The 458,798-nt window shown below is 72.1% G+C and carries 413 protein-coding genes, 6 tRNA genes, 4 pseudogenes and 1 riboswitch; of the genes and pseudogenes, 208 read left to right on the top strand and 215 right to left on the bottom strand.

Annotated elements, in window-relative coordinates:
- The first annotated feature begins 54 nt into the window (after window positions 1–54).
- Both D7044_RS03770 and D7044_RS03775 read left to right on the top strand, forming a co-directional pair.
- Window positions 55–1,038 carry an aldo/keto reductase gene (locus D7044_RS03770; RefSeq protein WP_120681370.1) on the top strand — a complete coding sequence of 328 codons (984 nt, stop codon included), beginning with the start codon at window positions 55–57 and terminating at the stop codon, window positions 1,036–1,038.
- Between the two features lie 124 nt (window positions 1,039–1,162).
- Window positions 1,163–1,360, top strand: coding sequence for a hypothetical protein (locus D7044_RS03775; protein ID WP_120681369.1), 198 nt, complete (start codon window positions 1,163–1,165; stop codon window positions 1,358–1,360).
- Window positions 1,361–1,506: 146 nt separating this feature from the next.
- Here D7044_RS03775 and D7044_RS03780 read toward each other — a convergent pair whose 3' ends face one another.
- The 7 genes from D7044_RS03780 to D7044_RS03810 all read right to left on the bottom strand — a co-directional run bounded on the left by D7044_RS03780 (window position 1,507) and on the right by D7044_RS03810 (window position 5,790).
- Window positions 1,507–1,710, bottom strand: coding sequence for a cold-shock protein (locus D7044_RS03780; RefSeq protein WP_013732668.1), 204 nt, complete (start codon window positions 1,708–1,710; stop codon window positions 1,507–1,509).
- A gap of 291 nt (window positions 1,711–2,001) precedes the next feature.
- Window positions 2,002–2,274 carry a DUF4235 domain-containing protein gene (locus D7044_RS03785; RefSeq protein WP_120687995.1) on the bottom strand — a complete coding sequence of 91 codons (273 nt, stop codon included), beginning with the start codon at window positions 2,272–2,274 and terminating at the stop codon, window positions 2,002–2,004.
- Complete coding sequence (locus D7044_RS03790) at window positions 2,271–2,618, bottom strand: DUF3618 domain-containing protein (RefSeq protein ID WP_120681367.1); 348 nt, start codon at window positions 2,616–2,618, stop codon at window positions 2,271–2,273. The genes D7044_RS03785 and D7044_RS03790 overlap by 4 nt, the downstream gene beginning before the upstream one ends.
- The gene (locus D7044_RS03795) at window positions 2,615–3,049 is read right to left on the bottom strand and encodes a phage holin family protein (protein WP_120687996.1); all 435 of its coding nucleotides are present in this window, start codon (window positions 3,047–3,049) and stop codon (window positions 2,615–2,617) included. Before D7044_RS03795 ends, D7044_RS03790 begins: the two co-directional genes overlap by 4 nt.
- 217 nt (window positions 3,050–3,266) lie before the next feature.
- Window positions 3,267–4,463: a mechanosensitive ion channel family protein gene (locus D7044_RS03800; protein ID WP_120681361.1), complete on the bottom strand. Its 1,197-nt coding sequence runs from the start codon at window positions 4,461–4,463 to the stop codon at window positions 3,267–3,269.
- A 73-nt stretch (window positions 4,464–4,536) separates the two neighbouring features.
- A complete protein-coding gene (locus D7044_RS03805) occupies window positions 4,537–5,358 on the bottom strand; it encodes a DUF1206 domain-containing protein (protein WP_120681359.1) in 822 nt (273 codons plus the stop codon).
- 63 nt (window positions 5,359–5,421) lie between these two features.
- Window positions 5,422–5,790 (bottom strand): hypothetical protein, encoded by a 369-nt coding sequence (locus tag D7044_RS03810; protein WP_120681357.1) that lies wholly within the window; start codon window positions 5,788–5,790, stop codon window positions 5,422–5,424.
- A 63-nt stretch (window positions 5,791–5,853) separates the two neighbouring features.
- Here D7044_RS03810 and D7044_RS03815 point away from each other — a divergent pair, with 63 nt between their 5' ends.
- Both D7044_RS03815 and D7044_RS03820 read left to right on the top strand, forming a co-directional pair.
- A complete protein-coding gene (locus tag D7044_RS03815) occupies window positions 5,854–7,080 on the top strand; it encodes a cysteine desulfurase-like protein (protein WP_120687997.1) in 1,227 nt (408 codons plus the stop codon).
- Window positions 7,077–7,367, top strand: a complete 291-nt coding sequence (locus D7044_RS03820) for a GNAT family N-acetyltransferase (protein ID WP_120681353.1) — start codon at window positions 7,077–7,079, stop codon at window positions 7,365–7,367. Before D7044_RS03815 ends, D7044_RS03820 begins: the two co-directional genes overlap by 4 nt.
- Before the next feature lie 49 nt (window positions 7,368–7,416).
- On the opposite strand, the gene D7044_RS03825 is transcribed toward D7044_RS03820, so the two are convergent.
- Window positions 7,417–8,913, bottom strand: a complete 1,497-nt coding sequence (locus D7044_RS03825) for a glycoside hydrolase family 3 protein (protein ID WP_120681351.1) — start codon at window positions 8,911–8,913, stop codon at window positions 7,417–7,419.
- 300 nt (window positions 8,914–9,213) lie between these two features.
- Here D7044_RS03825 and D7044_RS33220 point away from each other — a divergent pair, with 300 nt between their 5' ends.
- The 4 genes from D7044_RS33220 (at window position 9,214) to D7044_RS03840 (ending at window position 12,680) form a co-directional block, all read left to right on the top strand.
- Entirely contained in the window at window positions 9,214–9,339 is a 126-nt protein-coding gene (locus tag D7044_RS33220; protein WP_255510787.1) for a hypothetical protein, read from the top strand.
- 100 nt (window positions 9,340–9,439) lie between these two features.
- Window positions 9,440–10,390, top strand: a complete 951-nt coding sequence (locus D7044_RS03830) for a TIGR03557 family F420-dependent LLM class oxidoreductase (RefSeq protein WP_120687998.1) — start codon at window positions 9,440–9,442, stop codon at window positions 10,388–10,390.
- A gap of 82 nt (window positions 10,391–10,472) precedes the next feature.
- The gene (locus D7044_RS03835) at window positions 10,473–12,104 is read left to right on the top strand and encodes a RecQ family ATP-dependent DNA helicase (protein ID WP_120688216.1); all 1,632 of its coding nucleotides are present in this window, start codon (window positions 10,473–10,475) and stop codon (window positions 12,102–12,104) included.
- Window positions 12,105–12,176: 72 nt separating this feature from the next.
- Entirely contained in the window at window positions 12,177–12,680 is a 504-nt protein-coding gene (locus D7044_RS03840) for a hypothetical protein (protein ID WP_120687999.1), read from the top strand.
- A 117-nt stretch (window positions 12,681–12,797) separates the two neighbouring features.
- Here the strand turns inward: D7044_RS03840 and D7044_RS03845 are convergent, their stop codons facing one another.
- Window positions 12,798–14,381, bottom strand: a complete 1,584-nt coding sequence (locus tag D7044_RS03845) for an MFS transporter (RefSeq protein WP_199716459.1) — start codon at window positions 14,379–14,381, stop codon at window positions 12,798–12,800.
- 79 nt (window positions 14,382–14,460) lie between these two features.
- Here D7044_RS03845 and D7044_RS03850 point away from each other — a divergent pair, with 79 nt between their 5' ends.
- Together D7044_RS03850 and D7044_RS03855 are read left to right on the top strand one after the other, a co-directional pair.
- Window positions 14,461–15,225: a TetR/AcrR family transcriptional regulator gene (locus tag D7044_RS03850; protein WP_233564867.1), complete on the top strand. Its 765-nt coding sequence runs from the start codon at window positions 14,461–14,463 to the stop codon at window positions 15,223–15,225.
- An 86-nt stretch (window positions 15,226–15,311) separates the two neighbouring features.
- A complete protein-coding gene (locus tag D7044_RS03855; protein ID WP_120688001.1) occupies window positions 15,312–16,304 on the top strand; it encodes an AraC-like ligand-binding domain-containing protein in 993 nt (330 codons plus the stop codon).
- 218 nt (window positions 16,305–16,522) lie between these two features.
- On the opposite strand, the gene D7044_RS03860 is transcribed toward D7044_RS03855, so the two are convergent.
- The 8 genes from D7044_RS03860 to D7044_RS03895 are packed head-to-tail and all read right to left on the bottom strand — an operon-like array spanning window position 16,523 to window position 25,369.
- Window positions 16,523–17,506, bottom strand: a complete 984-nt coding sequence (locus tag D7044_RS03860; RefSeq protein WP_120681339.1) for a DNA topoisomerase IB — start codon at window positions 17,504–17,506, stop codon at window positions 16,523–16,525.
- Entirely contained in the window at window positions 17,490–18,434 is a 945-nt protein-coding gene (locus tag D7044_RS03865; protein ID WP_120688002.1) for a glycosyltransferase family 9 protein, read from the bottom strand. The genes D7044_RS03860 and D7044_RS03865 overlap by 17 nt, the downstream gene beginning before the upstream one ends.
- A complete protein-coding gene (locus D7044_RS03870) occupies window positions 18,431–19,132 on the bottom strand; it encodes an SDR family oxidoreductase (RefSeq protein WP_120681336.1) in 702 nt (233 codons plus the stop codon). The genes D7044_RS03865 and D7044_RS03870 overlap by 4 nt, the downstream gene beginning before the upstream one ends.
- Window positions 19,129–20,619, bottom strand: coding sequence for a PfkB family carbohydrate kinase (locus D7044_RS03875; protein ID WP_120688003.1), 1,491 nt, complete (start codon window positions 20,617–20,619; stop codon window positions 19,129–19,131). Before D7044_RS03875 ends, D7044_RS03870 begins: the two co-directional genes overlap by 4 nt.
- Window positions 20,620–20,629: 10 nt before the next feature.
- Window positions 20,630–21,319: a D-sedoheptulose-7-phosphate isomerase gene (locus D7044_RS03880; RefSeq protein WP_120688217.1), complete on the bottom strand. Its 690-nt coding sequence runs from the start codon at window positions 21,317–21,319 to the stop codon at window positions 20,630–20,632.
- Window positions 21,316–22,533, bottom strand: coding sequence for a glycosyltransferase (locus tag D7044_RS03885; protein ID WP_120681332.1), 1,218 nt, complete (start codon window positions 22,531–22,533; stop codon window positions 21,316–21,318). The genes D7044_RS03880 and D7044_RS03885 overlap by 4 nt, the downstream gene beginning before the upstream one ends.
- On the bottom strand, window positions 22,518–23,495 hold the full coding sequence (locus D7044_RS03890) for a glycosyltransferase family protein (RefSeq protein ID WP_120688004.1): 978 nt from the start codon (window positions 23,493–23,495) through the stop codon (window positions 22,518–22,520). The genes D7044_RS03885 and D7044_RS03890 overlap by 16 nt, the downstream gene beginning before the upstream one ends.
- On the bottom strand, window positions 23,495–25,369 hold the full coding sequence (locus D7044_RS03895; protein WP_120688005.1) for an HAD-IIIA family hydrolase: 1,875 nt from the start codon (window positions 25,367–25,369) through the stop codon (window positions 23,495–23,497). The genes D7044_RS03890 and D7044_RS03895 overlap by 1 nt, the downstream gene beginning before the upstream one ends.
- A gap of 171 nt (window positions 25,370–25,540) precedes the next feature.
- Between D7044_RS03895 and D7044_RS03900 the strand changes: the two genes are divergently transcribed.
- The 3 genes from D7044_RS03900 to D7044_RS03910 all read left to right on the top strand — a co-directional run bounded on the left by D7044_RS03900 (window position 25,541) and on the right by D7044_RS03910 (window position 27,899).
- Window positions 25,541–25,987: an SRPBCC family protein gene (locus D7044_RS03900; protein ID WP_120681326.1), complete on the top strand. Its 447-nt coding sequence runs from the start codon at window positions 25,541–25,543 to the stop codon at window positions 25,985–25,987.
- Window positions 25,984–26,985, top strand: a complete 1,002-nt coding sequence (locus D7044_RS03905; RefSeq protein ID WP_120681324.1) for an SDR family oxidoreductase — start codon at window positions 25,984–25,986, stop codon at window positions 26,983–26,985. Before D7044_RS03900 ends, D7044_RS03905 begins: the two co-directional genes overlap by 4 nt.
- Before the next feature lie 146 nt (window positions 26,986–27,131).
- Entirely contained in the window at window positions 27,132–27,899 is a 768-nt protein-coding gene (locus D7044_RS03910) for a polyprenol monophosphomannose synthase (RefSeq protein ID WP_120681321.1), read from the top strand.
- A gap of 258 nt (window positions 27,900–28,157) precedes the next feature.
- Here D7044_RS03910 and D7044_RS03915 read toward each other — a convergent pair whose 3' ends face one another.
- Window positions 28,158–29,762: a phytoene desaturase family protein gene (locus D7044_RS03915; RefSeq protein WP_120688006.1), complete on the bottom strand. Its 1,605-nt coding sequence runs from the start codon at window positions 29,760–29,762 to the stop codon at window positions 28,158–28,160.
- Window positions 29,763–29,834: 72 nt separating this feature from the next.
- Here D7044_RS03915 and D7044_RS03920 point away from each other — a divergent pair, with 72 nt between their 5' ends.
- A complete protein-coding gene (locus tag D7044_RS03920; protein ID WP_120688218.1) occupies window positions 29,835–31,268 on the top strand; it encodes an aldehyde dehydrogenase family protein in 1,434 nt (477 codons plus the stop codon).
- A 58-nt stretch (window positions 31,269–31,326) separates the two neighbouring features.
- On the opposite strand, the gene D7044_RS03925 is transcribed toward D7044_RS03920, so the two are convergent.
- Window positions 31,327–31,728 (bottom strand): ChaB family protein, encoded by a 402-nt coding sequence (locus D7044_RS03925; protein ID WP_120681317.1) that lies wholly within the window; start codon window positions 31,726–31,728, stop codon window positions 31,327–31,329.
- A gap of 207 nt (window positions 31,729–31,935) precedes the next feature.
- Here D7044_RS03925 and D7044_RS03930 point away from each other — a divergent pair, with 207 nt between their 5' ends.
- The 4 genes from D7044_RS03930 to D7044_RS03945 all read left to right on the top strand — a co-directional run bounded on the left by D7044_RS03930 (window position 31,936) and on the right by D7044_RS03945 (window position 34,292).
- On the top strand, window positions 31,936–32,916 hold the full coding sequence (locus D7044_RS03930; RefSeq protein WP_120681315.1) for a YihY/virulence factor BrkB family protein: 981 nt from the start codon (window positions 31,936–31,938) through the stop codon (window positions 32,914–32,916).
- A gap of 45 nt (window positions 32,917–32,961) precedes the next feature.
- A complete protein-coding gene (locus tag D7044_RS03935; RefSeq protein WP_120681313.1) occupies window positions 32,962–33,378 on the top strand; it encodes a DUF2795 domain-containing protein in 417 nt (138 codons plus the stop codon).
- A gap of 54 nt (window positions 33,379–33,432) precedes the next feature.
- Complete coding sequence (locus tag D7044_RS03940; RefSeq protein WP_120681311.1) at window positions 33,433–33,894, top strand: SRPBCC family protein; 462 nt, start codon at window positions 33,433–33,435, stop codon at window positions 33,892–33,894.
- A gap of 137 nt (window positions 33,895–34,031) precedes the next feature.
- The gene (locus D7044_RS03945) at window positions 34,032–34,292 is read left to right on the top strand and encodes a hypothetical protein (protein WP_120681309.1); all 261 of its coding nucleotides are present in this window, start codon (window positions 34,032–34,034) and stop codon (window positions 34,290–34,292) included.
- 94 nt (window positions 34,293–34,386) lie between these two features.
- On the opposite strand, the gene D7044_RS03950 is transcribed toward D7044_RS03945, so the two are convergent.
- Window positions 34,387–35,652 carry an MFS transporter gene (locus D7044_RS03950; protein ID WP_199716461.1) on the bottom strand — a complete coding sequence of 422 codons (1,266 nt, stop codon included), beginning with the start codon at window positions 35,650–35,652 and terminating at the stop codon, window positions 34,387–34,389.
- A gap of 153 nt (window positions 35,653–35,805) precedes the next feature.
- On the opposite strand from D7044_RS03950, the gene D7044_RS03955 reads away from it, so the two are divergent.
- The gene (locus D7044_RS03955; protein ID WP_120681307.1) at window positions 35,806–36,015 is read left to right on the top strand and encodes a hypothetical protein; all 210 of its coding nucleotides are present in this window, start codon (window positions 35,806–35,808) and stop codon (window positions 36,013–36,015) included.
- Here the strand turns inward: D7044_RS03955 and D7044_RS03960 are convergent.
- On the bottom strand, window positions 36,012–36,458 hold the full coding sequence (locus tag D7044_RS03960; protein ID WP_120688007.1) for a hypothetical protein: 447 nt from the start codon (window positions 36,456–36,458) through the stop codon (window positions 36,012–36,014). The genes D7044_RS03955 and D7044_RS03960 overlap by 4 nt on opposite strands.
- Window positions 36,459–36,598: 140 nt before the next feature.
- On the opposite strand from D7044_RS03960, the gene D7044_RS03965 reads away from it, so the two are divergent.
- The 5 genes from D7044_RS03965 (at window position 36,599) to D7044_RS03985 (ending at window position 41,649) form a co-directional block, all read left to right on the top strand.
- A complete protein-coding gene (locus tag D7044_RS03965; protein WP_120688008.1) occupies window positions 36,599–36,946 on the top strand; it encodes a DUF6401 family natural product biosynthesis protein in 348 nt (115 codons plus the stop codon).
- A 134-nt stretch (window positions 36,947–37,080) separates the two neighbouring features.
- The gene (locus D7044_RS03970; protein WP_120688009.1) at window positions 37,081–39,210 is read left to right on the top strand and encodes an ATP-binding SpoIIE family protein phosphatase; all 2,130 of its coding nucleotides are present in this window, start codon (window positions 37,081–37,083) and stop codon (window positions 39,208–39,210) included.
- Between the two features lie 69 nt (window positions 39,211–39,279).
- Window positions 39,280–39,957: an HAD family hydrolase gene (locus D7044_RS03975; protein WP_120688010.1), complete on the top strand. Its 678-nt coding sequence runs from the start codon at window positions 39,280–39,282 to the stop codon at window positions 39,955–39,957.
- A 94-nt stretch (window positions 39,958–40,051) separates the two neighbouring features.
- The gene (locus D7044_RS03980; protein ID WP_120681299.1) at window positions 40,052–41,344 is read left to right on the top strand and encodes a cation:proton antiporter; all 1,293 of its coding nucleotides are present in this window, start codon (window positions 40,052–40,054) and stop codon (window positions 41,342–41,344) included.
- 89 nt (window positions 41,345–41,433) lie between these two features.
- Window positions 41,434–41,649 (top strand): DUF3072 domain-containing protein, encoded by a 216-nt coding sequence (locus D7044_RS03985; RefSeq protein ID WP_120681297.1) that lies wholly within the window; start codon window positions 41,434–41,436, stop codon window positions 41,647–41,649.
- A 352-nt stretch (window positions 41,650–42,001) separates the two neighbouring features.
- Here the strand turns inward: D7044_RS03985 and D7044_RS03990 are convergent, their stop codons facing one another.
- Entirely contained in the window at window positions 42,002–42,502 is a 501-nt protein-coding gene (locus tag D7044_RS03990) for a metallophosphoesterase family protein (RefSeq protein WP_120688011.1), read from the bottom strand.
- A 109-nt stretch (window positions 42,503–42,611) separates the two neighbouring features.
- Between D7044_RS03990 and D7044_RS03995 the strand changes: the two genes are divergently transcribed.
- Window positions 42,612–43,208, top strand: a complete 597-nt coding sequence (locus D7044_RS03995) for a YflT domain-containing protein (RefSeq protein ID WP_120681293.1) — start codon at window positions 42,612–42,614, stop codon at window positions 43,206–43,208.
- A gap of 76 nt (window positions 43,209–43,284) precedes the next feature.
- On the opposite strand, the gene D7044_RS04000 is transcribed toward D7044_RS03995, so the two are convergent.
- On the bottom strand, window positions 43,285–43,473 hold the full coding sequence (locus tag D7044_RS04000; protein ID WP_199716462.1) for a helix-turn-helix transcriptional regulator: 189 nt from the start codon (window positions 43,471–43,473) through the stop codon (window positions 43,285–43,287).
- 88 nt (window positions 43,474–43,561) lie between these two features.
- Here D7044_RS04000 and D7044_RS04005 point away from each other — a divergent pair, with 88 nt between their 5' ends.
- Window positions 43,562–43,864 carry a flavin reductase gene (locus D7044_RS04005; RefSeq protein WP_147434571.1) on the top strand — a complete coding sequence of 101 codons (303 nt, stop codon included), beginning with the start codon at window positions 43,562–43,564 and terminating at the stop codon, window positions 43,862–43,864.
- Window positions 43,865–43,905: 41 nt separating this feature from the next.
- Here D7044_RS04005 and D7044_RS04010 read toward each other — a convergent pair whose 3' ends face one another.
- Both D7044_RS04010 and D7044_RS04015 read right to left on the bottom strand, forming a co-directional pair.
- The gene (locus tag D7044_RS04010; protein WP_120688012.1) at window positions 43,906–44,493 is read right to left on the bottom strand and encodes a DUF1684 domain-containing protein; all 588 of its coding nucleotides are present in this window, start codon (window positions 44,491–44,493) and stop codon (window positions 43,906–43,908) included.
- 53 nt (window positions 44,494–44,546) lie between these two features.
- Window positions 44,547–45,107 (bottom strand): GNAT family N-acetyltransferase, encoded by a 561-nt coding sequence (locus tag D7044_RS04015; RefSeq protein ID WP_233564868.1) that lies wholly within the window; start codon window positions 45,105–45,107, stop codon window positions 44,547–44,549.
- A 146-nt stretch (window positions 45,108–45,253) separates the two neighbouring features.
- Between D7044_RS04015 and D7044_RS04020 the strand changes: the two genes are divergently transcribed.
- Together D7044_RS04020 and D7044_RS04025 are read left to right on the top strand one after the other, a co-directional pair.
- Entirely contained in the window at window positions 45,254–45,736 is a 483-nt protein-coding gene (locus D7044_RS04020; protein WP_120688014.1) for a MarR family winged helix-turn-helix transcriptional regulator, read from the top strand.
- Window positions 45,737–45,745: 9 nt separating this feature from the next.
- A complete protein-coding gene (locus D7044_RS04025) occupies window positions 45,746–46,732 on the top strand; it encodes a pirin family protein (protein ID WP_120688015.1) in 987 nt (328 codons plus the stop codon).
- Between the two features lie 95 nt (window positions 46,733–46,827).
- Here the strand turns inward: D7044_RS04025 and D7044_RS33225 are convergent, their stop codons facing one another.
- Complete coding sequence (locus tag D7044_RS33225) at window positions 46,828–46,956, bottom strand: hypothetical protein (protein WP_255510791.1); 129 nt, start codon at window positions 46,954–46,956, stop codon at window positions 46,828–46,830.
- 321 nt (window positions 46,957–47,277) lie between these two features.
- Window positions 47,278–48,039, bottom strand: coding sequence for an acetoacetate decarboxylase family protein (locus tag D7044_RS04030; protein ID WP_199716463.1), 762 nt, complete (start codon window positions 48,037–48,039; stop codon window positions 47,278–47,280).
- Window positions 48,040–48,418: 379 nt separating this feature from the next.
- Between D7044_RS04030 and D7044_RS04035 the strand changes: the two genes are divergently transcribed.
- Both D7044_RS04035 and hrpB read left to right on the top strand, forming a co-directional pair.
- Window positions 48,419–49,243: a SigB/SigF/SigG family RNA polymerase sigma factor gene (locus tag D7044_RS04035; protein WP_120681281.1), complete on the top strand. Its 825-nt coding sequence runs from the start codon at window positions 48,419–48,421 to the stop codon at window positions 49,241–49,243.
- A gap of 156 nt (window positions 49,244–49,399) precedes the next feature.
- Entirely contained in the window at window positions 49,400–51,958 is a 2,559-nt protein-coding gene (gene hrpB / locus D7044_RS04040) for an ATP-dependent helicase HrpB (RefSeq protein ID WP_120688219.1), read from the top strand.
- Window positions 51,959–51,962: 4 nt separating this feature from the next.
- Here the strand turns inward: hrpB and D7044_RS04045 are convergent, their stop codons facing one another.
- Entirely contained in the window at window positions 51,963–52,688 is a 726-nt protein-coding gene (locus D7044_RS04045) for a PP2C family protein-serine/threonine phosphatase (RefSeq protein ID WP_120681279.1), read from the bottom strand.
- Between the two features lie 260 nt (window positions 52,689–52,948).
- Here D7044_RS04045 and D7044_RS04050 point away from each other — a divergent pair, with 260 nt between their 5' ends.
- Window positions 52,949–53,209 (top strand): hypothetical protein, encoded by a 261-nt coding sequence (locus D7044_RS04050; RefSeq protein ID WP_120688016.1) that lies wholly within the window; start codon window positions 52,949–52,951, stop codon window positions 53,207–53,209.
- Between the two features lie 139 nt (window positions 53,210–53,348).
- On the opposite strand, the gene D7044_RS04055 is transcribed toward D7044_RS04050, so the two are convergent.
- From D7044_RS04055 to D7044_RS04080, 6 genes are all read right to left on the bottom strand, one after another.
- The gene (locus D7044_RS04055; RefSeq protein WP_120681275.1) at window positions 53,349–53,606 is read right to left on the bottom strand and encodes a UBP-type zinc finger domain-containing protein; all 258 of its coding nucleotides are present in this window, start codon (window positions 53,604–53,606) and stop codon (window positions 53,349–53,351) included.
- Window positions 53,603–55,177 carry a Na+/H+ antiporter gene (locus tag D7044_RS04060; protein WP_120681273.1) on the bottom strand — a complete coding sequence of 525 codons (1,575 nt, stop codon included), beginning with the start codon at window positions 55,175–55,177 and terminating at the stop codon, window positions 53,603–53,605. The genes D7044_RS04055 and D7044_RS04060 overlap by 4 nt, the downstream gene beginning before the upstream one ends.
- Before the next feature lie 37 nt (window positions 55,178–55,214).
- A complete protein-coding gene (locus D7044_RS04065; protein ID WP_120681271.1) occupies window positions 55,215–56,177 on the bottom strand; it encodes a TIGR03885 family FMN-dependent LLM class oxidoreductase in 963 nt (320 codons plus the stop codon).
- 86 nt (window positions 56,178–56,263) lie between these two features.
- Window positions 56,264–57,682 (bottom strand): NADP-dependent succinic semialdehyde dehydrogenase, encoded by a 1,419-nt coding sequence (locus tag D7044_RS04070; RefSeq protein ID WP_120688017.1) that lies wholly within the window; start codon window positions 57,680–57,682, stop codon window positions 56,264–56,266.
- Window positions 57,683–57,694: 12 nt separating this feature from the next.
- The gene (locus D7044_RS04075) at window positions 57,695–57,958 is read right to left on the bottom strand and encodes a DUF6343 family protein (RefSeq protein ID WP_120688018.1); all 264 of its coding nucleotides are present in this window, start codon (window positions 57,956–57,958) and stop codon (window positions 57,695–57,697) included.
- Window positions 57,959–58,061: 103 nt separating this feature from the next.
- Window positions 58,062–58,931 (bottom strand): LLM class F420-dependent oxidoreductase, encoded by an 870-nt coding sequence (locus tag D7044_RS04080; protein ID WP_120681265.1) that lies wholly within the window; start codon window positions 58,929–58,931, stop codon window positions 58,062–58,064.
- A 338-nt stretch (window positions 58,932–59,269) separates the two neighbouring features.
- Between D7044_RS04080 and D7044_RS04085 the strand changes: the two genes are divergently transcribed.
- Window positions 59,270–60,121, top strand: coding sequence for an SGNH/GDSL hydrolase family protein (locus D7044_RS04085; protein WP_120688019.1), 852 nt, complete (start codon window positions 59,270–59,272; stop codon window positions 60,119–60,121).
- 58 nt (window positions 60,122–60,179) lie between these two features.
- Here D7044_RS04085 and D7044_RS04090 read toward each other — a convergent pair whose 3' ends face one another.
- From D7044_RS04090 to D7044_RS04095, 3 genes are all read right to left on the bottom strand, one after another.
- Window positions 60,180–60,953: an EcsC family protein gene (locus tag D7044_RS04090; protein ID WP_199716464.1), complete on the bottom strand. Its 774-nt coding sequence runs from the start codon at window positions 60,951–60,953 to the stop codon at window positions 60,180–60,182.
- A gap of 46 nt (window positions 60,954–60,999) precedes the next feature.
- Window positions 61,000–61,146: a hypothetical protein gene (locus D7044_RS32555; RefSeq protein ID WP_165947335.1), complete on the bottom strand. Its 147-nt coding sequence runs from the start codon at window positions 61,144–61,146 to the stop codon at window positions 61,000–61,002.
- Between the two features lie 101 nt (window positions 61,147–61,247).
- Window positions 61,248–62,171 (bottom strand): peptidase M23, encoded by a 924-nt coding sequence (locus D7044_RS04095; RefSeq protein ID WP_120681261.1) that lies wholly within the window; start codon window positions 62,169–62,171, stop codon window positions 61,248–61,250.
- Window positions 62,172–62,593: 422 nt separating this feature from the next.
- Here D7044_RS04095 and D7044_RS04100 point away from each other — a divergent pair, with 422 nt between their 5' ends.
- The 3 genes from D7044_RS04100 to D7044_RS04110 all read left to right on the top strand — a co-directional run bounded on the left by D7044_RS04100 (window position 62,594) and on the right by D7044_RS04110 (window position 64,727).
- On the top strand, window positions 62,594–63,511 hold the full coding sequence (locus D7044_RS04100) for a proteasome assembly chaperone family protein (protein ID WP_120688020.1): 918 nt from the start codon (window positions 62,594–62,596) through the stop codon (window positions 63,509–63,511).
- 103 nt (window positions 63,512–63,614) lie between these two features.
- Window positions 63,615–64,412: an exodeoxyribonuclease III gene (locus tag D7044_RS04105; protein ID WP_120688021.1), complete on the top strand. Its 798-nt coding sequence runs from the start codon at window positions 63,615–63,617 to the stop codon at window positions 64,410–64,412.
- Window positions 64,413–64,430: 18 nt separating this feature from the next.
- Entirely contained in the window at window positions 64,431–64,727 is a 297-nt protein-coding gene (locus D7044_RS04110; protein ID WP_120681254.1) for an antibiotic biosynthesis monooxygenase family protein, read from the top strand.
- 109 nt (window positions 64,728–64,836) lie between these two features.
- On the opposite strand, the gene D7044_RS04115 is transcribed toward D7044_RS04110, so the two are convergent.
- Both D7044_RS04115 and D7044_RS04120 read right to left on the bottom strand, forming a co-directional pair.
- The gene (locus D7044_RS04115) at window positions 64,837–65,619 is read right to left on the bottom strand and encodes a class F sortase (RefSeq protein WP_120688022.1); all 783 of its coding nucleotides are present in this window, start codon (window positions 65,617–65,619) and stop codon (window positions 64,837–64,839) included.
- Window positions 65,620–65,624: 5 nt separating this feature from the next.
- Window positions 65,625–66,242: a hypothetical protein gene (locus D7044_RS04120; RefSeq protein WP_120681250.1), complete on the bottom strand. Its 618-nt coding sequence runs from the start codon at window positions 66,240–66,242 to the stop codon at window positions 65,625–65,627.
- 222 nt (window positions 66,243–66,464) lie between these two features.
- Here D7044_RS04120 and trmB point away from each other — a divergent pair, with 222 nt between their 5' ends.
- Window positions 66,465–67,094 (top strand): tRNA (guanosine(46)-N7)-methyltransferase TrmB, encoded by a 630-nt coding sequence (trmB, locus tag D7044_RS04125; protein WP_233563388.1) that lies wholly within the window; start codon window positions 66,465–66,467, stop codon window positions 67,092–67,094.
- A 106-nt stretch (window positions 67,095–67,200) separates the two neighbouring features.
- Window positions 67,201–69,705: a DEAD/DEAH box helicase gene (locus tag D7044_RS04130; protein WP_120688023.1), complete on the top strand. Its 2,505-nt coding sequence runs from the start codon at window positions 67,201–67,203 to the stop codon at window positions 69,703–69,705.
- 21 nt (window positions 69,706–69,726) lie between these two features.
- Here the strand turns inward: D7044_RS04130 and D7044_RS04135 are convergent, their stop codons facing one another.
- On the bottom strand, window positions 69,727–70,716 hold the full coding sequence (locus D7044_RS04135) for a DUF4331 family protein (protein WP_120688024.1): 990 nt from the start codon (window positions 70,714–70,716) through the stop codon (window positions 69,727–69,729).
- Between the two features lie 254 nt (window positions 70,717–70,970).
- Between D7044_RS04135 and D7044_RS04140 the strand changes: the two genes are divergently transcribed.
- The gene (locus tag D7044_RS04140) at window positions 70,971–71,615 is read left to right on the top strand and encodes a hypothetical protein (RefSeq protein WP_120681244.1); all 645 of its coding nucleotides are present in this window, start codon (window positions 70,971–70,973) and stop codon (window positions 71,613–71,615) included.
- Between the two features lie 166 nt (window positions 71,616–71,781).
- Window positions 71,782–72,675, top strand: coding sequence for an endonuclease domain-containing protein (locus D7044_RS04145; protein WP_120688025.1), 894 nt, complete (start codon window positions 71,782–71,784; stop codon window positions 72,673–72,675).
- Window positions 72,676–72,851: 176 nt separating this feature from the next.
- Here the strand turns inward: D7044_RS04145 and D7044_RS04150 are convergent, their stop codons facing one another.
- Genes D7044_RS04150 through D7044_RS04165 form a run of 4 tightly spaced genes read right to left on the bottom strand, consistent with a single transcriptional unit; the run spans window position 72,852 to window position 76,927 of the window.
- Complete coding sequence (locus D7044_RS04150) at window positions 72,852–73,802, bottom strand: ABC transporter substrate-binding protein (protein WP_120681240.1); 951 nt, start codon at window positions 73,800–73,802, stop codon at window positions 72,852–72,854.
- A complete protein-coding gene (locus tag D7044_RS04155) occupies window positions 73,802–74,731 on the bottom strand; it encodes an ABC transporter ATP-binding protein (protein WP_120681238.1) in 930 nt (309 codons plus the stop codon). The genes D7044_RS04150 and D7044_RS04155 overlap by 1 nt, the downstream gene beginning before the upstream one ends.
- A gap of 46 nt (window positions 74,732–74,777) precedes the next feature.
- Window positions 74,778–75,884: a FecCD family ABC transporter permease gene (locus tag D7044_RS04160; protein ID WP_233563364.1), complete on the bottom strand. Its 1,107-nt coding sequence runs from the start codon at window positions 75,882–75,884 to the stop codon at window positions 74,778–74,780.
- On the bottom strand, window positions 75,881–76,927 hold the full coding sequence (locus tag D7044_RS04165) for a FecCD family ABC transporter permease (RefSeq protein ID WP_120681236.1): 1,047 nt from the start codon (window positions 76,925–76,927) through the stop codon (window positions 75,881–75,883). The genes D7044_RS04160 and D7044_RS04165 overlap by 4 nt, the downstream gene beginning before the upstream one ends.
- A 141-nt stretch (window positions 76,928–77,068) precedes the next feature.
- Between D7044_RS04165 and D7044_RS04170 the strand changes: the two genes are divergently transcribed.
- Window positions 77,069–77,428, top strand: a complete 360-nt coding sequence (locus D7044_RS04170; protein WP_120688026.1) for a YciI family protein — start codon at window positions 77,069–77,071, stop codon at window positions 77,426–77,428.
- 32 nt (window positions 77,429–77,460) lie between these two features.
- A complete protein-coding gene (locus D7044_RS04175) occupies window positions 77,461–77,778 on the top strand; it encodes a hypothetical protein (protein ID WP_120681232.1) in 318 nt (105 codons plus the stop codon).
- A 37-nt stretch (window positions 77,779–77,815) separates the two neighbouring features.
- Here D7044_RS04175 and D7044_RS04180 read toward each other — a convergent pair whose 3' ends face one another.
- A complete protein-coding gene (locus tag D7044_RS04180; protein ID WP_120688027.1) occupies window positions 77,816–78,256 on the bottom strand; it encodes a cytidine deaminase family protein in 441 nt (146 codons plus the stop codon).
- A gap of 208 nt (window positions 78,257–78,464) precedes the next feature.
- On the opposite strand from D7044_RS04180, the gene hrpA reads away from it, so the two are divergent.
- Window positions 78,465–82,502 (top strand): ATP-dependent RNA helicase HrpA, encoded by a 4,038-nt coding sequence (hrpA, locus tag D7044_RS04185; protein ID WP_120688028.1) that lies wholly within the window; start codon window positions 78,465–78,467, stop codon window positions 82,500–82,502.
- A gap of 97 nt (window positions 82,503–82,599) precedes the next feature.
- A pseudogene (locus tag D7044_RS32835) lies at window positions 82,600–83,235 on the top strand (DUF998 domain-containing protein); the annotation flags it as partial.
- 44 nt (window positions 83,236–83,279) lie between these two features.
- Here D7044_RS32835 and D7044_RS04195 read toward each other — a convergent pair.
- Window positions 83,280–84,215, bottom strand: a complete 936-nt coding sequence (locus D7044_RS04195; RefSeq protein ID WP_120681224.1) for a LysR family transcriptional regulator — start codon at window positions 84,213–84,215, stop codon at window positions 83,280–83,282.
- 29 nt (window positions 84,216–84,244) lie between these two features.
- Between D7044_RS04195 and D7044_RS04200 the strand changes: the two genes are divergently transcribed.
- From D7044_RS04200 to D7044_RS04210, 3 genes are read left to right on the top strand one after another with little or no spacing between them, the layout of a single operon-like run.
- Window positions 84,245–84,982: a succinate dehydrogenase cytochrome b subunit gene (locus D7044_RS04200; protein ID WP_120681222.1), complete on the top strand. Its 738-nt coding sequence runs from the start codon at window positions 84,245–84,247 to the stop codon at window positions 84,980–84,982.
- Between the two features lies 1 nt (window position 84,983).
- Window positions 84,984–86,921, top strand: a complete 1,938-nt coding sequence (locus D7044_RS04205) for a fumarate reductase/succinate dehydrogenase flavoprotein subunit (protein ID WP_120681220.1) — start codon at window positions 84,984–84,986, stop codon at window positions 86,919–86,921.
- The gene (locus tag D7044_RS04210) at window positions 86,918–87,679 is read left to right on the top strand and encodes a succinate dehydrogenase/fumarate reductase iron-sulfur subunit (RefSeq protein WP_120681218.1); all 762 of its coding nucleotides are present in this window, start codon (window positions 86,918–86,920) and stop codon (window positions 87,677–87,679) included. The genes D7044_RS04205 and D7044_RS04210 overlap by 4 nt, the downstream gene beginning before the upstream one ends.
- Before the next feature lie 99 nt (window positions 87,680–87,778).
- Here the strand turns inward: D7044_RS04210 and D7044_RS04215 are convergent, their stop codons facing one another.
- Together D7044_RS04215 and D7044_RS04220 are read right to left on the bottom strand one after the other, a co-directional pair.
- On the bottom strand, window positions 87,779–88,744 hold the full coding sequence (locus D7044_RS04215) for a CU044_5270 family protein (protein WP_147434572.1): 966 nt from the start codon (window positions 88,742–88,744) through the stop codon (window positions 87,779–87,781).
- A 14-nt stretch (window positions 88,745–88,758) separates the two neighbouring features.
- Window positions 88,759–89,328 carry an RNA polymerase sigma factor gene (locus D7044_RS04220; RefSeq protein WP_120688031.1) on the bottom strand — a complete coding sequence of 190 codons (570 nt, stop codon included), beginning with the start codon at window positions 89,326–89,328 and terminating at the stop codon, window positions 88,759–88,761.
- Between the two features lie 250 nt (window positions 89,329–89,578).
- Here D7044_RS04220 and D7044_RS04230 point away from each other — a divergent pair, with 250 nt between their 5' ends.
- From D7044_RS04230 to D7044_RS04240, 3 genes are all read left to right on the top strand, one after another.
- Window positions 89,579–90,523 carry an SDR family NAD(P)-dependent oxidoreductase gene (locus D7044_RS04230; protein WP_120688033.1) on the top strand — a complete coding sequence of 315 codons (945 nt, stop codon included), beginning with the start codon at window positions 89,579–89,581 and terminating at the stop codon, window positions 90,521–90,523.
- Window positions 90,524–90,609: 86 nt separating this feature from the next.
- A complete protein-coding gene (locus D7044_RS04235) occupies window positions 90,610–91,638 on the top strand; it encodes a serine hydrolase (RefSeq protein WP_199716465.1) in 1,029 nt (342 codons plus the stop codon).
- A 125-nt stretch (window positions 91,639–91,763) separates the two neighbouring features.
- Window positions 91,764–92,912 carry an MBL fold metallo-hydrolase gene (locus D7044_RS04240; RefSeq protein ID WP_120688034.1) on the top strand — a complete coding sequence of 383 codons (1,149 nt, stop codon included), beginning with the start codon at window positions 91,764–91,766 and terminating at the stop codon, window positions 92,910–92,912.
- Here the strand turns inward: D7044_RS04240 and D7044_RS04245 are convergent.
- Window positions 92,909–94,420, bottom strand: coding sequence for a deoxyguanosinetriphosphate triphosphohydrolase family protein (locus D7044_RS04245; RefSeq protein ID WP_120688220.1), 1,512 nt, complete (start codon window positions 94,418–94,420; stop codon window positions 92,909–92,911). The genes D7044_RS04240 and D7044_RS04245 overlap by 4 nt on opposite strands.
- Window positions 94,421–94,482: 62 nt before the next feature.
- Between D7044_RS04245 and D7044_RS04250 the strand changes: the two genes are divergently transcribed.
- Window positions 94,483–97,011 (top strand): Tex family protein, encoded by a 2,529-nt coding sequence (locus tag D7044_RS04250; RefSeq protein ID WP_120688221.1) that lies wholly within the window; start codon window positions 94,483–94,485, stop codon window positions 97,009–97,011.
- A gap of 716 nt (window positions 97,012–97,727) precedes the next feature.
- On the top strand, window positions 97,728–98,195 hold the full coding sequence (locus D7044_RS04260) for a hypothetical protein (RefSeq protein WP_120681204.1): 468 nt from the start codon (window positions 97,728–97,730) through the stop codon (window positions 98,193–98,195).
- Here the strand turns inward: D7044_RS04260 and D7044_RS32840 are convergent.
- Window positions 98,125–98,694, bottom strand: coding sequence for a DUF389 domain-containing protein (locus tag D7044_RS32840; RefSeq protein WP_233563359.1), 570 nt, complete (start codon window positions 98,692–98,694; stop codon window positions 98,125–98,127). The genes D7044_RS04260 and D7044_RS32840 overlap by 71 nt on opposite strands.
- 10 nt (window positions 98,695–98,704) lie before the next feature.
- Between D7044_RS32840 and D7044_RS32845 the strand changes: the two genes are divergently transcribed.
- The 7 genes from D7044_RS32845 to D7044_RS04295 all read left to right on the top strand — a co-directional run bounded on the left by D7044_RS32845 (window position 98,705) and on the right by D7044_RS04295 (window position 106,334).
- Window positions 98,705–99,148, top strand: coding sequence for a hypothetical protein (locus tag D7044_RS32845; protein WP_233563357.1), 444 nt, complete (start codon window positions 98,705–98,707; stop codon window positions 99,146–99,148).
- A gap of 166 nt (window positions 99,149–99,314) precedes the next feature.
- On the top strand, window positions 99,315–100,004 hold the full coding sequence (locus tag D7044_RS04270; RefSeq protein WP_325050684.1) for a sugar transferase: 690 nt from the start codon (window positions 99,315–99,317) through the stop codon (window positions 100,002–100,004).
- A complete protein-coding gene (locus D7044_RS04275) occupies window positions 100,001–101,152 on the top strand; it encodes a DegT/DnrJ/EryC1/StrS family aminotransferase (protein ID WP_120681202.1) in 1,152 nt (383 codons plus the stop codon). The genes D7044_RS04270 and D7044_RS04275 overlap by 4 nt, the downstream gene beginning before the upstream one ends.
- Window positions 101,149–101,793: an acetyltransferase gene (locus D7044_RS04280; protein WP_120681200.1), complete on the top strand. Its 645-nt coding sequence runs from the start codon at window positions 101,149–101,151 to the stop codon at window positions 101,791–101,793. Before D7044_RS04275 ends, D7044_RS04280 begins: the two co-directional genes overlap by 4 nt.
- A 142-nt stretch (window positions 101,794–101,935) precedes the next feature.
- The gene (locus D7044_RS04285; protein ID WP_120681198.1) at window positions 101,936–103,810 is read left to right on the top strand and encodes a polysaccharide biosynthesis protein; all 1,875 of its coding nucleotides are present in this window, start codon (window positions 101,936–101,938) and stop codon (window positions 103,808–103,810) included.
- 98 nt (window positions 103,811–103,908) lie between these two features.
- Window positions 103,909–104,673: an ABC transporter ATP-binding protein gene (locus D7044_RS04290; protein WP_120681196.1), complete on the top strand. Its 765-nt coding sequence runs from the start codon at window positions 103,909–103,911 to the stop codon at window positions 104,671–104,673.
- On the top strand, window positions 104,658–106,334 hold the full coding sequence (locus D7044_RS04295; protein ID WP_120681194.1) for a hypothetical protein: 1,677 nt from the start codon (window positions 104,658–104,660) through the stop codon (window positions 106,332–106,334). Before D7044_RS04290 ends, D7044_RS04295 begins: the two co-directional genes overlap by 16 nt.
- A gap of 74 nt (window positions 106,335–106,408) precedes the next feature.
- Here D7044_RS04295 and wecB read toward each other — a convergent pair whose 3' ends face one another.
- Genes wecB through D7044_RS04315 form a run of 4 tightly spaced genes read right to left on the bottom strand, consistent with a single transcriptional unit; the run spans window position 106,409 to window position 110,926 of the window.
- Window positions 106,409–107,533, bottom strand: a complete 1,125-nt coding sequence (gene wecB / locus D7044_RS04300; protein ID WP_120681192.1) for a non-hydrolyzing UDP-N-acetylglucosamine 2-epimerase — start codon at window positions 107,531–107,533, stop codon at window positions 106,409–106,411.
- Window positions 107,530–108,768 carry a glycosyltransferase family 4 protein gene (locus tag D7044_RS04305; RefSeq protein ID WP_120681190.1) on the bottom strand — a complete coding sequence of 413 codons (1,239 nt, stop codon included), beginning with the start codon at window positions 108,766–108,768 and terminating at the stop codon, window positions 107,530–107,532. Before D7044_RS04305 ends, wecB begins: the two co-directional genes overlap by 4 nt.
- Complete coding sequence (locus D7044_RS04310) at window positions 108,765–109,892, bottom strand: polysaccharide biosynthesis C-terminal domain-containing protein (protein ID WP_120681188.1); 1,128 nt, start codon at window positions 109,890–109,892, stop codon at window positions 108,765–108,767. Before D7044_RS04310 ends, D7044_RS04305 begins: the two co-directional genes overlap by 4 nt.
- On the bottom strand, window positions 109,886–110,926 hold the full coding sequence (locus D7044_RS04315; protein WP_120681186.1) for a polysaccharide biosynthesis protein: 1,041 nt from the start codon (window positions 110,924–110,926) through the stop codon (window positions 109,886–109,888). The genes D7044_RS04310 and D7044_RS04315 overlap by 7 nt, the downstream gene beginning before the upstream one ends.
- Window positions 110,927–111,252: 326 nt before the next feature.
- Between D7044_RS04315 and D7044_RS04320 the strand changes: the two genes are divergently transcribed.
- Window positions 111,253–112,824: an O-antigen ligase family protein gene (locus D7044_RS04320; RefSeq protein WP_120681184.1), complete on the top strand. Its 1,572-nt coding sequence runs from the start codon at window positions 111,253–111,255 to the stop codon at window positions 112,822–112,824.
- On the opposite strand, the gene D7044_RS04325 is transcribed toward D7044_RS04320, so the two are convergent.
- Entirely contained in the window at window positions 112,724–114,067 is a 1,344-nt protein-coding gene (locus tag D7044_RS04325; RefSeq protein ID WP_147434573.1) for a hypothetical protein, read from the bottom strand. The two genes, D7044_RS04320 and D7044_RS04325, sit on opposite strands and share 101 nt — an antisense overlap.
- A gap of 261 nt (window positions 114,068–114,328) precedes the next feature.
- On the opposite strand from D7044_RS04325, the gene D7044_RS04330 reads away from it, so the two are divergent.
- Both D7044_RS04330 and D7044_RS04335 read left to right on the top strand, forming a co-directional pair.
- Window positions 114,329–115,606, top strand: a complete 1,278-nt coding sequence (locus tag D7044_RS04330; RefSeq protein WP_147434574.1) for a glycosyltransferase family 4 protein — start codon at window positions 114,329–114,331, stop codon at window positions 115,604–115,606.
- 157 nt (window positions 115,607–115,763) lie between these two features.
- Window positions 115,764–116,999, top strand: coding sequence for a hypothetical protein (locus D7044_RS04335; protein ID WP_147434575.1), 1,236 nt, complete (start codon window positions 115,764–115,766; stop codon window positions 116,997–116,999).
- A gap of 148 nt (window positions 117,000–117,147) precedes the next feature.
- On the opposite strand, the gene D7044_RS04340 is transcribed toward D7044_RS04335, so the two are convergent.
- Window positions 117,148–118,458 carry a phenylacetate--CoA ligase family protein gene (locus tag D7044_RS04340; RefSeq protein ID WP_120681176.1) on the bottom strand — a complete coding sequence of 437 codons (1,311 nt, stop codon included), beginning with the start codon at window positions 118,456–118,458 and terminating at the stop codon, window positions 117,148–117,150.
- 145 nt (window positions 118,459–118,603) lie between these two features.
- Here D7044_RS04340 and D7044_RS04345 point away from each other — a divergent pair, with 145 nt between their 5' ends.
- A complete protein-coding gene (locus D7044_RS04345) occupies window positions 118,604–119,527 on the top strand; it encodes an NAD(+)/NADH kinase (protein ID WP_120688036.1) in 924 nt (307 codons plus the stop codon).
- A gap of 43 nt (window positions 119,528–119,570) precedes the next feature.
- On the opposite strand, the gene pgm is transcribed toward D7044_RS04345, so the two are convergent.
- Entirely contained in the window at window positions 119,571–121,214 is a 1,644-nt protein-coding gene (gene pgm / locus D7044_RS04350; RefSeq protein WP_120688037.1) for a phosphoglucomutase (alpha-D-glucose-1,6-bisphosphate-dependent), read from the bottom strand.
- 77 nt (window positions 121,215–121,291) lie between these two features.
- Window positions 121,292–122,524, bottom strand: a complete 1,233-nt coding sequence (glgC, locus tag D7044_RS04355; protein ID WP_120681169.1) for a glucose-1-phosphate adenylyltransferase — start codon at window positions 122,522–122,524, stop codon at window positions 121,292–121,294.
- 70 nt (window positions 122,525–122,594) lie between these two features.
- Between glgC and glgA the strand changes: the two genes are divergently transcribed.
- Complete coding sequence (glgA, locus tag D7044_RS04360; protein ID WP_120688038.1) at window positions 122,595–123,815, top strand: glycogen synthase; 1,221 nt, start codon at window positions 122,595–122,597, stop codon at window positions 123,813–123,815.
- A 5-nt stretch (window positions 123,816–123,820) separates the two neighbouring features.
- On the opposite strand, the gene D7044_RS04365 is transcribed toward glgA, so the two are convergent.
- A complete protein-coding gene (locus D7044_RS04365) occupies window positions 123,821–124,765 on the bottom strand; it encodes an inositol-3-phosphate synthase (RefSeq protein ID WP_120688039.1) in 945 nt (314 codons plus the stop codon).
- Between the two features lie 104 nt (window positions 124,766–124,869).
- On the opposite strand from D7044_RS04365, the gene D7044_RS04370 reads away from it, so the two are divergent.
- Both D7044_RS04370 and glgB read left to right on the top strand, forming a co-directional pair.
- Entirely contained in the window at window positions 124,870–126,966 is a 2,097-nt protein-coding gene (locus D7044_RS04370) for an alpha-1,4-glucan--maltose-1-phosphate maltosyltransferase (protein WP_120688040.1), read from the top strand.
- A complete protein-coding gene (gene glgB, locus D7044_RS04375; protein ID WP_120688041.1) occupies window positions 126,954–129,068 on the top strand; it encodes a 1,4-alpha-glucan branching protein GlgB in 2,115 nt (704 codons plus the stop codon). Before D7044_RS04370 ends, glgB begins: the two co-directional genes overlap by 13 nt.
- Before the next feature lie 22 nt (window positions 129,069–129,090).
- On the opposite strand, the gene D7044_RS04380 is transcribed toward glgB, so the two are convergent.
- From D7044_RS04380 to D7044_RS04385, 3 genes are all read right to left on the bottom strand, one after another.
- Window positions 129,091–129,309: a GntR family transcriptional regulator gene (locus tag D7044_RS04380; RefSeq protein ID WP_120688042.1), complete on the bottom strand. Its 219-nt coding sequence runs from the start codon at window positions 129,307–129,309 to the stop codon at window positions 129,091–129,093.
- A 699-nt stretch (window positions 129,310–130,008) separates the two neighbouring features.
- Entirely contained in the window at window positions 130,009–130,989 is a 981-nt protein-coding gene (locus tag D7044_RS32090) for a hypothetical protein (protein ID WP_147434576.1), read from the bottom strand.
- Between the two features lie 34 nt (window positions 130,990–131,023).
- A complete protein-coding gene (locus tag D7044_RS04385; protein WP_120688043.1) occupies window positions 131,024–137,548 on the bottom strand; it encodes an RHS repeat domain-containing protein in 6,525 nt (2,174 codons plus the stop codon).
- A 279-nt stretch (window positions 137,549–137,827) separates the two neighbouring features.
- Between D7044_RS04385 and D7044_RS04390 the strand changes: the two genes are divergently transcribed.
- On the top strand, window positions 137,828–142,501 hold the full coding sequence (locus D7044_RS04390) for a LamG-like jellyroll fold domain-containing protein (RefSeq protein WP_120688044.1): 4,674 nt from the start codon (window positions 137,828–137,830) through the stop codon (window positions 142,499–142,501).
- 279 nt (window positions 142,502–142,780) lie between these two features.
- On the opposite strand, the gene D7044_RS04395 is transcribed toward D7044_RS04390, so the two are convergent.
- On the bottom strand, window positions 142,781–143,767 hold the full coding sequence (locus tag D7044_RS04395) for an App1 family protein (protein ID WP_233563510.1): 987 nt from the start codon (window positions 143,765–143,767) through the stop codon (window positions 142,781–142,783).
- Between the two features lie 224 nt (window positions 143,768–143,991).
- Here D7044_RS04395 and D7044_RS04400 point away from each other — a divergent pair, with 224 nt between their 5' ends.
- The 3 genes from D7044_RS04400 to D7044_RS04410 all read left to right on the top strand — a co-directional run bounded on the left by D7044_RS04400 (window position 143,992) and on the right by D7044_RS04410 (window position 147,200).
- The gene (locus D7044_RS04400; protein WP_120688222.1) at window positions 143,992–145,614 is read left to right on the top strand and encodes a hypothetical protein; all 1,623 of its coding nucleotides are present in this window, start codon (window positions 143,992–143,994) and stop codon (window positions 145,612–145,614) included.
- Window positions 145,615–145,624: 10 nt separating this feature from the next.
- On the top strand, window positions 145,625–146,422 hold the full coding sequence (yaaA, locus tag D7044_RS04405) for a peroxide stress protein YaaA (RefSeq protein ID WP_120688045.1): 798 nt from the start codon (window positions 145,625–145,627) through the stop codon (window positions 146,420–146,422).
- Between the two features lie 103 nt (window positions 146,423–146,525).
- Complete coding sequence (locus D7044_RS04410; protein WP_120688046.1) at window positions 146,526–147,200, top strand: hypothetical protein; 675 nt, start codon at window positions 146,526–146,528, stop codon at window positions 147,198–147,200.
- A gap of 90 nt (window positions 147,201–147,290) precedes the next feature.
- Here the strand turns inward: D7044_RS04410 and D7044_RS04415 are convergent, their stop codons facing one another.
- The gene (locus D7044_RS04415) at window positions 147,291–148,256 is read right to left on the bottom strand and encodes an SDR family NAD(P)-dependent oxidoreductase (RefSeq protein ID WP_120688047.1); all 966 of its coding nucleotides are present in this window, start codon (window positions 148,254–148,256) and stop codon (window positions 147,291–147,293) included.
- Between the two features lie 82 nt (window positions 148,257–148,338).
- On the opposite strand from D7044_RS04415, the gene D7044_RS04420 reads away from it, so the two are divergent.
- On the top strand, window positions 148,339–149,250 hold the full coding sequence (locus D7044_RS04420) for an AraC family transcriptional regulator (RefSeq protein ID WP_120688048.1): 912 nt from the start codon (window positions 148,339–148,341) through the stop codon (window positions 149,248–149,250).
- A 104-nt stretch (window positions 149,251–149,354) separates the two neighbouring features.
- A complete protein-coding gene (locus D7044_RS04425; RefSeq protein WP_233563497.1) occupies window positions 149,355–150,305 on the top strand; it encodes a TAXI family TRAP transporter solute-binding subunit in 951 nt (316 codons plus the stop codon).
- A 184-nt stretch (window positions 150,306–150,489) separates the two neighbouring features.
- Here D7044_RS04425 and D7044_RS04430 read toward each other — a convergent pair whose 3' ends face one another.
- The 3 genes from D7044_RS04430 to D7044_RS04440 all read right to left on the bottom strand — a co-directional run bounded on the left by D7044_RS04430 (window position 150,490) and on the right by D7044_RS04440 (window position 153,082).
- The gene (locus D7044_RS04430; protein WP_120688049.1) at window positions 150,490–151,926 is read right to left on the bottom strand and encodes a sensor histidine kinase; all 1,437 of its coding nucleotides are present in this window, start codon (window positions 151,924–151,926) and stop codon (window positions 150,490–150,492) included.
- A 9-nt stretch (window positions 151,927–151,935) separates the two neighbouring features.
- Entirely contained in the window at window positions 151,936–152,592 is a 657-nt protein-coding gene (locus D7044_RS04435; protein WP_120682788.1) for a response regulator transcription factor, read from the bottom strand.
- Window positions 152,593–152,770: 178 nt separating this feature from the next.
- Entirely contained in the window at window positions 152,771–153,082 is a 312-nt protein-coding gene (locus D7044_RS04440) for a hypothetical protein (protein ID WP_120682790.1), read from the bottom strand.
- Window positions 153,083–153,204: 122 nt separating this feature from the next.
- On the opposite strand from D7044_RS04440, the gene D7044_RS04445 reads away from it, so the two are divergent.
- Together D7044_RS04445 and D7044_RS04450 are read left to right on the top strand one after the other, a co-directional pair.
- The gene (locus D7044_RS04445; protein ID WP_120688050.1) at window positions 153,205–153,543 is read left to right on the top strand and encodes a DUF952 domain-containing protein; all 339 of its coding nucleotides are present in this window, start codon (window positions 153,205–153,207) and stop codon (window positions 153,541–153,543) included.
- A 164-nt stretch (window positions 153,544–153,707) separates the two neighbouring features.
- Window positions 153,708–154,247, top strand: coding sequence for an acyltransferase (locus D7044_RS04450; protein WP_120682502.1), 540 nt, complete (start codon window positions 153,708–153,710; stop codon window positions 154,245–154,247).
- A 66-nt stretch (window positions 154,248–154,313) separates the two neighbouring features.
- Here the strand turns inward: D7044_RS04450 and D7044_RS04455 are convergent, their stop codons facing one another.
- The 4 genes from D7044_RS04455 to D7044_RS04470 all read right to left on the bottom strand — a co-directional run bounded on the left by D7044_RS04455 (window position 154,314) and on the right by D7044_RS04470 (window position 160,585).
- Window positions 154,314–156,071 carry a CDP-glycerol glycerophosphotransferase family protein gene (locus D7044_RS04455; protein ID WP_199716467.1) on the bottom strand — a complete coding sequence of 586 codons (1,758 nt, stop codon included), beginning with the start codon at window positions 156,069–156,071 and terminating at the stop codon, window positions 154,314–154,316.
- A gap of 149 nt (window positions 156,072–156,220) precedes the next feature.
- Window positions 156,221–158,299 carry a DUF6077 domain-containing protein gene (locus D7044_RS04460; protein ID WP_147434577.1) on the bottom strand — a complete coding sequence of 693 codons (2,079 nt, stop codon included), beginning with the start codon at window positions 158,297–158,299 and terminating at the stop codon, window positions 156,221–156,223.
- A gap of 223 nt (window positions 158,300–158,522) precedes the next feature.
- Complete coding sequence (locus tag D7044_RS04465; RefSeq protein WP_120682506.1) at window positions 158,523–159,488, bottom strand: Gfo/Idh/MocA family protein; 966 nt, start codon at window positions 159,486–159,488, stop codon at window positions 158,523–158,525.
- Complete coding sequence (locus D7044_RS04470) at window positions 159,485–160,585, bottom strand: DegT/DnrJ/EryC1/StrS family aminotransferase (protein WP_120688053.1); 1,101 nt, start codon at window positions 160,583–160,585, stop codon at window positions 159,485–159,487. The genes D7044_RS04465 and D7044_RS04470 overlap by 4 nt, the downstream gene beginning before the upstream one ends.
- A gap of 195 nt (window positions 160,586–160,780) precedes the next feature.
- On the opposite strand from D7044_RS04470, the gene D7044_RS04475 reads away from it, so the two are divergent.
- Window positions 160,781–161,836, top strand: a complete 1,056-nt coding sequence (locus D7044_RS04475) for a lysylphosphatidylglycerol synthase transmembrane domain-containing protein (protein ID WP_120682510.1) — start codon at window positions 160,781–160,783, stop codon at window positions 161,834–161,836.
- Window positions 161,837–161,899: 63 nt separating this feature from the next.
- Here the strand turns inward: D7044_RS04475 and D7044_RS04480 are convergent, their stop codons facing one another.
- From D7044_RS04480 to D7044_RS04520, 9 genes are all read right to left on the bottom strand, one after another.
- The gene (locus D7044_RS04480; protein ID WP_120688054.1) at window positions 161,900–163,135 is read right to left on the bottom strand and encodes an acyl-CoA reductase; all 1,236 of its coding nucleotides are present in this window, start codon (window positions 163,133–163,135) and stop codon (window positions 161,900–161,902) included.
- Window positions 163,132–164,178 carry a LuxE/PaaK family acyltransferase gene (locus D7044_RS04485; protein ID WP_120682514.1) on the bottom strand — a complete coding sequence of 349 codons (1,047 nt, stop codon included), beginning with the start codon at window positions 164,176–164,178 and terminating at the stop codon, window positions 163,132–163,134. The genes D7044_RS04480 and D7044_RS04485 overlap by 4 nt, the downstream gene beginning before the upstream one ends.
- Window positions 164,175–165,596 carry an AMP-binding protein gene (locus tag D7044_RS04490; protein ID WP_120688055.1) on the bottom strand — a complete coding sequence of 474 codons (1,422 nt, stop codon included), beginning with the start codon at window positions 165,594–165,596 and terminating at the stop codon, window positions 164,175–164,177. The genes D7044_RS04485 and D7044_RS04490 overlap by 4 nt, the downstream gene beginning before the upstream one ends.
- Window positions 165,593–166,348: an SDR family NAD(P)-dependent oxidoreductase gene (locus D7044_RS04495; protein WP_120688056.1), complete on the bottom strand. Its 756-nt coding sequence runs from the start codon at window positions 166,346–166,348 to the stop codon at window positions 165,593–165,595. The genes D7044_RS04490 and D7044_RS04495 overlap by 4 nt, the downstream gene beginning before the upstream one ends.
- Window positions 166,341–166,580: an acyl carrier protein gene (locus D7044_RS04500; protein WP_120682520.1), complete on the bottom strand. Its 240-nt coding sequence runs from the start codon at window positions 166,578–166,580 to the stop codon at window positions 166,341–166,343. Before D7044_RS04500 ends, D7044_RS04495 begins: the two co-directional genes overlap by 8 nt.
- Before the next feature lie 44 nt (window positions 166,581–166,624).
- Window positions 166,625–167,251: an acyltransferase gene (locus tag D7044_RS04505; protein ID WP_120688057.1), complete on the bottom strand. Its 627-nt coding sequence runs from the start codon at window positions 167,249–167,251 to the stop codon at window positions 166,625–166,627.
- A gap of 2 nt (window positions 167,252–167,253) precedes the next feature.
- Window positions 167,254–168,441, bottom strand: coding sequence for a glycosyltransferase family 4 protein (locus D7044_RS04510; protein WP_120682524.1), 1,188 nt, complete (start codon window positions 168,439–168,441; stop codon window positions 167,254–167,256).
- A gap of 366 nt (window positions 168,442–168,807) precedes the next feature.
- Window positions 168,808–169,740 (bottom strand): NAD-dependent epimerase/dehydratase family protein, encoded by a 933-nt coding sequence (locus D7044_RS04515; RefSeq protein WP_120682526.1) that lies wholly within the window; start codon window positions 169,738–169,740, stop codon window positions 168,808–168,810.
- Between the two features lie 26 nt (window positions 169,741–169,766).
- Window positions 169,767–170,906 (bottom strand): DegT/DnrJ/EryC1/StrS family aminotransferase, encoded by a 1,140-nt coding sequence (locus tag D7044_RS04520; RefSeq protein ID WP_120688058.1) that lies wholly within the window; start codon window positions 170,904–170,906, stop codon window positions 169,767–169,769.
- Window positions 170,907–171,021: 115 nt separating this feature from the next.
- Here D7044_RS04520 and lhgO point away from each other — a divergent pair, with 115 nt between their 5' ends.
- Window positions 171,022–172,218, top strand: coding sequence for an L-2-hydroxyglutarate oxidase (gene lhgO / locus D7044_RS04525; RefSeq protein ID WP_120688059.1), 1,197 nt, complete (start codon window positions 171,022–171,024; stop codon window positions 172,216–172,218).
- Window positions 172,219–172,285: 67 nt separating this feature from the next.
- Here the strand turns inward: lhgO and D7044_RS04530 are convergent, their stop codons facing one another.
- Window positions 172,286–172,888 carry a TetR/AcrR family transcriptional regulator gene (locus D7044_RS04530; RefSeq protein ID WP_120688223.1) on the bottom strand — a complete coding sequence of 201 codons (603 nt, stop codon included), beginning with the start codon at window positions 172,886–172,888 and terminating at the stop codon, window positions 172,286–172,288.
- Window positions 172,889–173,104: 216 nt separating this feature from the next.
- Between D7044_RS04530 and D7044_RS04535 the strand changes: the two genes are divergently transcribed.
- From D7044_RS04535 to D7044_RS04550, 4 genes are all read left to right on the top strand, one after another.
- Window positions 173,105–174,001, top strand: coding sequence for an ABC transporter permease (locus tag D7044_RS04535; protein ID WP_120688060.1), 897 nt, complete (start codon window positions 173,105–173,107; stop codon window positions 173,999–174,001).
- A 1-nt stretch (window position 174,002) separates the two neighbouring features.
- Complete coding sequence (locus D7044_RS04540) at window positions 174,003–174,812, top strand: ABC transporter ATP-binding protein (RefSeq protein ID WP_120682796.1); 810 nt, start codon at window positions 174,003–174,005, stop codon at window positions 174,810–174,812.
- 144 nt (window positions 174,813–174,956) lie between these two features.
- Window positions 174,957–176,471 (top strand): bifunctional cytidylyltransferase/SDR family oxidoreductase, encoded by a 1,515-nt coding sequence (locus D7044_RS04545; RefSeq protein WP_120688061.1) that lies wholly within the window; start codon window positions 174,957–174,959, stop codon window positions 176,469–176,471.
- 44 nt (window positions 176,472–176,515) lie between these two features.
- A complete protein-coding gene (locus D7044_RS04550) occupies window positions 176,516–178,228 on the top strand; it encodes a CDP-glycerol glycerophosphotransferase family protein (RefSeq protein ID WP_120688062.1) in 1,713 nt (570 codons plus the stop codon).
- A gap of 10 nt (window positions 178,229–178,238) precedes the next feature.
- Here D7044_RS04550 and D7044_RS04555 read toward each other — a convergent pair whose 3' ends face one another.
- From D7044_RS04555 to D7044_RS04575, 5 genes are all read right to left on the bottom strand, one after another.
- On the bottom strand, window positions 178,239–178,982 hold the full coding sequence (locus D7044_RS04555) for an alpha/beta fold hydrolase (protein WP_120688063.1): 744 nt from the start codon (window positions 178,980–178,982) through the stop codon (window positions 178,239–178,241).
- Between the two features lie 107 nt (window positions 178,983–179,089).
- Window positions 179,090–179,923: a C39 family peptidase gene (locus tag D7044_RS04560; RefSeq protein ID WP_120682540.1), complete on the bottom strand. Its 834-nt coding sequence runs from the start codon at window positions 179,921–179,923 to the stop codon at window positions 179,090–179,092.
- A gap of 240 nt (window positions 179,924–180,163) precedes the next feature.
- Window positions 180,164–180,308, bottom strand: a riboswitch (cyclic di-AMP (ydaO/yuaA leader).
- Between the two features lie 398 nt (window positions 180,309–180,706).
- Window positions 180,707–181,480 carry a hypothetical protein gene (locus tag D7044_RS04565; protein WP_120688064.1) on the bottom strand — a complete coding sequence of 258 codons (774 nt, stop codon included), beginning with the start codon at window positions 181,478–181,480 and terminating at the stop codon, window positions 180,707–180,709.
- Between the two features lie 148 nt (window positions 181,481–181,628).
- Window positions 181,629–182,057 (bottom strand): hypothetical protein, encoded by a 429-nt coding sequence (locus D7044_RS04570; protein ID WP_147434578.1) that lies wholly within the window; start codon window positions 182,055–182,057, stop codon window positions 181,629–181,631.
- 206 nt (window positions 182,058–182,263) lie between these two features.
- Window positions 182,264–183,427, bottom strand: a complete 1,164-nt coding sequence (locus D7044_RS04575) for an acyltransferase family protein (protein WP_120688066.1) — start codon at window positions 183,425–183,427, stop codon at window positions 182,264–182,266.
- Between the two features lie 309 nt (window positions 183,428–183,736).
- On the opposite strand from D7044_RS04575, the gene D7044_RS04580 reads away from it, so the two are divergent.
- The 4 genes from D7044_RS04580 (at window position 183,737) to pseI (ending at window position 187,870) form a co-directional block, all read left to right on the top strand.
- Window positions 183,737–185,062 carry a polysaccharide pyruvyl transferase family protein gene (locus D7044_RS04580; protein ID WP_120688067.1) on the top strand — a complete coding sequence of 442 codons (1,326 nt, stop codon included), beginning with the start codon at window positions 183,737–183,739 and terminating at the stop codon, window positions 185,060–185,062.
- Between the two features lie 89 nt (window positions 185,063–185,151).
- Complete coding sequence (locus tag D7044_RS04585; protein WP_120688068.1) at window positions 185,152–186,288, top strand: glycosyltransferase family 2 protein; 1,137 nt, start codon at window positions 185,152–185,154, stop codon at window positions 186,286–186,288.
- Window positions 186,285–186,827, top strand: coding sequence for a GNAT family N-acetyltransferase (locus tag D7044_RS04590; protein ID WP_120682552.1), 543 nt, complete (start codon window positions 186,285–186,287; stop codon window positions 186,825–186,827). The genes D7044_RS04585 and D7044_RS04590 overlap by 4 nt, the downstream gene beginning before the upstream one ends.
- Entirely contained in the window at window positions 186,824–187,870 is a 1,047-nt protein-coding gene (pseI, locus tag D7044_RS04595) for a pseudaminic acid synthase (protein ID WP_120682554.1), read from the top strand. Before D7044_RS04590 ends, pseI begins: the two co-directional genes overlap by 4 nt.
- Before the next feature lie 67 nt (window positions 187,871–187,937).
- Here pseI and D7044_RS04600 read toward each other — a convergent pair whose 3' ends face one another.
- On the bottom strand, window positions 187,938–188,180 hold the full coding sequence (locus D7044_RS04600) for an acyl carrier protein (protein ID WP_120682556.1): 243 nt from the start codon (window positions 188,178–188,180) through the stop codon (window positions 187,938–187,940).
- Between the two features lie 244 nt (window positions 188,181–188,424).
- Here D7044_RS04600 and pseB point away from each other — a divergent pair, with 244 nt between their 5' ends.
- Genes pseB through D7044_RS04630 form a run of 6 tightly spaced genes read left to right on the top strand, consistent with a single transcriptional unit; the run spans window position 188,425 to window position 195,019 of the window.
- Window positions 188,425–189,405: a UDP-N-acetylglucosamine 4,6-dehydratase (inverting) gene (gene pseB, locus D7044_RS04605; RefSeq protein ID WP_120688069.1), complete on the top strand. Its 981-nt coding sequence runs from the start codon at window positions 188,425–188,427 to the stop codon at window positions 189,403–189,405.
- A gap of 5 nt (window positions 189,406–189,410) precedes the next feature.
- A complete protein-coding gene (locus tag D7044_RS04610; protein WP_120682798.1) occupies window positions 189,411–190,562 on the top strand; it encodes a DegT/DnrJ/EryC1/StrS family aminotransferase in 1,152 nt (383 codons plus the stop codon).
- A 10-nt stretch (window positions 190,563–190,572) separates the two neighbouring features.
- Entirely contained in the window at window positions 190,573–191,415 is an 843-nt protein-coding gene (locus D7044_RS04615; protein ID WP_120682561.1) for a hypothetical protein, read from the top strand.
- Complete coding sequence (locus tag D7044_RS04620; protein WP_120688070.1) at window positions 191,405–193,222, top strand: class I SAM-dependent methyltransferase; 1,818 nt, start codon at window positions 191,405–191,407, stop codon at window positions 193,220–193,222. Before D7044_RS04615 ends, D7044_RS04620 begins: the two co-directional genes overlap by 11 nt.
- A 16-nt stretch (window positions 193,223–193,238) precedes the next feature.
- Window positions 193,239–193,970 (top strand): cytidylyltransferase domain-containing protein, encoded by a 732-nt coding sequence (locus tag D7044_RS04625; protein WP_120682800.1) that lies wholly within the window; start codon window positions 193,239–193,241, stop codon window positions 193,968–193,970.
- The gene (locus D7044_RS04630; protein WP_120682565.1) at window positions 193,967–195,019 is read left to right on the top strand and encodes a PseG/SpsG family protein; all 1,053 of its coding nucleotides are present in this window, start codon (window positions 193,967–193,969) and stop codon (window positions 195,017–195,019) included. The genes D7044_RS04625 and D7044_RS04630 overlap by 4 nt, the downstream gene beginning before the upstream one ends.
- Window positions 195,020–195,233: 214 nt before the next feature.
- Here the strand turns inward: D7044_RS04630 and D7044_RS04635 are convergent, their stop codons facing one another.
- Window positions 195,234–197,204, bottom strand: coding sequence for a hypothetical protein (locus D7044_RS04635; protein ID WP_120682567.1), 1,971 nt, complete (start codon window positions 197,202–197,204; stop codon window positions 195,234–195,236).
- 164 nt (window positions 197,205–197,368) lie between these two features.
- Here D7044_RS04635 and D7044_RS04640 point away from each other — a divergent pair, with 164 nt between their 5' ends.
- A complete protein-coding gene (locus D7044_RS04640; protein WP_120682569.1) occupies window positions 197,369–198,004 on the top strand; it encodes an alpha-ketoglutarate-dependent dioxygenase AlkB in 636 nt (211 codons plus the stop codon).
- A 116-nt stretch (window positions 198,005–198,120) separates the two neighbouring features.
- Window positions 198,121–199,467: a uracil-xanthine permease family protein gene (locus D7044_RS04645; RefSeq protein WP_120688224.1), complete on the top strand. Its 1,347-nt coding sequence runs from the start codon at window positions 198,121–198,123 to the stop codon at window positions 199,465–199,467.
- A gap of 158 nt (window positions 199,468–199,625) precedes the next feature.
- Here the strand turns inward: D7044_RS04645 and D7044_RS04650 are convergent, their stop codons facing one another.
- Window positions 199,626–202,109 carry a DNA gyrase/topoisomerase IV subunit A gene (locus tag D7044_RS04650; protein WP_120688071.1) on the bottom strand — a complete coding sequence of 828 codons (2,484 nt, stop codon included), beginning with the start codon at window positions 202,107–202,109 and terminating at the stop codon, window positions 199,626–199,628.
- Window positions 202,110–202,152: 43 nt separating this feature from the next.
- Complete coding sequence (locus D7044_RS04655; RefSeq protein ID WP_120688072.1) at window positions 202,153–204,210, bottom strand: DNA gyrase/topoisomerase IV subunit B; 2,058 nt, start codon at window positions 204,208–204,210, stop codon at window positions 202,153–202,155.
- Between the two features lie 458 nt (window positions 204,211–204,668).
- On the opposite strand from D7044_RS04655, the gene D7044_RS04660 reads away from it, so the two are divergent.
- Entirely contained in the window at window positions 204,669–205,928 is a 1,260-nt protein-coding gene (locus D7044_RS04660) for an SGNH/GDSL hydrolase family protein (RefSeq protein ID WP_120688073.1), read from the top strand.
- A gap of 139 nt (window positions 205,929–206,067) precedes the next feature.
- Here D7044_RS04660 and D7044_RS04665 read toward each other — a convergent pair whose 3' ends face one another.
- Together D7044_RS04665 and D7044_RS32230 are read right to left on the bottom strand one after the other, a co-directional pair.
- A complete protein-coding gene (locus D7044_RS04665) occupies window positions 206,068–206,712 on the bottom strand; it encodes a class I SAM-dependent methyltransferase (RefSeq protein WP_233564870.1) in 645 nt (214 codons plus the stop codon).
- Between the two features lie 62 nt (window positions 206,713–206,774).
- A complete protein-coding gene (locus D7044_RS32230; protein WP_158609396.1) occupies window positions 206,775–206,945 on the bottom strand; it encodes a hypothetical protein in 171 nt (56 codons plus the stop codon).
- A 205-nt stretch (window positions 206,946–207,150) separates the two neighbouring features.
- On the opposite strand from D7044_RS32230, the gene D7044_RS04670 reads away from it, so the two are divergent.
- Both D7044_RS04670 and D7044_RS04675 read left to right on the top strand, forming a co-directional pair.
- Complete coding sequence (locus D7044_RS04670; RefSeq protein WP_120682576.1) at window positions 207,151–207,888, top strand: hypothetical protein; 738 nt, start codon at window positions 207,151–207,153, stop codon at window positions 207,886–207,888.
- 118 nt (window positions 207,889–208,006) lie between these two features.
- On the top strand, window positions 208,007–208,429 hold the full coding sequence (locus tag D7044_RS04675) for a hypothetical protein (protein WP_233563502.1): 423 nt from the start codon (window positions 208,007–208,009) through the stop codon (window positions 208,427–208,429).
- A gap of 84 nt (window positions 208,430–208,513) precedes the next feature.
- Here the strand turns inward: D7044_RS04675 and D7044_RS04680 are convergent, their stop codons facing one another.
- Window positions 208,514–209,422, bottom strand: coding sequence for a DUF72 domain-containing protein (locus tag D7044_RS04680; protein ID WP_120688074.1), 909 nt, complete (start codon window positions 209,420–209,422; stop codon window positions 208,514–208,516).
- Window positions 209,423–209,564: 142 nt separating this feature from the next.
- Here D7044_RS04680 and D7044_RS04685 point away from each other — a divergent pair, with 142 nt between their 5' ends.
- Window positions 209,565–210,344 carry a hypothetical protein gene (locus tag D7044_RS04685; protein WP_147434579.1) on the top strand — a complete coding sequence of 260 codons (780 nt, stop codon included), beginning with the start codon at window positions 209,565–209,567 and terminating at the stop codon, window positions 210,342–210,344.
- Window positions 210,345–210,386: 42 nt separating this feature from the next.
- Here D7044_RS04685 and D7044_RS32850 read toward each other — a convergent pair whose 3' ends face one another.
- From D7044_RS32850 to D7044_RS04705, 4 genes are all read right to left on the bottom strand, one after another.
- Window positions 210,387–210,632, bottom strand: a complete 246-nt coding sequence (locus D7044_RS32850; RefSeq protein ID WP_411710963.1) for a flavin reductase — start codon at window positions 210,630–210,632, stop codon at window positions 210,387–210,389.
- Between the two features lie 256 nt (window positions 210,633–210,888).
- Window positions 210,889–212,955 carry an amylo-alpha-1,6-glucosidase gene (locus D7044_RS04695; protein WP_120688077.1) on the bottom strand — a complete coding sequence of 689 codons (2,067 nt, stop codon included), beginning with the start codon at window positions 212,953–212,955 and terminating at the stop codon, window positions 210,889–210,891.
- Window positions 212,952–213,353, bottom strand: coding sequence for an SCP2 sterol-binding domain-containing protein (locus D7044_RS04700; RefSeq protein ID WP_120682586.1), 402 nt, complete (start codon window positions 213,351–213,353; stop codon window positions 212,952–212,954). Before D7044_RS04700 ends, D7044_RS04695 begins: the two co-directional genes overlap by 4 nt.
- Before the next feature lie 124 nt (window positions 213,354–213,477).
- On the bottom strand, window positions 213,478–213,990 hold the full coding sequence (locus tag D7044_RS04705) for a mycothiol transferase (protein WP_120682588.1): 513 nt from the start codon (window positions 213,988–213,990) through the stop codon (window positions 213,478–213,480).
- An 80-nt stretch (window positions 213,991–214,070) separates the two neighbouring features.
- On the opposite strand from D7044_RS04705, the gene D7044_RS04710 reads away from it, so the two are divergent.
- Both D7044_RS04710 and D7044_RS04715 read left to right on the top strand, forming a co-directional pair.
- Window positions 214,071–214,586, top strand: coding sequence for a 2'-5' RNA ligase family protein (locus tag D7044_RS04710; RefSeq protein WP_120682590.1), 516 nt, complete (start codon window positions 214,071–214,073; stop codon window positions 214,584–214,586).
- A 243-nt stretch (window positions 214,587–214,829) separates the two neighbouring features.
- Window positions 214,830–215,015 (top strand): hypothetical protein, encoded by a 186-nt coding sequence (locus tag D7044_RS04715; RefSeq protein ID WP_120688078.1) that lies wholly within the window; start codon window positions 214,830–214,832, stop codon window positions 215,013–215,015.
- Between the two features lie 68 nt (window positions 215,016–215,083).
- Here D7044_RS04715 and corA read toward each other — a convergent pair whose 3' ends face one another.
- The gene (gene corA / locus D7044_RS04720; protein WP_120688226.1) at window positions 215,084–216,226 is read right to left on the bottom strand and encodes a magnesium/cobalt transporter CorA; all 1,143 of its coding nucleotides are present in this window, start codon (window positions 216,224–216,226) and stop codon (window positions 215,084–215,086) included.
- Window positions 216,227–216,410: 184 nt separating this feature from the next.
- Here corA and D7044_RS04725 point away from each other — a divergent pair, with 184 nt between their 5' ends.
- Both D7044_RS04725 and D7044_RS04730 read left to right on the top strand, forming a co-directional pair.
- On the top strand, window positions 216,411–217,034 hold the full coding sequence (locus tag D7044_RS04725) for an acyl-CoA-like ligand-binding transcription factor (RefSeq protein ID WP_120682594.1): 624 nt from the start codon (window positions 216,411–216,413) through the stop codon (window positions 217,032–217,034).
- A 38-nt stretch (window positions 217,035–217,072) separates the two neighbouring features.
- On the top strand, window positions 217,073–218,659 hold the full coding sequence (locus tag D7044_RS04730) for an MDR family MFS transporter (protein WP_120682596.1): 1,587 nt from the start codon (window positions 217,073–217,075) through the stop codon (window positions 218,657–218,659).
- A gap of 175 nt (window positions 218,660–218,834) precedes the next feature.
- On the opposite strand, the gene D7044_RS32235 is transcribed toward D7044_RS04730, so the two are convergent.
- Window positions 218,835–219,257, bottom strand: coding sequence for an ATP-binding protein (locus D7044_RS32235; protein WP_158609397.1), 423 nt, complete (start codon window positions 219,255–219,257; stop codon window positions 218,835–218,837).
- A gap of 120 nt (window positions 219,258–219,377) precedes the next feature.
- Between D7044_RS32235 and D7044_RS32240 the strand changes: the two genes are divergently transcribed.
- The 7 genes from D7044_RS32240 to D7044_RS04770 all read left to right on the top strand — a co-directional run bounded on the left by D7044_RS32240 (window position 219,378) and on the right by D7044_RS04770 (window position 224,312).
- Window positions 219,378–219,695, top strand: a complete 318-nt coding sequence (locus D7044_RS32240; RefSeq protein WP_158609398.1) for an STAS domain-containing protein — start codon at window positions 219,378–219,380, stop codon at window positions 219,693–219,695.
- 67 nt (window positions 219,696–219,762) lie between these two features.
- Window positions 219,763–220,980, top strand: coding sequence for a PP2C family protein-serine/threonine phosphatase (locus D7044_RS04745; RefSeq protein ID WP_120688079.1), 1,218 nt, complete (start codon window positions 219,763–219,765; stop codon window positions 220,978–220,980).
- A 107-nt stretch (window positions 220,981–221,087) separates the two neighbouring features.
- Window positions 221,088–221,489: a DUF2267 domain-containing protein gene (locus D7044_RS04750; RefSeq protein WP_120682602.1), complete on the top strand. Its 402-nt coding sequence runs from the start codon at window positions 221,088–221,090 to the stop codon at window positions 221,487–221,489.
- A gap of 104 nt (window positions 221,490–221,593) precedes the next feature.
- On the top strand, window positions 221,594–222,142 hold the full coding sequence (locus D7044_RS04755) for a sigma factor-like helix-turn-helix DNA-binding protein (protein ID WP_199716470.1): 549 nt from the start codon (window positions 221,594–221,596) through the stop codon (window positions 222,140–222,142).
- A gap of 61 nt (window positions 222,143–222,203) precedes the next feature.
- Window positions 222,204–222,776: an anti-sigma-D factor RsdA gene (locus D7044_RS04760; RefSeq protein WP_158609952.1), complete on the top strand. Its 573-nt coding sequence runs from the start codon at window positions 222,204–222,206 to the stop codon at window positions 222,774–222,776.
- A gap of 131 nt (window positions 222,777–222,907) precedes the next feature.
- Window positions 222,908–223,678: an ABC transporter permease gene (locus D7044_RS04765; RefSeq protein ID WP_120688081.1), complete on the top strand. Its 771-nt coding sequence runs from the start codon at window positions 222,908–222,910 to the stop codon at window positions 223,676–223,678.
- Window positions 223,679–223,988: 310 nt separating this feature from the next.
- Window positions 223,989–224,312: a TraR/DksA family transcriptional regulator gene (locus D7044_RS04770; RefSeq protein ID WP_120682608.1), complete on the top strand. Its 324-nt coding sequence runs from the start codon at window positions 223,989–223,991 to the stop codon at window positions 224,310–224,312.
- Window positions 224,313–224,416: 104 nt separating this feature from the next.
- Here D7044_RS04770 and D7044_RS32560 read toward each other — a convergent pair whose 3' ends face one another.
- Window positions 224,417–224,653: a hypothetical protein gene (locus D7044_RS32560; RefSeq protein WP_199716471.1), complete on the bottom strand. Its 237-nt coding sequence runs from the start codon at window positions 224,651–224,653 to the stop codon at window positions 224,417–224,419.
- A 113-nt stretch (window positions 224,654–224,766) separates the two neighbouring features.
- Between D7044_RS32560 and D7044_RS04780 the strand changes: the two genes are divergently transcribed.
- Window positions 224,767–225,066 (top strand): putative quinol monooxygenase, encoded by a 300-nt coding sequence (locus tag D7044_RS04780; RefSeq protein WP_120682610.1) that lies wholly within the window; start codon window positions 224,767–224,769, stop codon window positions 225,064–225,066.
- A 12-nt stretch (window positions 225,067–225,078) separates the two neighbouring features.
- On the opposite strand, the gene D7044_RS04785 is transcribed toward D7044_RS04780, so the two are convergent.
- The 3 genes from D7044_RS04785 to D7044_RS04795 form a co-directional block, all read right to left on the bottom strand.
- Window positions 225,079–226,017 carry a MerR family transcriptional regulator gene (locus D7044_RS04785; RefSeq protein WP_120688082.1) on the bottom strand — a complete coding sequence of 313 codons (939 nt, stop codon included), beginning with the start codon at window positions 226,015–226,017 and terminating at the stop codon, window positions 225,079–225,081.
- A gap of 117 nt (window positions 226,018–226,134) precedes the next feature.
- Window positions 226,135–226,875, bottom strand: coding sequence for an SDR family NAD(P)-dependent oxidoreductase (locus tag D7044_RS04790; protein ID WP_120682614.1), 741 nt, complete (start codon window positions 226,873–226,875; stop codon window positions 226,135–226,137).
- Between the two features lie 141 nt (window positions 226,876–227,016).
- Window positions 227,017–227,916, bottom strand: a complete 900-nt coding sequence (locus D7044_RS04795) for a LysR family transcriptional regulator (RefSeq protein ID WP_199716472.1) — start codon at window positions 227,914–227,916, stop codon at window positions 227,017–227,019.
- 261 nt (window positions 227,917–228,177) lie between these two features.
- Here D7044_RS04795 and D7044_RS04800 point away from each other — a divergent pair, with 261 nt between their 5' ends.
- A complete protein-coding gene (locus D7044_RS04800) occupies window positions 228,178–229,116 on the top strand; it encodes an SMP-30/gluconolactonase/LRE family protein (protein ID WP_120688083.1) in 939 nt (312 codons plus the stop codon).
- 25 nt (window positions 229,117–229,141) lie between these two features.
- Here D7044_RS04800 and D7044_RS04805 read toward each other — a convergent pair whose 3' ends face one another.
- The gene (locus tag D7044_RS04805) at window positions 229,142–230,356 is read right to left on the bottom strand and encodes an MFS transporter (RefSeq protein WP_120688084.1); all 1,215 of its coding nucleotides are present in this window, start codon (window positions 230,354–230,356) and stop codon (window positions 229,142–229,144) included.
- 76 nt (window positions 230,357–230,432) lie between these two features.
- A complete protein-coding gene (locus tag D7044_RS04810) occupies window positions 230,433–230,915 on the bottom strand; it encodes a hypothetical protein (RefSeq protein WP_120682620.1) in 483 nt (160 codons plus the stop codon).
- Between the two features lie 76 nt (window positions 230,916–230,991).
- Here D7044_RS04810 and D7044_RS04815 point away from each other — a divergent pair, with 76 nt between their 5' ends.
- From D7044_RS04815 to D7044_RS04825, 3 genes are all read left to right on the top strand, one after another.
- Window positions 230,992–232,464 (top strand): hypothetical protein, encoded by a 1,473-nt coding sequence (locus tag D7044_RS04815; protein ID WP_120688085.1) that lies wholly within the window; start codon window positions 230,992–230,994, stop codon window positions 232,462–232,464.
- Window positions 232,465–232,572: 108 nt separating this feature from the next.
- A complete protein-coding gene (locus D7044_RS04820) occupies window positions 232,573–233,655 on the top strand; it encodes a Gfo/Idh/MocA family oxidoreductase (protein WP_120688086.1) in 1,083 nt (360 codons plus the stop codon).
- Window positions 233,656–233,723: 68 nt separating this feature from the next.
- A complete protein-coding gene (locus tag D7044_RS04825) occupies window positions 233,724–234,497 on the top strand; it encodes a hypothetical protein (RefSeq protein WP_158609953.1) in 774 nt (257 codons plus the stop codon).
- Window positions 234,498–234,517: 20 nt separating this feature from the next.
- On the opposite strand, the gene D7044_RS04830 is transcribed toward D7044_RS04825, so the two are convergent.
- Window positions 234,518–235,702, bottom strand: a complete 1,185-nt coding sequence (locus D7044_RS04830) for an FUSC family protein (RefSeq protein WP_120688088.1) — start codon at window positions 235,700–235,702, stop codon at window positions 234,518–234,520.
- Between the two features lie 95 nt (window positions 235,703–235,797).
- Here D7044_RS04830 and D7044_RS04835 point away from each other — a divergent pair, with 95 nt between their 5' ends.
- The 3 genes from D7044_RS04835 (at window position 235,798) to D7044_RS04845 (ending at window position 240,861) form a co-directional block, all read left to right on the top strand.
- Window positions 235,798–238,962 (top strand): BTAD domain-containing putative transcriptional regulator, encoded by a 3,165-nt coding sequence (locus tag D7044_RS04835; protein WP_120688089.1) that lies wholly within the window; start codon window positions 235,798–235,800, stop codon window positions 238,960–238,962.
- A gap of 67 nt (window positions 238,963–239,029) precedes the next feature.
- Window positions 239,030–240,004: an ATP-binding cassette domain-containing protein gene (locus D7044_RS04840; RefSeq protein WP_120682631.1), complete on the top strand. Its 975-nt coding sequence runs from the start codon at window positions 239,030–239,032 to the stop codon at window positions 240,002–240,004.
- A 101-nt stretch (window positions 240,005–240,105) separates the two neighbouring features.
- On the top strand, window positions 240,106–240,861 hold the full coding sequence (locus tag D7044_RS04845) for an ABC transporter permease (protein WP_120682815.1): 756 nt from the start codon (window positions 240,106–240,108) through the stop codon (window positions 240,859–240,861).
- A 27-nt stretch (window positions 240,862–240,888) separates the two neighbouring features.
- Here D7044_RS04845 and D7044_RS04850 read toward each other — a convergent pair whose 3' ends face one another.
- From D7044_RS04850 to D7044_RS04865, 4 genes are all read right to left on the bottom strand, one after another.
- On the bottom strand, window positions 240,889–241,479 hold the full coding sequence (locus tag D7044_RS04850) for a TetR/AcrR family transcriptional regulator (RefSeq protein WP_120682633.1): 591 nt from the start codon (window positions 241,477–241,479) through the stop codon (window positions 240,889–240,891).
- Window positions 241,480–241,549: 70 nt separating this feature from the next.
- Window positions 241,550–243,946: a PEP/pyruvate-binding domain-containing protein gene (locus D7044_RS04855; RefSeq protein ID WP_120688090.1), complete on the bottom strand. Its 2,397-nt coding sequence runs from the start codon at window positions 243,944–243,946 to the stop codon at window positions 241,550–241,552.
- 82 nt (window positions 243,947–244,028) lie between these two features.
- Window positions 244,029–244,820, bottom strand: coding sequence for an FkbM family methyltransferase (locus D7044_RS04860; RefSeq protein WP_120688091.1), 792 nt, complete (start codon window positions 244,818–244,820; stop codon window positions 244,029–244,031).
- Window positions 244,821–244,874: 54 nt separating this feature from the next.
- The gene (locus D7044_RS04865; RefSeq protein WP_120682639.1) at window positions 244,875–245,198 is read right to left on the bottom strand and encodes a nuclear transport factor 2 family protein; all 324 of its coding nucleotides are present in this window, start codon (window positions 245,196–245,198) and stop codon (window positions 244,875–244,877) included.
- 115 nt (window positions 245,199–245,313) lie between these two features.
- On the opposite strand from D7044_RS04865, the gene D7044_RS04870 reads away from it, so the two are divergent.
- The 7 genes from D7044_RS04870 to D7044_RS04900 all read left to right on the top strand — a co-directional run bounded on the left by D7044_RS04870 (window position 245,314) and on the right by D7044_RS04900 (window position 257,004).
- On the top strand, window positions 245,314–245,829 hold the full coding sequence (locus tag D7044_RS04870; RefSeq protein WP_120688092.1) for a winged helix-turn-helix transcriptional regulator: 516 nt from the start codon (window positions 245,314–245,316) through the stop codon (window positions 245,827–245,829).
- A 200-nt stretch (window positions 245,830–246,029) separates the two neighbouring features.
- Window positions 246,030–247,898, top strand: coding sequence for an adenylyl cyclase (locus tag D7044_RS04875; RefSeq protein WP_120688093.1), 1,869 nt, complete (start codon window positions 246,030–246,032; stop codon window positions 247,896–247,898).
- A 133-nt stretch (window positions 247,899–248,031) separates the two neighbouring features.
- Window positions 248,032–250,842, top strand: a complete 2,811-nt coding sequence (locus D7044_RS04880) for a M14 family zinc carboxypeptidase (protein ID WP_120688094.1) — start codon at window positions 248,032–248,034, stop codon at window positions 250,840–250,842.
- Between the two features lie 182 nt (window positions 250,843–251,024).
- Window positions 251,025–252,404 carry a glucose-6-phosphate dehydrogenase gene (gene zwf / locus D7044_RS04885; RefSeq protein WP_120688095.1) on the top strand — a complete coding sequence of 460 codons (1,380 nt, stop codon included), beginning with the start codon at window positions 251,025–251,027 and terminating at the stop codon, window positions 252,402–252,404.
- A 43-nt stretch (window positions 252,405–252,447) separates the two neighbouring features.
- Entirely contained in the window at window positions 252,448–253,092 is a 645-nt protein-coding gene (locus D7044_RS04890) for a TetR/AcrR family transcriptional regulator (RefSeq protein WP_120688096.1), read from the top strand.
- 221 nt (window positions 253,093–253,313) lie between these two features.
- Window positions 253,314–254,474 carry a low temperature requirement protein A gene (locus D7044_RS04895; RefSeq protein ID WP_120688097.1) on the top strand — a complete coding sequence of 387 codons (1,161 nt, stop codon included), beginning with the start codon at window positions 253,314–253,316 and terminating at the stop codon, window positions 254,472–254,474.
- A gap of 253 nt (window positions 254,475–254,727) precedes the next feature.
- The gene (locus tag D7044_RS04900) at window positions 254,728–257,004 is read left to right on the top strand and encodes a M64 family metallopeptidase (protein ID WP_233564883.1); all 2,277 of its coding nucleotides are present in this window, start codon (window positions 254,728–254,730) and stop codon (window positions 257,002–257,004) included.
- 84 nt (window positions 257,005–257,088) lie between these two features.
- On the opposite strand, the gene D7044_RS04905 is transcribed toward D7044_RS04900, so the two are convergent.
- The 3 genes from D7044_RS04905 to D7044_RS04915 all read right to left on the bottom strand — a co-directional run bounded on the left by D7044_RS04905 (window position 257,089) and on the right by D7044_RS04915 (window position 260,578).
- Complete coding sequence (locus tag D7044_RS04905; protein WP_120688099.1) at window positions 257,089–258,285, bottom strand: low temperature requirement protein A; 1,197 nt, start codon at window positions 258,283–258,285, stop codon at window positions 257,089–257,091.
- Between the two features lie 188 nt (window positions 258,286–258,473).
- Window positions 258,474–260,114, bottom strand: coding sequence for an MDR family MFS transporter (locus D7044_RS04910; RefSeq protein WP_120682657.1), 1,641 nt, complete (start codon window positions 260,112–260,114; stop codon window positions 258,474–258,476).
- Window positions 260,111–260,578 carry a MarR family winged helix-turn-helix transcriptional regulator gene (locus D7044_RS04915; RefSeq protein ID WP_199716474.1) on the bottom strand — a complete coding sequence of 156 codons (468 nt, stop codon included), beginning with the start codon at window positions 260,576–260,578 and terminating at the stop codon, window positions 260,111–260,113. Before D7044_RS04915 ends, D7044_RS04910 begins: the two co-directional genes overlap by 4 nt.
- A 102-nt stretch (window positions 260,579–260,680) precedes the next feature.
- Here D7044_RS04915 and D7044_RS04920 point away from each other — a divergent pair, with 102 nt between their 5' ends.
- Entirely contained in the window at window positions 260,681–261,262 is a 582-nt protein-coding gene (locus D7044_RS04920; protein WP_120682661.1) for a TetR/AcrR family transcriptional regulator, read from the top strand.
- Between the two features lie 42 nt (window positions 261,263–261,304).
- On the opposite strand, the gene D7044_RS04925 is transcribed toward D7044_RS04920, so the two are convergent.
- Complete coding sequence (locus D7044_RS04925) at window positions 261,305–262,462, bottom strand: low temperature requirement protein A (RefSeq protein WP_120688100.1); 1,158 nt, start codon at window positions 262,460–262,462, stop codon at window positions 261,305–261,307.
- Window positions 262,463–262,722: 260 nt separating this feature from the next.
- Here D7044_RS04925 and D7044_RS04930 point away from each other — a divergent pair, with 260 nt between their 5' ends.
- Entirely contained in the window at window positions 262,723–263,487 is a 765-nt protein-coding gene (locus D7044_RS04930) for an SDR family NAD(P)-dependent oxidoreductase (protein ID WP_120682664.1), read from the top strand.
- 46 nt (window positions 263,488–263,533) lie between these two features.
- Here D7044_RS04930 and D7044_RS04935 read toward each other — a convergent pair whose 3' ends face one another.
- From D7044_RS04935 to D7044_RS04965, 6 genes are all read right to left on the bottom strand, one after another.
- Window positions 263,534–264,622 carry an NHL repeat-containing protein gene (locus D7044_RS04935; RefSeq protein ID WP_199716475.1) on the bottom strand — a complete coding sequence of 363 codons (1,089 nt, stop codon included), beginning with the start codon at window positions 264,620–264,622 and terminating at the stop codon, window positions 263,534–263,536.
- A 164-nt stretch (window positions 264,623–264,786) separates the two neighbouring features.
- Complete coding sequence (locus tag D7044_RS04940; protein ID WP_120688101.1) at window positions 264,787–266,475, bottom strand: family 43 glycosylhydrolase; 1,689 nt, start codon at window positions 266,473–266,475, stop codon at window positions 264,787–264,789.
- A 93-nt stretch (window positions 266,476–266,568) separates the two neighbouring features.
- Window positions 266,569–267,576, bottom strand: a complete 1,008-nt coding sequence (locus tag D7044_RS04945; protein ID WP_120682668.1) for a substrate-binding domain-containing protein — start codon at window positions 267,574–267,576, stop codon at window positions 266,569–266,571.
- Window positions 267,577–267,601: 25 nt separating this feature from the next.
- Window positions 267,602–268,672 carry an ABC transporter permease gene (locus D7044_RS04950; protein WP_120682670.1) on the bottom strand — a complete coding sequence of 357 codons (1,071 nt, stop codon included), beginning with the start codon at window positions 268,670–268,672 and terminating at the stop codon, window positions 267,602–267,604.
- Window positions 268,669–270,207, bottom strand: coding sequence for a sugar ABC transporter ATP-binding protein (locus D7044_RS04955; RefSeq protein ID WP_120682672.1), 1,539 nt, complete (start codon window positions 270,205–270,207; stop codon window positions 268,669–268,671). Before D7044_RS04955 ends, D7044_RS04950 begins: the two co-directional genes overlap by 4 nt.
- Window positions 270,208–270,296: 89 nt before the next feature.
- A complete protein-coding gene (locus tag D7044_RS04965) occupies window positions 270,297–273,554 on the bottom strand; it encodes a DUF2961 domain-containing protein (protein ID WP_120688102.1) in 3,258 nt (1,085 codons plus the stop codon).
- A gap of 595 nt (window positions 273,555–274,149) precedes the next feature.
- On the opposite strand from D7044_RS04965, the gene D7044_RS04970 reads away from it, so the two are divergent.
- On the top strand, window positions 274,150–275,148 hold the full coding sequence (locus D7044_RS04970; RefSeq protein WP_120688103.1) for a LacI family DNA-binding transcriptional regulator: 999 nt from the start codon (window positions 274,150–274,152) through the stop codon (window positions 275,146–275,148).
- Between the two features lie 213 nt (window positions 275,149–275,361).
- Here D7044_RS04970 and D7044_RS04975 read toward each other — a convergent pair whose 3' ends face one another.
- Together D7044_RS04975 and D7044_RS04980 are read right to left on the bottom strand one after the other, a co-directional pair.
- Window positions 275,362–276,996: a fucose isomerase gene (locus D7044_RS04975; RefSeq protein WP_120688104.1), complete on the bottom strand. Its 1,635-nt coding sequence runs from the start codon at window positions 276,994–276,996 to the stop codon at window positions 275,362–275,364.
- Window positions 276,993–278,531, bottom strand: a complete 1,539-nt coding sequence (locus D7044_RS04980; protein WP_120688105.1) for an FGGY-family carbohydrate kinase — start codon at window positions 278,529–278,531, stop codon at window positions 276,993–276,995. Before D7044_RS04980 ends, D7044_RS04975 begins: the two co-directional genes overlap by 4 nt.
- A gap of 345 nt (window positions 278,532–278,876) precedes the next feature.
- On the opposite strand from D7044_RS04980, the gene D7044_RS04985 reads away from it, so the two are divergent.
- Both D7044_RS04985 and D7044_RS04990 read left to right on the top strand, forming a co-directional pair.
- Window positions 278,877–280,430, top strand: coding sequence for an alkaline phosphatase D family protein (locus D7044_RS04985; protein ID WP_120688106.1), 1,554 nt, complete (start codon window positions 278,877–278,879; stop codon window positions 280,428–280,430).
- Window positions 280,431–280,501: 71 nt separating this feature from the next.
- Window positions 280,502–280,789, top strand: coding sequence for a DUF1905 domain-containing protein (locus tag D7044_RS04990; RefSeq protein WP_120682684.1), 288 nt, complete (start codon window positions 280,502–280,504; stop codon window positions 280,787–280,789).
- Window positions 280,790–281,273: 484 nt separating this feature from the next.
- Here D7044_RS04990 and D7044_RS04995 read toward each other — a convergent pair whose 3' ends face one another.
- Together D7044_RS04995 and D7044_RS05000 are read right to left on the bottom strand one after the other, a co-directional pair.
- Window positions 281,274–282,770, bottom strand: a complete 1,497-nt coding sequence (locus D7044_RS04995) for a CehA/McbA family metallohydrolase domain-containing protein (RefSeq protein WP_120682686.1) — start codon at window positions 282,768–282,770, stop codon at window positions 281,274–281,276.
- A gap of 280 nt (window positions 282,771–283,050) precedes the next feature.
- Window positions 283,051–283,377 carry a hypothetical protein gene (locus D7044_RS05000; protein WP_147434582.1) on the bottom strand — a complete coding sequence of 109 codons (327 nt, stop codon included), beginning with the start codon at window positions 283,375–283,377 and terminating at the stop codon, window positions 283,051–283,053.
- 204 nt (window positions 283,378–283,581) lie between these two features.
- On the opposite strand from D7044_RS05000, the gene D7044_RS05005 reads away from it, so the two are divergent.
- Together D7044_RS05005 and D7044_RS05010 are read left to right on the top strand one after the other, a co-directional pair.
- The gene (locus tag D7044_RS05005; protein ID WP_120688228.1) at window positions 283,582–284,535 is read left to right on the top strand and encodes an RNA polymerase sigma factor; all 954 of its coding nucleotides are present in this window, start codon (window positions 283,582–283,584) and stop codon (window positions 284,533–284,535) included.
- A 114-nt stretch (window positions 284,536–284,649) separates the two neighbouring features.
- Entirely contained in the window at window positions 284,650–285,528 is an 879-nt protein-coding gene (locus tag D7044_RS05010) for an alpha/beta fold hydrolase (RefSeq protein ID WP_120688108.1), read from the top strand.
- Window positions 285,529–285,670: 142 nt separating this feature from the next.
- Here D7044_RS05010 and D7044_RS05015 read toward each other — a convergent pair whose 3' ends face one another.
- Entirely contained in the window at window positions 285,671–286,237 is a 567-nt protein-coding gene (locus D7044_RS05015; protein ID WP_120682692.1) for a cysteine hydrolase family protein, read from the bottom strand.
- A 135-nt stretch (window positions 286,238–286,372) separates the two neighbouring features.
- Between D7044_RS05015 and D7044_RS05020 the strand changes: the two genes are divergently transcribed.
- From D7044_RS05020 to D7044_RS05040, 5 genes are all read left to right on the top strand, one after another.
- Window positions 286,373–286,822: a helix-turn-helix transcriptional regulator gene (locus D7044_RS05020; protein WP_120688109.1), complete on the top strand. Its 450-nt coding sequence runs from the start codon at window positions 286,373–286,375 to the stop codon at window positions 286,820–286,822.
- Between the two features lie 5 nt (window positions 286,823–286,827).
- Entirely contained in the window at window positions 286,828–287,238 is a 411-nt protein-coding gene (locus tag D7044_RS05025) for a VOC family protein (protein ID WP_120682696.1), read from the top strand.
- A 165-nt stretch (window positions 287,239–287,403) separates the two neighbouring features.
- Complete coding sequence (locus D7044_RS05030) at window positions 287,404–289,797, top strand: ATP-binding cassette domain-containing protein (RefSeq protein ID WP_120688110.1); 2,394 nt, start codon at window positions 287,404–287,406, stop codon at window positions 289,795–289,797.
- Between the two features lie 630 nt (window positions 289,798–290,427).
- The gene (locus D7044_RS05035; RefSeq protein ID WP_120688111.1) at window positions 290,428–292,035 is read left to right on the top strand and encodes an ABC-F family ATP-binding cassette domain-containing protein; all 1,608 of its coding nucleotides are present in this window, start codon (window positions 290,428–290,430) and stop codon (window positions 292,033–292,035) included.
- Between the two features lie 310 nt (window positions 292,036–292,345).
- Entirely contained in the window at window positions 292,346–294,805 is a 2,460-nt protein-coding gene (locus D7044_RS05040; RefSeq protein ID WP_120688112.1) for a CehA/McbA family metallohydrolase, read from the top strand.
- Between the two features lie 160 nt (window positions 294,806–294,965).
- Here D7044_RS05040 and D7044_RS05045 read toward each other — a convergent pair whose 3' ends face one another.
- Complete coding sequence (locus tag D7044_RS05045; RefSeq protein ID WP_120688113.1) at window positions 294,966–295,958, bottom strand: TolB family protein; 993 nt, start codon at window positions 295,956–295,958, stop codon at window positions 294,966–294,968.
- Entirely contained in the window at window positions 295,958–297,295 is a 1,338-nt protein-coding gene (locus tag D7044_RS05050) for an MFS transporter (RefSeq protein ID WP_120688114.1), read from the bottom strand. Before D7044_RS05050 ends, D7044_RS05045 begins: the two co-directional genes overlap by 1 nt.
- Window positions 297,296–297,522: 227 nt before the next feature.
- On the opposite strand from D7044_RS05050, the gene D7044_RS05055 reads away from it, so the two are divergent.
- Complete coding sequence (locus D7044_RS05055; RefSeq protein WP_120688115.1) at window positions 297,523–298,899, top strand: CBM96 family carbohydrate-binding protein; 1,377 nt, start codon at window positions 297,523–297,525, stop codon at window positions 298,897–298,899.
- Window positions 298,900–298,956: 57 nt separating this feature from the next.
- On the opposite strand, the gene D7044_RS05060 is transcribed toward D7044_RS05055, so the two are convergent.
- The 3 genes from D7044_RS05060 to D7044_RS05070 all read right to left on the bottom strand — a co-directional run bounded on the left by D7044_RS05060 (window position 298,957) and on the right by D7044_RS05070 (window position 303,256).
- On the bottom strand, window positions 298,957–299,979 hold the full coding sequence (locus D7044_RS05060) for a DUF4331 family protein (RefSeq protein WP_120688229.1): 1,023 nt from the start codon (window positions 299,977–299,979) through the stop codon (window positions 298,957–298,959).
- Between the two features lie 106 nt (window positions 299,980–300,085).
- Window positions 300,086–302,515: a putative Ig domain-containing protein gene (locus tag D7044_RS05065; protein WP_120688116.1), complete on the bottom strand. Its 2,430-nt coding sequence runs from the start codon at window positions 302,513–302,515 to the stop codon at window positions 300,086–300,088.
- Window positions 302,516–302,605: 90 nt separating this feature from the next.
- The gene (locus D7044_RS05070; RefSeq protein WP_120688230.1) at window positions 302,606–303,256 is read right to left on the bottom strand and encodes a M23 family metallopeptidase; all 651 of its coding nucleotides are present in this window, start codon (window positions 303,254–303,256) and stop codon (window positions 302,606–302,608) included.
- Between the two features lie 107 nt (window positions 303,257–303,363).
- Here D7044_RS05070 and D7044_RS05075 point away from each other — a divergent pair, with 107 nt between their 5' ends.
- On the top strand, window positions 303,364–303,900 hold the full coding sequence (locus D7044_RS05075; protein ID WP_147434583.1) for a hypothetical protein: 537 nt from the start codon (window positions 303,364–303,366) through the stop codon (window positions 303,898–303,900).
- A 173-nt stretch (window positions 303,901–304,073) separates the two neighbouring features.
- Here D7044_RS05075 and D7044_RS05080 read toward each other — a convergent pair whose 3' ends face one another.
- On the bottom strand, window positions 304,074–306,266 hold the full coding sequence (locus D7044_RS05080; protein ID WP_120688118.1) for a serine/threonine protein kinase: 2,193 nt from the start codon (window positions 306,264–306,266) through the stop codon (window positions 304,074–304,076).
- A 674-nt stretch (window positions 306,267–306,940) separates the two neighbouring features.
- Here D7044_RS05080 and D7044_RS05085 point away from each other — a divergent pair.
- Window positions 306,941–307,273: a nuclear transport factor 2 family protein gene (locus D7044_RS05085; protein ID WP_120682715.1), complete on the top strand. Its 333-nt coding sequence runs from the start codon at window positions 306,941–306,943 to the stop codon at window positions 307,271–307,273.
- 36 nt (window positions 307,274–307,309) lie between these two features.
- Here D7044_RS05085 and D7044_RS05090 read toward each other — a convergent pair whose 3' ends face one another.
- Genes D7044_RS05090 through D7044_RS05115 form a run of 6 tightly spaced genes read right to left on the bottom strand, consistent with a single transcriptional unit; the run spans window position 307,310 to window position 312,175 of the window.
- Window positions 307,310–307,813, bottom strand: coding sequence for a hypothetical protein (locus D7044_RS05090; RefSeq protein ID WP_147434584.1), 504 nt, complete (start codon window positions 307,811–307,813; stop codon window positions 307,310–307,312).
- 56 nt (window positions 307,814–307,869) lie between these two features.
- Entirely contained in the window at window positions 307,870–308,457 is a 588-nt protein-coding gene (locus D7044_RS05095) for a CbiQ family ECF transporter T component (protein ID WP_199716477.1), read from the bottom strand.
- A 5-nt stretch (window positions 308,458–308,462) separates the two neighbouring features.
- Window positions 308,463–309,149 (bottom strand): energy-coupling factor ABC transporter ATP-binding protein, encoded by a 687-nt coding sequence (locus tag D7044_RS05100; RefSeq protein ID WP_120688120.1) that lies wholly within the window; start codon window positions 309,147–309,149, stop codon window positions 308,463–308,465.
- On the bottom strand, window positions 309,146–310,309 hold the full coding sequence (locus D7044_RS05105) for a thiolase family protein (RefSeq protein WP_120688121.1): 1,164 nt from the start codon (window positions 310,307–310,309) through the stop codon (window positions 309,146–309,148). The genes D7044_RS05100 and D7044_RS05105 overlap by 4 nt, the downstream gene beginning before the upstream one ends.
- On the bottom strand, window positions 310,302–311,555 hold the full coding sequence (locus tag D7044_RS05110) for a class I adenylate-forming enzyme family protein (protein WP_199716478.1): 1,254 nt from the start codon (window positions 311,553–311,555) through the stop codon (window positions 310,302–310,304). The genes D7044_RS05105 and D7044_RS05110 overlap by 8 nt, the downstream gene beginning before the upstream one ends.
- Window positions 311,552–312,175, bottom strand: coding sequence for a biotin transporter BioY (locus D7044_RS05115; protein WP_120682725.1), 624 nt, complete (start codon window positions 312,173–312,175; stop codon window positions 311,552–311,554). The genes D7044_RS05110 and D7044_RS05115 overlap by 4 nt, the downstream gene beginning before the upstream one ends.
- Window positions 312,176–312,309: 134 nt before the next feature.
- Here D7044_RS05115 and D7044_RS05120 point away from each other — a divergent pair, with 134 nt between their 5' ends.
- Window positions 312,310–312,960 (top strand): TetR/AcrR family transcriptional regulator C-terminal domain-containing protein, encoded by a 651-nt coding sequence (locus D7044_RS05120; protein ID WP_120682727.1) that lies wholly within the window; start codon window positions 312,310–312,312, stop codon window positions 312,958–312,960.
- 74 nt (window positions 312,961–313,034) lie between these two features.
- On the opposite strand, the gene D7044_RS05125 is transcribed toward D7044_RS05120, so the two are convergent.
- Window positions 313,035–313,226, bottom strand: coding sequence for a ribonuclease (locus tag D7044_RS05125; protein WP_120682825.1), 192 nt, complete (start codon window positions 313,224–313,226; stop codon window positions 313,035–313,037).
- 230 nt (window positions 313,227–313,456) lie between these two features.
- Here D7044_RS05125 and D7044_RS05130 point away from each other — a divergent pair, with 230 nt between their 5' ends.
- Window positions 313,457–314,254: an SAM-dependent methyltransferase gene (locus D7044_RS05130; RefSeq protein WP_120682729.1), complete on the top strand. Its 798-nt coding sequence runs from the start codon at window positions 313,457–313,459 to the stop codon at window positions 314,252–314,254.
- Window positions 314,255–314,296: 42 nt separating this feature from the next.
- Here D7044_RS05130 and D7044_RS05135 read toward each other — a convergent pair whose 3' ends face one another.
- A complete protein-coding gene (locus tag D7044_RS05135; RefSeq protein WP_120688122.1) occupies window positions 314,297–314,974 on the bottom strand; it encodes a TMEM175 family protein in 678 nt (225 codons plus the stop codon).
- Between the two features lie 381 nt (window positions 314,975–315,355).
- Between D7044_RS05135 and D7044_RS05140 the strand changes: the two genes are divergently transcribed.
- The 3 genes from D7044_RS05140 to D7044_RS05150 all read left to right on the top strand — a co-directional run bounded on the left by D7044_RS05140 (window position 315,356) and on the right by D7044_RS05150 (window position 318,097).
- On the top strand, window positions 315,356–316,090 hold the full coding sequence (locus D7044_RS05140) for an SDR family oxidoreductase (RefSeq protein WP_120682732.1): 735 nt from the start codon (window positions 315,356–315,358) through the stop codon (window positions 316,088–316,090).
- Window positions 316,091–316,152: 62 nt separating this feature from the next.
- Window positions 316,153–317,049, top strand: coding sequence for an SDR family oxidoreductase (locus D7044_RS05145; RefSeq protein ID WP_120682734.1), 897 nt, complete (start codon window positions 316,153–316,155; stop codon window positions 317,047–317,049).
- Window positions 317,039–318,097: a LysR family transcriptional regulator gene (locus D7044_RS05150; RefSeq protein ID WP_199716479.1), complete on the top strand. Its 1,059-nt coding sequence runs from the start codon at window positions 317,039–317,041 to the stop codon at window positions 318,095–318,097. The genes D7044_RS05145 and D7044_RS05150 overlap by 11 nt, the downstream gene beginning before the upstream one ends.
- On the opposite strand, the gene D7044_RS05155 is transcribed toward D7044_RS05150, so the two are convergent.
- The 3 genes from D7044_RS05155 to D7044_RS05165 all read right to left on the bottom strand — a co-directional run bounded on the left by D7044_RS05155 (window position 318,094) and on the right by D7044_RS05165 (window position 319,685).
- Window positions 318,094–318,459 (bottom strand): SRPBCC family protein, encoded by a 366-nt coding sequence (locus tag D7044_RS05155; protein WP_233563506.1) that lies wholly within the window; start codon window positions 318,457–318,459, stop codon window positions 318,094–318,096. The genes D7044_RS05150 and D7044_RS05155 overlap by 4 nt on opposite strands.
- A gap of 32 nt (window positions 318,460–318,491) precedes the next feature.
- Window positions 318,492–318,950: an acyl-CoA thioesterase gene (locus tag D7044_RS05160; RefSeq protein ID WP_120682736.1), complete on the bottom strand. Its 459-nt coding sequence runs from the start codon at window positions 318,948–318,950 to the stop codon at window positions 318,492–318,494.
- Between the two features lie 153 nt (window positions 318,951–319,103).
- Window positions 319,104–319,685, bottom strand: a complete 582-nt coding sequence (locus tag D7044_RS05165; RefSeq protein WP_120682738.1) for a TetR/AcrR family transcriptional regulator — start codon at window positions 319,683–319,685, stop codon at window positions 319,104–319,106.
- 143 nt (window positions 319,686–319,828) lie between these two features.
- Between D7044_RS05165 and D7044_RS05170 the strand changes: the two genes are divergently transcribed.
- From D7044_RS05170 to D7044_RS05180, 3 genes are all read left to right on the top strand, one after another.
- Window positions 319,829–320,662 (top strand): alpha/beta fold hydrolase, encoded by an 834-nt coding sequence (locus D7044_RS05170; protein ID WP_120682740.1) that lies wholly within the window; start codon window positions 319,829–319,831, stop codon window positions 320,660–320,662.
- 145 nt (window positions 320,663–320,807) lie between these two features.
- Window positions 320,808–321,875, top strand: a complete 1,068-nt coding sequence (locus D7044_RS05175) for a methyltransferase (RefSeq protein WP_120688123.1) — start codon at window positions 320,808–320,810, stop codon at window positions 321,873–321,875.
- A gap of 50 nt (window positions 321,876–321,925) precedes the next feature.
- The gene (locus D7044_RS05180; RefSeq protein ID WP_120688233.1) at window positions 321,926–323,191 is read left to right on the top strand and encodes a MalY/PatB family protein; all 1,266 of its coding nucleotides are present in this window, start codon (window positions 321,926–321,928) and stop codon (window positions 323,189–323,191) included.
- Here the strand turns inward: D7044_RS05180 and D7044_RS05185 are convergent.
- From D7044_RS05185 to D7044_RS05195, 3 genes are all read right to left on the bottom strand, one after another.
- Window positions 323,173–325,128: a tetratricopeptide repeat protein gene (locus D7044_RS05185; protein ID WP_147434585.1), complete on the bottom strand. Its 1,956-nt coding sequence runs from the start codon at window positions 325,126–325,128 to the stop codon at window positions 323,173–323,175. The genes D7044_RS05180 and D7044_RS05185 overlap by 19 nt on opposite strands.
- Before the next feature lie 110 nt (window positions 325,129–325,238).
- Window positions 325,239–326,090 carry a pyridoxal kinase PdxY gene (pdxY, locus tag D7044_RS05190; RefSeq protein WP_120682748.1) on the bottom strand — a complete coding sequence of 284 codons (852 nt, stop codon included), beginning with the start codon at window positions 326,088–326,090 and terminating at the stop codon, window positions 325,239–325,241.
- 83 nt (window positions 326,091–326,173) lie between these two features.
- Window positions 326,174–327,058, bottom strand: coding sequence for an ATP-grasp domain-containing protein (locus D7044_RS05195; RefSeq protein ID WP_120688125.1), 885 nt, complete (start codon window positions 327,056–327,058; stop codon window positions 326,174–326,176).
- Window positions 327,059–327,281: 223 nt separating this feature from the next.
- Between D7044_RS05195 and D7044_RS05200 the strand changes: the two genes are divergently transcribed.
- The 3 genes from D7044_RS05200 to D7044_RS05210 all read left to right on the top strand — a co-directional run bounded on the left by D7044_RS05200 (window position 327,282) and on the right by D7044_RS05210 (window position 333,248).
- Window positions 327,282–329,576 carry a low temperature requirement protein A gene (locus tag D7044_RS05200; protein WP_158609955.1) on the top strand — a complete coding sequence of 765 codons (2,295 nt, stop codon included), beginning with the start codon at window positions 327,282–327,284 and terminating at the stop codon, window positions 329,574–329,576.
- 133 nt (window positions 329,577–329,709) lie between these two features.
- Entirely contained in the window at window positions 329,710–330,132 is a 423-nt protein-coding gene (locus D7044_RS05205) for a TIGR03618 family F420-dependent PPOX class oxidoreductase (protein ID WP_233564871.1), read from the top strand.
- A 212-nt stretch (window positions 330,133–330,344) separates the two neighbouring features.
- On the top strand, window positions 330,345–333,248 hold the full coding sequence (locus tag D7044_RS05210) for a beta-L-arabinofuranosidase domain-containing protein (protein WP_120688128.1): 2,904 nt from the start codon (window positions 330,345–330,347) through the stop codon (window positions 333,246–333,248).
- Between the two features lie 80 nt (window positions 333,249–333,328).
- On the opposite strand, the gene D7044_RS05215 is transcribed toward D7044_RS05210, so the two are convergent.
- Window positions 333,329–334,255 carry an acetamidase/formamidase family protein gene (locus tag D7044_RS05215; RefSeq protein WP_120688129.1) on the bottom strand — a complete coding sequence of 309 codons (927 nt, stop codon included), beginning with the start codon at window positions 334,253–334,255 and terminating at the stop codon, window positions 333,329–333,331.
- A 243-nt stretch (window positions 334,256–334,498) separates the two neighbouring features.
- Between D7044_RS05215 and D7044_RS05220 the strand changes: the two genes are divergently transcribed.
- A complete protein-coding gene (locus D7044_RS05220) occupies window positions 334,499–336,349 on the top strand; it encodes a CocE/NonD family hydrolase (RefSeq protein WP_158609956.1) in 1,851 nt (616 codons plus the stop codon).
- A gap of 102 nt (window positions 336,350–336,451) precedes the next feature.
- Here D7044_RS05220 and D7044_RS05225 read toward each other — a convergent pair whose 3' ends face one another.
- From D7044_RS05225 to D7044_RS05235, 3 genes are read right to left on the bottom strand one after another with little or no spacing between them, the layout of a single operon-like run.
- On the bottom strand, window positions 336,452–337,150 hold the full coding sequence (locus tag D7044_RS05225; RefSeq protein ID WP_120688131.1) for an NADPH-dependent F420 reductase: 699 nt from the start codon (window positions 337,148–337,150) through the stop codon (window positions 336,452–336,454).
- A 26-nt stretch (window positions 337,151–337,176) separates the two neighbouring features.
- Window positions 337,177–338,208 (bottom strand): LLM class flavin-dependent oxidoreductase, encoded by a 1,032-nt coding sequence (locus D7044_RS05230; protein WP_120688132.1) that lies wholly within the window; start codon window positions 338,206–338,208, stop codon window positions 337,177–337,179.
- Window positions 338,201–339,250, bottom strand: coding sequence for an LLM class flavin-dependent oxidoreductase (locus D7044_RS05235; protein ID WP_120688133.1), 1,050 nt, complete (start codon window positions 339,248–339,250; stop codon window positions 338,201–338,203). The genes D7044_RS05230 and D7044_RS05235 overlap by 8 nt, the downstream gene beginning before the upstream one ends.
- Window positions 339,251–339,363: 113 nt before the next feature.
- On the opposite strand from D7044_RS05235, the gene D7044_RS05240 reads away from it, so the two are divergent.
- Window positions 339,364–339,852 carry a MarR family winged helix-turn-helix transcriptional regulator gene (locus tag D7044_RS05240; protein ID WP_120688134.1) on the top strand — a complete coding sequence of 163 codons (489 nt, stop codon included), beginning with the start codon at window positions 339,364–339,366 and terminating at the stop codon, window positions 339,850–339,852.
- A gap of 303 nt (window positions 339,853–340,155) precedes the next feature.
- Here the strand turns inward: D7044_RS05240 and D7044_RS05245 are convergent, their stop codons facing one another.
- Window positions 340,156–340,752: a GNAT family N-acetyltransferase gene (locus D7044_RS05245; RefSeq protein ID WP_120688135.1), complete on the bottom strand. Its 597-nt coding sequence runs from the start codon at window positions 340,750–340,752 to the stop codon at window positions 340,156–340,158.
- A gap of 131 nt (window positions 340,753–340,883) precedes the next feature.
- Here D7044_RS05245 and D7044_RS05250 point away from each other — a divergent pair, with 131 nt between their 5' ends.
- Window positions 340,884–341,666 carry a hypothetical protein gene (locus D7044_RS05250; protein ID WP_120682830.1) on the top strand — a complete coding sequence of 261 codons (783 nt, stop codon included), beginning with the start codon at window positions 340,884–340,886 and terminating at the stop codon, window positions 341,664–341,666.
- A gap of 62 nt (window positions 341,667–341,728) precedes the next feature.
- On the opposite strand, the gene D7044_RS05255 is transcribed toward D7044_RS05250, so the two are convergent.
- Window positions 341,729–342,931 carry a cytochrome P450 gene (locus D7044_RS05255; RefSeq protein WP_120688136.1) on the bottom strand — a complete coding sequence of 401 codons (1,203 nt, stop codon included), beginning with the start codon at window positions 342,929–342,931 and terminating at the stop codon, window positions 341,729–341,731.
- A 132-nt stretch (window positions 342,932–343,063) separates the two neighbouring features.
- On the opposite strand from D7044_RS05255, the gene D7044_RS05260 reads away from it, so the two are divergent.
- Window positions 343,064–343,609, top strand: a complete 546-nt coding sequence (locus tag D7044_RS05260; RefSeq protein WP_120688137.1) for a DUF488 domain-containing protein — start codon at window positions 343,064–343,066, stop codon at window positions 343,607–343,609.
- Between the two features lie 16 nt (window positions 343,610–343,625).
- Here the strand turns inward: D7044_RS05260 and D7044_RS05265 are convergent, their stop codons facing one another.
- Together D7044_RS05265 and D7044_RS05270 are read right to left on the bottom strand one after the other, a co-directional pair.
- On the bottom strand, window positions 343,626–344,054 hold the full coding sequence (locus D7044_RS05265; RefSeq protein WP_120688138.1) for a hypothetical protein: 429 nt from the start codon (window positions 344,052–344,054) through the stop codon (window positions 343,626–343,628).
- Between the two features lie 9 nt (window positions 344,055–344,063).
- Window positions 344,064–344,510 carry a group III truncated hemoglobin gene (locus D7044_RS05270; RefSeq protein WP_199716481.1) on the bottom strand — a complete coding sequence of 149 codons (447 nt, stop codon included), beginning with the start codon at window positions 344,508–344,510 and terminating at the stop codon, window positions 344,064–344,066.
- Window positions 344,511–344,555: 45 nt separating this feature from the next.
- Here D7044_RS05270 and D7044_RS05275 point away from each other — a divergent pair, with 45 nt between their 5' ends.
- Window positions 344,556–345,206, top strand: coding sequence for a helix-turn-helix transcriptional regulator (locus D7044_RS05275; protein ID WP_158609957.1), 651 nt, complete (start codon window positions 344,556–344,558; stop codon window positions 345,204–345,206).
- Window positions 345,207–345,341: 135 nt separating this feature from the next.
- Here D7044_RS05275 and D7044_RS05280 read toward each other — a convergent pair whose 3' ends face one another.
- Window positions 345,342–346,553, bottom strand: a complete 1,212-nt coding sequence (locus D7044_RS05280) for a globin domain-containing protein (RefSeq protein WP_233564872.1) — start codon at window positions 346,551–346,553, stop codon at window positions 345,342–345,344.
- A 52-nt stretch (window positions 346,554–346,605) separates the two neighbouring features.
- Window positions 346,606–347,031 (bottom strand): RrF2 family transcriptional regulator, encoded by a 426-nt coding sequence (locus D7044_RS05285; protein WP_120684189.1) that lies wholly within the window; start codon window positions 347,029–347,031, stop codon window positions 346,606–346,608.
- Window positions 347,032–347,121: 90 nt separating this feature from the next.
- Here D7044_RS05285 and D7044_RS05290 point away from each other — a divergent pair, with 90 nt between their 5' ends.
- Window positions 347,122–348,228, top strand: coding sequence for a DNA glycosylase AlkZ-like family protein (locus D7044_RS05290; protein ID WP_199716482.1), 1,107 nt, complete (start codon window positions 347,122–347,124; stop codon window positions 348,226–348,228).
- Between the two features lie 100 nt (window positions 348,229–348,328).
- Here the strand turns inward: D7044_RS05290 and D7044_RS05295 are convergent, their stop codons facing one another.
- Window positions 348,329–350,983: a M14 family zinc carboxypeptidase gene (locus D7044_RS05295; protein ID WP_120688140.1), complete on the bottom strand. Its 2,655-nt coding sequence runs from the start codon at window positions 350,981–350,983 to the stop codon at window positions 348,329–348,331.
- 259 nt (window positions 350,984–351,242) lie between these two features.
- Window positions 351,243–351,818 carry a TetR/AcrR family transcriptional regulator gene (locus tag D7044_RS05300; protein WP_120688141.1) on the bottom strand — a complete coding sequence of 192 codons (576 nt, stop codon included), beginning with the start codon at window positions 351,816–351,818 and terminating at the stop codon, window positions 351,243–351,245.
- Between the two features lie 114 nt (window positions 351,819–351,932).
- Between D7044_RS05300 and D7044_RS05305 the strand changes: the two genes are divergently transcribed.
- The 4 genes from D7044_RS05305 to D7044_RS05320 all read left to right on the top strand — a co-directional run bounded on the left by D7044_RS05305 (window position 351,933) and on the right by D7044_RS05320 (window position 357,206).
- Entirely contained in the window at window positions 351,933–353,354 is a 1,422-nt protein-coding gene (locus tag D7044_RS05305) for an aldehyde dehydrogenase family protein (protein WP_120688142.1), read from the top strand.
- 233 nt (window positions 353,355–353,587) lie between these two features.
- Entirely contained in the window at window positions 353,588–355,060 is a 1,473-nt protein-coding gene (locus D7044_RS05310) for an MFS transporter (RefSeq protein ID WP_199716483.1), read from the top strand.
- A 203-nt stretch (window positions 355,061–355,263) separates the two neighbouring features.
- Window positions 355,264–356,763 carry a SulP family inorganic anion transporter gene (locus tag D7044_RS05315; RefSeq protein WP_120688144.1) on the top strand — a complete coding sequence of 500 codons (1,500 nt, stop codon included), beginning with the start codon at window positions 355,264–355,266 and terminating at the stop codon, window positions 356,761–356,763.
- Window positions 356,763–357,206 (top strand): MerR family transcriptional regulator, encoded by a 444-nt coding sequence (locus tag D7044_RS05320; protein WP_120688145.1) that lies wholly within the window; start codon window positions 356,763–356,765, stop codon window positions 357,204–357,206. Before D7044_RS05315 ends, D7044_RS05320 begins: the two co-directional genes overlap by 1 nt.
- Before the next feature lie 55 nt (window positions 357,207–357,261).
- Here D7044_RS05320 and D7044_RS05325 read toward each other — a convergent pair whose 3' ends face one another.
- From D7044_RS05325 to D7044_RS05345, 5 genes are all read right to left on the bottom strand, one after another.
- A complete protein-coding gene (locus D7044_RS05325) occupies window positions 357,262–358,371 on the bottom strand; it encodes an ABC transporter ATP-binding protein (protein ID WP_120688146.1) in 1,110 nt (369 codons plus the stop codon).
- Window positions 358,368–359,213, bottom strand: a complete 846-nt coding sequence (locus D7044_RS05330) for an ABC transporter permease (protein WP_120688147.1) — start codon at window positions 359,211–359,213, stop codon at window positions 358,368–358,370. The genes D7044_RS05325 and D7044_RS05330 overlap by 4 nt, the downstream gene beginning before the upstream one ends.
- Window positions 359,214–359,216: 3 nt before the next feature.
- Entirely contained in the window at window positions 359,217–360,014 is a 798-nt protein-coding gene (modA, locus tag D7044_RS05335) for a molybdate ABC transporter substrate-binding protein (RefSeq protein ID WP_120688148.1), read from the bottom strand.
- On the bottom strand, window positions 360,011–360,433 hold the full coding sequence (locus D7044_RS05340) for a TOBE domain-containing protein (protein ID WP_120688149.1): 423 nt from the start codon (window positions 360,431–360,433) through the stop codon (window positions 360,011–360,013). Before D7044_RS05340 ends, modA begins: the two co-directional genes overlap by 4 nt.
- Before the next feature lie 137 nt (window positions 360,434–360,570).
- The gene (locus tag D7044_RS05345) at window positions 360,571–361,542 is read right to left on the bottom strand and encodes an aldo/keto reductase (RefSeq protein ID WP_120688150.1); all 972 of its coding nucleotides are present in this window, start codon (window positions 361,540–361,542) and stop codon (window positions 360,571–360,573) included.
- 152 nt (window positions 361,543–361,694) lie between these two features.
- Here D7044_RS05345 and D7044_RS05350 point away from each other — a divergent pair, with 152 nt between their 5' ends.
- Window positions 361,695–362,708 (top strand): alcohol dehydrogenase catalytic domain-containing protein, encoded by a 1,014-nt coding sequence (locus D7044_RS05350; protein ID WP_120684166.1) that lies wholly within the window; start codon window positions 361,695–361,697, stop codon window positions 362,706–362,708.
- 92 nt (window positions 362,709–362,800) lie between these two features.
- Complete coding sequence (locus tag D7044_RS05355) at window positions 362,801–363,472, top strand: TMEM175 family protein (RefSeq protein ID WP_233564873.1); 672 nt, start codon at window positions 362,801–362,803, stop codon at window positions 363,470–363,472.
- A gap of 43 nt (window positions 363,473–363,515) precedes the next feature.
- Here D7044_RS05355 and D7044_RS05360 read toward each other — a convergent pair whose 3' ends face one another.
- The gene (locus tag D7044_RS05360; RefSeq protein WP_120688236.1) at window positions 363,516–364,562 is read right to left on the bottom strand and encodes a saccharopine dehydrogenase family protein; all 1,047 of its coding nucleotides are present in this window, start codon (window positions 364,560–364,562) and stop codon (window positions 363,516–363,518) included.
- 97 nt (window positions 364,563–364,659) lie between these two features.
- Here D7044_RS05360 and D7044_RS05365 point away from each other — a divergent pair, with 97 nt between their 5' ends.
- On the top strand, window positions 364,660–365,616 hold the full coding sequence (locus D7044_RS05365) for a helix-turn-helix domain-containing protein (protein ID WP_120688151.1): 957 nt from the start codon (window positions 364,660–364,662) through the stop codon (window positions 365,614–365,616).
- A gap of 99 nt (window positions 365,617–365,715) precedes the next feature.
- Here the strand turns inward: D7044_RS05365 and D7044_RS05370 are convergent, their stop codons facing one another.
- Together D7044_RS05370 and D7044_RS05375 are read right to left on the bottom strand one after the other, a co-directional pair.
- Window positions 365,716–365,955, bottom strand: a complete 240-nt coding sequence (locus tag D7044_RS05370; protein ID WP_120688152.1) for a tautomerase family protein — start codon at window positions 365,953–365,955, stop codon at window positions 365,716–365,718.
- Window positions 365,956–365,984: 29 nt separating this feature from the next.
- Complete coding sequence (locus D7044_RS05375; RefSeq protein ID WP_120688153.1) at window positions 365,985–366,695, bottom strand: SDR family NAD(P)-dependent oxidoreductase; 711 nt, start codon at window positions 366,693–366,695, stop codon at window positions 365,985–365,987.
- Between the two features lie 93 nt (window positions 366,696–366,788).
- On the opposite strand from D7044_RS05375, the gene D7044_RS05380 reads away from it, so the two are divergent.
- From D7044_RS05380 to D7044_RS05395, 4 genes are all read left to right on the top strand, one after another.
- Window positions 366,789–367,409 (top strand): TetR/AcrR family transcriptional regulator, encoded by a 621-nt coding sequence (locus tag D7044_RS05380; RefSeq protein ID WP_120688154.1) that lies wholly within the window; start codon window positions 366,789–366,791, stop codon window positions 367,407–367,409.
- A 131-nt stretch (window positions 367,410–367,540) separates the two neighbouring features.
- Window positions 367,541–368,251: a DNA alkylation repair protein gene (locus tag D7044_RS05385; RefSeq protein WP_120688155.1), complete on the top strand. Its 711-nt coding sequence runs from the start codon at window positions 367,541–367,543 to the stop codon at window positions 368,249–368,251.
- 230 nt (window positions 368,252–368,481) lie between these two features.
- On the top strand, window positions 368,482–371,166 hold the full coding sequence (locus D7044_RS05390; protein ID WP_120688156.1) for a fibronectin type III domain-containing protein: 2,685 nt from the start codon (window positions 368,482–368,484) through the stop codon (window positions 371,164–371,166).
- A gap of 162 nt (window positions 371,167–371,328) precedes the next feature.
- A complete protein-coding gene (locus D7044_RS05395; protein ID WP_199716484.1) occupies window positions 371,329–371,865 on the top strand; it encodes a GNAT family N-acetyltransferase in 537 nt (178 codons plus the stop codon).
- A gap of 91 nt (window positions 371,866–371,956) precedes the next feature.
- Here the strand turns inward: D7044_RS05395 and D7044_RS05400 are convergent, their stop codons facing one another.
- Window positions 371,957–372,703, bottom strand: coding sequence for a DUF1028 domain-containing protein (locus D7044_RS05400; RefSeq protein ID WP_199716485.1), 747 nt, complete (start codon window positions 372,701–372,703; stop codon window positions 371,957–371,959).
- Between the two features lie 95 nt (window positions 372,704–372,798).
- Between D7044_RS05400 and D7044_RS05405 the strand changes: the two genes are divergently transcribed.
- Window positions 372,799–374,025: a trypsin-like serine peptidase gene (locus tag D7044_RS05405; protein WP_120688157.1), complete on the top strand. Its 1,227-nt coding sequence runs from the start codon at window positions 372,799–372,801 to the stop codon at window positions 374,023–374,025.
- A gap of 94 nt (window positions 374,026–374,119) precedes the next feature.
- On the opposite strand, the gene D7044_RS05410 is transcribed toward D7044_RS05405, so the two are convergent.
- The gene (locus D7044_RS05410) at window positions 374,120–374,890 is read right to left on the bottom strand and encodes a hypothetical protein (protein WP_120688158.1); all 771 of its coding nucleotides are present in this window, start codon (window positions 374,888–374,890) and stop codon (window positions 374,120–374,122) included.
- Between the two features lie 268 nt (window positions 374,891–375,158).
- Between D7044_RS05410 and D7044_RS05415 the strand changes: the two genes are divergently transcribed.
- From D7044_RS05415 to D7044_RS05425, 3 genes are read left to right on the top strand one after another with little or no spacing between them, the layout of a single operon-like run.
- Window positions 375,159–376,094, top strand: a complete 936-nt coding sequence (locus D7044_RS05415; RefSeq protein WP_147434586.1) for a hypothetical protein — start codon at window positions 375,159–375,161, stop codon at window positions 376,092–376,094.
- 53 nt (window positions 376,095–376,147) lie between these two features.
- Complete coding sequence (locus tag D7044_RS05420) at window positions 376,148–376,717, top strand: TetR/AcrR family transcriptional regulator (RefSeq protein WP_120684140.1); 570 nt, start codon at window positions 376,148–376,150, stop codon at window positions 376,715–376,717.
- A gap of 17 nt (window positions 376,718–376,734) precedes the next feature.
- The gene (locus D7044_RS05425; RefSeq protein ID WP_199716486.1) at window positions 376,735–377,874 is read left to right on the top strand and encodes a TDT family transporter; all 1,140 of its coding nucleotides are present in this window, start codon (window positions 376,735–376,737) and stop codon (window positions 377,872–377,874) included.
- A gap of 38 nt (window positions 377,875–377,912) precedes the next feature.
- On the opposite strand, the gene D7044_RS05430 is transcribed toward D7044_RS05425, so the two are convergent.
- The 4 genes from D7044_RS05430 to D7044_RS05445 all read right to left on the bottom strand — a co-directional run bounded on the left by D7044_RS05430 (window position 377,913) and on the right by D7044_RS05445 (window position 380,700).
- A complete protein-coding gene (locus D7044_RS05430) occupies window positions 377,913–378,344 on the bottom strand; it encodes an iron chaperone (protein ID WP_199716487.1) in 432 nt (143 codons plus the stop codon).
- Window positions 378,345–378,518: 174 nt separating this feature from the next.
- Window positions 378,519–378,860: a hypothetical protein gene (locus tag D7044_RS05435; RefSeq protein WP_233564874.1), complete on the bottom strand. Its 342-nt coding sequence runs from the start codon at window positions 378,858–378,860 to the stop codon at window positions 378,519–378,521.
- 138 nt (window positions 378,861–378,998) lie between these two features.
- Complete coding sequence (locus D7044_RS05440) at window positions 378,999–379,757, bottom strand: hypothetical protein (RefSeq protein ID WP_120688162.1); 759 nt, start codon at window positions 379,755–379,757, stop codon at window positions 378,999–379,001.
- Window positions 379,758–379,839: 82 nt separating this feature from the next.
- Window positions 379,840–380,700 carry a hypothetical protein gene (locus D7044_RS05445; RefSeq protein WP_147434587.1) on the bottom strand — a complete coding sequence of 287 codons (861 nt, stop codon included), beginning with the start codon at window positions 380,698–380,700 and terminating at the stop codon, window positions 379,840–379,842.
- Between D7044_RS05445 and D7044_RS05450 the strand changes: the two genes are divergently transcribed.
- Window positions 380,677–381,417, top strand: coding sequence for a hypothetical protein (locus D7044_RS05450; protein WP_120684130.1), 741 nt, complete (start codon window positions 380,677–380,679; stop codon window positions 381,415–381,417). The two genes, D7044_RS05445 and D7044_RS05450, sit on opposite strands and share 24 nt — an antisense overlap.
- A gap of 127 nt (window positions 381,418–381,544) precedes the next feature.
- Here the strand turns inward: D7044_RS05450 and D7044_RS05455 are convergent, their stop codons facing one another.
- Complete coding sequence (locus D7044_RS05455; protein ID WP_120684128.1) at window positions 381,545–382,126, bottom strand: GNAT family N-acetyltransferase; 582 nt, start codon at window positions 382,124–382,126, stop codon at window positions 381,545–381,547.
- 27 nt (window positions 382,127–382,153) lie between these two features.
- Window positions 382,154–382,798, bottom strand: a complete 645-nt coding sequence (locus tag D7044_RS05460; protein WP_120688239.1) for a GNAT family N-acetyltransferase — start codon at window positions 382,796–382,798, stop codon at window positions 382,154–382,156.
- A gap of 232 nt (window positions 382,799–383,030) precedes the next feature.
- Between D7044_RS05460 and D7044_RS05465 the strand changes: the two genes are divergently transcribed.
- The 3 genes from D7044_RS05465 to D7044_RS05475 all read left to right on the top strand — a co-directional run bounded on the left by D7044_RS05465 (window position 383,031) and on the right by D7044_RS05475 (window position 384,270).
- Entirely contained in the window at window positions 383,031–383,303 is a 273-nt protein-coding gene (locus D7044_RS05465) for a hypothetical protein (RefSeq protein WP_120688163.1), read from the top strand.
- A 98-nt stretch (window positions 383,304–383,401) separates the two neighbouring features.
- A complete protein-coding gene (locus tag D7044_RS05470; protein ID WP_120688164.1) occupies window positions 383,402–383,764 on the top strand; it encodes a metalloregulator ArsR/SmtB family transcription factor in 363 nt (120 codons plus the stop codon).
- Window positions 383,761–384,270, top strand: coding sequence for an SRPBCC family protein (locus D7044_RS05475; RefSeq protein WP_120688165.1), 510 nt, complete (start codon window positions 383,761–383,763; stop codon window positions 384,268–384,270). The genes D7044_RS05470 and D7044_RS05475 overlap by 4 nt, the downstream gene beginning before the upstream one ends.
- Before the next feature lie 67 nt (window positions 384,271–384,337).
- Here D7044_RS05475 and D7044_RS05480 read toward each other — a convergent pair whose 3' ends face one another.
- The 6 genes from D7044_RS05480 to D7044_RS05505 form a co-directional block, all read right to left on the bottom strand.
- Complete coding sequence (locus D7044_RS05480) at window positions 384,338–385,174, bottom strand: MBL fold metallo-hydrolase (RefSeq protein ID WP_120688166.1); 837 nt, start codon at window positions 385,172–385,174, stop codon at window positions 384,338–384,340.
- Between the two features lie 230 nt (window positions 385,175–385,404).
- A complete protein-coding gene (locus D7044_RS32565) occupies window positions 385,405–385,578 on the bottom strand; it encodes a hypothetical protein (protein ID WP_199716488.1) in 174 nt (57 codons plus the stop codon).
- Entirely contained in the window at window positions 385,575–385,793 is a 219-nt protein-coding gene (locus D7044_RS05485) for a flavin reductase (protein ID WP_120688167.1), read from the bottom strand. The genes D7044_RS32565 and D7044_RS05485 overlap by 4 nt, the downstream gene beginning before the upstream one ends.
- A gap of 338 nt (window positions 385,794–386,131) precedes the next feature.
- Window positions 386,132–387,343, bottom strand: coding sequence for a helix-turn-helix domain-containing protein (locus D7044_RS05495; RefSeq protein WP_120688169.1), 1,212 nt, complete (start codon window positions 387,341–387,343; stop codon window positions 386,132–386,134).
- Between the two features lie 291 nt (window positions 387,344–387,634).
- Window positions 387,635–388,018 carry a hypothetical protein gene (locus D7044_RS05500; RefSeq protein ID WP_233563596.1) on the bottom strand — a complete coding sequence of 128 codons (384 nt, stop codon included), beginning with the start codon at window positions 388,016–388,018 and terminating at the stop codon, window positions 387,635–387,637.
- Between the two features lie 145 nt (window positions 388,019–388,163).
- Window positions 388,164–388,493, bottom strand: coding sequence for a hypothetical protein (locus D7044_RS05505; RefSeq protein ID WP_233564875.1), 330 nt, complete (start codon window positions 388,491–388,493; stop codon window positions 388,164–388,166).
- A 350-nt stretch (window positions 388,494–388,843) separates the two neighbouring features.
- Between D7044_RS05505 and D7044_RS05510 the strand changes: the two genes are divergently transcribed.
- Window positions 388,844–389,269 carry a DUF6924 domain-containing protein gene (locus tag D7044_RS05510; protein WP_147434588.1) on the top strand — a complete coding sequence of 142 codons (426 nt, stop codon included), beginning with the start codon at window positions 388,844–388,846 and terminating at the stop codon, window positions 389,267–389,269.
- Window positions 389,270–389,409: 140 nt separating this feature from the next.
- Entirely contained in the window at window positions 389,410–389,907 is a 498-nt protein-coding gene (locus tag D7044_RS05515) for a GNAT family N-acetyltransferase (protein ID WP_120688241.1), read from the top strand.
- A 507-nt stretch (window positions 389,908–390,414) separates the two neighbouring features.
- On the opposite strand, the gene D7044_RS05520 is transcribed toward D7044_RS05515, so the two are convergent.
- Window positions 390,415–390,810, bottom strand: coding sequence for a hypothetical protein (locus tag D7044_RS05520; protein WP_147434589.1), 396 nt, complete (start codon window positions 390,808–390,810; stop codon window positions 390,415–390,417).
- A gap of 141 nt (window positions 390,811–390,951) precedes the next feature.
- On the opposite strand from D7044_RS05520, the gene D7044_RS05525 reads away from it, so the two are divergent.
- Complete coding sequence (locus D7044_RS05525) at window positions 390,952–391,644, top strand: hypothetical protein (protein ID WP_147434590.1); 693 nt, start codon at window positions 390,952–390,954, stop codon at window positions 391,642–391,644.
- Between the two features lie 328 nt (window positions 391,645–391,972).
- Here D7044_RS05525 and D7044_RS05530 read toward each other — a convergent pair whose 3' ends face one another.
- Entirely contained in the window at window positions 391,973–392,464 is a 492-nt protein-coding gene (locus tag D7044_RS05530; protein ID WP_120688172.1) for a hypothetical protein, read from the bottom strand.
- Between the two features lie 304 nt (window positions 392,465–392,768).
- Here D7044_RS05530 and D7044_RS05535 point away from each other — a divergent pair, with 304 nt between their 5' ends.
- The 4 genes and pseudogenes from D7044_RS05535 to D7044_RS05550 all read left to right on the top strand — a co-directional run bounded on the left by D7044_RS05535 (window position 392,769) and on the right by D7044_RS05550 (window position 394,418).
- On the top strand, window positions 392,769–393,092 hold the full coding sequence (locus D7044_RS05535; RefSeq protein WP_120684098.1) for a hypothetical protein: 324 nt from the start codon (window positions 392,769–392,771) through the stop codon (window positions 393,090–393,092).
- Between the two features lie 289 nt (window positions 393,093–393,381).
- Window positions 393,382–393,573: pseudogene (locus D7044_RS33380) on the top strand (hypothetical protein); the annotation flags it as partial.
- Between the two features lie 38 nt (window positions 393,574–393,611).
- Window positions 393,612–394,010: a hypothetical protein gene (locus D7044_RS05545; protein ID WP_147434591.1), complete on the top strand. Its 399-nt coding sequence runs from the start codon at window positions 393,612–393,614 to the stop codon at window positions 394,008–394,010.
- 90 nt (window positions 394,011–394,100) lie between these two features.
- Window positions 394,101–394,418, top strand: a complete 318-nt coding sequence (locus D7044_RS05550) for a hypothetical protein (RefSeq protein WP_120688173.1) — start codon at window positions 394,101–394,103, stop codon at window positions 394,416–394,418.
- Window positions 394,419–394,613: 195 nt separating this feature from the next.
- On the opposite strand, the gene D7044_RS05555 is transcribed toward D7044_RS05550, so the two are convergent.
- The 3 genes from D7044_RS05555 to D7044_RS05565 all read right to left on the bottom strand — a co-directional run bounded on the left by D7044_RS05555 (window position 394,614) and on the right by D7044_RS05565 (window position 395,754).
- Window positions 394,614–394,904, bottom strand: coding sequence for a hypothetical protein (locus D7044_RS05555; protein ID WP_120688174.1), 291 nt, complete (start codon window positions 394,902–394,904; stop codon window positions 394,614–394,616).
- 143 nt (window positions 394,905–395,047) lie between these two features.
- Window positions 395,048–395,119: transfer RNA gene (locus tag D7044_RS05560), tRNA-Val, on the bottom strand.
- A gap of 50 nt (window positions 395,120–395,169) precedes the next feature.
- Entirely contained in the window at window positions 395,170–395,754 is a 585-nt protein-coding gene (locus tag D7044_RS05565; protein WP_120688175.1) for a TIGR02611 family protein, read from the bottom strand.
- Between the two features lie 273 nt (window positions 395,755–396,027).
- Between D7044_RS05565 and D7044_RS05570 the strand changes: the two genes are divergently transcribed.
- Window positions 396,028–396,459 carry an SsgA family sporulation/cell division regulator gene (locus tag D7044_RS05570; protein WP_053653619.1) on the top strand — a complete coding sequence of 144 codons (432 nt, stop codon included), beginning with the start codon at window positions 396,028–396,030 and terminating at the stop codon, window positions 396,457–396,459.
- Between the two features lie 123 nt (window positions 396,460–396,582).
- Here D7044_RS05570 and D7044_RS05575 read toward each other — a convergent pair whose 3' ends face one another.
- The gene (locus tag D7044_RS05575) at window positions 396,583–397,359 is read right to left on the bottom strand and encodes a glucose 1-dehydrogenase (RefSeq protein ID WP_120688242.1); all 777 of its coding nucleotides are present in this window, start codon (window positions 397,357–397,359) and stop codon (window positions 396,583–396,585) included.
- A 242-nt stretch (window positions 397,360–397,601) separates the two neighbouring features.
- On the opposite strand from D7044_RS05575, the gene D7044_RS05580 reads away from it, so the two are divergent.
- Window positions 397,602–398,516, top strand: coding sequence for a helix-turn-helix domain-containing protein (locus tag D7044_RS05580; protein ID WP_120688176.1), 915 nt, complete (start codon window positions 397,602–397,604; stop codon window positions 398,514–398,516).
- A 121-nt stretch (window positions 398,517–398,637) separates the two neighbouring features.
- A complete protein-coding gene (locus tag D7044_RS05585) occupies window positions 398,638–398,817 on the top strand; it encodes a DUF4236 domain-containing protein (RefSeq protein ID WP_076471474.1) in 180 nt (59 codons plus the stop codon).
- Window positions 398,818–398,914: 97 nt separating this feature from the next.
- Here the strand turns inward: D7044_RS05585 and D7044_RS05590 are convergent, their stop codons facing one another.
- Both D7044_RS05590 and D7044_RS05595 read right to left on the bottom strand, forming a co-directional pair.
- Window positions 398,915–399,811 (bottom strand): hypothetical protein, encoded by an 897-nt coding sequence (locus D7044_RS05590; protein WP_120688177.1) that lies wholly within the window; start codon window positions 399,809–399,811, stop codon window positions 398,915–398,917.
- A 25-nt stretch (window positions 399,812–399,836) separates the two neighbouring features.
- Entirely contained in the window at window positions 399,837–400,358 is a 522-nt protein-coding gene (locus tag D7044_RS05595; RefSeq protein ID WP_120684085.1) for a VOC family protein, read from the bottom strand.
- A 50-nt stretch (window positions 400,359–400,408) separates the two neighbouring features.
- Here D7044_RS05595 and D7044_RS05600 point away from each other — a divergent pair, with 50 nt between their 5' ends.
- Both D7044_RS05600 and D7044_RS05605 read left to right on the top strand, forming a co-directional pair.
- Window positions 400,409–400,864 carry a MarR family winged helix-turn-helix transcriptional regulator gene (locus D7044_RS05600; protein WP_120688243.1) on the top strand — a complete coding sequence of 152 codons (456 nt, stop codon included), beginning with the start codon at window positions 400,409–400,411 and terminating at the stop codon, window positions 400,862–400,864.
- A 63-nt stretch (window positions 400,865–400,927) separates the two neighbouring features.
- The gene (locus D7044_RS05605; protein WP_120688178.1) at window positions 400,928–402,703 is read left to right on the top strand and encodes a tetratricopeptide repeat protein; all 1,776 of its coding nucleotides are present in this window, start codon (window positions 400,928–400,930) and stop codon (window positions 402,701–402,703) included.
- A 145-nt stretch (window positions 402,704–402,848) separates the two neighbouring features.
- On the opposite strand, the gene D7044_RS05610 is transcribed toward D7044_RS05605, so the two are convergent.
- From D7044_RS05610 to D7044_RS05620, 3 genes are read right to left on the bottom strand one after another with little or no spacing between them, the layout of a single operon-like run.
- On the bottom strand, window positions 402,849–404,273 hold the full coding sequence (locus D7044_RS05610; protein ID WP_120688244.1) for a HAMP domain-containing sensor histidine kinase: 1,425 nt from the start codon (window positions 404,271–404,273) through the stop codon (window positions 402,849–402,851).
- Window positions 404,274–404,323: 50 nt separating this feature from the next.
- A complete protein-coding gene (locus D7044_RS05615) occupies window positions 404,324–404,980 on the bottom strand; it encodes a response regulator transcription factor (protein WP_120684081.1) in 657 nt (218 codons plus the stop codon).
- Window positions 404,981–405,037: 57 nt separating this feature from the next.
- Window positions 405,038–405,619, bottom strand: coding sequence for a dihydrofolate reductase family protein (locus D7044_RS05620; protein ID WP_120688179.1), 582 nt, complete (start codon window positions 405,617–405,619; stop codon window positions 405,038–405,040).
- Window positions 405,620–405,721: 102 nt separating this feature from the next.
- Here D7044_RS05620 and D7044_RS05625 point away from each other — a divergent pair, with 102 nt between their 5' ends.
- The 4 genes from D7044_RS05625 to D7044_RS05640 all read left to right on the top strand — a co-directional run bounded on the left by D7044_RS05625 (window position 405,722) and on the right by D7044_RS05640 (window position 411,802).
- Window positions 405,722–406,747 (top strand): ArsR/SmtB family transcription factor, encoded by a 1,026-nt coding sequence (locus tag D7044_RS05625; protein WP_199716489.1) that lies wholly within the window; start codon window positions 405,722–405,724, stop codon window positions 406,745–406,747.
- Between the two features lie 195 nt (window positions 406,748–406,942).
- Window positions 406,943–408,043, top strand: a complete 1,101-nt coding sequence (locus D7044_RS05630; protein ID WP_120688180.1) for a LolA family protein — start codon at window positions 406,943–406,945, stop codon at window positions 408,041–408,043.
- 221 nt (window positions 408,044–408,264) lie between these two features.
- A complete protein-coding gene (locus tag D7044_RS05635) occupies window positions 408,265–410,595 on the top strand; it encodes a HelD family protein (RefSeq protein ID WP_120688181.1) in 2,331 nt (776 codons plus the stop codon).
- A gap of 91 nt (window positions 410,596–410,686) precedes the next feature.
- Window positions 410,687–411,802, top strand: coding sequence for a D-alanine--D-alanine ligase family protein (locus D7044_RS05640; protein WP_233564877.1), 1,116 nt, complete (start codon window positions 410,687–410,689; stop codon window positions 411,800–411,802).
- Window positions 411,803–411,808: 6 nt separating this feature from the next.
- On the opposite strand, the gene D7044_RS05645 is transcribed toward D7044_RS05640, so the two are convergent.
- The 5 genes from D7044_RS05645 to D7044_RS05665 are packed head-to-tail and all read right to left on the bottom strand — an operon-like array spanning window position 411,809 to window position 415,982.
- Window positions 411,809–412,309, bottom strand: coding sequence for a hypothetical protein (locus tag D7044_RS05645; protein ID WP_199716490.1), 501 nt, complete (start codon window positions 412,307–412,309; stop codon window positions 411,809–411,811).
- On the bottom strand, window positions 412,306–413,784 hold the full coding sequence (locus tag D7044_RS05650) for a sensor histidine kinase (RefSeq protein ID WP_120688182.1): 1,479 nt from the start codon (window positions 413,782–413,784) through the stop codon (window positions 412,306–412,308). The genes D7044_RS05645 and D7044_RS05650 overlap by 4 nt, the downstream gene beginning before the upstream one ends.
- 37 nt (window positions 413,785–413,821) lie before the next feature.
- Window positions 413,822–414,514, bottom strand: a complete 693-nt coding sequence (locus D7044_RS05655) for a response regulator transcription factor (RefSeq protein WP_120684069.1) — start codon at window positions 414,512–414,514, stop codon at window positions 413,822–413,824.
- 8 nt (window positions 414,515–414,522) lie between these two features.
- Window positions 414,523–415,506 carry a phosphatase PAP2 family protein gene (locus tag D7044_RS05660; RefSeq protein ID WP_120688183.1) on the bottom strand — a complete coding sequence of 328 codons (984 nt, stop codon included), beginning with the start codon at window positions 415,504–415,506 and terminating at the stop codon, window positions 414,523–414,525.
- 56 nt (window positions 415,507–415,562) lie between these two features.
- Window positions 415,563–415,982 (bottom strand): hypothetical protein, encoded by a 420-nt coding sequence (locus D7044_RS05665; protein WP_120684065.1) that lies wholly within the window; start codon window positions 415,980–415,982, stop codon window positions 415,563–415,565.
- Between the two features lie 277 nt (window positions 415,983–416,259).
- On the opposite strand from D7044_RS05665, the gene D7044_RS05670 reads away from it, so the two are divergent.
- Window positions 416,260–418,302, top strand: a complete 2,043-nt coding sequence (locus D7044_RS05670) for a glycerophosphodiester phosphodiesterase family protein (RefSeq protein ID WP_120688184.1) — start codon at window positions 416,260–416,262, stop codon at window positions 418,300–418,302.
- Between the two features lie 190 nt (window positions 418,303–418,492).
- Window positions 418,493–418,873 (top strand): hypothetical protein, encoded by a 381-nt coding sequence (locus D7044_RS05680; protein ID WP_120684061.1) that lies wholly within the window; start codon window positions 418,493–418,495, stop codon window positions 418,871–418,873.
- A 77-nt stretch (window positions 418,874–418,950) separates the two neighbouring features.
- Here D7044_RS05680 and D7044_RS05685 read toward each other — a convergent pair whose 3' ends face one another.
- From D7044_RS05685 to D7044_RS05695, 3 genes are all read right to left on the bottom strand, one after another.
- A complete protein-coding gene (locus tag D7044_RS05685) occupies window positions 418,951–419,916 on the bottom strand; it encodes a sporulation protein (RefSeq protein WP_120688185.1) in 966 nt (321 codons plus the stop codon).
- Window positions 419,917–420,023: 107 nt separating this feature from the next.
- A complete protein-coding gene (locus D7044_RS05690) occupies window positions 420,024–420,800 on the bottom strand; it encodes a DeoR/GlpR family DNA-binding transcription regulator (RefSeq protein WP_120684057.1) in 777 nt (258 codons plus the stop codon).
- A 27-nt stretch (window positions 420,801–420,827) separates the two neighbouring features.
- The gene (locus tag D7044_RS05695; protein WP_120688186.1) at window positions 420,828–422,831 is read right to left on the bottom strand and encodes a beta-galactosidase; all 2,004 of its coding nucleotides are present in this window, start codon (window positions 422,829–422,831) and stop codon (window positions 420,828–420,830) included.
- Window positions 422,832–423,102: 271 nt separating this feature from the next.
- Here D7044_RS05695 and D7044_RS05700 point away from each other — a divergent pair, with 271 nt between their 5' ends.
- The 8 genes from D7044_RS05700 to D7044_RS05735 all read left to right on the top strand — a co-directional run bounded on the left by D7044_RS05700 (window position 423,103) and on the right by D7044_RS05735 (window position 431,627).
- The gene (locus D7044_RS05700; RefSeq protein ID WP_120684053.1) at window positions 423,103–424,431 is read left to right on the top strand and encodes an ABC transporter substrate-binding protein; all 1,329 of its coding nucleotides are present in this window, start codon (window positions 423,103–423,105) and stop codon (window positions 424,429–424,431) included.
- 21 nt (window positions 424,432–424,452) lie between these two features.
- Complete coding sequence (locus tag D7044_RS05705) at window positions 424,453–425,406, top strand: carbohydrate ABC transporter permease (protein WP_120688187.1); 954 nt, start codon at window positions 424,453–424,455, stop codon at window positions 425,404–425,406.
- A complete protein-coding gene (locus tag D7044_RS05710) occupies window positions 425,403–426,314 on the top strand; it encodes a carbohydrate ABC transporter permease (RefSeq protein WP_120684049.1) in 912 nt (303 codons plus the stop codon). Before D7044_RS05705 ends, D7044_RS05710 begins: the two co-directional genes overlap by 4 nt.
- Window positions 426,311–428,452, top strand: a complete 2,142-nt coding sequence (locus D7044_RS05715) for an alpha-galactosidase (RefSeq protein WP_120688188.1) — start codon at window positions 426,311–426,313, stop codon at window positions 428,450–428,452. The genes D7044_RS05710 and D7044_RS05715 overlap by 4 nt, the downstream gene beginning before the upstream one ends.
- Window positions 428,453–428,566: 114 nt before the next feature.
- Window positions 428,567–428,959, top strand: a complete 393-nt coding sequence (locus tag D7044_RS05720; protein WP_233564886.1) for a YciI family protein — start codon at window positions 428,567–428,569, stop codon at window positions 428,957–428,959.
- Between the two features lie 66 nt (window positions 428,960–429,025).
- Window positions 429,026–430,234: an RNA polymerase sigma factor gene (locus D7044_RS05725; protein ID WP_233564878.1), complete on the top strand. Its 1,209-nt coding sequence runs from the start codon at window positions 429,026–429,028 to the stop codon at window positions 430,232–430,234.
- An 11-nt stretch (window positions 430,235–430,245) separates the two neighbouring features.
- Window positions 430,246–430,566 carry a DMT family transporter gene (locus D7044_RS05730; protein WP_120684042.1) on the top strand — a complete coding sequence of 107 codons (321 nt, stop codon included), beginning with the start codon at window positions 430,246–430,248 and terminating at the stop codon, window positions 430,564–430,566.
- Between the two features lie 98 nt (window positions 430,567–430,664).
- Window positions 430,665–431,627 (top strand): TIGR03557 family F420-dependent LLM class oxidoreductase, encoded by a 963-nt coding sequence (locus tag D7044_RS05735; RefSeq protein WP_120688191.1) that lies wholly within the window; start codon window positions 430,665–430,667, stop codon window positions 431,625–431,627.
- A gap of 218 nt (window positions 431,628–431,845) precedes the next feature.
- Here the strand turns inward: D7044_RS05735 and D7044_RS05740 are convergent, their stop codons facing one another.
- The 7 genes and pseudogenes from D7044_RS05740 to D7044_RS05765 form a co-directional block, all read right to left on the bottom strand.
- Window positions 431,846–432,643, bottom strand: a complete 798-nt coding sequence (locus tag D7044_RS05740; protein WP_120688192.1) for an endonuclease/exonuclease/phosphatase family protein — start codon at window positions 432,641–432,643, stop codon at window positions 431,846–431,848.
- Between the two features lie 3 nt (window positions 432,644–432,646).
- Entirely contained in the window at window positions 432,647–434,137 is a 1,491-nt protein-coding gene (locus D7044_RS05745) for a phosphatase PAP2 family protein (RefSeq protein WP_120688193.1), read from the bottom strand.
- A gap of 53 nt (window positions 434,138–434,190) precedes the next feature.
- Window positions 434,191–435,258, bottom strand: a complete 1,068-nt coding sequence (locus D7044_RS05750; protein ID WP_120688194.1) for a YihY/virulence factor BrkB family protein — start codon at window positions 435,256–435,258, stop codon at window positions 434,191–434,193.
- Entirely contained in the window at window positions 435,251–436,255 is a 1,005-nt protein-coding gene (locus D7044_RS05755; protein ID WP_120684032.1) for a diacylglycerol/lipid kinase family protein, read from the bottom strand. Before D7044_RS05755 ends, D7044_RS05750 begins: the two co-directional genes overlap by 8 nt.
- A gap of 195 nt (window positions 436,256–436,450) precedes the next feature.
- A pseudogene (locus D7044_RS33610) lies at window positions 436,451–436,642 on the bottom strand (Clp protease N-terminal domain-containing protein); the annotation flags it as partial.
- Window positions 436,643–436,828: 186 nt separating this feature from the next.
- Window positions 436,829–437,014: pseudogene (locus D7044_RS33615) on the bottom strand (Clp protease N-terminal domain-containing protein); the annotation flags it as partial.
- On the bottom strand, window positions 437,014–437,250 hold the full coding sequence (locus tag D7044_RS05765) for an HTH domain-containing protein (RefSeq protein WP_120688196.1): 237 nt from the start codon (window positions 437,248–437,250) through the stop codon (window positions 437,014–437,016). The pseudogene D7044_RS33615 and the gene D7044_RS05765, both read right to left, overlap by 1 nt.
- A 147-nt stretch (window positions 437,251–437,397) precedes the next feature.
- Between D7044_RS05765 and D7044_RS05770 the strand changes: the two genes are divergently transcribed.
- From D7044_RS05770 to D7044_RS05780, 3 genes are all read left to right on the top strand, one after another.
- Window positions 437,398–438,228: a universal stress protein gene (locus D7044_RS05770; protein ID WP_120688197.1), complete on the top strand. Its 831-nt coding sequence runs from the start codon at window positions 437,398–437,400 to the stop codon at window positions 438,226–438,228.
- 106 nt (window positions 438,229–438,334) lie between these two features.
- On the top strand, window positions 438,335–440,737 hold the full coding sequence (locus D7044_RS05775) for a phosphoketolase family protein (protein ID WP_120684026.1): 2,403 nt from the start codon (window positions 438,335–438,337) through the stop codon (window positions 440,735–440,737).
- Window positions 440,734–441,609: a universal stress protein gene (locus D7044_RS05780; protein ID WP_120688198.1), complete on the top strand. Its 876-nt coding sequence runs from the start codon at window positions 440,734–440,736 to the stop codon at window positions 441,607–441,609. Before D7044_RS05775 ends, D7044_RS05780 begins: the two co-directional genes overlap by 4 nt.
- A 70-nt stretch (window positions 441,610–441,679) precedes the next feature.
- Here the strand turns inward: D7044_RS05780 and D7044_RS05785 are convergent, their stop codons facing one another.
- From D7044_RS05785 to D7044_RS05795, 3 genes are all read right to left on the bottom strand, one after another.
- Complete coding sequence (locus D7044_RS05785) at window positions 441,680–442,693, bottom strand: NAD-dependent epimerase/dehydratase family protein (RefSeq protein ID WP_120684021.1); 1,014 nt, start codon at window positions 442,691–442,693, stop codon at window positions 441,680–441,682.
- A 73-nt stretch (window positions 442,694–442,766) separates the two neighbouring features.
- The gene (locus D7044_RS33230) at window positions 442,767–445,151 is read right to left on the bottom strand and encodes an ATP-binding protein (RefSeq protein WP_158609958.1); all 2,385 of its coding nucleotides are present in this window, start codon (window positions 445,149–445,151) and stop codon (window positions 442,767–442,769) included.
- 305 nt (window positions 445,152–445,456) lie between these two features.
- Window positions 445,457–448,537 carry a S8 family peptidase gene (locus D7044_RS05795; protein ID WP_147434592.1) on the bottom strand — a complete coding sequence of 1,027 codons (3,081 nt, stop codon included), beginning with the start codon at window positions 448,535–448,537 and terminating at the stop codon, window positions 445,457–445,459.
- 430 nt (window positions 448,538–448,967) lie between these two features.
- On the opposite strand from D7044_RS05795, the gene D7044_RS05800 reads away from it, so the two are divergent.
- A complete protein-coding gene (locus D7044_RS05800) occupies window positions 448,968–450,536 on the top strand; it encodes a hypothetical protein (protein WP_120676817.1) in 1,569 nt (522 codons plus the stop codon).
- Window positions 450,537–450,549: 13 nt separating this feature from the next.
- Complete coding sequence (locus D7044_RS05805) at window positions 450,550–451,878, top strand: hypothetical protein (protein WP_120688201.1); 1,329 nt, start codon at window positions 450,550–450,552, stop codon at window positions 451,876–451,878.
- Window positions 451,879–452,016: 138 nt separating this feature from the next.
- Here the strand turns inward: D7044_RS05805 and D7044_RS05810 are convergent.
- Window positions 452,017–452,091: transfer RNA gene (locus tag D7044_RS05810), tRNA-Val, on the bottom strand.
- 52 nt (window positions 452,092–452,143) lie between these two features.
- Window positions 452,144–452,216, bottom strand: a tRNA-Gly gene (locus D7044_RS05815).
- Window positions 452,217–452,367: 151 nt separating this feature from the next.
- On the opposite strand from D7044_RS05815, the gene D7044_RS05820 reads away from it, so the two are divergent.
- Window positions 452,368–452,655 (top strand): DUF6458 family protein, encoded by a 288-nt coding sequence (locus D7044_RS05820; RefSeq protein WP_120676821.1) that lies wholly within the window; start codon window positions 452,368–452,370, stop codon window positions 452,653–452,655.
- A gap of 99 nt (window positions 452,656–452,754) precedes the next feature.
- Here the strand turns inward: D7044_RS05820 and D7044_RS05825 are convergent, their stop codons facing one another.
- Window positions 452,755–453,573 (bottom strand): isocitrate lyase/PEP mutase family protein, encoded by an 819-nt coding sequence (locus tag D7044_RS05825; protein WP_120688202.1) that lies wholly within the window; start codon window positions 453,571–453,573, stop codon window positions 452,755–452,757.
- 73 nt (window positions 453,574–453,646) lie between these two features.
- Between D7044_RS05825 and D7044_RS05830 the strand changes: the two genes are divergently transcribed.
- Window positions 453,647–454,618 carry an ArsR/SmtB family transcription factor gene (locus D7044_RS05830; RefSeq protein WP_120688203.1) on the top strand — a complete coding sequence of 324 codons (972 nt, stop codon included), beginning with the start codon at window positions 453,647–453,649 and terminating at the stop codon, window positions 454,616–454,618.
- 29 nt (window positions 454,619–454,647) lie between these two features.
- Here the strand turns inward: D7044_RS05830 and D7044_RS05835 are convergent, their stop codons facing one another.
- Entirely contained in the window at window positions 454,648–455,286 is a 639-nt protein-coding gene (locus D7044_RS05835) for a YceI family protein (RefSeq protein WP_233563105.1), read from the bottom strand.
- A 520-nt stretch (window positions 455,287–455,806) separates the two neighbouring features.
- Between D7044_RS05835 and D7044_RS05840 the strand changes: the two genes are divergently transcribed.
- A complete protein-coding gene (locus D7044_RS05840) occupies window positions 455,807–456,742 on the top strand; it encodes a hypothetical protein (protein ID WP_147434593.1) in 936 nt (311 codons plus the stop codon).
- Between the two features lie 123 nt (window positions 456,743–456,865).
- Here D7044_RS05840 and D7044_RS05845 read toward each other — a convergent pair.
- From D7044_RS05845 to D7044_RS05855, 3 genes are all read right to left on the bottom strand, one after another.
- Window positions 456,866–456,940: transfer RNA gene (locus D7044_RS05845), tRNA-Val, on the bottom strand.
- A gap of 17 nt (window positions 456,941–456,957) precedes the next feature.
- A tRNA-Cys gene (locus D7044_RS05850) sits at window positions 456,958–457,028 on the bottom strand.
- A 34-nt stretch (window positions 457,029–457,062) separates the two neighbouring features.
- Window positions 457,063–457,135: transfer RNA gene (locus D7044_RS05855), tRNA-Gly, on the bottom strand.
- Window positions 457,136–457,412: 277 nt separating this feature from the next.
- On the opposite strand from D7044_RS05855, the gene D7044_RS05860 reads away from it, so the two are divergent.
- Window positions 457,413–458,015, top strand: a complete 603-nt coding sequence (locus D7044_RS05860; RefSeq protein WP_120676831.1) for a TetR/AcrR family transcriptional regulator — start codon at window positions 457,413–457,415, stop codon at window positions 458,013–458,015.
- 70 nt (window positions 458,016–458,085) lie between these two features.
- A complete protein-coding gene (locus D7044_RS05865; RefSeq protein ID WP_120676833.1) occupies window positions 458,086–458,667 on the top strand; it encodes a TIGR03086 family metal-binding protein in 582 nt (193 codons plus the stop codon).
- Window positions 458,668–458,798: the final 131 nt, after the last annotated feature.

Below are 458,798 nucleotides of genomic sequence, written 5' to 3' on the forward strand. Positions count from 1 at the left end.
TTAACCGTACGGGCCGGTGCTCGCCCCGGCAAGCCGCTCACTAGGCTCGACGACATGGAGCAGCGCACCTTTTCCCGACTCGGACGGACCGTCGGCGTCGTCGGCCTCGGAGCCTGGCAGCTCGGCGCCGACTGGGGCACCGTCACCGAGGACGACGCGACGGCGATCCTGGCCGCCGCGGTCGACAACGGTGTCACCTTCCTGGACACCGCGGACGTCTACGGCGACGGCCGCAGCGAGCAGCTCATCGGCCGCTTCCTGCGTTCCCGTCCCGACGCCGGGCTGACCGTGGCCACGAAGATGGGCCGCCGGGTCGAGCAGCGGCCGGAGGCCTACACGATGGCGCACTTCCGCGAGTGGACCGACCGCTCCCGCGCCAACCTCGGCATGGACACTCTGGACCTCGTCCAGCTGCACTGCCCGCCCACCGCCGTCTTCGCCGACGACGCGGTCTTCGACGCCCTGGACACGCTGGTCGCCGAGGGTGCCATCGGCGCGTACGGGGTGAGCGTGGAGACCTGCGACCAGGCACTCACCGCGATCGCCCGACCCGGCGTGGCGAGCGTCCAGATCATCCTCAACGCGCTGCGCCACAAGCCCCTCGAACGGGTGCTGCCCGCCGCAGCCGCCGCCGGAGTCGGCATCATCGCCCGCGTTCCGCTCGCCAGCGGCCTGCTCTCCGGCCGGTACGACGAGCACACCACCTTCAGCCCGGACGACCACCGCAACTTCAACCGGCACGGCGAGGCCTTCGACGTCGGCGAGACGTTCTCCGGCGTCGACTTCGAGCTGGGGCTTTCGGCGGTGCGCCGGCTCGCACCGCTGGTCGGCCAGGGAAGCAGCATGGCCCAGTTCGCGCTGCGCTGGGTGCTGGACCAGCCCGGGGTCACCGTGGTCATTCCCGGTGCCCGCAACACCGAGCAGGCCCGGCGCAACGTCGAGGCGGCCGCGCTGCCGCCACTCTCGGCCGAGCAGCTGGGCGGTGTCCGGGACGTCTACGACGAGTTGATCCGCCCGCAGGTCCACGACCGGTGGTGACCCGCCCCCGCCGGGTCCTCGCCCCGGCCGCTCCGGCCGGGGATGCTGGACCCGGCCGCCGGCGGATCGCCGGCGAGGCCCACCAGCGGCCGGTGGGGCCGCGACACCGGAAAGGGGGTGCCCGATGAGGGGCTGGTTCCTGCTCACCCTCGGCCTCTTGGCGGTAGTGATCGGTGCTGTCTGGACGGTCCAGGGACTGGGCTACGTGGAGGGCAGCGTGATGACGGGCGAGCGGATCTGGGTGGTGGTCGGCCCGGTGGTGGCGCTGGCCGGCCTCGCGGGGATCTGGGTCGGCCTGCGTAACCGCCGCCGACGCTCCTGACCCGACCGCCGCGCTCACCCACCCGGCCGGCCCCGGCGGGTGCAGTGTGGAAACGGAAGACCCCACGTCCCGGGCGGGACGCGGGGTCTCACTGTTGATCCGCGAGCGGATCGGACCGCTGACCGGTCAGTCGCCGGTCAACGCCGTCAGAGGGGGCGGACCTGCTCAGCCTGCGGGCCCTTCTGACCCTGGGCGATCTCGAACTCCACCCGCTGGTTCTCCTCCAGAGTGCGGTAACCGCTGCTCTGGATGGCCGAGAAGTGGACGAACACGTCAGCACCCCCGCCGTCGACGGTGATGAAGCCGAAGCCCTTGTCAGCGTTGAACCACTTCACGGTTCCCTGCGCCATGTGTATCTCCTTCTAAAACCGGTGGCCGAGCACGCCGTGCGGCCGATTGGCCGTTTTCGAGCAGCGGCGCCTGAGGCGGCCCCCGGTGAAGGAGACTTCTCTCAACCCACGCCATCTCGCAACAGCGGGGACAGCAAACCACGTACGCAAAAACTCTGCACAGTCTAGACGACGAAATTCTCCGACATGTGACCTGACGGTTGTCGAAGATCCGCTGGGTGGGCCCTTACCGCCATGCGAAAGGCCCCCTTCCGTGTCGATGTGGAAGGGGGCCGAACACGAAGATGTGGATCATTCGGGCCAACGCCCGGTGAGGCGTCGTACGCCCACCGCGCCGCCCCGGTCCACCGCCGCCCGGACGACCGCGAAGATGGCGCCCTGCAAGGCGGCGGCCGCGAGGATCTCGCCCCAGCGCCGGTCCTCGTCGGTGGCGTCGGGCGCCTCCCCGTCGCCGGCCGTGAGCTTCCAGATCTGCCGGAAGACCGCACCGGCGACCGTGCCGGCGGCGATCCCGAGCAGCACTCCGACCGGTTTGTAGGCGACCCTGCCGATGGCCTTGCTCACCTGCGCCTCCCTTGAACGATCAGCAGCACGACCACGGCGGCGACCGCGCCGACCGCGACCACGGCCAGCGGAGCCGGGTTGCGCCGGGCCAAATCGCCCCTGCGGTACGCCTGCGTGCGGGCCTCACCGACCCGCTGCGTCGCCTGCCCGCGCATCCGGTGCATGGTCGACGCGGCCTGCGCCCGCATCCGCTGCCGCGCCTGACCGGCGGACTCCTTCAGCCGGGCCTTGACGTCGGCCTTCGCGGCGAGCGCCTCCATCGTCTCGCCCAGCTCGACCCGGGTCCGCCGGATCTCCTCCCGCAGCGCCTCGGTGTCGAGCGGCCCGTGACCGTTGCCCATCATGAGCGTCTCCTGTCCTTCACCGCCGCGGCGAGGACGTCCATATCCGCCCGTACGCTGCGGACGGTCACCGCCGGCACCGGCGGGACGGCCCGGCTGACCTGCTGCTTGCCCACGATCGCGAGGATTCCGGCGAGCAGGAAGAGTCCGACCCCGATGATCAGTGCGGCGGCCCACGCCGGTAGCACCAGGTCCAGCAGCAGCACCGCGGTGATCACGAGCACGCCGAGGCCGTAGAACGCCAGCGCTCCGCCCCCGCCGAAGAGGCCGATGCCGATGCCGGCGTGCTTGCCCTTCTTGGTCAACTCCACCCGGGCCAGTGCCAGCTCGTCCCGCACGAGACGGGAAAGCTGCTCGGTGGCCCGCTGCACCAGCTCGGCGGTGGAGGGCTCGCTCCCGTTGCGGGATGTGCGGGCGTCCGCCAGGTCAGCCATGCTGTCCTCCTTTCGTCATCACCGCGCTGTATGCCCGGAGTCACCGTTCGCCAATCCTGTGCGGGTCGCCCTGACGCAAAGAGACGTCCGGCAGCAGGTCCCCGGTAGCAGCCGGGTCAAACCTCCCGGACGGGGCCGGCCCTCGCGTCGCCGACCTCTCCGACACGGAGAACGCTCACACCGGCCGGGAGGAAACGTGACCGACGCGTCCGACCGGTCAGCGACGCGCCTCGACCGGCTCGTCCGGGCCGACGAAGGCCTCGCTGCGGGCGTCGCCGTCGTCGCTGCCGCCGAAGAGCCGCGCGTCGTCGGGCACCTCACCGTCGGTCGGCCGGCGCGCGGGGCGGCGCGGCTGTACCCACTGCCAGGGCAGGTCACTGCGGGCGTCGCCGAGCTCGGTACGGAGCCGGGGCATCGCCGTCGGACGCTGGTCGCGCACCCAGCCGACCAGGTGCTCGCGGACCAGGCAGCGCAGGTCCCAGAGACTTCCCGCGTCCGCGGCGCTGACCAGCGCACGGATCCGCACGGTGCCGCCCGTCGCGTCGGTCACCTGCAGTACGCAGACCCGCCCGTCCCACAGCTCGGTGCTCTCCACCAGCCGGCGCAGCTCCTCCCGCATCGCCTGCACCGGAACCGCCCAGTCCACATCGAACTCGGCCGTGCCGAGCACCGCCGCCTCGGTCCGGGTCCAGTTCTGGAACGGCGTGCTGGTGAAGTACGACGTCGGCAGGATGAGCCGACGATCGTCCCAGATCTGCACGACCACGTAGCTGAGGGTCAGCTCCTCGATGCGGCCCCACTCCCCCTCGACGACCACCACGTCGTCGAGGCGTACCGCGTCGCTGAAGGCGAGCTGGAGCCCGGCGAAGACGTTGCCGAGCAGGCTCTGCGCGGCCAGCGCCGCCACCACACCGGCCACCCCGGCGCTGGTCAGCACGCCGGCGCCCAGCCCCCGCACGCTGGGGAAGGTCATCAGCATCACGCCGAGGGTCAGGATCACGATCACCGCGATGGTCAGCCGGCGCAGCATCACCACCTGGGTCCGTACCCGGCGGGCGTGCCGGTTGTCCGGCACGTCGACCCGGAACCGCGCCAGCGCGGTGTCCTCCACCACCACCAGCAGCGCGGCCACCAGCCACGCGACGCTGGCGATGACCGCGAGCACCAGGAAGTGCAGCAGGGTCCGCCGCCAGGGCGTGCCGACCGCGTAGCCGGTGCTGAACCGGACCGCGAACTGGATCGCCAGGACGGTCGCGGCCACCTGGAACGGGCGGTGGGCATGATCGGTGAGCTCGGTCATCAGCCGCGACCGGCGGCCGAGCCGACGGTTCACCCGGTGCACCACCGCGGCCACGAAGAGGGCGATCGCCGCTGCGGCGAGCACAGCGACGATCATCTCGAGATAGTTCTGCACGGACTCACTCCTCTGATCCGGTCACGTTCGCCTATCCGGAGCCCGACCGGGGTTCCGGCACGCTGTGGCCGGGTCAGACGCGGCGGTAGCGGGACTGGAGGAAGCAGTAGATCCCGAAGGCCGCGATGCCGAGCGCGACCAGGGTCAGCAGCAGGGAGCCGTACGACTGCTCGCGCAGGGTGTGCAGGGCGGCGTCCAGGCCACGGGCCTTCTCCGGGTCGTACCGCACCGCGGCCACGATCACCAGCAGCCCGGCGATGCCGTACGCGACTCCCTTGGCCGTGTATCCGGCGACGCCGAGCCGGCGGGCGAGCATCCGGGTGCGCCCGCTCATCGCGGCGACCTTGAGGTGCTTCTCGAAGCGCTTGGCCAACCCGTAGACGACCAGGCCGACGCCGATCGCGGCGAGCACCAGCCCGGCGAGGCCGACCAGCCAGCGGCCACCCGGGGACTCCATGGCCCGGCCGGTGAGCGCCTCCTGCTGGTCGGCGCTGTTGGACCCGGCGTCGGAGAAGACCTTGAACGCGGTCCAGGCGAAGTAGAGGTAGACCAGGGTGCGCCCGAGCGAGGCGACCCGTTCCCAGGTGCGCTCCCGGCCACGTTCGGCCCGGTGGCCGGTGGCCGCCTCCAGCGCCTGCCAGATCGCCATCGCGAGCAGACCGACGCCGGTCGCGACGACCAGCACCTTGCCGAGCGGCTGGGCGGCGAGGGTGCGCAGCGCACCGGACTGGTCGCCGTCGTCGGCGGACCTACCGAACGCGATCTGCAGCGCCAGCCAGGCGAAGAGCAGGTGCACGATCCCGTAGCCGACGAAGCCGACCCGGGTGAGTAGTTCCAGCCACCGGCTGTTCGCCGTGCGGGCGGCGGTGGCTTCGGCGGTGTGGGTGAGAGGCATGGATGCCACAATCACCACCGGGGAAGATCCCCAAACCCCCGGCCGCCGCCGCCCGGTGCCGGATCAGCTACCGCCGCCCTGCGAGACGCGGATCTTGACCTCCTGGTCGGTGACGCTGTCCAGCGTGACCGACAATCCGGCCACCTCGGTCGCCTGCTGGCCGGTGAGCAGCGTGACCTGCTCACCGGCGACCTCGACGGTCACCTGCTCGCCCTCGGCGCCGACCAGCTTGGCCTCCACGCCGAGGATGTTGGCGCTCGCCTCGACGCCGCGCTGGAAGGTGATCGTGCAGGAGCCGGCGATGCTGCAGTCGGTGTCGGTCCCCTCTGAGCTGCAACCGGCCAGCAGGGCGACGCCGAGCGCCAGGCCGGCCAGCGAGGCGGCGGCACGACGGGCGAGGGTCAGCGAGGTGTTACCAGGTCGGTTCGTCACCTCGCCGAGGGTACGAGACGCCCGCCAGGCTGCCCGGCGGCGACGCGCGTTAGGGTCGGCGACATGCCGTTCGACGTCACCCGGGTTCGTGCCGCCTATCCCGCCCTGGCCGAGGGCTTCATCCACTTCGACGGTGCCGGGGGCTCCCAGACCGCCACGCCGGTGATCGACGCGGTCGCCGGGGCGATGCGCAGCGCGGTCAGCAACCGCAGCAGCGCGTTCCGCCCCGGGCAGCGCGCGCTGGAGCTGGTGGCCGCTGCCCGCTCGGCGGTGGCCGACCTGGTCGGCGGCGACCCGGCCGGGGTGGTGTTCGGGCCGAGCTCGACGGCGCTGCTCTACACCCTGGCCCGTACCCTCGGCGCCGGCTGGCGCCCCGGCGACGAGGTGGTGCTCTGCCGGCTCGACCACGACGCGAACGTGCGCCCCTGGGTGCAGGCCGCCGAGGCGGCCGGTGCGACCGTACGGTGGGCGGAGTTCGACCGGGAGACCGGCGACCTGCCCGTCGACCAGTACGCCGACCTGGTGAACGAGCGCACTCGGCTGGTCGCGGTGACCGCCGGCAGCAACGCGATCGGCACCGCGCCGGACGTGCCGGCGATCGCCAAGATCGCGCACGCGGCCGGCGCGCTGGTCTGCGTGGACGGGGTGCACGCCGTGCCGCACGCGCCGACCGACCTGGCCACGCTCGGCGCGGACGTGCTGGTCACCAGCGCGTACAAGTGGTCCGGGCCGCACCTCGCGGCGATGGTGGGCGACCCGCAGTGGTGGTCCACGCTGCGGCCCGCGAAACTGATCCCCTCCTCGGACGCGGTGCCCGAGCGCTTCGAGTACGGCACCCCCAGCTTCCCGCTGCTCGCCGGGGTCGCCGCCGCCGTCGACCACCTGGCCGGGCTGGATCCGGCGGCCACCGGTGACCGGCGGGCCCGGCTCCGGGCGGGGCTGACCGCCGCCCAGGCGCACGAGGAGGCGCTGCTGGACCGGCTGCTCACCGGGCTCGCCGGGCTGGACGGCATCACCGTCTACGGCGCGCCGGCGCGGCGCTGGCCGACGGTCTCCTTCCGGGTCGCCGGGATGTCCCCGGCGCAGGCGCAGGCCGCGCTGGGCGAGCTGGGCCTCTGCCTCTCGGCCGGCGACTACTACGCCTACGAGTACTTCACCACGATGGGTCTGCGCGACAGCGGCGGCGCCGTCCGGGCCAGCATCTACCACTACAACACGGCCGACGAGGTGGACCGCCTGCTCGGCGAACTCGACCGGCTGGCCGCCGCCGGGAGGACAATGGCCGGGTGAGCAGCCTGGTCAAGGACAATCCGGCCAAGCGCCGGTTCGAGATCCTGGTCGACGACGCGCTGGCCGGCTTCGCCGAGTACGCCCAGCCCCAGGGCGAGCTGGTGGTCTTCACGCGTACCGAGGTGGATCCCCGGTACCAGGAGAAGGGCGTCGGGTCGGAGCTGGTCCGCCGGGCGCTGGACCATGTGCGCGCCCGGGGCGGCCGGGTGGTGCCCGAGTGCCCGTTCGTGGCCGCCTTCATCAACCGCCACCCCGAGTACGCCGGCCTGGTGACCGAGGCGCCGTGATCCGTCGGGGCGGGGCTCGTCCGCCCCGACGGAGGTCGCCGCGGACGGCTCAGCGCGCGCCGGTCAGCAGCTCCGCGGCGGCCAGCCCGGCAGCCCGGGTCGCCCCGTGCGTGGCGACGTGGACCGCGCCGACGACCAGCTCGGGCACGCCGAGCTCGATCACGACCGCGTCCGGACGGGCGGCCAGCGCGCGCCGCACCCCGGCCCGCATCCAGTCGTGCCGGTGCAGGTCGCGCACGACCAGGACCACCGGCCGGTCGCCGGCCCCGGCGACCGGGTCGGCCGGTACGTCCGGTTCGGCGTACCGGTGGGTGGTGGTGCCGGGAAGCAGCCGGCTGAGCGGGGCGCCGATGCCCCACGGGGTCTCCGCTCCGATCGCGATGTTGCGGGGCGGCTCGAACTCGACCACGTACGCCGCCCGGGCCAGCGGCAGGGCGTCCACACTGTTCGACGGCGTGACCCGCAGCGCGCGCCGCGCGGCGGCCAGGCCGACCGGCGAGGCGTCGGCGGGCAGGCCGTCCGCCCCGGTGCGCGCCGCCCGGGCGGCGGCGGTCCACTCGGCGAGCTGGCCGACCCGCTTGGCCGCCTCGGCGAGCCGCTCCTCCGGAAGCTCGCCGGAGATCACGGCGGCCACGATGGCGTCCCGCAGCTCCCGGGCGTCCTCTTCGCCGGCCCGCTCTCCCCCGACACAGATCGCGTCCGCGCCCGCCGCGAGCGCCCGCACCGCGGCGCCGGCGAAGCCGTACCGGTCGGCGACCGCCCGCATCTCGACGGCGTCGGTGATCACCACTCCGGAGAATCCCAGCTCGTCGCGGAGCAGCCCGCCGAGGATGCGTGAGCTCAGTGTGGCCGGCAGCTCCGGGTCGAGCGCCGGAACGAGCAGGTGGCCGGTCATCACCGCCTGCGCCCCGGCATCCACCGCGGCGCGGAACGGGGCCAGCTCGACGGCGTCCAGCCGGGCCCGCCCGCCGCCGATCAGCGGCAGGTCGTGGTGCGAGTCGATCTGGGTGTCGCCGTGGCCGGGGAAGTGCTTGGCGCAGGCGGCGACCCCGCCGGACTGCAGCCCGCGGATCCAGGCGGCGGTGTGCCGGGCCACGAGCTCCGGGTCCGCGCCGAAGGACCGTACGCCGATCACCGGGTTGGCCGGGTTGGAGTTCACGTCGGCGTCCGGCGCGTAGTCGAGGGTGACGCCGAGGCGGGCGAGGTCCGCTCCCAGATCGCGGGCGACCTCCTCGGTCAGCTCCGGGTCGTCGACCGCGCCGAGCGCGAAGTTGCCCGGACGTGAGCTGCCCCGTCCCGACTCGATCCGGGTGACGTCGCCGGCCTCCTCGTCGATCGCCACGATCACGTCGGGACGCTCGGCGCGCAGCGCCGCGGTGAGCTCGGCGACCTGCGCGTGGTCGACCACGTTGCGGGCGAAGAGCACCACCGACCCGAGCCCCTCGCCCAGCCACCGGCGGATCCAGGGCGGCGCGGTGGCGCCGACGAAGCCGGGTTGCAGGACAGTGGCCGCGAGGGCGGCCAGGTGGCCCGTGGGCTCGCTCACGCCGACGCCTCCCCACGGTCGGCCTCGACGCGAGACTCAACCGCACTGAACTCGATGACTCGCTCGCTGCGCTCGCTCACGCCGACGCCTCCCTACGGTCGGCCTCGACGCGAGACTCAACCGCACTGAACTCGATGACTCGCTCGCTGTGCTCGCTCATGTGGCCCCCGTACCCCCACGTTCTCTGCGCCTGGCGGCCCGCCCCGGGCCGGGCGGTGCTGCCATGGTCACACCGTGCAAACAAATAGTCAATAAACCTTACAGTTGCCTGGGCCCGGGCCGGTGGGCAGAGTGCGAGGCATGGATTCCACGCTGCTGGCCGAGGCGACCAGCCCGGCCGACGTGCCCGGCGTACGACTGCTCGGGGTGGTGGTGGGCGGCCTGCTGCTGCTCGCGGCGATCCGGGCGATGTTCCGCCGCCGCTAGCGAGCACGCCCAGGCACCAGCGCGGCGGCCGGCGACGGTTGCCCGCCCCGGCACCGGGGTACCGCCCCCTCCTTGACCGGTGACGGCACGAGGGAGACACATGAGGATCGGATACTTTCTCTCCACGGAGGAGTACGGCCCGGCCGAGCTGCTCGAACAGGCACGCGGCGCCGAGCGGGCCGGCTTCGAGGCCCTCTGGATCTCCGACCACTACCACCCGTGGGTGGACGCCCAGGGGCAGAGCCCCTTCGTCTGGTCGGTGATCGGCGCGCTCAGCCAGGTGTGCCGGCTACCGGTGACGACCGCGGTCACCTGCCCGACCGTACGGATCCATCCGGCGGTGCTCGCCCAGGCCGCCGCGACCAGCGCCGTGCTGCACTCCGGCCGGTTCGTGCTCGGCGTCGGCAGCGGAGAGGCGCTCAACGAGCACATCCTCGGCGACGCCTGGCCCCAGGCCGACGTGCGGCTGGAGATGCTGGAGGAGGCGATCGAGGTGCTGCGCGAGCTGTGGCGGGGCGACTTCGTCAACCACCACGGCAAGCACTACACGGTCGAGCACGCCCGGATCTACACCCGGCCGGAGACCCCGCCGCCGGTCTACGTCTCCGGCTTCGGCCCGAAGGCGGTGGACCTGGCCGCCCGGATCGGCGACGGCTACCTCAGCACCATGCCCGACCCCGACCTCGTGCGAAGGTTCCGCGAGGGCGGGGGCGGCGACAAGCCGTGCCAGGGCGGCTTCAAGGCGGCGTACGCCGACAGCGAGGAGGACGGGATGCAGATCGCGTACGAGCGCTGGCCGAACTCCGGCGTACCGGGCGAGCTGTCCCAGGTGCTCCCCTCACCGCGCCACTTCGAGCAGGCCGCGCAGCTCGTCAAGCCGGAGATGATGAAGGAGTCGTTCGTCTGCGGCGACAGCGCCGAAGCGCACCTGGAGATGATCGACAAGTACGCCAAGGCCGGCTTCGACGAGGTGTACGTGGCCAACACCGGCCCGCACACCCAGGGGCTCTTCGACCTCTACCAGCGGGAGATCCTGCCCCGGCTCCGCTGAACCCCGCCCGTTGACGGGCCGGCGGGCCTCGGCCGGCGGAGGCGGTTTCGCCGCTGATCGGCTCGGGTACCTCCGGCCCTCGATGAAACTCACCCGGCACTCGACGACGTTGCGCCGCGCGGCGCGCAGCCTCTTCGGCTGGACCGCGCTGCGACCCAACCAACTGGCCGCCATGCGGGCGGTGATGAAGCGACGGGACGCCCTGGTGGTGCTCCCCACCGGCGCCGGCAAGTCGGCGATCTACCAGATCCCGGCCAGCCTGATTCCCGGACCGACGGTGGTGGTCTCGCCGCTGCTCGCGCTTCAGCAGGACCAGATCGCCGCGCTCAACGAGCGGCAGCGGCCCGAGCTGCGCGCGGTACGGGTCAGCTCGCACGAGAGCCCCGCCCAGCGGGCCGCCGCGATCGAGGAGCTGCGGGCGGGGCGGGCGGAGTTCCTCTTCATCACGCCGGAGCAGCTCAGCGATCCGGACCGGATGGCCGAGGTCCGCTCGCTGCGGCCGGCGCTGGTGGCGATCGACGAGGCGCACTGCATCTCGGCGTGGGGGCACGACTTCCGCCCCGACTACCTGGCGCTCGGCCACCTGATCGAGGGGATCGGCCGGCCCCCGGTCGTGGCGCTGACGGCCACCGCCTCGCCGCCGGTCCGCGACGACATCGTCGCCCGGCTGCGGCTGCGCGACCCGGAGATCGTGGTCTCCGGGCTGGACCGGCCGAACCTCTTCCTGGAGGTCGCGCACTGCCCGACGGAGGACTACCGGTGGCGGCGGCTGATCGCGCTGCTGGACTCCGACGGGAGGCCGGGGATCATCTACGTGCCGACCCGTCGCGCCGCCGAGGAGCTCGCCGCTCGGCTCACCGACACCGGCTTCCCGGCGCGGTACTACCACGGCGGGATGCCGGCCGGGGCGCGCGGTGAGCTGCACGAGGCGTTCCTGGCCGACCAGGTTCCGATCATGGTGGCCACGTCCGCGTTCGGCATGGGCATCGACAAGCCGAACATCGCCTGGGTGGTGCACATGTCGCTGCCCGACTCGCCGGACAGCTACTTCCAGGAGATCGGGCGCGCCGGCCGGGACGGGGCGCCCGCTCGGGTGCTGCTGCTCTGGCGGGCCGAGGACGTCGGCCTGCGCCGGTTCTTCAGCGGCGGCCTGCCCGACCGCACCGAGTTGCGCGACCTGGGCGCGCTGCTGCGCGAGAAGCCCCGTAGCCGCAAGGAGCTGCGCGAACCGACCGGGCTGGGCCCCCGCAAGCTCGGCCAGTACCTGTCCCTGTTGGAGCAGGTCGGCGCCGCCGAGCCGCGGGCGAGGGGGCGGATCGGGGCGCCCCGCTACGCCCCGAACCCGGTGGACGCCGCCGCGGCGGCGCTGGCCGAGGCCGAGCGGCAGCAGGCGCTCACCCGATCCCGTACCGACATGATGCGGGCCTTCGCGGAGACCACCGGCTGCCGCGGGCAGGCGCTGCTGGCGTACTTCGGTGAGCAGATGACCGAGGTCTGCGGGCACTGCGACAACTGCCACGCGGGCACCAGCACCGCTGACGACGGCGCGGTCGGGCCGTTCCCCGTGCACAGCCAGGTCCGTCACCCCGAGTGGGGATCGGGGCTCGTGCTCGGTTACGAGGAGGAGCGGATGACGGTTCTCTTCGACGAGGTGGGGTACAAGACGCTGTCGGTGCGTGTGGTGTCCGAACAGGAGCTCCTCACGCTGGACTAGCCTGAGCCGGGCGTCGCGTCGGCGCCCGCCCGAGATACGTGCACCAACGAAAGAGGCGGAAGGGGCGTTGCCGTGATCGAACAGCCGGCGTACACCGGGTTCGGGTTCTCCGACGGGGAGTGGGGGCTGCTGGTCGGGCTGCCGCAGTCGGTGCTGACCGCGGCCAGCGCCGCCGAGTCCGACGGCACGCGCCGCACCATGGCCGAGAACGCGGCCGGGATGGAGACGATCGCCGCCGGCCGCGAGTCGGCCAACCGGCTGGTCGCCGCCGTGGCGGGCGAGATCGTGACGCGGGTGGGCGATCCGGAGGCCGGCGAGGAGCTGCCGGCCATCTCCCCGGCCGACCCGAAGGCGATGATCGACGACGTGCTCGGCCGGGCCGGCGAGGCCGCGGCCCTGCTGGCCGCCCGGGTCGACGAGGGCGAGGCGGGGGCGTACAAGCACTGGCTGGTGGAGATCGCCGAGCAGGTGGTCGGCGCGGCGTCCACCGGCGGCGTGCTGGGGCTCGGCGGTGACGTGGTGAGCGACTCCGAGCGCCGCTTCCGCGACCGGCTGTCCCAGGTCCTGAACGACTGACCCGCTGACCTCCCGACCCGCCTGCTGCGCGATTCCGCGCCTCGCCGTCCGGTGTGGCGGGCGGCTGCCCCGCTGCGGAGTGCGGGGGGCGACGCGCAGGGGCGGGTCGGGCCGGGGTCAGCGCGGCGCCGGGGCCGGCACGGCGGGGTCCGCGTCGGCGGGCGCCGCCGCGTCTGCGGGGTCCACGTCGGCGGTGACGTGGACGCCGCGCAGCGTGGCGACGGCGAGCAGCGCGGCGAGCAGCATGAGCCCGCCGGCGACGCCGGCGGCGAGGTGCAGCCCGTCGGTGAACGCGGCCACCGCGGCGTGCCGCACCACGGCGGCCGTCTCGGCGGGCAGGTTCCCGGCGACCGAGAGCGCGCCGGCGAGGGTCTCCCGGGCGGCCGCCACCGCGTCGGCGGGCAGGCCGGTGGGCAGGCCGTCGAGCGTCTCGCGCCGGTAGACGGCGCCGCCGACGCTGCCGAGCACGGCCATGCCGAGCGCCCCGCCGAGCTCGCTGCTCGACTCGGTCAGCCCCGATGCCACCCCGGCCCGTTCGGGCGGCGCCGCGCCGAGCACCAGCTCGGTGACGAGGGACATCACCACCACCAGCCCGGCCGCGTAGATGCTGGCGCCGAGCAGCAGGATGATGAGCCCGTCGTCGGCCGGCACCCGGGTGAGCACCACGAAACCGCCGGCCGCGATGACGAAGCCGGCGCCGATCAGCCAGGCCCGGTCGATCCGCCGGGCCAACGTGGCCGCGAGGGGGGCGATCCCGCCGACCGCCACCGACGGAACCAGGCTCCACAGTGCCGCGCGCAGCGGGCTGAGCCCGAGCACCGACTGGAGGTGCTGGGTGGTGAAGATGGCGAAGCCGACCATGGCGAACATGGCGACCAGGTTGACCCCGATCGCGCCGCCGACCGCGCGGCGGCGTACCAGCGCCAGGTCGACCATCGGGTGGGTGAGGCGGCGCTGGCGGTGGACGAAGAGCAGCGCGACGAGCAGCCCGGCGGCGATCGCCGATGCCGGGCCGGTCGCCCAGCCGGCCCGGGCCAGCTCCTTGACGCCGTAGATGACCGGGAGCAGGGCACCCAGCGAGAGCAGCGAGCTGAGCACGTCGAAGCGGCCGGCGGCCGGGTCCCGGAACTCGGGCACCAGGGCCGGCGCGAGCAGGAGCAGCAGAGCCATCGCCGGCAGGTTGATCAGGAAGATCGATCCCCACCAGAAGTGTTCGAGCAGGACACCGCTGAGGACCGGGCCGACGGCGATGCCGGCGGTCAGCGTGGCGGTCCAGATCGCGATCGCGGTCCCGCGTTGCTTCTCGTCGTGGAACAGGTTGCGGACCAGCGCCAGCGTCGACGGCATCAGGGTGGCGCCGCCGACGCCGAGCAGCGCCCGCGCCGCGATCAGCGTGCCCGAGCTGTCTGCGTACGCAGCGAGCACCGACGCCGCGCCGAACGCCACCGCGCCGCAGAGCAGCAGCCGGCGTCGGCCGATGCGGTCGCCCAGGGCACCCATCGTGATGAGCAGCCCGGCGAGGACGAAGCCGTAGATGTCGAAGATCCAGAGCTGTTCGGTGCTGGTCGGACTCAGCTCCGCGCTGATGAAGGGAACGGCGAAGTAGAGCACCGAGACGTCCATCGAGACCAGCAGCAGGGGCAGCATCAGCACGCTGAAGCCGATCCACTCGCGACGTCCGGCGCGGCGTGTCGAGGTCATGGGAACTCCTTCTGCGTATGCCATACGCTTAATTGCGTAGACCATACGCAGAACTAGGATGGGCCGGCAAGGAGGAATCGTGGAGCCGACACAGAACGAGACCGGCCCGGCGCTGCCGCCGGTCATCGAGGCCGCCTGGGGGCTGCGTGAACGCGCGCCCAAGGGACCCCGCCCCGGGCTGACCCTGGCCGGGATCGTGGCCGCCGCCGTCGCCATCGCCGACGCCGAAGGGCTCTCCGCCGTCTCGATGAGCCGGGTCGCCAAGGAGCTGGGCGCGGCGACCATGGCCCTGTACCGGTACGTGGGCGCCAAGGACGAGCTGCTGACCCTGATGGTCGACGCGACCTTCGGCGAGCCACCCGCCCCGGGCGGGACCGGGCCGGACTGGCGGGTCGGGCTGGCCGGGTGGGCCTGGGCCGAACGCGCCGCCCTGCAACGGCACCCGTGGGTGGTCCGGGTCCCGATCAGCGGCCCACCACTGACCCCGTACAGCCTCAGCTGGCTGGAGAACGGGCTCCGCTGCCTCGCCGGCACCGGGCTCACCGAGGCCGAGAAGATGTCGGTGATGCTGCTGCTCAGCGGCTACGTGCGAAGCGACGCGCAGCTCACCGCGCAGATCCAGGAGGCGAGTGCCGCCTCCGGCCGACGGATGGACGAGATCATGCCGGAGTACGGGCAGCTGGTCGCCCGAGTGGCCGACCCGGCCCGCTTCCCGGCCCTGCACAAGGTGATCAGCGCCGGCGTGATGAGTCAGGAGGACGGCCCGGACGACGAATTCGTCTTCGGCCTGGACCGGCTGCTGGACGGCGTCGAGACCCTGATCCAGGCCCGGACGACCGCCTGACCGGGCGGCGACACCGGCCGGACGGCGGTGAGCGTGGTCGGCGGGTCGAGAATGACCGCGGGCCCGGCGACGAAGGGGGACGGTCGATGACGGCACTGCGGGTCGAGACGTTGGACACCACTGTGGTGGCACCCGCCGACCGCTTCGCGCTCTGGGTGGAGATGGCCGACCGCGTCTCCGCGCCCGTCGCCTTCACCAGCGAACACGCCGCCGACTTCCGCGGGCACGCCCGGATGATCGACCTCGGTGGCATCGAGCTCACCCGGTTCCGCTACCAGTCCCTGATCGGCCACCGGACACCGCGCCTGATCCGACAGGCAGACCCGGAGGTCTACCAGATCGCCCTGGCGACGAGCGGCAGCTGCGCGATCAGCGCGAGCCGGCGGGACACCGCCGTCCCGGTCGGCGACTTCACGCTCGTCGACTGGGGCCGGCCGCACGACCTCGAGCACGCCGGAGCAGCCGACGGACTCACCCCGGCGGCCTCGGTGACCGCTGTCATCCCCCGGGCACTGCTGCCGCTCGCCGCCGACAAGGTGGACCGGCTCACCGCCGCGCGGCTGTGCGGGTCGGCGGGCCCCGGCGCGCTGCTGGCGCAGCACCTGCACCGCATCACCCGCCACCCCGAACAGTTCCGGACCACCGACGCGCCGTACCTGGCCGACGTCACCCTCAGCCTGGTCTCCGCCCTGCTCGCCCGCCACCTCGACGCCGAGGACGAACTCCCCACCGACGTACGCCAGCGGGCGCTGCTCGCGACGGTGCGTGACTTCCTCGAACGCCACCTCGACGATCCGCAGCTCAGCCCGCAGGTCGTCGCGGACGCGCACCACATCTCCCTCCGAACACTGCACCGGCTCTTCCAGACCGAGGACGACACCGTCGCTGCGACGATCCGCCGACGACGCCTGGAACGGTGCCGCCGTGACCTCGCCGACCCGCTGCTGCGCCACCGGCCGGTCCATCTCATCGGGCAGCGTTGGGGCCTCACCGACCGGGCGCACTTCAGCCGGGCGTTCCGCGCCGCCTACGGCCTGGGCCCGCAGGCCTACCGCGCCTCCGTCGGCTCGCTCCACTGACCTTCGGCGCGGATTGGCACGGACAGTCAACCCACACGGCGCCGACGGTCAAGCCGAGGACGGCAGACTGGCCCCCGAGTGGCCGGCGACGGGGGTCCGGCCGCCAACGGGGGCCGTGGCGTGCGCCCGCCGCCCTGCGGTGGCGGCGGGTCGCCGCCTCGGTGACCGCCGAACGCTCCGGCTCCGTCGCCTCCCCCCAGGACCGGGGACGGAGCCGGTCAGGCCTCCTCCAGCAGCTCCAGCACCGCCAGCTCGGCCTTCTCGCGCGGCGCGCCCGGATCCACGGTCACCACGACCCCGTCGTGGTAGAGGTCCACCACCCGCGGGTCCACGTAGGAGGTACGGGCCACCGTCGGGGTGTTGCCGAGCAGCTCGGCCACTCCCCGCATCACCCCGGCCACCGCGCGCCGCCGCCCCGTGAGAGAGCGCGCCGGCTCCGCCGCGGCCAGCTCGATCGCGGCCAGCACGGTGGCGTGCCAGGTCCGGAAGTCCTTCGCGGTCATCTCCCCGCCGCTGGCGTCGCGCAGGTACCCGTTGATCTCGTCGGCGCGGACGTCCCGCCAGTCCTGCCCGTCCCAATAGCCGAAGAGACGCTCGGCGCCCCGTCGACGCCGACGTAGGTTCGTCAGCACCCGGCACAGCTCCGGATCCTCGACGAGGCGCACCTGCTCGATCCCGCCCTTCGCCGGGAACTCGAAGATCACGCACCCGCGCCGCGTACGGGCGTGCTCGGGACGCAGCGTCGACACCCCGAAGGTCGGGTCGTCCCCGGCCGCGTACTGGTCGTTGCCGACCCGGAACGCCCCCATGTCGAGCAGCCGGGCCACCGTGGCGAGCACCCGGTCGCGGTTCAGCCCGCGTCCGTCGAGGTCCCGGCCGACCCGCGCTCGCAACGTCGGCAGTCGCCGCGCCACCTCCAGCACGTGGTCGAACTTCGCCTCGTCGCGCTTCTCCCGCCAGGTCGGGTGGTAGAGGTACTGCTTGCGTCCCGCCGCGTCCACGCCGGTGGCCTGGATGTGCCCGTTCGGCCACGGGCAGATCCACACGTCCCGCCAGGCCGGCGGCACGACCAGGGCCCGGAGTCGGGCCAGCTCGTCCGGGTCCCGCACCGGGTCACCGGCCGGGTTCAGGAAGAGCCAGCCGGTGCCGCGCCGCCGCCGCCGGTACCCCGGCCGACCTGGATCGCTACGCCGTAACCGCACCGGACTCCCGCTCCACCTCGTCCACGGCGGCCGAGACCTCCTCGACCCCGAGGGCCGTCAATGACGGGTGGCTTCCTACCCCGTCCCAGCTGGGCCAATCCCGCTCCCCGGCCCAGATCACCCGATGCCGGGGCCGGTCCGGCGGCGGCCCCCAGACCGCCGGTGGCACGGGGCCGAAGAGCACCACCGACGGGGTCGCGAAGCCGGTCGCCAGGTGCGCCACCCCGGTGTCCCCGCTCACCACCACCCGGGCGTACGCCACCAGGGCGGCCAGCTCCCGCAGCCCCGTACGGCCGGCGAGCACCGCGTCGGCGGGCAGCCCGGCGCGCACGGCCACCCGAACGGCCAGCTCCCGTTCGTCGGGCGAACCGGTGAGCACCACCCGATGGCCCCGCGCCGTGAGCCCCCGCGCCAGCGCGGCGAACCGGTCGGCCGGCCAGCGCTTCCCGACGATCTTCGAGCCGGGGTGCAGCACGCTCACCCCGGTCGGCACGCCGGCCGACGGGGGCCGGCGCAGCGTCAGGTCGCACCGGTCGGCGGGCATGCCGTACCACTCCAGCAGCCGGCACCAGCGCCGCACCTCGTGCTCGGACTCGTCCCACGCCGGCCCGTCGGCGAAGCCGGCCGACGGGTTGCCGAAGCCGAGCAGTCGGCCGGGTCGGACGGCGGCGAGCATCCGGTGCGACTGCGGGCCCCGCCCGTGCAGGTTCACCGCCAGCCGCGGCGGCGCCCCGGCCCAGCCCATCCGGCCCAGCCCCGGGGTGTCGACCAGCCGGTCGACGCCGCCGACCAGCTCGACGAGCGGCGCCAGCCAGGCCGGCGCGGCGAGCACCAGCTCCCGGTCGGGGTGGGCGGCCCGCAGCGCACGCAACGCCGGGACGGCGGTGGCCAGGTCGCCGACGCCGAGCGCGCGCAGCACGAGGATCACGGGTAGGACGACTCCTGCTCGGCGCAGACCACCATCTCCCGTACCGCGCAGCCGGGCGGCTGGGCCAGCGCGAACATGACCGCCGCCGCGGTGTCGGCCGGATCGTTGAGCACCGCGTCCGGCCCCGGGCGGTACTGGGCGTCGCGCTCGTCGAAGAAGGCGGTACGCATACCGCCGGGGACGAGCAGGGTGACACCGACCGCGCCGGCGAGCTCCGCGGCGAGCGCCCGGGTGAAGCCCACCACCCCGAACTTCGCCGCGCAGTACGCGGTGGCGTCGCTGACCGCCTTCACGCCGAGCGTCGAGGCGACCGTGACGACGGTGCCGCGAGAGGCCTCCAGATAGGGCAGCGCGGCCCTGATCACCGCCGCCGTGGCGAGCAGGTCCACGGCGATGATCCGCTCCCAGGTCTCGGCCGGCACGTCGGCCAGCCGCCCCGGCACGTCCCACCCGGCGGCGGTCACCACCGCGTCCAGACCGCCGGAGCGCTCGGCGAGCTGCCGGGTGGCCGCCTCGGCGGCCCGGGTGTCGGCCAGGTCGCACTCGACCCACGGCACCCCGTCGCCGGGCGGCTGCCGGTCGATCACCAGCGGTCGCCCGCCGGAGCGGGCCACCGCCGCCACCACCGCCGCGCCCAGTCCGCTCGACCCGCCGGTGACCAGGACGGTGGTTCCGGCCCCGGCCGGCGCGGCCGTCATCGCGTCCGCTCCACGGTCGGCGCCGACGCTGCCGTGGACCAGTCGACCCCGGCGGCCGGGGTGCCGGCGAACCGGCCGCCCACGCGAGCCGCGGCGATCATGTCGGTGGTGGAGCGCCCCTCCAGGTACGGCACCACCACCGTGTGACCACCCCATCGCCGCAGGATCTCCGCCTCGGGCAGTGCGGGATCGTCACCGACGCCGGTGGCGTAGTCGCCGCCCTTGACCCAGACGTCGGGACGCAGCCAGGTGAGCGCCGCGTGCGGCGTCGGCTCGTCGAAGATCATGACGCCGTCCACACAGCTCAACGCCGCCAGCAGCCGGCTCCGGTCGCCCTGCGCGACCACCGGCCGGTCCGGCCCCTTCAACCCGGCCACGCTGGCGTCCGAGTTCAGGCAGACGATCAGGCAGTCGCCGAGCTTCCGGGCCGCCTGCAACGTCGCCACGTGCCCGGCGTGCAGCAGGTCGAAGCAGCCCCCGGTGGCCACCACCGTGCCACCGGCCGCGCGCACCTCGGCGAGGAGCGCGGCCACCTCGGCGAGGCCGACGCGTTCCCCGCCCGGGCCGGAGACCGTACCCGGCTGCGGACGCGCCGGCGGCGGCAACGCGGCCGCCACTCCCCCGGCCGCCACGTACGCGGAGGCCTCGGCGACCGCCTCCTGCACCGCCTCGGACACCAGTGCGCCCCGGGCCAGGGCGAGACCGGCGGCGACCGCGAACCGGTCACCCGCACCGCAGGTGTCCCCCTCGGCGTTGCTCGGCGCCGACACCACGAGCGGCGTCGAATCGGTGTGGCAGAGCAGCGCGCCGTCCCCGCCGAGGGTCACCGCGACCGCGCCCGCCCGCCACCGTCGACGCAGCCCCTGCGCGCCGCGCGAGGCGGTGGCGAGCCGGGTCGCCCCGGGCAGCGCCGGGATCAACTCCCGCGCCTCGGACTCGTTCGGGGTGGCCAGCTGCACGCCGGGCACCGCGGCCGGGCCACGCGGATGCGGGTCCCACACCACCGGAGCCCGCGTCGCGGCCAACGCCGCGCGCAGCGCCGGCTGCCGGGCCACCCCACGGCCGTAGTCGCTGACCAGGACGGCGGAGGCGTTCGCGATGACCCGCAGCACCGCCTCGGCCGGCTCGCCCGGCTCACCCGGAACCCCGCCGCGGTCGTGGCGCAGCAGCACCCGGCCACCGGCCCGCAGCCGGATCTTCTCCGGCGTGGCCCCGGCCAGCGGCAGCGCGTACACCTGGACACCGGCGGCGGTCAGCAGCGCGCTCAACCGGGCCCCGCCGGCGTCGTCGGCGAGCGCGGTCACCAGCACCACCTCGGCGCCCTGGGCGGCGGCGAAGACCGCGGCCAGGCCCGCCCCGCCGGGCCGGTCGACGTACCCGGTCTCGTCGAGCACCGGCACCGGCGAGTCCGGACAGAGCCGGTTGACCACCCCCTCGACGTCCCGATCGAGCAGGGTGTCACCGATCACCACGACGGGTCCCGTCACGCTTGCCCCCTCATCCTCGCGCCTGCACCTGTTGCCCGGCCCCGCCGTCGAGCACCACCTCCACCCCGGCGTGCACGCTCCCCCGCCGCGCCGGCCCGTCGACGGCCACGCCGGTCACCGCGGCCAGCGCGGCCGGCAGCGCCTGGTCGACGTACTCGCAGAGCAGGTGGCTGGAGACCAGGTGCAGCTCCTGCACCACCTGGCTGTCCGGGGAGGCGACGGCGAGCGCCTCGTGACAGGCCTCGGCGAGCGGATTCGGGGCGGGGCCGGTGAAGGCCCAGCAGCTCAACCCGGCCTCGCGGCCCGCCTCGGCGGCCGCGAGCAGGTTGCGGCTGGCTCCGCTGGTCGACAACAGCAGGAGGATGTCGCCGTCGCGCCCGTGCGCGCGTACCTGGCGGGCGAAGACCTCGTCGTAGCCGTAGTCGTTGGCGATGGCGGTGACGGCCGAGGTCTCGGCGTGCAGGGCGATGGCCGACAGGGGTTGCCGGTCGTCGCGGAGCTTGCCCACCAGTTCGGCGGTCAGATGCTGCGCCTCGGCGGCGCTACCGCCGTTCCCGGCCACCAGGAGTCGTCCACCACCGACCAGCCGCCGGGCCAGCGTCTCACCCCACCGGGCGAGCAGCCGCTCGCACTCCCGGTACGGCAGCAGGGCGGCGGCCAGGTTCGCCAGGTGGGCGTCGAACGGCGAAGCCGGCATCAGGCCACCACCCCGGTCGGCCGGTGCACGGCGGCCACCTCGTCGTAGACCTCGGCCAGCCGCTCGGCGGTCGCCGCCCACGAGTAGCGCAGCCGGGCCCGTTCCTGAGCGGCCCGGGCGTACGAGAAACGGCGGATCCGGTCGTCGAGCAGCGCCTGGATCGCGGTGCCCAGGGCCCGCGGGTCCCGGGCCGGAACCAGGTCACCGGTGACCCCCTCGACCACGGTGTCCTTGAGCCCGCCCACCGCCGTGCCGATCACCGGCACCCCGCAGGCCATCGCCTCGAGCGGGGTGAGCCCGAACGGCTCGTACCAGGGGGCGGCGACCAGGACGTCCGCCGAGCGGTACCACCGCCCCATCTCCTCGCGGGGCACCGCGCCGACCAGACGCACCCGGTCGGCCACCCCGCAGGTGCCGGCGAGGGCGCGCAGCCGCCGGGCGTACGGGTCGCTCTCCAGCAGCCCGACCGGCGGACCACCCACCACCACACACTCGGCGTCGGGCACCAACGCCATCGCCCGGACCACGGTCTGGAAGCCCTTGCGCTCCACCAGCCGGCCGACGGTCAGGATCCGGGCCCGCCCCGGTTCCCGCTCGGCGGCGGGCCCGAGCGGGGCGAAGGTGCCCAGGTTCACCCCGGACGGGATCACCGTCATCCGGGACCGGGGCACCCCCATCCGGACCAGCTCCCCGACCTCGTCCTGGCACTGGGCGACCACCCGGTCCACCGAGCGGCCCAGCTCCCGCTCGTACGCCACCCGTCGGGCCGGGCTGGTGTCCTGGACCCCCTGGTAGCGGCGCTTCACGGTGCCGAGCGCGTGGTACGTCTGCACCACCGGCACCCCGGTCTGCCGGCCGGCGGCGAGCGCGGCGAGACCGCTCATCCAGAAGTGCGCGTGGACCACCTCGGGCGCCCAGTCACCACCCCGCCACCGCTCCACCAGCCAGCGGCTGAACTCCTTCATGTGCGGCAGCAGCGCGTCCTTGGCCAGCGGCTCCGCCGGTCCGGCCGGTACGTGCACCACGTCGTAGCCGTCGGGGCCGCGTACCGTGACCGGCAGGTCGACGGCGTCGCGCCGGGTGTACACCCGCACGTCGTGCCCGGCGGCCGCGAGCGCGGCGGAGAGCTCCGCGACATGCGTGTTCTGGCCACCGGCGTCCTCGCCGCCGAGGACGGCGAGCGGGCTGGCGTGCTCCGAGATCATCGCGATGCGCATACTTCCTCCTCCAGCAGCCGGTCCCAGTCGGCGAGGAAACGGTCGAGGCCGTACCGGTCGCGGGCCGCGGCCCGGGCGACCGAGCCCGCCTGCCGCGCGAGCGCCGGTTCGGCCATGAACCGGCGGGTGGTCTCCAGCAGCGTGTCGACGCGGGTGTCGAGGGCTCCCGCCCCCGGCGGTACGGCCATCACCGCCTCCGTGGTGGCGAGCGCGACGACCGGCATGCCGATCGACATCGCCTCGACGAGGCTGAGCCCGAGTGAGGTCCACCGGCACAGGTGCAGGTATGCGCGCCGCCGGGCCAGCTCCTCGTGCATCCGGGCCTGCGGCACGTCGTCGTGGCTGGTCACCCGCTCGGGCGGCAGCCCGAGCCGCTCGGCCAGCCCGGCCACCTTCATGCCGTAGACGTCCAGCGGGGCGATCTCGGCGAACCTCGGCAGCAGGTCGGTGCCGGTCACCCGCCAGCGGCGTACCGGCTCGTTGATCACGACGGCGAGCCGGTCGAGTTCGCCGGTGTACTCCACCGTCGGCGGCACGATGCCGTGGTCGATCACGGTGGTGCGGGTGCCCCCGGTGTCCCAGAAGAGCTCGTTGAACGCCGTGACGTGCGCGATGAGCAGGTCGTCGCGGTCGGCCATCGGGTGCCGGCTGTGCGGGACGTCGCCGTCCTTCGGGGTGTTGTGCTCGACGTAGACGGCGGGCACGTCCCGACCGGGGCGGCGACCCAGCCACTCCTCGGCGAGATCCAGCTCCTCGGGGCGCTGCACGATGACCACGTCGACGTCGGCTCCGGGCAGCTCCTCGGGGCCGACCTCGACCGCCGTCTCCGGCCAGGGGTAGGTACGGGCGCGGCCGAGGCCGTACGGGCCCCGGTCGGGAGTGGCCGGGACGAGGTAGCGGTGCCTGCCGTGCACGAACGCGGTGGTCCAGGAGCCGTGCACGTGCCAGAGCAGGATGTTCATCAGCCGCTCCCGCCCGTGGCGGTCGCCGCCGCACCGGCCGCGTACGGTTCGGTCCGCGTGCTCCGGGCGGCCGTCGCGGTCGGACCGACCGTGGTCCGGGTGTCGTCCGCGACCACGTCGAGCAGCCGCAACGCCGTGAGCACCTCGGCCGGTTCGATCGTGGCCAGGCACGGATGCCCGGGGACGGGGCAGTCGGCGGCCCGGGTGTCCCGGCAGCCGGCCGACGCGTCGCCGAGTCGGACGGTGGGCACCCGGTACGGGCCCCACTGTCCGAACGGGACAGTGGGGGCGAAGAGGCTCACCACCGGCACCCCGCAGGCCGCCGCCACGTGCGCCGGACCGGTGTTGCCGACGACCACCGCCGCCGCGTTCGCGATCACCCCGGCCAGCTCGGCGAGCCCGGTGCGACCGCCCAGGTCCAGGCCGGTGGGGCCGGCCACCGCCGCGGTCAGCTCCCGTTCCTGCGGCGCTCCGGTGACCACCAGCCGGTAGCCCGCGTCGGTGAGCGACCGTCCGATCCGGACGACGACCTCGGGCGGGCAGGCCCGGCTGGGCACCGACGAACCGGGGTGCAGCACGACGTAGCCCGGCGGCCCGAACGAGGCCGGTGGCCGCGGCACCGCGTCGGCGCGCAGCCGGAGCACGGGCTGGTCGCCGTCCGGTAGGCCGTAGCCGGCCGCGGCGGCGAGGGAGAGGGCACGTTCGGCCTCGGGCACCCCGGCCGGGACGCGGTGCCGCAGATCGAGGAGGCTCCCGGGGTAGTCGTCGCTGATCGCGGCGACCCGCGGCACACCGGCCATACGCAGCAGCAGCGCCAGCGGCAGCGGCGACTGGTGGAACGAGGTGAAGACGATCGCCTCGTCGGCGCCGAGGGCGGCCAGCCGTGCCGTGAGCGTGTGCATGTCCTGCGGGGCCACCGGTCCCGGGGCGGGATCGATCCAGGGCAGCCGGTGCTCGACCAGCTCGTCGACGCCGGGCAGCAGGTCGGCGGCCGCCCGCCCACGCGGCCCGCAGAGCATCACCACCCGATCGGCGCCGGCCGCGACGGCCCGGATGGCCGGGCCGGTGACCAGTACGTCCCCCGCGGAGTCGGCCCGCACCACCAGCACGGTTCCCCGCCGGCCCGCGGTCGCGGTGCCCACGGGAGCGGCGGACCGCCCCACCGTCGCCGGCCACTCCGCCCGGACACCGAGCACGCTGCCACGGGCGCGCTCCAGCCCGCTGCCGGGCGCGTCGCCGGACGTCGACCAGGGCGGAGCGTTCGGTACCACGGCCGCCTGCCGGCGCAGGATCTCGTCGACCGCCGCGGGCAGGTCGGGCGCGACCCACGGGGCGGCGGCGATCTCCTCGGGCCGGGTCACCGGTGTCGGCACCAGCACTCCGGCCGCGCCGGCCGCCAACGCCGCCGTCACGTCGCGGCCGATGTCCCCGACCATGACGCAGCGGTCCGGGACCGTGCCGAGGTCGCGCGCCGCGGCGCGCACCAACCCCGGTGCCGGTTTACGGCAGCCGCACGCCTCCTCGTCGTCGTGGGGGCACACCTGCCACGTGTCGAAGGGCCCCAGCAACAGTTCGATCCGGGCGTGCACCGCCTCCATCTGGGCACGGGTGAACAAACCTCGCGCGAGGCCCGACTGGTTCGTCACCACCCCGAGCCGCAGGCCGGCGGCGCGCAGCCGATCCAGCGCGGCTCGCGCCCCGGTCACCGGCCGCACCTTCTCCGGATCACCGTTGTACGGGACGTCCTCGACCAACGTGCCGTCCCGGTCCAGCAGCACGGCGTCGAACAGGGCCAGCCCGGACGCGACCCGGTCAGCACCGGCAAAAACCTGGGCTGACCTGCGCTGATCCAGCTCGACCTGGTCCTGTCGCACGGGCGGCGGGTTCCCTGCGCCCCGAGGAGTAAACGTCAGCCTCGACGCGGTGGCAGCACACGCGTCCCACGGCCAACCCTCCGGCCGCCCGCGCACGCCTTACCCGTCGCCCCGGAGAAGCTAACCCGTCGGGACCGTTAGCCCCGGTCGGGGCGAGGGTATGAGGGGCCAGTGGCGATTGTGGAGAAAGTGATCGACGCGCCCCCGCAGCAGGTCTTCGACGTGCTCGCCGACGGGTGGACGTACAGCGACTGGGTGGTCGGCACCACGCACGTGCGTGACGTGGACGACCACTGGCCGCAGGTCGGCAGCCGACTGCACCACCGCGCCGGGCCGTGGCCGTTATCGCTCCAGGACGCCTCGACGGTGCTGCTCTGCGAGCCGCCGCACCGGCTGGTGCTGCGGGCCGGGCTCTGGCCGGCCGGTGAGGCGATCGTGACCTTCACTCTCGAACCGGTGGGCGAGGGCGCCACCCGGGTGCGGATCGGGGAGGAGTTCGCGGCGGGCCCGCTGCGCTGGGCGCGTAACAAGGTCAACGATCTGGTGCTGCATCTGCGCAACCGGGAGACCCTGGCCCGGCTCTCCGACATCGCGACCCGTCAGAAGGACCGGCGGTGACCCAGTCCGTGGTCGTCACGGGGGCGAGCGCGGGGGTGGGCCGGGCGGTCGCCCGCGCGTACGCGCAACGGGGTGCCCGGGTCGCGCTGATCGCCCGCGGTGAGGCGGGCCTGGCCGCCGCGGAACGGGACTGTCGTACGCGGGGGGCCGTCGACGTCCGCGCCTACCGGGTCGACGTGGCCGACGCCGGCGCGGTGCAGCAGGCCGCGGACGACGTGGTGCACCACTGGGGCACCATCGACGCCTGGGTCAACAACGCCATGGTCTCCGTCTTCGCTCCGGCGTGGGAGATCACCGCCCCCGAGTTCCGCCGGGTCACCGAGGTCAACTACCTGGGCACCGTGCACGGCACGCTCGCGGCGCTGCGCCACATGCGGGCGCACGGGCGGGGCGCGATCGTGCAGGTCGGGTCGGCGTTGGCCTATCGCGGCATTCCGCTGCAGTCGGCGTACTGCGCGTCGAAGCACGCCATTCAGGGCTTCAACGACTCACTGCGGGCGGAGCTGCTGCACGACTGCCCGGCGGTGTCACTGTCGATGGTTCAACTGCCCGCGCTGAACACTCCGCAGTTCTCCTGGGTGCGCACCCGCCTCCCGCGGCATCCGCAGCCGGTGCCGCCGATCTTCGCGCCGGAGGTCGCCGCCCGCGCGGTGCTGTGGGCCGCCGACCGCGGGGTGCGGGAGTTGAACGTGGGCGGGCCGACGTGGCAGGCCCGGCTCGGCGACATGTTCCTGCCGGGCCTGCTGGACCGCAAGCTGGCGCGCGACGGCTACGACAGCCAGCAGACCGAGACGCCGATCGACCGGGCGACCTGGCGGGACAACCTCGACCGTCCCGGCGACGACGAGCAGGATCACGGCGCCGACGGCATCTTCACCGACCAGGCCCGGCACCGGTCCGCCGCGCTCTGGGTGGACGTCCACAAGCGGGCTCTCTCCGGGCTGGCGCTGGCCGGGTTGACGCTCGCGCTCGCGGGTCTGGCCCGGCGCCGCCGCTGAGCCGCCGGAACGACCAGCGCCATCGATCGTTTCGAGAGTGGGCGAGCCCCCCGGCGCAACCCCCGATCGGGGAGCCTTTACGAGACCGATACGGCAAGTGGCTACCCTCTCAGGGAATCCCTGTCGGCAAACTGAGGATGTCCGTCATGATCGAACCCGTGCAGCTGCCCGCTCCGTGGCGGGACGCACGACTGACCGTCGTGGTGCCCACCTACAACGAGGCGGGGAACCTCCCGGTCCTGGTCGAGCGGCTCCTTGCGCTGCCGCTGCCGGGCCTGCGCATCCTCGTCGCGGACGACAACTCGCCGGACGGCACGGGTGAGGTGGCGGACAAGCTCGCCGTCGAGCACCCGGACCGCGTCGAGGTGCTGCACCGGCCGGGCAAGGAGGGCCTGGGGCGGGCGTACGTCGACGGGATCGGTCGCGCCCTCGACGGTGGCGCGGAGTACGTGGCGCAGATGGACGCGGACCTGTCGCACCCGCCGGCGGCGCTGCCCGGGATGCTCGGCGCGCTCCTGGCGACGCAGGCCGGCGTGGTGATCGGCTCCCGGTACGTGCCCGGTGGCGAGCTGGACGAGAACTGGCCGTTCTACCGTCGCGCGCTCAGCGGCTGGGCGAACCTCTACGTGCACACGCTGCTGCGGGTCCGGATCCGCGACCTCACGGCCGGCTTCAAGATCTGGCGCGCGGACGCGCTGCGCGACATCGGGCTCGAGCGGGTGCAGTCCAACGGTTACAGCTTCCAGGTGGAGATGCACTACCTCGCCACCAAGCTCGGCCACACCATCCTCGAGGTGCCGATCCGGTTCGAGGAGCGCCGCGAGGGCGCCTCGAAGATGACCACCGCCACGAAGATCGAGAGCGCGCTCATGCCCTTCAAGCTGCGCAGCAAGCACCGTAACGTCGAACGCTGAAGCCGCTTCGCGGCCGTTCGTCCGGGTTGGGCGGCTTCCAGCCCACCCGGACCGGCCCGGGCCGGGCCGGGCCCGCCGTCACGAAGCGTGCCAGAACTCTCCGTAACGGCCGCTCCGGCGGGGCGCCCCTCCCATTTCTCCTCGGCCTCGGGGCGATCACCCTCAGTGAGGCAGGTGCCGAGGAGAGCGCAGCGGAGGCGGCACCGAGCAGGGCACATCGGGCAGATACCGAGCGGGGCGCCGGCTCCTGCGAACGGGTCAGCTGTAGATGGCGCGTTGGGCCGTACCGATGGCGGCGGCGTAGAGGCTGCCGGTCAGGGCGCGGTCGCGGGCCAGGGCGGCCCGGGCGGCGTTCGCCCCGGGAGCGCCGTGCACCCCGCCGCCGGGATGCGCCGACGCGCTGGCCAGGAAGAGCCGGTCCACCGGGGTGTCCGCTCGACCGAGGCCGGGGACCGGGCGCAGGAAGAGCTGCTGGTACGCGGCTGAGGTGCCGCCGCCCACCGCCCCGCCGATGAGGTTCGCGTCGCCCTTCTCCAGGTCGGCCGGGCCGGCCACGTGCCGCCCGACGATCAGGCTCCGGAACCCCGGCGCGGCGTCCTCCAGCACCTGCTCCATCCGCTCGACGTGCCCGGCGATCTCGTCGGCCCGCCAGATCCGCCGGAACGGCAGATGGGTGTACGACCAGAGCGACTCGGTGCCCGGCGGCGAGTGACTCGGATCCGCCACGCTCATCTGGCCCGCCAGCAGGAACGGCCGCTGCGGCAGCTCCCTGCGGGCCAGCTCCGCGGCGTAGCTGGTCAGGCCGTTCAGGTCGGCGTTGAGGTGCACGGTCCCGGCGGTGGCCACCGCCGGATTGGTCCACGGCACGGGTGCGCTGAGCGCCCAGTCCACCTTCAGCGTGGAGCCGTCCCAGCGGAAGTGCGACAGGTCCTCCACCAGCCTCGTCGGCAACGCCGCCGCGCCGACCAGGTCGAGGTAGAGCGCCGGGGCCGGCACATCGGCGAGCACCGCACGCCGGGCCCGCCACAGCGCGCCGCCGACCGTGCGTACCCCCATGGCCCGCCCCCGCGCGGTCAGCACCCGATCCACCCGCGCTCCGTAGAGGATCCGTCCACCACGCTCGGTCAGCCGGGCCACCAGCGCGTCGGTGATCTTCTGCGACCCGCCCTCCGCCACCGGCCAGCCGACCTGCTGCCCGAGCATGGCGAGCAGCCAGCCGTACACGCCGGAGCCGGCCTCCTCGGGCGACAGGTCGGTGTGCAGGGTGCAGCCGGCCAGCAGCGCGGGCCCGCCCTCACCGTCGAACAGCTCGTCGGCGAGCTTGCGGATCGGCACGACCAGCCGTCGGGCCAGCCGCAGCACGCCGGAGACCCGCATCCGGCTCAGCAGGGCCAGCCCACCACGCACCGGTGGGAACGGCGTGGTGATCGTCTCCATCATCGGCTCGGCGACGTCGATCCAGTCGTCGTACGCGGTCAACCACCGCTCGCCGTCGCCGGGCGCGAACGACTCCAGCGAGGCCGCCGTGACGTCGGGATTCCGGTTGAGCACCGCGGCCCGGCCGTCGGGCAGCAGGTGAGCCAGCACGTCCGGGGAGTGCCGCCAGCTGAGTCCGTACCGGGCCAGGTCGAGCCGGCGCAGCACCGGCGAGGCGTACCCGAGGGGGTAGAACGCGCTGTACAGGTCGCTGAGGTAGCCGGGGGCCGTCACCTCGGCCGACCGGACCGCGCCGCCCGGCACGCCGTTCGCCTCCAGGACGACCACGTCCCAGCCGGCGTCCGCCAGTATGTTGGCGGCGACCAGCCCGTTGTGGCCGGCCCCGACAACGACGGCGTCCGCGCTCTCCGCGCCGGTGGGACTCATCGGATCCGCCTACCCTGCCTGGAACCGTGCGAAACGCGTTTGCCTCGGCGGGACCGGGGCATGCAGCGCCGCATGTACACGGTTGCGCAGCTGATAGGTGGGGTCTGGGGCGCCGGCGGCGACGAGGGTGAGCTGGTCGTGCACGACCCGGCCGACGGCTCGCCGGTCAGCTCGGCTCCGGTCGCGACGGCGGACGTGATCGGCAAGGCGGTCGACGCGGCCCGCGAGACGGAGCCGGAGTGGGCGTCGACTCCGCCGGCGGAGCGGGCGGCGGCGCTGCACCGGGCGGCGGACGCGGTGGAGGCGATCACCGACGAGCTCGCGGCGGCGGTCACCGCCGAGATGGGCAAGCCCCTGGCGGACGCGCGCGGCGGTGTCGAGGCGGGCATCGGCACGCTGCGACAGTACGCGGAGCTGGCCCCGGTACGTGGCGGGCGCACCCTGCACGGCGGCCACCACGCGATCGACTTCATGGTGCCGCAACCGCACGGGGTGGTCGCCGTCATCACCCCCTGGAACGACCCGGTGGCGGTCTCCTGCGGCCTGCTCGGCGCGGCACTGGTCACCGGCAACGTGGTGCTCTACAAGCCGAGCGAACGTACGCCGGCCACCGGATGGCTGCTGGCGAAGGCGCTGGACGAGGCCCTGCCGCCCGGGGTGCTCTCGCTGCTCACCGGTGGCGCGGAGACCGGGGCGACGCTCGCGGCGCAGCCGGTGGACGTGGTGGCGCACGTCGGCTCGACCGCCGCCGGTCGGGCGATCGCCGCGGCCGCGGCGCGCACCGGCGCGAAGGCGCTGCTGGAGAACGGCGGCAGCGACCCGCTCATCGTGGACGGCGACGTCGACCCCGTCTGGGCCGCCCGGGAAGCCGCCCTGGGCGCGTTCGCCAACGCCGGCCAGATCTGTGTCGCCGCCGAGCGGATCTACGCCCACCGCGATGTGGCCGAGGATTTCGTGGCCGCGCTCGTGGAGCGCGCCACCCAGCTGCGGACGGGGCCCGGCCGGGATCCGGCGACCGAGCTCGGCCCGCTGGTCGACCGCCGGCACCGCGACCACGTGCACGGCCAGGTCACCGCGGCGGCGGCGCAGGGCGCGCGGGTCCTCACCGGCGGCACGCTCCCCACCGGCCCGGGGGCGTTCTACCCGGCCACGGTGGTCGCCGACTGCCGTCACGACATGCCGCTGGTGCGCGACGAGACGTTCGGGCCGGTCGCTCCGGTCGTGGTGGTGGACTCCTTCACCGAGGCGCTGCGGTGCGCGGCCGACTCGCCGTACGGGCTGGCCGCGACGGTGCTCACCGGTTCGATGAGTCACGCCCATCGGGCCTGGCGTGAGCTGCCCGTCGGCACCGTGAAGGTCAACGCCGTGTTCGGCGGCGCGCCCGGTGGGGCCGCGCATCCGCGGCGGGCCAGCGGCCAGGGCTTCGGGTACGGGCCGGAGCTGTTGGACGAGTTCTCCGCGATGAAGGCCGTGCACATCGAGGCGCCGGGCGGCGGCCACTGGTGACGTACGCGACGGGTGGCCGTCCGTGATCGGACGGCCACCCGTCAGGGTACGAACCGGATCAGCGACCCCGCGCCTGGGTCGTCTTCCGGTTGTTGGCCTTCTGGATCGCCTTGACCAGCTCGGGCTTGTTCATCCGCGACCGGCCCGGCACGTCCAGCTTGCGGGCGACCTTCATCAGGTGGTCCTTGGTCGCGTTCGCGTCCACCCCGCCCGCCGTGGGCGCGCGGCGCTCCGGACCTCCGCCGGCCGCCTGCCGGTCGCTCGGACCCTTGCGGCCCTTCGACTCCCAGTGGTCGCCGACCTTCTCGAACTGGTTCTTCACCGAGGCGAACGCGGTCCGGTGGGCCCGCTCCCCCTCGCCGTACGTCTCCACGGCCGAGTCGTGCGTCTTCTCCCAGGTGCGCTGGGCCTTCGCCGGGGAGCGCCGCAGCGTGCTGGGCAGTACCTCGCGCCCGGGCATCTCGTCCTCCTCCGCGTCGATGGGTGAAATTGCTCTGCCTTCGACCGTTCCCCCGAGCCGGTGCCGCAAACCGCCGCCGGCCGCCGGGGCCCGGCCCGGTTTGCCGACATTCGGCCCTGGGTACCGAACGCGTGCGGAAGGGCCTCTTTCCGGACCGAATCCGCTGTAAAGGGGCTCTTCCCCCACGCCTCGGGCAGGGAGCGGAAGATGACGACGACGGACCACAGCGCCCCGGCCTCCGGTCGACCCGGCCTGCGCCTGCCCCGACGGGTACGCCAGCTGAGCTGGCGGACCTGGTCCGGGGTGCTGGTCCGCAGCGTGCAGAACTTCGTACGCGACAACTGCACCGACTGGGCCGCCGCCCTCACCTACTACGGCGTGCTGGCGCTCTTCCCGTCCGCCATCGTGGTGGTCGCCCTCGTCGGTCTGGTCTCCGACGGCGAACAGACCGTGGACACCGTGCTGGAGCTGGCCCGCCAGGTGGGCGCCGGCTCGGTGGTGGGGAACGAGAGCTTCGTCGGCGTGGTCCGGACCGTCGTCGAGCAGGAGAGCTCGGCGAGCGTGCTGCTGAGCTTCGGTCTGCTCGGTGCGCTCTGGTCGGCGTCCGGTTTCATCGGCGCCTTCACCCGCGCCTCGAACGCCATCTACGGGGTGGCGGAGGGGCGCCCGTTCTGGAAGCTGCGGCCGTTGCAGATCGGGCTGGCGGGGCTCTCGCTGGTGCTGCTCGCGGCGGTGGCCACCGGACTCATCGTCAGCGGCCCGGTCGCCGACGGGGTCGGTGACCTGCTCGGCGCCGGTGGACTGGCCCGGACGGTGTGGAGCGTGGGGCGGTGGCCGGTGCTCGCCCTGATCATGATGGGGCTGTTGTCGCTGCTGTTCTGGATCGCCCCGAACGTACGCCAGCCCCGGTTCCGCTGGCTCACTCCAGGTGGCGCGGTGGCGTTGACGGCCTGGGCGGTCGCCTCCTTCGGCTTCGGCGTCTACGTGGCGAACTTCGGCTCGTACGACGCCACGTACGGCAGCCTCGGCGCGGTCATCGCCTTCCTGGTCTGGCTCTACCTGTCGAACTCGGCGCTGATGCTGGGCGTGCAGATCAACGCGGAGTTGCAGCGGGGCCGGCGGTTGCAGGCCGGCGAGGAGGAGCCCGAGGAGCCGTTGCTGCCGCCGCGGGCGCCGGCCGGTTCGTGACCGCCTGCCGGTTTGACGCCGGTGCCCTCGGGTAGCGCAGAAGGCATGGAGCGTGGCAACAGCAAGCACGGACCGAGGATCGACGAGCAGATGAGCCAGGAGGTCAGCGGCCTCGTGCAGGGGCCGGGGACGGGCGGCTCCCGGGTCGACGAGTCCCGGGTGCCGGAGCCTGCGGGCGAGGACCAGCCGGAGGCGACCACCGCACCCGCCGGCGAGTTGCGCAGCGGAGCGCCCAAGGGCATGAGCTCGCAGGACGTCGAACGGCGCAGCCGGTTCGGCCGGTTCATCACGATGAGCGCGCTGCCCGGCGACCGGGAGACGCTGGTCGCGAACGCCCGGGACAACGACGCGCCGGACGACATCATCGCCGCGTTGCAGACCCTTCCCGAGGGCATCCGCTACCAGACGATCTCCGAGGTCTGGGCCGCGCTCGGCAACAAGAACGAGACGACGCGCTGGTGACCGGGGTCCTGCCCCGGCTCCGGCGACAGTTCCGTCGACAGTGAGGAGGACCTGATGAGTGGCGTTACCGAACACGTGGACGTCTCCGTCCCGGTACGGACCGCATACGACCAGTGGACCCAGTTCGAGGAGTTCCCCCACTTCATGGAGGGGGTGCAGCAGGTCCGGCAGCTCTCGGAGACGATGACCCACTGGACGGTGGAGATCGCCGGGGTGAAGCGCGAGTTCGACGCCGAGATCACCGAGCAGCTCCCCGACGAGCGGGTCGCCTGGCGATCCACGAGCGGTACGCAGCAGGCCGGTGTGGTGACCTTCCACCGGCTGGACGCGGAGAACACCCGGGTGACCCTGCAGCTGGAGTTCGAGCCGCGCGGCGTGGTGGAGCAGGCCGGCGACAAGATGGGCATCGTCGACCGGCGTGCCAAGGGCGATCTGGAGCGGTTCAAGCACTTCATCGAGCGGCGCGGGCAGGAGACCGGCGCCTGGCGCGGCAAGGTCGACCGCCCCCAGCCGTGACCCCCGTTCACCCCCGAGAGACACGAACGTACGACGGCCGCCGGGACCGACCCGGCGGCCGTCGTAGGTTCGCGCCCAACACCCGGTTCGCGCTCAGCACTCTGTTTGCGCTCAGCCCGCCCGGGTACGGCGATGACATGACGGACAAGAAGAAGGTGTGGCGCAACGAGGAGCGGACTTCCGTGGAGGAGGTGAGCCGGGCCGTCGCGGGCTCCTCGATCGACGGGCAGGGCGACGACGTCACCGCCAACGACGCGGGCGAGGAGTCGGCGTTCGGGCACGGGCCGGAGGCGGTCGACCGGGACGGTCAGGCCGCCGGCGCCGGCCGGGAACCGACAGATCCCGACCGGGCCTACCGCCCTTCGACCACCGGACGCACCGGCCCGGACACCCTCTGACGACACCGCGCCCGGCCCGCCGTCGACGTCGGCGGGCCGGTCCGTCCGGCGCGTCCGGCGACCCGGACGGCACCGGCGCGCGGGTCGGCCGTGCTCACCCGGCGACGGGCCGGCGGGACGCCGCCGCGTGCAGGGCGATCAACGCCACGGCCAGGGCCAGCAGCGCCGACCCGAGGGCCTGCACCGAGGTGTTCGAGATGAGCAGGCCGATCCCGGCCGGCACCACCGCCGCGCCCAGCGCGGAGGTGCCGACCTGCAACCCGATGGTCCGCTCCGCGTGTGCCGCGCCGACCCGGTCGGCGGTGGTGAGGGTGAGCAGCGGGAAGACCGGCGCGGCGGCGAAGCCGACCACCACCAGCCCGACCACCGCCACCCAGGCCGGCGCGGGCAGCGCGATCAGCGCGGCACCCGCCGCCATGCCCAGCAGGCTGCCGCGCAGGACCCCGGCCGCTCCGAGCCGCTCGGCGGTCACCCCCTGCACCACCCGCCCCAGGAAGAGGCTCCCCCAGTAGGCCGACACGCAGAGACCGGCGACCCCGTCGGAAAGCCCGCGCCCCGAGGTGAGCAGCAGGAACGCCCAGAGCCCGGCGGAGACCTCGACCGCCACGTACACGGCGAACGCGAGCGCACCCAGCCAGACGGCGGGCAGCCGCAGCGTCTCGCGTACCGGGACGGGGCGGACCGGCGCGGCGGGTTCGGCCACGACGCCGACCGAGCCGGCGGGCCCCGACACCGCGTCGCCGACCGCCGCCACCGGGGTGTCCGCGGCGTCCGGGGCGTCCGCGGCGGGAACGCGCTGCCGCCAGGCCCGCACGCTCAGCACGAACGCGGTGGCCAGGGCGAGCTCCGCCGCAGCCACGATGCCGTACCCCCAGCGCCAGCTCTGCCCGGCGCCGAGCGCGCCCGTCATGATCAGCGGCCCGATGGCGACGCCGAGCCCGAAGAAGGCGTGCAGCCAGTTCATGTGCCGGGCCCCGAGCGCACCGGCGGCGTACGCGTTGAGCCCCGAGTCGATCGCACCGGAGCCGAGCCCCAGCACCACCGCGCTCCCGATCACCATGGCCAGGCCCGGACTGACCGTGTAGCCGGTCAACGCCAGGGCGGCCAGGATCGTGCTGCCGGCGAGCAACCAGCCCACGCCGAGCCGGGCCAGCGTGAAGCCGGCCAGCACGCTGGAGGTCAGATACCCCGCCGTGCTGGCGGTGAGCACCAAGCCCACCGCCTCCGTGGGCACGCGGAAGTCGGCCGAGATAGATGGCCAGCCGACGCCGATCAGGCCGTCGGGCAGGCCGAGGCTGACGAAGGCGAGGTACGCCAGCAGGAGCAGGGCGGCCCGGGGCCGCGCGGGGGTGGCAGACACGGAGGCACATCCTGCCTTCCCGCGCCCCCGTTGAGCCGTACCGGGTCCCCGCCCGGCGGGTCGCTCCGCCGGATGGTCCGAAAAACGGACAGCTCATCCAGAATCGGCCGAACGGGGGACGGCAATGCCGTCGTATCGCGTAAGACTTTCCGGATGCCACAAAGCTCCGGAATCCTCAGCACGCGTCAGCGCCGCCTGGCCTGGCTCGGCTTCCTGCTCGCCGCCCTCCAGGCCCCCGTCTCCGCCCGGCTCGTCTCCGACGACTCGTGGTTGTTCAGCCTCTGCGTCGCGCTGATGGTGGCCACCGTGCTCCTCGCCGACGACGCCCGCCGGCGGACCGCCGACGCCCGCGCGAACGACTAGTCACCGGCACCCGGACGCGCCTCGTGTCCGGGCAGGCCACGGGTTCGCCGCCGCTCCTTCATCTCCGCCTCGCGGAGGTGGCGCCGACCACCGACCAGCTGCTCGCGGGCGTACCGGTCAAGCTCCCGGAAGAGCGTGTAGTAGCCGTCGTCGAAGTCCTCGACGATCTGGAAGGTCCAGCGTCCGGCTATGACGTTGCGCCCCAGCAGCTGCGTACGGATCCGTTCGGCGGTCTCCGGATGCCCGGCGTCGCGGAACATCCGCACCGCGTCGTCGAGCATCAGGTCGGCGTGCCCGATCAGCTGGTGCAGCGAGTAGAGGTGACCGCGTGCCCGTTCCACGCACTCCAGCGCCTCGCTGAGCTTGCCCAGCGCCGCCACCGTGCCGTCGCCGACTCCTGCCGGCCGCTGGTGCGCCTCGTCGGGTCCGTCCTGCTGCGCCATCGTGCCTCCGTGCTCCTGTCCGTGCGGACGGTTCCGCTCGGCCGAGGCGGGCCGGGCTCGCCCCCGCCCCGTGGCCGGCTTCACACCACCGGGGGAGGTAGCGCTCCGCCGGCGAGTGGCCTCGGTTAGCGTCGTTCCCCATGCGTGTGCCGTTCAACCGGGTCGCCCCCCGTGCCGTCGACTCGGCACGGTCCGCCCTCGCCGCCCTCGCCGACGCAGTCGGCGACGGTCTCGCCGTCAGCACCGAACGCCCAGGGCTGCACGCCCTGCTCGACCAGCACGCCGCCGCCGTACGCGACGCGCTCGGCGGTGACCTCCGTCCGTTGAACGTGGCGGTGCTCGCCGGCTACCTGGAGGGGCTGCTCACGGCGGCGTCGGAGCGCGGCTGGCAGCCCGTGGTCGGCCCGATCGACTGGTCCGATCCGGACTGGCTGCGCATCCGGCTGCTCGCGGTCCACGCGCTGGCCCGCTCCCTCGATCCGGCCTGAGGCACCGACCAGCCCGAACTGTCGTGCCACGACGACTTCGCCCGTCGGGCGCCGACCTCGCCCGACAGGGATCGCCGCGACGCACCGCACATGATCGGAAACTGCGGAGCCGGTCCTCGGGCTAGGCTGCGGGCATGCCAGGAACGGTCGGGCGGGTCCCCACACCGTCGGCGCCGCTGTCCGGGTCACCCGTCCGGGCCGACGCGGCGGCCGCCGTCCTGGCGTACGACTGGGCCGGCACGGCGCTCGGTCCGCGCCACTGCTGGGATCCCGCGGTGCGGGCGGTCGTCGACCTCGTCCTCGCCTCCCCGGTGCCGATGGCCCTCGCCTACGGCGAAGACCTCCTCCTGATCTACAACGACGGCTACGCCGAGCTGATCGGTGAGCACCACCCGGCGGCTGTGGGGCGCCCCGCCGCCGAGGTGTTCCACGAGCTGTGGCGCCTGCCGGGCGTCGGGAATGTGATCGAACGCGTCTACCGCGACGGCGGGACGTTCCTGGAGAAGGAGAGCACGCTCCAGCTGGTCCGCGACCGCAGCGGCGTGGTCGAGCAGGCCGTCTTCACCTGCGGGTACTCGCCGGTGCGCGACGGGGGCGGGCGGGTCGTGGCGGTGCTCGCCGTGGCGGCCGAGACCACCCACGTCACCCAGCAGCTGCAGAGCCTCAGCGAGGTCGCCGCCGCGCTGGCCGGCACGCTGACCCTGGACGACGTCGCCCGGGTCGCCCTGCGTTACGCGATCACCACGTTCGACGCCGACCGGGTCGCGTTCGGGGTGGACGAGGGGGGCGGCGGCTGGCGGATGGTCCGCCGGATCCGGGGCGAGCTGATCGACGAGGCTGACGAGCGGCTCCCCCCGCTGTGGCGGCGTACCCCCGCCGACTGGCCGGACCCGCTGGTGCAGGCGGCCCGGACGGGCAATCCGCTGATCACGAGCGCCGGTCAGCCGCTGCGCGAGACCGCCGTGGACCGGCACGACCAGAAGATCGTCTCGCTCGCCGCGGCGCCGCTGCACGCGTCGGTCGTCCGCGGTGGGCTCTCCGTCGGCCACCAGGCCGCACGCACCTGGTCCGCCGCCGAGCGCGCGCTGCTCGCCGCGTCGGCGGAGCTCATCGGGCAGGCGGCCGAACGGGCTCGGCGGTTCGAGACCCAGCACGGCACCGCCCAACTACTGCAACGCAGCATGCTGCCCGAGCACCTGCCGGACCTGCCCCGGCTGCGCATCGCGGCCCGCTACGACCCGGGGGTGGACGGCAACGCGGCCGGCGGCGACTTCTACGACGCCTTCCTGCTGCCCACCGGCGAGCTGGGGGTCGTGCTCGGCGACGTGGCCGGGCACGACGTGCGGGCCGCGGCCCGGATGGGTCAGGTACGCGCGGCGCTGCGGGCGCTGGCCCTGACCGATCCGCGTCCGGACGCCGTCCTGGCCGGCCTGGACCGGCTCGTCGCCAGCCTGGGCACCGAGGCCGGCACGCCCGAACTCTTCGTCACCGTGATCTTCGGGGTCATCGACGCCGAACGGCAGGAGTTGACCCTGGCCAGCGCGGGGCACCCGGCCCCGCTGATCCGCCGCTGCGCCCCGGACCAGCGGCCGTACGCCGAGTACGTCGACCTGCCCACCGGCGCGCCGCTCGGGCTCGGTGCCCGACCGGCGGTGACGACTGTCCGGTTCGCGCCCGGGGACACGCTGCTGCTCTTCAGTGACGGGGTGATCGAGCGGCGGCGGCAGAGCCTCAGCGTCGGCCTGGCCACCCTCGCCGACGCGGTGGGCGCGGCCGGCAGCGGCGACCCGCGGGCGCTCTGCGCGGTGGCCAGCGCGGCGGTTCCCGAGGCCACCGAGGACGATGTCGCCGTCCTCGCGGTGGAGCACGCGTTGGTGCCGAGCCGGTCGGCGGCGATGGAGGTGCCGGCGGAGCCGACCGCCCCGAGCCGCGTGCGGCGCTGGTTGACCGCGCAGCTCGGCGAGTGGCGGGTGCCGGAGTCGCTGATCAGCGCGGCGGTGCTCTGCACCAGCGAGTTGACCACCAACGCGCTGCTGCACGCCGGCACCGCCGCCCGGGTGGAGATCGACCTGAGCGCCGAGCGGCTGCTGGTCTCGGTCGCCGACTCGGGCACCCGCGGGGCGGTGACCCGCGCCCAGACCGACACGTTGAGCAGCCGGGGCCGGGGGCTCGGGCTGATCGAGGAGCTGAGCGACGCCTGGGGCACCGACCCGACGGTGCGCGGCTCGACCGTGTGGTTCGAGCTGCTGCTCCCCGCCGACTGACCGAGCCCCGCCGAGTGAACCGAGCCCCGCTGCGCGTCGGCCCCGGCCGCGGCGGGTAGGAGGTCCGCCATGCCTACCGACAATCCCAGCGGCGTCCTCTTCGACGTCGACGGCACCCTGGTCGACACCACCTACCTGCACACGGTGAGCTGGTGGGAGGCGCTGCGCCAGACCGACCAGCCGGTCCCGATGGCCACCGTGCACCGGGCGATCGGGATGGGCTCCGACAAGCTGCTCGACCACCTGCTCGGCCCGGAGCGCGACCGCGACGCCGACGGGCGGCTGCGCGACGCGCACGACACCCTCTACGCCGAGTACTGGGAGCGCCTCACGCCGCTTCCCGGGGCGGCGGACCTGCTGCGGGCGTGCGCCGAACGCGGGTTGCGGGTGGTGCTCGCCACGTCGGCCGCCGAGCACGAGGTCACCGCCCTGCGCCGGGCGCTGGACGCGGACGACGTGATCGCGGCGGTCACCTCGTCGGAAGACGCGGCGCAGAGCAAGCCGGCGCCGGACATCCTGGTCGCCGCGTTGGACCAGTCCGGTCTGCCCGCCGAGCGGGTGGTCTTCGTCGGCGACTCGGTGTGGGACGTCGCCGCCGCCGGCAAGCTGGACATCCCCTGCGTCGGGCTGACCTGCGGCGGAACCAGCCGGGGTGAGCTGGCCGGGGCCGGCGCGGTGGCGGTCTACGACGATCCGGCCGCGCTCCTGGCGACGCTCGACGACTCACCGCTGACCCGCTCGACATGAGAGTCGCTCGGGGCTGAGGCATAGCCGGAGCGCCGGCGGGGCAAGGTCTGTCACCGCCTGCCCGCACCTCGCGGGCGCGCTCGGAGGTGGTGCGGTGGAACCGGTGGACGTGGCGTTCGCGGTGGTGGGTCTCGGTGCCCTGCTCGCCGGTGTCCTCCCCCGGTTGCTGGAACGCCGGCCGCTCTCCATGCCAATCGCGTTCCTCGGGCTCGGCATGGCGGTGTTCGTGCTGCCCATCGGTCTGCCGGTGCCGGACCCGCTGGCCCGTCCCGAACTGGCCACGCACCTCACCGAGGTCGGGGTGATCGTCGCCCTGATGGGCGCCGGGTTGAAGATCGACCGCCCGTTGAGCTGGTCGCGGTGGTCCTCCACCTGGCGGCTGCTGGCCGTCGCGATGCCCCTCTGCATCGTGGCGGTGGCCCTGCTCGGATGGTGGTGGGCGGGGCTGGTGCCGGCGGCCGCGTTGCTGCTGGGCAGCGCGCTCGCGCCCACCGACCCGGTTCTCGCCTCGGACGTCCAGGTGGGCGAGCCGACCGACGCGGAGGACTCGGAGGACGAGGTGCGGTTCGCCCTCACCTCGGAGGCCGGCCTGAACGACGGGCTCGCCTTCCCGTTCGTGTACGCGGCGATCGCCATCGCGGGCACCAGCCTCGCGCCCGGGGACTGGCTGGCCCGGTGGCTCACCGTCGACGTGCTGTGGAAGGTCGGCATCGGGGTCGGCGGCGGGCTGCTCGTCGGCTGGCTGCTGGGCAAGCTCTTCTTCCGCGCCCCGAGGCAGCTGCGGTTGGCCCGGCACGCCGAGGGCTTCCTCGCGCTGGCCGCCACGTTCCTGGCGTACGGGCTGGTGGAGGTGGCCGGTGGCTACGGTTTCCTGGCGGTCTTCGTGGCCGCCCGGGCGATCCGGGCCGCCGAACGGACCCACGAGTACCACGCCGTGCTGCACGACTTCGCCGAACAGATCGAGCGGCTGCTGACCGTCCTGTTGCTGCTGCTCTTCGGCGGCGCGGTGGTGGGCGGGCTGCTCGCCCCGCTCACCGTTCCGGCCGCCGCGGTCGGCCTCGCCCTGGTCTTCGTGTTCCGGCCGCTGTTCGGCTGGCTCTCGCTGCGCGGGGCGCCCGGACGGCCGGCCGAGCACTGGGTGATCGCGTCCTTCGGCATCCGCGGCGTCGGCTCGTTCTACTACCTGGCGTACGCGACCACGAAGGCGGACTTCCCGCAGGCCGACCTGGTCTGGGCCACCGTCGGGCTCGTGGTGATCGTCTCGGTGCTGGTGCACGGCATCGCCGCGACCCCGATCATGCAGCTGCTGGACCGCGCCGACGAACGGAGCCGCGACCCGGAGTCGGAGCGCACGGCCGAACCCACGGCGAGCGCCGCCCCGGCTTGAGTCGGAGCGGCTGCGACCGGCGCTCGGCCGGGGGCATGAACCGGCGGCAGCCGGGGTATTGGCACACCTGTTCGAGGGAAGGTGGAATCATGACGGACCGCAGCAGCGCCGAGGTCAACCCGCAGGGCGCGATCAAGGACCCCGACGAGTGGGTCACCGGGGCGGAGCCGCCCACGGCGGCGCAGGAGTCCTACCTGGCCACGCTCGCCCGGGAGGCGGACGCGGAGGTCCCCGAGGGGCTCACCAAGGCGGAGGCCTCCAAGCAAATCGACGAGCTCCAGGAGGAGACCGGCCGAGGCCAGTGACGCCGGCGAGGCCGCCGGATCGGGTCAATCGGCCTCGGGCCCCGAGCGGCCTCGGGTCCCGACCGGCAGATCGGCCGTACGTTCGCGACCCGCGCCGACGGATCGGCCGTTCGTGGCGTGACCCGCACCGGCGGCCGCAACCATCGTGGTGAGCCCGATACCGCAGAGGCATAGATATGCCTGTGAGGTATCAGCCGCGCGACGGCCAGCCAGTGCCTCGCCGCGCCGCACACCGGCCCGCGCCGCGCTTCCGTCGGCACCCGGCAGGACCGGCGGCGCGCTTCGCCCGACCGACACCGTGCTTCGCCCGACACTGGCAGGTCGGCACCTGGCCGGGGCGGGGTGGGGCCGCTCAGCGCGGCGGGAGCCGGTGCAGCTCGACCCGGTCGAGCCGCCCCGCCGCGACCCGGGCGGAGAGGTAGGTGGCGTACGGCTGAGTCCGCCGGTCGGTCGGCGAGCCGGGGTTGAGCAGCCGCAGCCCGCCCGGGGCGACGGTGTCCCAGGGGATGTGGGAGTGCCCGAAGACCAGCAGGTCGGTGTCCGGGAAGCGGGCGGCGCAGCGCTCCTCCCGGCGGGCCCGCGGTCCCGTCTCGTGCACGACGGCGACCCGCAGCCCGTCGAGCTCCACCCGGGCGATCTCGGGCAGCCGGGCTCGCAGCGCCGGCCCGTCGTTGTTGCCGTACACGCCGATCAGGCGGCGGGACCGGGCCTGCACCGCGTCCAGCAGCAATTCGTCGATCCAGTCGCCCGCGTGCAGCACCACGTCGGCCTTCTCGATCGCCGTCCAGAGCGGCACGGGCAGGTCCCGCGCCCGCTTCGGCACGTGGGTGTCCGCGGTGATGACCAGGCGCACCCGCCCATTCTCGTCGACCGGGACCGGCGGCGCCTGGCGTCACCGGCCGGCGCGCGGCGTTACCGGGCGGCGGGGGCGGGAAATGGTGGGTCCTACGAGGGAGGGACTCATGACCAGTGCTTCGGGACCGAACGCCGGCTGGCGATCCGCCATGCCGGGCGGTGGCCTGCTCCCGTCCGGCCTGGCGGGTCGGACGACGCCGCCCGGCGACGGGCACGGCCCGGAGACCGGGCCGCCGACCGTGACGATCGGCTCGTATCCGGACTACTCGACCGCCCAACGGGTGGTGGACTACCTGGCGGACAACCGGTTCCCGGTGGAGCACACGGCCATCGTCGGCACGAACCTCACCCTGGTGGAGACGGTTCTCGGCCGGATGGACACGGGACGCGCGGCCCTGATCGGCGCGGGCACCGGCGCCTGGTTCGGGCTCTTCATCGGCCTGCTCTTCGGCATCTTCACGGTCGGCAACTGGCTCGGCGTGATCGTGGTCGGGCTCGTGGTCGGCGCGATCTGGGGGGCGATCTTCGGCGCGGTGGCGCACGCGATGACCGGCGGGCAACGGGACTTCACCTCGGCGAGTTCGCTGCGCGCCGGCCAGTACGCGGTCATCGTCGACGCGACCCTGGCCGACCAGGCCCGGCAGCTGCTCGGCCGGCTGAACCTCGGCACGTCCGCGCCCGCACCCACGCCCGAGACCCGCTGATCGCGGCTACGTCGGATCCCGCCGCGCGAAGCAGGTCGAGGCGGCGGGACCGGCGGGTCCGGTTGAGGGCAGCGGGCTACCCGCCGGCCAGGTCCGACCGGTACTGGCGGATCCACGCCTCGACGTCGGACTTTCGCCACACCTTGCCCATGGCGAGCACGGCGACCGGCTCCGGGAAGTTTCGTTGATTGGCGATCACGGATGCGCGCTGCCGGGACACGTTCCCCAGCATCTCCCGAATCTCGGACACGCCCACCAGGTCCATACGTTGACGATGGCAGCGGCCAGGCATCACGACGGCGACAACTACGCAGACTATTGACACTGACAACGCTCAGCGACACCATGGAGGGATGGAACAACCGCAACGCCACCCGGCGCGACTCGACCCTCACCGGCCGCACCTGCCGCGGCGCCCGTCGTGGCGCTGCCGGGTGTGCCCGGATCTGGACTGGCCGTGCCCGTCCGCCCGGTTGTTGCTGGCCGTCGAGTACCGGCGCAATCTCGCGGGGCTCGCGGTCTACATGGGCCAGCAAATGGCCACCGCCCTGGAGGATCTCGGACGGCTCGACTCGGGCGGCCCGCCGGACGGGAACGCCCTGTACGAACGGTTCATCACGTGGATTCAGCGCAAGCGAGAGCTACCCCTCAGCTAGCGGGCCGGGCTGACGCGAGAGCGAGACCCCAGACCGCCAGGTCAGCCGTGGTACGCCAGCTCGCCGGCGGTCAGCGCCACGTCGACCCGGTTCTCCTGCGGGGCGAGCGGGCAGGCCCAGCGGTCGTCGTAGGCGCAGGACGGGTTGTAGAGGTAGTTGGCGTCGAGCCGGACCCGGTCGCCGGGCAGGAGGGTCAGACCCCGCCCGAAGGTGCCCTTGACCGTGTCGGTCAGGTAGCGACCACCGCCGTAGCTCTCCCGGCCGCAGGTGGCGTCGCGTACGGGCACGAAGAGACCGCCTCCGTACGCCATGATCCACCAGAGTGTGAGCGGGCCCCACGGCGTCTCGGCGACGGCGACCCGCCGGTAACGGATCACCCCGTCCGGCCCGCCGGTGTCGATCTCGGTCTCCCCCTCGGCGGGCCGCAGCGGTGCCTCCACGACCGCGGCGGGGTTCGGCGGGTGGTATCGCAGCCCGGTGAAGGCGGCGCGGTCCTCCGGCGGGATCGGGGTCTGCGGGTGGTCGGCGAAGAGCCGGTCACGTTCCGCGCGGAATCCGGCCAGGTCGAGGTCGGAGAGGTAGAGCTGGGCGATCCGTTCCCGCCAGTCGAGCAGTTCGAGGTCGTTCACCCGACGAGCCTAGTCCGCGCGGGCGGCGCGTCGAGCGGACCGACCGACACCGGTCAGCCGGGCCACTCCCCCGTTGCGCCGGCCGGCCACCGGTCGGTGGCGAGGCGGGCGTGCATGTGTTCGTCGTGCCGGCGGCCGTCGCCGTACTGGTAGGACTCCCGCAGCGTGCCCTCGACGCGGTAGCCGGCGCGTTCGGCGACGCGGCAGGAGGCCGGGTTTGCGGTGGCGTGGCAGAGCTGGATGCGGTGCAGGGCCAGCTGTTCGAAGCCCCAGCGGGTGAGCAGTTCGACGGCGCGGGAGGCGACGCCGCGACCGCGCGCCGCCGGTACGACCCAGTAGCCGATCTCGGCGTCCGCGGCGTGGATGTCGTGCAGCGACACCGAGCCGAGCAGGCTCCCGTCGACGTCGTCGGCGACCGCCAACGAGACGTGGTCGCCGGCCGACCAGTCGGCGCGGCGGCGCAGCCACCTGCGGGTCGACTCCTCGTCCACCGGCCCGCCCTGCGGGTTCCATCGGGCGATGTCCGGATCGCGCAGCGCCGCCTCGACGGCCGGCGCGTCGGCTTCGAGCCAGGGGCGAAGCACCAGGCCGGGGACGGTCATCCGCTGATCCACGTGAAGAGTCTGTCACGCCTGGACGGCACCCGGCCGCGCGGTTTCGTTAAAACCTGCACCACCCCGCTGACGCCTGCCCTCTGCCATGGGGTGATCCAGCAGACAACAAGATTGTTTAATTTTTAAGTAGTGCTAGAGTGATTGGCGTGACCGAGGGCCTGGACAGCAGCCGACTCGCCGCCTGGCGGGCGTACATCGAGGCCAGCCAGCGACTGTTCACGCAGATCGAAGAGGACCTGCGCACCGACAGCGACCTGAGCTTCGCCGACTACCACGTGCTGGTGCTGCTCTCCGAGGCGCCCGGCCAGCGGCTGCGGATGGGCGAGCTGGCCGGCCGGCTGGTCTTCTCCGCCAGCCGGCTGACCTACCAGATCTCGTCCATGCAGCGCCGGGGGCTGGTCAGCCGGGAGCCCTGCCCGGAGGACCGTCGCGGCAGCCAGGCGGTGCTCACCGCCACCGGGCTGCTCACCCTGCGGGAGGCCGCACCCCACCACCTGGTCTCGGTGCGTACCCGCCTCATGGACGACCTCGACGACGACGAGGTCGCCTGCCTCACCCGGATCTTCGAGCGCCTCGGTGACCGCCTGCGGGCGGCCCGGGACGGCTCGACCGACCACGCCACGAACTAGGAGCCCCCGATGCCCGCGATCACCGTCGACGACGTACTCGTCCTGCCCCGCCTGCCGAAGCTGGACGAGTCCACCACCTTCCGGCCGGTCCGCCGGCTGACCACCGCCCCCAGCGGCTACGAGGGGGAGGGCTTCCCGGTGCGACGGGCCTTCGCCGGCGTGCCGCTGAACGAGCTCGACCCGTTCATCCACCTCGACCAGATGGGTGAGGTCGACTACGCCCCGGGCGAGCCGAAGGGCACCCCCTGGCACCCGCACCGCGGATTCGAGACGGTCACCTACATGATCGACGGGATCATGGACCACCAGGACTCGAACGGCGGCGGCGGCACCATCACCAACGGCGACACCCAGTGGATGACCGCCGGCAGCGGCCTGCTGCACATCGAGGCCCCGCCGGAGCACCTGGTGGTCAGCGGCGGCCTGTTCCACGGCACCCAGCTCTGGGTCAACCTGCCGCGCGCGGCCAAGATGAACGCCCCCCGCTACCAGGACATCCGGGGCCGGGAGTCGGCGCTGCTCACCACGGCCGACGGCGGGGCGCTGATCCGGGTGATCGCCGGCGAGCTCGCCGGTCACCGCGGGCCGGGCTCCACCTTCACCCCGATCACCATCGCGCACGTGACCATCCAGCCGGGAGCGCAGGTGGACATCCCCTGGCAGCCCGGGTTCAACGCCCTGGCGTACGTGCTCAGCGGGCGCGGCACGGTCGGCACCGACCGGCGGCCGCTGGAGATCGGGCAGCTCGCGGTGCACGGCCCGGGTGAGGCGCTGCGGTTCACCGCCGACGCCAAGCAGGACGCGCACACCCCGGCGCTGGACCTCTACCTGATGGGCGGCCAGCCGATCCGGGAGCCCGTCGCGCACTACGGCCCGTTCGTCATGAACACCCGGGACGAGCTGGTCCAGGCGTTCGAGGACTACCAGGCCGGCCGGCTCGGCGTCATCCCCGCCGAGCGGCTGCCGCACACCGGCGGCGAGGGCGACCGCCCCTGAACCGCGTCGCGTACGGCGGGGCCGGCCGCCCCGCCGTATGCGAGGTCACGGGTCACGCCGGTGGCACGACCGACGGGTCACGCCGGTGGCACGGGTCAGGAGACGGCGAAGATGCCGGCGAGGCCGAGAAGCACCATGACCAGCAGCGCTACCAGCGCGCTCCGTTCGCCCTCCACCGCCGACTCGCGGCGCTCGGTCATGGTGTTCGTCGTCTCGCGGGGCATGGTCTGGCCTCCTGGGAGTCTCGCCGATCAGAACGGCCGGTCCCGGCAGCTGCGTACCGGCCGGCGTAGGGCCCACGGCGGGGGTCCTGCCGTGAGGTCGGGATCGACTCCTCAGGTGTGGTGCCGGGTTCCGCACCGCAGCCGAACGCGCCGACCCGCACGTCACGGTTACCCGTCTGGCCCGGCTGAAACCTGGCCGGGGCGACAATCCACGAGCGGTTCGACCAGGGATCGCGGCGGGCGCGGACGCCCGTCGATGACGACCGCCGTCCGGTGGACGGTGGGTCGACCGGACGGCGGAGGGGGTCGGCGGGCGCGGTGTTACCGGCGGCCCGGGCGGTTCACGACCCGGGTGCTCGACCGCCGGACGGCGGCGGGCGGGACCTCGGCCCAGTCGCCCGCGCCGGCGTCCCCAGGATGGACGGTCAGGCTGCCCGGGTAGGCGAAGGAGGCCCGGGGCGAGTAGAAGCCGGCGACGATGGTCAGCGGGTTGGCCGGTCGGAGCGCGTAGACCGGATGCTCCGGCGCCAGGAATTCCACCGACTCGATCTCGAAGGGCGACACCGGCTCGATCAGGTACGGGTAGACCGAGCTGAGCAGCTGTCCGTCCCGCCGGGTGAAGTAGCGGCTCTGCCCACTGTCGATCACATGCCCGGTCTCCCCCACCCGGCACCGGGTCCGGATCACCGGGACGCCGTCCAGTTCGGTCTCGGCGACGAGGGTGTCGGCTCGCACCTCGAGGGTGGTACGCCCGGGGTATGCGGGGAAGCCTCGCATGCGGACGTAGCCGAGCACTCGTTCGCTGGAGGTGACGTAGTGGGTCCACCAACCGCACGGGGTGGTACCCAAGGGAGTGTCGACGCCGTCCAGTGACACGCCCAGGTAGGTCAGGTCGTAGGCGCCGAGGCCCGAGGTCTGGCTCGCGTCGTCGACCACGCACTGGCCGAGAAAGACGCGTGGCTCCGGGTGCGGCCGCAGCCCCGTCGGCACCAGCGCGGAGACCGCGTCCGGGTCCGCCGGAAGCCAGCTCACGTGAAGGAAGCGACTGTTCACGACGAGCTGGGGAGCGGCAGGGTCGAGCACGGCGCCTCCATCGCGGTGGGTACGAGGTGCACGTTACGGCTGGTCGGGCGCGGTGGACAACGACGGAATGGCGACAGTAACTCCCTGGTGTCGGGTTTCATGTTGACCGCTCGGCCGACTCCGTTCTGTCGTACGGGCCAGGCAAACCGGACGTCCAGCTCCCTGCGTCGACCCGGGTGACGGCCGGTAATCGCCCTCACATCGGCTCGACAGACGCCGGATTAGAACCTTTTTCACAGGCTTTGACCTTTAAGTACATCGTCCGTTCGGCTAGATTTTCGCGGCACCATCGGGTTAGGGTGGCTACCGAACAGCCCAATCAAAGCTAAGACGAAGCGTCACGCCTTCATCCGCGGACGAGGTGCAGGGAGGACCACCCATGACCGCGCCAGCGATCAAAGAGGAAACGACGAGCACGTCGACCACGGCGGCCAAGCTCGACCCGCGGGCACTCTCCGACAGCGCCACCGACCTGCTCAACGCGATGGCCGCGCTGCCCGCCAACCACCCGTCGCGTCCCGCCCTGCGGGACCGAGCCATCGAGGCCTGGCTGCCGCTCGCCAATCACCTCGCCCACCGCTACAGCGGGCGGGGCGAGCCCACCGACGACCTGGCGCAGACCGCCGCCGTCGGCCTGATCAAGGCGATCGACAAGTTCGACCCGTCGCGCGGGGTCGACTTCGCCGGCTACGCCATCCCCACCATCATCGGGGAGCTAAAGCGGCACTTCCGCGACCGGACCTGGGACATCCGGGTCCCGCGGCGCCTGCAGGAGCTGCGACTGGCCATCTCCGACGCCAACAGCTCCCTGCTGCAGACCCTCGGCCGCTCGCCGACGGTCGCCGACATCGCCGCCCACCTCAAGATCACTGAGGAGGAGGTCCTCGAGGGCCTGGAGGGTGCCCGCGCCTACAACGCGGTCTCGCTCTCCACGCCGACCGGTGACGGCGACCGCGCCACCGAGCTGGGCGACATGCTCGGCGGCGAGGACGGCGAGTTCGAGCTGGCCGAACTGCGGGTCGCCCTGGGCCCCGCCCTCGCCACCCTCGACGAGCGCGAACAGAAGATCCTCACCCTGCGGTTCTACGGCAACCTGACCCAGTCGCAGATCGCCGAGCAGATCGGCGTCTCGCAGATGCACGTCTCCCGACTGCTGGCACGGGCGCTGACCAAGCTGCGCGGACAGCTCGACGGCACCTACTAGCCGCGCGGTTCGATGACATCCACCAGGGGGTGATGGCACCGATGGCCGGGTCCGACGGACCCGGCCATCGGTGTGTCCGCCGCTGGACGCCCCGGCCCGTCCCGGTCCGACAGGTACCGTGGCGGGCCGTCGACGCCGCCGGTGCGAGACTGGGCCGTGCTCTCCGACGTACGCCTCGACCTGCCGGTACGCGCCGTGCTGCCGGCGGTCGTCGCGGCCCTGCGCAGCACCGGCGTCGGAGTCCTGGTGGCCCCGCCCGGCACCGGCAAGACCACGCTCGCGCCGCTGGCCGTCGCCGACCGGGTCGACGGCCGGGTGGTGGTCGCCCAGCCCCGTCGGGTCGCCGCCCGCGCCGCTGCCCGGCGGATGGCGGACCTGCTCGGCGAACCGGTCGGCGACCGGATCGGGTACGCGGTCCGCGGCGACCGGCGGGTCGGGGCACGGACCCGGGTCGAGGTGGTCACCACCGGCCTGCTGCTGCGTCGCCTGCTGCGCGACCCCGACCTGCCCGGCACCGCGGCGGTGCTGCTCGACGAGGTTCACGAACGCCAGCTCGACGCCGACCTCGCGCTCGCCTTCGCGGTGGAGGCCCGCAGCGCCCTGCGCCCCGACCTGTGGCTGCTGGCCATGTCCGCCACCCCGGAGGCCGACCGCTTCGCCGGCCTGCTCGGCGGCTCCGACGACCCGGCCCCGATCGTCCGGGCCGACGCGGCGCTGCACCCGGTGACCCGGATCTGGGCGCCGCCGCCCCGCCCGCTGCCCGCCCCGGGGGCCGGCAGGGTCGACCGGGCGCTGCTCGACCACGTGGCGGCGACCATCCGCCGAGCGCTGCGCGAGCACGACGGCGACGTGCTGGCCTTCCTCCCCGGGGCCGGCGAGATCGCGTCCGTCGCCGGGCGACTGGCCGACCTGCGGGACACCGTCGACCTGCTCCCGCTGCACGGCAGGCAACCCGCCGGGGAGCAGGACGCCGCACTTCGCCCACGATCGACCCGGCCCGGCGACGCCGCGAGCGCCCGCCGCCGCGTGGTGCTGGCCACCGCGGTGGCCGAGAGCAGCCTCACCGTGCCCGGCGTACGGATGGTGGTGGACGCCGGACTCGCCCGGGTGGCCCGACTGGACCTGTCCCGCGGCCTCGGCGCGCTCGTCACCGTGCCGGTCTCCCGGGCCGCCGCCACCCAGCGGGCCGGTCGCGCCGGCCGAGAGGCGCCCGGGCACGTCTACCGCTGCTGGTCCGAGGCGACCCACGCGCGGCTGCCCGCCCAACCGGCGCCGGAGATCGAGACGGCGGACCTCACCGGCTTCGCCCTCGACCTGGCGGCCTGGGGGCAGCCGGACGGCACCGGCCTGGCCCTGCCCGACCCGCCCCCGGCGGCGGCGATGACGGTCGCCCGGGACACGCTCGCCACCCTCGGCGCGATCGACTCCACCGGCCGGATCACCGGACGGGGGCGCGCCATCGCGGCCGTCGGCGCGCACCCACGACTGGCCCGCGCCCTGCTCGACGGCGCGGGCCGGGTCGGCGCCGACCGGGCCGCCGAGGTGGTCGCCCTGCTCGCCGAGGAGACCGTCGCCGGCCCCGCCGACGACCTCGCCGCGGTCTGGCGTCGGCTGCGCGCCGGCACCGACGCCGCCGCCACCGCCCGCTGGCGTGCCGAGGCACGCCGCCTGCGCACCCTCCTCAGCGCGGAGTCCAGCGAAGAGGAGAGGAGCGCCGGCGCCCGGCACCGCCTCTCCGACGATCTCGCCGCCGGGCTGCTGGTCGGGCTGGCCCACCCCGAACGGCTGGCCCGGCTCCGGCGCCCGGGCGGCTCCTCGTACCTGATGAGCGGCGGCACCGCCGCGGAGCTGGCGCCCGGCTCGGGCCTGGCCGGCGCCGAGTGGCTCGCGGTGGCGGTCGCCGACCGCTCCCCCGGCGCGCCGACCGCCCGGATCCGCCTCGCGGCCGCGCTCGACGAGACCACCGCCCGGGAGGTGGCCGGGTCGCAGCTGCGCACCGAGCAGGAGGTGGGCTGGTCCGGCACGGACGTGGTGGCCCGGGAGGTGGTCCGGCTCGGCGCTATCGAACTGCTCGAACGCCCGCTCAGCCGCCCCGACCCGGCCGCGGTCGGCGCGGCGCTGCTGACCGGCCTGCGGCGCACCGGCCTCGGGCTGCTGGAGTGGACCCCGGCCGCCGACGCGCTGCGGCAGCGGCTGGCGTTCTGCCGGCATGCGCTCGGCGACGACTGGCCCGACGTCGCCGACGACGCGCTCCTCGCCGCCGCACCCGACTGGCTCGCGCCGGAGCTGGCCACCGCCCGGCGCCGCGCCGACCTGGCCCGGGTGGACGTGGTCGCCGCGCTGCGCCGGCTGCTGCCCTGGGCCCAGGCCGCCCGGCTGGACGAGGTGGCGCCGGAGCGGATCGCGGTGCCCAGCGGCTCACGGATCCGGGTCGACTACGCCGACCCGGCGGCGCCCGTGCTGCCGGTGAAGCTTCAGGAGACGTTCGGGTGGCGGGAGGCGCCCCGCATCGGCGACGGCCGGGTGCCGGTCCTGCTGCACCTGCTCTCGCCCGCCGGGCGCCCGGTCGCGGTCACCGCCGACCTGGCCTCCTTCTGGCGGGTGGGCTACCCGCAGGTCCGGGCCGAACTGCGCGGCCGCTACCCGCGCCACCCCTGGCCGGAGGACCCGACCACGGCCGTACCCACCGGGCGCGTCAACCCCCGGCGGCGCTGACCGCTCACTCCTCGACGACGTCGGCCACGACCACCGTGATGTTGTCCGGGCCGCCGGCCCGCAGCGCCAGGTCGATCAGCTTGTGCGCGCACTCGGCGCGGTCCGGGTGACCGGCCAGCACCTCGGCCAGCGTGTCGGGCCGGACCACGTTGGAGAGGCCGTCGCTGCAGAGCAGCCAGCGGTCACCGGCCGCGGGCACCATCGTGGCGTACGTCGGGGAGACGTCATCGCCCTGCAACGCCTGGGTGACGACGGCCCGGCGGGGGTGACTGCTCGCCTGGTCCGGCGTGATCACACCCTGGTCGACGAGCATCTGCACGAAGGTGTCGTCCCGGGTGATCTGCTTGAGCACACCCTCTCGGAACAGGTAGGCCCGGGAGTCGCCGATGTGGGCGAGCGCCAGGCAACTGCCGGTCCGGGCGAAGAGCAGCGCGGTCAAGGTCGTACCCATGCCCTGCCGCTCCGGATCCTCGCCGACCGCCCGGCGGATCCGGAGGGTGGCCTGCTCGATGCCGCTCTGCAACGCGGCGACCAGGGCGTCCTCCGGTGTCTCCACGTCCAGCGGCGCTATCGCTCCGATGGTGAGCGAGCTGGCCAGGTCGCCGGCCGCCATGCCACCCATGCCGTCGGCGACGGCGACCAGCCACGTGCCGGAGTGCATTGCGTCCTGGTTCCCGCTGCGGATCAGCCCACGGTCGCTCGTTCCCACGGAACGCAGCTTCAGGGTCATGGGTGGCAGCCTGCCAGGCGAGGGGCGCTGTTGTCTCTAGGAGATCCACCGTGACTCCGCGTGGCGCGGCGAATCTCACTCTCCGTCGTGCCGCCGCCAGGTCGCCTGGAGAGGCATCCAGCACCGTCGCGCTCGCCACCGCGGCGCCGCCGAGCCATGCCGGCCACCGCCACCCGGCGCGAACCCAGTCGCGCCCCGGCCGACCGGACCACCAGGCGGGGTGGGCGGGCCCGGTGCGGGCCGCCCATACCATGACGGCCGTGGACGGAAATCTGTGGCTCGCCGGCACCGCAGTGGCACTCGTTCTCGCGATCTTCGTGGTGGTGGTGGTCCGCCGACGGCGTCGACCGACGCCGGCCGGGCGCGAGGCCGCGCTGCAGCTCGCCCGGCAGGCGATCCGGCAGAGCCGGCGGGACCAGCACGTCCGGGCCCGAGGCACCCTTCGAGGCAAGGGGTACGGCGGCGACGACAGCCAGGCCACCAGCGCAGCCGTCAGCAGCGAATCCAGTGGCACTCCATGACCCGGGGTAGGGGCTCTTTGCCGGTGCTGGCCCGCTCCCGCCGGTCGGACACTGAACGGTGCCCGCCCACCGGTGGACGCACCAGGCACCGGCGTCGTCGCGACGGATCGGCTCGTCCGCGCGGCCGATCGGCAACACCTCAGCCGATCTCCTCGTCCACGTAGCACCAGCGCCAGGCCTCCCCCGGCTGGACCGAGCGCATCACCGGATGCCCGGTCTCCTCGAAGTGCACGCTCGCGTGCCGGTACGGAGAGGAGTCACAGCAGCCGACCTCGCCGCAGCTGAGGCAGGAGCGCAGGTGCACCCAGTCGGTGTTGCCGATCGACACGCAGGGCCCGCACTCGTCGGTGTTCCGCGGCTCGGCCGTACCGGCCTCGGTCAGGTGTGCGCAGCTCACCGGTCGTCCTCCCGCCGCAGCAACGATTCCTCCAGATCCAGGTCACGATAGGCGCGCACCAGTACCTCCTCCGGGATGCGGCCGGTGTCCCGGGCATCGCGGAACACCTCTCGTTCGGCGTCGATCATCTCCTGCCGCAACCGCCCGTACGCCTGTGAGGGGGTCTCCCGCTCGGCGCCGCCCAGCCGCTCCCAGGCCAGGTTGGTCCGGTCCTCGACCCCACGACGCAGCCGCTCGACCACCGGGGCGGGCGCCGAGTCGGCCAGCTCGTCGAGGCGTTCCCGGGCCGCCCGGCTGGCCTGCTGCTGCACGCCGGCGGCGGAGAGCGCGTCCTGCACCGGGTCGTCCGGCGGCAGCTTGAGCTTGCGGGCCACCATCGGCAGGGTGGCGCCCTGGCCGATCAGGGTCGCCACGATCACCGCGAAGGCCAGCCAGATGAACAGCTCCCGCGGGTACTCGCGCCCACCGGCGACGGTGAGCGGCAGGGCGAGCGCCGCGGCCAGGGTCACCACGCCCCGCATGCCGGCCCAGCCGATGACGAGCGGGTACTTAGCCGGTTTCCGCGCCGTGCCCCGCCGGACGCTCGGCACCAGCCGGGTCAGGTACGTGACGGGGAAGAGCCAGGCGAACCGGGCCAGGAAGAGCGTGCCGAGCACCGCCGCCGTGACGCCGACGACCCGCCCGACCGGCTCGTCGAGGTCCTGCAACACGTCCGGGAGTTGGAGGCCGACCAGCAGGAAGACCAGCCCTTCCAGGAGGAACCGGACCAGCCGCCAGACCGCGCCCACCTGGAGCCGGGAGGCGGCCGACATCAGCACCGGCAGCTTGTGCCCCAACGCCAGTCCGGTGACCACGACCGCCATCACGCCGGAGGCGTGGATCTCCTCGGCGACGAAGACCACCGCGAACGGGATGATCAGCGAGAGCGCGTTGTCGAGCAGCGGGTCGCTGATCCGCTTGTGCAGGAAGCCGAAGAGGAACGCGCCGAGCGCACCGATCAGCACCCCGCCGCCGGCCGAGCGCAGCACCTCGATGGTCACCTCGGTCACACCGACCGCCGAACCGACGGCGGCCAGCGTGGCGACCCGGAACAGCACCAGCGCGGTGGCGTCGTTGAGCAGGCTCTCCCCCTCCAGGATCGTGACGACCCGCCGGGGCAGCCCGATGCGCCGGGCCACCGCCGTCGCGGCCACGGCGTCCGGCGGGGCGAGCACCGCGCCGAGGGCCAGGCAGACGGCGAAGGGCACCATCGGCAGCAGCAGGTGCAGGACGAGACCGATCGCGGCCGCCGTGAAGAGCACGAGCCCGACGGCGAGCCACAGGATCGGGCGCAGGTTGTGCCGGAAGGCCGGCACGGACGTCTCCAGCGCCGCGACGTAGAGCAGCGGTGGGAGGATCCCCACGAGCACCAGGTCCGGGTCGAGCCGGATGTGCGGGAAGCCGGGCACGAACGACAGCACCAGCCCCGCCACCACCAGCACGATCGGCGCCAGCAGGCCGAGCTTGCGGGCCAGCGCGGCACCGAGCGTCGCGGTCGCCAGGAAGACGACGACCTCGAAGAGTCCCTCCATGGGGTGCCAGCCTAGGCAACCGCCGTGGAGCGCCTGATCATCGGGCACGCAGCTTCGGGAGCACCTCGGCGCCGAAGGTGTCCAGGAAGGGGCGCTGCTCCTTCCCGACGTGGTGCAGGGCGATCTGGTCGAACCCGAGCGTCAGATACTCCTCCAGCCAGCCGACGTGCCGGCCGAGGTCCGCCGAGACGTTGACCACGCGGGTCACCCGCCGCATCGGCACGTCGGCCGAGACCACGTCGAAGTGCTCGGCGGTCTCCAGGTCCCAGCAGACCGGCGGGGCGAAGACGTTGCTGCGCCACTGGTCGTACGCGATGGCCTCCGCCTCGGCCTGCTCGGGCGCCCAGCTCAGGTGCACCTGCAGGTGCAGCGGCCCCCGGCCACCGGCATCCCGGTAGGCGCGGATCATCCGCCGCAGGTGCTCGACGGGCGCGTTGACGGTGATCAGCCCGTCCGCCCAGCCCGCGCACCAGCGGGCGGTCGGTACGCTCACCGCCGCCCCGATCAGGGCGGGCGGCTGCTCGGGTCGGGTCCAGAGCCGCGCCCGGTCCACCCGCACCAGCCCGTCGTGGCTGACCTCCTCCCCGGCGAGCAGCGCCCGGATCACGTCCACGCACTCGCGCAGCCGGGCGGCGCGCACCGACTTGCGCGGCCAGCCGTCGCCGGTGATGTGCTCGTTGCTGGCCTCTCCGGTGCCGAGCGCGGCCCAGAACCGGCCCGGATACATGGCGGCGAGCGTCCCGATCGCCTGCGCGACGACCGCCGGGTGGTAGCGCTGGCCTGGGGCGTTCACCACGCCGAACGGCAGCCCGGTGGCCTGGAGCGCGGCGCCGAGCCAGGACCAGGCGAAGCCGGAGTGGCCCTGGCGGGCGCTCCAGGGTGAGAAGTGGTCCGAGCACATGGCGGCGTCGAAGCCGACCCGTTCGGCGTGGACCACCGCGTCCAGCAGCGATCGGGGGTGGATCTGTTCGTGGGACGCGTGGAAGCCGAACACCGTCATGGCTGCGTTCCGTACCCAGGACGGTCTCCGGCTAAAGCTGAACGACCCGCCGTGGCGCGCGCCACCCGCGCCCGGGTCGGCGTCCGCTACTCGGCGTGCGCGCCGGCCGGTCCGACCGGACCGGCGTCCTCGCCGCCCACCCAGACGGTCTTCGTGTTGCAGAACTCCCGCATGCCCAGCGCGGAGAGCTCCCGGCCGTAGCCGGAGTTCTTCACGCCGCCGAAGGGCAGCTCCGGGTAGGAGGTGGTCATGCCGTTGATGAAGACGTTGCCGGCGTCCAGGTCGGTGGCGAAGCGGGCCTGCTCCTGCGGGTCCCGCGTCCAGGCGTTCGAGCCGAGCCCGAAGGCGGTGCCGTTGGCCACCTCGATCGCCTCGTCGTACGACGACACCCGGAACAGGCCCGCCACCGGCCCGAACACCTCCTCACGCCACATCCGCATCTCCGGCCTCAGGTCGGTGACCACCGTCGGCGGGTACCACCAGCCGTCCTGCTCCGGCACCTCGCCGCCGACCAGCACCGTGCCGCCGTTGTCGATCGCGTCCCGGACCTGGGCGTGCACCTCGTCGCGGCCGCGCTCACTGGCCAGCGGCCCCACATCGGTCCGGTCGTCCATCGGGTCGCCGACCCGCAGCGCCGACATGTGTGTGGCGAACTTCTCCGCGAAGGCGTCGAAGACGTCGGTGTGCACGATGAACCGCTTCGCGGCGATGCAGGACTGACCGTTGTTCTGGCAGCGGGCGGTGGTGGCCACCTCGGCGGCCCGGTCCAGGTCCGCCGAGGGCATCACGACGAACGGGTCGCTGCCGCCGAGCTCCAGCACCGTCTTCTTCAGCTCCCGCCCGGCGATCTGGGCGATCGACCGGCCGGCGCCCTCACTGCCGGTCAGGGTGGCCGCCCGTACCCGGGGATCGCTGAGGATCTGCTCGACGGCGTCCGAGCCCACCAGCAGCGTGCCGAACGCGCCCTCGGGGAATCCGGCCCGGCAGAACACGTCCTCCAGCAGCAGCGCGGTCTGCGGCACGTTCGAGGCGTGCTTGAGCAGCCCGGTGTTGCCGGCCATCAGGGCGGGCGCGGCGAACCGCATCACCTGCCAGAGCGGGAAGTTCCACGGCATCACGGCGAGGACCGGGCCGATCGGCTGGTAGCGGATGAAGGCCCGGGTGGCGTTCACCGCGGCGGCGTCGGCCGGCTCGTCGGCCAGGAACCCGGCGGCGCGGGCCGCGTAGAACCGGGCCGCCGTGGCGCACTTGGTCACCTCGGCCTTCGCCGACGCGTACGTCTTGCCCATCTCGACGGTCATGATGCGGGCGATCTCGTCGCGGTCGGCGTCGAGCAGGTCGGCGGCGGCGTTCATCCAGCCGGCCCGCTGGTCGATGGTGGTGCCGTGCAGTTGGCGGAACGCCAGGTCGGCCCGGTCGATCGCGGCGTCGATCTGCTCGGGCGACATCGGGTCGTACGTCTTGAGCACCTGTCCGGTGGCGGGGTTGGTGGTGGCTATGGACATCTCGTCCTCCTGTCACTCGAACAGCGAGTGCTGTGCGCCCGGCTCCTCGCGTCGGCGGGCGGCGCGGCGGCGCTGGATGATGATCAGGTCGACCACGGCGACCAGCGCGAGCAGCACACAGACCACGCCCAGCCAGACGATCTCGGCCAGGAACGCCAGCACGGCGAAGATGGCCATGATCACCAGGCCGAAGCCGGCGAGCGCGAGCCGGAGGTTCAAGGCGCTGTAGGCATGCCCGACCGTGCCACGGGCGCGCCGGGGCTGCGATCTCGTCATTCCCCCGACCTACCCGGGGACGGACGGGGTTAACCGGCACGGCCGGCTTCGTCCGGCGGCGGGGCGACCGCGCGCCGAGCGCGGGGCGACGCCTCGCCGCCCGTCAGCCGATGTCGGCGAGGCGCGGCGCGATCCGCTCGGCGACCTGCTCGGCGAACTCGACCGGGTGCCGGTCCGGCGTCACCTGGACCTCGGCCACGCCGAGCGCGGCGTACTCCTCTACGGCGGCGAGGAAGGCGTCCGGGTCGTCCAAGGGGTGAACCTGCATCGAGAGGGTCTTCTCGATGCTGTCGTAGTCGCGCCCCTCGGCCTCGCAGTGCGACCGGAGCACGTCGAGCTTGTGGCGTGCCTCGTCCACGCTCGTGCCGAAGAAGTTGCACGAGTCGGCGTACCGGGCGACCAACAGGAGGGTCTTCTTCTCCCCGTTCCCGCCGATCATGATCGGTGGGCGCGGCCGACGCAGCGGAGCCGGTGAGCAGAGCGTCTCGGTCAGCTGGTAGTGCCGCCCCTGGTATGGACCGTTGTCCTCGCTCCACATCTGTAGGCAGATCTGCACCGTCTCCTCGAGCCGCTCGAAGCGCTCCCCCATGGGCACGACCGGCACGCCGAGACCGCGCTGCTCCCGCTCGTACCAGGAGGCGCCGACGCCGAGCCGGGCGCGACCGCCGGAGAGCACGTCCAGAGTGGTGACGATCTTGGCGAGCAGGCCCGGGTACCGGTACATGACGCCGGTGACCAGCACACCGAGCGTCATCCGCTCCGTCTTGCCGGCCACGTAGCCGAGCGTGGTGTACGCCTCCAGCATCGGCTCGTCGGCCCGAGCCACGGCCTCCATCTGGAAGAAGTGGTCCATGACGGTGAACGAGGCGAATCCACCCGCCTCCGCGACCTGCGCGGTCCGGGCCAGGGTGGGCGCAATCAGCTCCGGCTCCGGCGGGGTGGTGTAGGTCCAGTAGTGCAGGCCGAGTTTCACGACACACGCTCTTTCGTCGCGGGGGTGGACCGGGCACGACGCGGTGTCGACGAACGACTCGACACCGGGCCACGGCGCGGAGGACACCGACCAGGCGCCCGGTCCACGACGTGACCGACCAAGCGTTCCACTTCGAGCGCGCAGGAGGTCAAGCTTGCCGTGGGGTCACCCGGATTGCCGACCGTACGCGCGCTCCACACGGCCGGGCCGGGCAGCTACCACATCAATCCGGGCAGCGGCAGGGATGTGCCACATAGCCGACAGCGTCACTCCGACGAAAGCCGGCCTGCGCATAGAGTTACCGCGCCGTCGCTCTGAGCCGCACATCGGGGGGAATCATGCCTCGCCGCTGGGTCACCGCCGTCGCCTGCCTGCTGGCCCTGGTCGCTCTCGCCTGCGAGGGCGGCGGCGAGGCCGGCCCCCGCCCGACCCGGGGCACCCCGCAGCCCGGCGGGTCAGGCGGTATCGCGGCGCTCGGCGACTCGATCAGCACCGGCTTCGGCTCCTGCCTGCTCCTCACCTCCTGCGAGCGCAACTCCTTCTCGACAGGTGACGGGCTGCGGGTGCGGAGCCTCTACCGGCGCCTGCTGGACCGCGACCCGGACCTGCGGGGACGCGCCTACAACCACGCCCGGCCCGGCGCCCGGGCCGCCGCGCTCGAGGAGCAGGCCCGCGCGGCGGTACGCGACCGCGTCGACCACGTCACGGTGCTGATCGGCGCCAACGACGCCTGCCGGGCCGACATCGACGACATGACCCCGGTGCGGCAGTTCCGGACCGAGGTGGACCGGGGGCTGCGCGCGCTGCGCGCCGGCCGCCCGAAGGCCCGGGTGCTGGTGGCGAGCATCCCCGACCTGTACCGGCTGTGGGAGGTCGGGCACACGAACTCGCGCGCGCTCCGGGCCTGGCGGCACGGCGTCTGCCCGGCCCTGCTGGCCGAAGCGGCGTCGGACGCCCCGGCCGACCGGGCCCGCCGGGCCGCCTTCCGGGCCCGGATCACCGCCTACAACACCCAACTGGCGGCGGCGTGCCGGGCGTACGGGTCACGCTGCCGGTACGACGGCGGCGCGGTGCACCGGGTGCGGTTCACGCTGGACCTGGTGAACCCGCTGGACTCGTTCCATCCGAACGCGGCAGGTCAGAGCCGACTCGCCGACGTGACCTGGAAGGCCTCCGGTCTCGCCGGCTGACCCGTCCTGGCCGGTGGCGTCGGGCCCTGGCCGACCCGACGCCACCCGGAGCCCGCCCTCAGGCGCGACGCGGGCCCGGGACGACGGTCCCGTGTTGCCGGTAGAGCGCCCGGGAGCGCTCGGCGAGATCCTTGGTGGCGGACGAGTTCGCCCAGGTGCCGAGGACGATCGCCGCGCCGGGCACGAGCTTGGCGAAGACGCGCTTGGCGGCCCGCATCCCGGCCATCTGCGCCAGGCGTACGCCCAACCGCAGCATGACCTTGCCCAACTGGCCCTGCCCACCCGTGCCGAACAGTGCGCCCGCGCGCTCCCGGCCGGCGGCCACCCCCAGCGCCAGCCGGGCGGTCTCGGCGACCTTGTGCACCCGCTGGAGGACGAGCAGGTCGGTGGCGCGGTCGGTGTGCAGCGGGTCGACGCCGTACGCCGCCGCGACGTGCAGCACCATGCGGGCCTGGGTCCAGGCGAGCACGCCGATGTCGATCACCGCGCCGGGCAGCCCGGCCGCGCCGGAGACCGCGCCGGAGAGCCGAGCCCGGTTCACGAACTTGCGTACCGCCTGCTCGGCCAGCAGGTCGGCGGTGACGTCGGCCTGCTCCGCCCGGGCCCGCGCGGCCCACTGCGCCGCCTCCGGTCCGAGCCGGCGCACCGCCTCCAGGGCCAGGTGCTCCGGGGCGTACTGCGGGTCGTCCCGCATCCGGTCCCAGAGGGTGGCCGGTGGCGCCTCGGGAATCTCCTGGTCGGCGGCGGCCGGCGGGGGCGGTTGCGGCGCGGAAGTGGGTGGCTGCGGCGCGGGAGTCGGTGGTTGGCCGTCGGCGGGCACGGGTTCGGACACAGGTACTCCCGAGGGTCGACGCAGGCGATGCGGGGGCCGGTACGGGTCAGCGGCGGCGGTTGGAGAACTTCGCCGCCAGCCCTCTCAGTTTCCGCTGGTTCTCCGGCTTGGCGAGCTCGCGTCGGCCGCGCGCGACGAGCTGCTGCCCCTTCGGTGAGCGCAGGAAGGTGCTGATCCGCTGCATCAAAGACATCTCGGTCCTCCTGTCGGTGAGCCCTCACTCATGTGTACCCGGAACCGACAACGGATGTACCCGGGATGCCCCGGCAATCAACCGTCCACTGTGGGCGCAGACTACCGCCCCGTCGAGAGGACGGCGTCGACGACCTCGCTCGCCCGCCACTCGTGCTTCGCGTAGTGGTCCGGGTACGCCGACACCTGCACGGCCTGGGCGGCGTCGGTGAGGCGCATCTGCTGCCAGCCCGGGACCTGCTCCAGCGCGCCGAGGAACTGCCGGGTGGCGAACTCGGGGTCCATCAGCCGGTCCACCGACCCCCAGCCGCTGCTCGACCGCTGCTGGAAGAGTCCGACCGAGTCGTGGTCCCAGCCGAGCCCCTGGTGCGGGTGGCGCTGCGACTCGGGGATCACCCCGCTCGCGAGGTTGTACAGGTTGCTCTCCTGCATCGCGGTGGCCACCGCGATCACCAGCCCCCGGCGCGGCACGCCCATGTCCCGGCCGGTCCGCACGATGACCTCGGCGTTCCTCATCTGGGTCCGGGTCAGCCCCGCCACCGGCGCCGGCTCCGCCGGCTTCTTCTTCGCCCGCACGTCCGGGTCGGCGTCCGGCCCGGTGGACGCGCTCGGCGCCGCCGTGGTGGGCGCCGCGGCCTGGGCGCTCGGCGACCGGTCGAGGGAGCGGGAGGCGTGCTCCTGCTCGGCCCGCTGGACCAGCTGGGAGTGGGCGGCGAGCGGGTCGACCCGGGCCACCACGCCCGCGGTCTCGTCGTTGGTCTGGGCGTACGTCGCCAGGCCGAGGCAGCACAGCACGCCCGTGGCGAGCACGATCCGGGCCCGCCCGGGTGTCGTCGCGAGCTGTCGGGCCCGGTCGCGGGCGCCCCGAAGGCGTGGTCCCGCGTACCTGGCAGCGGTCGAGAGAGCGGGGGCAGCGGCTCGGAGGCGCCGCAGCATCATCGTCCGTTCGGCCGATGCCCTGTCGTCCGTACGAACAATCGGATCGAGGGGGGCGTTCGGTTCGTCGAGGGTGCCGTCGTCACGCATCAGCCGAGGCTAGGCAGGCGTACCCGTTGATTACCCAACGTGATCTCGTGGCCCTCGCCACAGATTGGGGGTGGCGTGGTGGACAGCCGGGGAGCCGGCGGGTCGTCGATGAACGGACCTCGCGGCCGGGACGAACCGGTCGGTCCACTCAGTCGGGCCCGGCCCGGCCGGAAGCGGGGCAGTCGTCCACCCTCGGACGCAAGATCACCAAACTCGGCTGTTCAGCCCATGTCACCCTCGGCCGAACGGGCGCGACAGCCCCCGACGCCCGGCGGAATGCGGCGATTCGCCTGATCCTGATCACTCACTGAGAACGGACCGCCCGGCGAAGGAATGCATCAGGATGGCGGGTACGTTGCCGGAACCGGGCGTCGTGCACGCGACGGCGCTCCGTAGGCACCATTTCAGGGAGGTCCGCACCGGTGCTCGACCCACACGAGCTCTACGAGCTCACCGACGATCTGCCCGACCTCGGTCAGCCAGTCCTGATCCAGGCCCTGACCGGCTTCGTCGACGCCGGAAACGCCAGCCGGCTCGCCCGCGAGCAGCTGCTCACCTCGCTGGACGCCCGCACGATCGCGACCTTCGACCTCGACCAGCTCTTCGACTACCGCTCCCGCCGACCGATCATGACCTTCGTCGAGGACCACTGGGAGTCGTACGACGCGCCGAAGCTCGAGCTGCACCTGCTGCGCGACGACGACGAGACCCCGTTCCTGCTGCTCACCGGCCCGGAGCCGGACGTGCAGTGGGAGCGTTTCGTGGCCGCCGTCGCGGGGCTCACCGCCCGGCTGGACGTCCGGCTCACCGTCGGGCTCAACTCGATCCCGATGGCGGTGCCGCACACCCGGCCGACCGGGGTGACCGCGCACGCCACCCGCCCCGAGCTGATCTCCGGGCACGAGCCGTGGCTGCAGCGGGTGCAGGTGCCGGCGAGCGTCGGCCACCTGCTCGAGTTCCGCCTCGGCGAGATGGGGCGCGACGCGGTCGGCTTCGCGGCCCACGTGCCGCACTACGTCGCGCAGGCCGAGTACCCGGCCGCCGCGGAGGTGCTGCTCACCTCGGTCTCCCGCGCCACCGGGCTGCTGCTGCCCAACGACGAGCTGCGTTCGTCCGCCGAGGTGATTCGGGTCGAGATCGACCGGCAGGTCGCACAGACCGAGGACGCCGCCGCTCTCGTGCAGGCGCTCGAGGAGCAGTACGACGCGTTCGCCCGGGGCCGGGGCGAGAAGAACCTGCTCGCGCCCGAGCTGGGTTCGCTGCCGTCGGCCGAGGAGCTGGCTGCCGAGCTGGAGCGTTTCCTGGCCGAACAGAGCCGCCCCAACGACGGCGGGAACTGACGACCACGGGCGCGCGCTCCTCGCGGGCGGCGGCGTCCCCGCGAAGCGCGACACCCGGTACGCCGAGACGGCGTACCGGCCGCTGATGCGGCAGGCTGGGGGCATGCGCCTGGCGACCTGGAACGTGAACTCGGTGAAGGCCCGGCTTCCCCGGCTGCTCGACTGGCTCGACAGCACCGCGCCGGACGTGGTCTGCCTCCAGGAGACCAAGTGCCCGGACGGCGCGTTCCCGGTGGCGGAGGTGGGCGAGCTGGGCTACACCGTGGCGAGCCACAGCGACGGCCGGTGGAACGGGGTGGCCCTGCTCTCCCGGGTCGGACTGGTCGACGTGACGGTCGGGTTCCCCGGGGAGCCGGGGTTCCCCGAGCCCGAGGCTCGCGCCATCTCGGCCACCTGCGACGGGCTGCGCGTCTGGTCGGTCTACGTGCCGAACGGGCGGACGCCGGACGACCCGCACTACGCGTACAAGCTGGCCTGGTTCGCCGCGCTGCGCGACGCGCTGGAGGAGGAGCTCGCCCGGGGGCTGCCGCTGGCCGTCTGCGGGGACTTCAACGTGGCCCCGACCGACGCCGACGTCTGGGACCCGGCCGTCTTCGTCCACTCGACCCACGTCACGCCGGCCGAGCGCGCGGCGCTGGCCGCGCTGCGCGACCTCGGTCTGGTCGACGTGGTCCCCACCCCCATGAAGGGGCCGCACCCGTTCACCTACTGGGACTACCGGGCGGGCATGTTCCACCAGAACAAGGGCATGCGGATCGACCTGGTGTACGCCTCGGCGCCGTTCGCCCGGTCGGTCAGCTCCGCGTACGTGGACCGGGAGGCGCGCAAGGGCAAGGGCCCCTCCGACCACGCGCCGATCGTCGTCGACGCCGACCTGGTGCCGGCGGTCGAGGCGTTCTGAGGTGGTTAGGGTGGGGCCATGGCAGTTGTGAAGATCAACGCAATCGACGTCCCGCCCGGTGCCGGCGCGGAGCTGGAGAAGCGCTTCGCGGCGCGGGCCGGCGCCGTGGAGAACTCCCCCGGGTTCCTCGGCTTCGAGCTGCTCCGGCCGGTCGCCGGGGAGAGCCGCTACTTCGTCTACACGAAGTGGGAGTCGGAGGAGGCCTACCAGGCCTGGGCCGCCGGCCCCGCCCGCGCCGCGCACGGCGGGCAGCAGCGCCCGGTCTCCACCGGCGCCAACCTGCTGGAGTTCGAGGTCGTCCAGCAGGTCCCCTGACCCCCTCCACTTCGGTTGATCATGAGGTTGGCGCTGAATGGAAGCGCTCCACCGGGCGCTAACTTCATGATCAACGCGTCGAGGGCGGCCGGCGAGGGGCCGGGCGGGGTCAGCTGGGTGAGGGGTGGGCGGCGACGAGGGAGGCGAAGGCGATGACGTTGTCGGCGTAGCCCTCACGGCCGCCCACGAACTCGCCACCGCACGTGATCAACCGCAGTCCGGGCGGGCCCTCGTGGCCGTAGACCCGGTCGGCCGGCAGGTGGTCCTTCGGGAAACGCTCCACCGAGTCGACCCGGAACACCACCACCGACCCGTCCGCCCGCGCCACCTGGACGGTGTCACCCGGCTTCAGCTTGCCCAGGTCGTAGAAGACCGACGGGCCCTCCTTGGTGTCCACGTGCCCGACGATCACCGCCGGTCCGGGCTCGCCGGGGGTGGGCCCCTGGTCGTACCAGCCGGTCTCGTTGTGCCGCTCCAACGGCGGCACGCCGATCGAGCCGTCCCGGGCCTGCCCGACCGGCGCCACCGGGGCGGAGACGTTGATCGTCGGCATCGAGAGACTCACCGGCCGGCTCGCCCGCAGCGCGCCGCTGCCGTCGCCCGCCGAGCGGTCCCCGCCGCCCGCGGTCCACTCCAGGGGGTCGGCCGAACGGCCCAGCCCCACGCCGGTCGCGAAGACACCGGCCAGCACCAGCACGATGGCCAGCGGCAGGGTCCAGGGCGAGCGCCGGGGCCGCCGGGGCCGGACGCCGGCGCCCCGGCCGGCAGCGGGGCGCACCGGCGGGGGCGGCTGCGCGGTGATCGCGTGGGTGATGGAGACCCGTTGGGCGAGCGCCGAACGGTCGGCCGGTGATCCGACCGGCGGGCGAGGGGCGGGGCGCGGGGCCGGCATCGGTCTCAGCCTCGGCCGGAGCCGCGCACGGCACGCGGCCTGCGCAGCGCGAAGAGGGCGACGACCAGCCCGGCTACGGCCAGCGCCACCCCGAGCGGCACCAGCAGACCACCGGTGAAGCCGCCCGCGGTGCCGCCGAACCCGGTGGCCGGGCCCCGGCTCGGCTTCACCGACTTCACCACCTGGAGCATCGTCGAGGCGGTCTCGCCGTCGCGGCACTCGAGCTTGACGCGGTAGTTGCCGGGACGGGTGCGCTCGCGCACCATCGGCGCGGCGGTGAGCAACCCCCGCTGCGGCTGCACCTGGACGCGACCGAACGCGTCCGACACCACGATCGCGGGGACCGAATTGTCGCGGCAGCTGGCCTTGACGCCGACCAGGAAGCCCGGCTGGACGGTGCTCGGGCTGACCTCCACGAAGACGTCCACGATCGGGTTCGGCTGGGGTGCGGCGACCGGGTCCGGCTGCTCCGACGCGCTGGGCTCGGGAGCGGCCTGCGAGTAGGCGGCCGGTGAGGCGAGCACCTGGCTCGGCGGGCCTTCGACGGCCGCCTCCCGTCCGGCCGCCACCACCAGCAGCAGGCCGGCGATCATGGCCGACAGGACGAATTCACCGCGGGTCATGCGCGATGCCTCCTCCCGACGCCGGGTGGCCGGACAGACGCGGGCTGCCCGGACTGCCGTACGAGATGGATCCTCTCATTCCTGGGCGAACATCACATCGGATCCGGCGGGATGGTCGCGTAGGCTCGGATCGCTGTGACCTCCATCGACCATGACCCCGCACGCGCCACGCCGCGTCCACCCGCCCGGACGATCCGTACCTTCCATCCGCGACGGGGCCGGATGAGTGGCCGGCAGACCGACGCGCTGGACCGGCTCTTCACGGCGTACGGCCTGGACGTGCCGGACGGACCGGGCGCCCCGATCGACTTGGCCGGCCTCTTCGGCCGGACGGCGCCCGTGGTGCTGGAGATCGGATCGGGCATGGGCGACACCACTGCGGCGATGGCCTCCGCCGACCCGGATCGAGATTATCTGGCGGTCGAGGTGCACACGCCGGGAATCGCCAACCTCCTCGACCTCGTGGAGCGGCACGGTCTGCGCAATGTGCGGGTGGCGCAGGGTGACGCCCTGGAGCTGGCCCGCCGGCTGCCGCCCGGCTCGCTCGACGCGGTGCACGTCTTCTTCCCCGACCCGTGGCCGAAGTCGCGGCACCACAAGCGACGGCTGATCCAGCCGACCCACGTGGCCCTGCTGCGCGACCGGCTGACGTCCGGCGGCGTCCTGCACTGCGCCACCGACTGGGCCGAGTACGCCGAGGCGATGCGGGAGACGCTCGACGCCGACCCGGAGCTGGTCAACCCGCACGGGGGCTTCGCGCCGCGCCCGGCGCACCGGCCGGTGACGAAGTTCGAACGGCGCGCCCTGGTGGCCGACCGCCCTGTCGCCGACCTGATCTACCGCCGCCGCTGAGCAGACCGACGCCGCCGAGGAGACCGCCGGGGACGAGCGTCACTTTCTGATGATCCGTCACCCCGGTTGGCGGAGAGCACCATGATCCAGGCACCATTGACGGGTTATGACGCTCACCGCCGCGCTGCCCGCGACCGCCGACCCCGACACCCTCTACGACGCGTTCGCCGGCTGGGCCAAGGAGCGCGGTCTCGACCTCTACCCCCACCAGGAGGAGGCGGTCATCGAGATCGTCTCCGGGGCCAACGTGATCATGAATACGCCGACCGGCTCCGGTAAGAGCCTGGTCGCGATCGCGGCGCACTTCGCGGCCCTGGCCGACGACCGGACGACCTTCTACACCGCGCCGATCAAGGCGCTGGTCTCGGAGAAGTTCTTCGCCCTCTGCGAGGTCTTCGGCGCCGAGAACGTCGGCATGCTCACCGGCGACGCCAGCGTCAACGCCGACGCCCCGATCATCTGCTGCACCGCGGAGATCCTGGCGAACCTCGCACTGCGCGAGGGCAGCCGGGCCGACGTCGGCCAGGTGGTCATGGACGAGTTCCACTTCTACGCCGAACCCGACCGCGGCTGGGCCTGGCAGGTGCCGCTCATCGAGCTGCCCCAGGCACAGTTCATCCTGATGTCGGCCACCCTCGGCGACACCACCCGCTTCGTCGACGACCTGACCCGGCGTAACGGGCGGCCGACCGCCGTCGTCCGCTCGGCCGAGCGGCCCGTCCCGCTCCTCTTCTCGTACGCGATGACGCCGCTGCACGAGACGCTCGAGGAGCTGCTGGAGACGAAGCAGGCCCCGGTCTACGTCGTGCACTTCACCCAGGCCGCCGCCCTGGAGCGCGCCCAGGCGCTGATGAGCGTCAACGTCTCCACCCGCGCCGAGAAGGACATGATCGCCCAGGCCATCGGGAACTTCCGGTTCACCTCCGGCTTCGGCAAGACCCTGTCCCGGCTGGTGCGCCACGGCATCGGCGTGCACCACGCGGGCATGCTGCCCAAGTACCGCCGACTCGTCGAGACCCTCGCCCAGGCCGGGCTGCTCAAGGTCATCTGCGGCACCGACACCCTCGGGGTCGGCATCAACGTGCCGATCCGCACCGTGCTCTTCACCGGCCTGTCGAAGTACGACGGGACGCGCACCCGGCTGCTCAAGGCCCGCGAGTTCCACCAGATCGCCGGGCGCGCCGGTCGGGCCGGCTTCGACACGATCGGCCGGGTGGTGGTGCAGGCCCCGGAGCACGTGATCGACAACGAGAAGGCCCTGGCCAAGGCGGGCGACGACCCGAAGAAGCGGCGCAAGGTGGTCAAGAAGAAGCCGCCGGAGGGGTCGATCGGCTGGGGTGAGGCGACCTTCCAGCGCCTCGTCGAGGCCGAGCCGGAGCCGCTCACCTCCAGCTTCCAGGTCAGCCACTCGATGCTGCTCAACGTCATCGGGCGGCCCGGTGACGCGTTCACCGCGATGCGGCACCTGCTCACCGACAACCACGAGGACCGGGCCGCGCAGCGTCGGCACATCCGCCGGGCGATCGCCATCTACCGGGCGCTGCGCGCCGGTGGCGTGGTCGAGGAGCTGGCCGAGCCGGACGAGACCGGCCGGCGGGTCCGGCTCACCGTCGACCTCCAGCTCGACTTCGCGCTCAACCAGCCGCTCTCGCCGCTGGCCCTGGCCACCGTCGAGCTGCTGGACCGGGAGTCCCCGTCGTACCCGCTCGACGTGCTGTCGGTGATCGAGTCGATCCTCGACGACCCGCGCCAGGTGCTCTCCGCCCAGCAGTTCAAGGCCCGGGGCGAGGCGGTCGCCGCGATGAAGGCCGAGGGGATCGAGTACGAGGCCCGCCTCGAACTGCTCGACGAGGTCACCTGGCCCAAGCCCCTCGCCGAGCTGCTGGAGTCGGCGTACGAGATGTACCGGCAGGGGCACCCGTGGGTGGCCGACCACCAGCTCTCCCCCAAGTCGGTCGTGCGGGACATGTACGAGCGCGCGATGACCTTCTCCGAGTACGTCCAGTTCTACGGGCTGTCCCGCTCCGAGGGGCTCGTCCTGCGCTACCTCGCGGACGCGTACAAGACGCTGCGGCAGACCGTCCCCGAGGACGCCAAGACCGAGGAGCTGATCGACCTCATCGAGTGGCTCGGCGAACTGGTCCGGCAGGTGGACTCCAGCCTCATCGACGAGTGGGAGCGGCTGCGTAACCCGTCCGACGTCGAGGAGGTCGCCGCCTCGCTCGACGACCGGCCCGCGGCGGTGACCCGCAACGCGCGGGCGTTCCGGGTGCTGGTGCGCAACGCGCTGTTCCGCCGGGTGGAGCTGGCCGCCCTGCGCCGCTGGGACCTGCTCGGGGAGCTCGACGGCGGCCACGGCTGGCACGCCGACGCCTGGGCGGACGCGCTGGAGCCGTACTTCGACACGTACGACGCCATCGGCACCGGGCCGGACGCCCGGGGTCCGGCGCTGCTCATGATCGAGCAGGGCCGGGAGCGGTGGACGGTCCGGCAGATCCTGGACGACCCCGACGGCGATCACGACTGGGGCATCACCGCCGAGGTCGACCTGGCCGCGTCGGACGAGGCCGGCGAGGCGGTCGTCCGGATCACCTCCGTCGGGCAGCTCTGAACTCCGCCCGCAGGAAGCGGGTCACGGCAGGGGGTTGGGCGGCCCGAGGTAGGGGAAGTGGGGCAGCATGTCGTCGTGCGGCTGGAGCCCCGTCGGCGGGACCTTGCCGTTGGAGAGCCAGGCGAAGCGGTAGCTGAAGACGTCGTCGACGAGCGCCCGACCGTTGGGGTAGGACGCGGGCCGGCTCCGGTCGTACTGCAGGATGTCGGGTAGGCACTGGAGGGCGGTCTTCCTGGCCTCCTCCGGCGAGTAGCCACCCTGCTCCAGCAGCTGGGACCACGGGCCCAGGTAGTTCGCCACGTCGTCGGCGGGCTGACGGGAGTTGTACCGGTTCTTCTCGCCGTCGGGATTGACGAACGGGTTGATGGTCGGGTTTCCACCGCGGTCCATCTGCTCCAGCTTGCCGTCGCGGCGCCGGCTGATCGAGGCCCACACCCCGATCGTCGTGCCGCCGAGCAGGTCGGAGGGTACGTCCAGCGCGATGCTGTCGACGTTGTTGTTGGCGAAGTCGTCGTTCCCGGTCCATTTCAACCCGTGCAGGGCGCCCTCGACGTCGGCGAAGAACGGGTCGCTGCGTAGCCCGGCACAGAACCGGATCGGACCCGGTTCGTCGATGAGGACGGGCTGGACCGTGCCGTCGAAGCTGACCGGGAAGGACTCGGCGAGCACCCGGCCGGCAGGCTCGGGCTGGCGGGCGTCGGCCCCGGTGGCGTACCAGGCGGTCCCCGTCTGGCTGCCGTTGGCGTACTCGGAGAAGGTGAAGGTGAAAGCGAGGTCGGCGTGCGCGTCGCCGTCGGTGTCGATGTTGATCCGGTAGACCGCGTCGGGACAGAACTCCGGGCCGGTGGTGGCCGGCGGCACCGGAGGCGGGGCGACCGTCGGATTCGCATCGATGATCAGGATCGTCCGGCCGGGATCCTCCATCGAGGTGAAGGCGTACAGGTCGGTGAGTTCGAGGCGGCGGTCGTCACCGGGAAATCCCAGGTTGTCGGCGCTGAAGTGGTTGGACATGAGGCTCCTCGACGGTCAGGGCGGGGTGTCGGTCACGGGGAAACTCCGGCGGCGCCCGCCGCCGCTGGGCACCGGCTGCTCGGTCTGCTCACGACGGGACGCTAGTGAGGCCGAGGTCCACCCACAGGCGATTCAGGTACTCGCGCCCGACCGAGTGAAGGGTCTGGTCCGCCCCTTTTCGTCCGGTGGGCGATGTCAGCCCCGTCGATTAGAATGTATGTACTAATCACGGCTGCTGAGCTGGGAGGACGCCCGTGACCGCGCCCACCTCCACCCCCCTCACCCCGTACGCGACACTGCTCGGCTTCACCCGCTACGTCGACCGCACCGGCCCCACGAAGGCCACCTTCGTCGGGGGCCTGCGCAAGCAGCGGGCGAGCCGGCACGGCTTCAACCCGCACGGCCAGTTCGTCAAGGCGCTCAAGGCCGACATCGCCTTCCACACCGGCGGCACCCACCTCGACCAGGTGGCCGACCAGGTCAAGCCCCGCTGGCGTCCGCTCTACCAGGCGCTCGTACCGGGCGCGACCGCCTGGCTGCACTCCCTCGGCGAGCCCGCCTCGATCGACCTGGCCCAGACCCGCGACGCCCTCGCCATGCTCGGCGACCTGCCCGTCAAGATCAACCCCCACTTCGGCGTACGGCACGCCGACGGGAGCGTCGAGGCGGTCCGCCTGCACTTCGACGAGACCCCGCCGAGCGAGGAGACGGTGCTCGCCACGCTGCACCTGATGGCCCGGCACATGGACGCCGTGCTGCCGCACGCCGAGCCGGTCCTGGTCGACGTGCGGCGTGGTCTGGCGCACCGGATGCCCGACGGCGTCAAGCCCGACCAGGTCGAACGCTGGCTCGCCGGCGAGGCCGCCGCCTTCCGCTCCCTCTGGTCCACCGCCGCCTAACCCCCACCCCCACGCCCCCACTCCCCCGCCCCGCCACGCGCGCTCGTTCACGGAAAGAGTGGCTGTTCCCCGCCGAATAGCCACTCTTTCCGTGAAAGCGTGGCCGCGACTTGAGGGTTATCCACAGGGTCTGCGTGGGAGCGTGCCTGACGTTCACAGTGGCGCCATGCCCGTCTCACCTCGTCGCCCACTTCCGCTGCGGGGGCGTGTCTTCCGCGGATCCGACGCCATCGCCCGGGGTCTCCTGACCCGGGCCGAACTGCGCAGTAGGGCTTGGCGACCCCTCTTCCGGGACGTCTACGCCGACGCTCAGCTGGCGGTGTCGCACCACACACGCTGCCTGGCGGCGGCGCGGTGGGTCCTGCCCGACCAAGCCGCGATCGCTGGGCGAAGCGCGGCCGCGCTCTACGGGGTCGGTTCGGTCGGCCCGACGCAGCCGCTCGACGTCCTGGTGCCGATGGGGCACCGGTTCGGGCCCGTCGCCGGGTTCGCGATACACACGGCAGAGTCGAGCGAAGCCGAGGTGCGTCTCCACGCCGGGATCCGGGTGACCACCCCGGTGCGCACCTGCTGGGATCTGGCGCAGTGGCTGGCGGTCGAGGAGGCGGTGGCCGTCGTGGACGGGCTCGTCCGGCGGCGACTGGTTAGGGTCGAGACGTTGCAGGGCCACGCTCACGCACGGTTGGGGCTGCGCGGATGGAAGCGCCTGCTGCGCGTCGCGGATCTGGCGGATCCAGGGGCGGAGTCGCGTCCCGAGTCCGTGCTGCGGGTTCGACTCGTGATGGCGGGTCTGCCGAGACCGGTCACCCAGTTCGTGGTGGAGCACGACGGCAGGTTCGTCGCCCGGGTCGACCTCGCTTGGCCGCGGTTCAGGGTCGCGGTCGAGTACGACGGCGTCTGGCACCACGATCCCGAGCAACTGCACCGCGACCGTCGTCGCCTCAACCGGCTCGTCGGCCAGGGTTGGACGGTGTTGCACGTGACCGCGAAGCGCCTCAAGGACGACTTCGAGGGCGTCGTGACCGAGATCCGTCACGCTCTTCGCTCCCGAGCCCGCTGACGTCGGCCAAAACGGCAAGATCCGCGCAACTTCCGGGAAGTTGCTGCCTCGCGGCTAGGCGAAACAGCAACTTCCGCGAAATTGCGCGGATCTTGGCGCCAACGTGCGCGGATCTTGGGGCCTGGCGCGGAGCCTGGCGCGGAGCGCGGGGCCCCGCGCGGGGCGGGCGGGGGGGGTTAGGCGGTCAGGTGCTTTTGGAGGTCGTCGAGGATCTTGTTGGCGGCGCCGACACCGATGCCGGTCATCCAGACCTCGTCGGGCACGACGTACACCTTGTTGGCCTTGACCGCCGACAGGTTCTTCCAGAGGCTGCCGCCGGTGACCTTGGCCTGCTCCGCGGCGGCCTTCTCGCCGAACGCCGTCACGAAGATGACGTCACCGTCGACCTCGCTGATCCGCTCCGGGCTGATCTCGTCGAAGCGCTTGTCGTCCTTGTTCGCCAGCATCTGCCGCTCGGGGCGGGGCAGCCCGGCGTCACCGAGCACGATGCCGGAGAAGGAGTCCGGACCGTAGACCCGGATGCTGCCGGGGCGGAAGCGGACGATGGAGATCTTCTGCGCGGCGGCGGCGCCCAGCTTGGCGCCGAACTCCTTCGCCCGGGTCTCGTACTGCGCGAGCAGGTCCTTGCTCTCCTGCTCCTTGCCGAGGGTCTTGCCGTCGAGGAGGAAGTTCTCCTTCCAGGTGATGCCGACCTTCTCGGTGAAGACGGTCGGCGCGACCGCGGAGAGCTCGTCGTAGAACTTCTCCTGGCGGAACTTGCTGCCCAGGATGAGGTCCGGCTTCAGGGCGTTGATCGCCTCGATGTCGGGCTCGCTGACCTGACCGACGTCCTTGATGCTGGCGAGCTTCTCCTCGCCGAAGTAGGTCGGCCAGCCCTTGGCCTCACCGGTGTTGGTGGCCCCGACCGGGGTCAGACCGAGTGAGAGCATCGTGTCGATCTTGTCGCTGTCGAGCACGACGACGCGCTGCGGGTGGGCCGGCACCTTGGTGGTGCCCATGGCGTGGGTGATCTCCCGGGTGTCCCCGCCGGCGTTGGTGCCGGCGACCGGGTCGCTCTCACCGCACGCGGTGAGTCCGACGCCGAGGGCGACGGCCGCGGCGAGGGCGGCGACGAGACGACGACGCATCAGTGTCCTTCCGAAGGGTACGAGCCGGCGAGCGCGTTCTCGCTGCCGGCTGGGGTTGCACCGGTGGATCCGGTGGGTGAACTGGCATCGGTGCCCGAGGCGGTGCCGGCCGGAGTCGGCGCGGACGACCGCGCCGCCGGGTCGGCCAGGGTCGGGCTGGTGAGCGCGGGCACCACCAGCGGCGCGCCGGTCACCGGGCAGGGCACGACCACACAGTCGAGCCCGAAGACCTCGCGGACCAACTCCGCGGTGAGGATCTCGCGGGGCGGTCCGGCGGCCACCACCGCGCCGGAGCGCATGGCGACCAGGTGGTCGGCGTACCGGGCGGCCTGGTTGAGGTCGTGCAGCACGGCGACCACGGTGCGGCCCCGCTCGACGCGCAGCCGGTGCAGCAGGTCCAGCACCTCCACCTGGTGGGCCAGGTCGAGGAAGGTGGTCGGCTCGTCGAGCAGCAGCGCCTCGGTGTCCTGGGCGAGCGTCATGGCGATCCACACCCGCTGGCGCTGCCCGCCGGAGAGGGTGTCCACCGGCCGGTCGGCGAGGCCGGCGACGTCGGCGAGGGCCATCGCGTGGTCCACGGCCGAGCTGTCCTCCTCCGACCACTGCCGCCACCAGCGCTGGTACGGCTGCCGGCCTCGACCGACCAGGTCCGCGACGGTGACCCCCTCGGGGACCAGCGGGCTCTGCGGCAGCACGGCGAGGCGCCGGGCGACCTCCCGGGTGGGCAGCTCCTGGATGGCCTTGCCGTCCAGCAGCACGCTGCCGCGGCGCGGGACGAGCAGCCGGGCGAGCGTCCGCAGCAGGGTCGACTTGCCGCAGGCGTTCGGCCCGACGATCACGGTGAACGCGTCGGCGGGCAGCTCCAGGTCCAGCCCGTCCAGCACGGTCCGCTCGTCGTAGCCGGCGACCAGGTCGCGGGTGGAGAGCATCACGCCTCCCGAAGGGTGGTCGACGAATGGGATTGGCAACGGCCGGTCACGACGACCTCTTACGGCCGCGGAGCAGCAGGTACATGAGGTACGGGCCACCGATGGCGGCGGTCAGCACACCGGCCGGCAGCTGCGTCGGGGCGAAGAGCCGTCGTCCGGCGAGGTCGGCCAGGACGAGCAGCAGCGCGCCCATCAGCGCGGCGCAGACCAGCGGCGGGCGTTCGGCGCGTACCAACCGGCGGGCCACCTGCGGGGCGACCAGCGCCACGAAGTCGACGGCGCCGACCTGGGCGGTGACCATCGCGGCGACGAGCACGCCGGTGCCGGCGAGCGCGATCCGGCGGGACACCGGGCGCAGCCCGATGCCCCGGGCGGTGTCGTCGTCGAGCGCGCTGCTGTTCAGCGCCCAGCCCGCCCAGGCCAGCACCGGCAGGAGCACGAGCAGGGTGGCGCCGATCCAGGCGGCCTCGGTCCAGCCCTTGCCGGCCAGCGTGCCGATCAGCCAGATCTGGGCGCGCTGCCCGTCGATCGCCTCGGCGGTGAGCATGACGATCTCGGTGAGCGCCTTCAGGGCGAACGCGACCGCCACGCCGGCCAGCACGAAGCGCTGCGCGGCCAGGCCGTGCCGGGCGCCGAGGGCGAGCACCAGGGCGGCGGCGACCAGCCCGCCGGCCAGGGCCGCCGGCCCGACGACCACCGCCGCCGCGCCGCTGGTCAGCGCGACCGTCGCGGCGAGGCCGGCGCCCTGGGTGACACCGATGACGTCCGGGCTGGCGAGGGGGTTGCGCGCCACGCTCTGGATCAGCGTGCCGGCCACCCCGAACGCCGCGCCGGCCACCGCGGCCAGCACCACCCGAGGCAGCCGCAGGTCGAGGACGACCAGGTCGTACGGGGTACCGGCGCCGGAGAGCGCGCGCAGCACGTCGCCTGCGGCGACGTACGGGGTGCCGAGGGAGAGGCTGAGCACCCCGGCGACCGCCAGCAGCACCAGCAGGACGGCGGCGACCAGCACGGAGCGGCGGCGGATCTGCACGCTCAGCGGGCCGACCCGCAGGAGTGAGCGGCCCGGCAGGCGCGCGGTGCCGGCCGTGGCGACGGCGGGTTCGATGGTGGTCACACCACCGGCGCTGCGGTCGCGACTGGGGGCGGTCACGCGGTCACCACCTTCGCGCGGCGGACCAGGAGGGCGAGCAGGGGCGCGCCGACCAGAGCGGTGATGATGCCGGCCGGTACCTCGCTGGGCGGGTCGATGAGCCGGCCCACTACGTCGGCGGCGAGCAGCAGCGCCGGTCCGAGCAGCGCGGAGACGGTCAGGGTCCAGCGGTGGTCGGCGCCGACCAGGGCGCGGGCCAGGTGCGGTACGGCCAGGCCGACGAACGCGACCGGCCCGGCGGCGGCGACGGCGGCGCCGGTGAGCAGGACGGCGGCGACGCCCCCGCCGAGCCGGACCAGGCCGACGCGGTTGCCGAGGCCACGGGCCACGTCGTCGCCGAGGGCCAGCGCGTCCAGGCCACGGGCGACCAGCGCGGCCAGTACGAGCCCCGCGAGCACGATCGGCAGCACCTGCACGGCGACGGAGAGGTCCCGGCCGGTGAGCCCGCCCACCACCCAGAACCGGTACTCCTCGAAGGTGCGGGCGTCGATGCTGAGCAGCGCGAACACCACGGAGCCGAGGCTCGCGTCGAGCGCGGCGCCGACCAGTGCGAGGGTGACCGGGCTGGCGCCCTCGCGGGCGCGGGCGGCCACGGCGAAGACCAGCAGCCCGGCGAGGAAGGCGCCGCCGATGCCGAACCAGACGTACCCGGCGAGCGTGCTGACGCCGAACACGGAGATGGCCAGCACCACACCGAACGACGCGCCGGCGCTGATACCGAGGATGCGCGGCTCGGCGAGCGGGTTGCGGGTGAGGGCCTGCAGGAGCACGCCGGCGACCGCGAGCGCCACGCCGACGACGAGGCCGAGGGCGGTACGCGGCAGGCGCAGCTCGCGGATGATGGTGCTCGCCTCGCCGCCGTCGGGCGACACGAGGGCGTGCCACACCTGGTCGACGGGGATCGGCCGGCTGCCGAGGGCGAAGCTGGCCAGCACGGTGAGCAGTAGCACCAGCGCGGCCGCGGCGGTGACCGCGATCCGACGCCCGCTGTGGGCGCCGGTGCGGCGGCCGGGGTCGACCGGCCGGCTGAGAAGGGTGGTCACGAAGCTCCTGCGGATTCGCGCTTAGGTTCGCCTTACCTTAGCCGACCCGGTTAGGGGCACCTAAGCGGCAGCCCTCCATCGAACCTCGTTGACCTGCGCGGACGTCCGCGAACGTGGCGCCGGCCCGCATAGGGTGAGGGAATGCGATACGACCAGCACACGGTCGTCCTGCTGGCGCACCCCTCGGACGCCCCGCAGCTGCCGCCCGAGGCGTTCGACCGGTTGCACGCCGCTCATCTGGCCCACCAGGCGGGGCTCGTGGAGCAGGATCTCGTCCTCGCGGCCGGCCCGCTGGTGGACGCGGACGACGAGCGGCTGCGCGGCTTCGTCGTGCTCTCCGTGCACCCCGACATGGCCCGCGAGCTCTTCCACAACGATCCGGCGGTACGCGCCGGACTGCTGGAGGCGCGGGTGATGAGGTGGATGGTCCCCGAGGGCAACCTCCGTTTCGAGGGTGTGCCGGTGCCACGTTCGATGCTGGCGGCGGCCGCCGGAGACTGACTGGACGGCGTGGCTCCGCTACCCTCGCGGGCATGGCGGGTGGGCGCGGAAGCGGTCGCAGGTACGCGCTCTCCGCCCTGCTCGCCGGCGTGGTCGCGATCGGGCTGGTGGTGCTCGGCTGGTGGGTTCGCGGCTGGGCGTACCGCGCGGACCGGGACCGGTTCCTCGACCCGGAGTGGTGGGTCGGCTTCGCCGCGAGCGCCCTCGGTCACCTCGCGTTCGGCAGGGCCGGCTTCAAGGTCGCGCTTCTGGTGGTCGGGCTCACGATCGCCGCCTGGGTGGGGCTGCGGCGGCGACGCCCACGGGCCGCCGAGCCGGACGACCAGCCGCCCGCCGAAACGGCGGAGTGACCACCCGGGCGTCGAGGACGCCTCGTCCGGAGCCGGGTCAGTCGCCGGGTCGGGGCGCCGGCACCGGATCGGCGGTCGCGTCGAGCTGGTGGTCCGCCCAGACGTACGTGTCGGGGAGCAGGTCGCCGATCGACACGACGCGCAGCGCGTCGGCCGGCCCGACGATCACCCGGATCGACGGGAAGTAGTCGAGGAGCACCTGCCGGCAGCGCCCGCACGGCGGGATCACGCCACGCCCCCGGTCGCCCACGGCGACGATGGTCTCCAGCTCGGTCGCGCCCTGGGTGGCGGCGGCGCCGATCGCGACCACCTCGGCGCAGGGCCCGCCGGTGAAGTGGTAGAGGTTCACGCCGGTGAAGACCCGGCCGTCGGCGGTGCGGGCGGCGGCGGCCACGGTGTGGTTCTCACTGCGGCAACGCAGCTTCGCGACGGCTGTCGCGGCCTGCACGAGCGCCCGGTCGGTGTCCCGCAACTCCATGCCCCGCTCCCCCGTCGTCGTCCGGCGGTCACTCTAACGGGGCCGACCGCGCCGCCCCGCACCCTGGTCGATCGACTCGGGCTGCGGGGCGGGGGCGTGTCGCGGGAGCGCGGTCACCCCGCCGACGGCGAACCGGAGTCGATCTTCCCGGGGCGGGACGGTAAACCAGGAGGCGACTTCCGGGTCGCGGCCTATTCTTGGCCACGACATGCAGAATCCAGCCGTACCCGCCGCGCCCGACACCGTCCGGGAGCTGCACCGCCGCCTCTCCCCCCTGATGTTTCGCGACCAGCGCCGGCTCCAGCGACGGCTGGACGGTGCCCGCAAGCTCCGTGACCCGCAGCGGCGGGAGGCGGCGCTGACCGAGATCACCGTCGAGGTCGAGCGGGCCGAGCAGCGGCTCGCCGGTCGGCGCGCCGCGGTCCCGACGATCACCTATCCGGCCGGCCTGCCGGTGAGCGAGCGCAAGGACGACCTCGCCGCCGCGATCCGGGAGCATCAGGTGGTGATCGTGGCCGGCGAGACCGGCTCCGGCAAGACCACCCAGCTGCCCAAGATCTGCCTGGAGCTGGGGCGGGGGATCAGCGGGCTGATCGGGCACACCCAGCCCCGGCGGCTGGCCGCGCGTACGGTCGCCGACCGGATCGCCGAGGAGCTCGGCACCGAGCTGGGTGACGTGGTCGGCTACAAGGTCCGCTTCACCGACCAGGTGAGCGACCGCAGCCTGGTGAAGCTGATGACCGACGGCATCCTCCTCGCCGAGCTGCAGACCGACCGGATGCTCCGGCAGTACGACATGCTGATCATCGACGAGGCGCACGAGCGCAGCCTCAACATCGATTTCATCCTCGGCTACCTGAAGCAGCTGCTGCCCCGCCGGCCCGACCTCAAGCTGGTCATCACGTCGGCGACCATCGAGACGGACCGGTTCGCCCGGCACTTCGCCGACGCGGAGGGCAAGCCCGCGCCGGTCATCGAGGTCTCCGGGCGGACGTACCCGGTGGAGGTTCGTTACCGGCCGCTGGTCGAGGTCACCGAGGCGGACGAGCAGGACGGGGACGAGGAGAACGTCCGCGACCAGATCCAGGCGATCGGCGACGCCGTCGAGGAGCTGGCCGCCGAGGGCCCCGGCGACATCCTGGTCTTCCTCAGCGGGGAGCGGGAGATCCGGGACACCGCCGACGCGCTGGGCCGGCTGGTGGAGAAGAAGCCCCTGCTGCGCGGCACCGAGATCCTGCCGCTGTACGCGCGGCTCTCCGCCGCCGAGCAGCACCGGGTCTTCGCCCCGCACGGCGGGCGGCGCGTGGTGCTCGCCACCAACGTGGCGGAGACGTCGCTGACCGTCCCCGGCATCAAGTACGTCGTCGACCCCGGCACGGCCCGCATCTCCCGCTACAGCAACCGGCTCAAGGTGCAGCGGCTGCCGATCGAGCCGGTCTCCCAGGCGTCGGCGAACCAGCGCAAGGGCCGCTGCGGCCGCACCTCGGACGGCATCTGCATCCGCCTCTACGACGAGCAGGACTTCCTCTCCCGGCCGGAGTTCACCGACCCGGAGATCCTGCGGACCAACCTCGCCTCCGTCATCCTCCAGATGACCGCGATCGGGCTCGGCGACATCGGCGCGTTCCCGTTCATCGAGCCGCCGGACCGGCGCAACATCACCGACGGCGTGAACCTGCTGCACGAGCTGGGCGGGTTGGATCCGGCCGAGACCGACCCGGCGAAGCGGCTCACCCCGCTCGGGCGGCGGTTGGCGCAGCTGCCGGTCGACCCCCGGTTGGCCCGCATGGTCGTCGAGGGGGAGCGCAACGGCTGCGCCACCGAGGTCATGGTGATCGCCGCGGCGCTGTCGATCCAGGACCCTCGGGAACGGCCGGCGGAGAAGCAGGCCCAGGCCGACCAGGCGCACGCCCGCTTCACCGACCGGGAGTCGGACTTCGTGGCGCTGCTGAACCTCTGGCGCTACCTGCGCGAGCAGCAGCGGGCGCTCTCCTCCAGCGCCTTCCGCCGGATGTGCCGGGCCGAGTACCTCAACTACCTGCGGGTACGCGAGTGGCAGGACATCGTCAGCCAGCTGCGCCAGGTGTTGCGTACCCCCGAGCAGGGCGGCGGTGGGCGCGGCGGGCGACCGGCGCGGGAGACAGGCGCGAACGACGGCGGCCGGCGTGGCGGCGCGGACCTGCCGGAGGAGATCGACACCCCGAAGGTGCACCAGTCGCTGCTGGCCGGGCTGCTCTCGCACGTCGGCCTGAAGGACGCGCAGAAGAACGAGTACCTGGGCGCCCGGGGCGCGAAGTTCGGGCTCTTCCCCGGTTCGGCGCTGTTCCGCAAGCCACCGCGCTGGGTGATGGCGGCCGAGCTGGTGGAGACGTCCCGACTCTGGGGCCGCATCGCCGGCCGGGTCGAGCCGGAGTGGGTGGAGCCGCTCGCCCAGCACCTGGTGAAGCGCAGCTACAGCGAGCCGCACTGGGAGAAGAAGCAGGCGGCCGTGATGGCGTACGAGAAGGTGACCCTCTACGGCATTCCGCTGGTCACCTCCCGGAAGGTCAACTTCGGCCGGATCGATCCGGCGCTCAGCCGTGAGCTCTTCGTCCGGCACGCGTTGGTCGAGGGTGACTGGCAGACCCACCACCAGTTCTGGCGCGACAACCAGCGGCTGCTGGGCGAGATCGAGGAGCTGGAGAACCGGGCCCGACGGCGGGACATCCTCGTCGACGACGAGACCATCTTCGCCTTCTACGACGAGCGCATCCCCGCCGACGTGGTCTCCGGTCGGCACTTCGACACCTGGTGGAAGAAGGTCCGGCGGGAGCAGCCCGACCTGCTCACCTTCACCCGTGAGCTGCTGGTCAACGCGGGCCGGGGCGGGGTGGAGGAGACCGACTACCCCGACGAGTGGCGGGCCGAAGGGGTCACGCTGCCGCTGACCTACAGCTTCGAGCCGGGCACCGAGACCGACGGGGTCACGGTGGACATCCCGCTGCCGCTGCTGAACCAGGTGCCGGCCGAGAGCTTCGACTGGCAGGTGCCCGGGCTGCGCGAGGAGCTGGTGGTGGCGCTGATCCGGTCCCTGCCGAAGGCGCTGCGCCGCAACTTCGTCCCGGTGCCCGACTACGCGCGGGCGGCGCTCGCCGCGATGCCCGCCGGCGAGGAGCCGCTGCTGGACGCCCTGACCCGCCAGCTGCGCCGGATGACCGGGGTGACCGTCCCCCGGGACGCCTGGGACGTGCCGAAGCTGCCGCCGCACCTGAGGGTCACCTTCCGGGTGCTCGGCGAGGACGACAAGCCGGTCGCCGAGGGCAAGGACCTGCCGGCGCTGCAACGCCAGCTCAAGACCGAGGTACGGCAGGTGGTGGCGGCCGCCGCGCCGGACGTGGCCCGCACCGGGCTGCGCGAGTGGAGCATCGGGACCCTGCCCCGCACCATCGAGCAGGTCCGGGCCGGGTACGCGGTGACGGCGTACCCGGCGCTCGTCGACGAGGGCAGCACGGTCGGCGTACGGGTCTTCGACTCGGCGTCGGAGGCCGAGGCGGCGCACTGGGCGGGCACTCGCCGGCTGCTGCGGTTGACGGTGCCGTCACCGGCGAAGTTCCTCCAGGGGCGGTTGTCGAACGAGGCGAAGCTGGCGCTCAGCCGTAACCCGCACGGCGGGGTGCAGGCGCTCATCGAGGACGCGGCCGGCGCGGCGATCGACAAGCTGGTCGCCGACGCGGGCGGCCCGGCCTGGGACGCGGACGGCTTCGCGGCGCTGCGCGACCGGGTCCGCGCCGACCTGATCGACACGGTCGTCGAGGTGATGGAGCGGGCCCGCCGGGTGCTCGCCACCGGGTACGCGGTGGAGCAGCGGCTCGGGGCGACGAAGAACCTGGCGGTGGTGGCGGCGCTGGCGGACATCCGCAACCAGCTCACCGGGCTGGTGCACGCCGGGTTCCTCACCGAGACCGGGTACGCCCGCCTGCCCGACGTGCTGCGCTACCTCACCGCGATCGAACGCCGGTTGGAGCGGTTGCCGGGTAACCCGCAGCGGGACAAGCAGCAGCAGGACCGGATCGCCGTGGTGCAGAAGGAGTATCAGGAGATGCTGGCGGCGCTGCCACCGGCGCGGCGGCAGTCGGCGGCGGCCCGGCAGGTCCGCTGGATGATCGAGGAGCTGCGGGTGAACGTCTTCGCGCAGGCGCTCGGCACCCCGTACCCGGTGTCGGAGCAGCGCATCTACCGGGCCATGGACGAGGCCGAGGGGCGCTGAGCCGGCCCTGATCCGGCGGGTGTGGGGCGGGGCGTAGCGGGAACACGCTCGCCCTCGCGTGCCGTCCGGGCGCGCCGCCGGGTGAGGAGAACCGGTCGTGCCCACTGCCCCTGCCTCCCTCGTACCGGCCACCGGACCCGGCTCCCGGCCGGCCCGCGCCCGGGCCGTCACCCGCCTCGGCGGACTGGTCGGAGCCGGGACGGCGATGCTCCTCTTCGGCGTCCTGCACCTGCCCGGGCAACCGGTCCATCCGGTACGCGACACGGTCAGCGACTACGCGCTGTCGCGGCACGGCTGGCTGTTCAACCTGGCCGTGCTGGCGCTGGCCACGGGATCGGTCCTGCTCCTGGCCCCGGCGCTGCGCCGGTCGGCGCGCTCGTCGTTCGGGCGGGGACGGCTGCCGGCGGTCGTCGGGCCGGTCGGGTTGGCCGCCTGGTGCGTCGGGCTGGTGGTGCTGGTCGTCTTTCCTCGCGACGCGCCGGGGGTGCCGGTGTCGGTCACCGGGGAGATCCACCGCTGGGCAGCCGTGGCCGCCCTCTCCGGCCTGCCCGCCGGGGCGCTGCTCGTCGCCGTACGGCGTCCGGGGCGTCTCGCCCGAGCGGTGGTGGTGGGCGCGGTCGGGTGCGCGGTCGCCCTGGTCCCCTTCGTGGCCGCCTACCTGGTGGGCTCGCCGCTGCGCCCGTACGTCGGTCTACTCGAACGTCTCGTCTGCCTCGCCGAGGTCTGCCTGCTGATCCTCGTCGCCCACCTGGACCACGGTGGCCGGGTCACGACCGCCTACAGCGGTTCGACACCGGGCGGGAGGTCACCGTCGGCGGTCGCGTCGCGGACGTACTCCAGCAGGATGCGGCGCAGCTCCCGGCCGGCGTTGGTGGGCACCACGTCGCGGCGTCGGGCCACCGCGATGGTCCGGGTCACGCCCGGCGGGGCGAGCCGGGTGATGCGTACGCCGGGGCGTCGGGAGACGACGATGCCGGGCACCAGCGCGATGCCGAGCCCGGCCTCGACGAAGCTGAGCACCGCGTCCATCTCCCCGCCGTCGACGGCGAAGGTGGGCTCGAAGCCGGCGGCGCGGCACGCCTGAATGGTGGCGTCGCGCAGGTCGTAGCCCTCCCGGAACATCACCATCGGCCGGTCGCGCAGGTCGGTGATGCGCAGCTCACCGCCGGTCGGACCGGTCTCCGGGTCGGCCGCGGAGGCGACCACGAGGCTCTCCCGCAGGATCGGGTCGACGCGCAGTCCGGGGTCCGCTCCCTGGGCCGGCATGATGATGAGCGCGAGGTCCAGGTCGCCGCGGAGCAGGTCGCGGACGAGGTCCTGCGAACCGCCCTCCTCCACGCGCAGGTCCACCGCGGGGTGCGCGTCGCGGAACCGGCGCAGCACCGGCGGGGCGAGCGAGGTGGCCAGGCTCGGGGTGGCGCCGAGCCGGACCCGACCGCGCCGCAGGCCGACCAGCTCCTGCACCTCGCGGGTGGCGGTGTCGACGTCGGCGAGGATGCGTCGGGCCAACGGCAGGAGCACCTCCCCCGCCGCGGTGAGGGCGATGTTGCCTCTTACTCGTTCGAAGAGCGGCGCCCCCAGGTCGCCCTCCAGGGCGTGAATTTGCTTACTCAACGACGGCTGAGTTATGCCGACGATGTCGGCGGCTTGGGTGAAATGTCGTACTTCGGCCACCGCTACGAAGTACCTGAGCTGATGCAGCTGCACCCTCATAGCCTACGGCTATCAAGACTGCGCTGTCGATGCATTGGACGACTGATCGAACTGCTCCTAGCGTCGGCCCTGTGGTAGCCACGACGACGAGAACCCGCTCGCCGATCCGCTCGAACGTCGGCCTCAAGGCCGTCATGGCGGTGTCAGGCATCTTCTTTGTGCTGTACCTGATCGCACACATGGTCGGAAACCTGAAGGCCTTCGCGGGCGAGACGGCGTTCGACCACTACGCGCACTGGCTGCGCGACATCGGCAAGCCGCTGCTGCCCGGCGTCTGGTTCCTCTGGATCCTGCGCTTCGCGCTGACGGTCTCCGTCGTCGCCCACATCTGGTCCGCGACCGTGCTGGCGCTGCGCGCCCGCGCCGCCCGCCCGGTCCGGTACGCGCACCGCCCGAAGGTCCAGGGCAGCTACGCGGCCCGCACGATGCGCTGGGGTGGCGTGATCATCCTGCTCTTCGTGATCTACCACCTGCTGGACCTGAGCGTCGGCACGCTGAACCCGGTCGGCGACGGCAGCAAGCCGTACAGCAACGTGGTCGCCGACTTCGCGCCCGAGCGCTGGTACGTCACCCTCTTCTACACCCTGGCGATCGTCACGCTGGGCTTCCACCTCCGGCACGGTGTGTTCAGCGCGCTGCGCAGCCTGGGACAGCAGACGCCCACGGGCGAGCGCCGGGCACGAGCCGCCGCGCTGGCCGTCGCCATCCTGATCAGCGGCGGCTTCCTGGTGATCCCGTTCGCCGTACTCACCGGATTGGTGTCCTGACATGGAACTGTTCACCGAGGGCGACCCGATCGCCGACACCAAGGCTCCCGACGGCCCGATCGAGACCCGCTGGGACCGCCACCGCTTCGAGTCCAAGCTCGTCAACCCGGCGAACCGCCGGAAGATGAGCGTGATCGTGGTGGGCACCGGCCTGGCCGGCGGCTCGGCCGCCGCCACGCTCGCCGAGCAGGGCTACCAGGTCAAGTCCTACTGCTACCAGGACAGCCCGCGCCGGGCCCACTCGATCGCCGCGCAGGGCGGCATCAACGCCGCCAAGAACTACCGCAACGACGGCGACTCGGTGCACCGGCTCTTCTACGACACGGTCAAGGGCGGCGACTTCCGCTCCCGCGAGTCGAACGTGCACCGCCTCGCCGAGGTCTCGGTCAACATCATCGACCAGTGCGTCGCCCAGGGCGTGCCGTTCGCCCGCGAGTACGGCGGCCTGCTGGACACCCGCTCCTTCGGCGGCGCCCAGGTGCAGCGCACCTTCTACGCCCGGGGCCAGACGGGTCAGCAGCTGCTGCTCGGCGCGTACCAGGCCCTCGAGCGACAGATCGGCCTGGGCAACGTGGAGATGAACGCCCGGCACGAGATGCTGGAGCTGATCCTCGTCGACGGCCGGGCCCGGGGCATCGTGGTCCGGGACATGGTCACCGGTGAGATCACCACCGAGTTCGCCGACGCGGTCGTGCTCGCCTCCGGCGGCTACGGCAACGTCTTCTACCTCTCCACCAACGCCAAGGGCTGCAACGTCACCGCCACCTGGCGGGCCCACCGCAAGGGCGCGTACTTCGCCAACCCCTGCTACACGCAGATCCACCCGACCTGCATCCCGGTCTCCGGCGACCACCAGTCGAAGCTGACCCTGATGAGCGAGTCGCTGCGTAACGACGGCCGGGTCTGGGTGCCGAAGGCCAAGGGCGACGACCGCAACCCGAAGGACATCCCCGAGGACGAGCGGGACTACTACCTGGAGCGGATCTACCCGGCCTTCGGCAACCTGGTCCCCCGGGACATCGCCTCCCGGGCCGCGAAGGCGGTCTGCGACCAGGGCCGCGGCGTCGGACCGGGTGGGCTCGGCGTCTACCTGGACTTCGCCGACGCGATCGGCCGCCTCGGCCGCAAGGCCGTCGAGGCCAAGTACGGCAACCTCTTCGAGATGTACGAGCGCATCACCGGCGAGGACCCGTACGAGGTGCCGATGCGGATCTACCCCGCGGTGCACTACACGATGGGCGGGCTCTGGGTCGACTACGACCTCCAGTCGACCATCCCCGGCCTCTTCGTGATCGGTGAGGCGAACTTCTCCGACCACGGCGCCAACCGGCTCGGCGCGTCCGCCCTCATGCAGGGCCTCGCCGACGGCTACTTCGTACTGCCGAACACCGTCGCCAACTACCTGTCCGCCGGCCCGTTCGAGAAGGTCGACAGCAGCCACCCGGCGGCGGTCGAGGCCCGGCAGGACGTGGAGGACCGCCTCCAGCGGCTGCTCTCGATCAACGGCGACCGGACCGTCGACTCGTTCCACCGCGAGCTGGGCCAGATCATGTGGGAACACTGCGGCATGGAGCGCACCGACGCCGGGCTGCGCAAGGCGATCGACGAGATCCGCGCGCTGCGCGAGCAGTTCTGGCAGCGCGTCCGGGTGCTCGGCGACGGCGAGGGGCTGAACCAGTCGCTGGAGAAGGCCGGCCGGGTGGCCGACTTCTTCGAGCTGGCCGAGCTCATGTGCATCGACGCCCTGCACCGCGAGGAGTCCTGCGGCGGCCACTTCCGGGCCGAGCACCAGACCGAGGACGGCGAGGCGCAGCGCGACGACGAGCGCTTCTCGTACGTGGCGGCCTGGGAGTTCACCGCCACCGGCGAGCCGTCGGTGCTGCACAAGGAAGACCTGCAGTTCGAATACGTCCACCCCACGCAGCGGAGCTACAAGTGAACCTGACCCTGCGCATCTGGCGCCAGACCGGCCCCGAGGACAAGGGTCGGATGGTGAGCTACCAGGTCGACGACGTCTCCCCGGACATGTCGTTCCTGGAGATGCTCGACGTGCTCAACGAACGCCTGATCCTCGCCGGCGAGGACCCGGTCGCCTTCGACCACGACTGCCGCGAGGGCATCTGCGGCATGTGCGGCATGATGATCAACGGCATGGCGCACGGGCCGCAGCGCGGCACCACCGCCTGCCAGCTGCACATGCGGCAGTTCAAGGACGGGGACACGATCGACATCGAGCCGTGGCGGGCCCAGGCCTTCCCGGTGATCAAGGACCTGGTCGTCAACCGCGGCGCGTTCGACAAGATCATCGCGGCCGGCGGGTACATCACCGCGCCGACCGGCAGCGCCCCCGAGGCGCACGCGACGCCGGTCGCCAAGGCCGACGCGGACGCGGCCTTCGAGGCGGCGGCGTGCATCGGCTGCGGCGCCTGCGTGGCGGCCTGCCCGAACGGCTCCGGCATGCTCTTCACCGCCGCCAAGATCACCCAGCTCTCGCTGATGCCGCAGGGCCAGCCGGAGCGCTACACCCGGGTGATCGGCATGGTCGACGCGCACGACGAGGCCGGCTTCGGCGGCTGCACCAACGCCGGTGAGTGCACCGTGGCCTGCCCGAAGGGCATCCCGCTGAACACCATCGGCCGGCTCAACCGGGACTTCCTGACCGCCAACGCGAAGGCGGCCGGCAAGCCCGGCTCCTGACGGTCACCCGTACGACGGGCCGCCGCACCCTCGCGGGTGCGGCGGCCCGATCGTTCCCCGGCCCCCGTCGGAGCCGACCGCCGGGGCGGTCACCACCGGTCAGGGCAGTTGGCCCGGCCGGTCGACGATCGCGACCCGGAGCCGCGCGGTGGCCGCGTGCAGCGACTCCTTGCCGCCGCGCACCACGGACCCCCGTTGACCCAGGTAGACGTGGGTGTCCCGGTCGAAGATGAAATCGTGGTTACCGCCGATAACCCCGGGCATCCGGATCGCCACCCCGTGCCGGCCCGCGGCGTCCACCACGTCGCCCGAGATGACGACCGCTCCGGGCTGCCGCGCCAGCAGTTCGAAGAGCGCCGCCAGCGCTCGGGGCGGCGCGTAGCCGTCGAGTACCGACCGCGCCGTCGTGTACGCCATGCTCTCGCTGCCGTACACGGCCTCCTCGTCGGCCGCCTCCGGCAGGTGCAGGTCGACCGGGTGTTCCCGCAGGTACCGGAGCAGCTCGTCGGGGTCGGTCGGCAGATCGCCGTGGTACGCGGGCGACGGAAGCTCGTCGAGCTCCTTGGTGGGATCCGTGGGATCGCCCGGACGAATCACCTTCAATTCGCCCCACCCGTTCGGCTCGTTCTCCGGTCGGTACCGGGCCTGCACGTGCGCGAGCCCCCCGGCCGACTCCCATCTCTGCACCCGATTGGTGCGATACGGGCCGCTGTCCGGCAGGTCCCGGAACGTCGCCAGCTCCTCGATGAAGACGTACTGCTCGGGGCGGGCGGTGAGTTCGGGCTGTTGCCGGGCGGCATCGGCGGCCAGCCGGAAGATCTCCGCCGCGCTGGCCGTGGGCGGCGGCCGGTCACCCACCCCCGACGTCTGGACCGCCAGCCCCCCGACGGTCAGTACGACCACCAGCCCGAACACGCCCGCGAGGCGTCGACCGCGCAGGAAGCGGGCGCGACTCCCGACCGGACCAACTGCCGCAACCGTCGCACCCCTCTCGACGACGTGCGCCTTCAGATCGGTGAGGAGCTGCTCCTCGAAACCGTGCGGCGACTCTTCTCTCCTGGTCATGTCGTCATCTCCGTTCATGCGAGCGTGGTGGCCGGGCGGGCGAGCACGGCCCGGACGAGGCGACGGGCCCGATGCAGCCGCACCCGGGCGGCGACCGGGGACAGTCCGAGCGCGGTCGCAGCCTCCGCCACGGTGAGACCGTCCACGGCGACGAGTTCGACCAACGCCCGGGTCTCCTCGGGCAGCTCGCTCAACGCCCGGTGGGTACGGCGGGCCGCCGACTCGGCGTCGATCCGCTCCTCGATGCGGGCCAGGTCGTCGGCGTCGAGGTCCCGCCGTCCGGCGATCCGACCGGCCACCCGCAGCCGCCGGGCCGCCCGACGCCGCTCGTCGGCGACGACGTTGCGGGCCACCCCGAAGAGCCAGCCGACCTCGCTGCCCCGGTCCGGCCGGTAGCCGGCCGCCGACTCGATCACCGCCAGGAAGACGTCGGCGGTCAGGTCGGCGGCGAGGTGCGGGTCGTCGACCCGCCGCGCCACGAACCGCCCCACCGCCGTCACGTGCCGCCGGTAGAAGGCCTCGAAGGCCACTGGATCGACGCCGATGCGGGAGATGTCGCCCTCCGCTGGGTCCGGATCAGGCACGGGCCGTCCTCTCTGATAGCCGTTACACCTCTTCTTCGTTCGGCGGAGCCCGGCTGTTACCGGATCCGGTTCCGGCTCGGCCCGCTCCGGTTCAACTCCGCACACCCGGGTAGCAGTTCGGGGAGGTCTCCCGGAGGGAAGCGGACATGAAGGCACTGACCTGGCACGGTAAACGGGACGTACGGGCGGCGGAGGCGTACGAGATGTTCCAGCCCGAGCGGGACGGCGGCGTGAAGGTCGTCCTCGAGCCGTGAACCGGGTGGTGGTGGCCGTCGGGTCCAGCAGCGGGATCGGCCGGCTGGTCGCCCGGGAGTTCGCCCGGCGCGGCGACCGCCTGGTGCTCGCCGCCCGCACCGCGCAGGCCCTCGAAGAGGTACGCGCGGAGTGCGCGGCCGAGGGCGCGGAGGTGCTCGTCGTGCCGACGGACATCACCGTGCCCGGGGCGCTGGAGGCGCTCGCCGCCGCCGCTCTCGACCGGTTCGGCCGCATCGACGTCTGGGCGCACACCGCGGCGGTCACCGCGTACGGGCGCTTCGACCAGCTGCCCGGGCGGATCTTCGACCAGGTGGTCCGGACCGACCTGCTGGCCGCCGCGGAGGCGGCCCGGGTGGCGCTGCGACACTTCCGCTCCACCGGCAAGGGCACCCTCGTGCTCACCGGATCGGTGCTCGGGCACATCACGGCGCCCTACATGAGCAGTTACGTGGCCGCGAAGTGGGGGCTGACCGGGCTGGTCCGCGCGCTCCAGCAGGAGCTGCGCGACGCACCGGAGATCCACATCTGCCTGGTCAGCCCCGGCAGTGTGGACACCCGCATCTACCAGCGGGCGGCGAACCACCTCGGCCTGGTCGGCCGGCCACCCCCGCCGATCGCCACCCCGGAGCGCGTCGCCCGGGCGGTGGTGGAGTGTGCCGAACGGCCGCGCCGGGAGGTGTCGATCGGCCGGCTCAACCCGCTGATGCGGGTCGGCTTCACCTGCCTGCCCGGCCTGTACGACGTACTCGTCGGACCGCTCATGCGGCGGCTCGGGCTGACCGACGAGCCGGTGGCCCCCAACGACGGGGTGGTCTTCGCACCCGATCCGAGCAGCGCGACGGTACGCGGGGACTGGCTGCCGGACCTCGGTCACCTCGTCCGCACCGCCGCCGCGCTGCCCGCAGCCGTGGGCGCCCGGCTCCTGAGACGGGCACGGTGAGCAGCCGGCGGGATCACGTTCGTCGATCGATTCGCCTAGTGTGGTGGGCCGGAGATCATTCGGGTGCGCCACGACGGGAGAGACGATTGACTATCAGGGTTGACCGCAGGACGGCGCTGGGGCTCGGCACGATGGCCACCGCCGGCACCGTGCTCGGCACGGCCGCCCCGGCCGCCGCCGCGAGCGGCGGGACCGGGTCGGAGCTCGACGCCGAGGCCGCCACCACGCCGGAGCGGGTCGCCGCCCGGATCGCGCAGGCGTACGAGCGGGAGACGACGCGGGCCGGCGGGAACTGGCAGTCCTACGTCAGCGTGACGGATTCCGGCGGCGCCCCGGTGGTGGCCGTGGCGGACGACCCCGACCAGCGACTCGAGGCGTACAGCGTCAACAAGATCGCGGTGGCCACCGCCGTGCTCGACAAGGTCGACCGCGGCCTGCTCACCCTCGACCAGCGGCTGGAGGTGACCGCCGCGATCGTGGTGCCGGGCGGTGACGGCATCTTCAGCCTCGACAACGCCTACCCCAGCTCGGTCACGCTCGGGCATGCCCTCGCGGCCCTGCTGACCGTCTCCGACGACACCGCGGTCCGACTCAGCGGCCTGGTCTGCCCCGCCGCCGAGCTGAACGACATCCTGGTCGCCAAGGGCTTCCCGAACACCCAGGTCGAGCCGGTGGCCAACCCGAACCGCTTCTTCCTCGGCACCAGCACCCCGCGGGAGACCCACGAGCTGCTGCGCGCACTGGTGGCCGGCACGGTGCTCTCGCCGTCGTCCACGGAATTCCTGCTCGGCCTGCTGCGCTCCCCCATCGCGTTCACCGACGGCATCCGGCGCACCATGTCGTCGCAGGAGCGGGCCCGGGTCGCCACCAAGGCGGGCTGGTTCGGCACGGCACGCCACGAGGCGGGCATCATCTTCGACTCGGCCGGCGCCGCGGTCCTGACCTACGCGCTCTTCGCCGACGGCCAGGCCGGCGCCGACGACTTCGGCGCCACCCACCCCGCCGTGCAGGCCCGCGCCCGACTCGGCCGGTTCATGATGAACGCCACCGCGCGGCTCACCGGCAGCGGCCGACCGCACCAACCCGGCCCCCGGCTGCCGAGCAACGGCGGCTGAACACCCCGACGACACGCCGCGCTCCCCGAGATCGGGGAGCGCGGCGGCGTTCGGTGGCTGTTTCCGGTGAGCAGCGCCGGGCGGGGTAGTTACCGTGTAATGCGGGAGAGCCGGAGGGGACGGGCATGCGCGACGCGGCGGAACGACGGGAACTGGAACGCTCGTCCGGGCGGCGGCTGGGTGGGATGGCCGGCCTGGCGGCGCTGACCGGGCTCGCCTGGGCCGCCCGCGACGTGCCGTTGGCGCTGGGCGGCCGGCTCACCGGCCCCCGGGCCGAACGGGCGGCGCGGTCACCGCAGTTCCGCGACGGCACCTTCCACAACCCACCGGACGCCCGCTCGGCGACGGCCGAGCCGGGGCGCAACCTGCTCTGGGAGCTCTTCTTCGGCAAGCAGAAGCGCCGGCCGAGCGCGCCCGTGCCGCTGCTGCGTCCGCCCGCCGCGCCCACGGACGCCGAGCCCGGCCGGGAACTCAACGTGATCTGGTACGGCCACGCCTCGGCACTGGTCGAGATCGAGGGCCGGCGGGTGCTGCTCGACCCGGTCTGGAGCGAACGCTGCTCGCCGTCGGCGGTGGTCGGCCCCCGCCGGCTGCACGAGCCCCCCGTCCGGCTCGACGAACTGCCCGCCCTGGACGCGATCCTGATCTCCCACGACCACTACGACCACCTCGACCTGCCCACCGTGCGCGCGCTGCTTGCCCGCCAGGACGCGCCGTTCGTGGTACCGCTCGGGGTCGGCGCGCACCTCGACCGCTGGGGGGTGCCGGCCGAGCGGATCATCGAGTTGGACTGGTCGGAGAGCCACCGGGTGGGCGACCTGACGCTCACCGCCACCGCCGCCCAGCACTTCTCCGGCCGAGGGCTGCGCCGGGACGGGACGCTCTGGAGCTCCTGGGTGATCGCGGGCGAGCAGCGCCGGGTCTTCTACACCGGCGACTCCGGCTACTTCGCCGGCTACGCCGCCATCGGCGCCGAGCACGGCCCCTTCGACGTGACGCTGATGCAGATCGGCGCGTACGACCGGGCCTGGCCGAGCATCCACATGTACCCGGAGGAGGCGGTCGCCGCCCACCTCGACCTGCGTGGCGGCCTCTTCATCCCGGTGCACTGGGCGACCTTCAACCTCGCCCTGCACGACTGGGCCGAGCCGGTGGACCGGCTCTGGGCGGAGGCCAAGGCCCGGGACGTCCGGCTGGCGGTGCCCCGCCCGGGTGAGCGGGTGCCGGTGGACGACCCGCCACCTGTCGACGGCTGGTGGCAGGCGGTGGCCTAGAGCACGAACGCGTCGGTCCAGAGCGCCCCGGAGCGACCGGAGAGCACGTCCAGCATCGCCACCGCCTGACCGTCGGTCAGTTGTGCGACGAAGTCGATGATCGCTCGGCCCCGGGCCCGGCCGATCCGATCCGGGGTCCGCGGGTGCAGCTCCGCCTCGGCCAGCTCCACGAGATCGTGCAGCCGCCGCGGCAGGCGGGACTCCTCCTCCGGGTCGAGCAGCCACTCCCACAGCGCCTCCACCAGGGTGCCCAGCAGCCGGGCCTGCCCGCGCTGGTGCAGCGCCAGGTCGGGGCGGGCCAGCACGAACCGGTGGTGCACGAACTTGAGCACCTGCACCTCGTGCCACTGCGCCGGGGCGAGCAGCACGTGACCGGAGCGCACCGCCGGGCTCCCGGTCACGGTGACCGCCTCGACGAACCGGGTGGACCACCGGGCGGAGAAGCGGGCCACGTACTGCTCGGCCTCGATCGAGCCGTCGAAGGGCAGCGCGAGCAGCCCGTCCACCAGCTCCTCCCGGACGTGCTCGACCGCCGCCGCGAAGGCGTCGTCGTCGGCCACCCAGGCGTCCTTGCGGTGCAGCTGCCGGCGTAGCCGCTCGATCGCCGCGCCGGGTCGGCGGGCCGCCGTGGCCAGCGCCGCGTCGGTGATCGCCCGGAAGTGCCCGGCCTCCCGCTGCCAGGCCATCAGCTCGGCGGAGACCGCCCCCTGCTGGAGCACACCGACCCGGTAGAAGTCCTCGACGTCGTGGATGGCGTACGCGATGTCGTCGGCGGTGTCCATCACGGACGCCTCGACGGTCTGCTGCCAGTCCGGAATCCGGCCCGCGAAGGGCTCCCGGGCCTGCCGAAGGTCGTCGATCTCGGTCCGGTACGCGCCGAACTTCGCCGACCCGCTCTCCGGGTCGTCCGGCGGTGGGGTCGCCCCGCGCGGTGGCGGGTCCATCAGCCGTGGGTGCGGGTCCGGGTGGTCGAGCCGGGTCCACGGATACTTCAGCATGGCGGCCCGCACCGCCGCGGTGAGGTCGAGGCCGGTGGTGGCCGCGCCGCGGATCTCGGTGCTGGTGACGATCCGGTACGACTGCGCGTTGCCCTCGAAACCGTCGGTGAGCCCGAGCCGCTCCCGGGCCAGCCGGTCCAGGACCCGCTCCCCGAGATGCCCGAAGGGCGGGTGGCCCAGGTCGTGGGCGAGCGCGGCCGCCTCCACCACGTCCGGGTCGCAGCCGCCCAGCCGGTCCAGCAGCTCACGCCGGCCCGCCTCGGCGGTGAGCCGTTCGGCGATCGCCCGAGCCACCTGGGCGACCTTCAAGCTGTGCGTGAGCCGGTTGTGCACCAGCAGACCGGAGCCGACCGGACTGATCACCTGGGTGACCCCGCCGAGGCGGGCGAAGAACGGCGAGGCCACGATCCGGTCGCGGTCGGCCCGGAACGGGCTGGCCGCGAGGTCGCCGAGGGCGCGGGCGCTCCCCCCAAAGAGCCGCCGCGCCCGGGCGTCCGCAGGTGGTTCCATGATCGCCACGCTAGCGCGGCAGAATGCTGGGCGGAAACCACACCCGAAGGCGGATCGACATCGTGACCCTCACTGTTCATCAGCGGATCGCCGAGGAGCTCGGCGTGGCCGAGCGGCAGGTACGGGCGGCCGTGGAGCTGCTCGACGGCGGCGCCACCGTTCCGTTCATCGCCCGCTACCGGAAAGAGGCCACCGGCCTGCTCGACGACACCCAGCTGCGCACGCTCGAGGAGCGGCTGCGGTACCTGCGCGAACTGGACGAGCGCCGGGCGGCGGTGCTGGAGTCGATCCGCGGCCAGGGCAAACTGGACGAGGCGCTGGAAGCGCAGATCATGGCGGCCGACTCGAAGTCCCGCCTGGAGGACATCTACCTGCCGTACAAGCCGAAGCGGCGCACCCGCGCGCAGATCGCCCGCGAGGCCGGCCTGGAGCCGCTCGCCGAGGCGCTGCTCACCGACCCGACGCAGGACCCCGGGGCCGCGGCGGTCGGCTACGTCGACGCGGAGAAGGGCGTCGTCGACGCCGCCGCCGCGCTGGACGGCGCGCGGGCCATCCTCATCGAGCGGTTCGCCGAGGACGCCGACCTGATCGGCACGCTGCGCGAGCAGATGTGGTCGCGGGGCCGACTCGTGTCCCGGGTACGCGACGGGCAGGAGTCGGCCGGGGCGAAGTTCGCCGACTACTTCGACTTCGCCGAGGGGTACCCGACGCTCCCGTCGCACCGGATCCTCGCGATGTTCCGCGGCGAGAAGGAGGGCGCGCTCGACCTGACGATGGAGCCGGAGGAGGTCGGCGAGGCCGACGCCGCGCCGACCGGCCCCAGCCGGTACGAGGCGGCGATCGCCGGCCGGTTCGGCGTGAGCGACCAGGGCCGGCCGGCCGACAGGTGGCTCACCGACACGGTCCGCTGGGCCTGGCGTACCCGGATCCTCATCCACCTCGGGGCGGACCTGCGGACGCGGCTGTGGCAGGCCGCCGAGGAGGAGGCCGTACGGGTCTTCGCCACCAACCTGCGTGACCTGCTGCTCGCCGCCCCCGCCGGCGCCCGTCCGACGATGGGCCTCGACCCGGGTCTGCGTACCGGGGTGAAGGTCGCCGTGGTCGACGCCACCGGCAAGGTGGTCGCCACCGACACGATCTACCCGCACGAGCCGCGCCGGCAGTGGGACGCCTCGATCGAGACCCTCGCCCGGCTGGCCGGGGCACACGGGGTGGAGCTGGTGGCGATCGGCAACGGCACCGCCTCACGGGAGACCGACAAGCTGGCCGGTGATCTGATCAAGCGGTTCCCGCAGCTCAAGCTCACCAAGGTGATGGTCTCCGAGGCCGGCGCGTCGGTGTACTCCGCGTCCGCGTACGCGGCCCAGGAGCTGCCCGGAATGGACGTCTCGCTGCGCGGCGCGGTCTCGATCGCCCGGCGTCTCCAGGACCCGCTCGCCGAACTGGTGAAGATCGACCCACGCTCGATCGGGGTCGGCCAGTACCAGCACGACCTCTCCGAGGTGAAGCTCTCCCGGTCGCTGGACGCGGTGGTGGAGGACTGCGTGAACGGCGTCGGGGTGGACGTCAACACGGCGTCGGCGCCCCTGCTCACCCGCGTGTCGGGCATCGGCGCGGGGTTGGCCGAGAACATCGTGCTGCACCGGGACGCCAACGGCCCGTTCCGCACCCGAACCGACCTGAAGAAGGTGCCGCGGCTCGGCCCGAAGGCGTTCGAGCAGTGCGCGGGCTTCCTGCGGATCCCCGACGGGGACGACCCGCTGGACACCTCCAGCGTGCACCCGGAGGCGTACCCGGTGGTGCGCCGGATCCTGGCCAGCACGGGCCAGGACGTGCGGTCGCTGATCGGGAAGTCGACGATCCTGCGTGGGCTGACGGCCACGGACTTCGTCGACGACACGTTCGGCCTGCCGACCGTCACCGACATCCTCGCCGAGCTGGAGAAGCCGGGACGGGATCCCCGGCCCGAGTTCCGTACCGCCGCCTTCGCCGAGGGCGTGGAGAAGATCGGCGACCTGCAGCCCGGCATGATCCTCGAAGGTGTCGTCACCAACGTGGCCGCCTTCGGGGCCTTCGTCGACGTCGGCGTGCACCAGGACGGCCTCGTCCACGTGTCGGCGATGTCCCGCACGTTCGTGAAGGACCCGCGCGAGGTGGTCAAGTCCGGCGACGTGGTCAAGGTGAAGGTGCTCGACGTCGACGTACCGCGCAAGCGGATCTCGCTGACCCTGCGACTCGACGACGAGCCCGGCGCCGGTGCGGGCCGGAGTGACGGCGGCGGTCGCGGCGCCCAGGGCGGCGCCCCCCGTGGCGGCGCCCCTCGCGACGGTGCCCCTCGCGACGGTGCCCCTCGCGACGGTGCCCCTCGCGGCGGTGCCCCTCGCGGCGGCGGTCAGGGCGAGCGGGGTGGCGCGCGCGGTGGTCAGGGTGACGCCCGCGGTGGCCAGGGCGAGCGGGGCGGCGCACGCGGTGGTCAGGGTGGCGCGCGCGGTGGCCAGGGCGAGCGGGGTGGTGCGCGGCAGGGTCGCGGCGCCCCGGCGCCGGCCAACAGCGAGATGGCGGAGGCGCTGCGCCGCGCCGGGCTGGCCTGAGCCGGGGACCGAGGCGGAGTCGGGCGGGCCCGGCGCGGACCCAGTCGGGCCCAGCGCGGACCCAGTCGGGCCCGGCGCGGGGTCAGGCGGGCACAGCGCAGACCCAGCGTGGAGTTGAGCGGACCCAGGCGGCCGCCGGGCGCAGACTCAGGCGGGCCGGGCGTCCGGTGGATGGGCGACCCGACCATCCACCGGCGCCCGGCCGGGCTCGGCCGTCGAGGGGGGCTTGCACGACACCACCCCGCTCGGCGGCCGCGTCCCCGCGGCGCTTCCGCCGACCCGGGAAGGCGGCGGAAGGTTGTGCTTCGGGCGTCCTTTGGAACTGATGTCGTTCTCGCATCAGGCGATGACGCAGACGACCCAGCTCCATAGCGACCTGATACCTGATACCTGACACCGCCGTTGACCGACCAGCTCCGTCACCGGGCACCGGGCACCAGGCACCAAGCACCAAGCACCAAGCACCAAGCACCAGGCACCAGGCACCAGGCACCAGGCACCAGGCACCAGGCGATGCTGCACATTCCTGGCGGCTCCGCCCACGCCCGACGGGGCCGCACCGTCCTCGGCGTCGCACGGCTCCGCGCCGCACGGCACCGCACCGCACCGACCGTGGAGGGCCTGCGGGCACAGCCGCGCGGGCACCGCGCTGGCGGTGGGCCGGAGCGGGGACCTGCCGGGGGCGCCCGGGCGGCGGGTGGGCGTACCGTCGGGGCGTGAGCGGCGACGACGGCCTGGACTTTGCGCAGCGGCAACGGCGGGCGGCCCGGGTCCACGCGGAGGCCGACGCCCGGCGGCGCGCGGCTGAGCACGCGGAAGCCGCGGAGATCGTGGCCTGGTTCGTGACCGAGGCGGAGCGGCGGGGCCTGCGACCGACCCCGCTGACCGCCCGCTCCTACGCTGGCCGGGGCAGGTACCGGACACGGCTCACCGGCTGGTACGTGGACCGGGCGCGGACCCGGGCGGTCGACGTCGACGGGCGGTGGCACCTGCTGACCGTGCCGGGTGGGCTGCGAGCTCGGCTGCTCGGCGCCGAGCCCGAACCCGGCACGCCACCGCTGATCGTCGGCGAGGGCGGGCGCGACGGGGAGTCGATCCCGCTGCGGACCTTGCTCAGCCGGCGGTTGGACGCCGGGAACGACGAGCCAGGTTCCACCACCAGAGCTGCTGCACGGCGAGCGTGAGCAGCCCCGCCAACACGATCGCGCAGAGATTGATCACTAGCTGGAGCGCGGAGCCGGAGGCCTCGTCCCACACCCCATAGGCAGCGGCGACCGCGACGTTGGCGGCGGCCGGCACGGTCGTCACGGAGATCAGCAGCCCGACCAGGCTGCCCGACTTCTTCGAGGTGAGCGAGAGCATGCCGGCCACGCCGGCGAGCAGGCCCACCACCCAGGAGAGCGCGTCGGGTCGCCAGATGAAGTCGGTCAACGGGCGCTCCACCAGCAACATCTGCCGATCGACCAGGCCAGCGGCGGTCAGCGCCCAGGTGCTGACCGCCGTCGCCACCACGGCAGCGAGGAAACCCACCAGCAGGGCCAGCAGCGACCTGCCGATGGTGCCCGGCCGGCGGCGCAGCAGCCCGACGCAGAGCGCCGCGAGCGGGCCGAACTCCGGACCGACCACCATCGCGCCGACCACAAGGATCGGCTGATCAAGCAACACGCCGATCCCGGCGATCATGGTAGCCACGATGATCAGGACCAGGGAAGGTTCCCGAGAGCTCGGTCTGCTCACCGGTCTTCGCCGCGATCTCGTCCCAGACCACCGCGTCGGCGCCGCTACCGGGCGCCTTCTTCGCGGCCTGATCGGCAGCCGCCGAGATGCTCAGCTCGACGTCGTCGGCGGCGATCCCGCCGGTCGCCTCAACGCCGAGCAGTTACAGACCCTGAAGGACGTGGTCGGCGCTCTCCCGGACGACATCGCAGAGGATCAAGTCACCGGCGGGCTGACGGGCGGCGCCCGGTATCACCGCCAGATGGGTCACCCCCGGCTCGGCGGAGAGCAGATCGGCAACCGCGGCCGACTGGTCCGGCGCAGCGATCACTCTCAGATGCAGCACGTTCCCCCCCCTCGCCCGACCGGCCAGCCTGCTCCGCCCGTCCGGCCGTCCCTTCTCTGCCGCTCAGCCCGGTGATCCTACGAAGGCGCATCGGTGGCGGAGTTGGCCGTGTCCAGCTGAGCCGTTTCAAGGTTGATGGGGCGTAGCAGACTGACTGTCGCTATTCGACCCCACTGCGAAGTCTGAGCCTGATAGAACTGCTTAGACGCTTTGTCCCGAATTGTCCCTTGGAGGCCGAGCGGTGCCCGTACCCCAGACCGTTATCGCTCCGCCGCGCCCAGCTCGGAGCCGGCCCTACGATCGGGCCAAGCGACTGCTGGACGTGCTCGGCGCGGCGATCCTGCTCGTGCTCAGCGCGCCACTGATGGTGCTGGTGACGCTGCTGGTCGCCACCTCCCTCGGGCGGCCGGTGCTCTTCCGGCAGTGCCGCCCGGGCCGCGACGGCGCCCCCTTCGTGCTGGCGAAGTTCCGAACCATGCACCCGCCCGCCGCGAATCGTGGCCCGTTGGGCGACGGCGACCGGTTGACCCCACTTGGCCGCTGGCTGCGCGCGACCAGTCTGGACGAACTACCCACCCTCTGGAACGTGCTGCGCGGGGAGATGAGCCTCGTCGGCCCCCGGCCGCTGCTCCCCGAGTACCTGGAGCGCTACTCCGCCCGGCAGGCCCGCCGGCACGAGGTACGGCCGGGCGTCACCGGCCTCGCGCAGGTCCGCGGCCGCAACGGCCTGGACTGGGACGAGAAGCTCGACCTCGACGTGCGGTACGTGGACAGCCGCAGCCTCCGAGTCGACCTGTCGATCCTCACCGCGACCGTGCTCACCGTGCTCCGCCGGGACGGCATCAACGCCGCGGGGAGCGCGACCGCCCACGAGTTCCTCGGCGCGCACGGCCGGCCGACGCCGGCGCAGCGGGACCGGACAGCGGTATGACGAGCCAGACGGTCCACCTCTCACCGCCCGACGTCGGGCCGCTGGAGGAGTCGTACCTGATCGAGGCGCTGCGCTCGGGCTGGGTGGCACCCGCCGGCCCCGCCCTCCAGGCGTTCGAGGGCGAGGTCGCCGCGCGGGTCGGCACGGCCGGCGCGGTCGCCGTCAGCTCGGGCACGGCCGCCCTGCACCTGGCCCTGCTCGGAGTCGGCGTCGGCCCCGGCGACGTGGTCGTCGTACCCACGCTGACCTTCATCGCCACCGCCAACGCGGTGCGGTACATCGGCGCGCGTCCGGTCTTCGTGGACTGCGACGCGCAGACCGGCAACGTGGACGTGGGACTCGTCGCCGACCTGCTGCGCCAGCTGCGCTCGCGGGGCGAGCGCGTGGGCGCGGTGATCCCGGTGGACATGTTCGGCAGCTGCGCCGACTACGCGGGGTTGGAGCCGCTCTGCGCGGAGGCCGGCGTGCCGCTGGTCGAGGACGCCGCCGAGGCGCTCGGCGCGAGCTACCGGGGCAGGTCGGCCGGCTCCTTCGGGCAGGTCGGTGCGATCTCCTTCAACGGCAACAAGATCATGACCACCTCCGGCGGCGGGATGCTGGTCTCCGACGACGCCGCCCTGCTCGCCCGGGCCCGGCACCTCTCGACCCAGGCCCGGGAGCCCACGCCGTACTACGAGCACCGGGAACTCGGCTACAACTACCGGCTGAGCAACCTGCTCGCCGCGCTCGGCCGCGCCCAACTGGTCCGCCTGGACGGGATGATCGGCCGACGGCGGCAGCTGCGCGACCGGTACGCCAAGCTCTTCGCTCCGCTGCCGGGCGTACGGCTACTCGGCACCGAGGACTCCGACTCGAACTGCTGGCTCACCGTCATCACTGTCGACCCGGAGCGCTCCGGCTGGCGGGCCGCCGACCTGGCCGCCCACCTGGCCCGCCACGACATCGAGACCCGGCCGGTGTGGAAGCCGATGCACCTGCAACCGGTCCACGTCGGCGCGGAGAGCCTGCTGAGCGGCGCGGCGGAGCAACTCTTCGCGCACGGGCTCACCCTGCCCAGCGGCAGTGCCCTGAGCGAGCCGCAGGTCGCCCGGGTGTTCGCCGCGATCGACGAGTTCCTCGCCATGAGCGCGGGAGGGCCGGCGGCGTGACGCTCGACCTGGTGGTGGTGGGTTGCGGTGGGCACGGTCGCGAGGTGGTCACCATCGTCCGGGCCGTCAACGAGGCCGCCGAGCGGCCACTTTGGCGGCTACTCGGCGTCGTCGACGACCAGCCCAGCGAGGTGAACCTGAAGCGGCTGCAGCGGCTCGACGTGCCGTACCTCGGCGGGATCGACCGGCTGCGGGACGCGCCGGGCGAGCTGCACCACGTGATCGGCATCGGCGACCCGCAGGTCCGGCGCACGGTCGGCAGGCGGATCGACGGCTACGGCACGCCCGCCGCGAGCCTCGTGCATCCGGACGCGACGATCGGCGCGGACGCGCGATGCGGGCCCGGTCTCCTGGCCTTCCCGGGGGCGCGGGTCACCACGAACGTCACCGTCGGCCGGCACGTCCACCTCAACCAGAACGCCACGGTGGGCCACGACTGCACCTTCGCCGACTACGTCTCGGTGAACCCGCTCGCCGCCGTCTCCGGTGAATGCCACCTGGCGGAGGGCGTACTGGTCGGCACCACGGCCGCGGTGCTCCAGGGGTTGCGTATCGGCCGGGACAGCACCGTCGGGGCCGGCGCCTGCGTGGTGCGGGACGTGCCCGACCGGGCGGTGGTCAAGGGCGTACCGGCCCGCTGACCGACGGCCGGATCGGCTCGACGATCAGTCCGGCGAAGATGAAAACGCCCAAACCGGTACGGATGGTATGCAACAAGGACAAGGGTAGGGATTCCTTCTGCCGTGCGGTGGGAGCGGTCGGAAGACGAACAGGAGCCATTACATGCCGCAGGACACAGCGAGCATCGAACGCACGGACCAGCGGACCCGCCGGAGCATGGCTCGGCGTCGCACCGCGGGGTTCCTCGCCACCGACACCACGGCGTGGGTGGGCGGCTTCATCACGGCCGTCTGGACCCGGTACGAGTTCCAACTCCCCCCGTCGCAGCTCAGCCGGGCCGCGATCATCGGGGTGGGCGCCGCCGTCATGTACGTGGCGGTGGCGGCGCTGCGTCGCCTCTACAGCGGACGGCACCCTCTCGGCAGCCTTCAGGAGGTACAGGGCGTCGCGGGCACCACCATCACGACCGCCGGGATCGTGCTGCTCGGCCTCCTCCCCTCCGCCGACCGGCCGGTGCCGGCGAGCACGCCGCTGGTGGGTGGCGCGTTGGCCCTGCTCTTCATGCTCGGCGCGCGCTTCGCGTACCGCCACCGGCGTGACCTGGCCATGCGGCCGGACGTCCGGTCGTCGACGCCGGTGCTGCTGTTCGGCATGGGCGATGCCGGGCAGGGTCTGCTCCGCGCGATGCTCAGCGATCCGCGCGGCCGGTACCTGCCGGTCGGCGCGCTCGACGACGACCCGGACAAGCGCGACCTGCGCGTCGGCGGGGTGCGCGTGCTCGGCGGGCGACAGGACGTCGCGGCGGCGGTCCGGCGTACCGGCGCGAACTCCGTCATCTTCTCGGTGGCCAACGCCGATGCCGCGCTGATCCGCGAGATCCGCGAGGCGACCCTCCCGACCGGGGCCGCGTTCAAGGTGCTGCCCCCGGTACGGGACCTGGTCGACCACCGGATCACCGTCACCGACGTACGTGACGTGCAGATCAGCGACCTGCTCGGCCGCCGGCAGGTGGTCGGCGACCTCTCCCTGAGCACGAACGGCCTGACCGGTCGGCGGATCCTGGTCACCGGCGCGGGCGGGTCGATCGGCTCCGAACTCTGCCGCCAGGTGATGAAGGCCGACCCGGGCGAGCTGATGATGCTGGACCGGGACGAGTCCGCCCTGCACGGCCTGCAGATGTCGCTCTCCGGCAAGGCCATGCTGGACGGGCCGGAGCTGATCCTCGCCGACCTTCGCGACGACGAGCGCATCCGCCGGATCATCCGGGAACGCCGGCCCGAGATCATCTTCCACGCGGCGGCGCTCAAGCACCTCACGCTCCTCCAGCGCCACCCCGGTGAGGCGGTCATGACGAACGTCTGGGGCACCCTGTCGGTGCTGGACGCCTGTCAGGACGTGGCGAAGTTCGTGAACATCTCCACGGACAAGGCGGCCGACCCGATCAGCGTGCTCGGCTACTCGAAGCGGATCACCGAGCGGTTGACCGCGCACGCCGCCTCCCGGTTCCCGGGAACCTTCCTCAGCGTCCGGTTCGGCAACGTGCTGAGCAGCCGAGGCTCCGTGGTGACCGCCTTCCAGCGGCAGATCGAGGCCGGGAAGCCGCTGACCGTCACCCACGCGGAGGTGACCCGCTACCTGATGACCGTGCAGGAGGCCGTGCACCTGGTGCTACAGGCCGCCGAGATCGGGCGTGACGGCGAGGCCCTGGTGCTGGACATGGGTGAGCCGGTCCGGATCGCCGATCTGGCCCGCCAGATGGCCGAGCAGGCGGCCAGCGCCGTGCCGATCGTCTACACCGGGCTGCGCCCCGGTGAGAAGCTGCACGAGGACCTCTTCGGCACCGGTGAGGTCGACACCCGGCCGTTCCACCCCCTGGTGTCGCACGTCGCCGTGCCCGCCCTGGACCCGATGGAGGTCAGCGGGCTCGACCCGTACGCCGAGCCGGCGAAGGTGATCGAGCAGCTCACGCTCCTCTCCGCCCAGCCGGTCGGGCCGATCGTGGACAACCCGGTCGACGTACGGCTGTCGTCGCGCTGAGAGCCGGTCCCGCCGCCTCCCGGGCGACCGTCGACACGCCGGCCCGGTGCGGCGCTTCGGCGAGCGTGGCGTTTGAATCGAAACTCTAAAATGCGGCGGTGGGATCAGTCGCATTTCACCTGGACGGTCTGACCAAGGACTTCTCCGGCCGGCTCGCCGCAGACGCCGTGACGTTGCGGGTGCCGGCCGGCTCCCTCACCGGGCTCGTCGGGCCCAACGGCGCCGGCAAGACCACGTCGCTGGCGATGGCGGTGGGGCTGCTGCGCCCCGATTTCGGCACCGCGTACGTGCACGGCGTCGACGTCTGGGCCGAACCGGTACGCGCCAAGGCGATGCTTGGCGTGCTGCCGGACGGTCTCGCCCTGCCCGAGCGGCTGACCGGCGGCGAGTTGCTGCACTACTGGGGTCTGCTCCGCGGGATGCCGCCGGCCGCCGTCCGGGACCGGGCTCGTGAGCTGCTCAGCGTGCTGGAGCTGGACGAGGCCGAGGAGCGGGGCGTCCTGGTCGTCGAGTACTCCACCGGCATGCGCAAGAAGATCGGCCTGGCGACCGCGCTGCTGCACAACCCGAAGGCGCTGGTGCTCGACGAGCCGTTCGAGGCGGTCGACCCGGTCTCGGCCCGGGTGCTGCGGCGCATCCTGCGCCGCTTCGTCGCCGCCGGCGGGGCGGTGGTGATCTCCTCGCACGTGATGGGTCTGGTCGAGGAGCTCTGCGACCGAGTCGCGATCATCGCCGGGGGGCGGGTGCTGGTCGACGGCACCCTCGACGAGGTACGCGCCGGCGCGCGCCTCGAGGACGTCTTCGTCGAGCTGGTCGGCGAGCGCGCGGCGGCGGAGGGGGAGCTGGCGTGGTTGGGCAGCTGATCCGCCTGACCTTCACGATCCGCCGGCACAGCCCGAGCCTCCGGCGCACCTGGGGGATCGTCCTCGGGAGCGCCGCCGTCGCCGCGACCTGGGCGGCGCTGCTCCTCGCCAGGCCGGGCGCCCGCAGCGACGTACTGACCCTGGTGTTGATCGGCTGGTTCGTGGGCTGGCTGGTGGGGCCGGTGCTCGCCTCGGGGGCGGCCGTGCTGCGTCCCGAGTACTTCACCCTGCTGCCGTTGCCGCGGCGTCGGCTGGCGGTGGGCCTGTTCGCCTCCGCGTTCGTCGGGGTCGGCGGCGCGGTGACCGCACTCGCCACCCCCGCGCTGATCGGTCACGGGGTCCGTTCGGGCTCGGCGCTCGCCGCCCTGGTGGCCCTCCCCGGCGCGCTGCTCTTCCTGGTCCTCTGCGTGGCGGTCTCCCGCACGGTCTACGCCCTGCTCGGTGCGGCGATGCGCACGCACGTCGGGGTGGAGATCGCGGCCGTGCAGTACGGCCTGCTCATCGCCACCCTGATGGTCGGCTGGCTGATCGTCTCACCGGTCCTCAACGCGGTCCCGCGCCTGCTCGACGAGGGTCTGCCCGGCACGGCGATGAGCACCGTGCTCTCCTGGACCCCGGCCGGCTGGCCGGTACGCGCGGTCGAGGCGGCGGGCGCCGGTGACCTCGCCGGCGCGGCGGCCTGGCTCGGGTTGCTCGCCGGCGCCACCGCACTCGCGGTCGGCGCGGCGGTGGCGCTGCTCACCCCCTACGTGGGCAACCGCACGAGGCGGCGACGCCGGGCCCCGCTCGGCACACGGGTGCTCGCCCGGCCGGGGCTGCTACCGGGCAGCGAGCTCGGCGCCGTCGTCGGCAAGGAGCTGCGTTCCTGGTGGCGGGACCCGTGGCGGAGCCTGGAGATCCGCACGTCGATCTGGTTCGGGCTGTTCCTCGCGGGCTACGGCTTTATCGCCGGTGTCCCGCAGATCGCCGTCCTCGCCGGGGCCGGCGTCGCGCTGATGGTCGCGCTCAGCGGCGCCAACCTCTACGGCCAGGACGGTACGGCGCTGTGGCAGCTCGTCGTGGCACAGCATCCCCGGGCGATCCGGGCCGACGTGCGCGGACGCCAGCTCGGGCTGATCGCGTACTTCGGGCTGCCCGCGCTGCTGCTCTCCGGCGTCATGATCGTCCTGACCGGCGGTCACCACCTGACGCTGCCCGTCTTCGCCGGCCTGGTGGCGCTGATCGGCGCCGGCAGCGGGGTCGCGGTCCTGATGTCGGTGCTGGGGGTCACCCCCGGCGTCGACCCGCATCGCCGGGTCAACGCCACCGACGCCGGGGAGAACCCGTTCGTCATCCAGGTCGCCATGTGGTTGGCGGGCACGCTGGCGGCGCCCACCGTGGTCGCGGCCGTCTTCCTGGCGACCGAACCGGGGTGGCTGCCCGGCTGGTTCCCCGCCGCGACGGTGGCCATCGCCGTGCTGAACGCCGTCGTCGCGTTCTGGGGGCTCGGCGCGCTCGCCGTCCGCCAGCTCACCAACCGCCTGCCGGAGACCTTCGCCCGGCTCCGCTACCCGGGTCTGGCCCGGCCACGGACCGGTGCCGGCTGGCTCGACTGGTTCGCCGGTCAGGCCGAGACCGAGGCGGTGAAGGCCGCCGCGGCGAAGGCCAAGTCGGGCCGCTGAGTGTCCACCGGAGACTTCCGGGCAGTCGCCGTTCAGAGGGAACGGCGACTGCCCGACCTCTGCAGTACCGGCAGTCAGCGGCGGATGCCCGCCCAGTCGTGGTGCCGGCGGACGGTGGAGAGGATGAAGTCGACGACGCGGCGGGACGTGTCGGGGATCCGGTAGTCGGCCGGGCAGGGCACTCCCTGCGCGGCGACCTGGTCCACGGTGACCTGCACCGCCTCCACGACGCCTTCCGGGTCGAGCCCGGTCATGATGATGCCGCCGGCGTCGAGCGCCTCGGGCCGTTCGATCGACTCCCGCAGGGTGACCGCGGGGAAGCCGAGGATCGCCGCCTCCTCGCTGATCGTTCCGCTGTCTGAGAGCGTGCAGAAGGCCCGGGTCTGCAGGTGCACGTAGTCGATCAGACCGAACGGCTCGTGGAAGGCGATGTCCTCCAGCGCGTCGGCGTCGGGCGCCAGCGCCTCCAGCCGCTTGCGCGTACGCGGATGTGTGGAGACCAGCACCGGGTGGCCCCAGCGGTCGTGGACGGCCCGGAGACAGTCCAGCAGCAGCTGCAGCCGGGCCGGCGAGTCCACGTTCTCCTCGCGGTGCGCGCTGACCATGAAGTAGCGGCCCGGTTCGAGTTCGAGCTGCCGCAGGATGGTCGAGGCGGCGATCTCCGCCCGGTAGTGCTCCAGCACCTCGCGCATGGGTGAGCCGGTGTGCAGGACCCGCCGCGGGTGAAGCCCTTCGGCGAGCAGGTTGCGCCGGGCGTGCTCGGTGTAGACAAGGTTGAAGTCGGCGACGTGGTCGACCAGCCGGCGATTGGTCTCCTCCGGCACGTTCAGGTCGAAGCAGCGGTTGCCGGCCTCCATGTGGTAGACCGGCACCCGCATCCGCCGGGCCATCAGCGCGGCGATGCAGCTGTTCGTGTCACCGAGCACCAGCAGCGCGTCCGGCCGGTACTCGGCGATGGCGGCCTCCACCCCGACGAGCACACCGCCCAGCACCCGGCCGAGCGACGACGTGTCGACGCGCAGGAACCGGTCCGGCGTGCGCAGCCGCAGTTCGGTGAAGAAGACGTCGGAGAGGGTGGTGTCCCAGTTCTGTCCGGTGTGCACCAAAAGGTGGTCGACCGTGTCGTCGAGCCGGGAGATCACCCGCGACAGTCTGATGATCTCCGGTCGGGTGCCGACCACCGTCATGATCCGGGTCATGCCCGTCCCCTCTGTGCTGCCGCCTTGGTCAAAATGTCCTCGAACTGGTCGACGCCCACCCGCAGCGACATCCGCTCCTGATAGACCTGCCGGGCCCGTCGTCCCATCTCCTGGCGTACGGCCGCGGGCAGGGCGGCTGCCTCGGTGAAACGTTCGGCGAGCGCCCGCCAGTCCTCTGGGGGGCAGGTGAGGCCGACGTCGGTCGACCGGACCAGCGCGGCGGTGTCGCCGGCCACCGAGGCGATAACCGGGGCGCCGCAGGCGAGCGCGGCCTGCAGCTTCGACGGGACGGCGGCGCGCAGGGCGGGCACGTCGCGCAGGCAGAGCAGCTGCCACTGCGCGGCCGCGTAGAGGTCGGCCATCTCGTCGGCCGGTCGCCGGCCGACGAAGCGGACGTTCTCGGCGCCGAGCTCGGCCGCGAGCCGACGGGCGCGGTCCTCGTCCGCCCCGGAGCCGACCAGCACCAGGTCCATCCGGTCCCGTACGGCGGCCGCCGCCCTGATGGCCGTCTCGAGGCCTTGGAGCAGGCCGAGATTCCCGGCGAACATCACCGTGCAGCGGCCTCGGTGGCCGAGCACCGCGCGGGCCTCGTCGGTGGCCGGGACCGGGCGGAAGAGCACGTCGTCGGTCCAGTTCCAGACCACCCGGACCTTGGCCGGGTCGGCACCGCGCGCCACCACCCGTTCGGCCATCGTCGGCGAGATCGCCACGATGCTGTCCGCCGAGCGGTACGTCCGGCGCATCAACCCACCGAGAATCCGCTCCAACGCGCGCCCGCCCCGGCCGGTGGGCGTCATGCCCGACTGCACCACCGACTCGGGCCAGAGGTCCTGCACGTGCAGCACGACCGGCGTCCGGCGCACGACGCGCGCCAGGGCCGCCGCCGCGATCGAGGTCGGCGGCGGGTGATAGACGTACGTGACGTCGACGCCGGAGAGCCACCGCACCCCGGCGGCCGCGCTGGTGACGCCGAAGGAGAGGTGACTCAACCCCCTGCGCAGGGCCGACGTGTCGTGACTCGGATAGGCGGGCACCCTGCGTACCGCCACCGCCCCGTCGGTCTCGCGGTGCCGCCAGCGTTGCCGCCAACCGGGGAAGACCCGCCCGTACGGGTAGCTCGGGAAGGTGGTGAGCACCCGCACCTCGTGTCCGCGCTCGGCCAGCCGCTGAGCCAGGTTGCCGGGGATGAAGACCCCCTCGGGCGGATACCACTGGCTGATCAGGCCGATCCTCACGCGCCGACCACCACCGGCGCGGTGTGTGCCTCCTCGACCGGCTCGGGCCAGGTGTCCGGTCGATCCGGGTCGAAGAGTTCGTTGGTCCAGAACTGGGTGAGCAGCTCGTCGGGGCCGGTGTTCACCAGCTTGTGCACCCACATGGTCGGCATGTCGATCAGCACCGGTTCGTCACCACTGACCGGGAACCGCAGCACCTCGGTGTCGCCCACGCGCCGCAGGCTGATCTCGGCCGAGCCCCGCAGCACCACGAACCGCTCCACCTTCGCGAGGTGGAAGTGCTCCCCGCGGGTGACACCGGGGCGGGTGGTGGAGCAGAACGTCTGCCCCGCGCCGCCGTGCACCTTCACGGTCTCCACCAGGGCGCCGCGGGCGTCGGCGCGTCGGGGCAGCGGAATCGGGTAGTGCGTCGGGAAGCAGTGCGACCGGTAGGTGTTGAACAACCGCACGTCGTGCCGGTCCGACAGACTCGGGACCTCACCGGTGCGGTAGGTGGTCGCCATCGCCTCGAGCCGGTCGGCCAGGCCCCGGACGCCGGTCCGCAGCGGCGGCAGGTCCGGGTCCCACGATCCGCCGGCCGGCACTCCGGCCAGCCGGGCCGCCGCGTCGGTGACGTGCACGAGCTCCAGCTCGCGATCGGCGTGCACCTCGGGCCGCCCGCCCTCGGCCAGCACTCGGCAGAACGTCGCCACCGCCGAGTTGTAGTAGGGGCGGCCGTGCTCGCCGTAGAGGTTCGGCAGGAGGAGGTCGTCGAGGGGGAGGCCGGTGTCGGCGAGGATGCCGGCCGCAGTGGCCTTCGAGTCGCCGTACGGGGTGCCGTTGCCGGCCTGCACCGAGTTGGCGAAGACCACCGATCCCGGCGGCACGGCCGCGCGGCGCAGTCCTTCGGCGAGCTGAGCGGCGAGCTGCACGTTGCCGGCCGCCACGTCGGCGGGCTCGCCCCGGTTGACCCCAGCCAGGTGCAGCACCCGGTCGACCCCGGCGACCTTGGCCGCCACCGTCGCCGGGTCCACGAGGTCCGTCCGGCTGATCACGGTCGGCGCGGGCCAGCCCAGCGCGTGCAGCAGCACTCGTACGTGCCAGCCCAGAAAACCACCGGCCCCGGTGACGGCCAGCCTCAGCACGCCAGCACCGGATCCCGCAGCGCCAGCTCAGCCCGCACCTCGGGCAGGGTCTTCAGCAGCTCGACGATCTCGGGTACGGCGAGCTGCGGCGCGTTCGACGAGTTGAACTCCTCGGTCGGCCCGTCGCCGAGCTCCCCCTCCGAGACGTAGAGCGCGTAGTTCAGGTTCCGCGCGTCCAGCGGCACCCGGAGGAACTCGTCGAAGTCCTCGGCATGCAGCAGCTCCTCCCGGCTGGCCAGCGTCTCGTCCAACTTCTCCCCGTGCCGCACGCCGATCGTGTCGAACTTGGCTGGCACGTCGAAGAGCTGGCAGATCGCCTCGCCGAGGTCGCCGATCGTGCAGGCGACGGCCTTGCGGATGAAGATGTCGCCGGGCCGGGCGTGCGCGAAGGCGTGCTCGACCAGCTCCACCGAGTCGGCCAGCGACATCAGGAAGCGAGTCATTCCCGGGTCGGTCACCGTCAGCGCCCGGCCCGCCTTGATCTGCTCGATGAAGAGCGGGATCACGGATCCACGCGAGTACATGACGTTGCCGTACCGGACGCAGGAGACGGTGGTGGCGCTGTTCGGGTTGTTCCGCGCGTGTGCCTGGGCGACCTTCTCCATCATCGCCTTGCTCATGCCCATCGCGTTCACCGGGTGGACGGCCTTGTCGGTGCTGAGCACCACGACCGAGCCGACGCCGGTGCGCTCGGCCGCCTCAATGACGTTGGCGCTGCCCAGCACGTTGGTCCGGACCGCCTCCAGCGGGAAGAACTCACACGACGGCACCTGCTTGAGGGCGGCCGCGTGGAAGACGTAGTCGATGCCCCGGCTGGCTTTGAGCACCGAGTCGTAGTCGCGCACGTCGCCGACGTGGTACCGAACCCGGTCGTCGCCGAGCACGCGGCGCATGGCGTCCTGCTTGGCCTCGTCCCGGCTGAACACCCGGACCTCGCCGACTCCCCGTTCGAGGAGACGACGCACCATGGTCTGGCCGAAGGAACCGGTGCCGCCGGTGATGAGCACGCGGCGTCCGGTGGTCGAGTAGCTCACTGACGCTCCGTTCGTTGATGGCGGCTCGCGTAGCCGTGCTGGTCACGGCCACGGTCAGAGCACAATTGCCGCAACGAGCGGGAGGCAGCGGGAGAAACGCACAGAACGGGATTAACAGCACGGCCGACGGATCCCGGAACGGTCGGGTCGAGGCAACATGCGACGAGATGACGCCGCCGACGCGTCAGCCGTTCGGTGGGCCGATCGCCAGATCTCCGGCCCGCCTCCCGGTCCGTTGTTAGAAAAGTGGCGACGCATGCCTGCCCGGACGAAGGAGCAGGTGAGCCACCCCGCCGTCAGCGACCTCCCGAGGCAAGGATGACCGCATGCCGGCCAGCCGTTCAAATCCGTTCCTCTTCGCGGCCGGTGTTGTGATCGTCGGCACCGCAGCCGGCTACGCTGGCTCGAAACCAGCACTCGCGGCGGTCATCGCGCTCGGTGCGCTCATCGCCCTCTCCGCCCGGTCGCTCGACGGGTGGCAGCGCATCTACTCCGTCGCCGTCGTGCTGATGCTCTGCGCCGCGTCCAACGTCGAGGTCCTCACCCGGTTCAGCTTCCATGCCCGCTACGTAGCCGTCGCGGCGCTCGTCGTTTGGACCTTCGTCACCGGCACACAGGGCCGGCGAAGTCTCCGCTCGCTCGGTCGGCCCGCCCGGTGGTTGATCGGTGGTCTCTGGGCGGCCGCAGCCCTCGCCGTCTGCAGCACCGCCTGGTCGGTGAACAGGATGGAGACCCTTCAGCAGAGCATCGCGCTCGGGCTCCTCGCCGCGCTGGTGCACGCGATGATCACCCGTCGCTGGGCCGACCCACGAGTGATCGGCAAGGATCTCGGCATCGCGTACGTTCTGCTGGTCCTCTGCTTCACCGCAAGCCTGGCGTACGACGTTCTCGGCGGCGAGAACTCGAGGACCTACGGCGGTCGACTCCAAGGCATCTTCGCCAACCCGAACACACTCAGCGTCCTATGCGCCATGAGCATCCCCGTCGGGTGGAGCCTCTATCGTCGATCGCAGAGACCTCTCGCCCTAGCCGGAATCGTGCCGGCCGTCGTTGCGCTGGTGTTGTCGGAGTCCCGTACCGCGCTGCTCGCCGTAGCGATTGGCGGATTCTGGGTACTCGCCCGCAGTGGGCTCGGTGCGGTGGTGCGCTGCGTCTGCGCCGTCGCGCTGGCGGCGACCGCGCTCCAACTTGTCGGCGGCTTCGGTCTGCTGCGGGGCGCCGAATGGGCGAACGGCCTCGCCGATCGGTTCACCGCCCAGGAAGGCGGCGACGTCTCCAACGGCCGCATCTTCGCCTGGCAACTGACGCTCGACTTCTGGGAAGCTCGCCCCGGCGTGGGCTACGGGTACGCGGCCGGACCCTCGCTCTTCGAGGGCACCCGGCAGTCGGACTTCTTCGACTTCCAGGGGAATTCCGTGCACAACAGCTATCTCCAGTGGGTCCTGGAACTAGGGCTTGCCGGCGCGGCAGTGCTCCTCCTGCTAGGGCTGGTATGCCTTGTGGTGGTGTTTCGGGGCGCCCTCCACGGTGTCGGGTCCGGCCTCGTCTGGCTCGTCGTCACGGGTCTGCTGGTACAGCTCACCGAATCCGCCATGTTCGGCACCGGCCAGCCTTATCCGTACCTGTTCTGGCTCGCGGTGGCGGCCGCCCTCGCCCACACCGGGCACGTCCGTCCCGCTGGGCCCCGTCACCTATGGCGACGGTGTGCCGAGGTGCCGCGTCCGACCGGTCCACGGGTCGGGGCCGTCCGGAGCGCGACAGCGCCGAACAGCGGTCGCGGGGCGGGGCGGAACCCGGTCACCGTGCACGCGTCAGGGGCCGGGCACGCCGGGCGACCTGCGTCACGCCCCGGCCGACGAGGTGGTCCGGCATCGCGCGGGAGACCCGCCAACCGATGAGCAGGATCACCGCAGCCAGTGCGAGCAGGCGCCCGCCGCCACGGACCACGTAGGTGAAGCTGCCGACCCAGACGAGATCGAACAGTCCGACGGCGGCGATGACCGCGCCGGCATAGACGCCCAGGGCGTACGGAGTGGTCAGCGGGCTGGATGACGCCCAGACCAGCAGCCGGTCGATGAATCGGACGGCGAGGCCGGTCACCGGGATCATCAGAACGAGCCCGAGCAGACCGAAGTTGTACAGCCACTCTCCGTGGGAGAGCGCCGCCGCCGAGTGGCCGGTGCCGACGAGCTCGGGCGTGAGGAACGTGACGAGATCCGCGCCGAAGCCGACGGGCTTGTCCTCCCAGATCGCCCGGGGGACGAGGCTGACTGCCGTATTGGCGAACGTCTCCCCCCATCCGCGGGGCAGCAACCCCATTCCGTTCAGGTGCAGCAACTGCGCGAACGAGTGGAGCGGACTGACCGCGGATCCGAAGCCGTCCTCATCGGCGATCACTGGTGAACCCTGGGCATCGGTGGCGCGGAGCCCGGCGAGGAACAGCAACACCGGCGCCGCACCTGCGAGAACGAGCAGCTTCGTGCGCGGCCGCTCGTCCCGATGGGCCGATATCACCAGGAGCGCGAGGGCCAACGTGCCGACGACGATCCGACCGAACCCGTTGAACAGGTAGGTGAAGTAGAGCGAGAAGGCGACCAGGAGGACCAACGCGCAAAGGATCGTGCGGTGTCCGGCCGGGCCCCGCAGCAGCCCCACGGCGAGGAGCACGACGCCGACGAAGCCGACCGGGTTGGCCATTGTCAGCGAATCCGGTGTGGCCATCGACGCGGCCACCGCGAGCAGCAGCAGGAGAGCGCCGCACTTCACCGCCCAGCCGGCCGTTCTACCGTCCGCCTGCCCGGCGTACGACGGCAGCCGGCGTGACACCGTGCCGCCCCAGAACAACAGCCACGTCGTCACCTGCGTGAAGTAGCAGAGGGCAATGGCGCTGAAGAGTGGAATCCCGGGATCGTTATCCCACGCCTTGACCACCTGGTAGAGGCCGCTGAAGCCGACGAACAGCGCGAAGGCGAGGTTGTAGACCCCCACTGCCGTGATCCGGCAACCTCCGTCGCGCCAGAAGACCCACGCGCCGAAGAGTGTCGCCAACAGGCTCATCCCGAGGCTTCCCTCCCGGCCCCAACCAGTGGGGGTATTCCGTTCGAGGAGCAGGCACGCGACGCCCAGCACCAGCCACGCCATCCCCGCAAACCAGCGCCAGAAGCCGCTGGTTGCGGGGGGCGCGGTCGCACTGTCGAACGGGTCACGGGCGTGGCGCGGGCCTGCGCCCCGATCTCCACCTGCCACAGCGCGCACCCCGGTGCATGAGTTCATGAGAGCGGAGCATATATCGAGCAGATCATTCCGCCCCATTTTCGATAGATTTCGGGACGGCTTTCGCCACATCGTCTCCGACTCCCGCCGCAGACGTCACCCATCCCGACCGCTGTTCGTTAGCCAGGCGTGGCGGACACCCTCGGCGTACGGCGCGACGGCAGCATCACCGCAGCCGCGAACAGCATTCGTAATCCAACATCTACGGTGGCCGTCCATGAACCGCAATCCGCCAACGAGCCGGCGAGAAGTACTTCGGCACCACCTTTTCGCGTACTGTTGACGTGCGACTTCTTCGAGCCCGGGTTCCGGGCTGGCGGACCGATCCGATCGGTCGCCCAACTGCTTGACGTCGTGTCGCCGGCGATCGAAGTGACGATGGTGACCCGTGATCGCGACCTCGGATCATCCGAACCCTATCCTGGGCTTTCAGGCCGCTGGGTACGCCGCGGCCGGACCCACATCTGGTACCTCGACCCGCGTCGTCCAGGCCAGTGGTTCGGGCTGCTGAAGGCACTCCGATCAACCAGATTCGACCTTCTGTACGTCAACAGCCTCTGGGCAAGGTCGTCCATTCTGCCGATCATCGCGGCTCGGGCACGCCTCATCCGAGTCGAGCGGACTCTCATCGCACCGCGCGGCGAACTCGCGACGAGCGCACTCGGCGTGAAGAACCGGAAAAAGCGCTTGTTCCTGCGCGTCTGGCAACCCTTTCTGAGGCGGCCCGACGTTCTCTGGCACGCCACCAGCCCACACGAGGCGCAACTGATCAGAAAAGTATTTCCCGGATCTCGCATCGAGACGCGGCGTAACGAGGCCTCGCTTCCGCCGGAGGCGATCACCCCCAGCCAGATCGACGGACCGCCGCGCCTCGTCTTCATCGGTCGAATCAGCCCGATCAAGAACCTATCGGCGGTGATCGAGGCCCTTTCGCACACCACTCGAGAGATGGTCTTCGACATCTACGGCCCGTTGGAGGACACGGCCTACTGGGTTGAATGCCAGCAGCTCGCCCGACGGTTACCGGCGTCCGTGACGCTCTCCTACCGGGGCGAACTCGCGCCCCACGAGGTCCGGCCCACCTTTGCGCGCTACGACGCCTTCGTCTTCCCGACCCGTGGTGAGAACTTCGGTCACGTCATCGCGGAGAGCCTCTCCGCGTCCTGCCCGGTCATCTGTTCGGACCAGACGCCGTGGACCCCCGTCCTCCAGGCGGGTGGCGGGGCCGTCCTCGCGGACGTCACACCAGCCACCCTGTCGCACCAGATTGACCGGCTCGCGGGTCTCAGCCCAGCGGAACGGCTTGAGGCGCGACGTGCGGCGGGTAGGGCCTACCACTCCTGGCGAGCGGAGAGCGCCGGGCCGAACATCCTCGACCGGATCAGGTTGGCCGCCGACCCAAATTGACCGGTACCGGTCGGCGGGCGGGCGGCTGTCAGTGCCGTGCCGCGTGAAAGGATCATGATTGAAGCATCGGTTGACGCCGGAGCAGGCGGTCCCCGAGCGAACGGAAGCCGAACAGGGCCGCCCGGCGGGAGTCCGGTCCAACACCATCGTGGCATCGGTGGCCAGCCTGGTGAGCGGCCTCCTGAATGCCGCGATGCTCGCGTACACAGCGCGGCAGGGCCAGACCGGCGAGATCGCGGCCTACAGCGTCATGACGGCCGCGCTGACCTGGGTGGCGAACCTTGTCATGGGTGGGTCCTCGCTGCTGTACGTGTCCGGCAACGACGACGAACGTCGGGCGGCACACAGTCAGCGGCTGCTCTTCGCGGTGCCTTCCATGATCACCGCCATGCTGGTGATAGCCGCCCTCTACGTCGATCGCGGGTACGGCATGACCGCTCTGATCAGCGCCGGCAGCGTCATGGTCCTGAACAGTCTCGCCGATCTGCGCTTTGGCGACCTCGCCCGGCAGATGCGGTTCGTCGCGGCGTCGGCCGCGGTGACGGGTACCCGCCTCCTAGCCATGTTGCTGCTGATCGCCGGCGCTCCGCTGACGACCGCACTGCTGGCCGGCGCCCTCAGCTACCTGGTCAGCACGGAGGTCCTCGCGTGCCGAGGGCCGTCCGCCGCCCGTCCGATGTGGAGCGGCTTGTCACTGCGGGCCGCCATCCGCGCCTTCCGGTTGAGCCGGCAACTGTTCACGTACAGCCTGGCCGAGGCGTTCACTGGGCGCGCCGGCACGATCGCTCTCTCACTGGTCGCCAGCCCGCAGGTCGTGGGCTGCTTCGGGGCGCTGACCAGCATCTACCAGGCTCTGGTCGCCGTCACGTTCAGCGGGCTCCGGGTGCCGATGGCGGTCCGCACCCGACGCCGCCACAGGCTCGGCCCCTCTGTTGCGGTCAACCGGGACAGCGAGATGATCGCCGTCGCCGGCGCGGTCGTCATCGCCGCCGGCGTCATCGTGACGGCACCATGGCTCGCCACCAGCCTGCTCGCCCTGCCGATTCCGGAGGCCGCGCTCTGGTTGCAACTGTTGGCGCTGGCCCTGCCCTTCGCCACCCTGAGCCGTGCCATCGCGCTGAACAGAATCGGCGACGGCAACTACGGCGCCGCAACCCGAATCGCTCTGGCGATAGCTCTGCTCCTCTGCGGCGGGCTCCTCATCCAGACGACGGCGCTCGGCCCGACAGGCGCCGCGGCGGCGGCGACCGTCGCGGAGGTGCTCGTCGCGGGAGTCCTCGTACTCACCGCACTGTCCCGTCGACTCGGGCGCGGCCGGCATCGGAGGCGGCACAGTGCGGTGCCGGACCCGGAGCGCCGACCGGCCCCGCCGGCGGGTGTCGTAGGCCGGTGAGGCGGTCGCGCGCTCACCGGCTGAATCGCCTGCTGGCGGGCCTGAGCACCGGGCGGTCTCCGACACTACCCGCCGCAGCAGGACCAATATCGGAGACGGATCCGGCAGCTGTTAGCTGACCCAGGCCCAGCGACGCGGTGGGCCTGGGTCAGGACAGGAACAGCGCGTGTTTGCCGGCGCGGGTACGGGCCTGGTCCGCAACCTGATGGAACGTGAACGAGTCGGCACGAAGGTCGGGATGGTCCTGTCGCAGCTCGCGCGCGAAGAACGAGCTGACGCCGTCCAGATCCAGCTCGTGGTCGGCCTCCACGTAGATGTGTAGCGCGTCAGGTCGCTCCTGACGGAACTGCACGCCGACGATTCCCGGGTAGCTCTTGAGAATGTGCACCGGCAGGATCGGAGAGAGGTCGAGGATCCCCTGCGCGGACGCCACCTGGACGACCTCCTGCCGCCGACCGAGGATCGAGCGGAACTGGAACGCGTTGCCGTCGACGGCATCGGTCGGCTCGACGCAGTCGCCGATGGCGTAGTTGATCAGCGGAAACAGCCGATCGTCGAGGGTGGTGACGGTGAGCGAACCGTCGTCGGAGACGAGGCATACGAAGCTGTCCCACAGGACGCGGATAGCACGGGGCTCTCCCTGGGACATCGCCATCAAGCCGGTCTCTGCGGCTCCGTACTCGATCAGTGCGGTGGCTCCGAAAACCCGCTCGATCGTGGCGAGGTCTGCGTCACTGGCCGTCTCCGCGCTGAGGATCACCCCGCGCAGCTGGCTCTTGTCACCCAGGTCCAGGCCCTCGCGTTCGATGTAGCGGGCAAGCTTGAATACGGCCGACGTGTAGCCGACCAGCGAGACAGGGTTCTGGTCTCGAATCACCCGATAGTGCGCTTGGAGCGCCGGTTCGCTGAGATCGTATGCGTTCAATCGCCTGATGTTCAGGATCCCATCGGCGGTCGCACGTTTGGCTTGGGCGATCCGACCCTTCAGGCCGCTGCCGAAAAGGTGGGCGTGCCCCCAGAGCAGCACCTGCGGCTCGAGAGGGCGGATCCCCCACCAGGCCCGGCCGAGGTAGTTGTTCACCCAGCGGTCGGTCGTCTCGGCCTGCCCTCGGGGGAACCGCGTGGGCTGCCCCGTGCTCCCGCCGGTACTGTAGGCCCGCTTCGTCGAGCCGGACGCGAAGACCTCGGCGGATCGGCTTATGAGCACTTCCTTGTCGAGGGTCGGGAAGTGGCGGAGGTCCGACGGTCGGCCGATGCTCGTGGGCAGGCCGTGCTCGCTGCGCCAGGACCGATAGAACGGCACCCGGGTCAGGCAGTACGCCCAGATCCGGTTGAACCGTTCGACCTGGATCCGCTCGATCTCGGCCCGGGACCTCGGCTCGTTGTAAAGGGCGATTTTCCGCTCAAGGCGCCGGCAGCGCTCCGCGAACAGAATCCCACGCCCAACCGGCGCATGCACGTTCGATCGCCCTCCTGGATCTGCCGTCGATCACCCTGACGAACTGGCATGATCTCGACCAGCACGCTCGTTCATAAGCAACCTCCTCAACGATGCGACAAAATGTCGGTTACGAGGAAGTTAGTCCAGCCCGCGGGAGGAACTCATGGACCGCTCCCTGCTCGGGCTGGTGCTGCACCCGACGCGGGACGCCTCCGAGATCATCGCGATCGTCGCCGACTGGGCGGCCCGGCACGGAAAGGGTCTCGCCGTTCGCGAGGAGGACCGGGACCGCGTGCCCGCGAGCGTGGAGGCGCTCCCCCAGGACGAGCTGGTCAACCGGGTCAGCGCGCTCATCAGCATCGGCGGGGACGGCACGATGCTCGGCGCGCTCCGGTCGACGGTCGACAACCCGAAACCGGTGCTCGGCGTGCACCTGGGGCGGCTGGGCTTCCTGGTGGAGGTGGAGCCGCCCGAGCTGCCCGAGGCGCTGGACCGGCTCACCCACAAGAACTTCACCGTGGAGGCGCACAGCTGCCTCGCCTGTGACGTCTGCGGTGACGACGTGGTGGCGTTCAACGACATCGCGCTGATCCGCCGGCCCGGCACCGGGCTCGTCATCGCCACCCTCGCCGTGGACGGCCAGCGCTACGGCTACTACCGCTGCGACGCGCTCGTGGTGAGTACGCCGACCGGCTCGACCGCGTACAGCTACGCGGCGGGTGGTCCGCTGGTCTCCCCGGCGACCCAGGCGGTGGTGGTCACCCCGTCCGCCCCGATGGCCGGCATCAGCCGCTCCGTCGTGCTCAGCCCGGAGGAGAAGGTGCGGCTCGAACTCACCCCCGACTCCGGGCCGGTGGCGGTGGAGGTGGACGGCCGGGTCTTCCGGGAGGCGACCTCCGAGGGGGCGATCGACATCACCTACCGCCGGGAGGCCGGGATGGTGGTCCGCCTCGACCCGCGCCGCTACCAGGAGCGCAACCAGATCAAGCTCAGCCTGATGGATCTGCCGCTGCTGCCCGGGCAGCTCCGCGAGCTGCTTCCACAGGCTTTCCGCGAGCAGCTCGACCGCCGGGAGATACCCCGCTGACCGCGGGAACCGCGGCCAACGAGGTGAGAAGTCCTCGTACGGCTCAGGCCTGCTTGAGCACCTCGGTGACCAGGTCCTTCGCCTCCTGCTGGATCCGGGTCAGGTGCTCCGCCCCCTGGAACGACTCGGCGTAGATCTTGTAGACGTCCTCGGTGCCGGAGGGCCGGGCGGCGAACCAGCCCGAGTCGGTGGTGACCTTCAGCCCGCCGATCGGAGCGCCGTTGCCGGGCGCCGTGGTGAGGGTCGCGGTGATCGGCTCGCCGGCCAGCTCGGTGGCGGTCACCTGCTCCGGGGAGAGCTTGCTCAGCACGGCCTTCTCCTCCCGGCCGGCCGGGGCGTCGATCCGGGCGTACGCCGGGGCGCCGAAGCGCTCGGCGAGCTCGGTCCAGTGCTCGCTGGGGGTCCGGCCGGTCGTCGCGATGATCTCCGCGGCGAGCAGGCAGAGCAGGATGCCGTCCTTGTCGGTGGTCCAGGTGCTGCCGTCGCGGCGCAGGAACGAGGCGCCCGCGCTCTCCTCGCCGCCGAAGCCGACCGCCCCGTCGAGCAGGCCGGGCACGAACCACTTGAACCCGACCGGCACCTCCAGCAGCGGTCGGCCGAGGTCGGCGGCGACCCGGTCGATCATCGACGAGGAGACCAGGGTCTTGCCGACGGCGGCCGCCGGACCCCACTGCGACCGGGTCCGGAAGAGGTGGCCGATCGCCACGGCCAGGTAGTGGTTGGGGTTCATCAGGCCGCCGTCGGGGGTGACGATGCCGTGCCGGTCGGCGTCCGCGTCGTTGCCGGTGGAGACCTGGTAGTCGGCGCGGGCGGCGATCAGCGACGCCATCGCGTTGGGCGACGAGCAGTCCATCCGGATCTTCCCGTCGCCGTCGAGGGTCATGAACCGCCAGGTCGGGTCGACCGACGGGTTGATGACGGTGAGGTCGAGGCCGTGCCGCTGCGCGATCTCACCCCAGTAGGCGACGCTCGCCCCGCCCAGCGGGTCGGCGCCGATCCGCACCCCGGCGGCGCGGATCGCGTCGACGTCGATCGCCGCCGGCAGGTCGTCGACGTACCGGCCGAGGAAGTCGTACGTCCCGGTGGTGTCGGCGGCGCGGGCCCGGGCGTACGGGATCCGCCGGACCCCGGCGAGCCCGTCGGCGAGGAGGTCGTTGGCCCGGTCCTGGATCCACTTCGTGACGTCGGTGTCGGCCGGCCCGCCGTTGGTCGGGTTGTATTTGAAGCCGCCGTCGTCGGGCGGGTTGTGCGACGGAGTGATCACGATGCCGTCGGCGAGCCCGCCGGTGCGCCCCCGGTTGTGGGTGAGGATGGCGTGCGACACCGCCGGGGTCGGCGTGTAGCCGTCCCGGCTGTCGAGCAGCACGGTGACGTCGTTGGCGGCGAGCACCTCCAGCGCGTCGACGGCGGCGGGGGTGGAGAGGGCGTGGGTGTCCCGGCCCAGGAAGAGCGGGCCGTCGACGCCCTGCTGCCGCCGGTAGTCGCAGAGCGCCTGGGTGACGGCGACGATGTGGTCGGAGTTGAACGCGCGGCGCAGGCTCGACCCCCGGTGGCCGGAGGTGCCGAAGGAGACCCGCTGCGCCGGGTCACCCGGGTCCGGGTGCTCGGCGTAGTAGGCGGTCACCAGCCGGGGCACGTCGACCAGGTCGGCGGGCTGGGCCGGTTGACCGGCACGGGGGTGGGCCACTGCGGCAACCTCCTCGGACGGGACGGACGCCGTTCTCTTCCCGGCGGCGCCCGTTTTCATGCGTACGGCGACCGCCGTCACGGCTCGACGCGCTGGCCCTTGCCGATCACCACGATCCCGTTGTCGGAGACAACATAGCGTTGCCGGTCCTTCTCCAGGTCGACGCCGATCTCGGCGCCCTCGGGCACGAAGACGTTCTTGTCGAGGATGGCGCGGCGGACCACGGCGTGTCGGCCGATCTCCACGCCCTCCATGAGCACCGCGCCGTCGACGTGCGCCCACGAGTGGACCCGCACCTTCGGGGAGACGACCGAGTTCTCGACGAGCGAGCCGGAGATCACCGCGCCGGGCGAGACGAGCGACCCGACCGCCCGGCCGACCCGCTCTCCCCACTGGTGGACGAACTTCGCCGGCGGGTACGGGGGCTGCTCGGTGTAGATCGGCCAGTCGAAGTTGTAGAGGTTGAAGACCGGGTGCACGTTGATCAGATCCATGTGCGCGTCGTAGAACGAGTCGAGCGTTCCGACGTCCCGCCAGTAGCCGCGGTCGCGGTCGGTGCTCCCCGGCACCTCGTTGTCCTTGAAGTCGTAGACGTTCGCCTCGCCCCGCTCGACCAGCATCGGGATGATGTTGCCGCCCATGTCGTGCTTGCTGGTGTTGTCCTCCGCGTCGCGCTCCACCGCCTCGCAGAGCGCCTTGGTGGTGAAGACGTAGTTGCCCATCGAGGCGTAGATCTGGTCGGGGGCGTCGGGCAGGCCGACCGCGTCGGTGGGCTTCTCGCGGAACGCCCGGATGCGCCGGCCGTCCTCGCCGACCTCGATGACGCCGAACTGGTCGGCCGTCGAGAGCGGTTGCCGGATCCCGGCGACCGTGACGGCCGCTCCTGAGGCGATGTGGTCCTCCACCATCTGCCGCGGGTCCATCCGGTAGATGTGGTCGGCGCCGAAGACGATCACGTAGTCGGGCTGCTCGTCGTTGATCAGGTTGAAGCTCTGGTAGATGGCGTCCGCCGAGCCGGCGAACCACCACGGGCCGCGGCGCTGCTGGGCCGGTACGGGGGTGACGTAGTTGCCGAGCAGCGTCGACATGCGCCAGGTCTTGGTGATGTGCCGGTCCAGGGAGTGCGACTTGTACTGGGTCAGCACCACGATCTTGAGGTAGCCGGCGTTGGCGAGGTTGGAGAGGACGAAGTCGACCATGCGGTACATCCCGCCGAACGGGACGCCCGGCTTGGCCCGGTCCGCGGTCAACGGCATGAGGCGCTTGCCCTCTCCGCCGGCCAGGACGATCGCGAGCACCTTGGCAGCCATGGTCAGACGCTAACCAGCCGCGTGCGATCTCACCACTCGTACGGTCGGACTTCTGCACTAGGGTGCGGGAATGCCCGACTCCACCCCCGCAGCCGGCGAGCTGCGCGTCGATCTGCTCACCCGCGAGTACCCGCCGGAGGTGTACGGCGGCGCGGGCGTGCACGTCGAGTACCTGGCCCGCGAGCTGCGCCACCTCGCCGACGTACGGGTGCACTGCTTCGGCCTGCCGCGCACCGAGCCGGGCGTCACCGCGTACGCCGAGCCGCCGGGGCTGACCGGGGCGAACGCCGCGCTGCGCACGATGGGCGTGGACCTGGAGATGGCCGCGGGCTGCGCCGGCACCGACGTGGTGCACAGCCACACCTGGTACGCGAACCTGGCGGGCCACACCGCGAAGCTGCTGCACGGGGTGCCGCACGTGGTCACCGCGCACAGCCTGGAGCCGCTGCGCCCGTGGAAGGCCGAGCAGCTCGGCGGCGGCTACGCGCTCTCCTCGTGGTGCGAGCGCACGGCGGTGCTCGCCGCCGACGCGGTCATCGCGGTCAGCGAGGGGATGCGGCGGGACGTGCTCACCGCCTACCCGGAGGTCGACCCGGACCGGGTGCGGGTGGTCTACAACGGCATCGACACCGCGCAGTACGCGCCGGATCCGGGCACGGACGTGCTGGACCGGCTCGGCATCGACCCGGCGCTGCCCAGCGTGGTCTACGTCGGCCGGATCACCCGGCAGAAGGGACTGCCGTACCTGCTGCGCGCCGCCCGGGAGTTGCCGGCCGACACCCAGCTGGTGCTGCTGGCCGGCGCGCCGGACACGGCGGAGATCGCGGCCGAGGTGGAGGGGCTCGTCGCGGAGCTGCGGGCGAACCGGTCCGGGGTGATCTGGGTGGCCGAGATGCTGCCGAAGCACGAGGTTATCCAGGTCCTCACGCACGCCACGCTTTTCGCCTGCCCGTCGATCTACGAGCCGATGGGCATCGTGAACCTGGAGGCGATGGCGTGCGAGACGGCGGTGGTGGCGACCGCGACGGGTGGCATCCCGGAGGTGGTGGCCGCCGGGGAGACGGGCCTGCTGGTCCCCATCGAGCAGGCCGCCGACGGCTCCGGGCGACCGCTGGATCCGCAGCGCTTCGTCGCCGACTTCGCCCTGCGGATGAACGAGCTGCTGGGCGACCCGCAGCGGGTGGCGGCGTTCGGGCTGGCCGGTCGGCGCCGGGCCGTCGAGCACTTCTCCTGGGACGCCATCGCGGCGCGGACGCTGGAGGTCTACCGGTCGGTGGGCGCGGCGGGCTGATCCGCTCAGCTCGCCGTTCCGGGCGGGGACTTGAGCAGCAGCGTCGCCTCGGCGGGATTGCCGCCGTGCCCGTTTCGGAGCGCGCTGGCCGCGATCCGGACGAGGTCGATGTTGACTCCGGCGGCGCCGCTCGGATCATGCACCGTGAGTTTCACGTCGAGGCTGACCGCTGTTCCGCCCCAACCCTGCGCCTCGAGGTTGAGGTGCGCCACCTTCTGCGATTTCAGGTGCGGCAGGTACCCCAGCGGGGCCATCTCGACCTTGCCGGACGCCGACAACGCGTTGAGCTTGGACTGCTTCTTGGAACCGGGGTTCTCGACCAGGTTACGAAAGTCCTCGGTGCCCCCGAGGTTGACCTGATACGAGCTGACCAGCGTGAGGCCCCGCTCCGCCAGCAGGCGTAGCAAGGTGTTGTGCACCACCGACGTGCCGAACTGGCTGGCCAGGTCGTCGCCGAGCAGCGGCAGACCGGCCGCCGCGAACCTGTTCAGCCACTCTGTGTCGCGGGCGATCGGGTCGGCGGTGGTGTTGATGAAGGCGACCCCCGCTCGGTACGCGGCTTCGGCGTACGCCCGGGCCGTCTCCGGCCGGCCACTCGGCGCCGAGTAGAGCAGCACCTCTGCCCCGGCCAGCTGCGCCGCCACCCGATCGATCTCGGTCGCGTCGACAAGACCCTTGGTGACGGGGACGCCCGCCTTGGGGAGGTCGCAGTCGAGCGAAGGGAAATTGTTCGGCGGCATGAAGATCGCCTCGGTCAGGTCCCTGCCGATCTTCTCCTCGGAGGTGGCGAAGGCCGCGACGAAGTCGATGTCATCCACGCCGAGCCCGTCGATCACCGGCCTGCGAACACCCACCAGGCTGCCGGTCTGGCGGTGGAGAGCGATCCCCTGCACCAACGCCGACGTGTTGTTACCGACGCCCACAACCGCGAGCCTCACCCGTTCGATCATGATGGCGAGGCTACTGAACTCGGGCCGGGAAGATCCATGCTCGGTGGTGGCCGGACCGACGTGCTTGCCGCGCACGAGCGGAACTCGCACAGTAGGTTGGCGGGGTGACTGGACGGTTCCCGATCGAAGACGTCTCCCCCGTCGTCTCGTGCGGTCGCTACCCGGCGAAGGCCGTCGTCGACGAGCTGGTGCCGGTGACGGCCCGGGCCTACCGCGAGGGGCACGACGCGCTCGGCTGCAACGTGGTGTGGCGCGGCCCGGACGGCGCGACCCGGCCGTTCACCCGGATGCGCCCCTGCGAGCCGGGGCAGGACCGGTGGCACGCCACCATCCGGCCCGACGCGGTCGGCGACTGGACGTTCCACGTCGAGGCGTTCGCCGACCCGTACCTCACCTGGCAGAACGCGGTGACGAAGAAGCTCGCCGCCGGGCAGGGGCCGGCGGAGCTCGCCAACGACCTGGCCGAGGGCGCGCAGCTGCTGGACGCCGCCGTGTCGGGGGTGCCGGCGGCACAGCGGCAGCGGGTGACCCGGGCCGCCGCCGCGCTGCGCGAGGCCGACCGGGAGCTGTCGCAGCGGGTCGCGCCGGCGCTGGAGCTGGCCGACCTGCTCTGGGCCCACCCGGTGCGGGAGCTGGTCACCGTCGGCGACGAGCACCGGCTCTGGGTGGATCGGGAGCGGGCGCTCTTCTCCTCCTGGTACGAGTTCTTCCCCCGCTCGGAGGGCGCCGTGGCGGCCACCGTCGACGCGCCGGCCCGCTCCGGCACCTTCGCCACGGCGCTCGGGCGGCTGCCCGGGGTGGCCGGGATGGGCTTCGACGTGCTCTACCTGCCGCCGATCCACCCGATCGGGCGGGTCAACCGCAAGGGCCCCAACAACTCGCTCACCGCCGGGCCGGAGGACGTCGGCTCGCCGTGGGCCATCGGCGCCGCGGAGGGCGGCCACGACGCGATCCACCCCGACCTGGGTACGGCGGAGGACTTCCGGCAGTTCGTGGCGGCCGCCGCCGAGCAGGGCCTGGAGGTGGCGATGGACCTGGCGTTGCAGTGCGCGCCGGACCACCCGTGGGTCACCGAGCATCCGGAGTGGTTCACCACGCGGGCCGACGGCACGATCGCGTACGCGGAGAACCCGCCGAAGAAGTACCAGGACATCTACCCGCTGAACTTCGACAACGACCCGGAGGGGATCCGGGCGGAGATCCTGCGGGTGGTGCTGCACTGGGTCGGCGAGGGCATCCGGATCTTCCGGGTGGACAATCCGCACACGAAGCCGTTCGACTTCTGGCACTGGCTGATCGTCGAGGTCAAGAAGGTCGAGCCGGACGTGCTCTTCCTCGCCGAGGCGTTCACCCGACCGGCGATCATGCACGGTCTCGGGAGGATCGGCTTCACGCAGTCGTACACCTACTTCACCTGGCGCACGACGGCCGCCGAGATGCGGGAGTACTGCGAGGAGCTGGTCGCGGCGGCCGACTACATGCGGCCGAACTTCTGGCCGAACACCCCGGACATCCTGCACGAGTCGTTGCAGCACGGCGGCCCGCCGATGTTCAAGATCCGGGCGGTGCTGGCCGCGCTGCTCTCCCCCTCCTGGGGCATGTACGCGGGCTTCGAACTCTTCGAGCACGAGGCCCGCCCCGGCGCCGAGGAGTACCTGAACAACGAGAAGTACGAGCTGCGCCCCCGCGACTGGGCCGGCGCGCAGGAGCAGGGCCGCTCGCTGGCCCCGTTCGTCGCCACCCTCAACCGCGTCCGGCGGGAGCACCCGGCCCTGCGCCGGCTGCGCAACCTGCGCTTCCACGACATCGACAATCCGGCGCTGCTCTGCTGGTCCAAACGGGACGCCGACACCGGCGACACGGTGATCGTGGTCTGCTCGTTCGACTCCACCGGGGTGCAGTGGGGCAACACCACGCTCGACATGCCGGCGCTCGGTCTCGACTGGCACGAACGGTTCACCGTGCACGACGAGCTGACCGAGGCCGGCTACGACTGGGGGCAGCGCAACGCAGTGCGGCTCGACCCGTACCTGCAACCCGCGCACGTGCTCACCGTGCGACGCCCGGCCTCGCCCGAGACGCCGGCCGACATCTCCACCGCCCCGGCGCAGCTCACCACCGAGTCCGTTCCCGAGGACCTCTCCGGCGGCACCGCCCCGACCACCCCTGCCCAGAAGGACGAGCTCCGATGGACCAGCTGATCGCCGGCCACCTCCACGACCCGCACTCGCTGCTCGGCGCGCACCCGGCCGCCGGCAGCACCACGATCCGTACCCTGCGCCGGGGGGCGACCGACGTCGCCGTGCTGGTCGACGGCGAGCGCCACCCGATGAAGCGGGTCCACGACGCGGGGGTCTTCGAGGCCGTCGTGCCGGGCAGCACGCTCGACTACCGCGTCGAGGTCGACGGGGTGCCGCACGACGACCCGTACCGCTATCCGCCGACCCTCGGCGAGCTGGATCTGCACCTGATCGGCGAGGGGCGGCACGAGCGGCTCTGGGAGGCGCTCGGCGCGCGGGTCTTCGACGAGGGCGTCGCCTTCGCCGTGTGGGCGCCGAACGCGCGCGGCGTGCGGGTGGTCGGCGAGTTCACCGGCTGGGCGCCGGACGACGGCTGGCCGATGCGCTCGCTCGGCTCCAGCGGCGTGTGGGAGATCTTCGTGCCGGGGGTGCGGGTCGGGGCCCGCTACAAGTACCGGGTGCTGGGCGCCGACGGGCACTGGCGGGACAAGGCGGACCCGCTCGCCGCGTACGCGGAGGTGCCGCCGGCCACCGCGTCTGTGGTGCACCGCTCGACGTACGAGTGGGGCGACGCGGCCTGGCTCGACCGGCGCGCGAAGGCGCAGCCGCACCAGGAGCCGATGAGCGTCTACGAGGTGCACCTCGGTTCGTGGCGGCCCGGCCTCGGCTACCGGGAGCTGGCCGACGAGCTGACCGAGTACGTCACCGGGCTGGGCTTCACCCACGTGGAGTTCCTGCCGGTGATGGAACACCCGTTCGGCGGCTCCTGGGGCTACCAGGTCACCGGCTACTACGCCCCGACGTCCCGCTTCGGCGACCCAGACGAGTTCCGCCACCTCGTGGACCGGCTGCACGCCGCCGGGATCGGCGTGATCCTCGACTGGGTGCCGGCGCACTTCCCCCGCGACGAGTGGGCGCTGGCCCGTTTCGACGGCACCCCGCTCTACGAGCACCCCGACCCGCGCCGCGGCGAGCACCCCGACTGGGGCACGTACGTCTTCGACTTCGGCCGCCGCGAGGTGCGCAACTTCCTGGTCGCCAACGCGCTCTACTGGCTCGACGAGTTCCACGTCGACGGGCTGCGGGTCGACGCGGTCGCCTCGATGCTCTACCTGGACTACTCCCGCCCGGAGGGGCAGTGGGCCCCGAACCAGTACGGCGGCCGGGAGCACCTGGAGGCGATCGCCTTCCTCCAGGAGGTCAACGCGACCGTCTACAAGCACCACCCGGGTGCGCTGATGGTCGCCGAGGAGTCGACGGCCTGGCCGGGGGTGACCCGACCCACCTCCGACGGCGGCCTGGGCTTCGGGTTCAAGTGGAACATGGGCTGGATGCACGACACCCTGCTCTACACCTCGAAGGACCCGATCTACCGCCAGCACCATCACCACCAGCTGACCTTCTCCCTGGCGTACGCCTGGAGCGAGAACTACGTGCTGCCGATCAGCCACGACGAGGTGGTGCACGGCAAGGGCTCGCTGGTCGGCAAGATGCCCGGCGACACCTGGCAGAAGCTGGCGAACGTGCGTGCCCTGCTGGCGTACATGTGGGCGCACCCGGGCAAGCAGCTGCTCTTCATGGGCTGCGAGCTGGGCGACGACCGGGAGTGGAGCGAGGAGCGCGGCCTCGACTGGTACCTGCTGCACGACCCGGCACGGGCCGGCGTGCAGCGCCTCGTCGCCGACCTGAACCGCCGCTACCGGGAGACCCCGGCGCTCTGGGCACAGGACACCGACCCGGCCGGGTTCCGCTGGATCGCCGGCGACGACGTCGCCAACAACACCGTCTCGTTCATCCGGATCGCCCCGGACGGGCAGACGCTGGTCTGCGTGGCCAACTTCTCCGCGCAGCCGCTGCCCGACTACCGGATCGGCCTGCCCGCCGCCGGCAGCTGGCGGGAGGTGCTCAACACCGACGCCCAGCCGTACGGCGGCTCCGGGGTGGGGAACCTGGGCGAGGTGCACGCCGAGGACGTGCCGTGGCACGGCCTACCGGCCTCGGTGGCACTCCAGGTGCCGCCGCTGGGTGTGCTCTGGCTCTGCCCTGGTGACAGTTCTCGGTAGACGTTACGCCGCGGAGGCCGCGTCACTCCGCCACGTAGACACCCTTACCAGGATGTCCCACGACCAACTCTCGGTCCTTCAGGATCGTCATGACTCGGTTGATCGTGGAGATGTGCACGGCGTACTGCTCGGCCAGCTCGCGGGTGGACGGCAACTTGACGCCAGGCGCCAGCTGCCCAGACTTGATCTTCTCCGCGATCTCGTTGGCGATGCGCCGGTAGTCAACCTTCTCGGTCGGCATTAGTCGATCTCCGTCGGTTCCCTGGCTTCGGCAGGCCAATCTGATCACGGAGAACCTGTTCCAGCAAGTTTCTAGTTGTGGCAGATAGTGCTTGACCTGCTCCTACAAGTTGGAATAGGTTGGTGCATAGCTGGTTCCCTGGTTTCGGCAAACTCCTGGGTTCCAGCGACACACCCACCTGGGGAGCACGACGCGTGGACTCTGCCTCCCAGGTGGGCCCCAATCGTCATCCCGGGAAGGGTCCCAACCGTGCCGATCGACGAGCCGGTGAGCAGGGCAGCTGAAGTGTTCGCCGCTATGAGGACATTAGAGGCCCACTGGACTCGGGCGCTCGACCAGCCGTGGCGAGTAGGTGGGTGCCTGCAATGCCAGGACCGCAGCACCTGTCGTCAGCTTGACTGGTCCCTGACTGTCGTGGCCGACGTCGCGTCTGTCATGTTGCAGAAGACGTAACCCAGAAGCCTCGCCACCCCACCCCGAGCGGCACCAGCAGACGGAAACCTGGCGTAATTCAGCTCGCACAGAGGCCTTCATAGGCCGGCACCGCGACAGGCTCTGACCTTTTCCGAAGAGCTTCTCCGGTGCCGCCCGCACGGAACCGAACTCCCGCATGTGGGTCGCTTCGCCGTTCGGGCTGAATCAAGGTATCCGGCCGCATCGCCATACTCGCCCGCCCGTCTTTTACGCACGATCCGCCTCCTACTTCACTTCCACCTCTAAGACTTCGTCCTTATTCCCATTGGAATGGACAATCGCTATCCGACGCCCATCGAGAGCGGCACCTACCGCATAGAAAGGGCCGGAGGCGAGGAGTTCAACGTCCCTGCTTCCGGCAGACACCAGCCAAGCGCCCCTGCGGCCGTCCTTCACACCGGTCACCACCACCGAGTCACTGTTGGGTACTACCGCCAACTCATATGGGGTTCTGAACTCTGGCCCAAACTTCCGCAATTGACCGGAACGGGGATCGAATACGAGCGGCTGCCATGGCACATCTGGGTCCTCGAACGAGCCCACCGCATTGACGGACGCCAAGAAATATAGCTTGCCATCGGTGCCAACATCCGCGAAACCTGCGCGTCCTGGCGTGGCGCAGCTCCCATCATTCAAGAAGCCCGCCCGCAGATCTAAGTCAAGATCGTCCGTGGTTTGATAAGAAGGAAAGGGTGTAGCCTTACCGTTCTGGAACAGACCCATCCCCCTGCACTGGCCGGTTACCAACTCCAACCAGCCTGTCCGCATGTCGGGGTTCCACTTAACTAGGCGGTTAGGCGCGCCCAGAGACGCAATCCCGATAAGCTTCTGGCCATCGATTTTCGCCGCAAACCTCTCGTCCGTCTCGCCACACGTTACGACCGCCGCGAGGGTTCCGTCTGGAAGGGTAGACAGGTCAAAGAAATGCGAGTTGGCGCAGAATTCAGCGGGAACCAATTCGAATGGCCTCAGTTCGCCATCACTGGTGAATTCAGCAAGGCTGGGGTCATCGTCAGAACCACGCGTATAGAGGGCGAACAGGCGGTTTCCGTTGTTCCAGGCAACGTCAACGATATGCGCGGCATCGGTGCCACCCAGGCGGCGTGAGGGAGCAGGCTCCTCAGGGGCGCATGATGCCAGCAGTAAGGTAGCGGCAGCCAGGATGCTCGCACAGCGACGTGCGGGATGCGTCACGTTATCGCTCACCATGGCTGCCGCACTCCCGTCTCCTTACTCTCACCTAGAAGAAGCAGGTTCCTGCACAGCTTTCAGAAAGAGCCTTTTGGACACCGCTGATCGCCGCGTCCGTCGCAAAGATATTGAGCCCCCTGTTTGCGATCGTTACGCCTACCGTATAGGTACCCGCTCCACCGTGGACGTCCACGGTATTCTGCTTTGCTGCAGCACTCGCCGCCTTACGCCCGATTGCAATTCCAACATTATTGTTTCGAAGGTCGCGACGCATTTCAATCACGCCCCGCTTGCCTTCCCAGTGATCAATCTCATGAGCTACACCGAACATCCGGGCCTCGTCTTCCGAAACGCCATTGGCCACCATGATGGCCATCCAGAGACCGTGATGCAGAGCATTCCACGTTGGGTCCTCTGCACTGACACCCACTGGTCGCACTGCAAGCTCATTCTCGGATTTATCGAAGGCCTGCTGGGCGATTAAGCATTTAACGGCACCTACCATTCGGCACCATGCACGTTCGTGGGGCCCAATCGCGCCCGAATTCGCTTCGGCATCCGTGTTGCTGTAAGAACGGCATACGCGGTCCGCTCCCGGGAAGAGACAGGTCTTTGGCTGGTCGCCCCACTTCTTGAACATGTCGTCGGCACGCTGGATCGCCTTCCGCTCCCCATCGGTGAAGGCGTGGCAATTGCTCATCCGGATGCCTTTGCAGGCACGCAGCGTGTTGTCTTTCTTTTGTTCCGTTTCGCACTTCGCTCCGCAGCCAGAGCCACCGTACCGCAGCTCGGTGTTTATTTCGGACTGCTGCGACGGCTTGCCCCCCTCCCACTGGGCGTCTTCGGGGCTCAGCCCACTCGGATCACTGAGGGTTATGGGAGAATTGTTTGCATAACTGTAGCCGTTCCACTGCTGTGGTCCTGCGGCGTTCAAGATCGAGTCGACGGTAACGAATCTGCCAATAGCAGGGTCGTAGGCGCGGGCGCCAACACTCGTCAGCCCGGTGGGGCTCATCGGCTTGTTGAGGAAGCCGCGGTTGTCGGGTGCGGTGACGACCGCCCCGCGGGCTCCGCCGTACGGGGTGTACTGCCGCCACGTCGGGTTCTGGGCCGTGTTGTCGAGGTAGAGCGACGGCGTGCCCTGGTGGTCGGTGACGACGAAGGTGTAAGCCGTGCCGCTACCCGAGCGGACGCAGGTGCCGCCGCCAGGCAGGTCGTAGTAGCGGTTGCCGCTGACGACACCGGTGGCGGTGTTGAGGGTGTGCTGCTGCCCCGGCAGGTAGAGCGTGTTCTTCCCGGGCTCCCTCTGGACCATCAGGTTGCCGTCGGCGTCGTAGATGAAGGTGTTGTCGCCGCTGGTGCCGCCGGTGACCTTGGTGAGCTTGCCGGCGTCGTCCCAGGTGAGGGTCTGGTTGCCCTGGGCGGCATTGCGTCCGGTGGTGTTGCCGGCGGCGTCGTAGGTGTAGCTGCCGGTGCCGGTCGCCGCCCCGGTGGTCGTGGTGGAGGTCAGGGTGTGCGGCTTGTTCTGACCGTTGCCGTCATAGGCGTAGGTGGTGGTGGTGTCACCGGCGGTGCCGAGGCCGTGGTCGACCTGCTTGGTGCGGTTGCCGATGACGTCGATGCTCCAGCTCGTCCAGTAGGCGCTGCCGCCACCGATGCTGTTGCCGACCATGCTCTTGCTGCTGCCAGTGGGCGTGACCGCGCAGTCGTCGGTGGCGGTCCAGGCCTCGGTGAGTCGGGCGAGGCCGTCGTAGCCGTAGCACTGGGTTTCGGCGGGGGTGCTGGCACCATTCCGCTTGCTGATCTTATGGGTGATGTTGCCAGCCAGGTCGTACTTGTACTCCTGCTCGTCGACCGTCGACGGGGTCGTCTTGTTCCGGGTGACGAGTTGGTTGGTGAGTCGGCCGGTGTGCGGATCGTAGGTGTTGGTGACGTAGGCGGCGCTCGTCGAGATACCCAGGGATTGCTGGTCGACTCGGCCCCACGCGTCGTAGCTGACATCGGTGGTGTAGCTGTTGAGCCCAACTAGGGATTGCGGCATGTCGAACTCGCTGTAGCCATGGAACACCGTCTCCGACGGGAGGCCACCCTTGGCCGGGTACGTGTCCGTCAACAGCAGGCCCAGGACAGAGGTGTACGTGTGGCCGAAGGTGTACGAGCCGGCCAGCGCACCCTCGGAGTCGGGGATGGTGACCGTCGTTCCGAGGCTGTTGCCGAAGACGTCGAACGCCTTCTGCTGGCTGGTGTAGGCCTGCCCACCCCGGTAGGCGATGGTGGTGGTCAGCTTGCCGATCGCCCTGGTAACCCCCGCGACGGCGTTGCTGTTGTCGTACACCCACGCGGCCCGCTGGTTCGCCGACGTCTGGTTCGCTACCGTGCCGGTGAACTCGCCAACCTTCCGGTCGAGCGCGTCGTAGGCGTAGGAGAGGGTCTTGCCTCGGCTGTCGGTCGTCTCGACGAGGTTGCCGTTGGCGTCGTAGCCCATCGAGCTGTTCCCGGCGTCCGGGTCGGACTTCGCCACCACCTGGCCGAGCAGGTTGTAGGTCGAGGTCCAGACGTTGTTCTTGGCGTCGGTGAGCGTCGACTGGTTGCCGTGGCTGTCGTAGCCGTACTTGCTCACGGTCGCCGTGCCGCCGGTCGCGTTGAAAGTGCCGGTGAAGGTGTCGGCCGGAGTGGTCACCGTGGGACGAGCGGTGTATTCGTGCAGCTCCGACTGCCGGCCCAGCGGATCGGTGAGAGCGGCCTTGACGACGCCGCCGTCCGGTGGCACGACGGTGGTGCGGTCACCGGCGAAGACGGTCGTGGTCGTGGAGACGGTGACGCCGTTCTTCGCCGCCTGTACGATCACCGGTCGACCGAGGCCATCGTAGGTGGTGAAGGTCTGGTTGGGCACCTGCTTCTTCAGATCCGCCGCCGAGACCGGGGCGGTGACCGTCGGGTCGGCGGCGTCGTCCCACCAGCCGTTGTACGACGCCCGCACCCAACCTCGGCTGTCGTAGAACGTGTCGGTGATCATCCGACCGTCGTTCGGCGCCTTCGTCTGCGTCTGCCGCGTCCGTAGCAGCGCGTCGTACAACGCCACCGATGTGATGTAGGCGTTCGAGTTGTTCAGTTTCTGACTGGTGACCGCGGTGACCCCGGTCTTCGACACGGTGTAGGTGAACTTCTGGTTCGCGAGGCTGCTCGTCGCCCGGTTGTTCAGCCACACCGCCGTGTTGCGGCCGAGCGCGTCGTACTGCTGGCGCGCCACGACGGAGTTCGGGTCCGTGGCGGTCAGCGTGCTGCCGCGCCTCGGGTTGACCGTGCTGGACGCGGTCTGGCTCAACGCGTTCGTCGTCGATGTGCCGGTGACCAGTCCGACACTGTTCATGGTGTAGGCGGTCGAGGTCTTGTTGCCCTTGGCGTCGTACGCCTCGGTGACCCGGCCGTACGAGTCGTAGGCGGCCCGCCCGGCGGTCTGCCAGGCGTAGGCGTTCGAGGTCCAGTCCTTCGCGACCTGGGTCAGGGTGACGTCGCCCTTGGTCGGCGCCTTCGGCTGGGGGAAGGTGGTGGCGAAGCTGGTGTCGTCGTAGAAGGCGCGCTCCGCCGTCACCACCTGAGCGGGCCGGTCGACAGTCGCCGGCGCGGTCAGCGTGTTGACGCCGCCCGGCTCCGACGCTGGGCTGCCCTGGGTGAAGCCGCCGCAGGCGACGGAGACCGTCTCGGTCTGGCTGACCAGGCCGGCCAGGTTCTTGCCGGCGTTGACCGGAGCGTAGGTGTAGCTGGTGCACTGGTCGTAGGCGACGTTGGTCGGGACCGTGTAGGCGTAGGTGTGCTTCAGCTCGCCGAAGGTGGGGCTGGTGGTGTCGGCGTCGTAGCTGCTGTCACTGCCCGTGTACCGCCAGGTGGTCGAGCCGCCGCTGGTGACGGCCTGCCGGCTGTACGTCTTGATCGGTGCCACCCACTGCGCGGTCAGCGCCGGAAGGCCGGTGCGCGCCCGCGTCGCGGTGGCGCCGGAGACCCAGTAGGAGTTGATGGTGGAGGAGTCGACCCGGCCGCCCTCACCGAGATACTGGGTGCTCTCCAGCTCCTTACCGGCGAGCTCGTTGACGTCCTCATGGGTGCCACCGGCGGAGTCGGTCAGGTTGACCACGGTGGTGTTGTTGTTCTTGCTCATGCCGCGGTAGTAGGTGGTCTCGGACTGCGTGCGCCGATCGTTGACGCCGTCGCCGTTGAAGGTCTGCACCTTGGCGTAGCCGCGGAACTGGCCGTAGGTCCGGTACTTGGCCTTGACCACCTCGTTGTCGTCGAAGTGCCAGGCCGCACCGTCGAGGTACTTGTAGCTGGTCTTCACCGCGGGCGCCCCACCCGTCGGGTCGGTGGAGACGACCTGGGTGACGGCGTACTTGTTGAACCAGTCACGGGTCTGCTCGGTGAAGCCGTCCGGAGTCCAGTACACCGGGTAGCAGGACTTGGTGTTCGACGCTGGGGAAACGGTCACCGGTGCGGTGCACGGGTTGGGCAGCTCGTAGCTGGGAGAGATCACCGAGCCGCTCTCGGTGGTGATCGCCGAGATGCGCTGCCGGTAGAAGTTCGGCAGGCCACCAGTCACGTCCACCCGGTTGGCCAGCTTCACACCGACGAAGGAGACCGAGGGCAGCGAGATCGCGCTGGTGGAGCCGCCGGCGCTGAGGTCGTGCCCGGTGCGCGTGATCGAGCTCAGCCACAGGGTCGGAGAGGTGCCGTCCCCGGTGGCGGGCATGGTTTGGGTGAAGGCGTACGAGTCGACCTTCTCGTGCTGCGAGGTGGCCGTGTTGTACTGCTGCGCCTCGATCGACGTCAGCCGGACGGTCGAGAAGAACGACGGGCTCCAGCTGTCGCAGTCGGTGCCCTCGTTGCAGACCAGGTCGAAGGGCACGTCCGGCCAGTTCGCCTTCGTCGACGAGTTCAGCGGCTGGCAGGTGCCGGAGAGGCAGCGGTCGCCGGTCTTGAACACGATCCGGTTCGGGACGGTGCCGTAGGCGTTGCCGTCGGTGAACCCGTAGTCGATCCGGGCCAGGTGGCTGTCGCGGATGTAGGAGACGTCGATGGCGCCCTTGTTCCGCCCGTAGTAGTTCTTGTCCTGCTCGTAGTAGTACGCCATCGCGTTGCCGTGCGTGTCGGTGACGTAGTCCAGGTTCCACCGGTACGCCATCGTGCAGACCGACGAGGAGAAGCCGGCCGAGTCGTAGCAGGGGTCACCGGAGTGCGGCGAGTAGACCGGCGTGTGGTCGACCGACTTCGTCTCGGCCTTGGTCGACGCCCAGCCCGGCAGCCGGTTGCGGCCGAACTCATAGGTGGTGCCGTCGCGCAGCGTCACCCGCCAGTAGTCCGTGTTGTAGGTACCGGAGCCGTTGCCCGAGTTCTCGACGTGGGTGATCACCTCGCCGTTGTCCGACTCCGGCTTCCACACCTTCTTCGTCGCGTCCCAGACGAGCGCGGTCGAGGAGCCGTTCAGCGACAGGGTGAGGATCGGCCCGTCGTAGCACCGGTCGTAGGTCTTCACCGGTGACGGCTTGCCACCCGGGTCGTCCTGGCAGGACGCGAAGGTCTGCTCGACGTACGACCGCGGGGTCGACCAGCCGTCACCCAACCAGGACGCCTGTGCGTTGGTGGAGACGGTCTGCCCGTCCACGCTGCCCGAGTCGTAGGAGAGCGCCACCGTCGGCACCAGGCCGGACGCCGCGGGCGGCACGGTGATCGGGTACGAGTAGGTGAAGGAGCCGGTGCTCCCACCGCCGGTCCAGGATCCGGACGGCTTCAGGTCGGTGGCGGCGTAGGTGCCCCCCTTGCCACCCTCCTCCCCCGCCGAGGCGACCGCTGCGAGCACGGTCGCTGCGCCGGCCACGCGGGACCCAGCGTCGGTGGCGAGCGGCACCTCGGCGGAGACCGTCTGCGCCGCGAGGTCGTTGGACGACGTCAACGGCGTCGCCGTTCGGCAGCTGTCGAGCGTCGGGGTGGTCAGCGCGCACGCCGGCAACGTCACGAGCCGCAGCCGGGAGCCGTAGTTGCCGCCGAACGCCTCCGCGAACTGGGCGTAGTCCACACCGACGCGAACGGCGCCCGAGGCCACGTCCGGGGTGACCGAGAGCAGCACGCCGTCCACCCCGGCCGCCTCGGCCGCGGTCCGGTCGGCGACCCGGACGTCGACCCGCCGCGGGCCCGCGTACCGGCCGTCCTTGACCACCGGCTGGGCCCAGACCGGAGTGCCCGCCGCCCGGACCTTCGGCGGCGCCGCCGACCGGGCGGCCGACGATACGGCCGGGGAGGTCAGTTCGAGCTGGGCGGACGCGGCCTTCGGCCACGCCGTACGGGTCGGCTTGTACGTCGTCGCCGCGTCGTCCTTCGGCGTCACGAACTTCGTCGGGAGGGGCTTCACGCCCTTCACCGAGGGCCCGGGCGAGACCGCCGGCGGCTTCGCCAACCCGTCGTCCTTGGGCTTCGCCGACGCCGGCGTACCCGACAGCAAACCCGCCACCAGCGACGCCGCCGCCACCACCGCGACCATCCGCGTGGGACGGCCCCACAGGCGCAAGCCCCCGTGTTGCCCGACCATCCGAACCTCACCTCTGCGAGATACCAGGAGAACCACGCAGGGTGACAGGACGCGCACCCCCGTGGCGCGAAACAATCTTTCACGTTGATCGCGCCAGAAGATCACGAGAAGTTAACGATCGGTTGGGCCGCTCTGCACCAAATGGGGGCCAGGCTGCGCGAAAGGGATGGCGTGATGTGACACACGTCGTGCCGGTCCGCCGAATCGGCTGCTTCACTGTGGCCGCTCAGCGCACTGGAACAACCGTCCAGCGCGGACCGACACGGGAGATGCCACCCCATGCACGAAGACAGCCCACCGCTGCACACCAGACGGAGGAGGGCCACCGCGACCGGCGTCGCGGCGGCCCTCCTCCTGGCCGCGGCGGCCGCCGCACTGCCCAGCACCCCAGCGGCCGCCGCACCCGAGAAGCCCACGACCACAGACGCGCCGCTCACCGCGGATCAGGCCATGGCCGAGGCCCGACGGACGGGCAAGCCGGTGGAGGCGACGGCGGCGGGCACGTCGACGTCGGTGGTCACCGCCCGGCCGGACGGCACGATGGAGTTGACCCAGTCGGCCGTACCGACGCGTACCCGCGTCGACGGCCAGTGGAAGGACCTGGACCCGACCCTCGTCCGCAACCCTGACGGCGGCATCAGCGCGAAGGTGACCACCAACCAGGTCCACCTGTCGCCCGGCGGCAGCGGGCCGCTGGCGAAGCTGGTCAGCGGCGACCGGACGCTCTCCATCTCCGCGCCGCTGACGCTGCCCGCTCCGACGCTCTCGGGCCCGACGGCGACGTACGCCGAGGTGCTCCCGGGCGTCGACCTCACCGTCCGGGTCACGAGCGAGGGCACCTTCTCGCACGTCTTCGTCGTCAAGAACCGCGCCGCCGCCGCCAACCCGAAGCTCGCCACCCTCGACCTGAGCACGACCAGCGAGGGCGTCACGCTCGCGGCCGACCCGGCCGGGAACATCGTCGGCCGGGACCGTCGGAACCAGACGGTGCTGACCGCCCCCGCCCCGACCATGTGGGACTCCAGCGCGGCACCCTCACCGGCCGCGCGGGGTGCCTCGTCCACCGCGGTGGCCCCGGGCCGGGCGGCCCGGACCGCGCCCATCGCCGTCAAGCTCAGCCCCGGAAAGCTGCGCCTGACCCCGGACCGCGACCTGCTCACCGACTCGAAGACCGCGTTTCCGGTCTTCATCGATCCGACGTTCAGCTGGACGCCGGTCGGGCAGAAGATGTCCGGCTGGGCGAGCATCTCCTACCAGCACCAGTCGACGAACTACTGGAAGAACACCCCGGACCCGCAGGGCCGGATGCAGGTCGGCAACTCGGGCGAGCAGCGCTCCAACACGCTGATCAACTTCCCGGTGCCCTACGGCACCCTCGCCGGCGCCGAGATCTACGACGCCATCTTCAAAATCACCAACACGTGGTCGTGGAGCTGCGACGAGAAGACCGTCTACATCTACGGCCCCAGCACCACCCTGTCCGCGTCGAACGCCACCTGGAACTACTGGGAAGGCGTCAGCAAGGGCAGCGCGATCGCCTCGGCGAGCTTCGCGTACGGCTACAGCGGCTGCGCAGCTAACGCCGCCTCCTTCGACATCACCGACCAGATCAAAGCGGACGTCACCGCGCAGCACGGGACGCGCACGCTCTGGATGGTGGCGGCCAACGAGGCCAGCGACACCCAGAGCTGGAAAAAGTTCCTCGAGACCAGCCCCACGCTGACCATCCGTTACAACCACAAGCCGAACACGCCGACCGGCATGACGACCTCGCCGAGGACCGCGTGCGCGGGCGGCACCACGGTCGGCGACGGCCCGGTCTCGCTCTACGCGCCCGTCTCCGACCGAAACGGTGGCACCCTCGGCGTCACCTTCAAGCTCTGGAAGACCAGCGATGCCAGCAAGACGGCCATCGCCTCCTCCAACCCGAACCTGCTCACCTACCCGTCGGGCAGCACGGCGGTCCTCGTCGTCGACGTCGGCAAGCTCAGGACTGCGGCGGGCGGAGCCGTCACCAGTTTTTCGTGGACAGTCCAGGCAACCGACTTCCGCACGCCCAGCAGCTCGTCGGCAACCTGCACCTTCGAATTCGATCCGACCCGGCCAGGAGCGCCCTCGGTGCCCGAGGTGCCCGATCTCACGACCACCGTCGGCGAGCCCTTCACCATCGACGTCACCCCCGCCGTGAACCCCGGCAATGACACCAAACCCGACGGCTACACCTACCAGCTCAACGCCGGCCCGCCGGTCGAGGTGACCGCCACCGACGGCGTGGCCACCATCACCGTCGTACCCACCCGGTTCACCAACACGCTCACCGTCACCAGCATCTCCAGCGGCGGGAACATCGGTGACAGCGCACGCCTCGTCTTCAACTCCCAGCCCGCAGCGATGGCGGCCGACGGCGACCTCAACGGCGACGACGCCCCGGACCTGCTGACCGTCGGTGGCAGCTACGGACTTCCTCCGGGGCTGTGGCTCCTCCCGGGCGGCAACGAGCACGCCGCCGCGGCCGGGACGAACATCGGCGCGCAGGGCACCGGAGCCCTCAGCAACTCCCCCACCGCCTTCGACGGCGCGCAGGTCCTCAGCGGCCACTTCACCTGCACCGGCCTGCAGGACGTGCTCGCCTACTACCCCACCGGGAACAACGCCGGCGGCGGCGCCGTACTCCGTGCCAACGGCGACGGCAGCGTCCTCCAGTCCAGGATCGACGGTAACCAGTCCCCCCTGATGGCGGACCTGCTCAAGGACACGGACGGCAACGCTCCGCTCCAGTTGGCGAATGCCGGGGACACCCGACGCGCAGGGCTGCCCTGCCCCGACCTCATCGGCACCAGCGGCGACCCCACCACCGGCTATCACCTGACGTACTACGAGGCCCTCGGAGCGCCCGGCCTCTACTTCAACCCCACACACGTCCCCGTGCCGACCCCGACCGGGGACGACGCGTGGAACGAGTGGACCCTCGCCACCGCCCAGATGTCCACCGGCACCGCCATGTTCCTCTGGAACCGCACGACCGGCGCCCTGCACCTCTGGACCGACCTCGGCTACAACAAGGACAACGACCAGTTCACCTACACCCCCTACCAGCTCTCGACCAGCTGGAACCCGGGTGCGGACCTCAAGCTCCAGGCCGCCGACATCAACAGTGACGGCACGGCCGACCTCTGGACCGTCGGCGCCGGCGGCGTGACGCGCGCCTGGCACGTCGGCGACCTGGCGGCCGGCACCGGAACGATCACCGCCCAGCAGCCCCAGACGCTGGTCACCTCCGACCACAACTGGCTGCTCGACGACGGCACGACGGGCCCGGCGACCAACGCGTCGGACGTGGCGGGCACTTTGCACGCGACCGGCACGGGTGGTGTGCAGTGGAGCACCGGTGGGACGTTCGACCCCGACGTGCTCTTCGACGGCACCAACGGCGCGCTGACCACCGGCTCCGCCGCGGTGAACACCACCGCCGACTTCACCGTCGCCGCCTGGGTCAGGCCGACGGCCCTCGGTGGCACCGCGCTCTCCCAGAGCGGCACCAACACCGCCGGCTTCCGGCTCTGGACCAACGCCGCCGACAGGTCCTGGCGGTTCACCATGGCCCGTACCGATGTGGCGAGCCCCGTCCTCGACACCGCGGCGAGCGCTCCCGGCACCGCGCAGGTCGGCGTCTGGACGCACGTGATGGTCAGCTTCACCAAGGCGACCGGAACGATGACGCTCTACGTCAGCGGCGTCAACGCCGGAAGGGTGAGCCATCCCGCCACGTTCAACGCCGCGGGCGGCTTCCGGATGGGCGGTCACAAGACCGGCGCGAGTACCTGGGGCGGCTGGTTCGCGGGCGAGCTCTCGAACGTCCAGACCTGGAACCGGGTCTGGACGATCGACGCGGACACCGCGGCCAGCGGCGACGTCGCCGGCGTCACGGGGTCCAACGGCACCGTGCTGGCCTACCGGCGCGGCGGTGACGGCTGGATCTGGGGCAGCGGCCAGGTCACCGTCGGCGGCAGCTTCGGCGTCTGGAAGCGCATCGGTAACCGCGGCGGCTTCATCGGCAGCCCCACGGCGTTGAAGGGGGCCAACGGCACGATCGTCGTCTACGCCCGAGGCATCGACAACCAGATGTACGGAGTCGGGCAGCCCTCGGTGGGCGCGGCCTTCACGAACTGGGGTGCGGTGGGAACCGGGCAGCCCGCCGCGGGCTTCGCCAGCGACCCCAGGGCGGTGCTGACCACCAACAACACGATCGCGATCTACGCCCGTGGCGCGGACGGCTGGGTCTGGGGCACCAACCAGGCCACCGTGGGTGGCGTGTTCGGCACCTGGCGGCGCATCGGCGTGGGTGGGGCCGGCGTTGCCGGACTGCCGTTCGTCACGAAGGCCGCCAACGGTGCGATCGTCATCTACGCACGCGGCACCGACAAGAAGATGCACGGAGTCGGACAGCCTACGCCGGGCGCCGCGTTCGGCACCTGGCAGAAGGTCGGTCTGGCTGGCCCGACCGACGGGTTCGTCGGCGACCCGGCCGCGTTGCTCGGCGCCAACGGCACGCTCGTGGTCTACGGCACGGGTGCGGACGGCAAGCTCTACGGGGCGGGCCAGCCGTCGGCCGGCGCGGCCTTCGGTAACTGGTCCGTCGCGGGCGCGGGGCAGCCGTCCTTCAGCGGTCGTCCGGCGGCGCTGCTGAGCACCACCGACCGGATCGTCCTTTACGGACGCGGCGCCGACGGGAAGATCTGGGGCACCGGGCAGTCCGCCGTCGGCGGAGGCTTCGGCACCTGGGGCGCCATGGGGGCCGGCCAGCCGTCGAGTGGGTTCGCCAGTGACCCGAGCGCGGTGCTCGGTGGAAACGGCGCCATCACCCTGCTGGCCCGTACCACCGACAACCGGGTCTACACGGTCGGCCAGCCCTCGGCCGGGGCGGCGTTCGGGAGTTGGACGGAGATCTCCTGACGCGCTGATGGTGCCGCGCCACGGTCTTCCGTGATGCGGCACCGAAGCAACCGGGCCCTGTCCTGCGACGCGATCGCGTCGCAGGACAGGGCCCGGTTCTCGCTGCGGCTCGACGTTGCTCGTCACCGAGGTCGGCGATGAGCCTGAGGTACCGCCGCTGGGCGTCCGCTGGCCCCGACCAGCCGCTTGATCGACTCGACCTTCGGGCAGGTTGGGGTGTCGCGAGCGGGCGGACACCCCGACTTCAAGGAAGCCGAGTCGATCAACACCGGCCGTACGTCAGACCAGCTCCGCCTCGCAGAGCAGCTTCCAGAGCCCGGCGCCGTCGGGGGCGGAGAACCACCGCTGCCCCACCGGCCCCTCCGCGTGCGGGCGCTCCGCCGGGGCGGGCAGGCCACCGGCGAGCACCGCCTGGGTGGGTGAGAGGCGGCGGATCGCCACCCCGGCCACGTTCTCCGGGTGGGCCGCCGCGAACTCGCGGTAGATCTCCTGGTCGTGCTGGCCGTCGTCGCCCACGAGCAGCCAGCGCACGTCCGGGAACTCGCGGGCCAGCCGGGCCAGGGTCTTGCGCTTGTGCTCCATGCCGCTGCGGAACCACCGGTCGGCCGTCGGCCCCCAGTCGGTGAGCAGCAGCGGGCCGGCCGGGTAGAGGTGCCGAGAGAGGAACCGGGTGAGCGTCGGCGCGACGTTCCACGCGCCGGTGGAGAGGTAGAAGACGGGCGCGCCCGGGTGCGCGGTGACGAGCCGTTCGTAGAGCACCGCCATGCCGGGCACGGCGGCCCGGGCATGCTCGTCGAGCACGAACGTGTTCCACGCGGCGAGCAGCGGCCGCGGCAGGGTGGTCACCATGACCGTGTCGTCGATGTCGGAGAGGATGCCGAAGCGCACGGCCGGGTCGAGGATGCGCACGGGTGCCTCGACGGCCTCGGCGTCGGGCATGCTCAGCCGTACGCTGCCCCAGCCCGGCGGCAGTTCCGCCTCGACCACCGTGTCGATGAACCCGCTGCGGTCGGTCTGCGTCTCGTGCCGCACGCCGCCCGCCTCGATGGTGACCGTCACGTGCTTCGCGGGGAGGGTGGTGAAGCTGCGCCAGCCACGGACCTTCTCCAGCCGGGACCGCTGCCGGGTGTCCGGGCGGCCGATCAGCACCCGGCACATCACCCGCACCCAGCCGGGGGCGCCGTAGCAGGTGTACGCGACGATGTTGATCCGCCAGCCCGTGCGCCGCAGGCGACGCTCGAAGAACTGGTGGACGGCGTCCTCCATCCGCGCCGCCCGGTGCAGACGCGGAACGGCCAACTGGCCGGCAGGAGTCGGTGGCACGCTGACACCCTGCCACACGCGCGCGGCGGCGGCCACGCGGGCGATCTCCGTTCGACGGCCCGCCCGGCAGGGTCCGAGGTCGCGGAGCCGACCCGGTCTGCCCGATCGCCCTCGCCCGGCTCGGCGAACGTGAAACACTCCGGTCGGACGACGACGGGGGCGTGGTCGTGGCGCAACCTGTGCAGCAGCACCGCCGGCGGCGGCGTCGGCGGCTCGACCGCCCGGCGCTGGTCGCGCTGCTGCTCGGGCTCGCCGGGTTCGGCTATCGGCTGGTCCTGACGCTGTTCACGGTGCCGGTGTCGAACAGCGACGAGGCCACCTTCGGCCTGGCCGCCCTGCACATCGCGCAGGGGCGGGAGCATCCGGTCTTCCTCTACGGCCAGCGCTACATGGGGATGCTCGAGTCGTACCTGGCCGCGCCGCTGATCGCGCTCTCCGGACCGAACTGGCCGGTGCTGCGGGTGCCGATGCTCGTCCTCTACGCGGTCTTCCTCTACCTGATCCACCGCCTGATGCGCCGGATCTGCTCGCCCTGGTTCGCCACGTTCGTGATCGGCCTGCTCGCGCTCGGCCCGGAGCGGGTCGTCCGGGACCAGTTGACGGTGGTCGGCGGCCGGCCCGAGGCGAAGGCGGCGGTGCTGCTGATGCTGCTGATCGCGGTGGGGTTGGCCGGCGGCACGATCCGACGCCGCCGGCCGGCCGTCGGGCTCTTCGGGCTCCTTGCCGGCCTGGCCCTCTGGTCCGACTGGCTGATCGTTCCGTACCTGGCGGTGGTCGGGCTGCTGCTGGTCTACGCGGTACGCCGGGACCTTCTCGGTTGGGCCGGGGCGCTGCTGGTGGTCGGCTTCGTGGTCGGCGTCGCCCCGATGATCTGGGACAACGCCGTCGCGCCACCCGGCCAGGACTCGCTGTCGGTGTTCCGGGAGATCAGCACCAAGGAGGGTCCGTCGCCGCCGTGGTCGCAGCGCCTGGAGGGCGGTCTGCTGGAGGGGGTGCCGCTGGCCAGCGGGCTCTGCCCGATCGGCGGCTGCGCCCCGTCGCAGCAGTGGTTCGGGGCGATCTACCCGCTGCTGCTGGTCGGCTCGGCGGCGTTCGCGCTGATCGCGTACCGACGCACCGCCGGTGCGCCGCTCGCGGCTCGGATCCGGTGGGTCACGCACCTCGCGCTGGTCGCGGGCGCGGTGCTCACCCTGCTGGCGTACGTGCGCAGCCCGCTCTCCGCCACCGACCCGCTGGGCTACGCCCGGTACCTGTCGGTGCTCCAGCTCTCCCTGCCGGCGGTGCTCTGGCCGCTCTGGCTGGCGGCGGAGGCCTGCTGGCGGGGCACGGTGGGCGCGCTCGGCCGGTTGACCGGGGCGGTCACGACCGGGGTGCTGGCCGGGCTGGCGGCGGCCGGCCTGGTGGTCACGGTGCTTTTCGCCGCGACCGGTCTGGCGGCGTCCCGCGACGAGGAGCGGCAGGCCCGCGAGCTCGCCGCCACCCTGCGCGCCGACGGTCCCCGCGAGGTGTACGCCGGCTACTGGGTCTGCAACCGGCTGGTCTTCAACACCGACGAAGAGGTGATCTGCGGGGTGCTCGACGACAACCTGATGCCCGGGCAGAACCGGTACCTGCCGTACTGGCGGCAGCTGGGTCGGGCCGAGCGGCCGGGCTACGTGGTGGAGGCCGGTTCGGCGGCGGACCGGCACCTGCGGGGGCTGCTCGGCGACCGGGTCGAGACGACCCCGGTACGCGACGTCGGCCGCTACCGCGTCTACCACCCGGAGACCCCGCTGCGGCCCTGGCGGTAGATTCCACCGGGTGCTCATCCTGCTGCCGCCCTCCGAGGGGAAGGCCGACACCGGCACCGGCCGGCCGCTCGACCTGGCCAAACTTTCCCTGCCGGAGCTGAACCCGGCCCGCGAGGAGGTGCTCGCCGCGCTGGTCGCGCTCTGCGCCGGGCCGGACGAGGCCACGGCCCGCGCGGCGCTCGGGCTCAGCGAGGGTCAGCAGCACGAACTGCGGCGCAACGCTCGGCTGCCGCGGGTCGCCGCCGCGCCGGCCGCCCGGATCTACACCGGGGTGCTCTACGAGGCGCTGGACCTCCCGTCGCTCCCCCCGGAGGCCACCCGGGCCGCGCGCCGCTCGGTGCTGATCAGCTCCGGGCTCTGGGGCGCCGTACGCCTCACCGACCGGATCCCGCCCTACCGCTGCCCGGTCGGGGCGAAGCTGCCCGGCCCGGGCGCGTTGGGGGCGTACTGGCGGCGGGTGCTGGGGCCGGTGCTGACCGCGGCGGCCGGCAATCGCCCCGTGCTCGACCTGCGCTCCGGCGCGTACGCCGCGATGTGGGCCCCGCGCGGCGAGGTCGCGGAGCGGACGGTGACCGTCCGGGTGCTGCACGAACGCGAGGTGGACGGGGTTCCGGTCCGCTCCGTGGTGAGCCACTTCAACAAGGCCACCAAGGGACGGCTGGTCCGCGACCTGCTGCTCGCCGGCGCCCGGCCACGGACCGCCGACGACCTGATCGGCGCGCTGCGGGACCTGAAGCACACGGTGGTGGAGCAGCCGGCGGCGGTGGGCCGACCACGGCAGGTCGATCTGGTGGTCACGCAGCTGTAAGGGCGTGCGCAAGATTTCCTCAAGGCTGGGCCGGATCGGTTCCGTGCCCGGCCCGTACCGGTCACGGTAGGAATACCCCGACTCCGACAAAGGAGTACCTCCGTTGGCCCCCGACCCCGCCCTGCTAGACCGGCCGCGTCGCCCGTCGACGCCGCCCCCGCTGGACTGGCTGACCCTGGCCGACGCCTTCGAGGCCGCCTGCCTGCTGCGCTGCACGCCACCGCCGGCCGGGCCGCGCCCCCATCGCGCGGTGGGCCGGCACTCGGCCGCGGTGGTGGAGTTCAACCGGGAGGACGCCGCACAGCGGATGCGGCAGCTGCTGGACCGGCTGGACATCCCCGTCGAGCACGAGATGGCCTTCGGTGGCCTGCGCCGCCGCTACGAGCTGCACCGCCTGCGGGTGCCGGCGGCGCACCGGGCGCGCTACGCCCGGCTGATGGAGGCCGGCTGGTGGCAGGGGCGGCGCGAGCTGCTCGCCGCCCCGGTGCCCGGCGCGTCGACGCCACGCCGGGTCTGGGTGCCGCGGTTGGCCGCCGCGGCCTGGCGCTCCGCGCTGCTGGCCGGGGGGCGGCACGTCCGCCGGCACATCCTGGGGGTACGCCTCACCGACCGTGAGCTGGCGGCCGTGCTGATCCGCAGCGCCGCCCTGCTCCGGGTGCCGGCCGAGCTGCGCCCGGGCACCGGCTGTTTCCTGGTCAGCGTGGCCGACGGCCCGGACCGGCGAAGGATCCTGCAACACACCGCGCTGGCGCCCGCCCCGGCTGCCGAGTCGGCCTGACCACAGGCCGGGGCGACGGCGACCTGATCAGGCGCGCCCGGCCGGGGCGAGCGTCGACGACGCCGGCCCCGGCGGGAACCGGGTCGCCCGTCAGCGGGAGGTCAGGGCCTGCTCCGCGTACGCCCAGAGACGATCGGCCGTGGCCGGGTCCGTCGCGTGCACGGCCACCCCGCCGTTCGCCTCCGGCCCGCCGACCACCACCTCGACCTCCTGGTTGTCGCTGAAGTAGCGGCCGGTGACCCCGTCGACCAGCGGCGAGGCCGCCAGCAGCACGGTGGTCGCCGCGCCCTGGGCGGGTGTCTTGTAGTAGGGCAGGTCGATCCGGTTGCCGGCCTCGTCCAGCACCCCGAACGACCGCAGGGTCTCCTCGTCCATGTGACGTTGCAGCTGGGTGTTGATGTAGCCGGGGTTGAGCGCGTTGGCGACGATGCCGTCGGCGGCCCACCGCCGGGCGATGCCCACGGCGAGCAGCACGTCGGCCGTCTTCGACCGCCCGTACGCCGCCCACTGGTCGTACGGCTGGCGCGCGAACTGCGGATCGTCGAAGTCGAACGCCTCCCGCAGGTGCGCGCCGGAGCTGACCACCACGACCCGGGCCGAGCCGGCGGCACGCAGGCTGTCGTGCAGGCCGCGGGCGAGCGCGAAGTGGCCGAGGTAGTTGGTGCCGAGCTGCAGCTCCCAGCCCTGCGGGGTGAGCTGCCGGGTGGGGATCGCCATGATCCCGGCGTTGGCGACGAGCGCGTGCAGCGGCCCCTCCCAGGCCGCGACGAACGCGTCGACCGAGGCCAGGTCGGCCAGGTCGAGGGCGGCCGCCCGCACGACGCCGGGGCCCGGTCCGGCGAACTCCGCCACCAGCTCGTCGGCGCCGGCCGGGTTCCGGGTGGCGACGGTGACCTCCGCCCCGGCCCCGGCGAGGGCGCGGACGGCCGCGGCGCCGATGCCGGAGGCGCCGCCGGTGACGATCATCCGGCGACCGGTGAGGTCGACGCCGTCGAGGATCTCTGCGGCGGTGGTACGGGCCGTGAAGGGCGTACGGGTTCGGGTCTCGGCGCTCATGGGATCCACGCTACGAACGCCCCCTCGGACTGTCTGTAGTTTAGAGTCCGTCACTCTTTAGTGAGCGTCCATTGGAGCGGTCGTGGATCCGTTGGAAGAGGTGCTCGCGCTGGTCGGCGTGACCAGTCAGCTCTCCGCCGCGCTGGCGGCGGGCGGCCGCTGGGCGCTCCGCTTCGACCCGCCGGCCGGCGTCAAGTTCAACGCCGTGCGGAGGGGCAGCTGCCTGCTGCGGGTCGACGGCGTACCCGAGCCGGTGGCCCTCGCCGCGGGCGACTGCTTCCTGCTGACCCGGCCCCGGGCGTTCACCCTGGCCGGCGACCCGGACACCCCGCCCGAACCGGCCGGCCCGATCTTCCAGACGGCCGCCGACGGCGTGGCCCGGGCCGGCACCGGCGACGACGTCCTCCTCATCGGCGGCGCGTTCTCCTTCACCGAGCGCGCCCGCACCCTGCTCCTGGAGGCCCTGCCTCCGGTCATCCACGTTCCGGCCACGACGCCCGAGGCCGCGACCGTGCGCTGGGCCGTCGGGGAGATCGGCAACGAGCTGCGGACGACAGCGCTGGGCGGCACCCTGGTCGCCGAGCATCTCGCCCTGGTCATGCTGATCCGCATCCTGCGGCTGCACCTCGCCCGCGCCGGCGGCTCCGGCTGGCTGGCCGGCCTCACCGACCCGGTGCTCGCACCCGCGCTGCGGGCGATGCACGCCCACCCCGCCCAGCCCTGGACCGTGGGCGAGCTGGCCCGGGTCGCGGCGGTCTCCCGGTCCACGCTCGCCGCCCGGTTCAAGGAGGTCGTCGGCCGGAGCCCCGTCGAGTACCTCACCGGCTGGCGGATCGAGCTCGCCGCCGACCGGATCCGGCGCGGCGACGACACGCTGGCCGGCGTCGCCCGGGCGGTCGGGTACGGCTCGGAGAGCGCGCTCAGCGTCGCGTTCAAACGCACCACCGGCCTCACCCCGCGCGCCTACCGCAGCCGATTCGCCCCGACGGGCTGAGATCCACACCGGCGCATTGCCGCGGTTCACACGAGCCGGACGGCCAGCCACGCCCGACGGCGCGGGGGTTGCGCGGGTGGGACGCCGGGCGCAGAGTGCAGCCCGTGAGTCGTACCCGGCCCGGACGCGCCGCCCCACCCGCCACGCTGCTGGCCGTGCTGCTCGCCGTGAGCCTCACTGTCGCCGGCTGCCGGGACGCGCCGGGCGAGCCGGTGACGATCCGGATCGCGACGGGCTCCCCGACCGCCGTCTACCACGCGTTCGGGGAGTCGCTGGCCGCCATCCTCAACCGGGAGCTGCCCGGGGTGCGGGCCAGCGTCGTGGTGACCGCCGCGTCGGCGGAGAACGTCCGCCTGGTCGGCGGCGGCCAGGCCGAACTCGGCTTCACCCAGGCCGACGTGCTGCCCGCCGCCCCCGGCGCGGACCCGCGGGTGGCCGCGATCGCCCGGGTCTACGACGACCAACTGCACCTCGTCACGTCCGGCGGCGGCCCGGTGCGCACGGTCGCCGACCTGCGTGGCCGGCGGGTCTCCCTCGGCCCCGCCGGCTCCGGCACCGAGATCACCGCGACCCGACTGCTGGACGTCGCCGGGCTCGGCGGTGACCGGGTCCGCCGGACCCGGCTCAACCTGGACGACTCGGTGGCCGCGCTGCGGTCCGGCCGGATCGACGCGTTCTTCTTCTCCGGCGGCCTGCCGGTGGGGGCGATCGCCGACCTGGCCGGCGGCAGCCCCACCCGGATCATCGATCTCGGCGCGTGGACGCAGCCGCTGCGGGAGCGCTACGGCGAGTTCTACGTCTCCCGGGACATCCCGCGCTCGGTGTACGGGTTGGATCCGGTCACCACGGTCGCCAACCCGAACTTCCTGATCGTCCGCGCCGACCTGCCCGAGCCGCTGGTCCGGAACGTGACCCGGCTGCTCATGGAGCGCCGTTCGGAGCTGGCCGCCGCGCATCCCGCGGCCCGACGGATGAGCCCTCGCTCGGCGATCGCCACCTCGCCGCTGCCGCTGCACTCCGGCGCCGCCGCCTGGTACCGAGCGGCGAAGCCCTGACCCGGCTCGAAACCGACCCTAGTGCGGTGTCCAGAAACGTTCACCGGGCCGCGCCGGGCCCAGACGACGACCGGCCGCGTTGGAGTCGGGCCTGGATACAACACCGGTATCCAGGCCCGACTCCGCCTTGCCGGACCGCCGCCTGGACCTCGCCGCGACACCGCCAACGTTCCTGGACACCGCACTAGCCGGCGGCGGCGGGCAACCGCCGCGGCACCGGGTCGGCCTCGGACGCGGGGGGCGGCGGCCCGTCGTCGGGCCCCGGGAACCAGAGCCCGGCGACCAGGCCGCGCGGCTCGCCCGCCCACATGGTGAGCCGTCCGCCCGAGGCGTCGACCAGCACCGCCGCGATGGCCAGGCCGAGGCCCGCGCCGTCCAGGTTCTGCACGTCCGGCGCCCGCCAGAACCGCTCGGTCGCCTGGCCGAGCTGGCTGGCGGTCATTCCCGGCCCGTTGTCGCGCACCTCGAGCGCCACTCCACCCTCGTGGGCCGCCACCGTCACGCTGACCTCTCCGCCGGTGCCGCTGAACTTGACGGCGTTGTCGATGAGCGCGTCGAGGGCCTGGTCGACGGCGGTCGGGACGGTCCGGGCGTACACCGGCGCGTCGCACGTGACGAGGTTGAGCGCTACCGATCGGTGCCGGGCCAGTGGTCGCCAGGCGGCGACCCGGGAGGCCGCCACCTCGGCCGCGTCGACGGTGACCCGCTCGTTCTCCTGACGCTCGGCGCGGGCGAGGGTGAGCAGCCCGTCCAGCACCAGCGCCAGCCGGTCGGTCTCCTCCAGGGCGAGCCGGTGCTCGGCCCGGCCCTGCGGATCGGTCAGGCTCGGGCCCAGCTCCTCCACCCGCAGCCGCAGCGCGGTCAGCGGGTTGCGGAGTTGATGGCTCGCGTGGGCGACGAAGGCCCGTTGCCGGTCCATCACGTCCGAGACCGCGTCCGCCATCGTGTTGAAGCTGGCCACCAGCCGGCGCAGCTCCGGCGGGCCGAGGTGGTGCTGCACCCGGGCGCTGCGGTCACCCTTCGTGATCTCGTGGGTGACCGCGTCCAGTTCGGTGACCGGTCGCAGCACCCAGCCGGCCAGCCCGAAGGCCGTCAGCACACACGCCAGCACGGCGAGCAGGCCGATCCCGGCGAGCAGCAGCCACCAGGTGGTGACCGTACGGCGCAGCGCGGCGGAGGGGCTGGCGGTGACGACCGCCCCGAGCACCTCGCCGCCGTCGTTGATGGGCACCGCGACGATCACCGGCCCGCTCTGCCACGGCCACACCGACTCAGGGCCGCTGACCTGCTGCCCGGCGAGGGCGGCGTCCAGCGCCAGCGTGGTGCCCGGGGCGCCGTGCCAGCTGATCGAGTCGACGACGGTGTCGCGGTCCCGGTCGACCACCACCGCGCCGATGCCGTAGAGCGCGTCGTAGCTGCGCAGCTCGCTCTGCAACGGGCCGGTGCTGCCGCCGCGCAGCGCGGGCCCGGCGAGCGAGGCGAACCGGGTGGCGTCGGCGAGCCGGTCGGCGCGTACCCGGTCGGTCTCCCGGGTGGCGAGGATCAACGCGAGCGGGGTCTCCAGCGCGATGAGGACCAGCACCATCAGCAGCAGGTAGCTGATCACCAGCCGACGACGCACCGGATCACCTCACTCGCTCCGCAGCCGATAGCCGATGCCGCGTACGGTCTCCACCAGCCGGGGATCGCCGAGCTTGCCGCGCAGCGAGCCGACGTGCACCTCGACGGTGTGCCGGTCGGTCCACGTGGTGCCCCAGGCGTCCAGGAGGATCCGGTCGCGGGGCACCGCCACGCCGGGCTGCCGGGCGAGGGAGAGCAGGACGTCGAACTCCTTGCGGGTGAGCGTGACGTCCCGGCCGTCGACGGTCACCGTACGCGCCGACACGTCGATGCGGACCGCACCGGCCTCGATCAGGTTCCGCTCCGGCGCGGCCTGCGCCGTACGACGCAGCACCGCCTCGATCCGGGCCTGCAGCTCCACCATCGAGAAGGGCTTCACCACGTAGTCGTCGGCGCCGAGCCGCAGGCCGAGCACCCGGTCGCGCTCCTCACCGCGGGCGGTCACCGCGATGATGCCGAGCTGGCTGCTGCGCCGGCGCAGCTCCCGGCACAGGTCCGTGCCGTCCCCGTCGGGCAGGGTCAGGTCGAGCAGCACCAGGTCGCACGGCGCCGCGGAGAGCGCCGCGGCCACCGTCGCCGCGTGCTCCACCTGGTAGCCGCGGCGGCTCAGCGCGGACGACAGGGCGGCGGCCACCCGGCGATCGTCCTCGACCAGCAGGATGCGCACCGTGCCCCCCATCCGTCGAACCCTCGTCCTGCGAAATGGTGGCAGAAGCTGGGTGCGGGCGGGAGGGCCGCCCCGGTGGCAGGCCCCGCCGGACGGCCGAGGCCGCGGCTGCCGGCCCGCCCGACCACGCCGGGCGGCGCGTCGGCGGGCCCGGCGCGGGCCCGGGTCGGGCCGGCGGTCAGAGACCGAAGGTGTCGTCCGCGATGCCGTCGCGTACGCCGTCGACGAAGCCACGGAAGGCCGGGTCGTCGTGGCTCGCGGGCACGCTCGTGATGTTCTCCCCGGTGGCCTCGGTGACCGCGTCGACCAAGGGTGGATAGTCGAGCTCCGAGTCGCCGAGGGAGTCGTCGTCCCCCTCGGCCAGGTTGATCACGTACTGCACGTCGTCGGAGGGGGTCTCCGGATCCTGGGCCCAGTCGCTGCCGGCCTGGTAGCACTCGTCGTACAGCGCACGCTGGCTGTCGGTCCAGTCGTCGTCGTAGTTCCGCATCGCCCATCCCTCCGCGATCCGCTCCACCTTCGAGCATGCCGGGCCGGACCCGGGCCTCGGGCCGGTACCGGGGAAACGGCGCGCGCCGGTCGTACCCACAGCCGCCCGCGTACGCTGCTGAAATGATCTACAAGCTGCTGCCGACGATCGAGTGGGACGACGCCCGCGCCGCCGGCCACCTCTCCGGCACGGCGGTGGACCACCAGGACGGCTTCATCCACCTCTCCGGCCACGACCAGCTGGTGGGTACGGCTCGGCGGCACTTCGCCGGGGCCACCGGACTGACCCTGCTCACCGTGGATCCGGCCCGGCTCGGCGAGCGCCTGCGCTGGGAGCCGTCGCGCGGCGGGGAGCTCTTTCCGCACCTCTACGGCCCGCTGCCGGTGGCGGCGGTGGTCGAGGCGCGGGCGTTGCCGGCGGACGTGCCGGCCGCCGACGCGGTGGCCGCGTTGATCGGTTGAGGGCTCGCTATGCTACGCCGGGTCCCGCGCCCGGCCCGCACACTCCGTCCCGTCGCCGGCGCGGCAGCCCGATCCGCGCGGCCGCCGGCCGGTCTCCCGGCGTACGGCGGCGCGGCTCACCGACGGCGCCCCGGCGCACCCTGCGACCCGATGCGAGTTGAACGATGACTGACAACACTTCCCCGGCACCCTCCGTCTTCGTGCACCCCACCGCCGAGGTGGAGGAGGGCGCCCAGGTGGGCGACGGCACGAAGGTCTGGCACCTGGCCCACGTCCGGTCGTCGGCGACGGTGGGGGCCGGCTGCGTCATCGGCCGCAACGTGTACGTCGACGCGAACGTCACCGTCGGTGACCGGGTCAAGATCCAGAACAACGTCTCGGTCTACCAGGGCGTGACCCTGGAGGACGAGGTCTTCGTCGGGCCGAGCGCCGTCTTCACCAACGACTTCCGGCCCCGGGCGCAGAACCCGGACTGGACGATCACGCCGACCGTGGTGCGTCGGGGCGCCTCGATCGGCGCGAACGCGACCCTCGTCTGCGGGGTCGAGATCGGCGAGTACGCGATGATCGCGGCCGGCTCGGTGGTGACCCGGGACGTGGCGCCGTACCAGCTCGTCGTCGGCAACCCCGCCCGGCCGCGGGGCTGGGTCGACGAGAAGGGCGAGGTCATCTCCCGCGACGTGGCGAACCCGCCCCAGCGGTAGGGACCACGAACGACGCGACGGCGGTGGACGGAGCACTCCGTCCACCGCCGTCGCGGATAAGCCGGGTCAGCCGCAGAGGCGGCCGACCTCCTCCCGGAACCGGTCCATCGGGTTCGCGTCGGCCGGGCCGAGCAGGTAGGTCTTCAGCTCCCGCCGGGCCTCGGTCATCGGGTCGTCGCCGGCGCGGGTCACCGCGACGATCTTCTCCAGCTCGCCGCAGTCGCGGGCCAGCAGGTACGCCGCCCGCGAGGTCGGGTACTGCCGGCGGAACTCGTCCTCCGGCAGCCCACCCGGATTCGCCACCACGTACGGCCGCTCGCTCTGCACGAAGTCCGAGACCACACTGGACACGTCGCTGATCAGCAGATCCGTCTGGTTGAAGCAGTCGAAGAGGCCCGGCGTGCGGCCGGTGACCACGAGGTGCCGGGTGCCGTCGAGGGAGGTCGCGTCGACGTCACCGCCGGCGGCCCGGATCAGCTCCACCACCCGCTCGTGCACCGCCCTGGCCTCCTTGGCCCGGGAGCCGGTCAACGGGTGCGGCTTGTAGATCAGCCGCAGTCCGGGCGTGGCCTTCAGCAGTCCCCGGACGATCCGCTCCCCCATCAGCACGAGCGAGGTGTGGTACGGATCGTCGTCCAGCCACCCCTCCCAGGTGGGGGCGTAGAGGACGGTGAACGGCCGGTCGACCGACTCCGCGCCGAAGGTGGTCACCCCGGCGAGCTGCGGGCGTCCGATCTCGACGATGTCGGCGTCGAGCACGCCGACCCCGGCGCGGGCGTACCGCTCCCGGCCGGCGAGACCGGCGACCCACACCTCGTCGTACACCTTGCTGTACGGGTTGACGCTCGCGGCCTTGTCGCTGTCGCCGTGCCCGACGAAGACGTGCTTCATGCCCGGCTCCCGGAGCATGTGGATGTTCGCTCCGACGTTCGCCGCGTAGAGCGCTGCGCGGATGCTGCCGAACTCCAGGTTCATGAAGTCCACACCGGCCGGTACGCAGATCACCGGCAGCCGGGTGTCGGCGAGTTCGGAGAACGCCTCCCGGCTGCGCATCAGCACCACCGCCCGCCGGTCGAGCGCCTCGGTCGGCGCGAGCCACATGTTCGCCTGGTAGACGTCCTTGGCCGGGCCGGCGAAGTAGAGCGCCGCCTCCGGCCGGTACGAGTCGAGCCAGCGCTGCACGGCGGGCATCAGCGGGCCGGGCCCGCTGCCACGGCCGCGCAGCCAGGTGACGGCGACGATCGCGCCGACCACCGCCGCGGCGGCCAGCGCCGCCACGCCCACGGCGACGACCGGGGTGGCGGTGTCCCGCACCGCCCCGACGACCGCGGCGGGCGCGATCGCGATGTTGACCAGGGCCAGCCGGTCACCCGCGAGCCGGGACGTCCAGGCCGGCGGCCGGGGCGCGAAGTTGATCGGCCCCAGGTCGATGTTGCGGACCAGCGCGGAGACGGGGTTACGCCGGTCGATCATGGTGTTGAGCGCTCCGGCGAAGATCGCGATGAGCCAGACCGCGCCCGGCAGCAGCAGGATCAGGCTCAGCTCGCCCATGCTCGGGCCGACCGCGGCCACCACCAGCAGGACGGTGGCGAGGTCCCGGGCGAGCTGCCGGTAGTCACCACGCAGACCGACCTTCTCCAGGAGGGTGTGCGTGGCGGGCGACCAGCGGGCGAGCGCGTACTCACCGGCGAGCGCGACCAGTCCGGCCACGGCGAAGACGACGGCCCAGCCGAGCGCCCCGGAGGCGAGCATCACGAAGTAGGCCACCAGCAGCAGCGCGCCACGGGCGGCGACTCCCGCCGGTCCCATCAACTTGCCGAACAACGAGGACGCTCCCATCGGGTGGGGCCCGGGCTCAGCCCAGGGCATTCTGGGGTCGATCGCACGAGCCGTCCGGTTTCGGTAACAACGGCCGGCGTCAGGGACCTTAACTCCATTCGATACATGGGTGACGGCCGGGTGCCACGCAACGGTCAGGCGGTGCGGCGGTAACAGGTGACCGCGCCCGGCGCCTTGCGCGAGGCGAACTTCACCAGGCCCAGCTCAGGGGCGAGATCACGAGCCTTCCGGTTGCCGTTGTAGACGCAGACCGTGCCGACGTCCAGTCGGTCCATCGCCGCGGCCAGCTCGGAGACCGGCGCGATCTGGTCCACGCCGTCCGCGAACGCCGCGAGTTTGAGCCGGTCCTGGGAGAACTGGGAGTTCATGTCGTAGTCGACCAGGTAGCCGTTACGGGCCATGACGACCCGCACCTCGCTGGTGACGATCGGCATGGTGCGCATCAGCGTCGACGGCGCGAGCAGTAGGCCCGGCGGGCGGTCGTCGAGGTTCCAGATCCAGAAGTCGATCTTCTGCCGCTGCTGGGGCAACTTCCAGGTCGGGCGCTCGTGGACCTCGACGAAGCTACGCACAGACCACATCGGCGTACCCGCCACCGCGAAGGCGCCGACCAGCACCGCGGCGAGCGCGGCACCCACCACCGCGCGCAGGGCGGCCACCCGGGCCAGCGGTGCGAAGTCGATCGTGCAGAGCAACCCGATCAGTGCGGGCAGGGGCACGAACCAGGGCACCCGCCAGAGCACCGCTGCCAGCCCGGACCCGGCACTGAGTGCCTCGAGCACCCCCGGGACGAGCAGCACGCTCATGGCCGCGGTCGCGCCCGCGGCGAAGAGCGCCGGAGTGCCGCGACGGACCAGGAACGGGCCGCACCACAGCCCGAGCCCGCAGATCACCCCGAGCACACCGATCAGCAGGGTCCGCCGGTAGGTGCCCTCCGCGTCGAAGAACTGGGCGCTGGCGATCACCGATGTCATCGGGCCCAGGGCGATGCGGGTGACGATCACCGCGCCGATGGGGTACGCCATGACGGCCACCCCGGCCACCAGGGCGTCCCGCCAGCGACCGACCAGCAGCATGCCCAGTCCGGCGGCGCCCACCAGCAACGGGAGGATCATCACGGAGGTCGAGGTGAGCCCGGTCGCGACGATCGAGATCGCGATGATCGGGGCCAGGTCCTTGCGCGAGCGGGTGTCGAACCAGCGGGTCAGGTAGACCCAGAGCAGCGGGACCACCGCCGAGACGAACATGCCCTTGCCCTCGTGCAGCCGGGGCAGGTGGAAGGTGCCGAGCGCAGCGTCGTCACCACAGACGAAGGCGAGGAAGGCGAGGGCGACGGTGAACGCCAGCACCGGCCGGCGCGGCGCCCAGCGCTGGATGAGCCGCCACAGCGACAGTGCCGCGAGCACCGCGAGCACCGGGAGCAGCACGTACCAGGTGGCCGAGGCGGCGTGGATGCCGAGGAACCGGCCGAGCGCGCCGGCCAGCACCTCGATCGAGGCGATCGGCGGCTGCGACGACAGCGGCGCGGCCACCTGCTCGGTGAAGAGGAAGTCGCGCAGCGGCACGATGTCGCGCTCGGCGACCCAGACCGACTTGCCGACGTAGAACACGTCGTCAGGGGTGTTCCGGGCGATGAAGAGCGAGGCGATGCCGACGAGCCCCGAGGCGACCAGGGCGTAGCCGGACTGCCAGGACCGTTCGGTGGGGGCGTCCGACCCGACGCCGGGACGGGCGAGCCAGGCCCGCCGGGTGAGCAGCACCGCGCCGACGGCGGCGGCGACGCCGGCGACCGCCGGCACCAGCCAGGGAACTCCGTCGAGGCCCGCAGTGACCGCGGCGAGCACCGCCGCCGCGATGGTCGGCAGCAGCCACCGCCGGTCCATCGTCGCCGCCGGGGATTCGGCCGGGCCGTCTCGTTCGTCGGAGGACGCCGCGCCGGTGCGGCGCCGCCAGCGCCGGAGGGCGACGTAGCCGCCGACGAGCACGCACCCGACCAGCCAGACCAGGAAGGTCACCGACGGCCGGAGGTCGAAGAGGAAGGCCGCGTGGTACAGGACGGTCCAGAGCGCGAACGCGTAGACCGCACCGTCGGTGAGTAGCGCCGGAAGAGCGCTGACGAGCGAACCGAGCCGCCCCGTCCTCGCCTGCTCGCGCTCGCCGGACGGCGCCGACGCGCCGCCCCGCTCGGTCACGAGGGTATCCACATTCGGCACGGCGCATCCTTGGTCTGGGTGGCGAACGAGGTGTGGGGTGGGCACCGAACCGGCACCCGCTGTTGTCCGGGCGGCAGCTTACCCGAAACCTTCGGGTCGCCGACCTCTGCGGGCAACACCGCAGAGCGGGGCACGGAACAGGCGAATGGTACGAATCAGACGACAAAGCCCCTGGCGCCCGGGACGTCCGGACACCAGGGGCAGGTACGCGTCGTGGTGCGCCTCAGGCGCCGGTGTCGTCGAAGAGCCGGCCGACCACCCGGTGCGCCGGCAGGATCCGCTGCCGCTCGACGTCGGCGTCGGCGGTGCCGGCGACGATGTCGAGGAAGTGGTCCAGCTGGGCGGCGAGCGGCTCCCGGTTCGTGAGCAGCTCCGGCACCTCGATGATGCTCTGCTGGCGGTAGCCGCGGCCGTCCGGTGTGGCGGCGTCCAGCGAGACGTGCCGGTAGATGGTGACGTCCTTGCGGATCAGGTCGGCCTCGATCAATCGGTCGACCTCGCTGATGACCAACGTCCGGACCTTGCGCTGTCCGATCCGGCTCGCGGAGACGTTCGCCATGGCGCCGGAACCGAAGCTCAGCAGGGTCTCGGCCAAGTCCTCGGCCTCAGCCAGCGAGTCCGGGTGGAAGTGGCCGAGCGTTCCCCGGACCAACGTGGGCTCCTCGCCGCCGAAGGCCTGGATGGCCAGGTCGACGTCGTGGATGAGCAGGTCCCAGGCGACGCCGGTGCGGATCCGCGGCGCGTACGGCGAGTGCCGGGTCGCGCTCAGGTGGACCGGACGGTCGACCAGGGCCAGTGCCGTCTGCACGGCGGGGTTGAAGCGCTCCAGCAGGCCGCAGAGCAGGGGAAGACCGCGCTTCTCGGCGGTCGCGACGATCTCCTCGGTCTCGGCGAGGCTGCCGCAGACCGGCTTCTCGATCAGCAACGGCTTGTCGGCGGCGAGCACCTGGTGGGCGAGGTCGTGGTGAAACTCGGTGGGGGCCGCGATCACGACCGCGTCGACGTCGGAGAGATCGTCGGCGTCCGGCGCCCAGCCGGCGCCGTACTGCTCGGCGACCTGCTGACCGACCGAGGGCCGGGGTTCGATCACGCGGACCAGCTCGGCCCGCTCCGACTGCGCGACCACGCGGGCGTGCAGGGACCCCATCACCCCGGTACCGACCAGGGCGACACGCAGCTTGCCGCTCACGCGCCCACCGCCGTCCGGACGGCCTCGACGACCTGGTCGACCTCACCGTCGGTCAGGTGGTGGTGCACCGGCAGGGAGACGCACTGCCGGACGACGCGCTCGGTCACCGGGGCCGGGTCGGCGATGACGCGGGGGTGGTCGCGGTAGCAGTCGTAGTCGTAGACCGTCTTCGGGTAGTAGGTGCCACAGCCGACACCCTGCTCGGTCAGCCGGGCGATCACCTCGTCCCGGCTGACCGGGGCCTCGTCGGTGATCAGCACGGTGTACTGGTGCCAGACGTGCGACCGGCCGGGCAGCTCGGTCGGCAGGCGCAGCCCGGGGACGTCGGCCAGGCCGGCGGAGAGCCGGGCGGCGTTGTCCTTGCGGCGCTTGACGCTGTCGCCGTACGTGGCGATCTGCGGGATACCGAGCGCGGCCTGCAGGTCGGTGAGGCGGTAGTTGTGGCCGGCCACCTCGTACTGGTAGCGCTGGCGCATGCCCTGGTTGCGCAGCACCCGCAGCCGGTCGGCGAGCGCCTCGTCGTTCGTCGTGATCATGCCGCCCTCACCGGTGGTGAGGTTCTTCGTCGCGTAGAGCGAGAAGGTGCCGAGCCCGAAGCTGCCCGCACCACGTCCGGAGATCGTCGCGCCCAGCGACTGGGCGGTGTCCTCGACCAGGCCCAGGCCGTGCCGCTCGGCGAGCGGGGCGATCGCGTCCATGTCGGCGGGCTGCCCGTAGAGGTGGACCGGCATGAGGACCTTGGTACGCGGGCCGATCGCAGCGGCGAGCGCCTCCGGGTCGACGCAGAAGTCGTCCTCGCGGATGTCGGCGAAGCGTGCGGTGGCACCGGCTTCCAGGATGGCGTTGAGCGTGGCGACGAAGGTGAAGGGGCTGGTCACGACCTCGTCGCCGGGCTGGAGGTCGAGCACCTCCAGCGCCGCGACCAACGCGGTGGTGCCGTTGTTGACCGCCACCGCGTGCTCTACCCCGACCACGTCGGCGAACTCGCTCTCCAGTCGAGCCACCATCGGCCCCTGAGCGATTCTGCCTGATCGGATCACTTCGACCGCCAGCTGTTCAGCCGCCTCGTCCAGCTTGACGACGGAAATGGGGATCACAGCGTCTCTCCTCGGGGGGTCGGTGGCAGCGAGCAGACGTTAACGGCGGCACACGCTCACAAATTACGTTGCCCGCCGTTGGATACGGAGGTCACGTCGGGGTGCGTGGCGGCACCAAGCCTGGGCTAGTGTAGTGCCTTGCTTTGTCAACCCCTCCCCCGATCGGGTGGACAACGACGCGGAGGCAGATAACCAGTGGTAGATACCGCTACGCGGCCCGACACCGAAGCCACCCCGGCCGCCGCTCCCCGCAGCTCCCGAAAGTGGCTGTCTCTCGCCGTACGCGTCGTGGTCATTGCCGCCATCGTGGCCGGGATGGCCTGGAGTGTCGTCGACCAGTGGCCCCAGGTCCGCTCGACCTGGCTGGGCCTGGCCTGGCCGTCAGTCGTCCTGTCGGTCCTCGCGGCGCTGCTGGGCATGGTGGCCAACACGATGGCCTGGCGGGCCGCCGTGGCCGACCTCGAGCACCGCGTCTCGATCGCCGCCGCACTGCGCATCTGCCTGGTCGGCCAGCTGGGCAAGTACATCCCCGGCAGTGTCTGGGCCTACGTGCTCCAGATCGAGCTCAGCAAGCGGGTGGGTCTGCCCCGGGCCCGGGCTTTCCTGGCCACCCTCGTGACCGTCGGGCTCAGCGTCACCGCCGCGCTCGGCCTGGGACTGCTCAGTCTGCCCTCGTTGCGGGAGGCAGCGGCGGGCGCCGACTCCAACTACGCCGAGCCGGTCCGGGTGGCGCTCTGGATCGTGGCGGTCCTCTTCCCGATCGCCCTGATCTGCGCGATTCCCCGGGTGCTCACCATGCTCGTGCAGCTCGCGCTCAAGCTGCTGCGCCGGCCGCCGCTGGAACACCGGCTCACCTGGCCGGGTGTGCTCCGGGTCGTCGGCTGGAGCGCGCTCGGCTACACCTTGTTCGGGGTGCACCTGTGGCTGTTGGCGAACGCGCAGGCCGCGCCCGGTGTCGGTGGGCTGCTGCGCAGCATCGGGTCCTTCGCGATCGCGATGACCGTCGGCATGTTCGCCTTCCTCTCCCCGTCCGGGCTCGGCGTGCGGGAAGCCGTGCTGGTGGCCGCGCTGGCGCCGTTCCTGCTGGGCAGTGGCGGGGTCGGAGCCGCGATGGGCATCGCCCTGGCGTCCCGGCTGATCTTCACCATCGCCGACGTGCTCGCCGCGGGCATCGCGGCCCTGTCCGGCATGCGGCAGCTGCGCGGCGGACCCGAAACGGTGCCGATCGGCGCGCCGACCGCCGCCTCCTGACGTAGCGAACGACAGGGGCCCGGTACGCCACGTGGCGTACCGGGCCCCTGTCGTACGGGCGGGTCAGCGGGCGATGATGCTGGTGATGCGGGTGAACTCCCGCATCAGGTCGTATCCGTCCCAGGTGGCGGCGAAGCTGAGCGCATCACCGATCGGGACGATCCGGTCCACACCGCGACCGGCCACAGTCCGGGCGAAATCGACTAGTTCTTCGGCCTTGAACCCGAAGTGGGTGACGGTCTGGTCGCGGCGAACCACGAGCGGGGCGAGCTCGGCCAGCGTGTCGACCCGCGCCTGCGGGAAGGTGCCGACGCCGAGCCAGCGTCGCGGGATGTCCGCCGGATCGGCGAGCTCCACCGTCGCCAACTCGTTGCCGTCGAAGCGGATGGCAGTCGCGGTGCCGTCGACGGCCAGTCCGTACGTGGCGACCCGCTTCTCCACCGCCATCGCCGCGTCGACCTCCGGCCGCTTGCCGTCCAGCACCGCGCGCAAGCGGGCCAACAGGTCGGTCCGGGCCGCCTCGGTGTCCGCCGCGTCGCCGACCCAGTACAGGGTGCGCGGTGAGGAGCACGCCGCCTGGTCGAACCAGTACGAGTCGTTGTAGAGCCCGAGAGCCGCCGCGTCCCGCTCCCGCTCGTCGGCGCCCAACCAACCGGCGCTGCTGAGAACGGTGAACGACGAACGGTCCGGGAAGGTCACGTCGCGGGCGTGCGGAGCGAGCGGGTGCCGTCGGATCTCGTTCACCGAGCGGTCCCCGCCCCAGATGACCCGGAGGTCGGCCGCGGCGGAGAGCGCTCCTGTGACGACGTCGTCACGCCCGTACGTCACCATCCGCTGAGTCTGCCGAACCGCTTCGTCCGCCTCGGCCAGGGTGTCGTTCAGGGCGTCGAGAACGGCGTCCGCCGCACCTGCCGAGCGGGACGAGATTCGAACCACGTTGGCGTTGCCGGCCAGAGCGGAGAGCGCCCACGAGTAGACGAAGATGGTGTCCACGTTCGCGGGCGGCACGTGGAAGACCGTGCCTCGGGGAAAGCGCAGCTGTCCCGGCTCGTCGGCCACTCGGGCCAACAGCTTGTTGATCTCCGCGCGACGCAGGAAGAAGCCGAGTGAGCCCAGTTCGGGGTAGCGCCGGGCGACGGCCGGACGGAGCAGCCGCCGCGCGAACGCGACGAGGAACTCCACCACCCGATCGTCACCGACGGTGAGCGGCCCGCCCGCCGGGGTGTTCCGCAGAGCCGCCAGCAGGTCGTCGACGTCGATCGCACCGCCGGCGGGGAACCTCTCGATGACCTTGCTCATGCCGCCTCCGCAAAGGTGTCGCTGCAGCCACGGGCCTCCGCCCGCGGCAGGCGTCCCAGGATCGAGAAGCGCTTACCCGGCCAGACGCCGTCGTCGACGCCGTGCACCACGCCCTGGTCCTCGGTGAGCAGCAGGTGCCCGGGGTACGACCGCGGCAGGGTGCTGACCACCTGGACGACGCCCGGCGTGCCGACCGGCACCTCCTCCCAGGTGCGGGGGTCGCGGATGATGATGTCGGAGAAGTCCGGGCAGTACAGCCCTCCGCCGTCCGTCCCCTCCAGGAACGTCAGTCCGATCTGCTCGACCATGCCGTAGAAATTGTGGATCCGCCGCAGCCCGGTCTCCTCGGCAAAACGGCGCCGGAACTCGTCGTTGTCGACAGCCCGGTCCGTCAGCTTCTTCCACCCACCACTGTGGATCAGAATGCCGTTGCTCAGGTCGAGCTTGTTCTCCCGTGCCAGCTCGTAGAGGTAGAGCCAGGTCATGAAGGTGAAGCCGAAGATGAGGAACGGCTGGTCACCGTGCTTGTCGAGGAAGGCGCGCACCGCCTCCAGGTCGGGCCGGTCGTTCTCGTCGAGCACGAACGTGTGATCGCGGCCGAAGTTCATCAGGCCGAGCACTCCGGCGCCGCGGGCCGAGAACGACCGACGGTCCTTGAACAGTGCCCGGGTGTCAACCAGCAGCATCGGCAGCCGGCGCGGCCCGATCACCGGGCTGAGCGTCGCGGACAGCATCTTCTGCTGCAGCCCGGCCGCCTCCTTGTCGAGGTAGATGCGGCTCACGTCGCCGGTCGTACCGGACGAGGTGAGCACCTTGAACACCTCGTCGTCGGTGATGCTCTTGAGCACGTGGTGCTTGAACAGCCGTACCGGCAGCCAGGGCAGATCCGCGATCCGCTCGTAACGCCGTCCGGGATGATGGCCGAGCGAGGCGAGCAGCCGCGCGTACTCCGGACTGTTGGCCCGGTGATGCTCGGTGAGCTCGACCAGCTCCGGCAGCAGCCGCGCTTCACGAGTGGCCTGGTCGAGGGTGAACAGGGTCATACCTGCGCCTCCAGGGAGCGGTAATCAATCTTGCCGTTGGGCAGTTGCGGCAACCGCTCGATGGTCCGGACGTCGAATCCGGACCGGTGCAGCTTGAGCCGCTCGGCGAGCCGTCCGGCGAGGTCGCGGGCGGCATTTTCGTCGATGCCCTCGACGAAGACGACGACCTTGTCCGGACCGGACACCGCGACCACCGGCCCCTGGTCACGCAGCATCTCCTCGATGTCGTGCAGGTTGACCCGGATACCGAAGATCTTGCCGAACCGCTTGATCCGACCACGCAGCCAGACGAACCCGTCCTCGTCGAGGTGGCCGAGGTCACCGGTGCGCAGCACCCCGCCCTGGTCGTCACCCCGAGTCAGGTCGGCGGAGTTCTCGGCGTACCCCATCATCACGTTCGGACCGCGGTACACCAGCTCCCCGATCACGCCCGGGGCTGCCGTCTCGGCGCCCTCGGCGTTCACCACGCTGAAGGACCCACCGGCCAGCGCGGGCCCGACCGAGCCCACCCGGGCCGGCAGCGCGTCCGCGGGCAGCGTGCTCATTCGCGGGCCGGCCTCCGTGCAGCCCCACATGACGTGGAACCGGCCACCGGCCGCACTGATCTTCTCGTGGAAGGCGAGGATCATCTCGTCGCGCAGCTTGCCGCCGGCCTGCGTGAGGGTACGGATCGACGGATACTTCGCGGGTGACCAGCGGATGCGGTGCAGCATCTCGTAGTTGTAGGGGACGCCGGCCAGCGACGTCGCGCCGTACGTCTGCACCGCCTGCCAGAACTCCCGGGCCAGCACACCGCCGTCGACCACCAGCACGGTGGCGCCGGCCGCGAGATGGCTGTTGAGCACGGACATGCCGAAGCTGTAATACAGCGGCAGGCTGGTCGGCGCGATCTCGTCCGGGCCGATCGCCAACGCCTCGGCGATGGCCGCGGCGTTCGACGACACCGCGGAGCTGGAGAGCCGGACGAACTTCGGATCACCGGTCGAACCTGAGGTCGCCAGCAGCACGGCCAGCTCCGGGTGCGGCTCGTCGGCCGGCGGGACCTCCCGGCGCCACACCGGCCCGAGGACTTCGTCGTCCACCTGCTGGTAGGACTTCGGTCGCTCGCCCGAGTCCGCGCCCGCGCCGCCTTCTGCCAGGCCGACGACCACCGCCGGTTCGAACCGACCGATGAAATCGGCGAGCACGGCGGGGTCGAGCGCCGGGTCCAGCAGGGCGACCGCCCGTCCAGCGCGCAGCGCACCGGCGTACCGCAGCACAGTCGGCACCGACGTGCCGGCGCGGGCGAAGACGACGCCCGGCGGCAGGGCCGCGTACGCCTCGGCCGTGCGGTCGACCGCGGCGCTGAGCTCCGCTCCGGCGAGGATCTCACCGGTGGCGGCGTCGATGAGCCGCGCCGATGGTGCGATGAGATTCATGCGACAAGTCCCCCGTCGACGCCGAGCACCTGCCCGGTGACGTACCGTGCGCCATCCCCGGCGAGGAACCGGATCACGTCGGCGACCTCGTCGGCGTCACCGAGGCGGCCGAGCGCGGCGGCGCCCGCCTGGTTGTCGAGCACCTCCGCCGGGAGGCCGGCGGTGAGGTCGGTACGGATGACCCCGGGGGCCACCGCGTTCACCCGGACACCCCGACCGCCCAGTTCCCGCGCTGCGGAGCGGGCCAGCGCCGCGACCGCCGCCTTCGAGGCCGCGTACACGGACTGGCCGGCCGCGCCGTAGATGCCGACGACCGACGCCAGCAGCACGATCGAGCCGCCCCGACGCTCGCTGCCGTCGGACGCCTTCCGGCGACGCGCCATCGCCCGACCGGCCGCCTGCACCGCGGCGACGGCACCCGAGACGTTGACGTCCAGGGTGCGGCGAACGTCCTCGCCGCGCAGCATGCCGAGCAGGCCGTTCTCCATGATCCCGGCGTTGGCGACCAGAATGTCGAGCCCACCGTGCTCGGTGGTGACCCGCTTGACCGCCGCGCCGACCGCGTCGAAGTCCGCGACGTCGAGACCCAGGCCGTACCCGCCGAACTCCTTGGCCACGGTCGCGGCATTGGCCGCGTCCCGACCGGTGATGACCACGGTCGCGCCGGCGTCGGTGAGTGCCCGGGCGGTCGCCAGACCGATGCCCCGGGTCCCGCCCGTGACCAGCGCGACGCGGCCGGTCAGCTCACTCATCGACGGAGAGGCCCCGAAGCATGTCGAGCGCAACCTTGAAGCTGCTCATGTCGATGACCTGGTCGGTCTCCAGCTGGACGTCGAACTCGTCCTCGATCGCGGCGACCAGGGTCATGTGTCCCAGGGAGTCCCACTGCTCGATCCCGCGGTAGTTGAGGTTCTCCACATCCGTGCCCTCGGGCAGCTCCAGCGCGTCCACGAAGACGGCACGCAGGCGGTCGTTCAGGGTCATGGTCGAGTATCTCCGTCGTTCTCGGTGGCTCGTGGTGACGGGCGTCACTGATCGTCGCGGCTGGCGGCGGGTGCGCCCCACACCTGAGTCTCTCCCCGCGCCTCAGCGCGGGCTCTGCGGGCTGCGTTCTCGGCTCGTACCCGGTCCGCTTCGCCGCGGAGGTATTCCTGGTCGTAGCGCTGGAAGACGCGGGCCGGATTGCCCGAGACCAAACTGTAGGCGGGAACGTCCTTGGTCACCACCGACAGGGGGCTGATCGTGGCGCAGTCACCGATCGTGACTCCCATCATGATCACGCTGTTGCCACCGATGAAGCAACCCTTGCCGATCTTGACCGGCTTGCGCTCGATCAGATCGCTGCCCGAATGGTTCTCCAGCATCATGTTCGCCAGCCAGCTGGAGTGGGTGAAGACCAGGCAGTTCAACCCGATGCTGGTGTGGTCACCGATCTCCAGCCCACCGCTGGCGTCCAGAACCGTGTTCTCACCGACCCAGCAGTGCTCGCCCATGACGAGGTTCTCCGGGCTGACGATCTTCGTACGTTCACGGATCCGAGTGGTCTCCGGAAGACCCAGGTAGCGCGCCCGCTCGACGTCGTTGAGCAGGTTACCGACGAGATCGTTCAGGATGGCGGGGCGCAGCCGGTTGCTGCGCTCGTCGTCGAGGAACATGTTCAGACTCGCCCCGTCATGCGCTCGAAGGCGTCCAGGTGCTGGCGGGTCACCACGTCGAGGGTGAAGTGGCCGTAGACCAGGTCCCGCTGCCGCTTGGCGATGATTTCCCGCTCCTCTGGATCGTCCAGCAGCCGGATCACCGCGTCAGCGAGCCCGCTCGGATCGTTCGGCGGAACCAGCACGAAGTTCTCCCAGTTGCGGAGCTGGACCGCAGGGAAATTGGTCTCGGTGACCGTGCCGATGGTCGCCCGGCCGGACGCCATCGCCTCCAGGCTCGCCGTGCCGAATCCACCGCCCTGCAGATCGTGCGCGACGACGTCGGCCGCGGCGAAGTACGCGGGCACCTCGGTCGAGGGGACGACGCCCGTGGTGATGATGGCCTCGCTGACGCCGAGTTCGGCAGCCCGCTTGGCGAAGGCGTCGTAGTAGACCCGGCCGATGACCATCACCTTGGTCTCGGGGTGCTTGCCGAGGATCGTCGGCAGCGCCTCGACCAGGGCGAGGCGGTCCCGCAACGGGATCACGTGGCCGAGGGACACGATCAGAGGAGCGTCGCCGACACCGTGTCGCGAGCGGATGTCGAGTGTCGACTCGACGGCGAATCGTGACGGTTCGACCGCGACTGGGATGTACTCGTAATCCACCGTGGTCGCACCGTAACGCTGCGCACAGTAGCTGGCGGCCAGCTCATCCATGATCACGTATCGCGGGTGGAACCGCGTGATGATCGGCTTGACCAGGCACCGGTCCAGCACCTTGAAGAGCGCGGCGTACTTCGGATCGGGGCTCTCCAGCCGGGTGTGGATGGAGAGCAGCACGGGCAGCTTGCGTCGGCGCGCGTACCAGCCGGAGATCCAGCTCAGATCGAAGAACTGACCGTGCTGGTGGATGACGTCGGGCCCAAACTCGTCCAACAGCCGCCGGACCCGGCGCATGTTGCCCGGCCGGGCCAGGGCGAACGCCATGTCGAAGTCGATGGAGAGGCCGAGCTTCGGCATCGGCATCGCCGGCAGCCGCACGACCTTGTAGCCGTGACGCTCCTCCTCGGCGGGAGCACCGGGATACGCCGCGGTTAGCACCAACACCTCGTGGCCTGCGGCGACATAACGCTCCGCCAACGCAGCTGCCAGGTGCGAACTCCCGCCGGGACGGGGCGGAAAGAAGTTGTTGACGACCGCGATCCGCACAGCGGTACTCCTGTCGAGGTCGGCGAAGGGTCGGGGGGGTCCGGCCCATCGGTGGATAGTACGCCGGGCCAGGAGAGTTGTCGGGAGGCGAGCGGGCCCACGCTACCTCAGCCGGCACCGGCGGTGGAACCTGACCGCCCCGGCAACCGCACGGCCCCAACCGTGCACGGCGACAACAGTCCCCGGTGGAACGACCCACCAGGGACTGTCGCCGTGCCGGCCGGGACGGACGTGGCGCCGGTGACGCGACGGCCGTGACCGCGGCAAGCGGAACCGCTCGCCCAGCGGCCTTGCGACGGCGGATCTCCGGTGATGCCGGCGCCCGCCGTCAAGGTCAGTACGGGCTGTCAGGCGGGTAACGCCGGGTCACGCCACCTCGGTCTTGATCAGGTCGGTCATCCCGTCCTCGACCGCGATGGTCGGCTCCCAGCCGAGCACCTCACGAGCCCGGGTGATGTCGGCGGCGCGGCGGCTGACCAGCACCTCACGCGGGTTGAACTGCGGCTGGACGTCGACGCCGACGGCGTTGATCAGGATCTCGGCCAGGCTGGCGATCGAGGTGTCGAGGCCGGTGCCGATGTTGACCGGCACGTTGCCCTGCTCGGCCTCCATCGCCATGACGACCGAACGCGCGATGTCGTGGACGTGGATGAAGTCCATCGACTGCTCGCCCTTGCCGTCGATGACCGGCGGCTCGCCGTTCTTCAACCGCTTCACGAAGTGGTTGATGACCGAGGTGTAGTAGGCGGTCGGCTTCTGGCCCGGGCCGTACACGTTGAAGAAGCGCAGGGCGATCCAGTTCAGGCCCTTGCTGCGCTGGTAGAAGCCGAGCAGGTCCTCACCGGCGCGCTTCGAGATGCAGTACGGGGTGAGCGGGTCGAGCCGGTCGTCCTCGTGCATCGGCAGCTTCTGCGGGTCGCCGTAGACCGAGGCCGACGAGGCGAAGACCAGCCGCTTGACACCGTGGTCGGCGGCGGCGGCGAAGACGTTGTGGTTGCCGACCATGTTGATGTCGATCGACTCGTACGGGTCGGCCTGGCTCTTGTTGATCGAGACCGCGGCGAGGTGGATGACGTAGTCGCAGCCCTTCATGGCCGCGTGGACCGCGCCGCCGTAACGGACGTCCTGGTCGATCAGCTCGACGTCGCCGGTGGCGACGAGTTCGTTGATCCGGTCCCGGTCACCGCGGAACATGTTGTCGAAGATGCGGACCCGGTAGCCCTTCTCCAACAGCATCGGCACCACGTGCAGGCCGATGAAACCGGCGCCTCCGGTGATGAAGACGGTCTGCTTCGACATGGCGGAGCCTGTCCTTCCTTGGGGGATCAGCGGCCGGTGGCCGTGGTGTTGACGACGTCGATGAGCGTGGTGGCCACGGTCTCGACCTGCGCGTCGGTGAGGTTGGCGTGCATCGGGATGGCCAGGTGGCGGGCGAAGAGGTCCGCCGAGACCGGGCACGGCGCGGTCTCGCCGTAGAGCGGCTGGAGGTGCGAGGCGTACGTGCCGAAGGTGCACTGCACGCCGCGCTGGCGCAGCGCCATGGCGACCGTCCCCCGGTCGACCGAGGGCGCGAGCGTCACGACGTACGACTGCCAGGGGTGCTCGCGGTCGGGCGCCTCGTACGGCGTGGTGATGAGCTCGTGGTCCTTGAGCAGCTCACCGTAGCGGGCGGCGACGCGGCGCTTGGTGGCGAGCAGGTCGGGCAGCCGGTCGAGCTGGGCCAGCATGATGGCGGCCGAGATGTCGGAGAGCCGGTAGTTGTAGCCCAGCTCGGTGAAGGTCGGGATCGGCAGGTTCGACAGCTCGGCGCGGGTGAGCGCCCCCTCGACACCGTACGTGTGCAGCTTGCGCGCGTGCGTGGCGAGGTCCTCACGGTCGGTGACGTACGCCCCGCCCTCACCCGCCGTGATGCCCTTGCGGCCGTGGAAGCTGAACGTGGCCACGTCGGCGAGGCTGCCCGCCGGGCGACCCTTGTAGGTGGCGCCGGCCGAGCAGGCGGCGTCCTCCACCAGGAACAGGCCGTGCTTGTCGGCGACGGCGCGCAGCTCGTCGTAGTCGGCGGGCTGCCCGAAGGCGTCCACGGCGATGATGCCTACCGTGCGCGGGGTGATCGCGGCCTCGACGGCCGCCGGGTCGACGGTCCAGGTGTCGGGCCGGACGTCGGCGAAGACCGGGGTCGCGCCGGCCCACATCACCGAGTGGCCGGTGGCCGGGAAGGTGTAGTCGGCGACGACCACCTCGTCGCCGGGCTTCACGCCGAGGGTGAGCAGCGCCAGGTGCAGCGCCGAACCGCAGCTGCTGGTGGCGAGGGCGTGCCGGGTGCCGACGGCGGCGGCGAAGCGCTCCTCGAAACGACGAGCGGTCGGACCGCCGCCGGCGAGCCAGCCGGAGGCGAAGACCTCGGCGATGGCGGCCAGTTCCGGCTCCCCGACGGTGGGCTGACCGAGCGCGATGACCTCAGACATGTGACTCCCCCAGAGATGGACCCGCAGCAGTCTAGGGCAACCTCTGCAGTGGTGCCTCGGTCGGGCGCGGCGCGCTTGGTTACCATCGGTCCCGGCATCGGGCAGGGGAGACGAAATGACCAGGTTTGTGGTGGTGGGCGGCGGTATCGTCGGGCTCGCCGTGGCGCACCGGCTGATGATCGACCGGCCGGGTGACCAGGTCACCGTGCTCGAGAAGGAGGCCGGCTGGGCGGCCCACCAGACCGGCCACAACTCCGGCGTCATCCACGCCGGCGTCTACTACAAGCCCGGCAGCCTGAAGGCCACGCTCTGCAAGGCCGGCAGCGCCTCCATGGTCGAGTTCTGCCGCGAGCACGGGCTGGCGTACGACATCTGCGGGAAGCTGATCGTCGCCACCGACACCGAGGAACTGCCCCGGCTGCACGACCTGCACCAGCGGGCGCTCGCCAACGGCCTGCCGGCACGTCTGATCGAGGGGGCCGAGGCGGCCGAGTACGAGCCGCACGTGGCCGCCGTCGCGGCGCTGCACGTCTCCTCGACCGGCATCGTCGACTTCGGCGCGGTCTGCCGCAAGCTCGCCGAGCTGCTCACCGCGGGCGGGGCGGACCTGCGGACCGGCACCGAGGTGACCGGGGTGGTGACCCGCCCGGAGAGCGTCGTGGTCAGCACCACCGCGGGCGAGTTCGTCGCCGACGTGCTGATCAACTGCGCCGGTCTGCACGCCGACCGGATCTCGCGGCTGGCGGGCGTACCGACGCCGGTGCGGATCGTGCCGTTCCGCGGCGAGTACTACGAGCTGATCCCGCAGCGACGCGACCTGGTGCGCGGCCTGATCTACCCGGTGCCGGACCCGCAGTTCCCCTTCCTCGGCGTCCACCTGACCAAGATGATCGACGGCAGCGTGCACGCCGGGCCGAACGCGGTGCTGGCCACCGCCCGCGAGGGTTACTCGTGGAGCCGGGTCAGCCCCCGCGACGTCTGGGACGAACTCAGCTTCCGCGGGCTGTGGGCGCTGGGCCGGCGGCACTACCGGTACGGCCTGACCGAGGTGGCCCGGTCGCTGTCGAAGAAGCGCTTCGCGGCCAGCCTGGCGCGGCTGGTGCCGGAGTTGACCGCCACGGACATCGTCCGGGCCGGGGCGGGCGTCCGCGCCCAGGCGATCCGGCCCGACGGCGGGCTGGTGGACGACTTCCTCATCGTCGAGGCCGACCGCCAGGTGCACGTGCTCAACGCGCCCTCCCCCGCAGCGACCAGCTCCCTGGAGATCGCGCGGCACATCGTCTCCCGGCTTCCGGTCGACGCCGTCCGCTGACCGACGCCGGCCCACTCGGTCCACAGCAGACCGCGCGATGGCCCTGCCACCGCCCCGCGACCGCGCCTCAGCGGTCGGCCGGCGCCGTCCGTCGCGGCCTCGGCACGGCCGCACCGGCCCCGAGCCCGACGGCCACCGACTCCACCAGCGTCTCCAGGTAGCTGTCGGAGAGCGGGTTACGGGCGATGGCGAGCCGCCAGTAGAGCGGCCCGACGATGAGGTCGACGGCCACCTCCGGGTCGGTGTCGGCGGGCAGCTCGCCCCGCCGCACGGCCAGCTCGATCATGTGCCCGCCGACCTCCTGCTGCCGGGCCCGCAGCACCTTCTGCAGGGTCTCGTCGATGGCCGGATTGCGCGCGGCCTCGGCGAGCAGGTCGGGGATGATCTGCGAGGCGAGCGGGTGCCGCAGCGCGTGCGCCACCACCTGGAAGAGCAGCGTGAGGTCGCCGCGCAGGCTGCCGGTGTCCAGCGCGGGCAGCTTGCCGTGCGCGGCGGCCGCCACGATGTCCAGCACCAGCTCGACCTTGGAGCCCCACCGCCGGTAGATCGCGGTCTTGCTCACGCCCGCCCGGCGCGCCACCGCCTCGATCGAGAGGCGGCCATATCCCACCGCGGCGAGCTCCTGCATCAGGGCACGGCGGATGGCCGCGGTGATGTCGTCCCGCAGCACCGCCGCCCCGGCCGGAGCCCGCCGTTTTCCGTCCGTCACCTGGGACTCTTTCCGCACGTCACGGGCACTACCCTAGCGCAACGACGGTACGGTTGCGTCCCGACGTCTTTCGGACTACTGTCCACGCAGCGACGAGGCGGCGCTCCCCCGCACTGGCCACGTCTGAGACCATCGAGCGCGCAACACCTCGACCTCCAAGATCGGAGCGCCACACCCATGGCCAACACCGCGCTGGCCGATCCCGACGCTGGCCTGACCCAGGCACAGCTGGCCGCCCGGTACGGACTCCGGGTTGCCGGCGAGCGGCCGTCCCTGGCCGACTACAGCCGGCGGCTCTGGCACTACCGGCACTTCATCGCCGCCTACGCCAACGCCAAGCTGGTCGCGTCGTACAGCAACGCCCGACTCGGGCAGCTCTGGCAGGTCCTCACCCCGCTGACCAACGCGGCGGTCTACTTCCTGATCTTCGGCATCGTGCTGAAGCAGAACAGCATTCCGAACTTCATCGCGTACCTCTGTACCGGGCTGTTCATCTTCAACTTCACCCAGACCGCGGCACAGAACGGCACGCAGGCCATCAGCGGCAACCTCGGGCTGATCCGGGCGCTGCACTTCCCCCGCGCCTGCCTGCCGCTCGCGATCACGGTCACCCAGTTCCAGCAGCTGCTCGGCTCGCTGGTGGTGCTGCTCGCGATCGTGCTGGTGACCGGCGAGCCGATCACCCTCGCCTGGCTGATCCTGGTGCCGGCGGTCCTGCTCCAGACGATCTTCAACGCCGGTCTCACCATGGCGGTGGCCCGGATGGGCGCGAAGGTCTCCGACCTGCGGCAGGTCATGCCGTTCGTCATGCGGGCCTGGATGTACGGCTCCGGCGTGCTCTACAGCGTCGTCCTCTTCGAGGAGAGCCTGCCCGGCTGGGCCACCAAGCTGGTCGAGTTCAATCCGATGCTGGTCTACATCGAGCTGGCCCGGGTCGCGCTGCTGGAGGAGGCGCCGGTGCTCAACTCGTCCCTTCCCCAGCTGTGGCTGGTCGCCACCGGCTGGGCGATCGTGATGGGCGTCGGGGGTTACCTCTACTTCTGGCGCGGCGAACAGGAGTACGGCCGTGGCTGAGCTGAACGAGGCGTCGAACGATGCGACGCTCACGCTCCCGCAGATCCGCGAACGCATCCCCACCGTCGTCGTCGACGACGCGCACGTGATCTACCGCGTGCACAAGGGGGCCAGCGGCGCCAGCAGCCCGGTGGCCGCGTTGCGCCGGATGATGACCCGCACCTCCGAGCCGAACATCCGGGAGGTGCACGCGGTCAAGGGAGTCAGCTTCACCGCGTACCGGGGTGAGGCGATCGGCCTGATCGGTAGCAACGGCTCCGGCAAGTCCACCCTGCTGCGCGCCATCGCCGGCCTGCTGCCGGTGAACCGGGGCGGGATCTACACCCAGGGCCAGCCGTCGCTGCTCGGGGTGAACGCGGCCCTGCTCAACGACCTCCCGGGCGAGCGGAACGTGGTGCTGGGCTGCCTGGCGATGGGCATGTCCCCCGCCGAGGTGCAGCGGCAGACCCCGGAGATCATCGAGTTCTCCGGCATCAACCAGCGCGGCGACTTCGCCTCGCTGCCGATGCGCACCTACTCCTCGGGCATGGCGGCCCGGCTCCGCTTCTCGATCGCGGCGGCGAAGAAGCACGACGTGCTGCTCATCGACGAGGCGCTCGCCACCGGCGACAAGGGCTTCCGCAAGCGCAGCGAGCAGCGGGTGCGCGAACTGCGGGAGAGCGCCGGAACCGTCTTCCTGGTCAGCCACCAGCTCTCCTCGGTCCGGGACACGTGTGAACGGACGATCTGGCTGGAATCAGGCGTACTCCGGATGGACGGACCCACCGACGAGGTCGTGCGGGCGTACGAGGCGTTCGCCAACGGCAAGTGATCCGGCGACGGGGCGGCCGCACCTGCACGGGTGCGGCCGCCCCGTCGCCGCCGTTGGGGCGCCGAAGTTGACGCGTTAAGGTTCATCCCGTCGCCGCCTGGGCGGAATTTCTCGTTAACGCAAGCCTGGAAGTGAGGATCGGCAATGACGCAGGACCACACCACTGGCCCGGACGCCGCCCCGGAGAATCCGGCACCCTGGCGCCCCTCGCGGACAGTGGCTGTGATCCTCGCCGGTGGGACAGGTACCCGCCTCGGGCTCGGCATCCCCAAGCAGCTGCTGAAGATCGCCGGCAAGCCGATCATCGAGCACACCCTGGCCGTCTTCGAGTCCGCGCCGGAGATCGACGAGATCATCGTGCTGATGGCCAGCGGCCACGTCGGCGAGGCGCAGGAGATCGTCGACAAGGCCGGCTTCCGCAAGGTCGGCAAGGTGATCGAGGGTGGCGAGAGCCGCAACGAGACCACCCGCATCGCGCTCGACGCGGTCGGCGAGGGGGACTGCAACATCCTCTTCCACGACGCGGTACGGCCCCTGGTCAGCCACCGGATCGTCCGCGAGTGCGTGAACGCCCTCTGGACCTACTCGGCGGTCGACGTGGCCATCCCGTCGGCCGACACGATCATCCAGGTGGACGAGGAAGAGTGCATCACCGACATCCCGGTGCGCTCCTCCCTGCGCCGCGGCCAGACCCCGCAGGCGTTCCGCTCCGGCACCATCCGGGAGGCGTACCGGCTGGCCGAGGGCGACCCGCACTTCGCCGCCACCGACGACTGCGGCGTGGTGCTGCACTACCTGCCCGGCACGCCGATCAAGGTGATCGACGGCTCGGACGAGAACATCAAGGTCACCCACCCGGTCGACGTCCACCTCGCGGACAAGCTCTTCCAGCTCGCCGCCGCGCGGGTGCCCCGGCTCGCCGACCACCGCAGCTACCGCGAGGAGCTGACCGGGCGGACCGTGGTCGTCTTCGGCGGCAGCTACGGCATCGGCCACGACCTGGCCGAGCTGGCCCGCCGGCACGGCGCCCAGGTCTTCGCGTTCAGCCGGAGCAGCACGGAGACCCACGTCGAGCGGCCGGAGGACGTCGAGGCGGCGCTGAAGACGGCGTTCGAGGCGACCGGGCGGATCGACCACGTGGTGGTCACCGCGGGTGTCCTGGAGAAGGGCAACCTCGCCGAGATGGACGAGGAGACCATGGACCGGGTCCTCCAGGTCAACTTCGTCGGGCCGGTCACCGTCGCCCGCCTGGCCCTGCCCTACCTCCAGCAGACCAAGGGGCAGCTGCTGCTCTACACCTCCAGCTCGTACACCCGGGGTCGGGCGCGCTACGCGCTCTACTCGGCCACCAAGGCCGCACTGGTCAACCTCACCCAGGCGCTGGCCGACGAGTGGGCGGACGTCGGTGTCCGGGTCAACTGCGTCAACCCGGAGCGGACGGCCACCCCGATGCGTACCCGGGCCTTCGGCGAGGAGCCGGAGCACACCCTGCTCTCGGCCGAGGCGGTGGCCCAGGCCTCGCTGGACGTGCTGATCTCGGAACTCACCGGGCAGGTCATCGACGTACGCCGGCCGCAGGGCGAGGCGCCGCAGACGGTCCCGGCCCAGGCGGCGCCCTCCGACGGTGGCACGACCGCCACCCCGGCGACCGCCGGCTGACGTCGAACGTCTGCTGACCGCGAACGGCGGTTGAACGGAGCGACATGCGTGGTGACCTGTTCCGCAAGCTGATCGCTCGATGCCTGAGCATCGGGCTGGCCGTACTGGCCTTCCTCACCGCCGCGCTGACCGGCGCGACCGGCTGGGGCCTCGCGCTGGCGGTCGCCGCCCTCGCGGCGGCGGCCGTGGAGCGGCGGATCCGTCCCGGCGCGGACACCGCCGCCGAGACGACGTTGATCGCCGCGGCCGTGCTGGTCGCGTACGCACGACGGCTCGACCACGGGTTCGACCCGGCGCTGGCCGCCACCGCGCTCGCCCTGCTCGGGCTGGTGCTGCTGGTCGGGCCCTTGCGGCAGGCCGGCGACCTGGAGGTCCGCACCGCGAACCTGCCGGTGCGGTCCTGGGCCCCGCTGGTCGCCACGCACCTCGGCGACGCGCTGCTCGGGCTGCTCGCCGTGGTGGCGCTGGCCGCCGCGGCGACCCTGCCGGCGCTGACGGCGCTGGTGGCGGCCGTGCTGGTCGGCGCCGGCGCCGGTGCGGTCGGGGCGGACCTGGCCCGGCGACGCTTCCGGCCGTCCGCGTCGGGCGGGGCGACGGCGCGGGCGCTGCGCGCATACGAACCGGAGTTCATCCTCTACTTCTCCGCACCGCCCGGGTCGGAGTACCAGGTCACCATGTGGCTGCCGTACCTGGAGCGGATCGGCCGCCCGTTCCTGGTGGTGCTCCGCGAGCCGGAGTTCCTGGCGCCGGTCGCCGCCGCCACCACCGCCCCGGTGGTCCACTGCCCCACCCTGCGGGCGCTGGACGAGGTGCTGGTGCCGAGCCTGAAGGCGGCGTTCTACGTCAACCACGGCGCCAAGAACAGCCACTTCATCCGGTTCACCCAGCTGACCCACGTGCAGCTGCACCACGGCGACAGCGACAAGGCGCCGAGCGCCAACCCGGTCTCCGCGATCTTCGACCGGATCTTCGTGGCCGGGCAGGCCGCGATCGAGCGGTACGCGCGCGTCGGCGTGGAGATCCCGGCGGAGAAGTTCGTGGTGGTCGGCCGCCCGCAGGTCGAGTCGATCGAGGTTCGCACCGAGCGGCTGCCCGCGCTGACCCCCCGCACCGTGCTCTACACCCCGACCTGGACCGGCCACCACGCGGACGCCGACTACTGCTCGCTGCCGGTGGCCGAGCCGCTGCTGCGGCGGCTGCTGGACCGGGGCGCGACGGTCATCCTGCGCGCACACCCGTACACCACGCAGAACCCGGCGTCCGCCCGGCAGCTCGGCCGGCTGACCGAGCTGCTCGCCGCCGACCGGGCCCGGACCGGCCGGCAGCACCTCTGGGGCGCGGCCGCGAGCCGGGACCTGAGCCTGGTGGAGTGCGTTAACCGCTCCGACGCCCTGGTCTCCGACGTCTCCGGAGTCATCTCGGACTACCTCTACTCCGGCAAGCCGTTCGCGGTGACGGACATGGGGGCCGACGGCGACGCGTTCACCGAGCGGTTCCCGCTGGCGGCCGCCGGGTACGTGCTGCGCCGGAACATGGCCGACCTGGACGAGGTGCTGGACCGGTTGCTCGACACCGACCCGCTCTCCGCGCAGCGCTGGGAGACCCGGCGACGCTACCTCGGCGACTTCCCGGCCGAGTCGTACGCCGAGGCCTTCCTCGCCGCCGCCCGGCGCGAGCTGGAGCCGGCCGGACGGACGCCGACGCCGCGCGTCGGCCGGCCGGCCGCAGCGGAGGCGGCACCCCTGCCGACCGCCTGAGGCCGGCCGCTCAGCGGTACGACTCGACGAGCGCCAGCACCGCCTCCGGGTCCTCGACGTGGGCGTTGTGGCCGAGCCCGGCAAGCGTGGCGACCGGAACCCCGTAGCGCCGGAGCTGCGCGTCGGTGACCAACGGGTCGTGTTCGCCGCGCGCCAGCAGGATCGGCACGTCGGTGGCGGCGAGCAGCGCCGACAGGTCCGGCTCGCCGACCGCGAACGCCGCGGGGTCCATGGCCAGTCGCCAGCGCCCATCCACCTGGCGCAGCCCGGCCGTCACCCTCGGATCGTCGGGGGCGACCAGTCCGGCCAGCCCGGAGACCCGCAGGTAGCGCTCGGCGGCGGCGTCGCGGTCGGCGTACCAGGCGACCGGACGGGCGGCCAGCTCCCGCGCCTTCGCCAACTCGGCGCCGGACCAGACCGCCTTGATGCCGAGCCCGACGACAGCGGCGACCGGTAATCCGGCGTCCCGCGCGGCGAGCGTCAGGCCGACCACGCCGCCGAGCGAGTGCCCCAGCACGATCAGGCGGTCGTCCGGTGCGAGCGCCTCGGCCACCCGCTCGGCCAGCGTGGCGAAGTCGTAGGCGGGCAGCGGTGGTGAGGTGCCGTGGCCGGCGAGGTCCGGCGCCAGCCAGCGCCCCTCCCACCGGCGTTCCAGCAGGGCCGCCCAGGGCAGCCACACCTCGCCGGTCGCGCCCATGCCGTGCAGCAGCAGGAGCGCGGGTCGGCCGGGCGTACGGGCACCGGCGTCGGTCATGGACGCAGTCTGCCATCGCGGCGTCGGCAGGGCGAGGGTGGAGATCCGGTACGACGACGGGCGCCGGCCCCTTGATCAGGTGCCGGCGCCCGAGGTGAACGCGATCGTCAGGCGGAGTAACCGCGGGAGGTGATCCAGTTCGCCAGGTCGATCGTGGTGATCCAGTACGACGGCACCGCCGGGTTCGCCGAGTCGGCGATCTTCACGGTGCGGCCCTGGTCCCGGTAGCCGACGACGGCGATGTAGTGCCCGCCGCCGAAGGAGTGCCAGCCGCCGTCGGTGTCGACGGCGTCGCCGACGATGTTCGCGACCACGCCGCGCCCGTCGGTGATGGCGCGGACGATGTCGGCCTGGAGCCGGTCCATCTGGGCGGGACGCGGCGCGGTCGGGAACATGGTGGTCTTGTACGGGTTGCCCTTGACCACCGCGTTCAGCACCCGGGTGGTGTCCTCGGCGGAGTTGGTGCCCATCTCGGTGGTGCCGAGCTGCGTGGCGAGGTCGTCCTGGCCGCGCTCGATGCCGGTGGCGCTGAGCGCGTTGCGGGTGGCGGCGGGCCCGCAGTAGTAGAAGGTGGTCTGCGCCTGGTAGTCGTAGTCGAGGACCTTGCTCGACGGCGGCTTCGGCGGGGTCGGCTTGCGGGTCAGGTCGGGGTTCGCGGCCTTCTTCGCCGCCGGTGCGCCGGCGGTGGGCGAGCTGGCCGTGGGCGAGTCGGCCGCCGGTGTGGTGGGCTGCTGCTCGCTGAGCGAGGCGATGCCGGCGTCGCTGCGCAGTTCGGCCGCGACCGCGGCGGAGGCGCGCTGCGCGGCGGGCGCCTCGTCGGCGCCGTTGAGCAGGGCGCCGGTGGTGGTCGCCAGCACCAGCGCCGCGGCCGAGGCGGCGGCGATCTGGTACGGCCGCGCGGCGGCCAGGCGACGGAGCTGACGCTTCAGGGTGTGCTTCACGGTTCCTCCACGGTTCGGGGGGTGAGCGACCGGCCGCCGTACCGGGAATCGGGTAGGCGTCACCGCGCGGACCTGGTCCGCGTGCGGTTGGTGGATCGCTCAGGGGATCGCCCGGTGGACCGGGCGGCGTGACGCGGGTGCCGGATCAGCTCGCCGCTACGAGGCGGGCGAGCGCGGGCACCGGGGCGCCGTGGAGGTTCGGGGACGGCCGAGGGGTGGGTTCGTGCACCACAGGGATGGAACTCCTTCCGGCACCGCCTACCGGGTTAGCTGACGGATTCGGGCGGGAAGATCGCCCTACCGCGGGCCGTGGCTCGCGGATTCACCCCGGACGTACATGTGGGTCCCCGGCTCGTGAAGAACAACGATTAGGCGGGTCGGCGCGGCGTCGCCTCTTGCGATCGGGTACCGCACCGGACGGGCCGACACTACTGGTCGACGAGGAGCCTGCCAACCCTTCGCCACCTGCTTAAACCTGTTCCGTCTGACAATTTTTCCGGGCGTTTGGCCGCTGACGGGACTCAATGGGACGGGCAGTTACGGCGGCGTTCGGGGGGCGCAACAGGACGGGCCGACGACAACCTTGTCAAAGGGCCGGGATGATTCGAACCGGCTGGACCCGCTGACCGTTTCCGGGCCGCTGTGACCGGGCTCACGGAGTTGCCGGCGGAATTCGACCGACATCCGCCGGCACGGCGATCAACTCCCACCCTGAGGTGCGGGGTCCGGACGACCGGGCCGCCCGATCTTCCAGGAAGACGAGTCGGTCGGGGAGCGGCCCGGTCAGCCGACCCTCGCCGGGCGCCAACGGGCGGTCACCAGGCGGGCGGGGGCGGTGCTCGCCGGCCGGGTCGCCGTCGACCGGCCCGGCCGGACGCGGACCGCCGCCGCGTACGCCTCGGTGGCCAGCGCGCGGGCCGCCTCGGCGGCGAGTTCGGCGTCCCGCCAGGCGCGACGCTCCCGCTCCTGAGCGGCCCGGTATCCGGCCAGCCGGCCGTCCCGGACCACCCGGGCCAGGCGCACCTCCTGCTCGACCGGGTGCAGACGGGGATCCCAGCCGTCGCGGTGTCCGAAGACGTCGCCGAGTTGGCGCAGGGTGAGATCGCCCCGCCAGTACGCCGCCGTGGCCGCCCGGTGCAGGTGCCGCTCCCGGGCCGCGTACTCCGCTGGGGTGTGGGGCGTGCGGGGCGTCGGCAGGGCGCCCGCGCCGGCGAACCGGCGGGCGGCGCTGTCGGCCTCGTCGTACGCCGCCCAGGCCCGGTCCAGCTCGGCCTGGGCGGTCGACCACGCGTCCCGTCTCCGTCGGGCGGTCTGCGCCGCGCCCGCGGCGGCGACCGCCACCTCCTCGGCGTACCGGCGCAGGTCTGTCGCCTCGGCCGCGGCCAGCTCGCGGTCGGACGGCACGGTCGGGGCGCTCCGGTCGTCCTCGGGGCGGTCGCGTTCGGGGCGGGCGACCAGCACGGTGAGCACGATCAGGGCCAGCACCAGCAGGGCCGACCAGATGGCGGCGGCCTGCGGCACCTCGACGAGGAACTGGTAGAGGACGGTTTTCTCCATGTCGACACCTCGGGGCAGGCAGACGCGAATTTGGGAAGCCGCCCGGCCACCCGGGGCGGGGCCGACTCGGCCGCGCGGGGCGCCGGGGCGGGCGCGGTTGACGCGTTCGGCGGGCGCGGCGGGAGGGTTTCCTGCTCCCGCCGACGGGTCAGGCGCCGGGCGGGGCCCGGGGCGCTCGAACGGTCGGGAGCGCGTTGCGCTGCGGGTGCGCCTCGGTGGCCGCGACGGCGACCGCGGCGGCCACCGGTGCGACCAGGGCGAACGGCTCGACTGTGACACCGGGCGCGGACGGTGCGGCGGCCGGCGGGCCGGCGGCCTCGGCGGTGCTCTGCGGTGCGACGGTGCCGTGCGCGACGGCGACGACCGGGGAGTCGGGCGCGCCGACGAACGTGGGAGCGCAGTCGCAGGCCCACGAGCCGGTGAGCGACGGCGACTCGGTGGTGGCCTGCGCGTGCGGAGCCCCGAACGGCGCCAGCGACCCGACGGTCAACGCGCCGGCCACCGCGAGGCTGGCCAGCAACCGAGCGGCCCAACGCGCCACCCACCACAGGGGATCGGTGAGCGCGAAGGAAGGCATGGGGCAACGCTACCCCCGCACCACCGGAGTCGCACGGTAGCCGGGCGTGTCGCGACGCCGCGCCGACCGCACCGACCAGGGTGGACGTCCCAGCTCAGGAGCGGTTCGGCGTCGAGTCGGAGGGGCGCCCGGGGCCGGGGAAGCCGAGCGGCGGCGGGGCCGTCCGGCCCGCTCGACGAGGCGAGTCGAGCCGGCTCGGCCCGCGGTCAGCGGGAGCGTGCGGGGGCGGGGGCGGCGGCGGGGGCCGCGGGCGGACGGGCACGGCGTGGACCGAGCCGGCGCATCATCGGCATCTCGACCCAGCGGTGCAGGAGCCCGGCCAGGACCAGGTTCAGCAGGAGGAACCCGAGCACGGCGGCCGGCCCCCACCACCCGGGCAGGCCGACACCCCAGTCCCCGGTCAGCCGCAGCACGGTCGTCATGACGAGGACGTGGACGAGGTAGAAGGCGAAGGAGACCTCACCGAGCCAGATCATCGGACGGGACCGCCACGGCGAGCGGAGGCCGCGCACGTCGGCGTCCGCCGCCGCGGTGATGACCAGGAGGTAGGCGGCCGCCAGGAGCGCGGCCCAGAACTCGGCGCGGATCCATCCGGCGGCGGCCACCCAGACGGCGACGAAGAGGAGGCTGGCCAGGGGGAGCCGTGGACCGCGCCACCGGCCGCGCAGCATCAGCTCGGCGGCGGCCACCCCCATCCAGAACTCCAGGGACCGGGTCAGCGGGAAGATCTGGGTGAACCACCAGCGGTACTCCTCGGGCACCAGCAACTGAGCCGGCCAGAGCGCCAGGATCAGCAGCGGCACCGCGACGACGACCGCCCAGAGCAGCCCGGCCCGCGCCCGGCGGACCAGCGGCAGCGCCAGCGGTAGGCAGAGGTAGAAGAAGAACTCGCAGGAGAGCGACCAGCTCACGTTGTTCATGCTGTAGAAGTGGCCGCCCCGGAAGTCCCAGGCCTGGAGCAGGAGGAGATTCTCCACCGCGACGTCGACCCGCACCGGATCGGCGAACCAGAGCGCCACCAGCAGCGCCAGCGCCCAGAGCACCGCGTGGTTCGGCCAGATCTTGGCGAACCGGCGGCGCCAGAAGTTCCGCCGCCGCTCCCCGGGCCGCGCCGACCAGACCAGCACGAAGCCACTGAGGATGAAGAAGAACTCCACTCCGGACAGTCCGAGGCTGAAGACCTTGCTGACCACGCTCTGGTAGTCGGGCTCGGCGATGATCCGCATGGTGCCGGCGTGGAACCCGAAGACCAGCAACGCCGCGATCCAGCGCAGTCCGGTGAGGGAGGGTAGGCGACCGGCTGGAGCGCCGCCTCCGGCGGACGGTGTCGCCGTCGCCGTCGTGCTCGCCTGCCCCACCGTCACCAGCATGTACCTCTCCTCCCCCGGCGGCGCCTCGAGCTGCGCGGGCTGCCGCCCGTGACCCGGCCGTCGCCCGGAGCCCCGGAGGCCGCCACGCCGGCGGCGCCACTGATCCGGGCCGCCCGTTCGGGGCACCCTATCCGCCGCGCGGATGACGACCGCCGGCCGGTCGTACGACTCTGACGCCGCGGTGTGCCATGGATGTCCGGTGGCTTAATATCGCGGGGCTCGGAGGTGATGGATGCGGCGCGCCTCCGAGGAGCCCCGCACCGACGGCAGCGAGGCGCCGTCGCGGACGGACGAGAATTGGAGCGACCGATGCACCAGCGGATCCTGATGCGGGCCAAGAAGGGCCCCTTCGACGTCTACTCGCCGGAGGAGACCTTCGAGCAGAACTGGATCGGGGAGAACGCTGGCAATCTCGTGTTCAGCCACGCGGCGTACAAGCTGCTGGGCGCCGGGAACACGCAGATCGAGCCGACCGCGTTCCGGGCGAACCTCCGCGAGGCGGACATGATCAACGAGCGGTACGACGTGTTCGTCGTACCGCTGGCCAACGCCTTCCGGCGCAGCTACGCCGAGCGGCTGGGGAACCTGACCCGGCTCATCCAGCGGCTGCGGATCCCGGTGGTGGTGCTCGGGGTGGGCGCCCAGACGAACGTCAAGGGCGACCTGGAGTACCTGCGCCCGATCGACGACGCGGTGAAGGCGTTCGTCAAGGCGGTGCTCGACCGGTCGCACAGCATCGGCGTCCGGGGGGAGATCACCGGGGACTACCTCCGTTCCCTGGGCTTCTCGGCGGTCGACGTGATCGGCTGCCCGTCGATGTTCCTGCACGGGGACAACCTGCGGGTGGAGAAGCGCAAGGCGTTCCTGGAGCCGCACGACCGGATCGCGATGACCATCTCGCCGTACGTCAAGTCGATGGCGAAGGTGGTGGGCAACCACCACCGCAAGTACCCGAACCTGCGCTACATCCCGCAGGACCTGAAGACCCTCGGCACCCTGCTCTACGGCGACGCGCCGGAGGACCGGGGCAAGACGAGCCAGATCCCGATCCACACCTCGCACCCGCTCTTCACCGAGGACAAGGTGCGGATGTTCGTGGACCCGTCCACCTGGATGGAGTACCTGTCGGGCTTCGACTTCAACTTCGGCACCCGGATCCACGGCACCATCACCGCGCTGATCGCCGGCACGCCGGGTTACCTGTTCGCGCACGACTCCCGCACGCTGGAGCTGGCGCGGTACTTCGAGATCCCGCACCGGGTGATGAAGGACGTGCCGGCCGACGTCGACGCGGCCGACCTGTACGAGGAGGCGGACTACACGGCCCTCAACAACGGGCACAAGGCGCGATTCGCGGCGATGCTGTCGTTCCTCGCCAAGCACGACCTCCCGAACGCCTTCGCCGACGGCGACAGCCCCAGCCGCTTCGACGAGCAGGTCCGCGCCACCACCTACCCGCCGGCCGTACGGCCCGCCGCCGCCGCCGACCAGGACGTCCTGCTGGGCCGGCTGCAGTGGTTGCGCGACCACGCCGACGAGCTGCGCGGCGAGGTGGAGAGCCTCCAGCAGGTGCGGTTGCACGTCCGGATGCGGCAGGCCGTGGGCGGCCGGGTGCGGCGCATCCTGAACCGTTAACCTCCCGCTCGGCCGCTGTTCAGTAAGCTCACCGCCACCGGTCATGTGAGGTTCCGGACCCGTCCACCCGCAGGGTCGAAGGTGGCGGCGTGGTCAATGAGCCGACGCATGCCCCGCTGCTGAGTCTCGTCGTGCCCGTCCACGGCGTCGAGGCCTACCTGTACCAGTGCCTGGAGTCGATTCGGGCCGACATCCCGGCCGCCGAGGCGCACCAGGTCGAGCTGGTCGCGGTCGACGACGCCTCGCCGGACCGCTGCGGTGAGATGCTGCGCTCGTACGCGGCCGACCGGTCCGGCATCCGGCTCGTGCACCTGACGCAGAACGTGGGCCTGGGGCTGGCCCGCAACGCGGGGCTCGACGTGGCGACCGGCCGGTACGTCTGGTTCGTCGACAGCGACGACTGGCTGCCGCCGGGCACCATCCCCGCGGTGCTGGACCGGCTGCGCCAGCACGAACCGGACGTACTGCTGCTCGATCACCTCCGGGTGCACGAGGACGGCCGGCGGGAGGTCGACGCCAGCAGCCACCTGCTGCGTGACGTGCCGGGTGTGGTTCGGCTGGCCGACCGCCCGCAGCTGCTGCGGGTGCAGCACACCGCCTGGAACAAGGTGGTCCGCCGCGGCTTCCTGGACGAGCTGGGGCTGCGGTTCCACGCGGGCTGGTACGAGGACATCCCGTTCAGCCACCCGCTGCTGATCGGCGCCGAGAAGATCTCGGTGCTGGACCGGGTCTGCTACCTGTACCGCCGGGGCCGGCAGGGGGCCATCACCTCGACCCGCAGCGGCCGGCACTTCGACGCCTTCGACCAGTACGAGCGGCTGATGGACTGGGTGCGCCGGCGCCACCCCGACGAGCAGCTGCAGGCCGACCTCTTCGGGTTGATGGTGAACCACTACCTCGTGGTGGCGGGCAACGACGACCGGCTCCACCCCCACCTGCGCCGGGCCTTCTTCCGGCGGGTGACCGAGCACTACCGCCGCTACCTGCCGACCCGCGGCTACACGCTGCCCGGCGGTGTTCCGGGGCTGAAGCACCGGCTGGTCGGGCGGGGCGACTACCTGGCGTACGCGGCCCTGCGGCAGGCGCACCGGGTGACCGGCCGGCTGCGCGCCACCCGCGACGGCGGTCCGGGTGAGGACGCCGACACCGACCCGGAGACCGTGGGCGCGTCGATCGGGCAGCCGCTCCCCGCCGAGCAGGCCGGTGTGCTGACGGTGCGGGCATGAGCGAGCACCGCGAGCGGGTCGAGGAGGAGAGTGCGGCCGGTGCGGGGTTTCGCCCCGCCGACGACGGCGACGTGCGGCGGATGCTGCAGTGGCGTAACCACCCGCAGGTTCGAGGGGTGAGCCTGACCAGCCACGAGATCGGCTTGGACGAGCACACCGCCTGGTGGACGCGGGCCCGGGTCGACCCGGACCGTCGGGTGCTGATGCACCTGCACCGGGGCGTCCCGTCGGGGGTCGTCACCTTCGCCGGCCTCACCTCCCCGGAGCGGGCCCTCACCTGGGGTTTCTATCTCGACGTCGCCGGGCTGGACGCGCGGGGCGAGCTGCTGCCGGCATGGCTCTCCCTGGAGCGGGCGGCGATCGCGTACGCGTTCGAGACGCTCGGCGCGCACACGCTCGGCGGCGAGACGTTGACCAGTAACCAGCCGGTGCTCGCCCTGCACCGGCGGTTCGGCTTCCGCGTCGTGCGGCAGTACGAGCGGGAGATCGAGGGCAGGCCGCATCAGGTGGTCTGGACGGAGATGAGCAGAGGAAAATGACAGTCAGCATCGGGCCGCACCGGGTCGGCCCTGGAGAGCGTCCCCTCGTGGTCGCCGAGATGTCCGGTAACCACAACGGCAGCCTCGATCGGGCTCTGGAGATCGTGGACGCGGTGGCGGCGAGCGGAGCGCACGCGCTCAAGCTCCAGACGTACCGTCCGGACACCATCACCATCGACGTGGACGCGGAGGCGTTCCGGATCTCCGACGAGCACGGCCTCTGGGGCGGTGAGAACCTCTACCGGCTCTTCGAGCGGGCGCACACCCCGTACGAGTGGCACGAGCCGATCTTCGAGCGGGCCCGCCGGCACGGGCTGACGGTCTTCTCCTCCCCGTTCGACCACACGGCCGTGGAGCTGCTGGAGAAGCTGGACGTACCGGCGTACAAGATCGCCTCGTCGGAGCTGGTGGACCTGCCGCTGATCCGCCTCGTGGCGAGCACCGGCAAGCCGATGGTGATCTCCACGGGGATGGCCACCGTCGGTGAGATCGACGCCGCCGTGCGGACCGCCCGCGAGGGTGGCGCCGGGGGCATCGTGCTGCTCGCCTGCACCGCCTCCTACCCGGCGCCGCCGCAGGACAGCAACCTTCGCCGGATCCCGGTGCTGGCCGACACGTTCGGCGTGCCCGTGGGACTCTCCGACCACACGCCCGGCATCGGCGTGCCGGTCGCCTCGGTGGCGCTCGGCGCCTGCCTGATCGAGAAGCACGTGACGCTGCGCCGGACCGACGGCGGCGTCGACTCGGACTTCTCGCTGGAGCCGGCCGAGTTGGCCGCGCTCACCGTCGAGTCGGAGCGGGCCTGGGCCGCGCTCGGCACCACCCACATCGGCCCCACCCCGACCGAGCGCGAGGGGTTGCGGTTCCGCCGCTCCCTCTTCGTCGTCGCCGACGTACGGGCCGGTGACCCGGTGACCGCGGCGAACGTCCGCTCGATCCGGCCCGCCGGCGGGCTGCCCCCGGCCGATCTGGACAAGGTGCTCGGGCGGACCTTCGCCAGTGACGTCTCGCGCGGGACGCCGCTCTCCTGGGATCTGATCTGACACGTGCGACGGGCCTGGTCCGTGCGGACCAGGCCCGTCGTCGACTCTCCGGGAGCCGGCCGCGGGATCAATCGGTGAGAACGGTCCCGTGCTTTTCCAAAATCTGCCGGGCGCGGTCGAAGGAACTGAGATCGATAACCTCGTCGGTCTCCAACATCACGTCGAACTCGTCCTCGATCGCGGCGACGAGCGACATGTGCGCGAGCGAGTCCCACTGCTCGATCCCGCGATATTCCAGACTCTCCACCTCAGCGTCCTCGGGCAGTTCCAGGGCGGTTCGGAAGACGGTCCTCAGTCGCTGCAGTTCCACTGTTTTCCTCCGTGACAGGCACGCACGACCACGCGTGCCGGCCGAGTGTAGCCGAGGTCCGGGACCTCACCACCTGCGCTGGAATACACAGGAGATGTTCGCCTGGACGGCATTCCGCATTCACCTTGCCCGCGACGGCAGTTAACGGGAGTGCGTTGGCGTGTTAACCCACCGGGTCTACCGTCACGATCCGTTCCGTCAGCCGGGCGCCGACCGTAAGCCACCACGACCGCGGGAGAAGCAATTGAAAGAGTTGAATGGGTCTTCCATTCTTATCACCGGGGGAACGGGTTCCTTCGGGAAGGCCTTCCTCCGGCACGTCCTCGCCGAGGCCGACCCGGCCCGGGTCGTGGTCTTCTCCCGTGACGAACTCAAGCAGTACGAGCTGCGCCAGCAGCTGGGCGACGACCCGCGGCTGCGCTGGTTCATCGGCGACATCCGCGACCGGCACCGGCTGACCCGGGCCATGCACGGGGTGGACCACGTCGTGCACGCCGCGGCGCTCAAGCAGGTGGACACCGCCGAGTACAACCCGTCGGAGTTCATCGCCACCAACATCACCGGCTGCCAGCACGTGGTCGACGCCGCCATCGAGGCGGGCGTGAAGAAGGTCATCGCGCTCTCCACCGACAAGGCGTCCAGCCCGATCAACCTGTACGGCGCCACGAAGCTCGTCGGCGACAAGCTCTTCATCTCCGCGAACCACTACGCCGCCCACCACCCGACCCGGTTCGCCGTGGTGCGGTACGGCAACGTGGTCGGCAGCCGCGGCTCGGTGGTCCCGCTCTTCCGCCGGCTCGCCGCCGAGGGCAAGAGCCTGCCGATCACGGACAAGCGGATGACCCGCTTCTGGATCACCCTTCCGCAGGCCGTCCAGTTCGTCGTGGACTCGTTCGACCAGATGCAGGGCGGCGAGCTCTTCGTCCCGCGGATCCCGAGCATGCGGATCCTCGACCTGGTCGAGGCGGTCGCCCCGGACGCCACCACCCACGAGGTCGGCATCCGCCCCGGCGAGAAGCTGCACGAAGAGATGATCTCCCTGGACGACAGCCGCCGGACGCTGCGCGCCCCGGACCGGTTCATCGTCCAGCCGACGATCGCCACCTGGGGTTACGAGCCGCCGGCCGACTGCGAGCCGGTGCCGGACAACTTCGCGTACCGGTCCGACAGCAACGACGAGTGGCTGAGCGTCGAGCAGCTCCGCCACGTACTCAGCGAACAGTGATGGCGATGCTTCCGTACGGTCGGCAGTCGATCACCGAGGACGACGTCGAAGCCGTCGTCGCCGCCCTGCGTAGCGACTGGCTCACCACCGGCCCACAGGTCGACGGCTTCGAGGCCGACCTGGCCGAGTGGGCCGGTGGGGTCGGCTGCGCCGCCGTCTCCAACGGCACCGCGGCGCTGCACGTCGCCTACGCGGCGGCCGGGGTGGGCCCCGGCGACGAGGTCGTCGTCCCGCCCATGACGTTCGTCGCGACGGCGAGCAGCGCCGTCGCGCTCGGCGCGAAGATCGTCTTCGCCGACGTCGAGGAGGAGACCTTCACCCTCGACCCGGCCGCCGTCGCCGCCGCCACCACCTCACGTACCCGGGTCGTCTCGGCGGTCGACTACGCCGGCCACCCGGCCGACTACGACGCCCTGCGAAGCGCGATGGGCGGCTCGGACGCGCTGCTGCTGGCCGACGCCGCGCACTCGATCGGCGCCACCTACAAGGACCGGCCGGTCGGCACGCTCGCCGACCTGACCACCTTCTCGTTCTTCCCCACCAAGAACCTCACCACGGCCGAGGGCGGCGCGGTCGCCGCCACCGACCCGCGGCTGCTGGAGCGGGCCCGCCGGTTCCGCAACATCGGGCTGGTTCGGGACCGGAACGAGCAGCGCTGGCCGGACGAGGGTGGCTGGCACCAGGAGGTGCACGAGTTCGGGCTGAACTACCGGCTGCCGGACGTGCTCTGCGCGCTGGGCCGCAGCCAGCTGCGCCGGCTCGACGGTTTCCTCGCCCGCCGGGCCGAGCTGGTGGCCCGCTACGACGAGGCCCTGGCCGACCTGCCCGGTGTGCTCACCCCGGGCCGGCGGTCCTGGGCCCGGCCGGCGTGGCACCTCTACCCCGTCCGGATCCTCGACGGGCGTCGCCGCGAGGTGTACGACCGGATGCGCGAGGCTGGCATCGGCGTGCAGGTCAACTACATCCCGGTGCACTGGCACCCGGCCTTCGCCGACCTCGGCTACCGGCGCGGGTCCTGCCCGGTGGCTGAGTCGTTCTACGCCCAGGAGCTCTCGCTGCCGCTCTACCCGACGCTGAGCGACGCCGACCAGGAGCGGGTCGTGGACGCGCTCGCCGCAGCGTTGCGCGGGCGGACGGCGCGGCCCGCCGCCGCCTGATGGGACGCTGATGCACCACGCCAACCACTTCTACGGCCACGCCCACGTGCTGGCCCGCTACGCGGGGCTGGGCGACCGGCACCCGCCGCGGATCAACGGCTACGTCCAGCACGGATGGAACATCGGCGACGGGCTGGCCCCCGGCCACCCGTACGCCGAACGCACCCCGAGCCTGCTCTGGTCGGAGCAGACCCGGCGGCGCGCCTGGTCCGTGGGGCGGCGCAACGTCTCCGTCATCGGTGCGCCCTTCACGTACCTGCTGGCGATGGAGCCGGACGACCCGCCGGCCGAGGAGCGGGAGGGCACCATCTGGTACCCGTTCCACGGCTGGGAGGGGCAGCACGTACACGGCGACCACAAGAAGCTGATCGCGCTGATCCGAGAGACCGAGCCGGGTCCGGTGACCGTCTGCCTCTACTGGCACGAGTACGGCATGCGCGGGGTGCGGCGGCTCTACGAGAACGCCGGCTTCCGGGTGATCTGCCACGGTTACCGGGGGCACTGGTGGAAGGACACCGACCCGTACTTCCTCGACAAGCAGCTCGTCGAACTGCGCCGGCACCGTCGGGTGGCCTCGAACCGGCTGACCAGCGCGATCTTCTACGGCATCGCGGCGGGCTGCGAGCCGGCCGTCTACGGCGACCCGATGGTGCTCGCCGACGAGGATCCCACCTTCGGCGGTACCGCCCGGATCCGTCGGCAGTGGCCGGAGCTGCACGGAGCGTCGGTCGACCTCCCCACCGCCGTCGCGATAGCCCGGGACGAGTTGGGCACCGACCACCGCTGCACGCCGGCCGCGCTGCGCGAGCTGCTCGGCTGGGCGAATCTCCAGGAGGAACCAGTTGACCACTGAAACGGCGCCGGCCGACCGGATCGTCCTCCCGGGCGGGGAGATGCTGACCTGGTCGGACCTGCCGGAGCAGCGTCCGGGCACGGCGGGAGCGCTGGCGGCGCTGGCGGCGCGCGTCGTACCGGCCGGAGCCGCCGTGCTGGTCGCCGGGCCGCACGACCCGGCGTTGCTGGACCGGCTCGCCCACGCCGAGGTCACCTGCCTGCTGCGCGGCTACCCCGACGGGGCGGCCCTGGCGTCGCGCGCCGCCCGGGTGGTGGTGGGCGGCCCCACCGGTCTCGGCGACGACGAGCGCTTCGACGTGGTGATCGCGGGCGCCGGGCTCGACCCGGTCGAGTCGGTCGAGGGGGCGCGGCTGGGCTGGGGCGCCGTCCTCGCCCGGCTCACCGGCGCGCTACGCCCCGGCGGCACCCTGCTGCTCTGGGCGCAGAACCCGATGGGGCTGCGCCGGCTCGTCGACACCGATGCCTGGTACGCCCGCCGGGACGACGCCGCCTGGACCGTGACCGGTGTGCTGGACGTCGACCACCCGGCGAACCGGGAGCAGCTGCGCGACCGCCTGGCCGGGGCCGGCCTGCGACCGGACGCCTTCTTCGCGGCGTACCCCGACGTCGGCGGGCGGGCCCTGATCGACGCCGACGAGCTGGCCGCCGCAACGACGTGCGGGCTCTTCGACGCGGTGCTGCACGACGCCGGCGGCAACGGGTTCGCCGCCACCACCGTGCTGCAGGACCCCGCCCGGCTCGCCGTGGACGCGCTGCACACCGGGCTCGGCGCCGCGCTGGCCCCGGGCTGGGTCGTGCTCGCGACCAAGGCGCCGGCGTCCGGGCCGGTCGACGGCGAGCCGTCGAGGGTGCTGCCGGTGGCGCTGCTGCAGACCGGACCCGCGGCGGACGTGCTGGAGGTCGTGACCGGTCCGCAGGGGTGGCGTTGGCAGGTGACGCCGGCCGAGCGCAGCGAGAATCCGGCCGCGCCCTTCGCGACCCGCGAGGCGGCCTGCCGCGACCTGGCCACGCTCGACGGTCAGCCGGTGCCGCAGGGACGGCTGCTGCGTACGCTGCTGCTCGACACCGCCCTGCGCCAGGACCTGGACGGGCTGCGCCGGACGCTGCGCGGGTACGCGGACTGGCTGGCCGGGCAGGCCGACCCGGACGGGGAGCTCGGTGGCGCGGTGGCGCTGGCGACCGTCGACAACGTGCTGGTCGCCGACGGCGCGTACGCGCTGCTCGACCCGAGCTGGCAGGCCACGGCGCCGCTGCGCACGGAGGTGGTGCTCGCCCGCGGGCTCCGGCGGTTCGCCATCACCCTGGTCACCGGCGGGTACGCCCACCCATGGCCCTCCACGCTGGACATCGCGGGGCTCACCGTGGTGCTGGGCGGGGTGGCCGGCCACGACCTGGCCCGGGCGACCGTGTCGGCGGCCGTGGAGACCGAGGCCGCCGTGACGGCCGCGGTGCGCGGGCTGGACAACGAGGGGCGGGGCGTGCTCCTGAGCGAGCTGCGCGCGGTCGAGCCGACCGACCCGCCGGCCGGGCCCCGCAGCTACCAGCAGCTACGCGAGGCGTGGCTGCGCCAGCGGGAGGAGCTGACCCGGCTCACGGCGCTGCTCAAGTGGACCGAGGAGTTGCTCACCTCGCGGGAGCGGGCGCTGCGCCGGGCCGAAGTGAAGATCAACCTGCTCAGCGGCTCGGTGAGCTACCAGGTGGGCAGACTCGCCATCACCCCGGCCCGGCTCGCCCGGCGCGGGGCCCGCGCGGCCAAGCGCCGCGTCCGTGAGGTGCTGGCGCCCAAGCCCCAGGAGGGGCAGTGAACGGGTGGAGGTGCCGCTGATGCGGATCGTGGGGATCGTCCAGGCCCGGATGGGCTCGTCCCGGCTGCCGGGGAAGGTGTTGCGCCCGCTCGCCGGACGCAGCGTGCTGTCCCGGGTGGTCCGGGCTGCCCGGGACAGCGGGGTGCTCGCCGACCTGGTGGTGGCGACCAGCACCGACGCGGTGGACGACGCGGTGGCCGTCGAGTGCGAGCGGCTCGCCGTGCCGTGCCATCGGGGCCCGGTCGACGACGTGCTGAGCCGGTTCGTCGGCGCGCTCGACGCCCACCCCGGGGACGCGGTCATGCGCTTCACCGCCGACTGCCCGCTGCTCGACCCGGAGATCATCACGACGGTGGCCTCGGTCTACCAGGCGGTGCCCGGGCTCGACTACGCCAGCACCTCGATCGCCCGTACGCTGCCGCGCGGGCTCGACGTGGAGATCATCCGCGCCGAGGCGCTGCGGACGCTGGATCGGCTCGCCACCGACCACCACCGGGTGCACGTCACCTCTTACGCCTACACCCACCCGGAGCTGTTCCGGGTGCTCGGGGTTACCCTCACCCCGGACCGGTCCGGGCTGCGGCTCACGCTCGACACCGAGCAGGACTGGGCCCTGCTCCGGGCGGTCGTCGACCACTTCGGTGACGTCAGCGTGCCGCTGGCGAAGCTCGCCGACTGGCTCGACGGGCAGCCGGCGCTGCGCGCGCTCAACGCCGACGTACGCCAGAAGCGGCTGGAGGAGTCCTGAGAACCGTACGTGTCGGGCTCCGCTGCGACGCCGGCCCCCAGCGGGGCGTCGGCCACCTGGTCCGCTCCCTCGCGCTCGGCGAGGAGTTCCTCGCCCGCGGCGCCCGGGTCGAGATGTTCGGCTCGGTCGAGTCGGTCGGCTGGGCCGCCGCGCAGCTCGCGGCGCGCGACGTCCCACTGCACCCGGGTCCGCAGACCCCGGCCGAGCTGGTCGAGACGGCCCGCCGGCACCGGTTGGACGTGATGGTCCTCGACTCGTACGAGCTGGACCCGGCCGGGGCGGGCGCGCTGCGCGCCGCCGGCGTGGTCACGCTCGCGGTGGTAGACGGTGACACCCGGGGCCAGGACGCCGACCTCTACCTCGACCAGAACTTCGGCACGCGGATCGACGCCCCGGCGTCCCGGCTGCTGGCCGGCGCCGAGTACGCCCTGCTCCGCGACTCGGTGGTGGCCGCCCGGCCACCGGCCCCCCGGCAGGCCACCGAGGCGGCGCGCCCTCGGGTGTTCGCCTTCTTCGGCGGCACCGACGCGGTCGGTGCCGCCCCGGTGCTCGCCCGGCTCCTCTTCGAGACCGGGCTACCGATGGAGCTGACAGTCGTCGTCGGACGGCCGGAGATCGGCGCGGAGCTGGCCGAGGTGCCCCGGGGGCACGATCAGGTGCTGCGTCCGATCCCGCCCACCGACGCGCTACCCGCGCTGATCCAGGCGGCGGACCTGGTGGTCAGCGCCGCCGGCACCTCCACCTGGGAGCTGTGCTGCCTCGGTGCGCCCTCGGCACTGGTCTGCGTGGTCGAGAACCAGCGGGAGTCGTACCACCGGGTGGTGCGGCACGGGCTGGCCGCCGGGGTCGGCGTGCTGCCGGAGCTGACCGAGGACGCGGTGGCGGGGCAGGCGGCCCGGGCGCACGCGGGCCGGGTCCTCGCCGAGCTGCTCACCTCCCCGTCCGGGCGCGCCGAGCTCTCCGCGCGGGCCTGGTCGGTGGTGGACGGTCGCGGGCGGGGCCGGGTGGCCGAGGCCGTCCTGGCCCGCCTCGGCGCCGTACCGGCCTGAGCCGGAGCGGACTCCGCGCCACCACCACCATCCGGCCGGAGGGGCGATCGTCGCCACGGCCCGCCCACGCGACCGCACGCCGGGGCTACCTGCCCAAACGATGGCACGTCGGGCTGTCCGCTCACGCGACGGCCCGTCGGGGCTACCCGTCCCGGGGTGAACGCTCCTCGCCGCGACACCCGGCACGCCGGTCGCGGCGAGCAGCGGCGGCGGGTCAGCGCAGCGGTTCGACGGTCACCCGCGCCCGCAGCCCCGGCCGTTCGGTGAGCAGCTCCTCGACCACCGCGGCGGCCTCCGGGCTGGTGGTCAGGAAACGGATGGGACGCTTCTCGGCCGCGACGACGGCCGCGCTGCGGGCCGGCTCGGAGAGCGGAAGGTTGTAGAACGCCGGAGCGGAGTCGCCGTGGCTGCCCTGCAGGGTGGCGACGAAGAGCGTCTCCAGGTACCCCTCCCGCCGGTGGTCGCTGACCACCACCGTCACCTCGCCGGGCCGGGCCGGTGCCTGGGCGAGGGCCCGCACGGTCACGTCGGCCTGCCGGGGGCGGTCCAGCGTCCCCGACCACCAGGCCTGCGCCCAGGTGGTGCTCCGGTTGCCGAAGGGCTGCGCGAAGACGCCACCGCCGCGCAGCAGGCCGGCCACGCCCGCCGCGCCCGCCACCAGCGACAGCGCGACGGCGACCCGGGCCAGCCGCGCCGCCCGCGGGCGAGCGCCGGCCGGGGACGCGGCACGCCACGGCACGGGCCGCAGCAGCAGCACCGCCCCGAGGCCGATGAGCAGGACGACCAGCAGCAGGTGCAGGGTCTTGCCGTAGTAGTAGCGCGGATCGGTGCCGAGCGCCTGGAAGTAGATGCGGAACCCGAGCGCGAAGGCGACGGTCGCGGCGAGCGCGCCGACGTACCGACGCCAGACCGGCAACCGCAGCCCACCGGCGGCAAGCCCGGCGCCCACCACCCCGGCGAGCGCCAGGAACGCGTCGTAGCGCGGGAAGACGCCGCCGCCGGTGGCCACGTTGTCGACCTGGTCGGTGAAGAGCAGCCCCGCCACGCTCGGCAGCGGCGTGAGCACGGCGGTGACCAGCGCGACCGTCACGAGCAGCCACGGCCGGCGGCGCACCGCCCGCCGGTGCCGGACCAGCCAGGCGAGCACCAGCACCCCGACCACCGGCAGGAACATCAGGTACGCGAAGCCGATCCCGACGCAGAGCGCCCCGAGCAGGCAGAGCTGGGTGCCGGTGCGGGCGACCGGCCGGCAGACCAGCCCGATCAGGATCGCGGTCAGCGCCAGACCGAGGCTCTCCCCCGGGTAGCCGTAGACCACGAACCGGGTCAGCTCGGAGCCGAGGGCGAGGGCGGTCACCGCGCCGGCCAGGGCGAAGGCCCGGACCGGGTCCAGCAGCCGCCCGGCGATCCGGCCGGCGGCCCAGACCACCGCGAGCACCAGCAGGGCGTACGCCGCCAGCGCCCAGCCGAGGTAGTGGTCGAGGGTGCTCGCCGGCCCGCCCGGGGCGGTCGAGGAGCGCAGGAACGTGTCCAGCAGCGCGGCCGTGAGGTGGAAGCCCTGGGGGTAGTAGACCATCCCCTCCGGCGCGATCCGGGCCGCCGCGTCCGAGTGCGCGAAGAGGTAACCGCCCACCGCGCGGATGCCCTCCATGGTGGCCAGGTGCCGGCTGTTGTCCTCGCCGGTCATCGCGTACGCCAACCGGCCGGCCAGCCCGTCGGCGCGCAGGTACGGCCAGGCGAGGGCGAGCGCCGCGAACGCCGCCGCGAGCACCGGGGCCAGGTCGGCGGCCGTCGGGCGCGGCAGGCGGGGCCGGACTCCGGTGACCAGGGCGTAGCCGAGCAGCACGGTCAACGCGCTGCCCGCCACCGGCACCGGATGCAGCCCCCACGGCCAGTACGAGAAGAGCAGGCCGGCGGCGCAGATCGCGCCGAGCAGCAGCGCCGCCGCGAGCACCAGCCGGTCCAGCAGGGTCCGCCCGACCCGCAGCAGCGCGGCGGTGGTCACCAGCACCAGCGGCGGCAGCAGCCCCGCCACGTGCAGCGCGTACGCCAGCAGGGGCACGACCCAGGCGGCGAGCAGTGCGACCGCCACCACGAGCGCGCGCCGGCGGCCGGCGGGTGGCGCCGCCGTCGGCGGAACCGGCGGCGGGGTCGCCACGGCGGTGCTGGTGGAGCTGCTCGACACGGGTCGCCTCCTCCTGGCGTCGCCCGCCGGGTGGGGCGGAGGCGACTCACCGTAGGGAGGTTCCGCCGACGCTCGGCGACATCCATGTGTGCGCCAGGTGACCGGCGGGCGACAAGATGCCTGGCCTCGTACACCTGTTCCAACGGGGCAGGTAGGGTGGGTGCATGTCCGAGGTCGCCTACCAGCCGTCGATGCTGGACCTCACCGCTGCGGCGCCGTCGCTCGACCCGCTCGGCGGCCGGCTGCGCCGGCACGAGCTCTCCCGGGGCGCCTGGGTCGACCACCTCCCCGGCTGGGTCAACGGCTCGGACGCGATCTTCGACCTCCTGCTGCGGGAGGTGCCGTGGCGGGCCGAACGCCGCAGGATGTACGACAACGAGGTCGACGTGCCCCGCCTGCTCTGCTGGTACGGGCCCGACCGCCCGCTGCCGCACACCCTGCTGACCGAGGCGCGCACCGTGCTCACCCGGCACTACGCCGCGGAGCTCGGCGAGCCGTTCGTCACCGCCGGCATGTGCCTCTATCGCAGCGGTCGGGACAGCGTCGCCTGGCACGGCGACACGCACGGCCGGTCGGCGCACTCGGACACCATGGTGGCCATCGTCTCGTTCGGCTCACCGCGGTCGCTGCTGCTGCGCCCGCGCGGCGGCGGCGCCAGCCTGCGCTTCCCGCTCGGCCACGGCGACCTGGTGGTGATGGGCGGCTCCTGCCAACGCACCTGGGAGCACGCCGTGCCGAAGACCAGCCGACCGGTCGGCCCCCGGGTGAGCGTGCAGTTCCGGCCCGCCGGGGTCGCCTGAGCCACCGCCGCCGGTCGGCGCCGCCCTGCCCGAGCACCGCTCAGGCACCTGACCTCTGCTAGAAACGTCCAGGGTCGATCACGCCCCCGTCACGATGACGAACGAAGGGTGTGCTGATGACCCGACCCCTCACCGAGCCGCGTTCGCGCTGGTTCGCCTGGTCGTTGCATGGCGACGGACGCTCCGTACGCCCCGGCGACGTGGTCCACCCCGACCAACGGCTCTCCTGGCCCCGGACGTTGGGCATCGGTGTCCAGCACGTGGTGGCGATGTTCGGCGCCACCTTCACGGTGCCGCTGATCACCGGCTTTCCCCCGGCGACCACGCTCTTCTTCTCCGGGCTGGGCACCCTGCTGTTTCTGCTGATCACCGGCAACCGGCTGCCGTCGTACCTCGGCTCGTCGTTCGCCTTCATCGCGCCGGTGCTGGCGGCGAAGGCCGGCGGGGACCTCGGCCCCGCCCTCGGCGGCATCGTCGTCGCCGGTGTGGCGCTCGCGCTGGTCGGCGTCGTCGTGCAGCTCGCCGGTTCGCGGTGGATCGACGCGCTGATGCCGCCGGTGGTCACCGGCGCGATCGTCGCGTTGATCGGGCTCAACCTGGCCCCGGTCGCGTGGGACGGCGGCGGCGCCGGTACCGGGGTGAAGGCCCAGCCGCTCATCGCGGTGGTGACCCTCGCTGCCATCCTGCTCGCCACCGTGCTCTTCCGCGGCTTCCTGGCCCGGCTCTCCATCCTGCTCGGTGTCCTGGTCGGCTGGCTGCTCGCCGCCGCACTCGGCGAGCTGGATCCGACGGCGGTGACCGGGCTGCGGGAGGCCGCCTGGGTCGGGCTGCCCGACTTCCACGCGCCCAGCTTCAGCCTGCGGGCCGTGGTGCTGGTCATCCCGGTGATCCTCGTGCTGGTCGCGGAGAACGCCGGGCACGTGAAGGCGGTCGCCGCGATGACCGGCCGCAACCTCGACCGGGACATGGGCCGGGCCTTCCTGGGCGACGGGCTCGCCACCGTCCTGGCCGGTTCGGGTGGCGGCTCCGGCACCACCACGTACGCGGAGAACATCGGAGTGATGGCGGCGACCCGGGTCTACTCCACCGCCGCGTACTGGGTGGCCGGTCTGACCGCGGTGCTGCTCGGGTTGAGCCCGAAGTTCGGCGCGCTGATCCTCACCGTGCCGGCCGGGGTGCTCGGCGGCGCCACCACCGCCCTGTACGGGCTGATCGCCATCCTCGGCGCCCGGATCTGGATCGAGAACCGGGTGAACTTCCATGACCCGGTGAACCTGATGACCGCCGCGGTCGCGGTGATCGTCGGCGCGGCGAACTACACCCTCACCGCCGGCGACCTCTCCTTCAACGGCATCGCCCTCGGCACCGCCGCCGCCCTGGTGATCTACCACGGCATGCGGCTGATCGCCCGCCTGCGCGGCACCGCCGAGCAGGCCCGCTCCGCCCCCGAACCCGAACTCTGACCCCCCACTCCCTCCCCTCCCCTGCCCTGCGCTCGGTGCGCTCGGTGCGCTCGGTGCGCTCGGTGATCATGAAGTTATTGCTCGGACACGCCGGTCACGAGGGCGATAACTTCATGATCAGCCCGGGCAGGGGGAGGGAGGAAGAGGGGAGGGTGGGGTCAGTCGCGTTCTACCTGGTGGCCGATGACGGTGGGGCCGAGCATCACGGCGAAGCCGCTGCCGTCGCGGCGCGGGTCGGCGGCGGGCAGCTCGACCGGCTCGCCGTTCGCCGTGGAGCCCACCGGGCGCGGCCCGACCCAGCCGACCACCACGTCGGTCTCACCCTTGAGGAAACGCTGGGCGCGGACGCCGGCCGTCGCCCGCCCCTTCGCCGGATACGCCGCGAAGGGAGTCACCTTGACCGTGGCGCCCGTCGAGGTGACCACCATCGGCTCCCCGTGCGTCGAGTCGTCCGTGCGGACCGCGCCGAAGAAGACCACCCGGGCCTCACCGGGGAGGTTGATGCCGGCCATGCCGCCACCCCGGATGCCCTGCGGGCGGACCAGCTTCGCCGGGAAGCGCAGCAGCGACGCCTCGGAGGTGAGGAACGTCAGCGCCTCGGCGCCGTCGGTGAGCCAGGTCGCCCCGACCACCTCGTCGCCTTCACGCAGGCCGATCACCTCGAACTCGTCGGCGCGTACCGGCCACTCCGGCGCGCAGACCTTCACCGCGCCCTGCCGAGTGCCGAGCGCCAGCCCCGGTGAGCCCTCCGCGGCGGCGCCGAGCGGCGCCAGCCCCACCACGGACTCCCCCGGCTGAAGCGGCACCAGTTCGGCGGCGGACATCCCGCCGCGCAGCGAGAGCGTGCCGGCCTGCTCGGGCAGCACCGGCAGCGGCAGCACATCGATCTTGAACGCTCGGCCGGCGCTGGTGACCAGCAGCACCCGGCCACGGGCGGTGGAGGGCACGCTGGCGCGTACGACGTCGTGCTTGACCCGGCCGTGCCGGCGACGCCCCTCGGCGGTCTCCTCCGACTCGGCCGCGGTCCGGGCCACCAGCCCGGTCGCGGAGAGGATGACCTGACACGGGTCGTCGGCCACCTCCAGCGGGCCGGCCGGCGCGGAGGCGGCCAGCACCTCCTTGAGGTCGCCGTCGATCAGAGTGGTGCGACGCGCCGTGCCGAACTGCTTCAACACGGCGGCCAGCTCGTCCGAGACGAGCTTCCGGAGCACCTTCGGGTCATCGAGGATCTTCGACAACTCGGCGATCTCGGCGCGGAGCTTCTCCTGCTCCGCCTCCAGCTCCAGACGGTCGTACTTGGTGAGCCGGCGCAGCGGAGTGTCCAGGATGTAGGTGGCCTGGATCTCGGAGAGCTTGAACTTCTGCATCAGGGCGTCCTTCGCCGCCGCCGCGTCCTCGCTGGCCCGGATCAGCTTCACCACCTTGTCGATGTCGAGCAGGGCGATCAGCAGGCCGTCGACGAGGTGCAGCCGCTCCCCGCGCTTACGGCGGCGGTAGGAGCTGCGTCGGGTCACCACCTCGTAGCGGTGGGCCAGGAAGACCTCCAGCAGCGCCTTCAACCCGAGGGTCTGCGGCTGCCCGTCGACCAGCACCAGATTGTTGACGCCGAAGGACTGCTCCAGCGGGGTGAGCCGGTAGAGGTCGGCCAGGAGCGCCTGCGGATTCACCCCGACCTTGCACTCGATGACCAGGCGGGTGCCGTTCTCCCGGTCGGTGAGGTCCTTCACGTCGGCGATCCCGCTCAGCCGCTTGGTCTTGTTGACCTCGTTGGTGATCGCCGCGATGACCTTCTCCCCGCCGACGCCGTACGGCAGCTCGACCACGGTGATCGCCTGCCGGCCGCGGCTGCCCTCCAGCGGGCCGATCTCCACCTTGGCGCGCATCCGGACCACGCCGCGCCCGGTCTCGTACGCCCGGCGCACCTCGTCGAGGCCGAGCAGCAGCCCACCGGTGGGCAGGTCGGGGCCCGGTACGAACTCCATCAGCTTGTCCAGCGAGGCGTCCGGGTGGTTGATCAGCCAGCGGGCGGCCTGGACGACCTCGGCCAGGTTGTGCGGGATCATGTTGGTGGCCATGCCCACCGCGATCCCGGACGCGCCGTTGACGAGCAGGTTGGGGAAGGCGGCCGGCAGCACCGTCGGCTGGGTCAACGAGCCGTCGTAGTTCGGCTCGACGTCGACCGTCTCCTCGCCGAGCTCGCCCACGAGCAGCATCGCCTCGCGGGACATCCGCGCCTCGGTGTAGCGGGCGGCCGCGGGGCCGTCGTCCGGCGACCCGAAGTTGCCGTGCCCGTCGATCAGCGGGGCGTTGAGCGAGAAGTCCTGCGCCAGCCGCACCATGGCGTCGTAGATGGCCGCGTCGCCGTGCGGATGGTACTTACCCATCACGTCGCCGACGATCCGCGCGGACTTCACGTGCCCGCGGTCGGGGCGGTGGCCCTGCTCGTGCATGGACCAGAGGATGCGCCGGTGCACCGGCTTCAGGCCGTCGCGGGCGTCCGGCAGCGCACGGGAGTGGATGACCGAGAAGGCGTACTCCAGGTAGGAGTCCGACACCTCGGTGACCAGCGGGTTGTCGAAGACCCGCGCCCCGGCCTGGTCGAACGCGGAGAGGTCGACCTTCGTTTCCTTGCGGCGTGCCATGCTCAGCTTTCCCCTCGGGTGGACCCGGCGCTCAAAAGCTCGCTCATGCGTCGATCGCCTCGCGGTCGACCCGATCGGCGGAGTCAATCAGCCAGTTGCGACGCGGTTCGACCTTCTCCCCCATCAGCAGGTCGAGGATCCGCTCGGCGGCGTCGACGTCGTCCATGGTGATCCGGCGGACGGCGCGGGTGGCCGGGTTCATCGTGGTCTCCCAGAGCTCGTCGGCGTCCATCTCGCCGAGGCCCTTGAAGCGCGGGATGGGTGTCACGATCTGCTTACCGGCCTTCTCCAGCCGGCCGACCGTCGCCTCCATCTCGGCCTGGGTGTAGGTGTAGACGGTCTGCGGGCTGCGACCCCTGGTCGTGATCTTGTGAAGCGGGGGCATGGCGGCGTAGAGCCGGCCCGCCTCGATCAGCGGACGCATGTAGCGGGCGAAGAGCGTGATGAGCAGCGTCCGGATGTGCGCGCCGTCGACGTCGGCGTCCGCCATGATCAGTACGCGACCGTAGCGCAGCGCCGACAGGTCGAAGGTACGGCCCGAGCCCGCACCGAGCACCTGGACAATCGCGGCGCACTCGGCATTGTCCAGCACCTGCTGGAGGTTCGCCTTCTGCACGTTGAGGATCTTGCCCCGGATCGGCAGCAGCGCCTGGTACTCCGAGGAGCGGGCCATCCGGCTCGTCCCGAGCGCGCTGTCGCCCTCGACGATGAACAGCTCACTGCGCTCGACGCCGGTGGCCCGGCAGTCCACCAGCTTCGCCGGCATGGAGGCGCCCTCCAGCGCCGTCTTGCGGCGCGCGGCGTCCTTCTGCTGCTTCTGGGTGAGCCGTACGCGGGCCGCGTCGACGATCTTCTGGAGCACCGTACGCGCCTCGGCCTTGGTCCTGCGGTCCTCGAGCCAGGACTTCAGGTGCTGCTCCACCAGTTGCTGGACGACCTTCGTGATGCCGGCGGTGGAGAGCTCGTCCTTGGTCTGCGAGGTGAACTGCGGCTCGGGGATCCGCACGTGCACCACGGCGGTCATCCCCTCCAGCACGTCGTCCAGGGTGGGCGCGTCCTCCTTGGCCCGGAGCAGGCCGCGGGTGTTGCGGGCGGCGTCGGCCAGGGTGCGCGCCAGGGCTCGCTCGAAGCCCTTGCGGTGGGTGCCGCCGTGCGCGTTGCGGATGGTGTTGGTGAAGCACTCGACGGTGCGCTCGTAGCCGGTGCCCCAGCGCAGCGCGATCTCGACCTCGGCGCGGCGCTGCACGTTGGACTGCATCACGCCGTTGGCGTCGGCGGCGTTCTCCCGGTAACTCCCCTCGCCGTTGACGAGCAGGGTGCCGGAGACCGGCCGGTCGCCGGCCGGGGCGAGGAACTCCACCATGTCGGTCAGACCGTTGGGGAAGTGGAACTTCTCCTCGGTCGGCTCGTCGGCGGTGAGGTCGCGGAGCAGGTAGCTGACGCCGGGCACCAGGAAGGCCGTGTTGCGCAGCTTCATCCGGACGGCCTCGACGTCGAGCGCCGCGCCCGTTTCGAAGTAGCGCGCGTCGTGCCACCAGCGGATCGAGGTGCCGGTGCGCTGGCTGCGCTTCATCGCGCCGACGACCTGCAGCCCCGGACCGGCCGTGAACGGGGCGTCCGGCCCGGCACCGTCGAAGATGCCGGGCACGCCGTGCCGGAACGACATCGCGTGGATCTTGCCGCCGCGGCGGACCGTGACGTCGAACCGACGGGCGAGCGCGTTGACCGCCGAGGCGCCCACGCCGTGCAGACCGCCGGAGGTCTTGTAGCCCGAGCCGCCGAACTTGCCGCCCGCGTGCAGTCGGGTGAGCACCAACTCGACGCCGGAGAGCCCGGAGCGGGCGTGCACATCGGTCGGAATGCCCCGGCCGTCGTCGTCGACCTGTACCGACCCGTCGGCGTGCAGCGTCACCTCGACGTGGCTCGCGTGACCCGCCACACCCTCGTCGGTGGAGTTGTCGAGGATCTCGTTGACGAGGTGACCCACGCCACGGCTGTCGGTGGAGCCGATATACATGCCGGGCCGCTTACGGACGGCGTCCAGCCCCTCCAGGTGGGTGAGGTCATCGGCCCCGTACAGGGTGTCAGGCTCTGCGGTCAACTCGTCGTACTCCCGGTCTCGGCGAAGTGGTGCCGCGTCCGACGTCGTCGGTCGGCCCGCGCGCCGCAGCGAGCCTAACCGGGAGATCCGACAGGACGTCGGCACCCCGCGCAGTCGGCCGCACCCGGCGGGTACGCACCCCTGCGTGGTCTCGTCCGGTCTGTCCGGATCCGGCCGTGAACTGACCGAATCCTCAGCCGGCTGCTGGCGGACTGACCGGCACAACAACCGACCCGTCGCCGACGTTCCCGGTGCTGCCCAGGGCGGTGACGTCGGGCGTGCGCGGGCCCGGACCCGCGGGGGTGGCCAGCGTCACGGCGGGGCCGCCCCACCGTGGGCGGGCTCGCGGCGCCTTCGCCAACGATCCCGTCACAGGCCATTGACGTTCGTCATGCCGGAGTGGTCTGATCGCGGCCTCGAAGAATCTTTCACGTTCGATGGACAGATGGAGGACGCCCATGTCCAGCTTCCGTCGTACCGCCCTGGTGGCCGCGCTCGCCGTCACCACGGCCGCGCTGGCGACAGCTGTCGCGTCGCCGGCTCCCGCCTCGGCCGCCTTGCCCACCGCCGCGGTGGCCGTCGGGGACAGCTTCATCAGCGGTGAGGGCGCCGGAGCGTACGCCCCGGTGGTCGACGTCAACGGCGTCGCACAGGGCTTCCCGGGCTGGACGGCACCGAACAGCAACGCGTACTTCTGCCACCGCTCGGCCAACGCCTCCCTGCACCGGGCGAACCTTCCCGGCATCCAGGCCCGCTTCAACCTGGCGTGCTCCGGCGGGCAGCCGTACGACATCGCCACGGCCTCGGCCTCGCGAACCAAGGGCCGGCAGGTCGCCGCCCAGCTCGACCAGCTCCGCGCGGTCGCCCAGACCCACGACATCGACCTCGTACTGGTCGGCCTCGGCTCGAACAACAGCACCTTCACCTTCGGCAACGTGGCCGAGAAGTGCGCCAACCGGTTCATCGCCGACGCGTGGACCGGCTGGTGGGAGTTCTGGGCCTACCTCAACGGCCCGGTCCCGCAGCAGCCGTGCAGCGACGCCGACCTGGCCACCCCGGCACAGCTCGACGCCGCGACCGCGGAGACCGTCGCGGCCGCACGGCAACTGCTGACCACCCTCGACCAGGTCGACGCGGACGGGCAGCACCGGATCGTCTTCCAGGACTACACCAACCCGCTGCCGTTCGACCTGAACGCCACCTTCCACAGCGAGGACAGCCGCGACGACACCCGGGACAAGTTCCGCGCCCTCGGCGCCGAGCGGTACGCGGCCGGCTGCCCGATCCACCGGGCCAGCCTGCTCCCCGGCCACCACTTCTCGCAGGGCCTCGGCACCCTCGTGCAATCCACCCGGGACACGCTGGCCGCCGAGTTCCCCACCGCCGACCTGGTCTACCTGAACGTCCAGCGGGCCTTCGACGGCGCCCGGCTCTGCGAGTCGGCGGCGAGCCCCACCGGCGCGCTGGCCACCCCGATCCGCCTCCAGGACAGCCCACCCAGCGGTGCTCTCGTCACCAGCCTCTCCGGCAAGGACAAGATCGCCATCCAGCGCATCGCGAACACCTGCGCCACCTACTTCCAGACCTGCCAGGAGTCGTGGCACCCGAACGCCGCCGGGCACCAGGTGCTCGGGCAGTGCCTCACCGGCGCGGCGGCCACCGTCGCACCCGCCGTCTCCTGCGTACGGGCCGGTGACGGCTCGGTAACCGTCTCCTGACCCGGGCCGACCGACCCCAGCGACCGGGACGGTGCCGGCGCTCTCATCCGCCGGCGCCGTCCCGTGGAAGTCGACCGGCCACGGCGCGGACCCGCCGAGCGGCGGTGCCACCCGCTGCCCGCGACGGGGCCGCCGGACGCTAAGGACGCAGCGCGGCACCGAGCACGTGCGGGGCGGCGGGGCCCGGCACCGTGGAGGCCGGAAAGCGGAACCGGTCCAGCTCGGTCACGGTGAAGCCAGCGGCGTCGATCGCCGCCAGCGTGTCCCGGCCGGTGTGGCAGCCGCCGCAGAGCAGCGGCCAGCAGGTCGCGTCGACCACCCGCTGGGCCCGACGCAGGCCGGACGACCGCGACCGGACATGCTCGTAGAACCGCAGCTGCCCGCCGGGACGAACCACCCGGTGCGCCTCACGCAGCGCGTCGGCCTGGTCGGCGACCGAGCAGAGGACCAGGGACACCACCAGGGCGTCGGCCGCCGCGTCCGCCACCGGCAGCGCCTCGGCCAGCCCCTCGGTGACCGTCACCGGCACCGGCGCACCGGCCGCCGCCACCCGGGCCGCGGCTCGCAACCGGGCCTCGGGTTCGACGGCCAGCACGCTGGTCACCGTCGGCGGATAGTGGGCGAAGTTGCGTCCGTTGCCCGCGCCGACCTCGACCACCACGCCGTGCAGGCCGGCCACCAGCCGACGCCGGTGCCCCGCCCCGCCGGCCCGATCCATGGCGACGCTGGCCCGCTCGAAGACGCGGGCGAAGAGCGGATGCGAAACTCGCCTGCCGGTCGTCACCTCTCGGAGGGTAGGCGAGACGGTCGAGCGCCGGCCGCCTACGCGGCGGCGGGACCGCCGGGTCACTCCTCCGGTTCGATCGGCACCATCTCGCCGTCACGCTCCACCCGGATCTCCCCGTGGTCGCGCCGCGGCGGCACCTCGGCGATGTTCCGGTTGGGATCGTTGCCCGGGTGCATCAGCACCGCGTCGGTGTCGGGAGTCTTCTCCCGGCTCTCGTCCGGCTGCGTCATCGCACTCGCCCCCTCCCTGTCGATCCTTGCCCTTACCCCCGCAGCCCTCGACGACTCCTCCGGCCGGGATCGGCAGGCCCCTCCGGCGTCCGTGTTCCACGACGTCCCGTCCGTCCCCCGCCGGAGGTCTCGCCCCGGCAGCACCGGGGTTAGCCGCCGGGGCCTCGGGTAAGCCGCCACGCCCGACACGGCGGAAGGGGATCAGATGTCGGAACGGCACAGTGCGCTGCGCTCGATGCACGATTTGGGCCTGGCGGCCTGGTTCGGGGGGTCCCTGATGGGTGCCTTCGGCGTCAACGGCGCAGCAGGAAAAATCAAGGATGCGACGCAGCGGCTCCCAGTGGCCTCGGCGGGCTGGTCCAGGTGGACCCCGGTCAACGCCGCGGCGATCGGCGCACACCTCGCCGGTGCGGTCGGTGAACTGGTGACGGAGAGCCCAAGGGTGGCCGCCCAGGCGGGAGTGGCCCGGGCCACTGTCGTCAAGACCGGGCTCACGCTGGGCGCGCTCGCCGTCACCGGATACAGCCGACTGCTCGGAATGCGGTTGCAGCGGGCCGGCAACCCGCCGGTCGACGGCGTCACCGAGCCGAACCACCAGACTCCGGTGCAGGTCGCCGCCAGCCAACGCCAGATGAAGATGCTCCAGTGGGCGGTCCCGGCGCTGACCGGGGCGTTGGTGGTGGTCACCGCCTACATGAGCGAGCAGCAGAAGCCGGTCCAGGTGTGGCGCGGGGTGCTGAACCGCGCCGGCGGAATGATGAGCGCCCCGAAGGGCATGGCCAAGGTCGCGGTCGTGGGCAAGCTGACCGGGATGAAACGGCCGTCCGGGATGAACCGGCAGATGGCGATGAACAGGCTGATGGGGATGAAGCGCCCCGCCGCGCTGGGCAGGCTCGCCGGCCTGGGCCCGATCAAGCGGCCGATGGCGATGTCCGGACGCTGAGCGCCGGCCACACCGAGCTTCCGTCCGCCGGTCCGGCGGTGTCCGCCACACGAGGGACGCCGCCGGACCGGCTTGCGTCCGGGACGGACCCCGTCGGGTACGGCGCATGACCTGCCCGATGACGGGCATTCAACGCCGGTACCGGTGGACGAGCAGCGAGGTGGACATGACGGCGGACCAGGGACGCGACGATGGTCAGGCCCCGCGCGACCCCGAGGCCACGGTGCCGTGGGGCACCCGGGACATCTACGACACGGAGCCACCCTGGGGGGTGGGCGAGGACGATCCGATGGACGAGGGCAGCGAGGAGACCGCCGTCCCACCCGGGCGACGCGGCGAGCGCCGGGCCGGTGCGCCGTCCGGCCCCTCCGGACCCGCGGGGCGGCACGGCTTCGGCTCGGTCGAACCGACCCGGACGCCGATGGCCGGCCCGGGTGCGCCGCCCGACCCGGCGCCCAGCGGCCGGACCTTCCCCGACGACGCGGACATCGACGAGCGGGCGCAGGACGCCTTCCGCAGCAGGGGTCGGCGTTCCGCCTGACCGGCCGGCTCGCCCACGCTGATGGTGTCGGCGGGCGGATCGGAGCAGGGCGCCGCGTCGTACCGGAGCTGCCGGACTCGCGGGTCAGACGACGGCGCCCGCCGGAGCGGGACGACCGTGCCCGGCGTCGGCCAGCAGCTCGGTCAACCGCTCCGCGTCGCGCTGCGCCTGCCCCGCACAGCAGTTGTTGAACAGCACGTGCAGCTCGGTGCACTCCCCGGCCAGCTCGCCCAGCAGGTCCGACCAGTGGCGCAGTTCCCGCTCGCCGTACGCGTAGCGGAACTTCTCCCGCTTGTCGCCGGTCGCCCAGTCGTCGCTGTGCCCGTGGAACCGCAACATCGCCGGCTCGGCGGTGGCGATCAGAACCGGCGGAACCGAGGACGGGTGGCCCTGCGGCATGTCGACGCAGACGAGGCTGAGCTCGTGCGTACGCAGGAAGTCCACCGTGTCCAGCGCGGCCCGTCCGTCGAACCAGGAGCCGTGCCGCAGCTCCACGCCGACCCGCAGCGGGTGGCACCGCCGCGCCAGCTCCGCGATCCGTCGCTCGGCGGCGGCACCCCGGGCCAGCCACGGCGGTAACTGGAGCAGCACCGCGCCGAGCTTGCCGGCCGCCGCGATCGGGTCCAGCGCCGCGCGGAACCGGGCCCACAGCTCGTCGTACGCCCCGGCGGAGAGGTCCCGCCGGCGCACCCGGTCGGAAGTTCCGGCGGGGCGCAGATCGCGGGGCAGCGCGGCGACCGGAGTGGGATGACCGGTGAAGAGGCTGAACGCCTTGACGTCGAAGGTGAACTGGTCCGGCGTCGCGTCGACCCAGCCCTGCGTGGTCTCCGGCGCGGGCACCGCGTAGTAGGAGGTGTCGACCTCGACGAGGGGGAAGTGCCGCGCGTACCAGCCGAGCCGCCCGGCCGGCGTGTTCGCCGAGCGCGGGTACCAGCCGGAAGCCAGCAGCTCCCGGTCGGCCCAGGACGACGTGCCCACCCGAATTCCACCCATGTCATTCGGATACCCGTACGTCGACGTACGCAACCTCGGAAAGTGTCGGTACCCGCTCCTACGCTGTCCACGGCCGTGGTCTGACCGCCGGCGGGCGGCGCGATGTGACGTCTCGCCGACGCGCGGCGCTGAGGGACACGAGATGATCCCAGACCGGTTGGACCGCAAGACCGCCGAACGGCTGCTCGACGACCCCGTCGGCGTCACGCACACCGGCGGTCATCCCGTCGCGCCTCTCCTGTTGGCCGCGCGTGCCGCGCCGCAGTCACGGGAGTTCGACGGTGAGAAGGCCGCCCTGGTGGCGTTCCGCCACGCGTCGGCCCGCGCCGCGGGAGAGCGTTCCGACGTGGACCCGCCGCCGGTGCGCGCCGTCTCCGGTCGTGGCCTCGGCCGCCTCGGGGTGCGGGCGGGACTCGCCGTGCTCGTCCTCGCCACCACCGGCGGCGTGGCGATGGCCGCAACCGGCTCCCTGCCGGGAATGCGGCCGGCACCGCCGATCACCGTCCCGGCGTCGCCGGCCCCGACCACGACCGCGTCCCCACCGGAGCGCAGCACCGGGTCGGTGTCGTCGACGGAGCCCGGCAGCACAGAACGACCCGACTCCGGGAGCGTCCTGCCTGACCTCTGCCGGGCGTACCGCGCCGACCACGGCCCGGGGCACGCGCTCTCCGGCCCCGACCTCGCCACCCTCGTCAGGGCCGCCGGCGGCCGGTCCCGGGTGCCCGGCTACTGCGATCGGGTGCTCGCCGACGACGACCGGCGCGCCACCTCTCCCCCGGGTCACGGAAAGCCCTCGTCCCCGCCGGACGCCAGGCCGGACAAACCGCCGACCGCCCCGCCCGGCCGTGCGACCGGCCAGGGCGACCGAACCCGGCCGGCCGATGTCGGGGAGCACGCGGCCACGCGCCAGACGACCCACTAGCTACGGCCGCCCGACTCGACGTCAACGGAGCATCGTCCCGCCCTAGGTATGAGGTGGCTCGGTGTGTAGTGCCGCTGAGCGTGGCCAGGCGAGGAATCGCGCGTGCAGGACCCCCGATGGGGTGTGCGGAAGGTCTTCACATGCCTGCAGCAGATACGCCGACAGGTGCAGCATCCGCGATATCCGCGCGCCGGTGAACTCCGCCACGAGTTGCCGCTTGCGCGTTCGACACGGCCACGGCACGCCGCATCGCGCACATATCCACTGCGGCGGTACCGGCTGATGCACCGACACGCCCCCACCACCCTCTCCGGCTAGTCGAGGGGGAAGGGGCCACCGCTGGCACCCGATCCGACCACTACCCGAGGCCGGCAGCCCCTACCCCTGGCACCCACCAGCCCGGCGATCAAACGCAAGCGAAGACCGCCCTGCTGGTCACCGCCGATCCGGTCGCCGCCGAGGAGATCTCAGCCGGGTACGAGATAGCCGCGCCGCTGCGCTGACGCCCCACCACCGCACGGATCGCGGTTGCCGGGGCGTACGGTCAACGCAACCGGGGGCGACGCGTCCGCAGCGACGAGGCGTGGTCGCGTCCGTACCCGTCGGAGTGTCCCCAGCGGCCCGGGATGTCCAGCAGCTCGATCCGCCCGAAGCCCGGCGGCAGCGCAGGGCTGACCAGCAGGTTGTCCCCGCTCGGCCGGAGCCCGAGCAGGGCGCCGAGCAGCATCAGCAAGCCGCCGGAGGACCACGCCTGGGGACGCCCGGCAGCCGGCAGCTGGACCGGGTACTTCGTCACCTCGCGCTCGTAGCCGGCGATCAGCTCGGGCACCGAGCCGCCGAGCATGCACGCCATGTCGAAGATGCCCGACGCGATCCGGGCGGCCTCCCCGTCGCGGTGGTAACGACGCAGCCCGGCCACGATCAGCGAGTTGTCCGACGGCCAGACCGCGCCCAGGTGCGAGCCGACGGGGTTGTACCGGCGCTGCCCGGTGGCGAGCGTACGCACGCCCCAGCCGGAGAAGAGCGCGGGACCGACCAGGTGGGCGGCGACCGCGGCGGCCCGCTCGTCCTCCACGATGCCGCTCCACAGCAGGTGCCCGATGTTCGACGAGAGCGCGTCCACCGGGGTGCCGTCCGGCTCCAGGGCCAGCGCGTAGTACTCCCGTTCCGGCAGCCAGAAGTCGCGGTTGAACCGCTGCTTCAGCTCTGCCGCCTCCCGTTCCAGCCGGTCGGCGTACTCCGGGTCGCCCCAGAACTCCCGGGCCAGCCGGGCGCCGCGCCGCTTGGCGTCGTACGCGTAACCCTGCAGCTCGCAGGTCGCCCGGGGAAGGTCCGGCAGCCGCCCGTCGGCGTACGTGATCGCCTCCGGCGAGTTCTTCCAGCCCTGGTTGACCCACCCCTTGTCGGGGTTGCGCGTCAGGTAGCGCAGGTAGCCGTCACCGGTCAGGTCGCCGTACTCGTCGATCCAGTCCAGCGCCATCCGGGTCGGATGTCGCAGGTCCCGGACGAGGTCGGCATCGCCCGTCCACCGCTCGTACTCGTCGACCAGGATGACGAAGAGCGGTGTGGTGTCCGCCGCGCCGTAGTAGAGGGCGGTCGGTTCGTCGCCGAACGCGGCCGCCTCGCCGTAGCGCAGCTCGGCCACGATCTTCCCCGGCTCCTCGTCGTGCTCGTCGTCGAGCCGGTCCCCCTGCAGCGTGGCGAGGGTTCTCAGCGTGGCCCGGGCCAGTTCGGGAGTGAACGCCATGGTCTGCAGGCCGGTGATGATCGCGTCCCGTCCGTAGAGCGCCATGCCCCACGGCACGCCGCCCACCGGCACCGCCCCCGACTTGGTCAACGGGACGTAGCGCAACGAGGCCAGGTCGACGAGGCACTGCTGGTACGTCGCCGTCAGCTCCGTCCGCTCGGCATTCAGCAGCGGCGCCCGCTCGATCCACTCCTGGAGGTCCTCGCGCATGCCGCGGCGGACGTGGTCCCGGTGCTCCTCCAGCCCGGCCCGCAGATCCCGCCCGCCCGCCCCCTCGATGAGGGTGGCGACGTGCAGGTCCGTGACCCACTCGCCCTCCGGCTCGATCCGGATCCGAAACGTCAGTCCGCCCTCGTCCACCTCCACCGGGGCGGTGCTGGTCACGATCGTCTGGCGGACGAACCGTTCGCGGGCGTAGCGCAGCCGCAGCTGACGCCGCTCCGAGTCGGCGACGACGGAGACCCTCCGCGGGCGCGGCTGCTGGATCTCCGCGGTGTCGGCGAAGTCGGCGGCGACGTCCAGCCGTACGGTGAACTCGGCCGGCTCGGCGGAGTGGTTGAGCACGAGGATGCGCTCGTTGAAGGAGTCGTCGATGGAGCGGTGCCGGATCAGCGAGACGTCCGCGTCGACGTAGTGGCTCGCCGCCCCGGGCACGAGAACGAACCGGGTCTCGAAGTAGGTCATGTCGTCGCGGGAGAGGCTGTTGAGCCGCTCGCCGTCGACCTTGAGCACCCAGTGGGAGAGGAACCGGGTGTCGAAGGAGAAGTAGCCGATGGGGGCGTGCGGGTCGATGACGATGTCGCCCTGCGCGTCGCTGATGGCGAAGGCGTTCCCCGACATCACGTACACCCGCTCCTGCCTCACCCGCGCGCCTCCCGTCCGGCGGCCGACTCGGCCGCCAACTGCCGGGCGGCCTCACGGGGATGGCGGGCGTCCCCCGGTCCGGGGAAGACGCGGCGGAGCACCACGAACAGCCGCATGTCGCCCTGCACGGTGAGGTCGTTGCGCAGCATCGCCGCGGAGGCCCGCAGCTCCCCGGCGGCGAGCCGGTCGAAGACCGACCGGTGCGCGCGTACGACCAGGTCGGCGTCGTCGGCCGAGCGGCTCACCTCGATGCGCTGGTCGGCGACGGTGAGGTACCAGTGTTCGGTCCAGCCGTCCTGGTACGCGTCGAGCCGGAGCGTCCCGGTCATCGTGTCCGGTATCCCGGGACGTCGCTCGGGCGTCAGCGTCCGCAGGTGCTCCGCCGCCGTCGTGCCCATCGGTGGCCTCCCCTCGTCCGGTCACCTTCCCGCCGGTCCGGGTGAGCCGGGTTCACCCGCTGCGGGTGAATACGCGGTCGCGGGGTGGGCGAAGGGGACGAACGGCACCCGCCCCGGGGGCCGGTCAGCCGGCCTCGATCAGCCCACGGAGGTAGGCGGCCTGCCCGACGTGCTGAAGGTCGTCGTCGATCACGCTGACCAGCCGGACCCCGAGCGTCACCGGCGGGTCCCACGAGGTGTCGACCACCCGGTCCAGGTCGTCGGCGTGCAGCCCGGCCAGGAACCGTCGGGTGCGGGCGTGCACCGCGTCGTAGTAGTCGAGCAGCGCCCGCGCGTTCTCCGGCCGGACCGCGGCGACCTGCTCGGGGGTGTGGCCGTACCCGGTGTCGCTCGGGTCGGCGTCGGCCAGGCCGAAGCGGCCGGCCCAGTCGCCGGTCACCCAGATCTGCTCGGTGCCGATCACGTCGGCCAGGTGGTCGTCCTGGATCCGGGTCAGGTGCCAGACCAGCCAGCCCACGGAGTTGGCGCCCCGCCGGGGCGCCTGGTGCAGCTGCTCCGGGCCGAGGCCGTCGACCGCCCCGCGGACCAGGTCGGGCAGCCGGTCGTACGCCTCGATCAGCAGGTCACTCGCGTCCACGCCGTACGCCTCCCCGGATAGGCTCCGTTTCCTGGTACCGCCGGCCACCCCCGGCCAAACCTGCCGGATACCGTGATCATGTGGTCGCCGCGCTGGAGCTCTACCTGGACACCGACGCCACCCGGCGGATCCGGGTGCTCTGGGACGCGCTGGAGTCCGAGGGTGTGCAGAGCATGCGGTCCCTGCTGGAGCAGCGCCACCGCCCGCACCTCTCGCTCGCGGTGGCGCCCCGGTTCGATCCGGAGCTGGTCGCCGCGGCGCTGCGCGGCACGGTGGTCGCCGCGCCGCTGCGGCTGTCGTTCGAGCACGTCGGGCAGTTCGTCGGCCGGGTGCTCTGGCTCGGACCGACGCCCACCGCCGAGCTGCTCGCGCATCACCGCCGGGTGTACGACCGGCTCGCCGCGGCCGGCGTCGGCCTGGTGGAGCACTACCAGCCGGGGCGCTGGGTGCCGCACTGCACCTTGTCGATGCGGGTGCCGAACGCGCTGATGGCCGCCGCGGTGCGGCGCTGCCTGGAGATGTTGCCGCTGGAGGCGACGGTCGTCGGCGCGGCGCTCACCGACCATGCGCGCGGCATCTCCTGCCCGCTGCCCTGAGGACCCGGGCCCGCTCGGTGGACCCGGGCGCGGAGCTGTCGGGCTCTCGGCCGGGGGCGCGGTTCGGGCCGACACGAGTCGGGTAATGGGAAACCGCGTGTGCGGACGCTCCCCGGCATGGGATCGTTCGAGTGAGCCGTGTCACAGGCCGGCGGCGGGCCGCGAGGGGGCGGGATCCGTTCACCTGCCACCCACCGGTCGGTGGGCTCCGAGGGGTCACGGCTGCAAGAGAGAGGCATCGCCATGCAGGCTCAACGCAGCGCGCCACCCGTTGAACGGAGCCAGACCAGCGAAGACGCACAGGTCGCCGGCACCACCGGACCCTCCACCCCCCTCTCGATCTGGGCCGCCGCCGCCCTGCTCGGTCGCATCGGTACGGACGAGGACGACGTCGAGGACGAGCGGCACATCCTGCGCGGCTTCGAGTAGCCGCCGGAGCAGGCCGGACGCGGATCTCGGATCGTCACCGCGGGGTCTGCCGATGGCCCGCGCTCGGATCACAGCCAGCCGCGTCGCTTGAAGATCAGGTAGAGGGTGCCGCAGACGAGCGCCATCAGCGCGATCGCGAAGAGGTAGCCGAACCGCCAGCGCAGCTCCGGCATGTGTACGAAGTTCATGCCGTAGACCGTGCCGATCAGGGTGGGGGCGAAGAGGATGGCCGCCCACGAGGAGACCTTCTTCAGCTCCTCGTTCTGCGCGTAGCTGGCCGCCGTGAGGCTGCGCATCTCCTCGTTCTGCTGCTGCGAGACGAGGGTGGCGTTGACGGTGAGGATGTTCTGCAGCAGGTGCCGGAAGCTGTCCACCCGCTCCACCACCTGGGTGAGGTGGTCGTTGACGTCCCGTAGGTAACGCTGCAGCTCCTCGTCGGTGCCGTACTTGCCGGAGCCGGCCTCGAGCGCGTTCAGCACGCCGAGCAGCGGCCGGGCGGCCCGCTGGAACTGGATCACCTCCCGGCTCAACTCGTAGATGCGGCGGCTCGCGTTCGGGTCGCCGCCGAAGACCTCCGTCTCGATCTCGTCGATGTCGTGCTCCAACCCCGCGACCACCGGCGCGTACCCGTCGACGACCTGGTCGAGGATCGCGTAGAGCACCGCCTGCGGACCCCGGGCCAGCATCTCCGGTTCGCTCTCCATCCGGCGACGGACAGCAGCCAGGTCGGGCGCCTCGCCGTGCCGGACGGTGATGACGAAGCCGGGGCCGATGAAGAGGTGCACCTCGCTGAACTCGACCACTTCGCGCACGTCCACGTAGCGCGCGGCGCGCAGCACGACGAAGAGGGTCTCCCCGTACCGTTCGAGCTTGGGGCGCTGGTGGGCGTTGATCGCGTCCTCCACCGCCAGGTCGTGCAGCCGGAACTCCTGGGCGAGGGAGAGGATCTGCTCGCGGCCGGGCCGGTAGAGCCCGATCCAGGCCATTCCGTCGTCCAGCTCCTGCAGGCAGCGGTACGTGTCGGCGAGGGTGGGCGGGGAGGCGTGCCGGCGCCCCTGGGCGTAGACGGCGCTGTCGATCAGGCCACCGGGCCCCGAGGCCGAACCCTGCGGCCACCATCCGCCCACAGGGTGCTCATGTTCATGCTCGTGCTCGTCGAGGCGGCGCCCGAAGCCGCTCTCCTCCTGCGGAAGGTGACCGTCGCCGACCATGCCCACCTCCCCGGGTTGCGCCGGCGGAGGCTGCGGACGTCCCCACCCCTGCACGCCGAGCGAGCCGCGCTGCTTTCCCCTCGTCGGCGTGGGAAAACCCGCCCGGTTCGCGCGGCGCGTTAGCCTTCTCACTTCACGGTGCGAAAGTTTGCCGAAGCTGAAATATCTTCCCTAGGTTGTCCGGGTGACCGTCCACGCCGCCTCCCCGACCGTCGGACTGCGCGACCGCAAGAAGCAGCAGACCCGCGACGCGCTGGCCACCGCCGCGCTGCGCCTGGTCGCCGAACGCGGGCTCGAACACGTCACGGTGGAGGAGATCAGCGCGGCGGCGGACGTCTCCTCCCGGACGTTCTTCAACTACTTCCCCTGCAAGGACGACGCCCTCGTCGCGGACCACTCCGTCGACAGCGCCCGCTTCCTGACCCGGCTGGCCCAGGTGCCGCCGGAGGTGCCCGCCCTCCCCGCCGTGCGTACGGCCCTCGGCGAGATGATCGACCGGATGCAGGCCGACCGGGAGCGCTGGCTGCTGCGGATGGTGGTCATCGAGCGGAATCCCGCCCTGCTGCCGCGTCTGGTCGCCGCCGGTGTCGAGACCGAGCGCACGATGACCGAACTGATCGCCGAGCGCGTCGGCGTACCTCCTGATCATCATTTCCCGGCGCTGCTCGCGGCCGTGAGCGGCGCCGCCCTCCGGGCGGCCATGCTCCGCTGGTCCGCCGGCGACGGCGTGCGCCCGCTCTCCGAGCTCGTCGACGACGCGTTCGAGGCGCTCGCCGCCGGCCTGCCGGATCCGCCGCCGGCACCCTGACCTCCCACCCTTCCGTACCGACGAGTTAAAGGAACCCGATGTCCGCACCCACCGCGCCACTCGACGCGGTCGACGCCGCCCCGGCACGCATGTCCCCCCGGGAGGTCCTCCAGGCCCTCTCCGGGCTGATGGTCGGCATGTTCGTGTCGATCCTCGCGTCCACGGTCGTCGCGAACGCGCTGCCGCGCATCATCGCCGACCTGCACGGCAGCCAGACGGTCTACACCTGGATCGTCACCACCGAACTCCTGGCCATGACGGCGACCGTGCCGCTCTGGGGCAAGATGGCCGACCTCTACAGCAAGAAGCTGCTCATCCAGTCGTCCCTGGCACTGTTCGTGGCCGGTTCGCTGATCGCCGGCTTCACCCCGAACGTCGAGGTCCTGCTGGTCAGCCGGATCGTCCAGGGCATCGGGGCGGGCGGCATGACCGCGCTGGCCACGATCGTCATGGCCGCGATGATCCCGCCGCGGGAGCTCGGCCGCTACGCCGGCATCTTCGGCGCCGTCTTCGGCGTCGGCACCATCGCCGGACCGCTGATCGGCGGCGTCCTGGTCGACACGTCCTGGCTCGGTTGGCGCTGGTGCTTCCTGATCGGCGTCCCGTTCAGCCTGCTCTCGATCTTCCTGCTCCAGCGGACGCTGCACCTGCCGGTCACCCGGCGCAAGGTACGCATCGACTGGCTCGGCGCGCTGCTGATCACGACAGGTGTCTCGCTGCTGCTGATCTGGTCGTCCCTGGCGGGCAACAAGTTCGACTGGGCGTCCGGTTGGTCGGCCCTGATGGTCGCCGGCGGCGTCGTCCTGCTGGCCGTGGCGATCTTCGTGGAGTCCCGGGCCGCCGAGCCGATCATTCCGCTGAAGATCTTCCGGAGCCGGACGGTCTCGCTGGCCACGACCGCCAGCGTCCTCGTCGGCGTGGCCATGTTCGGCGGCACGGTCTTCCTGTCGCAGTACTTCCAGATCTCGCTCGGCAAGACGCCGACCGTCGCCGGCCTGATGAGCCTCCCGATGATCTTCGGCCTGCTGGTCTCCTCGACCGTCGCCGGCCAGCTCATCACCAAGTACGGCCGCTGGAAGATGTACCTCGTCGCCGGCGGAGCGATCATGACCGCCGGCATGATCCTGCTCGGCACCATCGACGCGCAGACCAGCGTGGTCGTCCTGTCGATCTACATGGCCGTGCTCGGCATCGGCGTCGGCATGCTCATGCAGAACCTGGTGCTGGCCGCCCAGAACGACGTACCGGCCCAGGAGCTCGGCGCGGCCACCTCCGTGCTGACGTTCTTCCGCAGCATGGGCGGCGCCATCGGGGTCAGCGCGCTCGGCGCCGTACTCGCCAGCCGGATCACGACCCTGACGGCCGAGAAGCTCGGACCGGCCGCGGCCGGCGGTGGCTCGACCAACGAGGTCCCCGACCTCACCAAACTGCCCGAGCCGGTGCTGCGGATCGTGCAGGACGTCTACGGCATCGCCACCGCCGACCTGTTTTTGATCGGCGCGCCACTGGCGCTGCTCGCAATGATCGTGGTTCTCTTCATCAAGGAGAAGCCACTGCACACCCTCAGCGGTGAGGAGCGGCGGGCGCAGGAGGAGGCTGCCCAGGCGGCCTCCCTGTCCCACTGACGAACCCCCACCGGGACGGGGTCCCGCGGCGCCGGCACCGCGCCGCGGGACCCTCCGTCGTTTCCGGGCCGCACGCCTCGAACCGGCGGCGCTCACGCCCCGGCGGGCGGGCGGGCGGGGCGAAACGTGGAGCAGCGCAGGCGGGTCGGCGCCGCTCAGGCCGGGGCCGCTCAGCTCAGGCCGGGGCCGCGAAGGCGCTCAGGGTGACGATCGTGCCGGTGCCGGACGTGTCGATGGTGACGTCCGTGCAGAGGCGCTGCACCAGCCAGAGCCCGCGGCCGCCGAGCGTCTGCGGAGACGGCAGACGGGGCGAGACGTCCGCGGGAATACCGAGCCCATGATCACGTACGGTGACCATGACGGTGCCCAGGCCGGCCGTGACGGTGACGTCGGCGCTGCCCCCACCGTGCTGGATCGCGTTGATCACTACTTCGTTGACGGCGATGGTGAACTGCTCCGCACGGTCGAGATCCAGGCCGGCGTCGAGCGCCGCGCCGGTCACCCGGTGCCGAACGGCGGCGACGCCGGGCGCCGTGACACCGCGTACCGTCGCCGCGGCCGGACCGGAATCCGGCTGGTCGGCTGATGTCACATCCACAACGACCTCACCGCCGGAGCCTAACCACCACCGGCGATCTTCGCCCGAGACGTCTCGATGCCGGTGACTCACTATAAAGTCAGCACGTTCACCGAGTCCGGGAGGCGAGAGGAGGAGGGCGTGGCACCGTCGATCCCCAACCGTCGCGAGGCCGACGCCGTCACCGTGATCGCGCGCGGCGAGATCGATCTCGCCACCGCCGACGAGCTGCAGCGCGAGATCGAGGCGGCCGTCGCCGGTCCCGCCTCGGCGGTCACCGTCGACCTCGGCGAGGTGACCTTCCTCGACTCGGCCGGCATCAACGCCCTGCTCACCGGGCGGCGGATCGCCGACGATCACCGCAAGCCGTACCACGTCACGAACGCGCGGGGCATGGTCCGGCAACTCCTGCGGCTGACCGGGGTCTGGGACCACCTCTCCACCCCGGCGGGCGGGTAGTCGCGTTGCGGCGGCAGGGGCCACCGCGGCCGGCGGGCGCCGACGCCCGGGCGAGGATGCGACGGTGATGAGCGGCGACACCTCGCGGGCCGGCAGCGAGGAGAAGCTCCGGCGGTTGCAGGCGGTGACCGACGCCGCGCTCTCCCAGCTCGGCGTGGAGGACCTGCTCGACGAGCTGCTGGTACGCACCCGCGACCTGCTGCAGGCCGACACGGCCGCGATCCTGCTCGTCGACGCCGGCGGCACGGAGCTGGTCGCCACCGCCGCCAGCGGCCTGGAGGAGGAGGTCCGCCAGGGCGTACGGCTGCCCATCGGTCGCGGATTCGCCGGTTCGGTGGCGGCCCGCGGCGAGCCGGTCATGATCGAACACGTCGACCACACCAACGTCATCAACCCGATCCTGCTCACCCGGGGCGTCGCCTCCGTCCTGGGCGTGCCGATGCTCAACGGCTCCCAGGTCATCGGCGTACTGCACGTCGGCACCCTGACCCCGCGGCGGTTCGCCGCGGACGACGTCGAGCTGCTGCGCCTGGTGGCCGACCGGGCCAGCCTGGCCACTCAGGCCCGGCTGTCGCGGCTCGACCGGGCCGCCGCGGTGGCCCTGCAACGCAGCCTGCTGCCCGCCCGGCCGCAGGCCGTCCCCGGGCTCGACGTCGCCGCCCGCTACGTGCCCGGCAGCGCCACCGGAGTCGGCGGCGACTGGTACGACCTCTTCGCACTCCCGTCCGGGCACATCGGGATCGCCATCGGCGACGTCGCCGGCAACGGCCTGCGCGCGGCCGTCGTCATGGGACGCATCCGCAGCGCGCTGCGGGCGTACGCGCTGGAGACCGAGGATCCGGCCGAGGTGCTCACCCGCCTCGACCGTAAGGTGCAGCTCTTCGAGCCGGGGGCGATGGCCACCGCGCTCTACGCCGTCCTGGACCCCACCCTGGAGACTGTCACCGTCTCCAGCGCCGGGCACCTGCCCCCACTCGTCGCCGAGCCGGGCGAGGGCACCCGGCTCGTGCCGATCGAACCGGACCTTCCGCTCGGCGCCTACCCCGGAGCCTCCCGGCACGCCGCCCGCACCGAGCTGGCGCCCGCCGGCTGCCTCTTCCTCTACACCGACGGACTCATCGAACGGCGTGACCGCCACCTCGACGTGGGGATCGATCTGCTGCTGCGGTCGCTGACCTGTCAACCGGCCGACGCGATGTGCACCACCGCGATGGCCGCGATGCTCTCCGAGAGGGAGGCCACCGACGACGTCGCGGTCCTCGCCGTACGGCGTACCGACGGCTGACCGGCGACGCCGGTCCCGCCCGCGCGGCGGCGGTAGGCCGCCCCACGGTTTGCCGCCCCCGGCACGCGGGTAGACGCCGCTGTCCGTTCCAGAGAAGGGCGGCGAACGTGCAGAACAACGAGTTCATCGACTCCGTGGCGATGCGGCTACGGACCTCGTCCGAGCAGGCGACCGCGATCACGCGGGCCACTCTGACCACGCTGGCCGAGCGGATCGAGAGCGGCGAGGCAAAGGATCTCGCCGCCCTACTGCCCGAGGAGCTCCAGGGGTACGCCCACGGGCCCGCCGGCGAAACCGGCCGTTTCAGCTTCGACTCGTTCGTCAACCAGGTGAGCGGGCGGGCCGAGGTGGACGGCTCGACGGCTCGGGACGGCGTACGGGCGGTCTTCGACACGCTGCGCGAGGCGATCCCGCCGGGGGCGTACGACGACGTCATCACCCAGTTGCCGGCGGACTTCTGGCAGCTCACCGACTCCGCCGGCCGGTACGACGGCCGACGCGGAAGCTGACCGGGGAGCCGGACGAGAAGACATCGATTGATGCGAAGCTGGCTATCCGGCGAGCGGCTCGATAGCGTGCCGGTAACGCTCGGGTAATGAAGGTGTCACTCAGGATGATGACGACCAGCGCCGATCCCCACCTCGTCCGGCGGGCCGCCCAGGGTGACCGGGCGGCGGCCGCGACCCTGCTCGCCGACGTCCGGCCCGGAGTGATCCGTTACTGCCGTGCGCGGCTCGGCCGCACCGACGACACATACGCGCCGGCCGACGCCTGCGCCGATGAGATCTGCCTCGCCGTGCTGCGGGCCCTGCCCCGGCTCGGACCGGGCGTGCCGTTCCCCGCGTTCGTCCACGGGATCGCGCTGCGGCTGGTGACCGACGCGCAGCCGACGTCGCACGGTTGTGTCGCCGAGCCGCCGGCCGACGGGTCACCGCACCGGACCGTCGTCGCCGATCTGGTCCGCCGGCTCTCCGGGCTGCTCGGCCTGCTCTCCGAGGCGCAGCGGGAGATCCTCGTCCTGCGGGTGGCGGTCGGACTCACGGCCGAACAGGTCGGCACGGCCCTCGGCATCTCCGCGGCCGCCGTACGGATCGGCCAGTCGCGCGCGCTGGCCCGACTCCGCACCCTGCCGGGGAACGCACTCGGTGAGGTCGCCGCGTGACGTGTTCGCCACGGGGCGGTCGCGGCGCGAAAGGATCCGGCCCGGACGCCGGGCTCGCGGCGTGACCGAGCCGAACCGGGAGGAGAGCGAGGAGCTGGACCTCGCCACGATCGCCCGCGACGACGAGCTGCTCGACGCAATCGGCCGGGGCGAGGAGGTTCCCGTCGCCGATCCGGTCGCGACGACGCTGGCCGCCTGGCGTACCGATCTCCTCGACGGCCGGCCGTCGCGGCCACGCCGGGGCGGCGTACCGGTCCCGGCGCCGGTGGGCCCGGCGCCGGCCGGCCGGGGCGCGTCGTACCTCGCCGCCGCAGTCATCGTCGTCCTGACGCTCATGACCGGGATCGCCGTGGGCGGACGCCGGGCGGAGCCGGGCAGCCCACTGTGGCCGGTGACCCGGGTGTGCTGTCCGGAGCTCGCGCAGGTGCGCATCGCGCAGGAGGAGCTCGGGCGGGCCCGCGCGGCGGTCGAGGCGGACCACCCGGACGAGGCGCGGAACCATCTCGAACAGGCCCGCCGGCGGCTCGCCGAGGTCGACACGGCCGACGCCCAGCGCCTGCTCGCCGACCTCGACACCCTGGAGAGCGCCCTGGAGACGGTACGTCCGGACCCGGCGTCGACTCGGTCCCCCTGACGGTCGCGTCGTCCGGCCCGGTGGATCCTCCGACTTCCCGGCACTCCGAGTCGATTCCGCTTGAAGATGCTCACCGGCGCGGACCCGGCACGACCGATGCCGGACCGGGGTGCGGCCGGGAGACTGGGCCGATGTCCTCCTCGACCATGCTGGTGCTCGGACCGAAGCTCTGGGTGGCGCTCGCCGCGCTGACCGCCGCCGCGGCCGCCGTGGCGGCAGTCGGGCGGTTGGGGCACAGCCGTCAGATCATGGTCGCCGCCCTCCGCGCGGCAGTCCAGCTGACGGCGGTATCGCTGCTGATCGCCGCCATCGTCGCGTCGCACTGGGCCACCGCCGGCTTCGTGGTGCTGATGTGCCTCGTCGCCTCCGGCACCTCCGCCCGCCGGGTGGGCGCCGGACGATCCGGCTGGTGGGTCGCCTTGCCGATCGTGGCGGGCAGCCTCACCGTGGTGGCGGCGCTGCTCGCCGCCGGTCTGCTGCCGGCCCGTGGCATCGCCGTCATTCCCGTGGCCGGCATCCTGATCGGCGGGGCGATGACCGCCACCTCGCTCGCCGGTCGACGGGCCGTCGACGAGCTGACCGGCCGCCGGGGCGAGGTCGAGGCGGCCCTGGCGCTCGGCCTCTCCCCGCGCGACGCGGTGCTGCTGGTGTGCCGCGCCGCAGCCGCCCAGGCGTTGATCCCCGCGCTCGATCAGACCCGCACCGTGGGGTTGGTGACCCTGCCGGGGGCGTTCGTCGGGGTGCTGCTGGGCGGGGCGAGCCCGATCGAGGCGGGCGTCACCCAGCTCTTCGTCCTCGTCGGGCTGCTGGCCGTGGAGGCCGTCGCGGTCGTGCTCACCGTCGAGCTGGTGGCCCGGGGGCGGCTGCGCCCACGGGAGCCGATCCCGGCCCTGGCCGGCTGATCCGCCAAAGACGGTTGGTTTTCCGCCGGCAGCCACCTATGGTGGTCGGATGCTCCCGGTCGGTAAGCACGCCGCACCCGTCACGCCACTGACGGTGCTGTGGGCTGCCCACCGACCGGTCCGCGCGGCGCTGCCCGGAGGCCGCTGCGCCCGCGCGCTCATCGCGCCCACCCTGGCCACCCAGGGCCGGCCGAGCCCGGTTCCGGGCCGTGGCCCACCGGCGGATCCGTCACATCCCAGGAACGGACGCCAAGGGCGAAGCCACACAGCTTCGGCCCTTTTTTCTTTACCCGAACAAGGAGACCCCATCATGAGCACGGGCACCCACCGGCGGGCCGATCAGGACCGGCTGGACAACCTGCACGCGACCCTCAGCAAGGAGTTCGAGGTGCAGAGCGCGAGGCTGACCGAACTCACCGCCGACACCGGCGACCCGGGCCAGGCGCACACCCAGTCGGCGCTGATCGCCGCGGCCCGGCAGAGCATCGAGCAGATCGCGGGCGCACTGCGGCGCATCGCCGAGGGCAGCTACGGCGCCTGCGAGCGGTGCCAGGGCGACATTCCGGCCGAGCGGCTGGAGATTCTGCCGCACGCCCGCTTCTGCGTTCCCTGCCAGCAGAAGCAGAACGGCTGATCCGTCGGGCCGGGCGGGACCCGGATGGCGCCGGCGCCACGAGCGCCCCGGTGACGACCTTGCCCGCCGCCGGGGCGGTACGCCACCCCGGCGGCGGATCGGGCTCAGCAGCGGGGCAAGCCGGGGATGTACCCGTTGTGTCCGGTGGAGACGTACGCGTCGGAGACCCAGCGGTTGGTGCCGATCCGGTTCCAGACGTTGGTGGGGCCGGAGCGCACGTTCAGGTTCGCCGACTCGGTGTTCACCGGGCCGGCGCCGATGCCGTTGACCCCGTCGACCAGTCGCAGGTAGTAGGTCCAGTTCCAGTTCGGACCCGGATCGGTGTGGGTGGCGCCGGGCACCTCGACGGTGAGGAAGTTTTCCTACATCTGCCGCGCGGCGCGGCTCGACACCGTGTCGTACCGGCCGGGCAGGATCGTGCGCGGACGATGTCGACTCGACCCGGGGACGTGAGATGACGTACGGCTACTTCAACGCGATGAGGACCCGACCCGGCCACCGTGACGAGGTGGTGGCGATCCTGTTGGCCGGCGTCGACGGCCTACGGGCCGCCGGATGCCGGCTCTACGCCGTGGGAGTGGCGCAGGACGACCCCGACCTGATCCGGGTCAGCGAGATCTGGGACTCGAAGGAGCAGCACGACCGCTCGCTCCGACTGCCCGAGACGCAGGCCGCCATCGCCCGGGCCATGCCCCTGCTCACCGGCGAGTTCGCCGGCCAGGAGATGACCGTCGTCGGCGGCCTCGGCGTGTGAGGGCCGACCGGCTCACACGCCGCGGGCGCGCAGCGCCCGGACCGCCCAGTCGAGCACCGGGGCCAGGCTCTCCGTCGCCGGCCAACCGTTGACCACCGAGAGCAGCCACAGGTAACGCTCCCGGCCCGGGTCGCTCGCCGCCTCGAGCCGGGCCAGCAGTCGACGCCGCGACGAGAGGTCGTCGGGGCGGGCGCAGAGCCGCGCGTACCGCCCGCCCATCGCGGCGACCACGGCGTCCGCCCGGGGCGAGTCCGGTTCGACGGCCGCCGCCAGCGCCGGCCCGACCTCGGCCCGGACGACCGCCACCGCGTCCGGACGCACCACGGTGACCGAGCCGTCGGCCCGGTCGGCGGCGTACTGCTCCGCCAGCTGCCGCATTCCGGCGCGGAACCCCTCGTCCTGGGAGAGCTCGGCCAGCTCGATCCACGCCTCGACCTGTTCGACCTCCGGCTCCTCCGGCAGCTGCGGGGTCATCGAGCGACGGAGACCGACGAAGGCGCCGTCGGTGTCCAGTCCACCGAACACGGCGTCGAGAAAGTCGCCCACGAGAAGCCCCCGCTCCTCCTCGGTGAGCGTGGCCAGCCTGTGCATCAGTTCCATCCCCTCGGTCGTGCAGTCGCGCCGGGCGACCACGGCGAGCACCGCACGGCGCAGCCGCAGCAGCCGGATCTGGACGGCGAGCGCGTCGGCGTGGGCCGCGGCGACCTCGGCGAGCGGAACCTCCCGGTCGACGATCCGGGCGATCGTCATGAGGTCGAGCCCGAGCGCGCGCAGCGTCCGCACCAGCTCCAGCCGGGCGAGCGCGGCCACCCCGTAGCGGCGGTGACCGGCCGGGCTACGCCCGGACGGGGGCACGATGCCGCGCTCGGCGTAGAACCGGATGGTCTTGACCGACAGCCCGGTACGCCGAGCCAGCTCACCGATCGAGTACCACCTGTCGCTGCTGTCCATGCCTCCACCCTCGCCGCTCCCCCTGGGGGAGATGCAAGGCCGTCCGGTCACCGGATCTTTCGAGAGCGGCGGCCCGCACCACGGTTGGTGTGGAGCGGGCCGCCGCGCCTCGGCGGGTCAGACGGCGAGGCGACCGCCGTCGACCGGCAGCACCGCGCCCTGCACGAAGCTCGCCCGATCACTGGCCAGGTAGGCGATCGCCTCGGCGATCTCCTCCGCCGAACCGGGCCGCCCGGCCGGCGCCTGGGCGGCCTGCTGGTCGAGAGCGTCACCCATCGGAGCGGTACCGCTGGTCCGGGTCGGGCCGGGGCTGACCGCGTTGACCCGGACCCCCTGCGGCCCGTACTCGGCCGCCCAGGACTTGGTGAGCAGCACCAGCGCCGCCTTGCTCGACCCGTACAGACCGAAGCCCGGGTCGCCGAACTCGGCCACCATCGTGCTCACGTTGACGATCGCGCCGTGACCCCGCTCGGCCATCTCCGGCGCCAGCTCGGCGACGAGGAAGTACGGCACCTTGACGTTGAGCGAGTAGACCTCTTCGAAGTCCTGCCCGCTGGTCCGCTCCGTCGGGCCGTACGGGTAGACGCCGGCGTTGTTGACCAGGATGTCCACCCGGCCGGCCACCGCGCGGGCCCGGGCGGCCAGCGAGCGCGCCGACGCCTCGTCCCGAAGGTCGACGACCAGGAGGTCCGCCCGGCCACCAGCCGCCCGGATCTCCCCGACCACCCCGTTCCCGCGCACCTCGTCCCGGCCCGAGACCAGCACATGGGCGCCCCGCTCGGCGAGAGCGAGGGCCGTTGCCCGGCCGATGCCGCTGGTGCCACCGGTCACCAGCGCCACGGATCCCTGCAGTTCCATGATCGTTTCCACCCACATCCATGTCGCGGAGAACTCCGGTCGGGGCTGTCCCGACCCGTGGATGTGTAAGGCGCAGGGCCCTCGCAGCTTTCCCACCGGACTCACGGGATCGCTTATGGCCGTCATAAGCACTCCCGACGCCTACTCCTGCCCCCGGTAGTCCAACGCGGCGATCAGGTGACCGAGGTCCCGCCGGCGGGAGCTGGCCGGCCACGAGGCCCACGTGCGCCGTACGAGCGGATGCCCGACCAGGGGCGCCCAGGTCAACGACTCCGGGATGGGCTGCTGCCAGTTCGGCGGCGCCAACGCGAACGCCCCGCCGGCGGTCACCGCGGCCAGCTTCACCGGCGCGATGAGCCCCGGCCCCTCGGGCGGAGTGCGCCCCGGGTCGAGTCCGTGACTGCGCAGGATCGCGGTGATCTCGTCGTACCAGGTGGGGCTTCCGGAACGGGGAAAGCCGACCCAGTCCAGCCCGGCGAGGGCGTCCAGCCGGATCCCGTCAGGCCCGGCGAGCCGCACCGCCTGCTCCGCGTCGAGCAGCACCCCGAGGCGCTCCTCGACGACCAGCACGGCGTCCAGATCGGGGCCGACCGGATGCTCCCGGACCAGGCCGACGTCGAGCTCCCCGGCGCGGAGCGCGGCGACCTGGGCCGAGGTCGACATGTGCAGGGCCTGGACGCGGGTGGTCGGGTAGGCGTCGGCCAGGTCGGTGAGCGGACCGGAGAGCAGGTCGGCGGGGAGCTCCAGCGGAATCCCCAACCGCAGCACCACGTCACCCGACCCGCTGTGTCGGGTGACGGCGGCCACCGCCTGGTCGTACCGGGCGAGCACCGCGCGCGCCTCGCTGAGCAGCGTCGCGCCGGCCTCGGTGGCCCGCACCCCGGTGCTGCTGCGGACCAGCAGCTGCACGCCGAGCTGCCGCTCGATGCCGTTCATCTGCTGGGACAGCGCCGGTTGGCTCACGTGCAGCCGGCGGGCGGCCCCGGAGAGACTCCCCTCCTCCAGCACCGCGACGAACGCTCGCATCTCCCGCAACTCCACGCGCCCATGACACCACGCCCGGCCCGGCCGGTCGGCCGAACGGGACAGCGGCGTCACGTTCGCCACCGGAGCGGCGCGGAAAACCTCCCGCCGTCGCCTCCGCCACTACCGGTCAGAGCCGTCGCTACATCCAGATGCACCGATAGGCAGCATCGACCGAGATGAACGTAGAGTGGGTAGCCCTGGCCCCACTGATCGTGGCTGGTCCGGCGCCGCTCCCGCTGTGGACGCGGCAGCCGGCCGCCGACCGGAAGGAGCACAGTGCACTCACATCTCAGGACCGCGCTCTCCGCAGCCCTGACCGCCACTCTCCTCGCCACCGTCGCCGCAGCGCCCGCCGAGGCGCACGGGCGGGGTGGCAAACCCGGCGTCATCGCCCTGCCCGACGGGTTCCAGCCCGAGGGCATCGCCACCGCCGGCCGCTACGCCTACTTCGGCTCGCGCGCCACCGGCGCGATCTACCGCGCCGACCTGCTCGACGGCGACGGACGGGTGTTCAGCCCGGCCACCGGCACCCCGTCGCTCGGGCTCAAGGTCGACCGGCGCGGCCGGCTCTTCGTCGCAGGAGGCGCGGCCGGCGACGCCCGCGTGATCGACACCCGCAACGGCCGGGTGCTGGCCCGCTACCAGTTCGCCGCCGCACCGACGTTCGTCAACGACGTCGTCCTCACCGAGCGGGCGGCCTACTTCACCGACTCCAACAAGCCGGTGCTCCACCGACTCCCGCTCGGCCGCCACGGCGCCCTGCCACCGGCCGACGGCTTCACCACGATTCCGCTGACCGGGGCGTTCCAGCAGGTCGGCACCGGAGTCAACGCGAACGGCATCGTCCGTACGCCGGACGGCCGGGCCCTGCTCATCGTGCAGTCCAACACGGGCACGCTCTTCCGGGTCGACCCGCTCACCGGGGCGACCACCGCGGTCGACGTGCCGGGGCACACCTTCACCAACGGCGACGGGCTGCTGCTCGACGGCCGAAAGCTCTACGTGGTGCAGAACCGGCTCAACCAGGTCGCCGTGGTGGCGCTGAACCGCTCCGGCACCGCCGGCCGGCTCACCGGCACGATCACCGACCCGGACTTCGACGTACCCACCACGGTGGCGAAGGCCTTCGGCCGGCTCTACCTGCCCAACGCCCGCTTCACGACCACGCCGACCCCCACCACCGGGTACGACGCGGTCGCCGTCTCCGCACGCTGAACCGGCCGGGAGGGGGAGCGACTCATCACCGGGCCGGCTCCCTCTCCCGCCGCACGGCATCAGCGGCACCTCCGCAGACGGCCTCGCCCGGCGGGGATCGGTGCACCGCGGCGACGGCCACGGCGAGCAGGCAGACCCCGGCGGCCACGACGAGTGACAGGCGAGCACCCAGACCGACGGCCGCGGAGCCCAGCGGGGTAGCCAGCACGATGGGCCCGAACATGGCGGTGTTGGCGGTGGCGGACACCCGACCGAGCAGCGACTGCGGCGTGTGGGTCTGCACTGCGGTGATCGCCGCGACCAGCGTCCACGGCAAGCCGACCCCGCCGACCACGGCCGCCACGACCACGGCAGCCGGCCAGGGCAGGCCCCGACCGAGGCAGGCGGCGGCGAAGAGGAGAACGCCCACCGTCGCCATCCGTACCGGGCCGTGCCGGGACAGAAGGCGGCCGACGACCAGTCCCGCGGCGATCGATCCGGCGCCCTGCGCGCCGAGCAGCACACCGAGGAAGGTGCTCGGCAGGTTCAGCTCGTCGGTGACGATCGCATAGCCCGCCGCGGTGGCGAAGCCGGACATGGCGATCGAGGCGGCGGCGAGCCCGACAGTCACCCGGGTCGCCCGCTGCCCGAACAGGACACGGATGGCGGCGCGCGCCCCGCCACGCTGCTCGGCCGTCCTGACGCCCGGGGCGCGGGTCGGCCGCAGAGCGGCGTACAGGGCGGCCACCAGTACTGGCATCCCGGCGCAGAGCACGGCCACGGCCTGCCCGCCGCGCCAGGCGTAGAGGCCCGCGCCCACTGCCGGCGAAACCAGCTTCATGCCCTCCTGGGCGCTTGATCGCCACCCGTTGACCTGGGCGAGGTCGGCGGCTGAGAGCGCCGACGGCAGCAGCGCGGTCTCCGCCGCGCCGATCAGCAGGTAGCTGATCCCGTAGCCGGCCGCCACGGCGAAGAGCAACCACGCCTGGCCCGGCCCGCGTACCGCCAGCAGACTCAGCACGGCCAGGGCCAGGCCCAGGTTGGTCGCGATCAGCAGCGCTCGCCGAGGCACCCGGTCGAGCACGCCACCCAGCCAGGGGCCGGCGACCTGGGGGCCGTAGAGGAAGAGCCCGCCGAGGGCGGCGAGGCCGGCCGACCCGGTGAGATCGAGGATCCAGATGCCGGTCGCCAGATTCATGGCGCTGCCACCCAGGCCGGAGAGCAGGGAGATCGCCACGAAGAGCGCGGCGTTGCGTCGCACGGACCCTCCAGGCTTGAGTCGGAACGACTCAGATCCTCGAAGGTGCGCCGAGGTGGGTCAATACACACCGCTACTGTCAATCATTTGTTGACAGCGCGGTCTCCATCCGGGCGGCGACCGCCTGGACCGGCGCCGGCAGGTGCTCCCGCCCGGCCCGGACGAGATCGTCGATGATGTGCCGGGAGAGCGTGTGCAGCGCACCCGGTTCGGCGTCGTGGCTGACCGCCACCGTGTCGCGCACCAACGCCGCACCCGGGAAGCGGCCGCTCCACTGCTGGTCGACGTCGATCCAGCGCTGGAGGTCCGCCACCGCCGCGCGCAACGCCACTAGCCGGTCCGAGAAGCCCCGGTCCAGCTCCCGTCGACGGGCCAGCCGGGCCGTCGCCAAACGTTGCCGGCGCTGCTCGGCCGCCTGGCGACTGGCCAGACCCAGTGCCACGGCGATCTGCGCCCAGGTCGCACCGGCATACCGGGCTCGGTCGATGAGGTCCAACTCCTCCTCATCGAGGCGCAGGCGGTCGGCACGAAGCATGCCCAACCGGTCCAGTTCGTCGACCATCTGTCAACACTACATTGACATCGCCGCGGGAAGTCGGGGCAGCGCAACGGCAGCCCAGCTGCGATCATGCTCGACCGTGGAGATCAACAGCCGCCCCGTCGTCGGCCCGCCGGGCAGCCCGCTCCGGCGAACCCCGCAGCGCGTACGGTCGGCGACCCTCGCTCTGGCCGGGCTGGCCACCTTCGGCAACTCGCACACCCTGCCCTGGATTCTGGTGCGCCCCGGGCAGGACCTCGACGAGCGGCTGCTCGGGATCGCCCCGTCCGAGGCCCCCCAGACGTACGCCCTGGCCGACCTGCCGGGTTCCCGGATCGCGCTGTACCTGGGGTGGCTCGCCCTGCTGGCCGTCCTCGTCCTGGCCTGGGTACGACCGCAGTGGCGGGACGGCCTACGGCTCGCGTGCCTGGCGGCGACGCTGGCCGGCGCGGCGTTGACCTTCCTGCCGAGCGGCGCCGCGGTGGACGCCAGTGGTTTTCCCCGGGCCGACCGGCCGACCAGCACCTACCTCTCCGGCACCTGGCTCGCGCTGAGTGGCCTGCTCCTGCTGTCCGGGGCGGCCTTGGCGATGCTGCCGCGACCGTCGGGAACCGCGGCGGCCTCCGCGCCCGCGGGCACGTCCGGAACTGCGGACACGGCCGGGGGTGCAGGCACGTCCGGGGAAGCGGGCACGTCCGGCGGTGCGGGCACGTCCGCGGAAGCGGGCACGTCCGCGGAAGCGGGCACGTCCGCGGAAGCGGGCACGTCCGGGCCGGCGCCCGACGAGAGCCGCGCTCCGGTTGCCAAGCACCCGGGCGAGCCGCGCACGACAGCGCACGATCCGGTGCCCGCCGGCGCGACCGCCGACCTCGACGCCGAGCCGGCTCCGCTGTTCCGACCCGCGCTTGCGCGCGCTTCTCGTCGCACCGCGCGGCCGTCGGCGGTCGTCGCCGCCGCGCTCGGGGCGGTCGCGTTGGCGGCCGTGGCCACCGTGCTGGCCTGGCCCCGGCCGGACCGTCCGGGCGACCGCAGCGCCGCCGACCGGGTCGAGATCGCGACCATCGAGGGAGCTGGGACGGGCGACGCCTCCGGTGGCCTCGCCGCGCTACTGGTCACGGCCCCGGACGACGCGACGCCCGTCCTCGCCCCGGTCCGGGACGACAAGGTCGACATCACCCGGATCGCCTCGCTGGACGAACCCGGCGCGATGCTCATCTTTCCGCGACTGCTCGACGTACGGCACACGGCCGGCACTGCCTGGACGCAGCCGAACTCCGAATCGATGATGGTCGTGCTGTTCCAGTTCGACACGTCGGAACTGGCCGAGGACTTCCGGACCTCCTACGCGACCATGGAGCGGTACAGGCGCAGGCCCGGCTCGGCGGTGGCACTCGCCTCCGTACCCGATGCGGCGGCCTTCGTCGGCACCAGGGGTGACGGTGCGGTCCCGCCCGACGTCCACGCCGTCGCGCGGCACGACGACATCGTCGTGCTCGTCACCGCGGGCGGCGGTGCCTCGGATGACGTCACCGGCGCCGAGGCCCTGCTACGTCGCCAGTACCAGCGGCTCTGACAGCTCGGGCGGGGTGATCGTCCTCATGCCGACGGCACCCCGCCGCCAGCGTAGATTCGGTGCCGCCGGGCCCGTCACCAGGACGCGACCTGGGCGACGGAGGATGGCATGACGGGTACGGCGCAGGCACCGTTGCGGGTCGCGCTGCTGGGTTACGGCATCGCGGGCCGGGTCTTCCACGCCCCGCTGATCGCCGCGACCGCGGGGCTGCGGCTGCACGCCGTGGTGACCCGGGATCCGCAGCGCCGGCAGCAGGTCCGGCAGGAGCACCCGGATGCCCGCCTGGTCGACGACGCGGAGCTGCTGTGGCGCTCGCCCGAGGCGCTGGACCTGGTCGTGGTGGCCACCCCGAACCGGCAGCACGTCGCGATGGCCCGGGCGGCGCTCGCTGCCGGCCTGCCGGTGGTGGTCGACAAGCCGCTGGCCGCGACCGCCGAACAGGGACGCGAGCTGGTCGACGAGGCGGCGCGGCTGGGCGTACCGCTGACCGTCTTCCAGAACCGGCGCTGGGACGGGGACTTCCTGACCGTCCGCCGGCTCGTCGAGCAGGGTGAGCTGGGGCGGGTGACCCGCTTCGAGTCGCGGTTCGAGCGCTGGCGGCCGACGATCAAGCCGGGCTGGCGGGAGCACGCCGCCGCGGACGAGGCCGGTGGCGTCCTCTACGACCTGGGCGCGCACCTCATCGACCAGGCGGTGCAGCTCTTCGGCCCGGCTTCCCACGTCTACGCGGAGGTGGACCGCCGGCGGGCGGGCGCGCAGGTCGACGACGACGCGTTCGTCGCGCTGACCCACGCCGGCGGGCTGCGCTCCCACCTCTGGATGAGCGCCCTCACCCCGCAGCTCGGCCCGCGCTTCCGCGTCCTCGGCGACCGGGCCGGCTACACCTCCTACGGGCTGGACCCGCAGGAGGACGCGCTGCGTGACGGCGGCCGGCCGGGCGGCGCCGGCTGGGGCGAGGTCAGCCCCGAGCGGTACGGCCGGTTCGGCGTCGACGGTGAACTTCGGCCGCTGCGCACCGAACCCGGCAGCTACCAGAGCTTCTACGAGCAGGTGGCGGCGGCGCTGCGCGACGGCGCCCCGCTGCCGGTGGACGCCCGGGACGCCGTCGACACCGTCGCACTGATCGAACTGGCACACCGGTCCGCCGCGGAGGGTGCGGTACTTCCCGTACCGCCGTCGACGGCGCGCTGACCGCCGCGCCGACCCGGTCTCCGCTACCGTGCCCCTCGGGGCTGCGGTGGCGGAGCCGGAGAGGCCGGGTGGGCATGGAGGCGCAGGGTACGCGCGCGGCGATGCCGCCCACCGCCGGCCGGCGCCGGGCCGCGAGCGGCCCGCCCCGGCTCGGGCCGCGACCACGGCTCGACTACTACCTGATCCTCGACCGACCCGCCGGGCCCGACGCGGTCGCGGAGGCGATCGTCGTCGAGGAGTTCGTCCGGGCCACGGACTGGACGACGGTGGGCCTGCGCAGCGCGGGCTGGACGCCGGCGGGGGCCGGCTGGTGGAGTTCGGCGGCGTACAGCCGGGCCATGCGCGCCGATCCGGAGCTGCGCGCCCGGGTGCTCCCGGTCGCCCGTGCGGAGGCGGATGCCGCGCACCGCCGGCTCGGCGGCGCGGCGCTGCCGGACGAACCGGTGCTGCGCGCCGGCTTCCACGACGACCAGGTCCTGCCCGTCACCGCCCCGCTGCGGCTCGGTCCGAGCGCCCCGGACGGATACCACGAACGGCGGGTGTACCGGGTGCTCTTCGCCGGTGACCCGCTGGCGCACCGGCTGGCGGAGCTGGCCACCCGGTGGCGGCCCGCCGACGGGCGGTCGACCGCCGACGCGCTGCCTGCCGGTCGGCGGCGGGTCGACGACGATCGGTTCGCCTGGACGGTACGCCGCGTCGGTCGCGGTCTCGCCTGGTCGCTCGACCTGACGGTGCTGCTCACCGGCGCCGACGACCGCACCGTGGGGCCGTTGCTGCACGAGCTGACCTCGGCCGTGCGGCTCTGCGGTCTGGTGCCGATGACGACCGAGCGGTTCGACTGACCGCTTCCCGACCCGGCAGATCAGTCCGGCTCGAACGGGCCGAAGGCGTGCCGGACCAGCCGGTTCGCCTCCTCCTGCGCCACTCCGCTCGCCACGAAGAGGTCACTCGTGGTGGTCCGGACCTGGGCGACCACCACCGACCCGGAGAAGCCCACCCCGGTGCGGTACGCCTCGCCCGCCCCGGCCACCGCCTGCAGCGCCCGTTCCTGCGCCTTGTCGGGCTCGTGGCCGGCGGCGAACTCCTGGCGGAGCAGCCGCGTCGCCTCCGCCAGCGCGGACACCGCCGTCGGCAACGTCTCCGGAATCGGCTCACCCTCCTCGATCAGGGTCACCGCACGGCGGATCAACGTGCCGGTGTTGCGCATGGCCCGGTCGATCGGCTCCGCCGCTCGCGCGTACCGGCCCACCGGTCCCTGCCGGCTCCCCCAACGCACCGGGGAGAGCGCGGTCGCCTCCCGCGCGGCCTGCGCTGCCTCGGTGAGCGCCGCGATCTCCTGCTTGTTGTCGCGCAGGCGGTCGAGAGCGCCCTGCGCGGCCGAGGCGTCACGTCGCCGCAGCGCGTCCGCGGCGGTGTCGAGCTGATCGGCGAGCAGGCACAGCGCCGGCGTCGCCGCCCGGTTGATCACCCGCAACGGGTGCAGCGGCAGCAGGACCGCGGTGACCACCAGCGACACCGCGCCACCGACGAGGGCGGCCAGGAAGCGCGGAAACTCCAGGTTCTCCACCACCGGGCTCAGCGTGCCGATGAGCACCGCCGTGGCGCCGGCCTGCACCATGACCGACGGACCGCCGCCGAGCAGCACCGACACGACGATGGAGAGCACCACGATCAGGCCGAGCTGCCACACCCCGGTACCGACGAGGTAGATCAGCGCGTCGCCGATCAGCACACCGACGGAGACCCCGACGATCAGTTCGACCGTACGGCGGATCCGCTGGCCGACCGACGCGGCCAGGGCGACGACCGCGGAGATCGGCGCGAACAGCGGCTGCGGGATGTGCAGCAGATTGTCCGCCACCCACCAGGCGAGGCCCGCCGCGAGACCCGCCTGCACGGCCAGTCCACCGCCGGCGCGTACCCGTCGCAGCCGGTCGGGCAGCGAGGCCGCCGCCCGGCCGCGCAGCCGGGCCAGGGCGGCGGGCGTCCGGGCGGGCCCGCCGTCGCGGGTCTCGCCGTCGTCGCTGCGGGCAGCGGTCCGGACCACGGCCGCATCTACCCAGTGGCGCCCCGGCCAATCGTCGCGACCGCCTGCCGTATCCGCCGCGCCGGTCTTCGGCCCGCCTGCGCGACAATGAGGCCGTGCGGTTCGGCATCCTGGGTGCGACCGAGGTCCACCGGGCCGACGGTCGCCGATTGACCGTCGGCGGGCCACGGCTGCGGGCGCTGCTCGCGCTGCTGCTGCTCGACGCCGGCCGCGTGGTGCCCCGGGACCGCCTCGTCGACGGCCTCTACGGGGACGACCCGCCCGCCGGGGTGGCGAACGCGCTCCAGTCACAGGTGTCCCGTCTGCGTCACCTGCTGTCGTCCGGGCCGGTCGACCCGGTGGAGTTCCACCCCGCCGGGTACCGTCTCGCGGTCGATCCGGACGACGTCGACGCGCACCGGTTCACCCGGCTCGCGGACGCCGGTCGGCTGGCGCTCACGGCCGGCGATCACCACCGCGCCACCGATCTGCTGCGCGAGGCGCTCACGCTGTGGCGCGGGGAGCCGCTCGCGGACGTGACCGACGCCCCGTTCGCACCGTCGCACACGGCCCGGCTGCGGGAACGCCGGCTCACCGCGACCGAGGACCGGATCGAGGCGGAACTCGCCGTGGCAGACGCCGCGGCGCGCGTCCGGCCGCTCGTGACCGAGCTGCGGGAACTGGTCGCCGCCCACCCGCTGCGGGAGCGGCTGTACGGCCAGCTGATGCGCGCGCTGCTCGCCGACGGCCGCCGCGCCGAGGGGCTCGCCGTCTTCGCCGGCCTGCGCCGGCTGCTCGCCGACGAGTTGGGCACCGACCCCTCCGCCGAGCTGGTGGCCGTGCACGCGACCCTGCTGCGGGACGAGGCCGAGCCCGCGCCGGTAACGCCGCGGCTACCGCCCCTGCCCGGCCAGCTGACCAGCTTCGTCGGGCGGGAGGAGGAGCTGCGCCGGCTGGCGAAGCTGCTCACCGAGGCCCGGCTGGTCACGCTGCACGGCCCGGGCGGCGCCGGGAAGACCCGGCTCGCCGTGGAGACATCCGGGCGGTACGACGGCGACGTGTGCCTGGTCGAGCTGGCCGCGCTCCCGCCGGGGGCGGAGGTGGCCCCCGCGGTGCTGGCCGCCCTGAACCTGCGCGACACGGCGCTGCGCGTACCGGGTGGGCCCCGCGACGCCACCGACCGGCTGGTCGCGGCGCTCGCCGACCGGCGGCTGCTGCTGGTGCTGGACAACTGCGAGCACGTGATCGACGAGGCCGCCCGGTTCACCGCTCGGCTGCTCGGCGCCGCCTCGTCGGTGCGGGTGCTGGCCACCAGCCGGGAGCCGCTCGGGCTGACCGGTGAGGCGCTCTGCCCGGTGCTCGGCCTGCCCGTGCCGCCGGACGAGGCCGAGCCCGAGCAGGTCCACCCGTACGCCGCGGTACGGCTCTTCGCCGACCGCGCCGCCGACGTGGCACCCGGGTTCGCCATCGAACCCGGCACCGTGTCGGAGGTGCTGCGGATCTGCCGTACCCTCGACGGCCTTCCGCTCGCCATCGAGCTGGCCGCGGCGCGCCTGCGGGCGCTGCCCGTCGCGGAGGTGGCGGCCCGGCTGGACGACCGCTTCCGGCTGTTGAACCGGGGCAGCCGGGCGGCTGCTCCTCGGCACCAGACCCTGCGCGCGGTGGTGCGTTGGAGCTGGGACCTGCTGGACGAGCCGGAACGACGGCTGGCCCGCCGGTTGAGCGTCTTCGCCGGCGACGCCGATCTCGCGGCGGTCGAGCGGATCTGCGCGCCGCTCGGCGCGGAGGCGCTCGACGTGCTGACCGGCCTGGTGGAGAAGTCCCTCGTCGAGGCGGGCGACGGCCGCTTCCGGATGTTGGAGACGGTGCGCGCGTTCGCCGCGGAGCAGCTGGCCGAGGCGGGCGAGGCCGATCAGCTCCGGCGGGCGCACGTGACGTACTTCCTCGATCTCGCCCGGGCCGGCGACGCGGGCCTGCGCGGCCCCACCCAGCTCGAGTGGCTGCGCCGGCTGGACGCCGACCGGGACGACCTGCACGCCGCGCTGCGCCGGTCGATCGCCGACGGCGACACCACGAGCGGGCTGCGGCTGGTCGCCGCGCTGTCGTTCTACTGGTGGCTGCGCGGACTGCGCGGCGAGGGGGCGGCCCTCGCCGGCCGGCTGGTCGACCCGCTCGACGGTCCGCCCACCGGGCTCGCCGAGGAGTACGCGCTCAGCCTGCTGGTCGCCGCACTGGGCGCCGCCCGCGGCGCGGCCCGCACGGACTTCGGCACGGCCGGGGACATCCTCTGGAGCCTGGGCCGCCCGCCGAAGCACCCGTTCCTGCTCTACCTGTCCGGGATGACGGCCGGTCCCCCGTCGCAGCAGCGGATGTCGGTGATGCACTCCGTGGCGGAGCGGCACAAGCTGCTCGGTACCGACCCGTGGAGTGAGGCGCTCGGGTCACTCGGCTTCGCGCTGGTGTGGCTCTTCGACGGCCGGTACGACGAGGCCCGGGCGGAGCTGACGGCCGCCTACGAAGGGTTCCGTGCCATCGGCGAACGGTGGGGCATGATCCTCGCGCTCACCACTCTCGGCGAGGCCGCCTATCGGATCGGTGACCCGGCGGCGGCCGCCGACCCGATGGCGCGGGCCCTGCGGTTGGCCGACGACCTCGGTTCCACGCTCGACACGGCGGAGCTGCTGCGGACCCGGGCGGACGGCCGGCTCGGGGTCGGCGACCTGGACGGGGCGGAGGCCGACTACCGGCAGGTCGCGGCGATCGCGCAGCCGGCCGGAGCACCCGAGCTGAGCGCGGCGGCCCACTACGGGCTCGGCGAGACGGCCCGCCGTCGCGGTGAGCTCGACGAGGCACGGCGCCTCTGCGAGCAGGCGGTGGCGGAGTGCCCGGCCGGCTGGTTCGGCGCCGAGATCGTCCGGCTCGCCGCGCTGGTCACCCTCGGTCAGATCGCGGACGCCGCGGGGGACGCGCCGACGGCGCGCGGCCACTACCGACAGGTGCTGGGCGCGACCGTGGGCATGTGGGACACGCCGGTTGTCAGCGCAGCGGTGGACGGCCTGATCGGGCCGGTGCTGCGCCGGGGCGAGGGTGACCGGGCGGCGCTGCTGCTCGGCGCGGTCTCGGCGGTGCTGGTCGGCAGCGGCGCCGAGCCCGCCGCGCAGGCCGCCGCGGTGACCGGGGCGACCCGGGCCGGGATCGGCGTCGAACGGTTCGGACGGGAGTTCGGCCGGGGCGCCGCGCTCGACCGGGGCCGGGCCCTCGCCCTGCTGGACGGCGCCTGACGGAGCACGACGCCGGCCGTCAGCGCGCGGTGCGCGTCCGGTCAGCGCGGTCGGCGAGGCTGCCGCCATGACTGACGAGACATCGGCCGTCGTGGCCCGGGGCGTGCGCAAGACGTACGGCCGCACGGCAGCCCTCGACGGGTTCGACCTGACGGTGCCGCCGGGCACGGTCTGCGGACTGCTCGGCCCGAACGGCGCGGGCAAGACGACAGCCGTGCGGGTGCTGGCGACCCTGCTCCGCTTCGACGCCGGCCACGCCCGGGTGGCCGGGCACGACGTGACCCGACACCCCGAGCGGGTGCGCGCGGCGATCGGCCTGACCGGGCAGTACGCGGCGGTCGACGAGACCCTCAGCGGCCGGCAGAATCTGGTGCTCTTCGGCCGGCTCCGGCACCTGCCGTCGCGCACGGTCCGGCGGCGGGCGGACGAGCTGCTCGACCAGTTCGGGCTCACCGACGCGGCGGGACGCTCGGCCGGGACGTACTCCGGCGGCATGCGCCGCCGGCTCGACCTCGCCGCCAGCCTGATCACCAGGCCACAGGTGCTCTTCCTCGACGAGCCGACGACCGGGCTGGACCCGCGCAGCCGCAACGGCCTCTGGGACGCGGTCCGCACGCTGGTCGCCGACGGCACCACGGTGCTGCTGACCACGCAGTACCTGGAGGAGGCGGACCAGCTCGCCGATCGCGTCTCGGTGGTGGACGCGGGCCGGGTCGTCGCCGAGGGCACCTCGGCCGAGTTGAAGGCCCGCTCCGGCGCGGACCGGATCGAGCTGGTCGTCCGGCACGCCGGGCAGCTGCCCACGGCGGCGGCTCTCGTGGAGCGGATCACCGGCGGGACGGTCCGCGTCGACCGGGAGATCCGTCAGCTCAGCGCGCCCGTGGCCGACCGGATCACCGCGCTCGCGGAGCTGCTGCGCGCACTCCAGGACGCCGGGATCGCGGTGGAGGACGTCGTCCTGCGCCGGCCGACGCTGGACGAGGCGTTCCTGCACCTCACCGGTGACCGCAGCGGCCGCGCGGGTACGGAGGTGGCGGCGTGAGCACGACTGTCGAGACGCGTGTCCCGTCGGGCCGCGCCGAGCAGGCGCCGCCCTCGGGCCCGCTCACCCGGCTGCGCTGGGCGGTGGTCGACGGCTGGGTGATGACCGGGCGGAACATGCGGCACGTGATCCGCTCGCCCGAGGAGATCGTCCTCTACTTCAGCCTGCCGATCATGTTCGTGCTCGTCTTCGGGTACGTCTTCGGCAGCGGCATGGCGGTGCCCGGCGACGGCAGCTACCGGGAGTTCCTGCTGCCCGGGGTGTTCGTGATGACCATGCTGTACGGCCTGGGGGCCACCGCGTCGCAGATCGCGGTGGACGCCGGCCGTGGCGTGGTCGACCGGTTCCGTTCGTTGCCGATGGCCCGGTCGGCGCTGCTGACCGGGCGGGCCGGGGCGGACCTGCTGCGGGCGTTGCTTGAGCTGTCGGTGCTCGTGGTGTGCGGGCTGCTCGTCGGCTGGCGGTGGCGTAACGGTCTGGGCGACGCGGCGGCCGCCGTGGGCCTGATCCTGCTGCTGCGGCTGGCGCTCACCTGGCTGGGCATCCTGCTGGGCCTGCTGGTGCCGAACCCGGACACCGTGAGCGTGATCGTGTTCCCGCTCGCCTTCCCGCTCACCGCCCTCTCTAACGTCTTCGTCGCCCCGGAGCTGCTGCCCGAGTGGCTGGGCGCGATCGCCGCCTGGAATCCGCTCTCGGCCACCGTGGCGGCGGCCCGTGACCTCTTCGGCAACCCGGGCCTCGGCGGCGGGTCCTGGGCGGCGGAGCACGCCCTTCTGCTGGCGGTCGGCTGGCCGGTGCTGCTGATCGCGGTGATCGCGCCGCTCGCCGTCCGGCGCTACCAGCGGCTGAGCCGCTGACCCGCCGTGGCGCGCCGCCGACGCAGGTTACCCCGCGTCGGCGGCGCCGGTCTCGGCGAAGAGGACGTCGAGCTGCGCGTCCAGCGCGGCCAGGGCCTCTTCGGCCGGGTAGTGGCCGCCGAGCAGGTAGACGCCGAGGCCCTCCATCAGCGCCAGCAGGCCCGCGGCCCGCTCCTGCCGTCGCGGACCGGGCAGGAGGCTCGCCACGAAGCCCGTCAGTTCCCGGGTGTCCGCGCGCAGACCGGTGGCGGCCTCGGGCCGTACCGCCGTGTAGGCGAGGAACGCCAACGCGACCCGGCCGTCGGCGCGGGACTCCTCGGTGAGCGGCAGGATCGTGACGAACATGGTGCGCAGCAGCAGCCGGGGCGGCGGCTCCTCGCCCAGCTGGGCGATCGCCTCGGTCACCCGCGCCTGGTTGCGCTCCCGGACGACGGCCATGGCGAACGCCATCATCTCGTCCTTGGTGCGGAAGTAGTGCTGGACCATGCCCGACGAGACGCCGGCCTCGGTCGCCACGTGGCGCAGGCTGACGGCCTCCAGCCCCTGCCGGGCAGCCACCCGCATCAGCGCGTCCGCGATGAGCGTGCGCCGCTCGTGGTGGTCGACCTTCTTCGGCATGGTCCTCATGCTGTCACGTCGGGAACGGGTGGTGGATCGTCGCCGGCCGTGCCCGACCGGCGTCGGCGGCTCACCGCACGGTCACCGTTCCGGCCGCGGCGTCCACCGTCACGATGTCGCCGGTGCGGATCAGCCGGGTGGCGTCGGGGACGCAGATGACGGCGGGGATGCCGTACTCCCGGGCGACCGTGGGGCCGTGCGCCATGACGGCGCCGGTCTCGGTGACCAGCCCGGCGGCGGTCAGGAAGAGCGGCGTCCAGCCGGGATCGGTGGTCGGCGCGACGAGGATCTCGCCGGGCTCCAGGCGCGCGGTGGCCGGGTCGTGAACCACCCGCGCGGGCCCGGTCGCCGCGCCGGCCGCCGCGCCGACGCCCCGCAGCGCCCCGGCCGTCGCGGCCGGCACCGGCAGCGCGGCCTCGAGGTCGGTGCCGTCGGAGAGCAGGGCGACCGGCACGGTACGGCGGCGCAGTTCGCGCTCATGGACGGCGCGGCGGGCGGTGACCGTCGAACGATGGTCGGCGCCCTGGTGCACGGCCGCCGCCGCCTCGTCGAGGTTCAGGAACATGATGTCGTCGGGTCGCGCGAGCAGTCCGCCGTCGGCGAGTTCGGCACCGATGAGCAGGAGTTGGCGGCGCATCTCGCGCAGCCGGTACAGCCCGGCGAACTTGCCGGCCTCGCGCAGGCCCGCCAGCGAACGGGCCCGGCGCAGCAGGAAACCGGCGATTCGGCCGCGGACCGGCCGGCGGCGGCGGGCCCGTACGACGAGCCGGTCGAGGGTGGCCTCGGCCGTCGCGGCGGCGCGGGCGAAGCGGCGATCGGGCGCCTGGTCGGGGTCGGTGACCCGGAGGTAGTTGGCGATCATGGCGAGGACCGGCGCGGGGTCCTCCGCCCAGCGGGGAACCCCGAGGTCGACCTCGGCGACGGCCCGGTGGCCGTACCGGTCCAGGAACGCCGCGAGCCCGATGTCGGGCAGCGTGCCGAGTCGGTACCGGTCGGCCAGCTCCCTCGGCTCGGTGCTGAGCAGCAGGTCGCGGTGGGCTCGGGCCTGCTCGGTGAGCCGCCACAGGGCGAGATCCATCTCGATGGTGACGTTGTGCGGCATGCCGCCGAGCACGGTGTCGATCTCGTCGCGGTCGGCGACGCCCTTGAGCAGGTACGCGGGGAGGGTGGCGGCCAGCATGCCGGCGATGATGGGCCAGACGAGGTCGTCCGTGCCCGGCGAGGTCTCCTCCTGGTCCCGCACGAACCGGAGCCGGTCGGCGGCGGTACGCAGCTCGGCCGGGGCGGCCGAGTCGGCGGCGAGCTGGTCGATCGCCCGGAACATCCGGGTGCGGGCGGCGGCCGGCCGGGCCAGCGCCCGGAGCACGCCGATCAGTGCCCGCAGCGCCGTCCGCGCGTCCGGTGCGCCGCCGCGTCCGGCCCGACGGCCGGGGCGTGGCGCGAAGCGCGGGTCGGCGAGCACCCGCTCCATCACCGCCTGGGCCCGCGGACCGAAGTCGACGGCCATCAGCTTGACCAGGCGCTTGCGGGCGGACGGGTCCCGGGCCAGGTCGGTCAGGTCGCCGTAGAGCCGCCCGCCGATGTCGGTGACCTCGACCCGCAGTCCGAGGCTGGCGAGCATCGCCACGATCACCGACTTCAGCGTCGACATGCCCATCGGGGTGACCGGACGCAGCATGCCCTGTACGTGCCCGAACTCCAGGTACACGCGGGGCTCGGGGTCGTCGGTGGCCGGCGGGAGGGGGAAGAGGGTGGTGATCGGCCGCGACTGCAGCAGCCAGAGCACACCCTGCCGGTCGTACGCCCACTCGACGTCCTGCGGCCCGCCGAGCCGGTGCTGGAGCCGCTCCCCCACCGCGCGCAGCTCGTCGAGTTGGGCGGCCGTGAGCAGGCCGCCGGGCTGCGACGGCTCGCCGAGGACGTACCGCTCGACGTCGGCGGCGCCGTCCACGACTGTCGTGCCGAGACCGGCGGCGGCCTCGACGATCATCTCCGTCCGCCGTCCGGTGACCGGGTTCGCGGTGAAGAGCACACCCGCGACCGCCGCGTCGACCATCCGCTGCACGACGACCGCCATCCGCACCGCCGCGTGCTCGATGTGGTGGGCGTCGCGGTAGGCGACGGCACGGTCGGTGTGCAGCGAGTGCCGGCACTTCTCGATGGCGGAGAGCAGGTCGGCGACGCCGGTGACGCCGAGGAACGTGTCCTGGATGCCGGCGAAGCTGGCGTCCGGCAGGTCCTCGGCGGTGGCGCTGGAGCGCACGGCCACCGGGCCGCCGCCGAGCTGCCGGTACGCCGCCTCGATCTCGGCCTCCGGGGACGCTCCCGCCTCCTGGGCGGCGGTGGTGACGCAGAAGCCGTCCGGCACCCGTTCACCGAGCCGGATCAGCGCCGCCAGCCCGGCCGCCTTGCCGCCGACCAGGTCGGCCATCCCGTCGGTCAGCTCGGAGAACGTGATCACGCGCATCGGGGGCACCCTCTTTAGCAATACGACTGCATTGCAAAAGACTCTAGCCTCTTGGCAATGCGACCGCAACGTCAAGCCGGGGTCAGCGGCGGTGCCGCAGCGCCCGGGAGAGGCCGTACACGTCGCCGGAGTTGACCTCGTACGGCAACGAACGCAGGTACGCCGCCATCCGCGGCGCGGCCATCCACTGCGGGGAGGACAGCGCCATGGCGTCGCCGAGCGCGAGGTTGAAGGCCTGGAAACCGAGCCCGGTCAGCCGGCGCAGGCACCGCTGCGCCACCGCGCGCTCGATCGTGGTGAACTCGAAGGAGAGCGCGGGCAGCGGACGGCCCAGACCGGCGAGCACCTCGTCCTCGTACCCCTCGACGTCGATCTTCACGAAGGCGGGCACCCCGTGCTCGGCGATCAGCCCGTCGAGCGTGAGCGACGCGACGTCGATCGGGGCGTCCCACCGCTCCCCCTCCCAACCGGCCGCGCCGTCGGCGGCCCGAATGAAGTGCGGCGAGGCGGTGGAGATGGTCGGGTTGGCGGAGTTGACACTGAAGGGCACGCTCCCCGCCCCGGCGGCGCAGAGCGCCTCGACGACCGTCACCTCCCCGTCGTCGCGGTAGATCGCCCGCAGCGCCCGCGTGCACGCCGGCTGCGGCTCGACGGCGACCACCCGGGCCCCGAGCCGACGGAAGCTGCCGACCCGGTCGCCGACGTGCGCGCCGATGTCGAAGACGAGGTCACCCCGGCGGACGAAGCGGGCGTAGAAGGCGTCCATGGCCGCCTCGCGCGCCGGGTCGCCGTAGTAGACCTCGAGGGAACGACGGATCGAGACGGCGTCGGGATCCGTCTTCAGGGCCTCCACAGCGCCGGCGCGGGCGTCCATCTCCAGAATCTAGCCCGCCGGACGTGAGGGGATCTCGGATTCCGGCCCCGGCGATCAGGGGGCGATGCGGAGCCGGCGGATCCGGTCGGCGTCGTACTCCTCGAAGCGGTACCGCAGGCCGGCGAAGGGGCTGCCGGGGAAGTCGCCGCTGATGGTCGTGGTGACCACCGTGCCCTCGGCTGCGTCCTCGACGTCGGTGATCTCGTACCGGACCAGCGGCACCTCGCCGCGCCAGTCGCGGATCGCCGCGATGCCGCGGTACGTCCTCCCCTCGTCCTCCACCACCGCGTCGTCGGCGAAGAGCGCGAAGTAGGCGTCCGTGTCCGGCCGGCCGGCCAGCTCGAAGTAGCGGCGGATGATCTCGGGCGCCTCGGTCATGGGAACTCCTCGATGTGCGGGGTCGGACCGTCGGGACGGCGCGACCGTCGTACTGTTACTTCTGAACTAGAAGTGAGTCACTTCGACATTAGCACCCACTCGGTGAGGAGCAGGTATGGCCGGCAAGATCCGCCTGGAGGACCGCGAGTGCCCGCTCTCGGCGACCCTCGGCGTGGTGGGCGAGTGGTGGACCCTGCTGATCCTCCACGACGCGTTCGACGGCTACACCCGCTTCGAGCAGTTCCAGGAGAACCTGAAGATCTCCTCCAGCATCCTGACCAGCCGACTTCGAACCCTGACCGCCAACGGGCTGCTGGAGCGCCGCCGCTACCAGACCCACCCCGACCGGTACGAGTACGTCCTCACCGAACTGGGCCGCAGCCTGCGACCGGTGATCGTCACGCTCGCCGCCTGGGGCAACTCCCGGCTCCGGCCGGAGCAGCGCAGCATGATCCTGGTCGACCGGGAGACCAGGGCCGAGGTCGAACCCGTGGTGGTCGACCGGAGCACGGGGCGGGAACTCGACCCGGAGAACTTCGTCTTCGCCGCCGGCCCGGCCGCCGGCGAGGTCATGCGCACCCGGTACGCCGACGCCGCGCCGCGGCGGCCCACGCCGGACGGACGGCGCTAGGCGAGCCCGCTCTTCTCCGCGAGTGCGGAGATTCGAGGCGCGCGGCCGTAGCGCGCGACGGAATTACCGGGTAGAAACATGCCGATCCCTTGATTCGACGCGTCGACCAGGTCCGCAGGTGTGAGAGAGCGCTCTCAAGCACCTCATCCCCCAGGTGGCCGCGACGGCGAGTCCGCGCGCGGCGGGAAGGACGAACCCGGATGACCCACTCCCCAGGCGCCCGGCGGCTCGGCCGGGCAATCGCCCTCGGGCTGGCGCTCTGCGCCACCCTCGGCACGACGAGCGCGACCGCCAGCGCCGGCCCGCCCCGGCCCCGCACGCCGGACCTCGGCCCCACCGTCACCGTCTTCGACCCCGGCATGCCGGTCAGCGAGATCCAGGCGACACTCGACGCCGCGTACGCCCGGCAGGTGGACGCCGAGATGGGCACCGAACGGCAGGCGTACCTGTTCAAGCCGGGCAGCTACGGCACCCCGGAGCAGCCGTTGCAGATGAAGGTCGGCTACTACACCGAGATCGCGGGCCTCGGCGCGTCACCCACCGACGTACGGATCAACGGGAAGATCGAGGCGTACAACCGGTGCCTCGCCGACGGCGGCACGGGCAACTGCATCGCGCTGGTCAACTTCTGGCGCACGCTGTCGAACCTCTCGCTGACCGTCGACGCGGCGGGTCAGGACGGCTGCCGCGCCTCGGCGAACTTCTGGGCGGTCTCCCAGGCCGTGTCGATGCGCCGGCTCGACATCACCGGCGGCGGGCTCTCCCTGATGGACTACTGCACGGCCGGTCCGCAGTACGCCAGCGGCGGCTTCATCGCCGACTCGCGGCTGCCCGCCACCACCAACGGCTCCCAGCAGCAGTGGCTCACCCGCAACAGCGAGATCGCCGGCTGGTCGAACGCGGTCTGGAACCAGGTCTTCGCAGGAGTCGTGGGCGCGCCCGACGACGCGACCTTCCCCGACCCGCCGTACACCACGCTCGACACCACCCCGGTCAGCCGGGAGAAGCCGTACCTGTACGTCGACGGCAAGGGCCGCTACCAGGTCCGGGTGCCCGCCGCCCAGCGCGACAGCAGGGGTGTCTCCTGGGCGGACGGCATCACGCCGGGCCGCAGCATCCCGATCGACGACTTCTTCGTGGCCCGCCCCGGCGACTCGGTGCGGACCATCAACAGCCAGCTCGCCCGCGGCAAGCACCTCCTGCTGACCCCGGGCGTCTACGACATCGCCCGCAGCATCGAGGTCAAGCGTCCGAACACGGTGCTGCTCGGCCTGGGCCACGCCACGCTCACCGCCGTGAACGGGGCGGTGCCGCTGGAGGTCGCCGGCGTTCCCGGTGTGGTGGTCGCCGGAGTGACCATCGACGCCGGCCTGCGGGAGTCGCCGGTCCTGCTGCGGGTCGGCGACCGGCACGGCCGGGACGGAGGCAGCGCGGCCAACCCGACCACCCTGTCCGACGTGTACTTCCGCGTCGGCGGCCCGCACATCGGCCGGACGAACATCGCGCTCGAGGTGAACAGCGACCACGTCCTCATCGACCACACCTGGGTCTGGCGCGGCGACCACGGCGTGGAGGGCTTCACCGAGGGGGTCAACGGCGACACCGAGCGCTGGCGGACGAACACCGGCCGGTACGGCGCTGTGATCAACGGCGACCACGTGACGGCGACCGGCTTGTTCGTCGAGCACTTCCAGCGCTACAACACGGTCTGGAACGGCGAGCACGGCACGACGGTGCTCTACCAGAACGAGCTGCCGTACGACCCGCCGACGCAGGCCGACTGGATGAACGGCGACGTCGAGGGGTGGGCCGGCTACAAGGTCGGCGACCGGGTACGCCACCACACCCTGCACGGCGGTGGTGTCTACGTCTTCAACCAGAACAACCCGTCGATCCACACCGAGAACGGCTTCGAGGTCCCGCGGACCCCGGGCGTACGGCTGCACCACGTCATGACGGTCAACCTGAACGCCGGAACCATCGACCACGTGGTGAACGGGGTGGGCGAGGCGGCCGACACCACCCGGGTGGGGGCGCCGGTCTACGTCGCCCAGTATCCGCTGCCGTAAGCGGCGCCGGTGCGGGTCGGGATTACCTGTCCCGACCCGCACCGCCCGAGTCACCCACGTCGACGGAATCTTGCTCGGTGACACACCCGGACCATAGGCTCCGGTCAATGTGATCCACCGAGAGGGGAAGTGCATGGCCCCGTCGACCCGTCCACCCCGGATCGTCCCCGTACGGCGGCTGGCGAGCGCCGCCGCGATCGCCCTCCTGGTCGGCACGGTGCCGCTGCTCGGCGGCACCTCGGCCGGGGCCCGCCCGCCGTCGCCCACCCACTGCAGCACCGACCCCAGCGCTCGGTTGGCGAGCGTGCCCAGCCCGGAGCGGGCGCTCGGCTTCCCGCTCGGCCTCGGGCAGGAGCGGCCGGTGACCACCGAGGAGATCCGCGGCTACCTGCACGCCGTGGACACCGCCTCCGACCGGGTGGTGACCGGCGTACTGGGCACGAGCGCGCTCGGTCAGCCGCTGCCGTACGCCGTGGTGTCGAACGAGCGCAACGTCCGGCCGGCCGCCCTGCGCAGGATCGCCGAGGACGTCCGGGACCTGCGCGACCCGCGCCGGACCACGCGCCGGGAGGCGGCCGAGACGGCCGACGACTCCCCGGCCATCGTCTGGGTCACCGGCAACGTGCACGGCGGCGAGAAGAGCGGCGCCGACGCGGCACTGAAGACGTTGTACGAGCTGGCCGCCGGCCTGTCGTGCGAGGTCGCCGAGCGCAACGAGAACCTCGTCACGATCATCGTGCCGACGCAGAACCCGGACGGCCGGGACGCGAGCCGACGGCAGAACGAGTTCGGCTTCGACCTGAACCGGGACTGGTTCGCCCGCACCCAGCAGGAGACCGACAGCAAGCTGGAGCTGATGCGGCGCTACCCGCCGCAGGTCTTCGTCGACGCCCACGAGATGACCGGCTCGCAGTACTTCTTCCCGCCCAACGCCGACCCGATCCACCACGAGATCTCCGCCGAGGCGGTCGACTGGATCAACCGGATCGGCGAGGCCAACAAGGCCGGCTTCGGCTACAACGGCGCCTGCACCGAGACCGTCACCACCGAGTGCTACTTCAACTACGCCCGCTACGACCTCTTCTTCATGGGCTACGGCGACACCGTGCCGGCGGCCGGCTTCGGCGCGGCCGGCATGACCTTCGAGAAGGGCAGCGCCTCGGCCGTGGCCGACCGCGTCCAGCAGCAGTTCCACACCCAGTGGTCCACCCTCGGCTGGGCCGCGGCGAACCGGCACGAGGTGCTCACCGACTACTACCGGATCTGGACGGACGCGCTCGCCCAGGGCCGGGCGGGCACGCTGGAGCCGAACGAGGTGGTCCAGCCGACCAACGAGGTCCAGTTCCCGGTCCCGGACCTGCGGATCCGGTCCTACTTCCTGCTGCCCGACCGGCAGCTCGCCGACGTACGGCAGCTGGTCGAGCGGCTGCGCCGGATGGACGTCGAGGTGTACGAGGTGCAGCAGGCGACCCGGGTGCCCAACGCGCGGATCTTCGGCGGCCGCAGCGCGCGGAACGTCACGGTGCCGAAGGGCGCGTACTGGATCCCGATGGAGCAGCCGCAGAAGCACTGGATCCAGGCGATCATGGGTGAGGACCCGTACACGCCGTTCCCCTACTTCTACGACGTCTCGTCCTGGAGCAACCCGCTGCTGATGGGCGTGCCGACCATCTCCACCGGGGACGACGTCCGGCCCCGGGCGAAGCTGGTCCGGCAGATCTCCGGCGGCCGGACCGGTCACGCCTCGCTCTGGGGCTCGTACGGCTACCGCCTCGACTCCGCCGCCGCCGCCGAGCTCACCTTCCGCCTGCTCGGTCGCGGGGTGCCGCTGGTCCGGGACGGGGCGGGCGGCGTCGTCCGGCTGGCGGCGACCCGCCTGACCCGGGAGATCGACGACCTCGCCGAGTCGTTCGGGGTGACCCTCAGCCCGGGCGGACCGGCCCGCGGCGCCCGGCTGGAGCTGCCCGACGTCGGCCTCTTCGGCGGCGACGGCATCTCCACCACCTCCGGCTCCCACGGTGAGGCCCGCTACGTGCTCGGCGAGCGGTGGGGGCTGGAGCTGAAGCCGGTGACCACCGCCGACATCAACGAGAACACGGCCGCGTTCACCGGCCGGTCGGTGCTGCTCGTGCCGGACGGCGGCAACCCGACCGGCGGCCTCACCGCCGCCGGGCAGGCCAACCTGCGCAGCTGGATCGCGCAGGGCAACACCTACATCGGGCTGCGCAACGAGGGCACCCGGATGGCCCGGGCCGCCGGGCTCACCTCCACCACCGAGAAGCCGAAGCCGGCCGGGTACCAGGTGATCGGGTCGCACCTGCGGGTCGATGTCGACTCCGCCAGCCCGGTCGCGTCGGGCCGACCCGCGGAGGACTTCGAGTTCAACAACGGCGACCCCATCCTCAACCCCAGCACCACCGGCACCAACGTGCTGCGCTACCCCAGCGGGGAGACGTTCTGGGCGAACGGCTACACGGTCGGCGCCGACGCGCTGCGCGGCACGGCGGCCCTGGTGGACGAGCCGACCGGCGCCGGTCGGGCGGTGCTCTTCGCGTTCAACCCGCTCTTCCGGGCGTACAACGAGAACGGGCTGCACCTGGTGGCCAACGCGCTGCTCTACCCCGAGACGGGCGCCGGACCCGCCGCGCAGCGGGCGGCGTCGGTCGACCCGGCCCGGGCCGCCGCGGCCCGGGTGTCCGCGCCCGAGGACCTCGGCGGCGGCTGGCGGCCGATCACCATCGAGGTGGCGGACGCGGACCTAGCCCGGACCCGGTCGGTCGTCGAACGGTTCACCGGCGACGCCCGGACGTCGGCGGCGGGCGGCTCGTCCTACCTGGTGATCCCGAACCCGCAGGGGCAGCAGGCCGACGAGCACCCGTTCCTGGGTGACCTGGTGCGCGCCCTGCAGACGGCGGGGGTTCCGCTGCGGTCCCTGGTCGCCTGATCCGAGGCGGGCCCGGCCGGCGGCGACCGGCCGGGCCCGCCCCCGAGTTGGCTCCGGCGGCCCCGTTGGGGCAGGATCGGGCGGCCCTCGCGTTGTCGCGGACGTCACGTGCCCGAGCGTGGACGCCCGAGCGGCTGCGCGAGAGTCTTGGAAAGCTGATTCCAAGATGAGGTGAACGTGCCATGGACCTGCGCTCAGACGCTGTCGTGCTCTTCGGTGTGACCGGTGACCTGGTCGCGAAGAAGCTCTTCCCGGCGCTCTACGAGCTGACGCGTCGCGGTCGGCTCGACCTGCCGGTGATCGGCGTCGCCCGCTCCCGCTGGGACCACCAGCAGTTGCTCACGGCGGCGCGCAAGTCGGTCCTGGAGGCGAACGGTCAGGTCGACGACGAGGTCTTCGACCGCCTCGCCGGGAACCTCACGATGCTCTCCGGCGACTACGCCGACCCCACCACCTACCAGCGGCTCGCCGAGGCGCTCTCGACGGCGCGGCGGCCGCTCTTCTACCTGGCCATCCCGCCGGCGGTCTTCACCGCGGTGGTCGACGGCCTGGCCGGCTCCGGCCTGGCCGCGCGCGGCCGGGTGGTCGTCGAGAAGCCCTTCGGCCGCGACCTGGCCACCTCGCACGAGCTGAACAAGGTGCTGCGGGCGGCCTTCGACCCGGAGCGGATCTTCCGCATCGACCACTACCTCGGCAAGGAGGCGGTCGAGGGGCTGCGGGTCTTCCGCTTCGCCAACCGGATCTTCGAGCCGCTCTGGAACGCCGAGCACATCGCGAACATCCAGGTGACCCTCGCCGAGGGCTTCGGCACCGAGGGGCGCGCCGGCTTCTACGACCGGATCGGCGCCACCCGCGACGTGCTGCAGAACCACATGCTCCAGGTCGTGGCCCTGCTCGCCATGGAGCCCCCGGCCGACGCCGGCGACGACGCGTTCCGCGCCGAGGAGATCCGCGCCCTGAGCCGGGCGGCGGCGCTCTCGCCGGCCACCACGGTCCGCGGCCAGTACGCCGGCTACCGAGACGAGCCGGGCGTGCCCGCCGACTCCAACACCGAGACGTTCGTGGCCACCGAGCTGCGGATCGACTCGCCCCGCTGGGCCGGCGTGCCGTTCTACCTGCGTACGGGCAAGCTGATGCCGGGCACGGCCACCGAGGTCGTGGTCGAGTTCAAGACGCCGGAGCGCAACCTCGTGCCGTCGGCCGACGGGGCCGAGCCCGAGCCGAACCTGCTCCGCTTCCGCCTGGGCCGCCACGACGGCATCATCCTCTCCGTCCAGGTCAAGGAGCCCGGCGCGGAGGTGACGGGCACCTCGACCGAGCTCCCCGTCGACTTCGACGCCACGCTCGGACACCGGCGGGAGGCGTACGAGCGGCTGCTCGACGACGCCTTGGACGGGCGGCACCTGCGCTTCGCGCGGGAGGAGACGATCGAGCAGGAGTGGCGGATCGTCGAGCCCATCCTGGACCTGTCGGCGCCGGTGTCGTCGTACCCGCGGGGCAGCTGGGGTCCGGCCGAGGCGGCGACGCTGGCCGGCCGCTGGCACGACCCGGCCACCCGCTGACAACCGGTGAGGCGCGCGACTTAACCAACGTTAAGCTGGGGCGATGACACCAACCGATGCCGTCTCCACCCCCGGCCCGGCGCCGGCCAGACCCCGGCACACCGCCGCGGGTCGGCGCACCCGGGAGCGGATCGTGAAGACGGCGGCGGATCTCATCTTCCGCAAGGGCGTCGCCGGCACCAGCATCCCGGACGTCCAGCAGGCCGCCCGGGTCAGCGCCTCGCAGATCTACCACTACTTCGCCGACAAGACCGAGCTGGTGCGGGCCGTCATCGCCCACCAGGTCGAGCAGACCATCGCGGGGCAGCAGCCGCACCTCGACCGGCTGGACAGCTTCCCGGCGCTCCGGGCGTGGCGCGACGCCATGATCGCGTCGCAGGAGCGGCACGACTGCGCGGGCGGGTGCGCGATCGGCTCGCTCGCGAGCGAGCTGGTCGAGACCTACGAGCCGCTACGGGGCGACCTCGCCGCCGCCTTCGACCGCTGGGAGGCCCCCATCCGGGCGGGGCTGCGCCGGATGCGGCAGGACGGCGTACTCGTCGCCGAGGCCGACACCGACCAGCTCGCCACCGCGCTGCTCGCGGCGGTCCAGGGCGGCCTGCTGCTCAGCCAGGTCCGGCGTTCCTCCGAGCCGCTGCGCGCCGCCACCGAGGCGGCGATCGGCTACGTGGAGAGCTTCGCCGCCTGAGCCCGCCGGCCGGCCGCCGGAACATTCCGCGGTTCGGACTCGGACCGTCCGCCCTCGACGTAGCGTTACCAGCGGAGCCGTCGCAGCCACCGGGTCGGCAACCCGTCGCCCAGCACGTCGAGCGAGGAACGGGACCCGATGTCCGACGACGATCGCCACCTCCCCGTCGAGCGCTGCGACCGCCACGCCGGGCGGGGACGAACCCGCCGCCGGCGGTCGTGATGCCGGGCGTACGCCGAGCCATCACCCGTACGCCGGAGGGCTCCCAACGCGCCGACCTGCTGGAACTCTTCTTCGACCTGGCCTTCCTCGCCACCCTGGCGCTGACCTCGCAGAAGATGGCGGCCGAGCAGACCTGGACGGGCATCGGCCAGGCGCTGCTCCTGCTCTCCACGCTCTGGGCGGTCTGGGTCACCACCACCTCGTTCACCGACATCTACAGCCTCCAGGAGCGACCCATCCAGCTCGTGGTCCTGGGCATCATGTTCGGCGGCATGCTGATGTCCGCCGCCCTGCCGACCGCGTTCGGCGCCCACGGCCTCGTCTTCGGCGCCACCTGGGCCGGGATCAACTGGGGCCGGGGGTTGGTCCTCATCCCGTCGCTGCGCGGCCGGCGCGAGCAGGAACGCCCCGTCCGGATCCTGCTCTGGACCGGCCTCTCGGGCACCCTCTGGATCGTCGGCGGCCTGCTCCCGGACGCGGACACCCGGCTCGTGGTGTGGCTCGCCGCGCTCGGCGTCGACTACGTCGCCTTCGGCCTCCGGTTCCCGATCCCCGGCCGGCGACCGCTGCCGCATTACAACGTCTCCCCGGAGCACCTCGCCGAGCGGTACCAGCAGATCTACATCCTGGCCCTGGGCGAGCTCGTCCTGATCGCCGTCCTGACCCTGAGCCGCATGCCGTTCAGCCTCGACCGGATCGGCGCGTTCCTCGCCGCGTTCGTCACCGCTGTCGTGCTCTGGTGGAGCCACGCCCGGCGCACCGGCGCCGTGCTGCGGACCGCCATCGAGCGCTCCGCGCACCGGACCCGGCTGGTGCGGACCAACCCGTACGTGCACTGGCTCATGGTGACCGGGGTGGTCGGCATCGCGGCCGGCTTCGAGCGGGTCATCAGGCATCCCATGCAGCGGCCGGACGACATCCTGGTCGCGCTGCTGCTCGGCGGCGCCGCGCTCTTCCTGGCCGGTCGGGCGCTGCTCGACCACGAGGTCGCCGACCGGATTCCACGGGCCCACCTCGCCGGGATCGTCGTGACGGTGGCCGCCGGCTGGGTCGCGCCGTGGCTGCCGGGGCTCGCCCTGAGCGTGCTCGCCACAGTGGTGCTGTTGAGCGTGGTGGTCGCGGAGGCCGTCCGGTTCCGCCCGGGCGCGAAACGGGCCTGACCGCGGACCCTCCCCCGACCGGTGAACGCCACGGTGACGCCATCGGTGTTCGGTCCACTCCGCGACGGCGAACGTCTCGGGCCGACCGCCGTCCGGTTCCGGTGGCTATCCCGCGCGGCCGCGCGCGGGTACGGTCCGATGATCGTGATCGATGACGGGCGGGTTCGCCCCGGGCCGGTTGACGCCGGGGCGGCCGCCGACGGACGGGAGGGGCACGAGGGTGAGAGTCAGAGCGGGGTTCTGTGTGGCTGCGATGGTCGCGGCCGGACTGGTGGGGGTGGGGGCGGCGCCCGCCGTCGCCGCCGACGTGGGCAGCGCCACCGTGGTGCCGATCCAGGTGACCGGTGATCCGGCGGAGCGCTTCAACCTGGTCCTGCTCGGCGACGGGTACACCGAGGCGGACCTGCCGACCTTCCGTTCGCACGTCGACAAGCACCTGAACACCCTCTGGACGATCGAGCCGTTCAAGTCCTACCGCAGCTACTTCAACGTCTACGCCGTGGAGATCGTCTCCGCCGAGTCGGGGGTGGACTGCGACCCAGGCCTTGGCGACCCGGAGCGGGACACCGTGCTGGACATGGGCTTCTGGGGCGGCTGCAACCCCAACAGCGTGCAGCGTCTGCTCGCCGTCGACGGGACGGCGGCGAACGCGTACGCCGATCTCGCGGCGGGCACCAACCGGGGCAACCGACAGCTCGTCGCCCTGGCCAACAGCGACACCTACGGCGGGGCCGGCGGGGTCAACGCCACCGCCTCCGGCGGCAACGCGCTCTCCGCGCTGATCAGCCCGCACGAGCTCGGGCACTCGCTGGGCGGCCTGCAGGACGAGTACGACTACTACGCCCGCGGCGTGGCCGGGGACACCTACGAGGGGCCGGAGCCCTCGTCGACGCACCACACCCTCCTCACCGAGCAGCAGATGCGCGACACCCGCGCCAAGTGGTGGCGCTGGCTGGGTGAACCGAGCGAGTCCGGTGGCCAGATCGGCCGCTACGAGGGCGGGCTCTACCTGCAGAAGGGCGTGTGGCGGCCGAGCCGGCACTCGATGATGAAGTCGTTGGGCTTCTACTTCGACCAGGTCGCCCGGGAGCAGATGACCGAGCGGATCGCGAGCCGGGTCGACATCCTGGCCGGCGGCACCGAGGCGGGGCGGCCGATCGGCGCCGACCAGGTCGTCCGGGTGGAGACCCTGCACCCGGTGAGCCACGAGCTGACGGTCACCTGGACGGTCGACGGCACGACCGTCGCCGGCACCGGCAACGCCCGCGTCCTCGACCTGCGGACGCTGCGGCTCACCCCCGGAACGCACACCGTCACCGCGACGGTCACCGATCCGACTCCGTTCGTCCGCGACCCGGCGGTACGGGAGTCGCCCGCGCTGACCCAGCGCCGCACCTGGACCGTCGACACCGGGCTGACCACCCCGGTGGTGGCCGAGCCGCTGGGGATCACCACGTCGACCGCGACCGACCGGCCGGTCGGCGCCCGGGACGTGGTGTACGTGGAGAGCACCCACCCCACCGACCGGATCCCCGCCGTGGCCTGGGCCCTCGACGGTCGTCCGGTGGCGAACCCCGGTCACGACGGTGACCTGGAGCTGGCCGGGCTGGGCCTGACCGGCGGCACCCACCGGCTCACCGCCACGGTCACCGACCCGGTCACCGCCGAGTCGGTGTCCCGCTCCTGGACGGTCGACGCGACCCGCCCCGAGGTCGACTACGACCTGTCGGAGCCGCTGCTCACCACCGCCCGCCCCGGCAAGCCCACCGAGTACGTCTACAACGGGCCGTTCACCATGCGCCTGACCGGCGCCGACGACACCGCGGCGGAGGTCACCGCCGAGTTCCGCCTGGACCGCGACGGCTGGCACAACTACTACGGTTGGCCGACCGACGCGCAGGCACCGTTCCTGTTCACGGCGACCGGCACCGACGTCGACGGTCTCGTCTACGGCAACCTCGGCTCGGGTGGCCTGTCGGTCTCCCCGTTCGCCCAGCGCTCCCCCGGCTACGGCCGACACACCGTCGAGTACCGGGGCATCGACGCGGTGGGCAACGTGGGTACGGCCGGGGAGTTCGTCGCCACGCTGATTCCGCCGCCGCCGACGTGCACCGACGTCGTCTCCGGCCGGCGCGCCGGCGCGCTGGTCGTCACCTCCGGCGTCACCTGCCTGCGGGCCGCCAGCGTCACGGGCGGGGTGACCGTCCGGGCCGGGGCCGCCCTCGTGGTCGACCGCTCCTCGATCAGCGGCGCGGTGGCGGCGACCGGCGCGACGGCCGTGGAGCTGCTGAACAGCACCGTGCGGGGCGCGGTGACGGTGACCGGCACCACCGGGCACGTCACGGCGGTGGGCAGCCGGGTGGACGGCGCTCTGCTGCTCAGCGGAAACGACACCGGCACGACGGCGGCGATCCTCGCCGGCAACGAGGTGGTATCGCTGCACTGCTCGGGCAACAGCCCGGCCCCGGTCGATCTCGGCGCACCGAACACGGTGCGCGGCGCCGCGTCGGGGCAGTGCCGGGGACTCTGAATCCTGAACCGCCGGAGGGCGGACACGGTTCGGGGCCGGTCGTCGTGCGGCGACCGGCCCCGCGCCGTCGGAGTTGACGGCCGGCTACAACGTCGGGTTGCCCTCCCGGCCCGAGTGCCGGTGCAGCTCGTCGAAGAGGGCGACGCCGACCATGACCGCCGCCACCGCGACGGCGGCCACCATCGGCGGGAAGCGCAGGGTGATCGGCGCGGCCACGCCGAGAGCCAGCAGGCCGACGTAGAGCGCCATGCTGCGCCGGATCGAGTAGAGCTCCCGTTCGAGGAACGCCCGGCCGATCAGGAAGAGCGCGGGGCCGCCGAAGATGACGACCACCAGCGCCCAGTCGATGGGCGGGTCGGCGTCCCGGACGATCTGACCGAAGCCGACCGCGCTGCAGATCACCCCGCCGACGATCAGCAGCAGGCTGAAGTTCGACCGGTCGGTGAGGCGCATGGCGGGGCCGGTCCCGCTCTGATGCTCCGAACGGCCCCACGTCCGGTGGTAGAAGTAGATCCGCCAGTAGGCCACGACGGTCAGGAAGGCGGCCACCAGCACGATCGTCCGGTCGACCGAGAGGCCCGGGAAGCTGACGGCGGCGCCCGTCTCGAGCACCACCTCGGCGAGGGCGATCATGAAGAACTGGTTGTACCGCTCGGCGAGATGGTGGTAGACGAGGTCTTCGTACTTCCGGCGGTTCGAGCCGAGCCGGGGTACGGCCCAGGCCGTGAGCATGCCGAGCACCTCGATGCCGACCGCGATGGTCCACAGCACGCCGCGGGTGACGCCGGCGCCGGCCGCGCCGGTGAGCCAGAAGGTTCCGGAGACGGTGTGCCAGCAGAGCACGCGCACCGGCGCTCGCCAGGCCGTGCCGCCACCGCCCCGCAGCGCCAGCGCGAGGTGGAGCGGACGCAGGACCTGGAGGAGGACGTACGTGACGGCGAAGATCACGCCGCGCTCACCGAACGCCTGCGGCAACGAGACCGCCAGGATCAGCGTGCCGAACATCGTCGCCACCAGCTCCACCTGGATGGTGGGGGAACGGGGGTCGTAGATGCTCGACGTGACGGCATTGATCGACCAGATCATCCACATCGCGACGAAGAAGAGGATGGTCTGGCCCGCCTCGGAGAGCAGCGTGTGCCGGACGATGGTCAGGTCGTCGGCGATCCGTCCGGCGAGGCGGGCGAGCGCGAACACGTAGACGATGTCGAAGAGCAGCTCCAGGACTGTCGCACTACGTGGGACCGCACCGTCGGCCGGGCGGGCCGGAAGGCGGATCATGTCCGACTTACGTGGATTCGCACCCTCATCGCGGTCAGTTCTACCATGCCCGTTCCGGACCCCGGGCCCACACGAGCACCGTACCGACCGGGCAGGTGCGGCGAGCGGACGTGCGGGGCCGCCCGGACGGCGAAGGGCCGCCCCGCGGTCCAAATGCGGGGCGGCCCTGGCTGACGCGAGGCCCGGGATCAGCGGCCGGTGGTCGCCCGCTCCCGACCGTCGTCGAGGTTGACCTCGTCGAACGGGGGCGCGCCGTCGACGGCGTCGGCGGCCACCGCCGCCGACTTGACGCTCTCCGGCAGGTCGATGCTGGTGCGCAGTGTGACCGGCTTGAGCGCCAGCGCGGCGATGACACCGACCACCGCGATCACCGCGGAGATGAGGAAGATGTGCCCCGTGGCGTCGCCGTACGCGGCCCGGACGATGTTCTGGATCGCGTCGGGCAGCGCGGTGATGTTCAGGTTGCTCGTCTCACCCATGCCGGAGGTGGGTACGCCGGCCGCGGAGAGGTCGTGGGTGATCTGGTCGGTGACCCGGCGGGCCAGGACGGCGCCGAGCACCGAGACCCCGATGGTGCCGCCGAGCGACCGGAAGAACGCCACGCTGGAGCTGGCCGCGCCGATGTCCTTGAGCGAGACGGTGTTCTGCACGGCGAGGACGAGGTTCTGCATGGTCATGCCGACGCCGATGCCGACGAGGAACATGGCCGCACCGATCAGGTACAGCGACGTCTCGTGGTCGATGAAGCCGAGCAGAGCGAAGCCGATGACCAGGACGATCGAGCCGAAGACGATGTACGGCTTGATCCGTCCGCTCTTGGTGATCAGCCGACCGGCGACGATCGAGGAGATCAGCACACCGCCCATCATCGGGATGGTGAGCAGGCCGGCCTCGGTCGGCGTGTAGCCGCGCCCGATCTGGAAGTACTGGCCGAGGAAGACCGAGCCGCCGAACATGGCCATGCCGACCGCGAGGCTGCCGAGGATGGCCAGCGCCGTGGTGCGCTCGCGGATGATCTCCAGCGGGACGACCGGCTCGGCGGCCCGCTTCTCGACCACCATCGCCAGGGCGAGCAGGATGATCGAACCGGCCACCATCACGCCGGACTGCCAGGAGACCCAGGCGAACGAGCTGTCGACGAACGAGATCCAGATGAGCAGCAGGCTGACGCCGGCGGCGATCAGCGCCGAGCCCAGGTAGTCGATCTTGACGTTCTCCCGGCGGACAACGGGCAGCTTCAGCGTGGCCTGGAGCAGGACGAGCGCGATGATCGCGACGGGCACGCCGACGAAGAAGCACCACCGCCAGCCGAGCCAGGAGGTGTCGACGATGAGGCCGCCGAGCAGCGGGCCGCCGACCGTGGCGAGGGCCATCACGCCACCGAGGTAGCCGTTGTAGCGGCCCCGCTCCCGCGGCGGGATCATCGCGGCGATCGCCACCTGGACGAGGGCCTGCAGGCCGCCGACCCCGATGCCCTGGAAGGCGCGGGAGGCGATGAGCTGACCGGCGCTCTGCGAGAAGCCGGCGACGACCGAACCCAGCAGGAAGACGACGATGGCGAGCTGGATCAGGAGCTTCTTGCTGAACAGGTCGGCGAGCTTGCCCCAGATCGGGGTGGTCGCCGTCGCGGTCAGCAGGGTGGCGGTGACCACCCAGGTGTACTGGGTCTGCGAGCCGTTCAGCGCACCAATGATCTTGGGAAGCGCCGTCGAGACGACAGTGCTGCTCAGCAGGGCGACGAAGAGCACCAGCAGCAGACCGCTGAGTGCTTCGAGCGTCCGCCGGTGCGTCATCGGCTCGGCGCCGGCGGTTGTGGTGGGTGCGCTCATCGCGCGGCCTCCAGATTGTCGTGGTTTTCGAGGGCGACCTCTAGATCGCGGGTGAATCGGTGCAGCCCGGCGCCGAGCGCGGCGACCTCGTCGGCGTTCCAGCCGGCGAGGGCCCGATCGAGCAGCCGGGCGTACCAGTCGTGGGTGTCGGCCAGGGCCGTCCGGCCGTCGGGGGTGACCGCCAGGACCTGTGCCCGCCGGTCGGCCGGGTCGGGGCGCCGCTCGATGAGCCCGTGCGCCACGAGGGCGGCGACGGCACGGCTCACCGTCGACGGGTCGAGCCGGGCCCGCAGCGCCAGTTCCCGGGCGTGACAACCGTCGGCGAGCCCGTCGATCTGCGACAGGATGCCGACCAGCCCGAGCGGGATGCCCGGCTGTTCCTCGGCCCGCCGCTGCTTGATCAACCGGATGCTCCGGAGGAGGTCCCGCAGCCGGTGCACGAGCTCACGACCGTCACCCTCCACGCTTCCTCCCGCCGACAGATGGTTGCCCCACGCAAGCATCTACAAAACTTGCCCAGTAGGCAAGTTTGCCGCCTGAGAACTGCGTCACGTACCGTCTATGTCATGGACGAGACCCCTGGGCTGCGCGAACGCAAGAAGGCAGCGACCCGCGCCGCCCTGCACGAGGCGGCCCTGCAGCTCGCCATCGATCAGGGGGTGGACGGCGTGACCGTCGAGGCGATCGCCGACGCGGCGAACGTCTCCCGGCGGACGTTCTCGAACTACTTCTCCGGCAAGGAGGAGGCGATCTTCCACGGCGACACCGTTCGGCTGCGCCGGATGCTGGAGCTGATCCGGGCACAACCCGCCGACGACCAGCCCTGGACGGCGCTGACCCGGGCGGCGTTGCAGCTCGCCGAGGAGACGTACCTCGGCAACGAGGAGTGGCTGACCCGGCGCCGCCTGCTGCGGGGGCACCCCAGCCTGGCCGCACACCAGGTCGCGGCGTTCGCGGTCGTCGAGCGGGAGCTGGCGGCGGAGCTGGCGGAGCGGCTCAGCGGCGACGACGTGGCGCTGCGCGCCCGGGTCCTCGCCGCGATCTTCCTGACCACCATGCGGGTCGCCGTGCAGGACTCGACCGAGCACCCGGACCGACCGCTGCTCGACGTCGTCGCCGCCGCGCTCGCGGCCGCCGCGCCGGCCTAGCCTCCCCCGGCGCCGACTCGTGCCGGCGGGTCGGCGCGGCCGTCAGCGCCGCCAGACCGGGGGCGAGCGCCACTCGACCAGAGCCAGCGTGACCCAGGCCACCGCCACGAGCAGGACCGTGGCCGGCGGTGGCAACCCGCCCAGGCCGATCACCACTGCGGCCACCGCCAGGCCGACCTGGGTGAAGGCGACCCGCCGGCTCACCCGCACGTCGAACCCGCGGTAGACGACGATGCAGCCGAGGATCAAGGTCAGCTGACTGCCGGCGAGCAGCGGACCGGCGACGCCGTGGTCGCCGTGCACCGCCTCCCGCGCGGCCACCTCCACGGCGACTCCGGAGGCCACGATCGAGCCGTACACGAGCAGGTGGCCGTACGCGTAGAGGTAGCTGCGCACGACCGCTCCCCGGCCACCGCGAAGCGCCCGGTTGCCCGCCTCCTGGTCGAAGGTGGAGGCGAAGTAGACCCACCAGATGCCGCAGGCGATCACGAAGCCGCCGACCCCGACGGCCGCGGCTGCCGGTCGCCAGCCGGTGTCGCCGATGCCGTTCGCGACCGCGAGCACGGCTTCCCCGAGAACGACGATGGTGAACAGCCCGAACCGCTCCGGCATGTGCGACCGCTGGACCGGCGCCCGGCCCGCCCAGGTGTACGCCAGCGGCCCGGCCACCGCGGCATTCAGGGCCAGCCCGACACCCCAGAGCGCGTACCGGGCCGGAGCCAGGGCCAGCAGGGACGAGAACCACAGCACGGCGCCGAGCAGGAACCCCGCGGCATTCCACCAGCAGAACTCCCGCGCCTCTCGCCGGCGCCACCCGACCACCCCGTACATGCCCGCGAGGAGGGCGAGCAGCAGCCCGTACACCAGCGCGAAGAGGGCCGGATCGTCGGCCACCCCGCCATGGAGTGACGCGGCCAGCGCGAGCACCCCCAGCATCGCGACCAACTGCACGAACCGGCTCGGCGGACGGTCGTCGTCGAAGAGGTCCGCGAAGTACGAGAAGCTGAACCAGAGCCACCAGATGGTGGTCATCAGGCCGGCGAAGACCAGCACGCCGTGGATCGACGGGTCCTCGTTGAGGAGCCCGCCGAGCTGGAACACGGCGACGACGAAGACCAGGTCGAAGAAGAGCTCCAGCCAGCTCGAGCGCCGCGCCTCGGCATAGCCACGGCTGCCGGCGGCCACGCCCCCTCCGTTCACCCGAGCAGACTAACTGCCCGTAATGTATTGAATATCCGTTTCACGAGCCCGCCCGGCCCATCGCCGCAGAAGACCAGCTCTGATCATCGGCGCGGCCTATACCCACCATTCGGATCGACGATGACCGACCCGAAATCAGCCGGCTCCCAGCCCCGTTGTGTCGGTTCGTTGGCCAAGTGGTGCCACGGCGTGCGACCAGGCCGACCAGGCCAGCCCCGCCACGGCACCGCGGAATTGACACAGCGTTATGGAGCGAAACCATGGGAATGTTGGACGGTAAGGTCGCGCTGGTCACCGGCGGCACCTCCGGAATCGGCCGGGAGAGCGTCCTCCTGTTCGCCCGGGAAGGAGCCAAGGTCGCCTTCACCGGACGGCGCGAGGACGCCGGCCGGGAGGTCGCCGAGGAGATCGCGGCGGCCGGCGGCGAGGCGCTCTTCATCAAGGCGGACGCCACCCACTTCGCGGGCGCGGCGGACGTCGTGCGACAGGTCGTCGACCGCTTCGGACGGCTCGACGTGGCGTTCAACAACGCCGGCACCGCGAACGTCGGTCCGTTGACCGAACTGGACGAGCAGTTCTGGGACAACCTGCTGGACGGCAACCTGAAGGGCGTCTTCTTCTACCTCCAGGCCGAGGCCGCGCAGATGAAGCGGCAGGGCGGCGGTGGTTCAATCGCGTTGAACGGCTCGGTCTTCGCCGAGCTGGGCACGTGGGGCATCTCGGCGTACAGCGCCAGCAAGGGCGGCGTGGCCGCACTGGCCCGCGCCGCCGCCGTGGAGCTCGGTCCCGACCGGATCCGGGTGAACACCGTCAACCCGACGGTGATCCGCACACCGCTGACCGCCGGTGGCATCACCACCACCGACGAGGGCTCGGAGCACCACCCACACGGCGAGCGGATCCCGCTCGGCCGCATCGGCGAGCCGGAGGAGGTCGCCCAGGTGGCCCTCTTCCTCCTCTCCGACCGTGCCTCCTTCGTCACCGGCCAGTCGATCATGGTGGACGGCGGACAGAGCGTGAACTGACCCGACGACCCGGGGAGGTGGCCGCCGCACGCAGGACGTGCGGCGGCTACGTCCCCGTCGTCGGTCGGCGACGCGCGCGGGCGAGCAACGCCACCACGATGAAGAGCACACCCAGCGCACCGGCCGCCAGCGCGGCGACGAGGACGACCCGACTCCCCCCGTCCTCGCCGGCCGCGGACGAGTCGGCCGGCGTCGCGCCGGTCGGCTCCGGCGTCGCGGCCGGTGAACCCGACGGCGCGGGCCCGGCCAGCGGGTAACGCAGAATCGTCGGTCTGGTGCCCGGCGGCTGGTCGGCCGTCTCGGAGACGGTGAGCAGCGAGCGGCCGTCGGCGGCGTAGCTGATCGACTCGCCCTGCGGCTCGTTCGGCAGCGGAGTGGCCCGGGGCGTGCCACCGGTCAACGCGGCGACCACGTCACCGCCCGCCACGTCGAACTCGAAGGCGTCGGCGTACGTGCGCAGCACCACCCGGCGTCCGTCCGGGGCGGTCGCCGCGCCGGTGACCGCCGAGCGGCCGAGCAGGCCGTACGGGTTGCTGGTCGTCGAGGCGGGCAGCCGCACCTGCCCCACCTTCGCCAACGGCACGGTCGCGCCCGGCCGCAGGGCGCCGGTCGGGGCGTAGAGGTTGCCGGAGAACTTGCTGACGACGACCGGACGACCGTCACCGGTCACCAACATCGCCTCGGCGTCATGCGGGCCGTCCGGGTACGACATCCGGTGCAGCACCGGCCGATCGGCGCCCGGGGCCAGCTTCCACACCGCGATCGTCTCGCGGGACCTGTCGTTGTCGCCGATGTCGGCCACCCAGACGGTGCCGTCCGCGCCGACCGCCAGGTCCTCGGTGTCGAGCGGGCGGGTCGGGTACGGCACCGCGCGAACGACCGCGCAGCTCCGGTCGAGGAAGAAGATCCGCCGCCGCGCCTCGTTCTCCGCGCCGTCGTTGATCACCACGAAGCCGTCGTCGGTGGCGACCATTCCGGAGAGCTCGGTCAGCCGAGCGTCCCGCACCTCGCAGGCCGGCTCACCCGGCGCGGCCGACCCGGCCCACGCCGCGCCCGGCAGCGTCACGGCCGCCAGCAGGACGAGCACGCCCAGCACCGCGCCGCGCCGCCGCCCGACCCCGTCAGCTCTCCGCATCCCCGCAATCTATCCACCGCCGGAGGTCCGCGTGGACAGCTACCGGGCGTTGCCGCCGCGTCGGGTTCACGACGACGAGCCGGCGGACGGGTCGAGGCGGGCCCCCGGACGCGGAGACGCCGGTGCCGGCCGCCGCTGGGGTGGCCGGCACCGGTCGGATCGCCTCAGCCGCCGTTCACCGACGCGGCCAGGGCGTCCGCGAACGCGGTGTCCGTCGGCGCACCGCTCACCCCGATGCGCCAGGTGCCACCGGCGAGATCACCGACGGGCAGCGACCGGCCGCCCGGCTGCCAGAGCGGCTGCCACGCGATGGAGCCGCCCGGCCGGTTGAACCAGCGGTTGTCCTCGCTCCAGGCCGACCCGGCCCGGTAGGCGGCCACCAGGGTGGTCGACTCGTCGGTGGCGAGCGACCACGGGGAGAAGCCCGCCGCGTCGCCGTCGCGGTCCGAGCCCGCCGGATCCCCGACCCGGGGCAGGCTCGAATCCAGGTTCCAGGCGGCCTCCCAGACCGGCGCCGTGGTCGGGCCGGCCACGTGCCACAGGAAACTCACGTCGACGGTGGTCGGCGCGAACCGGAACCGCCAGTCCACGGTCACCGGCTCGTCGCCGAGCGGGATGCCGGTCAGGTTTACGTCGGCGCCGTCGGTCGAGACGGTCACCCGCGCCGCCGCGCCCGCCGTGTCGGTCGGCCCGAAGGTCCCCACCGCGAGGTACGGCGCCGTGGAGCGGAACGACGAATCGGTCACCGCGCGGTACTCGCCGCGCCCGGCCGGGTCGGCGGCGTACGAGACCAACCGCGCCTCGGGTGCGCTCTGCACGACCGCCCGGTAGTACGGCGTGCTGACCACCCGCCCCTTCGTCACCACCGGCGTACGCCAATCGAGCGGGGCGAGCCAGAGCCCACCCTGCCCCCAGCCCGCGCCGGTGACGTACCACTGGCCGCGGCCGGTGTCGTCCTTGACCACCTCGGCGGCGTGCGCCTTGATCCGACCGACCAGCTGGTCGACGGTGAAGTGCAGCGGGTTCGAGCTGCGGTAGACCCGGGTGTCCTGGTAGCCACTCTCGCAGCAGACGAAGAGGTACCAGGAGTTACCGCGCTGCACCACGAACGGCGACTCGGTCGGCCCGCCGAAGGTGCCGGTGGCCGGGTGCTCGAAGGCGGTCCGCCGGTCGCTCCAGTGCACGAGGTCCCGGCTGGTGCGGTACGCGACGATGTGGTTGCCACCGGCCGGGGTGCTGTTCGCGGTGTAGTACATGACCCACTTGTCGCCGACCCGGGTGACCATCGGGTCCCGCCCGTCGAAGCCGTCGGTGAAGAGCGGGTTCTTCGAGCTTCGCTTCCAGTGCACCAGGTCCTTCGACGTGGCGAGGTGCATCCGGTACGCCTCGTGATCGGCGGTGCCACCGGCGTAGAACATGTAGTAGGTGCCGCCGTGGAACATCACGTAGGGGGCCCAGATGTGGGTCTCCCCCGCGTTCGGGTCGGCCTCCAGGGCGAACGGCTGCTTCGTCCAGGGGCCGCGCGGCGACGGGGCGGTCGCGTGGCCGAAGAACTTCTCGTCCAGCGGGTTGGCCGGCTCGGCGTGCGTGATCGCGAAGACGTGCCACAGGCCCGTCCTGCGGTCCCGCACCATGGTGTGGTCGTTGTAGTACCAGGGCTCGTCCTCGCCGACGCTCGGGTCGTAGACGTTCACGAACTCACCGGCGGTGACCTGGGTGGACCGGTTCTCGTACGGCTGGTTCTCCAGCCCGTCGGGACCGGCGGCCCGGGCCGGGGCCGGGGCCACGAGCAGGCCCACGGCGAGGGCGAGCAGCGCGGAGATCCGGCCGGCACGGGACGGTGGGCGGGGCATCGCATTCCTCCACACGGATGGATGAGGGGTTCCGGGGATGCGGTGGAGTGGGTGGACCCGCCGCCGGGTGCGATGGCGGGCCCACCCCGGGTGCTACTGCTTGCCGCCGAGCTGGGTGTAGACCTGTGCGGCGTTGTCCTTGGTGATCTGCGTGGTGCCGAGCGTGGTCGTCTTCGGGACGTCCTTCTGGCAGTCAACGAGGATCTTCTTGGCCATGTCGATGGCCTCGCGGCCGCCGGTCGGGTACTGGAACGTCGCCTGCAGCCGGCCCTGCTCGACGGCCTTGATGCCGCCGGAGGGCACGGGCAGCGCGTCGATCCCGGTGAACTTGATGGTGCTCTCCTTGCCGGCCGCCTTCGCCGCCAGGTAGGCGCCCTCCGCCATGGGGTCGTTGTGCGCGTAGACCGCGTTGATGTCGGGGTTCGCCTTGAGCATCGCGTCCATGACGCTCTGCCCCTTCTCCCGCAGCCACTCGGCGGTCTGGCTGGCCACGATCTGGATCTGCGGGTTGCTCGCCACGCCCTCCCGGAAGCCCTGGGCGCGCTCGGCGGCCGGGGTGGAGCCGGGCAGACCGGAGATCTCGACGACCTTGCCGCCCTGCGGCAGGAGCGTCTTCGCGTAGTACTCGCCCGCGGCCTTGCCGATGGCCACGTTGTCACCGCCGATGAACGCGGTGTACGCGTCGCCCTCGACCTTGCGGTCCAGCACGATCACCGGAATCCCCTGGTCGTACGCCTTCTTCACGACCGCGGTGAGCGGCTTCGCCTCGTTCGGCGAGATGATCAGCAGGTTGATGCCCTGGGAGATGAAGTTCTCCACGTCGGCGACCTGCTTGCTGTTGTCCTGGGCCGCGTCGGAGACGACGACCTTGAACCCGGGCACGTCCTTCGCCGCGTTGCTCACGTCGTCGTTCATGACCTGCCGGTACGGCTCGGCGTTGTTCGCCTGCGACATGCCGATCAGGAATTCCTTGCCGCTGCCGCACTCGGCCGCGGCGTCGGTGCCGCCGTTGCCGTCGCCGGCCTTCTCCACGCTGCACGCGGTGGTGGTGGCGAGGACGGTCAGCGCGAGGACGGCGACCGCTCTTCGGGCGTAGCGCATTGTTACCTCCGGTTGGTGGTGGGGGTCAGGAGATGCGGGGGCGGAGCTTCTGCAGCGCGGCGGCGGCCACGATGACCAGTCCCTTGACGACGAGCTGCACGTTCGCGTCGATGTTGTTGAGGGCGAGGATGTTGTTGAGGATCCCGAGCAGCAGCGCGCCGGCGATGGTGCCGCCCATGGATCCACTGCCACCGGCGAGGCTCGTGCCGCCGATGACCACTGCCGCGATCGCGTCCAGCTCGTAGCCGGAGCCGTCGTTCGGGCTGCCCTGGTTCAGCTGCCCGGCGTGGATGATCCCGGCCAGTGCGGCGAGCAGACCGGAGATGGCGAAGACGGTGATGCGCACCCGGCGTACGGGGACGCCGGAGAGGCGGGCGGCCTTCTCGTTGCCGCCGATGGCGTACACGTGCCGGGCGAAGGCGGTGCTGCGCAGCACCAGGAGCGCGCCGATCCCGATGGCGATGAAGAGCACCGCCGGCACCGGCAACACCCCGTTGATCGAGCCGCTCAGCAGCGAGAACGCCTCGGGGGCCTCCTTCGGCCCGTCCCCGTACGCGATCGGGACGCCGAGGCCGCCGGACCACATCCGGGCGATGCCCCGGGCCGCTTGGAGGCCGGCGAGCGTGACGATGAACGACTGGATGCCGATCCGGGCGACGATCGCCCCCTGGGTGGCGCCGAACGCGGTGCCGATCAACAACACGATCAGCACCGTCGGAAGGATCCCCATGCCGCTGTCGACCATGAGGGTGGCCGACCCGACCGCGGCCAGGCCGAGCACCGCGCCGACGGAGAGGTCGATGCCCCCGATCAGGATGACGAACGTCATGCCGACCGCGATGATGCCGATCTCCGACACCGCCCGGACGATGTTGGCCAGGTTGCCGGAGCTGAGGAAGATGTTCTCGCCGTTGCGGACCGGCGACACCGCGATCGCGATCAGGAAGACGGCGACCAGGCCGAAGAGGCTCTGGAACCGGAAGAAGTTGTCGACGAGCGCGTGCCGATCCCGTGGCAGCCGCAGTGACGGCCGGCGGCGCGGTGGTGGTGTTCCGGCCGGCGCTTCCTCGACGGCGGTGGGGTTGGGCGGGGTCATCGGGTCTCCTTGGCATCGTCGCCGTTGGCCGCGGCGAGGATCGCTTGTTGGGTGGCGGACGCGCGGGGCAGGGTGGCCACGGTGCGACCGCGGTGCAGGACGACCACCCGGTCGCAGAGGCTGAGCAACTCCGGAAGCTCGGACGAGGCGAGCAGGATCGCCATGCCGGCGTCCGCGAGCCGGTGGAGCAGCCGGTAGATCTCCGCCTTGGCCCCGATGTCGACGCCTCTGGTCGGCTCGTCGAGCAGGAGCAGCCTCGGCTGGGTCAGCAGTTGCTTGGCGAAGACGACCTTCTGCTGGTTGCCGCCGGAGAGCGTGGCGGCGGCGACGGCCGGCGAGGCCGCCTTCACGGCGAGGGCGGTGAGCTGCTCGGCCACGGTCCGCCGCACCGCCTGACGGCGTACCACGCCGAGCGTCGTCAGGGTGGCCAGCGCGGAGAGCACGACGTTCTCCGCCACCGAGTGCTCCAGCATCAGCCCGGCGCCGCGCCGGTCCTCGGGCACGAACGCGACCCCGCGGGCGAGCGCGGCCCGGGGGCCATGCGGCCCGTACGGCCTGCCGTCGATCGTCATCTGGCCGCTACGGCGTCCGGAGCCGCCCGCACCGAAGAGTGTCTCCAGCAGCTCGGTGCGGCCGGCGCCCATCAGCCCGGCGAGACCGACGATCTCCCCGGTACGCACGGTGAGGTCCACTCCGGCCGGTTCGGTGCGGCCCGGGGTCGGCCGGCGCGGCGTCACCGCGAGATTCCGCACGTCGAGCAGCACCTTCCCTGGCTCGTTGCGGCCCTCGCCGAAGAGCGCGTCGACCGACCGCCCCACCATGAGCTGGATGATCTCGTCGCGGGAGGCGGTCCTCGGGTCGACGGTGCCGGCCAGTCCGCCGTTGCGCAGCACGGTCGCCCGATCGGCGATGACCTCCAGCTCCGCCATCCGGTGCGAGATGTAGACGATGCCGACGCCGGCCCGGCGCAGCTCCTTGATCGTCTCGAAGAGCCGCTCGACCTCCGCGTCCGCCAGCGCGGCGGTCGGCTCGTCCATGATCAGCACCCGGGCGTCGAGCGAGAGCGCTCGCCCGATCTCGACCAGCTGCTGCTCACCGACGCGCAGCGAACCCACGAGCCGGCGAGGATCCAGGTCGGCGCCGAGGGTACGCAGGTGCTCCGCCGCCTGCCGGCGCATCCGCCGGATGTCGACACCGCCCAGCCGGGTCCGCGGCTCCCGCCCGAGGAACATGTTCTCCGCGATGGAGAGACCGGCCACGAGGTCCAGCTCCTGATGGATCGTGGCGATTCCGGCGCGCTGGGCGTCGACCGGGCCGCCGAAGCTGACCGGCCGGCCGTCGACCTCGATGGTGCCGTCGTAGTCGGTGATGACCCCGGAGAGGATGTTGATCAGGGTCGACTTGCCCGCGCCGTTCTCGCCGAGCAGCGCGTGCACCTCACCGGCGGCGATGGTGAGGTCGATGTCGCGGCAGGCCTGCACACCGCCGAACCGCTTGCCGATGCCGGTCATCCGGACCAGCGGTCGTTCTGTCATACGGCACCTCGTGGATCGTCTGCGGGATCTGCTGCGGGTGGAGCCGGAGTCGCCGGGTCCGCGGGTGCGGACCCGGCGACTCGCGACGGTCACGACGTGACGAGCTGCGCCTCCACGTAGTCGAGCCCGGCGAGGTACCCGGTCGACGCGGCGGCCTTGCCGGTCACCGTCAGGGTGAGCGTGTGCCGGCCCGCCGTCAGCTCCCGCTGGCCGTAGTCGATCGGGTCGCTGACCACAACCTCCGGCGAGTGGTACGCGTCGAACGCCGCACCGATCTGGGCGCCGTCGATCGCCACCGTGTTGACGCCGTAGTCCTGCGCCAGCGTCTGCACCAGGCTCAGCCGGTAGGTGCCGGTCGTCGGAACGGTGAACGCCACGGTGACGCTCCGGTTCGGCGCATCCGGCCGGAACCAGAGCTGAGCGCTCTGCGACCAGTGCACGCCGCAGCAGTCGCCCTGGACGTCGGCCGGCCCCTCGGCGGTCACCGCCGGCAGCGTCGACTCGCCCTCGATCCGCAGCGTGCTACCGGTGCTGGCGGAGTCGACAGCCGAGTACGACCCGGCGTTGCCTGCGGCGTCGACCGCGCGCACCCGGTAGTACCAGGTCTCGTGCAGGCCCAACCCGCCGTGCTCGAAGCTCGACCGGCTCGTGGTGCCGACCCGGTTCTCCGGTCCGGGCTTGAAGCCCGCCGTGCGGGAGGCGAAGACCTCGTAGCGCGGCGCGTAGACGTCGTCCTCGGCCGACTGCCAGGTCAACGACACGGCGTTGGTCGTGCCGCTGGTGGCGGTGAGCCCCTTCACGTCACCCGGCCGGCTGTGGTCGGTGAACGGGTCGACCAGGCTGAGCGCCGCGTACCGGGCGGCGGACCAGGCCGGAGCGTCCTTGGTGGGGGTCAGGGTGACCGTCACCTTCGACTTGCCGGCGGTGAGCGCCGCCGGCAGGCGGAACTCGTCGTCGAGCCAGCGGTGGGAGCCGTTGCCCAGGGGCTGGGACCAGACGCCGGCGTCCCGACCGTCGACCCGGACGTTCACCGACTGGTGCCCGACGGCCTGGTCGGCGACCCGGCGCAGGACCGCGCCGTTGTTGTGGCGGTCGAGCTCCACTCGGAACCGGATCGGGGTGGTGGAGGCGCGGGTGTCGTCGGCTACCGGTCGGGGCGTGCCGTCGTCACCCTCGAAAGTCGCGGTGAGCACCTCCCGGGCGCCGCCGCCGGTGTACCCGTGGGCGGCCTCGCCCGCCGCGTTGCCGACGTCGACGCTGTCCGTCCACCGCTGCCCGAGGGTGTCCTGGCCGTACCAGTACGCGGTCGAGCCGTACCGGGCCGGATCCTGGTCGCCGGGGCCGTGCTCGATGCCGAACCGCAGGCCGGTCGAGAAGGAGATCGACTCGGCCACCATGAGCCGGTACGCGCCGGTGCAGTCGTACTGGCAGCCGTAGTCGGCGACCTCGTGGGCGGGGTTGCCGTTCGTGGGAGCGTTGAAGGTGCCGTGGTTGAAGTACCAGCCGGCCTCGTAGAAGTCCTCGGTGCCGGTGCCGTGGATGCTCGGGCTCTGGGCGCCGTCCACGTAGACCCGCTCGTCGCCCTCCAGGTAGTTGCGCTGGTTACCGGCGGGGATGTGCCCCTCCATCGTCTGCGTGACGCCCACGAACTTGCCGCGGCCGGCCGCGTCGAGGAAGAGGTGGTCGGCGCCGGGGACGGTGTCGGCGCTGTTCGCCGTGGCCCGGAAGTAGCCGGCGTCGCCGGTGGGCCGCAGGGCCGCCGCCCACTTCGCCGACCGGGCGGTGGTCACCGTGGCGGTCGACGACTTGATCGGCACGTTCGAGCCGTTGCGCAGCTCGACGGTGTAGCGCTCCCGGTAGGGCATCGGCCACCAGGCCGAGAGGGTCGAGGTGGCCGGGTCGACGGCGAACATCAGGGACCGGACCTCGTGCAGCCCGAGGCCGGTGCCGAAGAACTCGCCGAGCGGCGCGTCGACGGTGGTCTTCCCGTCGAACGCGATCCGCAGCCGGGTCTGGCGCAGCACCGCGTCGGAGGCGGCGATCGCCGCCTTGCGCTCGGCGTCCGCCGGGTAGGACATGGTGTTGGTGCCCTGCCAGCTCTGCGCGGTGATCTTGTAGTCGTGCGCGGCCTCGGCGTCGGTGTGGGCCGGCCCGAGGTCCAGCGTGTCGGTACGCTTCGCCGTGCCCGCGACCAGGCTGTCCACCCAGTAGGTGAACTCGTTGACGTCCAGGTCGGACGAGACGAACTCGGTGGCGATGGTGATCTTCGACTTGCCGGCCGTGGCGCTGGCCGGCAGCTCGACGCTCTGGTCCTGCCAGGTGCCGAAGGGCAGGAGAGCGTTGGCCGGCCACTCGCCGACCGCCACCCCGTCGACCAGGATCCGCGCCCGCTGGTTTCCGATGTGCGGGTCGAACCGGCGGGTGAGCCGTACGCCCGTGTTGGCCGGGTCGACGGCGACGGTGAACTGGCTGCCGCCGCCGGCGCCGAAGGCGCGGCCGTCGTCGGCGATCGGCTGCGGCGCTCCGACGAGCTGCGGGATCCGCAGCGTGAGGCCGGTGACCGCGCCGGGGCCGTCTCCGCCGGCGAGCGTCGCGCGACCGCCGGCCGGTACGGAGAACGTGTGCTCGACCGTCTTCGCGCCCGGCTCGGCGCGCTTCGGGTCGCGGGTGCCGGCCGCCTTGAGCTGCTCGACGACGTCCAGTGCCCGGTCGGCCGGGTCGAAGGTGCGGACGCCCTCGGCGCTGGTGAACTTGCGGTAGGCCACGTGGTAGAAGACCGGGTTCTTCTCGGTGGTGACCCGCATCGAGCTGCGGTACGTCATGGGCGCCTTGATGTAGACGCCCCCGGAGCTCTGCGCCGCGTTCGCGACGACCGGGTAGACGAAGGGGGCGCCGAGCTTGCCGTCGACGACGTCCTGGATCTTCGCGTCGAGCACCGTCCGGCCGTCGAGGACAACCTTGATCTTGCCGGTGGCGGAGACGTTGCCCTCGTCCCGGGTGAACCAGATCGAGTCGATCTCGCCGGCGCCGGCGGCCTCGGCGATGACACAGCCCTCCGCGGTGGTGCTCAGGCAGGAGTACTGGCCGGAGAAGCCGTCGTCGTTGCCGCCGCTGCGGTCGAAGCTGGAGAACTGGTAGGCACGGGAGCCGTCGGTGAGGTTCGGGAGCCGGTCGAGCTGCCGGTAGACGTCCCAGCCGACGGGTCCGTTGGGGGTCGGGCCGGGCGTGGCCGCGGCCGGTCCGGAGAGACCGACGACGGCGGAGCCGGCGATGAGGGTCACTGCGGCGGCGGCGCGGAGCAATCGCCGTCGGGCAGGGGTTCGTGGCGCGCGAGTGGTGGGTGTCATGAATCGCCTTCCACATCGGTGGGTGGGGCGGGCCGGGGGTGGCAGGACAAGGAATCGATTTCTCGCTGCAGTAGCGATCAGGTTAGGCAGCCTCGACGCGGCGGTCAATCCTCAATGACCAAATCCCAGGTGGACGGGGATCTACGTTGACAGCTGGCCAGCCCGCTTCTATGGTCCTCGATCAGAACTGAGCAAACGATTTCTCGTTGTCGACGCACGCCGCCGTCGCGGCGACCTGGGAGGCCCCGTGCCCGAGCGTCCACCGCGCCGGATCCCTCGGCGCCGGCAGGACCACCACACCGGCGGGCGGCGCGGCGACCGGCCGGGCCACCGCGCGCTGTCGATCGGTGACTGGTTGTGCCGGCGCGGGCGTATCCTCGTTACCTTGACTTCCGAGGTGACAGCGGGGCGGGTGCGGCCTCCGGTCACGTCGGCGGGCGACCGGGCAGCCGGCCGGCGCCAACCGACAGCGACCGGAATGCCCGTGACGATTCCGTCATCATCCGCCCGTAGGATGCCGGGTCCCGTCCCCGCAGCGGGCCGAGCACCTCCGTGAAAGTTCAGCTCATCGTAGGAATCAACCGGATGGAGGCGAATGGCGACGATCTATGACGTGGCACGGCAGGCCCAGGTCTCACCCGCGACGGTGTCGCGGGTCCTGAACGGACGTACCACTGTCGATCCAGCCATGGCTGCGCGAGTGCACCAGGCGATGCGGGACCTCGACTACCGTCCCAACGCCGTCGCCCGTAACCTGCGCCTGAGCCAGACCAGCCTCTGGGCGGTCATCATTTCCGACATCGGGAACCCGTTCTTCACCTCCATGGTGCGCGGGGTGGAGGACGTCGCACAGGGCGCCGGCTACTCCGTCGTCCTGTGCAACAGCGACGAGGATCCGGAGAAGGAGTCCCGGTACATCGCCGCCGCCCTGGCCGAACGGATGGCCGGCGTCATCATCTCCACCTCCGGCCGGTCGACAGCCATCAACCGGCTGGTCGAAGCGCGCATCCCGGTCGTCGCGATCGACCGCCAACTGCGCGGCGTCACCATCGACACGGTGCTCGTCGACAACGTGCAGGGGGCCGAGATGGCCACCACCCACCTGCTCGACAACGGCTACCAGCGGGTCGCCTGCATCACCGGTCCGCGTCGCATCTCCACCGCCTCCCAGCGGCTCCGCGGCTACCAGCGCGCCCTGCGGGCCGCCGGCCGCGAGGTGAGCGACGGCCTGGTCCGCTACGCGGACTTCCGCGAGGAGGGCGGCTACCAGGCCATGGCCTCGCTGCTCGACAGCGACAACCCGCCCGACAGCGTCTTCGCGACCAACAACCTGATGACCGTCGGCGCCGTCGAGTGCCTCGTCGACCGCGGCGTGCGGGTGCCGGCGTCGTTCGGAGTGGTCGGGTTCGACGACATTCCCTGGGCCCACCTGGTCAAGCCCTCACTGAGCACCGTCTCCCAGCCCACGTACGACCTCGGGCGGGCCGCCGCGGTGCTGCTCACCGAGCGGATCGCCAACCCGACGCGACCGCCGTCGACAGTCACCCTGAGCACCGGTCTACAGGTACGGGAGAGCTCCAGCCGCCCGAGCTGACCGGCGCACCGGCCGACCACCCGTCGCCTCGGCGGAGCCGTCGTACCGCCGGGGCGAGTCGCGGGTTGCAGGGCGGGGAGCCTGCCCCCAGTACACCAGGCCCCCCGCCCCGTCATCGGCCGGCCACCGCGGCCGGCACTGACACGCCGGTGTGGCCCCGACCCGTCCGATCGGGGGCACACCGGCACGCGCTGTCTCCCGGTGGAGCAGGGCCTACAGGTCGACCTCGCCGCAGAGGTGCACGTGGAGGCCGAGCTCGGCGAACATGGCGGCCTTCACCCGCAACGCCCGGTCGGCGGTCTCCCGGTCCGGCGCGTACGCGACGTTGGCGTGGTTGGCCTTGTGGCGGGCCATCAGCTGGTCACGACCCACCCCGTGCAGCACCGCGTGCATGATCGGCCACTGTGGGTTGGTGGACTCCAGACGGCGCCGGGTCTCCTCCTCGGGCAGCTCGACGACGGTCCCCCGGCCCAGGTCGACGTGGAGCGCGCCGTCCATGATGAACACCCGCGACCAGACGATCTCCCCCGGCTTCGAGACGCCGCTCAGCGTGCCCCCGCCGAGCGGGAAGAACATCGGCGGCTGCCGCATGCTGTACGACTTGTCGTACCCGCCGTTGTGCGAGGCGGGCACCGAGCCGGAGATCTCGAAGACCCAGACGAAGTCGTCGCCGTACTGCTCGCCCCAGCGGATGTCGTGCAGGGTCGTCGCCGGGTCCAGTCCCATGGCGGTCCAGATGCGGTTCGTGACCAGCGAATCCACGGCCACGCCCTCGTCGACCTCGTTGAAGTGCGGCAGCGGCGCTCCCGCGTACAGCTCCCGGCTGCCGTCCCGGCTGAGCACCGGCGGCCGCTGCACGTTGTTCAGCAGGCCCTCGGCGAGGTCGCTGGCCGGGACGGTGTCCTTCAGGCCCTGCTGGTACTGGATGCCGACCGCGTCCAGGCCGAAGTCGTCGGAGATGCGCAGGGCCGCGGCGTACATCTTGAACTGGCTCGTGAGCTGGGCGTCGGTGAGCTCGGTGGCCTCGTCGGTGCCGGTGTGGAAGGTCATCCCGGCCTCGTCCAGCCAGCGGCGGACCGCGTGGGCCTCCTCGTCCGGGACGCGCGCCATCTCCGCGACGAGCGCGCTCTGCGAGAGCCGCTCCTTGTAGATGCCGAGAGGGTTGATCAGCTCGTCGTCGAAGATCGCGTTGTACATCCCCATGCAGCCCTCGTCGAAGACGCCGATGATCGCCTTCTCCCGGGCCAGCTGGGTGGCGAGGGCCCGGCCGAGCTCGACCTCCGCGTCGTCGGGAAGGGCGGGCAGGTCCCGTACGTGGCTGGTGTCGTGGCGAAGCTCGCCGGTCGCCAGCCAGGTGCGCAGCCCCTCGACCGCCCACTCGTCGGTGAAGTCCTTGCTCCACAGCGCCGAGTGCTTCACCCCGGCCTTGGTGAGGCTCGCCGTGAGGTTGAGCAGACCGACCAGCCCGGGGAACTCGCCGCTCCAGTTGGCCACGATGAGGATGGGACCGCGGTGGCTGCGCAGGCCGGCGAGCACGTGGTGGCTGTACTGCCAGACCGCCTCGACCACGATCAGCGGCGCGTCCACGGGGAGCTGCTTGAAGACCTCGATGCCGGCACGCTGGCTGTCGATGAAGCCGTGGCCCTTGTCCGGGTCGAACGCGTGGCCGCGCTCCACCTTCCAGTCGAGCGCGGTGACGGCCGCCGCGAGGTCGGCCTCCAGCTGCTGCTGCGTGGGCCAGCAGGTGACGTTCGCGCTCGGCCGGAGATCGCCGCTGGCCACTGTGTAGACGGTGCCGGGTACCGCCGACGGCGGATCGGCCAACAGGGGCAGCTGGTAACTGGTCATGGGGCGACTCCTTCGGTGCCTCGGTTGTCGCTGGCCTCCGGAGAACCGGTGGCCAGGAGACGGACCTGACGTGCAGCGAGCGCGTGCGCGACCCGCTTGGAACTCGTGTACAGCTCGCGGTAGAGCCCGTAGAGCTCGTCGTAGTCGGCGGCGAGTTCACGCCGGGGCGTCCGGATCTCCTTGACGGGGTTCCAGGTCTCGATCGAGACGTCCCACCTCGTCCGGGCGGCGAGGAAGGCCGCGCCGTAGCTCGCGCCGATCGTCTGCGACGGGATCACCTGGTCGCGCCCGGTGACGTCCGAGACGATCTGGGTCCAGAGGCCACCCTGGGTGCCGCCGCCGACCGCGACGACGCGCCGGATGTCGCCGCCACTGGCCTCGATCGTCTCGATGTTGTGACGCACCCCGAGACCTGTCGCCTCGAGCGCCGCCCGGTACAGGTCGCCGCGGGTGTGCGAGACGGTGAGGCCGGCGAGGATGCCGCGCGCCTCCGGATCGAGGATGGGGGTGCGCTCACCGGCGAAGTAGGGCAGCATCAGCAGCCCTCCCGCGCCCGGGCCGGAGCTCTCGGCCAGCCGGAGCAGCTCCGGGTAGTCGGGCGAGCCGAAGAGCTCACGCAGCCAGGACGTGATCGCGCCGGAGGTGGCGAGGCCGCCGGCGAGGTTACGGGTGCCGGGCAGCGCGCCCACCGTCCCCCACAACGACGGGTTCGTCAGGGGAGCCGCGACCGTGTGGACCAGGAACATCGTGGTGCCGTACATCAGCATCAGGTCGCCGACGCCCTGGGCGCCGACGCTGATCGCCTCCGCCCAGGCGTCGATGGTGCCGGTGATGACCGGAATGCCCGCCGGCAGGCCGGCCTCGGTCGCGGCGCGCTCCGTGACGACCCCGGCCACCTCACCGGGCCAGCTCAGCGGGGGCAGGACGAGGCCCGGTGCGACCTGCGCGGCCCACGGCGCGTACCAGTCCTGGTCCTCGGTGTCGTAGAGCGGTGTGCACTGGCTCGCCGAGTGCTGGTCGAGCACGTACCGGTCGGTGAGCTGCACGACGAGCCACGAGCTGGGCATGAAGAGCCGCCGCGCCCGGCCGAAGAGTTCGGGTTCGTTCTCGGCCACCCAGGCGACCTTCGCCCCCGCCGCCTGGCTGGAGAGCGCCGAGCCGCAGCGGCGCAGGATCTCCTCCGGGCCGAACCGGTCGTTGAGGCGCGCGATCTGGTCGGTCGACCGGGTGTCGACGCCGTACAGGATGGCCGGACGCAGCGGCACGTTGGCGTCGTCGGTGAGCAGCACGCAGGGTCCCATGCCGCTCACGCCGACGGCCACGACCTCGGCGTCACCGGGTGCCAGCAGTTCGCGGCTGAGCGAGACGAACTCCTGCCACCAGATGTCGGCGTCCATCTCCACCCAGCCGGGTCGGGGACGACTCACCTCGTGCGAGCGGCTGGCCGAGCGGACGACCCGACCCTCGGCGTCCACGAGGACGCCCTTGCTGCTCGAGGTGCCGATGTCGACGCCCAGCACCGTCGCAACCTTCATGGCGCCACTGTTCCAGCAATCGATTTCCGAATCAAGAGCGGGCTCGGAACCGCGCTCCCCCACCATCGGCTGGCAACGGGCTGCGGGGAGGGTGTTAGTGCTGGTAGATCGCATCGGTGCCGGCGCATCGATGGCCGGCTAACGCTGAGAAATCGTTAACTCGGTTCAGGAGACACCGCTCTCGCGCCGCCGCGTTCGGGGGCGCGTCGGGCCGGGCGGCCGGGCCGGCGGGCTCGATGTGCGCCGAAACGTACGCCGACCGTCCCCGCGTCGCCATCTGGCAGCAAGCTTCGTCAAGAGAATCGGTCGCGATAGTTTTCTTCACAGTCCTGAAGGGACCGTCGCATGCCCAATCTCCATCGGCGCGCCTTCCTCGGGTTGACCGGCGCCGCCGGAGCCGGGGTGGCCGCCGCCATCGCCGGCTTCTCCGACGCACCGGCGTGGGCCGACCCGTCGTTCGCCGACAATCCGTTCACGCTCGGCGTCGCCTCCGGTGACCCACTGCCCGACGGGGTGGTCCTCTGGACCCGGCTCGCGCCGGACCCGCTCGCCGTCGACGGCCTCGGCGGCATGCCGCGACGGGTCGTCCCGGTCACCTGGCAGGTCGCCGAGGACGAACGCTTCCGCCGGGTGGTACGCGCCGGCGCGGAGCGGGCCACGCCGGAGCTCGGCCATTCGGTACACGTCGAGGTCAGCCGGCTGCGCCCGGACCGGGAGTACTACTACCGGTTCCGGGTGGGCAACCAGCTGAGCCCGGTCGGCCGGACCCGCACGGCGCCCGCGTACGGCGCGGACCGGCGGCGGCTCTCCTTCGGCTTCGTGTCGTGCCAGAACCTGCCGGCCGGCTACTTCACGGCCTACCGGCACATGGCGGAGGAGGACCTCGACCTGGTCCTGCACCTGGGCGACTACATCTACGAGGGCCCGTCCGCCGGCACCATCGGCCGCGCGCACCTGCCCGCCACCGAGATCTTCTCGTTGGCGGACTACCGCATCCGCCACTCGCAGTACAAGACCGACGCCGACCTGCAGCTGGCGCACGCCCGGTTCCCCTGGGCGGTCACCTGGGACGACCACGAGGTGGAGAACAACTACGCGGACGGAACCTCGGAGGATGCCGCGCAGTCGCCGGAGGACTTCCTCCGTCGCCGCGCCGTCGCGTACCAGGCGTACTACGAGCACATGCCGCTGCGCCGGATCAGCATCCCGCACGGCCCGGACATGCGGCTCTACCGCCGGCTCAGGTACGGCAACCTCGCCGAGTTCAACATCCTGGACGGTCGGCAGTACCGCTCCGACCAGGTGCCGACCGGCTCGGACGACCCGTCGCGGACGATGCTCGGCAACGCGCAGGAGAAGTGGCTGCTCGACGGCATGTCCGCCTCGCGGGCCCGCTGGAACGTGCTCGGCAACCAGACCGTCATCGCCGAGGCCGACCGGGACCCGGGACCCGGCAAGACGCTCTCCGACGACAACTGGAGCGGCTACCCGGCGGCCCGGCAGCGCCTCTTCGACGGCGTGGTCGAACGCCGGGTCGAGAACATGGTCGTCGTCACCGGAGACGCCCACTGCAGCATGGTCGCGGAGCTGAAGCAGAACTTCGACGACCAGTCGTCCCGGACCGTCGGCGTCGAGTTCCTCGGCACCTCGATCACCTCCGGCGGCGACGGCGCCGACATGGACGGCCGCGGCACCGAGTGGCTCGCCAGCAACCCGCACATGAAGTTCTACAACGCCAAGCGCGGCTACGTCCGGTGCCAGCTGGACCACCGCCAGTGGCGTACCGACTACCGAGTCGTGCCGTTCGTGACCGAGCAGGGCGCGCCGGTGTCCACCCGCGCCAGCTTCGTCGTGGAGAGCGGCCGCCCCGGAGTCCAGGTCGACACCACCGAGGCGTGAGCCGGGGTCGCCCGGGTCGCCGTCCGTCCGGCGGCCCGGGCGCTCCCTTCGCACGCGCCTAGGCTGGGGCGATGGAGCTCGAGTTCAGCGGCGAGATCTGGTTCTGGCGGGGACCGGCGCCCTGGCACTTCGTCACCGTGCCGGTGCCGGAGTGCCGCGAGTTGGCCGCGACGGCCTCGGCGGTGAGCTACGGCTGGGGCATGATCCCGGTCACCGCCCGCATCGGCACGACCAGTTGGGCCACCTCCCTGTTCCCGAAGGACGGGCGCTACCTCGTGCCGGTGCGCACCTCGGTACGCAAGGCCGAGGGGCTCGAGGTGGGTGAGACGGTGACCGTACGGCTCACCGTGGACGGCTGAGTCACCGCGGCGAGCGGGAAGCGGCGGCCGGGTAGCGGCGGCCGGGCGGAGCACGCTCGGCCGCTCCTGATTGCGCTGCGTAGTTCCGGCACTGCGCACACCCAGCGTCACCATGCGCGGGCGGCGGCCAGCACCACTTCGGACGCTTTGCTCTGCACCCCGATACGCACCACGCCGCTGAGCTGCCACTTCTCCATCGGGGCCACCTGCCCCGCCGGCCGAAACCGTGACCTTCGGTAACTGGCGCGTATGAGGGTGCAGAGCAAAGCGTCCGAGAGGGTACGCCCGGAGGGGCGGCCGATGTCGCCCTGCGTGATGACGCCGCCGGTGGCATGAACGCTCTTGCGAAGACCGCCCGCCCGGAACCGGTACGCCGGCCGCTCGCGGCGCGCCTACCTGCGGATGAGATGAGGCAGCGGAACGGCCGTCGGCCCCGTGCGCCAGGAAATCACCCAAGTGCACGGGGCCGACGGCACCGGTCGCGTCAGCGGACGCGGACGAAGACCGGGTTCGAGTAGAACCACAGGTCGTCCCACGGGCTCTCCAGCCCGTCGGCGAGCGGCTCCATCTCGTCGGTGCTGGTCCCCCGCACCCGGGCGTACATGTCCTGCTCGACGTCGCGCAGGGTGTGCCGGATGACGTACTCGGCACCCTGCCGACGCCAGTCGCGGGGGCCGAACCGGGCGACGACCTTGGTCGTCGGGTTGGTGTCGGCGTTCACGTCGGCGCTCGGGCCGGTGATCTTGCCGACGATGAGGTCGACCCGCCGGACCTGCGGACGGTCGCCGTGGGCGTTCACGCCGTCGAGCGGGCGGAACCGGATCTCGATCTCGACGTCCCGCCGGCTCCGGCGGCTCACCGTGATGGTCTCGCCCATCTCGGCCTTCTGGCCCTGGGAGCCGGCGGTGAGGTCGAGGCTGCGGATCAGGTCACCGGTGCCGACCCAGATCCGGCCGCTGCGCAGGCCGTCCATGATGTCGCCGTAGTCCTGCCGGGCCAGCACGTGCGTCTTGCTGTACTCGCCGGGCCAGAAGTCGGAGCCACCGCGCGTCCAGTGCACGTGCGAGTCGGAGGTGGCGGTGATCCACCAGCGCCGCCCCTCACCGAGCAGCGAGTCCCAGAGGCCACCGACGCGGGCGGTCATCTGGTCGAAGCCGCCATGGGTCGGGTAGTTGCCGTAGCCACCCCGAGCCCCACCGTTGAGCGGCCCCGCCTGGTGCCCGGGCGCGCCCTCGAAACCGATGTAGACGTCCGGCGCGACGTTGTTGCCGTTGCGGAACTCGCGCGGGGTGTCCTGGCCGTACACGCCGAGCCCCGGCGCGGACCGGGACGCGTGGTGCGCGATCACGATCGGCTTGAGCGGCATGCCCCGGGCGACCTTGAGGAACTCGATCATCTTGGCCTCGGTGTCGCGGCCAGGGTCGTTGGGGAAGGCGTCGAACTTGGCGAAGCGGCTCTCCAGCTCGAAGAGCTGCTTCGCCTCGTCCTCGTGACGCGGGATCATCAGCGTGTGGTGGTCGAGCGACGGGGTGTCGAACTCCATGCCCCAGAACTGGAGCACCTCCGGCACCAGTTTGCGGGAGAGCAGCAGGTCGGGGTAGGCCTGCTCCAGGTTGACCTTCGAGTGCGTGGGGCCACCGTGGTCGGTGCACATCGCCCAGGTCAGGCCGAAGTTCTTGGCCATGATCGCGTTGGTCACGATCGGGTAGACCGCGTCGGCACCCTTGTGGAAGGTGGGCGGGTTCGTCGAGGTGTCGAACTCGCCGCTGTACTCGGAGTGGACGTGGTGGTCGCCGGCCCGCCACACCCGGTTGCGGGAGTCGCCCGGCTTCTTGCCGCGCTCCTCCTCCTCGTCGGCGAAGGCCGCGGTGGAGCCCACCACCGGGCTGGCGGCGGCCAGCGTCGCGCCGATACCGGCGTACTTGACCAGCTTCCGCCGCGAGAGCCGGGACTCAGCCTGCTCCAGATCCTTGTCCGTCAAGACGAAGCGCTCCTCGGTCCAGCAGTTACCTCTGTCGAGAGGCAGCCTCGACAAGCGCGCTGAATCAGGGCTGTACGCAAGAGGGGGTTCCGGTGAACAGCATCGCGTCGATCTCTTAAGCCGGGCCATCGACCAGCGGATCTGCCCGGGAGGCGACCAGCGCGGCGGCGGAAGGATTTCCCTCCATCGTGGACGTCACGTCGGACGGAGGGCCGTTTCGCAGCGGTCGGCGGGGAACGTCGACGGGCAGGGCGGATCCCGCCCGTCGACGCTGTCGCCGTCAGAAGGCGCGGTAGCTCAGGTACTTCCCGGCCTCATAGGTCCGCAGCGTGCCGGTGCTCGTCGCGTACCCGGTGCAGTCGGCGGCGCGGTAGAGGACGACGTCGCTGAAGCCACTCCAGCCGACGTGGGCCGCCGCGGTCGCCGGAAGCGGAGTGCACTTCCCGGTCGGAGTGTCGACGTGTGCCACCTCGGTGCCGAAGTTGGCGGTGTAGAAGGTGAGACCGGACGGCGCGGCCGAGGCGGGCGACGCCGCGACGCCGAGCCCGACGACCATCATCGCGGACGCCGCCAGACCCGCCCCGATCCTTGCTCCGTTTCGTCGCATAACAACCCTCCAGTGCATCGATGGGTGACTCCGGGATCCTCACCCAATTTGCTTGCGGGAGCAAGTATTCGCCTGCGATCCGGCCGAGAGGAAGGACACACTCCCCCGGCACGTACCCGGGTAAAGCCGAACCGGCCGGGCATACTTCACGGGCTCGCGGGTGGGACCGAGGACGGAGCGAACGGGGACGGGGTGGAGACCTCGATGAGCGTCGCCGAAGACGACAACGCACTCGTCCGGCTCGCGCAGGCAGGTGATGCCGCGGCGCTCGGTCTGCTGCTCGCCCGGCACGAGGCGGAGATGCGGGCCGTGGCCGTGAGCCTGCTCGGCTACGGCCCGGACGCCGAGGACGCGGTGCAGGACGCGACAGTGGTCGCCCTGGGGCGGATCGGTGAGGTTCGCGACCCGGCGGCGGTCGGCGCCTGGCTGCGGACGATCGTCCGGAACAACTGCCGGATGATCCTGCGCGCGACACGGCCGCTGCCGGTCGCCGAGCCGGAGTGGTTCGCCCCGCCCGCCGGCTCGCCCACGCCCGAGGAGGCGCTGGACCGCGGCGCGCTGCGCGACTGGGTGTGGCACGCGATCGACGGGCTCTCCGAGCCCGACCGGCTGGTCGTCCTCCTGCGCTACTTCAGCGACGCCTCCTCGTACGAGCAGATCGCGACGCTCTGCGGCGTGCCGGTCGGGACGGTTCGCAGCCGGCTCAGCCACGCCCGACGGAAGCTCGCCGACGGGCTGCGCGCCTCGGCCGAGTCGGCGCACGCCGACACGGAGGTGACCTCCGACGCCCGGTGGCGCGAGGGCCGCGACATGCTGACCGCGGCGATGCGCGGCGAGTGGGAACGCGTGGTACGCGACAACTGGTGGCCGGATGCCGAGATGCTCGTGCCCGAGATCGGCCTGCGGGGCGACCGCGGCTTCGCCGTGCACGGCATGACCAAGGACCTGAACGACGGGGTACGCCAGCACCTGCGCAGCGTCGTGGCCAGCCGCGACCTGCTGATCTGGGAGACCGACCTGATCAGCCCACCGGACAACCCGGAGCACTGCCCGCCGGGGGCGCTCTGGCTCTACGTGCTGGACGAGGGCCGGGTACGACGGATGACCCTGTTCCACCCGGTCCCAGCGCGGCAGAACCAGCGCTCCACGGTCGCCTGAAAAAGATTCCCCCGCCGAGCGAACTTTCCCGCCCGCCGGTGCATCTGGTCCCCGGTACCAGTACGAACGCCCGCCTCGGCACCACCGCCGGGCGGGCCACCGATCGGGAGAGTCATGAATTCCACCAGTTCCGCCAAGCTCACCCAGGGGCGGCACGAGTTCACCGTCGATGGGGTCCGGCAGGTCTACCACGTCGCGGGCACCGGCCCGGTCTGCGTCGCGCACTCCGGCGGCCCCGGCATCGAGTGGGCGTACCTCCGCGCGCCGGGCCTGGAGGAGCACTTCACGATGGTGTACCTCGAGCCGGTCGGCACCGGCGCCTCGGGGCGCCTGGCGAGCCGGGACGACTACCGGCTGGACACCTACGTCCGGTTCCTGGCCGCCGTCGTCGAGCACCTCGACGTACCGCGGGTGCACCTGCTCGGGCACTCGCACGGCGGTTTCGTGGTGCAGCGGTACGCACTGGAGCACCCCGGACGGATCGCCGGTCTCGCGTTGTACGACACCTCTCCGGTGACCGGCGCCGAGTTCTGGGGCCTGGCCATGGAGGGGCTGACCGCCTACCCGCAGCGGTACCCGGGGAACCCGGAGGCCGCCGCGATCCCGGCCGCCTTCCAGCAGGCCGTCACGGCCACCGACGACGAGTCGCTCACCAACGGCCTGCGGCAGGCCATTCCGGTCTACTTCGCGGACTTCTGGGGTCGCCGGGCGGAGTTCGGCCCGTTGGCGGCCGCCGTCCGGGCCTGGGCCGAGCCGGCCTCGGCGCAGGATCCGACGCCGTTCGACGTACGGGACCGGCTCGGCGAGATCACCACGCCGACCGTGGTCATCGTCGGCTCGCACGACTTCATCTGCGGCCCGCGCTGGGCGGAGCTGCTACACGAGGGCATCAAGGGCTCGCACCTGGCCGTCCTGGAGCAGAGCGGGCACTTCGCGCACGTCGAGCAGCCGGAGGAGTTCACCCGGGCTGTGACGCAGCTGCTGCGGCACTGACCCGCAGCGCGTCGCCCCCGGCACCCCGGGGGCGACGCGCTTCCCGGGACCGGCCACGACTTCACCGCGCCGACCACGCCCGATCGCGATGGCCGATGGAACCGTCCGGCGAGACGGAGGTCGGGTGGGCCGGCTCGGGCGCTCAGGCCACCGGGGCCGGTGCGAAGGCGACCTCCGCCGTGTCGACGGTGCCGCCGCTACGGCCCGGCGCGCTCTGGAACTTCCAGTAGAGGTTCGTGTGCGCGATCACCTGGGCCGGCGGCGGGGCGCCGTAGGCGCTGAGGTCCTCCGTCGTGTGCGCGTCGCCGACCAGGGTCACGTCGTAGCCGCGGACGAAGGCCCCGTGCAGGGTCGACCGGACACACGCATCGGTCGCGGCGCCCGTGACGACCAGCCGACCCACGCCCCGCTCGGCGAGCAGCGCCTCCAGGTCGGTGCCCTCGAACGAGTCGCCGTAGTTCTTGTGGACCAGCGGCTCGCCGTCGCGTTGGACCAGCTCGGGCACGTAAGCCCAGCTCTCGCTGCCGCGCACGAGCTCCTCGTCGGAGTGCTGCACCCAGATCACCGGCACGTCCTCGGCGCGGGCCCGGTCGAGCAGGACATTGATGTTCGCGATCACACCGTCACGGTCGTGCGCGTTGGCCACCACCCCGTTCTGCACGTCGATCACGAGCAGCGCGGTGTGCGGCCGGTCGGGCAGGGTCGTCATGGCAGCTCCAGGTTCTCCTCGCGAATCCGTGGTCGGATCCGGTGGGCGGGCGCGTGCCGCTCACCGTACGCCCGACCACCGACAGCCCCACGTCGTGACCGGCCCGAGGGCCGGAAGCCGCGTACGATTTCCCAGGTGAACAGCGATCCCGCCTTCGCGCAGCACCTGCGTGACCTCGCCCGGCTGCGTCGCGTCCGCGACCGGATCGATCGGGAGTACGCGCAGCCGTTGAACGTCGAGGCGCTGGCCCGCGGGGTGAACATGTCCGCCGGGCACCTCAGCCGCCAGTTCCGCCTCGCGTACGGCGAGTCGCCGTACGCGTACCTGATGACCCGGCGGATCGAGCGGGCCATGGCGCTGCTGCGGCGTGGCGACCTCAGCGTCACCGAGGTCTGTTTCGCGGTCGGCTGCTCGTCGTTGGGCACCTTCAGCACGCGCTTCACAGAGCTGGTGGGGGTGCCGCCGAGCAGCTACCGGGCGCGGTCGGCTCCGGTGGCGCCGGAGATGCCGTCGTGCATGTCGAAGCAGGTGACCAGACCGATCAGGATCCGAGAAGCCCAGGTCGGCGGTGCGCAACTAGCCTGACCGCCATGGACATCAGCATTCACTACGCCTTCCTCCCGCAGACCGACCCGGACGCCGCGCTGGCCTTCTACCGCGACACCCTCGGCTTCGAGGTCCGCAACGACGTCGGGTACGACGGGATGCGCTGGATCACCGTCGGTCCGGTCAAGCAGCCGGGCACCTCCATCGTGCTGCACCCGCCGGCCGCCGACCCGGGCATCACCGACGACGAACGTCGTACCATCCTCGAACTGATCGCCAAGGGCAGCTACGGCGCCGTCACGCTGGCCAGCGACGATCTCGACGGGGTGTTCGAGCGACTGGTGGCCAGCGGCGCCGAGGTCGTCCAGGAACCGACCGAGCAGCCGTACGGTGTCCGCGACTGCGCCTTCCGCGACCCGACGGGCAACCTGGTCCGGATCAACGAACTGCGCTGAGCCGGCGGCGACCGTTGCCACGACCCGGCGGCGACGGTTCGCCGGCACGAAGGTGAATGCACCGGCCCCGTGAAGCCGGACATACTGCACTGAACCGATCAGATCGATGCAGGCCAGGCCGATCTCAGTGCGCGAGGGCGGCCCGGCCGGACCGAGGGAGACACCATGAGCAAGGCCACGAGGACGGGCACCCAGCCGCCCGCGTCGCACGTTGCCGACCGCCACGAGCTGATCCGCGTGCAGGGCGCGCGCGAGAACAACCTCAAGGACGTCAACGTCGAGATCCCCAAGCGCCGGCTGACGGTCTTCACCGGCGTCTCCGGCTCGGGGAAGAGCTCGCTGGTGTTCGGCACCATCGCCGCCGAGTCGCAGCGGATGATCAACGAGACCTACAGCGCGTTCGTGCAGGGCTTCATGCCGACGCTGTCGCGGCCGGAGGTCGACGTACTGGAGGGTCTGACCACGGCGATCATCGTCGACCAGGAGCGGATGGGCGCCAACCCCCGCTCGACGGTCGGCACCGCCACCGACGCCAACGCGATGCTGCGGATCCTCTTCAGCCGGCTTGGGCAGCCGCACATCGGCTCGCCCAACGCGTACTCCTTCAACGTCCCCTCGGTGAAGGCCACCGGTGCGATCACCGTGGAGCGCGGCGTCGGCAGGACGAAGACCGAGAAGGCCACCTTCCACCGGCTGGGCGGGATGTGCCCGCGCTGCGAGGGGATGGGCTCGGTCAACGACATCGACCTGACCCAGCTGTACGACGACAGCAAGTCGCTCAACGAGGGCGCGCTCACCATTCCCGGCTACAGCATGGAGGGCTGGTACGGCCGCATCTTCCGCGGCTGCGGCTACTTCGACCCGGACAAGCCGATCCGCAGGTACACCAAGAAGGAGCTGCACGACCTGCTCTACCGGGAGCCGACCAAGATCAAGGTAGAGGGCATCAATCTGACCTACGCCGGGCTGATCCCGCAGATCCAGAAGTCGTTCCTCGCCAAGGACGTCGACTCGTTGCAGCCACACATCCGCGCCTTCGTGGAGCGGGCCGTGACCTTCACGACCTGCCCCGAGTGCGACGGCACCCGGCTGAGCAAGGAGGCCCGCTCGTCGAAGATCGAGGGGAAGAGCATCGCCGACGTCTGCGCGATGCAGATCAACGACCTGGCCGGCTGGGTCCGGAACCTCGACGAGCCCTCGGTCGCCCCGCTGCTCACGGGGCTGCAGAACCTCCTCGACTCGTTCGTGGAGATCGGCCTGGGCTACCTGTCGCTCGACCGTCCGGCGGGCACCCTCTCCGGGGGCGAGGCCCAGCGCACCAAGATGATCCGGCACCTCGGCTCGTCGCTCACCGACGTGACCTACGTCTTCGACGAGCCGACGATCGGTCTGCACCCGCACGACATCCAACGGATGAACGACCTGCTGCTACGGCTGCGCGACAAGGGCAACACCGTGCTGGTGGTGGAGCACAAGCCGGAGACGATCGCGATCGGCGACCACGTCGTCGACCTCGGGCCCGGCGCGGGGACGGCCGGCGGCGAGGTGGTCTTCGAGGGGACCGTCGACGGGCTGCGGGCCAGCGGCACGCTGACCGGGCGGCACCTCGACGACCGGGCCGTCCTGAAGCAGACGGTGCGGACGCCCGCCGGGGTGCTGGAGGTGCGCGGCGCCGGGACCCACAACCTGCGGGACGTGGACGTCGACATCCCGCTCGGCGTGCTCGTCGTGATCACCGGGGTGGCGGGCTCGGGCAAGAGTTCGTTGATCCACGGCTCGGTGTCCGGGCGGGACGGGGTGGTCACGGTCGACCAGACCGCGATCCGTGGCTCGCGACGGAGCAACCCGGCGACCTACACCGGCCTGCTCGATCCGATCCGTAAGGCGTTCGCGAAGGCCAACGGCGTCAAGCCCGCGCTGTTCAGCCCCAACTCCGAGGGCGCCTGCCCCACCTGCAACGGCGCCGGCGTCATCTACACCGACCTCGGGATGATGGCCGGCGTCGCCACCACCTGCGAGGAGTGCGAGGGCAAGCGGTTCCAGGCATCGGTGCTGGAGTACCGGTTCGGCGGCCGGGACATCAGCGAGGTGCTCGCGATGCCGGTGACCGAGGCCGAGGCGTTCTTCGGCGTCGGCGACGCCCGCACGCCGGCCGCGCACGCCATCCTCGACCGGCTCGCCGACGTCGGGCTCGGCTACCTGACCCTCGGCCAGCCGCTCACCACGCTCTCCGGCGGCGAGCGGCAGCGGCTCAAGCTGGCCACCCACATGGCTGAGAAGGGCGGCGTCTACGTCCTCGACGAGCCGACCACCGGGCTGCACCTCGCCGACGTCGAGCAGCTGCTCGGGCTGCTCGACCGGCTCGTCGACGCCGGCAAGTCGGTCGTCGTCATCGAGCACCACCAGGCGGTCATGGCCCACGCGGACTGGCTCATCGACCTCGGCCCCGGCGCCGGCCACGACGGTGGCCGGGTCGTCTTCGAGGGCACCCCCGCCGACCTCGTCGCCGCCCGCTCCACCCTCACCGGCGAGCACCTCGCCGCGTACGTCGGCGGCTGATCGAGCCCGCGAGCGCCTCGGCCCGGGTCGCGCCCGACCCGGGGCGGGGCGTGCTCGGCTCGAGCGTCGGCGGCGACGCGCGTCGATCCGCCTCGACGCCGAGGGGCTGCCGGCGGCGCCGGCGGGGGCAGGGCGACGCCAGGCCACCCCGCCGGCCGCCTCGGACCCGCCGCCGAGGCTGATAGAATGTGAGCGTGGGACTGATTGAGGTAGACAGAGCCTAGCCACCGAACTGCCGGTGGCTTTCACTCGTGTGGGCCTCGCCCACGCCAGTGAACGATCTTTTCCCACGCACCCGCGTGTGAGTCCGCCCCTCTCGGGCGTCGACACCGCCGCGTGCGTCTCGCCGGCACGTTCGCACCGTACCGACCCTGGTCCCGGGTACGTGACGGCGAACGCGCGACTTCGACCTGCCAGGTACGCAACCTCCTCCGGCCCGATATCCGGGTAGCGGCGCCTCGCCGCAGGACGGTGGCACCTCGGCATCCCGTCGACTCTCTCGCCGCATGGGCGCCCGGCTCCGTGGTCGGTAGTTCCGCCAACTCCGCTGGCTGCACCACCCACGGCTACGAGAACCGATCCCCGTCACGCCTACCGGCGGTCGACGGGGAGGAAGAGGAACCACCACTCATGTCTACGAAGTCCGCCGTCACTCTCCGGGATCTGACCTTCGAGTGGCCCGACGGCACCGTCGCGCTCGCCGGCGTCACCGGCACCTTCAGCGCCGGCCGGACCGGGCTCATCGGTCGCAACGGCGCCGGCAAGTCCACCCTGCTCCGGCTCATCGCCGGTAACCTGCGGCCGACCGCCGGCCAGATCGAGACCAGCGGTGAGGTCGGCTACCTGCCGCAGACGCTCACCCTGCGGCAGGAGACCACCGTCGCCGAACTGCTCGGCATTCAGGGGATCCTCGCCGCGCTCAGGGCCATCGAGGCCGGCGACACCGACGAGCAGCACTTCGATGCGATCGGCGACGACTGGGACATCGAGGCCCGGGCCGACGAGGCGCTGCATCAGATCGGGTTCGCCGCCGCAGACCTCGACCGCCGGGTCGCCGAAGTCTCCGGTGGAGAGGCCATGCTCATCGCGATCACCGGGCTGCGAATCCGGCGCACCCCGATAACGCTGCTCGACGAGCCCACCAACAACCTCGACCGCGTCACGCGCGGAAAGCTCGCCGAGTTCGTCGACCAGTGGCCCGGGACGCTCGTCGTCGTGAGCCACGACCTCGAGCTGCTGGAGCGCATGGAGCACACCACCGAGCTCTACGGCGGCACCCTGGAGACGTTCGGCGGCCCGTACAGCGCGTGGAAGGAACACCAGGAGCAGGAGCAGGCGGCCGCGCAACAAGCCGCACGCTCAGCTCAGCAGGCGCTCAAGGTGGAGAAGCGGCAACGTATCGAAGCCGAGACGAAGCTGGCCCGCCGTGAACGGACGGCGAAGAAGACCCAGAAGGACGGCGGCATCCCGAAGATCCTCGCGGGCAACCGCGCCAGCAAGGCCCAGGCATCCGCGGGAGCGCTGCGCTCCACTCTCGACGACAAGGTCCGGGCCGCGCAGGCCGCCCTCGACGTCGCGGACGCGCGCGTCCGCGACGAGGAGCACATCCACCTCGTCCTGCCCGACCCGGACGTCCCGCGCGGACGGCGCCTGGTGGAGTTGGCGGACGAGAACCGGACCATCGTGATCCAGGGCCCGGAGCGGGTGGCGCTGATCGGTGCGAACGGCGCCGGGAAGTCCACCCTGATCGATCGACTGGTTCAGCGCGCCGAGCCGACTCCCGGGCGGCCGCACGGTCGCCTCGTCACCGACCTCGTCGGGTACCTTCCGCAACGCCTCGACGGGCTCGACGACGACGCCAGCGCGATGGAGAACGTGCAGGCCGTCGCTCCGGGCACGCCGGCCGGCACCATCCGCAACCAACTCGCCAGGCTGCTCCTTCGGGGTGACAGCGTGGACCGGCCCGTCCGCACTCTCTCCGGCGGGGAGCGGTTCCGAGTCTCGCTCGCCCGGCTCCTCCTGGCCGAACCGCCTGCCCAACTGCTGATCCTGGACGAGCCGACGAACAACCTCGACATCGCGAGCGTCGAACAACTCGCGGAAGCCCTCGACGCGTACCGTGGCGCCCTCCTCATCGTCAGCCACGACTTCGCCTTCCTCGACCGGATCGGCGTCGACACCGTCGTCGCGCTCGACGAGAACGGACGGATGAATCAGCGCCGGGGCCTGGAGGCCTGACCGCTCCGCGGAGCACGCTTCGACGAGCACGCTTCGACGAACGAGCGAGGAGGTGGGTCCTCATCGACCCGCCTCCTCCTTCGCGCAGGCAGGACCGGCTCCGGGCTCGACGCCCTTCGCCCGGTTCGTAGACGTGTCGTGGGACACAACTGCGCGGTGGATCCGTTCCTGCTCATCCCGGCTTCACCGACGATTCACGCAACGGGCCCACCGGCCTGACTAGCGTCGCGACCGATCGAACGACCGAGCCCGCCGAGTCGTGTCGGGACACCCGCGCGCCGACCTGGGGCTCGTACGAGATGAGGGTCGCATGGAACTAGACCGCAGGAAGTTCATCGCCATCGGTGGCGCCGTCACCGCGGCAACCCTGCTCCCCGGCGCCGCCGCATGGGCGGAGGCCGGCGACGAGGCCGCGGCCGGCGAGCGCAAGCCCGGCAAGGACGGCGGACCGGAGGGTGTCTGGCTGCCGGGTGACACCCACGTCCACGACGACCACTCGTCGGACGGCAGCGCGCCCCGCCAGCTGTCGGACCAGCGCGATCCGGGCAACCTCCCGGTCAGCGAGCAGATCGGCTACGCGGAGACGGCCGGCCTGGCCTTCCTGCCGCTGACCGATCACCGCACCTTCGACCAGCACTGGGACCCGCTGTGGCGCTCCGAGAAGCTGCTGCTGCTCACCGGTGAGGAGGTGAACGGCTCCCCGCACTCGGTGGTCCTCGGGGCGGTCGACACGGTGGTGGACGGCGCCAACCCGCCCGGCTCGGCCGCGTTCCGCCACGTCCAGCAGTCGATCTGGGACACCCATGCCCAGGACGCGTTCTGGTCCGTGGCCCACCCGGACGACGGGGAGTACACGCCGGCCGCCGGCCCGAACGACAACGCGAGCGTTCAGGGCGTCGACGCCGTCGAGCTCTGGAACGCCAGCAGCAACCCCGACGTCGAGATCGAGTACGCCGAGAACCGCTGGAACCACGGATTCCGCTTCGGGGGCGTGGCGGCCAGCGACAGCCACTTCAAGGAGCTGCGCCCGAACAGCGCCCCCGGCAAGCCCACCACCTGGGTCTTCGCTGCGGAGCGGACGACCCGGGCCATCCTCGACGCGCTGCGCGCCGGTCGGACGACGCTGACGTACGGAACTGGTGGGGCGTTCGCCACCATCGAGGCCGACCTCGACGGCGACGGCCGGTTCGAGGCGATCGGCGGCGACGAGGTGATCGTCAGGAGTCGCTCCCTGCCGAAGCGGGCCGCCCTGCGGGTGCGGGTCAGGGCCGGTGTCGGCACGCGGGTGCTCGTGTACGCCGCCCCGGGCCGCTCGGCCGGGCCGATCGCCACGTACGAGCCCACGAAGGACGACCAGAGCTGGCAGCTTCCGCTCACGCTGACCGGTGACCAGACCTGGTACCGGGTCGAGGTGCGGGCCCCGGGTGAGCTCTCCGGCCGGGAGGCGGACCCGAACCTGCCCGACCAGCTGCGCGCCGCCACGTCGCCGATCTTCGTCTCGGTGAAGCAGGCCGCCGTGCCGGCCCCCGAGATCGCGCTCCCGGCGCCGAACCGCACGAACGACCGGGCCGAGCTGGCGGTGGGCGAGCCGGGCGGGTTCGCCGGCTTCGCCGACGTCGCCGTCGACGGGCAGGTCAGTCACGTCGTCGCCGAGGTGCACGAGGAGCACCGGACGTCGGTGGTCTACCGCCGCCTCGACCGGCACGGCAACCCGCACAGCGACAAGACCGTGGTGCTCTCCGGGGACTCCGGCACGGCTCGCGCACCCCGGGTGGTCGCCTCCGGCAAGGACGTCTGGGTGGTGTGGCAGGACGCCCGCGGCCAGGAGCAGCCGCACCGGCCGGGCATCTGGCTGCGCCACAGCCAGAACGGCGGCCGGAGCTTCGGGTCAGCCGAGCGGCTGAAGACCGGGCAGGGTCGGGCCGAGCACCCCGCGCTCGCCCTCCTCGGCGGCCACCCGGTGGTCGCCTGGGCGGAGAACAGCGGGGGCGCGTTCGACGTCCGCGTCCAGGTCGTCGGCGTCGACCACGAGCCGGTCAACGTCTCCGCGGCCGGCAAGGTGATCGTCGCGGGCACGGCCGCCGACGCGCGGTCGCCGATCCACCCGGCCTCCCTCTTCCCCGCGCTCGCCGTGACGAAGGACCAGCGGGTCGTCGTGACGTGGCAGGACAACCGGTTCGACCCCGACGCCGGCTGGACCGGTCACACGCCGCCCGCCGGGCAGCCCGCGAGCGGCGGCACCAACCCCGACAACTGGGAGATCATGGCCTCGGTGCGGGCCGGCAAGGGCAAGAGCTGGGGCGCACCCGTACGGGTCAGCGGCAACGACGACGCGGCCGACCGGCACCCGGGCGTCGCGGTGGACCGCGACGGGGCGTACGTCGTCGTCTGGGAGACCAAGGCGCTCTCGGCCTCCGGGGTGAACCTGTCGCTGCGGTCGAGCCGCTCCACCGACGGCGTGACCTGGTCGGCGGCCGAACCCGTCGCGCTCGACCCGAACGCGATGAGCCAGCGGCCCCGGGTCGCCGCCGACCCGGACGGCACTGTGCGGGTGGTCTGGTACGACTCCCGCTCCGCCGACTGGCGTTGGAAGGTCTTCACTTCTCGGCGCAACTCCTCGGGCTGGACGCCGCCGCTGCAGGTGAGCACCCTCGGGAACAACACCTGGCCGGCGGTGGACGAGGGAGTCGTCGTCTTCACCAGCGACCGCCGGGCCACCCGCAGCCAGCGCGACCGGACCCAGGAGATCTACCTGGTTCGGCAGGGCTGAGCCGATCCGGTCGGGGCGGTCGGCGGGCGCGCCGGCCGCCCCGACCGGGGTCCCACTCCGATCACGACCCGGACGCCGTCGCCGGCCGAGACCCTGGTCGCCGAGGCGGCGTGAGCGACGCGCCTCCCGGGCCGGCGGGTGGCGCCGGACCGGGAACCCGTCAGGTCAGCGGCGACGGTGACTCGGCGTTCGGCACCAGCAGCCGGGGCGCGCCGGAGCCGTCCGCCGGCACCGCGAAGACATCGGGGCGACCGTCGTCCTGGCGGAGGGTGTAGGCGAGCGTCGCACCGTCCAGCCAGGCCGCCTGGTCGTCCACGCTCCGCGTCTCGGCGGTCGGCGTCACCCGCATGGTGGCCAGGTCGAGCACCGACAGCCGCCAGCCCTGCTGCGGGTCGGCGTCGATCGCCTCCTTGAACGCGAGCCGGGTGCCGTCGGGTGAGAGCGACGGGCACTCGACGTTCTCCTTCAGCGTCTCGACCCTCCGCGCGGCGAGGTCGCCCCGGACGAGGTACCGCTTCCCGCCGGTCGACATCGTCGCGTAGAAGACGTTGTCGTCGGCGGTGAACGTGACACCCCAGTAGTTGACGTCGGCGCTGCGGTACGGCTTCCCGTCGCGGGTCACCGCGAACTCCTCCAACGACATGACCGTGCTGCCGCTGCGGGTGTCGAGGATTCCGGTGCGGGTGGAGAAGCCGCTGGCCGTGTAGGAGTCGCCGCCCACGAAGGTCGTCCAGGAGATCATCCGGCCGGAGGCGGAGACCCGGGCCCGGTTGGGCAGGCCGGGGATGGCGACCGAGCGCTGCTGGCGCAGTGCCGAGTCGAGTACGACGACCCGGTACGACCAGGCGTTCTCCGGCCCGAGGCAGACTCCGGTGCCGGCCGCCGCGTACACCCGCAGGCACTCCAGGTCGGAGACGGTACGCGCGCCGCCCGGGTCCGTGGCGGCGACCGAGGCGACGTGCCGGTCGGTGATGGTGAGCAGGCGCGCCTGACCCGGCTCCAGGGTGACCGGGCCGGTGTCCGCCCCGGCGGTGGCGGCCGGTGACGCGGCCGGCTCGGTCACGAGGACCGCGTAGCCCGTCGCCACGACACCCAGCAGCACTGCCGAGCCGACGGCCACACCGATCTTCGCTCGGGTCGAGATCGCGGTCATCAGGAAACCTTCCGGGGGACGGGACGGTACACGGGGGCGAGCATGAGCACGGTGAGCAGGAGGACGGCCGCGACGGCCACGGCGGCGACCCGGATGGCGTTCTCCGGTCCCCAGGCTTGCCAGGCGAGACCGAAGAGGACGGACGAGACGAGGTAGGCGAGCGCCTGCCCGGTCTGGACGAGCGCGATTCCGGTGGTGCGCAGTCGCGGCGGCAGCACGGGGCCGGCGAGCGCGATGAGTACGCCGTCGGTGGCCGCGTAGAAGGTGCCGTAGAGGGCCAGGGCCAGCACGAGCAGGGGCCAGCCGGTGACCGGACCCGCGAGCAGGAGGTAGGTGACGCCGAGCGCGGCGTACCCGCCCAGCATCACCGGGAGCCGGCCGATCCGGTCGGCGAGCAGGCCGATGGGGGTCGCGAGCAGCAGGTACACCAGGCTGGTGCCGACCGCCAGCAGCGGGAACCAGGTGAGGTCCACGTTCTCCCGACGTTGCAGCAACAGGTAGACGAAGCCGTCCCCGACGGTGGCCAGCCCGAGCAGCGCGGCGGCCACCACGAGCCGCCGGGCCGGCCGGTCCCGCAGCAGTCCGAACACCTCGCGGACGCCGGGCTTCTTCCCGTCCTGGTCGTCCGCCGTGGCGTCGGTTCCCGGCCCGGTGCCGCGGGACGCGTCGACGGCCGCGGCGTCCACCGTCGGCGTGTCCCGTTCGCGGACGAAGAGGACGAGGACGACGACGCCCAGCGCGGCGATGCAGAAGCTGGTCACGAAGACCGCGTCGTACGACCGGCCGACGGCGAGCAGCACGGCCATGGCGACGAGGGGGCCGAGGAACGCGCCGACGGCGTCCATCGTCCGGTGCACGCCGAACGCCCGGCCCAGCGACTCCGGTGGGGTCGACGCCGTGATGAGCGCGTCCCGAGGCGCGCTCCGTACGCCTTTGCCGAGCCGGTCGACCGCGACGACCGCGCCGATCAACGGCACGGACCGGCCGGCGAGGAGCAGGCCGAGCTTCGCGACCGCGGAGAGCGCGTACCCGAACCCGGCTACGAGTTTGGGTCGCCGGATCCGGTCGGCGAGGAAGCCACCGACCACCCGCAGCAGCGCGGTGGCGCCGGCGTAGACGCCGTCGACGACTCCGAAGGCCAGCGGGCTGAGCTGCAGCCCCAGCACCAGGTACAGCGGCAGGACCGCGGTGACCATCTCGGCGGAGACGTCGGTGATCAGGCTGACCGTCCCGAGGGCGACGACGTTGCCGCTGACCAGGGCGATCCGGCGGCCGGATCGACCGCTGCCCGCCTCGGGCGGATCGGTCTGCGGCCGGGAGACGGTCGACAGGTACACGGGCGTCCCCTTCGGATCGCGACTGACGGTCGCCTATCGTGCGGCCGCCGCCGACCGGCCACAACGGACCGGCGGTGCCGGGCGGACGTGCACGTGGTGAACATCGGCGCAACAGCGAGGTGTTCGCCTCCACGGATGAGTTGTTCACCCGCCGGTCAGAGATCGGCCCATCGACCTACCTACATTCCATCCGCTTCAACCCCCGACCCTCGAGAGGGAGGCTCTGGATGGGCATTCGCCTTTCCCGTCCGTCGGTGACGATGGGGACGGTCGCGGTGCTGGTCGCCGCCACCGCCGCCGTCGTCATGACCGGCGGCACCTCGGCCTCGGCGGCCACGGCCACGTTCAAGCCGGTCGCCGACACGTACGTCCAGAACGACACCACGTCCACCAACTACGGAACGTCGACGCAGCTCGTGGTCGACAACTCGCCCGTGCGGCGGATGTTCCTGCGCTTCACCGTGAGTGGGGTCAGCGGCACCGTTACCAGCGCCAAGCTGCGGCTGCGCACGATCAGCGGTAACGACGGCAGCAGCGCCGGCGGCACGTTCCGGGCCATGTCGAACACGACCTGGTCGGAGACGGGCACGACCTGGGCCAACCAGCCGAGCATCGACGGCGCGACGCTGGGCTCGATCGGCTCGGTCAGCGCCAACGGCTGGTACGAGGTCGACGTGACGTCCCACGTCCGGGGCAATGGCACGTTCAGCTTCGGCGCGACCTCGTCCAACACGGACGGGGCGTACTACGACTCCCGCGAGAGCGGTGCGGACGCGCCGCAGCTGGTGATCACCACCGGCACCACGCCGCCGCCCTCGGGCGACCCGGTGCTCGTCGGTGTCGGTGACATCTCCGACTCGGGCTCCGGCGACACCGCGACCGCGGCGCTGCTCGACAACATCTCCGGCACGGTCTTCACCACCGGTGACAACGTCTACAGCAACGGCACCGCCTCCGAGTTCAACTCCTACTACGCGCCCACCTGGGGCCGGCACAAGTCGCGTACCCGGCCGTCGCCCGGCAACCACGACTACAACACCTCGGGCGCGACCGGCTACTACAACTACTTCGGCTCGCAGGCCGGCCCGAGCGGGCGGGGCTACTACTCGTACGACCTCGGCAACTGGCACGTGGTGTCGTTGAACTCGAACATCAGCATGTCGGCGGGCTCGGCGCAGGAGCAGTGGCTGCGGGCGGACCTGGCCGCCAGCACCAAGCCGTGCACGCTGGCGTACTGGCACCACCCGCTCTACACGTCGAGCTCCAACCACGCGCCGTCGACCTCGACGCGTCCGCTCTACCAGGCGCTGTACGACAACAACGCCGACGTCGTGGTCTGGGGTCACAACCACGTGTACGAGCGGTTCGCGCCGATGAACCCGAACGGCGGGTACGACGCCGGCCGGGGGCTGCGCAGCTTCGTCGCCGGGATGGGCGGTGCCGGCCACTACAGCTTCGGCACCATCCAGCCGAACAGCGAGGCGCGCAACAGCTCGGCGTACGGCGTGCTGAAGTTCACGCTGCACGCCAACAGCTACGACTGGCAGTTCGTGCCGGTCGCCGGGCAGAGCTACAGCGACAGCGGCACCGGTTCCTGCCACTGACGCGCCCCGCATCCGCCGGCGCGGTCACCCGAGCGGTGGCCGCGCCGGTGGGCCGGTTCAGGCGGGCATGACGTAGGGGAACGTGTCGGATCTGGCCTGCTGGGCCGCGTCGGCGCCGAGTCCGGAGGTAATTCCGGTGTTCAGCACCATGGAGAACATGACCTCGGGCGCGTTGTCCGCCATGGTCCGCCCGTTGCGTCTCGCGAAGCCGTAGTTCGCCGTGGTGCCGATCTGGTACGACAGCAGGTCCGGGTAGACCTCCCGGGCCACGCTCCAGCCGTACGCCTGCGGGTCGGGCGCGGTCGCGTTCGCCGCTACGACCCGGGCCACCGTCGAGGCGATCTCCGCTCCGTCGGCGCGCAGGTCGTCGCAGGGGTGCCGGACGTTGGCCGGGTTGGAGAAGTCGGTGTCGGTGGGCCAGAAGATCGGCCACATCATGGGGTGACCGGCCCGGTTGATCTGGCGCCAGCCACCGGCGTCCGTGGCGAGCATCGTGCGGCACCAGACACCGATCTGCGTGCCGTCGGGCAGCATCGGTTCGTCGCGGGACATCTCCAGGACGACCGAGTCGACGGTGGTGCCGGCGAAGGTGTTCTTCGCGTTCTCCGGCCGCCACGCCGACCGGTCCAGCTTGGCGCCGTTCTTGAACGCGTCGTTCACCGTGGCGAGCTGGTCGAGGTCGATGTAGAACGGGTCGACGATCCGGCCCGCCCAGACGCGCACATGTTCGCCCTGGACGACCTCGCCGGTCCGGCCCTCGGCGCGCAGGACCCCGGTGGCGGCGTCGTCGCGCGCCTCCTCCGCGGTGAGCGCGTGCACCGTCAGCTTCTGCTTTCCCGCCCCGTCGAGTTCGCCGAAGGCCACCCGGTAGGTCAGCTCCTCGAGCTCGCCGCCGTTGAAGTGGACCTTGAACTCGTACCGCCCCTCGGCGTGGAAGCCCGTCTTGATGTCGGCCCCGGTGACCGAGCTGTTGACGTCCATGACGAAGACCGTGCCGCGTTCCCCGTCGAAGACGTACAGGTCGTTCAGGTAGAGCTGACCGCTCTGCGCGGCGAGCGGGGTGTCGAGATGGTGCGACATGATCACACTCCGGCCGGGGTCCACTAATCGGGCATTTACGAACATACCGACGGCCCGCCGGTCGGTCGGGACGATTGGCCGAAGTAGCCGAGCACCCGGGACGCGCTCAGAAGACCGAGTGGGTGAGCGTCGCGCGGTAATCGCCGACCACGGCCTGCGGCGGAACCGCCACCGACACCGTGGGGTTCCAGGTGGCCGAGTTGCCGCTCGCCGCACCCGACCAACCGGCGGCCGTCCGCGGCACGTCCAGGGTCACGCCCGGTTGCGGCAGGAAGGTGCCCACCCCGGTGGTGGCGAGCGCGGGCCCCGAGGCGTACGAGACCTGACCGCGCGGGATGGTCTCGGGGGCGGAGCCGCCGCCGGTCACGAAGTTCGTGACGCTGACCCTCACCGTCCAGGTGCCGGAGGCCGGACCCCTGTCGTCCGTCACCCGCACCGGCCCGAGCTGATCCCGCAGCGTCTGGCCCGGAAAGCCCGCACCGAGCGTCGCCGACACCGGCACGCCGATCGTCAGCCCGGTCAACGGATCGATCACCAGACTCACCGGCCGGGTGATCGACTGGGCGAGCGCGTCGGTCAACCGGACGGTGAACGAGAAGATCCCGGCCGTGGTCGGCGTGCCGGAGAGCAGCCCGGTGCTCGGGGCGAGCGAGAGCCCGGGCGGCAGCGATCCGGCGCTCACCGACCAGACGTACGGGGTCACCCCGCCAGTCGCCGTCAGCTCGAACGCGTACGGCTGGTACGCCTTGCCGCGCGGCGGGGTGCCGAAGGTGAAGCTGGGCGTGGCGGCGTAGCGGAAGCTCGCCGAGCCGGCGACGCCGCGGGTGACGACCGTGACGTTGACCGTCGCCGCGCCGGACCGGGCCGGCATGGACGAGATGCGGAGGGTGCCGTCGGCCGCCGTGGTGAAGCACCCGGCAGCCGGACCGGAGGCGCACGGCAGCAGCACCACGGCGGTGCCGGCCGCCTGCTCGGCGGACGTGCCGACGAGGATGGCGGTCGCGCCGGTGAGGTTCGTGCCGCCCACCACCACCGCGATGCCACCGTTGAGCGCGCTCTGGGCCGGCGTGACGGTGACGCCGGTGGGTGCCGGCAGCGGGGCCACCGGCGTGGTGCTGGACGAGTAGCCGGGGTTCGCGTCGACCGACGAGGAGGTCGCCACGGTCGCCGTCTGGATGAGCGCCGGAGTCACCCCGGTCCCGGTGACGGCCGCCACGACGGTGATGGGCGGCAGCGTGGTGCCGCCGAGGAACGGGCCGCTTCCGCTGGTGCAGGTGATGCTCCGACCCGACGGCGCGCCGCAGGCCCAGCCGGTCCCGTACGCACCGAGCGGCGTCACACCGGCCGGTACGGTCTGGGTGACCGAGATCGGTACGGTCTCGGTCGCGCCGGGGTCGACGCCGGCGGTGACCGTGTAGCTGACCGGGTCACCCGGTTGCGGATTCGCCGTCACCGCGCTGGTCTGGCTCACGTTCAGGTCGGGCACCTGGTTGAAGCTGACCGCCCGGGTGTTGTCCACCTCGTGGAAGTCGGTGACCGCGCCGGTGGAGCCCACCCAGCCGAAGGCGAGCTGGCGCGGGTAGCCACTGGCGTTGAGCCAGGTCGGTGACGGGTACAGGCTCGTCGACACCACCGGCAGCCCGCCGGTCAGCGTCCGGGCCGTCCCACCGACCGGTGTGAAGCGCACCGCGTACTGTCCGGCGGGGACGGTGATGCCGGTGTCGGTCGTGTACGACGACGTGGTGGTGTTGGCGACCACCTCCACCGGCACGACGGAGGCCGCCCGGGTGCTCGCCCGCAACGGGATCGCCGGCGAGGAGGTCGTGGTGGCGGTGCTGTTGATCGCGCAGTAGCCGACGCCGTTTCGCCCCGGCCCGCGGATCACCACCTGGCCCGGCACCCGCCCGCCGGTGGTGGAGATGTACGGCGGATTGGTGCAGCCGGTGCCCTGGTAGACGCTGTTGCTGAAGTTCCCGAAGACGTCCAGGCCGATGCCGAGGTATCCGTTCGAGAGGCCGACGGTGGTGCCGCTGAACGCGGCCGAGTAGCCGAGCGACCCTCCGGGCTGGCCGATGGCCGCCGGTGCGAGCGGGTTGGCCGGGTCGACGGCGGCCAGCACGAACGCCAGGCCGTCGGCGCCGGGGGTGCTGCCGCCGTACTGGTAGGTGTTGAACCGCACGTGCAGGCCCTGCGAGGTCGGCACGCTCGCCGCGCCGAACACCCCACCCTCGCGGGAGGTCGTCGCCGGAGTCAGCCGCAGCTTTCCGGAGCCCTGCGGATCGGTGTTGGTGGGGCAGCTACGCAGCGGACCGGTGGTGCTGTTACCGGCCGCGGTCAGGCAGGCGGCGTTGGCGGTCACGCCGGGCGGCACCCCCGGCACGGCGACCGGCCCGAGCCCCGTCACCGTGTTGTCGTGGAACGGCTGGTCGAAGAGGGTGGACCCGGCCGCTGCCGCCGGACCGGAGGTGACCAGTAGGCCGCCCAGGGTCAGCGCGGCCGTCAGGAGCACGGCCACCGGTCGGCGCAAGAACCGCATCCCCACTCCTGCTCTCGGTCGACTGATGACGACTATAGGCGGAGAAGCGGACAAACAGGATTAAAGGGCTTAAACGCACGTCTTTCACCATCAGTCACAGTTGTTGCTGGTACGGCGAACCGTGTACTCCCGGTCGTCGTGCGTGATGCCGGAGGGCGAGCCGTCGAACCACGTCTCGACCTTCTCCCAGCCCCGACGCTGCTCGAAGTGCAGGTGCGGCGCTCCGGAGTTTCCGGTGCTGCCGAGCCGCCCGATCTGCTCGCCCTGGCGGACCCGCTGGCCCTCCTGCACCAAAGGCGGCTCCAGCATGTGGAGGTACTGCGTCTCCCACCGGCCGCCATGGTCGATCTTCACCCAGTAGCCGCCGCCGCGTCCGCGCGGGCCCTCCGGATTCTCCGGCGTACGACCGCCGAGCGAACCGTTGATCCCGGCGACGGTGACCGTGCCCGCGGCGGCGGCGAGCACCGGACGACCCCACGCCTCCCCCTCGATGGGGAAGAGGTCGACGTCGTAGTCGTCGTGGCCCGGATAGGTACCGAGCTGCCACGTCTCGCCGCAGGCGACCGGAAGTTGGAACGGCGGGCGCGGCCCCGGCGGCAGCAGCATCGGCACGACCAGCGCGGCGACCGCCACGACGGCCGCCGCCGCGACGAGCACCAGGACGATCCGGGTGGTACGGCTGCGGGGACGGCGGTGGGTGTGGCGTCTGCGGGGGCTGCCGGTCGTCACCGGACGAAGCATGGCAGACGCCGGCAAGAGCGCGCCGACTCGGTACGCCACCGCCCGGAGGCGACGGATCGTGATCGTGGCGGTACCGGCACGTGACGGGACGCCGGCAGGCTGAAGCCGTGCGGCGAATGACGATCCCCGGAGTTCTGGTGCTGCTGCTCGGTCTCCTGAGCGCCTGCACCCCACCCGACAAGCCACTGCTCGCCCTGAGCGTGCAGCAGGGTCGGCCGGTGGGCGTCCTCGTCACGTGCGGCGACGGTCTCGCCCAGGTCAGCGTCTACGAGCGGACCACCGGCACCCCGGGAACCTGGTCGTTCGTCCACTGGCACGTCAGCGGCGCGCCGGCGAGCGAGACCGTGGAGGTGCCGCTGCTCGGCGAGCCGCCGGCCGGCTGGCGGCTCGACGACACCCGCGAGACGCCCGCCCCGGAGGCGGGTGAGACGAGCCGCTACGAGCAGCTCACCGCGCTCGAACCCGGAGTCGGCTACGGGCTCGGCGGCAGCACCGGCGTCGACGACGCCGTGTCGATCACCTTCACCATCGCCGACCTCGACCGGCTCGGCCCGGACGAGGTCCTGACGGCGGTCGAGTTCGGCGAGCCGCGGATCGTGTCGCGGGACACGTTCGTGGCCGACGCCCGCGACAGTTGCGGATAGGGCGTGTGTCGAAGTCCTCGGTCGAGTCGAGGCGGAGTCCAGGCGGCGCTCCGGCAAGGCGGGGATTCGTTCGGATACCGGTGTCGTATCCGGACGAAGCGCCGACGCCGCCGGTCGTCGTCTGGGCCCGCCGCAGGCCGGCCAGGGACTTTGACACATGCCCTAGCGGGGCATCACCTCAGCAGCCACTTCTGGTTGTCCGTGGTGTCGTCGCAGGTCCACTGCTGCACCGGCGCGCCGTTCTCGGTGCGACCGTCGACCACGTCGAGGCACTTGCCGCTGCTGACGTTCACCAGTTGACGCTCCTCGTTCAACCTGAACTTCTGCGCCGGGGTGCCGTTGCAGTCGGTCAGCTGGACCACCGCGCCGTCGTCGCTGGACGCGTTGGCCACGTCCATGCACCGGCCGTCCAACCGGATGCTCTGGTCCGAACCGAGCGTCCAGAGCTGGTTGCGGTCCCGGCTGGCCAGGCAGTCGCGGATGAGCAGGCGCGGCGAGCCGGGGGCGCCGAGGTCCTTGATGTCCAGACACCTGTTGCTCGCCACCCCGACGATCCGGTCCCCCGGCTTCGGCGGCGCGGGGCTCACCGTCCCCGTCGACAGGTCCGGCTCCGGCGAGTGCAGCGCACCGGCGTCCGGCGGGACGTCCGCGGTCGGCCGGGTGCCGTCCGGCTTCTCCGAGCCCACGCTGAACCCCGCCGTGACCTTCCGGAACGCACTCGCGCTGGCGGTCCAGGCCTCCTCCGGCGCGGACCAGAGGATGCGGAAGCCCTGCCGGTCCGCGGTGGCGAACGTGCGCTGACGGGCATGGAGGACGGTGCCGCTCTCAGCCGTGTAGACCCATTCCCAGTCGGCGGCCCGCAGCCCGTAGTTGACGGCGACGATCTCGATCCGGCGGTAGTCGCGGTACGTACCGTCCGCCGATCCCGCCTCCCGTTCGGTCAGCTCGGCCACGGGATCGTTGCCGGGCGCGTCGGTCCGGCTGACCGCCAGCATCCGCTCGCCGTCCGGCTCGTGGAACTCGACAGTCGTCCCGTGCCGGACTATCCGCCAGTCCCGCGGCGCCGGGACGGCGTAGCCGCTGCGATCGGAGTAGACGGACCAGGCGAGCGCCCCCGCCGCCGGGGAGGCGGACGAGTCCGGCGCGGCCGTCCCCTGCGGCGCGGCGGCGTCCACCATCTCGCCCACGTCCGCGCCGTCACCGGCTGCCTCGCGGGCCGCCAGGGGGATGCCGATTCCGAGCCCGAGCAGCAGCACCCCGGCGAGCGCCCCGACCAGCAGGGCCCGTCGGCGACGCACGACGGCGACCACGGGAGACGCACCGCCGCTCTCCGCGGCCGGCGCCGGCAGGCCGCGCGTGGCCGCGGCGGAAGCCGGCACCGACGCCATGGCCGGTGACGTGGCCGGCCCGCTCGGCACCCCGGCAGTGGGCGGCTCGGCGCCGAGCGACTCCGCCGGGGGCGGCGAACCGGGCCCGGCCGGGGCGAGACCGGGATGCCGCGGCACCAGTTGCGTCTTCGCGCTGAGTGCCACGTGCTGCGGCGCCTCGGCGAGCACCCGGCGGAGGAACTGCTCCGCGGTGTCGGCGTCCATCCGCTCGGCCGGGTCCTTGCGGAGCAGCCCCTCCAGCAGCGGCAGGAGCGGACCCGCAGAACGGGGCCTGGGCGGCGGTTCGGTGACGAGCGCGGTGAGGCTCATCATGCTCGACGGCCGGGCGTACGGCGACTGACCCTCGACGGCCGCGAAGAGGGTGGCCCCGAGCGACCACAGGTCACCGGCCGGCCCGACGACGTTCTTCATGGCCCGTTCGGGCGACACGTACGCGGGCGAGCCCAGCACGATGCCGGTGAGGGTCAGGTTCGAGTCCTCGACGGCGGTGGCCAGACCGAAGTCGGTGAGCACGATCCGGCCGTCGGCGCCGATGAGGATGTTGGCCGGCTTGACATCGCGGTGCACGAGCCCGGCTCGATGCGCGGCGCGGAGCGCGCCGAGCACGGCCAGCCCGATCTCGGCGGCCCGCAGCGGCGGGATCGAACCCTCGCTGGTGATGACGTCGTGCAGCGAGCGGGACGGAACGTACTCCATCACGATCTGCGGGTCGCCGTCCGCGCTCAGCAACACGTCGAAGACCTTGACGGCGCTCACGTGGTCGAGCCGGGCGATCGCGCGCGCCTCGCGAAGCGACCGCACCCGCAATTCCTGCCGCGCCTCGTCGGTCAGGTTGGGCGGCGGAACGATTTCCTTGATGGCCACGTCCCGGTGAAGCATGCGGTCCCGGGCTTTCCACACCCGACCCATTCCGCCCTGGCCGAGCAGCTCCACGACTTCATACCGATCGGTAACAAGGATTGGTACGATCTCCGGCACGCGGGAGAGGCTACCTGCCCGATCCGACGTTCATTTTCCTGCCGGCGACTCCTACGCATTTGTGACCGGGGTCATCCCTGCCCAACCCCCTGTTGTCACCGGCGACCGACCGCGTCAGGTGACGACGGTCGCGCACACCGTAAGGATTTCCCGGGGTTTACCCGACGGGCGTCAGATATTGGACACGGAGACGGCCGTCACCCAACACGCGTTGAAGAACCACATTCGACGGTGGACCGACACCGCCCACGGAAAAGGTGTTCCATCGACGCCGCCGCACTCGCGGTGAGCCGCCGCACACGCCGCCGCGCCGCATTCACGCGCTGTTTCGACGAGTTGCCGGATAAGGCACGAACCCGATTTCCACAGCGCCGGTCAGCGCAGGTGAACGGGTGGCACCGCCGACTCGGTCCGGGGCACTGGTCGAGATCCACAGCCGGGTGCGGGGATCGGACGGAGACCTCGGCGCGGACGGTGCGCTCCGGGGCGCGCCGCAGGCGTCGCCGACGCCCGGCCGCGCTCCCGAAGGCTGTGGCGGAGGCGACAACGTCGATGGTTCGGAGGCCTGAACCGGGGACTTCTCCGCAACGTGTGTAGTACGAATGGCCGGGGGTGCGTCGGGAGGCCGACCACCTCGCACCAGAGCACCCGACACGCGAAGGCGGGAGTCAGGAATGACGACCAGCGACATCCCCACCCCGATCCAGGCGTTCATCGACGCCACGAACCGCGCCGACTCGGACGCCTTCGTGGCCGCCTTCACCGACGACGCGTACCTCAACGACTGGGGCCGCGAGTTCCGCGGCCGCGACGGCGTACGCGACTGGGACCGGACCGACAACATCGGGGTGCAGTCGCGCTTCGAGTTCAAGGGGATCAAGTCCGGCGCCGACCCGGACAGCTACGTCGTCACCCTGAAGGTCTCCGGCAACGGCTACAACGGCACCGGCCCGATGACCTTCCACCTGCGCGACGGCCTGATCTCCAGCCTGCGCATCAGCGGCTGACGCGGGGCGGTCACCGCCCACGCCACGGCGGCCCGACTACCAGTGCTCCACGGTGCGCAGCTCGGCCACTCGCCACCGGCCCTCCGACCCGTGCAGCAGCCCGACGAGGAGCCGGGCCGCCCGACCGGTGCCGAACCGGATCTGCGCGCGCGTCTCGGCGTGGAGTTGCCCCTCGGTGCGGACGACCGTCGTACCGTCGATCGTGTAACCGTTGATCGCCTGATTACCGGCGTAGAGCTCGGCGAACTCGGCCGGCCCGGTCTGCTCCCGACGCTCGGCCGTGAGCAGCCCGTACGCCACCGCGAACTCCTTCGCGACGACCGCGTCGAGGTAGGCTGCTGCCGCCGCCTGCGCGCGGCGCCCCTCCGCCAGCCCTCGCTTCGACGTGGCCACCAGCCAGACCATCGCGCAGCCCGCCGCGACGGCCCCGACCGCCAGGGCCGACCAGAGCGACAGCCGTTTGGTGCCGCAGCCCAGGCACACGACGACGGTCAGGCCGAACGCCAGGACACCGGAGACTCTGGCCACTCGAACCGACATGGGCAGGCAGCCTAGCCGGGGGCCGAGGGCAGGGGCCAGGGCCAGCCTCAACGGGGTCAGTCGATGCCTCGGGCGGTGAGGGCGTCGGCGAGATCGTCGGAGTGCTTGAGCGCCATGACGAGCAGGGGTACGACGAAGGCCAGCGGCTGCACGGGTACGCCGCGCGCGCGTTGCGCCTCGCGGACCTGGGTGGCGAAGCCCGCGATCACCGGCACGGTGGTGATGGTCATCGAGAGCATCAGCGCGATCCGGTTCGGGTTGACCCGGAACCGCCGCAGCGGCCCGAGGGCCCGGGCGATCGCGTCGATCAGATCCTCGGTGCGGGTGGTGAGGGTGACCAGGGCGGCGAGGAGGACGACCACGACGACCCGGGTGACGTTGACCGCCGCGGCCGGCAGCGACAGGAAGACGGCCTGGGGCACGAGCATGACGAGGACGAGCCAGCGCAGGCCCCACAGCTGACGACCGAGTTCGGGCAGGCCCAGACCGGTCAGCAGGTAGCCGCCGAGCACGAGCGCGGCCGCCCCGGCGAGCAGCCACGGACTCGCCGGGGCGAGCGAGATCGCCAGCGCGAGGGCCATGACGGTGAGCAGCTTCGGGCCGGCGGGCGTCCGGTGGAGAAGGCCGCCACCCGGCCGGTACATCGTGATCAGAGCTGCTCCTCCTCGTACCGGGCCACAACGGCGGCCGGATCGCCGCGGTCCACCAGTACGCCCTCCTCGAACCGGAGCGCGACGTCGCAGCGGACGGCGAGCCGTGGATCGTGGGTGACGATGACGAGCTGCTGCGGCATCTCGTCGAGCAGGAAGCGCGCGATGCGTCGGCTGTTCGCGGCGTCGAGGTACGCGGTCGGTTCGTCGGCGACGACGAGGCCGGGCTCGCGGATGAGCACCGCGCAGAGCGCGAGCAGCTGCTTCTGCCCGCCGGAGAGGGTCTGGGCGGGCGCGTCGGCGTGCTCGGTGAGGCCGAAGCGGTCCAGCGCCGCGGTGACCCGCGCCTGGATCTCCGTACGGGAGAGCCCCTGCCCGCGCAGGGAGAACGCGACGTCCTCGGCCACGGTCGGCATGATGATCTGCGCGTCCGGGTTGCTGAAGACGAAGCCGACGCGGCGGCGCACCTGCTTCGGTTGGCGGGCCGGGTCGATCCCGTGCACCCGTACCTCGCCGCGGGTCGGGGTGACGAGACCGTTGAGCATCCGGGCGAAGGTCGACTTGCCGGAGCCGTTGGAGCCGATCACCGCGATCCGGCGTTCGTCGAGCTTCAGCGAGAGGTCGCGCAGCACCGCCCGGCCGGCGAACTCGACCGAGACGTTCTCGAAGTGGAGGTCGGTGCTCACCGGACCACCTCGAAGAGGGCGGCCACGCCCAGGCCGCCGCCGACGGCCGCCGTCGCGAGGCCGAGCGTCCCGGCCGGGGCGCCCGCTCGCACCAGCCGGGAGAAGAGGCGCACGACGCCTACCGCTCCGCTCGCGCCCCAGGGGTGGCCGAGCGCGAGCGCGCCGCCGTCGGCGCAGACCCGGGCGTCGACCTCGTCCCCGGCGGCCAGACCGAGCCGGGTGAGCACGGCCAGCGTCTGCGCGGCGAACGCCTCCACGATCTCGATGGCGGCGACGTCGGCGAGGGTCACGCCGGCGGTGCGGAGCAGGGCCTCGACCGCGGGCACCGGGCCGAGCCCGGGCAGGGCCGGATCGCAGCCGACGGTCGCGCCGGCGACCAGGGCGAGCCCCGGCGCGTCGCCACGGGCGCCGGCCGGCACGATCGCGACGGCGGCGGCCCCGTCGCTGTTGCGGCAGGAGTTTCCCGCGGTCACGGTGCCGCCGTCCGCCGCATCGGGAAAGAGCGGGGGAAACCGGTCGAGCATGGTGGGGATACGGGGGCGTGGGCCGCTGTCACGGGTGAGGCCGGCGAGCGGCACCAGTTCGTCGTCGAAGCCACCCCGGGCCAGGGTCGCGGACGCGAGCCGGTGGCTGCGCGCGGCGTACCGATCCTGACGGTCGCGGCCGACGCCGTCGAGGACGGCGAGGTCCTGGGCGGCGCGCACCATGTCCGGGTCGGCGAAGCCGTCGGGAGCGAACGGGGCCCTGGTGTACGCGACCCCGTTCGCGATGCGGGTCGGCGCGGTGGAGGCGCTCTCGGTGCCACCCGCGATGCGGGCGCGGGCGTCACCGGCCCGGATCGCGTCGGCAGCGGTGACGATCGCGGCCAGGCCGCTGCCGCACTGCCGGTCGATCGTCATCCCCGGCACGGAGAACCCCAGTCCGGCCGCGAGCGCCGAGAGCCGTGCGGTGTTGCCCCCCGGCCCCATGCAGTTGCCGAGCACGACGTCGGCGACCTCCAGTGGCCGGGCCGTCACCCGCGTGGCGTCGTCGACGCAGGCCCGTAAGACGGGGGCCGCCAGCCGCTCCACGGTGACCTCGGCGAGCCGACCGCCCTTGCTGGCGATCGGGGTGCGCCGCGCCGCGACGACGACCGGGAGCAGGTGGGCCGACTCAGACAACGCGGCTCACCGTCCCCTCGATCGCGTCGTGCCTGATCCGGTCGCGGGCCGGCTTGCCGCTGGCGGTACGCGGCAGGCGCTCGGTCCAGAACCAGCGGCGGGGCAGGTGCGTGCCGGAAAGCAGCGCGCCGGCCCGGCGGCGCAGCTCCCGGGCGGACGGCGGGCGGCCACCGGGACCGGTTTCGATGACCGCGGCGACGAGCGCCCCCGCCCTCGGGTTGGGCAGCCCGAAGACCACCACGTCCTCGATCCCGTCGAGCCGCTGCAGCGCCGCCTCGACGTCCTCCGGGATCACCGTGGCGGCCGCCGTGAGGATGGCGCCGTCCCGGCGACCACGGAACCGCAGCGGATCGGCCGGATCACCGCCCACCAGGTCGCCCACCGTGCCCCAACCCTCCGCGTCGCGCCGGAACGGCCCGCTGGCCGTGCCGAGGTATCCCGCGGCGAAGTACGGGGAGCGGACCCAGAGCAGACCCTCGTCGACGCGGGTCTCGACGCCGTCGAAGGGGCGCAGCCCGCGACCGTCGGGGTCGACGGCGACGAAGGAGAGCTCGGCGGCCCCGTAGTAGGCGATCAGCCGGATCCCTGCCGCTTCGCTCCGGCTGCGCAGACCCGCGTCGAGGCGGGCGCCGCCGACCAGCGCGACGCGGAGCCGGTGCGCCGTGCCGGCCTCGATCCGCTCGAGGACGCTGCGCAGCGCGTACGGCGTGCCGTGCAGCACGGTGGCGTGTTCGAGGTCGCTGTCGGAGACGGTGTGCGTCCTGGGCAGGAGGACGCTCGCGCCGACCGTCCGGGCGTGCACGACGGAGAACATCGTCACCGACGACACCAGCGGTGAGGGGAGGTAGACGACGTCGTCGGCGGTGAGGTCGAGCAGCCGTTCGACGCCCGGGTACGAGGCGGACCACGACTCGTCCGTGCGGACGATCACCCTCGGCGTTCCGGTGCTGCCCGAGCTGAAGGTGGCCCACGCCATCCCCGGCGCCGGATCCGCCGCGGCGACCGTCGCGCGCAGGCCGGCCCAGTAGTCGCGGTTCCACCTGTCGTCGCCGATCAGTGGCACACCGCCGGCGGCCCGCACGGCGAGGGCTGTCGTGAGGGCCGCCACCCGATCGTCGTCGAGGATCGGCACCACCCGGCCCGGCACGTCCACCCCGGCGGGGCCGGCGGCCGCGATCCGATCGCGCAGCTGCGCGTCGGTCAGCACCGTCGTGCCGCAGCGAAGGGCGGCCCGCTCGGCCGTCACCGTACGCTCGCATCGGTCTTCGGCCGCGCGGCCGGCGGCCGGGGCGCGGCCGCCGTCTCGGCGCCGAACGCCCGCGGGTAGGCGCGCCAGAGGGCCATGGCGACGGCCGTCGCGATCACCACCTTCAGCAGGTCACCGGGGAGGAACACGGCGCTGGACACTGCCGTCTCGCCGAGCGGCAGCCGGGTGACGAGCGACTGGACGGGGATGCCGACCGCGTAGACCGTGAGGGCTCCGCCGATGAAGCAGCCCAGCGCCGTCCGCCACCACGTCGGCTGCCGGCTGCCGATCCGGCAGATGGCCCCCACCACGAAGGCGCCGGCGATCCAACCGAAGAGGAAGCCGGCCGACGGTCCGACGAAGACTCCCGCGCCGCCGCGACCGCCCGAGAGCAGCGGCATTCCCGCCAGAACGAGCGCGAGGAAGAGCGTGACGGCTGCCGCGCCCCGCCAACGGCCCAGGACGGCGCCGGCGAGCATCACGCCGAGCGTCTGCGCCGTGATCGGCACGGCTCCGCCGAAGACGGAGATCGCGCCGGGGATCCCGAGGACCGCCAGGATCGCGGCGAAGACCACGATCCGCGTGACGTCCCGCATGTCGAGGGGGCGACGTCGCTCCATGATCGGCTCCTTTCCAGCCCGCGTCGGCCACGCGGGGACGGCCTGCCGCCGGGGGTTCCCGGCGCTCGGACGACCAGCGGAACGGCGTTCACCTGAACACCGTTCTCCTGAACGGCGTTCACTATACTGATGGCATGTCGAGGCCGGAAAACAGCGCCGGGTACGCCCGCAACACCCGCGACGACGTCGTCGAGGCAGCCCTGGGGATCCTGGACCAGCAGGGGCTGCCGGATCTCACGATGCGCCATCTCGCCGCCACGCTCGGGATCCAGCCGAGCGGGCTCTACTGGCACTTCCCCAACAAGCAGGCGCTCCTCGCCGCGGTCTCCGACCGGATCATCGCGGGCGCTCGTAACGTCGACGCCGACGGGCGCGGCTGGCAGGAGCGGGTACGGGCCGAGGCCGCCGCGCTACGCGACGCGCTCCTGGCCTTCAAGGACGGCGCCGAGGTCGTCTCCAGCACCCTCGCCCTCGGCCTCGGCGCGGAGGAGCTGCAGCGACGGCTGACCGACGCGATCGACGCCGGCGGGTTCGACCGGGAGACCAGCGAACTGGCCGCCGCGACGATGGTCCACTTCATCGTCGGCCACGCGTTTCACGAGCAGCAGCGCATCCAGGCGGACAGCCTCGGCGCCGTCGCGCGCGAACACGCCCTCGACCGGGTGGACCCGGCGGACGCCCCGGTCCGGCCGCGGGCGTTCGAGTTCGGGGTCACGCTGCTCATAGCCGGGCTCGAACGGCGGCGTACGCCCCTGCCGACCGATCCGGCGCCCGCGAGCGCCTAGCGGCATCGCCGGCGACCCGGTAGGTCCGCCGCTCAGCGGCGACGGCGGCGACCGGCGCTCCCGCACCGAAGGGGCTACTGCGCCGGAGCCCCCGGACCGACCTCGCCACGCCTCAGGTGCTCGGCGTTGCGCTCGGCTTCGCTGTCGGCGTTCGCGGCCCCGGCGCCCGGATCCTCGGTTCGGCGACCCTCGACGTCCTGGTACGCCTCGCCCCGCTCCAGCGCCTCCTCCTCCTGCTGCCGCCGGCTCTTCTCAGGTGTGGTCACCCCACCCACCTACCCCGGAGCCACCCCGGCAATCCCCCATCCGCAGAAACGGCCTCGTTCACGGAAAAAGTGGCTATCCGGCGCGCGGAGACCACTCTTTCAGTGAAAGTGCGCGGATCTTGCGGGGCTGTCGCGCGACAGCGAATTGTCGACAGTGGACGTCGGGCAAGTACGATGCCGGCTTAGCGCAGAGCTGGCACACCGACGACCCCTCTCGACAGGAGCCTGGCATGGTTGCCCCGGACACCGAACTCGCCGCGAAGATCCAGTCCGACGTGCCGCACGCGGCGCGGATCTGGAACTACTGGATGGGCGGCAAGGACAACTTCCAGGCCGACCGGGCGGCCGGTGACGCGGTGGCCGAGGTCTATCCGGAGATCGTGCTCATGGCGCAGCACTCCCGCCGGTTCCTGGTGCGCGCCGTGCGCTACCTGGCCGCGGAGGCGGGCGTCCGCCAGTTCCTGGACATCGGCACCGGCCTGCCCACCATGCAGAACACCCACGCGGTCGCCCAGCAGGTGGCGCCCGAGTCGCGCATCGTCTACGTGGACAACGACCCGATGGTCCTCGTGCACGCCCGGGCGCTGCTCGCCAACACCACCTCCGAGGGCGTCACCACCTACGTCCCCGCCGACTACCACGACCCGGAGACGATCCTCGCCGAGGCGGCGCGGACCCTCGACTTCGACCAGCCCATCGCCGTGATGTTCATGGGGGTGCTCGGCTACGAACCGGACCTGGACGTGCTGCGTTCGATCGTCCAGCGGACGATGGACGCGACCCCGTCCGGCAGCCACCTGGTGCTGTGGGACGGCACCGACACGAGCCCCGAGGTGGTCGCCGGGGCCGAGCGGCTGGCGCAGAACGGCGGCGTCCCGTACATCCTGCGCAGCCCACAGGATCTCGCCGACTGCTTCACCGGCCTCACGATGGTCGAGCCCGGTCTGGTGCCGATCCCGCTGTGGCGTCCGGACGACGCGGACGCCGAGGCGATCGACGCGTACGGCGCGGTGGCCCGCAAGCCCTGATCCGGCGCGGTCCGTGCCACCTCTGGTGGTCCGGGGGCGGGTTCAGGGCGGGGAGCCCCGTGCGGCGGCGCCGCGCCTGCCGAGCTCGCCTCGGATCGGCAACCAGTACGCCGGGATGAAGGCGGCGATCACCGCCACGCCGAGCAGTGGAAGGAACGCGCCGACCAGTATCCCTGCGGCGATCCAGATCATCGCGAGCCGGAACCGGCGGGCGACGAACCGGGCGCCGGTGTCGTCGATGGTGGCGCCGAGCAGCTGGCGTTCGTGGCGCGCGTACGCCCAGATGATGTTGAACAGGATCGCGGCCAGCTCGATCGTGGCGCCGTAGAAGACGACGGCGCTGCGCTCACCGTGGCCGGAGTGGAACGCGTCGGCGAGGACGGACGCGGCGAACGGCAGGAACGCCACATCCATCAACAGCAGGGTGTTCAGGAACATCAGCAGCCGATCCACCACTCGGATGTGATCGAACATCACGTGGTGGTTGACCCAGATCTGGCCGATCATCAGGAACGTGACGGAGTAGGCCAGGTAGGACGGCCAGAGCGCGCCCAGCCCGTGGAGGAGCCGCCGGAAGTCCTCCGGCGGCCGGATGTCCAGCACGAGCAGGGTCACCGCGATGGCGAAGACCGCGTCGCTGAACGCCACCAGCCGTCCCGGATTGCGGGTCCCGCCGAACGCCGCCGACGGCTCGGCCGAGCGGCCCCGACGTCCCGGCACGGCTATCCCCGCGTCCGGTCGCGCCGTCGCCGGTGGCCGGCGCCGAGCGGTTGATCCGCACGCTTGATCGACCCGCCGGTGTCCGCTCGATCCGGTGTCGCCTCTGGCATGACCGGTCAACTCGTCGACGAGGGGTGCGGTAACTGGTGCCGGGTAGCCTTCTCGGCGCGCCGACGCCCCGGGCACCCGGCCGTCCAGCGCCACCGGCTCGGGGGGGGTCCGGCCGGGGACCGCGACGCGCGCTTCCAGGGACCGGTCACCGGCCGGGCGATGAATCAACAGAGCTGATGTTGACTATCGGAATGATTCGTTTGATTTGATGCTCGTGCCGCGCGAAGCTTGATCCGTCAACGAACGAAGACGGGTCAACGGAGGCTCGACATGAGCAAGGCACAGCGCGTAGCGATCGTCACCGGCGGTTCCCGGGGCATCGGCCGGCAGGTCGTACTGGAGCTCGCCGAGGAGGGTTACGCCCTCGTCGTCAACTACGCGGGCAACAAGGCCGACGCGGACGAGACCATGGCCGCCCTGGCCGCCACCGGCGCGAAGGCGATCGCGTTCCAGGCCGACGTCGCCGACGAGAACGCGGTCAACGCGATGTTCGACGCCGCGGAGCGGGAGTTCGGCGGCGTCGACGTGGTGGTGAACATGGCCGGCATCATGCCGGTGACGCCGCTGGTCGAACTCGACCTCGACACCCTCGACCGGGTGATCCGCACCAACCTGCGCGGCGCCCTCCTCGTCACCCAGCAGGCCGCCCTGCGGGTGCGCCCCGGTGGCGCGATCATCAACACCTCCAGCTCGATCACCAAGTTCAGCCGGCCCGGGTACACGGCCTACGCCGCCACCAAGGGCGGGGTGGAGGCGATCACCCTGATCCTCGCCCGCGAGCTGCGCGGACGCGACATCACGGTCAACACCGTGGCACCCGGACCCATCGACACCGAGCTGTTCCTGCGCGGCAAGGACGAGGAGACCATCGCCCGGATCGCCGCCGAGCCGCCGCTGGGCCGGATGGGCACCCCGGAGGACATCGCCCCCATCGTCGCCTTCCTCGCCGGTCCGGGTCGCTGGATCAACGGCCAGGTGGTGTACGCCAACGGCGGCGCCGTCTGACGGCCGGACCGATCGGTTCCACTCGCCCCGAACGCACTCCCCCCAGATCCGAGGTGTCCGACATGAGCAAGATCATCCTCATCAGCGGTGCGTCCAGCGGCTTCGGCGCGCTCGCCGCCCGGGCACTGGCCCGCGCCGGCCACACCGTGTACGCCGGCATGCGTGACCGCGCCGGGCGCAATGCCCGGGCGGTCGCCGCCGCCGGCGAGTACGCCACCGAGCACGGCGTCGACCTGCGCACGGTGGAGCTCGACGTGTCGTCCCAGCCGTCCGTGGACACCGCGGTCGCCACCGTCCTGGCCGAGCAGGGCCGGCTGGACGTGCTGATCCACAACGCCGGCCACATGGTCACCGGTCCGGCCGAGGCCTTCACCCCCGAGGAGCTGGCCGCGGTCTACGACACGAACGTGCTCGGCACCCAGCGCCTCAACCGGGCCGCGCTCCCCCAGCTCCGGGCCCAGCGCAGCGGTCTCGTGGTCTGGGTGGGCAGCTCCAGCACCCGCGGCGGCACCCCGCCCTACCTGGCGCCCTACTTCGCCGCGAAGGCCGGCATGGACGCGCTCGCGGTCAGCTACGCCGCCGAGCTCACCCGGTTCGGCATCGAGACCTCGATCATCGTCCCGGGGGCCTTCACCGAGGGCACCAATCACTTCGCCAACAGCGGCCACCCCGCCGACCAGGCCGTCGTCGCCGCCTACGACGAGCTGTACCCCGCGCTGACGGAGCAGGTCGGTCGGCGGCTGGCCGAGCTCGAGCCGCCGGACGCGGACGTCGCGTCGGTCGCCGAGGCCATCGTCACGGTGGTCGACACGCCGGCCGGCAAGCGCCCGTTCCGCGTACACATCGATCCGTCGGACGACGGGGCCGAGGTGGTCAACGGGGTCGCCGACCGGGTACGGGCCGAGCTGCTCACCCGGATCGGGCTGGCCGACCTGCTCAGGCCCCACCTTGCCCACTGAGTTCGGGCCGGGAGCCGGAACCCTGGCCGCCGAGGCGTCGCGCCGCACCGGACGCGACGCCCGGCGGCGGTCCCGGGCGGCCCGCCCGTCGGACCCCGGCGGCCTGCAGCTGAGGCAGCTGGAGTACTTCCTCGCGGTCGCGGCCGAGCAGAGCTTCACCCGCGCCGCCACCCGGCTGCACGTGGTCCAGTCGGCGGTGTCGGCCGCGATCTCCGGGCTGGAACGGGAGTTGGGCGCGACGCTCTTCGACCGCAGCGCGCAGGGGGTGGTGCTGACGGCCGCCGGAGAGGCGCTGCTGCCGAAGGCCCGGACGACGCTCGACACCGCCCGCGCCGCCCGGGACGCGGTCCAGCGGGCCGGCCGGGAGCTGGGCGGCAGCATCGCGATCGGGTGCCTGAGCGGGGTCGGCGGGATCGACTTCGCGGGCCTGCTCGGCCGGTTCCACACCCGGCACCCGCTGGTCCGGCTCTGGCTGCGCACCGCCGAGTCGGACGGCTCCGCCGGACTGGCCAGGTCACTGGCGGACGGCGAGCTCGACGTGGCCTTCCTCGGCATCGGCGCTCGCCCGTTCCCCCAGCTGCATACCCGCCGCCTGCTGCGGCTGCCGCAGGTGCTGGCCGTTCCCGCCACCCACCCGCTGGCGAGCCGGAACACGGTCACCCTGACCGAGGTGGCGGGTGAGCGGTTCATCGACTACCCCGTCGGCTACGCCACCCGCACCGCCACCGACCAGGCGTTCGCGGCGGCGGGGCTGGAACGGACCATCGCGATGGAGGTCAGCGACGTGGCCGTGGCGGCGGACTTCGTCGCCCACGGCCTCGGGGTGGCCTTCCTGCCCGCCCGGGCGTTGCCGGCCGGGACCGGCATCAAGGCCCTGCCGCTGGACGATCAGTCGCTGGAGTGGTCGCTGCACGTGGCGACCGCCCGCCACAGGCGGGTCGGCGCGGCCACCGCCGCGCTGCTCAAGCTGGTCGACGAGCACCTGGAGCCGGCCGCCTGGCGGACGGCACGGCACGGTAAGGCACGGCCCGGCAGCCGCATCGGCTAATGGCCGAAGGTGTACCGCAGGTTCGCGTTGATCAGTTCGTTGAGCCGCCGGCGCAGGTGACCGAGGAGCGACGGGTCGGGTACGGGCTCGGCGACCAGCAGCGTCCAGCGCAGCCGGGTGCCCTCTCCCCCGTCGGGTTCGAGTTCGAAGCGCACCTGGGCGTCCGGTCGCCTCGGACAGAGCGAGGACCAGACGACGAGGTGCGGCCGGTCGGCGTGCAGGATCCGCGGGGGCTCTTCGTCGTCGAGCAGCCGTAGCCACTGTCGTAGCGGATCCCGGTCGGGCTCGGTGAGCGCCTCGAAGACGACGGCCGGCGGGGGTGGTTGGTTGCGCGTACGGCTGCCGGCTTCGCTCAGGCCCACGGCTGATCGGCCTCCTCGTCCGCGGTCGGAGATCAGCGCTTGGCGGAGCCGGGCCGGAGCAGCTTCGCCAGCTCCGGGCGGACCAGGTCGGTCCACGGCGTCGGCCGCAGGGTCGCCGGGTCGAGGCGGACGACGACCCGCCGCCCCTCGGCATTCACGGTCGCCCCGTCCGGGGAGAGGACCCGGAAGCCGTACTCGGCGCTGGTGCGGCCGACGCTGTCGAACCAGAAGTGCACCAGCCGCGGGCCGCTGCCCTTGATGGGCTGGTGGTAGGTGACCAGCAACTCCCGGACGACGTGGAACGAGTCAGGGAACCGCTCGTACGAGTTCAGGTCGAACCCGCGCCCCGTCCAGTACGCGGAGAGCGCCCGCTCCAGCAACGTCGCGTACCGGCTGTGGTGCAGCATGCCGAACGCGTCGAGCTCATCCCAGTTGACCGGGCTCGACTCGACATGGCCGTACTCGACCTGGATCGGGGCGGTGGATGACATGGCTTCTCTCCAGCGAGGGTCTGGTCCCGCGCGAGTGTCAGGACCGGCCGACCGCTACCCCGGTGACCTGCCCCGACAGCCGGCTCGGCCGGGGGTCGGATCTTTGTCACACGGGTGAGTCATCCGACGCGCGCCGATCGCCGCGAGCGGCCTTCAGCGGGCCCTGGTGGCGGTCAGCGCGGAGTCGATGAGCGTCGCGGCGGCGGCGCGGGCGTGCCCGGCGGCCTCGCTCGTACCGGCTATCGCCGCCGTGGTCTGCGCCCCCTCGGCGAGGATGGCGAGTTGCGAGGCGAGCGACGCGGGCCCGCCGGCCTCGGCGACGAGGGCGGCGAGGGCGGCCTGGAAGTGGGCCTTGTGCTCCCGGACGAGTTGGGCGATCCGCGGCGCGGTGGCACCGAGCTCACCGAAGGTGTTGATGAAGACGCAGCCGCGGAAGTCGTCGTCGTCGAACCAGCGGGCCAGCATGTCGTAGACGGCGAGCAGCCGGTCGCGCGGCGTCGCGCCGGTCGCGACGGCCGCCTCGACGAGGCCGTTCCAGAGTCGGCGCCGACGGTGCAGGACCTCCTCGACGATGCTCTCCTTCGAGGGGAAGAGCTGGTACAGGCGCTTGAGGGAGACGCCCGCCTCGGCCCGCAGGGCGTCCATGCCCACCGCCTGGATGCCCCGGCCGTAGTAGAGCCGGTCGGCGACGTCGAGCACCTTCTCCCGAAGCTCCTCGTCGGTCTGCGTCGGCATATTCCCTCCCGCTGTCACGGATCTCGGTGACGACCCTCACGGCCGAAGACCCGCTGGGGGACTATCGCGGAGAACGGCCGTTCTCTAGGCTACTCCACAGAGCGAGAGAACGTACGTTCTCCGATGCGACAGGGGAGGCCGTCATGCCATTCATCAACGTCGGGACCGAGAACAGCACCGACATCGACCTCTACTACGAGGACCACGGCCAGGGGCAGCCGGTCGTGCTCATCCACGGCTACCCGCTGGACGGGCACTCCTGGGAGAAGCAGAGCGCCGCCCTGCTGAAGGCGGGCTACCGGGTGATCACCTACGACCGGCGCGGTTTCGGCCGGTCCAGCCAGCCCACCGTCGGCTACGACTACGACACCTTCGCCGCCGACCTCAACACGGTGCTGGAGACGCTCGACCTGACCAACGTCGTGCTCGTCGGCTTCAGCATGGGCACCGGCGAGGTGGGCCGCTTCCTGGGCCGGTACGGCTCGGCCCGCATCGCCAAGGCCGCCTTCCTCGCCTCGCTCGAGCCGTTCCTGCTCAAGACCGAGGACAACCCCACCGGGGTGCCGCAGGAGGTCTTCGACGGCATCCTCGCCGCCGTCACCGCCGACCGGTACGCCTACTTCGCCGACTTCTACCGCAGCTTCTACAACACCGACGAGACGCTGGGCAGCCGGCTCTCCGAGGAGGCGCTGCGCAACAGCTGGAACGTGGCCGCCGGCTCCTCCTGGTTCGCCTCGAGCGCCGCCGTGCCGACCTGGCTCACCGACTTCCGGGCCGACATCGAGAAGATCGACGTGCCGACGCTGATCCTGCACGGCACCGCCGACAACATCCTGCCGATCGACGCGACCGGCCGGGAGTTCCACAAGCGGCTGCCGCAGGCCGACTACGTCGAGATCGAGGGCGCGCCGCACGGCCTGCTCTGGACGCACGCCGCCGAGGTGAACGAGGCGCTGCTGGCCTTCCTGGCCAAGTAGCCCGACCGGCCGAGGGGTGGGGTGGCCGGACGCGGCGACCCCACCCCTCGGCGCGACCTCCGACGGAATCCGGGCTGGCTCGTCCCGCCCCGGAGCCGTAGCATGAGTCGGCGAGCATAGACGAGCGACGATCTTCGGGGGACTCGTGGCCGACCAGCAGATCCAGCGCGTGTTCGTACCACCGTCCGACGGGTCCGGCCCGGGCGTGCCGAACGGCGCGGAGCCGACGCCGCCGCTGAACCCCGCCCGGATCACCGGCGTGGCGTCCGGCTTCATGACCGCCAAGGCGCTCTTCGTCGCCGCCGAGGTCGGTCTCTTCGCCGCCGTCCCCGCCGACGGCGCGCCCGCCTCCACCATCGCCGAGAAGTGCCGGATCCCGGTGCGCAGCGCCCGTGCCCTCGCCGACCTGCTGGTCGCCACCGGCCTGCTCGAACACGACGGTGAGCGCTACCGCAACGCCGCCGACACGGAGGCGTTCCTCGCCGGCCGGGGACCGCTCGACATGCGCCCCATGCTGACCTACTGGGACGTGGTCAGCTACTCGGCCTGGGCCGAGGCGTCCACCGCGTTCCGCACCAGGCAGGGCGTCCGGCCCGACCTCGACGAGGCACAGACCCAGGCGTACGAGGCGTCGGTGGCCCTGGTGACCGCGGAGACGGCCGCCGACCTGGCCAAGGCGTACGACTTCCGCCCGCACCGGCGCGTGCTCGACGTCGGCGGCGGCATCGGCACCTTCGTCAAACCCCTCCTGAGCGCATATCCGCAGCTCACCGCCACCCTGCTCGACCTGCCCGAGGTGGTGGAGGTCGCCCGCGAGAAGCTCGCCGGTGACGCCTTCGCCGACCGGCTCGACCTGGTCGGCGCGGACGTGTTCGCCGATCCGCTGCCGGGCGGGCACGACGCGCTGATCGTGGCCAACTTCCTGCACCTCTTCTCGCCGGAGCGCAACACCGAACTGCTCACCCGGCTGCGGAACGCGGTGGCGCCGAACGGCCGGCTGCTGCTGGTCGACTGGTGGCGCGACGCCTCGGCGCCGCACCCGGCGACCCGCCTCGGCGGAGGCGAGTTCCTCATGATCAGCGGTGGCGACACCTACGAGGCGGACGAGGCGGCCCAGTGGCTCGACGCGACCGGGTGGCGGCTCGTCGCGCACCTGCCGCTGGCCGCGCCGGCCGGGCTGATCGTCGCCGAGCCGGCCGCGGCGCAGCGGTAGGCCCGGTGGCCCCGACCGGCGCCGACGTGGGCGCGCCTAGAGTGGACGGCATGGCAAGCCCGGCCCCGGACGCCGAGGGATTCGACGCCCGAAATCCGTTGACCTCGCTCACGCTGGCCGAGCTCCGACAGCGCACCAGCGTGAAGTGGCGGCTGCACCCGCCGGATGTGCTGCCCCTCTGGGTCGCCGAGCAGGACACTCCGCTGGCTCCCCCGGTGGCCGACGCGCTGCGCCGCGCGATCGACCTCGGCGACACCGGCTACTCGCACGGGACTCAGTACGCCGAGGCGCTCGGCGAGTTCGCCGCGCAGCGCTGGGGCTGGCACGACTTCGCCGTCGACCGCACCACCGTCGTACCCGACGTGATGATGGGCATCGTCGAGGTGCTCCGGCTCGTGACCGGCCCGGGGGACGCCGTAGTGGTCTGCTCCCCCGTCTACCCGCCCTTCTACGCCTTCGTCGGCCACGCCGACCGAGAGCTCATCGAGGCCCCGCTCGGACCGGACCTGCGGATCGACCACGCGGCTCTCGACGAGGCGTTCCGCCGGGCCCGCGCCCACGGCCCCCGACCGGCGTTCCTGCTCTGCAACCCGCACAACCCGACCGGGGTGGTGCACCGCCGAGCCGAACTGGAGGCGGTCGCCGAGCTGGCCGATCGGCACGGCGTACGAGTCATCTCCGACGAGATCCACGCACCGCTGGTGCTCCCCGGAGCACACTTCACCCCCTACCTGACGGTGGCCGGCGCCGAGAACGCGTTCGCGCTGACCTCCGCCTCGAAGGCGTGGAACCTCGCCGGTCTCAAGGCCGCGCTCGCGATCGCCGGGCCACGGGCCGCAGCCGACCTCGCCCGGATGCCGGAAGAGGTCAGCCACGGCCCGAGCCACCTGGGGGTCATCGCGCAGACCGCCGCGTTCCGGGCCGGCGGGCAGTGGCTCGACCGGCTCCTCGACGGCCTCGACGAGAACCGCGCGCTCCTGGCCACGCTGCTGGCGAAGCACCTACCCACCGTCACGTACCACCGCCCGGAGGGGACCTACCTCGCCTGGCTGGACTGCGCCCGGCTCGGCATCGCCACCGCCACCGCCACCGCCACCGCCGAGCTTGGCGGGGAGCCCGGCGCGGCCAGCGACCTCGCCGGGCCCGCGAAGATGTTCCTGGACCGGGCGCGGGTCGCGCTCAGCTCCGGGCACGTCTTCGGCACCGGCGGTGTGGGCTGCGTACGACTCAACTTCGCCACCTCCCCCGCGATCCTCACCGAGGCGATCAGCCGGATGGGCCGGGCGGTCGAGGCGCGTCAGGCGTCGGCGGAGTGAGCCTTCGGGTCGGTGCCACCGACGGCACGTGACTCGGCCCGGAGAGCTGCCAGCATCTGCCGGACCGCCCAGGTATCCGGATGCTCGAGACCCCACATCGCGCTATAGCCGGCGACGACGGGCTGGATGCTGGTGATGGCGTCGTCCGGTCGGCCGTCGAACCGGTAGCACGTGGCCAGGATCCAGCTCGCCTTGAGCGTCTTCTCGTCCTGCGGGCCGTCGACGGCGTTGCGGCCGGCGACGAGACGTTCGGCGACCTGAACCCCCTCGCGTGTCTGGCCCGACGCCGTGGCGGCTACCGCCAGGTGCTCCAGGGCGCTCAGCGTCGTCTCGTCCCGTTCGCCGTTCGCCTCTGTGAGCGAGGCGACGAGACGCCGTAACAGGGGGAGCGCCTCGTCGGCGCGTCCCTGACCGACCATCGCTGTCGCGACGTGCCGGCGGGCGCCCAGCACGTCGTCGTGCTCCGGGCCGAGCACGCGCTCGCCGCCGTCGACGAGCATGCGCCAGTACCTCTCCGCAGCGTCGTGCAGCTCGGCCATGCTGAGGCTCATGCCGGCACGAAACAGCAGCTCGTGGCCTTCCGGATGCCAGAGCGGGTCTCCCTCCTGGCCCGCCAGGACGGCCGCGTTACCCCGCAGCACCGCCACGTACGCGGCGCCGTCGGGGTAGTCGTCCGGGTCGGGCCAGATACGAAGCACTGCATCGGCGGCCGCCTGTGCCGCGGCGCGGTGCACAGTGGTGGGCGTCGCCGCCCGTACGGCCGCGGCAGTGTCCCCGTGCATCCGTACCGTCCAGATCGGGTTCATCGGGTCGACCGACAGCAGACCGTAGGCCTGTAGCACGGCGGCCGCACGGGCGGCCTCGGCGCTGTCGACGTACTCCGGTCCACCGGTGGCGGTGCATTGGTCCGCCAGGTATCGGGCGACCTCCGGGGCGTCCCAGATGGCACCCGGATGTGCGGCCGGGTCGAGCGTGGCCGCCAGCCGCAGCAAGGGCAGTGCCAACCCGACCGGCTCCTGGCCGTTCGCCGCCTCCGCAGCCAGCGACACGCCGGCCGCCACCGCGTCCTGGTCCGGGCTCTGATCGGCCAGCCGGACCAGGTACTCGCGGCAGTCCACCCCTTCGTTGACCATGTACGCCGCGGCGTGCGACAACGCCAGGGGCAGCTGTCCCAGTCGCGCCGCGACATCGTCGATCGCGTCGCCGCCGACCCCGGCGAGGCGGGCGGTGAAGTAGGCCCGCGACTCCTGCGCACTGAAGACACCGACCTCGACGGTCGCCGCGCGGCCGGACGACGCGATGGGGCCGGGCAGGCGCGTCGTGGCCAGGAACCACCCGGTCGGGGAGTGCCGCTGCGGCCACCACTCAGCGACCTGCTCAGGGTCGGTGATGCCGTCGAACACGATCAGCCAGGTGCGGTCGGTGTCGTTGAGCCAGTCGAGCAGCGCCCGCGCGTCCTCCTCGGGATCGGTCTCGCCGCGGCCAGGCGCGCCGACGAGCGCCGCGGCCATCGCGAAGGCCGACATGACCGCTTCGGGCCCGGTGGGATCAACCCACACCACCAGATCCGCCCGGTCCCGCACGGCCTGATGGGCGTACCACGCCGCGAGTTGCGTCGTGCCCACCCCACCCGGCCGGCCATCGGCACTGGCCAGCACGACGTCGCGGCCTTCGGCCCGAGCGGCGTCCACGCCTGCCCGCAGGTCGCCACGAGGTTGGAACGCCGGCGCCTGGGCCGGCAGCGGCCCCATCCACACCCCGGCCGGCGCGGTCCGCGACCGGTACACAAGGGCGGCTACGCCTATCACCGGTAGCGGGATCAGAGCCCACCACGGCCAGCCCCGGACGACACCCGACACGAGAGCGACAAGGGAGCCGAGCGCCAGGACGGCGGCGATCCGCCGGGCCGAAGCCGGCTTCCGGGAACGAGTCAGCATCGACGGTCCTCTCTGCTCATCGGCACCCTACGGCAGGGTGGCGGTCCAGAGTGGATCCTCGGGGTCGTGCCGGAGGCGGCGGCGCTGATCAGCCACCCGTGGCAGCGGGGTCAGCGCAGCCGCCGGGCGGTGAATTTCGCGGGCGGCTCGGCGATCGCGTCCTGGGCCGCGATCAGCTGGAGCTCGCGGGTCCCCGCCGTGAGGGTCGCCTCGAGGACGGCGAAGACGGAGCCGATGGTGCGCTCCAGCGCGGTCGCCGGCGAGCGCGTCGTCCACAGATGCGCGAGGTACAGGGCGGCCGTGATGTCGCCGCCGCCATTCGGGTTGATCGGCAGCAGCGGCGTGGTCACCGCCCAGGCGCCCTCGTCCGAGACGGCCACCACCTCCAGCGAGCCCTCCGGCACGTCGCCGTGCAGCACGCTGGTGACCAGGACGTGTCGCGGCCCGCTCTCGCGCACCGTGTCGACGGCGTCCAGCAGCTCCGCCAGCGTGTTCGTCGTCCGGCCGGCGAGGAAGTCCAGCTCGAAGTGGTTCGGGGTGATGATGTCCGCGCGCGGCACGACGACGTCGCGCAGGTACTCGGGGATGCCCGGGCGGACGAACATGCCGCGGCCGACGTCGCCCATCACCGGGTCGCAGCAGTACACCGCGTCCGGGTTGGCCGTCTTGACCCGCTCCACCGCGTCGAGGATCACGGCGCCCATCGCCGGGTCACCCTGGTACCCCGAGAGCACCGCGTCGGCGCCGCCGAGCACCCCCCGGTCCTCGATTCCCGCGATCACCTCTGCCACGTCAGCCGGTGCCAGGAGCGGCCCGCGCCACGCGCCGTACCCGGTGTGGTTGGAGAAGTGGACGGTCAGCACCGGCCAGACCTCGTGCCCGAGCCGCTGCAGGGGGAAGGCGGCGGCGGAGTTGCCGACGTGGCCGTACGCGACCGAGGACTGGATGGACAAGATTCTCACCGCCTCATCATGGCGGGTGCCGCCGGTGCCATCCGCACTGGCCGTCGGACGTGTCGGCCGAGACACGCCCGTCGGCGGTGTCGTCACGGCCGGGACGTCGCAGCCTCCGCACTCCGCTCCCGGTCCCCTTGGATCAGCGCCGCGATGATCTCCTCCGGCGGGAGGCCGGGCGGCCGGTCGCTGACCTGCCCGTCGCCGAGCTCCACCACCCGCCACGCGCCGTCGTCGCGCAACACGAGGTCCACGGTCACGAAGGGCAGCGCCAACGCCGTCACGAACGGGATGAGCCAGTCCAGGTCGAAGCCGTCCGGCGGGGGTGCGCCGGGAGTGTCGGGGTGCGCCCCGACCAGGACGCACCGGCCCTCCACCCACCAGGTCCGCGCCTCCGCCGAGGTGAACGACTCGAACTCCCGCAGCACGAACCCGCCGACGAACTCGTCGTCCCGCAGCTCCCGCAGGCGGGCAGCGATCCGCCACGCGCCGTCGGCGTCCGCGACGTCCGGGATGAACGTCGCCTCGTCCCAGTGGTGCTTCATCGATTTGACGTAGTCCCGTACGACCGCGGGGCCCGCACCGAGACTCCGCAGCGCGTGGTCGAAGTCCGTCCGGTCCGAGCCGGTGGTCCAGACCGAGCGGGGGGTCACCGGCGCCAACGCCGGATACCAGCCGGGCAGCTCGTGGGCCCGCCGGTACTGCTCCGCGCTCGTACGCACGGAGACGCCACGTTCGGCGAGCACCCGCGCGAGGGCCGCGTACCGATGGCTGGGGAGCATCCAGCCCCGGTAGACGGCGGTCTCGCCGGCCGGCAGGGCCGGCACCGCACGCTCCGGTTCGGCACCTCGCAGCAGCGCGTCATGGTCGACCACGGCGACGGTCAGGCCCGCCTCCCGTGCCGCCCGCGCCTCCGACGCGAAATGCTCGTCGGGACGGCGCGGCCGCAGCGGATCGGCGGGGACGAGTAACAGCACACTCCGGATACTGCCCGGTGCGACGGCACCGCCTCCACCGGATATCCCGCAGGTGGCCCCGGACCGCGGATGAATGGGGGGCGGTGATCCAGGCGAAGCAATAGGAATTTCACAAGAAAAACTCATTCTCTGCCGTCGCCTCCGGCTGCACCCATTACCACCTGACCGGTTCTTCCGGCGTGGTACGAATAGCTGGTTGCACGATCGGCGAGGCGGGCGAGCTGTGGCGCGGACCAGGTGGGAACGGCTCATCCGGACTCCCCAACAGCCCCGCGAGATCACGTTCGTCGAACTCTTCTTCGACCTTGCGATCATCTTCGCGCTCATGCAGCTGTCCCGGCGTTTCCTGCGCGATTTCGGCTGGGAGAATTCGCTGCAGACCCTGCTCCTGCTGGCGGCGGTCTGGTGGATCTGGGTGGGAGCGGCCCGCACCACCGACTGGCTGGACCCGAATCAGCGTTTCACGCAGGGCATCGTCATCGGGATGATGTTCGCGGGTCTGGTGGCCGCCGCCTCCGTGCCCGAGGCCTTCGGCGAACACAGCGTCGTCTTCGCCGCGGCGAACGTCGCGGCGCACCTCGTGCGACATTTGTCGATCATCGCGGCGCTGCACGGTCATCCGGTGGGAGCGCGGTCGATGCGCGCGGCGATCTGGTTCGCCTCGACCGCGCCGCTCTGGATCGTCGGAGCGTTCCTGCCCACGACGCCGCAGCTGGTGCTCTGGTCGGTGGCCATCATCCTGGACTACGCGGGCGTCGGCGTCGGCTGGCGAGTACCCCGCCTCGAGCCGCTGCCGGAGGAGCACCTGCGGGTACGCGGCGACCACATCGCGGAGCGGCACCGACAGGTCTTCATCATCGCGGTCGGGGAAGTGATCCTGACCAGCGGTATCGCCCTCAGTCGGGCCGGTCTCGACGGTGTCCGGATCGGCGCCTTCGTCCTCGCGTTCGCGATCGCCGGACTGATCGCCCGGGCCTTCTTCCTGCCGCGTGGCCTCGCTCTCCAGGAGGCCGTCGACCGTCGACCGTCGACGGTCTCCGTCCGCGCCTCGTACCTCCACCTGATCATGATCCTCGGGACCGTCCTCACCGCGATGGGCGCCGAGATCCTGATCTCCCAGCCGCTCGGCGAGGCCCGGGCCGAGTGGTCCGCCGCCATCCTGGCCGGGCCGCTGATCTTCCTCGGCGGACGCGCCCTGTACGCCCTGCGCGTGTTCCAGCGGCGCCCCTGGCGAGCCCCGACCGGGATGCTTCTCCTCCTGGCCATCTCCCCGGCCATGGTGCGACTGCCGCCGCTCGCCGTGGCCGGAACCGTCGCCGTGGTGCTGCTCGGCATCGTGTTCAGCTACGGCCGGATCGGCGCCGACCCGCCCCGGGCGGAGACCCCGTTGGCGCAGCTGCTGCAGAAGCGCGAGAACCCTCGGCAGCTCTCCGCCTACGAGCTCTTCTTCGATCTCGCCATGATCTTCGCCCTCACCCAGGTGTCGCAGCGTCTGCTGGCCGACCTCAGCCTGGGCAACGTCGCGGAGTCGATGGTGCTGCTGGCCGCGGTCTACTGGGTCTGGGTCGCGACGGCGTGGTCGACGGACTGGTACAACCCCGACGATCCCCGGCTGCAACGGCTCATCATCGTCGTCATGCTCGCCGGACTACTGATGGCGGCCGCGGTGCCGACCGCCTTCGGCGAACACGGCCTGCTCTTCGCCGGCGCGTACGCCGGGACCCACCTCGTCCGGGGCCTGGTGATCGTTCCGGCGCTGCGCGGGTCTCCGCTGCAGGCGCGCTCGCTGCGGGTGGTCATCTGGTTCGGCATCTCGGCCGTCCTGTGGCTGGTGGGTGCCTTCCTTCCGGCCTCCGACCGGCTCTTCCTGTGGGCGGCGGCGATCGTCGTCGACGGCGTGAGCGCGTGGTTCGGCTGGCCGGTGCCGGGGCTGCGCGCGCCGCAGTCACACCTGCGGGTGATCGGCGAGCACATCGCCGAGCGGTACCGCCAGGTCTACATCATCGCCCTGGGCGCGCTGGTCCTGATCAGCGGCCGGGCCTACAGCAGCGCCGGCTTCGACGACTTCCGCACGCTCGCCTTCGCCCTCGCCTTCACCAGCGCGGCGCTGATGCTCTGGAGCTACTTCCTGCCATCCGGTCGGGATCTCGGGACCGTGGTCAACTCGACAGCACCGAAGGTCGCGGTCGCCGCCGGGTACTGCCACGGGATCATGATCGCCGGCACGGTCGTGGTGGCGGCCAGCGCCGAGGTCTACATCCGAAGCCCGATCGGGCCGGTGAACGCCGCGTGGACGCTGCTCATCGTGGGCGGGGTAGCCCTGCACATGGTCGGGCGGACCCTCTTCGGCCTGGTGATGTACGGGGCGAGACATCCGTGGCGCGGACCTCTGGCCGTGCTCGTGCTCGCCGCCATCACGCCCGGGTTGCTGATGGCGCCGCCCCTCGTGGTGGCCGTCCCCGTCATCTTCGTCGCCTTCCTCCTCACCGTGCTTTACGCGCGCTCCCCGGTCCGCTGAGCGGATCCACCGGCCACGTCGAGGTGCCGGTCCCGCTGCGCAAGCCGCGATGAGCATTCCCGGCACCTTGACCTGCACCAGAGTTCAGCTCGGAGACTGTCCTCCCCGTCGGAGCGAGCTGGGAGCTGACCGAGTGAACGACCGTACCGGGGGCGTCCGCCCCGCACCGCTGCCACCGGCCGTCGAGGCCCGGCTGGCCCACGACCCGCGAGCTTGGCTCTGCACCCTGCGGCCGGACGGCTCACCCCACGTGACGCCGGTCTGGTTCGTCCACACCGGCGGCACCTGGTGGGTCGGCTGCGCCGAGCAGAGCGTCAAGGTCCGTAACGTGCTGGCCGATCCGCGGGTGTCGCTGGCCCTGGAGGACGGGATCGCACCGGTTGTGGCCGAGGGCGTCGTCCGGGTGTGGCGCAGCGACTTCCCGGCGCCGGTCGTGGCGGCCTTCGCGCGCAAGTACGACGGGTGGGACGTACGGCGGCCGGAGGCTCCGCAGAATCGACGGGTGCTGCTGGAGATCCCCGTCCGACGGTGGCTGCTCGCCGGCAGAGCCCAGTAGGCCGAGCCGGCCATCGACAGGAAGCCATCTCCATCGGCTCTTGACATCGACGATGTTAACGATAACAGTGCCGATAGCCAGGTGCCCCGCCCAACCACTGCGTGCACCCGATCGCGCCGGCCCCTGGGCACGTTCACAAGTACGGACCACCGCGATCGGCGCAGGGCCCTCACCAAGGAGTCCGGCCCCGGCCGGACCAAGGAGAGTGAGACGTGACCAAGCAGTTCACCCGACGACGCCTGCTCCAGTTGGGCGCGCTGGCAGCCGCCGCGCCCACCACGCTCGCCATCACCTCGACCTCCGCCTCGGCGGCGGCCGCCCACACCGGCGGCGCCAGCGGTGCCGGCGGTGGCCCGGTCGAACCGTTCGCCCTCGACCGGGTCGCCCTGCACGACGGCGTCTTCCGGCAGAAGCGCGACCGGATGCTCAACTACGCCCGGAACTACCCGGGCACCGGAGGCGTCCTGGACGGTCCGGACCGGATGCTGCACCTGTTCCGGGCCAACGCCGGCCTGCCGGCGCCCGCCACCTGGCCGGGCGGCTGGGACACCCCGAACCACCTGCTGCGCGGGCACTTCACCGGGCACTACCTGACGATGCTCTCCCAGTCCTACGCCGCGACGGGCGAGGAGATCTTCCTCGAGAAGCTCGACTACCTGGTCGAGGAGCTGGGCAAGTGCCAGCGCGCGCTGGACGCCCGGGCGGTGGGCCGGGTGACGGGCCGGTCCGGCAAGGCGGTACGGCTCAGCGACCCGCACCCGAACCAGTACGTGTCGCTGCCCGAACGGATTCTCGACGGCGTCACCGACGTGACGTTCGCGGTCTGGGTGCGGCTCGCCGCCACCCAGAGCAACGCCCGGATCTTCCACTTCGGCGCCGGCACGAACAGCTACCTGTCGCTGTCGCCCTGGGTGTCGGCGAACATGGGTCCGCGGTTCGTCATCACCACCGGCGGGAGCGGCAACGAGCAGCGGGTCGACGGCGCGAGCAACGCGATCCCGGTCGGCGAGTGGGCGCACGTGGCGGTGGTCGTCTCCGCCGCCGAGACCGTCGGCCGGCTCTACGTAAACGGCGTCCAGGTCGGCGAGGGCGCGATCGGGCTGACCCCGGCCGACCTGGGCCCCGCCGTGAACAACTGGATCGGACGGTCGTCGAGCCTCAACGACCCGTACCTCAACGCGAGCGTGGACGACTTCCGGATCTACCACCGGGCGCTGACCGCCGCCGAGGTGCAGGCCCTCGCCACCGCTGACCCGGCGGCGCAGCCGCCGACCCCGACCGACCTGGTGGCCTGGTACCGCTTCGAGGAGGAGGGCGAGACCGCCGCCGACCACTCGGGGAACGACCGTGCCGCCACCATCGTCGGGACGAGCTACCCCGGTTATCTCGCCGCGTTCCCGGAGGGCCAGTTCAGCCGCCTCGAACCGCCGACGCTGCGGCCGAACAGCGGGGCGAACGCGGTCTGGGCGCCGTGGTACACCTGCCACAAGATCATGAGAGGGCTGCTCAACGCCTACCACCTGACCGGCAACGAGGACGCTCTGGAGATCGTCTTCCGGATGGGCGACTGGGCGCACCAGCGGCTGAGCCGCTACGACCAGACCCAGCTGGACCAGATGTGGAACATCTACAGCGCGGGCGAGGCCGGCTCCATGAACGAGGTGATGGCCGAACTCTCGGCGCTCGCCCGGAACCGCGACGCGAAGGACCGGTACCTCCGGACCGCCGAGGCGTTCACCTTCACCACGCTCTTCGACGCCTCGATCGAGGATCGCGACGTGCTGGACGGGCGGCACGCCAACCAGTACATGGCGCCGAACATCGGCTACCTGCGGATCTTCGAGCAGACCGGCGCCGAGGAGTACCACACCGCGGCGAAGAACTTCTGGGGGATGGTCGTGCCGCACCGCACCTTCAGCAACGGTGGCGCCGGGCGCAGCGAGCACTTCGGCGTACGCGGGGTGATCACCTCCGGCTTCACCTCGAACTCCGATCCCCGGCACGCCGAGACGTGCTGCGCCTACAACATGCTCCGGCTGACCCGGAACCTGTTCTTCCACGACCAGGATCCGGCCTACATGGACTTCTACGAGAAGGCGCTGCACAACCAGATCCTCAGCTCACGCCGGGACGTCGACAGCGTCACCGCCACCGAGGTGACCTACCACCAGAACATGTGGCCGGGACGGTCCCGGCAGATCGGCAGCTTCGTCGAGTACAGCCGGTACGGCGGCAACGGCAGCTGCTGCAACGGCACGGGCCTGGAGAGCCACACGAAGTACCAGGAGTCGATCTACTTCCGCTCCGCCGACGAGTCGACGCTCTTCGTCAACCTCTTCATCGCCTCGACGGTGACCTGGCCCGGCCGTGGATTCGTGCTCACCCAGGAGACGCGGTACCCGACCGAGGGTGCGACCCGGCTGCGCTTCGACCGGGGCAGCGGCCGGCTCAAGGTCAAGCTGCGGGTGCCGTCGTGGGCCGTGCAGGGCTACACCGTCCGGGTCAACGGCGTCCGCCAGCGACTCACGGCCACCCCCGGCAGCTACGTCACGGTCGATCGCCGCTGGTCGCGCGGGGACACCATCGACATCAGCATGCCGTTCAGCTTCCGGGTGGAGAAGGCGCTCAACGACAAGTCGGTCCAGTCCATCCTCTACGGGCCGACGCTGATGGTGGTCCGCGACGCCACCCCCAGCTACCGGGAGTTCTCCTTCTACGCCGACCTCAAGCTCGACGGCGACCTGGCGGCCGCCATCGCGCCCACGACCGTCCCGATGCACTTCACGACGCACGGCTACACCCTGGCGCCCTACTACGAGGCCGACCCGGTGCCCGGCCAGTTCAACGCCTACCACCCGTACATGAAGCGGGTGGAGCCGGAGGTGGTGTTCGGCTCGCAGGCCACCGGCGTACCCAACGACGCGCTCCGCGACGACGCGGGCGAGACGTTCCTCGACCGGGTCTGGGAGGCGGCGCCGTTCCGCAACCACGGGCACTTCGTCCAGCGGGTGGCTCAGGTGTCGGGCGAGTGGCTCAGGGCCGGGCGGCACACCGAGGCGCAGCGCAAGGCCGTTCTCGTCGCCGCCGCCCGCTCCGTCGGGGACCTGCGGCCGTGACCGGGGGCTCCGGCCGTCCTCGACCGCGACGACGACCCTGAGCCGAGCGCACCGTCCCGCACGGCGCGCTGCGCGGAGGTCTAGCGCAGCGCGCCGTCGCGGAGCACCGCGTGCGCGCCGACGGTCTGGTTGACGATCTGCGTCACCCGCACGTCGACCGCGACGCTGGCCAGCGCCACCGCGTCCGAGCGGCTGACCTCGTGCAGCCGTTGCAGCAGGGTCAACATCGAGTCCAGCGCCATGAACGTGGCGTCGTCGAGGGTCGCGCCGACGCCGAGGGTCAGCCAGGAGTCCGCGGTACGGGCCACCGGGGCGTTGATCGGGAAGTCGTCGCGGACGTCGAAGGTCAGGCTCACCTCCTCCATCGGACACTCGATCGCGGTACCGCCGATCTCCCCGTCGCCCTGCGCGGCGTGCCCGTCGCCGACCGAGAAGAGCCCGCCGTCGACGGCGATCGGCAGCAGCAGGGTGGTGCCGGCCGTCAGCTCCTTGCAGTCCAGGTTGCCGCCGCAGCGCCGGGGCGGGACCGTCGAGTGCAGCCCCGGTTCGGCCGGCGGCATGCCGAGCACCCCCATGAAGGGGCGCAGCGCCACCGTGTGCCCGTGCTGGTTACGGCCGACCATCGCCACCGGGTCGAGCTCCCAGGCGTGCACCACCGCGTGCTCCTCGACGCCGTACTGCTGGTTGAAGCTGCCCGGCCAGCCGCCGGCCACCGTGGTCCCCCAGGCGGCCGGGGTGATGGTGTCGATGCGTACCTCGAGGGTCTGGCCGGCGCGGGCGCCACGGACCGCGACCGGACCGATCAGCGCGTGCCCGTGGTCGGGCTGGTACTGCGGGGCCCGCGGGCGGTCCCGGTTCCGGCCACCGGGGTACGGTCCGGTCGACCACCAGCAGTCCAGCGTGCGGTAGGTGACGGTGTCGCCGGCGTCGATGGTGAGGGCCGGCGGGAAGTCGGGAGAGAAGTGTCCGTGCAGCGTGTCATCGCCTGGTGCGAGGATGTGTCGCATCTGCGCAGGCTAGTTGCTGTCCCCCGCACGGGGTAGATGCAGCGCTCCCAGCGCGTGATCGACAGCGGGACGGCCCGACATATGTCGTAACACAGCAGAGCCCATCCACTACGGATGGTCATTGACTGGGCTGATCAATATCGATGACCATGCATCTGCCAGGTCTCTGGAGCTGACGGAGGTAGGGGCATGGGAGTTGCGCGGCGATTGATAGCCGTGGGAGCGATCGTCGGGATGGCGGTCGTGAGCGCGCCCGCGGCGGCGAGCGCTCAGGTGGGGAAACCCCGGATCGTGGTGGAGAACGGGCTGACCCAGCCGGTCTTCTCGTATGCGGAGGCGATCCAGGAGGTCGTCTACGTCGAGGCGCCGATGGACAGCGACGGCGACGGACGCCGGGATCTGATCGAGGTCGACGTGGTCCGGCCGGCGGAGACCGAGGCGGGCCTGCGGGTGCCCACCATCATGGAGGCCAGCCCGTACTACGGCCGGGAGACCGGTGATCCGTTGCCGGATCAGACCCGCGGCTTCCCCGGCTGGTGGGACGAGTACTTCGTTCCCCGGGGCTACGCGGTCGTCCAGGTGGAAATGCAGGGCACCTCACGGTCGTTCGGCTGCCCCACCACCGGCGGACCCGAGGACACGATCAGCGCCAAGGCGGTGGTGGACTGGCTCAACGGCCGCGCCCCGGGCTTCCACCACGACGGAAGCGTGGCGGTCGCCGACTGGAGCACCGGCAACGTGGGCATGCAGGGCGTCTCGTACGTCGGCACCCTGCCCAACGCGGTCGCCACCCAGGGCGTACGGGGGCTGAAGACCGTGGTGCCGATCGCCGCGATCTCCAGCTGGTACCGGTACGTGAACGACCAGGGTGTCGCCTGGTCGACCTGGAGCGAGAACGTCGACTTCCGGTACACCGAGTACCTCGCCGACTACGTCTCCACCGGCCGCACGCTCCCCGGCTCCGCGTCGGCGCCGGCCTGCGAGTCGGTCATCACGGGGATCGGCGACGCCGAGGAGGCGAGCGCCTCAGACTTCACCGAGTTCTGGCAGGAGCGGAACTACATTCCGGACGCCAAGAACATCAAGAAGGCGGGCACGTCGGTCTTCATGGTGCACGGCCTCACCGACTTCAACGTGAAGACCATGCACACTGCCGACCTGTGGCGCGAGATCGAGAAGCGCAACATGCCCCGCAAGATCTGGCTCCACCGGGGCGCGCACGTGAACCCGACCAGCTTCCGGCCGGCGGAGTGGCAGGCGGTCATGCATCGGTGGATGGACTACTGGCTGCACGACATCGAGAACGGGATCATGGACGAGCCGATGGCGGACATCCAGCGTCCCGACGGCAGCTGGGAGACCCACTCGAGCTGGCCGGACGCCGCCACCAAGGACGTCGACCTGCGCTTCGGTCCGGCCACCGCCGACGCGGCGGGCACGCTCTCGGCGCACGGGCCGAAGGGCAACCCCACGCAGAGCTACGCCGACCAGATCGAGTCGCAGGCCATCAAGATCGGCAACGCCGAGCAGGCCGCGCCGGGCCGGCTCGCCTACGTGACCCCTCCCCTCGCGAAGGAGGTACGTCTCTCCGGCACGCCCGAGCTGGCGGTCCGGATGTCGACGACGGCCGAGACGGCACTGCTCTCCGCGATGCTCGTCGACTACGGCCCCGGTCCGACCGTCACCGTGGCGGGCAAGGACCCGCTGGAGGTGGTGCAGGAGTCCTGCGAGCCCGAGGACCTGGCCAGCCGGACCGGGTGCGCCGAGCCGATGGCCGCGAGCACCGAGATCACCCCCGAACGCGTGCTCTCGTGGGGCCACATCGATGTCAAGAACTCGCCCGACCTGCGGCGGAGCCGGCCGTTGGAGCCCGGCAAGCAGTACAACGTGCGGTGGAAGACGCTCCCGTCCGAGCATGTCATCCCCGCCGGACACCGGATCGGGATCGTGATCACCGGCAACTACAACGCGAACCCGACGTCGAACCGGCCGGCCCGAGACGCGGCCGCGGTCGGTAGCGAGGTCACCGTGTACCTGAAGGGCAGCAGCGTGACGCTTCCGGTCGTCGGAGGCAAGGCTGCCCTGGGCTTCTGACCGGGTGGCCCGGTCACCGGCCAGGTGACTCGATCGGCGGGTCCCTCACCAGCGGTCACGACCGTGGGTGAGGGACCCGTCGGTTCCCGCCTACGCCGTCTCCTACGGCGAGCCGATCCGGGCGGCGGCGACGACCCGGCCGCGCTCCGACTCCGGGAAGCGGTCGAGCATGGCCCGCACCTCGTCGGCGCTCACGTTGGCGCCGAACAGCTCGCTGCCCGGTTCGAGGCGTACGCCCTCGGCGAGCGGGCCTGCGACGACCGGGTCGAAGCCGAGCCGGTCCACGAGGGTGGCGACGGCGTCGAGGTCGGCGGGGTCGTTCCCGGCGATCGCGATCGCCTTGCGACCGGGCGTGCCCGGCGGCCGCGCCTCGTCCTCGAGATCGTGGTATCCCATGTGGTTGAAGGCCTTGACGACGTGGGAGTCGGGCAGGAACGCCTGCACGGTCTCGCTCGACGAGGTGCTCGGGTCGGTGAGGTCGTCCCGGATGCCGTCCACCTCCCACCAGTAGTTCATCGCGTCGACGACGAGCTTGCCGCGCAACGCCTCGGCGGGGATGCCCCGGTACTTGCCCAACGGAAGGGCGAGGATCACGGTGTCGGCGCGCGCCACGGCGTCGGCCGCGGTGGTGGCGACCGCGCCGGGCGTGAGCACCTCGACGGTGAGGGCGATCTTCGCCGGATCGCCGGAGCCGGCGACGAGCACCCGGTAGCCGGCGGCGACGGAGAGCCGGGCGAGGACGGTGCCCACCTTGCCGGCCCCGAGGATGCCCAGGGTCTCCTGCCCGCTGCTGTCGTTCATCTCTTCCTCCGGGTACCGCTGGGGTGTCAGCCGGCCAGCATGTCGCGGACCAGGGGAATCACCCGGCTGCCGTAGAGCTCCACAGCGCGCATTCGGGCGCTCACCGGCTGCGCGCCGGCGGTGTAGATGAGGTCGAACCGGCCGACCCCGAGGCTGCGGATCGCGTCGGCCATGCGGCGGGCCACGGTCTCCGGCGAGCCGATGTAGAGGGAGCCGTTCGCCACCTCGGCGTCGAACTCCGCGCGGCGGATGGGCGGCCAGCCGCGCAGCTTGCCGATCCGGTCGCGCATGACCCGGTAGTGCGGCCAGAAGATCTCCTTCGCCTCCTCGTCGGTGTCGGCGATGAAGCCCGGCGAGTGCATCCCGACCGGGTACGCGGTCGTGCCGAACTGCTCGGCCGCCCGCCGGTACAGGTCGAGGTAGGGCGCGAAGCGTTCGGGAGAGCCGCCGATGATGGCGAGCATGAGCGGGAACCCGTAGTGGGCGGTGCGCACGACCGACTGTGGCGAACCGCCGACGCCCACCCACGTGTCGAGGCGCCCCGAGTCCGTCTTCGGGAAGACGTCGGCGTTCTCCAGCGGGGCACGCACGGTGCCGCTCCAGCTGACCGGCTTCTCGTCCAGCAGCTTCGCGAAGAGCTCGATCTTCTCCTCGAAGAGCACGTCGTAGTCACGCAGGTCGTAGCCGAAGAGCGGGAAGGACTCGGTGAACGAGCCGCGGCCGAGGATGACCTCGGCCCGGCCGTTCGACAGCGCGTCCACCGTGGCGAAACGTTGGAACACCCGGACCGGGTCGTCCGAGCTCAGCACGGTCACCCCGGAGGCGAGCCGGATCCGCGAGGTCCGGGTGGCGATCCCCGCCAGCACCGTCTCCGGCGTCGACACCGAGTACTCCGGCCGGTGGTGCTCGCCGAGGGCGATGACATCGACGCCGAGTTCGTCGGCGAGCACCGCCTCCTCGACGACCTGCCGGATCGCGGCGGCGTGCGACACCGTCTTGCCGGAGTCGTCCTCCGGCACGTCGCCGAAGGTGTCGAGGCCGAACAGCAGATCAGACATGAGCGGGCTCCTTCGCCAGTAGCTCCCGCACCCGCGGCGCGACCTCGCTGCCGAGCAGCTCGATCGTGCGGGCGCGGGCCTCGCGGGGCAGGTGCATGATGTCGTACTTCAGGTCGAAGCGGCTCAGCCGCAGGTCACGGGCGACCGTGGCGATCTTCTGGGCGACCGTCTCGGGTGACCCGACGAAGAGCGCCCCGTGGTCGATCTCGGCCTCGTAGCGCTTGCGGTCGGGCCGGTAGAAGCCGCGCTCCTCGGCGAGCGCCGCCACGACCGGCTGCCAGTACCGCCACCAGGTCTCGACGGCCTCCTCGTCGGTCTCCGCGACCAGCCCGAGCGAGTGCTGCCCGATCGGCTGTACGGGGTTCCCGAACTGTTCGAGCGCCCGATGGTAGAGGTCGACGTGGCCGGCGAAGCGCTGCGGGCGCCCGCCGATGATCGCGAGCATGAGCGGGAGTCCGTAGCGGGCGGCGCGGATCACCGAGTTCGGGCTCCCGCCGACGCCGATCCAGGTCGGGATGCCACCGGAGGGCATCCGGGGATGCAGCCGCTGGGCCACCAGCGGGGTACGCACGGTCCCCGACCAGGTGACGGTCTCCTCCCGCTGGAGTCGTACGAAGAGGTCGAGCTTCTCCTCGAAGAGCCGCTCGTACTCCGCCAGGTCGTAACCGAACAGCGGGAACGATTCGGTGGCGGAGGCGCGTCCGAGGACGAGCTGGGCCCGACCGTTCGAGACGGCGTCGAGCGTCGCGAACTCGTGGTAGAGCCGCACCGGGTCGTTGGTGCTGAGCACCGTGACCGAGGTACCGAGCCGGATCCGCTCGGTCGCCGTGGCGATCGCCGCGAGCAGCACGGGCGTCGCGGAGTCGTTGTGGCCCTCGCGGTAGTGCTCGCCCACGCTGAACACGTCGAGCCCGACCGACTCCGCGAGCCGCGCCTCCTCGACGAGCAGCCGCAGGGTCTCCGCGTCACTCAGGGGCCGGCCACCGTCGGTCGCCACCTCCCCGAACGAGTTGAGCCCCAGTTCGAAGCCTTCCGCTGTCACCGCGTCCTCCTCACGCCCGCGCCCCCGGGGTACCCCGCACCGCGGGTCTCCCTCTGCGATTGACACGTCAATCATGTTAGCCTGCTAATTGACATGTCAATCAGGAGATGCGAATGACGAAGGCCACACCCGAGCGGCGGAAGGGGCGCCAACTTCCGACCGCCGAGGAGCTCCGGATCTGGCGCGACTTCATCGAGACGACCGACGTGCTCCGCTCCCGGATCGCGTCCCGCCTGCAGAGCGAGTCCTCGCTCTCACCGGGCGACTACTCCGTGCTGCTCGCCCTCAGCGAGGCACAGCAGCAGCTTCGCTCCTCCGAGCTCGCGACCCAGATCGGCTGGGAGCGCAGCCGACTCTCGCACCACCTCGGGCGGATGGAGCGGCGGGGCCTCATCAGTCGCCAGGAGTGCGCGACCGACCCGCGCGGCGCGGAGGTCCACCTCACCACGGCCGGGGCCGAGGCGTTCCGGGCCTCCACCTTCCCGCACCTGCGCGCCATTCGCGAGGTCTTCGTCGACGCCCTCACCCCGGACCAGCTCCGCGCGGCCGGTGAGATCGCCGAGGCGCTGCGCACCCACCTCGACGCGCCGCAGACGGAATAATCAACGGAGGGCGCGGGAAGCACGAGGCACCCGATCCGGAGCGCATCCGCCACGACCGTGGCCACCTCACGCCGCTCGTGCCCTGGCCCTTGACTCAGTCCAACCGGGCGGCCCGGGCCTCGAGATAGCGCTGCTCCGGAAGACTGATGGTCTGCCGAGCGGTTGGAGCAACCTGCACCGGTGGTGAGAACGGCGGGAAGCAGGCACTGCGGCTACGGCCCGCACGATGGGGCGCTCGGCGGCCGGGACAGCGGCACGAGCATCCCCGCGTGGACCGGCGAGAGCTGCGGGCGTGCGCTGACGTCAGGTGCGCTCCTCGTCGCCCCGGATCCGGGCGTGCAGGTGCATGTCGTGCCGGCCGTCGGCGTGCACGGCGTCGCTGCGCTTCGTGCCCTCCAGCCGGAAACCGGACTTGACGGCCACTCGGCAGGAGGCCCCGTTACGGGTCGAGTGATCGAGCTCCAGGCGGTGGAAACCGGCCTCGCCGAGGGCCCACCCGCTCACCGCGGCGAGCGCGCGGGGGGCCACGCCCGCACCGCGGGCGGCCGGAAGCACCCAGTACGCGCACTCGGCGACACCGTCGTCGAGGTCGAGTCCGCGCAGCGCGATGCGCCCCAGCACCTCGTCACCGTCTCGGGTCACCGCCCAGTGCGCGCCCCGCTCCTGCGCCCAGTCCCGGCGGTACTGGTCGAACCACTCCCGGACCTGATCCTCGGAGCCCGGCTGTCGGGTGTGCCAACGCTGGATCTCGGGATCGCGGTAGGCGGCGAGGAAGACCGGCGCGTCGGTCGCCGCCCAGGGCCGCAGCAGCAGACCACCCCCGGCGGAGAGCAGCGGTTGCGGGCCGACGGAGAGCGTGCCGGCCGAGATGGCGGGCGGCGTCGTGAGGGCGGACGTCATCGCCCATCCTTTCCCCGTGCCCCGGAAGCGTGTCAAGTTGTCGGAGCGACGCGGGACGCGGCGAGCGCGCCGACGCTCGCCCGGTCCCGGCCCCTACCGGCGAAGGGTGGCCGAAGAACATGCGGGTGACCATGACGACCGCCCCGGCACGGCGCGGTCGGCGCAACGAGGATTTCACCGGCGCCGTACCGACGGCCGCGGTGCTGGTCGACGGCGCCGGCATCCCGGGCGCGGAGGCGATCTGCCGGCACGGTGTGGCCTGGTACGCCGACCGGCTGGGCGGCACCCTCCTCGGCCTCCTGGCACTCGTCCGCGACCGCAGCCTCCCGGAGCTGCTCGCCACGGCGATCGAGCAGGTGACGGACGCCCACCGGGACAGCTGCGAGGTCGCCGACCCGATCAGCCCCTCGGCCGCCGTCGCCGTCCTACGCGTCTCGGACGGCCTCGTCGAGCACCTGCTGCTCGGTGACGCGGTCCTCGTCCTCGACCGGGTGCAGGGCGCGCCGCTGGTCGTCGCCGATCCACGCGAGGTGGTCATCAGCCGGTCGTACCAGTCCGCGATCGAGGCCACCGCCGAGGGCAGCGACGAGCACCACCGGCTGCTGCGGGAGCTGCGCGCCAACCGGAACCGACCGGGCGGATTCTGGGTGGCCAAGGACGACCCACGGGCCGCCGACGAAGCGATCACGGGAAGCTGCCCGGCCGCCGAGCTGACCAGCGCCGTCCTGCTCAGCAACGGCGCCAGCCGCATCGTGGACCGGTTCCGGCTCGCCGACTGGCCGGAGGTGCTGTCCGTCCTCGGGTCCACCGGACCCGCCGAGATCATCCGACGGGTCCGGCGGGCGGAGGCGCAGCAGGCCGTGGCGGCGGACGACGCGACGATCACGTACTGCACCGACCTCGGCGAGTTCTGACCGCCGCCGGCCGGCTCGGCGCAGCGCCGGGCCGGCCCGTACGACGAACCGCCCGTGGCCGGTCAGCCGGTGGTGACCGGCAGCGTGGCGTACCCGCGCAGCACCAGGCGGTCGCGACGCTCGGCCGGACCGGCCAGGCTCAGGCGCGGCAGCATCGCCAGCAGCAGCGGGAACGCGACCTGGGCCTCCAGCCGGGCCAGCGGCGCACCGAGGCAGTAGTGGGCGCCGCCACCGAAGGAGACCGGCTGGATGTTCGGCCGGTCCGGGTCGAAGCGGTGCGGGTCCGGATAGCGGGCCGGATCCCGGTTGGCCGCGCCGAGCAGCATGGTGACGTCCGCGCCGCCGGGGAGCCGCAGCCCGTCACCGAGCTCCAGTTCGACTGTCGTGAGCCGGCCGGTGAGCTGAACCGGCGAGTCGTACCGCAGGATCTCCTCCACGAACGCCGGCGCGAGCTGCGGGTCGGCGCGCAGCCGGTCGGCCTGCTCGGGGTGCTCCAGCAGGAGCTTGATGCCGGTGCCGAGCAGGTTCGTGGTGGTCTCGAAGCCGGCCACCAGCAGCAGCACCAGGTTGGCGAGCAGCTCCTCGCCGGTCAGTCCGACCCCGTCGGTGTCGTCGTGCACGGCGACGAGCGCGCTGGTCAGGTCCTCCTGCGGGGCACGGCGGCGCTCCTCGATCAGGTCGACGAAGTAGGCCTCCAGCTCGCGGCCGGCCACGTCGGCGAGGCGCATCTCGTCCTCGGTGCTGATCGGCTCCAGCACCACTGTCAGGTCCGCGGCCCGCTGCCGGAACCACGACCGGTCCGCCTCGGGAACGCCGAGCAGCGCGCAGATCACGCCGATCGGCAGCGGGAACGCGAACGCGCTCATGAAGTCGGCGTCGGCCGGCATCGCCTTGATCAGACTCTCCGCCTGGGCGGTGATGACGTCCCGCATCTCGGCGACCCGGCGGGCGGTGAAGGTGGCCGCCGCCGCCCGGCGTACCCGGCCGTGGTCCGGCGGGTTGCTCTGCAGCATCGAGAGCACGATCGAGGCGACGCCACGGTTGCGCCGCCAGTCCGGCCAGAAGCCGTCGTAGTCGGCGGCGTCGGCGATGCGCAGGCTCGGCTCCCGCAGCAGGCGGTTCGTGAGCGCGTGCGTGGTGACGAACCAGCGGCCGTCCAGCGCCTGAAAGACCGGCGAGTGGGCCCGGATCACGTCGTAGGCCGGGTACGGGTCGACGCGTCCCTCCGGCAGGAACAGTGACGCCAGCGCGGTCTGGTAGTCCATCCTCGTGCCTCCCCTGTAGACGCGGGTGCCGCCTTGCATCATGCCCGGCGTCGCGTTCGTGACGGTCGGCTCCGGCCCGGCGGGTCGCCGGTTGACCGGCGCGACGACCGGGCGACGCGGGATGATCTGCTCGTGGAGACGGCGGAGCGGGGGGTCCTGCTGACGGTCGGCCACGGACCGTTGCGCCGTGACGCGCTCGGCGGACTGCTGGCCGGGGCCGGGGTGGGGCTCGTCGTCGACGTGCGCCGCTTCCCCGGCAGCCGCGCCAACCCGGACGTCCACCGGGACGCCCTTTCGCGGTGGCTACCGGAGCTGGGGATCGGATACCGCTGGGAGGAGCGCCTCGGCGGCCGGCGACATCGACCGGCCGGCGCGCCGGAGCACGACACCTGGTGGACCGTTGCGGCGTTCCGTGCGTACGCCGCCCACAGCCGGACACCACAGTTCCTGGCGGCGTTGGATCTCGTACTCGACGAGGTCGCTTCGGGCCCGACGGTCATCATGTGCAGCGAGAGCGTCTGGTGGCGCTGCCATCGCCGGCTGATCGCCGACGTCACGACCCTGAGCCGCGCCGTGCCCGTACGCCACCTGATGCCGGACGGACGGTCGACGCCGCACCCGGTGGCGGCCGGTGCCCGGCTGCGTTCCGACGGCACTGTCGAGTGGACCGGCGGTTGAGGGCGTCCGCGCCGGATCAGGACGTGGCGAGCAGGAGGATCCCGAGGGCGAGCAGCGTGGCGGCCTTCGCCACCTCCAGCAGCACGTAGTTGAGGTGGCTGCCGGAGCGGGGCGCGTCCTCGCCCGCGAGCACCCGCCGGGTCCGGGCGTTCAGCCGGGGCCGCACCGCGACGAGTTGCACAAGCAGCACCGCCGCCGCCAGGCCGGTCACCGCGACGACGGGGGCGGCCGGCGCGCCGAGGAGCACGGCCGCGAGCAGGGTCAGCGCGAGACCGGACTCGATCACGTTGAGCGCCCGGAAAACGAGTCGTCCGATGCCGAGCCCGATGGGCACCGTGACTCCGGGGGCGCGGAACTTCAGCGGCGCTTCGAGGAACGAGATGGCCAGCACCATCCCGAGCCAGACGAAGACCACGGCGGTGGCGAGGGCTGACGGCAGGCTCATCGACCTCTCCTATCCCTGTGGATGGTCTTCGGGCGCCCGGAGGACCGGACCGGCCAGCGGGATGCGGCTCGGAGCCTCGTTGCGGTCGCCGGCCAGCCGGCGCTGCATCGCTCCGGCGATCCGGCCCGCCTGGAGCTTGGCGTGCTCGGCGCGGGGCCCGGCGTGCCGGTCGTCGATGGTGGCTGTCCAGAGCGCGAGCCAGCGGGCGAAGTGCCGTTCGGTCAGCGGTTCGAGCCGGTGCAGGTCGAGGTGGAGCCGGAGGGCGTTGCGCCGGTAGGCGCCGGACTTGAAGATCACGGTCTCCCAGAAGTCGCACATGATCGGCAGATGCCGGTCGAGGTCGAGCTTGGCGACGTCGACGAAGACGTGCCCGAGGAGATCGTCGGCGAAGGCGCGGGAGTAGAAGTCGGTGATGACACCGGCGATGTCGCTGCGGTCGCTGATGTCGGTCACCATCTCCGGCGCTCCTTTTTCACAATCTTCATCGTATATATTGGGTCGGTGAGCAGCCACGTGAGCTACGGCGCACTCGCGGTCCCGACCCGCCGACACCTGCTGGACGTGCTTCGCGAGCAGCGCCGGCCGATGGGCCTGCGAGAGCTGGCCACGATCACCGGGCTGCACGCCAACACCGTCCGGTTCCACCTGGACGTGCTGACCAGCGCCGGATTCGTCGCCCGGGAGCAGGGCCCGCCGACCGGGCCGGGACGACCCGCGACGCTCTACCGCAGCACCAGCCCCGGCACCTCCGGCGGCGGCTACCGGCTACTGGTCGGGATCCTGGCCGACCGCCTGGCCGAAGCCGACACGGAGGGCCTGGCCGAAGAGGCCGGGCGGAAGTGGCTGGACGCCTCCGCGGCGGCCGATCCGCCCCCGGAGGGCGATCCGCTCGGCACCGCCACGACCCGCTCGGTCGCCCTCTTCACGGAGCTCGGCTTCGCTCCCACCGCCGAGACGAGTACGTCCGGCAGCCGGATCGAACTACGCGCGTGCCCCTTCATCGACGAGGCACGCAAGCATCCCGACGTCGTCTGCGGCGTACACCGCGGCCTCCTGCGCGGGGTCGCGGAGGCGGTCACGCCGGCGGGACTGACCACCCGGCTGACGCCCTTCGCCCGCCCCGGCGTCTGCCTCGCCGAGATCATCCGTTAGCGCCGAACGGCCCCGCCGCTCCGAGCGCCGGCGCAGCGGACGGTCGGGGCGCTGATGCCCGGCTCGTGCCGGGAAGCAGCGCCCCGCGAGCCGGGGCATGCGCCCGAAGGCGCAGCCCCGGCCCGGACGGGACCGCTAGGAGCGGCTACCCACCCACGCGTCGGAGCCGAAGACCTCGTACCGGATCTGGGCACCGGGTACGCCCCGGTCCCGAAGCCGGCTCCGGACCGCCTGCATGAACGGCAGCGGTCCGCACAGGTACACCTGCGCCTCCGGTGCCAGCGGGATCTCGTCGACCTCGATCCGCCCGGCACGCACCTCGGTCGACCCGTCGGCCTCGTGCGGCGCCTGCCGCTCGTACCAGACCAGGTGCCGGAAGGAGCGCAGTCGGGCGCCGCTGCCGATGATGTCGGGTCGCAGGCAGTGGCGGGCGAGGCTGCGTTCGGCGTGCGCGACGACGACGTCGCGGTTCGGCTCGGTGCGGGATACGTGGTCCAGGATGGCGGCCATCGGCGTGATACCGACGCCGGCGCTGACCAGCACCAACGGCGCGGTCCCGGCGGTCAGGGTGAGATCGCCGTAGGGGGCGCTCACCTCCAGCCGGTCCCCGGTACGGACGTTGTCGACGAGGTGGCTCGACACGAGCCCGTCCGGCGCCCCGCCGACGCCCCGCACCCGACGTACGGTGATCCGCAGACCGCCCAGCCCGTGGGCCGCCTGAGAGAGGGAGTACTGACGGATCTGCCGCCCGCCGTCCGGCAGATCGACGGCGACGCTGACGTACTGTCCTGCCCGATAGCTCGGCATCGGCGCCCCGTCGGCGCTGGTCAGCACGAACGAGACGGTGTCCTGCGCCTCCTCGCGCCGGTGGCTGACCACGACCTCGCGCCACGGGTGCTCCGGGTCGATGTCGGCGTGGGCGTACAACCTCGCCTCCAGGCCGATCAGCCGGCAGGCGAAGAGCCAGTAGACCTCGTCCCAGGCGGCGGCCACCGCGGGCGTGACCGCGTCGCCGAGCACGGCGCCGACCGCGTTCAGCAGGTAACGACCGACGAGGGTGTACTGCTCCGGGCGGATGCCGAGCGAGGCGTGCCGGTGGGCGATGCGGCGGATCACCGGGTCGAAGCTCGCCCCCTCGCCCACCAGGTCCGAGGCGAAGGCGATCACGGCGCCGGCGAGCGCCCGGCGCTGCTCACCGCTGGCCTGCGCGCTGCGGCTGAAGAGGCGCCGCAGCTCCGGGTTCTCGGCGAGCATGGTGTCGTAGAAGAGCGCGGTGATCGTTTCGAGGTGTGCGCCAACGGCGGGAAGGGTGGCGCGCACGGTCGCTTCGTGCGTGGAGGACAGCACGGGGTCTCCCATCAGCTGTGGTGGATCGATGACTCGGGCGGGGTCCGGTCGCTCACCGGCTGGTGAGCGAGAGGAGCAGGTCCCGGGTCGGTGCATGCAGCAGATCGCCGACGGTCACCTCGTCGAGGCTGGCGTAGAAGGCCTCCTGCGCGCGGCGGAGGGCACCACGGAGCCGGCAACCGGTCCGCAGCGGGCAGGCGGGCGTGTCGCAGTTGACCACCTCGCCGTCGGCTTCGAGCCGCCGGATGAGGCCGCCGATGCTCGCCGAGGTCGCGCCGTCCGCGAGCAGGACGCCACCGCCGCGCCCGCGGATCGTCTCGATCAGCCCCAGGTGCTGGAGCCGCTGGACGATCTTCGCGAGGTGGTTCCGTGGCACCGCGAGGGACTGCGCCAGTTCGTCGACAGTGGTCTTACCGCCCCGGGTCCCCAGGAGCATCACGACTCGGAGGCCGATGTCCGTCGACTGATTGAGCTGCACAGCGGGAGCCTAACAAAACAGGTATTTGATATTCCTCTTTTGTGGGTCGGGTCACCGCCGCCGGTCGTACCCTCCGCCTACGCTCGGCCGGTGACCGTGCACCCGCTGTCCCGCACCGACGCGCGACGCCTCGCCGTGCGCGCCCAACTCCTGGACGCGCACCGACCGGCCGGGATGTTCGACGTCGTCCGTCGGCTGACGCTGGTGCAGAACGATCAGACCGCGGCCGTCGCGCCCAGCGCCGACCTGGTCCTGTGGAGCCGCCTCGGCGACTCCTACTCCCCCGGGCAGCTGCGCGACGCCCTCGACGAGCAGACCCTGCTGGAGCTGCACGGCTTCGTCCGGCCGCCGGAAGACCTCGCGCTCCACACGGCCGAGATGGCCGAGTGGCCCGGCCGTCCCCCGCTACGCGTTTGGCAGGAGGAGCTGCAGGAGTGGGTGGCCGTGAACAACGGCTGCCGACTGGACATCCTCGCCCGGCTGCGCGCCGACGGGCCGCTGACCTCGCGCGAGCTTCCCGACACCTGCGTGGTGCCGTGGCGCTCCTCCGGCTGGACCGACAACCGCAACGTCACCAAGCTGCTCGACTTCCTCGTCCAGCGGGGCGAGGTCGCCGCCGCCGGCCGGCGCGGCAAGGACCGGCTGTGGGACCTCGCCGAACGGATCTACCCGGACGAGGTGGTGCCGTACGAGGAGGCGATGCGGCTGCGGAACGAGCGCCGGCTGCGGTCGCTGGGCATCGCGCGTGAACGGGCGCCGGTGAGCCCGGGCGAGCCGAACGACGTTCGGGCGGCCGGTGAGCCCGCCGTCGTCGAGGGGGTGAAGGGCCGATGGCGGGTCGATCCCGAACTGCTGGACCAGACCTTCACGGGCCGGACCGCGCTGCTGTCCCCGCTGGACCGGCTCGTCTTCGACCGGACGCGGATCGCCGAGCTGTTCGAGTTCGACTACCAACTGGAGATGTACAAGCCAGCCGCCGAGCGGCGCTGGGGCTACTGGGCGATGCCGATCCTGCACGGGGACCGGCTGGTCGGGAAGCTCGATGCGGCCGCCGACCGCAGGGCCGGTGTGCTGCGCGTGCACGCCATCCACCAGGACACTCCGTTCACCAGCGCGACCACCGCCGAGGTGCGGCGGGAGATCGAGGCCCTGGCCGAGTGGCTCCGGCTGACCCTGGTGGTGACGAGTCCACGCTGACCGTGCTGGGCGGTGACGCCCGACCACCTCGGCTGCGGCACCCGGTGGGGCACCGCAGCCGAGGTGGTGGTGGGCGGACGCGTCAGCCGATCGGCGGGCGCTACCGGAAGAGCTTCACCAGCTGGTCGGCTTCGACGTCCTCACCGGCGCCGTTGTACATGGCGTTGGTGACCACCGTCCAGCTGGCCCGGGGCCAGGTACGGAAGGTGATGTGGCCGCCGGCGATGGTGGCCTCACCCTCGCCGACGTCGAAGGTGGCGATGTTCGCCGCGCCGCCGATGGCGGAGGTGCCGTGCGCGTACCCGCTGACGAGCAGGTTCTCCTCCTCCGGGTAGGTGGAGGCGATCTGCGCGTCCCCGGTCACCTTGAACGCCGCGTCGTTGTTGAACCAGGTCGGCCAGGACTCCGGCATGCCCCAGACCGCCGGAACGTCGGCGTCGTAGTGCTGCTTGAGCAGCGCACCCGGCGCGTTGAAGGCGGCCCGGTCGGTGGGCGTGACGTTCTGGACCGGCAGGCCGAGCGACGTGGCCGCCGTGCCGGACGCGCTGCCGAGCGCCACCAGGTTGCCGCCGGAATTCACGAACTGCTGGAGCTTCTCCAGGCCGTCGGGCACACCGCGAGCCCAGGCGAACTCGGGGGGATTCTTGGCGGGGTCGAGACCACGGGTGATGCTGTTCGCCGAGATTCCCGGGGCGAGCACGATGGTGTCGTACTTGGCGCCCAGGTCGGCGTAGTCGTCCGCGGAGACGACCTGGTAGTTCACCCCGATCTGGTCGAACATCCACATCATCCACCCGCCGGGCATGTTGTTGGGCCCGCGGATGAGACCCACCCGGGTGTCGTCCTTCAGCTTCACCGCGTCGACCTTCGGCACCGCGCTGGTGGCGTACACCGGCAGGCCGGTCTCCTGGCTGGCCTTGGTCAGCACCTGCCGCGCCTTCGAATCCTTCGACGGCACGAGCAGCGCACCGGCCGGCAGCTTCCTGCCCTCGACCGTGACGGCGGCCTTGGCACGGTACGCGGACACCCCGGCGTCCTGCAGGTCGGCGATGACCTGACCCAGGCCGTACGAGGTGGGGCTGAGGACGTAGGCGCCCCGCTGGCCGGGGTGGCCCGGCATCCGCTGTTGCACCGGCTCGACGCCCCGTACCCGGGTCGTGGCCGCCTCGAAGGGCGTGGTCACGGCGTCGACGTCGACTCCCAGGAGCAGAGCCAGATTGTCGGTGGTCTCGCTGTACGGCATGATCAGCGGGCACTGCGCGCACTTACGCGCGCTGTCCGGATATTCGTCGATCCGGAGCAGCTGGTCGATCCAGCGACCCATCGGCTGGCTGGTCTTGAGGATGTAGGAGCCCTCGGGGTATTTCTTGTCGCCCGCGGTGAACGAGCGCGTGGCCCGGTCGATCTCCGCCTGGCCGAAGTCGAAGAGCTTCAACATGTCGTACAGGGCGTACGGGTCCCGCTGGTTCGCCGGCACCACGTACGCGTACGGGCCGCCGGTCCAGTTCTCGCTGTTGCGGTTCGAGAGGTAGAGGTTGTTGTACAGCCACGACTTCGGGTCGCTGGAGACCGTCTTCATACCCGAGTAGGCGGCCGCGGCGCCGTACTCCACGATCTGCTTGAGCGTCCAGGTCTTGCTGTCGTACGGCAGCACCGACCGCAACGTGTTGTCGGCGGGTTCGAGGATCTTGTCGGAGGTGTAGGTGTACGCGAGATCCCGAACGGATGCGATCTCGGTCAACCAGGTCGAGGTGCCGAGGAACGGGCTGTAGCCGATGACGTCGGCGTTCCACAGAATGCCGTACGCGTCATTCCACTTCGAGCCCTTGCGGCCCTCCGCCACCAGGTCACGCTGGGTCTGCATGCCGAGCGAGTTGGACGCGGAGACCACGATCGGGTCCAACGTGTCGGACATCGGCTCGTCCCACGGCGGCGACCAGATCCGCGGGGAGGTGGCGCCCGCCTGGTGCATGTAGTGCTGGGCGACGGGGCGGTACTTCTGCTCGAGCCGGACCCGGGTCTGCGACTCCTTCTGGGTCATCATGAACCAGTCACGGTTGTCGTCGTGCCCGGTGTAGTGGTGGTACAGGTCCGGGTAGATCCGGTCGTAGCCGGTGCCCGCCGTCTTGTTGAAGTGGTCGATGACGAGATGCTGCCCGTCGGGATTCTGCGACGGGACGATGAGCAGGATCACGTTGTCGAGGACCTGCCGGGTGTAATCGCTGTTCTCCGTCGCCATCCGGTGCACGACGTTGACCAGAGACTGGGTGGCGCCGACCTCGGTCGAGTGGATCGTCGCCTCGATGTAGTACACCGGCACGCTCTTGGCCGCGAGCTGCCTCGCGTACTCGTCGACCGCGATTCCGGCCCGCTTCGCCTCGGCCTTCATGACCCGAGGATCGGAGAGCCGTTTGTTGATGTCGAGAACCTGGTCGATTCGCTTGAGGTTGTGCTTGTTGCTCATCAGCAGAATCGGGTAGTCGTTGCCGAGAGTTGTCTTGTCGACAACCTGGTATTCGGCCTCTTCGGAACGGTCCGCGACGAGTTTGAGGTAGCGTTTGACGCTGTTGAAGTCGGCGAGCTTTCCCTCATCTCCCATCTCGAAGCCGAAGAATTCCTTCGGGGTCGGGACACCTTTGACCTTGACGCCGGTCTGGGCTGCCACCCGCTCGCCCACCTGGGCCTGCACGGGGACAGCCACGAGCCCCACCATGGCCGTGACGATCGCCACGGAGGCTACGTGCCGTAACCTCATTTCGCCTCCTCGCCTGAAATCTGGTGGCGATAGAGTCCTGGCGATGCCCGGGGGTGGTCAACCAGTACCACTGGGTAAGATCAAAATGAAGACGATCTTCCTGAAATCGATTGCTCGCGCGGCCATTCGTCCGCCGGTTGGCGGATCTTGAGACCTTTGATCCGCGCCTATACCAAATTCTGGGACAGTAGTTCGGTGCACCGACGGTGACCACGAGCGCTCGCCAATGGCTGTCGGCGCGTCGTCACGGCCCCCAAGCTCAGCGCTGCGAGGCCCGGTTCTCGACGATGCGGCCGACGGTGGCGACGACGGCGGCGCGCATCTGCTGCCACCGCTCGGCGGTCCATGGGCCGCCGCTGTCGGCGACCTGGAGCCCCAGCGGGGTCAGCGCGAGAACCTGGTTGATGGCCCAGAGCACCGCGTAGAGGTCGGCGGGGGCGAGCGACTCGTCGGGCCGGGCCGCGGCCAGCGCCGCGAGGGCCTGCCGGTAGTAGTCGAGCTCCGGCTCGGTGGGCGCGGGTCGTTCGAGCTGACGCCACAGGGTCAGGCGCAGCCGGTCCGGGTCGGAGACGTAGTGGTCGAAGATCGCGCCGGCGAACGCGGGCAGGTCGTCCCAGGTGTCCGGCAGCGCCTCGCGGCTGGCTTGGAGGCGCGCGGTGACCACCTGGTCGAAGAGATCTTCCTTCTTGCCGAAGTGCTCGTAGATCGCGCGCTTGTTGGCCTTCGCGTTCTCGGCGATCCGATCGATGCGGGCACCGGCGAGGCCATAGGCGGCGAACTCGCGGTACGCCGCCTCGAGGATGCGCGCCTTGGTGGCGCCGGAGTCGTAGACCATGTGACGAGTGTAACGAACGAACTAGTTCGTACACGACGCGGGTCGACGTAGTCTGGCGAACTAGTTCGTTCGGTTTCCGGACGCGGCAGCGCGCCGGTCGACCCGAGGAGTGACATGTCCGCTTTCGTCCTGCCCAAGCCCATTACGGCCACCATCGCGGGTGCGGCCTATCCCACCCGAGCGACGTTCGACGTGGTCAACCCGGCCACCGGCGAGGTCTTCGCGACCGCCCCGGACGCCTCGGCGGCCGACGTCGACGCTGCCGTACGGGCCGCGCACGACGCCTTCGCCGCCTGGCGTTCGGACCCGGCCGCGCGCCGAGCCGCCCTGCACGCCGCCGCCGACGCGCTGGACGCAGCTCGCGACGAGATTGCTCCGATTCTCACCGCCGAGCAGGGCAAGCCCCTGACCGAGTCGGCTCGTGAGGTGGCCATCGCCGCCGCCTACCTCCGGTACTACGCGGACATGCAACTCGAACGGCAGGTGATCCGCGACGACGCGCAGGCGCTGGTGGAGATCGCGCACCGCCCGCTCGGGGCGGTCGCGATCATCACCCCCTGGAACTTCCCGCTGATCATCGGTACGGCGAAGATCGCCCCGGCGCTCTCCGCCGGGAACACCGTGGTGCTCAAGCCGTCGCCGTTCACGCCGCTCTCCTCCCTGAAGCTCGGAGAGGTGCTGCGCGGCGTACTGCCGCCGGGCGTGTTGAACGTGCTCAGCGGCGGCAACGAGGCCGGAGCCGCAATGACGGAGCACCCACTTATCCGCAAGATCAGCTTCACCGGCTCCACCGCCACCGGCAAGGCGATCGCGGCCGCCGCCGCGGCCGACCTGAAGCGCACCACCCTGGAACTCGGCGGCAACGACGCGGCCATCGTGCTGGACGATGCCGACCCCGCCACGGTCGCCGCGGGTATCTTTCCGCGCGCCTTCTCCAACACCGGGCAGGTGTGTGTGGCGCCGAAGCGGGTCTACGTCCCCGAGTCACTGCGTGCCCCGGTCGTCGAGGCGTTCGCGGCGCTTGCCCGGAACGCCCGCGTCGGCGACGGCGCCGACCCCGCCACCCAGTACGGCCCGCTCAACAACCGTCCGCAGCGCGATCGGGTGGCGTCGCTGGTCCGCGACGCGGTGAGCCGGGGAGCGACCATCGCCGCCGGTGGCAGCGAGATCGCGGGGAACGGCTACTTCTACCAGCCCACCATCCTCACCGACATCAGCGACGGAACGCCCATCGTGGACGAGGAGCAGTTCGGGCCCGCACTGCCGATCATCGGTTACCGCGACGTGGAGGATGCGCTGACCCGGGCGAACGCCACCCACTTCGGCCTGGGCGGCTCCGTCTGGAGTGGCGACCCCGAGCGCGCCACTGCCGTGGCCGAGCGCATGGAGGCCGGCATGACCTGGGTGAACACCCACACCGCCACGAGCTTCGACCAGCCGTTCGCCGGAATCAAGTGGAGCGGTATCGGTGTCGAGAACGGCCGCTGGGCACTGGAGGGCTTCACCGAGATGCACGTCATCCACCGCGCCCGCTGAGCGGCCGAGGCCGGATCGGGCCGCGCACCGTCGTCACCTACGCGCGACCCGATCCGCGTCTCGCCGCCTGTCGGGGTACGCCGGCTGCTCTGGGCGAGGATCCCGCAGGCCGCCGCGGGCCCACGTCGCGCCGGAGCCGGCCGAGCCGTCGTCCACCGCGCGAGAGAGAAAGACGCACGATCGTGACTCACACTCCCCGAACTCTCGGCTCGCACCTCCGTGGGGCCCGGGCCGTGGGCACCGCGCCCACCGCAGGAGCAGTCGTCGCCGCCCTGGCCTTCGCAGGCCTGATGACCTCGATGGCCCAGACCGCCATGGTTCCCCTCGTACCGCTGCTGCCCCACCTCCTGCACACCTCGGCGTCCGGCGCGGCCTGGGCGATCACCGCCGCCCTGGTCGCCGGGGCGGCGGCGAACCCGGTCGTCGGGCGGCTCGGGGACATGTTCGGCAAGCGTCGCGTTTTGCTGTGGACACTTGGGGCACTGTTCACCGGCTCCCTCTTGTGCGCCTTCGGCGACACGCTGCCGACCGTGGTGGCGGGACGCGCGATCCAGGGTTGCGCGCTCGGAGCGATCCCGGTGGGCATCAGCCTCCTGCGAGAGCTACTTCCGGCGGCCCGGGTCGCCACGGCCACCGCGCTACTCAGCTCCATGGTCGGCGTCGGCGCGGCGCTGGCGCTCCCTGGCGCCGCACTGCTGATCCAGAGCGCCTCCTGGCATCTGCTCTACTGGGCCTTCGCGGCGCTGAGCCTGGTGGCGCTCGTCGGGGTGTGGATCGCCGTGCCCCGGCCGTCCCGCTCCAAAACGGTCGTTCCGATGGACACCGGCGGAGCCGTCGGGCTCGCACTGGGCCTGGTCGCCCTGCTGCTGGCACTGTCCCAGGGCGGCGAGTGGGGCTGGACGAGCCCGCGCGTCGGTGGACTGTTCCTGGCCGCCGTGGTGGTGCTCGCCTGGTGGGGTCGGTGGGAGTGGCTGCGACCCCACCCGCTGGTGGACCTGCGGGTGTCGTCCGCCCGGCGGGTGCTCGTCACCAACGTGACCGCGATCCTGGTGGGTTACGCCACCTACGCCCTGGCGTACTCGATGAGCCAGCTGCTGCAACTGCCCACCGGCACTCACTACGGGCTCGGCCTGTCGCCCCTGGCCGCCGGCCTGTGCCTGGCGCCCTCGGGGGTCGTCATGCTGCTGTCCGCACCGCTGTCGTCGCGCCTGTCCGAACGGTTCGGCGCGCGGATCACCCTGGCGACGGGCTGCGCGGTGGTCACCTGCGGTTGGTCGCTGAGCCTGCTCCTCAGGCACACGCCCTGGCAGCTGGTGCTCACCAGCTGCATCATCGGCGCCGGGGTCGGGTTGGCCTACGCGGCGATGCCGCTGCTGGTCATGACCGCCGTACCGGCCGCCCAGACGGCAGCTGCCAATGGCCTCAACACCCTGATGAGGTCGCTGGGCACCGCGTCGTCCGGCGCCGTACTCGGAATGATCCTGACCACCGGGGTGACGGTCTTCCAGGGTGCCAGCGTCCCCACCGAGGGCGCCTTCCGCACCGTGTTCCTCAGCGCGTTCGCCGCCGCCCTGCTCGCCACCGCGACGGCCCTGCTGCTGCCCTCGAACCGGCGAGCAGACGGCGGACGGGCGCCCTTGCACACCGAACCCCGACACGGGCAGGCGGGACAGCTGCGCTGGCGCGGGACGGCGTCCGGTCGGTGATGATCACCACGTCCGGTCAACCCTCCCCTTACGGAAGGGTAGGGTCGGTCGAGGTCGTCAGGGCGTGGCATGCGCTCCCCTGACGACCGTGTCGCGGCTCGGGGGAACGAGACGCGTCGTCGCTGATCGTTTCGTGGCCGTCCGCTCCGGCCGGGGCGCGGTCGCCGCGCGCCCACAGGTGCGCTTCGAGTGGAAATGGCTGCATGTCTGCTGCACTGTCCGCGGTCACCCGACCGCGCCTGCCCCGCCCGTCCTGGCTCTCCCCCAGGGTGTTGCGCACCGAGGTCCTCGCCGGCCTGGTCGTCGCTCTCGCCCTGATCCCCGAGGCGATCTCCTTCTCGATCCTGGCCGGGGTCGATCCGCGCGTCGGCCTCTTCGCCTCGTTCACCATGGCGGTCACCATCGCGATCTGCGGCGGCCGTCCGGCGATGATCTCCGCGGCGACCGGCGCCGTCGCCCTCGTCGTCGGACCGCTGGCCAAGGAGCACGGCCTGAACTACCTCGTCGCGGCGGTGATCCTCGGGGGCGCGATCCAGGTCCTGCTCGCCGTGCTCGGGGTGGCGAAGCTGATGCGGTTCATTCCGCGCAGCGTCATGGTCGGCTTCGTCAACGCCCTCGCCATTCTGATCTTCACCGCGCAGCTCCCCCAGCTGCTCGGTGTGCCGTGGCTGGTCTACCCCCTCGTCGCGCTGGCGCTCGCCATCATCGTGCTACTCCCCCGGCTCACCCGCGCGGTCCCGGCCCCGCTGGTCGCGATCGTCGTGTTGACCGTCGTCACGGTGGTCGCCAAGGTCGCCGTGCCGACCGTGGGCGACGAGGGCGCCCTGCCGGAGAGCCTGCCCACGTTCGGGTTGCCGCAGGCGCCCTGGACCCTGGACACCCTCACCCTGATCGCTCCCTATGCCCTGGGCATCGCGCTGGTCGGGCTGATGGAGTCGCTGATGACCGCCAAGCTCGTCGACGACCTCACCGACACGCACTCGAACAAGACCCGCGAGTCGTGGGGGCAGGGCGTCGCGAACATCGTCACCGGCTTCTTCGGCGGCATGGGCGGCTGCGCGATGATCGGGCAGACGATGATCAACGTGAAGGCCTCCGGGGCGCGGACCCGTCTCTCCACCTTCCTGGCGGGCGTGTTCCTGCTGGTCCTGGTCGTACTGCTCGGCGACGTGGTCGCCGTCATCCCGATGGCAGCGCTGGTCGCTGTGATGATCATCGTCGCGGTCTCGACCTTCGACTGGCACTCGATCGCGCCGCGGACGCTGAAGCGGATGCCGTACGGCGAGACGATCGTCATGCTGGCCACCGTCGCGGTCACGCTCGCCACCCACAACCTCGCCGTCGGGGTCGTCGTCGGCGTGCTCACCGCCATGGTGATCTTCGCTCGCCAGGTCGCCCGCCTGGTCGAGGTGACAAGCGTCCTCGATCCGGAGGGGACGACGCGGATCTACTCCGTCCACGGCGAGCTCTTCTTCGCCTCCAGCAACGACCTGGTGGGGCAGTTCGACTACGCCGGCGACCCCGACAACGTGGTGATCGACATGAGCCGCGCCCACGTCTGGGACGCCTCCTCCGTCGCCGCGCTGGACGCCATCAGCACGAAGTACGCCGCCCGGGGCAAGAGCGTCGAGATCGTCGAGCTGAACCAGCCGAGCGCCCGCATTCACGGCACCCTCGCCGGTCGACTCGGCGCCGGTCACTGATGGCCACCGCCGAGCGCCCCGCCGAGTCGGAGCAGAGCTCCGGCCCGGCATCGGGCCGGTTGATGCAGATCGGGGAGGCCGCCGAGCGCGTCAGGCTCAGCATCCGCACCATCCGCCATTACGAGGAGGCCGGCCTGGTCGTGCCCTCCGCCCGCAGCGAGGGCGGCTTCCGGCTCTACACCGACGCCGACCTGGATCGCCTCGTCGTGGTCAGACGGATGAAACCGCTCGGCTTCACCCTCGAGGAGATGCGTGCCCTGCTCGCCGTCCTCGACGCCCTGGACACCGCCACCGGCCGCGACCACGACGAGCTGCTCGACCGGCTCAACCTGTTCCACAGCACCGCGACCGCCCGGGTCACCGCGCTACGCGACCAGCTCGCCATGGCCGAGGAGTTCGCCGCCACCCTGCACAGCAGACTCGACCAGCACCGAGGTGGCTGACCAGCCCGCCGCCCATTCCGAGCCTCGCTCGACGACCCGCCGTCCGTCCGTCCGGTTAGGCCGGCGCGGCCGGGTAGGTGCGGGTCTCGGTGGCCTTCACGGCCGCCCAGACCCGCTGGCCGGGCACGAGGTGCAGCTGGGCGGCGGCGAGCGGGGTGATGTCGGCGGCGACCTCGATCGGGCCGGAGAGCTGGACCCGGAGGTTGTCGCCGTTCGGCTGGATCCCGCTGATGGCGGCGGGCCAGGTGTTGCGGGGGCTGCCGGCGGGGCGGTCCGGGTGCAGGGCGACGGCTGACGGCGGGAAGGCGACGAAGACGTCGCCGTCGTGCTGCTCGGCCGTCGTCAGCCGGAACCCGTCGGCGAGCAGCACCGTCTGCCCGCGGGCGTGACCGCGGAAGAGGTTGAGACCGACGAGCCGGGCGACGTAGTCGGTGCGGGGCTGCGCGGTGATGGTGGCGGCGTCGCCTTCCTGGACCACCTGACCGTGCTCGATGATGACGAGCCGGTCGGCGAGGACGAGAGCGTCGAGCGGGTCGTGCGTGACCAGCAGGGTGGCGCCGGGATGCTCGGCGAGGTGGCGCTGGAGCTGGGCGCGGGTGTCGAGCCGGGTGCGGGCGTCGAGAGCGGCGAGCGGTTCGTCGAGCAGCAGCAGCGCCGGATCGACCGCGAGGGCCCGGGCGAGGGCGACCCGCTGGGCCTGCCCGCCGGAGAGCTGGCGTGGCTTGCGGCGGGCGTGCTCGGCGAGCCCCATCCGGTGCAGCCAGTCGGCCGCCTGCCGCCGCGCCTGTCGCCGGTCCAGTCCGTGCCGGCGGGGGCCGAACGCGACGTTGTCCAACGCGTTGAGGTGCGGAAAGAGCAGGTAGTCCTGGAAGACCACACCGATCGGGCGTTGCTCGGTGGGAACCCAGCTCCGGCTGCTGGGCCCGTCGAGCACCTGCCCGGCGAGGGTGAGATGCCCGTCCGACAGGGCGAGCAGTCCGGCGAGCGCCCGCAGTGCGGTGGTCTTGCCGGCGCCGTTGGGTCCGAGGAGGGCGACGACCTCACCGGAGTCGATCGTCAACGGCAGGTCGAGCCGGAAGCCACCGCGATCCACGACGAGACGGGCGTCGAGCAGCGGCTCGGAAACCCGCTGCCGCGCCGCGTGGACGGTGAGGTCGACGGTCACGGGGCACTGATCCAACGGTCGCGGAGGGTGGCCAGGATCGCCACGGAGACGGTGAGCAGGATGAGGCTGAGCACGATGGCGGCCTCCAGGTCGGTCTCCAGGGCGAGGTAGACGGCGAGCGGCATGGTCTGCGTACGACCCGGGAAGTTGCCGGCGAAGGTGATGGTGGCGCCGAACTCACCCAACGCCCGCGCCCAGCACAGCACGGCGCCGGCCGCGATCCCGGGCGCCACGAGCGGCAGCGTGACGTGGGTGAAGGTGGTCCAGCGGTTCGCGCCGAGGGTGGCGGCGGCCTCCTCGTACCGGCTGTCGGCGCCGCGCAGCGCCCCCTCGACGGCGATGACCAGGAAGGGCATGGCGACGAACGCCTCGGCGAGCACCACCCCGGTGGTGGTGAAGGGCAGGGTGACGCCGAACGTGGTGTCGAGCCAGGAGCCGAGCAGCCCACGGCGGCCGAAGACGAGCAGCAGGGCCACGCCGCCGACCACCGGCGGCAGGACGAGCGGCACGGTGACCAGGGCGCGCACGATCCGCCGGCCGGGGAACTCGATCCGGGCGAGCAGCCACGCCAGCGGTACGCCGAGCGCCAGGCAGAGCAGGGTCGCGAGGGTGGCGGTCAGCAGGGAGAGCCGGAGCGCGGTGAGTACGCCCGGCTCGGTGAGCCGCTGCGGCAGCGTCGTCCACGGGGCGCGGACGAGCAGACCGGCCAGCGGTAGCACGAGGAAGAGCAGCCCGAGCAGGGCCGGCAGGAGCAGGGCCAGTGGGATCCGACCGACGCGGCGGGGCCGATGCCGTGGCGCGGCCGGTCGGGGCCGCGCCACGGTGGTGTCGAGCTGGGGCATCGGCTACGGGGCCTGGAACCCGGCCGTGGTGAGCACGGCCCGACCCGGGTCGGAGAGCACGTACTCGACGAAGGCCTGTGCGGCCGGCTTGTTGGGCGCGTTCTTCAGTACGACGATCGGGTACTCGTTGATCGCTCCGGCCGACTCGGGGAACTCGACGCCGTCGACGTCCGCGGCGGCGGACTTCGCGTCGGTGCGGTAGACCAGCGCGGCGTCGACCTCACCGAGCTTGACCTTCGACAGCGCGGCCTTGACGTCCTGCTCGAGGGTGACCGGCGTCAGCTCCACCCCGGCCGCGTCGAGCGCCTTCTTCGCCGCGGCGCCGCACGGGACCTGCTCGGCGCAGAGCGCGACCTTCACGTCCGGCTCGGTCAGATCCCTCAGGCCGCTGATCCCGCCGGGGTTTCCCTTGGGTACGGCGATGACGAGCTGGTTCTTCACGAAGGTCGTCGGCGTACCGTCGCCGTTGCCCTCGTCGGTGACGGTCTTCATGTTCGCCGGGGCGGCGGAGGCGAAGACGTCGGCCGGGGCGCCCTGGTTGATCTGGGTGGCGAGCGCGGAGCTGCCGGCGAAGCTGTAGGTGACGGTCGTCCCCGGGTTGGCCGCCTCGAAATCCTTGCCGAGCTTCGTGAACGACTCGGTCAGCGACGCGGCGGCGAAGACGGTGACGTCACCGGTGACGCCGGAGTTCGCGTTGCCCGGCTGCGTGCCGGTGGAGTCCTCGCCACCGCAACCGGCCAGACCCACCACCGCCAGCGCGGCGACGGTCGCCAGTACGGTGCGAAATCGTCGGGTCCTCACGAGCTGCTCCTCCCTCTGCTCGCCGCGATCACCGTCGGCTTCTCCACGACGACGTTCGTCGACTTGATCACGGCGACCGCCACCGTGCCGACCTCCAGACCCAATTCGTCGACGGCCTCGCGGCTCATCAGCGACACCACCCGGAAGGGGCCGGCCTGGATGTCCACCTGCGCCATGACGGCGTCCTTGACCACGGACGTGACGATGCCGCGCAGCCGGTTGCGCGCCGAGGACTCCTCGCGGCCCTCCGGGTCGGCGGACTGCGTCCGCACGAACGCGGCGAGGTCGACCCCGTCGACCACCCGGTGTCCCTGCTCGTCCCGACTCGCGGCGAGCCGTCCGGCATCCACCCAGCGCCGAACCGTGTCCACGCTGACGCCGAGCAGTTCGGCCGCTTCACTCATCCGAAACACCGTCACGAGGGACACGGTAGCGGACGGAGCCTGCAACCCAGAAGGGCCGGAACGGGCTGCATGTGCAGCGAGTTGGCTCGTAGCCGAGCCGCATCTGCGGGCGGCGTTCGGCCCGCGCCGGGTGGCGCCGGAGCTGAGCTGCCCTAGAAGCCGGCCACCGGACGTGGCCGGTAGGGCGCCTCGAGCGCCTTGATCTCCTCGTCGGTCAGCTCGATGTCGAGCGCGGCGACGGCGTCGTCGAGGTGGTACGGCTTGGTCGCGCCGACGATCGGCGCGGTGACCCGACCGGCCACCCAGGCCAGCGCGATCTGCGCGCGGGACACACCCCGGTTCTCGGCGATCGTCGCGACCGTCTCCACGATCCGCCGGTCGGTCTCCTCGTGGCCGCCGTAGAGGGTGCGGCCGAACTCGTCCGACTCGGTGCGGGTGGTGCTCGCGCCCCAGTCGCGGGTCAGCTTGCCGCGGGCGAGCGGGCTCCACGGGATCGTCGCGATGCCCTGGTCCGCGCAGAGCGGCAGCATCTCCCGCTCCTCCTCGCGGTACAGCAGGTTGTAGTGGTTCTGCATCGAGACGAACCTCGTCCAGCCGTTCAGGTCGGCCAGGTAGAGCGCCTTGGCGAACTGCCACGCGTGCATGGAGGACGCGCCGAGGTACCGAACCTTGCCCGCCTTCACGAGGTCGTGCAGGGCCTCGAGCGTCTCCTCGATCGGCGTCGCGTGGTCGAAGCGGTGGATCTGGTAGAGGTCGACGTAATCGGTCCCGAGCCGGCGAAGACTGTTGTCGATCTCGGCGTTGATCGCCTTGCGGGACAGGCCGGCGCCGTTCGGGCCGGGACGCATCCGACCGTGCACCTTGGTGGCGAGAACGACCTCGTCACGGCGCGCGAAGTCCTTCAGCGCCCGGCCCACGATCTCCTCGCTGCTGCCGTCGGAGTAGACGTTCGCGGTGTCGAAGAAGTTGATCCCCGCGTCGAGCGCCTGCCGGATGAACGGACGGGCCTCGTCCTCGGGCAGCGACCAGGCATGGTTGCCGCGACCCGGGTCGCCGTAGCTCATCGTCCCCAGGCAGACCCGGGAGACCTCCAGACCCGTCGAGCCCAGCCGCACGTACTGCACGATTCCTCCATCATGGGCCGAGGGGATGACCCGTCGGTGCGCACGTTACTCCGCCCCAACGGCGGCCACCCCCGTCGGAACCGTTGCCGCCTCCGTCCGGACCCTCCCGCACTACGATCATCACAAAGGGATAACGGAATTGAGGTTCACCCATGCTCACGGCCGTTGCCACCGGCGTCGACGAGCCCCTCACGATCACCGAACGCGAGGTCCCCGAGCCCGGCCCGGGCGAGGTCCTGGTCAAGATCACCGCGTGTGGGGTCTGCTACACGGACCTGGACCTGCTCCAGGGACACTGGCCGATCGCCCGTTTCCCGGTCGTGCCGGGCCACGAGATCACCGGCGTGGTGACCGCCGCCGGCCCCGGCGTCTCCTGGCCGCCGGTCGGCACCGCCGTCGGCGCCCAGTTCCTCGGCGACTCCTGCCGCCACTGCGACTACTGCGTACGCGGCGAGCAGATCCTCTGCCCGCGCAAGCGGATCACGGGCATCGTCATGGACGGCGGATACACCGAGTACGCCGTCCTCAAGGCTGACTTCGTGACACCGCTGCCGGAGGGGCTCGACCCGGTCGCGGCGGCGCCGCTGATGTGCGCGGGCCTGACCGCCTTCAACAGCCTGCGGCAGGGCGGGATCAGCGGCACCTCGCGCGTCGCGGTCATCGGCACCGGCGGCGTCGGCACGCTGGCGGTACGCTACGCCGTCGCCATGGGCGCCCGGGTGACAGTCATCGGCCGGTCGCACCGGGGCGAGGCGGCGGCGCGGGAGCTGGGCGCCGAGCGGTTCATCGCCACCCAGGACACCGATCCGGGCGAAGCCCTCAAAGCCTGGGACAACTGCGGCGCGAACCTCGTCGTCAACGCCTCGCCGTCGACCTCCGCCGCGGCGGCGACCATCACCGGCCTGGCGCCCGACGGCTGGCTCGTGCTCTGCGGGTACGACCCGGAGCCGCTGATCCTGCCCACCCGGGTGATGGTCCTCAACCGGCTGCACGTGATGGTCAACCCGTCCGGCTCCCCGCACGACCTGCGCGACACCCTCGAGTTCTCGGCGGCGCACGGCATCCTGCCCGAGGTCACCCCGATCGGTCTGCCCGACGTCAACGCGGCGCTCGACGGCATGGCCCAGGGCTCCTCCGGCAGACGGTCGGTCATCACCTTCGACTGACCGACCGGCGGTGGGCGCGGTTTGCATCGGGCGGCAGCGGGAAGGTCGGCCCGGTTGCTGACCGCGTCCGGTATCCGCCGAGGAGGTCCGAGATGGCTCCCGCGAGGGACGACGCACGGACCAGCACCCCGATCGGCGCGGAGCGGGATCCACGGCGGGTCGTCGCGTTCAGCGACGGAGTCATCGCCATCGCCATCACCCTGCTCGTCCTGGAGATCCGCCCGCCGGACGACACCCGTGACCTGCTCAAGGGGCTCGGCGAGCTCTGGCCCTCGTACACGGCCTACGGGATCACCTTCCTGCTCATCGGGCAGATGTGGGTGAACCACCACGTCATGTTCGATCACATCCATTCGGCGGACCGCCTGGTGCTGCTGCTCAACACCCTGCTGCTGATGCACATCGCGTTCCTGCCGTTCGCCTCCGCCGTCCTGGCCGGCGCCTTCGAGTCCGGCCACGGGGAGCGGACCGCCATCGTCTTCTACGGGATCTCCTACGTGGGGGCGGCCATCCTCTTCAACGTCATCTGGGAGTACGCGCGGCACGGCCGGCGCCTCCTCGCGCCGACCATCGACGTGGCCGGCGCGAGGGCGATCAGCAGACGGTTCCGCCCGGCACCGGTGTGGATCGCCGTGGGGACGGGGCTGGGCGTACTGCATCCCCTCCTCGGCCTGGTGCTGGTCGCCGCCTTCATCCCCTTCTACTGGCTGCCCATCAAGGGCGAGATCGCCAGCGTCAAGCGCGCCCGCGAAAGCCTCCCCTGACCGCCCGCCGCCCGAGGGCTAGTTGGGCCGGCCAGGCGGGCCCTCACGCCCGCGACTCGGGGAGCTGCTCGACCGAGACGTAGGCGGAGAGCGCGCGGAGGAAGTCCGGCGCGTCGAAGATCGCGCCGGCGGAGGCGACGCCGGTCGTCCGGCAACGACCGTCGAGAACGCGGTGCAGCGCCTCGACCACCAGCGGCGCGCTGACGGCGTAGATGTCCTGACCGCTGGCGACGACGCGCCGTCGCGTGTCGCCGGAGCGCACGACGACGTCGACGGTGAACGTCTGGGCGGAGCGGCCGCGCTCGTCGACCGCGGTCGGTGGCGCGTCGGCGGCGGCCAGGTCGCGGGCCGCGTCGGTGGTCATGTAGGTGCGCACCTCGGGGATGGAGAGATGGCTGGGGACGGTGACGACGTCGGCCATCGTGAAGCCGTCGAGGACGGTCCGCGGGCCCGCCGGCGCCGGGAAGTCCCAGTTCAGCGCCGGCAGGTCGCTCTCGTCGAGGTAGTACTCCAGCCGCCCGCCGGTGTAGCGGACCCGTCGGCCGTCGCGGCGGTCGCGGGAGACGGTGCCGGAGGCGAGGGTTCCGGCCGTGGGGTGCCAGCTGCTCAGTCCGTACGCGACGTGCGCCTCGTCGGCCGTCGTCCAGTCGCCCATCGCGGTGGTCACGAGCAGGTCGCCGAGCCCGCCGAAGAAGGCCATCGCCGGGACCACCGCGACGCCTGCGTCGCACGCCCGGTCGGCGTAGTGCGTGAAGGTGTCGAGGTTCGCCTCGATCTCGGCCGCCACGTCCAGGTACGGGATCCCGGCGCGCAGGGCGGCCTCGATGACCGGCCCGCCCGTCGAGGCGAACGGGCCGGCGCAGTTGATGACCGCGTCCGCGCCCTTCACCGCTGCGTCGAGCGAGGCCGGGTCGTCGACCGACGCCACCCGGTGTTCGAGCCCCGGATGCGACGCCGCCAGCGCCTGGAGCTTGTCCGCGTCCCGGCCGAGCAGAAGCGGGGTGAACCCGCGATCGCGCAACTCCGTCACCACGAACCGCCCGGTGTGCCCGTACGCGCCGAACACCGCCACGGTCTGCCCCGTAATCATCTGCACTTCCTCCTCAGAAGATCGACTGAGAAGATCCTCTGCGCAGCGGGCGGCGCGGGCGAGTGTCTGGAACGCCATGCGCCATACAATTTCGGACATGGCTACTGTCGCGCTCGCCGCCACCGACGGAATGCTGCACTTCGAACTCGCCATGGCCTGCGAGATCTTCGTCCACGACCCGTCCGGCCTGGCCGACCCGTGGTACGACCTCGTGGTCTGCGGCCCCGGCCCGGTCGGGGTCGGCCGGTTCCGGATGGAGCCCGACGACGGGTTGGACCGGCTGGCCCGCGCCGACACCGTGATCATCCCGGCCATCGAGGACGTCGACGCGGACGTGCCACCCGACCTGCTGGACGCCGTCCGCGCCGCGCACGAGGCGGGCGCTCGGCTCGTCTCGTTCTGCACCGGCGCGTTCGTGCTGGCCGCCGCCGGGGTGCTCGACGGGCTGCGGGCGACGACGCACTGGGCGCACACCGAGGTGCTGGCCGCCCGCTACCCGCAGGTGGAGGTCGACCCGGACGTGCTCTACGTCGACAACGGCACCGTGCTCGCCTCCGCCGGCAAGGCCGCCGCGATCGACCTCTGCCTGCACCTGATCCGCCGCGACCACGGCTCGACGGTCGCCAACGCGGTGGCCCGCCGCCTGGTCGTACCGCCGCATCGCGCCGGCGGTCAGGCCCAGTTCGTCACCACCCCGGTGCCCGCCCGCGACGACCATCCCCTCGCCGGCCTCTTTCCGTGGGCGATGGAGCGGCTGAACCGTCCACTGACCGTGGAGGATCTGGCCCGCCAGGCGAACATGAGCTCGCGCAACCTGGTCCGCCACTTCAGGTCGGCGACCGGCACCACGCCGCTGCAGTGGCTCTCCACGCAGCGGGTCCGCCGGGCCCAGGAGCTGCTGGAGCAGACCGACGACGGCATCGACGCCATCGCGGAGGCGGCCGGCATGGGCACCGCCACCACGCTGCGCCGGCACTTCCACCGCACCGTCGGGGTACCGCCGGACGCCTACCGTCGCACCTTCCGCAGCGCCGCTCCGGCAGCCGGTTGGTGACGTACCACCGTCGGACGCCGCGACGGCCGGGACCCACCCGCCCGGGTCGTGGTTGACGACCCGGGCGAGCCGGCTCCGGCCACCACTGTCCCGGCGGGGCTACTCGGACGACTGGGCGCGCTGCTGCGCGCGGTACCGGTCGACCGGCAGGCCGCCTCGGCCCCAGTTCTCGGTCTCGACCTCGTCGATGACGACGAAGGTGGAGTCCATCGGCTTGTGCAGCACGTCGAGCAGCAGCTTGCTGACGCCCTGGATGAGCGCCGCCTTCTCCTCGGCCGTGGCGGCCGACGCGCCGGGGCTGGTTCCCTCGCGGGTGATCTGGATCGTGACGATGGGCATCTCGGGTCCCTTCGGGAGGTTCGGCCGGGTCAGTTGCCGGCGTTCTGGCCGCCGTCGACGTGCAGGATCTCGCCGGTGACGAACGGTGCGGACTCGAGGTAGACGACGGCGTCGACGATGTCGCTCGTCTCGCCCATCCGGCCCACGGGGTGCAGCGCGGCGAAGGTGTCGTGGTACTCGACCGGGTGCATCGGGGTCTTGATGATGCCCGGGGCGACGGCGTTGACCCGTACGCCTCGGGTCGCGTACTCGATGGCGAGTGACTTCGTGGCGGAGCTGAGGCCGCCCTTGGTGAGCGACGCCAGTACGGACGGCACGTTGGAGTTGGGCTGGTCCACGAAGCTGGTGGTGATGGTGACGATGTGTCCGCCGCCGGTGGCCAGCAGGTGCGGCAGGACGCGCCGGGTGAGGTGGAAGAACCCTGCGAGGTTGACGCCGGTGAGCAGCGCGTACTCCTCGTCGGTGTAGTCGGTGAACGGCTTGGCGACGAAGACGCCGGCGTTGTTGACCAGGGTGTCGATCCGGCCGAAGCGCTCCAGCGCCGCGCTGACCACCCGGTCCGCGGTGTCGGCGTCGGCGATGTCGCCCTGGACGGTCAGCACGTCCGAGTCGGCGCTGTCGGTGATCGAGCGTGAGGTGGCCACGACGGCGTAGCCGAGCTTGCGGTACGCCTCGACCAGACCGGCCCCGATGCCCTGGGACGCTCCGGTGATCACCGCGACCTTCTGATTGGTACCCATCACGATCCTCCCGATTGGTTGGTTTGCCCCCGGAAGTCCACTAGACGACCGGTCAACTAAACGCTAGCCGACCGGTCGGGTATCGTCGAATGCATGGGACGGACGAGTGACGCGCGAAACAAGATCCTCGAAGCGGCCGCCACGCTGATCGAGCAGCGCGGGTACTCGGCGCTGGGGGTCGCCGAGATCTGCTCGACGGCAGGTGTGCCGAAGGGCAGCTTCTACTACTTCTTCGAGTCCAAGCAGGCCCTCGCCCTCACCGTCATCGACGAGCACTGGTCGGCCCAGCGCCGGCAGTGGGTGGAGCTGCTCAGCAGCGATCGCGATCCGCTGCGACGCCTGCGGGACCTGTTCGAGGCGACGGAGGAGGTGCAGCGCGCCGGGCAGCAGAAGGCCGGGCTGGTCACGGGCTGCCTCTTCGGCAACCTCGCCCTGGAGCTGAGCACCCAGGCCGAGGAGATCCGCAGCCGCCTGCAGGAGATCTTCGACGCCCAGATCGACCTGATCGAGCAGGTGGTCGTCGAGGCGAAGGAGCGCGGCCAGGCCGCCGCGGCGGTCGACGCCCGCGACGCCGCGCGCTCCATCGTCGCCCAGATCGAGGGACGGGCGCTGCTCGCGAAGTTGCTCAACGACCCGGCCCAGCTCGAAGCGCTCTGGCGCAACTGCCTGGACCTGCTCCAGGTGCCGGCGCAGGAGCGCGCCGCGATCGGCTGAACTCCGACCGACGGCCGTACGCACGCCACGTACCCGCTCGGAGCCCGCAGTCGGCGCGAGACCGACGTGCTACGGCTGCGACCCCCCGCCGCCGTAGGCTGCATCTCGCAGGCGAGGGACGGGAGGCCGAGGTGGCCGAGGCGACGCCGACCGGGACGACGGTGACCGAACTGCTGGCCGAGCTGGCCGCGCTCGACGACCCGAAGATGCGCAAGGTGAACGAGAGCCACGGTGACGATCACGGCGTGAACCTCGGCAAGCTGCGCGCCGTCGCGAAGCGGCTGAAGACGCAGCAGGACCTCGCCCGGCAACTCTGGGCGACGGACGACACCGCGGCGAGGCTGCTGGCGCTGCTGATCTGCCGCCCGAAGGCGTTCGAGCGGGACGAGCTGGACGCCATGTTGCGCGCGGCGCGCGCCCCCAAGGTGCACGACTGGCTCGTGAACTACGTGGTGAAGAAGAGCCCGCACTCCGAAGCGCTACGCGTGGCCTGGTTCGCCGACGCGGATCCGGTGGTCGCGAGCGCCGGCTGGGCGCTGACCACCGAACGCGTGGCGAAGAAGCCCGAGGGCCTCGACCTCCCGGGGCTGCTCGACGTCATCGAGGCGGAGATGAAGGACGCCCCGGAGCGCCTCCAGTGGGCGATGAACCACTGCCTGGCGCAGATCGGGATCGAGCATGCCGCGCACCGCACGAGGGCGCTCGAGATCGGTGAGCGCCTGGAGGTGCTCAAGGATTACCCGACCTCCCCCGGCTGCACCTCCCCGTTCGCGCCCACCTGGATCAACGAGATGGTGCGCCGACAGCACGCCGCGTCCAGCCGTGGCGATCTCGTGGCCTAGCGGGCACTCTGCGTCACGAAGGCCACGTGACCTGCGCCTCAGGCGTACGACGTAGGCCGAAGTTTCCCTTGCGTTCCACTCCGTGGTGGCGAACATTCCCCGACGCGCGGCTTGCCCGGCGCACGGTCGGTCGGTGACGCGAGCCCGTCACCTGGCATCAGCCGCCAGGCGGCGGCTCCACAGCACCGAGACTCCGGCCGCGTCCCCGGAAAACCGAAAGGACCCGTTACATGGGTAACCCCCGCACGAGGTCGCGTCTCCACCCGAGATCCGCGATCGCCGCGGCGGCGACCATCGCCGTCGCCCTGACGCCGTTCGCGGCGGCCGGACCCGCGTCCGCGGCGACCGACGCCGCCGACGCGACTCCTCAGCACGTCGTGCTGACGCCCGCGGAGCACGCCGACACCGCACAGTCCTTCACCTGGCAGACCGGCTCGAAGGTCAAGGACGGCCAGGTGCACTTCCGCAAGGCGGGCACGAAGCGCTGGGAGGTGGCCAACGCACGGGTCAACGAGGAGCTGGTGAGCTCCGGCGTTCCCACCCGCACGCACTCGGCGACCGTCGACCGACTGAAGCCCGGCACCCAGTACGAGTACTACGTGGGGAACGCCGCCAAGGTCAGCGCCACCTACAAGTTCACCACCGCGGGCAAGGCCGGCGACCCCTTCTCGTTCATCTACTTCGGCGACGCGCAGAACGACATCGGTGCGAAGTGGAGCCCGGTCGTCGCGCAGGCGTTCCAGCGCTTCCCAGATGCCGTCGGCACGGTCAACGCGGGTGACCTCGTGGACGTGGGCAGCGACAACGGCCTGTGGAACGAGTGGTTCGGCGCGATGGACGGCTACAGCCAGACCCGCAACGTGATCGCGGCCCCCGGGAACCACGAGTACAAGAACGCCGACGTCCTGCGGACCTGGAAGTCGAACTTCGAGTTCCCCGGCGACGGCCCGGTCGCCACCACCAAGTCGACCAAGGGCATGACCGACGGCGAGAAGCAGAAGGTCGCCTACGAGAAGCAGATCCAGATCGCCCTCGCGGAGACCGCGTACTACACGGACTACCAGGGGGTTCGCTTCATCTCGCTGAACGCGACCCGGTCCGAGGCTCTCGAGTTGATGACGCCGAAGGACCTGCCCGAGTGCCACGTCGCCTGCCCGAACCCGATCGAGCTGTGGCTCGACATGCAGCGCAAGTGGCTCGACTCGGTGCTCCGGAACAACCCCAACAAGTGGGCGATCGCGGTCTTCCACCAGCCCGTCTTCTCGGGCTCCGAGGGCCGTGACGAGGCCGACCTGCGCGCCGCGTGGCTGCCGGTCTTCGAGCGCGACGACATCGACCTCGCCCTCATGGGCCATGACCACAACTACGTCCGGGGTTACGTGGACGCCGACAAGACCGACACCCCCGGCATGACGACCGGTCCGGTCTACGCCATCTCGGTCTCCGGACCGAAGTACTACGAGCCCGCTCCGCAGGACGACAACACGTGGACGCAGAACGGCGCGACCCAGGTCGTCCACGCCGCCCACACGTCGACCTTCCAGGGCATCAAGGTGACGAAGGACCAGATCCACTACGAGTCGGTCGTCGCCGCGAAGTGGGACGACAAGTCGGACACGGACGTCCCCGTCGGTGGCACGCTCGACTCCTTCACCATCACCAAGTACGACGACGGTGAGAAGTACGTGACCGAGGCCGGCATGCCGATCCCGAAGCCGAAGAGCACCGACAAGGTCAGCGGCAAGCGTACGGCGGACGAGGCCGCGGCCCAGGAGCCGGCGGAGGTGCCGCTCGGCCACGAGCGCGTCGGCACCCTGACCGCGCCGACCGTGGCGAAGCCCGGCCCGACGACCGTGAACCCGACCAACGGCGCCGTGTACGTCGCCGACGGCACGAGCACCGGCAAGGGACGGGTCGAGGCCGTCGACCCGAAGACCGGCAAGGTCACCGGCTCGTTCGAGGCCGGCGCGCCGATCAAGGACCTCACCTACGACCCGGCCTTCAACGGCGTCCTCGTCGTCTACCAGGACGGTCGGATCGCGTCGTTCCTCGTCGCGCCGGGCAACTTCGGCGCCCCGTACATCCCGCCGATCGAGACCGGGATGAAGGTCGTCTCGACGCAGTACGACAGCCTGACCGGGCAGGTCTTCCTCGGCCTCGCAGACGGCACCGTCGTCTGGCTCGACGACGAGTTCAAGCCGGTCGGCCAGGCGAACGTGGGGGCGGGCCTCTCGGCCATCCGCATCGACGACGCCACCGGCACCCTGTACGTGACCTACGACAACGCCACCGACGGCCAGCCCGGCCTGCGGCTCTTCGACACCCGGAACGGGATGCGCAAGCTCGCCGAGTACAAGCTCGACGCCGGTGCCGCCTTCCTCGACGTCGACATGAAGGTGGGCGTCGCCTACGTCGGCCACTCGCCGGTGGCGGGGGACGCCCGCAACGGTGGTCTCTCGATCGTCGACCTGCTCGGCGCGAAGGTGACCCGCTTCGACAAGCCGGAGTTCGGCACCTCGATCGGCGGGGTGGGTGTCGATTCCGGAAAGGGCCTCGTCTACCTCGCCAGCGCCGACCGCTCCCCGGCCGCGATGATCGTCGTCGGCCGTAAGCAGGCACCGAGCATCGACCAGTCCCCGGTCGCGCGGATCGCGATCGCGGGCGAAACCGCGATCTTCGACGCGAGCGGCCACGGCATGCCCAACGTGACCGTGACCTGGGAGATGCGCAAGCGGGCCCCGGGCAGCGACAAGTGGACGCCGATCCGCGGCGCGACCTCCGACGTCCTCAAGGTCGCCGCTTCGAAGTCCGTCGACGGGACCCAGTACCGCGCCGTCTACACCAACACGATCGACGGCAAGGTCTACTCGACGCGCAGCGCGTCCGCGACCCTGCGGGTCGTGGGTAAGAAGTGATCCGGGGCCGCTCCACGCGGCACCGCTGATCACCGGCACTCACCCCGGACGGGGCCGTCGCGATCCTTTCGCGGCGGCCCCGTCCGCGTCACGCCCCGCGCGCCGGCCACGCGGCGCGGAAATTGGCGTGCATTGCCAGGACCGTCGCCCGAGAATGGCGGCGTGACCAGCACCGCCGCGCGCAGCCAGAGCTGGACCGTCACCTCTGCCGACGTCAGCTCACCCGAGGCGGCGGTGCTGCTACCGGAATACTTCACCGACGTGAGCGACCGCTACTTCCAGCTCCACCTCGGCCGCCCGTCGACGCCCACCGAGATCGAAGAGGGGCTCGCCGCCCACGCGAGTGACGACCTCGCCCCGCCCAGCGGCGTGTTCCTGCTGGCGCGACACGGCGACGAGCCGGCGGGCTGCGCGGGCCTGCGCGTCCTCGACCCGCGTACGGTCGAATTGACCCGGATGTTCGTGCGGCACGCGCTGCGCGGCACGGGAGGCGGCTCGCGCCTGCTGGCCGCGGCGGAGGAGGCCGCCCGCGGCCTCGGCGCGGAGCGGATCGTGCTCGACACCCGGCTCGACCTGGTCGAGGCGCGCGCCATGTACGTCAGGCACGGCTACGCCGAGGTACCGGCGCACAACGACCACCGGTACGCGGAGATCTGGTACGGCAAGGAGCTGGGCTCCGCACCCACCGCGCCACGCTGATCGGCGATCGTCCGCACGGTCGGTCTCGCGCTGAGGGGCCGGCGCTCGCGGCGGCCTCGACGCGCGGCGGGCAATAGGGCCGGAGCGGGGGCTACCCGAGCGCCTGCCGGGCGGCCTCGCCCATGGGATCGTCGCGGGTGGGCAGCCGATGGATGGTCGGCAGCACCTCCTCCCGGAAGACGCCGTGCAGCCGGCGCAGCTCGCGAGCCGGGTGGGTGGCGTCGTCGACCCGCACGTCCCAGATCGGGTACGGCTGATCACCGATCACCGTGACGGTCGCCGACCGCGCGCCGTGCCGGTCACCACCGTTCTCCTCGCCGGCCTCGACGGCCAGCAGGAGCCGCTCCGCCAGGTCGAGCTCCGTACTCTCCTCGAACACCCGGACGATCGCCGCGAGGGTCTCCGGGCCGACCAGACGGTTGCCCTGCGCCGCGTAACCCGGCCCGGTGTGGTGCCCCGCCCAGTCCTTCGCGCGGGAGCCGGTGAAGGCGTACGCGCGGCCCTGCCGGTCGACCATGCCGACCTGCCGCACCTCCCGACCGGGATCGCCGGCCAGTAGCTGTGTCAGGACGTCCTGCGGCGAGCGGCCCGCGCCGAGCAGCGGCAGGCCGTCGTAGGCCAGGAACGGGTTGGGGGTGGCCTGCGTCGCGACCGCGCCGGCGCCCGCGTGGACGTGCGCGACGAGCTTGCCGACCGCGGGCCTGGCGGTCAGCGCGCCCACCCCGAGCTGACCGGTACGCGGACACCGTGCGGCGATCGAGAAGGTCACGCTCGGCAGGTACCCGGAGGAGCGCGCGGCATGCCGCCCGCTGTCGGTTGCCCAGTTCGTCGCGCTCACCGCCAGAGAGACATTGATGTCCTTGCATGTCTTGCTTCGGCTCGTGTATGAAGACTTACGACTCGTTAAGGCTCTGGTCTTCGGAAGGAGCGACGATGAAAAACGCCCTGCGACGTCTGCGAACGGTGGCGGTCACCCTCGGCGCCTGCACACTCGGGCTGAGCCTGCTGACAGCGCCCGCCCAGGCGTACTCGACCCAACCTCTCTCGCCGCACTCCGACCGGGCACCGGAGTCGGATCAGTTCACGGCCGAGGGCGTGACGACCGTCGGTGAGCTGCGCACCGTCGACGGCTCGTTGTCGTACGCACGCAACGGTCGGACCCAGATCATCCGGCACCCCGGCGCCACCTACGTCAAGGTGCACTTCAGCTCACTGCAGCTCGCCCCCGGCGAGTACGTCACGGTGGCGAGCCCCGACGGCCGGGAGAGCTACCGGTACGACCGCCAGTTGAACCGGGCCACCGGCTCGGACTACACCACCGACGGCCGGCCGGGCTTCTGGGCGATGTCGGTGGAGGGCGACACCGCTGTGGTGACCCTGCACAGCGACCGCCCCTCCGGTGGCGGCGCCGCGACCATCGACCGCTTCTGGCGCGGCTACGACCGCGCCGAGATCGCGCAGCACAACTTCTCCACGCAGTCGGTCTGCAGCACCGACGCCCGCCGCGACGCGGTCTGCTACCGGACCAGCCACCCCACCGAGTACGCCCGCGGCAACGCGGTGGCCCGGCTGCTGATCAGCGGCGGCGGCATGTGCACCACCTGGCGGGTCGGCGACACCAACCGCATGCTGACGAACAAGCACTGCTTCTCGACGCAGGCCGCGGTCAGCGGCAGCGAGATGCAGTTCAACTACCAGTGCGCCACCTGCGGCGGGGCGAACCCCGGCGCCGGCACGAAGGTCAGCGGCGCGACGCTCTACCGGGTGAGCAGTGGGGGCTCCAACCAACTGGACTACGCCCTCTACTCGGTGAACAACTTCGCCGCCATCCAGGGGTTCGGCACGCTCTACCTGGCGACGAGCGCCACCACCACCGGAACGCAGATGTACATCCCCGGCCACGGCGACGGCAGCCCGAAGCGCTTGTCGATCTTCGAGGACTCCCAGAACGGCGCGAGGTGCACCGTCCGGAACGCGAACTACAACACCTGGAACATCAGCTACAGCTGTGACACCTCCGGCGGCAACTCCGGCTCGCCGGTGCTGAACAGCAGCCACCGGGTGATCGCCCTGCACCACCTCGGCGGCTGCCCGTCGAACCAGGGCGCGAAGGCGCACCTCATCTACAACGAGATCGCCAGCCTGATCGACAACGGCTGACCACGACGGGCGGTGTGGGGGCGCGGATCGCGCCCCCACACTGCTGTTTGAGCCAGCGCCTCCGGACGGTTACCGCCCAGCCCGCGCCCGAGTCTCACTTGTCGTAGTAGAAGTCGGCGGCCTCACCGGCATCCGCCGGCGGACTGACCTTCACCGGCTTCCCGTGCCCGCTCATGGTGGTGGTCATCGTCAGTTTCGGTCCGTTGCCGGGAGTCAACTCCACCTTGATCGAGGTGACCCAGCCCTGATCGTCGGTGATGATCGTGAAGGGCGACATGGGTGTGCCGATCGAGACGATGCTCGGGGCACCCACGGGGAGGAACGGCTTGGTGTCTTCGCCGTCTGGGTCGAAGCGGCCGGTGTAGGTGTTCGGGCCGGTGCGGTCCACCGAGGCGATCGACGAGGTGAATGCCTTCAGGCCGGTCGGGTCGGCCCAGTCGAAGCGCAGGAAGGGATCATCGCGCTTCACCCGCTTCAGATCGACGTGCACCCAGCGTTTCTCGCCGGCCGGCCGCACGTAACTGTCGGTGCCGATCACGACCCGGCTCCCCGCCGACGGATACTTCCCGCCAGTGACCTTGACCGTGGACTGGAAGCGACGTTTCTCGGGATCGAAAGCACCGGTGCCGCTGACGTTCTGCCCCTCGGGCAGGCCGCCGCGCACCGCGTACCGGTGGGCGACGCCCTGCGACCGATGCAGCGCCGCGACCAGGTCGCCGCGGACGTCGGTCGTCGGTGACGGCGCTGCGGTGGCGGCCTCGGCCGGTCCCTCCACGCGGGTGGGATCCGTCGTTCCACCGCAGCCGGCGGCAAGGAGCAGACCGCCGGTCAGAGTCAGCGTGAGCAGGGCGCGGCGCAGTTTCATGGTGAGATCCCCCGTGGACGGCCGGCTGGTAGCCGGGACACGAAACGATAGCGGGTTCCATCGACGTCGGAACCGACTGAACCGGCCCCTCCCCCACATCCCAGTGCGGACGGCATCGCGACGGTTCGCCAGCAGGGCCGCGCCAAGTCACGCACTCGACCCCCGGGCTTCTTCCCGCGGGGATGCTTCGGCAGGTCCCTCCCGCGAGGGAGCACCTTCCCCCGTCGGCGGGGGCCGCCCGCCCCGGCGCGCGGGAAGCATCGAACGCATGACGACATCGGCATCGATCGCTCGCGGGACCGGCCACGGGCTGACGTACGCAGTGCTCGGCTGGGCCGTGGCATACGGGGGCGTACGTCTGCTGTGGACCGTCGGCGAGGCACCGGAGTTCGGGCCGTTCGGGTTGGATCTGCTCGGTTTCGCCGGCTGGCCGTCGGTGGTGTTGTGCCTGGCGGCGGGTGTTCTGGCGGTAGCCCTGGACCGGGCGGCGACCTGGCGGCCGGTGCTGGCGGGGCTCGCCTGGACGGTCACCGGGGCGCTGATCGCGGCAGCGGGAATCCTGCTGCCGGAGCTGGTGGGCTTCCTGCTGCTCACGGTCGGCCCGTACTTCGATCCGCTGGCGTTCCTCAGCCGGCTCGCTTGCGTCAGCGGGGCGGTGCTGCTCGGGCTCGCCACCGCCCACTACCAGCGGCGCACCCGGGGCGACTGCGCGGACTGCTGCCGTACGGGCCGACCGGGTCAGCGGCGGTCGACACCAGCACGATGGGCACTCTGGGCCGCGTACGTCGCGGTGGCCGGCCTTGTCACCCGCTTCGCGGCCCAGTTCGTCGCCGGCTTCGACGGCCTCGACCAGAGCGCCTCCCTGATCGGGTTGGAGATCGGCCTGCTGCTGGCCGGGGTGCTCTTGCCGCTGGCCCTGGTACACCGCTGGGGCGAGATCTGGCCGGGCTGGGTGCCGCTGCTCGCCGGTCGCCGGATCCCCCGTCTGCTGCTGCTGGTGCCCGGCTTCGGGCTCGGGGTAGGCATCGTCGCCTACTTCGGCATGGGGATGGTGCAGGTGTCGTCGGGTTCGGTCAGCGAGTTCTCCGACGCGTTCCTCTGGGTGGCGATGTCGGCGTACTTCATCCTGGGGCTCGGCCTGCTCGCCGCGTCGAGCGACTACCACCTGCGCACCCGCGTCGCCTGCGACGCCTGCGGCCGGTGACTGCCGGTGGCCGGATTTTTGACCCAGAGGTCAAATACGCCTAGGCTGACCCCATGGGACGACCTGCGAAGTTCGAGCCGGCCGCCGCCGTGGAAATGGCGATGGATGTCTTCTGGCGCCAGGGGTACGGGGCCACCAGCCCACAAGGCCTCGCCGACGAGTTGGGTATCGGCAAGGGCAGCCTGTACAACACGTTCGACAGCAAGCACAACCTGTTCACCGAGGCGTTGCGCGCCTACACCGCGTTGCGCGCCACGGCTCTCGTCGAGATGTTGGACGGGCCCGACCCGGTACGGCCGAGGCTGCGGGCTGTCGTCGAGGAGATGACCGGTTTCGGCGATCACCGGCGCGGCTGCCTGGTGGTGAACGCGATCGCGGAGCTCGCCGAGGCGGACGAGGCGGTCACCCAGATCGGCAACGCTCTCTTCGACCGGATCGAGGAGGCCTTCCGTAAAGCCATCGCGCATGGGCGCTCCACTGGCGAGTTGACCGGCCACCAGCCCCCCGCCGACGCCGCGAGCGGCCTGCTGGCCACGATCATCGGCACCAGCGTCCTGGTCAGGGCCGGCGGCACCGACGAACGCGTGCGACGCATCGTGCACGCCGCCATCGAGCTCCTGTGACCAGGATGTTCGACGCCGTGACACGCCGACCCCGCAGTGCCCGAGTCGTCCAGACCGAGGGCGACGTCGATCCACGGCTTCCCAACCGTGCCCGCTCCCCGCTGCCCACGGCGAACGACGAGGTTCGTCCGCTGCTCGGCCCCAGTTGGTTCGCGGCCGTGATGGGCACCGGGATCGTCGCCAACGCGGCGGCCACCCTGCCCCGAAGCTTCCCCGGGTTGCGGACCGCGGCCACGGTGGTCTGGCTGGCGGCCGGCCTGCTGCTCGTAGTACTGATGATCGGCTACGTCCGGCAACGGGTGTTGCGGCTGCACGCTGCCGATCCGATTCAAGCTCAATTCCTCGGCGCGCCGGCCGTGGCGCTACTCACGGTGGCCGCCGGGGCGCTGCAATTCGGTCAGCCCGTGATCGGGGCGCGGGCCGCGCTGGACCTGGGCGGGGCGCTGTGGTCGCTCGGTACCGCGCTCGGTCTTGCCACGGCCTGCGCGGTGCCGTACCTGATGATCACCCGGCATCGCTTCGCGCCGGACGCGGCGTTCGGTGGCTGGCTGATGCCGGTGGTACCACCGTTGGTCTCAGCCACGACAGGCGCGCTACTCGTTCCGCACACCCCTACCGGGCAGCCGCGGCTGGCTCTGCTGCTGGGCTGCTTCGCGTTGTTCGGGCTCGGCCTGGTGACGGTACTGCTGGTGCTCGCCATGGTCTACAGCCGCCTGGTGCACCACGACGCGCCCACCGGCGCCATGGTGCCCACCGTGTGGATCGGTCTGGGAGCTCTCGGTCAAGTCGTGACGGGGCTGAGCGCGCTGGCCGCAGCGGTGCCAGGCACCCTTCCCGCACCGTACGTTCAGGGCGCGGCAGTCCTCGCGCTGCTGGGCGGAGTTGCGGTGTGGGGCTTCGCCATCCTGTGGCTGGCACTCGCGGTGGCGCTGACCGTACGGGAGTTCCGAGCGGGGCTGCCCTTCGCGCCCACCTGGTGGTCCTTCATCTTCCCCCTCGGGGCCCTCGTGACCGCCACCGCTGCCGCAGCCGCCCGCACCGACTCGCAGCTGTTCATCTGGCCTACCGTCGTCCTCTACACGCTGCTCGTCGCCGCCTGGCTCGTGGTTGCCTACCGCTCCCTACGCCATGCCGCCGCGCACGCGTTCGGACGGTGACCACACGCACCGCCACGCGGGGGCGACTGCCGCAACGGTCAGGAGACCGCGGCCTTCACCAGCTCGGTGACCTTCTGCTCCACGGCGGCGCTCCACTTCTGGATCGCGTACGACACCGGCCAGCTGTCTCCGTCGTCGAGCTTGGCCGCGTCCTGGAACTCCAGCGTCGAGTAGCGGGAGTTGAACTTGCCCGAGTTCTTGAAGGCGACCACGATCTTGTCGTCCGCGTTCGCGTAGGCGGGCATCCCGTACCAGGTCTTCGGCGACAGCTCGGGAGCGGCGGCGGTCACCGTGACGTGCACGCGCTCGGCGAGCGCACGATCCTCCGGCGTCATCTTCGCGATGCTGTCGAGGACCGCTTGCAGCCCGTCCGCCTTCTTCGCTCCCTTCTTGCCCTCGGCGCGCAGCTCGGCGGCGCGCGACTTCATCGCGGCACGCTCCTCGACGCTGAAGCCGTCGGATTCGGTCATGGCGTTCTTCGTGGGCATCTCAGGCTGCCTTTCGACGCTCAGGGCTCGGCGAGTGCCGGCCGTCCTGAGGAAGCCTAGGATCGACGAACTCCGGCCGCTTCTCGAATCCTGATCACATCGGCGGTCGGCCGCTCGCCGGGATCCACCGCCGGCCTAACGTGGTGACAGGGTCGCTCAGCGGTCTGCGGGCACCCCGTCCTCCAGTTGCCGGATCATGGGGGCGAGGAGTTCGTTGAGTTCCCGAGCCACCGTCGCCGCGCAGGTCATGCTCCCGTCCCAGCGGCTCCGCGTGCAGGTCGCCGAGACGATCCGGCGGTGCCAGCGGACGTACCCGGGTGACAGCTCGGTGGCCAGCCGCCACGCGGTCGCGGCGAAGGCGACGGGGAGGATGTCGCCCCAGGTATCGGAGAACTCGTCGATACGTCGAAGCACCTCGGCCTCGTAGCGGCCGTGCCCGTCGGTGCCGCGCTCACGGTCGAACTGCTCGTCGAGCCAGAAGGCACGCGGTTCAGGCATCCTCATCCCCCGTCCAGGGCCGCCGCTGTCATCGCGTCTCGCTCACCGTGACGGTGTACCACGAACACGCGCGGTTGTCGGCCCGCCTCCGCCACCGGGGTCGCGACCGGCAGTGCTCTCGGCGGCGCCTAAGGCGGTTCAGGAGCCGGTCGTCTGGTATCTACGGAGCGCGGCCTCGGCGAGCTGGTCGAGGTACTTGTCGCCGCCGGGCTCGTTCGCCATCTCCTGAACGACCACCAGCGTGGTCCCGATCCGGACGAGAACGCTGTCGCCTTTCACCGTGACGGATTCGGACGTCCAGCTTTCGGTGACGTGGAGGCTCTCGTCGCCGATCCGCGGCCCTGGTGCCGTTGCGAAACGGAAGGTGTTCCCGTCCGGCGACGGCACGGTGGGGCAACGGCTGATGACGGTCCGCAGGTCGCTCATCGCTCGCCGCGCGCCGTCGTCGGCGTAGGTCCGGAGGATTTCGCTCCACACCCAGAGGCGCTCGGGACCCTCGTCATAGCTGAGAGTGGCGGCGGCCATCGCTGATGGCGTGCCGGTCAGCCTCGTGCCCGACAGCAGCGGAATCATCTCGTCCGAACAGGGTCCTTCGGCGCCTGAATCCTCGTCTCCGGCATCCGACGACATGGAGGTCGCGATATCCACGCTGTATCCGGGCGGGAGCGAGTCCGTGGTCACCAACCGTGCGGAGAGCGTCGCGGAGTAGCCGGATCCGCCGGTCGCCGGAACCGCTGGGGAGGCCGGCTTCGTGGACGTGGCCGGGCCCGTCGCCTGGGCCGCGGACCGGGCGGGCCCGCCCGTCGGCCGATCCGAGGTTTCCGCCGCTGAAGAGCCGCAGGCGGTCACCATGCAGACGGCCACCACCGCGACTGACAGACGCAGCATCCTGAGCACCGGACAGCTTCCACCTTTCAGACGAGCCCCGTCACGCTACCAGCGCAGGTGACTCCGCCCGCCGCGCGGCCTGTACCAGGGGTTACCGCTCCCTCGCCGGGACGGTGGCCGGCTCGGGGCGCGACACCGTCAGCGCTGCGACGTCGCGCCTGGAGAACTGCCCGGGGACGCTCAGCCCGGCCCGAGCATGCGAGTGGAAGTTGTTCATGGCGTTGACCCACTTGTCGGCGAGGGCGTGCCACGTTTCGTCATCCAGCTTCGTTCCCTGCCGAGCCGGCTGCTCGAGTTGCCAGACGGCACGGTTCAGCTCATGCGCCGCCTCGACAGTCGCGGCGTCGGCGAGCAGGGGCAGTGCCTCGAACGCTTCGGATCGGCGTAGCTCGACGTCCGCCAGTTCGCGAAGCAGCGCGTCGAGGTCGGCTTCGGGCGCGCCGTTGCTGCGGCCCGCATGAACCTGGTTCGCGCGAGTACCGGCCAACTTCGCCGCGGAGACGTAGGAGACGTACGCGTCCAGTCGACGCTGGTCCCACCGGACCTGCAACTCCCTGGCGAACCTGTCGCGATCGGTCAGTCTGCCGACGACGTACGTGCCGGCTGCTCCCGCAAGCACTGCGATCACGGTCGCCAACGCGGTGATTGCCTGATCCATCTCGACACGTCCCTCCGCTCGTGCAGCGACGGCAAGCAGGTTAGCCAGGTGCTTCGAGCTCGCGATCCGGCGTCCAGGAAAGCTGTCACCTCGGCCGGGCCGAAGTGTGCTCGCGCCCGTGCCTGCGATCGAGCGCTCGCCACGCAGCCGAGTATGCCAACTGTCGGGTACGCCTCGCTGGAGGCGGATCAGGCAACACGCGCCGCCGCGAACTCGGTGCCGGCCGGTATGGATCCGGCCGATCAGCATCGGCGAGAATGGATCCATGGCGTGTCCGGCGGTACCGTCGTCCACGTCGGCCGTATGGCTCCGGTCGCGGCCGACGCCGTGAATTTCCTGATCATGTGCAGCTGTATCGGCGCGCTCTTCGCGGCCGGTGAGTCGGTGCGGGTGGCGGTGCGGTGGTGGCTGATCCGTCGTCGGCCGGTGCTGACCTGTGCCGAGTTCACCTCCGCCCAGCCCGGCACCGCAGTGGTGGTTGTCGGCCGTACGGCCGCTGGGCCGGTGATCACCGCGCCCCGCAGCGGCCTGGCCTGCGTCGGATACCAGTCCGTCCGCGTCCACGACCACGAGGTCAGCGACAACTACACGGAGACCACCACGGACCCCGGTTTCGAACAGGGCGACACGTGGCTGCACGGCGATGCCGACGACGCGGAGATCCACCTCGCTCTCCCGGTACGCACCCGCAAGCTGTTCCACTTCAACAGCCCGATGATGGTCCGCGTGGCGCACATCGAGGATCGCGACAACAGCCTCCGCGACCAGCGGGCCGAACAGGAGTTCATCGTCCCGGCGGACCGACCGGTCGTCGCGGCCGGAGTGGTCGCGGCGGCAGCCGGAGACTCGGGAAGGCTGTACCTGGACGGCGACGACTGGCCGAACGGAACAGCGCAGGGACGCGTCGGCGACCTCGCCCGCCGCTTCGCCCGCGACGTCGCCGTACTCCTGTGCACCGCCCTGGTGCTGACCGGACTGGCGACCGCACTGTTCCAGGTCGTCCGTCGCTGAGGCTCCCGGCAGACGCGGCGCAGCAGAGCAGGTATTCGTCCGATCACCGCGTACCCGCGCGCACTCGTGCGCGATCGGCGAGCCGAGGGCGGCGCCGGCGCGACGCTGGGCGCTACGGAGCACGGAGTCAGCGGCCGGGAACCGGCTCGGACGACGGCCGCCACTCCCGCCTGAGCAGCCCGTACACCCACGAGTCCGAGACCTCGCCGTTCACGACGCAGTCTTCCCGCAAGGTCCCTTCACGTAGGAACCCGAGCTTCTCCAGCACGCGGGCAGATGCCGCGTTGCGGGTATCGGCCTCGGCCTGGACTCGATTCAGCTCCAGCGTGTCGAAGGCCCACTGCAGCAGGGCGCGCGCAGCTTCCGTCGCATAGCCGTGACCCCACGCGGCCTCGACGAAGCAGTAGCCCAGCGACGCGCTGCGGTACTCCGGATTCCACCGGTTCAGGCTGCACCAGCCGAGAAACGCCCCGTCGGAGAGACGATCCACGCCGAGCCGCGCCCCGGTGCCCTCCGCTGCCATCTGCCGGCAAGCCGCGATGAACCGCTCGGCGCGCGCACGATCGCTCCACGGCGGCGCGTCCCAGTACCGCAGCACGTAGGCGCTGCTGTGCAGCGCGAAGAGGTCGTCGGCATCCGCGTCGTCGAATGGACGCAGTCGGAGGCGAGCGGTGTGCAGCGTGGGGGCGGGCAACGACACTCCCGTCATGCTCCCTCCCAGGAATGATGGCCGACGTCAGAGGCCGAACATCGGCCGACATGCTGTCATGCCGTCGACCCGTACGCCGAGCCGCTCTTGCCGGGTCATCCACTTCTGCCTGGTGAGCCGTAGGCGGTCGGAGACGAGCGCCTCGCCGTCGCGCGCGTCGACTGAGATGCCGTCGGCCTCGTAGCCGAGCTTGCGGGAAACTCCCTGCGAGGCGTGGTTGTCCTGGAACACCTCGGTGAGCGCCGCCCGCGCGTCGAGGTGATCGAAGGCCAGCGTGAGCAGACCGACCCGAGCCTCGGTTCCGTAGCCCTTGCCCTGGTGTTCGAGCCCCAGCCACGAGGAGGTCGTGACCTCGCGGACAACCAGGAAGTCGCGTGCTCGCAGCGTGACCATGCCCAGCGGGTCTCCGTCGTGGAAGACCGCGAGTCCGAGGCTCCACCCGGCCACGCTCCACTCCGCGAGCCGACCCCAGTGTCCCTGCAGCACGGACCGTGCCCGGTCCTCGGGACTGCCGTCGGTCCACGGCGTCAGGAACGGACGCTCGTCGGCCCGGTGCACGCCGTCGCCCGCCAGGCGCGCGAGTGCGGCGAGCTCCTCCTCGCGGGGCAGCCGAAGTTCGAGTCGTGGCGTGACGACGGTCAGGCTGTATTGGGGCCACAGGTCAGCAAGCACGGACCCGATCATGACCGCTGGGCCAACGCCACGCTACTGAGTTGCCGGGGTGCGCGCTGTCATCGGCTACTTGTTTCATCGACCTACAACCGTGGCGCCGGCCAGCCGAAGCGCTGCCGAGCGGACTCCGTCGGCCCTCCGCGCTCATGCCGAAGCTCTACGGTGAGGTGCATGCCCGGTGCCACGGCACCACCGGCGGCCAAACGAGTGGCGTGGCCAAGGGGAGGTTCAGATGCTCTACCAGAGCCCTGCTGACTTCTGTGCCAAGTACGCCGAGGCGCACAACCGCGACCAGACCGATGAATCCGGTGCGACGACCGTGCTGGACAGGGTGACCATCGTCAGCGAGACGGCGGAGACGGCCCGGATCGAGGCGGTCTGGTACACCTTCGGCCACGAGCCGGAATCCGGGTACTACGACGTCTTCGAACGCACCGCCTTCGTCCTGGTCAAGCGGCACGACGGGTGGCGCCTGCACTCCGAAGAAAATCTCGGCTACGAGTGACAACTGATCACTGCAGGACGGCCCGGCGGTCATCACCAACGGGTGACCCGAGCAACCTGGTCTTGCCGAATGCGTAACACGGTGGTTACGCTTTCCTGGTGGACGAGGTGGCTGCGGCGATCGCCGACCCGGTGCGGCGGGAGATCCTGGTGATGCTGCGCGACCAGCGGCTCCCCGCGGGGGAGATCGCCGACCGGTTCGTCATCAGCCGGCCCGCCGTCAGCCGACACCTGCGGGTGCTCCGGGAGAGCGGCCTGGTCCGCGACACGCTCGTCGGCCGGCAACGCTTCTACGAACTGGACGCGTCGCGGTTCGCCGACTTGATCGAGTGGCTCGACCAGTTCGCTCGGGCCACCAGTTGGGAACGTCGCCTCGACGCGCTGGAGACCGAGGTCTATCGCACCCGTCGCGAGCGCCGCCGGCGCGACACGGCGGAACAACGACAGGAGAAAACGGCATGAGCAACCCGCCCACCGGCCGGCTCTTCCCGATCGCCGACGGCCACGATCTCGTCCTCAGCCGTACGTTCCGGGCACCCATCGAGGACGTGTGGGCCAGCGTGACCGAACCCGACCGCACCGCTCGGTGGTTCGGAGCGTGGGAAGGCGACGCCGCTCCCGGTCGCATGATCAAACTGCAGATGGCCTACGAGGATCAGTCACCGTGGTTCGACGTACGGATCGACGCGTGCGACCCACCCCGCCGACTGGCCGTGTCGACGACCGACGAGTCCGGCAACTGGCGGATCGAGCTGAGGCTGTCGCAGACCGATGGTCACACCCAACTCCAGCTCGTGCACCACCTCGACAACACCGACCAGGTCGGCGAGATGGGTCCCGGCTGGGAGTACTACCTGGACATGCTGGTGGCCGCCCGAGACGGCTCCCCCACACCGAGCTTCGACGACTACTACCCGGCGATGAAGCCCTACTACTCCTCGCTGCCGGCCGAGGTCGACCCAGCGTGACCTCGCGGCGCTGCTAGTGGGTAGCGCCCTCACGCCGACCCGAGGGCGACCATCTCGCCCGCTGATTTCAGGCGAAGATGGCCTTCACCGAGTTCCAGAGCACGCCCCGGTTCTCCCGGCCGGGATACAGCGCCAGCACGGAGTCGTACAACTCCTGGTAGTTCGCCGCCTCTTCCCGCGTGGCGGCGAAGTCCTCGATGTAGCGGCGGGTGCGGCCGATGTCGTCGGGACTGTGCGGGTCGCCGTCGCGCTTGTGCCCGGAGACGACCGCGGTCGGGCGAAGCCCGTCGAGCGTGTCCAGTGCGTCGAGCCACCGCCGGCTGCCGTCGCCCGTGGATTCGGCCATATAAAGATGTACGTCGCCGTAGACGGCGTCGCCGGCCACCACCAGTCCGATGGAGGGCACGTACAGCGAACTGGTGCTGTCGGTGTCGGTATGGCCCAGCTCAATGGCCTGCAGTTGCTCGCCTTCGAGTTCCAGTCGCCCGTCGGCGAGCGGCTCGACGCTGAACCGCTGGTCGCAGAGTTGACCGGGGAAACGGGGCTTCCAGTAGCCGTCGAGCCACTGAGGGCTCCACTGGGCGGGTATCTGCTCGGCTACGCCCGGCACCGCGACGACCCGGGCGGCGGGGAACCGCTCCAGCACCGCGGGAGCTCCGAAGAAGTGATCACCGTGGGCATGGGTGATGAAGATCGTGGTGACGTTCTTGCCGGTGGTGAGGATCCAATCGGTCAGGACCCTCGACTCGTCGATGGTCATCAGCGGATCCACCAGGACCGCGTCCCGCTCGCCGAAGATGAGCGTGGACGCGGTCGGCGACCACCGGCGGCGGTCCTCGCCCGGCGGGAGATCATCGGAGACGGCGACCTTGGCCGGCGCCACGTGGACCGAATAGCTCAGCATGCCGTTTCCACCCCTCTTCGGTACGAGATCCCCGCGATGCCGGGGAGACACGGGGTTCAGCCGGTCGCCCGCGGTCACGATGTCGACGAGTCAGCTGGGGTACCCACTTCTGCGCGAGATTCCCGGCATGGGCCACGAGGGTTTGATGCGAGGTCATACGGCCAGCTGAGGCCCTTGTCGGCCTGGTTCGGCTCGCGTGGTTGCTGTACTTCGCTGCTGTACTGCTGGTCTCAGACGAGGCGCTGGATGCGGACCTTCGGTTGCTCGTTTCTCAGGTGGCCGTGCTTGTGCTGGCGGACCTGCTCGTTCCACACCTCCTGGCCGTAGTCCGGGTTCGGCGGGATCCACTTGTGGGAGCCGTCGCTGTAGTGGAACTTCTCGTCACCGGGCCGCAGGATGCTCATCGGATCCATCCGACGAACCGGTGATGCAGGTGGCCGGCGGGGACGTGGGCCAGGTCCTGGCTGGCGTCGACGAGCTGGGCGGCCAGGTAGAGGGCCAGCGACACCGGGGCGCTGTCGTACTCCGCCCGCAGCTCTCGCCGCCGGGTCTGACAGGGCCACTCCCCCGCACAGCCGCCGCACGTCCAGGCCGGCTTGACCGGGTGGTGGGTGGTCATCGCGGGCTGTCCTGGCTGGGCCAGTGGCCGCGGTTGATCGGGATGCAGTGAAGGCTGCGGCACGGCAGGCTCGCGCCGCATCGGCAGACGCGCCGCCAGCGCCGCCAGGACCATACGGGCCGATGCCTACGGGCGAGAGTCAGCGCGGTGGCCAAGAGGTATTCGTCGTACGAGACGCGCCGCACGTGCCCCTCCCTCGTCGATCACGAGGGCGAGCTCCTCCCCCGTGGCTGAGAGGGACGCGGCGGCCAGGCGAGACCCGCACCGCCCGCCGCATCCCGTGAGCAAGAAGCTACGGTCGGTTGCGGAGCGGAATGGGTATGGTTCGTACCCCTAGATCACGAGAGCAGCCCGACCTTCACGGCGAGGTCACGGGCGTCGTCACGGGTGGAACGCGGGCCATCGAGCAGGTCCAGGGTGATCTGACGGGCGTACCCGTTGAAGCGGATCGTCTCCGGGGCCGACTCGTACGCCCGCCGGAGGGTCACCACGGCCGCTTCCTGGTCGTTCTTGCCGTAGTGCGCCCGCGCCACCTCGATAAGATGGCGCGCCCCGCGCGGCCTCGACGGGATCGCTGCCGAATCGTGGCGGCGCGCCTGCCGCACCGCCTCACCTGACTTCTGCAACTCCACCGCCACGGTCACAGCATGAGCGCCCATGATGACTCGGGAGAACGATGTCTGCGGTTGATAGAAGCCCTGCGGCAGGCGCTGCGCCATCCGGTCCGCGCGGTCCCAGTACCGCCAGGCCCGGCCTTCCTCGCCAGCACGAGCGGCGGTGTAGGCGACCTCGAAGTTCAGCGCGCCCCAGAGCGCCAAGAGGTTCGCGTTCCCGTCGGCCATCCTCGGCTCAAGAGCCGAGAGCACGTCAAGAGTCACGGCCGTAGCGGTATCCCAGTCCCCGGCATCCCGATGCACCTGGCACAGGAACCATCCCGCGCATGCCACCGCCTCCGGATCACCAGACTCCTGCGCCGCCACCATCGCCCGGTCCGCAACCCGCCACAACAGCTCGGCGGCAGGTTGGTAGGCAAGGAACATCTGCGTCAGCCCGAGCGCCTCCGCCAACAGGGCCTGCGCCTGCCGGCGCTCGTCACCCTCGTATGCCAACGCGGCGCGCTGCACGTCGCGCAGCAACCCCGGCAACAAGCCACCCAACACCGTACGGTGATCGGACGCCTGATGGCGCGCCCGCCATGCCACCGCAAGCCGCTCCCTCAGGCTCGTCAACGACTCGACAGAAACCTCGTCGGAGAATACGAATCGGTTCACTGCGTCCCGGACGGACGCCAACGCTGGATGCTCCGGCCCGTTGACCACAGCAGACCGGGCGCCCAACTCGCCGGCCAGGGCAGAGACCTCAACCTTGAGGGCACGCGCGATGCGATCCAGCATGTGAATGCGCGGCGGCAGGATCCGATCGGTCTCCACCGCCTTGACCCACTCAGCGCTACGGCCAACCAACCCACCAAGCACCGCCCGAGTCTTCCCGGACCGCTCCCGGTAGACCTTCAACCGCTGCCCGAAAGTCAGTTCCGGCAAAGGTTCCATCCCGAACCTCCTCGTCGCACGGGCTGCACCATCGGCACCTAGGGCCGCCGTCCCACCAACGCTACCGAGCAGCCCGCACCCTCATAACCCCTCACACATAGCCCGTCCGCAATCCAAAGCCGAGACAGGCGCTCTCCTAGACTCCTCGCTTGTAAGTTCTGGGCGCCGTCCGGTGGAGTCCGTCCGCATCCCCGACCTCGGGCGGCTGTCCCCGCCCGGCCGCCAGTGGCTGCCCGCGTCCCGGCCCGTTGCTGTCAGCGTTGCTGTCGAGAGCATCGGGGCCATCACCGCTTAGTGCTGGTCGGCCATCGGCGCTTGCTGCCCGAAGAACTCGCGGAGGAGCCGGCAGAGGGTCGAGATGGCCCGCTTGTGGTCGTCATCGCTGACAAGGCGGTCCTCGGTGGCATTGTCACCGAAGGTCTCCGCTAGCGCCAGAGACCAGAAGGCGAGGCTGCTGCCACGGTGGCGGGCGGTCATCCACTCCTGGAACACCGCCAGCTCGCCCCGGCCACGCGCAAGGTCAAATCCGGTCAGCGCCGAGAACGCTCGGTCGTACCTTGGCCGCCCGACGTACAGACCCAGCCTGTGATCCACATGCCAAAGGAACTCTTCCCAGCCCACCGAGGCATTGTCTCTGACCATGACCGCTTCGGTGTGAACGCAGATGCGGGACATCGTTGGGTGTCATCCGTCGCCGTCTTGGGCTGCAGGGCAAGCCTCATCTGCTGCTCAATGCCGTCTTCTACTGGCGGTTGCTGAGCGTTTCGATACCTCCTCGCTGCCTCTCTGGCCCCGGCCTGGGTTATACGCAGCGAAGGAGTCAGGGACGGTTCTCCTCGTGCCCCGCCTCTAATTGGTCTGCTCGGTGGTGAAGTTCTGCAGCGATGGTGTTCCAGTCCGGGCCGAAGGCACGCAGGTCGTTGGCCGCCCAATGCAACAGCTCGGCATCCTCCGGCCGTTGGAGGCAGGCCAACCGGAACGCGAGGTTCCGCGCCCAGACAGGCAGACCCATCCAGTCCTCCTCCAGCATCACCTCCAGCATCGCCACGATCTCGTCAGCCGATGCGAAGGTCACCACCTCGACGAATGCGCTGGCAACCCTGGCGCTATGCCGCTGACTAAGCAACCTGGCCAACTCAAGCAGCGACATGCACTCCGGCGCGAAGGGCTCTGCGTCAGCGGGCTCCCTGAGACGATCCCTAGTAGCCCTGTCAAACAACGCCCGGAACCAACCCGTCGTCTTCACAACTTAGAAGCTAACCGCTCTCCACCTGACGACCGACCACGGCACCGACGCCCGGCGACGATCTGACGTAGGTGAGTTGAAGCGGAACTTAGGGCGGCTGTCCCGCAACCAGCGGGGACGGCGGGCAGCGCCTGCTCGCACGGCATCTCAGGCTGCCATCGTCCAGGGTTACTTGACGTCGTTTCACGGTGTCTTGTGCCCATGTGTGCCTCAGAGCGCCGTCAGCCGGGCGGAGGGCTGAGAGCATCCTCGTCGTGATATCTCTACCTCAGCCCGACGACCTCACGTCTCTGGTTCTCCGTACGGACTTCACCGACGACGCTGCGTGGGAGGCCCTGAAGGCGGCCTTGCACGCCTGGGAGGGCCACGACAGCGCAACCTTCGTTAACGACCCGAACTACGCGAACCTCAGCGTCCAAGAGCTAGTCGACGCGGAAGACGCTGCGAGCCACGAAGATAAGCTGATCTACCTCTTCCTCGCCGATGCGACCACGATGACCGATGTCGAACGCCCGCTGCTCGCCGTCGATCTGGCCCATGAACCCGGCCGCACCTTCCGGGTGCCGCCCCGCTGGTTCGCGGACGTCTCGGCCAATTTCACCATCGCGAACCTGGACTTTGACGAGTTCGCTGACGCCGCCGACAACTCCGGCACGTACCGGGGCCTCGACGGGGACTAACGCGCTGGTCTGGGCCTCCGCCGGAAGGAGGTAACTGGAATTGAAGCTGCACTGTCAGCTTGGGAATCGGATTGATCACGCCGGTGAGCGGTCGCGCCGCCTGGATCATCCCGCGCCGCCTGGTTGTAGCCTCGCCCGTTATGAGTTGGCTGCCTGAGGACTTCGTCCACCCCGTCTACGTGCCCGTGCCGAACACCGCGCTTCACCTGCGGCCTATCCGGGAGGCGGACACCGCGATCGACTACCCCGCCGTGATGGGCTCCCGAGAGCGCTTGTGGGAGGTCTTCGGCCCGGCCTGGGGTTGGCCCCTGGAGACGATGACCTATGAAGAGGACCGCATCGACTTGCTGCGGCACGAGAAAGAGATAGCCGCGCACCAGTCGTTCAACTACGCGCTGCTGGACGAGGAGGAGACGGCCATCTTTGGCTGCGTCTACATCGACCCGCCTGAGCGCACCGGCTCGGACGGAGAGATCTCCTGGTGGGTGGTGGACGACCTCGTCGGCGGCGAGGTGGAGCGCGCGCTCGACGCGCTGGTGCCGCAATGGATCGCCGCCGACTGGCCCTTTCAGCATCCCCGCTATCTGGGCCGCGACATCACCTGGCAGGACTGGCTCGCGCTGCCGCGCGCCTCGTGACACCGCGGCAGGCGGGATAGCTCCCCTTCCGCAACCACCCACGGACCGCGAGCTGCCGGCGGAGCCCCGGCCATCCTGAAGCCGGAGCACCCCCGCCGGAGGCGCCCTAACCGCCACCCCGCGACCGCCCCCAGCTCGCCGACGCAGCCGGCGTGCGCTCCCCTACGCCGCGAGTGCTCGTGGCCGCGCGGCCCGGCCGGATGCCGGCCCACCCTTCTCCGGTCAACGGTCTGTCGTGCTGCGGCGGCCCTCCGGGCTCCCCGCTATCCGCGCCAGCCGCCGGGCATCAGGAGCGACCGCCGCAGAGCGACAGCGACAGCGGCAGCGGCCGGCGCGCGCCCAGGCGGCGGCGCGTGCGGCCCGTCAAGGGCCGCCTTGATGGATGTACAGAAAGTCCTCCCACACCGGCCGTCACCTGGCTGTCCTCCGTCACCTGGCTTGTCCCGTCACGGCACATACTTGACAGTCGCGTCCCACCAGACGCTTGACATGATCGTCGCGCCTCGTTTACGCCGATCCATCGGGCCGGTACCAGCTCTGGCGCTCCATCCACGCCTGGTGAGCGGCCTTGATCGCCGAAGCGCCTCCGCTGCTTTCGCGCTCTGCCAGGAAGCGATCCAACAGCCTGAACAGGGTGTCGCTTGCGGCACGGTTCTGAACGTCATCGAGCGGCAGGAGCGGGGAGTACTCCTCGGGAGTAGCGAGCCGTCTGGCGAGTGCCTGCCACGTCAGGTTGTTACCGGCGTCAAATTGGATGACCAGCCACTCGCGCCACCCGTCTAACAGTCGAGCGTCAGCCATCCGGTAGCCCTGCAAGAACGCTGTGAACTGCCCAAACGAGCCGTCTAGCCCGAACATGCCCGGCCTCCGGTGAAGCTTGTCGAACAGCTCCCGATAGTCCATCGCCATCCTCCCGTGCCCTCCGAGCCCAACGACCACGCTCGGCCCGCCCATAGAACCTAGGTCAACCGTCGTGCATCAGTTGGGACGGATCCGTCAAGCATGTGGTGGGGCTAGACAGGCGGCAGACGAGCCCGTAACGGAGTGGATGACCGTAAGCCTGCCTGGCAGGGTGAACTGGTGCCGGATAGCGACCCCACCGAGGCGGAGTACCTCCGCCAGATAGAGCTGCTTGCCAATGACGTCGCCAATCGGGCGCTGGACGAGGGCTGGCTGAGCTTTGATCCCGATCATGACGATGCGACGCCTCTGCAGCGTGCCGTGAACGCGCTGGCACGCCAACTACGGCACCACCACTTCGAGGATGATGGCTGCGTTGACCCGGACACCCCGCTTGTCGGCCTAGCCGGGGCCCTGCTGGTTCGTCCCACGACCGCCCTGAGCAAGCAGGAGTACGTCGACATCTGCGAGCGGCTGGGCGTTGAGGCACGGCCTCAAGGGTGGGCGCTGTGGCACACCTGGGACCAGAAGGGCCGACGAATCACCATGGTCACGACCAGGATCAGCACCACTAAGGGAATGCTGCTCGTCTGGTCGAGAGGCCACCACATGGTGCCGGCCAAACCGCCACGTGCCGCAGTGGCAGCCACCGTCAGGGGCTGGCTTGGACCGGCGGTCCGATCTCCCGGATACGTGGCCGAGACGGGAGTAATGGAAGCGGCCGTCGCCGCTTCCGTGCCACTGTGTTCGACGGGTGGGTCTACGCCGGCCCCGTCGAGCGACAGAGACGAGGGCGCCCACCGGGATGTTTCACCACGTCCCGAGACTGATCTGTAACGCAGGTCCTAGACTCGGCACGGCCGCCAGCCTGCCGTCCCGCCGCAGCCTCGGAGGCGACGGCGGATTGACCTGTCGGTACCCGGTGCCACTCTGGCGATCGTCGAGCACGCCAACGCGGCCTTCCTACCGGGTCGCTGGACTCGACATCGGAGATGCCGAGCGGCCTTCCTGCCGCTGATGTGGACCACATCCCGCCGGCTCTCAATCTCGCCGGCCAGCGCGCCGGTCTCCCGAATCCGCTGAGCGGCCCAGCACGGCCTTTCCCGCAGCGTCCCACCAGATGCTTGCCATACTCAATCTGGGCAGCATTTGTCGGCGGGTGACCTTAAGCCTCCAGCGGCTCCCAGCGCTTGATGACAACTGGGTCAGCATGCGGGCCAGGCCATACCTGCAGTCGAAGTCGCTCCGTGGTCGCCGGATCATCGTCGGAATCGATGCCGGCACGGTCTGCTTCGGCCAGGTTGCTCCTCGCGGCTCGTACACGAACCAGTCCCGCCGCTACCCCGAACCGCGCTGCCTCCGGCTCGTAGTCGGTGCAGCCCATGACGACGAGTCGGCCCGAGCGAACTTGCAGGCTTCCCTCCACGACATGGTCGAACTCCGCGCTGTCGTCTTCTGGCGCTGCCTCCAACATCTCCACGGTCACGGCCACGTTGACGTTGACGGTGGTGCCGACCGCCATGGCGTCCGTGTCGACGGCAAGGTGGTCGAGCACAGCCTCTTCCGTCCAGGCATCCCCAAGATCGGTCATGGACCCGTCATCGAACAGGTGGATCTGGCAGTAGCCCGCGAAGAGCTCCAGCTCCGTCGAGATCAAGGCACCCTCCCAGTCTTCGTGCCCTGCGAAGTTTCGCCGCAGACGAAGGCTGGCTGTCAAGCATCTGGTGGGACTAGACAGCCGGCTGCCGGCTGCCGGCTGCCGAATCTTAGGACCTATGTAATAGGGCGCTACGCTACGCACGATCTTGTAGCGCTCGCCGATTGCAACGGTGGCTGTCCTCGGACGAGAGGGGCGAGGTGGGCACGTTCGGAACCGGTCCGTTCAGCAGCGACGGCGCCCTGGACTTCCTTGAAGAACTCGCCGAAAGCCGCTGGAGCAGCACCTCGACGCGCTCCAGCACATGTTCACCTACGTCCTGGCCAACCGCGGCCTTCTCTGGCGGGAGTTCTTCCCTGACGAGGTAGTCGCGGCGGCGGCACTCGTAGCCGCCGCCCTTCCCGGCGGGGAGCACCTACAACGTCACCTGGCGGAACTGTCGGACGGGGCAGGCATGCCACCGCTGCCCACGTCGGCGTCGGGTCTGGCTGCGCCCGCGCTGGAGGCGTTGCTCTTCGTCGCCGGCCCCGGGGGGCCGTGGCATCAGGGGTGGACTGCCGAAGCGGACAGACTCGACGCACAACGGACCACCGACGGCCTCGTTGCCATCCTTCGTGCAGCGATCTAGCCGGACGTGTCACCCGCGTCCCGAGACTGGTCTGTCACGCAGGACTTGAGCCCCGACACAGCTGCCCGACGGCGGCCCCGATTCGACATTGGCCTGGTTACGGTACCGGCCCGCTCTCGCCGCCGGCCGCGACGCCCAAGCCCTGCACCGCGCCGCCACGCAGGAATTCTTCGGCCGGCTGGAGCACACCAGTCCCGCTGGCGGCTGCTCCCGCCCGATCCGCCTCACGAGCACTACCGCCGCCGTCGACCGTGACACTGGCCGGGTCCTGAGCGAGCAGCACGCCGACGAGCTGCGCGGCCGCCGAGAGCTGATCGAGCGATACGCCGTTACCGAGCCCGTGATCGACCGCGCCATGCAGGTGCTACGGATCAAGGGCATGAATGAGGCCCTGCCAGGCGTAGGCGTCTTCGTGAGTAGCCCCTCCTTCAGTCAGCAGTCACGGGACCCGCTTGCCAGTAGCGTCCCACCAGACGCTTGAACATGATCAGGTTCAGCTGGGGCGGTAGCTTGCTGCGCGTGAGCTATGACATGTTCATCCTGCGGTTCGAACGCGGCGAGCCGGCGTCAATGCCGGGAAGCGCGTTCCGGGCAGCGTTCCAGCCGTACATCGACCGGACAGAGCCGGAGTTCGACTACTGGCATGTCACTGCGCCGGACGGTGGCGATGCGAGCCTCTACGCCGCGCTCACCGACGATGTGCTCCACGGATTCTTGATCAACCGGTTCTCCAACGGCATGGTCCTCGACATGCTCGTCACGTTCATGGGCCTGGCCGACGCCGTCGTCGTGCCGCCGGATTGCCCAGCAATGCTGACCAATGAAGGGCAGCGCGAACACCTTCCCGAGGATCTTCGCACCAACGCCGTCGTTGTGCAGCGCGGAGCGGACATAGAGGCCGTCCTCAGCGGGTCCTAGACCGTTGACCGCAACCTGGGACGGATCTGTCAAGCATCCGGTGGGAGTAGACACGCAGACGGCCGGGCGTCGCCTGGAAGGATGCGCGGCATGGACCGTTTCGAGGGCCGCTGTTGGCTGGACTGGTGGGCGAACTCCTCCACCCTGCTCGGCAGCATCGAGGTGTCCGTCGTGATTGCCACGGCCGGCGCCGGTTGGGATGCGCGTGGTCGCCTCGTCAGCAAAGACGACGAGGACCGCGACGGCTTCGCATTCCTGTGCGATCTCGATCCCGTCTTCATGCTGCGTTCCGAGGACGGGAGCACTGTCGATGTAACCGTGCACCCCACCGACGAATATCGGCGCTTCGCGCTCACCGAGTACAGCGGGTCGGTCGCACGCTTGGTCGAGCATTACATCGCTCTCTAGACACGCGGCCTTCCTGCCGTTGGTGCGGACCAAGTCCTGCCAACTCTCGATCGCACCGGCTGCTGTGCTGGTCTCCCGAATCCGCTGAGCAGCCCGGCACGGCCTTCCGGCCGTCCACGATGGCCCAGATTCGCACCCGCCCACGGGTGGGGCGACCTGCGGCAACTGGCGGCACAGGTAACGCCGGTTGCTCCGTCAGCGGTCGCCAGCGTTGACGGCGGGCAGGTCGAGGTAGGCCAGCAGCCGCATAACACCGGCGAGGTGCTGCAGGTCGTGCCAGAGCACCGGCAGGTCGTCCGCCGGACGGCCCAGCAGCGCAAGCAGCTCGGCCACATCATCACTGCCCTGCCCGACGTCGATCCCCGACGCCGGGTCATCCGCCAGCTCGAACGCGGACTGCAGGTCGACGTTCCAGTAGTAGTCGACACCGACGCCCGACAGATCGATCTCCGCGCCGAATCGCTCCTCAACCGCGGTCAGCAGCACTCCGCACACCCGGCGAAGGTCCTGGACCCTCAGCATGTCCGTCACGGCCGCCGTCCTCCCGACAATGCACCCGCACATCGATCTCGATTGCTGTACGGACGGCAAAAAGGCCATCCCCGATCGGGAATGGCCTTTTACCTGCGTGGGCGATACTGGGATCGAACCAGTGACCTCTTCGGTGTGAACGAAGCGCTCTCCCGCTGAGCTAATCGCCCTCAGCGCGCATGACTGTACCTGATCCGCTGCCTCGTCCGCGAATCCGGGGTCAGTTCGTGGCGAGGTAGTGCATGACGCGGGCGATCACGTCGATGCCGAGGCTGTACTTCAGGGAGAGCCAGAGCACCACCGCCACGAAGACGAGGCCGACCAGGCCGAGCAGGAAGCGCACGCCGAGTGACTGTCGCGTCACCCACCTGGTCCAGCCCTGCACGTGCCGGCGGGTGAAGGCGAGCAGCCTTCGGGCCCAGTGGTACTCGATGGCCCAGATGCCGAGGCCGGCGATCACCAGCAGCCAGCCCGGCCCGGGCAGCGGGATGAGGGCGATGCCGACGGTGACCACGAGCGCGCCCGCGATCGTGATGAGGATCTTGAGGGTGATCCGGCCGGTGGGATTGGCGCGGATCAGTTCGAGGCTGATCGAGGCCCGCCTACGCCAGCGGGGGCGCTTCCGGTCCGCGAGGGCGACGGTCCCCTCGGCGGGCTCCGGCGCCCCTCCACCGGAGTCTCGCCGACCGGTCCGGTCGTGCTGATCCATCGGCACTGCATACCCCCGCTTTTTGGCTCTTCGGACCGCGACTTTCGGTGGGCGAGGCGCCGCGATCGGATCCACTGAGGATCGGTTCGTGACCATTTCACCCCCTAGTGTCGCTCGGGACCGTCACCCCTTCCGACGACTGGACGTTACCGGAGTAAGTCGACGACTGAGCCACCCGACGCCGAGCGGGACCACGCACTGGGCGGAACCGGAAATCCTACATGAATTTTCACATTCAGGAGGCCTTTCCGAACCGCTTCCCACCACTGGGTGAAGTCAGCGTATGGCGGAGCGTAGCCAGGAGTAGCACCTGAGTATGGGAAAAGCGGGACACGCGCGTTCCGCAGCGGTGCCGGGGGGAGAACGTCCATGAGTGTCATCCGACCGACGACCGTAGAGGTCGAGACGTCGCTAAGGCTCGTCGCGCCTGACGCCACCGCCTTGCCGGTGCGTGCCAGCTTGCGTTACGACCCTGCTGACCCGTATGCGGTCCATGTCCTGTTCCATGCCGAGTCGGCCGGTGGCGAGGCGGTGAGCTGGTCCTTCGCCCGCGAACTGCTGGTCACCGGGCTCGACGAGCCGGCTGGGATCGGGGACGTCCGGGTGTGGCCGTGGGCCACTCCGCGCGGCGACTTCGTCGCGCTCGCGCTGTCGTCACCCGACGGCAACGCTCTCTTCGAGGTGCCGCGGAGCGTCCTGGTGCGCTTCCTGCGGCGGACGTACGTCGTCGTCCCGCGAGGCCGCGAGGCCGAACACCTGGACGTCGACACGGCGGTGACCCGGCTGCTCGCCGGCCGCTGACCGCCACACCGGGTAACACCGGCCATCCGGCCACAGGGGCCGCGCGGATCTGCCGAGTCCGCGCGGCTCCGGCACGCCCAGGTGTACGCCGACCGTCCCACCACCCCCGGGGCCGGTCGGCGTTCAGCCGTGGGTGGTGATGCCCCCGTCGACCGGAATGACCGCTCCGGTGAGGTATGCCCCGGCTCGTGACGAGAGGTAGATGGCCGTGCCGGCCATGTCCTCCGGCCGCCCGATCCTCCCCAGCGGCACCTGCCCCTCGATGGCGGCCCGGGACGCCGGATCGTCGAGCGCGAACGCCATCATCTTGCTCTCGAAAGGGCCGGGCGCGATCGCGTTGACGGTGATCTGCTCACCGGCAAGCTGGTGGGCGAGGCTGCGGGTGAGCATGTGCACGGCCGCCTTCGTCGCCGAGTAGGCGTACACCTCCATCGACGGCACCCGGATGCCGTCGATCGAGCCGATGTTGATCACGCGGGCCGGGTCGTCCGCACGGGCCGCGGCACGCAGGGCCGGCAGCAGCGCGTTGGTGAGCCGGAACACCGCCTTGACGTTCACCGCCCAGAGCTTGTCGAACGCGCTCTCCGGGTACGCCTCCAGCGGCGCGCCCCAGGTCGCGCCCGCGTTGTTGACCAGCACGTCGAGCCGGTCGTACCGCTGCCGGATCGTGGCGGCGAGCCCTTCGGCGCCGGCGTCGCTGGAGAGGTCGGCGGGGATCGCCTCGCAGCTCCCCTCGGCCGAGAGCTTCTCGGCGACGGCGGCGCAGACGTCCGCCTTGCGCGACGAGATGATCACGTGGGCGCCGGCCTGGACGAAGCCCTGGGCGATCATCAGACCGATGCCCCGGGATCCCCCGGTGACCAGGACCGTCTTGCCTTCGACCGAGAACAGCTCCGTCATGCCCATCCCCTCGCGAGTGACCGGTTCGTCGCCGGCCGACCCGCCCGGCGACGGCCGGTCGGGTGGCGACGTGGCGCTGCCGTCGCAACCCCACCGGCACTACCGCCGGGTAACGTAGCCCGGCCCGGCGGACCGGGACAAGAGCCCGCCGCCCCGAGCCCACCCGCGCCGCTCCGGTGCTACGACGGCCGAGGCGGGGCGAGGGGTGCGACTACCTGCGACGCGGGCTAACGTCGGTTCCGATGGTCTTCTCCGGTCAGTACCCCCCGGCAACGGTCGCCACGAGCCTCACCGTCGCCACCGAGATCGACACCCTCGCGCTGGCCGGTCTGGCCGGCGATCCGGGCTGGCGCCGACCGGTGCTCGTCGACCGCGACCTGCTGGTGCTGGCCACCGGCGGGCACGGCGACATCGAGCTGGACTTCGAGTCGCTGCCCTGCCGCCCCGGCACCCTGCTGCGGGTGCGCGCCGGGCAGGTGCTGCGCTGCCCCTGCCCGCAGCTCGACGCCACAGTGGTGCGCTGGGACGCCAACGCCCTGCGGGGGCTCGACGTCGACCCGGACGCCGTACCGACCTGGTGGCAGCTCGCCGGTGAGGACGAGGACGCGGTGATCAGCGAGGTGAGTCAGCTCGCTGTGGACTCCGTCCGGCACCGGACGATTCCCGCCGCGCGTGGGCTGCTGCGTCACCAGCTCGCCGTGCTGCTGCTGCGGCTCACGTTGGCCGGCGTCACCGGGTCGACGTCCCGCCCCGAGGAGGACACCTTCCGTCGCCTCTGCCGGGAGGTCGAACGCGGTTACCGGCACACCCGCCGCGTCGAGGACTACGCCGCCCGGTTGGGCTGCTCGGTGCGTACGCTCACCCGGGCCTGCCTGGCGGTGACCGGGCGCAGCGCCAAGCAGCTGATCGACGAGCGGGTGGCGTTGCAGGCCAGCCGGCTGCTCGCGGCGACCGACGAACCGATCGCGCGGATCGGCCGGGGGCTCGGCTTCACCGAACCGACGAACTTCGGGCGGTTCTTCACCCGCGAGACGGGGCAGAGCCCCGGCGCGTTCCGGGCCGCCCGCGAGCAGCCCCTGCCGGACGGGGCTGTTCGGCCCCGTCCGGTCACCGCGCCGCGCCGGGTCCACCCACAGCCGTCCGCTCCGCCGCGCTGAGCCGGTCGCGCCCCGCGCCGACCTTGTCGACTCCAAACTGGACCGGAAGGGCGTTTCCCGAACCGCCGGTGCGGGCATCTTCCACGCCGACGGCAGGTACGGCGGGGAAGGGAGCCCGGCGATGGGTGTGATGTTCCGTAAGCGGCAGAAGATCGGACCGCTGATCCTCAACTTCACCGAGAACGGCTTCTCCTCGTGGAGTGTGAAGATCGGCCGGTGGTCCTGGAATTCGCGAGCCCGCGCGCACCGGGTCGACCTTCCCGGTCCGCTCTCCTGGAAGCAGGACAAGTCCCGGCGCTGATCCGGTGAGGACGGGGCGGGGTGCCGGCGGGAACGCCGGCACCCCGCCCCTTTCGTCGGATCGGTTTCCCCGGAACCGGCCGGCTTGTCGGTGCTGATCAGGCAGGTGCTCCGGCCGAAGGGCTGATGGTCACGTCGCCGCCGAGCCGCCCCTGCGCCGGATCGCGGGTGACCACGCCCGCCGCGAGCAGGTCGGTGAGCACCCGCTGCGCGTCCGACGAACGGTGGACGGTGGCGAGCAGGGCGTGGCGACGCAGCTCGGTCACCGTACGCGGGCCGGTGCGGGCCAGCTCGGCGAGCAGCTCCCGGCCGAGCGGGTCGAGGTCCGGGTCGCCGGCGACGTCGTGCAGCCGCCCGCCCGGGTCGCCCAGCCGTACGCCGGCGACGTCGGCGGCCGTCCAGAGCGCCTCCTTGAACGCCTCCAGGCTCCGGTCCGAACCGGTGCCGAAGGTGACCGACTCGGTCGGGCCGTCGGCGGCGGCCAGCTCTACCTGGGTCACCAGCGGGAAGCCCACCGCGTCCAGCTCGACGCGGGCGGCTCGGCCGGCGCGGAGCAGGACCTCGGCGGGCCGGCCGCCGGCCGCCGCGCGCAACACGGCGGCGTCAGGACCTGCCGCGTCGCCCGCGTCCAGGAAGGAGAAGAGTGGGGCGCCCGCGGCGCCGGCCGCCTTCAACGCGACCGGCAGCCGGCTCGGGTCACCCGGCACGACGTGGACGGCGACGTCGGCCGGCAGGCCGGCCTCGATCGGGCCGAGCCGGGCCGGCAGGTCCGCCGCCGCATCGGCGAGCACCAGCACGGTCAGCCGGAGCCCGCGCAGCCGGTCCGCCTGCCCGGCGACGAGTCGCAGCGCCGCCTCGGCGGAGTCGACGTCGCGTCGCGCGTACGCCAGGGCCACGGTGGCCCGCCGGGAACGCTGCCGGGCCGCCGGCAGCCAGCTCTCCAGCTGGCGGACTAGCAGCTCTCGCAGGGCGGTGGTGGTCGGATCACTCGGCATCCTGACGTTCTACCGCACCCGCCGGTCAGGCGGGCACGGAGATGCCCACCCCGCCCCGGGTCTGGCCGCCGTAGCGCTGCCGCTCGCGGTCGAGGTCGAGGCGGCCGATCCGCTTCCGCGCCGACAGGGCGGCGTCGTCGAGCAGGTCGGCCGGGATCAGCCAGACCACCTCGAACTCCAGCCCGTCCGGGTCCTGCCCGTAGAGGCTCTTGGTGGTGCCGTGGTCGGAGGTGCCGACCAGCGCACCGGCCGCGGCGAGCCGCTCGGCGGTGGCCGCCAGCTCGTCGAGGGTGTCGACCTCCCAGGCCAGGTGGTAGAGGCCGACGGTGCCCCGCCCGGCGGTCGAGCGGCCGGCGGCGGCGCCGATCTCGAAGAGGCCGAGGTCGTGGTCGTTGGTGGAGTCGGGCGCCTGAAGGAAGGTGGCGCCGCGGAAGCCGTCCGGGGTCATCTCGACCGGACGGAAGCCCAGCACGTCACGGTAGAAGGCGACGCTGCGGGCGAGGTCACTGACGTAGAGGACCGCGTGGTTGAGCCGGTGGATTCCCATGGCCCCAACGGTAGCCCGATTTAGTTGAGCGTTCAACTATCGGGGTTATGATGGTTCTCATGACGCGGTGGCTGAACCCGGACGAGCAACACACCTGGCGCGCCTTCCTCACCGCCTCCCGTGGCGTGATGGACGCCCTCGACCGTGAGCTGCAACGGGACGCGGGCATGCCGCACGCGTACTACGAGATCCTCGTCCGCCTCTCCGAGGCGCCGCAGCGCCAGATGCGGATGAGCGACCTGGCCGAGACGACCGGCTCGTCGCGCAGCCGCCTCTCGCACGCCGTCGCCCGCCTGGAGGCCGCTGGCTGGGTACGCCGCGAGGACTGCCCCACGGACCGGCGCGGCCAGAACGCACACCTCACCGAGGCCGGCTTCGAGACGCTCGCCGCCGCCGCGCCCGGCCACGTCGAGGGCGTACGCCGGCACCTGTTCGACGTCCTCTCCCCCGCCCAGGTGGACCAGCTGCGCCGGATCAGCGAGACGATCGCCGCCCACCTGACCTAATCCAGACGCATCCACACCGGCGCGGGTCTTGTACTTACCGTTGTCGGATGAGCACGATGGGGCGTGCCCTCCGGCTTCGGCGACCTGACTGACCAGGCGCACCACCTGGTGTCCACCGGCGACCTGGTCGGCGCCCAACGGCTGCTCTCTGACGCGCTGAGCGACGCCGACCCGCGCCCGGCGAACGCCACCATCGAACTGGCCGAGGCGGCGAGCCTGCAGGCGCGGGTGCTCGTCGCCCTCGGCGAACCGCACTCCGCCCGAGGCTGGGCCGCGTTCGCGTACGCCGCGCACACCCGGCTGCACGGCCACTCCGACCCGCGTACGGTGGCCGCCGCCGCGACTCTGGCCGCGGTGCTGCACCGGGTGGGCAGCCACTCGCGAGCCGCCCGGCTCTACCAGGACGTGATCATCGAGCTGACCGCGCAGGACGGGCCGGAGTCCCTGCGGGTGCTCGCCGCCCACGCCGACCTGGCCACCGTCGAGTACGCCCGCGGGCAGTGCCGGACCGCGCGGGACCGCCTCCAGGACGCCTGGGAGCTGCACCGCGAGGTGTACGGCGACGGGCACCCCAGCGGCATCAAGATGCTCGCGCGGCTCGGCGCGATGCAGCGCGACTGCGGGCAGTTCGCCGAGGCCCACGACAACCTGGCCCTGGCCCGGGAGCTCTGCCGGCAGCACCTCCCCGCCGACGATCCGCTCGCCGCCCAGGTCGCGACACTGGCCCGAGCCCCCGCCAACCCCGAGCACAGCTGTCCGGAGGTGCCCGACGCGCCGGTGGTCCCCGCCGCCCGTACCCCGTCCTACGGGGAGGCCCCCGCGTACGCCCCGCCGGAGCCGGAGGGGCGGACCGTCCCCGTGCCACGCCAGCCGGTGGACGACCCGACCGCACCCGAGCAGCAGTGGTGGCCGCCGGACCACTCCGAGGATCCGGCCCCGGACCGTGGCACCGGGCCGTGGGGTGGGCCCGGGGGCGGCACTGGGACGCCGCCGTTCCACGACGACGGACCGCAGCGGGCGGGGTGGACGACTCCAGCCGGAGACGGAACACCGCACTTCGCCGGAGCGGGAACCGGCGGCTATCCGCCACCGACCGGCTACCCGCCACCGGCCGGTCACGCGCCACCGACCGGTGATGCGCCACCGGCCGACCACACGCCACCGACGGGTTATGCGCCGTCGGCCGGTCAGGCGCCACCGGTCGATGACGCCGTCGCGCCCGCCGGGAGCGCCGTGCCACCGGCGGTGATGGCGCTCGGCGGTGGGCAGGACGAGGCCGACGGTGTGCACCGGGTCCGGCGCGACGTCGAGCCGTACCGGCCGTCGCGGCTGCTGCCGGTGCCGGTGCACCGGACGCCCGCGCCCCCGGGACGGCGACTCGCCCCGCTCGTGGTGGCCGGAGTGGTCGTGGTGCTACTCGGTGCGGCGGCGGTGATCGCCGGAGTGTCCCGGGTCGGCGGCGGCGACGACCCACCCTCCGAGAGCGCCTCCGCCCCGGCCGGCACCACGACGACGGCCACGACGCAGAGCGGCGCGCCGAGCCCGACGGTGAGCGCCGTCGCTCCGGTCGGCGCACCCCCGACCGGGGTCAACCTGCGCGACAACCGGGACAACGTGGCGCTGCGCTGGACCTACCCGGCCGGCGGCGAGGGGCCGGTGGTCATCTCGGGCGGCCGGACCGGCCAGCCCAAGAGCGCCCTCACCGACCTGCCCGCCGGCACCACCGGCTTCATCGTCTACGGGCTCTCCCCCAGCAACGACTACTGCTTCACGGTGGCGGTCGTCTGGTCCACCGACACGGTCGCCGCCGCCGACGAGGTCTGCACCCAGCGCCGCTGACCCCGACCCCCCACCCCCACCCGCGCCCCCTCACCCCCCCACCCAAGATCCGCGCACTTTCACCGAAAGAGTGGCTGTTCCGGAGCGGATAGCCACTCTTTCCGTGAAAGTGCGGAGGGGTGCTGCGCGGGGGGCGGGAGGTTGGTCAGGGGGTGTCGGGGGGCAGGGGCGGGAGGCGCAGCGACACCCGTAGCCCGGGGTCGTCGGCGTTGGCGTCGGCGAGGGTTACGGTTCCGCCGGCTCGGCGCACCAGCTCGCGGACGATCGACAGGCCCAGCCCCGCCCCGCCGGCGTCGCGGGCCCGCGCGTCGTCCAGCCGGGTGAACCGGTCGAAGACCCGGTCCCGGTCCGCGACGGGAACGCCGGGTCCGTCGTCGGTCACCGTCACCAGGTGGTACGCGCCCTCCGGCGCGGCGGCCAGCACCACCCGGGCACGCGCGTGCCGAACGGCGTTCTCCACCAGGTTGGTCAAGATCCGGTGCAGCTCGTCCGCGTGCCCCACGGTCCACAGCGGCTCGTCCGGTGGCAGCACCCGGACCGGCGGCGACGGGTAGCGGGCGGCGACCGTGGCGAGCAGCTCACCCAACTCGACCGGGCCGACACCGTCGGGCCCGTCCGGGCCGCCGCCGGTGCTCCGGCGCGCCCCGGCTGCGCCGCCGGTGCTCCGGTCCGCCCCGGTCACGCCGCCGGGCGCATCCGGGCCGCCGGACTCGTCGAGCCGGGCCAGCAGCAACAGGTCGTTCACCAGCCGACCCAGCCGCTCGGTGTCGGCGAGCAGGTTGTCGGTCACCGCCGCCCAGTCCGTACGCTCGCCGAGCCGGCGCGCCACCTCCAGCTCGGTGCGGATGTTCGTGACCGGGCTGCGCAGCTCGTGGGCCGCGTCGGAGAGGAAGGCCCGCTGCCGCCGCCGGGCCGACTCCAGCCGGTCCAGCATGCCGTTGAGGGTGACCGCGAGCCGGTGCACCTCGTCGTGCGAGGCGGGCACCGGGAGCCGGTCCGGCCCGGCTCGTCCGGTGATCTCCTCTGCCCCGCGGCGCAGCGACTCCACCGGCCGCAGGGTCGCCCCGACCACCCGCCAGGCGACCACGGCGAGCGCCGCCACCAGCAGCGGGAAGCTGATCAGCAGGCTGGTGCCGACCACCTGGGTGCTGTGCCGTACGTCCGTCATCGACTTCGCCACCAGGACGGTGAGCGGGTCGGCGGCCGTGCCGGCGGGCACCGTCACGACCCGGACCGGGCCGACGAGCCCGGCCCGCTCCCCCGACATCGACAGGCGCTGCCGCTGGTGCGCTTCGAGGCGCTCCGGGCCGACCATCGGCACCAGGCGGTCGGCGTCGATCGACGCGGCGCGGACCCGCCCCTGACCGTCGATCACCTGGACCCGGAGTTGACCGCCGGCCACCGGCAGCGGATCGGGCAGCGCGTCCTCGGCGGCGAGCAGGGCGACCGCGTCGGCGGTACGGAACGCCTCGTTGTCGACGCTGCGCTGCAACACGAAGCCGAGGACGCCGAGCAGCACCACCCCGCCGAGGGCCAGCCCGACCGAGAGGCCGAAGACGCCGATCGCCATGAGCCGACCGCGCAGCCCGAGCGTGGACGGCCACGGACGCGGCAGCGCACTCACGTGGCGAGCCGGTAGCCGGCGCCGCGGACGGTCTCCAGCCGCTCCCGACCGATCTTGCGGCGTAGGTAGCCGACGTAGACCTCGACGGCGTTGGGTGCGGTCTCCACGCTGGCGTCCCAGACGTGGTCCAGCAACTCCGTCTTGGAGACCACCTCACCGGGGCGGCGCATCAGGTAGTCGAGCAGCGCGAACTCACGGGCGGTCAGCGCCACCTCCGCGCCGGAGCGGGTCACCCGCCGCCGCGCCGGGTCGAGCCGCAGATCGCCCACCGCCAGGACGGTCGGGCGTTCGGGCGCGCCCCGGCGCAGCAGCGCGCGCAGCCGGGCCAGCAGCACCACGTACGAGAAGGGCTTGGTGAGGTAGTCGTCGGCTCCGCAGTCGAGTCCGTCGGCCTGGTCGTACTCGCCGTCCTTGGCCGAGAGCATCAGCACCGGAAGCCAGTGCTCCTCGGCGCGCAGCCGACGAACCACCTCGTAACCGGAGAATCCCGGCAGCATCACGTCGAGGATCATGGCGTCGTAGCCGCCGCCCCGCGCCGCGTCCAGCCCGGCCGGGCCGGTCGACGTCACGTCAACCGCGAAGCCCTCCGCCTGCAGACCCCGCTGCAGCGAGGCGGCCAGCCGCGCCTCGTCCTCCACCACCAGCAGCCGCACGGGTCAAGGGTGCCACTCGGCCGCGACCGGCCGGCCGCGGCCGCAGCCGCGGCCGCCTCAGCGGACGACGTCGTAGACGAACTTCGTGACGCCGTTGGCGTACGTCTCCGACTCGAGCAGCTTGAGCATCTGCTTGGGCTTGTCGGTGCCGCTGAACATCCGCTTCCCGGCGCCGAGCAGCAGCGGGTAGACCAGCAGGTGGTAGCGGTCGATCAGCCCGGCGTCGGAGAGGTTGCGGGCGAGGGAGGCGCTGCCGTGGATGATGATCGGGCCGCCGTCGGTCTCCTTGAGCTTCGCGACGTCGTCGAGCGAACGCAGGATCGTGATGTCACCCCAGTTGTCGACGAGGGCGTCCTCGCCGAGGGTCGTCGAGACGACGTACTTCGGCAGGTCCTTGAGGGCGGCGAAGTCCTCCATGTCCGGCCAGACCGGCGAGAAGATTTCGTAGCTGGCCCGGCCGAACATCAGCGCGGTCGCCTCCTCGGTCTCCCGGCCCTTGATCTCGTACGCCTCGGGGAGGAACTCGATGTCCTTGAAGGTCCAGCCGCCGCTGCGGTGGTTCTCCGATTCGCTGCCGCCGCCGGGAGAGTCGACGACGCCGTCGAGCGAGACGAAGGCGGTGTAGATCAGCGTGCGCATCCTCGATGTCCTATCCGTTGTCCGATTGGCTGTGCTCAGTCTGTAGTGGTGCGTCGCGCCCGGCCACGATTAGGCTCAGCCCTAATCGGGGGAGGCACCTGCGTGATCCAGCTGCACTTCACGGCCGCCGACCTGACCCGCGTACGCTTCGCCGCGTCACCGCTCACGGAGACCGTCGCCAGCCTACGTGCGCTGGCGGCCGGTAGTCGGGGACGACACCTGCACGGGCCCTGGATCGACCGCTTCGCCGATCGGGCGGGCCGGCTGCGCGAACGCGACCTCGACCTGCTGTGCGCGCTGGTACGCCCGCAGGGCTACATTCCCGACTTCCTGCTGCTGCCGCCCGGCCGCCGGTCGTCGACCTTCGCGGACGCGCTCGCACAGCTCGCCGACGCCGATCCGGCGGTCGTGGCGCAGGAGTTGGCGCACCTGGCCACCCACCGGGTCGCTCAGCAGGGCGCCGACCGCGAGGCGCGGCAAGCCCTGCTCCAGGCGCTGGTGCGTCGGCGCGACGCGGGCCTCGGCCCCGTCACCGAGGCGATCGAGGCGTACCACCGGGTCGCGATCGCCCCGGACTGGCCGCGCATCGACGCGCTGCTCAACGACGACATCGCCTACCGGCTCGACGCCCTCGCCGACGGTGGCGTCGACCGGATGATGAGCAACCTGCACCCGTCGGTGACGTTCGCCGACCAGACGCTGCGGATCGCCAAGTACTACGACGGGCACGCGGACTGCGACGGGCGCGGCCTGATCCTCGTACCGTGCGCCTTCGCCTGGCCGGACGTCCTGGTGCGCACCGCGCAGCCCGAGTCGCCCAGCGTCTCCTACTCCCCGCGCGGCCTCGGCCGCCTCTGGGAGAAGCGCGCCGAGCAGGCCGGCTCGGCGCTCGCCGGCGTCCTCGGGCAGACCCGCGCCGCCCTGCTGGCCCAGCTCGACCTGCCGATGTCGACCAGCCAGGCCGCCACCCAGATGGCGCTCTCCGCCCCGACGCTCAGCGTGCACCTGCAGGCGCTGCGCGACGCCGGGCTGCTCACCTCCCGCCGGACCGGGCGGCAGGTCCTCTACTCGCGGACCGACCTCGGCGACCGGTTGCTCAGCGGGGCCGGTCGACCGACCGGTCCCTGAGCATCCACCGCCGAGCCGCGCCGACGGGCGCCTGAACAGGCTGAGCCGAAGCGACGGGAGCAGCGGACCCGGCGGCTTTCGCCGCAGCCGCCGCGCGTGACGCGCAGCACACCCGGCGCGGCGCGGAGGTGCGGATCCGCCGCTCTCAGCGCCGTCACAGCGGGCACCAGGCAGGATGTACCCAGGAGGTGTCACATGTCCGTCGTGAAGAGCCGCCCAGTTCTGCGCTGGCTGGTCCCGGTGGCCGCCGCGATCACCGTGATCGGTGGTGGCGCCGCGGTCGGCACGTTCGCCGCCGAGGCCGAGCCGAGCCTGCCGCCCCGCACTGCCGCGCAGCTGCTGGTGGATCTGCAGACCGCCCAGCTGGAAGGGCTCTCCGGCACGGTCGTGCAGCGGGCCGACCTGGGCCTGCCGCCGGTCGCGGGCCTCGCCGCCGGCAGCAACGAGCTGGCCGCGCTGGCCAGTGGCACGCACACCCTGCGGGTCTGGCACTCGGGCCCGGACCGGCAGCGGATCGCGCTGCTGGACACGCTCGGCGAGCGGGACCTGATCCGCAACGGCCGGGATCTGTGGAGCTGGGACAGCCGCAGCAACACGGCGACGCACCGCACCCTGGGTGGCGACGCCGCCGGGAAGCCGAGCGGCGACGGCGCGCCGGAGCTGCCGGCCACCCCCGCGCAAGCCGCCGACCAGGCCCTGGCGGCCATCGAGCCGAGCACGGCGGTCAGCGTCGGGCGGGCCGCCACGGTCGCCGGCCGGGACGCGTACGAGCTGGTGCTGGAGCCGCGTGACGAGGCTTCGCTCGTCCACCAGGTGCGCATCGCCATCGACTCGCAGGAACACGTACCGCTGCGGTTCGAGCTCTTCGCCACCGGCAGCGACCAGCCGGCCTTCGAGGTCGCCTTCACCCAGGTCGACTTCCGCCGTCCGGACGCCGACCAGTTCCGCTTCAACCCGCCGCCGGGCGTGACGGTGCGCGAGGAGAAGGCCGACCGGGCGGACCTGCCGGCCCGCCGGGTGGCGACGGCGGAGCACCCGCAGGTGCGCACCGTCGGGACGGGCTGGACCACGGTGCTCGTGGCGCGCGTGGACGCGGCCGGCGCGAAGGCCGGGGCCGAGAAGCCGGGCGGCGCCGAGCTCGCCGGCGTGCTGGGCTCGCTCCCCGAGGTCAGCGGCGAGTGGGGCAGCGGACGGCTCTTCACCTCGAAGCTGTTCACCGTGCTGCTCACCGACGACGGCCGGGTGCTGGCGGGCGCGGTGACGCCGGAGCGGCTCTACGAGGCGGCCCGCGGCTGAGCTGAGCCCCGCCCGCCCCGTGGGGTGACAATCGAGATAGTTCGGCGCCGCCGGCACACCGCCGGCGGCGCCTTCGTGTGAAGCTGGGCCGGTGGCGGTGGCCGCCGGCTCGTTCAGTTGGCGAGCCGGCCGCGGCACGCTATCTTTCAGAATTCAGGCACAAAAAAAGAACGGCTGAAAAATGCCGTTCCCGCAGTCATTCTAATTCTTAGGGAGACGGCTTGTCAAGGCACTCCGGCGGTACCGGTGAATTGCCGCTCGACGACGAGATCGGCCGGGAGCAGGAGTACGTCTCCGCTCTCTACCAGCGCCTCGACGAGCTTCGTGAGCAGGCCGCCAACCGGCTCACCGACGAGCTGCGGACAACCGGCGGCACCCTCCAGGCCCGCTCCCAGCGTGACAGTTCGGTGCGCATGTACGCCGAACAGGTCGAGCAGCTCTCCGCCGTCGAGAACGGGCTCTGTTTCGGCCGGCTGGACGGCGAGGACGGTTCCCGCCGCTACGTCGGCCGGATCGGCATCTTCGACACCAGCGGCGACTACGACCCGTTGCTGATGGACTGGCGCGCCCCGGCGGCCCGCCCGTTCTACCTCGCCACCGCCGCCAACCCGCAGGGCGTGCTGCGCCGACGACACCTGCGTACCCGGCAGCGGAAGGTGACCGGCCTCAACGACGAGGTACTGGACATCGACAGCGCCTCCCCCGACGCGCACGAGGAGCTGACCGGCGAGGCCTCGCTGCTGGCGGCCCTGAACGCCGGGCGCAGCGGTCGGATGCGGGACATCGTCGAGACCATCCAGGTCGAGCAGGACAAGATCATCCGTGCCGACCTGCCCGGCGTCCTCGTCGTCCAGGGTGGGCCGGGCACCGGCAAGACGGCGGTCGCGCTGCACCGGGCCGCGTACCTGCTCTACACGCACCGACGCGAACTCTCCACCCGGGGTGTGCTGCTGGTCGGCCCGAACGCCACGTTCCTGCGCTACATCTCCCACGTGCTCCCGGCGCTGGCCGAGACCGGTGTGCTGCTGCGTACCCAGGCAGATCTCTTCCCCGGCGTGCAGGCCCGCCGGGCCGAGCCCGCTGCGGCCGCCGCCCTCAAGGGCCGCGCGGTGATGGTCGAGGTGCTGGCCGCAGCGGTGCGGGACCGGCAGCGGGTACCCGACGAGCCGATGGAGATCGAGGTGGAGCGGGAGACGCTCACCCTGCATCCGGAGACCGTACGGGCGGCGCGGGAACGCGCCCGCCGCGCCGGCCGTCCGCACAACCTGGCCCGGGGACTCTTCGACCTCGAGATCGTGCACGCCCTCGCCGAGCAGGTGGCCGAGCGCATCGGCGCGGACCCGCTGGGCGGCGAGAATCTGCTCGACGAGGCGGACCGCGCCGAGATCCGCCGCGAGCTGCGGGAGGAGTCGGGGATCCAGGCCGCGTTGGACGAGCTGTGGCCGGTGCTCAGCCCGGAGCGTCTCCTCGCCGACCTGTACGCCGACCTGGACCGGATCGCCACCGCCGCCCCGATGCTGACCGCGGACGAGCGGATCCTGCTGCACCGGGAGCCGGGCGGCTGGGCTCCGGCCGACGTGCCGCTGCTCGACGAGGCCGCCGAGCTGCTCGGCGAGGACGAGCGTGAGGCCGCCGCCCTGCGCGAACGCATCCGCTCGTTCCAGCGGGAGTACGCCGAGGGCGTGCTGGAGATCGCCCGGGGCTCCCGCTCGATCGATGTGGAGGACGAGGCGGACGGCGGCGAGATCCTCGGCGTGACCGACCTCATCGACGCCGAGCGGCTGCTGGAGCGGCAGGAGGAGGAGGACCGGCTGACCACCGCGCAGCGTGCGGCGGCCGACCGGAAGTGGGCCTTCGGACACGTCATCGTGGACGAGGCGCAGGAGCTCTCCCCGATGGCCTGGCGCCTGCTGATGCGCCGCTGCCCGAGCCGGTCGATGACGATCGTCGGCGACGTGGCGCAGACCGGCGCGCTCGCCGGCACCCGATCCTGGGGGGAGGCGCTGGAGCCGTACGTGGCCGGCCGGTGGCGGCTGACCGAGCTGACCGTCAGCTACCGCACCCCCGCCGAGATCATGGCCGTCGCCGCCGACCTGCTGACCGAGATCGACCCGACGCTCCGGCCACCTCGCTCCGTACGGGAGAGCGGCGTACCCCCGTGGGACCGGAGGGTGGACGCGGACCGGCTGGCCACGGAGCTGGTCGACGCCGCGGCCCGGGAGTCCGCCGCGCTGGACGAGGGTCGCCTCGGCGTGATCGTGCCGGCCGGCCTCGTCGACGGCCTGGGAGCGGCGCTCACCACGGCGCTGCCCGAGGCGGCCCTGGGCGAGCATCCGGAGCTGGAGAGCCGCGTCGTGGTGCTCACCGTGGCGCAGGCCAAGGGGCTCGAGTTCGACTCGGTGCTGGTGGTCGACCCCGACCGGATCGTGGCGGAGTCGCCGCGCGGGCGCAGCGACCTCTACGTCGCCCTCACCCGCGCCACCCAACGCCTCGGCGTCCTGCGCCCCGCAGCGGATGTCGGAGGTGAGGGTGAGGGCGCGGTAGCGGCGTAGGACGGCTGTTACCCGGTCGTGACAGTCTGCGGACCGGGCCCGGACATGGCGCTGGCAGCTTCGCCCTCGTGAAGAGAGACGGAGCGAGGGCATGAGCATCCGGCTGGCGGTGCTGTACGGCGGGCGCAGCAGCGAGCACGAGGTCTCCCGCCGCTCGGCGGCGAGCATCCTCGCCCACCTCGACCGGGAGGCGTACCAGGTCACCGAGGTCCTCATCGGCCGGGACGGCCAGTGGCAGGTCGACGGCGAACCCGTCACGCTGCCGGCCGCCCTGGCCGTGCTCGCCGCCCAGGACGTGGTCTTCCCGGCGCTGCACGGCCCTTACGGCGAGGACGGCAGCGTCCAGTCGATGTTGGAGTGGCTGGGCGTCCGGTACGTCGGCAACGGGGTCTTCGCGGGCGCGGCCGGCATGGACAAGGCGGTGACCAAGAAGCTGCTCAGCGCCGCGGGGTTGCGGGTGGCGGCCGGGGTCACGCTGGGCCCCGGCGAGTTCCTCTCCCGGGCCGACCAGCGCCGGCTGGGCCTGCCGGTCTTCGTCAAGCCCGCCCGGGCCGGGTCCAGCATCGGGGTCTCCCGCGTCGACGAGTGGTGGCAGCTGCCGACCGCGCTCCTGCTGGCCCGCGGCGCCGACCCGAAGGTCCTCGTCGAACGGGCGGTACCCGGACGCGAGGTCGACGTCGCCGTCCTCGAGCATCCGGACGGGCGGATCGAGGCCGGCCCGCCCCTGGAGATCACCGTGCCGCCGACGTCCGCGTTCTTCGACTACTCGGCCAAGTACGACGGCGGGGCGGTCTTCCAGATCCCCGCCGAGCTGGACCCGGCCACCACCCGGCTGGTGCAGGATCGCGCGATCCGGGCCTTCCACGCGCTCGGTTGCCGTGGGCTGCTCCGGGTGGACCTCTTCCTCCCCGAACCCGGACCGGCCCAGGGCCCCACGACCGGCGACGGCGCGGACGGGGGCGACCAGAACGGCAGCGACGTCAGCGCGGACGGGGACGACCCGAACGGCAACGGCGGCGGCGCGGACGGGGACGGGGACGGCTGGGTCGGCGATCCGGCGGAGCCGGTGGTCAACGAGGTCAACACCTTCCCCGGCTTCACCAGCGCCTCGCAGTTCCCGCGGATCTGGGCACAGGCCGGCATCGCCTTCCCGGACCTGCTCGACATCCTGATCGCCGGTGCCCGCGGCACCGTCCCCGCGTCGTGAGCCCGGTCAGCGGTCGAGCGCGACGACAGCGGGGTGAGCGCAGGTCAGCGGCCCGCGGCTGCCGTCCAGGCCGGCGAGCGTGACCGTCGCCGGTGCGCCGTCCGGGGCGGCGTACCGCGCCGTGCAGACGATCTGGTCGACCGCCGTCTCCGGCAGCGCCCCGATGGCGCTCTTGAGCCACACCGTCGTACCCGACGGCGCGATGGTCGTCGTCGTCCGGATTCCGACCTCGACCGGGATCTCGCTCCGGTAGCCCTGCGACCGCTCGGCGGGAACCGGTCCGGCGAGCAGCAGGGCGAGGGCGGCGTCGACCGAGCCGGGTGGCGTCTCCGGGCGCAGCACCAGCGTGAGCCCCTGCTTCGTCACGAAGAAGAGGCCCGTCCCCCGGGCCGGGCCCATCGGAGCCGGGCCGCCGGTGATGACGTCGCTCGGGCGTACGCCGCAGCCCGCGACGAGCGCCAGCAGCGAGAGGGCGACCAGCAGCGCGCGCCGCCGGACGCCCGTCACGGCCGTCCCCCGGTCACCCCGGCGCGGGCGGCGTCGGGCCGCTGCGGGTCCAGCGGGTTCCGTGGCAGTCGGAGCGTGAACACCGCGCCCCCGGCCGGATCGTTGCCGGCCGCCAGGCTGCCGCGAGCGGCGCCGGCCCGGTGCAGGCGGGCGTTCTCCCAGGCGATGGCGAGGCCGAGCCCGCTGCCCTCGGACCGGCTCCGCGCACTGTCCGCCTTGTAGAACCGGTCGAAGACGTGCGGCAGCACCTGCGGGTCGAGGCCCGGGCCGCGGTCGCCGACGGTCAGGACGATCCAGTCCGGGTCGGCGCGCAACCACACCGACACCGGCGGGGCGCCGTGTCGCAGCGCGTTGCCGACCAGGTTGGCCACGATCACGTCCAGCCGGCGCGGATCGAGTCGGGCCAGCGTGCCCGGCGGCAGGTCGGTGCTCACCTGATCGGTCCAGCCCCGGGCACGCAGCGTGGCCCGTACCGCCTCGGCCACGTCGACCTCGTCCAGGGCGAGCGCCGCCGTGCCGGAGTCGAACCGGGTGACCTCGATGAGGTCGTTCACCAGCCGGGTCAGGTTGTGCGTCTCCTGACTGACCAGTCGGGCGGCCCGTCCGGCGTCCCCGGGCAGTCGGGGCGCCTCCTCGTCGAGCACGTCGGTCACCGCGGTCATCGCCGTGAGGGGCGTACGCAGCTCGTGCGAGACGTCGGCGACGAAGCGCCGGGCGTCCGCCTCCAACCGGCGCAGCTCGTCGACCTGCCGTTGCAGCCGCTCGGCGGTGTGGTTGAAGGTACGCGCGACGCCGGCCAGCTCGTCCGTGCCGCGCACGGCGAGCCGGGTGCTGAGGTCGCCGTCACCGAGGCGGCGGGCGGCCCGGCCGAGTTCCCGGACCGGCCGTAGCACGCCCTGGGCGGCGATCAGCGCGAGCAGGACGGCGAGCACCAGCGACAGCCCACCGGTGAGCCAGGCCAGGCTGGCGAGCCGGTCGACGCTGGCCTGTTCGGCGTCCAGGCTGTGCAGGCGGTAGATCTCCAGGCCGGAGGGGTACCGATCGCCCTCGTCGCTGGTCCGCATGAGCTGCGTGCCGATCAGGAGGTAGGGGTGCCCGTCCGTCGCGCGTCGCTGCCAGACGACCTGGCCGCTGCTCACCGCCGCCTGCAGCTGCGGCGTGAGTGCGGCGGAGAGCTGCTCGTCGCCGGCGTTGCTGCCGTGGTATGTGACAAGCGCGCTCTCGTCGCCGTCGGAGAGGTCCGCGGCGATCTTTCTGAGGTCGGCCTGGGTCGGTGGCAGGCTCCGGATCGGGGTGACCTGGGCGACCTGCTCCTTCAGCCTGATCACGGCCGAGTCCTGGGCCTGCTGGAGGATGACGTTGCGGGCCTGGACGTAGCTGACGCCCGCGACCACCGCCGTGGTGGTCAGGCCGAGCGAGGCGAAGGCGAGCAGGAGCCGCAGCCGCAGACCCGTCGGTCGCCACAGCCCCTTCACCGGGCCGCCCCTGCGACGGCTCCCGCACCCGGGCGGATCACAGCGGGCCGAACCGGTAGCCGAAGCCGCGCACGGTCTGCACGTACACCGGCGCCGCGGAGTCGTCCTCGAGCTTGGCGCGCAGCCGCTGCACGCAGGCGTCGACGAGCCGCGAGTCGCCGAGGTAGGCGTGTTCCCAGACGGCTTCGAGCAGCTGCTGTCGGCTCAGTACGCGCCCGGGCGTGCCGGAGAGTTCGAGCAGGAGGCGGAGTTCGGTCGGGGCGAGGCCGACGGGTGCCCCGTTCTTGGTGACGACCAGCGCCGCCCGGTCGATCGTCAACCCGCCGTGCCGCTCGACCGCCGGCTCCGTGCCGGACGGCCCGGGTTCACCACCGGTCCGGCGCAGCACCGCCCGGATCCGCGCTTCGAGCACCCGGGGCTGGACGGGCTTGACCACGTAGTCGTCGGCACCGGCCTCGAGCCCCGCCACCACGTCCATGTCGTCGCTGCGGGCGGTGAGCATGATGATCGGCAGGTCACCGGTGGACCGGATCCGCCGACAGACCTCGAACCCGTCCATTCCGGGCAGCATGAGGTCGAGGACGACGACGTCGGCGGTGGTCGTACGCAGGCGGGCCAGGCCCTGCTCGCCGGTCGCCACGGCGTCCACCGTGTGGCCCTGGCGGGAGAGCGCCAACTGGAGGCCGTCGCGTACGGTCTGGTGGTCCTCGATCAGCAACACCCGGGACATGGCCTCAACTATGGCATTCCCGCCGAAGTTGCTCTGTTGATCATTCTCGCTGGCTCCGATCGTCGATCCGGTCCGCAGCCGTCCGCCTCAGGTGCGGTCGCGCCGGATCCGCCGAATTCCACCGGATCCACCACAACCAGGACGGTGACGACGACCAGGAGGACGAGCCCGCCGGCACCCGCGATCGCGACGAAGAGCCCGCCGGCGTCCCGGAAGAGCCGGGGCAGCGCCGCCAGCAGGCCGACCAGCCCGAGTGCGACATCGACCGGGCCGACCAGACCGCTACCGGCCCGGATCCGGGGCCGGGCCAGCGCGGCGGCGACCGGACAGAAGAGCGCCGCCGCCAGCAGGACGGCGCCGACGACGTCGCTGAACCGGTGCCAGCCCGCCACCATCGTCGCCGCGGCGACGATGGAGACGCCCACCGCCCCCGGCAGCGCGACCCACCAGCGGGCCCTGGCGGGGAGGACGAGCAGCACGGCGAGCAGCAGCGCCATCGCCGCGGCGACGTGCCCGCTGGGGAAGCTGTTGTGCGTCGTCGAGGTCGCCACCGCGAGGTCCGGCCGGACGATCACCTGCTTGGCCAGCCCGGCCCCGAGCACCGCGACGCCGAACACCGCCGTACCGGCCAGCCCCGCCCGGATCCGACCGGTGAACGCACTCACCAGCAGCACCCCGCCGAGCAGGAGACCCAGCACCAGGGGGTCACCGAACCAGGCCAGCACGTCCTTCGCCGGATCGACCAGCCCGGTCGGCTGCTCGTAGCCGCCGCCCCGCTCCGCCCGGGGCAGCAACCCGCCGTCGAGCCACTGCCCCGGCGCGGTCCACACGAAGGCCACGGCGGTCAGTGCGAAGACGAGCAGGAACCCGAGCCCGGCCCGGAACAACCGGGCGGCCGGCGCCCGTCCGGCGGGTACGGACCCCCGGACGGGCACCGGCCGCACCGGAGGATGCAGCGGCGTCGCGGAGACGGACGGTGATGGCGGTCGCATCCGACCAGCGTCGCCGCGCCGGGTCCGGAGACCGTCCGCGTCATGTCATGGTTCTGTCACAACCCGCCCCGGTCCCTTACGGACTTGGCGGGGCCGCTCGCGACGGTGGACTGGTCGCTGGTGGAGCCGCCCTCCGGGGTGCTCATGCCGCCCGTGGTCGCGTCGCCCGTCGTGGTCGGCGCCACCTTGCCGCGGTGCCGCTCCGGCTGCCGGGCCACCCGCCGCGCACTGGCCGGGCCGGCGGTGCCGCCCGTCGTGGTGACCGCGCCCTGCCCGGCGACCGGGCCGCCGTCGTGGAGCATCCTCGGATCGGAGTGCGCGTGCGCCGGGTCGTCCGGGTCGACCTCCTGGATCTCCCGCTGCACGTCGGTGCGGGGCACCGTCACCTCGTCGACGGCGCCCTTGCCGTAGATCCCGCCGGCGATGCGCTCCTCGGCCCGCCTGGCGGCCTCCTGCCGCATGTCGTCCTCACGCACGTCAACCACCTCGCAGAAACGTCGGTCTCCCTGCGTGCCCCTCGCCGGCCACGTCAAACGCCATGGGTGGACCGGGCGGCAGTCGCGCCGGACACCCGCCCCGGTCGACGTCGACCGGGCAGACGTCACGCGGAAGCACCCAGCCATCGACGACGTGGACATACACCGTCCCTACCGGTTAACCCGTGCGTTTCCCGCCGTCCGCCTTCGCGCCGCCACCGCTGCCCATGCTGACCGGCGACCGGCGGGAGGGACCCGCTGGAGGAGGAGTGACAGCGTGCGCACAGTACGCCGTATCGCGATCGCGGCCCTTGCGGTGGCGACCGTGACGACCGGGCTCGCGGCGCCCGCCGCAGCGAAGCCGCGTCCGGACCGGACGTTCGACCTGCAGGCTCACCGGGGCGGCCTCGGGCTGCGGGTGGAGAACACGCTCGCCTCGTTCGGCAACGCCCTCCAGCTCGGGGTCAGCACCCTCGAACTGGACGTGCAGATCACCGAGGACGGGCAGGCCGTGGTGACCCACGACCGGAAGATCAGCGGCGCGAAGTGCGTCGACACCGCCCCGGTGACGCCCGGCGACCCGGAATTCCCCTACGCCGGCAAGTACGTCAACACGCTCACCCTGGCCCAGGTGCGCACCCTGGACTGCGGCTCGAAGACGCTGGCCGACAAGCCCGGCCAGCTCGCCGTGCCGGGCGCCCGGATGCCGCTGCTACGCGAGGTCTTCGACCTGGTCAAGCGGTACGACGCTGACGACGTGAAGCTCAACGTGGAGACCAAGGTGGAGGCCGGCGCGCCGACCGAGACCGCGCCTCGGGAGCAGTTCGTGCAGGTTACCGCGGCCGAGATCCGCCGCGCCGGCCTGCTCAAGCAGGTGACGATCCAGAGCTTCGACTGGGGCGCGCTGATGCGGATGCGTCAGGTCGAGCCGCGGCTGCCGCTGGTGGCGCTCACCAACTACGACTTCCTCCAGACCGGTCAGCCGGGCGCCTCGCCGTGGCTGGGCGGCCTCGACATCGACACCTTCGGCGGCGACCCGATCAAGGCGATCCGCAGCTTCGGCGCGACGGCGTTCTCGCCCGTGCACGGCTTCCCGCAGAACGGCATGGTCACCGACCCCGACTACAAGCCGTACGTCACGAAGGAGATGGTGGCGCGGGCCCACCGCTACGGCATCAAGGTGATCCCGTGGACGGTGGACGACGTGCCGACCATGGCGAAGCTCATCGACGACGGCGTGGACGGCCTCATCACCGACTACCCGGACCGGCTGCGCGGCCTGCTCGCGCAGCGCGGCTACCGGCTGCCGGAGGCGTACGCCTCGCCGTTCGACATCCAGGCGCACCGGGGCGGCCGGGCCACCCGACCGGAGAACACCCTGCCGGCCTTCGCCAACGCCCTGGCGAACAAGGCGATCTCGACGCTGGAGCTCGACACCGGCGTCACCTCCGACGGCAAGCTCGTCGTGCTGCACGACCGCGCCATCAACGGCTCGCACTGCGTCGACACCGCCCCGGCCCGCCCGGGCGACCCGAAGTTCCCGTACGTCGGCAAGCTGGTGCACGAGCTGACCCTCGCGCAGATCAAGACGATCGACTGCGGCACGAAGATCCTGCCCGAGCTGCCGGAGCAGGTGCCCGCCCCGGGCGCCCGCATCCCCACCCTCGACGAGGTCTTCGCGCTGGTGAAGCGGAGCGGCCGGGACGACGTCCGGATGAACATCGAGACCAAGATCAGCCCGGTGGTGGACGACACCGAGCCGTACCGCAGCTTCACCCGCAAGCTGGTGACGGCGATCGAGCAGGCCCGGTTCGTCGACCGCGTCACCATCCAGTCCTTCGACTGGCGGACCATCACCTACGCCCGGCAGCTGAACAAGCGCGTCGAGACGGTCGCGCTGGTCTGGCAGTACGGCCCCGCCGAGTGCACCAGCCTCGCCGACGAGTGCTCGCTGCAGGCGGTGTACGGCAACCCGAAGGTCAAGAGCCCGTGGACCGCGGGGCTGGACTGGTGGAAGTACCAGGACCTGGGCGAGCTGACCCGGGCCGTCGGCGCCGGCACGGTGTCGGCCAACTGGCAGGTGCACGACCCGGCCCAGGGCACCGTGGCCTCGGCCGACTGGTACCTGCGCGAGAACCCGGCGTACTTCCACGGACCGGACGTGCGGACCCTGCAGAACCGCGACGGGCTGAAGGTGATCCCGTACACCATCGACGACGCCTCGGTGATGCAGCGCGTCATCGAGCTCGGCGTGGACGGCATCATCACCGACGACCCGCAGCTGCTGGTCGGCGTCGCGGTCCGCAACGGCCTGCGCTGAGTACCCCGCCGGTGGTGCCCACCCGGGCACCACCGGCGCCGGTCCCACGGATTCCGGCCGTCGGCGTTACCTCTCCCCGGGCCTCGGGTAGTCGGTTGGGTCCCCGCCACGAGACCGAAACCGTGCCGTGGCCGAAACGCGGTAGCGGGGCGGGGGAGCGCACGACTCATCGCATCCTGAGGAGGACAAGATGAGCACGCAGGCTGCATCCACGAGGCCGATGAACCGGCCGGCTTCGGACATCCAGAACCGCCAGGCCATGCAGGAGACGCCGACCCGTCCGATGCCGATGGTCAGCGACGGACATCGGGAGCCGATGCCGCAGACCGGCACCGAGACCAAGCAGGCGTTCCTGACCACCGAGTTCTGGATCTACGCCGTGGTGATGGCGGGTGTGGTGATCGCCGCGTTCTGGGGTGGTTCGGACACCAACGGGCTGAACCTCAACAACCCCGTCCAGTCGTGGTGGATCCTCGCCGTTCTGACCGCCGCTTACCTGGTGAGCCGCGGCCTGTCGAAGGCCGGGTCGCCGAAGCGGTCGCTGAGCGAGCGGCGCACCGGTAGGCGCTGACGCCTCCTACGGACGGCGGCCTCCAGGACCTGGTCCCGGAGGCCGCCGTTTCGCGCGTCGCGGTCGAGCGGGCGCGGTTACTCGTCGAAGCCGAAGTCCTCGCCGAGGTCGCCCTCGAACGCGTCCTCGATCATCTCCCCCGCGATCATCCCGCCGGCGACGCCGAGCGCACCGGCGGCGAGCATCCCGCCCATGCCGGGTCCGCGCCCGCGGCCGTGCCCGTGGTGACCGACCGGGCCGGGCCCGAAGCCACCGGCGTGCATGCTGCCGTAGCGCGAGGTCGTCTCACGCAGCCAGCCGTCGACGACCTGCTGCCAGTCGAGCCGGTCGGCGTCGGCGTGCGCGACCTGGTAGCGGCCGTAGCTGTCCTGCCCGGAGCTGAGGAAGCCGCCCCGCTTGTCACACTCCAGCACCACGTCGACGCCGTACTGGTTGGTCACGAAGGTCAGCTCGACCTCGCGGACCGTCTGCGCGTACTGCGGGGAGGCGAAGAACTCGATCTCCTGGTAGAACGGCAGCGTCTGCTGCACGCCGTAGATCTGGCCGCGCTCCAGGTCGGCGTTCTTGAACTGGAACCCGAGGCGCTGGAACGCGTCGAGGATCCGCTCGTGCACCGGCAGCGGGTGCACCGCGACGTGGTCCAGGTCGCTCTTGTCCACCGCGCGGGCGATCGCCAGCTCGGTACGCAGACCCATCGTCATGCCGCGCAGCCGCTGGCCGTAGACGTCGGTGATCGGCGTCTCCCACGGCACCGGCAGCTGGAACGGGATCGCGAGCTGCTGCTTCGGCGCCAACTCCAGCGGGCCGCTGACCACCATGCGGTGGAACTCGACGGTGCCCGCGTACTCGGTGTCGTGCCCCTCGATCTCGACCCGGGTGACGAGGCTGAGCACCACCTGCTCGATGTTCGCCTGCGTCTCCCCGCCGACCAGGTTGACCTGCCCGTCCAGGCTCAGACCGGGGCGGGTGTTCGGGTTGGTCAGCACCGTGTCGACGCTGGGGCCGCCCACACCGAACGCGCTCATCATCTTCTTGAAGACCATCGGAACTCCCGTGCGACCGTCGAGGGCTCCACCGTGGAGCCGGACGTAGCTCGATCGCACCCTATCCAGAAGCCCTGTGAGGTCCCTGTGAAGCGAGGTCGGCGCGTCTAATCCGCGTCGACCACGACCAGCTCCCCGACCTGCTCGCCGATGGCGGCGCGGGCGTCGGCGGGCAGGCCGGAGTCGGTCACCAGGATGTCCGCCGCCTCCAGCGGGGCGATGGTGGCAATCCCGATCGTCTCCCACTTGGTGTGGTCGGCGAGCACCACCAGCCGGCGGGCCGAGCCGACGAGGCACCGGTTCACCCCCGCCTCGAGGAGGTTCGGCGTGGTGAAGCCGGTCCGCGGGCTCATCCCGTGCACACCGAGGAAGAGCAGGTCGACGTTGAGCGAGGCGATCGCCGACTCGGCCACCGGACCGGTGAGCGCGTCGGACGGCGTACGGATCCCGCCGGTCAGCACCACCGTCTGGTCGGGGCGGGGCTCCTGGTAGAGCGCGTCGGCCACCGGGATCGAGTTGGTCACCACGGTGAGGCCGCGTACCTCGGCGAGCAGCCGGGCCAGCGCGGCGGTGGTCGTACCGGCGGAGAGGGCGACGGCCATGCCCGGCTCGACGAGGGTGGCCGCCCGTCGGGCGATGGCCCGCTTCTCCGCCTGCTGGCGGATCGACTTCGCGGCGAACCCCGGCTCGTCGGCCGAGCCCGGGCCGGCCAGCGTCGCGCCGCCGTGCACCTTGTCCACCAGGCCGCGTTCGGCCAGCACCTCCAGGTCCCGCCGGATGGTCATGTCCGACACGCCGAACCGGCTCACCAGCTGGCTCACCCGCACGCCGCCGGACTGCCGGATCAGATCGAGGATGGCGCTCTGCCGTTGCTGGGCGAGCATGGTCAACCTCCTTCGGCCAGCCGTGGTTCAGTCCGTCGTGGCGGCGCTGTCCTCCCGGACCACCGCGACCTCGCCGGCCGGCACCACCAGCGCACCGTCGCACCGTAGCCCGGTCAGCAGGTCCACGCCGGTGACGGAGAGCCGCGCCGCGTCGTCAGTGTGGTTGAGGACGAAGAGCCAGCTGCGCTCGCCGTCGCGGCGGCGGACCACCTCGACACCGGCCGGCGCCGCGACGGCCGGCCGGACGCCTGACTCGGCCACCAGTCGGGCGACCAGCCGGTCGGTGGCCGGCTGGTCGAGCCGGGTGCCGACGTACCAGGCGGCGCCCGCGCCGACCGGGTGCCGGGTCACCGCGGCCACACCGGGCAGCGGCCCGTCGGCGTACGAGGCGAGCACCTCGGCGCCCTCCGGGTGCAGCCACTCCGTCCACACGTCGGCGGTGCTGCCGTCGTCGAGCCGGACCCGCTCCCCCTCGGGCAGCGGGAAGAACTCCTCGGTCCGCACGCCGAGCAGCTCGCGGAACGCCCCCGGGTAGCCGCCCAGCCGGATGTGGTCGTTCTCGTCGACGATGCCGCTGAAGTAGGTGACCAGGGCGGTGCCGCCGGACTCGACGAACCGGCGCAGCACGGCGGTGTCGGCGTCCCGGGTCAGGTAGAGCGTGGGCACCAGGACCAGCCGGTAGCGGTCCAGGTCGGCCGAGGGGGGTACGACGTCGGCCGTGATCCCGGCCCGCCAGAGCGAGTCGTAGAGGGCGGTCATCCGGTCGGCGTACGTGACGTCGACGCTGGGGTGCGAATCGAGCTCGACGCCCCACCACGCCTCGTAGTCGAAGAGGATCGCCACCTCGGCGTCGACCCGGCTGCCCCGGATCTCGGCGAGCGTCCCGAGGTCGGCGCCGAGCCGGCAGACCTCGCGGAACACCTTGGTCTCCGGTCCGGCGTGCGGCACCAACGCGGAGTGGAACTTCTCCGCGCCCGCCCGGGAGGCCCGCCACTGGAAGAAGAGCAGCCCGTCGGCGCCCCGGGCCACGTGCGCCAGGCTGTTGCGGCGCAGCTGGCCGGGGGTCTTGGCGATGTTGCGCGGCTGCCAGTTCACCGCGCTGGTGGAGTGCTCCATGAGCAGCCAGGGGTCTCCCCCGGCGACACCGCGGGTGTGGTCGGCGGCGAGCGCCAGCCCGACGTGCGCCCGCGGGTCGGCGGCGGTCAGGTAGTGGTCGTTGGCGACGAGATCCACGTCGGCGGCCCACGAGTGGTAGTCGAGGTACTTGACGCCCGTGCCGATCATGAAGTTCGTGGTGACGGGCCGCTGGACCAGCCGGCCGAGCACTTCCCGCTCGGCGCGCAGTTGGGCGCGCTGCTCGTCGGAGGAGAAGCGCAGGAAGTCCAGCTGCTGGGTGGGGTTGGCGAAGGTCGGCGCGCTGCGCGGCGGGTTGATCTCGGCCCAGTCGCCGTACCGCTGGCTCCAGAAGGCGGTGCCCCAGGCGGCGTTGAGCCCGTCCAGGTCGCCGTAGCGCTCCCGCAGCCAGCTCCGGAACGCCTCGGCGCTGACGTCGCAGTAGCAGTGCACGTTGTGGCAGCCGAGCTCGTTCGAGACGTGCCACATGACCACGGCGGGGTGCTCCGCGTACCGGGTGGCGACGGCCTCCACCAGCGCGAGTGAGCGCTCGCGGAAGATCGGGGAGCTGGGGCAGTACGCCTGCCGCCCACCCGGCCAGAGAATGGCGCCGTCGGCCCGGCGGGGCAGCGTCTCCGGGTGCGCGTGGGCCAGCCACGGGGGTGGGCTCGCGGTGGCGGTGGCCAGGTCGACGTCGACACCGCCGTCGTGCAGCAGGTCGAGGACGCGGTCGAGCCAGCCGAACTCGTACCGCCCGGGGGTCGGTTCGAGCAGGGCCCAGGAGAAGATCCCGACCGAGACCAGGTTGACCCCGGCCCGGCGCATCAGTTGGACGTCCTCGGCCCAGGTCTCCTCCGGCCACTGCTCGGGGTTGTAGTCGCCGCCGAAGAAGATCCGGTCGCCCTGCCATCGCCGCATGGCAGCAGAGCGTGCCCTTATCGATCGGTCAAGTCAACAGATTCCAACATAGAAACATTTCCAACGTTTACCTGATAACAGCCCCGTCACGACTGAGTTATCGATCCCTTGCTGCCCTCTTGACAGCGGCGGCGGGGCGGGTAGCTTGAGGCGCCACTGGCAGTTCGTGTTCACCAATGTGGATTCGCGGTGGATCCAGTGTGCGATCACGAGCACCCACCCCACCCCCGACCCAAGGGCGCAGCGCACCTCTTCATCCGCAGGAGGAACCATGTCCCGTCCCCGTACCCAGGCCGAATACCTGGCCAGACTCGTACCGTCCTCCGTCGCCGGCGTCAACCGCCGCACGCTGCTGGCCGGGGCGGCCGGCGCGGGCTCCCTGCTCGGCACGGGGCTGCTCGCCGGCTGCGGCGGCTCCGACTCCGGCGGGTCCGACGCCAAGACGGTGTCGATGGGCTCCAACGCGTCCGACCCGACGCCGAAGGACGTGCTCGCCAAGCTCTCGGGCGCCTTCAAGACCGCCTCGGGCGTCGAGGTCGCGATCAACACCGTCGACCACAACACGTTCCAGGAGAACATCAACAACTACCTGCAGGGCAAGCCGGACGACACCTTCACCTGGTTCGCCGGTTACCGCATGCGCTTCTTCGCCGAGCGCGGCCTGGCCGGCGACGTCTCCGACGTCTGGGGCAAGCTCTCCGGCTTCTCCGACGCCTTCAAGAAGGCCTCCACCGGCGACGACGGCAACCAGTACTTCGTGCCGTTCTCCTACTACCCGTGGGCGGTCTTCTACCGCAAGTCGGTCTGGCAGCAGCACGGCTACCAGGTGCCGAAGAGCCTCGACGAGCTGACCACGCTCTCGAACCAGATGAAGCGGGACGGCCTCGTACCGATCGCCTTCGCCGACAAGGACGGCTGGCCGGCGATGGGCACCTTCGACATCCTGAACCTGCGGATCAACGGCTACCAGTTCCACATCGACCTGATGGCCGGCAAGGAGTCCTGGACCTCCGACAAGGTGAAGAAGGTCTTCGACACCTGGGCCGGGCTGCTGCCGCTGCACCAGCCGGACGCTCTGGGCCGCACCTGGCAGGAGGCCGCCCAGTCGCTGCAGCAGAAGAAGAGCGGCATGTACCTGCTCGGCCTCTTCGTCGCCCAGCAGTTCAACGCCGACGAGCAGGACGACATCGACTTCTTCACCTTCCCGGAGATCGACCCGGCGATCGGCGCCAAGGCGTTGGACGCCCCGATCGACGGCTACATGATGGCGCGCAAGCCGAAGTCCGAGGCGAACGCCAAGAAGCTGCTGGAGTACATCGGCGGCGTGGACGCGGCGAACATCGCCGTGAAGACGGACCCCGGCACCCTGGTCGCCAACACCGCCGCGGACACCAGCGGCTACAGCGCGCTGCAGAAGAAGGCGGCCGAGCTGGTCGGCTCGGCCACCGAGATCGCCCAGTTCCTCGACCGGGACACCCGCCCCGACTTCGCCTCGACGGTGATCATTCCCGCGCTCCAGCAGTTCATCAAGGACCCGAAGGACATCGACGGGCTGACGAACAGCATCGAGAACCAGAAGAAGTCGATCTTCACGAGCTGACGGCGAGAGGGGGAGGACATCGTGTCCGACCTGCCCCTGATCCAAGCGGATCGCGCCGTGGAACCGCCGGCCGCGACCACCAACCGTGGTCGCGGCCGCCGGCTACGGCTCCTGTCCGGCACCGACCGCGTGGTGATCACGCTGATGGTGCTCATTCCACTGCTGCTGGTCACCGCCCTGGTATGGCTGCCGGCGCTGGCCACCGTGGTGCTCTCCGGCACCGACTGGGACGGCATCGGCCCGCTGGCCGACATCGACTTCGTCGGCGGACGCAACTACGGCGACGTGCTGACCAACTACCCGCCCTTCGTCCCGGCCGTGCAGCACAACCTGCTCTGGCTCGCAGTGCTCTTCCTGGTGGCCACCCCGTTCGGCATGTTCCTGGCCGTACTGCTCGACAAGGAGCTGCGCGGCAGCCGCTTCTACCAGACCGCGCTCTACCTGCCGGTGGTGCTCTCACTGGCGCTCATCGGCTTCGTCTGGCAGCTCATCTACTCCCGCGACCAGGGCCTGCTCAACGCGGTGCTCGGCACCGACGTCGACTGGTACGGCGACCCGGGGGTGAACATCTGGGCGGTCATGCTCGCCTCCGGCTGGCGACACGTCGGCTACATCATGCTGCTCTACCTGGCCGGGCTGAAGGGCGTGGACCCGTCGCTGCGCGAGGCCGCGGCCGTCGACGGCGCCTCGGAGGCGAAGAGCTTCTTCCGGGTGATCTTCCCGGTGCTGCGCCCCATCAACATCATCGTCCTGGTGGTCACCGTGATCGAGTCGCTGCGCGCGTTCGACCTGGTCTGGGTCGTCAACAAGGGACGCAACGGACTGGAGCTGCTCTCCGCCCTGGTCACCCAGAACGTGGTGGGCGAGGCGAGCCGGATCGGCTTCGGCTCCGCGCTGGCGACGATCATGCTGGTCGTGTCGCTGGTCTTCATCACCATCTACCTGGTCACCGTGATGCGGGGGGAGGACCGATGAGCACCGGCACCCTGACGCGGCCACCGGCCGCCGAACAGGCCCGACCGACACGCCGCCGCCCCACCCCACAGCGGGTGGTGCTGCACGTCTTCCTCGCCGCGGTGGCGATCGGCTGGCTCTTCCCGGTCCTCTGGGCCGTGCTCACCTCGCTGCGGTCGTACGAGTACACCGCCAGCCACGGGTACGTCTCGTTCGGCGGCTGGACCATCGACAACTACGTCACGGCGTGGCAGACCGCCGAGTTCGGCAAGCACTTCCTCAACTCGGTCTACATCACCGTCCCCGCGGTGCTGCTGACCCTCTTCCTCGCCTCCTGCGTGGCCTTCGTCATCGCCCGGTTCAGCTGGAAGATCAACCTGGTGCTGCTCGGCCTCTTCACCGCGGCCAACCTGCTCCCCCAGCAGGCCCTGCTCATCCCGCTGTTCCGGCTCTTCACGCAGGTGCCGCTGCCGGAGTTCATGAGCGACTCGGAGCTGCTCTACGACAGCTACTGGGGCCTGATCCTGATCAACGTCGCGTTCCAGTGCGGCTTCTGCGTCTTCGTGCTCAGCAACTACATGAAGGCGCTGCCACGCGACCTGTACGAGGCCGCGATGGTCGACGGTGCGAGCATCTGGCGGCAGTACTGGCAGGTGACCATGCCGTTGTGCCGGCCGGCCCTGGCCGCGCTCGCCACGCTCGAGGTCACCTGGATCTACAACGAGTTCTTCTGGGCCACGGTGCTCATGCGCACCGGCGACAAGTTCCCCGTGACCAGCTCGCTGAACAACCTGCGCGGCGAGTTCTTCACCGACAACAACCTGGTCTCGGCCGGCAGCGTGCTGGTCGCGATCCCTACTCTGGTGATCTTCTTCCTGCTCCAGCGGCACTTCGTCCGGGGCCTGACCTTGGGGGCCAGCAAGGGATGAGCGTTCTCCACCTGCGCCGCGCGCGGACCAGCCTGGTGCTCGACGCGCGCGGTCCGGGGCTGCCCCGGCTCGTGCACTGGGGCGGCGACGTCGGCGACCTCGACGACGACGGCCTGCGCCAGCTCGCCGACGCCACGGTGCCGCCGGTGGTGCCCAGCAGCTTCGACGCCCCGACGGTGCTCTCCCTGCTGCCCGAGGCGAGCGCCGGTTGGAGCGGCCGGCCGGCGCTGGCCGGGCACCGCGACCGCGCCGACTGGTCCACCGCGTTCCGGTTGGACCGGCTGGACGTCGACGACCCGTCGGACGTCGCGGCGCCCGCCCGGGTCGACGTCCACGCCGGCGACCCCGACGCGGGGCTGTCGCTGACCGTCGAGCTCACCCTGGACCCGACCGGGCTGGTGCTGCTGCGACACCGGCTGCGCAACGACGGCGCGAGCCCGTACGAGCTGCGCGAGCTGACGCCGGTGCTGCCGGTGCCGGCGGTCGCCACCGAACTGCTCGACCTGACCGGCCGGTGGTGCCGGGAGCGCTCACCGCAGCGGCACCCGTGGCCGGTGGGCACCTGGGTCCGGGAGGGCCGGCACGGGCGTACCGGCCACGACGCCACGCTGCTCCTGGTCGCCGGTACGGCCGGCTTCGGCTTCGGCAGCGGCGAGCTGTGGGCGGTGCACACCGCGTGGAGCGGCGACCACGTGACCTTCGCCGAGCGGCGCCCCACCGGCACGGCGACGCTCGGTGGCGGCGAACTGCTCACCCCGGGCGAGGTGGTGCTCGGCCCCGGCGAGTCGTACGCCACGCCGCTGCTCTACGCGGCCTGGTCCGACACCGGGTTGGACGGGCTCAGCGACGTCCTGCACACCCACCTGCGGGCCCGCCCGCGGCACCCCCGCACCCCGCGACCGGTCACCCTCAACGTCTGGGAGGCGGTCTACTTCGACCACGACCTGGACCGGCTGCGCGCGCTCGCCGACCAGGCGGCCGAGGTCGGCGTCGAACGGTTCGTGCTGGACGACGGCTGGTTCCGGGGCCGGCGCGCCGACACCGCCGGGCTCGGCGACTGGTACGTCGACGAGGGCGTCTGGCCCGACGGCCTGCACCCGCTGATCGAGCACGTCACCAAGCTCGGGCTCCAGTTCGGTCTCTGGGTCGAGCCGGAGATGGTCAATCCGGACTCGGACCTGTTCCGCGACCACCCCGAGTGGGTGCTCGCCACCCCCGGACGGCTGCCCCTGTCGTGGCGCAACCAGCAGGTGCTCGACCTGGCCCAGCCCGGGGCGTACGCGTACCTGCTGGAGCGGCTGGACGCGCTGCTCACCGAGCATCCCGGGATCAGCTACCTGAAGTGGGACCACAACCGGGACCTCGCCGAGGCGGGCCACCACGGCCGGCCCGGGGTGCACGCGCAGACCGAGGCGGTCTACCGCCTCCTCGACGAGCTGCGCCGCCGCCACCGGAGCGTGGAGATCGAGAGCTGCGCCTCCGGCGGTGCCCGGGTCGACCTGGAGATCCTCGCCCGTACCGACCGGGTCTGGGCCAGCGACTGCAACGACGCCCTGGAGCGGCTCGCCATCCAGCGCTGGACGGGGCTGCTGCTCCCGCCGGAGCTGGTCGGCAGCCACATCGGCCCGGAGCGCTCGCACACCACCAACCGGGTGCACGATCTCGGTTTCCGGGCCGCGGTGGCGTTCTTCGGCCACTACGGCATCGAGTGGGACATCGCCTCGATCAGCCCGGTGCAGCGCGCCGAGCTGGCCTCCTGGGTGGCGCTGCACAAGCGGCTGCGCCCGCTGCTGCACACCGGCCGTACGGTCCGGGTGGAGCACCCCGATCCGGCGGTCTGGGCACACGGCGTGGTCGCCCCCGACGGCTCCCGGGCGGTGTACGCGGTCAGCCGGCTGACCACCTCCGTGGCCCAGGTTCCGGGCGCGCTCCGGCTGCCCGGCCTGGACCGGCGACGCCGCTACACGGTGCGGCCGGCCGAGGGCGTACCGGCGCCGGCGACGATGCAGCGGACCGAGCCGGGCTGGCTGCCGACCGGGGTGACCCTCACCGGGGCCGCGCTGGGCAGCGTGGGCCTGCAGCTGCCGGCCCTGCACCCCGAGCAGGCGCTGTTGCTGGAGGCCAGCGCGGTCGACTGATTTTTTTCGAAGAATCTCGGCCGGGTATGTCGAGACGGCGGGCCGCTGCTTCTACCTCAGGGTGAGAGCACCGAGAATGAGGTGCGCAGGCGTGAGGAGCCGACCGTGAAGTACATGTTGCTGATGCAGTTCAGCGCCGCCGGGACCGAGTTCCCCCCGATCGGGACGTGGACGCCGGAGGAGATCCAGGCGCACATCGCCTTCATGGGCGACGTCAACGCCAAGCTGATGGCGGACGGGGAGTGGGTGCAGGGCGAGGGGCTCGGCGGCCCGGAGCAGACCCGGATCGTCCGGGCCGGCGAGGGCGGCGTGCCGGTGGTGACCGAGGGGCCGTTCCCGGAGACGAAGGAGTTCCTCGCCGGCTGGTGGATCGTCGACTGTGAGAACCCCCGACGGGCCGCGGAGATCGCCGCGTTCATCTCCACCGCCCCCGGCCCGGGTGGCCGCCCACTGAACATGCCGATCGAGGTGCACCCGGTGATGTCCGCCCCGCCGCAGGAGCTGTGACGGCTGGCCACCATCGACCGACGCACCGAGGACCTGCTGCGCGAGCTGGCGCCGCAGGTCCTCGGCGTGCTCGCCCGGCGCTTCGGTGACTTCGCCGCCGCCGAGGACGCCGTCCAGGAGGCGCTGCTCGCCGCGACCGTCCAGTGGCCGGACGAGGGGGTGCCGACGAACCCGCGTGGCTGGCTGATCCAGGTCGGGTACCGGCGGATGATCGAACTGGTCCGCGCGGAGACCGCCCGGCGCGGCCGGGAGGAGCTGGTGGCGCGGCGCGAGCCGGACGACCGGCGGGCGGCCCCGGCCGCGGACGAGCAGCTGCTCGCCGAGCGGGACGACACCCTGATTCTGCTCTTCCTCTGCTGCCATCCGGCGCTCTCCCCCACCTCGGCCATCGCGCTCACCCTGCGTGCGGTCGGCGGCCTGAGCACCGCCGAGATCGCCCACGCGTTCCTGGTCCCGGAGGCCACGATGGCCCAGCGCATCAGCCGCGCCAAGCAGCGGATCAGGGACTCCGGCCTGCCGTTCCGGATGCCCGACGACGCCGACCGCGGTCAGCGGCTGGCCGCCGTCCGGCACGTGCTCTACCTGATCCTCACCGAGGGGCACACCAGCAGCGCCGGGCCGGAGCTGCGTCGGGTGGACCTCTCGGCGGAGGCGATCCGGCTGACCCGGGCGCTGCACGACCGGCTGCCCGACGACAGTGAGACGGCCGGGCTGCTGGCGCTGATGCTGCTCACCGAGGCGCGCAGCCCGGCGCGTACCGGGCCGTCGGGTGAGCTGATCTCCCTGGCCGAGCAGGACCGCAGCCGGTGGGACGCGACGGCCATCGCCGAGGGCGTCGCGCTGGTCACCCACGCGCTGCCCCGCGGGCCCGTCGGGCCGTACCAGCTCCAGGCCGCCATCGCCGCGCTGCACGACGAGGCGCCCTCGGCCGAGCGCACCGACTGGCCGCAGATCCTCGCCCTGTACGAGGTGCTCGAACGGCAGTCGGGCAGCCCGGTGGTGGCGCTCAACCGCGCGGTGGCGACCGCCATGGTGCACGGGCCGGAAGCCGGCCTGGCCGCCCTGGCCGGGCTCGCGGACGATCCCCGGCTGGCCGGGCACCACCGGTTGCACGCCGCCCGCGCCCACCTGTACGAGATGGCGGGCGAGCGCGACCGCGCGGTCGCCGACTACCGGGCGGCGGCGGGCCGGACGAACAGCCTGCCCGAGCAGCGGTACCTGACCATGCGGGCCGCCCGGCTGGCCACGGTGGAGACCGCACCGAACGACGAGTGACGAGGTACGACATGGCGTACGTCCTGCTGGGCATCGCGATCGCGGCCGAGGTGATGGCCACCAGCCTGCTCAAGGCCACCGAGGGGTTCACCCGGCTCTGGCCGACCCTGGCCTGCCTCGGCGGCTACGGGCTGGCGTTCGTGCTGCTGTCGCAGGCGGTGAAGCAGATCCCTGTCGGCGTCGCGTACGCCCTCTGGTCGGGGTTGGGGACCGCCACGATCGTCGCGATCGGCGCGGTCTTCCTCGGTGAACCGGTCGGTGCGGTGAAGCTCGTCGGCATCGCATTGATCATCGCGGGGGTGGTGATCGTGAACCTGAACGGCGCTCACTGACCCGGATCGGCGATTCACCCCAAACCGGAACGTAGGGTTGATCCCGGCCCGACCGGGTATCCGGGGATGATCCGCCGGTGGGTAAGGAGGGCTGCCACATGGTCAGCGTTGGCTACACCCTGTTGTGCGAGCAGGCCGGGCCGAAGGAGCTGGTCGACCACGCGATACGGGCGGAGGCGGCCGGCTTCGACCAGCTGGTGATCTCCGACCACTACTACCCCTGGCTGGACTCGCAGGGCCACTCCCCGTACGCCTGGTCGGTGCTGGGCGCGGTGGCGCACGCCACCAGTCGGGTCGAGCTGATGTCGTTCGTCACCTGCCCGCTCCGCCGCTACCACCCGGCCGTGGTAGCCCAGAAGGCCAGCACCGTCGGGCTGCTCTCCGACGGCCGGTTCACCCTCGGCCTCGGCGCGGGCGAGAACCTCAACGAACACGTGGTCGGCGAGTGGCCACACGTGCAGCAGCGGCACGAGATGTTCGAGGAGGCGCTGCAGATCATCCGCCCGCTGCTCAACGGCGAGACGCTGACCTTCTCCGGCAACCACTTCGAGGTGCCCGACGCGTACGTCTGGGACCGCCCGGAGACCCCGGTGCCGATGGCGGTCGCCGCCTCCGGTCCGCAGTCGGCCAGCCTCGCCGCCGAGTACGGCGACGGCCTCATCGCCACCGAGCCCGATCCGCAGATCATCCAGCTCTACGAGGACGCGGGCGGCGGCGGGCGCAACCGCTACGGCCAGCTGATGGTCTGCTACGGCCCGGACGAGGCCGAGTGCCGCAAGCTCGCACACGAACAGTTCCGCTGGTTCGGGATGGGATGGCGGGTGATGCCCGACCTGCCCAACCCGGGGTCGTTCGCCGCCGCCACCCAGTTCGTCCGCGAGGAGGACGTGGCGCAGGGGATCACCTGCGGTCCGGACGTCGACCGGCACGTCGAGGCGTTCCGGGCCTTCGTCGAGGCCGGCTACACCCACGTGGCCCTCGTCCAGGTGGGTGGCGACCGCCAGCCGATGTTCCTGGACTGGGCTCAGGAACAGCTCCTGCCCCGCCTGCGCGAACTGTGAACCGGTCGACGACGAAGCGCCCGACGGAGGGATTGCGGTGCGAATCGGCAATGTGGAGGTCCGCCCGCTCGGCGGTGGGCTCGGCTGCCTGCTGATGATCCTCTTCTCGGTGCTCGCCTCGGTGCTGCTCACCGTCCTGGTCAACGTGCTGCTCTGACCCGTGCGGTCGGCCGGGTCGGTCCGTGACGCGCCACGGCGGGGCGCGGGCCGGCAGGCGGTCAGGCGGGCTTCAGCTCCACCTCGGCGACCAACGGGTAGTGGTCCGAGGCGTGCTCCGCGACGCCACCCCGGACCACCCGGACCTCCCGCACCCGAGCGGCCAGCGCCGGGGAGCCGAGCAGGTAGTCCAGCCGCATCGCGACGAACTCCGCCCCGCCGTGCCAGGTCGGCACGGTGTGCCCGTCGTCCGGCCCGCCGAAGGCCCGTTGCAGGTCGACCAGGCCCGCGCCGAGCAGCACGCCCACCGCCCGGGTGTCCGCCGTGCGCCCGTCGCGGCGCAGGTGCCGGCGGCGGTACCTCGGCTGGAGCCGGCTCAGCTGCTCGGTGTGGTCCGTCGCCGGGTCCAGCGCGTTCAGGTCGCCACCGACCACGGTCAGCTCACCCGGCGCCCGCCGGACGGCGCGTACCAGCCAGTCCACCTCGACCCGCCGCCAGCCGCCCGAGTACGGGGTCAGATGCGCACCGAGCACGGTGAGCGCCCCCGCGTCGGTGCCGAGCACGACCCGGCCCGCCGCGTGGTGGAACGGCCGACGCAACGGGGCCGCCGCGAGCGTACGCAGCGGTGGGCGGACGAGCACCGCCACCGGCTGTCCCAGGCAGCTGGGCGCCCGGTGCGGGCGCAGGCCCAGCCGGTCGGCGAAGCCGGCCAGCACCCGGTCGTCGAAGCCGCGCAGCTCCTGCAGGAGCAGCACGTCCGGCCGCTGCGCGTCGATCAGCTCGACGATCTCGTCCCGCCGGTCGGAGCCGTCGCCGTCCCGACCACCGGTGCGGATGTTCCAGGTCATCACGCGCAGCACGATTCACTCCGTTCGGACGGCCCTGACCAGCTCGTCGTCGAGGGTGTGCACGTCCTCCGCCTCGATGCTCGGCCGGTTGCCCTCGTGCACGTCGGCGTTGGGCCGGATGACCCAGTACAGCAGGCCGATCCAGAGCGCGCTGAGCAGGATGGCGCCCATGAAGTCGGTGGGGTGGTGCATGCCCCGGTAGATCCGGGAGGTGGCCACCCCGAGCGGCATGAGCACGGCGAGCGCCACGGTCAGCCACCGCCACCACCGGTCGGTGCGGGCCATGACCAGCACGGCGATCGCCGCGTAGAGGCAGATCGTGGCGGCGATGTGACCGGACGGGAACGACGACGTCGGCATCGGCCCGTCCAGGTTCTCCACCGGCGGGCGGGGCCGGTCGACCGCGTGGGCGCTCGCCAGGAAGAGGCTCAGCTCGCCGAACATGGCCAGCGCCACGAAGAGCACGGGCCGCCACCGTCGCCACACGGCGAGCACCAGCGGGCAGAACACCAGCGAGACGAGCAGGACCGCGTGGGTGTCGCCGAACTTGCTCCACCACCAGCTCAGCTCGGTCAGCGCCGGGGTGTGCCGCTGTGCGAACCAGCGCGGCACCTCGGCGTCGAGGGTGGCCAGGAACGACCCGCCGGCGTGGTAGCTGACGTACATGCCGAAGCCGTAGAGCGCCCCGAAGACCAGCACCCACCCGACGAGGAGTTCGGCCACGGCCGAGCGGGGGTGCTCCAGCACGTGCTCCTCGGCCGGGGCGGGGGCGATGTCGTGCCCCACCTCGGGCTCCAGCCCCTCCGCCAGCGGTGGCGCCGGCCGGCCCCGCTCGCGCCGCCACAGCCGGAAGGCGTACGCGGTCATGCCGAGCCAGGCCGCGCCGAGCAGCCACCCGGCGAGCACGTCGGAGACGAAGTGCACGCCGAGCGCGATGCGGGTCAGCCCGATGAGGGCCACCAGCGCGGCGACCACGGCGATGGCGGGCCGACGCCAGCGGGGCGCCAGCGCCGGGAGGAAGACCAGCAGCAGCGCGCCGTACGCCACGAACGATCCCAGGGCGTGCCCGCTGGGGAAGCTGTTGCCGGGTGCGCTGGCCACCGGCACGTCGACGATCGGCCGGAGCCGGCCGACCAGCGTCTTCAGCGACGGGTCGAGGATCAGCCCGCCCACCCCGGTGACGATCAGGTAGACGGCCAACCGGGGCTGCCGGCGGATGAGCAACCCGACCACGGCGATGGTGACCAGCCAGATCAGGACCGGTCGTCCACCGAGGTCGGTGACCGCCTGGAGCACCGTGACCACGGGGCCGTGCGGCGCGACGAGGTCGTTGAACCACTCCGCTACCGCACGGTCCGCGCTGTAGAGCGGGCTCCACCGGAACCGGACCAGCATGAGCAGCAGTCCGAACGCGACGCCGGCGCCGGTGACCAGCGCCAGCCCGGCGACGCTCCGCTCGGCGAAATGTCCGACAGGTCGCCGCAGCACCGATCTGACCGCCGTCACCCCGCACCTCCCTGGTCGCTCTGGGAGGCGGCTTTACCCGGTTCGCGCGACGCCTACACCGCGGGTTTGCGCGGGCGGCGGGGCGCCCGAGGTCGAGGCGCGGACGGGGGCGCAGCGGCGGCGGGCCGCGACGGGGTTCCCGAAACGGACGTCTCGGCGCGTACCGTCTCCGGCTCCCACAGGTCCGGCTCGGCCGGCTCCCGCACACCGATGCGCAGCGCCTCCAGCTGCGCGGCGAACGCGAGCCCGCCGAAGAGCGCCATGCCGGTGAGGTTGGCCCAGAGCAGCAGCGCCATCATCCCGGTCAACGCGCCGTACGTCTGGCCGAACGCGTCGCTGAAGTTGACGTACGCGGCCAGCAGCAGGCTGGCCAGCCACCAGAGCGCGGTCGCGATGCCGGCGCCGAAGAAGAGCCAGGAGAGTCCGGGTTGCCGGCGTCGGGGCGCGTGGCGGAAGAGCACGGCCACCGCGAGCACGGTCAGCGCGAGACTGAGCGGCCAGCGGATCACGTCCCAGCCGCCGTGCACCCACTCGCCCCAGGCGTAGTGCCGCTGCACCGAGTCGCCCATCGGGCCGCCGCCCACCAGGATCAGGAACCCGGCCAGCGCCGGGACGCCGGCGGTCACCGCGAGGACCGCGGCCCGCAGGTACTTCCGCAGGGCCGGCCGGTCCCGCTCCACGCCGTAGATCCGGTTTGCGCCACGCTCGATCTGCGCCATGCTGGTGGTGAGCGTGACCAACCCGGTGAGCAGGCCGAGGGTGAGTGCCAGTTCGCCGGCGTCCTCGGTGCTCTCCCCCTCGCCGAGCAGCTCGGCCACGACCGGCTCGCTCGCCCCGGGGGTCACCGCCAGCACCGTGTCGGCGACCACCCGCCCGCCCTCCTCCACGCCCAGCTCGCTGATCAGACCGGTGAGCGCGATCAGGAACGGCACCACGGCGAGGCAGAGCTGGAGCGCGAAGGCGCGGGAGTGGCTGAACCCGTCGCCGTAACGGAACCGGATGAAGGCGTCCCGCAGCAGGTGCCAGCCGCCCTGCCGGCGCAGCGTGTGCCAGGCGTCGTCGGCGGAGAGCTCCTCGTCGGCCATGAGGCGGGTCTCCGGCACGATCCGGGTACTACTCACGGCGCGCCTCCTCGACCAGCTGCTCACCCCGCTCGGCGGCACGGTCCGCGTCGACGGCGAGGTCCCGCGCCCGTTCGGGCTGCGGTACGCACAACCAGAGCGCCTTCGGCCGGATCACCGCGCGCAGCCGCCGGCCGGGGGCGATGAGGTCACCGTCGAGTTCCCGAGGCTGGGCCCGGCTGGCGGTGACCAGCACCCGCCGGCCGCGGAAGACCTCCATCCTCGGCACCCTCCCCCGGCGTCTCATCACGGCCCAGCCGAGGGAGAGCCAGTCCCGCAGGGAGCGCGGGGTGAGCACGGCGACGTCGAGCCAGCCGTCGTCCGGTTCGGCCTCGCTGAGCAGCCGGATGCCGCCCTGCAGCCGGCCGACGTTGGCGACCAGCACCGAGCGGGCGCGGCGGCGCACCGGGGGTCGGTCGTCGACCCGGATCGACACCCGCATCGGGCGGTCCCGCAGGTGCCGCGCGGCGCCCACGACGTACGCGGGCCAGCCGATCCGCGCCTTGGTCGCCTCGCTGGTGGCGGCGAGCATCTGGGCGTCGAAACCCATGCCGGCCATCACGGTGAAGTAGCGCCCGTCGACCTCACCCACGTCGAGCCGTCGGCGGCCGCGTTCGACGGCGACCTGCAGCCCGGCGGCGAGGTCGGTGGAGAGTCCGAGGTTGGCGGCGAGGAGGTTGCCGGTGCCCTGGGGCAGGACGGCGAGGGCCACGTCGGTGCCGACCAGCGCGCTGACGCAGGACATGACGGTGCCGTCGCCGCCGCAGGCGAAGACCACCTCGACGCCGGCCTCGACGGCCGCCTCGGTCTGGCCCCGGCCCGGGTCCTCGACGCTGGTCTCGTACCAGAGCGGCTCGGGCCAGCCGGCGGCGGCGAGGGCGTCGTTCACCGTACGGCGCAGCCTCGCCAGGTCGGCCACCTTGACCGGGTTGACCACGACGGCGGAGCGCAGCCCGCCGTCGTCACGCGCGGGCCGCGCACGCCGTCCAGCATTCACGGCGTCAGTTTGCAGCAACCGGCGTCGTTCGGCGAGCCGTGTCGGCGTCCGCGTCGCAAGCGCCACAGAGAGGTTTGCGACGGCCCACCGCCGCCCGAGCGCCCTGCCGGCCCGCGGCCGAACCGCCGGAGCGGCTCGGACCCGGGTCGGGCCGGCGGGTCGGCCGTCCGGGACGCCGTTTCAGGCGGCGGTACGCAGCGCCTGCTCCACCCGGCGGCGCAGGTCGTCGAGGTCGGCGCCGGCCTCGGTGAGCACCAGCGCCGCCAGTCCGTGACCCTCGCGGAGCAGGCCGAGCAGGATGTGTTCGCTGCCGATGTGGTGGTGCCGCAGCCGGATCGCCTCCCGCAACGACAGCTCCAGAACCTTCTTCGACCGCGGCGAGAACGGGCCGCCGGAGTAGCGGCGCCGGCCCCAGCGGCGGCGCGGCTCCGGCATCGCCTCGCGCAGCGCGTCGGGGCCGAAGGTCTGCTCGACCCGGGCCACGATGGCGGCCAGGTCGATGCCGATCTCGCGCAGCGCCGCCGCGTCGGCGTCGCCGAGGCCGACACCGCCGGTCTCGACGTGCCGGCGGATGCGGGCCCGCAGGTCGCCGGCGTCGAGGCCGACCTCGGCCAGGATCCGGCGGGCGAGGCTCGCCTCGTCGGCGAGCAGGGCGAGCAGCAGGTGCTCGGTGCCTACCGGCCGTTGCCCCTCGGCTCGGGCCTCGTCCCGCGCCCGGCGGACGATGTCGCGGGCGCGGTCGGTGAACCGTTCGAACATCACGCCTCCCAGGAGGTGGGGACCGCGGGTCGCCCGCCGTGCTTCTTGTGGACCGCCTGCCGGCTGACCTCGAGCGAGTCGGCGATCTCCTGCCAGGACCAGCCCTGTCGGCGGGCGTTGTCGACCTGGACCACCTCCAGCCGCTCGAGCAGCCGGCGCAGCGCGCGGACGGCGCGCAGCCCGACCCGGGGGTCGGCGCTGCCGGCGGCCGCCGCGAGTTCCGTCGCCTGACTCATGCTGTCAACGTACGTTGACAGGGCAACCCTGTCAACCCATGTTGACATTCCGGCGGCGAACCGACCCGCCACCCACCGTCGCGCGACTACCCTCGGGGACGAGGGAGCGTGGTCGTGCCGGGCGCGACGCCCGGGAGGTGATGTCCGATGACCGCAGCCACCGAACGGCCGGTACTGGTCGGCCTCGGCTCGGACCGCAACCTCGCGATGGTGCCGCTCGCCGCCCAGGAAGCCGTCACGCACGGCCGGCCGCTGCACCTGGTGCACGCCTTCGACTGGCGCACCGCCTTCGAGGCGGAGACCGTGGCCGCGCCACGCGACGAGGCCGAGGACCTGCTCGCCCGGGCCAACGACCTGGCCCGCGACGTCGAGCCGGAGCTCACGGTCACCGGCGAGATCGTCGAGGGGCCTCGGATCCCCATCCTGCTGCGCCGCTCCCAGCAGGCGTTCCTCCTCGTCGTCGGCGACGGCGGCATGGGCACCTGCGGCGACTGCGTACCGTCCGAGGCGCCCGCCGTGCAGTTCGCCGCCCAGGCCAGCTGCCCCGTGCTGGTGACCCGCCGCGAACCGCCGCCGCAGGGCCCCGTACTGATCGGCGTGGACGGCTCACCCAGCTCCTACCAGGCCCTGGAGTGGGCGTTCGAGTGCACGAAACGGCGCGGCAGCCGGCTGCTCGCCCTGCGGGTGGTGGAGCCCGACGAGGAGGACGAGGAGATCTCCCGGCAGCTCGTCGAGGCCGTCGACCGGTACGCCGGTCGACACCGCGAGGTGCCCGTCGAATGCCACACCATCCGCGGCGCCCCGGAGACCGTACTCGTCGAACAGTCACGCTCGGCGCAGGTGACGGTGGTCGCGCCGCGCGGCGACGAGCCGGGCCGGGGCATGCTCGGTGCGGTCGCGCAGGCCCTGCTCTACCACGCGCCGTCGCCGGTGATCATCGTCCGCGGCATGACCGACACCGCCCCCCAGGGGGCATGACGTCCGCCCGGCGGAACCGACGGCCGCCCCGCGCGCCGGTCGTGCCGCCACCAGGAGATGCGCTTCCGGATGCAGCACTCCCCGAACCGCGAGAGGCTCAGTCACCATGGACACCGCTCTCGACACGCAGAGCCCGCTGACCGAGGACGAGCTGCGCCGGCTGGACGCGTACTGGCGGGCGGCCAACTACCTCACCGTCGGGCAGATCTACCTGCTGGACAATCCCCTGCTGCGGGAGCCGCTCACCGCCGAGCACCTCAAGCCCCGGCTGCTCGGCCACTGGGGCACCAGCCCCGGCCTGAACCTGCTCTACGCCCACCTCAACCGCGTCATCGTCGAGCGCGACCTGAACGCCATGTTCATCACCGGACCGGGTCACGGCGGCCCGGCGATCGTGGCGAACACCTGGCTCGAGGGGAGCTGGACCGAGCGCTACCCCGCCGTCGGCCGCGACGAGGCCGGCATGCGCCGACTGTTCCGGCAGTTCTCCTTCCCCGGCGGCATCCCCAGCCATGTGGCCGCGGAGGTGCCGGGCTCGATCCACGAGGGCGGCGAGCTGGGGTACGCGCTCAGCCACGCGTACGGCGCCGCCTTCGACCACCCCGACCTGGTGGTCGCCTGCGTGATCGGCGACGGCGAGGCGGAGACCGGGCCACTGGCCGGCAGTTGGCTCTCCAACGTCTTCCTCAACCCGGCCCGCGACGGGGCGGTCCTGCCGATCCTGCACCTCAACGGCTACAAGATCGCCGGCCCCACCGTACTGGCCCGGATCCCCGAGCAGGACCTGCTCGAACTCATGCGCGGCAACGGCTACCAGCCGTACGTGGTCGCCGGCGACGACCCGGCACGGGTGCACCGGACGCTCGCCGCCACGCTGGACCGGGCGCTCGACGAGATCGCGACCATCCAGCAGCTGGCCCGCTCCGGCGGGCCCATCGAACGCCCCCGCTGGCCGATGATCATCATGCGGACACCGAAGGGCTGGACCGGCCCGCGCGAGGTCGACGGCGCACCCGTGGAGGGCACCTTCCGCGCCCACCAGGTACCGCTCTCCGAGGTCCGCACCAATCCGGCGCACCTCGCCGAGCTGGAGCGCTGGCTGCGCAGCTACCGGCCGGAGGAGCTCTTCGACACCAACGGCGCGCCCGTCGCCGAGCTGGTCGCGCTCCCACCCGGCGGAGACCGGCGGATGAGCGCCAACCCGGTGACCAACGGCGGGCTCCTGCTGCGCGAACTCACCCTCCCCGACTTCCGTGAGTACGCCGTCGACGTACCCAGCCCGGGTGAGCCGATGGCCGGGGCCACCGGGCTGCTCGGCAACTGGATCCGCGACGTCATCGCCGCCAACCCGGAGACGTTCCGGCTCTTCGGGCCGGACGAGGTCGCCTCCAACCGGCTCGGCGCGGCGTTCGAGGTCACCGGACGGGCCTGGGTCGCCGAGACGCTCCCCAGCGACGACCATCTCTCCCCCGACGGGCGGGTGATGGAGGTGCTCTCCGAGCACCTGTGCCAGGGGTGGCTGGAGGGCTACCTGCTGACCGGACGGCACGGACTCTTCACCAGCTACGAGGCCTTCATCCACATCGTCGATTCGATGGTCAACCAGCACGCGAAGTGGCTCAAGGTCACCCGGGGCATATCGTGGCGACGTCCGCTCGCCTCGCTGAACTACCTGCTCTCCAGCCACGTCTGGCGGCAGGACCACAACGGGTTCTCGCACCAGGACCCCGGCTTCATCGACCACGTGGTGAACAAGAAGGCCGAAGTGGTCCGCGTCTACCTGCCGCCGGACGGCAACACCCTGCTCTCCACCATGGACCACTGCCTGCGCAGCCGGCACTACATCAACGTGGTGGTGGCCGGGAAGCAGCCCGCCCCGAACTGGCTGACCATGTCCGAGGCGATCCAGCACACCCGACGCGGCCTGGGCATCTGGGACTGGGCGAGCAACGACACCGGCAGCGAACCGGACGTGGTGCTCGCCTGCTGCGGCGACGTACCGACGCTGGAGACGCTGGCCGCCGCGGACCTGCTCCGCCAGCACCTGCCCGAGCTGAAGGTGCGGCTGGTCAACGTGGTCGACCTGATGCGGCTCCAGCCGCCCACCGAACACCCGCACGGCCTGCCGGACAACGAGTTCGACACCATCTTCACCGCCGACCGGCCGATCATCTTCGCCTACCACGGCTACCCGTGGCTGATCCACCGCCTCACCTACCGCCGTACCAACCACGACAACCTGCACGTACGCGGCTACAAGGAGGAGGGCACCACCACCACCCCGTTCGACATGGTGATGCTCAACGACCTGGACCGCTACCACCTGGTCATCGACGTCATCGACCGGGTGCCCGGACTGGCCGCCCGCGCCGCCCACCTGCGCCAGTACATGGTCGACAGCCGTCAGGCCTGCCGGGACTACACCCGCCGGCACGGTGAGGACGACCCCCGGGTCGCCGAGTGGCGCTGGATCCGGGAGACCGATCCGCAGCTGCGGAGCGGCTCGTGAGCGGCAACGAGATCCTGGTCGGCTACGACGGCTCCCCGGACGCGGCGGTGGCGCTGGGCTGGGCCCTGGACGAGGCGCGGCTCACCGGCCGACCGGTCCGCCTCGCGTACGTCTTCGAATGGTCGACGGTGGTCGGCTGGCTCGGCCCCGGCGTCGCCCCCGGCTTCTGGCCGGACGAGACCGCCCGCAACGAGGTCGACCAGCTGGTGCACCGGGCAGCGGCCGACGCGGCCGGCGCGCACCCGGGCCTGGACGTCACCGGTGAGGTGCTCGACGGCCCCGCCGCGCTCCTGCTCCAGGAGCGCTCGGCGGAGGCCGCGCTGCTGGTGCTCGGCAGCCGGGGGCACGGCGGCTTCGCCGGCCTCCTCGTCGGCTCCACCACCGTCACGGTCACCGCCCACGCGCACTGCCCGGTGGTGGTGGTCCGCTCCCCCGCCGGGGACGTGCCGGTCGGGTCGCCCGGCGGGCCGGTGGTGGTAGGTGTGGACGGCTCCGAGCAGTCACTCGTGGCCCTCGGCCTCGCCGCCGAACGGGCCGCCGCACGACGGGTACGGCTACGGGTGCTCCGGGCCTGGTCGCCGCAGGGGGCGGGCGACGCCGGTGGGAAGGTCGACGACGCGGTGGCGGCCGAACGCGCCGCGCTGGCGGAGTCCCTCGCGCCCTGGCGGCGCACCTTCCCGGAGCTGGACGCCACCGTCGAGGTGACCGCCGGCGCTCCCGCGTCCCTGCTGGTCGAGGCGAGCGACGGGGCACAGCTGGTCGCCGTCGGCACCCGCGGGCGGGGTGGGCTGCGCGGGATGCTGCTCGGCTCGGTGAGCCAGCAGCTCATCCAGCACGCCCGGTGCCCGGTCGCGGTCGTCCGGGAACGCTGACCCGGGTCGGGCGTCCGGGTCAGCGTTCCCGGACCGTCGTCGTGCTCGCCGATCGGAGGAACGCGGCCGATCAGACGCTCTGGACGCCGCCGACCGAAGCCAGCAGGGCCGCTTCCCGTGCCGGATCCAGGCCGACCGGCGCCCGCGCCGGACGCCCCGCCCGCGGCGGCACCGTACCCACCGCGGACAGCCACCGCCAGGTGTCCGCGACCGTCTCGAACAGCGGACGGCAGGTCAACCCGGCCGAGTGAGCCCGCTCGACGCCGCGCTCCTGCAACCACCGGTACTCGTGACCGCGCGGCACCCAGATCGGCAGGTCGATCCAGGGCGTGATCCCCGCGGCCAGGATCGGCTCGGGCGGCGTCCAGCGCAGCCGCGCCGCCGCCCCGGTGACCCGCACGCAGGCGTCGAGCAGCTCACCCATCGTGGCGTGCCCGGTGCGGCCGACCACGTTGTACGCCCCGCCGCGCCCCCGCGCGCCCTGGTCGAGCATCCAGCCGGCGAGGTCGCGTACGTCGACGTACTGCAGCGGCAGCTCGGCCGGGCCGGGGGCCAGCACGTCACCGCCCCGGTCGACGCGCCCCAACCACCACGGCAGCCGGCCGATGTCCTCGCCCGGACCGAGGATCAGCCCGGCCCGGGCGAGCAGGGCGCGCTCACCGAAGACCTCACGCACCGCCCGCTCGGCGCCGGCCTTGTTCTGCGGGTAGTCGCCCTCCTCGGCCTCCGGCGCGGCCTCGACCACCGGCGCGTCCTCACCCGATCCCGGCTCGACCGGTTCGGCGTAGACCGAGCCGCTGGAGACGTAGACGTAGTGCCCGACCGAGTCGACCAGCGCGCGAGCCGCGTCGAGGGCCACCCGGGGCGCGCCGTCCCAGGTGTCCACCACCACGTCCCACTCACCGCCGGCGAGCGCGGTCAACCCGCCGGGTTGCGTCCGGTCGCCCCGCAGCCGGTGCACACCCGGCGGCACGGCACCGTGCAGCCCCCGGTTGAACACCGTCACCGACCAGCCCCGCCGCACCCCCTCCGCGACCGTCGCCGCGCCGACGAATCCCGTACCACCCAACACCAGAAGCCGCATGTCCCCACCGTGCCCGGTCCCCGGTCGGGAATCGACGTTGTTCACGGTGGGCGTATCTGCCGACAGCAGAACCTCAGCCGTCGAGCAGTCGGCGGCAGCGGCGCAGGGCGGCCAGGGCGATGGGAGCGTCGCGCCCCTCGATGCCGGTCGCCAGCTCGCGGACGGCAGCCATCGCGCGGGCCGGCTCGCCCGCCGCCACGGCCGCCTCGGTCAGCACCAGGACCGCCTCGGCGGCCCAGGCCCAGATGCCCTTACCGCGCACCAACGCCAACGCACCGGTCGCGTGGCCGACCGCCTCCTCGGGCCGCTCGTCGAGGATCAGCCGGGCCCACGCCGAGCGTGCCTGCACCAACGGCCAGATCGCCCCGACCCGCTCGGCGGCCACGACGACCTCCCGCAGCGTCCGCTCGGCCCGCCGCACCTGCGCGCCGGTGGCCGTACGCGCGAGCACCGTGGCCAGCTCCGCCCGCGCGTCGAGCAGGGTTACCGGCATCCGCTCCGCCGCGACGATCAGCCGCTCGATCCGCTCCGCCAACCCGTCCCACCGCCCGGCGGCCCGACGAAGCGACAGCTCGGTCGCCTCCACCAGGGTCGTCAACCGCTCGTACCCGGTCTCCGCCACCAGCTCCCGGCCGGCCGTGAGCAGCGCCGCCGCCTGCTCCAGGTGCCCCGCGTGCAGCGCGCCCTGCGCCCAGTTCAGGCAGGCCCGCGCGTGTTCGCGGGGGCGGTCGGCGAGCGCCGTGGAGGCGCGCAGCTCCGAGATGACCGCCCAGGCCGCCGGGTCACCCAGCTCCAGCAGGAGCGAGGCCCGGGCGATGCGTACCGCGAGATGCGCCGCCGGGTCGCCGCTGGCCTCGGCGGCGGCCTCGGCCTCCGCACAACGGGCGAGGTGGTCGTCGACGTGCCGACCGACCACGGTGTCCGGAGCCGCCAGCACGGCGAGCGCCGGAGCCCGCCGGCGCAGGGCCCGCAGGTACGGCACCGCCCGTTCGATCTCGGTGTACCCGCGCAGCGCCTCCCCCTGCTGGCGCAGCAGCCGCCCGAGCACCAGCCCCAGCTCACCCCGGGCGCCCGGCGGCAGCCGCCGGTCGGCGAGCAGCCGTTCCAGCACCGGGATGGCGGTGGCCTGGCTCAGCCCGTCGATGGCCGACCGGCCCAGCTTGCCGGCGAGCCGGACCCGCACCGGCCGGGGCAGCTCCGCGACGTCCATCGTCTGCAGGAGGAAGCCGGCGGCGGTCGCGTCGTCGCCGCGCTCGGTGGCCAGGTCGGCGGCGGCCTCCGCGTTGCGGACGAAGTCCGCGTCACTGCCGGCCAGCCGGTAGTGGTGCGCCAACTGGGCGACCGGCCGGGGCAGCTTCTGCTCCAGCACCCGGGCGATGCGCAGGTGCAGCCACTCGCGGGTCTGCCGGGGTACCAGGTCGTAGACGACCTGCCGGGCGAGGTCGTGCCGGAACCGCAGCCCGTCCCCGGCGTCGTGCAGCAGCCCGGCCCGGTGCGCCCCGGTCAACGCCGCGGCGACGGCGGCGCGCTCCCGGCCCAGCACCGCCGCCAGGATGCGCGGGTCGGGTGCCCGGCCGAGCACGGCGGCCGCACCGAGCACCTCCCGGGTGAGCTCGTCGAGCGGGCGCAGCCGCCACAGCAGCACGTCGCGCAGGACGAACGGGACGCTGTCGTCCGCGAGCGGGTCGCCGCCCCGCTCGGCGAGAGTCCGCAGCACCTCCTCCACCACGAACGGAATGCCGGCCGTGCGGTCGAGCAGAGTGGTGGTGAGCTGTCGCGGCGGCTCACCGAGGCGCAGCGCCCCAGCGGCCAGCCGGCGTACGTCCTCGGCCCCGAGCGGACCCAGCGGAACGCGGGTGACCGACCCGGGTGGCGTACGCGCCAACGCGTCGTGGATCGGCGTGCTGCCGTCCGGCGCCGGGGGCCGGGCGGTGAGCACCACGGCCAGCCCGGCCACCGGGTGACCGCTGAGGTAGGCGAGGAAGTCGCAGGTCGCCGGGTCCGCCCAGTGCAGGTCCTCCAAGACCAGTACGGCGGGGGCCAGCCCGGCGAGCACCGCGCTGACGGCACGCAGCAGCCGGTGTCGCTCCGCCGCCGGGTCGGCCAGCGGCGGCGGCGCGGCCGGCAGCACCTCGGCGAGTTCGGGCAGCAGCGGGGCGAGGGCGCCGGCCACCGGGTTGAGCGGGCCGAGCCGGTCGGCGTGGGCCCGGACGGCGTCCAGCAGGACACCGAGCGGGAAGGGTTCGGGAACGTCGTCGCACTCGCCGATCAGGAGCTGCCCGGGCAGCGAGGCGAACAGTTCGCGGACGAACCGGCTCTTGCCGATGCCGGGCTCGCCCTCGATCAGGACCAGGCACGGCGGGGTACCGACGAGCCGGCGCAGCAGGGCCAGCTCGTCGGCGCGCCCGACGAATTCGACGGGCCCGCGCAGGCGTCCGGCGCGGTTCGGGGATGCCACCCCGCCGCCCCGCACGTCGTTCCCACCGCCGCCGGTCACCGTGTGGCGAGCACATCACCTCGGCCGGAAGCGGGGGCGGCCCGGCGGGCCGGCGGTGACCTGGGTCACGCAGCCGGCCCACCGGGCCTCGGGCCTGGGTCAAAGTCCTCGGTCGAGCCGAGGCGGAGTTCAGGCGGCGATCCGGCAAGGCGGGGCTTCGTTGGGATACCGGTGTTGTATCCGGACGAAGCCCCGACGCCGCCGGTCGTCGTCTGGGCCCGCCGCAGGCCGGCCAGGGACTTTGACCCAGGCCCTAAGGGGGTGATTCAGGACTGGACGGTGATCGGCACGCTCTTGAGCGGACCGTCGCCGTTGCGGAACTCGAGCTGCCCGACGTAGCGGACCCCGGGCTTCAGACCGGACCAGCGCAGCGTCAGCTTCGCCTTGGCCCCCGGCTGCACCGAGCGCTGCTTCGGGTCGATCGTGAGCCGGCCGGTGGAGCTGCCGGGCGCGCCCGGCAGGTAGGTGGTGACGGTGTAGCCGACGCCGTCCTGGCCGGCCGGCAGGTTCTCGACGAACTCCTGCTCGACGACGATGACGTAGTCCCCGGCGGCCGGCAGGTCCACCCGCGCGCCGCGGCGGGAGCTGACCGTGGCGGTGACGAACATACCGGCGGTGTCGTAGACGTAGGCGCTGTACTCGGTGCACGCCATCACCCCCTCCTCGTCCTCCCAGTCGATGGCCGAGCAGGCCGGCAACTGCGAGGTCACCAGCACGTGCGGGTTGCTGGTGCCGGCCGGAACGTGCACGGTGCTGCGGTACATCGAGGCGGGCAGCGGAGTCGGCAGGTTGTCCAGCGAGGACCAGTCCCAGGACGCCCCCTCGCCGCGCAGCGTGACCGCGTCGGCGGTGCCCGCGGTCAGGCCGGTGAGCTGCGAGATCAGCTTGCCCTGGAAGCCGACCTCGGTGGGGATCTTGACGCTGCCGGAGGTGCCGGCGCCGGTGATCGCGTCGGGGGCGATCAGCCCGCTGTTCTGCACGACCAGCGGGATCCGCACGTCGTGCCGGTACTGGTCGCGCCAGGTCAGCGCGCCGTCGGCCCACGTGTCGAACGCGCCGCCGCTGTTGGTGACCTCCACCGTGAAACGGGCCGTCTTACCGGGGCGGACGGTGAACTTGGCCGGGGTGACCTTCACCTTGTAACCGGCCGGCGCATCGACCGAGGCGGTGTACGTGCTGCTCCGGTCGCTGACGTTGGTGACGGTGCGGGTCACCTTCTGCTTGCCGACCATCCGGCCCAGGGCGATCGACGGGTAGTTCAACTGGACGGTGTCGATCGCACCGATCTCGTCGCAACCCTCCACGTTCGCCCCGGTCTCACTCGCCCGGTCCTCGTCCAGCCCGCACAGGTACTGCAGCCAGTCCTGCGAGGTGGAGTCGTAGACGAGGCCCGGGTCGAACGCACCGCCGGGCTGCACCTCACCGGCGCCGTAGTTCAGCGGGGTCGCGTCGTAGCTGCCGATCTTGATCGGGTTGCCCTTGTCGGTGCGGTCGACCGCGCTGGTCATCAGCGCCGAACGGACCGCCGACGGCGACCAGTCCGGGTGCTTGGCCAGCACCAGCGCGGCGATGCCGGCGATGTGCGGCGCCGCCATCGACGTACCGGACTCCAGGGCGAAGTCGTTGCCGCCGGCCGACGGCGAGAACGCCGCGACCACGTCCACGCCGGGGGCGCTGATGTCCGGCTTCAGCAGGTCACCGGCGCTCAACTTCGACGGACCCGCCGCGGAGAAGGGGGCGACGGAGGGGGCCTCGACCGTCTCCAGGGTGCTCGGCGAGATGCTCGCCGTGGCGTTGCCGCCGGCGACGTACGCGAGGACCGCCGCCGCGTCGACCTCGTCGATGTGCACGGAGGGCACGGCCTGCACGTCGGCGTTGAGGGAGTTCAACGTGTCGTTGTACATCACCATGCCGATACCGCCGGCCTGCGCGACGGCGATGCTCTTGTCGGTACGCGGGATCTCGCCGCGTAGACACATCACGATCTTGCCCTTGACCTTGGCCGGGTCCAACACGTCGTCGGCGCAGAGCTCGGCCGCGTAGGTGTTGTTCGGGTCGATCGCGCTGTCCCGCGCGGTGACCAGCGGGGCCGGTCCGACGCCGGTCTCGCCCATGCCCACACCCGCGATGGTGGTGCCGTTGCCGAGGGTGAGCTTCCGGGTGTACTGCTGGTCGGTGGCGGTCGCGGCCACCGTGGTCACCCACGGGCTGGAGTTGTCGACGGTGCTCGGCGTCGGACCGGCGTTGCCGGCGGCCGCCGACACGAAGACCCCGGCCACGGCGGCGTTGAAGAACGCCGCGTCGATCGCGTTGAGGGTCTCGTTGTCGTCACCGACCGAGTAGTTGATCACGTCGACGCCGTCGGCGACCGCGTCGTCGATGGCGTGCACGATGTCGATCTCGCTGCCCACGGCCGAGCCGGCGCCGTCGTCGTAGAGCGCCTTGTAGACCGCGAGCCGGGCGGCCGGCGCCATGCCGGAGATCGTGCCGAGGTCACGGCCGCCGGAGCTGGCCCGGACGCCGTTGTTGCCGGCGGCGGTGCTCGCCGTGTGGGTGCCGTGGCCGTTGCGGTCACGGGGCGAGAGGAAGTCGTCGGGGAACGCGTCGGCGATTCCGCTGTCGTTGTACCAGCGCGCCCCGATCACCTTGTTGTTGCAGGTGACCGGCGCCTCGACGCCGACGTCGCAGGCGCCCTTCCACTTGCCGTCGATGACCGCCTGGTCCGGACGCGGGCTGGGCAGCGGCGCGAAGCTCGCGCTCTCCGGCCAGAAGCCGCTGTCGATGACCCCGACGATCATGCCTTCGCCGGCCCGGTCGGTGCCGCCGAACTGCTCCCGCCACACCCCGTAGCGGCCGGTCAGGCCCAGGTAGTCCGGGGTGTGGGAGGTGAGCGCGTGCACCTTGCGGTCCGGGTAGACCGCCCGCACGCCGCTGCTGGCGCGCAGCCGGGCGGCCTGCGGCCCGGTGAGCTCCGCCACGAAGCCGTTGAACGCCGTCTCCATCGTCACCCGGGGCTTGCTGGTGACGCCCACCCCGGCCAGCACGTCGGTGCGCTCGCGGCGCAGGTGCTCCCGGTAGGCCGTGGCGCTGCCGGAGCTCCGGTTCAGCTTGCCGCCCCGGGCCGGCTTGGTCGCCGCGATCCCGGCCACGCCGCCGGTGTAGGTCGCCAACGGCTCGCCGTCGAGCTGGACGAGGTACCGGGCGGTCGGTTCGCCGCCGGTCGCCCCGGCGGCGGTGGCGGCGCCCCCAGTCATACTCGTGAGGCCGGCCGCGACCAGCGTCGCCGCGGCAAGCATGCTCACCCCGCGCCGGGTACGCCCGGCCCGTGGCAGGTTCCGTTCTGGCACGTCGTCGTCCTCCGCATCGTGTGCCGCCCGTCACGCGAACGGTGACGGTGGCCGAAACGTAGGAGCGACAGCCGATCACGCGAAAGCGGCCGCAACCCAGCCGTTACCTTGGAAACAGTCTCGTAACGTCACGGGTACTTTCCATGTCATTTGGCGGGCCGCGGGCCGCTCCGAGGGGCCGTTCAGTCACCTCCGGTCGGCCGCCGGGAGACCCGGCGCGGACCGACCGGCCCGCCCTCCACGGCGGACGTCGACGGCCCGTCCACCGCCCGTCCGCACCCCTGCCGGTGCGCCTATCGAGTAGCTGACTGTACGGAATGCTCCGGTCACCCGACGCATACGCTCCGACGTGCCTGCCCGTCCCACCAGGCACTCTTCCCGTCGGCAGCCCGAACCCGGGATCCGGGCCACCTGCTCGAATGAGGTCCGTATGACCACAGTGGTGCACGCCGCCGAGCCCGTCGTGGGCTGGCGACGACGTCTGGGGGCGATACCCGTCGTCCCGGTTCTCGTCAGCGCGTTACTGCCCGTCCTGGTGCTGAGCAGCCCGGCGGCGGCAGCCGATCTCAACATGACGGTCCGGGTGACCGTCGAACGCGTCGAGGGCCACGACTTCGGCGAGAACCCCGACTTCTACAGCTACGTGGAGATCGCCGGCGAGTCGTTCAACAACGAGGACACCCCGGCGACCGACCCGTTCGAGGACACCTACACGATCGAACCGAACTGGGAGTTCTCCAAGCAGGTCGCCCTCTCGAGCGGCACCGTCCCCATCTACCTGGAGATCCGCGACGAGGACGGCTTCCTCCGCTTCGACGACGACCTCGCCGACCTCGACCCCGACGGCGACGACCCGGACGACCCCTCGGACAACGACGACGACACCGACCAGTCACTGAGCTTCACACTCGACCTCAACGCCTGCACGGTGACCGGCGACCTGAACGGCGGCTGCGGCGTCTTCACCAGCACCGGAACGCCGGACGAGTCGGCCTCCGTCCGGCTACGGGTCGAGGTCACCGAACCCCCGGCCGCCCCGGGCATCCGGATCCGATGCCTGCACACACCGCTCTTCCCGCAGGTCGGCGACACCGTCACCATCACCGCGGAGTTCCTCGACGGCGCGCTCGCCCCGACCCGCGCCGACACGCTGGAGATCTGGGTCAACGACCGCACCGCACCCCGGACGAGCGCCTCCAACTCGCTCACCCTGACGTACAACCACACCATCACCGGCGGAGGCAGCTTCAGTTACGGCTGCCGCGGCATCGACGCCAGCGTCCCCATCTTCACCGGGTGGCGGTCGGTGGCGGCGACCGCCGGAGCCGGCGACGAGATCCAGGTGCTCTACACCGGCAGCACCTACAGCCGGGTGGACTGGGTGTTCGTCGGCGACTCCGACGACTACAGCGGCGCCGCCGACCCGCAGTTCCAGGCGGACGTACAGCAGATCATCTACAACTCGTTCTACAGCTACGACCCGTTCCTCGTGCACCAGGACGCGATGAACTTCTGGCTCCAGGTCGGCACCGGCCAGGCGGACCCGGCCGAGGACGGCTGCGACCACGAGGTACCCGACTCCGGCTGGGCCGACAGCGTGATGGTGGTGCACGTCGACTCGTTCCGCGACTGCGCCATGGGCGGCTCGAACGTCTTCTCCGGCGAGAACAACAGCTTCAACACGATCCGCCACGAGTCCGGGCACCGTCCGTTCGGGCTCGCCGACGAGTACTGCTGCGACGGTGGCTACTACCAGCAGGACGTCTTCCCGAACGTGTACGAGGAGCCGGAGGACTGCGCGGACGACGCGCCGGACCTCGGCCGTACCGCCTCGGACTGCCGGGAGTTCGAGGAGGAGATCGAGAACTGGGACGACTTCGACTGGTCGGTCTCCGACCCGGCCTCGAACGACCTGATGGTGGACAACACCACCGCGCAGGCGGCCGACACCAGACGCATCGAGTGGTACTTCGCCGAGTGCCGCGGCGCGAAGTGCTGAGGGGATGAGGACGATGCGCAGGACAACCAACTCGCGCCGCCGGCTGGCCTGGTGGCTGCTACCGGTCGCGGTCGGCGGGGCGCTCTGGGCCGGGGCCCCGGCCCTCTCGGACCCCGCGAACGATCCGACGATCCAACCGATCCCCGACTTCGCCGCCGACGCCGCCGCGGACGAGGCCAAGTCGATAGTCGTACGGGTCTCCTTCAACGGTCGGGCCAACGCCACCGTCATCGACATCGAGGTCGTCGACGAACGCGCCCCCTCGCACCTGGGGGCGCCACCGCTGTCCAAGGTGGACGTCCTCGGCGAGGCCGGCCTGATCGGGACCTTCAACGACTGGCACCCGATGTGGGAGCTCGGCGAGGAGGCCGCCGGTGGCGGCGAGACCCGCCGGCTCAACCCGCAGGCGTCGGGGCGCTGGATCGCCCCGTTCGACCGGGACGCGACCACCATCGTGGTCACCGACATCGCCGCCGCCGACGAGATCGTACGGGCCGACCTCACCGCCGCGATCCACGAGTTCTGCCTGGCCAGCCCCGACGACGAGGACTGCCTCCGGGCCGACCTCGCGGTCGAGGCGGTCACCGTCTCCGCCGCGCCGCCGATCGGCCTGGTCGGCGCGGACGCCACGATCACCGTCGAGACCGTCGTGACCAACAACGGCCCCGACGGCCCGGCCGACGTGGGACTCACCACCACCGCGGCGGCCGGCCCGGGGGTGACGGTGACGCCCGCCACCCAGTCGGCGACGCTGCCCGGCGTCGCGGTGAACGCCGACGTCACCGAATCCGACCAGTGGACGGTGCGGTGCGACACCCCCGGCCAGCACACCGTCACCTTCACCTCGACGGTGGCGACCGTCCACGCGGCCGACGTCGACCTGGTGGCCGCGAACAACACCCGATCCACCACCCACACCATCGACTGCGCGGTGCCGGTCACCGTCAACATCAAGCCCGGCGGCGACCCGAACAGCATCAACCTGGGCGCCGGCGGGAACAACGCGCCCCTGGCGGTGCTCACCACGACGGCGGGCGAGTACGGAAACCCGCTCGCCTTCGACGCCCGGACCGTCGTCGCCACGACGGCGCGCTTCGGGAACCGAACGGTGGTGCTCGGCGGTGGCGGCGGCGCCGAGACGCACGACCGGCGGCACGACGAGCGCAGCTACGAGCTCGACGAGCGGACCCGTGACGCCGACCTCGACGCCGTGCTGCACTTCCGGGCCCGCGACGGCGGCTTCACGACCGGGGACACCGAAGGCTGCCTGATCGGTAAATTCGCCGTCCCGGCCGGCACCTTCACCTTCTTCGGTTGCGGGCCGGTCCGCATCGTGCCCTGAGCCTCGGGCCCCACTGGTCGTGGTCCTTCCCGCCCGGCGGGGAGGACCACGACCGCGAGGAGGGCGTACGCAACGCCCCGGACGCAGTACGGCTCGTCACCGAATACCGGTGACGAGCCGTGGAACCGCTGCTGAAGCTGGTGGGCGATACTGGGTTTGAACCAGTGACCTCTTCCGTGTCAAGGAAGCGCGCTCCCACTGCGCCAATCGCCCGTGGTGACCGCCCAGGCCCGGAACACCGCGGCGTCCGTCAGGCGAATCTGCGAGCGGACGACGGGATTCGAACCCGCGACCCTCACCTTGGCAAGGTGATGCGCTACCAGCTGCGCTACGTCCGCACGTCCCCGGCGAACGCCGGCGACGAGGTGAACTCTACCTGATCCCAAGATCGGCCGACGCGGCACCCGGCCGTTGCGTGGTTGCGCCGTCCGGGAGTGGGGTACTGAGGCACCCGACAGCGCATCACGTCCCGCCAGAAGGAGGGCTGTCATGGGTATCGGAACCAGCATCTTCCTGATCGCCGTCGGCGCGATCCTCACCTTCGCACTCGACGCCAACATCGGCGGTATCGACCTCGACGTCGTCGGCTGGATCCTCATGGCGGCCGGCGTGCTCGGCCTCATCATGACCACACTCATCTGGGGCCGCCGCCGGCAGGTGGTCACCGCCGACGAGCCGGTCCGCCGCGTCGAGGAGCCCGTCGAGTACCGCCGCGTCGAGGAGCCGGTGCAGTACCGCCGCGTGGAGGAGCGCCGGGACGTCGCCCCGCCGCTGTGACGCCGGACGCCGCCACCGACCTGCCTCGCCGCGCGGGCCAGGGCACCTCGCGGGCCGACCCCCTCAAGCCGAGCGGGTCGGCCCGCTCCGGTCGCGCCGTCAGCGCATCAACTCGTTGAACGCGCCGTAGTCGATCGCGTCGGCGAGCGCCCCGTAGGTGCCCGCGCCGAACGCCTCGTCGGCCGCGCGGCGGGCCACCGCGTACGCGGCCTCGGCCACCGACGAGCCGAGGCTCACCCGGGCCACCCCGAGCGCGGCCAGCTCGGCGACCACCGGGGCGCCCGGCCCGACCAGCACGTTCAGCGGCGCCGACACCGACTCGACCAGGGCACGGATGGTCCCGGGGTCAATGACGCCCGGCACGAAGACGCCGTCCGCGCCGGCCGCCAGGTACGCCCCGGCCCGGCTCACCGTCTCGTCGAGGCCACCCGCGCCGGCCAGGAACGTGTCGACCCGGGCGTTGACGTACAGCGGCACACCGGCCTCGTCGGCCGCGGCCCGGACCGCCGCGACCCGGACGCACTGGTCGGCCACGTCGCGCAGCGGCGCACCGCCCTCGCCTCGGGCATCCTCGATGTTCACGCCCACCGCGCCTGCGGCGATGACCGCCCGTACGGTCTCGGCGACGTCCGCCGGCGTGGCGCCGTACCCGGACTCGATGTCCGCGGTGACCGGCAGCGACCCCGCGGCGGCGGCCACGCGGCGGACCACCTCGACGGCCGCGTCACGGCCGAGGACGTCCCCGTCCGGGGCGCCCACGCTCCAGGAGACACCGGCGCTGGTGGTGGCCACGGCGCGGGCCCCCGCGGCCGCCACGATCCGGGCGCTCGCGGCGTCCCAGGCGTTGACGAGGACCAGCGGCGACCCGGGGGTGTGCAGGGATCGGAAGAGTTCAGCTCGGATGCGGTGTTCACTCACCCGGCAAGTCTCGGCCCCGCCCTACCGGCCGCAGTACTGTTTTAGTCCCAGCTGAATCCATCGGGAGGTGTAGGTGGTCGCGATCGGCCTGTCGGCAGGTGCCGTCGCCCGCATCCGGTTCGCCGTCTCCTGCCTCTGGGAGGTCGTCGCGAGCCTCCGGGTGCTGCGCGACCCCGGCGACCACGCCGTCCACCTGCCCTGGGCACGCCGGGTACGGCCACGACTGGCCGAGGTCGGGCTCGACGGCGGCCTGCTCTGGCAGCTCGTACCCGCCCCGCCCGGCTACCTGGCGGACTTCCTCACCCCGCCGGCCGCCAGCCTCGACCCGGACCTGGCCACCGAACTGTCCGCCCTGCGCGACACCAGCGCCGAAACCGTCCGCGCGCACCTCGACCTCTACCCCGGAACGCCCGGCCCGGCCGTGGCCGCCCTCCACGACGACCCCGAGTCCGGACTACGCCGGTTGACCGAGGAGATCGAGGCGTACTGGCGGATCGCCCTGGCGCCGGACTGGGCGCGGATCCGGGCGCTGCTCGACGCGGAGGTCACCGCCCGCGCCCGCCTGCTCGCCGACAGAGGCGCCGCCGCGCTCCTCAACGACCTGCACCAGCAGGTCCGCTGGGAGGACGACACCCTGCTGATCGCGCAGCGGCACTGCCTGGCCCCGGACGTCCAGGAGGGCCCGGGCCTCGTACTGGTCCCGTCGGTGTTCGTCTGGCCGTCGGTGCTCAGCATCTCCGCCGGGGAGACCCCGCAGCTCGCCTACCCCGCCCGGGGGATCGGCGCGGTGTGGGAACTCCCGGCCGCCGCCCCGGACGCCCTGGCCTCGCTGGTCGGCCGCGGTCGGGCCCGAATGCTGGCCGAACTCGCCGCCCCGCTCAGCACCACCGAGCTGGCCCGCCGTACCGGAATGTCCGCCGGCGGGGTGTCCCAGCACCTCACCGTGCTACGCGCGGCCGGACTGGTGGTGACGCAACGGCGCGGTCGGCTGCTGCTCAGCACACGCACGGAGGTCGCCGAGGCGTTGCTCGCCGCCTCCCGCTGACGCCGGCAGACTCCTGTGGACAGGCGCCGTCAGGACTGGCGGATCGCCTCGGCCGCGATCTCGATCCGGACGCTCTTGCCGACGAGCACGCCGCCACCCTCCAGGGCGACGTTCCACAGCAGGCCGTAGTCCTCACGGTCGAACTCGGCGGTCGCGGTGAACCCGAAGATCTCCTGCCCGGAGAGGTCGGTACGAGTACCGCCGAACTCCACCTGAAGGTCGACGGGGCGGGTGATGTCCTTGATCGTCAGCTCACCGGTGAGCACGAACCGGCCGGAGGCGCGAACCGGCGGTGGGTCGACCTCGACCCCTCCCCGGCGCGAGAGGAGGCGGTTGTTGCCGCGCAGCCGCGCCCAGAAGAAGATCGGGTCGGTCTCGTCCTGCGGAATCATCCCGGTGCTGCGGTACTCGAGCGTGGGGTAGCGCTCCACATTGAGGAAGTCGGGGCTCTTCAGGTGCACGTCCCGCTCGTCGTGCCCGGTGACGATGCTCGCCGACCGGATGCTGGCCATCACCGACGAGCGCAGCGGATCCTCGTCGACGACGATCCAGGCCTTCCCCTCGGTGAACTCGCCGCGCACCGGGCTGACCATCATGTGCCGGCCCACGAAACCGATCCGCTTGTGTGCCTGGTCGAGCTGGTAGCTGCCGGCGGCCGGGATCGTCATGCCCTTCCACACCCTCGTGGCTGGACCCGTCATCGTTTCGTGCCTTTCCCTGACCTTCGGGTCCGCTTGGCCGCTCGTCGTCACGTGCCGCGAGGCCTGCGGACGCCTCCCCCGAGCGCTCAGAATAAGGCGTATCGAATTCACGTCCAGGCGTGTCGAACTGATGGCGACGAGTGGCTGACAACCGACACCGAACGGCCCTTCCCGGCCCCGCGGACGACAAATCCCTTGGTGGCGCGGGGAATCCGGCCGACTCGGCGCCACCAGCAAGGAGACCGGTTTCGATTCGGCCCCGCTTTTCTCCGTACCGGAGGCGGTTCACCGGCGTGAAGAATCTCACGGGAGAGCGACAACTAATTGCCGTGGTGCAGTTATGGGAAAGTCAGCAATTGCGACAGATCAACCGCCGGCGCGGGGCGTCCGCCGGCCGGTACGGGGCACCCCGGAGAAGCCGCACGCCGACTCCCGCCGCCACCCACGGGACGGCTGCCGCATGGGAGATCGACTAGAGTCCCCGGCCATGACCGCCGTGGAGGCGCCTGTCGCGCCGACGCCCCCCGCCCCGACGGAGCCGTCCACACCCCCATCGGTGACCGCACCGCGTCCGCTGGGTCTCGCCGGCTGGCCGCGCGTCGTGCGCACCCTGATGATGATGGCCGGCGCGGCTGCGGCGCTCGGGGTCGCGTACACCAGCCCGGACCGGCTCCTGCCCGAGTCCCGCAACGAGTGGCTGCTGTGGGCGTCCGCCGCCGGGCTGCTCGGCGCGCTCAGCGGATCGACAATCGGCTCGGGCGTGGCCCGCTGGCACGATCTTCAGCAGATCCAGCACGTCCCGATCCGCCGGATCGTCTCGTCGGTGCTGGCCTTCCTCCTGCTCGTGGCCGGCGCGGTGGCCGCCGCGCACGCCATCCTGGGCCGCGGACTGACCTGGCGGTTCGGAGTCTTCCTCGGCATCGTCATCCTCGGGGCGCTGCCGGCCGGAGCCACCCTCGCCGGGCTGCGGATCATCTCGATGCGCGGTCTCGCCGGCACCCCCGGCGAGCAGCTCGCCGCACTGATGCGGCTACGCCGGATCCTCACGCGGGTGCTGCAGATGATGGGCTCGTTGCTGCTCGTACTGGTGCTGATCGGCGCCGCCTCGGTCGGTTGGGGCAGTTCGGAGACGATCCCCCAGTCCACCGCGCTCGTCATCGGCGCCGCCGGGTCGATCCTCATCGCGCTGATGCACATACCCTCGGCGACCCTGCTGCGCCGGCGCTGCCAGGTGTACGTGGACGAGTTCTCGGACATCGCGCATGTGTCGAAGGCCGACCTGATCACCGCGGCGGAGGATCGGATCAAGCTCGAGGAGATCCTCGGGGTCAACCGCACCAGCCTCAGCGAGCTCCAGTCGGGGCTGGTGATCATCGGCCCGCTCCTCGCGACCTCGATCGCGGCGGTCATTCCCAAGCTCTGACCGCCGCGCCCGCGGCCACCGGGTTGCGCCAGCGCCGCCGAGCTGCGCTACCGGGCGGGGGCAGGAAACGAAACAGCTCGCCACCGATGATCGGTGACGAGCTGTTCTGTCTGTTCGGAAAGCTGGTGGGCGATACTGGGTTTGAACCAGTGACCTCTTCCGTGTCAAGGAAGCGCGCTCCCACTGCGCCAATCGCCCGAGTCTGTGCCTTACCGAGGTGGGGACGGGATTTGAACCCGCGTACACGGCTTTGCAGGCCGTTGCCTCGCCTCTCGGCCACCCCACCGAGGTTGCCCCCGTCATGCGTGGCGGCAGCTCCGAGCGGACGACGGGATTCGAACCCGCGACCCTCACCTTGGCAAGGTGATGCGCTACCAGCTGCGCTACGTCCGCGTGTCATCGGCGTTTTCCCGGTGACGGATGAGAACTCTAGCCGAGGCGATGAAAGGTTGCCAACTCGGGGTGCCGACTCGGCGCGTCCGCACCCCGTTTGACCGGTTCGGCCAGGACCGAGCCGGAAGGCCGCATCGCGTAGAGCTTCCTAGGAGACTGGCTCACTCCCCGATGTTACAGAACATCGACGAACTGTCCGCATTCCGACTCTTTGACAGGCCGAAAGCCACTCGATCATAACTGCTTGTGTTCATCCGGATGGGTTACGGTAACGGTCGTGACGAGACGTGCGGCCGAGATCCGCCTGGATGCCCTGCTGCGCACGGCTTGCGACGTGATCGCGGAACGCGGTCTGGCCAACACCCGTACGGCCGACGTCGCGCAGGCCGCCGGGGTGAGCCAGGCGCTTGTCTTCTACCACTTCGCCACGAAGGAACGGCTGCTCGCCCAGGCCTTCGAGTACGCGGTCGAGCAGGACCTGGCCCGCCTGGACGCGGTGGTCAGCTCCCCCAGCCCACCGCTGGCCAAGCTGCGCCGGATCCTGAAGCTCTACGCCCCTGCGGGACGCCCGACCTCCTGGCCGATGTGGATCGACGGGTGGTCGGAGTCGCTGCGTACACCGGATCTGGAGCGCGTCTCCCGCCGGCTGGACCTGCGCTGGCGGGAGGATCTCGCCGCGATCATCGCCGACGGGGTACGCGACGGCACCTTCGAGTGCGCCGACCCGGCCGGGGCGGCCTGGCGGATCAGCGCGGTGATGGACGGCCTCGCGGTGCAGCTGGCTGTCCACGATCGGGTGATCTCCCGGCGGCAGTTCACCGAATGGGTCCGCCTGCTCACCGCTCGGGAGCTCGGCCTGGACCCGGCCGAGCTGGACTGACCGAACCCTCCGGCGCCGGAGACCGGGCAAACGGGCTCGGTTACACCCGACGGCCGGGACAATCGGCGGCATGGACCTGCTGGAGAGCTATCGCCGCAGCCTGGCCGACTTCATCGACCGGGTGGAGCGGGTCAGCCCCCGGCAGTGGTCGGCGCGAACCCCCTGCTCGGACTGGGACGTCCGCACACTGGTCAACCATGTGGTCGGCGAGGCCCGGTGGAGCGTCCCGCTGCTCGCCGGCCGCACGATCGCCGAGGTCGGTGACCGCTTCGACGGCGACCAACTCGGGGACGAGCCGATCGCGGCCGCCCGCGACGCCGCGTCGCAGGCCGAGATCGCCGCCTTCCACCCCGGCACGCTGGAGCGCACCGTCCACCTCTCCGCCGGTGACGTCCCGGCCTCGGAGTACCTGCACCAACTCCTCGCCGAGCACCTCGTCCACGGCTGGGACCTGACCGTCGCCATCGGGGACGACTCCCGGCTCGACACCGACGCGGTGCGGGAGTGCGCGCGGTGGTTCACTGCGCACGTCGGCGACTACCAGAGCGCAGGGCTGACCCACCCCGGCGTCGACCCGCCCGCCGACGCCGACGATCAGGACCGCCTCATCGCCGCCTTCGGTCGCGATCCACGCTGGACCCCGGCCGGCTGAAGCCCCGGGCCACCGGGCCACCGGGCCACCGGGCCACCGGGCCACCGGGCCACCGGGCCACCGGGCCACCGGGCCACCGGGCCACCGGGCCACCGGGCCACCGGGCCACCGGGCCACCGGGCCACCGGGCC

This window comes from Micromonospora musae, assembly GCF_003626635.1.
GTDB lineage: Bacteria > Actinomycetota > Actinomycetes > Mycobacteriales > Micromonosporaceae > Micromonospora > Micromonospora musae.

Bases quoted from the DNA above. Each gene is read 5' to 3' on its own strand.
- D7044_RS04990 (WP_120682684.1), top strand. From the start codon at position 280,502: ATGGAGCTCGAGTTCAGCGGCGAGATCTGGTTCTGGCGGGGACCGGCG.
- D7044_RS05085 (WP_120682715.1), top strand. From the start codon at position 306,941: ATGACGACCAGCGACATCCCCACCCCGATCCAGGCGTTCATCGACGCC.
- D7044_RS04060 (WP_120681273.1), bottom strand. From the start codon at position 55,177: ATGGAGGGACTCTTCGAGGTCGTCGTCTTCCTGGCGACCGCGACGCTC.
- D7044_RS04505 (WP_120688057.1), bottom strand. From the start codon at position 167,251: ATGTTCCTCGACGACGAGCGCAGCAACCGGCTGCGCCCCGCCATCCTG.
- D7044_RS32230 (WP_158609396.1), bottom strand. From the start codon at position 206,945: ATGACGCAGCCGGACGAGAGCCGGGAGAAGACTCCCGACACCGACGCG.
- D7044_RS03995 (WP_120681293.1), top strand. From the start codon at position 42,612: ATGACCAGTGCTTCGGGACCGAACGCCGGCTGGCGATCCGCCATGCCG.
- D7044_RS05025 (WP_120682696.1), top strand. From the start codon at position 286,828: ATGGACATCAGCATTCACTACGCCTTCCTCCCGCAGACCGACCCGGAC.
- D7044_RS05520 (WP_147434589.1), bottom strand. From the start codon at position 390,810: ATGGACTATCGGGAGCTGTTCGACAAGCTTCACCGGAGGCCGGGCATG.
- D7044_RS32565 (WP_199716488.1), bottom strand. From the start codon at position 385,578: ATGAGCATCCTGCGGCCCGGTGACGAGAAGTTCCACTACAGCGACGGC.
- D7044_RS05610 (WP_120688244.1), bottom strand. From the start codon at position 404,273: ATGGCGATCGGCGTCTTCGGCCTCTCGGTCGGGCTGGCCCTCGGCGGG.
- D7044_RS05130 (WP_120682729.1), top strand. From the start codon at position 313,457: ATGGTTGCCCCGGACACCGAACTCGCCGCGAAGATCCAGTCCGACGTG.
- D7044_RS04275 (WP_120681202.1), top strand. From the start codon at position 100,001: ATGACGAGCCAGACGGTCCACCTCTCACCGCCCGACGTCGGGCCGCTG.
- D7044_RS05010 (WP_120688108.1), top strand. From the start codon at position 284,650: ATGAATTCCACCAGTTCCGCCAAGCTCACCCAGGGGCGGCACGAGTTC.
- D7044_RS03930 (WP_120681315.1), top strand. From the start codon at position 31,936: ATGACGACGACGGACCACAGCGCCCCGGCCTCCGGTCGACCCGGCCTG.
- D7044_RS05710 (WP_120684049.1), top strand. From the start codon at position 425,403: ATGAGCACCGGCACCCTGACGCGGCCACCGGCCGCCGAACAGGCCCGA.
- D7044_RS04395 (WP_233563510.1), bottom strand. From the start codon at position 143,767: ATGGAGGACGCCGTCCACCAGTTCTTCGAGCGTCGCCTGCGGCGCACG.
- D7044_RS04840 (WP_120682631.1), top strand. From the start codon at position 239,030: ATGACTGACGAGACATCGGCCGTCGTGGCCCGGGGCGTGCGCAAGACG.
- D7044_RS05215 (WP_120688129.1), bottom strand. From the start codon at position 334,255: ATGCGACACATCCTCGCACCAGGCGATGACACGCTGCACGGACACTTC.
- D7044_RS04240 (WP_120688034.1), top strand. From the start codon at position 91,764: ATGCGCGACGCGGCGGAACGACGGGAACTGGAACGCTCGTCCGGGCGG.
- D7044_RS03795 (WP_120687996.1), bottom strand. From the start codon at position 3,049: ATGGCTGACCTGGCGGACGCCCGCACATCCCGCAACGGGAGCGAGCCC.
- D7044_RS05620 (WP_120688179.1), bottom strand. From the start codon at position 405,619: ATGCGCACGCTGATCTACACCGCCTTCGTCTCGCTCGACGGCGTCGTC.
- D7044_RS04485 (WP_120682514.1), bottom strand. From the start codon at position 164,178: ATGACCCTGTTCACCCTCGACCAGGCCACTCGTGAAGCGCGGCTGCTG.
- D7044_RS04900 (WP_233564883.1), top strand. From the start codon at position 254,728: ATGGTCGCGGCCGGACTGGTGGGGGTGGGGGCGGCGCCCGCCGTCGCC.
- D7044_RS05390 (WP_120688156.1), top strand. From the start codon at position 368,482: ATGGGTAACCCCCGCACGAGGTCGCGTCTCCACCCGAGATCCGCGATC.
- D7044_RS32840 (WP_233563359.1), bottom strand. From the start codon at position 98,694: ATGATCGCCGGGATCGGCGTGTTGCTTGATCAGCCGATCCTTGTGGTC.
- D7044_RS05570 (WP_053653619.1), top strand. From the start codon at position 396,028: ATGAGTGTCATCCGACCGACGACCGTAGAGGTCGAGACGTCGCTAAGG.
- D7044_RS04765 (WP_120688081.1), top strand. From the start codon at position 222,908: ATGTCCTCCTCGACCATGCTGGTGCTCGGACCGAAGCTCTGGGTGGCG.
- D7044_RS04450 (WP_120682502.1), top strand. From the start codon at position 153,708: ATGACTGACAACACTTCCCCGGCACCCTCCGTCTTCGTGCACCCCACC.
- D7044_RS05685 (WP_120688185.1), bottom strand. From the start codon at position 419,916: ATGGTCTTCAAGAAGATGATGAGCGCGTTCGGTGTGGGCGGCCCCAGC.
- D7044_RS03960 (WP_120688007.1), bottom strand. From the start codon at position 36,458: ATGGCGCAGCAGGACGGACCCGACGAGGCGCACCAGCGGCCGGCAGGA.
- D7044_RS05240 (WP_120688134.1), top strand. From the start codon at position 339,364: ATGACGAAGGCCACACCCGAGCGGCGGAAGGGGCGCCAACTTCCGACC.
- D7044_RS05715 (WP_120688188.1), top strand. From the start codon at position 426,311: ATGAGCGTTCTCCACCTGCGCCGCGCGCGGACCAGCCTGGTGCTCGAC.
- D7044_RS04860 (WP_120688091.1), bottom strand. From the start codon at position 244,820: ATGGACGCCCGCGCCGGCGCTGTGGAGGCCCTGAAGACGGATCCCGAC.
- D7044_RS05835 (WP_233563105.1), bottom strand. From the start codon at position 455,286: ATGACGATCCCGGCCGCCGGCAGCTACCAGCTCGACCAGGCACACAAG.
- D7044_RS05700 (WP_120684053.1), top strand. From the start codon at position 423,103: ATGTCCCGTCCCCGTACCCAGGCCGAATACCTGGCCAGACTCGTACCG.
- D7044_RS04105 (WP_120688021.1), top strand. From the start codon at position 63,615: ATGCGCCTGGCGACCTGGAACGTGAACTCGGTGAAGGCCCGGCTTCCC.
- D7044_RS05120 (WP_120682727.1), top strand. From the start codon at position 312,310: ATGTCGAGGCCGGAAAACAGCGCCGGGTACGCCCGCAACACCCGCGAC.
- D7044_RS05590 (WP_120688177.1), bottom strand. From the start codon at position 399,811: ATGCCGAGTGATCCGACCACCACCGCCCTGCGAGAGCTGCTAGTCCGC.
- D7044_RS04780 (WP_120682610.1), top strand. From the start codon at position 224,767: ATGACGTACGGCTACTTCAACGCGATGAGGACCCGACCCGGCCACCGT.
- D7044_RS05485 (WP_120688167.1), bottom strand. From the start codon at position 385,793: ATGACCACCCACCACCCGGTCAAGCCGGCCTGGACGTGCGGCGGCTGT.
- D7044_RS05030 (WP_120688110.1), top strand. From the start codon at position 287,404: ATGAGCAAGGCCACGAGGACGGGCACCCAGCCGCCCGCGTCGCACGTT.
- D7044_RS33225 (WP_255510791.1), bottom strand. From the start codon at position 46,956: ATGCCCCGCGAGACGACGAACACCATGACCGAGCGCCGCGAGTCGGCG.
- D7044_RS04565 (WP_120688064.1), bottom strand. From the start codon at position 181,480: ATGGAGAAAACCGTCCTCTACCAGTTCCTCGTCGAGGTGCCGCAGGCC.
- D7044_RS05575 (WP_120688242.1), bottom strand. From the start codon at position 397,359: ATGACGGAGCTGTTCTCGGTCGAAGGCAAGACGGTCCTGGTCACCGGG.
- D7044_RS04785 (WP_120688082.1), bottom strand. From the start codon at position 226,017: ATGGACAGCAGCGACAGGTGGTACTCGATCGGTGAGCTGGCTCGGCGT.
- D7044_RS05300 (WP_120688141.1), bottom strand. From the start codon at position 351,818: ATGGTCTACGACTCCGGCGCCACCAAGGCGCGCATCCTCGAGGCGGCG.
- D7044_RS05250 (WP_120682830.1), top strand. From the start codon at position 340,884: ATGACGACCGCCCCGGCACGGCGCGGTCGGCGCAACGAGGATTTCACC.
- D7044_RS05375 (WP_120688153.1), bottom strand. From the start codon at position 366,695: ATGGGTACCAATCAGAAGGTCGCGGTGATCACCGGAGCGTCCCAGGGC.
- D7044_RS05405 (WP_120688157.1), top strand. From the start codon at position 372,799: ATGAAAAACGCCCTGCGACGTCTGCGAACGGTGGCGGTCACCCTCGGC.
- D7044_RS05245 (WP_120688135.1), bottom strand. From the start codon at position 340,752: ATGACGTCCGCCCTCACGACGCCGCCCGCCATCTCGGCCGGCACGCTC.
- D7044_RS04685 (WP_147434579.1), top strand. From the start codon at position 209,565: ATGATCCCAGACCGGTTGGACCGCAAGACCGCCGAACGGCTGCTCGAC.
- D7044_RS03775 (WP_120681369.1), top strand. From the start codon at position 1,163: ATGAGGGGCTGGTTCCTGCTCACCCTCGGCCTCTTGGCGGTAGTGATC.
- D7044_RS05595 (WP_120684085.1), bottom strand. From the start codon at position 400,358: ATGGGAATCCACCGGCTCAACCACGCGGTCCTCTACGTCAGTGACCTC.
- D7044_RS05770 (WP_120688197.1), top strand. From the start codon at position 437,398: ATGACCGCAGCCACCGAACGGCCGGTACTGGTCGGCCTCGGCTCGGAC.
- D7044_RS05230 (WP_120688132.1), bottom strand. From the start codon at position 338,208: ATGTCTGATCTGCTGTTCGGCCTCGACACCTTCGGCGACGTGCCGGAG.
- D7044_RS04570 (WP_147434578.1), bottom strand. From the start codon at position 182,057: ATGCCTTCCTTCGCGCTCACCGATCCCCTGTGGTGGGTGGCGCGTTGG.
- hrpA (WP_120688028.1), top strand. From the start codon at position 78,465: ATGCAGAATCCAGCCGTACCCGCCGCGCCCGACACCGTCCGGGAGCTG.
- D7044_RS04865 (WP_120682639.1), bottom strand. From the start codon at position 245,198: ATGACCGAGGCGCCCGAGATCATCCGCCGCTACTTCGAGCTGGCCGGC.
- D7044_RS03890 (WP_120688004.1), bottom strand. From the start codon at position 23,495: ATGAACATCCTGCTCTGGCACGTGCACGGCTCCTGGACCACCGCGTTC.
- D7044_RS03815 (WP_120687997.1), top strand. From the start codon at position 5,854: ATGCCGTTCGACGTCACCCGGGTTCGTGCCGCCTATCCCGCCCTGGCC.
- D7044_RS05270 (WP_199716481.1), bottom strand. From the start codon at position 344,510: ATGGTGACCGACATCAGCGACCGCAGCGACATCGCCGGTGTCATCACC.
- D7044_RS05640 (WP_233564877.1), top strand. From the start codon at position 410,687: ATGAGCATCCGGCTGGCGGTGCTGTACGGCGGGCGCAGCAGCGAGCAC.
- D7044_RS04150 (WP_120681240.1), bottom strand. From the start codon at position 73,802: ATGCGTCGTCGTCTCGTCGCCGCCCTCGCCGCGGCCGTCGCCCTCGGC.
- D7044_RS05035 (WP_120688111.1), top strand. From the start codon at position 290,428: ATGTCTACGAAGTCCGCCGTCACTCTCCGGGATCTGACCTTCGAGTGG.
- D7044_RS04215 (WP_147434572.1), bottom strand. From the start codon at position 88,744: ATGACCAGGAGAGAAGAGTCGCCGCACGGTTTCGAGGAGCAGCTCCTC.
- D7044_RS04175 (WP_120681232.1), top strand. From the start codon at position 77,461: ATGGCGGGTGGGCGCGGAAGCGGTCGCAGGTACGCGCTCTCCGCCCTG.
- D7044_RS04515 (WP_120682526.1), bottom strand. From the start codon at position 169,740: ATGTCGAAGCAGACCGTCTTCATCACCGGAGGCGCCGGTTTCATCGGC.
- D7044_RS03935 (WP_120681313.1), top strand. From the start codon at position 32,962: ATGGAGCGTGGCAACAGCAAGCACGGACCGAGGATCGACGAGCAGATG.
- D7044_RS04380 (WP_120688042.1), bottom strand. From the start codon at position 129,309: ATGCCGACCGAGAAGGTTGACTACCGGCGCATCGCCAACGAGATCGCG.
- D7044_RS05355 (WP_233564873.1), top strand. From the start codon at position 362,801: ATGGCTCCCGCGAGGGACGACGCACGGACCAGCACCCCGATCGGCGCG.
- D7044_RS03970 (WP_120688009.1), top strand. From the start codon at position 37,081: ATGCCAGGAACGGTCGGGCGGGTCCCCACACCGTCGGCGCCGCTGTCC.
- D7044_RS04245 (WP_120688220.1), bottom strand. From the start codon at position 94,420: ATGGAACCACCTGCGGACGCCCGGGCGCGGCGGCTCTTTGGGGGGAGC.
- D7044_RS04285 (WP_120681198.1), top strand. From the start codon at position 101,936: ATGCCGCAGGACACAGCGAGCATCGAACGCACGGACCAGCGGACCCGC.
- D7044_RS04790 (WP_120682614.1), bottom strand. From the start codon at position 226,875: ATGGAACTGCAGGGATCCGTGGCGCTGGTGACCGGTGGCACCAGCGGC.
- D7044_RS04955 (WP_120682672.1), bottom strand. From the start codon at position 270,207: ATGACAGAACGACCGCTGGTCCGGATGACCGGCATCGGCAAGCGGTTC.
- D7044_RS03975 (WP_120688010.1), top strand. From the start codon at position 39,280: ATGCCTACCGACAATCCCAGCGGCGTCCTCTTCGACGTCGACGGCACC.
- D7044_RS04120 (WP_120681250.1), bottom strand. From the start codon at position 66,242: ATGACCCGCGGTGAATTCGTCCTGTCGGCCATGATCGCCGGCCTGCTG.
- D7044_RS05370 (WP_120688152.1), bottom strand. From the start codon at position 365,955: ATGCCCATCGTCACGATCCAGATCACCCGCGAGGGAACCAGCCCCGGC.
- D7044_RS05295 (WP_120688140.1), bottom strand. From the start codon at position 350,983: ATGAGGTTACGGCACGTAGCCTCCGTGGCGATCGTCACGGCCATGGTG.
- D7044_RS05435 (WP_233564874.1), bottom strand. From the start codon at position 378,860: ATGCCTGAACCGCGTGCCTTCTGGCTCGACGAGCAGTTCGACCGTGAG.
- D7044_RS05145 (WP_120682734.1), top strand. From the start codon at position 316,153: ATGAGCAAGATCATCCTCATCAGCGGTGCGTCCAGCGGCTTCGGCGCG.
- D7044_RS05225 (WP_120688131.1), bottom strand. From the start codon at position 337,150: ATGAACGACAGCAGCGGGCAGGAGACCCTGGGCATCCTCGGGGCCGGC.
- D7044_RS05170 (WP_120682740.1), top strand. From the start codon at position 319,829: ATGCCATTCATCAACGTCGGGACCGAGAACAGCACCGACATCGACCTC.
- D7044_RS05315 (WP_120688144.1), top strand. From the start codon at position 355,264: ATGTCTGCTGCACTGTCCGCGGTCACCCGACCGCGCCTGCCCCGCCCG.
- D7044_RS05765 (WP_120688196.1), bottom strand. From the start codon at position 437,250: ATGAGTCAGGCGACGGAACTCGCGGCGGCCGCCGGCAGCGCCGACCCC.
- D7044_RS04445 (WP_120688050.1), top strand. From the start codon at position 153,205: ATGATCTACAAGCTGCTGCCGACGATCGAGTGGGACGACGCCCGCGCC.
- D7044_RS05140 (WP_120682732.1), top strand. From the start codon at position 315,356: ATGAGCAAGGCACAGCGCGTAGCGATCGTCACCGGCGGTTCCCGGGGC.
- zwf (WP_120688095.1), top strand. From the start codon at position 251,025: ATGGACCTGCGCTCAGACGCTGTCGTGCTCTTCGGTGTGACCGGTGAC.
- D7044_RS04170 (WP_120688026.1), top strand. From the start codon at position 77,069: ATGCGATACGACCAGCACACGGTCGTCCTGCTGGCGCACCCCTCGGAC.
- D7044_RS05550 (WP_120688173.1), top strand. From the start codon at position 394,101: ATGGACCGTTTCGAGGGCCGCTGTTGGCTGGACTGGTGGGCGAACTCC.
- D7044_RS05655 (WP_120684069.1), bottom strand. From the start codon at position 414,514: ATGTCCCGGGTGTTGCTGATCGAGGACCACCAGACCGTACGCGACGGC.
- D7044_RS03790 (WP_120681367.1), bottom strand. From the start codon at position 2,618: ATGATGGGCAACGGTCACGGGCCGCTCGACACCGAGGCGCTGCGGGAG.
- corA (WP_120688226.1), bottom strand. From the start codon at position 216,226: ATGGTCGGCGACGGTCACCTTCCGCAGGAGGAGAGCGGCTTCGGGCGC.
- D7044_RS05045 (WP_120688113.1), bottom strand. From the start codon at position 295,958: ATGACCGCGATCTCGACCCGAGCGAAGATCGGTGTGGCCGTCGGCTCG.
- D7044_RS05585 (WP_076471474.1), top strand. From the start codon at position 398,638: ATGGGTGTGATGTTCCGTAAGCGGCAGAAGATCGGACCGCTGATCCTC.
- D7044_RS04730 (WP_120682596.1), top strand. From the start codon at position 217,073: ATGTCCGCACCCACCGCGCCACTCGACGCGGTCGACGCCGCCCCGGCA.
- D7044_RS03885 (WP_120681332.1), bottom strand. From the start codon at position 22,533: ATGCGCATCGCGATGATCTCGGAGCACGCCAGCCCGCTCGCCGTCCTC.
- D7044_RS04650 (WP_120688071.1), bottom strand. From the start codon at position 202,109: ATGGCACGCCGCAAGGAAACGAAGGTCGACCTCTCCGCGTTCGACCAG.
- D7044_RS05600 (WP_120688243.1), top strand. From the start codon at position 400,409: ATGGTTCTCATGACGCGGTGGCTGAACCCGGACGAGCAACACACCTGG.
- D7044_RS04920 (WP_120682661.1), top strand. From the start codon at position 260,681: ATGGACGAGACCCCTGGGCTGCGCGAACGCAAGAAGGCAGCGACCCGC.
- D7044_RS04810 (WP_120682620.1), bottom strand. From the start codon at position 230,915: ATGGTCGACGAACTGGACCGGTTGGGCATGCTTCGTGCCGACCGCCTG.
- D7044_RS04415 (WP_120688047.1), bottom strand. From the start codon at position 148,256: ATGAGCGCCGAGACCCGAACCCGTACGCCCTTCACGGCCCGTACCACC.
- D7044_RS04890 (WP_120688096.1), top strand. From the start codon at position 252,448: ATGACACCAACCGATGCCGTCTCCACCCCCGGCCCGGCGCCGGCCAGA.
- D7044_RS04575 (WP_120688066.1), bottom strand. From the start codon at position 183,427: ATGCTGGTGACGGTGGGGCAGGCGAGCACGACGGCGACGGCGACACCG.
- D7044_RS04970 (WP_120688103.1), top strand. From the start codon at position 274,150: ATGGCGACGATCTATGACGTGGCACGGCAGGCCCAGGTCTCACCCGCG.
- D7044_RS04770 (WP_120682608.1), top strand. From the start codon at position 223,989: ATGAGCACGGGCACCCACCGGCGGGCCGATCAGGACCGGCTGGACAAC.
- D7044_RS04145 (WP_120688025.1), top strand. From the start codon at position 71,782: ATGCCCGTCTCACCTCGTCGCCCACTTCCGCTGCGGGGGCGTGTCTTC.
- D7044_RS04680 (WP_120688074.1), bottom strand. From the start codon at position 209,422: ATGGGTGGAATTCGGGTGGGCACGTCGTCCTGGGCCGACCGGGAGCTG.
- D7044_RS04130 (WP_120688023.1), top strand. From the start codon at position 67,201: ATGACGCTCACCGCCGCGCTGCCCGCGACCGCCGACCCCGACACCCTC.
- D7044_RS04745 (WP_120688079.1), top strand. From the start codon at position 219,763: ATGAGCGGCGACACCTCGCGGGCCGGCAGCGAGGAGAAGCTCCGGCGG.
- pseI (WP_120682554.1), top strand. From the start codon at position 186,824: ATGACAGTCAGCATCGGGCCGCACCGGGTCGGCCCTGGAGAGCGTCCC.
- D7044_RS04870 (WP_120688092.1), top strand. From the start codon at position 245,314: ATGGCCGGCAAGATCCGCCTGGAGGACCGCGAGTGCCCGCTCTCGGCG.
- D7044_RS03830 (WP_120687998.1), top strand. From the start codon at position 9,440: ATGAGGATCGGATACTTTCTCTCCACGGAGGAGTACGGCCCGGCCGAG.
- D7044_RS04645 (WP_120688224.1), top strand. From the start codon at position 198,121: ATGACCCGACCCCTCACCGAGCCGCGTTCGCGCTGGTTCGCCTGGTCG.
- D7044_RS05095 (WP_199716477.1), bottom strand. From the start codon at position 308,457: ATGTACCGGCCGGGTGGCGGCCTTCTCCACCGGACGCCCGCCGGCCCG.
- D7044_RS05350 (WP_120684166.1), top strand. From the start codon at position 361,695: ATGCTCACGGCCGTTGCCACCGGCGTCGACGAGCCCCTCACGATCACC.
- D7044_RS04975 (WP_120688104.1), bottom strand. From the start codon at position 276,996: ATGACCAGTTACCAGCTGCCCCTGTTGGCCGATCCGCCGTCGGCGGTA.
- D7044_RS05840 (WP_147434593.1), top strand. From the start codon at position 455,807: ATGACCGCCGTGGAGGCGCCTGTCGCGCCGACGCCCCCCGCCCCGACG.
- wecB (WP_120681192.1), bottom strand. From the start codon at position 107,533: ATGACCCGGATCATGACGGTGGTCGGCACCCGACCGGAGATCATCAGA.
- D7044_RS03925 (WP_120681317.1), bottom strand. From the start codon at position 31,728: ATGCCCGGGCGCGAGGTACTGCCCAGCACGCTGCGGCGCTCCCCGGCG.
- D7044_RS05730 (WP_120684042.1), top strand. From the start codon at position 430,246: ATGGCGTACGTCCTGCTGGGCATCGCGATCGCGGCCGAGGTGATGGCC.
- D7044_RS05320 (WP_120688145.1), top strand. From the start codon at position 356,763: ATGGCCACCGCCGAGCGCCCCGCCGAGTCGGAGCAGAGCTCCGGCCCG.
- D7044_RS04855 (WP_120688090.1), bottom strand. From the start codon at position 243,946: ATGCGCGTGATCACGTTCTCCGAGCTGACCGACGGGATGGCCGACCTG.
- D7044_RS04325 (WP_147434573.1), bottom strand. From the start codon at position 114,067: ATGGCGTGGCTGGTGCTGGGCGTCGCGTGCCTGCTCCTCGAACGGAAT.
- D7044_RS04845 (WP_120682815.1), top strand. From the start codon at position 240,106: ATGACCGGGCGGAACATGCGGCACGTGATCCGCTCGCCCGAGGAGATC.
- D7044_RS04550 (WP_120688062.1), top strand. From the start codon at position 176,516: ATGCGTGGTGACCTGTTCCGCAAGCTGATCGCTCGATGCCTGAGCATC.
- D7044_RS04545 (WP_120688061.1), top strand. From the start codon at position 174,957: ATGACGCAGGACCACACCACTGGCCCGGACGCCGCCCCGGAGAATCCG.
- D7044_RS04895 (WP_120688097.1), top strand. From the start codon at position 253,314: ATGCCGGGCGTACGCCGAGCCATCACCCGTACGCCGGAGGGCTCCCAA.
- D7044_RS04520 (WP_120688058.1), bottom strand. From the start codon at position 170,906: ATGTCTGAGGTCATCGCGCTCGGTCAGCCCACCGTCGGGGAGCCGGAA.
- D7044_RS05865 (WP_120676833.1), top strand. From the start codon at position 458,086: ATGGACCTGCTGGAGAGCTATCGCCGCAGCCTGGCCGACTTCATCGAC.
- D7044_RS05265 (WP_120688138.1), bottom strand. From the start codon at position 344,054: ATGAGCCTGCCGTCAGCCCTCGCCACCGCCGTGGTCTTCGTCTGGCTC.
- D7044_RS05735 (WP_120688191.1), top strand. From the start codon at position 430,665: ATGGTCAGCGTTGGCTACACCCTGTTGTGCGAGCAGGCCGGGCCGAAG.
- D7044_RS04945 (WP_120682668.1), bottom strand. From the start codon at position 267,576: ATGCGCTACGCCCGAAGAGCGGTCGCCGTCCTCGCGCTGACCGTCCTC.
- D7044_RS04000 (WP_199716462.1), bottom strand. From the start codon at position 43,473: ATGGACCTGGTGGGCGTGTCCGAGATTCGGGAGATGCTGGGGAACGTG.
- D7044_RS03985 (WP_120681297.1), top strand. From the start codon at position 41,434: ATGACGGACCGCAGCAGCGCCGAGGTCAACCCGCAGGGCGCGATCAAG.
- D7044_RS04905 (WP_120688099.1), bottom strand. From the start codon at position 258,285: ATGATCCGCCTTCCGGCCCGCCCGGCCGACGGTGCGGTCCCACGTAGT.
- D7044_RS05480 (WP_120688166.1), bottom strand. From the start codon at position 385,174: ATGCTGAGCTATTCGGTCCACGTGGCGCCGGCCAAGGTCGCCGTCTCC.
- D7044_RS04950 (WP_120682670.1), bottom strand. From the start codon at position 268,672: ATGACCCCGCCCAACCCCACCGCCGTCGAGGAAGCGCCGGCCGGAACA.
- D7044_RS04880 (WP_120688094.1), top strand. From the start codon at position 248,032: ATGGCCCCGTCGACCCGTCCACCCCGGATCGTCCCCGTACGGCGGCTG.
- D7044_RS05005 (WP_120688228.1), top strand. From the start codon at position 283,582: ATGAGCGTCGCCGAAGACGACAACGCACTCGTCCGGCTCGCGCAGGCA.
- D7044_RS04365 (WP_120688039.1), bottom strand. From the start codon at position 124,765: ATGATCGAACGGGTGAGGCTCGCGGTTGTGGGCGTCGGTAACAACACG.
- D7044_RS04205 (WP_120681220.1), top strand. From the start codon at position 84,984: ATGGAACTGTTCACCGAGGGCGACCCGATCGCCGACACCAAGGCTCCC.
- D7044_RS05185 (WP_147434585.1), bottom strand. From the start codon at position 325,128: ATGCTGACTCGTTCCCGGAAGCCGGCTTCGGCCCGGCGGATCGCCGCC.
- D7044_RS05630 (WP_120688180.1), top strand. From the start codon at position 406,943: ATGTCCGTCGTGAAGAGCCGCCCAGTTCTGCGCTGGCTGGTCCCGGTG.
- glgA (WP_120688038.1), top strand. From the start codon at position 122,595: ATGCCCGACTCCACCCCCGCAGCCGGCGAGCTGCGCGTCGATCTGCTC.
- D7044_RS05040 (WP_120688112.1), top strand. From the start codon at position 292,346: ATGGAACTAGACCGCAGGAAGTTCATCGCCATCGGTGGCGCCGTCACC.
- D7044_RS05820 (WP_120676821.1), top strand. From the start codon at position 452,368: ATGGGTATCGGAACCAGCATCTTCCTGATCGCCGTCGGCGCGATCCTC.
- D7044_RS04095 (WP_120681261.1), bottom strand. From the start codon at position 62,171: ATGCGTGACGACGGCACCCTCGACGAACCGAACGCCCCCCTCGATCCG.
- glgC (WP_120681169.1), bottom strand. From the start codon at position 122,524: ATGGCTGCCAAGGTGCTCGCGATCGTCCTGGCCGGCGGAGAGGGCAAG.
- D7044_RS04700 (WP_120682586.1), bottom strand. From the start codon at position 213,353: ATGGGCACGACGGCGGCGGAGCACCTGCGGACGCTGACGCCCGAGCGA.
- D7044_RS03915 (WP_120688006.1), bottom strand. From the start codon at position 29,762: ATGAGTCCCACCGGCGCGGAGAGCGCGGACGCCGTCGTTGTCGGGGCC.
- D7044_RS04675 (WP_233563502.1), top strand. From the start codon at position 208,007: ATGACGGGCATTCAACGCCGGTACCGGTGGACGAGCAGCGAGGTGGAC.
- D7044_RS05255 (WP_120688136.1), bottom strand. From the start codon at position 342,931: ATGGACTACCAGACCGCGCTGGCGTCACTGTTCCTGCCGGAGGGACGC.
- D7044_RS04085 (WP_120688019.1), top strand. From the start codon at position 59,270: ATGCCTCGCCGCTGGGTCACCGCCGTCGCCTGCCTGCTGGCCCTGGTC.
- D7044_RS04345 (WP_120688036.1), top strand. From the start codon at position 118,604: ATGGACCGCTCCCTGCTCGGGCTGGTGCTGCACCCGACGCGGGACGCC.
- D7044_RS05360 (WP_120688236.1), bottom strand. From the start codon at position 364,562: ATGATTACGGGGCAGACCGTGGCGGTGTTCGGCGCGTACGGGCACACC.
- D7044_RS04910 (WP_120682657.1), bottom strand. From the start codon at position 260,114: ATGAGCGCACCCACCACAACCGCCGGCGCCGAGCCGATGACGCACCGG.
- D7044_RS04135 (WP_120688024.1), bottom strand. From the start codon at position 70,716: ATGTCCAACCACTTCAGCGCCGACAACCTGGGATTTCCCGGTGACGAC.
- lhgO (WP_120688059.1), top strand. From the start codon at position 171,022: ATGACCAGGTTTGTGGTGGTGGGCGGCGGTATCGTCGGGCTCGCCGTG.
- D7044_RS04495 (WP_120688056.1), bottom strand. From the start codon at position 166,348: ATGAGTGAGCTGACCGGCCGCGTCGCGCTGGTCACGGGCGGGACCCGG.
- D7044_RS04580 (WP_120688067.1), top strand. From the start codon at position 183,737: ATGCACCAGCGGATCCTGATGCGGGCCAAGAAGGGCCCCTTCGACGTC.
- D7044_RS05680 (WP_120684061.1), top strand. From the start codon at position 418,493: ATGAGCACGCAGGCTGCATCCACGAGGCCGATGAACCGGCCGGCTTCG.
- D7044_RS05015 (WP_120682692.1), bottom strand. From the start codon at position 286,237: ATGACGACCCTGCCCGACCGGCCGCACACCGCGCTGCTCGTGATCGAC.
- D7044_RS04320 (WP_120681184.1), top strand. From the start codon at position 111,253: ATGCCGGCCAGCCGTTCAAATCCGTTCCTCTTCGCGGCCGGTGTTGTG.
- D7044_RS04110 (WP_120681254.1), top strand. From the start codon at position 64,431: ATGGCAGTTGTGAAGATCAACGCAATCGACGTCCCGCCCGGTGCCGGC.
- D7044_RS04195 (WP_120681224.1), bottom strand. From the start codon at position 84,215: ATGAGGGTGCAGCTGCATCAGCTCAGGTACTTCGTAGCGGTGGCCGAA.
- D7044_RS04500 (WP_120682520.1), bottom strand. From the start codon at position 166,580: ATGACCCTGAACGACCGCCTGCGTGCCGTCTTCGTGGACGCGCTGGAG.
- D7044_RS32845 (WP_233563357.1), top strand. From the start codon at position 98,705: ATGATCAGGACCAGGGAAGGTTCCCGAGAGCTCGGTCTGCTCACCGGT.
- D7044_RS04715 (WP_120688078.1), top strand. From the start codon at position 214,830: ATGCAGGCTCAACGCAGCGCGCCACCCGTTGAACGGAGCCAGACCAGC.
- D7044_RS05495 (WP_120688169.1), bottom strand. From the start codon at position 387,343: ATGGAACCTTTGCCGGAACTGACTTTCGGGCAGCGGTTGAAGGTCTAC.
- trmB (WP_233563388.1), top strand. From the start codon at position 66,465: ATGAGTGGCCGGCAGACCGACGCGCTGGACCGGCTCTTCACGGCGTAC.
- D7044_RS04480 (WP_120688054.1), bottom strand. From the start codon at position 163,135: ATGAGCAAGGTCATCGAGAGGTTCCCCGCCGGCGGTGCGATCGACGTC.
- D7044_RS05060 (WP_120688229.1), bottom strand. From the start codon at position 299,979: ATGTCGCACCATCTCGACACCCCGCTCGCCGCGCAGAGCGGTCAGCTC.
- D7044_RS05805 (WP_120688201.1), top strand. From the start codon at position 450,550: ATGCGCAGGACAACCAACTCGCGCCGCCGGCTGGCCTGGTGGCTGCTA.
- D7044_RS05090 (WP_147434584.1), bottom strand. From the start codon at position 307,813: ATGTCGGTTCGAGTGGCCAGAGTCTCCGGTGTCCTGGCGTTCGGCCTG.
- D7044_RS05065 (WP_120688116.1), bottom strand. From the start codon at position 302,515: ATGCGGTTCTTGCGCCGACCGGTGGCCGTGCTCCTGACGGCCGCGCTG.
- D7044_RS04490 (WP_120688055.1), bottom strand. From the start codon at position 165,596: ATGAATCTCATCGCACCATCGGCGCGGCTCATCGACGCCGCCACCGGT.
- D7044_RS03965 (WP_120688008.1), top strand. From the start codon at position 36,599: ATGCGTGTGCCGTTCAACCGGGTCGCCCCCCGTGCCGTCGACTCGGCA.
- D7044_RS04670 (WP_120682576.1), top strand. From the start codon at position 207,151: ATGTCGGAACGGCACAGTGCGCTGCGCTCGATGCACGATTTGGGCCTG.
- D7044_RS03910 (WP_120681321.1), top strand. From the start codon at position 27,132: ATGATCGAACCCGTGCAGCTGCCCGCTCCGTGGCGGGACGCACGACTG.
- D7044_RS03780 (WP_013732668.1), bottom strand. From the start codon at position 1,710: ATGGCGCAGGGAACCGTGAAGTGGTTCAACGCTGACAAGGGCTTCGGC.
- D7044_RS05365 (WP_120688151.1), top strand. From the start codon at position 364,660: ATGGCTACTGTCGCGCTCGCCGCCACCGACGGAATGCTGCACTTCGAA.
- D7044_RS04065 (WP_120681271.1), bottom strand. From the start codon at position 56,177: ATGACGGTGTTCGGCTTCCACGCGTCCCACGAACAGATCCACCCCCGA.
- D7044_RS04590 (WP_120682552.1), top strand. From the start codon at position 186,285: ATGAGCGAGCACCGCGAGCGGGTCGAGGAGGAGAGTGCGGCCGGTGCG.
- D7044_RS05380 (WP_120688154.1), top strand. From the start codon at position 366,789: ATGGGACGGACGAGTGACGCGCGAAACAAGATCCTCGAAGCGGCCGCC.
- D7044_RS05800 (WP_120676817.1), top strand. From the start codon at position 448,968: ATGACCACAGTGGTGCACGCCGCCGAGCCCGTCGTGGGCTGGCGACGA.
- D7044_RS04035 (WP_120681281.1), top strand. From the start codon at position 48,419: ATGACCGCGCCAGCGATCAAAGAGGAAACGACGAGCACGTCGACCACG.
- D7044_RS03855 (WP_120688001.1), top strand. From the start codon at position 15,312: ATGACGGCACTGCGGGTCGAGACGTTGGACACCACTGTGGTGGCACCC.
- D7044_RS05115 (WP_120682725.1), bottom strand. From the start codon at position 312,175: ATGGAGCGACGTCGCCCCCTCGACATGCGGGACGTCACGCGGATCGTG.
- D7044_RS04985 (WP_120688106.1), top strand. From the start codon at position 278,877: ATGCCCAATCTCCATCGGCGCGCCTTCCTCGGGTTGACCGGCGCCGCC.
- D7044_RS04005 (WP_147434571.1), top strand. From the start codon at position 43,562: ATGGAACAACCGCAACGCCACCCGGCGCGACTCGACCCTCACCGGCCG.
- D7044_RS05330 (WP_120688147.1), bottom strand. From the start codon at position 359,213: ATGCCCCAGCTCGACACCACCGTGGCGCGGCCCCGACCGGCCGCGCCA.
- D7044_RS04440 (WP_120682790.1), bottom strand. From the start codon at position 153,082: ATGCGGAACTACGACGACGACTGGACCGACAGCCAGCGTGCGCTGTAC.
- D7044_RS05070 (WP_120688230.1), bottom strand. From the start codon at position 303,256: ATGCTTCGTCCGGTGACGACCGGCAGCCCCCGCAGACGCCACACCCAC.
- D7044_RS05690 (WP_120684057.1), bottom strand. From the start codon at position 420,800: ATGCTCGCCCAGCAACGGCAGAGCGCCATCCTCGATCTGATCCGGCAG.
- D7044_RS03940 (WP_120681311.1), top strand. From the start codon at position 33,433: ATGAGTGGCGTTACCGAACACGTGGACGTCTCCGTCCCGGTACGGACC.
- D7044_RS05500 (WP_233563596.1), bottom strand. From the start codon at position 388,018: ATGTCCCGCATCTGCGTTCACACCGAAGCGGTCATGGTCAGAGACAAT.
- D7044_RS04930 (WP_120682664.1), top strand. From the start codon at position 262,723: ATGGGAATGTTGGACGGTAAGGTCGCGCTGGTCACCGGCGGCACCTCC.
- D7044_RS03835 (WP_120688216.1), top strand. From the start codon at position 10,473: ATGAAACTCACCCGGCACTCGACGACGTTGCGCCGCGCGGCGCGCAGC.
- D7044_RS05475 (WP_120688165.1), top strand. From the start codon at position 383,761: ATGAGCAACCCGCCCACCGGCCGGCTCTTCCCGATCGCCGACGGCCAC.
- D7044_RS05515 (WP_120688241.1), top strand. From the start codon at position 389,410: ATGAGTTGGCTGCCTGAGGACTTCGTCCACCCCGTCTACGTGCCCGTG.
- D7044_RS04390 (WP_120688044.1), top strand. From the start codon at position 137,828: ATGCACGAAGACAGCCCACCGCTGCACACCAGACGGAGGAGGGCCACC.
- D7044_RS04755 (WP_199716470.1), top strand. From the start codon at position 221,594: ATGATGACGACCAGCGCCGATCCCCACCTCGTCCGGCGGGCCGCCCAG.
- D7044_RS05055 (WP_120688115.1), top strand. From the start codon at position 297,523: ATGGGCATTCGCCTTTCCCGTCCGTCGGTGACGATGGGGACGGTCGCG.
- D7044_RS03805 (WP_120681359.1), bottom strand. From the start codon at position 5,358: ATGCCTCTCACCCACACCGCCGAAGCCACCGCCGCCCGCACGGCGAAC.
- D7044_RS04555 (WP_120688063.1), bottom strand. From the start codon at position 178,982: ATGACCGACGCCGGTGCCCGTACGCCCGGCCGACCCGCGCTCCTGCTG.
- D7044_RS05565 (WP_120688175.1), bottom strand. From the start codon at position 395,754: ATGGTCACGAACCGATCCTCAGTGGATCCGATCGCGGCGCCTCGCCCA.
- D7044_RS33220 (WP_255510787.1), top strand. From the start codon at position 9,214: ATGGATTCCACGCTGCTGGCCGAGGCGACCAGCCCGGCCGACGTGCCC.
- D7044_RS04385 (WP_120688043.1), bottom strand. From the start codon at position 137,548: ATGGTCGGGCAACACGGGGGCTTGCGCCTGTGGGGCCGTCCCACGCGG.
- D7044_RS04155 (WP_120681238.1), bottom strand. From the start codon at position 74,731: ATGCTCTCCACCCGCGACCTGGTCGCCGGCTACGACGAGCGGACCGTG.
- D7044_RS05455 (WP_120684128.1), bottom strand. From the start codon at position 382,126: ATGACGGGAGTGTCGTTGCCCGCCCCCACGCTGCACACCGCTCGCCTC.
- D7044_RS04980 (WP_120688105.1), bottom strand. From the start codon at position 278,531: ATGAAGGTTGCGACGGTGCTGGGCGTCGACATCGGCACCTCGAGCAGC.
- D7044_RS04875 (WP_120688093.1), top strand. From the start codon at position 246,030: ATGACCCACTCCCCAGGCGCCCGGCGGCTCGGCCGGGCAATCGCCCTC.
- D7044_RS05720 (WP_233564886.1), top strand. From the start codon at position 428,567: ATGTTGCTGATGCAGTTCAGCGCCGCCGGGACCGAGTTCCCCCCGATC.
- D7044_RS05165 (WP_120682738.1), bottom strand. From the start codon at position 319,685: ATGCCGACGCAGACCGACGAGGAGCTTCGGGAGAAGGTGCTCGACGTC.
- D7044_RS04935 (WP_199716475.1), bottom strand. From the start codon at position 264,622: ATGCGGAGAGCTGACGGGGTCGGGCGGCGGCGCGGCGCGGTGCTGGGC.
- D7044_RS03920 (WP_120688218.1), top strand. From the start codon at position 29,835: ATGTACACGGTTGCGCAGCTGATAGGTGGGGTCTGGGGCGCCGGCGGC.
- D7044_RS05580 (WP_120688176.1), top strand. From the start codon at position 397,602: ATGGTCTTCTCCGGTCAGTACCCCCCGGCAACGGTCGCCACGAGCCTC.
- D7044_RS04075 (WP_120688018.1), bottom strand. From the start codon at position 57,958: ATGACGAGATCGCAGCCCCGGCGCGCCCGTGGCACGGTCGGGCATGCC.
- D7044_RS05420 (WP_120684140.1), top strand. From the start codon at position 376,148: ATGGGACGACCTGCGAAGTTCGAGCCGGCCGCCGCCGTGGAAATGGCG.
- D7044_RS05430 (WP_199716487.1), bottom strand. From the start codon at position 378,344: ATGACCGAATCCGACGGCTTCAGCGTCGAGGAGCGTGCCGCGATGAAG.
- D7044_RS04640 (WP_120682569.1), top strand. From the start codon at position 197,369: ATGTCCGAGGTCGCCTACCAGCCGTCGATGCTGGACCTCACCGCTGCG.
- D7044_RS04610 (WP_120682798.1), top strand. From the start codon at position 189,411: ATGCTTCCGTACGGTCGGCAGTCGATCACCGAGGACGACGTCGAAGCC.
- D7044_RS04820 (WP_120688086.1), top strand. From the start codon at position 232,573: ATGACGGGTACGGCGCAGGCACCGTTGCGGGTCGCGCTGCTGGGTTAC.
- D7044_RS05465 (WP_120688163.1), top strand. From the start codon at position 383,031: ATGCTCTACCAGAGCCCTGCTGACTTCTGTGCCAAGTACGCCGAGGCG.
- D7044_RS05000 (WP_147434582.1), bottom strand. From the start codon at position 283,377: ATGCGACGAAACGGAGCAAGGATCGGGGCGGGTCTGGCGGCGTCCGCG.
- D7044_RS05305 (WP_120688142.1), top strand. From the start codon at position 351,933: ATGTCCGCTTTCGTCCTGCCCAAGCCCATTACGGCCACCATCGCGGGT.
- D7044_RS05180 (WP_120688233.1), top strand. From the start codon at position 321,926: ATGGCAAGCCCGGCCCCGGACGCCGAGGGATTCGACGCCCGAAATCCG.
- D7044_RS04180 (WP_120688027.1), bottom strand. From the start codon at position 78,256: ATGGAGTTGCGGGACACCGACCGGGCGCTCGTGCAGGCCGCGACAGCC.
- D7044_RS04965 (WP_120688102.1), bottom strand. From the start codon at position 273,554: ATGACACCCACCACTCGCGCGCCACGAACCCCTGCCCGACGGCGATTG.
- D7044_RS05775 (WP_120684026.1), top strand. From the start codon at position 438,335: ATGGACACCGCTCTCGACACGCAGAGCCCGCTGACCGAGGACGAGCTG.
- D7044_RS05695 (WP_120688186.1), bottom strand. From the start codon at position 422,831: ATGCGGCGATGGCAGGGCGACCGGATCTTCTTCGGCGGCGACTACAAC.
- D7044_RS05415 (WP_147434586.1), top strand. From the start codon at position 375,159: ATGACGACATCGGCATCGATCGCTCGCGGGACCGGCCACGGGCTGACG.
- D7044_RS03870 (WP_120681336.1), bottom strand. From the start codon at position 19,132: ATGACGGCCGCGCCGGCCGGGGCCGGAACCACCGTCCTGGTCACCGGC.
- D7044_RS05660 (WP_120688183.1), bottom strand. From the start codon at position 415,506: ATGCGACCGCCATCACCGTCCGTCTCCGCGACGCCGCTGCATCCTCCG.
- D7044_RS04025 (WP_120688015.1), top strand. From the start codon at position 45,746: ATGCCCGCGATCACCGTCGACGACGTACTCGTCCTGCCCCGCCTGCCG.
- D7044_RS04615 (WP_120682561.1), top strand. From the start codon at position 190,573: ATGCACCACGCCAACCACTTCTACGGCCACGCCCACGTGCTGGCCCGC.
- D7044_RS04660 (WP_120688073.1), top strand. From the start codon at position 204,669: ATGTCCAGCTTCCGTCGTACCGCCCTGGTGGCCGCGCTCGCCGTCACC.
- D7044_RS03955 (WP_120681307.1), top strand. From the start codon at position 35,806: ATGCCACAAAGCTCCGGAATCCTCAGCACGCGTCAGCGCCGCCTGGCC.
- D7044_RS05410 (WP_120688158.1), bottom strand. From the start codon at position 374,890: ATGAAACTGCGCCGCGCCCTGCTCACGCTGACTCTGACCGGCGGTCTG.
- D7044_RS05505 (WP_233564875.1), bottom strand. From the start codon at position 388,493: ATGTCGCTGCTTGAGTTGGCCAGGTTGCTTAGTCAGCGGCATAGCGCC.
- D7044_RS05785 (WP_120684021.1), bottom strand. From the start codon at position 442,693: ATGCGGCTTCTGGTGTTGGGTGGTACGGGATTCGTCGGCGCGGCGACG.
- D7044_RS04940 (WP_120688101.1), bottom strand. From the start codon at position 266,475: ATGCCCCGCCCACCGTCCCGTGCCGGCCGGATCTCCGCGCTGCTCGCC.
- D7044_RS04200 (WP_120681222.1), top strand. From the start codon at position 84,245: ATGCATTGGACGACTGATCGAACTGCTCCTAGCGTCGGCCCTGTGGTA.
- D7044_RS03770 (WP_120681370.1), top strand. From the start codon at position 55: ATGGAGCAGCGCACCTTTTCCCGACTCGGACGGACCGTCGGCGTCGTC.
- D7044_RS04070 (WP_120688017.1), bottom strand. From the start codon at position 57,682: ATGTCCATAGCCACCACCAACCCCGCCACCGGACAGGTGCTCAAGACG.
- D7044_RS03845 (WP_199716459.1), bottom strand. From the start codon at position 14,381: ATGACCTCGACACGCCGCGCCGGACGTCGCGAGTGGATCGGCTTCAGC.
- D7044_RS05535 (WP_120684098.1), top strand. From the start codon at position 392,769: ATGTTCACCTACGTCCTGGCCAACCGCGGCCTTCTCTGGCGGGAGTTC.
- D7044_RS32555 (WP_165947335.1), bottom strand. From the start codon at position 61,146: ATGTCTTTGATGCAGCGGATCAGCACCTTCCTGCGCTCACCGAAGGGG.
- D7044_RS04115 (WP_120688022.1), bottom strand. From the start codon at position 65,619: ATGCCGGCCCCGCGCCCCGCCCCTCGCCCGCCGGTCGGATCACCGGCC.
- D7044_RS04045 (WP_120681279.1), bottom strand. From the start codon at position 52,688: ATGACCCTGAAGCTGCGTTCCGTGGGAACGAGCGACCGTGGGCTGATC.
- D7044_RS04850 (WP_120682633.1), bottom strand. From the start codon at position 241,479: ATGCCGAAGAAGGTCGACCACCACGAGCGGCGCACGCTCATCGCGGAC.
- D7044_RS05160 (WP_120682736.1), bottom strand. From the start codon at position 318,950: ATGTCATCCACCGCCCCGATCCAGGTCGAGTACGGCCATGTCGAGTCG.
- glgB (WP_120688041.1), top strand. From the start codon at position 126,954: ATGGACCAGCTGATCGCCGGCCACCTCCACGACCCGCACTCGCTGCTC.
- D7044_RS04535 (WP_120688060.1), top strand. From the start codon at position 173,105: ATGGCCAACACCGCGCTGGCCGATCCCGACGCTGGCCTGACCCAGGCA.
- D7044_RS03945 (WP_120681309.1), top strand. From the start codon at position 34,032: ATGACGGACAAGAAGAAGGTGTGGCGCAACGAGGAGCGGACTTCCGTG.